Origin of the sequence: Myxococcus eversor (genome assembly GCF_010894455.1) — a bacterium.
GTDB lineage: Bacteria > Myxococcota > Myxococcia > Myxococcales > Myxococcaceae > Myxococcus > Myxococcus eversor.
The window spans coordinates 457,627-855,010 of record NZ_JAAIXY010000001.1; the positions used below are offsets into that span (position 1 = coordinate 457,627).

General features: G+C 68.6%; 322 protein-coding genes, 2 tRNA genes and 4 pseudogenes. 166 read left to right on the forward strand and 162 right to left on the reverse strand.

Translation table 11 applies throughout. The annotated features are described in order from the left end of the window. Positions 1-1,655: 1,655 nt before the first annotated feature. Both G4D83_RS01850 and G4D83_RS01855 read right to left on the reverse strand, forming a co-directional pair. Positions 1,656-1,805 (reverse strand): hypothetical protein, encoded by a 150-nt coding sequence (locus G4D83_RS01850; RefSeq protein WP_163861044.1) that lies wholly within the window; start codon positions 1,803-1,805, stop codon positions 1,656-1,658. Beyond that, the gene (locus G4D83_RS01855) at positions 1,802-2,212 is read right to left on the reverse strand and encodes a methylglyoxal synthase (RefSeq protein WP_163861937.1); all 411 of its coding nucleotides are present in this window, start codon (positions 2,210-2,212) and stop codon (positions 1,802-1,804) included. Before G4D83_RS01855 ends, G4D83_RS01850 begins: the two co-directional genes overlap by 4 nt. A 573-nt stretch (positions 2,213-2,785) precedes the next feature. On the opposite strand from G4D83_RS01855, the gene G4D83_RS01860 reads away from it, so the two are divergent. From G4D83_RS01860 to G4D83_RS01880, 5 genes are read left to right on the forward strand one after another with little or no spacing between them, the layout of a single operon-like run. Further along, a complete protein-coding gene (locus G4D83_RS01860; protein WP_163861940.1) occupies positions 2,786-4,111 on the forward strand; it encodes an amidohydrolase family protein in 1,326 nt (441 codons plus the stop codon). 14 nt (positions 4,112-4,125) lie between these two features. After that, entirely contained in the window at positions 4,126-5,100 is a 975-nt protein-coding gene (locus G4D83_RS01865; protein ID WP_163861942.1) for a class I SAM-dependent rRNA methyltransferase, read from the forward strand. A 36-nt stretch (positions 5,101-5,136) separates the two neighbouring features. After that, positions 5,137-6,438 (forward strand): serine/threonine protein kinase, encoded by a 1,302-nt coding sequence (locus tag G4D83_RS01870; protein ID WP_163861945.1) that lies wholly within the window; start codon positions 5,137-5,139, stop codon positions 6,436-6,438. Between the two features lies 1 nt (position 6,439). Next, the gene (gene truA / locus G4D83_RS01875; RefSeq protein ID WP_163861947.1) at positions 6,440-7,237 is read left to right on the forward strand and encodes a tRNA pseudouridine(38-40) synthase TruA; all 798 of its coding nucleotides are present in this window, start codon (positions 6,440-6,442) and stop codon (positions 7,235-7,237) included. A gap of 21 nt (positions 7,238-7,258) precedes the next feature. After that, complete coding sequence (locus tag G4D83_RS01880) at positions 7,259-8,239, forward strand: hypothetical protein (protein ID WP_163861949.1); 981 nt, start codon at positions 7,259-7,261, stop codon at positions 8,237-8,239. A gap of 74 nt (positions 8,240-8,313) precedes the next feature. On the opposite strand, the gene G4D83_RS01885 is transcribed toward G4D83_RS01880, so the two are convergent. Next, on the reverse strand, positions 8,314-9,924 hold the full coding sequence (locus tag G4D83_RS01885) for a Na+/H+ antiporter (protein ID WP_163861952.1): 1,611 nt from the start codon (positions 9,922-9,924) through the stop codon (positions 8,314-8,316). Between the two features lie 99 nt (positions 9,925-10,023). Beyond that, a complete protein-coding gene (locus G4D83_RS01890) occupies positions 10,024-10,467 on the reverse strand; it encodes an ATP-grasp domain-containing protein (RefSeq protein ID WP_240356097.1) in 444 nt (147 codons plus the stop codon). Between G4D83_RS01890 and G4D83_RS01895 the strand changes: the two genes are divergently transcribed. Next, positions 10,468-10,806, forward strand: coding sequence for a hypothetical protein (locus G4D83_RS01895; RefSeq protein ID WP_163861046.1), 339 nt, complete (start codon positions 10,468-10,470; stop codon positions 10,804-10,806). Positions 10,807-10,875: 69 nt separating this feature from the next. On the opposite strand, the gene argC is transcribed toward G4D83_RS01895, so the two are convergent. From argC to G4D83_RS01930, 7 genes are read right to left on the reverse strand one after another with little or no spacing between them, the layout of a single operon-like run. Further along, positions 10,876-11,943: an N-acetyl-gamma-glutamyl-phosphate reductase gene (argC, locus tag G4D83_RS01900; RefSeq protein WP_163861955.1), complete on the reverse strand. Its 1,068-nt coding sequence runs from the start codon at positions 11,941-11,943 to the stop codon at positions 10,876-10,878. Continuing rightward, on the reverse strand, positions 11,940-13,001 hold the full coding sequence (locus G4D83_RS01905; protein ID WP_141643554.1) for a P-loop NTPase family protein: 1,062 nt from the start codon (positions 12,999-13,001) through the stop codon (positions 11,940-11,942). The genes argC and G4D83_RS01905 overlap by 4 nt, the downstream gene beginning before the upstream one ends. Position 13,002: 1 nt before the next feature. Then, on the reverse strand, positions 13,003-14,196 hold the full coding sequence (gene argG, locus G4D83_RS01910) for an argininosuccinate synthase (protein WP_163861958.1): 1,194 nt from the start codon (positions 14,194-14,196) through the stop codon (positions 13,003-13,005). Positions 14,197-14,222: 26 nt separating this feature from the next. Next, positions 14,223-15,572: an argininosuccinate lyase gene (argH, locus tag G4D83_RS01915; protein ID WP_163861959.1), complete on the reverse strand. Its 1,350-nt coding sequence runs from the start codon at positions 15,570-15,572 to the stop codon at positions 14,223-14,225. Continuing rightward, on the reverse strand, positions 15,565-16,626 hold the full coding sequence (locus G4D83_RS01920) for a M20/M25/M40 family metallo-hydrolase (protein WP_163861961.1): 1,062 nt from the start codon (positions 16,624-16,626) through the stop codon (positions 15,565-15,567). Before G4D83_RS01920 ends, argH begins: the two co-directional genes overlap by 8 nt. After that, on the reverse strand, positions 16,623-17,549 hold the full coding sequence (argB, locus tag G4D83_RS01925) for an acetylglutamate kinase (protein ID WP_163861963.1): 927 nt from the start codon (positions 17,547-17,549) through the stop codon (positions 16,623-16,625). The genes G4D83_RS01920 and argB overlap by 4 nt, the downstream gene beginning before the upstream one ends. 51 nt (positions 17,550-17,600) lie before the next feature. Then, a complete protein-coding gene (locus G4D83_RS01930) occupies positions 17,601-18,611 on the reverse strand; it encodes an N-acetylornithine carbamoyltransferase (RefSeq protein ID WP_163861966.1) in 1,011 nt (336 codons plus the stop codon). Positions 18,612-18,781: 170 nt separating this feature from the next. Here G4D83_RS01930 and G4D83_RS01935 point away from each other — a divergent pair, with 170 nt between their 5' ends. From G4D83_RS01935 to G4D83_RS01980, 10 genes are all read left to right on the forward strand, one after another. Then, the gene (locus G4D83_RS01935; RefSeq protein ID WP_163861968.1) at positions 18,782-19,216 is read left to right on the forward strand and encodes an arginine repressor; all 435 of its coding nucleotides are present in this window, start codon (positions 18,782-18,784) and stop codon (positions 19,214-19,216) included. Positions 19,217-19,433: 217 nt separating this feature from the next. Then, positions 19,434-19,991, forward strand: a complete 558-nt coding sequence (locus tag G4D83_RS01940) for a Uma2 family endonuclease (RefSeq protein WP_163861971.1) — start codon at positions 19,434-19,436, stop codon at positions 19,989-19,991. Positions 19,992-20,091: 100 nt separating this feature from the next. After that, positions 20,092-21,333, forward strand: coding sequence for a vWA domain-containing protein (locus tag G4D83_RS01945; protein WP_163861973.1), 1,242 nt, complete (start codon positions 20,092-20,094; stop codon positions 21,331-21,333). A 9-nt stretch (positions 21,334-21,342) separates the two neighbouring features. Further along, positions 21,343-22,050 (forward strand): response regulator transcription factor, encoded by a 708-nt coding sequence (locus G4D83_RS01950; protein WP_163861976.1) that lies wholly within the window; start codon positions 21,343-21,345, stop codon positions 22,048-22,050. Next, on the forward strand, positions 22,047-23,801 hold the full coding sequence (locus G4D83_RS01955; protein WP_163861978.1) for a sensor histidine kinase: 1,755 nt from the start codon (positions 22,047-22,049) through the stop codon (positions 23,799-23,801). Before G4D83_RS01950 ends, G4D83_RS01955 begins: the two co-directional genes overlap by 4 nt. A 401-nt stretch (positions 23,802-24,202) precedes the next feature. Then, positions 24,203-24,754 carry an ECF-type sigma factor gene (locus G4D83_RS01960; protein WP_163861980.1) on the forward strand — a complete coding sequence of 184 codons (552 nt, stop codon included), beginning with the start codon at positions 24,203-24,205 and terminating at the stop codon, positions 24,752-24,754. 270 nt (positions 24,755-25,024) lie between these two features. Next, complete coding sequence (locus tag G4D83_RS01965) at positions 25,025-27,214, forward strand: hypothetical protein (RefSeq protein ID WP_217911432.1); 2,190 nt, start codon at positions 25,025-25,027, stop codon at positions 27,212-27,214. Between the two features lie 131 nt (positions 27,215-27,345). Next, positions 27,346-29,262, forward strand: a complete 1,917-nt coding sequence (locus G4D83_RS01970; RefSeq protein WP_163861987.1) for a HEAT repeat domain-containing protein — start codon at positions 27,346-27,348, stop codon at positions 29,260-29,262. 54 nt (positions 29,263-29,316) lie between these two features. Further along, positions 29,317-31,086, forward strand: coding sequence for a hypothetical protein (locus tag G4D83_RS01975; RefSeq protein WP_163861991.1), 1,770 nt, complete (start codon positions 29,317-29,319; stop codon positions 31,084-31,086). 50 nt (positions 31,087-31,136) lie between these two features. Continuing rightward, complete coding sequence (locus tag G4D83_RS01980) at positions 31,137-31,856, forward strand: hypothetical protein (RefSeq protein ID WP_240356098.1); 720 nt, start codon at positions 31,137-31,139, stop codon at positions 31,854-31,856. A 106-nt stretch (positions 31,857-31,962) separates the two neighbouring features. Here the strand turns inward: G4D83_RS01980 and G4D83_RS01985 are convergent, their stop codons facing one another. The 5 genes from G4D83_RS01985 to G4D83_RS02005 all read right to left on the reverse strand — a co-directional run bounded on the left by G4D83_RS01985 (position 31,963) and on the right by G4D83_RS02005 (position 37,621). After that, positions 31,963-33,705, reverse strand: a complete 1,743-nt coding sequence (locus tag G4D83_RS01985) for a DUF885 domain-containing protein (RefSeq protein WP_163861997.1) — start codon at positions 33,703-33,705, stop codon at positions 31,963-31,965. Between the two features lie 22 nt (positions 33,706-33,727). Beyond that, on the reverse strand, positions 33,728-35,044 hold the full coding sequence (locus tag G4D83_RS01990; protein WP_163862000.1) for an amidohydrolase: 1,317 nt from the start codon (positions 35,042-35,044) through the stop codon (positions 33,728-33,730). A 95-nt stretch (positions 35,045-35,139) separates the two neighbouring features. After that, complete coding sequence (locus G4D83_RS01995; protein WP_163862003.1) at positions 35,140-36,228, reverse strand: SDR family oxidoreductase; 1,089 nt, start codon at positions 36,226-36,228, stop codon at positions 35,140-35,142. An 82-nt stretch (positions 36,229-36,310) separates the two neighbouring features. Continuing rightward, positions 36,311-36,883, reverse strand: coding sequence for a TetR/AcrR family transcriptional regulator (locus G4D83_RS02000; protein ID WP_163862006.1), 573 nt, complete (start codon positions 36,881-36,883; stop codon positions 36,311-36,313). Between the two features lie 54 nt (positions 36,884-36,937). Beyond that, complete coding sequence (locus G4D83_RS02005) at positions 36,938-37,621, reverse strand: polyamine aminopropyltransferase (protein WP_163862009.1); 684 nt, start codon at positions 37,619-37,621, stop codon at positions 36,938-36,940. 159 nt (positions 37,622-37,780) lie between these two features. Between G4D83_RS02005 and G4D83_RS02010 the strand changes: the two genes are divergently transcribed. Then, entirely contained in the window at positions 37,781-38,371 is a 591-nt protein-coding gene (locus G4D83_RS02010; protein WP_163862012.1) for a sll1863 family stress response protein, read from the forward strand. Positions 38,372-38,528: 157 nt separating this feature from the next. Continuing rightward, positions 38,529-39,917, forward strand: coding sequence for an eCIS core domain-containing protein (locus G4D83_RS45440; RefSeq protein WP_205522549.1), 1,389 nt, complete (start codon positions 38,529-38,531; stop codon positions 39,915-39,917). Between the two features lie 64 nt (positions 39,918-39,981). Here G4D83_RS45440 and clpB read toward each other — a convergent pair whose 3' ends face one another. Continuing rightward, on the reverse strand, positions 39,982-42,606 hold the full coding sequence (gene clpB / locus G4D83_RS02020) for an ATP-dependent chaperone ClpB (protein ID WP_163862015.1): 2,625 nt from the start codon (positions 42,604-42,606) through the stop codon (positions 39,982-39,984). 237 nt (positions 42,607-42,843) lie between these two features. Here clpB and G4D83_RS02025 point away from each other — a divergent pair, with 237 nt between their 5' ends. Continuing rightward, complete coding sequence (locus tag G4D83_RS02025) at positions 42,844-43,374, forward strand: hypothetical protein (RefSeq protein ID WP_163862018.1); 531 nt, start codon at positions 42,844-42,846, stop codon at positions 43,372-43,374. Positions 43,375-43,389: 15 nt separating this feature from the next. On the opposite strand, the gene G4D83_RS02030 is transcribed toward G4D83_RS02025, so the two are convergent. From G4D83_RS02030 to G4D83_RS02040, 3 genes are read right to left on the reverse strand one after another with little or no spacing between them, the layout of a single operon-like run. Next, positions 43,390-44,040 (reverse strand): hypothetical protein, encoded by a 651-nt coding sequence (locus tag G4D83_RS02030; RefSeq protein ID WP_176435300.1) that lies wholly within the window; start codon positions 44,038-44,040, stop codon positions 43,390-43,392. Then, on the reverse strand, positions 44,037-44,351 hold the full coding sequence (locus G4D83_RS02035) for a DUF1844 domain-containing protein (RefSeq protein ID WP_163862020.1): 315 nt from the start codon (positions 44,349-44,351) through the stop codon (positions 44,037-44,039). Before G4D83_RS02035 ends, G4D83_RS02030 begins: the two co-directional genes overlap by 4 nt. Next, positions 44,348-44,677: an RNA polymerase subunit sigma gene (locus tag G4D83_RS02040; RefSeq protein WP_163862023.1), complete on the reverse strand. Its 330-nt coding sequence runs from the start codon at positions 44,675-44,677 to the stop codon at positions 44,348-44,350. Before G4D83_RS02040 ends, G4D83_RS02035 begins: the two co-directional genes overlap by 4 nt. 93 nt (positions 44,678-44,770) lie before the next feature. Between G4D83_RS02040 and thiE the strand changes: the two genes are divergently transcribed. From thiE to thiD, 3 genes are read left to right on the forward strand one after another with little or no spacing between them, the layout of a single operon-like run. Beyond that, complete coding sequence (gene thiE / locus G4D83_RS02045; RefSeq protein WP_163862026.1) at positions 44,771-45,427, forward strand: thiamine phosphate synthase; 657 nt, start codon at positions 44,771-44,773, stop codon at positions 45,425-45,427. Positions 45,428-45,448: 21 nt separating this feature from the next. Then, positions 45,449-46,213, forward strand: coding sequence for a gamma-glutamyl-gamma-aminobutyrate hydrolase family protein (locus G4D83_RS02050; RefSeq protein ID WP_163862028.1), 765 nt, complete (start codon positions 45,449-45,451; stop codon positions 46,211-46,213). Further along, positions 46,210-46,950 (forward strand): bifunctional hydroxymethylpyrimidine kinase/phosphomethylpyrimidine kinase, encoded by a 741-nt coding sequence (gene thiD, locus G4D83_RS02055; protein WP_163862031.1) that lies wholly within the window; start codon positions 46,210-46,212, stop codon positions 46,948-46,950. Before G4D83_RS02050 ends, thiD begins: the two co-directional genes overlap by 4 nt. Before the next feature lie 27 nt (positions 46,951-46,977). Here thiD and dnaB read toward each other — a convergent pair whose 3' ends face one another. From dnaB to G4D83_RS02115, 12 genes are all read right to left on the reverse strand, one after another. After that, the gene (gene dnaB, locus G4D83_RS02060; RefSeq protein ID WP_163862034.1) at positions 46,978-48,345 is read right to left on the reverse strand and encodes a replicative DNA helicase; all 1,368 of its coding nucleotides are present in this window, start codon (positions 48,343-48,345) and stop codon (positions 46,978-46,980) included. Between the two features lie 99 nt (positions 48,346-48,444). After that, positions 48,445-49,215 carry a LytR/AlgR family response regulator transcription factor gene (locus G4D83_RS02065; RefSeq protein WP_163862037.1) on the reverse strand — a complete coding sequence of 257 codons (771 nt, stop codon included), beginning with the start codon at positions 49,213-49,215 and terminating at the stop codon, positions 48,445-48,447. Next, positions 49,212-50,351, reverse strand: coding sequence for a sensor histidine kinase (locus tag G4D83_RS02070; RefSeq protein ID WP_163862040.1), 1,140 nt, complete (start codon positions 50,349-50,351; stop codon positions 49,212-49,214). Before G4D83_RS02070 ends, G4D83_RS02065 begins: the two co-directional genes overlap by 4 nt. 10 nt (positions 50,352-50,361) lie before the next feature. Then, positions 50,362-51,546, reverse strand: a complete 1,185-nt coding sequence (locus G4D83_RS02075; RefSeq protein ID WP_163862043.1) for an acyltransferase family protein — start codon at positions 51,544-51,546, stop codon at positions 50,362-50,364. Positions 51,547-51,735: 189 nt separating this feature from the next. Then, on the reverse strand, positions 51,736-52,179 hold the full coding sequence (gene rplI, locus G4D83_RS02080; RefSeq protein WP_163862045.1) for a 50S ribosomal protein L9: 444 nt from the start codon (positions 52,177-52,179) through the stop codon (positions 51,736-51,738). Positions 52,180-52,206: 27 nt separating this feature from the next. Then, a complete protein-coding gene (gene rpsR / locus G4D83_RS02085; RefSeq protein WP_163862048.1) occupies positions 52,207-52,602 on the reverse strand; it encodes a 30S ribosomal protein S18 in 396 nt (131 codons plus the stop codon). Between the two features lie 50 nt (positions 52,603-52,652). Further along, positions 52,653-53,132, reverse strand: a complete 480-nt coding sequence (rpsF, locus tag G4D83_RS02090) for a 30S ribosomal protein S6 (protein ID WP_163862051.1) — start codon at positions 53,130-53,132, stop codon at positions 52,653-52,655. Positions 53,133-53,400: 268 nt separating this feature from the next. Further along, positions 53,401-53,976 carry an aminoacyl-tRNA hydrolase gene (pth, locus tag G4D83_RS02095; protein ID WP_163862054.1) on the reverse strand — a complete coding sequence of 192 codons (576 nt, stop codon included), beginning with the start codon at positions 53,974-53,976 and terminating at the stop codon, positions 53,401-53,403. Between the two features lie 72 nt (positions 53,977-54,048). Further along, positions 54,049-54,744 carry a 50S ribosomal protein L25/general stress protein Ctc gene (locus G4D83_RS02100; RefSeq protein WP_163862057.1) on the reverse strand — a complete coding sequence of 232 codons (696 nt, stop codon included), beginning with the start codon at positions 54,742-54,744 and terminating at the stop codon, positions 54,049-54,051. A 175-nt stretch (positions 54,745-54,919) separates the two neighbouring features. Continuing rightward, on the reverse strand, positions 54,920-55,870 hold the full coding sequence (locus G4D83_RS02105; protein WP_163862060.1) for a ribose-phosphate pyrophosphokinase: 951 nt from the start codon (positions 55,868-55,870) through the stop codon (positions 54,920-54,922). 45 nt (positions 55,871-55,915) lie between these two features. Further along, entirely contained in the window at positions 55,916-56,215 is a 300-nt protein-coding gene (spoVG, locus tag G4D83_RS02110; protein ID WP_046715132.1) for a septation regulator SpoVG, read from the reverse strand. Between the two features lie 133 nt (positions 56,216-56,348). Beyond that, positions 56,349-56,726 (reverse strand): DUF5658 family protein, encoded by a 378-nt coding sequence (locus G4D83_RS02115; RefSeq protein ID WP_420826613.1) that lies wholly within the window; start codon positions 56,724-56,726, stop codon positions 56,349-56,351. 204 nt (positions 56,727-56,930) lie between these two features. Between G4D83_RS02115 and G4D83_RS02120 the strand changes: the two genes are divergently transcribed. The 5 genes from G4D83_RS02120 (at position 56,931) to G4D83_RS02140 (ending at position 60,787) form a co-directional block, all read left to right on the forward strand. Continuing rightward, positions 56,931-57,530 (forward strand): thymidine kinase, encoded by a 600-nt coding sequence (locus tag G4D83_RS02120; protein WP_163862062.1) that lies wholly within the window; start codon positions 56,931-56,933, stop codon positions 57,528-57,530. A 45-nt stretch (positions 57,531-57,575) separates the two neighbouring features. Continuing rightward, positions 57,576-58,391: a uracil phosphoribosyltransferase gene (locus tag G4D83_RS02125; RefSeq protein WP_163862065.1), complete on the forward strand. Its 816-nt coding sequence runs from the start codon at positions 57,576-57,578 to the stop codon at positions 58,389-58,391. A gap of 13 nt (positions 58,392-58,404) precedes the next feature. After that, complete coding sequence (hpt, locus tag G4D83_RS02130) at positions 58,405-58,938, forward strand: hypoxanthine phosphoribosyltransferase (RefSeq protein WP_163862068.1); 534 nt, start codon at positions 58,405-58,407, stop codon at positions 58,936-58,938. A gap of 232 nt (positions 58,939-59,170) precedes the next feature. Further along, positions 59,171-60,001, forward strand: coding sequence for an aquaporin Z (gene aqpZ / locus G4D83_RS02135; protein WP_163862071.1), 831 nt, complete (start codon positions 59,171-59,173; stop codon positions 59,999-60,001). 126 nt (positions 60,002-60,127) lie between these two features. Next, complete coding sequence (locus G4D83_RS02140; RefSeq protein ID WP_240356100.1) at positions 60,128-60,787, forward strand: LysE family translocator; 660 nt, start codon at positions 60,128-60,130, stop codon at positions 60,785-60,787. Between the two features lie 20 nt (positions 60,788-60,807). Here G4D83_RS02140 and G4D83_RS02145 read toward each other — a convergent pair whose 3' ends face one another. The 6 genes from G4D83_RS02145 to G4D83_RS02170 form a co-directional block, all read right to left on the reverse strand. Then, on the reverse strand, positions 60,808-61,482 hold the full coding sequence (locus G4D83_RS02145) for a site-2 protease family protein (RefSeq protein ID WP_163862074.1): 675 nt from the start codon (positions 61,480-61,482) through the stop codon (positions 60,808-60,810). A gap of 52 nt (positions 61,483-61,534) precedes the next feature. Continuing rightward, positions 61,535-62,944 carry a hypothetical protein gene (locus G4D83_RS02150; protein WP_163862077.1) on the reverse strand — a complete coding sequence of 470 codons (1,410 nt, stop codon included), beginning with the start codon at positions 62,942-62,944 and terminating at the stop codon, positions 61,535-61,537. Positions 62,945-63,038: 94 nt separating this feature from the next. Further along, complete coding sequence (locus tag G4D83_RS02155; RefSeq protein ID WP_163862082.1) at positions 63,039-69,074, reverse strand: FG-GAP-like repeat-containing protein; 6,036 nt, start codon at positions 69,072-69,074, stop codon at positions 63,039-63,041. Between the two features lie 498 nt (positions 69,075-69,572). Further along, on the reverse strand, positions 69,573-70,583 hold the full coding sequence (locus tag G4D83_RS02160; protein ID WP_163862085.1) for a ribonucleotide-diphosphate reductase subunit beta: 1,011 nt from the start codon (positions 70,581-70,583) through the stop codon (positions 69,573-69,575). A 160-nt stretch (positions 70,584-70,743) separates the two neighbouring features. After that, a complete protein-coding gene (locus tag G4D83_RS02165) occupies positions 70,744-73,245 on the reverse strand; it encodes a ribonucleoside-diphosphate reductase subunit alpha (protein ID WP_163862088.1) in 2,502 nt (833 codons plus the stop codon). Between the two features lie 452 nt (positions 73,246-73,697). Then, positions 73,698-74,516: an IF-2 protein gene (locus G4D83_RS02170; RefSeq protein WP_163862091.1), complete on the reverse strand. Its 819-nt coding sequence runs from the start codon at positions 74,514-74,516 to the stop codon at positions 73,698-73,700. Positions 74,517-74,620: 104 nt separating this feature from the next. On the opposite strand from G4D83_RS02170, the gene G4D83_RS02175 reads away from it, so the two are divergent. Genes G4D83_RS02175 through G4D83_RS02190 form a run of 4 tightly spaced genes read left to right on the forward strand, consistent with a single transcriptional unit; the run spans position 74,621 to position 85,146 of the window. Next, a complete protein-coding gene (locus G4D83_RS02175; protein WP_163862095.1) occupies positions 74,621-80,863 on the forward strand; it encodes a methyltransferase domain-containing protein in 6,243 nt (2,080 codons plus the stop codon). Positions 80,864-80,887: 24 nt separating this feature from the next. Beyond that, the gene (gene dapF, locus G4D83_RS02180; RefSeq protein WP_163862098.1) at positions 80,888-81,739 is read left to right on the forward strand and encodes a diaminopimelate epimerase; all 852 of its coding nucleotides are present in this window, start codon (positions 80,888-80,890) and stop codon (positions 81,737-81,739) included. Positions 81,740-81,777: 38 nt separating this feature from the next. Beyond that, complete coding sequence (locus G4D83_RS02185; RefSeq protein ID WP_163862101.1) at positions 81,778-83,628, forward strand: GGDEF domain-containing response regulator; 1,851 nt, start codon at positions 81,778-81,780, stop codon at positions 83,626-83,628. Positions 83,629-83,646: 18 nt separating this feature from the next. Further along, positions 83,647-85,146, forward strand: a complete 1,500-nt coding sequence (locus tag G4D83_RS02190) for a DUF4388 domain-containing protein (RefSeq protein WP_163862103.1) — start codon at positions 83,647-83,649, stop codon at positions 85,144-85,146. 3 nt (positions 85,147-85,149) lie between these two features. Here G4D83_RS02190 and G4D83_RS02195 read toward each other — a convergent pair whose 3' ends face one another. After that, positions 85,150-85,629 (reverse strand): FBP domain-containing protein, encoded by a 480-nt coding sequence (locus tag G4D83_RS02195; RefSeq protein ID WP_163862107.1) that lies wholly within the window; start codon positions 85,627-85,629, stop codon positions 85,150-85,152. Between the two features lie 273 nt (positions 85,630-85,902). Here G4D83_RS02195 and G4D83_RS02200 point away from each other — a divergent pair, with 273 nt between their 5' ends. Continuing rightward, positions 85,903-86,970, forward strand: a complete 1,068-nt coding sequence (locus tag G4D83_RS02200; RefSeq protein WP_163862110.1) for a fatty acid desaturase family protein — start codon at positions 85,903-85,905, stop codon at positions 86,968-86,970. 7 nt (positions 86,971-86,977) lie between these two features. Here the strand turns inward: G4D83_RS02200 and G4D83_RS02205 are convergent, their stop codons facing one another. Both G4D83_RS02205 and G4D83_RS02210 read right to left on the reverse strand, forming a co-directional pair. Beyond that, positions 86,978-87,541: a ferritin-like domain-containing protein gene (locus G4D83_RS02205; protein ID WP_163862112.1), complete on the reverse strand. Its 564-nt coding sequence runs from the start codon at positions 87,539-87,541 to the stop codon at positions 86,978-86,980. Between the two features lie 146 nt (positions 87,542-87,687). After that, positions 87,688-88,431: a DUF6600 domain-containing protein gene (locus G4D83_RS02210; RefSeq protein ID WP_163862115.1), complete on the reverse strand. Its 744-nt coding sequence runs from the start codon at positions 88,429-88,431 to the stop codon at positions 87,688-87,690. Between the two features lie 157 nt (positions 88,432-88,588). Between G4D83_RS02210 and G4D83_RS02215 the strand changes: the two genes are divergently transcribed. The 9 genes from G4D83_RS02215 to G4D83_RS02255 all read left to right on the forward strand — a co-directional run bounded on the left by G4D83_RS02215 (position 88,589) and on the right by G4D83_RS02255 (position 96,678). After that, on the forward strand, positions 88,589-89,275 hold the full coding sequence (locus tag G4D83_RS02215; protein WP_163862120.1) for a hypothetical protein: 687 nt from the start codon (positions 88,589-88,591) through the stop codon (positions 89,273-89,275). Continuing rightward, positions 89,272-90,012, forward strand: coding sequence for a hypothetical protein (locus G4D83_RS02220; protein WP_163862122.1), 741 nt, complete (start codon positions 89,272-89,274; stop codon positions 90,010-90,012). Before G4D83_RS02215 ends, G4D83_RS02220 begins: the two co-directional genes overlap by 4 nt. A gap of 119 nt (positions 90,013-90,131) precedes the next feature. After that, positions 90,132-90,512: a hypothetical protein gene (locus tag G4D83_RS02225; RefSeq protein ID WP_163862125.1), complete on the forward strand. Its 381-nt coding sequence runs from the start codon at positions 90,132-90,134 to the stop codon at positions 90,510-90,512. Positions 90,513-90,611: 99 nt separating this feature from the next. Further along, positions 90,612-90,839: a YtxH domain-containing protein gene (locus tag G4D83_RS02230; RefSeq protein WP_240356101.1), complete on the forward strand. Its 228-nt coding sequence runs from the start codon at positions 90,612-90,614 to the stop codon at positions 90,837-90,839. A gap of 115 nt (positions 90,840-90,954) precedes the next feature. Further along, the gene (locus G4D83_RS02235) at positions 90,955-92,943 is read left to right on the forward strand and encodes a sigma-54-dependent Fis family transcriptional regulator (protein ID WP_163862128.1); all 1,989 of its coding nucleotides are present in this window, start codon (positions 90,955-90,957) and stop codon (positions 92,941-92,943) included. Positions 92,944-93,189: 246 nt separating this feature from the next. Continuing rightward, positions 93,190-94,710, forward strand: a complete 1,521-nt coding sequence (gene adh, locus G4D83_RS02240; protein ID WP_163862131.1) for an aldehyde dehydrogenase — start codon at positions 93,190-93,192, stop codon at positions 94,708-94,710. Further along, positions 94,710-95,144: a DUF779 domain-containing protein gene (locus tag G4D83_RS02245; protein WP_163862134.1), complete on the forward strand. Its 435-nt coding sequence runs from the start codon at positions 94,710-94,712 to the stop codon at positions 95,142-95,144. Before adh ends, G4D83_RS02245 begins: the two co-directional genes overlap by 1 nt. 199 nt (positions 95,145-95,343) lie before the next feature. Then, positions 95,344-95,733 (forward strand): hypothetical protein, encoded by a 390-nt coding sequence (locus tag G4D83_RS02250; RefSeq protein WP_163862137.1) that lies wholly within the window; start codon positions 95,344-95,346, stop codon positions 95,731-95,733. 141 nt (positions 95,734-95,874) lie between these two features. Continuing rightward, entirely contained in the window at positions 95,875-96,678 is an 804-nt protein-coding gene (locus tag G4D83_RS02255) for a hypothetical protein (protein WP_163862140.1), read from the forward strand. Positions 96,679-96,743: 65 nt separating this feature from the next. Here the strand turns inward: G4D83_RS02255 and G4D83_RS02260 are convergent, their stop codons facing one another. Genes G4D83_RS02260 through G4D83_RS02280 form a run of 5 tightly spaced genes read right to left on the reverse strand, consistent with a single transcriptional unit; the run spans position 96,744 to position 102,432 of the window. Continuing rightward, on the reverse strand, positions 96,744-98,255 hold the full coding sequence (locus tag G4D83_RS02260; RefSeq protein WP_163862142.1) for a peroxidase family protein: 1,512 nt from the start codon (positions 98,253-98,255) through the stop codon (positions 96,744-96,746). A gap of 31 nt (positions 98,256-98,286) precedes the next feature. Continuing rightward, the gene (locus tag G4D83_RS02265) at positions 98,287-98,820 is read right to left on the reverse strand and encodes an AidA/PixA family protein (protein ID WP_163862145.1); all 534 of its coding nucleotides are present in this window, start codon (positions 98,818-98,820) and stop codon (positions 98,287-98,289) included. Positions 98,821-98,880: 60 nt separating this feature from the next. Next, positions 98,881-99,414: an AidA/PixA family protein gene (locus G4D83_RS02270; protein ID WP_163862148.1), complete on the reverse strand. Its 534-nt coding sequence runs from the start codon at positions 99,412-99,414 to the stop codon at positions 98,881-98,883. A gap of 33 nt (positions 99,415-99,447) precedes the next feature. Then, entirely contained in the window at positions 99,448-100,626 is a 1,179-nt protein-coding gene (locus G4D83_RS02275) for an FAD-dependent oxidoreductase (protein ID WP_163862151.1), read from the reverse strand. 42 nt (positions 100,627-100,668) lie between these two features. Then, positions 100,669-102,432, reverse strand: a complete 1,764-nt coding sequence (locus G4D83_RS02280; protein WP_163862153.1) for a flavin monoamine oxidase family protein — start codon at positions 102,430-102,432, stop codon at positions 100,669-100,671. Between the two features lie 466 nt (positions 102,433-102,898). On the opposite strand from G4D83_RS02280, the gene G4D83_RS02285 reads away from it, so the two are divergent. The 6 genes from G4D83_RS02285 (at position 102,899) to G4D83_RS02310 (ending at position 110,228) form a co-directional block, all read left to right on the forward strand. Further along, complete coding sequence (locus G4D83_RS02285) at positions 102,899-103,594, forward strand: SDR family oxidoreductase (protein ID WP_163862158.1); 696 nt, start codon at positions 102,899-102,901, stop codon at positions 103,592-103,594. A 153-nt stretch (positions 103,595-103,747) separates the two neighbouring features. Then, complete coding sequence (omp85, locus tag G4D83_RS02290) at positions 103,748-105,064, forward strand: Omp85 family outer membrane protein (protein WP_163862160.1); 1,317 nt, start codon at positions 103,748-103,750, stop codon at positions 105,062-105,064. 293 nt (positions 105,065-105,357) lie between these two features. After that, the gene (locus G4D83_RS02295; protein WP_163862163.1) at positions 105,358-106,428 is read left to right on the forward strand and encodes a TauD/TfdA family dioxygenase; all 1,071 of its coding nucleotides are present in this window, start codon (positions 105,358-105,360) and stop codon (positions 106,426-106,428) included. Between the two features lie 15 nt (positions 106,429-106,443). After that, positions 106,444-107,760, forward strand: coding sequence for a pyridoxal phosphate-dependent decarboxylase family protein (locus G4D83_RS02300; protein WP_163862166.1), 1,317 nt, complete (start codon positions 106,444-106,446; stop codon positions 107,758-107,760). Positions 107,761-107,842: 82 nt separating this feature from the next. Further along, positions 107,843-108,973, forward strand: a complete 1,131-nt coding sequence (locus G4D83_RS02305; RefSeq protein ID WP_163862169.1) for a DUF819 family protein — start codon at positions 107,843-107,845, stop codon at positions 108,971-108,973. Positions 108,974-109,508: 535 nt separating this feature from the next. Continuing rightward, positions 109,509-110,228, forward strand: coding sequence for a hypothetical protein (locus G4D83_RS02310; RefSeq protein WP_163862171.1), 720 nt, complete (start codon positions 109,509-109,511; stop codon positions 110,226-110,228). 30 nt (positions 110,229-110,258) lie between these two features. Here G4D83_RS02310 and G4D83_RS02315 read toward each other — a convergent pair whose 3' ends face one another. Next, a complete protein-coding gene (locus tag G4D83_RS02315) occupies positions 110,259-110,603 on the reverse strand; it encodes a hypothetical protein (protein WP_163862174.1) in 345 nt (114 codons plus the stop codon). Between the two features lie 112 nt (positions 110,604-110,715). Between G4D83_RS02315 and G4D83_RS02320 the strand changes: the two genes are divergently transcribed. After that, positions 110,716-111,975, forward strand: coding sequence for a tetratricopeptide repeat protein (locus G4D83_RS02320; RefSeq protein WP_240356102.1), 1,260 nt, complete (start codon positions 110,716-110,718; stop codon positions 111,973-111,975). Here the strand turns inward: G4D83_RS02320 and G4D83_RS02325 are convergent. Then, positions 111,953-113,284 (reverse strand): M16 family metallopeptidase, encoded by a 1,332-nt coding sequence (locus G4D83_RS02325; protein ID WP_163862180.1) that lies wholly within the window; start codon positions 113,282-113,284, stop codon positions 111,953-111,955. The genes G4D83_RS02320 and G4D83_RS02325 overlap by 23 nt on opposite strands. Then, complete coding sequence (locus G4D83_RS02330) at positions 113,281-114,825, reverse strand: sensor histidine kinase (RefSeq protein WP_163862183.1); 1,545 nt, start codon at positions 114,823-114,825, stop codon at positions 113,281-113,283. The genes G4D83_RS02325 and G4D83_RS02330 overlap by 4 nt, the downstream gene beginning before the upstream one ends. A gap of 259 nt (positions 114,826-115,084) precedes the next feature. Between G4D83_RS02330 and G4D83_RS02335 the strand changes: the two genes are divergently transcribed. Beyond that, positions 115,085-116,881 carry a serine hydrolase domain-containing protein gene (locus G4D83_RS02335; RefSeq protein ID WP_163862186.1) on the forward strand — a complete coding sequence of 599 codons (1,797 nt, stop codon included), beginning with the start codon at positions 115,085-115,087 and terminating at the stop codon, positions 116,879-116,881. A gap of 70 nt (positions 116,882-116,951) precedes the next feature. Continuing rightward, on the forward strand, positions 116,952-117,350 hold the full coding sequence (gene queD / locus G4D83_RS02340) for a 6-carboxytetrahydropterin synthase QueD (protein WP_163862189.1): 399 nt from the start codon (positions 116,952-116,954) through the stop codon (positions 117,348-117,350). Positions 117,351-117,354: 4 nt separating this feature from the next. On the opposite strand, the gene G4D83_RS02345 is transcribed toward queD, so the two are convergent. Continuing rightward, positions 117,355-118,065, reverse strand: a complete 711-nt coding sequence (locus tag G4D83_RS02345; RefSeq protein WP_163862192.1) for an SDR family NAD(P)-dependent oxidoreductase — start codon at positions 118,063-118,065, stop codon at positions 117,355-117,357. Beyond that, complete coding sequence (locus G4D83_RS02350; RefSeq protein ID WP_163862195.1) at positions 118,062-118,556, reverse strand: 6-pyruvoyl trahydropterin synthase family protein; 495 nt, start codon at positions 118,554-118,556, stop codon at positions 118,062-118,064. The genes G4D83_RS02345 and G4D83_RS02350 overlap by 4 nt, the downstream gene beginning before the upstream one ends. Positions 118,557-118,656: 100 nt before the next feature. On the opposite strand from G4D83_RS02350, the gene G4D83_RS02355 reads away from it, so the two are divergent. The 10 genes from G4D83_RS02355 (at position 118,657) to G4D83_RS02400 (ending at position 131,782) form a co-directional block, all read left to right on the forward strand. Continuing rightward, on the forward strand, positions 118,657-120,036 hold the full coding sequence (locus G4D83_RS02355) for a hypothetical protein (RefSeq protein ID WP_163862198.1): 1,380 nt from the start codon (positions 118,657-118,659) through the stop codon (positions 120,034-120,036). Positions 120,037-120,434: 398 nt separating this feature from the next. Further along, entirely contained in the window at positions 120,435-121,625 is a 1,191-nt protein-coding gene (locus G4D83_RS02360) for an efflux RND transporter periplasmic adaptor subunit (RefSeq protein ID WP_163862202.1), read from the forward strand. Then, entirely contained in the window at positions 121,622-124,807 is a 3,186-nt protein-coding gene (locus G4D83_RS02365) for an efflux RND transporter permease subunit (protein WP_163862204.1), read from the forward strand. The genes G4D83_RS02360 and G4D83_RS02365 overlap by 4 nt, the downstream gene beginning before the upstream one ends. A 164-nt stretch (positions 124,808-124,971) precedes the next feature. Beyond that, positions 124,972-125,826 carry a serine protease gene (locus G4D83_RS02370; protein WP_163862207.1) on the forward strand — a complete coding sequence of 285 codons (855 nt, stop codon included), beginning with the start codon at positions 124,972-124,974 and terminating at the stop codon, positions 125,824-125,826. 141 nt (positions 125,827-125,967) lie between these two features. After that, positions 125,968-126,567: a cysteine hydrolase family protein gene (locus G4D83_RS02375; protein WP_163862209.1), complete on the forward strand. Its 600-nt coding sequence runs from the start codon at positions 125,968-125,970 to the stop codon at positions 126,565-126,567. A gap of 69 nt (positions 126,568-126,636) precedes the next feature. Continuing rightward, entirely contained in the window at positions 126,637-127,491 is an 855-nt protein-coding gene (locus G4D83_RS02380; RefSeq protein ID WP_163862214.1) for an ion transporter, read from the forward strand. A gap of 116 nt (positions 127,492-127,607) precedes the next feature. Beyond that, complete coding sequence (locus G4D83_RS02385; protein WP_163862217.1) at positions 127,608-128,504, forward strand: NAD-dependent epimerase/dehydratase family protein; 897 nt, start codon at positions 127,608-127,610, stop codon at positions 128,502-128,504. Positions 128,505-128,651: 147 nt separating this feature from the next. After that, positions 128,652-129,953, forward strand: coding sequence for a PQQ-dependent sugar dehydrogenase (locus G4D83_RS02390; protein WP_163862220.1), 1,302 nt, complete (start codon positions 128,652-128,654; stop codon positions 129,951-129,953). 171 nt (positions 129,954-130,124) lie between these two features. Beyond that, positions 130,125-130,841, forward strand: coding sequence for a phosphatase domain-containing protein (locus G4D83_RS02395; RefSeq protein WP_163862223.1), 717 nt, complete (start codon positions 130,125-130,127; stop codon positions 130,839-130,841). 194 nt (positions 130,842-131,035) lie between these two features. Further along, a complete protein-coding gene (locus G4D83_RS02400) occupies positions 131,036-131,782 on the forward strand; it encodes a 2OG-Fe(II) oxygenase (RefSeq protein WP_205522550.1) in 747 nt (248 codons plus the stop codon). Positions 131,783-131,803: 21 nt separating this feature from the next. On the opposite strand, the gene G4D83_RS02405 is transcribed toward G4D83_RS02400, so the two are convergent. Next, positions 131,804-134,236, reverse strand: a complete 2,433-nt coding sequence (locus G4D83_RS02405) for an ABC transporter permease (RefSeq protein ID WP_163862226.1) — start codon at positions 134,234-134,236, stop codon at positions 131,804-131,806. Positions 134,237-134,701: 465 nt separating this feature from the next. Between G4D83_RS02405 and G4D83_RS02410 the strand changes: the two genes are divergently transcribed. Then, the gene (locus G4D83_RS02410; RefSeq protein ID WP_163862229.1) at positions 134,702-136,489 is read left to right on the forward strand and encodes a hypothetical protein; all 1,788 of its coding nucleotides are present in this window, start codon (positions 134,702-134,704) and stop codon (positions 136,487-136,489) included. An 80-nt stretch (positions 136,490-136,569) separates the two neighbouring features. On the opposite strand, the gene G4D83_RS02415 is transcribed toward G4D83_RS02410, so the two are convergent. Beyond that, complete coding sequence (locus G4D83_RS02415) at positions 136,570-138,192, reverse strand: ELWxxDGT repeat protein (protein ID WP_163862232.1); 1,623 nt, start codon at positions 138,190-138,192, stop codon at positions 136,570-136,572. A 173-nt stretch (positions 138,193-138,365) separates the two neighbouring features. Here G4D83_RS02415 and G4D83_RS02420 point away from each other — a divergent pair, with 173 nt between their 5' ends. Beyond that, positions 138,366-139,280 (forward strand): glutaminase, encoded by a 915-nt coding sequence (locus G4D83_RS02420; protein ID WP_163862775.1) that lies wholly within the window; start codon positions 138,366-138,368, stop codon positions 139,278-139,280. Between the two features lie 529 nt (positions 139,281-139,809). Further along, positions 139,810-140,184, forward strand: coding sequence for a DUF488 domain-containing protein (locus tag G4D83_RS02425; protein WP_163862235.1), 375 nt, complete (start codon positions 139,810-139,812; stop codon positions 140,182-140,184). Positions 140,185-140,265: 81 nt separating this feature from the next. On the opposite strand, the gene G4D83_RS02430 is transcribed toward G4D83_RS02425, so the two are convergent. The 3 genes from G4D83_RS02430 to G4D83_RS02440 all read right to left on the reverse strand — a co-directional run bounded on the left by G4D83_RS02430 (position 140,266) and on the right by G4D83_RS02440 (position 146,001). Next, entirely contained in the window at positions 140,266-143,412 is a 3,147-nt protein-coding gene (locus tag G4D83_RS02430; protein ID WP_163862777.1) for an efflux RND transporter permease subunit, read from the reverse strand. A 76-nt stretch (positions 143,413-143,488) separates the two neighbouring features. Continuing rightward, positions 143,489-144,625: an efflux RND transporter periplasmic adaptor subunit gene (locus tag G4D83_RS02435; protein ID WP_163862779.1), complete on the reverse strand. Its 1,137-nt coding sequence runs from the start codon at positions 144,623-144,625 to the stop codon at positions 143,489-143,491. Beyond that, the gene (locus G4D83_RS02440) at positions 144,625-146,001 is read right to left on the reverse strand and encodes a TolC family protein (RefSeq protein WP_163862238.1); all 1,377 of its coding nucleotides are present in this window, start codon (positions 145,999-146,001) and stop codon (positions 144,625-144,627) included. The genes G4D83_RS02435 and G4D83_RS02440 overlap by 1 nt, the downstream gene beginning before the upstream one ends. 116 nt (positions 146,002-146,117) lie before the next feature. Here G4D83_RS02440 and G4D83_RS02445 point away from each other — a divergent pair, with 116 nt between their 5' ends. Further along, positions 146,118-146,576, forward strand: coding sequence for a MarR family winged helix-turn-helix transcriptional regulator (locus G4D83_RS02445; RefSeq protein ID WP_163862241.1), 459 nt, complete (start codon positions 146,118-146,120; stop codon positions 146,574-146,576). An 87-nt stretch (positions 146,577-146,663) separates the two neighbouring features. Here the strand turns inward: G4D83_RS02445 and G4D83_RS02450 are convergent, their stop codons facing one another. Beyond that, the gene (locus G4D83_RS02450; RefSeq protein WP_163862244.1) at positions 146,664-147,713 is read right to left on the reverse strand and encodes a coiled-coil domain-containing protein; all 1,050 of its coding nucleotides are present in this window, start codon (positions 147,711-147,713) and stop codon (positions 146,664-146,666) included. Between the two features lie 245 nt (positions 147,714-147,958). Between G4D83_RS02450 and G4D83_RS02455 the strand changes: the two genes are divergently transcribed. Beyond that, positions 147,959-148,777 (forward strand): 2-oxo acid dehydrogenase subunit E2, encoded by an 819-nt coding sequence (locus G4D83_RS02455; RefSeq protein WP_163862248.1) that lies wholly within the window; start codon positions 147,959-147,961, stop codon positions 148,775-148,777. A 45-nt stretch (positions 148,778-148,822) separates the two neighbouring features. Here the strand turns inward: G4D83_RS02455 and G4D83_RS02460 are convergent, their stop codons facing one another. Together G4D83_RS02460 and G4D83_RS02465 are read right to left on the reverse strand one after the other, a co-directional pair. Further along, positions 148,823-149,809: a zinc metalloprotease HtpX gene (locus G4D83_RS02460; RefSeq protein ID WP_163862251.1), complete on the reverse strand. Its 987-nt coding sequence runs from the start codon at positions 149,807-149,809 to the stop codon at positions 148,823-148,825. A gap of 176 nt (positions 149,810-149,985) precedes the next feature. Continuing rightward, positions 149,986-151,218, reverse strand: coding sequence for an imelysin family protein (locus G4D83_RS02465; protein ID WP_163862254.1), 1,233 nt, complete (start codon positions 151,216-151,218; stop codon positions 149,986-149,988). 145 nt (positions 151,219-151,363) lie between these two features. Here G4D83_RS02465 and G4D83_RS02470 point away from each other — a divergent pair, with 145 nt between their 5' ends. Then, a complete protein-coding gene (locus tag G4D83_RS02470; RefSeq protein WP_163862257.1) occupies positions 151,364-152,842 on the forward strand; it encodes a hypothetical protein in 1,479 nt (492 codons plus the stop codon). A 187-nt stretch (positions 152,843-153,029) separates the two neighbouring features. Then, positions 153,030-155,375, forward strand: coding sequence for a TonB-dependent receptor family protein (locus G4D83_RS02475; RefSeq protein ID WP_420826614.1), 2,346 nt, complete (start codon positions 153,030-153,032; stop codon positions 155,373-155,375). 47 nt (positions 155,376-155,422) lie between these two features. Here G4D83_RS02475 and G4D83_RS02480 read toward each other — a convergent pair whose 3' ends face one another. Further along, positions 155,423-155,833, reverse strand: coding sequence for a hypothetical protein (locus tag G4D83_RS02480; RefSeq protein ID WP_176435328.1), 411 nt, complete (start codon positions 155,831-155,833; stop codon positions 155,423-155,425). A gap of 163 nt (positions 155,834-155,996) precedes the next feature. On the opposite strand from G4D83_RS02480, the gene fni reads away from it, so the two are divergent. From fni to G4D83_RS02505, 5 genes are read left to right on the forward strand one after another with little or no spacing between them, the layout of a single operon-like run. Then, positions 155,997-157,055: a type 2 isopentenyl-diphosphate Delta-isomerase gene (fni, locus tag G4D83_RS02485; protein ID WP_163862263.1), complete on the forward strand. Its 1,059-nt coding sequence runs from the start codon at positions 155,997-155,999 to the stop codon at positions 157,053-157,055. Between the two features lie 39 nt (positions 157,056-157,094). Beyond that, positions 157,095-158,423, forward strand: a complete 1,329-nt coding sequence (locus tag G4D83_RS02490) for a hydroxymethylglutaryl-CoA reductase, degradative (RefSeq protein WP_163862266.1) — start codon at positions 157,095-157,097, stop codon at positions 158,421-158,423. A gap of 5 nt (positions 158,424-158,428) precedes the next feature. Next, positions 158,429-159,361 (forward strand): mevalonate kinase, encoded by a 933-nt coding sequence (mvk, locus tag G4D83_RS02495; protein ID WP_163862269.1) that lies wholly within the window; start codon positions 158,429-158,431, stop codon positions 159,359-159,361. An 8-nt stretch (positions 159,362-159,369) separates the two neighbouring features. Next, entirely contained in the window at positions 159,370-160,356 is a 987-nt protein-coding gene (gene mvaD, locus G4D83_RS02500) for a diphosphomevalonate decarboxylase (RefSeq protein WP_163862272.1), read from the forward strand. After that, on the forward strand, positions 160,356-161,435 hold the full coding sequence (locus G4D83_RS02505) for a mevalonate kinase family protein (RefSeq protein WP_163862275.1): 1,080 nt from the start codon (positions 160,356-160,358) through the stop codon (positions 161,433-161,435). Before mvaD ends, G4D83_RS02505 begins: the two co-directional genes overlap by 1 nt. Before the next feature lie 31 nt (positions 161,436-161,466). Here G4D83_RS02505 and omp85 (G4D83_RS02510) read toward each other — a convergent pair whose 3' ends face one another. Next, positions 161,467-162,639, reverse strand: coding sequence for an Omp85 family outer membrane protein (omp85, locus tag G4D83_RS02510; protein ID WP_163862277.1), 1,173 nt, complete (start codon positions 162,637-162,639; stop codon positions 161,467-161,469). 182 nt (positions 162,640-162,821) lie between these two features. On the opposite strand from omp85 (G4D83_RS02510), the gene G4D83_RS02515 reads away from it, so the two are divergent. Both G4D83_RS02515 and G4D83_RS02520 read left to right on the forward strand, forming a co-directional pair. After that, on the forward strand, positions 162,822-164,375 hold the full coding sequence (locus tag G4D83_RS02515) for an alkaline phosphatase family protein (protein WP_163862782.1): 1,554 nt from the start codon (positions 162,822-162,824) through the stop codon (positions 164,373-164,375). Between the two features lie 59 nt (positions 164,376-164,434). Continuing rightward, a complete protein-coding gene (locus G4D83_RS02520) occupies positions 164,435-165,487 on the forward strand; it encodes a lysylphosphatidylglycerol synthase transmembrane domain-containing protein (protein WP_240356129.1) in 1,053 nt (350 codons plus the stop codon). 81 nt (positions 165,488-165,568) lie between these two features. Here the strand turns inward: G4D83_RS02520 and G4D83_RS02525 are convergent. The 7 genes from G4D83_RS02525 to G4D83_RS02555 form a co-directional block, all read right to left on the reverse strand. Beyond that, a tRNA-Leu gene (locus G4D83_RS02525) sits at positions 165,569-165,652 on the reverse strand. A gap of 84 nt (positions 165,653-165,736) precedes the next feature. Continuing rightward, positions 165,737-166,114: a 2Fe-2S iron-sulfur cluster-binding protein gene (locus G4D83_RS02530; RefSeq protein WP_163862280.1), complete on the reverse strand. Its 378-nt coding sequence runs from the start codon at positions 166,112-166,114 to the stop codon at positions 165,737-165,739. A 1-nt stretch (position 166,115) separates the two neighbouring features. Beyond that, entirely contained in the window at positions 166,116-167,960 is a 1,845-nt protein-coding gene (hscA, locus tag G4D83_RS02535; protein ID WP_163862283.1) for a Fe-S protein assembly chaperone HscA, read from the reverse strand. Continuing rightward, positions 167,957-168,514: a Fe-S protein assembly co-chaperone HscB gene (hscB, locus tag G4D83_RS02540; RefSeq protein WP_163862285.1), complete on the reverse strand. Its 558-nt coding sequence runs from the start codon at positions 168,512-168,514 to the stop codon at positions 167,957-167,959. The genes hscA and hscB overlap by 4 nt, the downstream gene beginning before the upstream one ends. A 112-nt stretch (positions 168,515-168,626) precedes the next feature. Beyond that, positions 168,627-169,028, reverse strand: a complete 402-nt coding sequence (locus G4D83_RS02545; RefSeq protein ID WP_163862288.1) for a HesB/IscA family protein — start codon at positions 169,026-169,028, stop codon at positions 168,627-168,629. A 44-nt stretch (positions 169,029-169,072) separates the two neighbouring features. Then, positions 169,073-169,474, reverse strand: a complete 402-nt coding sequence (iscU, locus tag G4D83_RS02550; RefSeq protein ID WP_141644221.1) for a Fe-S cluster assembly scaffold IscU — start codon at positions 169,472-169,474, stop codon at positions 169,073-169,075. Between the two features lie 98 nt (positions 169,475-169,572). After that, entirely contained in the window at positions 169,573-170,934 is a 1,362-nt protein-coding gene (locus tag G4D83_RS02555) for an IscS subfamily cysteine desulfurase (RefSeq protein ID WP_240356130.1), read from the reverse strand. A 373-nt stretch (positions 170,935-171,307) separates the two neighbouring features. On the opposite strand from G4D83_RS02555, the gene G4D83_RS02560 reads away from it, so the two are divergent. Further along, positions 171,308-173,149, forward strand: coding sequence for an SPFH domain-containing protein (locus tag G4D83_RS02560; protein ID WP_163862294.1), 1,842 nt, complete (start codon positions 171,308-171,310; stop codon positions 173,147-173,149). A gap of 63 nt (positions 173,150-173,212) precedes the next feature. Then, on the forward strand, positions 173,213-174,655 hold the full coding sequence (locus G4D83_RS02565) for a protein-disulfide reductase DsbD family protein (RefSeq protein ID WP_163862297.1): 1,443 nt from the start codon (positions 173,213-173,215) through the stop codon (positions 174,653-174,655). A gap of 7 nt (positions 174,656-174,662) precedes the next feature. Here the strand turns inward: G4D83_RS02565 and G4D83_RS02570 are convergent, their stop codons facing one another. The 3 genes from G4D83_RS02570 to G4D83_RS02580 form a co-directional block, all read right to left on the reverse strand. Further along, positions 174,663-175,280: a tRNA-uridine aminocarboxypropyltransferase gene (locus tag G4D83_RS02570; RefSeq protein WP_163862300.1), complete on the reverse strand. Its 618-nt coding sequence runs from the start codon at positions 175,278-175,280 to the stop codon at positions 174,663-174,665. Further along, a complete protein-coding gene (locus G4D83_RS02575) occupies positions 175,277-175,825 on the reverse strand; it encodes a hypothetical protein (RefSeq protein WP_163862303.1) in 549 nt (182 codons plus the stop codon). Before G4D83_RS02575 ends, G4D83_RS02570 begins: the two co-directional genes overlap by 4 nt. 105 nt (positions 175,826-175,930) lie before the next feature. Further along, positions 175,931-176,800, reverse strand: coding sequence for a DMT family transporter (locus G4D83_RS02580; RefSeq protein WP_163862305.1), 870 nt, complete (start codon positions 176,798-176,800; stop codon positions 175,931-175,933). 82 nt (positions 176,801-176,882) lie between these two features. Between G4D83_RS02580 and G4D83_RS02585 the strand changes: the two genes are divergently transcribed. From G4D83_RS02585 to G4D83_RS02620, 7 genes are all read left to right on the forward strand, one after another. Next, positions 176,883-178,490 (forward strand): sensor histidine kinase, encoded by a 1,608-nt coding sequence (locus G4D83_RS02585; RefSeq protein ID WP_163862308.1) that lies wholly within the window; start codon positions 176,883-176,885, stop codon positions 178,488-178,490. A 137-nt stretch (positions 178,491-178,627) separates the two neighbouring features. Continuing rightward, positions 178,628-179,215, forward strand: a complete 588-nt coding sequence (locus G4D83_RS02590) for an RNA polymerase sigma factor (RefSeq protein ID WP_163862309.1) — start codon at positions 178,628-178,630, stop codon at positions 179,213-179,215. Continuing rightward, a complete protein-coding gene (locus G4D83_RS02595; RefSeq protein ID WP_163862312.1) occupies positions 179,212-182,202 on the forward strand; it encodes a CHAT domain-containing protein in 2,991 nt (996 codons plus the stop codon). Before G4D83_RS02590 ends, G4D83_RS02595 begins: the two co-directional genes overlap by 4 nt. Before the next feature lie 573 nt (positions 182,203-182,775). After that, positions 182,776-183,372, forward strand: a complete 597-nt coding sequence (locus tag G4D83_RS02605; RefSeq protein ID WP_163862317.1) for an RNA polymerase sigma factor — start codon at positions 182,776-182,778, stop codon at positions 183,370-183,372. Continuing rightward, positions 183,369-186,371: a CHAT domain-containing protein gene (locus tag G4D83_RS02610; protein WP_163862322.1), complete on the forward strand. Its 3,003-nt coding sequence runs from the start codon at positions 183,369-183,371 to the stop codon at positions 186,369-186,371. Before G4D83_RS02605 ends, G4D83_RS02610 begins: the two co-directional genes overlap by 4 nt. A 111-nt stretch (positions 186,372-186,482) precedes the next feature. Further along, the gene (locus G4D83_RS02615; RefSeq protein ID WP_163862324.1) at positions 186,483-186,668 is read left to right on the forward strand and encodes a hypothetical protein; all 186 of its coding nucleotides are present in this window, start codon (positions 186,483-186,485) and stop codon (positions 186,666-186,668) included. A 724-nt stretch (positions 186,669-187,392) separates the two neighbouring features. Continuing rightward, positions 187,393-188,730 carry a M24 family metallopeptidase gene (locus G4D83_RS02620; protein WP_163862327.1) on the forward strand — a complete coding sequence of 446 codons (1,338 nt, stop codon included), beginning with the start codon at positions 187,393-187,395 and terminating at the stop codon, positions 188,728-188,730. Between the two features lie 8 nt (positions 188,731-188,738). Here the strand turns inward: G4D83_RS02620 and G4D83_RS02625 are convergent, their stop codons facing one another. Together G4D83_RS02625 and rtcR are read right to left on the reverse strand one after the other, a co-directional pair. After that, on the reverse strand, positions 188,739-189,641 hold the full coding sequence (locus G4D83_RS02625; protein ID WP_163862330.1) for a hypothetical protein: 903 nt from the start codon (positions 189,639-189,641) through the stop codon (positions 188,739-188,741). A 127-nt stretch (positions 189,642-189,768) separates the two neighbouring features. Then, on the reverse strand, positions 189,769-191,415 hold the full coding sequence (gene rtcR / locus G4D83_RS02630) for an RNA repair transcriptional activator RtcR (RefSeq protein WP_163862333.1): 1,647 nt from the start codon (positions 191,413-191,415) through the stop codon (positions 189,769-189,771). Between the two features lie 144 nt (positions 191,416-191,559). Here rtcR and G4D83_RS02635 point away from each other — a divergent pair, with 144 nt between their 5' ends. The 5 genes from G4D83_RS02635 (at position 191,560) to G4D83_RS02655 (ending at position 196,452) form a co-directional block, all read left to right on the forward strand. After that, entirely contained in the window at positions 191,560-192,795 is a 1,236-nt protein-coding gene (locus G4D83_RS02635) for an RtcB family protein (RefSeq protein WP_163862336.1), read from the forward strand. A 184-nt stretch (positions 192,796-192,979) separates the two neighbouring features. Further along, complete coding sequence (rtcA, locus tag G4D83_RS02640; RefSeq protein WP_163862339.1) at positions 192,980-193,996, forward strand: RNA 3'-terminal phosphate cyclase; 1,017 nt, start codon at positions 192,980-192,982, stop codon at positions 193,994-193,996. Between the two features lie 30 nt (positions 193,997-194,026). Beyond that, on the forward strand, positions 194,027-194,725 hold the full coding sequence (locus G4D83_RS02645) for an Fpg/Nei family DNA glycosylase (RefSeq protein WP_205522551.1): 699 nt from the start codon (positions 194,027-194,029) through the stop codon (positions 194,723-194,725). Positions 194,726-194,826: 101 nt separating this feature from the next. Next, complete coding sequence (locus G4D83_RS02650) at positions 194,827-195,069, forward strand: Rossmann-fold NAD(P)-binding domain-containing protein (RefSeq protein ID WP_163862342.1); 243 nt, start codon at positions 194,827-194,829, stop codon at positions 195,067-195,069. Between the two features lie 9 nt (positions 195,070-195,078). Next, positions 195,079-196,452, forward strand: coding sequence for a sigma-54-dependent transcriptional regulator (locus G4D83_RS02655; RefSeq protein ID WP_163862345.1), 1,374 nt, complete (start codon positions 195,079-195,081; stop codon positions 196,450-196,452). A 1-nt stretch (position 196,453) separates the two neighbouring features. Here the strand turns inward: G4D83_RS02655 and G4D83_RS02660 are convergent, their stop codons facing one another. Continuing rightward, on the reverse strand, positions 196,454-197,161 hold the full coding sequence (locus G4D83_RS02660; protein ID WP_163862347.1) for a hypothetical protein: 708 nt from the start codon (positions 197,159-197,161) through the stop codon (positions 196,454-196,456). Between the two features lie 105 nt (positions 197,162-197,266). Here G4D83_RS02660 and G4D83_RS02665 point away from each other — a divergent pair, with 105 nt between their 5' ends. The 5 genes from G4D83_RS02665 to G4D83_RS02685 all read left to right on the forward strand — a co-directional run bounded on the left by G4D83_RS02665 (position 197,267) and on the right by G4D83_RS02685 (position 202,163). Further along, entirely contained in the window at positions 197,267-198,379 is a 1,113-nt protein-coding gene (locus tag G4D83_RS02665; RefSeq protein WP_163862350.1) for a response regulator, read from the forward strand. 56 nt (positions 198,380-198,435) lie between these two features. Next, complete coding sequence (locus G4D83_RS02670) at positions 198,436-199,185, forward strand: YebC/PmpR family DNA-binding transcriptional regulator (protein ID WP_163862353.1); 750 nt, start codon at positions 198,436-198,438, stop codon at positions 199,183-199,185. 23 nt (positions 199,186-199,208) lie between these two features. Then, complete coding sequence (gene ruvC, locus G4D83_RS02675) at positions 199,209-199,784, forward strand: crossover junction endodeoxyribonuclease RuvC (protein ID WP_163862357.1); 576 nt, start codon at positions 199,209-199,211, stop codon at positions 199,782-199,784. Next, complete coding sequence (gene ruvA, locus G4D83_RS02680; RefSeq protein WP_163862360.1) at positions 199,781-200,395, forward strand: Holliday junction branch migration protein RuvA; 615 nt, start codon at positions 199,781-199,783, stop codon at positions 200,393-200,395. Before ruvC ends, ruvA begins: the two co-directional genes overlap by 4 nt. Before the next feature lie 277 nt (positions 200,396-200,672). Further along, the gene (locus G4D83_RS02685) at positions 200,673-202,163 is read left to right on the forward strand and encodes an ELWxxDGT repeat protein (RefSeq protein ID WP_163862363.1); all 1,491 of its coding nucleotides are present in this window, start codon (positions 200,673-200,675) and stop codon (positions 202,161-202,163) included. Between the two features lie 2 nt (positions 202,164-202,165). Here the strand turns inward: G4D83_RS02685 and G4D83_RS02690 are convergent, their stop codons facing one another. Then, positions 202,166-203,245 (reverse strand): MBL fold metallo-hydrolase, encoded by a 1,080-nt coding sequence (locus tag G4D83_RS02690; RefSeq protein ID WP_163862367.1) that lies wholly within the window; start codon positions 203,243-203,245, stop codon positions 202,166-202,168. 341 nt (positions 203,246-203,586) lie between these two features. Here G4D83_RS02690 and ruvB point away from each other — a divergent pair, with 341 nt between their 5' ends. The 6 genes from ruvB to G4D83_RS02720 all read left to right on the forward strand — a co-directional run bounded on the left by ruvB (position 203,587) and on the right by G4D83_RS02720 (position 210,647). Continuing rightward, positions 203,587-204,618, forward strand: a complete 1,032-nt coding sequence (gene ruvB, locus G4D83_RS02695; RefSeq protein WP_163862370.1) for a Holliday junction branch migration DNA helicase RuvB — start codon at positions 203,587-203,589, stop codon at positions 204,616-204,618. Positions 204,619-204,630: 12 nt separating this feature from the next. Next, positions 204,631-206,127 carry a hypothetical protein gene (locus G4D83_RS02700; RefSeq protein ID WP_163862373.1) on the forward strand — a complete coding sequence of 499 codons (1,497 nt, stop codon included), beginning with the start codon at positions 204,631-204,633 and terminating at the stop codon, positions 206,125-206,127. Positions 206,128-206,611: 484 nt separating this feature from the next. Further along, the gene (gene lpxC, locus G4D83_RS02705) at positions 206,612-207,556 is read left to right on the forward strand and encodes a UDP-3-O-acyl-N-acetylglucosamine deacetylase (protein ID WP_141643507.1); all 945 of its coding nucleotides are present in this window, start codon (positions 206,612-206,614) and stop codon (positions 207,554-207,556) included. A 60-nt stretch (positions 207,557-207,616) separates the two neighbouring features. Then, positions 207,617-208,702 (forward strand): thioredoxin domain-containing protein, encoded by a 1,086-nt coding sequence (locus tag G4D83_RS02710; protein ID WP_420826615.1) that lies wholly within the window; start codon positions 207,617-207,619, stop codon positions 208,700-208,702. A 25-nt stretch (positions 208,703-208,727) separates the two neighbouring features. Beyond that, positions 208,728-209,963: a DUF4388 domain-containing protein gene (locus G4D83_RS02715; RefSeq protein WP_163862378.1), complete on the forward strand. Its 1,236-nt coding sequence runs from the start codon at positions 208,728-208,730 to the stop codon at positions 209,961-209,963. 57 nt (positions 209,964-210,020) lie between these two features. Further along, a complete protein-coding gene (locus tag G4D83_RS02720; protein WP_163862381.1) occupies positions 210,021-210,647 on the forward strand; it encodes a hypothetical protein in 627 nt (208 codons plus the stop codon). Positions 210,648-210,726: 79 nt separating this feature from the next. On the opposite strand, the gene G4D83_RS02725 is transcribed toward G4D83_RS02720, so the two are convergent. Further along, positions 210,727-212,319 (reverse strand): leucyl aminopeptidase, encoded by a 1,593-nt coding sequence (locus G4D83_RS02725; RefSeq protein ID WP_163862384.1) that lies wholly within the window; start codon positions 212,317-212,319, stop codon positions 210,727-210,729. Positions 212,320-212,453: 134 nt separating this feature from the next. Here G4D83_RS02725 and G4D83_RS02730 point away from each other — a divergent pair, with 134 nt between their 5' ends. The 3 genes from G4D83_RS02730 (at position 212,454) to G4D83_RS45840 (ending at position 214,742) form a co-directional block, all read left to right on the forward strand. Further along, the gene (locus G4D83_RS02730) at positions 212,454-213,347 is read left to right on the forward strand and encodes a zinc dependent phospholipase C family protein (protein ID WP_163862386.1); all 894 of its coding nucleotides are present in this window, start codon (positions 212,454-212,456) and stop codon (positions 213,345-213,347) included. A gap of 124 nt (positions 213,348-213,471) precedes the next feature. Next, positions 213,472-214,254 carry a sulfite exporter TauE/SafE family protein gene (locus G4D83_RS02735; RefSeq protein ID WP_163862389.1) on the forward strand — a complete coding sequence of 261 codons (783 nt, stop codon included), beginning with the start codon at positions 213,472-213,474 and terminating at the stop codon, positions 214,252-214,254. Continuing rightward, positions 214,251-214,742 (forward strand): hypothetical protein, encoded by a 492-nt coding sequence (locus tag G4D83_RS45840; protein WP_240356105.1) that lies wholly within the window; start codon positions 214,251-214,253, stop codon positions 214,740-214,742. Before G4D83_RS02735 ends, G4D83_RS45840 begins: the two co-directional genes overlap by 4 nt. 34 nt (positions 214,743-214,776) lie before the next feature. Here G4D83_RS45840 and G4D83_RS02745 read toward each other — a convergent pair whose 3' ends face one another. The 3 genes from G4D83_RS02745 to fabF form a co-directional block, all read right to left on the reverse strand. Next, on the reverse strand, positions 214,777-215,655 hold the full coding sequence (locus G4D83_RS02745) for a tetratricopeptide repeat protein (protein WP_163862392.1): 879 nt from the start codon (positions 215,653-215,655) through the stop codon (positions 214,777-214,779). After that, positions 215,652-217,292 carry a helix-turn-helix domain-containing protein gene (locus G4D83_RS02750; RefSeq protein WP_163862394.1) on the reverse strand — a complete coding sequence of 547 codons (1,641 nt, stop codon included), beginning with the start codon at positions 217,290-217,292 and terminating at the stop codon, positions 215,652-215,654. The genes G4D83_RS02745 and G4D83_RS02750 overlap by 4 nt, the downstream gene beginning before the upstream one ends. 333 nt (positions 217,293-217,625) lie before the next feature. Next, complete coding sequence (gene fabF, locus G4D83_RS02755) at positions 217,626-218,870, reverse strand: beta-ketoacyl-ACP synthase II (RefSeq protein ID WP_163862397.1); 1,245 nt, start codon at positions 218,868-218,870, stop codon at positions 217,626-217,628. A 196-nt stretch (positions 218,871-219,066) separates the two neighbouring features. On the opposite strand from fabF, the gene G4D83_RS02760 reads away from it, so the two are divergent. The 7 genes from G4D83_RS02760 (at position 219,067) to G4D83_RS02790 (ending at position 224,419) form a co-directional block, all read left to right on the forward strand. Beyond that, complete coding sequence (locus G4D83_RS02760; RefSeq protein WP_163862400.1) at positions 219,067-219,591, forward strand: PaaI family thioesterase; 525 nt, start codon at positions 219,067-219,069, stop codon at positions 219,589-219,591. 11 nt (positions 219,592-219,602) lie between these two features. Continuing rightward, positions 219,603-220,202, forward strand: coding sequence for a TetR/AcrR family transcriptional regulator (locus G4D83_RS02765; RefSeq protein WP_163862403.1), 600 nt, complete (start codon positions 219,603-219,605; stop codon positions 220,200-220,202). A 77-nt stretch (positions 220,203-220,279) separates the two neighbouring features. Then, positions 220,280-221,704, forward strand: a complete 1,425-nt coding sequence (locus G4D83_RS02770; RefSeq protein WP_163862406.1) for a hypothetical protein — start codon at positions 220,280-220,282, stop codon at positions 221,702-221,704. 90 nt (positions 221,705-221,794) lie between these two features. Beyond that, positions 221,795-222,418, forward strand: coding sequence for a YceI family protein (locus G4D83_RS02775; RefSeq protein WP_163862409.1), 624 nt, complete (start codon positions 221,795-221,797; stop codon positions 222,416-222,418). 36 nt (positions 222,419-222,454) lie between these two features. Further along, entirely contained in the window at positions 222,455-222,724 is a 270-nt protein-coding gene (locus tag G4D83_RS02780) for a hypothetical protein (protein WP_163862412.1), read from the forward strand. A 118-nt stretch (positions 222,725-222,842) separates the two neighbouring features. Further along, positions 222,843-223,691: an MNIO family bufferin maturase gene (bufB, locus tag G4D83_RS02785; protein WP_163862788.1), complete on the forward strand. Its 849-nt coding sequence runs from the start codon at positions 222,843-222,845 to the stop codon at positions 223,689-223,691. Further along, positions 223,688-224,419 (forward strand): HvfC/BufC N-terminal domain-containing protein, encoded by a 732-nt coding sequence (locus tag G4D83_RS02790; RefSeq protein WP_163862414.1) that lies wholly within the window; start codon positions 223,688-223,690, stop codon positions 224,417-224,419. Before bufB ends, G4D83_RS02790 begins: the two co-directional genes overlap by 4 nt. Positions 224,420-224,443: 24 nt before the next feature. On the opposite strand, the gene G4D83_RS02795 is transcribed toward G4D83_RS02790, so the two are convergent. From G4D83_RS02795 to G4D83_RS02810, 4 genes are read right to left on the reverse strand one after another with little or no spacing between them, the layout of a single operon-like run. Continuing rightward, on the reverse strand, positions 224,444-225,541 hold the full coding sequence (locus G4D83_RS02795) for a carboxypeptidase-like regulatory domain-containing protein (RefSeq protein ID WP_163862417.1): 1,098 nt from the start codon (positions 225,539-225,541) through the stop codon (positions 224,444-224,446). Beyond that, positions 225,541-227,187, reverse strand: a complete 1,647-nt coding sequence (locus G4D83_RS02800; protein WP_163862420.1) for a caspase family protein — start codon at positions 227,185-227,187, stop codon at positions 225,541-225,543. The genes G4D83_RS02795 and G4D83_RS02800 overlap by 1 nt, the downstream gene beginning before the upstream one ends. Positions 227,188-227,197: 10 nt before the next feature. Beyond that, positions 227,198-228,010: a hypothetical protein gene (locus G4D83_RS02805; protein WP_205522552.1), complete on the reverse strand. Its 813-nt coding sequence runs from the start codon at positions 228,008-228,010 to the stop codon at positions 227,198-227,200. 6 nt (positions 228,011-228,016) lie between these two features. Further along, on the reverse strand, positions 228,017-228,592 hold the full coding sequence (locus G4D83_RS02810) for an RNA polymerase sigma factor (RefSeq protein ID WP_163862425.1): 576 nt from the start codon (positions 228,590-228,592) through the stop codon (positions 228,017-228,019). Positions 228,593-228,756: 164 nt separating this feature from the next. Here G4D83_RS02810 and serC point away from each other — a divergent pair, with 164 nt between their 5' ends. The 3 genes from serC to G4D83_RS02825 all read left to right on the forward strand — a co-directional run bounded on the left by serC (position 228,757) and on the right by G4D83_RS02825 (position 230,887). Continuing rightward, on the forward strand, positions 228,757-229,845 hold the full coding sequence (serC, locus tag G4D83_RS02815) for a 3-phosphoserine/phosphohydroxythreonine transaminase (RefSeq protein WP_163862428.1): 1,089 nt from the start codon (positions 228,757-228,759) through the stop codon (positions 229,843-229,845). Between the two features lie 41 nt (positions 229,846-229,886). After that, positions 229,887-230,447 carry a chalcone isomerase family protein gene (locus G4D83_RS02820; RefSeq protein WP_163862432.1) on the forward strand — a complete coding sequence of 187 codons (561 nt, stop codon included), beginning with the start codon at positions 229,887-229,889 and terminating at the stop codon, positions 230,445-230,447. Positions 230,448-230,638: 191 nt separating this feature from the next. Beyond that, positions 230,639-230,887, forward strand: a complete 249-nt coding sequence (locus G4D83_RS02825) for a GlsB/YeaQ/YmgE family stress response membrane protein (RefSeq protein ID WP_163862435.1) — start codon at positions 230,639-230,641, stop codon at positions 230,885-230,887. Between the two features lie 20 nt (positions 230,888-230,907). Here G4D83_RS02825 and G4D83_RS02830 read toward each other — a convergent pair whose 3' ends face one another. After that, positions 230,908-231,945 carry a PA0069 family radical SAM protein gene (locus tag G4D83_RS02830; RefSeq protein ID WP_163862438.1) on the reverse strand — a complete coding sequence of 346 codons (1,038 nt, stop codon included), beginning with the start codon at positions 231,943-231,945 and terminating at the stop codon, positions 230,908-230,910. Between the two features lie 138 nt (positions 231,946-232,083). On the opposite strand from G4D83_RS02830, the gene G4D83_RS02835 reads away from it, so the two are divergent. Next, on the forward strand, positions 232,084-234,108 hold the full coding sequence (locus tag G4D83_RS02835) for a serine hydrolase (RefSeq protein ID WP_240356106.1): 2,025 nt from the start codon (positions 232,084-232,086) through the stop codon (positions 234,106-234,108). A gap of 143 nt (positions 234,109-234,251) precedes the next feature. Here G4D83_RS02835 and G4D83_RS02840 read toward each other — a convergent pair whose 3' ends face one another. The 8 genes and pseudogenes from G4D83_RS02840 to G4D83_RS02875 all read right to left on the reverse strand — a co-directional run bounded on the left by G4D83_RS02840 (position 234,252) and on the right by G4D83_RS02875 (position 241,244). After that, on the reverse strand, positions 234,252-235,352 hold the full coding sequence (locus G4D83_RS02840) for a trypsin-like serine peptidase (RefSeq protein WP_163862441.1): 1,101 nt from the start codon (positions 235,350-235,352) through the stop codon (positions 234,252-234,254). Positions 235,353-235,494: 142 nt separating this feature from the next. Beyond that, entirely contained in the window at positions 235,495-235,860 is a 366-nt protein-coding gene (locus G4D83_RS02845; RefSeq protein ID WP_176435821.1) for an LmrA/YxaF family transcription factor, read from the reverse strand. A 112-nt stretch (positions 235,861-235,972) separates the two neighbouring features. Next, positions 235,973-236,443, reverse strand: a complete 471-nt coding sequence (locus G4D83_RS02850) for a hypothetical protein (protein WP_163862444.1) — start codon at positions 236,441-236,443, stop codon at positions 235,973-235,975. Positions 236,444-236,701: 258 nt separating this feature from the next. Continuing rightward, positions 236,702-237,253, reverse strand: a pseudogene (locus tag G4D83_RS47160) (HEAT repeat domain-containing protein); the annotation flags it as partial. A 25-nt stretch (positions 237,254-237,278) separates the two neighbouring features. Then, positions 237,279-238,010 (reverse strand): SMI1/KNR4 family protein, encoded by a 732-nt coding sequence (locus tag G4D83_RS02860; protein ID WP_163862450.1) that lies wholly within the window; start codon positions 238,008-238,010, stop codon positions 237,279-237,281. Next, entirely contained in the window at positions 238,007-239,143 is a 1,137-nt protein-coding gene (locus G4D83_RS02865; protein WP_163862453.1) for a DUF4150 domain-containing protein, read from the reverse strand. Before G4D83_RS02865 ends, G4D83_RS02860 begins: the two co-directional genes overlap by 4 nt. Next, the gene (locus tag G4D83_RS02870; RefSeq protein ID WP_163862456.1) at positions 239,140-240,198 is read right to left on the reverse strand and encodes a beta-ketoacyl synthase N-terminal-like domain-containing protein; all 1,059 of its coding nucleotides are present in this window, start codon (positions 240,196-240,198) and stop codon (positions 239,140-239,142) included. Before G4D83_RS02870 ends, G4D83_RS02865 begins: the two co-directional genes overlap by 4 nt. Then, positions 240,195-241,244, reverse strand: a complete 1,050-nt coding sequence (locus G4D83_RS02875; protein WP_338041897.1) for a DUF2169 family type VI secretion system accessory protein — start codon at positions 241,242-241,244, stop codon at positions 240,195-240,197. Before G4D83_RS02875 ends, G4D83_RS02870 begins: the two co-directional genes overlap by 4 nt. Here G4D83_RS02875 and G4D83_RS46740 point away from each other — a divergent pair. From G4D83_RS46740 to G4D83_RS02890, 4 genes are all read left to right on the forward strand, one after another. Beyond that, positions 241,207-241,332, forward strand: coding sequence for a hypothetical protein (locus G4D83_RS46740; protein ID WP_255203628.1), 126 nt, complete (start codon positions 241,207-241,209; stop codon positions 241,330-241,332). The genes G4D83_RS02875 and G4D83_RS46740 overlap by 38 nt on opposite strands. Positions 241,333-241,422: 90 nt before the next feature. Continuing rightward, positions 241,423-241,668: a hypothetical protein gene (locus tag G4D83_RS02880; protein ID WP_163862463.1), complete on the forward strand. Its 246-nt coding sequence runs from the start codon at positions 241,423-241,425 to the stop codon at positions 241,666-241,668. Between the two features lie 207 nt (positions 241,669-241,875). After that, on the forward strand, positions 241,876-242,403 hold the full coding sequence (locus G4D83_RS02885) for an RNA polymerase sigma factor (protein WP_205522553.1): 528 nt from the start codon (positions 241,876-241,878) through the stop codon (positions 242,401-242,403). A 44-nt stretch (positions 242,404-242,447) separates the two neighbouring features. Next, positions 242,448-242,963: a DUF2306 domain-containing protein gene (locus G4D83_RS02890; protein WP_163862466.1), complete on the forward strand. Its 516-nt coding sequence runs from the start codon at positions 242,448-242,450 to the stop codon at positions 242,961-242,963. Between the two features lie 136 nt (positions 242,964-243,099). On the opposite strand, the gene G4D83_RS02895 is transcribed toward G4D83_RS02890, so the two are convergent. The 3 genes from G4D83_RS02895 to G4D83_RS02905 form a co-directional block, all read right to left on the reverse strand. Next, positions 243,100-244,065 (reverse strand): class I SAM-dependent methyltransferase, encoded by a 966-nt coding sequence (locus tag G4D83_RS02895; RefSeq protein ID WP_163862469.1) that lies wholly within the window; start codon positions 244,063-244,065, stop codon positions 243,100-243,102. 129 nt (positions 244,066-244,194) lie between these two features. Further along, positions 244,195-244,881, reverse strand: coding sequence for a LytR/AlgR family response regulator transcription factor (locus tag G4D83_RS02900; protein WP_240356131.1), 687 nt, complete (start codon positions 244,879-244,881; stop codon positions 244,195-244,197). Positions 244,882-244,883: 2 nt separating this feature from the next. Then, complete coding sequence (locus G4D83_RS02905) at positions 244,884-246,578, reverse strand: histidine kinase (protein WP_163862477.1); 1,695 nt, start codon at positions 246,576-246,578, stop codon at positions 244,884-244,886. Positions 246,579-246,715: 137 nt separating this feature from the next. Here G4D83_RS02905 and G4D83_RS02910 point away from each other — a divergent pair, with 137 nt between their 5' ends. The 4 genes from G4D83_RS02910 (at position 246,716) to G4D83_RS02925 (ending at position 251,765) form a co-directional block, all read left to right on the forward strand. After that, positions 246,716-248,122 (forward strand): alpha/beta fold hydrolase, encoded by a 1,407-nt coding sequence (locus G4D83_RS02910; RefSeq protein WP_163862480.1) that lies wholly within the window; start codon positions 246,716-246,718, stop codon positions 248,120-248,122. A 161-nt stretch (positions 248,123-248,283) separates the two neighbouring features. Further along, positions 248,284-249,267, forward strand: a complete 984-nt coding sequence (locus G4D83_RS02915) for an aldo/keto reductase (protein WP_163862482.1) — start codon at positions 248,284-248,286, stop codon at positions 249,265-249,267. Positions 249,268-249,693: 426 nt separating this feature from the next. Then, complete coding sequence (locus G4D83_RS02920) at positions 249,694-250,383, forward strand: response regulator transcription factor (RefSeq protein ID WP_176435816.1); 690 nt, start codon at positions 249,694-249,696, stop codon at positions 250,381-250,383. Beyond that, positions 250,380-251,765, forward strand: a complete 1,386-nt coding sequence (locus tag G4D83_RS02925; RefSeq protein ID WP_163862485.1) for a sensor histidine kinase — start codon at positions 250,380-250,382, stop codon at positions 251,763-251,765. The genes G4D83_RS02920 and G4D83_RS02925 overlap by 4 nt, the downstream gene beginning before the upstream one ends. A 67-nt stretch (positions 251,766-251,832) precedes the next feature. On the opposite strand, the pseudogene G4D83_RS02930 reads toward G4D83_RS02925, so the two are convergent. The 4 genes and pseudogenes from G4D83_RS02930 to G4D83_RS02945 all read right to left on the reverse strand — a co-directional run. Beyond that, a pseudogene (locus G4D83_RS02930) lies at positions 251,833-253,413 on the reverse strand (cytochrome c/ABC transporter substrate-binding protein); the annotation flags it as partial. After that, entirely contained in the window at positions 253,400-254,515 is a 1,116-nt protein-coding gene (locus G4D83_RS02935) for an SCO family protein (protein WP_163862488.1), read from the reverse strand. The gene G4D83_RS02935 and the pseudogene G4D83_RS02930, both read right to left, overlap by 14 nt. Then, positions 254,512-256,506: a beta-propeller fold lactonase family protein gene (locus G4D83_RS02940; RefSeq protein ID WP_163862490.1), complete on the reverse strand. Its 1,995-nt coding sequence runs from the start codon at positions 256,504-256,506 to the stop codon at positions 254,512-254,514. The genes G4D83_RS02935 and G4D83_RS02940 overlap by 4 nt, the downstream gene beginning before the upstream one ends. Before the next feature lie 76 nt (positions 256,507-256,582). Beyond that, positions 256,583-262,000 carry a cupredoxin domain-containing protein gene (locus G4D83_RS02945; RefSeq protein WP_240356108.1) on the reverse strand — a complete coding sequence of 1,806 codons (5,418 nt, stop codon included), beginning with the start codon at positions 261,998-262,000 and terminating at the stop codon, positions 256,583-256,585. Between the two features lie 481 nt (positions 262,001-262,481). On the opposite strand from G4D83_RS02945, the gene G4D83_RS02950 reads away from it, so the two are divergent. From G4D83_RS02950 to G4D83_RS02965, 4 genes are all read left to right on the forward strand, one after another. Beyond that, positions 262,482-263,384, forward strand: a complete 903-nt coding sequence (locus G4D83_RS02950; RefSeq protein WP_163862491.1) for a hypothetical protein — start codon at positions 262,482-262,484, stop codon at positions 263,382-263,384. A gap of 139 nt (positions 263,385-263,523) precedes the next feature. Continuing rightward, positions 263,524-264,273: an RNA methyltransferase gene (locus tag G4D83_RS02955; RefSeq protein ID WP_163862493.1), complete on the forward strand. Its 750-nt coding sequence runs from the start codon at positions 263,524-263,526 to the stop codon at positions 264,271-264,273. Between the two features lie 233 nt (positions 264,274-264,506). Then, on the forward strand, positions 264,507-265,685 hold the full coding sequence (locus tag G4D83_RS02960; RefSeq protein ID WP_163862495.1) for an oxalate decarboxylase family bicupin: 1,179 nt from the start codon (positions 264,507-264,509) through the stop codon (positions 265,683-265,685). 18 nt (positions 265,686-265,703) lie between these two features. Continuing rightward, on the forward strand, positions 265,704-267,032 hold the full coding sequence (locus G4D83_RS02965; RefSeq protein WP_163862497.1) for an Nramp family divalent metal transporter: 1,329 nt from the start codon (positions 265,704-265,706) through the stop codon (positions 267,030-267,032). A 22-nt stretch (positions 267,033-267,054) separates the two neighbouring features. On the opposite strand, the gene G4D83_RS02970 is transcribed toward G4D83_RS02965, so the two are convergent. Then, a complete protein-coding gene (locus G4D83_RS02970) occupies positions 267,055-267,519 on the reverse strand; it encodes a hypothetical protein (protein WP_163862499.1) in 465 nt (154 codons plus the stop codon). A 134-nt stretch (positions 267,520-267,653) separates the two neighbouring features. Between G4D83_RS02970 and G4D83_RS02975 the strand changes: the two genes are divergently transcribed. Both G4D83_RS02975 and G4D83_RS02980 read left to right on the forward strand, forming a co-directional pair. Then, a complete protein-coding gene (locus G4D83_RS02975; protein WP_163862501.1) occupies positions 267,654-268,178 on the forward strand; it encodes a hypothetical protein in 525 nt (174 codons plus the stop codon). Between the two features lie 108 nt (positions 268,179-268,286). Further along, the gene (locus G4D83_RS02980) at positions 268,287-269,123 is read left to right on the forward strand and encodes a hypothetical protein (RefSeq protein ID WP_163862502.1); all 837 of its coding nucleotides are present in this window, start codon (positions 268,287-268,289) and stop codon (positions 269,121-269,123) included. 35 nt (positions 269,124-269,158) lie between these two features. Here the strand turns inward: G4D83_RS02980 and G4D83_RS02985 are convergent, their stop codons facing one another. The 4 genes from G4D83_RS02985 to G4D83_RS03000 all read right to left on the reverse strand — a co-directional run bounded on the left by G4D83_RS02985 (position 269,159) and on the right by G4D83_RS03000 (position 272,634). After that, positions 269,159-269,947 (reverse strand): helix-turn-helix domain-containing protein, encoded by a 789-nt coding sequence (locus G4D83_RS02985; RefSeq protein WP_240356109.1) that lies wholly within the window; start codon positions 269,945-269,947, stop codon positions 269,159-269,161. A gap of 127 nt (positions 269,948-270,074) precedes the next feature. Then, positions 270,075-270,740: a hydrolase gene (locus tag G4D83_RS02990; protein WP_163862507.1), complete on the reverse strand. Its 666-nt coding sequence runs from the start codon at positions 270,738-270,740 to the stop codon at positions 270,075-270,077. 137 nt (positions 270,741-270,877) lie between these two features. Then, positions 270,878-271,849, reverse strand: coding sequence for a hypothetical protein (locus G4D83_RS02995; RefSeq protein WP_163862509.1), 972 nt, complete (start codon positions 271,847-271,849; stop codon positions 270,878-270,880). Between the two features lie 98 nt (positions 271,850-271,947). Continuing rightward, the gene (locus G4D83_RS03000; RefSeq protein ID WP_163862511.1) at positions 271,948-272,634 is read right to left on the reverse strand and encodes an SDR family oxidoreductase; all 687 of its coding nucleotides are present in this window, start codon (positions 272,632-272,634) and stop codon (positions 271,948-271,950) included. A gap of 208 nt (positions 272,635-272,842) precedes the next feature. Between G4D83_RS03000 and G4D83_RS03005 the strand changes: the two genes are divergently transcribed. Then, the gene (locus tag G4D83_RS03005) at positions 272,843-274,360 is read left to right on the forward strand and encodes a proline-rich domain-containing protein (protein WP_163862513.1); all 1,518 of its coding nucleotides are present in this window, start codon (positions 272,843-272,845) and stop codon (positions 274,358-274,360) included. A gap of 109 nt (positions 274,361-274,469) precedes the next feature. Here the strand turns inward: G4D83_RS03005 and G4D83_RS03010 are convergent, their stop codons facing one another. The 12 genes from G4D83_RS03010 to G4D83_RS03065 all read right to left on the reverse strand — a co-directional run bounded on the left by G4D83_RS03010 (position 274,470) and on the right by G4D83_RS03065 (position 290,874). Next, positions 274,470-276,419 carry a M57 family metalloprotease gene (locus tag G4D83_RS03010; RefSeq protein ID WP_163862516.1) on the reverse strand — a complete coding sequence of 650 codons (1,950 nt, stop codon included), beginning with the start codon at positions 276,417-276,419 and terminating at the stop codon, positions 274,470-274,472. Between the two features lie 114 nt (positions 276,420-276,533). After that, positions 276,534-276,884, reverse strand: coding sequence for a DUF2019 domain-containing protein (locus G4D83_RS03015; protein WP_163862518.1), 351 nt, complete (start codon positions 276,882-276,884; stop codon positions 276,534-276,536). Next, positions 276,884-278,230, reverse strand: coding sequence for a SitA5 family polymorphic toxin (sitA5, locus tag G4D83_RS03020; RefSeq protein WP_163862520.1), 1,347 nt, complete (start codon positions 278,228-278,230; stop codon positions 276,884-276,886). The genes G4D83_RS03015 and sitA5 (G4D83_RS03020) overlap by 1 nt, the downstream gene beginning before the upstream one ends. A gap of 198 nt (positions 278,231-278,428) precedes the next feature. After that, positions 278,429-278,977, reverse strand: coding sequence for a hypothetical protein (locus tag G4D83_RS03025; protein WP_163862523.1), 549 nt, complete (start codon positions 278,975-278,977; stop codon positions 278,429-278,431). 90 nt (positions 278,978-279,067) lie between these two features. Next, complete coding sequence (locus G4D83_RS03030) at positions 279,068-279,463, reverse strand: hypothetical protein (protein WP_163862525.1); 396 nt, start codon at positions 279,461-279,463, stop codon at positions 279,068-279,070. A 249-nt stretch (positions 279,464-279,712) separates the two neighbouring features. Next, entirely contained in the window at positions 279,713-280,186 is a 474-nt protein-coding gene (locus tag G4D83_RS03035) for a hypothetical protein (protein ID WP_163862527.1), read from the reverse strand. Between the two features lie 223 nt (positions 280,187-280,409). Continuing rightward, positions 280,410-285,311 carry an alpha/beta fold hydrolase gene (locus G4D83_RS03040; RefSeq protein ID WP_163862529.1) on the reverse strand — a complete coding sequence of 1,634 codons (4,902 nt, stop codon included), beginning with the start codon at positions 285,309-285,311 and terminating at the stop codon, positions 280,410-280,412. A 153-nt stretch (positions 285,312-285,464) separates the two neighbouring features. Further along, positions 285,465-285,716: a hypothetical protein gene (locus tag G4D83_RS03045; RefSeq protein WP_240356110.1), complete on the reverse strand. Its 252-nt coding sequence runs from the start codon at positions 285,714-285,716 to the stop codon at positions 285,465-285,467. Positions 285,717-285,787: 71 nt separating this feature from the next. Continuing rightward, positions 285,788-286,144 (reverse strand): hypothetical protein, encoded by a 357-nt coding sequence (locus G4D83_RS03050; RefSeq protein WP_163862533.1) that lies wholly within the window; start codon positions 286,142-286,144, stop codon positions 285,788-285,790. Between the two features lie 30 nt (positions 286,145-286,174). Beyond that, positions 286,175-287,062, reverse strand: a complete 888-nt coding sequence (locus G4D83_RS03055) for a DUF6973 domain-containing protein (RefSeq protein WP_163862535.1) — start codon at positions 287,060-287,062, stop codon at positions 286,175-286,177. 126 nt (positions 287,063-287,188) lie between these two features. Then, positions 287,189-288,652, reverse strand: a complete 1,464-nt coding sequence (locus G4D83_RS03060; protein ID WP_163862537.1) for a cytochrome-c peroxidase — start codon at positions 288,650-288,652, stop codon at positions 287,189-287,191. 140 nt (positions 288,653-288,792) lie between these two features. Further along, positions 288,793-290,874 (reverse strand): M36 family metallopeptidase, encoded by a 2,082-nt coding sequence (locus tag G4D83_RS03065; protein WP_163862541.1) that lies wholly within the window; start codon positions 290,872-290,874, stop codon positions 288,793-288,795. Between the two features lie 650 nt (positions 290,875-291,524). Here G4D83_RS03065 and G4D83_RS03070 point away from each other — a divergent pair. Then, positions 291,525-291,597: transfer RNA gene (locus G4D83_RS03070), tRNA-Gly, on the forward strand. A gap of 758 nt (positions 291,598-292,355) precedes the next feature. Here the strand turns inward: G4D83_RS03070 and G4D83_RS03075 are convergent. Then, positions 292,356-293,237 (reverse strand): LysR family transcriptional regulator, encoded by an 882-nt coding sequence (locus tag G4D83_RS03075; RefSeq protein WP_240356111.1) that lies wholly within the window; start codon positions 293,235-293,237, stop codon positions 292,356-292,358. A gap of 123 nt (positions 293,238-293,360) precedes the next feature. On the opposite strand from G4D83_RS03075, the gene G4D83_RS03080 reads away from it, so the two are divergent. Together G4D83_RS03080 and G4D83_RS03085 are read left to right on the forward strand one after the other, a co-directional pair. After that, complete coding sequence (locus tag G4D83_RS03080) at positions 293,361-293,957, forward strand: glutathione S-transferase family protein (protein ID WP_163862544.1); 597 nt, start codon at positions 293,361-293,363, stop codon at positions 293,955-293,957. A 74-nt stretch (positions 293,958-294,031) separates the two neighbouring features. After that, on the forward strand, positions 294,032-294,700 hold the full coding sequence (locus G4D83_RS03085) for a hypothetical protein (RefSeq protein ID WP_163862547.1): 669 nt from the start codon (positions 294,032-294,034) through the stop codon (positions 294,698-294,700). 188 nt (positions 294,701-294,888) lie between these two features. Here G4D83_RS03085 and G4D83_RS03090 read toward each other — a convergent pair whose 3' ends face one another. Next, positions 294,889-296,277 carry a hypothetical protein gene (locus G4D83_RS03090; protein ID WP_163862550.1) on the reverse strand — a complete coding sequence of 463 codons (1,389 nt, stop codon included), beginning with the start codon at positions 296,275-296,277 and terminating at the stop codon, positions 294,889-294,891. A 710-nt stretch (positions 296,278-296,987) separates the two neighbouring features. Here G4D83_RS03090 and G4D83_RS03095 point away from each other — a divergent pair. Beyond that, on the forward strand, positions 296,988-297,827 hold the full coding sequence (locus G4D83_RS03095; RefSeq protein ID WP_163862553.1) for a serine protease: 840 nt from the start codon (positions 296,988-296,990) through the stop codon (positions 297,825-297,827). A gap of 123 nt (positions 297,828-297,950) precedes the next feature. On the opposite strand, the gene G4D83_RS03100 is transcribed toward G4D83_RS03095, so the two are convergent. Further along, positions 297,951-299,897 (reverse strand): ABC transporter substrate-binding protein, encoded by a 1,947-nt coding sequence (locus G4D83_RS03100; protein WP_163862800.1) that lies wholly within the window; start codon positions 299,895-299,897, stop codon positions 297,951-297,953. Positions 299,898-300,074: 177 nt separating this feature from the next. Between G4D83_RS03100 and G4D83_RS03105 the strand changes: the two genes are divergently transcribed. After that, entirely contained in the window at positions 300,075-300,911 is an 837-nt protein-coding gene (locus G4D83_RS03105) for an NADase-type glycan-binding domain-containing protein (RefSeq protein WP_163862556.1), read from the forward strand. A gap of 26 nt (positions 300,912-300,937) precedes the next feature. Here G4D83_RS03105 and G4D83_RS03110 read toward each other — a convergent pair whose 3' ends face one another. The 4 genes from G4D83_RS03110 to prfA all read right to left on the reverse strand — a co-directional run bounded on the left by G4D83_RS03110 (position 300,938) and on the right by prfA (position 304,732). Next, positions 300,938-301,327, reverse strand: a complete 390-nt coding sequence (locus G4D83_RS03110; RefSeq protein WP_163862561.1) for a zf-TFIIB domain-containing protein — start codon at positions 301,325-301,327, stop codon at positions 300,938-300,940. 149 nt (positions 301,328-301,476) lie between these two features. Continuing rightward, positions 301,477-302,748 (reverse strand): UDP-N-acetylglucosamine 1-carboxyvinyltransferase, encoded by a 1,272-nt coding sequence (gene murA / locus G4D83_RS03115; protein WP_163862564.1) that lies wholly within the window; start codon positions 302,746-302,748, stop codon positions 301,477-301,479. Positions 302,749-302,762: 14 nt separating this feature from the next. Further along, a complete protein-coding gene (gene prmC / locus G4D83_RS03120; RefSeq protein WP_163862567.1) occupies positions 302,763-303,644 on the reverse strand; it encodes a peptide chain release factor N(5)-glutamine methyltransferase in 882 nt (293 codons plus the stop codon). Further along, the gene (gene prfA, locus G4D83_RS03125; protein ID WP_163862570.1) at positions 303,641-304,732 is read right to left on the reverse strand and encodes a peptide chain release factor 1; all 1,092 of its coding nucleotides are present in this window, start codon (positions 304,730-304,732) and stop codon (positions 303,641-303,643) included. The genes prmC and prfA overlap by 4 nt, the downstream gene beginning before the upstream one ends. Before the next feature lie 161 nt (positions 304,733-304,893). On the opposite strand from prfA, the gene G4D83_RS46745 reads away from it, so the two are divergent. After that, positions 304,894-305,016, forward strand: a complete 123-nt coding sequence (locus tag G4D83_RS46745; RefSeq protein WP_013941470.1) for a hypothetical protein — start codon at positions 304,894-304,896, stop codon at positions 305,014-305,016. Between the two features lie 8 nt (positions 305,017-305,024). On the opposite strand, the gene G4D83_RS03130 is transcribed toward G4D83_RS46745, so the two are convergent. Beyond that, positions 305,025-306,245, reverse strand: a complete 1,221-nt coding sequence (locus tag G4D83_RS03130; protein ID WP_163862573.1) for a CapA family protein — start codon at positions 306,243-306,245, stop codon at positions 305,025-305,027. A 63-nt stretch (positions 306,246-306,308) separates the two neighbouring features. Here G4D83_RS03130 and G4D83_RS03135 point away from each other — a divergent pair, with 63 nt between their 5' ends. Both G4D83_RS03135 and G4D83_RS03140 read left to right on the forward strand, forming a co-directional pair. Further along, positions 306,309-307,124, forward strand: a complete 816-nt coding sequence (locus G4D83_RS03135; RefSeq protein WP_141644800.1) for a tetratricopeptide repeat protein — start codon at positions 306,309-306,311, stop codon at positions 307,122-307,124. Positions 307,125-307,127: 3 nt separating this feature from the next. Further along, entirely contained in the window at positions 307,128-308,555 is a 1,428-nt protein-coding gene (locus G4D83_RS03140) for a hemolysin family protein (protein ID WP_205522554.1), read from the forward strand. 29 nt (positions 308,556-308,584) lie between these two features. On the opposite strand, the gene G4D83_RS03145 is transcribed toward G4D83_RS03140, so the two are convergent. Beyond that, a complete protein-coding gene (locus G4D83_RS03145) occupies positions 308,585-309,298 on the reverse strand; it encodes a TapB family protein (protein WP_240356112.1) in 714 nt (237 codons plus the stop codon). Between the two features lie 335 nt (positions 309,299-309,633). Here G4D83_RS03145 and smc point away from each other — a divergent pair, with 335 nt between their 5' ends. After that, positions 309,634-313,233 carry a chromosome segregation protein SMC gene (gene smc / locus G4D83_RS03150; RefSeq protein ID WP_163862575.1) on the forward strand — a complete coding sequence of 1,200 codons (3,600 nt, stop codon included), beginning with the start codon at positions 309,634-309,636 and terminating at the stop codon, positions 313,231-313,233. Between the two features lie 89 nt (positions 313,234-313,322). Here smc and G4D83_RS03155 read toward each other — a convergent pair whose 3' ends face one another. From G4D83_RS03155 to groES, 6 genes are all read right to left on the reverse strand, one after another. Continuing rightward, on the reverse strand, positions 313,323-314,525 hold the full coding sequence (locus tag G4D83_RS03155; RefSeq protein WP_163862579.1) for a hypothetical protein: 1,203 nt from the start codon (positions 314,523-314,525) through the stop codon (positions 313,323-313,325). A 38-nt stretch (positions 314,526-314,563) separates the two neighbouring features. After that, positions 314,564-315,949 (reverse strand): sigma 54-interacting transcriptional regulator, encoded by a 1,386-nt coding sequence (locus G4D83_RS03160; protein ID WP_163862805.1) that lies wholly within the window; start codon positions 315,947-315,949, stop codon positions 314,564-314,566. Between the two features lie 464 nt (positions 315,950-316,413). Beyond that, complete coding sequence (locus tag G4D83_RS03165) at positions 316,414-316,812, reverse strand: ferritin family protein (protein ID WP_163862582.1); 399 nt, start codon at positions 316,810-316,812, stop codon at positions 316,414-316,416. Between the two features lie 96 nt (positions 316,813-316,908). Then, the gene (grxC, locus tag G4D83_RS03170) at positions 316,909-317,166 is read right to left on the reverse strand and encodes a glutaredoxin 3 (protein WP_163862585.1); all 258 of its coding nucleotides are present in this window, start codon (positions 317,164-317,166) and stop codon (positions 316,909-316,911) included. 151 nt (positions 317,167-317,317) lie between these two features. Further along, positions 317,318-318,961, reverse strand: a complete 1,644-nt coding sequence (gene groL / locus G4D83_RS03175) for a chaperonin GroEL (RefSeq protein WP_163862588.1) — start codon at positions 318,959-318,961, stop codon at positions 317,318-317,320. Positions 318,962-319,001: 40 nt separating this feature from the next. After that, a complete protein-coding gene (gene groES / locus G4D83_RS03180) occupies positions 319,002-319,292 on the reverse strand; it encodes a co-chaperone GroES (RefSeq protein WP_163862591.1) in 291 nt (96 codons plus the stop codon). Positions 319,293-319,705: 413 nt separating this feature from the next. Here groES and G4D83_RS03185 point away from each other — a divergent pair, with 413 nt between their 5' ends. The 3 genes from G4D83_RS03185 to G4D83_RS03195 are packed head-to-tail and all read left to right on the forward strand — an operon-like array spanning position 319,706 to position 321,485. After that, complete coding sequence (locus tag G4D83_RS03185; protein WP_176435407.1) at positions 319,706-320,305, forward strand: hypothetical protein; 600 nt, start codon at positions 319,706-319,708, stop codon at positions 320,303-320,305. A gap of 19 nt (positions 320,306-320,324) precedes the next feature. Then, the gene (locus tag G4D83_RS03190) at positions 320,325-320,966 is read left to right on the forward strand and encodes a hypothetical protein (protein WP_163862598.1); all 642 of its coding nucleotides are present in this window, start codon (positions 320,325-320,327) and stop codon (positions 320,964-320,966) included. 39 nt (positions 320,967-321,005) lie between these two features. Next, positions 321,006-321,485 (forward strand): NUDIX hydrolase, encoded by a 480-nt coding sequence (locus G4D83_RS03195; RefSeq protein WP_163862602.1) that lies wholly within the window; start codon positions 321,006-321,008, stop codon positions 321,483-321,485. Positions 321,486-321,495: 10 nt separating this feature from the next. Here G4D83_RS03195 and rpoZ read toward each other — a convergent pair whose 3' ends face one another. The 9 genes from rpoZ to G4D83_RS03240 form a co-directional block, all read right to left on the reverse strand. Next, complete coding sequence (gene rpoZ, locus G4D83_RS03200; RefSeq protein WP_163862605.1) at positions 321,496-321,735, reverse strand: DNA-directed RNA polymerase subunit omega; 240 nt, start codon at positions 321,733-321,735, stop codon at positions 321,496-321,498. Positions 321,736-321,866: 131 nt separating this feature from the next. Then, a complete protein-coding gene (locus tag G4D83_RS03205; protein WP_205522555.1) occupies positions 321,867-322,220 on the reverse strand; it encodes a DoxX family protein in 354 nt (117 codons plus the stop codon). 12 nt (positions 322,221-322,232) lie between these two features. Then, positions 322,233-323,873 carry a phosphoglucomutase (alpha-D-glucose-1,6-bisphosphate-dependent) gene (gene pgm / locus G4D83_RS03210; protein ID WP_163862608.1) on the reverse strand — a complete coding sequence of 547 codons (1,641 nt, stop codon included), beginning with the start codon at positions 323,871-323,873 and terminating at the stop codon, positions 322,233-322,235. Between the two features lie 103 nt (positions 323,874-323,976). Further along, positions 323,977-325,608 (reverse strand): AmpG family muropeptide MFS transporter, encoded by a 1,632-nt coding sequence (locus tag G4D83_RS03215; protein WP_163862611.1) that lies wholly within the window; start codon positions 325,606-325,608, stop codon positions 323,977-323,979. Positions 325,609-325,681: 73 nt separating this feature from the next. Next, the gene (locus tag G4D83_RS03220) at positions 325,682-326,656 is read right to left on the reverse strand and encodes a hypothetical protein (RefSeq protein ID WP_240356114.1); all 975 of its coding nucleotides are present in this window, start codon (positions 326,654-326,656) and stop codon (positions 325,682-325,684) included. Between the two features lie 11 nt (positions 326,657-326,667). After that, complete coding sequence (locus G4D83_RS03225; protein ID WP_163862616.1) at positions 326,668-328,266, reverse strand: caspase family protein; 1,599 nt, start codon at positions 328,264-328,266, stop codon at positions 326,668-326,670. Continuing rightward, complete coding sequence (locus tag G4D83_RS03230) at positions 328,263-329,027, reverse strand: ACP synthase (protein WP_163862619.1); 765 nt, start codon at positions 329,025-329,027, stop codon at positions 328,263-328,265. Before G4D83_RS03230 ends, G4D83_RS03225 begins: the two co-directional genes overlap by 4 nt. Next, positions 329,024-329,566 (reverse strand): RNA polymerase sigma factor, encoded by a 543-nt coding sequence (locus G4D83_RS03235; protein WP_163862622.1) that lies wholly within the window; start codon positions 329,564-329,566, stop codon positions 329,024-329,026. Before G4D83_RS03235 ends, G4D83_RS03230 begins: the two co-directional genes overlap by 4 nt. A gap of 25 nt (positions 329,567-329,591) precedes the next feature. Beyond that, positions 329,592-330,566, reverse strand: coding sequence for a hypothetical protein (locus tag G4D83_RS03240; protein WP_163862625.1), 975 nt, complete (start codon positions 330,564-330,566; stop codon positions 329,592-329,594). A 241-nt stretch (positions 330,567-330,807) separates the two neighbouring features. On the opposite strand from G4D83_RS03240, the gene G4D83_RS03245 reads away from it, so the two are divergent. Beyond that, entirely contained in the window at positions 330,808-331,632 is an 825-nt protein-coding gene (locus G4D83_RS03245) for a nucleotidyltransferase (RefSeq protein ID WP_176435411.1), read from the forward strand. Continuing rightward, positions 331,616-332,320 carry a metallophosphoesterase family protein gene (locus tag G4D83_RS03250; protein ID WP_163862631.1) on the forward strand — a complete coding sequence of 235 codons (705 nt, stop codon included), beginning with the start codon at positions 331,616-331,618 and terminating at the stop codon, positions 332,318-332,320. The genes G4D83_RS03245 and G4D83_RS03250 overlap by 17 nt, the downstream gene beginning before the upstream one ends. On the opposite strand, the gene G4D83_RS03255 is transcribed toward G4D83_RS03250, so the two are convergent. The 7 genes from G4D83_RS03255 to G4D83_RS03285 all read right to left on the reverse strand — a co-directional run bounded on the left by G4D83_RS03255 (position 332,299) and on the right by G4D83_RS03285 (position 340,019). Next, entirely contained in the window at positions 332,299-332,697 is a 399-nt protein-coding gene (locus tag G4D83_RS03255) for a Rieske (2Fe-2S) protein (RefSeq protein WP_163862634.1), read from the reverse strand. The genes G4D83_RS03250 and G4D83_RS03255 overlap by 22 nt on opposite strands. Then, a complete protein-coding gene (hmgA, locus tag G4D83_RS03260; protein ID WP_163862639.1) occupies positions 332,694-334,031 on the reverse strand; it encodes a homogentisate 1,2-dioxygenase in 1,338 nt (445 codons plus the stop codon). The genes G4D83_RS03255 and hmgA overlap by 4 nt, the downstream gene beginning before the upstream one ends. A 30-nt stretch (positions 334,032-334,061) precedes the next feature. Further along, the gene (hppD, locus tag G4D83_RS03265) at positions 334,062-335,138 is read right to left on the reverse strand and encodes a 4-hydroxyphenylpyruvate dioxygenase (RefSeq protein WP_163862642.1); all 1,077 of its coding nucleotides are present in this window, start codon (positions 335,136-335,138) and stop codon (positions 334,062-334,064) included. 216 nt (positions 335,139-335,354) lie between these two features. After that, complete coding sequence (locus G4D83_RS03270) at positions 335,355-336,683, reverse strand: DUF4340 domain-containing protein (protein WP_240356115.1); 1,329 nt, start codon at positions 336,681-336,683, stop codon at positions 335,355-335,357. A 173-nt stretch (positions 336,684-336,856) separates the two neighbouring features. Continuing rightward, entirely contained in the window at positions 336,857-338,416 is a 1,560-nt protein-coding gene (locus G4D83_RS03275; protein WP_163862649.1) for a GldG family protein, read from the reverse strand. Between the two features lie 36 nt (positions 338,417-338,452). Further along, positions 338,453-339,256: an ABC transporter permease gene (locus tag G4D83_RS03280; RefSeq protein ID WP_163862651.1), complete on the reverse strand. Its 804-nt coding sequence runs from the start codon at positions 339,254-339,256 to the stop codon at positions 338,453-338,455. 40 nt (positions 339,257-339,296) lie between these two features. Next, entirely contained in the window at positions 339,297-340,019 is a 723-nt protein-coding gene (locus G4D83_RS03285; protein WP_163862809.1) for an ABC transporter ATP-binding protein, read from the reverse strand. A gap of 228 nt (positions 340,020-340,247) precedes the next feature. On the opposite strand from G4D83_RS03285, the gene G4D83_RS03290 reads away from it, so the two are divergent. Then, a complete protein-coding gene (locus G4D83_RS03290) occupies positions 340,248-341,441 on the forward strand; it encodes an aspartate kinase (protein WP_163862654.1) in 1,194 nt (397 codons plus the stop codon). A 52-nt stretch (positions 341,442-341,493) separates the two neighbouring features. On the opposite strand, the gene G4D83_RS03295 is transcribed toward G4D83_RS03290, so the two are convergent. Then, entirely contained in the window at positions 341,494-343,119 is a 1,626-nt protein-coding gene (locus tag G4D83_RS03295) for a right-handed parallel beta-helix repeat-containing protein (RefSeq protein ID WP_163862656.1), read from the reverse strand. A 409-nt stretch (positions 343,120-343,528) separates the two neighbouring features. On the opposite strand from G4D83_RS03295, the gene G4D83_RS03300 reads away from it, so the two are divergent. Further along, positions 343,529-343,921: a LysM peptidoglycan-binding domain-containing protein gene (locus G4D83_RS03300; RefSeq protein ID WP_163862658.1), complete on the forward strand. Its 393-nt coding sequence runs from the start codon at positions 343,529-343,531 to the stop codon at positions 343,919-343,921. Positions 343,922-344,030: 109 nt separating this feature from the next. Here G4D83_RS03300 and G4D83_RS03305 read toward each other — a convergent pair whose 3' ends face one another. After that, positions 344,031-344,495: a hypothetical protein gene (locus tag G4D83_RS03305; protein WP_163862660.1), complete on the reverse strand. Its 465-nt coding sequence runs from the start codon at positions 344,493-344,495 to the stop codon at positions 344,031-344,033. A gap of 393 nt (positions 344,496-344,888) precedes the next feature. Here G4D83_RS03305 and G4D83_RS03310 point away from each other — a divergent pair, with 393 nt between their 5' ends. Further along, the gene (locus tag G4D83_RS03310; RefSeq protein ID WP_163862662.1) at positions 344,889-347,567 is read left to right on the forward strand and encodes an ATP-dependent Clp protease ATP-binding subunit; all 2,679 of its coding nucleotides are present in this window, start codon (positions 344,889-344,891) and stop codon (positions 347,565-347,567) included. A 15-nt stretch (positions 347,568-347,582) separates the two neighbouring features. Here G4D83_RS03310 and cutA read toward each other — a convergent pair whose 3' ends face one another. The 3 genes from cutA to G4D83_RS03325 are packed head-to-tail and all read right to left on the reverse strand — an operon-like array spanning position 347,583 to position 349,602. After that, positions 347,583-347,909: a divalent-cation tolerance protein CutA gene (cutA, locus tag G4D83_RS03315; protein ID WP_163862664.1), complete on the reverse strand. Its 327-nt coding sequence runs from the start codon at positions 347,907-347,909 to the stop codon at positions 347,583-347,585. Positions 347,910-347,918: 9 nt separating this feature from the next. Next, positions 347,919-348,881, reverse strand: a complete 963-nt coding sequence (locus tag G4D83_RS03320; RefSeq protein ID WP_176437068.1) for an ATP-binding protein — start codon at positions 348,879-348,881, stop codon at positions 347,919-347,921. A 58-nt stretch (positions 348,882-348,939) separates the two neighbouring features. Beyond that, a complete protein-coding gene (locus G4D83_RS03325; protein WP_163862668.1) occupies positions 348,940-349,602 on the reverse strand; it encodes a hypothetical protein in 663 nt (220 codons plus the stop codon). A gap of 282 nt (positions 349,603-349,884) precedes the next feature. Here G4D83_RS03325 and G4D83_RS03330 point away from each other — a divergent pair, with 282 nt between their 5' ends. From G4D83_RS03330 to G4D83_RS03380, 12 genes are all read left to right on the forward strand, one after another. Then, positions 349,885-353,466, forward strand: a complete 3,582-nt coding sequence (locus tag G4D83_RS03330) for a tetratricopeptide repeat protein (RefSeq protein ID WP_176437069.1) — start codon at positions 349,885-349,887, stop codon at positions 353,464-353,466. Further along, positions 353,466-354,920, forward strand: coding sequence for an adventurous gliding motility TPR repeat lipoprotein GltE (gltE, locus tag G4D83_RS03335; RefSeq protein ID WP_163862672.1), 1,455 nt, complete (start codon positions 353,466-353,468; stop codon positions 354,918-354,920). Before G4D83_RS03330 ends, gltE begins: the two co-directional genes overlap by 1 nt. Positions 354,921-355,048: 128 nt before the next feature. Beyond that, the gene (gene cglF, locus G4D83_RS03340) at positions 355,049-355,321 is read left to right on the forward strand and encodes an adventurous gliding motility protein CglF (RefSeq protein WP_163862674.1); all 273 of its coding nucleotides are present in this window, start codon (positions 355,049-355,051) and stop codon (positions 355,319-355,321) included. Between the two features lie 80 nt (positions 355,322-355,401). Further along, positions 355,402-357,360, forward strand: coding sequence for an adventurous gliding motility protein GltG (gene gltG, locus G4D83_RS03345; RefSeq protein ID WP_163862677.1), 1,959 nt, complete (start codon positions 355,402-355,404; stop codon positions 357,358-357,360). Between the two features lie 102 nt (positions 357,361-357,462). Next, positions 357,463-358,095, forward strand: a complete 633-nt coding sequence (gene cglE, locus G4D83_RS03350) for an adventurous gliding motility protein CglE (RefSeq protein WP_141647493.1) — start codon at positions 357,463-357,465, stop codon at positions 358,093-358,095. Between the two features lie 40 nt (positions 358,096-358,135). Continuing rightward, a complete protein-coding gene (locus G4D83_RS46750; protein ID WP_176437071.1) occupies positions 358,136-358,342 on the forward strand; it encodes a hypothetical protein in 207 nt (68 codons plus the stop codon). Continuing rightward, positions 358,309-359,979 carry a DEAD/DEAH box helicase gene (locus G4D83_RS03355; protein WP_176437072.1) on the forward strand — a complete coding sequence of 557 codons (1,671 nt, stop codon included), beginning with the start codon at positions 358,309-358,311 and terminating at the stop codon, positions 359,977-359,979. Before G4D83_RS46750 ends, G4D83_RS03355 begins: the two co-directional genes overlap by 34 nt. 129 nt (positions 359,980-360,108) lie before the next feature. Then, on the forward strand, positions 360,109-372,384 hold the full coding sequence (locus tag G4D83_RS03360; RefSeq protein WP_163862680.1) for a tetratricopeptide repeat protein: 12,276 nt from the start codon (positions 360,109-360,111) through the stop codon (positions 372,382-372,384). Positions 372,385-372,520: 136 nt separating this feature from the next. Beyond that, entirely contained in the window at positions 372,521-374,632 is a 2,112-nt protein-coding gene (gltJ, locus tag G4D83_RS03365; RefSeq protein WP_163862682.1) for an adventurous gliding motility protein GltJ, read from the forward strand. A 246-nt stretch (positions 374,633-374,878) separates the two neighbouring features. Beyond that, a complete protein-coding gene (locus G4D83_RS03370) occupies positions 374,879-375,808 on the forward strand; it encodes a hypothetical protein (protein WP_240356117.1) in 930 nt (309 codons plus the stop codon). A 328-nt stretch (positions 375,809-376,136) separates the two neighbouring features. Next, positions 376,137-376,502: a toxin-antitoxin system YwqK family antitoxin gene (locus G4D83_RS03375; protein WP_163862685.1), complete on the forward strand. Its 366-nt coding sequence runs from the start codon at positions 376,137-376,139 to the stop codon at positions 376,500-376,502. Positions 376,503-376,613: 111 nt separating this feature from the next. Further along, entirely contained in the window at positions 376,614-377,714 is a 1,101-nt protein-coding gene (locus G4D83_RS03380) for a TIGR04552 family protein (RefSeq protein ID WP_163862688.1), read from the forward strand. Between the two features lie 14 nt (positions 377,715-377,728). On the opposite strand, the gene G4D83_RS03385 is transcribed toward G4D83_RS03380, so the two are convergent. From G4D83_RS03385 to G4D83_RS45850, 7 genes are all read right to left on the reverse strand, one after another. After that, on the reverse strand, positions 377,729-379,912 hold the full coding sequence (locus G4D83_RS03385) for an Ig-like domain-containing protein (protein WP_163862689.1): 2,184 nt from the start codon (positions 379,910-379,912) through the stop codon (positions 377,729-377,731). A 255-nt stretch (positions 379,913-380,167) separates the two neighbouring features. Further along, positions 380,168-381,814 (reverse strand): signal recognition particle protein, encoded by a 1,647-nt coding sequence (gene ffh, locus G4D83_RS03390; RefSeq protein WP_163862690.1) that lies wholly within the window; start codon positions 381,812-381,814, stop codon positions 380,168-380,170. A 262-nt stretch (positions 381,815-382,076) separates the two neighbouring features. Beyond that, a complete protein-coding gene (locus G4D83_RS03395; RefSeq protein ID WP_163862691.1) occupies positions 382,077-383,906 on the reverse strand; it encodes a condensation domain-containing protein in 1,830 nt (609 codons plus the stop codon). A 150-nt stretch (positions 383,907-384,056) separates the two neighbouring features. Next, positions 384,057-385,631 carry an amino acid adenylation domain-containing protein gene (locus G4D83_RS03400; protein ID WP_163862692.1) on the reverse strand — a complete coding sequence of 525 codons (1,575 nt, stop codon included), beginning with the start codon at positions 385,629-385,631 and terminating at the stop codon, positions 384,057-384,059. A gap of 678 nt (positions 385,632-386,309) precedes the next feature. Continuing rightward, on the reverse strand, positions 386,310-386,660 hold the full coding sequence (locus tag G4D83_RS03405) for a DUF2019 domain-containing protein (protein WP_163862694.1): 351 nt from the start codon (positions 386,658-386,660) through the stop codon (positions 386,310-386,312). After that, positions 386,657-388,015, reverse strand: coding sequence for a SitA5 family polymorphic toxin (gene sitA5, locus G4D83_RS03410; RefSeq protein ID WP_163862697.1), 1,359 nt, complete (start codon positions 388,013-388,015; stop codon positions 386,657-386,659). Before sitA5 (G4D83_RS03410) ends, G4D83_RS03405 begins: the two co-directional genes overlap by 4 nt. Before the next feature lie 264 nt (positions 388,016-388,279). Beyond that, positions 388,280-388,555 (reverse strand): hypothetical protein, encoded by a 276-nt coding sequence (locus G4D83_RS45850; protein ID WP_338041898.1) that lies wholly within the window; start codon positions 388,553-388,555, stop codon positions 388,280-388,282. Positions 388,556-388,828: 273 nt separating this feature from the next. Here G4D83_RS45850 and G4D83_RS03420 point away from each other — a divergent pair, with 273 nt between their 5' ends. Together G4D83_RS03420 and G4D83_RS03425 are read left to right on the forward strand one after the other, a co-directional pair. After that, on the forward strand, positions 388,829-389,080 hold the full coding sequence (locus tag G4D83_RS03420) for a helix-turn-helix domain-containing protein (protein ID WP_240356118.1): 252 nt from the start codon (positions 388,829-388,831) through the stop codon (positions 389,078-389,080). A 133-nt stretch (positions 389,081-389,213) separates the two neighbouring features. Further along, a complete protein-coding gene (locus G4D83_RS03425; RefSeq protein WP_163862701.1) occupies positions 389,214-389,573 on the forward strand; it encodes a helix-turn-helix transcriptional regulator in 360 nt (119 codons plus the stop codon). 488 nt (positions 389,574-390,061) lie between these two features. Here the strand turns inward: G4D83_RS03425 and G4D83_RS47075 are convergent, their stop codons facing one another. Both G4D83_RS47075 and G4D83_RS03435 read right to left on the reverse strand, forming a co-directional pair. Next, positions 390,062-390,835, reverse strand: a complete 774-nt coding sequence (locus G4D83_RS47075; protein ID WP_163862704.1) for an Imm52 family immunity protein — start codon at positions 390,833-390,835, stop codon at positions 390,062-390,064. Positions 390,836-390,847: 12 nt separating this feature from the next. Further along, positions 390,848-392,107 carry a Tox-REase-5 domain-containing protein gene (locus G4D83_RS03435; protein WP_240356120.1) on the reverse strand — a complete coding sequence of 420 codons (1,260 nt, stop codon included), beginning with the start codon at positions 392,105-392,107 and terminating at the stop codon, positions 390,848-390,850. A gap of 975 nt (positions 392,108-393,082) precedes the next feature. Here G4D83_RS03435 and G4D83_RS03440 point away from each other — a divergent pair. Next, entirely contained in the window at positions 393,083-393,457 is a 375-nt protein-coding gene (locus G4D83_RS03440; protein WP_240356121.1) for a hypothetical protein, read from the forward strand. Here the strand turns inward: G4D83_RS03440 and G4D83_RS03445 are convergent. Next, a complete protein-coding gene (locus tag G4D83_RS03445) occupies positions 393,423-393,755 on the reverse strand; it encodes a DUF7716 domain-containing protein (RefSeq protein WP_163862708.1) in 333 nt (110 codons plus the stop codon). The genes G4D83_RS03440 and G4D83_RS03445 overlap by 35 nt on opposite strands. Positions 393,756-393,857: 102 nt before the next feature. On the opposite strand from G4D83_RS03445, the gene G4D83_RS03450 reads away from it, so the two are divergent. From G4D83_RS03450 to tnpC, 6 genes and pseudogenes are all read left to right on the forward strand, one after another. Beyond that, a complete protein-coding gene (locus tag G4D83_RS03450; protein ID WP_163862710.1) occupies positions 393,858-394,439 on the forward strand; it encodes a hypothetical protein in 582 nt (193 codons plus the stop codon). 2 nt (positions 394,440-394,441) lie between these two features. Further along, on the forward strand, positions 394,442-394,669 hold the full coding sequence (locus tag G4D83_RS03455; protein WP_163862712.1) for a helix-turn-helix domain-containing protein: 228 nt from the start codon (positions 394,442-394,444) through the stop codon (positions 394,667-394,669). Next, positions 394,666-395,476 (forward strand): annotated as a pseudogene (locus G4D83_RS03460) (tyrosine-type recombinase/integrase); the annotation flags it as partial. The gene G4D83_RS03455 and the pseudogene G4D83_RS03460, both read left to right, overlap by 4 nt. A gap of 59 nt (positions 395,477-395,535) precedes the next feature. Next, positions 395,536-395,871 (forward strand): IS66 family insertion sequence element accessory protein TnpA, encoded by a 336-nt coding sequence (gene tnpA / locus G4D83_RS03465; protein WP_163862714.1) that lies wholly within the window; start codon positions 395,536-395,538, stop codon positions 395,869-395,871. Continuing rightward, positions 395,871-396,182, forward strand: a pseudogene (gene tnpB, locus G4D83_RS47165) (IS66 family insertion sequence element accessory protein TnpB); the annotation flags it as partial. The gene tnpA and the pseudogene tnpB, both read left to right, overlap by 1 nt. An 86-nt stretch (positions 396,183-396,268) precedes the next feature. Next, complete coding sequence (tnpC, locus tag G4D83_RS03475; protein WP_240356122.1) at positions 396,269-397,279, forward strand: IS66 family transposase; 1,011 nt, start codon at positions 396,269-396,271, stop codon at positions 397,277-397,279. Positions 397,280-397,384: the final 105 nt, after the last annotated feature.

Consider the following 397,384-nt stretch of genomic DNA (forward strand, 5'->3'; position numbering starts at 1 on the left):
GGTGGCACTCGCATTGGTCCATGCTTCGATGCAGGCAGTTGTGATTGCAAGGTATCCACGAAAGGGCCAGGAGGCGTTGATAGGTCAGCGTATTTGCGCGCGTGACGGAGAACTCTTTCTGCGCAGGGCTGGAAGGCTCCTTTTGCTTGAGCAACGAGAGATGGAGAACTGGATCACGGAACTGAGACATGCTCACGGGGATGGTCCTTTCGAGAGAAGAGGGGCCGGAGATCGTTCTCGTCAACTCCGTGAACTCCTTGACTACGCCCGTGGGAAGTGGTGACGATGGCTTGCCTTCAGGAAAGTAGGCCCGAAGGAGGATGCCCTGATGTCTGTTCGACGAGGATTCTTCCACGGTGCGTGGGCAGTGATGCTCATCTCGGGTTCTTCACTGGCCGAGGAAGCTTCAGGAAAGAGTTGCGTGCCCGTCCATGTGGCAGGTCGGGTCCTGACGGAAGTCTGCCCGGAGCCCTGGGGGAGCGCGGTCGGAATTCCCCCTACGGGAACGGCGGTGCTGGCGAAGCGGGCGGGGCGCGTCTGGCTCGACTACCTATCGGTCGGGCAACTCGCCTTTATGTTCTGGGGGCATGCAGAGTCCAACGCTTCGTGTGAATCGCGGCCCGAGGTTCTTGCTCATGTGCAGCGCACGACGGGAGTTGTCCTGAAAGGCCCCCGCATAGAGCAATGGGGGCACTGGCCCAACTTCTCCTGGCGGGAGTGTCATGATGGTGCGCTGGCTGGAGACAGATTGAGCGTTTGCTGCGAGCGGAGGGCCGGCGCCAGCAATCGTGCCGTCGTCACGCTCCAGGTCGTACTGCGGACCCGCCACCATGAGCGATGGATGGAGACTCGGCCTCGCTCCTTGGGGGAGGAGGTCATTCCTTGAATGTCATGCGCAGGGTGATGACAGGAGTGGAGGGCATGGCGGCTCTTCAGGGCGTGGGGCTTCTCCTCGTGTTGCCTCTATGGGGGTGTGCGCATCCGGTGGTGCCTCGCGATGTCGCGCATGCCAGGAAAATATCTGAGTGCCTTGTGTCTGCAGGCCGGGAGGATCTTCTCGACCCAAATGGCAATTGGGAACTCACTCCTGAATGCCGCGACACATGGTGGGCCGCTGCCAAGGAGATAGAAGAGCGCTCAACCTGTCAGGCAGATGATGACTGCTCTCTTGTTGCGTTGTGGCCTGTTCCATATGACGCGTGTTGGCTGGTCGGCTCGAAGAAGATAGTGAACGAGGAACTGCCACGCATCAGCCACCGCGTGCATGCTTCCTGTGGCTACTTTGGCGGCATGTGCTCGGATGCGCCACGAGTGCGCTGTGTCGAGGGGAAGTGCAGGGCACCGGGATACCCCCGGATGAATGTCCCTCCCGAGACGGGGTGTGATACGGCCCCGCCCTGATTCGATGGCGGGTGCAAGACGCCACCACGCAGGAAGAAGCGGCACAGGGCAGTGGGTCGTTTCGCCCGGCCCTGAGCCGACCACCCTGGCAAGTCTTCGTTTCGGATTCCGGGACCTGCCCCGCTCCCGTCTTCCGGGACCCGTGCTACGACAGTTCCCGGACACGGAAAGTCGCCTGCTGCTGAAAAGCTGCGCTGTGTTCCGGGCGGATGGCTGGGTCCGGCGCGGTATGGCCGTGGTCGTCGAAGGTGGGGTCATCCGCCGCGTCGCTCCGGATGCCCAGGTGCCTGTCCGTCCAGGTGGCCGATGGATGGTTTCATGAGCATCCGCCCTTCGCCCGGACTGGGCGGAGGCAGGGCCACCTCCACCAACTCCATGTCTTCAGGCCCGCCGGCGCGGTTCATGCGGACTCCCTCCCTCCGTTTCTCATTGCCGCTGCGCGTTGCTGGAGTTGAGACAACACCAGATGTGCGGACGCTACGTTGGTCGCGCACGGCGTATTGTGCACTTCACAGGCGCGGAGCAGGGCGTTGATATCCGGTTCGTGTCCCTGCGGCGTCATCGGGTCGCGCAGGAAGATCACGCAGTCGATCTCGCCTTCCACCAGCAGCGAGGCGATCTGCACGTCGCCGCCAAAGGGGCCGGAGTGCTTGCGGTTCACTTCCAACCCCAGCTCGTGGGTCAGGCGGCTTCCGGTGGTGCCGGTGGCGGTCAGCGTGCAGGTCGAGAGGAAGGCCTTGTATCCGGCGGCCAGGGCGACCATGTCGTCTTTTTTCGTGTCGTGAGCAATCAGCGCAATGCGGAATTTCATTCGGGATCCCCTCTACACGGCGGCTCAACTCGTAACAGCGCCCTCCTCGAATGCGCGAGCAGCCGCCCGCTCCTCCCGCACAAAGCAGACATCGACACTGTCCCTCCGGACAATGCGCCTCATTGTTCACCAATACAGCGTATCGGCGGGATGGACGCCCTGTTGACGGGAGGGTGCAGCAGGGGCGAGGAGGGCCGCCCGAGCGATGTTCCCAGCCGGTGTGAGCGGGCTGACCCTGCGGGGCCTCATGTTTCCCCGCATTGAGCCCGCAAGCAGGGATGAGCGCGGGACACGTCGGGCGGAAGTCGAGACAGCGTGGCGCGACGAACCGACGAGAGCCCGAGGCGGTAATACATATTGGGAATGGAACCGTTGCACGCACTCGCTGGCTGTCGGGTGGACCGGGTGGGCCCTTCGTAGGCGGTGGGCAGTTCGGTCCCCGGACCCCGTGGCTCGGCGGAGCAGCGCCCTGCCCTGAGTCGCCTCCTCTGGCAAGTCTTCGTTTCGGACCCCGGATTCCGGGACTTACCCCGCGCTCGTCTTCCGGGACCCGTGCTATGACAGAGGCCGGACATGGAAGGTCGCCTGCTGCTGAAAAACTGCGCTGTGTTCCGGGCGGATGGCCGGGTCCGGCGTGGTATGGCCGTGGTCGTCGAAGGTGGGGTCATCCGCCGCGTCGCTCCGGATGCCCAGGTGCCCGTCCTTCCGGGTGACTGGGAAGTCGCCTGTCGAGGCCGACTCGTCGCCCCCGGGCTGGTGGACAGCCACTCGCACCTCGTCAACGGCCAGCTCCTGCCGCCCAATGGCCAGTTCCTCCTCCTGCCACCTCGCGAGCGGCTGGAGCGCATGCGCCGCGTGGCCCGCCTCGTCTCCTCCGAGGATATCGAAGCCCTCACGCGCTTCGCCGCCGCCCGCGCGCTGCTCGATGGTGTCACCCTCGTCGTAGAGCACCTCGCCTGTTCAGACGTCGCCGGAGGGCTCGACGCCCAGGCCCGCGCCGCCGAGAGCGTGGGCCTTCGACTGGTGACGAGCCACTCCACGCACAGCATGGATGGCGCCGCGCAAGCCGACGCGTGGCTCGACGCCAACGCGGACTTCGCCCGCCGTTACGCGAAGCACCACCTGGTGCGCGGAGCCCTGGGCTTCCACGCCTCCTATACGTGCGAGGACGCACTCCTCTCGCGAATCTCACGCCTCAGCGCGGAGCTCGAAGTCCCCACCGTCTTCCATCTCGCGGAGAACGAGGACGACCTCAGCACCACCTACGCCCGCCACGGTCAGCGCGTGGTTCCCCGGCTGGATGCGCTGGGCCTGCTCGGTCCTCGCGCCATCGCCGGTTACGCGCGCGCGCTGGACAGCTCCGAGGCCGCGCGCCTGGAGCAGACGGAGACCTTCGTCTCGCTCGCGGCCCGAGGCGTGCGCACCCTGGAGCGCGGCACGGACCCGATGGAGGCCATCCTCCTGCGGCTGCACCTGCTCGGACTGGGCACGGGCGGCCACGGCACCCTCCAGGACGAGCTGCTCGCGGCCCTCGTGGGCGTGCTGCGCATCTCCCGCGCGGGGCATCTGCCCGACGTGGACAGCACCCTCGCTCACCTGCTCGTCAACGGCCCTGCGGAGCTGTGCACGCGGCTGTTCGGCCTGCCCTCGGGCACCGTGGAGGAAGGCAGCCTCGCGGACCTCGTCGTCTACGACTCCATCCCCGCGGCCGACCCCGAGACGGGCTACTCGCCGTATCTCATTGGGCAGCTCGCCCGCTCGCCCGTGGCCTGGACCATCGTCGACGGACGCGTCCGCGTGCGCGAAGGGCAGCTCCTGGGCACCGACTACGTGGACCTCTCCCGCGCCGCGACCGAGGCGCTCGAGCGCGTCTGGTCTCGCGCCCGACTGGGAAGCTGATACAGGGAGGGCCCATGCCCACCCTCGTGGACACGCTTCGGACCGCGCAAGCCCGGCGCGGCCCCCTGTTGACCGACGCTCGCACCACCGCCTTCCGCGTCCTCCACGGCGAGGCCGACGGCGTCCCCGACGTGACGGTGGACCGCTTCGGCGGCCTGTATGTCCTCAGCCTCTACCGCGACTTCACGCCCTCGGAGGAAGAGGCGCTGCTCGACGCCGCCATGACGGCCTGGGCGCCGACGAGCCTCTATCTCAAGCGCCGTCCCCGCGAGGCGCGAGTCCTCGCCAACGTGGCGAAGGAGACGCTGGCCCCGGAGACCGCAACCCGGGGCGAGCCGGTGGAGTCCCTCACGGCCCTGGAGAACGGCCTGTCCTTCCTCATCCGCCCCGGCCAGGGCCTCTCGGTGGGGCTGTACCTGGACATGCGCGACACCCGCGCGTGGCTGCTGAAGGAGGCGCGCGGCCTCACCGTGCTCAACCTCTTCGCCTACACCTGTGCGTTCGGCGTGGTGGCGACGGCGGGAGGCGCGAAGCGGGCGCTCAACCTGGACGCGAGCCGCCGCGTGCTGGAGTGGGGCGAGGAGAACGCCCGACTCAACGGCCAGCCCGTGGACCGCTATGACTACGTGGCCGGGGATGTCTTCGACTGGCTCAAGCGCCTGGCGAAGAAGGGCGAGACGTTCGACCTCGTCATCGCGGACCCGCCGTCATTCTCCAACACGAAAGAGGCCCGCTTCTCCGCCGCTCGCGACTACGCCCGCCTGGCCGAGGCCACCGCGCGCGTCGTCTCGCCCGGAGGCCGGCTGGTCGCCTGCTGCAACCATGCGGGCCTGCCGGCGAAGCGCTTCGAGGCCATGGTGTCGGAGGGCCTCTCGCTGGCCGGACGACAGGGCAGGGCGGTGAGCTCCTCGGGCCCTTCTTCCCTCGACTTTCCGAGCCCTCCGGGCCAGGAGCCGGCCCTGAAGGTCCACGTCGTCCAACTTCGTTAGCGTCGGGCCCCCTGGCGCGGGTAAGGTCGGGACGCCATGTCTCCCGTCGCACCGCAGCAGCGCGAAACCGGTCGCTTTGGAAAGTACCGGCTCATCGACCGCATCGCCGTCGGAGGGATGGCGGAGATCTTCCTCGCGCATCAGGAAGGCGAGGACGGCCGCGAGACGCCCGTCGTCATCAAGCGCATCCGTCCGCACCTGTCCAAGCACGCGGCCTTCGTGAAGATGTTCCTCAACGAGGCCCGGCTTGCTTCCCAGCTCAACCACCCCAACGTCGTGCAGATTCACGACCTGGGGAAGATTGCCGAGAGCTACTTCATCGCCATGGAGTACGTGGCCGGCCGGGACATGCGCCGCGTCGTGCCCAAGGCGGAGGCGCTCGGGATTCCCTTCCCGCTGGTGTACGCGGTGAAGATTGCCTCGTGCGTCTGCGCGGGCCTGCACCACGCGCACACGAAGGCGGACCTGTACGACAGCCCGCTGAACATCGTCCACCGGGACGTGTCGCCGGAGAACATCGTCGTCGCCTTCGACGGCTCGGTGAAGATTCTCGACTTCGGCATCGCCAAGGCCGCCAACCAGGTGGGCCAGACGCGCACGGGCGAAATCAAGGGCAAGCTCAGCTACATGAGCCCGGAGCAGTGTCTGGGCAAGGCGCTGGACTGTCGCAGCGACGTGTTCTCGCTCGGCGTGGTGCTCTACGAGTGGCTCACGGGCTTCAAGCTCTTCACGGGCGAGTCCGAGGTCGCCGTGATGCGCAGCATCACCGAGGGGAAGATCTACGCGCCCTCGTACTTCCGCGAGGACCTGCCTGAGCGCGTGGAAGTCATCCTGATGAAGGCCCTGGAGAGAGACCGGGACAGGCGCTACCAGACGGCGGCGGAGATGCAGAAGGACCTGGACGCGTTCCTGGACGCGTACGACTTCACGCCCACGCCGCTGCACCTGGCCAACTTCATCAAGCAACTCTTCGAGGAGGAGCTCCAGGAGGAGCAGCGCCGGCAGCGCAACCGCGTCGCCTCCGCGCCGACGTCCGAGGAAGCGCTGGAGCTGTCGGAGGTCGTCGCCACGTTGGACCCGGTGCCGCCGCCGGCCCCGGTTTCGCCACCAGCTCCGGTGTTCGAGCCTCCTCCCGCCGTCACCGCGCCGCTCACCATTCCCCCGGGCATCGCCGCGCTGGCGCCGGGTGGCCCCGACGAGCGCACCGAGCCGCGCATGCTGGCCGTGCCCCTCTCCGCGGAGGTGCTGGAGGCGGTGGAGAAAGTGGCCCGTCGCAACGACATCCCCGCCGGACGCATGGTGGCGGAGCTCCTCGAGTCCTGGCTCAAGTACCGCTGACATGCCTCGGCTGAAGCTGACGCTCGAATACGAGGGCACTCGCTACGTGGGTTGGCAGGTGCAGCCCAATGGGCGCTCGCTCCAGGCGGTGATGGAGGAGGCGCTGTCCAAGCTCTTGAGCGAGCCGGTGTCGGTCCGTTCCGCCGGGCGCACGGACTCCGGCGTGCACGCCACGGGGCAGGTGATCTGCTTCGACACGGAGCGGGTGCTGCCCATGAAGGCGTACGTCATGGGGCTCAACGGCCTGTTGCCGAATGACGTGGCGGTGGTGGACGCGGTGGAGGCGCCCGAGGGGTTCGACCCGCGTCGCTGGTCTCGCGGCAAGCGCTACCGTTACCGGCTGAACAATCGTCGCACGCGCTCCCCGCTGCACCGCACGACGCACTGGGAGGTCTTCGCTCCGCTGGATGTGGAGGCCATGCGCAGGGCGGCGGCGCACCTGGTGGGCCGGCATGACTTCTCCGCGTTCCGGGCGGCGGACTGCCAGGCGAAGCACGCGGTGCGGGAAGTGCGCAGCGTCACGGTGGAGGGCGCGGCGGGAGGTGCCATCTCCATCGTGGTGGAGGGCACGGCCTTCCTGAAGCACATGGTGCGCAACCTCGTGGGCTCACTGGTCGACGTGGGCAAGGGGAAGCGGCCCGAGGCGTGGGTGGGGGAGGTGCTGGCTTCGCGCAACCGGAAGCTGGCGGGACAGACGGCGCCGCCCCAGGGGCTGGTGCTGGAGGAGGTCTTCTACGCGGAGGGCCCGCCTCCTCGGACACCGGGCGGCGAAGCGGACGTGGACGAGGACGAGGGCTGAACTGGGGTAGGCTGCCTGCCCGTGAGCCCCAAGCCGAGTGTCCTCGAGCCGCTGCGCGTCCGAATCCGTCGTTTCCAGTTCATCGTCGGACTGGGTTTCATCGCGCTCGTTCTGGGCTCTGCCCTCAGCGTGTCGCTGACGCTGCGGCTGAGTCTGCGTGTGCAGGCGCTGCCCTTCGTTCCGTTGAAGGTGTTGGTGGCGGTGCTGCTGGAGAACGTGTGGTTGCTCGGCGTGCTGCCGGTGCTCTGCTACGGCGCGGGCCGGGTGATGGAGCTCAAGCCCTGGCAAACGGCGGGTGGCGCGGCCGTCTCCGGTGCCACCTTCGTGCTCGCGCTGGGCTTCGTCCAGGGCGGCGCGGACTCGCTGTGGCTGGGTGGGCTGGGCTCGGTGCTGAACGTCGCGGTGTTTGGTGCGGGCATCGTCGTCAGTGCGCGCGCGCTGAAGGCCGGAAGGGCCGCCGCCGCGAATCAATCCGAGAAGACCCAATCCAAGGCCGAGGAGCGCAAGGGCGAGTACGACGAGTTCCTCCGCGCGGCGGAGCAGGGCGGTGCCCGGCTGGAGCAGCGCGAGGCCCAGACCGCCGCCGAGGCCCGCGTCGACACGTCCGTCCAGGCGCCTGAGTCGTCCGCCGAGGCCCGCGTCGACACGTCCGTCCAGGCGCCTGAGTCGTCCACCGAGGCTCGCGTTGACACGTCCGTCCAGGCGCCTGAGTCGTCCACCGAGGCTCGCGTCGATACCTCGGTCCAGGCACCCGCGTCGTCCGCAAGCGCCGAGGCTCGCGTGGACACGTCCGTCACGGGCCCGGCTTCCGAATCAGGCACCGAGGCGCGTGTGGACACACCCGTGTCCGCGGTGGAGTCCCTCGGGTCCGCCACCGCGAGCGCGGTGCAGGCAACTCCCTCGGAAGTGGAGCGCCCGGACCCGGTGATTCGCCTGCCCGAGCAATCCCTCTCCGCTGCGTCGACAGAGACTCCCGACACCTCGAAGACGCCGACGGCCTGAGCGAACTTCAGGCTCCTCAAACCCGCGTCACGGGAGCCCGCGAAGGCAGCCCGTGACGCGAAGTCCCCCGGACGTCAGGTCCCGACGGCGCCCGTGGGCGTCGTGGGCATGGCGGGCACCGACGTGTGCATCTCGGCGGCGTCGGCGTGGGCGATGCGCTCATCCAGCTCCGCTGTGAGCCGCTCGAACGCCTCCTTGCCGATGGCGGCGGACTGATACGCCTTGAGCAGCGACTCCTTCTCCACGATGAGCATGCGGCGGACGGCCTCCTGGTGCTCCTCCTCATGGAAGCGCATCGACTGCTGCTTGAGCTGGGCGAGCTCCTTCTCCGTCACGCTCTCCTTCTCCTGGTAGTCCTTCTCCAACTGGGTCAGCACCTCTGCGGGAATCTCGCGCGTGCGGCGCATGCCCTCGAGCGCGGCCATCGCGGCGTGGATGGCCCCGAGCCGACCGCGCGCCAGCTCGTACTGCTCCTGGTACGCATCCTTCAGTCCGGTGATGCCCAGCTTGCGCAAGAGCGGCGCCATGGAGAGGCCCTGGATGACGATGGACAGCACCACCACGCCGAACGTCATGTTCACCAGGAGCTCACGGTGGTCGAAGTCCGCCGGAAGACTGAGCACCAGCACCATGGAGATGGCGCCTCGCAAACCGCTCCAGGTGAGCACCGCGCTCCAGGTCCAGGGCATGCGCTCCTTCGTGAGCTTCAACAGCGCGGATACGCCGTACACCACCACCGCCCGGCCCGCGATGACCGCCACGTAGGCCGCCAGAATCGGCTTCCACGACGCGAGCAGCGACGACAGGTTCACCTCCAGGCCGATGAGGAGGAACACCACCGAGTTGAGCGCGAAGGACCAGTACTCCCAGAAGCTCTCCACCGCGACGCGCGTGGTGGGGCTCATGCCCTCGTGCGTGGCCCAGTTGCCGCAGAGCATGCCCGCCACCACCGTCGCGATGACGCCCGAGTAGTGGAAGTTCTCCGCGATGACGAACGAGCCGTACGCCGCGATGACGGTGCAGGTGATTTCCACCATCGCGTCATCCACGCGCTTGATGACCCGCGCCGCCGCGTACCCCACCGCGCTGCCCACCAGCACGCCCATGCCCGCGACCTTGATGAAGTCCATCACCGCGCCGCCCACGGTGAACTGGCCTCCCGTCGCCACCGCCACCACCAGCGTGAAGAGCACCACGGCGGTGCCGTCGTTGAGCAGGCTCTCACCCTCCACCAGGATGAGCAGGCGCTTGGGCGCGCCGAGCGTCTTGAACAACCCCACCACCGCGATCGGGTCCGTCGAGACGATGACCGCCGCGAACACCAGCGCCGGAATCATCCCGAAGCCCGTCACCACGTTCATCCCCTCCACCCACTGCGAGAGGAGGAGCGCCGTCAGCCCCGCCGAGGCCGCCACGCCCGGAATCGCCATGGCGTGGATGGCCAGCTTGTTCTTCCAGAACTTGCGGAACTCGACGTGGAACGCCGCCTCGAACAAGAGGCCCGGCAGGATGATGGCGAACAACAACTCCTTGGTGAGGTGCGGTGGCTCGAAGAGGTGCACCGCACCCAACGTGAGCCCCGCCACGACGAGCGCCACCGTGTAGGGAATCTTGAAGTACCGCGCCGCGATGGCCACCGCGGTCGCGACTGCGAAGATGAGGACGAAGGCCAATTCGAAGTGCATCGTTCCTTGCCTGTTTTGACGTCAAACCTTCGCGCACCATAACCCAGGTGCGCGCCGTGACGGGTGCTCTCAAGTGGGGTCGAAGTAGCGGGTGCCTGGCTACCCGGCCCCCAGCAGGGGCTCGAAGAGCGTGCGAGGGTCCAACCCCGGGGGCAAGCCGGAGACGCCGCCGTCATTCACCTCGACGATGGCCCAGCCGCCATCCTCCAGCATGGCGACGTCGAGGGAGAAGAAGGGTGAGTCGATGCGGCGGCCCAGCGGTTCGAAGGCGGTGAAGTCAGGCACCTCGACGTCGAACTCATGGTACGGCTCGGCCGCGAGCAGGCGGCCGTGTCCGAAGAAGAGGCGGAACTCCAGGCGCGCGGGGCCGGTGGGCGTCCTGCCGTAAACCTTGAGGGGCAGGTACTTCCGGACGACGAGGCCCCGCTCGAAGCGCTCACCGCGCTCATCCACGAGGTTGGCGCACGTCCGCTCGAAGTCCGCGCGGGTGGCGCCGGCCGGGACGAAGCAGGCCTCCTCCCAGCGCTCCTTGGCGGACTTCACGTGGTCCTTGAGGATGTACGGCGGCCGACTGGTCCCTCCCTCGAGACAGGGCTCACGTGTTCGAGTCCGCTGACCACGAGCGGAGCCGAGGCCACCATCACCTGGAACACGGGGGAGACGTCCTGGTTCGACTACACCCAGGCCAGCATCAACGTCGGGGGGCTGACGACGGTGGTGGCCTACGTGGGCACGGTGCTGCACGGGAAGTTCTACGGCTCCACCGTGACCTGGACGATTACCTATACGTCAGCGCTGTTGAACCTGGCCTGCCTGATCAACCCCGAGGGCTTGTCCGTGCTGCAAGGCGTGTCGCAGCTGACCGTCACCCGCGTCCTCTAACCCAGGCCTCGAAAGAGGCCGTGGGCCACCGCGCCCGCTCCATGGCTCCCGGAGCGGGCGCGGCGTCGTTCACGGGTAGCAGGCGGCCTGACGCAGCCCGGTGTCCTCGGGGAAGCCGAGGGACACGTTGAAGTTCTGCACGGCTTGGCCGGCCATGCCCTTCACCAGGTTGTCCAGCGCGGCCATGACGGCCACGGAGCGGCCCTTCGTCGCCACGGAGATGTCGCAGAAGTTGCTGCCGGTGACGGCGGCGACGCGCGGCGTGCCCTCGACGATGCGGACGAACTTGGATCCCTCGTAGTAGCGGCGGAACTTGTCCGTCAGCGACTGCGTCACCACCGCGCCGCCGTGCTCGGGCCACTCGAACTGCACGGTGGCGAAGATGCCGCGCACCATGGGCGCCGAATGCGGCACGAAGGCCAGCCGGTGGCGCTGCGCGCCGTGGGCCACGAGCATGACCTCGACCTCCGCCTCGTGCTGGTGCTCCAGCGGCTTGTACGCGCGGAAGTCATGCGCGCGCGTCGGGTGGTGCGTGCCCTCGCCCGGCAGCGAGCCGGAGCCGGAGGAGCCCGTCACACCCGAGACGGCCAGGAGGCCCAGGCCCGGCGTGGCGGCGATGGGCAGGAGCGCCAACTGCACCGCGGTGGCGAAGCAGCCGGGGTTGGCGATGCGCCTGGCGCCCTTGATCTCCTCGCGCTTCCACTCGGTGAGGCCGTACGTGAAGGTGCCCAGCAGGTCCGGAGCGGGGTGCGGCTTGCCATAGGCGCCCGCGTATCGCCCCGGGTGGTCCAGCCGGAAGTCGGAGGACAGGTCGACCAACAGCAGGCGGTCGGCGAGCCCCACCTCGGCCCACTTCTTCTCCAGGCCGAGGAACTGGGTGGCCAGTTCGCCGTGGCCCAGCGCGCTGAACAGCACGGGCTGCTGCGAGTCCGCGAGCCAGCGCCAGTCCGGCTCCGCCTCGAACTTCGCGTCCACCAGTCCGCGCAGGTGCGGGTGCACCTTGTGGACGGGCTCGCCCGCGTGGTGCCGGGACACGACGCGGATGCCGGCCACCGCCGGGTGCCCGGAGAGAATCCGCAACAGCTCGCCTCCGCCGAAACCGGAGGCCCCCAGGATGTAGATGTTCGCCCGCGTCATGACTTCCTCCCCGCGCCCAGCTTGGGCGAGAGCTTCTCCAGGATGAGACCACCCAACGCCGCCGGGTCCGCGCGAGCGTTACGCGCCGGCACACCAACCACTTGCTCCACGAAGCGCACGCCCACCGCGTTGTCCGTGGCCGGTCCCGCCAGCACGTCCACGTCGATGCCGTACGTCTCCTTCAGATGCCGCACGCCGCCCGCCGCGCCCACCGGGTCGTTGGCGCACATCACCCACGCGCCCGCGAGCGCCTTGAGCTCCGGGTCCGCCAGAATCGCCTGGACGCCGTACTCGCCCATGATGCCGTCGCCCGTCTCCGCGACGATGACGTCCACGTCGGACACCGCCAGCTCGGAGAACAGCACCCGCGCCACTCGCGCCGCCGTGCGAGGCCCCGTGCAGACGATGCCCGCGTCCGTGAAGTCCATCACCACGTCCGCGCCGGAGTCCTGCATGCTCAGCGTGTCACGCATCAGCGACACGCCCGTGAGCTTCGCGCCGCCCACGCGGTATCCGGCCTGCGCCAGCCTGCGCACCATGGCGCTGGCGGCGAACGTCTTGCCCGCGTTCATGCACGTGCCCACCACGTAGACGACGGGGCACTTCACCGCCACGTTGGTGCCCTTGAGCGCGCCGGACATCACGTGCGCGGGCTGCCCGTTGCGTGACATCAGCTCCGGGAACTCCAGCACCTGGCCCAGCACTTCCGCCTCGAAGGGCATGCCCACGCCGGGGTTGTGCGAGGTGCACTTGCCGATGACGCCGCCCATGTTCAGCACGTGCAGCCGCTGGCCCACGGTGACGGACTCGGGCACCACGCCCTCGTAGCCGTGCAGCGCGTTGCGGTGACCCAGCGCGCCCACCATGATGTCGCCCGCGTGCAGCGTGACGAGGCGGCCGTGGACGTCCTCGAGCTGGTTGTAGACCGTCTTCTCGCCGTGGATGCGGATGGCGATGACGGCGCCTTCCTCGGCCTTGACCTCGGGCGTGAGGTGCACGGTGCGCCCCAGGCCCAGGTTCCGGGTGACGCTTCCCACCTTGTCGACGAAGACCTTCATGTCAGCCTCCCTTCGCCCGGTGCGAGAGCATCTGCGCGACGCCGTACAACTTGGCGAAGCCAGCGGCCTCCGAGCCTGTCCACAACACGTTCGCTTCTCCGTACGTCGCCACCTTCGCGTCCATCAGCGAATAGGGCGAGCGCACGCCTTCCACCACCATGGAGCGAGGGTGCAGCACCAGCCGCACCTCGCCCGTCACCCGGTCCTGCGAGGAGCTGAGGAACGCCTCCAGGTCCTTCACCAGCGGGTCAAAGAAGTGCCCCTCGTGCAAGAGCGAGCCGTAGAGGTTGCCCACGGTCTCCTTCCAGAAGAGCTGCTTGCCGGACAGCACCAGCTTCTCCAGCTCGCGGTGCGAGGTGATGAGCAGGTGCGCGGCCGGCGCCTCGAAGCCCACGCGGCCCTTGATGCCGAGGATGGTGTCGCCCAGGTGGATGCCCCGGCCGATGCCGTACTGACGCCCCAGCACGTTGAGCGCCTCCACCAGCTCCACCGGCCCCAGCGCCTTGCCGTCCAGCGACACGGGGATGCCCTGCTCGAAGCCCACCGTCAGGGGACGAGGCTTCAAGTCGGTGGGAATCTCCCCGGAGGGGAAGGCCGCCTCGGGCAGCGCGCTCCACGAGTTGAGCGTCTCGCTGCCGCCCACGGACGTGCCCCACATGCCCTCGTTGACGGAGTAGGAGCCCAGCTTCGGCGGCATGTGGATGCCGCGCTCGGCGAGGAAGGCCAGCTCTTCCTTGCGGCTCAGGCCCAGCGTGCGGATGGGGGTGAGCAGCTCCAAGTCACCGGCCAGCGAGCGGAACGCCACGTCGAAGCGCACCTGGTCATTGCCCGCGCCGGTGCTGCCGTGCGCCAGCGACTGCACGCCCTTCTCGCGCGCCACGCGGACGACCTCCACGGCCTGGCACGCCCGCTCCGCGGACACGCTCAGCGGGTAGAGCTGTCCGCGCAGCACGTTGCCGGCGATGAGGTAGCGCAGGTAGCCCTGGAAGAGGGTGCCGCGCGCGTCCACCTTGATGTGCTCCACGGCGCCCAGTTTCGCGGACAGGGCCGCGATGCTCGCGAGCTGCTCGGGCGGAAAGCCTCCCGTGTCCACGGTGACGGTGGTGACGGCGTAGCCCTGCTCGCGCAGATACACCGTGCAGAAAGCGGTATCGAGTCCGCCGGAGAAGGCCAGCACCACGTTCTTCTTGCTCATGTCGTCACTCCTCACGGGGAAGGGGGTCATACGTCCCACACGCGCGCGGTGGCCGTGGCCAGGGCGCGGTGGGTGTCGTCGAGCCAGGCGCGCGCGGCGGCCAGCTCCTCACGGGCCTGGGGCAGCCCCAGGTTTCCGGCGCCACCCAGGTGGGTGGCCGTCAGGGCCTCGCGGTCCGGGTGGAACGTGCCGTCCGAAAGCTCCCGGCCCACCTGGCGGTAGGCGTCGCGGAAGGCCTGTCCACCGGCCACCAGTGTGTAGGCGTGGTGGGCCGCGTACAGCGTGTCATCACAGGCGCGCGCGGCTGCGTCCGCCTTCACCTGGAGCACCGGCACCAGTCGGGCGAGCACGTCGAGCAGCGCGCGGCTGGAGGCCAGCGCCGCGAAGGTGGGGCGCTTGAGCAACTGGAAGTCGCGGTGGTAGCTGGAGGGCAGGCCGCCCGCCACCGCTTCCACCTGGTGCGCCAGTCCCCGCAGCTCGCGGCAGCGCCCACGCGCCAGCTCCACCACGTCCGGGTTCTTCTTCTGCGGCATGATGGACGAGCCGGTGGTGAACGCGTCCGGAAGCCCGAGGAAGCCGAACTCGTCCGTGCTGTAGAGCTGCACGTCCCACAGCCACTTCTCCAGCGTGCCCGCGACGCTGCAGGCCCAGCCCAGCACCGCGGACTCGTGGCGGCCTCGTCCGTTCTGCGCGTCGATGGGGCTTCTTTGCACGCGACTGAAACCGAGCAGCTGAGCGACGTATTCGCGGTCGATGGGCAGCGGCACGCCGAAGCCCGCGGCGGCGCCGAGCGGGCAGCGGTCCAGTCGGCCCCACACTCCGCGCAGCGCCTCCAGCTCCTCCAGCAGTCCCTCCGCGAAGGCCATGCCCCACATGCCGAACGTCGACGGCATCGCGCGTCGCAGATGGGTGTAGCCCGGCATCGCCACGTGGGCGTGCGCCTGCGCGAAGTCCAGGAAGGCCTCGGCCAGCTTCACGGCGCCCGCGCCCAGCGCCAGGACTTCTTCGCGCAGGAGCAGCCGCACCGCGAGCAGCACCTGGTCATTGCGCGAGCGCGCCAGGTGGATGCGCTTGCCCGGCTCGCCCACGCGCTCCACCAGCGCGGCCTCCAGCGCGGTGTGCCCGTCCTCCTGCTCGGGGCGGATGGTGAAGTGACCCGCGCGCGCCTCGTCGTGCAGCGTCTTCAGCGCGCCGACGAGGGCCCGCGACTCCTCGGGCTTGAGCAGGCCCACCTTGCCCAGCATGCGCGCGTGCGCGGCGCTGCCCAGCGCGTCGTGCGGCGTCAGCGCCAGGTCAACGACGGGGTCGTCGCCCACGGTGAACCGGTGGATGACCGCGTCGAGCGCGGCGCCCTTGCCCCACAGAGTCTCAGCCACGGGCCACCTCCTCGAAGTAGCCGCGCAGAAGGCGCGTGTAGAAGGCGGCACCCGCGTCCAGCTCCGCCAGGGTGATGAACTCGTCCGCCAGGTGGCTCCTCAGCGTGTCGCCAGGGCCCACCTTCACCGTGGGCAGCTCGCCCAGGAAGGCCCAGTCGGACGTGGTGCTGGAGCCCACCGGCTCGTTGCCCGACGCCGAGATGGCCGCCCGGACGATGGGCTGCTGCGAGGCCGTCGCCTTCGGCTGATACCGCGCCGAGTGCACCTTCACCTCGCTCTTCAAGACGCCACCAATCTGGGTCGCCACCTGCGCGTGGTCCATGCTCGGCGTCGTCCGCAGGTCCACGAAGAACTCGCACGCGTCCGGCACCTGGTTGCGCGCCAGCCCTCCGGAAATCTGGGTCACCTGCGCCCGCGCCTCACCCAGCAGCGGGTGGGCCGGGAAGCGCAGCTCCGCCAGCGTGGAGATGTCTCCGGCCGCGACGTGGATGGCGTTCACCGCCTGCGCGTTGTGCGCGTGCGCGACATGCGAGCTGCGGCCATGCGCGGTGCAGCGCAAGAGCAGCATGCCCCGCTGGGCCGTGCAGGGCTTGAGGCTCGTCGGCTCTCCCACCACCGCGGCGTCCAGCGGGCCCAGCTCCGGCAGCAGCGTGCCCAGGCCCAGGCCTCCCGTCTCCTCCTCGGCGGTGAAGGCGAAGACGATTTCTCCGCCTGGCGGCGGGCCTTCCTTCAGGAGCGTCCGGGCCGCGACGAGCATCCCCGTCACGCAGCCCTTGGCGTCGTTGCTGCCCAGTCCGTACAGGCGGTCCTCGCGCCACTCGGGCGCGTGGGGCGCGTACGTCCACCCGGCGCACGGCTTCACCGTGTCCAGGTGCGAGTTGACGAGCAGCCGGCGCGGCCCGCTTCCCACGGAGAACCACACGTTGTGGCCCTTCCGCTGGACGCGCGCACCCCAGCCCTCCGCCCACCCGGACACCGTGTCCGCGATGAGTCGCTCGTCACCCGAAACGCTGGGGATGGCCACCAGCGCCTGGAGCAGCTCCGCCGCCTTCATCCCCCGTTCCCCGCGTTCTTCGGCGCCTTCTCGCGCACCACCATGGTGCCGCTGCCCTCGTTGGTGAAGACCTCCTCCAACAGCGCGTTGGGCGCCACGCCGCTCACCAGGTGCACGCTGCCCACTCCTCCCACGAGCGCGTGGCGGATGGCGTGCGCCTTGGGACGCATGCCGCCGGAGATGGCGCCCGTGTTCTCCATGGTCGCCAGGTCCGTCAGGTTCGCCAGCGTGACGAGCGACGTGGGGTCATTCAGGTCGCGCAGCAGGCCCGGCACCTGGACGAGGAAGAAGAGCTTCTCCGCCGACAGGGCCACCGACAGCGCCGCCGCCACGGTGTCCGCGTTGGTGTTGTAGACGGCGCCGTCCACGCCGCCGGAGAGGGGCGCGATGACGGGCACGTAGTCGGCCGAGCGCAGGTGCTCCACCACGCGCGTGTCCACCGCCTCGATGTCGCCCACGAGCCCGTAGTCGACCAGCCGGCCCTCGGTGGCCCCCGGCTCCGTCACCATGACGGGAGGACGCTTGCGCGCCTTGATGAGCCCGGCGTCCACGCCGCTCAGGCCCACGGAGGGCACGCCCGCCGCCTGGAGGTCCGCGAGCAGGTCCGTGTGCAGCTTGCCGGCGAGCACCATCTTCGCCGCGTCCAGCACGGGACCGGAGGTGATGCGGCGGCCCGCCACCTTCTCCACGGGCAGGTGGAGCGCATCGCACAGCGCGTCCAGCTCCGGCCCGCCGCCGTGCACGACGACGGGGCGGATGGAGAACGTCCACAGCAGGGCGATCTGCTCGCACGCGGAGCGGCGCAGACGCGGGTCGCTCAGCATGGCGCCGCCGAGCTTCACGACGAACGTCTTGCGGCGGAACTGCTGCACATAGCGCGCGGCGTTGCGAAGCGCGGAGTACGGGTCGGGTGACAAGGGCACGGGAGACCTCGAAAGGAAGAGAAGGGGAGAGGCGCGCCTGGGTGGCGCCGCTCAGCGGGACTGCGAGCGCATCCAGTGGAGCAGGGCGCGCTGGACATGGAAGCGGTTGCCCGCCTCGTCCACCACGCGGCTGCTGGGGTGGTCCAGGACCTCGTCGGCGACCTCCACGTTGCGACGCACGGGGAGGCAGTGCAGGAACGCGGCGTCCTTCGCCGCGCTCGCCATGGTGCGCAGCGTGGGCATCCACCCGGAATACGACGCGAGCAGCGCCGTGACGTCGTTGGGCGAGAACGCCGCCGCGGCCGTCGGGCCCCACGACTTGGCGTAGACGGCGCGGCTGCCGGCGAGCGCCTCGTCCTGGTCGTGGGTGTAGGTGATGCTGCCGCCAGTGGCCTTGGCGTACGCCTCCGCCTCCGCGCGCACGGTGGGGTGCAGCTCGAAGCCGGGAGGATGCGCCACGCGCACCTCGCAGCCCGCCGCCGCGGCGCTCAGGAGGAACGAGTTGGGGACCGCCTTGGGCAGCGGCTTGATGTGCGGCGCCCACGTCAGCGTCACGGGCAGCTTCTTCGTGGTGCCGAACGTCTCGCGCAACGTCAGCACGTCCGCCAGACCCTGGCAGGGGTGCTCACGCGCGGACTCCATGCTGACCACGGGCACGGTGGCCCACTTGCGGAACGCGTTGATGATGGGGTCGACCTCGTCCTCCTCGTCGCCGCCACCCTGCGAGAAGGTCCGCACGCCCAGCATGTCCACGAAGCGCGAGAGGACGGGCGCGGCCTCCTTGAGGTGCTCGGCCCGGTCCAGGTTCATCACCGCGCCCTCGCGGTGCTCCAGCTTCCACACGCCCGCGCCGACGTCCAGGATGATGGCGTTGCCACCCCCGCGCAGCATCACCGCCTCGAACGAGGTGCGCGTGCGCAGCGACGGGTTGAAGAACACCATCCCGAGGATGCTTCCCTCCAGATGACGGCCCGGAGGCGTCTTCTTCCAGGCCGCTGCCTGCGCGAGGACGGCCTCTACACCCGCGGGGCCGAGATCCTTGATGTGCGTGACGTGCTTCATGGGCCTGCGCTCCCTGGCCTGGACCGGATGCATAGGTGGATGAATATGCACCAGCATGCGTGCATTTCCGCGAATGGGGCGCGGATATTATGCAGAAAGACGCGACGCGCAAGGGTAATGTTCCCGCAATCTTTCATGCGGGTTCCTTGCATGGAAATTCACGCGCATGCATGGTGGTGGGAATGAACCTGGACGACGAAATCCTTCGGCTCATCTCGGAGCGGGAGATCAGCGATCAGGCGGTCTTGCAGGAGCTGCTGGAAGCGGAAGGGCAGGCGCCGAGCCAGTCCACGCTGTCGCGGCGGCTGAAGAAGCTGGGCGTGCAGAAGGTGGGCGGGCGTTATCAGCGCGCGGCCACGGAGCCGGTGGTGGCCACCGAGCGGCAGCGCGTCAGCATCATCGAGGCTCCGCCGAACATGCTCGTGGTGAAGACAGGGCCTGGCTACGCGCCCGCCCTGGCGCTGGCGTTGGATCGCGAGCCGGAGGTTCCGGGGCTCGCCGGCACGGTGGCCGGTGACGACACCATCTTCGTCGCCGTGACGGACCCCGCGCGGCTGCGTGAGGTGCGCTCCGTGGTGGAACGGCTGATGCTCCGGAGTGCTTGAGCTGGCGGGGCCAATGGCCGCGTGATTGCACAGCGTGCGCGTGTGTGGCCCGAGCCGGGTGGCGGTGCATCGCCCCCTTGCGTACGCCGTCCAGCCGATACAACCTGGGAGGGTGGTTGATGCATGGACACCCTCACACGTCAGACCCCGGTGCTATTCCCCTCGTATGACCATGGAACTGGGGTTGGGCGGCGAGGCTTATGGGTATGGGGACGTCATGGACAAGAAGCCGGCCACATATGCGGACCTGGAGGCGCTTCCCGAGACGGTGGTCGGGGAGCTCATTGATGGGGTGCTGCACGTCAGCCCTCGGCCAGCGCCGCGGCACGCGCTGGCGGCATTCCGACTGGGGGGAGAGCTGAGCGGACCGTTCGACCGGGGGCGGGGTGGGCCTGGAGGCTGGCTCATCCTCTTCGAACCGGAGCTTCATCCGTCCGGGGGCAATGTCATCGTCCCAGACCTCGCGGGCTGGCGACGTGAGCGGATGCCAGAGCTGCCGCAGACGGTCGGCTTCACGGTCGTCCCGGACTGGGTCTGCGAGGTGCTGTCCCCGTCCACGTCGCGGCTGGACCGCTCCTTGAAGCTTCCCCTGTATGCCCGCGAAGGCGTGCGCCATGTCTGGATCATCGATCCGATAGCCCGGACGTTGGAGGTCCATCGCCTCGAGGGACGAAGCTACGCCCCGCCCGTCACCCACGAGGCGCACGCGATAGTTCGCGCGGAGCCCTTCGAGGCCTTCGAATTGGAGCTGGGTTTCCTCTGGGACACGCGGTAGCCGCGCACCCGGTTACACGGCGGTTACACCTTTCGGACGGTCTCCATCGTTACTGTTCCAAGCGTGCTCTTCAGGGCACTGCCGCACGAAAGGACTCACGATGAAACCGGCCCTCAAGCTCCCCATCATCCTCGGCTCGGCCGCGGTGCTCGCGCTCTCCGCGCTCCTGTTGGGCAAGCCCGCGTCCACTCCGCCTCCGCCTTCGCCCGTGGTGGTGTCTCCCTCTCCCGTCGCGGTGGCGCCTCCCGCTCCCGTGGCGGTCCCTCCCGCGAAGCCCGTGCCGGTGGACGCCTCGGCGCCCGTCATCCAGATTGCCCTGCTGCTGGACACCAGCGGCAGCATGGACGGCCTGCTGGACCAGGCCCGCACGCAGCTGTGGAACATCGTGAACCGCTTCGCGCGCGCCCGTCGCGGGGGCGCCGCTCCCCGGCTCGAGCTGGCCCTCTACGCCTACGGCTACGCGGGGGAGGGCGCGGGCGCGAATGAGATTCGTCTGCTGACGCCCTTCACCACGGACCTGGATGCCATCTCCGAGCGCCTCTTCGCCCTGCGGACCACCGGCGGCTCCGAGCACTGCGGCGAGGTCATCCAGGAGGCCACCCAGAAGCTCGCCTGGAGCACGAACCCGGACGCGATGCGGCTCATCTTCATCGCCGGCAACGAGACCTTCACCCAGGGCCCCGTCGACTTCCGCGAGGCCGTGTCCGCCGCCAGCAAGCAGGGCATCACCGTGAACACCATCCACTGCGGTGACTACGAGCAGGGCATCTCGGACCAGTGGAAGGCCGCCGCCACGCTCGCCGACGGCAGCTACATGAACATCGACCAGAACCTGAAGGTGGTGGAGCTGGCGGCGCCGCAGGACCAGGAGATTGCAAAGCTGGGCGAGGAGCTGAACAAGACCTACGTCGTCTATGGCGGCGCCGCGGGCAAGGCGAGCCAGATGCGGCAGCAGGAGCAGGACAGCCTCTCTCGCGGCGTGTCGGTGCAGAACATGGCGGCGCGCTCGATGGCGAAGTCCTCCGGGAACTACTCCAACGAGAGCTGGGACCTGGTGGACGCGGTGAAGAAGAACAAGCTGGACCTGAGCGCCGTCGCCGCTGACGACCTGCCCGAGCCGATGCGCAACCTGGACGGCGAGGGGCGCAAGGCGTGGCTGGAGGCTCGGGAGAAGGAGCGTGCGGCGCTCCAGCAGCGCATCCAGGACCTTGGCAAGGCGCGCCAGCAGTTCCTCGCGGATGCGCGCAAGCAGAACCCCACGAAGGAGGATGACACGCTGGATGGCGTCATCGGCCAGGTGGTGAGCCGCGAGGCGGCGAAGCGTCAGTTCACCTTGGAGTAGGATGCCGTCATGGCCGCGCGCCGAGTGCTCGTCGTCGAGGATGACCCCGCCATCCGGCGCGGAATCGTGGATGCGCTTCGCTTCGAGGGCTACGAGGTCCTCGAAGCGGGCGTGCGTGAGGAAGGCCAGCGACTGGCGGAGCGCACGCTGGTGGACCTGGTGCTGCTGGACCTGGTGCTCCCGGACGGTGACGGGTTGGACCTGCTCCGGGCCGTGCGCAAGAGCCGGCCGACGCTGCCCGTCATCATCCTCACCGCCCGGGGCCAGGAGGAGGACCGGGTGATGGGGCTGAAGCTCGGCGCGGACGACTACGTGGTGAAACCCTTCTCGGTGCGCGAACTGCTGGCCCGGGCGGGCGCGGTGCTCCGGCGTTCGGCGGAGCGGCCCCAGGGTGCCCCCCGCGTGGACTTCCCAGGAGGCCACTTCGTGGTGGAGCGCCGTGAGCTGAGCTTCGACGACGGCTCCCGGACGGACCTCTCCGAGCGCGAGGCCGAGGCGCTGCGCTACCTGGGGGAGAACGCCGGGCGGGCCGTCTCCCGGGAGGAACTGCTGGAACGCGTGTGGCATCTGCCCGCGAGGAGCGTGCAGACGCGCACGGTGGACATGACGATGGCGCGCCTGCGGGAGAAGCTGCGCGACGATTCCGCGGAGCCCCGCGTCATCCTCACGGTGCGCGGCAAGGGCTACATGTTCTCCGTGCCGGGCGGCCCGAGATGATTCGCTCCTGGCGTGTCTGGCTCGCGGTGAGCGCCTGTCTGCTTCTCGCGCTGGCCGGCGTGGTGTGGCTGTCTGTCTTCGCCCTGCGGTTGGACCGCGCGGACCGTCAGGCGCGTGAGAGCGCGGGGCGAGAGGAGAACGTGCGGCTGGCCCTGTGGCGGCTCGACTCGGAGCTGCTGCCGCTGGTGGCTCGGGAGAGCGCGGTGGCGGTGGAGGCCTATGCGGCCGTGGCCCCCGCGCGCGGCGTCCTGGATGCGGAGCGGCGCCCTCTGCCCGAGGGCCATGCCTGGGTGGCCTCGCCGCTGCTCGCGGGTCCCCCGGAGCATGTCCTGCTGCACTTCCAGATGGGCCCCGACGGAGCGGTGTCCTCGCCCCAGGTGGTGGTGCCCGCGCTGCGAACCCCGTCCCTCCCTCGCCCCGGAGTGGATGAGGAGGTCCTTCGCGAGCGGCTGGAGCAGGTGTCGCGCCTGCTGCGGGACGCTCGCGTGGGGGAGGCGCTGGCGAGGCGCGTTCCCACTCCGTCCGTCCCCATGTCGCGGCGGGGGGCTGGTATCAAGCTGGCGGACGCGCTCCAGTGGACGAAGAACGCGAGCGAGTTCGATGCGCGCTCCCGCAGCGCCCGCCAGGCCGCGAGTCAGAACGTCGTGGGCTACGGCAAGGTGGCGCCCTTGGAGCAGGCCCTCGCCCGGGAAGTCGTCGAGGAGATGCGGGCCATCTGGGTGGGAGACGCGTTGCTGCTCGGTCGGCGCGTCCAGGTGGACGGGCAGGACTACATCCAGGGCTGCTGGCTGGACTGGCCCTCGCTCCGGCGATGGCTCCAGGGGAAGGTGGAGGACCTGCTGCCGGGCGCGACGCTGGAGCCCGTGAAGGACGCGGGGGCGGTGAAGGGAGAGGGACGGATGCTGGCGTCGCTGCCGGTGCGGCTGGTGCCGGGCGCGGCTCCGAGCGAGGAGGGCTCGTCGGGGGCGCTGTCGTCCCTGCCCCTGGTGTTGATGGTGGCGTGGAGCGGCGTGGCGCTCGCGGGCGTGGCCGTGGTGGCGCTCCTGGGCGGGGTGATGTCGCTCAGCGAGCGCCGGGGCGCGTTCGTCTCGGCCGTGACGCACGAGCTGCGCACGCCGCTGACGACGTTCCGGATGTACACGGAGATGCTGTCGGCGGGGATGGTGCCGGACGCGGAGCGCCGCCAGGAGTACTTCGACATCCTCCACCGGGAGGCGGAGCGGCTGAGTCACCTGGTGGAGAACGTGCTCGCCTATGCGCGAATCGAGCGGGGACGGACTCCCGCGCGACTGGTGCGCGTGGAGGTGGGCGCGCTGCTCTCCCGGATGGAGGAGCGGCTCTCCGAGCGCGCGCTCCAGGCGGGCCTCTCCCTCCACGTCGAGGTGCCTCCGGGCGTGGCCGTGCTCACGGACCCGTCCGCGGTGGAGCAGGTGCTCTTCAACCTCGTGGACAACGCAGCGAAGTACGCGGCGGGCGCGGCGGACAAGCGCCTCCATGTGGAGCTGGAGCGGCGCGGCAGGAGCGTGGGGCTGGCGGTGAGGGACCACGGCCCCGGGGTGGACGCAGCCACCGCGCGCAAGCTCTTCGAGCCGTTCTCCAAATCCGTGCAGACCGCGGCGAAGTCCGCGCCCGGCGTGGGGTTGGGCCTGGCGCTGTGCCGTCGCCTCGCCAGGAGCATGCGCGCGGACCTGCGCTACGAGCGGGTGCGTGGAGGCGGTGCGCGCTTCGTCCTCTGGCTGCCCACCGTCTGACGTCCGTCGGGACTCACCTTCAGCCCGGAAAGTCGCGCGCCTGCTGCCCGGGCGACGGCCTCCCGTGCCCGCAGTGCCGCCCGCATGGGCCGCCCGCATGGCGTGTCGCCTGGCGAGCAGGGCTGCCTGGCGCAGACAACCCGACGTCTCGCTCCGCGAACGTACTCCAGTGGTCCCTGGGGATGTGGAAAAGCGAGAAATTCAAGAAATAGCAGTGGGGTTGCGTTGCGCGAGGCCACCCTGGGAGCGCAGGTTGGGTAATCCCACCGGGCAGGGAATTGTCGGCATTCACGAAAAACAATTCTTTGTTCTCAAGATTCGCGGGGGAACTCGTTCGAAATCGTAGGCAGGCGTGGCGAAGCGACTCGATGGGATGTGAGACCCAGGAGGACACCATGGGCATGTCGGAGATGACATCGCTGCTGGACGGCGCTCGCAACGGGAACGCGGAGGCTCGGGACGCCCTGAGGTGGGTGGCGTACCAGGAGCTGCGGGAGATGACGCATTCGGACATGAATGGCGAGTCACCGCGCCTCTCCACGGGCCCGACGATGCTCCTGCGCGACATCTGGGGGCGCCTGTCGGGGGACGTCCTGGACGCGGACCGGCGACGGCACTTCATGGGCGCGGGTGCCCAGGCGATGCGCCGGGTGCTGGTGGAGGGCGTGCGGGTGCGCAATGCGCGCCGGAGCGCCGCGCGCCGCGAGCCGTTGTACCTGCGCGACGAGGTCTTCGAGTTTCCGGTCGGCGTCGAAATCGACGTCCTGGAGCTGGAGCGGGTGCTGGTGGAGCTGGAGGCGTTCAAGCCCCGGCTGGCCCGCGTCGTCGAGCTTCGCTACTTCGCGGGCCTGGGCATCCAGGAGACCGCGGCGGTGCTGGGCGTGGTCCCCGCCACCGTCCGACGCGACTGGACCTTTGCTCGCGGTGACTTGTGCGAGCGCGTGGGCCACTGATTCCCTGAAGCGCTGAGTCGTCCCCGGCCGAGTCCGGGCCTCGAACCCTCGAGGCCTCGGGCTCGTTCGTCGTTTCGTGGCCCACGGGCAGTGTCGCGTGGAGGCTGTTGCCTCGCAGGCAACGCTCCTGGGCGCCGTGTTGCTCCCGGGTCCTCGCCTGGCGCGCTCGTCTCCTCCCGTCCCCGAGTGAGCAGCGCGCGGCACAGCGTGTGCTCTGTGGCTGCGCGGGCCGAGCCCGAAGCCGGCCCCACACCAAGGACGAAGCTGCATATGACCAAGGGGAAGAGAGTGGGTCTGTTGGGGAGCCCGCTGCGTTGGGCCGGACTGTCCGTGACGATGCTGGCGGCGCCCGCGAGTGTCGCGGCGCCGTGCACGACGCCGGTGCTGGAGCAGTGCGCGAACGTGGACTACCGCTCGAGCAGTTGCGGGAAGTCCTTCGACGCGTACTGCCAGGACCTCACGGAGACGGCGTGGAAGGCGCGCTGGGAGCAGTCGCCCAAGAAGGTCGCGCTGTTGCCGGATGCGCTCGGTGGCAAGACGGCGACGGTGGGCACGCAGCCCGTCACGCTGGGCGTCACCAACTTCAGCGGCATGGACCAGAGCCTCGCGGGCCAGGTGCTCAAGGGCCAGGTGCTCTACCGCAAGCGGCTGGAGAACCTGACGAAGGCGGAGAAGGCGTACCTCACCCAACTGGAGGCCTGGGACAAGAACGGCACGCAGCTCACCTCGTGCCAGGAGTTCGTGGACGAGAAGTACCTCGGCTACAGCCGCTTCGAGCGGCTGGCGGGTCAGTACGGTGACGACTACCGGGCGCTCTTCACCGCGGCGTACGGCGCGAACGGCATCGCGAACCGCACGCTGTACAGCAAGGACCAGAAGAAGCTGGCGCCCATCTGGGCGGACCAGATGGTGGCGAAGAACGCGTACTTCGAGTTCTCGCCGGGCCCGTACCCCGATGGTGTCGGCGGCTACAAGTTCACCAGCGAGGCCGCGTCCCTGGCCAACAACGAGCAGGCCCGCAAGTGGGCCACGCCGACGGACGCCTGGCACGAGGCGATGAGCAAGCAGCTCAGCAAGACCGCCGACGACGTGCTCACCGTGCGCCAGGAGGAGCAGGAGGTCTTCACCGCCCTGCTGCGCCAGCGCGAGGCCGTCTACGCCGAGTGGCAGCAGGCCGCCGCCCTCTACAAGCGGCAGGACCGGGACCCGAAGGAGCTGAACAACGCCGCGGGCGAGCATCTCTACGTGCTCGACAAGGCCATCGAGGAGCGGCTGGTGCAGGCCCAGGAGAAGGGCTGCCTCGACAGCTCGAAGGCGACGTCCTGCGACTGGAGCCCGCGCCGCTACAAGGGGCAGCTCGACGCCGCCATGGGGCCGCGCCGCGCCGCGGACCTGCAGGCCTGTCTGAACCTGACGGGCAACGACTTCAGCGAGAAGAGCTTCGTTCGCAACGCGAACCTGCTGAAGATCTCCGCGCTGAAGGAGAAGGACTACACGCTCAACTCCACGCTGCTCACCCAGTACCTGAGCATCTACGGCCAGTACATCGCGAAGCTGGACGCTCCGGTGGAGCCGTCCACGGGCCTGGTGCGCCACGGCGGTGAGCACGGCGACAGTGGCTCCTCCGGCGACAGCACGTTCGGCGGTGGCTACGACTACAAGGCGGGCTGGGAAGTCACCGCGCCCGGCGGCGACCTGAAGGCGAAGGGGTTCGGCCTGACGGGGCCGTGGTGCGACTACAACGCGCGGGTCTACGCGGAGTTCAACGCGTCCGCGAACGTGTTCGGCTCCCCGCGGTTCGAGGTGGTCCACGTCGCCGGCGAGGCGGGCACCGAGGGCAACGGCATCCGGCTGAAGCTGGACGCTCGCGTGCTGACCCTCTCCGTCTACAGCCACGACCGGAACTACCCGCTGCGCATGACCTTCGCGGAGGACAAGCCCTTCTACAAGAGCGACGCGGCCAAGGCCTCCACCACCTTCATGGTGTGGTTCATCCCCGTCACCATTTCGGGCGGCGTCTCCGCCGAGACGGGCGTCAAGATCTCCCTCGGTGGCGCCATCACCCGTGACTGCGCGGCGGACCTGCTGGGCGTGGACATCTTCGGCATCATCACCCCGTACCTCACCGCGAACGGCTTCGCGTCGGTGGGTATCGGCATCCCGGGGCTCCAGGCGGCCGTGCGCGGCGAGGTGACCATCACCCGCGTGAATCTGCCGCTGTACAGCGATGTCGGCATCTACCTGAGCTCGCCCTCGCACCCGACGAACCCGAACACGCTGTTCCTGCGGCTCACGTCGAAGCTCGACATCGAGGCGCGCTTCCTGGACGGCCGCATCATGCTCTTCGCCGAGCTGGGGCCCCTGTCCGCGGAGTTCCCCGTCTTCACGTGGAGCGGGTTCGGCATCAAGCACAACATCTACACGCAGCAAGTGACCGTGCCGATGGCCCAGATTTTCTAGCCACCCGCGCAGGTCCAGAAGCCGGCTCCTCCCATCGAGGCGGAGCCGGCCTCTCTTCCGCCACCCCGATGCAGATGTGTCGGGGTGGCCCCTTCCCAAGTCCTCTTCCGTTCCGATTCCTGGAGTCCGTCATGCGTCGCCAGAGGTTCGCCGTCCGCACGGCCGTGCTGTCCACCCTGCTGCTCACCGGCTCGCTGTCCGCCTGGTACTTCACGCGCCCCACCGCGGCGGTCGCCGACCCCTCGGCCGTCGTGAGCGACTCGCGGCTGCCCCTGTACCAGTGGACGCTGGGCGAGGAGCGCGTCTATCGCCTCGTCTGGGACGACCTCCAGCGCGTGTCTCTGCCCCTGGCCACCGCCGGCGAGTCCACGACGATTGACGGCACGCTGCACCTGGAGGGCTCGCTGGCGCTCCAGGCGTTGGAGGTGCGCCCCACCGGTACGCGGCTGCGCCTGACGCTGAAGTCGCTGGAGCGGCACGAGGCCATGTTGTCGGGCCAGCCGCTCCTCCCCGACGCCGCCACCTTGGCGGCGCACCTTCCCCAGTCCGCCTCCGCGTGGGTGGAGCTGGACGCCCGGGGCGCGCTCCTGGCCGTGCGCTACTCGGAAGCAGAGCCGCCCATGTTCCGTCAGCTCACGCAGACGCTGGCGGCCGAGATGTTCCCCACCGAGCTGAAGGATGCCTCCGAGTGGAACGCCCTCGAGGCCACCCAGACGGGCGACGTGGAGGCCAGCTTCCGCTTCGAGGGCGATGGGGACGCGAGGCTGACGCGCCGTCGCTCGCGCTACCAGAAGCTGCGTGCCGCGGGCGGGGCCGCGCCCTTCCAGCAGGACCTCAGCTCGCTCACGCGCTTCGAGCGCACCCCGGACGGGCGGCTGGCGGGCGTGTTCCACGACGAGTCCCTGGACGCCTCGCGCTCCGACGGCGGCGCGCTGATGTCGCGGCGGATGCGGCTGCGCGTGGAGTTCGCCTCCCGCGAGCTCAAGCCGCTCGTCGCGACCAGCGAGGTCAAGTCCATCATCCGCCAGCCCGCGCAGATTGCATTCGAGGGAGACCCCGAGGTCGCGCTGCTGCGCAGCCAGGCCGATGGGATGACCATCGACCGCGTGCTCCAGGTGCTCTCCACCGCCACGAGCCCGGAGGCCATCGCGGGCCTGGACGGCTTCGTGCGCCGCGCCATCGCCGCGCTCAAACTGGAGCCCGAGCGCACGCGGGAGCTGTCGGGCGCTTTCCTGCGCAAGGGCGCGTCGCCCGGGCTGCGCGAGCTGACCATGGACATCCTGGCCGGGGCTGGCCATGCCGAGGCGCAGGCCACGATGCGCGAGCTGCTCCAGTCGCCGGTGGCCCGCGAGCACGAGGCTGCCTTCGGGTTCATGGTGCAGCGCGCCGGCTTCCTCAAGGAGCCCGAGCCGGAGACGGGGCGGATGCTCACGGCGATGCACGCCCAGGCCCGAGCGGCGAACGACGTGGGCACGGAGCGGGCGTCCCTGTACGCCCTGGGCGGCGTCGTCTCGCACCTGCCCGAGGGCGACCCGGAGGTGGCGACGTACATGCGCCCGCTGGAGGACGCGCTGCGCGATGCCCGCGATGACGAGGAGCGCCTGCATGCGCTGCGCGCGCTGGGCAACACCGGCCAGGAGTCCGTGCTGGACCAGGCGGGGCCCCACCTCCGCGCGGACTCGGCGGAGGTGCGCGCCGCCGCGGCGGGCTCACTGCGCAAGGCGCCGCAGGAAGTGGCCACCCGCATGTTGCTGGACTCGCTCGGCTTCGAGAAGGAGCGCGTCGTCCAGGCCGCGCTGCTCGACGCGCTGGATGCGCGCACGCTGGACGCGGCGGACCTGGAGCGACTGCGGGCCTGGGTCGTCTCCGGCCAGCTCGCATCCGGCGCGGAGTCCACGCTCCTGAACGTCATCACCCACCGGCTCGACGGCAGCGCGCCCATCTACCAGATGCTCCAGGCCCTCGCGCTGCGCCCGGGACAGCAGTCCTCCGTGCGCGCCCGCATCATGTCCTTGATGGCCCAGTCCTCCGCGCAGCGTGACGGCTGAGCCACCGCTTCCCTTCGCCTCCTGTCTCAATCACTCCCAGCATTCGAGGTCTTCATGAAACGCATTCTGAACGGGCTGGGCCTGGTGGCCCTGCTCAGCCTCTGGTGGTCTCCGGTGGCCCAGGCGGACGTCCTGGACGACGTCTGGCGCGGTACCAACGTGCGCCTCAACGCGGCGCGCATCCACGTGAAGGGCAACGACTACGCCACGGGCTACTGGCTGCTGCCCAAGGCGTCCGGCACGCTGAACCTCAACGTCCCCGCGCGCGACTTCGGCATCAACTCGGACGTGGTGCTGCGCATGTCCGGCTCGCGCTCCGGCAACGTCCTGACCTGGACCTTCAACGAGACGCTCTCGACGCCCTACTACCTGGGCGGCGCCAACAGCGTCACCCGCGTGCGCGGCACGCTGAAGGCCCTGGCCCGGCAGGTGCGCGGAGCGGATGACCCGTTCTGTGCCCACTCCGCGTGTCCGCACAACGTGGAGCTGCTGTTGACCTCCGGCAGCCAGGTCTGGGTGGACGGCTACACGGACATCGTCTTCAAGTTCGATTGGACCGAACCCGTGTCGGTCCGCCAGTTCGTGGCCTACGCGGGCATGCCCCGTCCCCGGCTGTCCTCGGTTCGCGTGCTGACGTCCACCAACCGTTGCCAGTCGTCGGACCCCTCGGAATTGGTGGGCGAGGTGACGCTGAGCAGCCCCGCTCCCACGGGGGGCGCGCTCGTGGAGTTGATGAGCGTGGATGCGAGCGTGGGCGTGCTCAACGTGCGCGTCCCCGAGGCCCAGCGCACCGCGCGCTTCGCCATGCGGCTGCCCCCGGGCTGGTCCGGTCCCACCGTCATCCAGGCGTCGTCAGGAGGCGTGAATCAGACGCTCAGGGTCGCGCTCCAGCGGTGCGTCCTCATCGTGTTCCCCTTCAAGTACTGGTTCACGTTGCCGCGGTACTCCATCCCGCGCTTCGTGCTGAACGGGGGCTCGGTGGTGGCGCGGCTGGAGAACCAGGAGTCGGACTCGCTCATCACCACGAAGGACACGTATTCGCTCCAGGAGGTCCTCAAGGCGAACCGCGTGGAGGTGAAGGGCGTCAGTGGCAGCGGCGACGTGTTCGGCACCGCCTACACGTCCAAGGGCCCCAACGCATTCCGGCTGAAGGCCAGCGCGGTGAAGTCGGGCCCGGAGCTGTGGGTCGACGGCTACGAGGCGCTCCTGGGCAATGCGCATGGCACCCCGCTGGTGCGCTGGCCGGATGACAAGGACACCGTGTACCTGGTGGACGAGGTCGGCCCGATGAAGCACCAGGGCCTGGCCGGGCTCGCCTCGGGTCGCATCTTCTTCAACGCCCTGGGTGAGGCCGCGTCGACCGTGGCGACGAGCAAGGGCACCCGCGCGGTGCGAATCGTCGGCAAGGAGTCCCAGGTCCTGGTGGACCAGGAATCGGAAGTCACCGCGCTCAACGACGTGGGCGTGGTGCTCGGAACGGTTCGCACCTCCGACAAGAAGCTCAAGCCCTTCCGCTGGTCTCGGAAGGACGGCACGCAGTGGCTGCCCCTGCCCGAGGGTTTCGCGACCGCGAAGGCCGTGTCCCTCAATGCCAGCGGCTGGGCCGTGGGCACCGCCACCTCCGAGGATGGCAAGACGCAGTCGGCGTTCATCTCCACCCCGGACGGGAAGAAGAGCGTCCCTCTGTCCCAGGTGGCCCCCGTGGAGCTGACCAAGGCGGGTTACCGCTTCGTGGAGGCGCTGGCCGTCTCCGACGACTTCGAGGTCCTGGTCCGCGCGGTGGATGGCGAGGGACAGACCGTGCACCTGGTGCTGCGCCCATGAGCGACGCCGACACCGTGCTCCCTTCGATACTGCGAATGAGGAATCCCATCGTGAACCTGAACTCACCCCTGCGGGGGCTGTTGATGCTGTGCATGGTCGTCATGGCGGGCTGTGGAAGCTGCCAGGGAAGCAACCCGAGCTGCGACCCCAGCCAGGCGGGCACGCAGGGCTGCGCGTGCCGCACCGACTCCGCGAGCTGCAACGCGGGGCTGGCGTGCAACAGCGGGACGTGTGTGCCGTGTGGCTCCGAGGGGCAGGAGTGCTGCGTCGTCAGCGCCACGGGGACTTGCAGTGGCTCGCTGATGTGCGTGATGGAGTCGGGCGGCGAGCTGTGCCGCAACTGCGGTGATTTGGGCGAGGCGTGCTGCAACTCGGCCAGCGGTCAGATGTGCAACCCGGGAGGCAACTGCGTGGGTGGCAGCTGCAGGTCCGTGACGGGCGGAGCGTGCGACCCCTCGGGCTCCATCTTCGTCGTGGGCATCCAGGACATGAACCTGTGCGCGGTGCGCACCGTGGAGGTCCGCGCGACGACGGCGGCGAACGCGATGACGTGCGCGACCACCAGCGGGATGCTCAACTCCGGCGAGTCGTTCTACGAGGTTCCGAACACGCCCATCACCGACTACGAGATGTGCGTGGAGACGTCGGCGGAGGGGCGGCGCACCACGTCGGTGAGGGCCTTCGGAGACTTCGAGGCCCGGCGCTGCGCGCTCTTCACCCGCTGCGGGAGCGAGGGCTGCCTCAGCCTCTTCCCGGGGCGCTGCATCTAGTCACGAGGGGAAGTGAGGAGCACGGGCGTCTTGGGGGACGCGCGTGCTCCCGCGAGTCGCGGCGAGGGCCTTTCGGCCCGGAGGCCCTCGTCGCGGCCCGCGGTCCTCAGCGCAGGAGCAGCCGCCGCACCAACGGAAGAGGGAGGCTGCCCTGGGCGACGAAGGCGTCGTGGAACTGCTTGAGGCCCTGGCCCTTCGCGGCCTGGTAGTCCTGGGCCAGACGCTGCACCTCCAGCTTGCCGAACGTGTAGTAGAGGTACGTCGGGTTGTAGGCGCCGCGTCGGGCCTCCTCGTAGGCATTGGCTGGCTGTTGGAAGCACTTCTCGACGAACAGGCGCGCGGCCTCCTCCACCGTCCAGCCCGCGGTGTGAAGCTTGATTCCGGCCACGTAGCGGCAGTCGCGCAGCAGGGCCTCGGAGAGTTGCGCCAGGCGCGGCTTCGGGTCTCCTCCGCCGAAGCCCTGGTCCAGCATCATCTGCTCGGCGTAGTGGGCCCAGCCCTCCGCGTTGCTGCCCACCGCGACGAGCTTGCGGACCTTCGTGGGGAAGCGGGGCGCATAGAGGAACTGGAGGTAGTGGCCGGGCCACACCTCGTGGATGTTGATGATGGACACGACGGGCGCGTTGTAGAGGCGCAGGTGCTCCTCCTTGTGCTTCGCGTCCCAGTCGGGCTCCACGGGCGTGACGTAATAGAAGGCCTCGGTGGCCTTCTTCTCGTAGGGCCCGGGCGTGTCCATGGAGGCGAAGGAGCCCGAGCGCGCATACGGCGGCGTCTCCTCCACATGCGGACGCACTTCCGAGGGAATGGTGACCAGGTCCTTGGCGACGAGGAACTCGCGCACGCCCTCCACGGAGCGGCGCACCGTGGGGATGAGCTCCTGGGCCGTGGGGTGGTCCACTTCAATCCTGGCCATCACCTGGGCCGGCGAGAGGCGCGGGTCGATGCGCTTCGCGGTGGCCACGAAGTCGCGGTAGTCCTTCTCCAGATTGGCCTCACCGCGCGCGAGCAGCTCCGGCAGGGGCAGGTCAATCATCTCCTCGTAGCGCAGTTTGGTGAGGAAGCGCTCCTCGCCCAGCGCGTACTTGCCCGTGGAGCGCGGCAGCAGGTCCTTCTCCAGCCACTGTGCGTAGTCCTTCACGGCGGCCACGGCGGCGCGGTTGGCCACGAGGAACGAGGACTGGAGCACGGCGTCGTTGCCCGCGGCGTCCTTCGCCCACGTCGCCACCGAGCCCTCGAAGAAGCCCACGGAGCCCTTCGCCATGCGCAGGGCCAGCTCGGTGAACTCGCGCGGCGGTGTCTGGACGTTGGCCTTGCCGGCCGCGAAGACCGCGGGCACGGCCTTCAGGCGCGAAATCACCGCGCGCAGCCGCTCGATTTTCGGCGCGAAGTCGCGCTTCATCAGCCCGTCGATGGCGCCGCCCGGCAGCCCCGCGTACAGCATGGGATTGTGCTCCCAGCTCCGCAGGACGCTCAGCTCGTACTGCTCCGCGAGCAGTTGGCTCTCCAGGGCCTCCGCGTCGATGGTGTCGTCGAAGGAGAGCGCGCCCTTGTCCACGGCGTGCAGTCGCGCGAGCAGCGTGTCCAGCTCGCGGATGCGGGCCTCGATGCGTGGCCGGCTCAGGTCCTCCAACTGGTTGTCATAGGCGTGAAGTCCCACCGCCGTGCCATTGGAGGGCGAGAAGTCGAACGAGGCCTCGAAGATGGTGTCCACCAGCTTCGAGAAGTTCTCGGGCGGATGGGCACCCCCCGAGGCGGACTCGGGGGCGGAGGCGGGCACTTGCCGCGCGCAGGCGCAGAAGAGCCAGCAGGCGGAGAGGAGGAGCGCGCGTGCGAGGGCGGCTTTGGGCATGCCGCCGTTCTACCAAGGCGCCTCAGGGCTTGCCCAAGAGCTCCAGGGCCGACGTTGTCAGTGCGGTGACACCCGTGCGCAGCGTGCGCTCCCGGTCCGGGATGAAGCCGGAAGAGTGGAGAGAGGGGAGTGGCTCTCCACCCGAGCGGGACTGCGTGAAGCGCTGGGGCTCCACGGCGCCGAGCCAGAGCATCACCGCGGGGACGCCCGCGCGGCCGTACTCGGAGAAGTCCTCGCCGCCCATGACGGGCTGGGCCTCGCCCACGTTCTTCTCGCCCAGCACCTTCGACACGGCGTCGGTGAGGCGGCGGGTGAGCGCCGGGTCATTGTAGGTGGCGGGCGTGCCCTCGGTGACTTCGACCTTGGGTGGACGGGTGGCGCCGGAGACGAGGGCCTCCCCCTTCGCGACGCGTTCGATTCCGTCGAGCAGCGCCTTGCGTACCTCTGGCTTGTACGAGCGCACGGTGAGCTGCAGGCGCACCTCGTCCGGGATGATGTTGTGCTTGGTGCCGCCTTGGATGGCGCCCACGGTGATGACGCCGGGCTCCAGGGGATGCTTCTCCCGGCTGACCACGGACTGGAGCGCGAGCACGGTGCGCGCCGCCATGACGATGGGGTCCACCGTGGTGTGCGGATACGCGCCGTGGCCGCCCTTGCCGTAGAGGGTGATGTCCACCGAGTCCACGTGCGCCATCGCGTAGCCGGCCACGTACTCCACGCGTCCGGCGGGAGCCGCGGTGGTGTTGTGGAGGGCCACCGCGAAGTCGGGCTTGGGGAAGCGCTTGAAGAGGCCGTCGGCCAGCATCTTCCGGGCGCCCGCGCCCACCTCCTCCGCGGGCTGGCCCACCAGCATCAGCGTGCCGCGCCACTGGTCCTTCTTCTTGGACAGCAGCGTGGCGGTGCCCAGCCACACCGTCATGTGCACGTCATGTCCGCACGCGTGCATCACCGACACCGTCTGGCCCTCGGGGTTCTTCACCGTCACCTTGCTGGCGTAGGGCAGGCCCGTCTTCTCCTCCATGGGCAGCCCGTCCAGGTCCGTGCGCAGCATGACGGTGGGGCCCGGCCCGTTGCGCAAGAGCGCGACGACGCCCGTGCCACCGACGCCGGTGGTGACGTCGAAGCCCAGCTTGCGCAGGCGCTCGGCGAGCTTCGCGGCGGTCTTCTCCTCCTGGAACGACAGCTCCGGGTTCTGGTGCAGGTCCCGATAGAAGGTGTCCAGCTCCGGATAGAGGCCATCCAGGCCCCCCAGCACGGCGGACGGCTGCGCCGCGAGTGAGCGCTCCACGGGAGCGGTCAGGAGGACGACGAGCAAGGCCAGCAGGGAAGGGCGATTCACCAGGAGGTCTCCGGTCCGTGTCGAAGGCGGCGCCACTACACCACAGGACGGGGCGCTCGGTGCGAGGAGCGCGCGGGGGCTCTGGACAGGTGGGGTCAGGCGGGACGCACTGCTGCTTCGCGGGCCCGTTCGACATCGGGGGTGAAGTCGGTGGCGCGAAGGAAGTCGAACCAGCGGTCCATCACCGTGTGCACCGGAGGGAGCTCCATTCCCATGCGGCGGGCCAGCGTGAGTGCGGGCTCCACCGGGTAGCGGGCCGTGTCGAGGAAGTCGAGCGACTCCGTGGCCACGCCGAGCAGTCGCTCGGGCAGCCAGCGCACCCACGAGACGGGCAGGGTGAAGCGCGGTGCCCGTCGACCGGAGCGCTCCGCCGCCCACCGGATGAGCTGATGGAGTGGAGGGGTGCTCGGGTCCAGCAGCGTGTACTCCTGCCCGAGTGTCTCGGGGAGCTCCGCCACGCCCGCGAGGAATCGCGCCAGGGTGTCCACGGCCACCACGGGGACGAAGGTCTCCGGTGAGCCCAGCAGCACGGGCATCGTCCCTGCGTGGACGCGCTGCAACGTGTCCCCGAGCCCCAGGCTCTGCACTGTCGCCCCGGTGCGGCTATCGCCGATGACGGAGGACGGGTGCACCGTGGTGACGGGAACCCCGAGCCGCGCGGCTGTCTCCAGCGCCACCTGATGCGCGAGCGCCTTCGAGGCCTCATAGGCGCCCGAGCCCGTGAAGCCCCGCGTGGGCGCGGGGACGACTGCGCCCGAGGCGTTGAGTCGAGGCCCGATGCGGTAGCCGCCCACGAGCACGAGCCGGCGCAGGGAGGGCAGTCGGGAGGCCAGCTCCACCACGGCGCGGGTGCCTTCCACGTTGGTTCTCCGTGCATCATCGGCGGACAGGTGCCAGGCGAAGCGCGCGCCCAGGTGGAAGACGTCGCGCACGCCGTGGAGCGCGAGCTCGTCATCGGCGCTCAGTCCCAGGCGCGGCGCATCCAGGTCGCCTTCCAGGAACACGAGCCGCTCCGGTGCGCCGCCCATAGCGGCCACCCAGTCCCGATACGCCTGGGCCCGCGCCCCCGCGTTGCGCGACAGCAGGGCCACCCGCTGCCCGCGCCGCGTGAGCTCGGGCACGAGCCAGCGCCCTATCAATCCCGTGGATCCGATGACGAGCGCATCTGGTGACGACATCAACATGATGACCTCGATATATATAGACCAGTCTACATATTATGGAGTCGAGCCGACGCGGCTCATCCGCGTTGACTCGGGCCCGCGGTCAGTCCAGCGACAGCAGGCGTTCCAGTTCCTTTGACAGCTCCTCGACGGGAGCCCTGCTGCGGTGGGCGCGCATGAGCAGCAGTGCGCCTTCGATGGATGAGAGCAACAGGGCCGCGCGTCGCCGCGACTCGGTGGGCGTGAGGCCCTCCGCGCGGAGCCGCTCGGCGAGGAGCTGTTGCCAGTTGCGCAGCGCCTCGGCGGCGGCCGCGCGCACCGGCTCGGGAGTGGCACCCGAGGAGAGGACCACGGCCGACACGGGGCAGCCCTTCTCGAAGCCGGAGGCCTCCGCCCGGTCAGCGAGTGTCGCCAGAGCGCGACGCAGCCCGGAGACGAGGCCCTTCTCGCTGGCGAGGTGTTCACCCAGCAGCCGCGTGACTTCCATGGAGGAGACCTGAAGCGCCTCCACCGCGAGCTGCTCCTTGCCGCCCGGGAAGTGGAAGTACAGCGAGCCGCGCGGCGCCTTGCCTGCCTCCAGCAACTCCTGGATGCCCGCACCCGCATACCCCGAGCGCTCCAGCATCTCCGCCGCCGCGGCAATCATCCGCCAGCGTGTGTCCTCTCCCTTGCTCACGAGGAGATGAATATACCGGTCGTCATATTCTGTCGAGCCCTTCTGGGGCCCGGCTCAGCGGCGGCCCTTGCCCAGCTTTCCGATGAAGAGGACGTGGCGGGGGCCCTTGGTGCCGTGGGCGTGGGGACGGAGGACCTCGACGGTGAAGCCGCACTTCTCCATGCGGCGCTCGAAGGCGGGGGCGGAATCCGCGCTCCATACGGCGAGCGTGCCTCCGGAGCGCAGGGCGCGGGCGGCGTTGGAGATGCCACGCAGGCCATAGAGCCCCTGGTTGTCGGGGTGGGTGAGGGCGCTGGGGCCGTTGTCCACGTCGAGCAGGATGGCGTCGAAGGTGGCGGAGTTGCGGTTCATCACATCGCCGACATCCCCTTCGATGACGGTGACGCGCTTGTCCTCGAGAGGTGCTCCAGCGAGGGGCGCCAGGTTCGGGCCCCGGTTCCAGGCGACGACGGTGGACAGCAGCTCCACGACGGAGACGCGGACGCCCGAGCCCACGGTGTCCAGCACGGCGCGCAGGGTGTAGCCGAAGCCAAGCCCTCCAACGAGCACCCGCCCGGTTCCGGCCGCCACCACCCCGGCGCAGCCCGCCTTCGCCAGCGCCTCCTCCGAGCCGTGCATCCTGCTGGACATCAGCGTCTGGCCGCGCACGCGCAGGACGTATTCATCCCCTCGGCGGACCAGGGTCAGCTCCCCCACGTCCGGCAGGTTGGCGCTCTCGAGTGTCTCCCAGGGCTTCATGGGCACGGCTCTTCGCTCGGAGCCGGCCCCGGGTCAAGCACTCCGCACGGCACACCGGGCCCTCGCGCCGCCGCCTGTGCGCAACGTCCGGGGCCATCCTCATCCATACCCTCGCGAGCAGCCGCCACCGGGCGGCGCGACGAAGGGGGAATCCAGACCATGAACGAGCGCGAGGCATATCTGCGGAAGATGGACGCGGAGAAGCAACGAATCGACGCGCGAATCGCGGAAGTCGAGGCGCAGTCCGATATCCGCAAGGCGGACGACGACCTGAAGGAACTGCGAGGCGTGAAGGAGCGGCGCGAGGCCTTCCACCGCAAGCTGGAGGAGTGGCGCAAGCGCGGCACGGAGGACTTCGAGCGGGGCAAGCAGGAGATGCTCCAGGTCTGTGACGACACGAACAAGTCCCTGGTCGACGCGGAGGAGAAGGCGGGCGTCAGGCGCGCGACCTACGAGCGCAAGCGCGAGGCGGAGCTGCGCGAGCTGGGAGCGCAGTTCGACGCCTGGGATGCGAACGTCTCCCAGACGCGGGCCGAGGACTCGCTGCTCACGAAGCAGGAGCTCCAGTTCCTGCGCGGCTCGTTCAAGAGCACGGGGGATGCGCTGCGTCGCCTCATGTCCGCCAAGGGCGGCGAGTGGTCTCGCCTGCGCCAGGAGTACGAGGCCTCCTGGAGGGAGCTGCAGGAGAACTCGCGCAAGATTCGCGCGGACGGCGCGGATGCGTCGCAGTCGCCGCCTTCTCCCTCTTGAGCCAGGGGACGGGGACGTGGGGATGAGACGCTCCACGTCCCCTGCTCGGAAAGGACCTGCCCCGGTGTGAAGCCGCCTGACGCGCGCGACACCCGGGGCATCCTGTCAGCCTCTGAATCCTGCGCGGTACATTGCGTGTCTCGACGGGAGACCTCGCATGGGCGTGTTCGTTCAGGAGTCGCTGTCCACGCGGGATGAGTCAATCTCCGAGCCCTCAAGTGTCACCGCGGGGGGCAACTCCCGGGCGCGTGCGCTGGGCGAAATCCAGAGGGCGTTCGATTCGTCGCCCCGGGTGGTGGCCCAGGCGAAGCAGGCCCAGACGCTCCAGCGCCGCGCGTCACCCCGCAACGACACCGGGCTGCCCGACGGCTTGAAGTCCGGAGTGGAGTCGCTCTCCGGCATGTCCATGGACGACGTGCGGGTCCACTACAACTCGTCTGCGCCCGCGCAGCTCCAGGCGCTGGCGTACACGCAGGGCTCGGACATCCATGTGGCGCCGGGGCAGGAGAAGCACCTGGCCCACGAGGCGTGGCACGTCGTGCAGCAGAAGCAGGGGCGCGTGCAGCCCACGACGCAGCTTCAAGGCGAGTCCCTCAACGACGCGCCGGGCCTGGAGCGCGAAGCGGATGTCATGGGCTCGCGCGCCTCGGGCCTGAAGCTGACCGAGCCAGTCCAGCGCAAGGTGGATGCACCTCTAGGGGCGGGTGGGGCGCCCATCCAGCGCGTGGCGGTGCAACTCGGCGCGGATGATGCGGGAGAAATCACCGAGGTGAATGTGGGGGGCCGCGCGGGCTCCCTCTGGCCCAGTGAGCGCCACCACACCACGCCCTGGCAATCGTATCTGGACACGCTCGACGGTGAGTTGACGGGACTGTCCTTCGCTGAGGCCACCCAGAGCATGAACGGACTCGACGACCACCTGAGGGCCCTGCCGGGCTGGGGCCTGCGCAATCAGCTGCAAGGCCCCAAGAGGGCGGCGCTGCAGGCGGAGGTCGCGGAGCTGAATACCCGACGGGTCAACGCCAACGCCCTGGGGGATGACTCGCCCCTGCTCGCGATATCGCTCCAGCGCTACATCCAGCAGTGGCTGGTGGTGCGCAGCAAGCTCCCCCTGGCCCAGGCGGACTTCGGCGGAGGCGCCGGCACCGTGGCGGACGACGCGCTGGTGGCGCGCACCGCGAACACGGGAGGCGACGTCGACGATGACGACCTCGAGGCCTCGCTGTTCAGCATGTTCGACTTCAAGACGGTCCAGGACACGATGACCGAGTCGGATGGCAGCAATGCCGACGAGGAGTACGAAATCTTCGGGTTGGACCCGGCCCGCATGGCCACGGCGGGCGTGGGCCTGGATGCCCTCAGGGGCATGGCTTTCCGGCAGCATGCCCGCTCCATCCGCAAGGCCTATCCCACCGCGTTCGGCCAGCTCTATGGCGGTGAGGCCAATCCCATCAACGCGATGGTGGCCGCCATGGAGCAGCACTGGCAGGACAACGCCGCCTCTGATTCCGAGGCCTCCGACGACAGCATGTCCGACTCCGAGTGACGGAAAAACGCACGGGGCCCCACCGGGAGACGGTGGAGCCCCGGAGCACGCACGAGCCCGGCCCTTACTCCGCGCGCTTCACCTTCTTCGCCGTGTCCACCAGCACCTTGGCGAAGGTGAGCCCGGTGGGGCCCGCGTCCGCCTGGATGGTGTCACCCGGCAGGAACTCACCGCTGAGCACCTTGAGCGCCAGCGGGTCCAACAGGTTCTTCTGCACCGCGCGCTTCAGGGGCCGCGCGCCGTATGTCGGGTCGTATCCGCGCTCCGCCAGCATCTCCCGGGCCGCGTCCGTCAGCTCCAGCGACAGCCGCTTGTCGGCGAGCAGCTTGTCCAGCTTCGCGAGCTGGATGTCGACGATGCGGTAGATGTCCTTCTTGCGCAGCGGCTCGAAGATGACGATTTCGTCCACGCGGTTGAGGAACTCCGGACGGAAGTGGCCGCGCAGCGCGTCCATCACGTCCTCGCGCGTCTTGTCGTCCAGCTCCTCCTTGCCCGCCATGCCCGACTGGATGTCGGCGGAGCCCAGGTTGGACGTCATGATGAGCACCGTGTTCTTGAAGTCCACGGTGCGGCCCTGGCTGTCCGTCAGCCGGCCCTCGTCCAGAATCTGCAGCAGGATGTTGAAGACGTCCGGGTGCGCCTTCTCGATTTCGTCGAAGAGCACCACCGTGTACGGACGCCGGCGCACCGCCTCGGTGAGCTGGCCGCCCTCCTCGTAGCCGACGTAGCCCGGAGGCGCGCCCACCAGTCGGGCCACGGCGTGCTTCTCCATGAACTCCGACATGTCGATGCGGACCATGGCCGTGTCGTCGTCGAAGAGGAACTCCGCCAGCGCCTTCGCCGTCTCCGTCTTGCCCACGCCCGTGGGGCCCAGGAAGATGAACGAGCCGATGGGCCGGTTGGGGTCCTGCAACCCGCTGCGCGCGCGGCGCACGGCGTTGGACACCGCTTCAATCGGGCTGCGCTGACCAATCACCCGCTGGGCCAGCCGGTCCTCCATGTGGACCAGCTTGTGGACCTCGCCCTCCATCAGCCGCGAGACGGGGATGCCCGTCCACTTGGCCACCACGGCGGCGATGTCCTCGGAGTCCACCTCCTCCTTGAGGAACTTCTGCTTCTTCTGCAGCTCCAGGAGCTTGAGGTTCTGCGTCTGGACCTCCTTCTCCAGGGAGGGCAGGACGCCGAACTTCAGCTCCGCGGCGCGGTTGAGGTCGCCCTGGCGCTCGGCGGCGACCTGGTCGTTCTTCACCTTCTCCAGCTTCTCCTTCAGCGTCCGGATGGCGCCGATGGCCGTCTTCTCCGCGTCCCAGTGGACCTTGAGCGCGTCGAAGCGCTCGCGCAGGTTGGCCAGCTCCTTCTCGATGACGGCCAGTCGCTCTTGCGAGTGCGGGTCCGTCTCCTTGCGCAGGCCCTCCTTTTCGATCTGGAGCTGCGTCATCTTCCGGCGCATGTCGTCCAGCTCGGTGGGCATGGAGTCGATTTCGATGCGCAGGCGGCTGGCGGACTCATCGATGAGGTCGATGGCCTTGTCCGGCAGGAAGCGGTCGGAGATGTAGCGGTGGCTGAGCGTGGCGGCGGCCACCAGCGCGGTGTCCTGGATGCGCACGCCGTGGTGCACCTCGTAGCGCTCCTTCAGACCGCGAAGGATGCTGATGGTGTCGTGCACGCTGGGCTCGCCCACGAACACGGGCTGGAAGCGGCGCTCCAGGGCCGCGTCCTTTTCAATGTGCTTGCGGTACTCGTCCAGCGTCGTCGCGCCAATGCAGTGCAGCTCGCCGCGCGCCAGCGCCGGCTTGAGCATGTTGCCCGCGTCCATGGCCCCCTCGGCCTTGCCCGCGCCCACAATCGTGTGGATTTCGTCGATGAAGAGGATGACCTGACCGGATGCGTCGGCGACCTCCTTGAGCACCGCCTTGAGCCGCTCCTCGAACTCACCGCGGAACTTGGCGCCGGCCACCAGGGCGCCCATGTCCAGCGTGATGAGCTGCTTGTTCTTCAGGCCCTCCGGCACGTCGCCGTCGACGATGCGCCGCGCCAGCCCCTCGGCGATGGCCGTCTTGCCCACGCCCGGCTCGCCAATGAGCACCGGGTTGTTCTTCGTGCGCCGGCTGAGCACCTGGATGCAGCGGCGAATCTCCTCGTCGCGGCCGATGACGGGGTCCAGCTTCCCCGCCCGCGCCGCCTCCGTCAGGTCCCGCCCGTACTTCTCCAGCGCCTGATAGGTGGATTCAGCATCCTGGCTCGTCACGCGCCCGGAGCCGCGGACCTCCTTGAGGGCGGCCACCACCCGCTCACGGGTGATGCCGGACGCCTTCATGACCTCGCCCGTCGTGCCCTTGTCCTGGGTCAACGCGAGCAGCAGATGCTCGGACGAGATGAACTCGTCCTTGAGCGCCTTGGCCTCGTCGTCCGCCTTGTCGAACGTCTTCAGCAGGCGCTGGCCGAGCATCGCGCTCTCGCCCCCCTGCATCTTGGGCAGCTTGCCCAACGCCTCGCCCAGCCGGGACGAGAACAGCTTCACGTCCGCCCCCAGCTTGCGCAGCAAGGGGTCGACGATGCCGTCCTTCTGTCCCAACAACGCCGCGGCCAGGTGCTCCGGCTCGTACTGGGGATTGTCGGCGCGGCGGGCCAGCGTCTGGCCTTCCGTGATGGCTTCCTGCGCCTTCACCGTGAACTTATCGAGTCGCATACACTCAACGTAAGAGTCGACTCGGGCTTGGCAAACGGCCGGGCTTATTTAACGCGCGGCGTCACCCTGCGCCGGAAGCGGAATACTTTGGACTCCTGGTAGCGGCTGGGTTTTCGAGGTGCTTGAGTTGCCAGAGGGGTGGCGGCTCGGTTATAGGCGGCGCCCACCCTCGGGGGGCTGAACCTGGAAGCGCACGGCGGCTATCTCATTCGACTCGAAAGCTTCAACGGGCTGGAGTTGCTCCAGCAGGCCCGTGAGGCGCTGCGACTGGACGGTGCCTCGGGCGCCACCGGCCTGCAGGTGTCGGTCAATCGGCGCCGCAAGGTGGTGCGACTGGCCTACGTGGGCCCCTTCACGCAGGGCCGGCCGGGGGCGCACTGGTATGCGGCGCACCATGCGCTGCCTCGCCTGCTGTCCCGGGCGGCCAACGCCACGGTGCACGTCTACGTGTTTGATCCGGACGAGGGCGAGCAGGTCGTCGCCTACGGCAACGGACGGCGCGTGGGTGGCGAGCGGGTGGTCTACGACCGCGTGGAGCTGCCCGAGGGCCGCCCCGAGGACCTGGACGAGGCGGCCTTCCTGCACATGCAGTCCCGCTGGCCCATGGGGCACCTGGCGCACGTCTTCGGACTGTCGCGCAAGGAGCTGCTGCGGCTGCCCCGCGCGGAGCTGGGGCGGGTGTTGTCGCTGGAGGAGGAGACCTCGGCGGACGTGGAGTCCGCGCTGGAGGCCCTGCTGCCGGGCGGCGTGGCACCCCACGCCCCCTGAAGTGCCGCGGGACTGCTAGCCGTCGGCCGGGCTGTCCTGGGCGACGAGCGCGTCCCGCACGGTGTCGCTGCGGAAGTACTGGCCGAGCAGGGCGAAGGTGCCCGCGATGACGGCCGTGCCCAGCACCGTCAGGCCCAGGGCCATCCACGGGGCCACGCTGCCGACGACCTCGGCCGTCGTGGGGTCCTGGTACTCGGGGCGCTGGGTGAGCGTCTGGGTGAGGGTGACGCCCACGCGGCGGGACACCACGGCCCACTGGGCGCCGTCGATGGTGCGCAGCACCGCCACGGTGAGCGCGGCGCGGCCGAGCATCTTCCGCAGGGCCTCCCGGGGCAGCCCGTCCGAGCGGAGCATGTGGGAGGCGGACACGAAGACGAAGGCGCACGCGATGGCGAGCACGCCCATCAGCACGGCGCGAGGCTCCCGCATGGGCTCCAGGGCCTGGTACTGGGCCTCCAGGAGCTTCTGGAGGATGGCGGGGTCGCTGCCCAGGAGGAACGGCGGGCCGGCCTCCATGTGCCGCGAGCGGACCTCGTAGAAGTGGGCCATTTCCATGGCCTCGTTGAGCGCGCCCCAGCCGGTGAAGATGGCGAGCACGACACCCACGAGCGCCGCGAAGCGGATGCGCCCGGGCAGCCTGCCCGAGCGGGGAACAGGCGCCGTCACCGCTTGCTCGCCTCCACGAAGCGCAGGCGGAGATCCGCGAGCAGGCTGTCGAAGAGACGCTCCTCGTCCGCCGTCAGGTTGCCCCGCGTCTTCTGCCGCAACAGCGACAACAGGTCCAGGTTCTGCCGGGCCAGCGGCAAGTCCTTCGACGTCTGGCCCGTCTCCGGGTTCGGCGTATCACCAAGGTGGATGAGCACCGCGGTGCCCAGCCCCATGATGAACGTGCCGAAGGAGATGGCCTCCTCGGACGCGGAGCGCGCTTCCCCCCGCATCACGAAGGTCTCGCCGCGCTTCTCGTCCACGGGGCTCATGGAGTGCCCGGCTCCTCGCCCTCGGCGATGTCCTTGAGCGCGGCCTCGTCGGCGGAAACGGGCGTCTCGTCGGCGACGTCGGAGGACTCGTCCTCGTCTTCGTCCTCGTCGTCCGCCTCGTCCTCTTCGTCGAGGTCATCCTCTTCGTCGTCGTAGTCGTCCGTGACGTCGTCGTCCATGAACGTCTCCACCGGCGTGGCCTTGTCCGCCACATCCGGCAGGCCCTTCACGTGGCGCTCGAACGCCTTCTCGTCCAACTGGCCCGAGCGCAGGTACCGCTCCGCGGTGCGCTTATCGAGATACTTGGGGTCCACCGTGTCCGCCATGTTTCAAATCCTCGGAATTGCTTGGAAAATAGCGGGCTACCTTATAGCAGAGGGGGCATCTGTCAACGCCGCCGTCCCGCCTTCCTGGTGCCGATGAACGCCCCGCCTCGTCCGCTGCTTCCCCCGGGCCCGTATCTGCTGTGCGACGACACCGTCCGGGGGGACATGCCCCTGGTGCTCAAGGCCGAGCGGATGCTCGCGGGAGGCGCCCGGGTGGTGCAGTTGCGCATGAAACGCACGCCGATGCGAGAAGCCCTGGCGGTGGCCCGGCAGGTGGCCTCGCTGTGTCGGCGGGCGGGCGCGGTGTGCCTGCTCAACGACAGGGTGGACCTGGCGCTGCTGGCGGACGCGGATGGCGTGCACGTGGGTGACGAGGACCTGCCCCCGGAGGCGGCGCGTGCGCTCCTGGGGCCTGGCCGCCTGGTGGGCGTCACGGTGCGGGACGTGGAGGGCGCGATGGCCGCGCGGGATGCGGGCGCGGACTACGTGGGCGTGGGGCCCGTCTTCGGCACGACGACGAAGCAGGTGCCCGCACCGGTGATGGGGCTGGAAGGCCTCGCGCGGGTGGTGAGGGGCAGCCCGCTGCCGGTGGTGGGGATTGGAGGGGTGGGGCTCGAGAACGTGGCCTCCGTCGCGGCGACGGGCGTGCACGGCGCGGCGGTGGTGTCGGACGTCCTGCTCGCTCAGGACATCGCCGAGCGGGTGCGCCTGCTGACGGGCGCGTTTGAACGGGGCCGTGTGGGGGGGTAGGGTCGACCGACGGACTCCCCCATGAACAATCATCCGCGTCACCATGGCCAGCCGCCCCGGCGGCCCAACATCGGCATCACCCCGGACTGGAGCCAGCCCGAGGATCAGCCCTTCGCGCGGTACGAGCTGAAGGTGCCCTACGCGGACGCGGTGCTGCGCGCCGGGGGCCTTCCCTTCGTGCTGCCATACGCGGACGACCCCACGTGCGTGGACGCGTATCTGGACCGCGTGTCGGGGCTGCTCGTCACCGGCGGCGCCTTCGACATTCCTCCCGAAGCGTATGGCGAGACGGCTCGCGAGGGACTGGGCGGGCTGAAGGAAGGGCGCACCGCGTTCGAGGCGGCGCTGATGCGCGGCGCGCTCAAGCGCAACATGCCGGTGCTGGGCGTGTGTGGCGGCATGCAGCTGCTCAACGTGGTGCTGGGTGGCACGCTGTTCCAGGATATCGGTCGCGAGGTGCAGGGCGCTCGTGAGCACGAGCAGAAGCATGACCGCACGCAGCCGCAGCATCCGGTGGAAGTGCGCAGCGGCTCGTTGCTGGCGGAGGCGGTGGGGCACGGCCAGCTCATGGTGAACTCCACGCATCACCAGGCGGTGAGGAGTCCCGGGCGCGAGGTGAGCATCTGCGCGATGGCGCCGGATGGCGTGGTGGAGGCGATTGAATCCACCGCGCATGTCTTCGCCGTGGGCGTGCAGTGGCATCCCGAGTACATGGCGACGACGATTCCCGTGCACGTGGGGCTGTACAAGTCCTTCATCCAGAAAGCGCGAGAGCACCGGCGGTGATTCCTCGCGTCGTCCTGTTGGCGGGGCTCGAGCCCACGGGAAGAGCGGGGCTGCTGGCGGATGTGGCGGCGGTGCGTGCGCGCGGAGGGCAGCCGGTGGCGGTGCCCCTGGCGCAGACGGCGCAGGGACTCGCCACCTTCTCCTGGGTGGCCTCTCCGCCGCGTGTTGTCCGCGCGCAGTTGGTCGCCGCGCGCGAGCTGGGAGATGTCCACGCGGTGAAGTGGGGCATGGTGCCGGGCCTCGCGCAGTTGGAGGCCGCGAGCGCCGCGCTGGCCGGGACGCGGGCGTGGTGGGTGGTGGACCCGGTGGTGCGGACGTCGCGCGGGCAGCTGTTGTCCCGCCTGTCCGCCCGGCGCTACCTGTCGCTCGCCGGTCCGCGCGTCGTGCTCACTCCGAACCTGGATGAGGCGGGGTGGCTCTTGGGCAGGCCCGTGCCGGATACGGTGGTGGCGGCGCGTGAGGCTGCAATCGCGCTGGTGGCGAGGGGCTTCGGCGCGGTGCTGGTGAAGGGCGGGCACCTGCCGGATGCGCAGGGACTGGCGGACGTACTGGCCACGCCGGAGGGCGTCCGCGTCCTGAAGGGCCAGCGATTGGAGCGGGCTCCCGAGCGTCGTGGCACCGGATGTCGTCTGGCCTCCGCGCTGGCGACGGAGCTGGGGCGGGGACTCACGCTGGAGGCGGCGACGCGCGCGGCCCGGGCGCTCGTGGCGCGCTACCTGCGCACGGGCGTGGAGTAGGGGCGGGCGAAGCGCGGTATTCCCGCGCTACTCGCCTCGGCTGCGGCTCTCGAAGCGGGTGTATTCCGAGAGGAACACGAGGTCGACGGAGCCGATGGGGCCGTTGCGCTGCTTGGCGACGATGAGCTCCACGGGGATGACGGTGCTCGCGGGCGCCTGCGGATTGCCGTCGGGGCCTTCTTCCGTCTCCTCGCGGTGGATGAACATCACCACGTCGGCGTCCTGCTCGATGGAGCCCGACTCACGAAGGTCCGACAGCATGGGCTTGCCGCCCTTGCGCTCCTCCACCTTACGGTTGAGCTGACTGAGCGCGATGATGGGGACCTCCAGCTCCTTGGCGAGCTGCTTGAGCGCGCGGGAGATTTCGGCGACCTCCAACTGACGGCTCTCCACCTTGCCCTTCTGGTGCATGAGCTGGAGGTAGTCGATGACCAGCAGCGACAGCCGGGGGTCCTTCTGCTTCACGCGGCGCGCCTTGGCGCGCAGGTCGAACGGGGACAGGCCACCCGAGTCGTCGATGTAGATGGGCGCGTTGTAGAGCGCGCCCGCCATCTCCTGGAACTTCTCTTCATCGTGCGGCGAGAGGCGACCGCCGCGCAGCTTCTTCATGTCCACGCGCGCGGTGGACGCGAGCAGACGCATCAGGAGCTGGTCCGCGGGCATTTCCAGGCTGAAGATGCCGACGGCCTTGTTCTCCTTCAGCGCCGCGTGCACCGCGATGTTCATCGCGAAGGACGTCTTGCCGATGCCGGGACGGGCCGCGAGGATGATGAGCTCGCCGGCGTGCAGACCCGTCAGCTGGTTGTCCAGGTCGATGTAGCCGGTGGACAGGCCGGTGATGCCCGTCGCCGCCGCCTTCATCTTGTCGAGCAGATCCAGCGTCTGCTCCATCAGCTCGCTGACGGGCCGCAGGTCTCCTTCGCGCTTCTTCTCCGCGAGGAGGAACACCTTGCGCTCGGCCTCGTCGAGCAACACCTCCAGCTCGCCCGTCTCCTGGCTGGCGAGGTCCTGGATTTCGCGGCCGACGTGCGCCAGCCGGCGTCGCAGCGCCTGGTCCTTGACGATGTTCGCGTACTGGACGGCGTTGGAGGCCAGCGGCACCACCTGGTCCAACCGCATCAGGTACGCGGGACCGCCCACGGCGACCAACTGCCCGAGGACCTTCAGCTCCTCGGACAACGTCAGGTGGTCGACCTGCTGCTGCTTTCCGTCCAGGCGAATCATCGCCGCGAAAATCTGCGCGTGTGCTGGGCTGGAGAAGTCGTCCGCGTGGACCACTTCGCCTACGGCGGAGATGAGCGAGTTGTCCGCGAGCACGGCGCCGAGCACTGCACGCTCGGCGGCCAGGTCCTCGTGGACCTTTCGCCCATCTCTGAGGTCGAGGGAGTTCTCCATGTCTGCCCGCCCACTCTACAGGCGGCACTGACATGGCAGAAATTATCCGCCACAGACCTGTAGCGGCGGGTGGGGGGAGGAAGGTGGACCTGCCCGCAGTCAGCCTTCCATGCCCCAGCGCTGGAGGAATGCTTCACGCCACGTACGGCTGAGCACCACCGTGGTGCCGTTCTTCAGGACCAGAATTCCATCGCCGTGGCTCCACGGCTCCAGCTTCGCCACCGCGTCCAGGTTGATGATGTCGCCGCGGTGGACGCGAACGAAGCGCTCCGGGTCCAACCGCTCCTCCAGCGCGCGCAGGCTCTGTCGCACCAGGTGCTCCGCCTGGGCCGTGTACACGCGCACGTACTTGTCCTCGGAGGACAGGCGCCACACGTGCTCCAGGCGCAGGGGCACCCACGCCTCGCCCGCCTTCACCACCAGCCGCTCCAGCGTCTTGCGAGGCGTCGTCGCGGCCACCTCCCGCAGCAGGGCCTGGAGCCTGGTGGCCTCCGAGCCTCCCCCGAGCAGCAGCGCATGCGCCTTGTCCAGCGCGCGGGCGAACCGCTCGCCGTCGTAGGGCTTGAGCAGGTAGTCCACCGCGTGGGCCTCGAAGGCCCGCAGCGCGAAGCCGTCATACGCGGTGGAGAAGATGACGGAGGGGCCTGGCCCCGGGCCCAACGCCTCCAGCACCTCGAAGCCCGTCAGGCCGGGCATCTGCACGTCGAGGACGACGAGGTCCGGCTTCAACGATTCGATGCGCGCGAGCGCCTCGGTTCCATCCGCCGCCTCGCCCACCAGCGTGAAGCGCGCCTCGCCCTCCAACAGCCGCCGCACCTTGGCTCGGGCGGGCGACTCGTCATCCACGGCCAGCACGCGGAAGGTCGTCACGGGTGCGCTCCCCGAGGCAGGGTCAGCGACACGCGCGCGCCACCCTCGGGCCCCTGTCCCTTCTCCAGCCGGGCCCGCCCTCCATGCAGGAGCGCGAGGATCTGCTCCAGGTGCGCCAACCCCACGCCCGTCCCGGTGGCGGGGGATTCCGCGCCGAAGCCCCGGCCCGTGTCCTCGACCTCCAGCCGCCACGTGTCCGCCGTCTCGTGGGCGCGGATTCGCACCTCCAGCGGCTCCACGCGGTCCTGGTTGTGCTTCACCGCGTTCTCCACCAGCGTCTGCAGCGCGAAGCAGGGCACGCGCGCCGAGTCCAGGCCCGGCGCCACGCTCCAGTTCACCGCGAGCCGCTCGCCGAAGCGCGCCGACAGGAGTCCCACGAAGCGCGCGGTGTGCGTGCGCTCCTCGGCCAGCGTCCACGTGGGCTCCGCGCGCTCCAGGCTGGCGCGCAGCACGTGGCCCAAATCACTGAGCAGCCGGTCCGTGCGCTCCAGGTCCTCGTACATGACGGAGCTGATGGTGTGCAGCGAGTTGAAGAGGAAGTGTGGGTGGAGCTGGCCCGTGAGGGACTGGAGCTGCGCCGACCGCAGCTCTCCCTCCAGCTCCGCTGCGCGCAGTGCCCGCTCATGCTGATTCCTCCAGGCCACGAAGAGGCTGATGAAGGTGACGGCGAGCCCGTAGACAATCAGGTCCTTCGACACCTCCATGGGCAGGCGGAAGGCCATCGGTCCGTACTCGTACTCGCCCCAGCCCAGCAGCGAGTAGAGCGGGTAGCGGACTCCCAGCATCACGACGATGTGAACGGAGGTGTAGAGCGCGAAGCCCACCGTGTGCAGCCCGAGGAACCGCGCCCACCCGGCGGCGCGCGGGGACGGGGCATTCAGCGCCGCGGTCAGGATGATGGGCAGCGCCGCCCAGGCCGAAAGCGCACCGGTGAGCTCCCAGGCGAAGGCGCGCGAGGCGGGGAGCCTGTCGAAGCCGTTGGCGAGCTGGTCCAACCTCACCGCCGCGCCGTACGACACGCCCACGACGAGGCAGAAGGCGAACACCCCGAGCGCCGGGCGCAACCGGAAGCGGGGCCAGCGCCAGGGCAGGGGCGAGGGCACTTCGAAGGCAGGCGTCGGGAGGGTGTCGGCCATGGGCGCTCCGTCACGCAGTATGCCCGGTGGGCACGTCCTGGAGCTTCACTTCGGGACGAGACACCACACGGGCCTTCAACCCGAAGAACGGCCTCAACCAGGGCAGGCGGGCCACCAGCTCGCTCAGGGCCCAGCTGATGAGGAACGTCGTGACGAGCACGCAGCCGAAGAGGCTCCACGGCCCCACGGGCAGCCGCAGCATCGCGAAGCCCACGACGACGATGACCGTCTGGTGGAGGATGTAGAACGGGTACGACAGCTCCTGCGCGTGCTTCACCCACCGGCTCCCGGTTCGCACGCACCGTCGCGCCCAGCCCAGCGCGGTCAGGATGAAGAGCCACTGGGCCGACGCGCCCCCGAGCACCTCGGGCACCAGGTCGAACTCGCTCTCCGGCATCATGATGGCGAAGAGGACGGCCGAAATCCCCAGCATCCACCACCGGCGCTCGACCAGGACGTCCCAGACCCTGGGCACGCGGCCGAGCAGGTGGCCCATGAGGAAGAGCAGGCCGTAGTGGCCAAAGGTCCTCGGGTCGTCGAGGAGCGCGTGCGTCTGCGGGAAGCGGTGCAGCAGCACGTCGTTGATGAAGAGCGGGACGAACAGCCACCCGAGATTCACGCCCCGGCACAGCCAGGCCTCGACCTTCGCGAGCCACGCCTGCCCGCGCCCTGTCGCCAGCGCCCAGAAGAGCGGCAGCGCGAGCAGGCAGTAGACGAAGAGGTAGACGACGAACCACAGGTGATGCCAGCTCAGGCTGCCCGCGGGGTAGGGCACGAAGCCGAAGACGGACGGATAGAAGTCCGCGTAGCTGCCCTGGAACTTCCCCCGGAACACGCGCTCCACGTAGATTTGAGGCGGCACGATGACCAACATGCCGAACACCACCGGCAGCAGCAGTCGCCGCGTCCTGTCGTGCGCGAAGTCACGCAGCGAGCGCCGCCGCAGCGCCAGCGCCGTGCCCACGCCGGAGATGACCATCAAGAGCGGCATGCGCACGTGGTGCAGCACCTCCATCGTCGGCTCCAGCGCCGGCAGCAGCGAGGGCGCCTTGATGTGCCAGTCCCACCGGTTGAACATCATCCCGGTGTGGAACAGGTGCAGCACGAGGATGGCGACGACGCGGAGCCAGTCCAGGTCAGGACGGTGGGCATCAACGGGGGACGACAGCGGGGCGGGTGCGGTGGGCGTGCTCATGGGCGAGCCTCCTGTGCCTCACGGATACCCACCCGCCTGAAACGCCTCCACGCCCGTGTCGTAGGACGGACCGGCCACGGCGCGAACCGGACGCGCCCGGCACGAGCGCGAGGCCCGCCAAACGAAAAGGCCGCCCGGGTTGCCCCGGACGGCCTTCTCGAGACCACGGTGAGGTGGAGTCGCTTGCCGTTACTCGGCGGCGACTTCGACCTTGATCTTCGCCACCACGTCACGGTGGAGGCGCAGCTCGACTTCGTAGTGGCCAATCGACTTGATGGGGTCGGCCAGGTGGATGGCGCGACGGTCCACCGTCTGCCCCTGGGCCGCCACGGCCTCGGCGATGTCCAGCGCGGTGACGGAGCCGAACAGCTTGTCCTGATCTCCGACCTTGCGCTTGATGACGACCTTGATGGAGCCGACCTTCTTCGCCTGCTCCTCCGCGGCGCCCTTCAGCTTGGCATTGCGGGCGGTGATGACCGCCTTCTCGTGATCGAGCTGACGCAGGTTCTGCTCGCTCGCCAGAACCGCCTTCTTGCGCGGCAGCAGGTAGTTACGGCCGAAGCCGTCCTTCACGGTGACGAGCTCCCCGGACTTGCCGAGGTTCTCGATGTCCTCTCGCAGAATGAGCTTCATGTTCAGTCTCCTGAGCGGACCCGGCGGTTAGCCGACCACCGCGTTGTAGGGGAGCAGGGCGATGCCGCGCGCGCGCTTGATGGCCGTCGCCACCTCACGCTGGTGCTTCGCGCAGTTGCCGGAGATGCGGCGGGGAATGATCTTGCCGCGCTCGGTGACGAAGTACTTCAGCGTCGCCTGGTCCTTGAAGTCCACCGACGCGTTCTTCTCCGCGCAGAAGCGGCAGACCTTCTTGCGGCCGAAGCCACGGCCACCGCCGCGCTTCTCGTCATCGCCGCCCATGCCACCGCGGTCGCCACGGTCTCCACCGCGATCGCCGCCACGGTCTCCACCGCGATCACCGCGAGGTCCGCCGCCGCCGCCGAAACCGCCACTGCGGCCGCCCGACGAGCCGCCCGTCTTGCTTTCCGTTCCGTTGCTCATGAACTTTCTCGTTTCCTGAATAGGTCCCTAGAGAATGTCCCAGGCGGCGCTCAGGCCTCCTCGGACGACTCCTCCTCCGCCTCGCCCACGGACTCCTCGGCCACGTCGCCTCGGAATCCACCACCCTCGCGCGGCTCGGGAGCGCCCGGACGGGTCTCCTCCACGTCGCCGGCGAGCTTCAGGTCCTCGAGGACCGGACGCGTCTCGGGGTCCACCTCATCCGCCAGCTTCACGGAGATGTAGCGGGTGACCTCATCGAGGTTCTTCAGGTTGCGCTCAATCTCCGCCACCAGACCCGAGCTGCCCAGGTAGCTGGCGTGCACGTAGATGGCGCGGGGCTGCTTCGCGATGGGGAACAGGGTCTTCTTCTTGCCCCACACCGTGAAGCGAAGGACCTTGCCACCCTCGCGGGAGACGATTCCACGGACGCGCTCCTTGAGCTTGTCCACGTTGTCGTCGGTCAGGTCCGGCTTGACCAGGAAGATGGTCTCGTACTCACGAAGCCGCTTGGCGGCCTGCGTCTCTGCCATGTTTTCTCTCCCCTTGGGGTCGAGTGCCCCCCGGACAATCCGAGGAGCGGGGAAACGGCGAATGGCCCCATGGCCACCACCGGGAACGGGAAACCGCGCGCCCGTCACCCTCGCGCTACGTCCCGTGCACCAACACGGGAAGCTGTGAAAGAACATCCCACCGGATCAACCACCCCGGCGAGCGAACGGGCCTTCTAGGAGGGCCCCCCGGGCAAGTCAAGCTCCCGGAAGGCTCGCCTGTCCGCCCTCCAGGCCCCACGAGGGGGCCTCAGGCCTTCCGGTTGAAGCGGTTCATCGCCACCGACAGCCCCTCGCGCACCCAGCACTCCGTCATGTCCATGGCGCGGTCCATCAGTTCGTCCAACTGGCGGCGCTCCCCGTCGTCGAAGTTGGACAGGACATAACCGGCCACGCGTTCGCGGGCATTGGGGCCCTCCGGCTTGTCGATGCCGAAGCGCAGGCGGATGAACGCCTCCGAGCCCAGACTGGAGACGATGCTCTTCAGGCCGTTGTGGCCGCCGCTGCCGCCCCCTGCCTTGAGCTGCAGCCGGCCCAGGGGCAGATCCAGCTCGTCGTGGATGACGAGCACGTCTTCGGGGGGGACTTTGTAGAAGCGCGCCGCCTCGGCCACCGAGCGGCCCGACAGGTTCATGAAGGTCTGCGGCTCGACGAAGAGGATTTTCTCGCCCGCCAGGGTTCCCTGGCCCACCTTCGCGGCGAACTTCTCCTGGTTCAGCTCCGCGCGCGCCCGGGCCAGCAGCGCCTCCACCACCATGAATCCGATGTTGTGCCGGTGCCGCTCGTACTCGCGCCCCGGGTTGCCCAGCCCGCAGATGAGCTTCATGGGAGGCTCCAAAAAGAAACGGGGCCAGCCTCGGCGAGGCCAGCCCCGTGTCCAGGGTACACCGGAAGACGACTACTTCTTCGCGGGGGCCTTGGCAGCCGCCGCGGGGGCCGCCGCCTTGTCGCCAGCCTTCGCTGCGGGAGCCTTCGCTGCGGGAGCCGCCGCGGCCGGAGCCGCCGCCGCCGCCGCGGGAGCCACTTCGGCCGCCTCGGGCGCGGCGACGACCGCCACGGTGTAGTTGACGTTCGACTTCACCGACACGCCGGCCGGGAACTTCACGTCGTTGATGTGCAGCGCCTCGGCGATCTTCAGCGCCGTCACGTCCACCTCGATGCGCTCGGGGATGGCGTTCGGCAGCGCCCAGACCTGGATCTCACGGCGAATCTGGCTGAGCAGACCACCCTCGGCCACGCCCACCGACTTGCCGACGAGCACGAGCGGCACGTCCACCTTGACCTGCTCGTTCTCGCGCACGCCGATGAAGTCCACGTGCAGGATGTCCCGGGTGACCGGGTCCATCTGGTAGTCCTTCAGGAGGACCTGCTGGTCGCCACCGGCCAGCTTCAGCAGGATGACGGTGTTGAACTTATGCGGGGTGTTGATGGCCGCGCGCACGGCCTTCGGGTCCACCGAGATGTGCACGGGCGTCTTCAGGTGCTTGCCGTACACCACGGCGGGCACCACACCCTGGGCGCGCAGCTTGCGGGCAAAGCCCTTGCCAGAGCCTTCACGCGACTTCGCCTCGAGGGTGTTCTTGTTGTCGGACATGAAAATACCTTGGGAATGGATACCGCGGTGACCACCGGCCACCCTGGCGCCCTCGGCATCCCGCCCCAGTGGCGGGCCCCGAAGACGGCGCCGCGAAGGGGACCGTTGGAGGAGGCCGGACATGCCAGCCCCCGGCCAGGGAGTCAAGTCGCCCGGTGGCCGGGCGCTTTGCTTCTCAGACGAACAGCGAGCTGAGCGAGTCGGCCCGGTGGATGCGGGCAATGGCCTCGCCGAAGAGGCGCTCGGTGGTGAGCACGCGAATCTTCGAGCACGCCTGCGCCGCGGCCGACAGCGGCACGGTGTCCGTGAAGACGACCTCCTCGAGCACCGAGTCGGTGATTCGCTGGATGGCGGGCCCGGAGAGGATGGGGTGCACCGCGTAGGCGACCACGCGGCGGGCGCCCTTGGCCTTGAGCGCCGCGGCGGCCTGCGCGAGCGTGCCGGCGGTGTCCACCATGTCGTCCACCAGGACGGCGTCCTTGCCGGCCACGTCACCGATGAGGTTCATCACCTCGGAGGCGTTGGGGCGCGGACGGCGCTTGTCGATGATGGCCAGGCCCGTGTTCAGGCGCTTGGAGTAGGCGCGCGCGCGCTCCACGCCTCCCGCGTCCGGCGACACGATGACCAGCTCCTGCGACTCCGGGAAGCGCTTGCGCAGGTCCTCCAGGAACACCGGCGAGCCGTACAGGTGGTCCGAGGGGATGTTGAAGAAGCCCTGGATCTGCCCGGCGTGCATGTCCATGGAGACCACGCGCTCGGCGCCCGCCACTTCCAGCAGGTCCGCGACGAGCTTCGCCGTAATCGGCGTGCGCGGGGCGACCTTCCGGTCCTGCCGGGCATACCCGTAATACGGGATGACGGCGGTGATGGAGCTCGCGCTCGCCCGCTTCAGGGCGTCGCAGATGATGAGCATCTCCATCAGGTGGTCGTTGGTCGGCGGGCTCGTCGACTGGAGGATGAAGACGTCGTGGCCGCGGACGTTCTCTCCAATCTCGACGTGGATTTCACCGTCGGAGAAGCGCCCCACCTCCGCCTTGCCGAGCGGACGCTTGAGGTATTCGCAGATTCGGTGAGCCAGGCCGGGATTCGAGCTCCCGGCGAAGATCTTGAAGTCGCGCGGCTGCATGATGGGCCCGCTGACTAACCTGGACACGCGCGGATGTGAAGGACGTTAGTCGAGATCTGCTGGCATCGGACCGAGCATCCCTGCTTGCGCCTGATGGAGGTGCCGCTCGTACTCCATGAGAATGACACGCTCCATCTGGCTGCGTGTGTCCGCGTTGAGCGGGTGGGCTATATCCTTGTACGTCCCATCCTTGCGCTTCTTCGCCGGCATCGCGATGAACAGCCCCGAGGAGCCGTGGATGACCTTCAGGTCGCGAATGACGAAGCAGTGATCCAGGGTGATGGTGACGTACGCCTTGAGCTTGTCCTCTTCGACCGGAAACACCCGGACGTCGGTGATGTTCATGGTCCCCCCCCGAACCCGAAAGGTCGGAGCTGGCGGGAAGCCTGGGACATACCGGGTGCAAAATGCAAGGGTATGGTGAAGGAGAACCCTCACCATTGTTCCACTCGCTCACAGTCCAGTGAGATGGGAGGGACTACCCAAGGGCTCCTGGCCAGTGCATGACCAGGTGGGTCAGAAAAGCCAGATGGTAGACCACGATGATGCCGTAGATGACGGCGCCCGCTCGGATGGCGATGCGGCTGGCGCGCAGGCGCCGGTGCAAGCACAAGAGCCACAGGCCGGTGTTCACGATGAGCAGCTTGGCGAACATGAAGAAGAGCGGTGACTGCTCGTAGGCCAGACGCATGAGAGGGTTGAGCTCCTCCGCCACGCCCAATTGCAGGAAGAGCAGCGTGAAGAGCCCGTCCATCAGGTTGAGCATCAGCAACGCCACCGAGGCGGGCGACGCATAGAAGGAAGCCATTCCACCGCGGACCGCGCCCCGAACCTGCTCCATCGTCGTCGTCGCCACGCCCTGCCTCCCAGTCCCGACCTTCCGGGGGCGTTCCCTTTCAAGTGGCTTGCCAGCGCCCGGACGGGCCGAGGAAGGGCGGGCGGGCAAGCGGGCGGAGGCGTGCCCGGGGGCCCCGTCACGAGGACGCGGTTGGCGGTTGACTCCCGCGGGGGGGTGACAGAGTATCCGCGCCCCTCCGCCCCCAGGCCAGGCGAGCGTCCCTTGCACCAATTCCCCAAAGATATCGGGTGGATAGAGGTCATTTGCGGTTCGATGTTCTCCGGCAAGACGGAGGAGTTGATCCGCCGCGTCCAGCGCGCCGTGTACGGCAAGCAGAAGGTGCAGGTGTTCAAGCCCCGCATCGACAACCGGTACGACGAGACGCAGGTGGTGAGTCACTCGAAGCATCGGGTGACGTCCACGCCGGTGGAGCGGGCTGAAGAGATTTTTTACCGGTTGGAGCCCGACACGCAGGTGGTGGGCATCGACGAGGTGCAGTTCTTCGGCGCCGAAGTCGTCGCGGTGGTGGAGGCGCTGGCCAACAAGGGCCTGCGCGTCATCTGCGCGGGACTGGACCAGGACTACCAGGGCCGTCCCTTCGAGCCGATGCCGCAGCTGATGGCGGTGTCGGAGTACGTGACGAAGGAGCTGGCCATCTGCGTGGTTTGCGGCAATCCGGCCAATCGCTCCCAGCGCATCGTCTCCAGTGGCGAGCGCGTGGTGGTGGGCGCGGCGGGCGCGTACGAGCCCCGCTGCCGCAAGTGTCACGTGCCGGAGCCCACCGAGGGCACGCCGCCGCAGACGCTCGAACTGTTCGACTGACGCCGTTTCGCCCGCGCGCTACAGGGCACGAGAGGAACCGACCGCATGCGTGACACCCTGTACGCGAACGTGCCCTTCCGGTTGAACGAGATGACCCACCACTATGGACCCCGCGTCCACCTGGTGGGCAATCCGTTCCTGCTCTCCCAACTGGCCACCTTGTGCGCCAAGGGTGTCATCCAGCCGCAAGTGAACCGGCTGGTGGAGACGCTCTACAGCGACCTGGTGAAGACGGTGGTGAACGCGGAGTTCCCGCGGAAGATGGTCAGCCTGCCGACACGGATGATCGACTCCACCCCGCAGGGGCTCTACCAGGGCGAGGTCATCGACCCGCATGTGCGCGTGGTGACGGTGAACATCGCGCGGGCGGGCACGCTGCCGTCGCAGGTGACGTACGACCTGCTCAACGCCACGGTGGACCCGTCGGTGGTGCGGCAGGACCACATCATCATGAGCCGCATGATTGACGCGGCCGAGACGGTGGTGGGCTCGCAGATTGGCGGCGCGAAGATTGGCGGCGACGTGGATGACGCGCTCGTCCTCTTCCCGGACCCCATGGGGGCCACGGGCGGCAGCCTGTCTACCGCCATCAAGCTCTACAAGGAGAAGGTGCCCGGCACGCCCCGGCGCATCATCACCCTCAACCTCATCGTCACGCCGGAGTACTTGCGGAAGATGACGACGGACCATCCGGACGTGGTCATCTACGCGCTCCGGTTGGACCGTGGGCTGTCTCCTCCAGAAGTTTTCGGCACGGCGCCGGGCGCGCTCTGGGAGAAGGAGCGCGGCCTGGATGACCGGCAGTACATCGTCCCCGGTGGCGGCGGCTTCGGGGAGATCATGAACAACGCCTACGTGTAGCGCGGAGGAAGCCTTGGCGTTCTACGAGCAGGAAGTCGGCGTCCATATTTCCGAGGAGAAGCTGCAGGCGCGCGTGCGGGAGCTGGGCGCGCAAATCACCCGGGACTACGCGGGCAAGGAGCTGACGCTCGTCTGCGTGTTGAAGGGCTCCACGTTCTTCGCCATGGACCTGGCGCGGGCGGTGGACCTGCCGTTGACCCTGGAGTTCCTGGGCGTGTCCAGCTACCAGGGCGGCACGGAGACGACGGGCGAGGTGCGCATCACCACCGACGTCAGCAAGCCGATGGCGGGCAAGCACCTGCTCATCATCGAGGACATCATCGACACGGGGCTCACCATGAGCTTCCTGTTGGAGAACCTGCGGGCCCGGCACCCGGCGTCGCTGAAGCTGTGCTCGCTGTTGGAGAAGCCGGCGCGGGCGCGGACGAAGATCGACATCGACTACAAGGGCTTCGTCATCGAGGACCTGTTCGTCGTCGGCTACGGGCTGGACTTCGGGGAGAAGTACCGGAACGTGCCATTCATTGGCGTGATGAAGGGCAAGTAGCCCCCGAGTCGCCCCCGGCCGCGCGGGAAGTGGGTCGCCTTCCCGCCGGCTCGTGAATCAAGGGTGGCGGAGTATCGAGCGCCTTGCGTGGATGCCGCTCTCCAGGCGTGGAGCGCGGTTTCCCGTTGTCGTCGGCCCGGGCATGCGCAGCGTCCCAAGTGGGACTGTTTGCGCCGCGAGGCGCCGGACGCGAGTGCTCGTGTCCTGGTGCGTGCGGCGGGAGAGAGTGCGCATGCGTTCAGCGACAGACAAGAGACTCCCCGCCGCATCAGCGGCCGGGGGCATCAATGATGGGATGCGGCGGTACATGGCGGAGTTCATCGGGACGTTCGTCCTGGTGCTCGGCGGCGTGGGAGCGGCCGTGCTGGCGGGGGACCGCATCGGTTTCCTGGGCGTGTCGTTCGCCTTCGGCCTCTCGCTCCTGGCCATGGTGTATGCGATTGGGCCCATCTCCGGCTGCCACGTGAATCCAGCGGTGACAGTGGGCTTGTCGCTGGCGGGCAAGTTCGAGAACAAGCACATCCTGGGCTACATCGTCGCGCAGTGTCTGGGGGCCGTGCTGGCGGCGGGCGTGGTGCTGCTCATCGCCAAGGGCGTACCGGGCGGCTACCAGGCGTCGGTGGCGGGGCTGGGCTCGAACGGGTACGGCATCGCCTCACCGGAGGGCTATGGCGCGGGGGCGGCGTTCCTCGCGGAAGTCATGCTCACCTTCCTGCTCGTGTTGACGGTGCTGGGCGCGACGGACGCGAAGGCGCCGGTGGGCTTCGCCGGCCTCGCGATTGGTCTGGTGCTGACGCTCATCCACCTGGTGGGCATCCCCGTGACGAACACGTCCGTGAATCCGGCGCGCAGCCTGGGGCCGGCGGTGTTCGCGGGTGGGCAGGCGCTCGGGCAGTTGTGGATGTTCATCATCGCGCCGCTGTTGGGCGCGGGGCTGGCGGCGGCGGTGTACCGCACCGTGTTCAGCCCGGCGGGCGCCATCACCGCTCGCACGGCCGAGCGCTCGCTGGATGTCGAGCGCAAGGAGCGTGTCGCTCAGGACCACACCCGCTCGCCGGTGTAGGGACCAGGGCATCTGCTTCGCGTGGACGGGCCTCGCTCACCAGAGCAGGGCTCGTCGCGCGAGGGCCCCCTGTTGGTGACTTTCGTGGGGGGGCTTCCGGGGATATACGAGGGGTGGGAAGGGGCCGTGCCTTCCCGACGAAAGCCCTTCGACATGCTCTTCGAGCCGACGCGCCTGGTGGCTTTTCTTCTCGCGGGACTGGCCCTCAACCTCACGCCAGGGCCCGACACGATGTATGTGCTGGCCAGGAGCATGGGACAGGGTCGCGCCGCGGGCTTCGTCTCCGCGCTGGGCATCTGCGTCGGCTGCCTGTTCCACATCGCGGCGGCGGCCTTGGGACTGTCGGCGCTGCTGGCGACCTCGGCCATGGCCTTCCTGGTGGTGAAGTGGGTGGGCGCGCTCTACCTCGTGTGGCTGGGCGTGCGGATGCTGCTCAGCAAACAAGGGCCGGAGGCGGTGCGGGGACTGCAGCCCGCGAGCCTGTGGCGAATCTTCCGCGACGGTGTCGTCACCAACGTGCTGAACCCGAAGGTGGCCTTGTTCTTCCTGGCCTTCCTGCCGCAGTTCGTGGACCCGACGCGAGGCTCCCCGGGCCTGCAGTTCGTCCTGCTCGGGCTCTTGTTCGACGTGACGGGGACCTTGTGGCTCGCGTTCCTCGCGGGCGTGGCGGGCGCGTTCGGAGGCTGGCTGCGGCGCAACCCGCGCTTCGCTGCGTGGCAGCAGCGGGTGACGGGGGGCGTCTTCGTCGCGCTGGGCGCACGGCTGGCGCTCCAGGAGCGCTCCTAGCCGGCGCCACGTCGCTGCCTTCAGCGGAAGATGGCGGCGCCGAACAGGTAGAGGGAGTAGCCGACCCAGGGCAGGAGCACGAGCAGCGTCACGAAGTTCAGGCCCGCGGCCCAGACGGGGAGACGCGAGCGCTGGTGCCGCCAGGGGAGCGCGAGCAGCGAGCCCCCCGCGAGGATGGGCATGGGCAACAGGTTGATGGCGGCCACCTTGGCGCTCGCAAGGCCCCAGGCGCGGAGCAGTTCTCCGTCGCGCAGCAGGGCGACGAAGCCGTCGATGCGGCCGGGGAGTCTCGAGTACTGGAAGGGGACGGTGAAGCCGGTGAAGAACTGGCGCAGTCCCTCGCCGGCGCCGAGGCACGCCATGGCGACCCCGACGAGGAGGGCCCAGGGCAGGAGGATGGTGGCCATGTGCAAGACGACGTGGAGCCGGTGGAGGCGGTTCTCCACGGGGGCCTCCGTGGATGCATCGTCTGGCGGTCCGTCGAAGCGCACGGCGCTGACCAGGGGGATGAGCGGATGCACGGCCCACTGGATGCCGCCCAGTGACAACGTGATGAGGCGAGGGCCAGCGCCCAGCTTCACCAGGGTGGGCCTGACGCCGAACGAGCTGGCCACCGCCGCCTGACTCAAGGCCCAGAGGGCGGTGACGGCGTAGGCGAGCATCCAGAGCCAGAAGAGCAGGGCGGCACGTTCCATGGGCGTGCCCCCTGTCTATCACGTGGCGCTGGAGGGGTTCACCGCGCCGGGGTCAGCGGCAGGGGCTGGAGATGTCCGTCGCACTCACCAGGTTGATGCTGATGGAATTGCTCCCCGAGCGAGTGGGATAGGCAATCCTGTGGTTGCGCCCGGTTCCCTTGGGATTCGCGAACGCCGCGAGCCGGTAGGTCAGCGCTTCCCTGAAGGTCACGCTGGGGTTGGAGGCCACCACGCTTGCGCTGAAGCGCCAGGCCGAGACGGTCTCGATGGTGAAGGAGCTGCGGGCCAGCGAGGACAAGGTCTTGACCCGACCGCCGTAGCCGCCGTCGTACATCATGGACCACCACCGACCGAAGTCCTCGGGCGGGTCGTTCTGGGAGTTCCAGAAGTCGCGGTGGTGGACGCGCCACCGTGCGACACCGGAGCTGTTGCTGCTCTGGTTCAGGAGCGCCCAGGCCTCGATGGAGCGTGCTGTCGGGCCGTGCGCCGCGGACCAGTAGTTCGGGACGCAGCTCCCCTCCTGGACGTACTTCACATGCAGGGGCATGGAGATCTGCGCGCCGACTCCCGGGCCATTGGTGGTCCCCGGGCTGCTGTTGAGCAACGCCACGTTGCGGTTGTTGGTGCACTCTGTATGCAGGTCGAACTGCCAGAAGCCCTTGGCATTGTCGACATTCACCATGAACGTGCCGGGGCTGAAGGTGGCTTCTTGGACGCGGATGACGACGTAGTCGACGCTCGTCTTGCCATTCTCCCGGTACACGTAGAACGAGCTGGTGAAGCCATACTCGATGTCCTGGGTTCTTCCGCTCGCAGCCGCCCAGTCGTCGTAGTTGGTCAGGCGCGAGCTGAAACTCCCGTTCAGCGTTCTCATCCCATACATGACGCCCGAGGGAGGAATCAGCCCAGGGCCTCCCACCGAGCGCGGGGTACGTGTCCGGTGCGATTCGAGCAGCGAAGCCCAGTCGCGTCGCGGGCCCTCTTCGTCGCGCGCGAGGACAGGCGGTCTGGCTTGGGTGGCCGCCGATGGCCTTCCAGTGGAGGGCGCTCCGTCGCCATCACCCCCTTCCTGGACCTGAGCGTCTTCGACGTGCTCCGCGCCACCGAGAGCGGTGATGGAGTAGCAGGAGGGGGTGGCGGCGGCCATGTCACGTGAAATCATCAGGGCCGTGGCCTCGCCGTCGACCTGGCACCCGACGATGCCCGAAAGCGCCTGGTGGGCCGCTGCGTCGGGATGGCTGAGCACCAGCATCTTTCCCGCGTCCAGGGCGGTGCGCAGCAGGGACTCGTACTGGTCGGGCTTCGTCGTCGCGCAATCGACCCAGAGGACCTCGGCGTGCTCCAAGCCGTCCTTGGCGTTCTTGACGGAGACCTCACCCACGTCCTTCAGCGCGTTGAAGTCCTTTCCTGTCGCGGCCCCGGTGAAGAGGATTCTTGGTTTCGTCCGTGTCGTCGATTCCATATGTGCATGTCCTCCACGTCGTGAAACTGCAACCAGGCCCCGACGGTCCACCCGCCGTGGCCACAACAGGCTCAGCGAATGACGTCCGTCGGGTTCACTTCATCCCGGGCAGGAGGAACTGCTCCGCGTGCAGGTAGCTGAACGTGTACCCGAGCGACGTGCCGAAGGTTCCCCCCAGCGTGAGCGCGACGAGCTTGCGCATGCCCTCCATTTCGAGCTGCATCGTCGGCCCTCCCGCGACGTTGTAGGACGCCCGGCGCAGGCCATCCGCCAGGCCATCCAGGTCATCCAGCGAGCGGGCCACGCGGCTGAGCGCGGCCTTGCCGCCAGAGGCCACCACGCTGCCCAGCGCCCCCGCCGCGCCGCCGAACACCGCGGCGAACGTGAGGTCCGCGCCCAGGGGCGCGCCCGCCACGGCGTTGCCAATCACCTGGCTGGCCATGCCGGACACCACGCCGCCAATCAGGTCCGTGCCCGCCCTCAGTCCAACGTTGAGCAGGCTCCGGCTCGCGAGGTTGAGCCCTGTCGCCGCCAGCTCCCCCACCGCCGAGAAGCCTCCGGCGATGGCGCCCGCCGCCGCGCCGATGCCCACCTGGGCTCCCCAGTCCGCCCAGCTGAACTCCTTGCCGGTGGCGTTGGTGCTGATGTTGTACGCGAGCCCTCCCAGGCCCGCGCCCACCAGCCCTCCCACCGCCATGCCCACGGCGAACGCGGCGACTCCCTGCATGCCCGGGACGAACGACAGCGCGATGCCTCCGGCGATGAGCGCGATGTCCACCGCGTAGGAGACAATCTGCTCCCAATTCTTGGAGAACCAGTCGGGCAGCGTGTTGGTGAAGAAGTTCTTGATGCTGCCGAACAGGCCGAAGCCCGACGGGTCGATGAGCGTCATCGGGTCATTGAGGACGTAGGCGTAGCGGTTGTACGCCCCCATGTGGTCCTCGGGCGCGCCGAGCTGCGTGTCGGCGGTGATGAAGCCTCCCAGGAGCGGGCTGTAGTAGCGCGAGGACGCGTAGTAGAGCCCGGTGCTGTCCAGCTCCAGCCCGGAGTACTTCCGCCGGAAGTCGTCGCTGCCCGAGCGCAGGCGTGGCGTTCCGAACGGGTCGTAATCCATGGCGCTCGCCACCTGACCCCGCTCGTCCGTCACCAGCGTGGTGCTGCGCGTGTTGTTGACGTGGAAGTAGCGGGTGCCCGGTGCCGGCACTCCCGTCTGTCCTCCGGGAGATGTGCCCGACTCCACGACGGTGACGGACGCGACGAGCTGCTCGCCATCCATCAGGTAGCGCGTGTGCTGGCGCGCGCCATTGGAGAAGGCCACCACCTCGTAGCAGGGCGCGACGTAGTACGTGGTGAGGTCAGGCTCCGCCTTCTTCAGCCGCCGTCCGTCCTGGTCATAGGAGAAGCGCACCTCGCCCACCTGCTGGAGCCGGCGCTCGCCGTCGTAGCCGAAGTGGGTGGTGAGGCCCTGGTAGCGCAGCTCGACGAGGCTGCCGTTGGCGTCGTAGCGCGTGTGCAGCGCGTCCGAGCTGGAGGGGGAGAAGCCGCCAGAGATTTGATGGCCCGTGCGCTCCAGCGTGAGGCCCGCCTTGCGCGTGAGGCTGCAGGCGCCGTCATAGGCATACTCCTGAAGCCCGTAACCGCCGCCCTGCGCCTTCAGCAACTGGCCCAGGGTGTCGTAGGTGAACGTCTGGTTCTGGGGAGCCTCCAGCCTGTCTCGGATTGCGCCCACCTGCCAGAAGGCATCCCACTCCAGGGTGCTCGCCGCCACGGGCCGCTCGTCCTGGCTGAAGACATCCTGGGTCAACAGGTGGCCGTCCGGCGTGTACGTCCAGGCCGTCCTCACGCCATTGCCATACCGGGCCACCGCTGGAGCGCCGGTGGGGGTGAAGTCAGACTGGACCAGGTGCTCCTTGGCGCCCTCGGTCATCTTGAGCAGGCGTTGGAGCGCGTCGCGGTGGTAGAGCACCTCCGTCCGGGCGGCGTCCGGATAGACGATGCGGGAGAGCAGCCGCGTGGGCGTGAAGTCCTGGCCCAGCACGTACGTCGTGCCCTCCAGCGTCAGCTTCACGGACGTGGTGTTGCCCTCCGTGTCATGGCCATACACATACGCCGTCCCGTCGGGCAACTGGACTCCCGTCAGGAGCCCGAGCGAGTGGGGACTGCTCTGGTCATCGTAGGTGTAGTCCGTCCGCTCGCTGCCCACCTGCTTCGACACCATGCGCCGGAGCGCGTCGTGCCGGAAGGTCGTCACCAGTCCGGCGCCATCGGTGTGGGTCCACTGCCGTTGCTCGTCCTGGTACGCGTAGCTCTCCCGCGTGAAGGTGGTGCTGCCCGAGCGGGTGGTGATGGCGGAGTGCCGGTCCAGGCCGTCGTAGGAGAACGTGGTGTCCACCTTGGGGTCCGTCGCGCTCAAGCGTCGGCCCGCGGCGTCGTAGGTGAAGCGGGTGGTGTTGCCCCGGCTGTCCTGCAGCTCCTCCAGGCACTGCGCGTCTCCATGGAAGCCGTGGGTCAGCGTCCGGGTGCGTGGCTCCGGGGACGTGGCGCCCTCGGTGAGCACGACGCGGTTGGCGCGCGGGTACTCGTAGGCGGTGACGTTGGGGGAGGTGCCCGCGCCGGACGTCTCACGGCGCACCACGCGCTCGTATTCGTCGTAGGACAGGGCCTGGGCCCGCTTGGGCGTATCTCCGCTGAAGTAGGGGAGCGACTGCTCCACGGGCTGGTCATGCGCGTCCAGCGCCGTGTCCTCCAGGATGGCGCGGCCCACGAGTCCGCCGCTCTCCATGCCCTGGTTCACCGTTCGCGTGACGCGGCCGAAACCGTCCACGTACTCCGTCCTCACCGCCCAGACGTCGCGATTCCACTCCTGGCGCGTCAGCGTCTTGCGGTGCTTGCCGGTGGCGTCCTGGCCGCGCTGGAAGCGCATGGTCGCCACGAGCGAGCCTCCCGGCCCCACGCGCTGGGTTTCCACGGGGCGGCCCAGCCCGTCATGCTGGTGGACCTCCCTGCCGCCATTGGGTTGCGTCTGGGAGACGAGCACGCCGGTGGCGGCGTCGTACTGGAAGTCGACCTCCAGCGCGCGTCCCGACGCCGTGGCGGGAAGCACGCGTTTGCTCGGAAAGGTGCGCCAGGTGGCGTCGTAGACGTGCGTCACCGCGCCCTTGCTCGGGTCCTCCATGCGCGTCTGGTTGCCCCAGTCGTCGTACTGGTACGAGTAGACCTGCCACGTGTCCCCGCTGCTCCAGCGCGAGTGGGTCTTCACGTCCCAGGTCGACTCGTCGAACGTCATGCGCTCCCAGCGCAGCGTCTCGTTGCCCGCGGGGTCGGCGCTGAGCCGGCGCTCCTTCAAGAAGCCGAAGCGGTGCTTCTCCACGTCGTTCTGGAAGGTCTGCCGGGTATGCAGGGGCGCGGACGGGGCCCCGGTGGTGCTCTGGGTGATGGACGTGGCGTTGCCGTAGTCGTCGTACTGGAACGACTTGATGCGCACGCAGTCCGGCGTGTCCGTGGCGGCGAAGGTGTAGAGCTTCTTGCGCACGCTGGTGGTCTGGAGCTGGTAGACCCCCGCGCTCGCCGGGGTGCTGTAGTCGTATTCGGAGCGGACCATCAGGGCCCGGTCCGACGCGCGCCGCACCGTCTGCGTCCGCACCGCGTACGTGCGTGGGAACTCCTGGTGGTAGCGCGTCTCCGTGAGCACGCCCGCGGGGCCCGTGTGAGGGTCCGACTTGCTCCATGCTGCGAAGCCCAGCCACCCCCGTCCCTGGAGGTTCAGCCGGGCCCCCGCGTACGTGAAGCCGTGGGAGTAGCGCTGCGTGGACGAATAGACCTGTGTGTAGGCCGACACGACGTAGCGTGGGTACTGGACGCTGCGGGAGGCGAAGCTCATGCCCACCGTGCCCGCCTGGCTGCCCGGATTGGCGGCCAGCGCATACGTCGCCCCGGGGAGCTGGTTGTTGAAGAGCGCCTGGGTGTCGACCTGCTCCTGGCCCGGTGGCTCGCGGGTGTAGACAGCCGGGTCGGTGAGGGGCTTGTAGGACAGCTCGAAGCGGCCCCCCAGGCCGTTGGTGATGGTGGAGACCAGGTCGGGGTACTCGGGGGTCGCCGAGAGCAGGTGGGCCGCGCCGGAGCCGTCCACGTGGAGGAGGTCCGCCTTGCCCACGCCCGTCACTCCGAGCGCGGCGGTGGACTCGCCCACCGCGACAAAGGCGGGCACCTGGGACACCTTCGCGTGGTAGCGCAGCGTGCCGGCCTCGTTGAGCAGCACGGCGACGCGGCTGGGGTTCGACGAGCCGTCGCGTTGGTGTTCCCCGACGATGACCAGGTCGTCCTTCCCGCTGCCGGTGACGTCGGCGGGCATGAGCTGGGGAATGGTGGCGCCGTACTTGAGCCCGGTGCTCCCCAGGTCCTGGAGGACGAAGCCCTTGCCCGTGTTGTGCAGGGCTCGCAGGTGAAGGGTGGTGCCGTCTGTATAGGGATTGAGGAGATCCACCTGCCCGTCGCCATTCAGGTGGATGGGGATGAGGCTGCCACCCCAGGGCACGCGGGTGCCGGAGGGCAAGAGGGGTGTGCTCTGTTGTTGGAATCCCTTGCGCTCGGCGTCCGCGCGCAGCCAGGTGAGCTTGAGGAAGCCCCCGTCGTTGGAGGCGTGGACCAGGTCCGTCTGTCCGTTGCCGTCGACGTCCAGGGGCATCAGGTGCCCGCCGAAGGGGAGCGTCGTCGTCGTGGGGCCGTGGGAGGAGGGCGCGAAGGCCCTGCCATTGGAGTACAGGACGTCCAGCTTGAGCTGGGCCGCGTTGTTGGTGGCGTAGACCAGGTCCGTGCGGCCATCGCCGTCGACATCCAGCGAGTGCAGCCGTCCTCCCCACAGGAGGCTGTCGGGCCCCGCCCCATGCACGGCGCCTTCGCGTACCAGCGTCCAGCGGCCGTTGCGCTCGGTGGCCTTGAAGAGCGTCAACCCCAGCCTGCCGCCGTTGTTGGCCGCGTAGAGCAGGTCCATGTGGCCGTCGGCGTCCACGTCGAGCGGGCAGAAGGTGCCGCCCCACACCATCGACGCGCCGCCCAGGTCCACCGGATGGGGGCCCTCCAGCCCGTTGCGGGTGGACAGGTAGAGGTCCAGCCGGAGCTGCTGGCTGACGTGGTAGGCGTGCAGCACGTCCGTGAGGCCGTTGCCGCTGACGTCCATGGGGATGCGCAGCCCTCCGGGCATGTTCTTGCCCAGCGAGCGCGAGGGTTGGAAGACGGTGGGCTCGCTTTCGGCCTGGCCCTGCCATGCGAAGGTGGTGCGGGGCAGGGAGGTGTCCCGCGCGTCCGTGGCAACCGACTGGAGCAGGGGACGCCGGGTGGACTTGCTGGGCTGGAAGTCGAACCGATACGTGCGGACGAGGACGTCATCGACGAAGGTCTGCACCTGCGAGAGCAGCCGGGCCATGCGGACGGGGTGGCCGCCCACATAGGCCGTGGTGACGTCCTGCCGGTTCGTGTAGCCGAAGCGGACCTGCCGCTTCTTCGCGATGGGGCTTTTGACGTTGTCCGTGTATTCGATGACCTTCGGATAGTGGGCGTTGTTCTGCGCGTCGAGCTCGTACGTCACCGTCATGAAGTTGCCGTGACGGTCCGTGACGCGGTTGAGGGACCAGAGGCGGATGGAGGGCACGGTGCTGGACGCGGGGACGCGCGAGTCCACGGTCGCCCCGTATTCCCATGTCTGTCCATCCCGGGTGAGGACGGTGAAGGACTGGGGGCCTCGCTGAGAGTCCCACCCCGAAGGGTAGTGCGGGGTCACCTTCCGCCACGTCTGGATTTCCGTGGAATAGGTTGTCTGGGGTTGCCCGTAGGCGCCCGAGACGGCCATCAATCGCTGTCCATCCAGGGTGAAGCGGTCGTCCAGGTCATAATTGACGGAACCGTGCCGGCCGTCCTGCGCGACGGTGCGGCCCGCGCGGGTGATGGAGGACAGCCCGCTCAGGCCCCACCCGACGCCGAGCAGCCCGTCGCCGCCACCGCTGTTGTAGGCGATGCCCAGGGCGGGAGCGAGGCCCGCCGTGCCCGGGGGGACCTTGAGCTCGAAGGCATAGGAGGTGCCACCGTCCTTGTCGACGCTGAACTGGTCCGTCAGTCTTCCGGTGCTGTCTGCCATTGTCCGCCCCCGTGTTTCGCGTGAAGCTCCGCCGTCGGCGTCCCCACTCCGTCAAGGGGGGCGCCGCATGGCCAATGCAGACACCGCCGCGGACCGCGCGCGGCGCGTGCTGGGATTCCATATGGCCAGAAGACCTGGCGGAGTCGGTTTCTTCCCCAGAGCCCAGACGCAACGTGCGTCCATTGGATGGGTGGGCTTGGAGTGGGCGGGAGTCTGGTTTGGCGGGTCAGCGAAAGTCGAGGCAAAGATTGTCAGCCGGGACCTTCGTACGTGGAGAGTGTTTCCCACCAACCGCGTCTGCCGACAGGACGGGCGAGGACACGGGCGGCGTCAAACGCGCGCAACGCGTCTTCCTCAGGGGAAGTCCTTAGGGAGAGGTTCGAACCGCTCGGCTTCCGGGCGGTGGGGCGAGAGGGAAATCGCCGCCACCTTCTACCGGGACGAGTCGTCCGCGTGACACGGAGGGCGAGCCCATGAAAGAGGGCCCGCCCGGGGACTTCAGAACGTGGCGTCGAGCACCACGTCGTTGGCCGCGCCCACTCCCACGGCGACCTGGTAGGCGGACACGCGGCGCTCGAAGAAGTTGGTGAGCTCCTGCACGTCCTGCAGGTCCATGAAGGACAGCGGGTTCTTCGTGCGGAACACCGGCGTCAGCCCCAGCATCTGCAGCCGCTGGTCCGCCGTGTACTCCAGGTAGCCTCGCATCTCCTGCACGGAGAGGCCCGCGACGCCGCCGCTCAGGAGGTCCTGGGCGAACTGCGTCTCGCACTCCACCGCCTCGCGCAGCATCGCCTCCACGTCGCGCTCCATCTTCGCGTCGAAGAGGTCCGGCTCCTCCTTGCGGGCCACGGTGATGCACTCGTAGGCGAAGGCCATGTGCGCGCTCTCGTCGCGGAACACCCAGTTCGTCCCGGCGGCGAGCCCGTTGAGCAGGCCCTTGCTGCGCAGGAAGTACACGTAGGCGAAGGCCGCGAAGAAGAAGAGGCCTTCGATGCAGCCCGCGAAGCAGATGAGGTTGAGCAGGAAGGCGCGGCGGTCCTCCTTCGTCTTCAGCTCGTTCAGCCCGTTGATGCTGTCCATCCACTTCATGCAGAAGCGCGCCTTGCGCTGGATGGAGGGGATGTTGTCGATGGCGGCGAACGCCTTCGCGCGCTCGGCCTGGTCCGGCACGTAGGTGTCCAGCAGCGTCAGGTAGAACTGGACGTGCAGGGCCTCTTCATAGAGCTGACGCGACAGGTACATCCGCGCCTCGGGCGCGTTGATGTGCTTGTAGAGGTTCAGCACCAGGTTGTTGCCGACGATGCTGTCGCCCGTCGCGAAGAAGGCCACCAGCCGGTGGATGAGATGTCTCTCCGCATCCGTCATCTTCGAGCGGAGGTCGACGATGTCCGTGGAGAAGTCGACCTCCTCGACCGTCCAGGTGTTCTTGATGGCGTTCCGATACATCTCGAAGAAGACCGGGTAGGCCATCGGTCGCAGCGTCAGATTCAGTCCGGGTTCCAGCAGCATGGGCGCGATCCTTACCATGCTCGCGAACGCGTCCAAGCGGCTCTCGCGGCGATTCCTCCGGCCATCCGCCCACGTCTCAACAGCCCCTGAAAACAACAAAGCGAGCACGCGTTTTCACGCGTGCTCGCCAGGACGAAAAAATCAGTGAATCAGGAGTTCTCTACTGGCACGCCTCGCACGCTTCCGGGTTCTCCAGCGAGCACGCCACCGCTTCGGCGTCCGTCACCGGCGAGGCGGACGCGACAGGGGCGGGCGCGGACGGCGCGGGTGCACTCGCGGTGCTGTTGCCCACCGTCGCCTTGGCGATGCGCGTGGCCGGGCGGGAGCGCATGTAATACGTCGTCTTCAGCCCCTTCTGCCATGCGTAGAAGTACATGGAGGAGAGCTTGCCGATGTTTGGCGTCTCCACGAAGAGGTTGAGCGACTGGCTCTGGTCGATGAAGGCGCCGCGGTCGGCCGCCATGTCGATGAGCGAGCGCATGGGCAGCTCCCACGCGGTCCGGTAGATGGCGCGCAGGTTCTCCGGCAGCTCATTCAGGTCCTGGATGCTGCCTTCCGCCATCTTGATGCGATTGCGCACGCCCTCGTTCCAGATGCCAATCGCCTGGAGGTCACGGACGAGGTAGCGGTTCACCTGGAGGAAGTCGCCCGACAGCGTCTCGCGCTTGAACAGGTTGGACACCTGCGGCTCGATGCACTCGTAGCAGCCGGCGATGGACGCAATCGTCGCGGTGGGCGCAATCGCAATCATCAGCGAGTTGCGCAGGCCGTGCTTCACGATGCGAGCGCGCAGCGCATCCCAGCGCGCCGTGTCCTCCGGCGTCACGCCCCAGCTGTCGAACTGGAGCTCGCCCTTCGCCGCCCGCGTCTCCGGGAAGGAAGGATGCGCGCCGAACTGCTCGGCCATCTCGCACGACGTGGTCAGCGCCGCGAAGTAGATCTCCTCCGAAATCTTCCGCGACAGCGCGCGGGCCTCGGGGGCGTCGAACGGCAGGCGGAGCTGGAAGAAGACGTCCTGCAGGCCCATCAGGCCCAGGCCCACCGGACGCCAGCGGCGGTTGGAGTCCGCCGCCGTGGGGATGGGGTAGAAGTTCAGGTCGATGACCCGGTCCAACTGCTTCATCGCGAGCTGGGCGTTGGCGCGCAGGCGCTCGAAGTCGAACTTCCCGTCCGCCACCAGGCGGCCCAGGTTCAGCGAGCCCAGGTTGCACACCGCCGTCTCACCCTGGCTCGTCACCTCCAGGATTTCGGTGCACAGGTTGGACAGGTGGATGACGTTGCCGGGCAGGCCCGTCTGGTTGCTCTTGCGGTTGCTGATGTCCTTGAAGGTCATCCAACCGTTGCCCGTCTGCGCCAGCGTCTTCATCATCTTGGCGTAGAGGTCGCGCGCCTTCACCTTGCGCATCGCCAGGCCGGAGCCTTCCGCCTCGACGTAGGCCTTCTCGAACGCCTCGCCGAACAGGTCCGTCAGGTGCGGCACCACCTTGGGGTCGAACAGGCTCCAGTCGCCCTCCGACTCCACCCGCTTCATGAACAGGTCCGGCACCCAGTTGGCCAGGTTCAGGTTGTGCGTGCGGCGCGCATCGTCACCGGTGTTCTCACGCAGCTCGAGGAAGTCCTCGATGTCCGCGTGCCACGTCTCCAGGTACACGCAGCAGGCGCCCTTGCGCTTGCCGCCCTGGTTCACCGCCGCCACTGACGCATCCAGCGTCTTCAGCCAGGGGACGATGCCGTTGGAGTGGCCGTTGGTGGAGCGGATGAGCGAGCCGCGCGCGCGCACGCGGTGGTAGCCCACGCCGATGCCGCCGGAGAACTTGGACAGCATCGCGATGTCCGAATACTTCCGGTAGATGGCGTCCAGCTCGTCCGTCGGCGAGTCCAGCAGGAAGCAGCTGGAGAGCTGCTCGTGGCGGGTGCCGGAGTTGAAGAGGGTGGGGGAGCTGGGCAGGTACTCCAGGGAGCTGAACAGCCGGTACAGCTCGATGGCCTCCTTCGCGTTGTCGCCGCTCAGCGCGCACGCGACGCGGAGGAAGAACTCCTGCGGCGTCTCCAGCACCTCGCGCGTCTGCGGGTTCTTCAGCAGATAGCGGTCGTAGACGGTGCGCAGGCCGAAGTACTCGAACAAGTCGTTGCGCGACGGGTCGATGGCCGCGTTGAGCTTGCGCGCGTTGGCCTGGACGAACTGGAGCAGCCGGTCCGCGATGAGGCCGTGCTTGTGGCCGGCGGCGACGGACTGGCTGAAGGAGTGGATGTCCTGGTTGCTGACCTCCTTCTGGATGAAGGTGGCCAGCAGGCGCGCGGACAGGCGCGCGTACTCGGGCTCCTCGACGATGAGGGCGGCGGCCGTCTGGATGGAGAGGCTGTCCAGCTCGCGCGTCGTCGCGCCGTCGTAGAGGCCGGAGATGGTCTTCGTGGCCACGCGCATCACGTCCACGCGGGACAGCCCCATGCAGCTCTTGCCCACCGCGCGGACAATCTTGTTCAGGTCCACCGGCTCGGCCGTGCCGTTGCGCTTGCGCACGCGCATCGTGGTGGGGGCGAACTCGCTCTGCGTGGGCTCCGCCACGGGCGTCACGCTCGCGGTCGGCCCGGGTTGGGCGTGGGTGGCGGGCGGGACGGGCATCGGCGCGGGGGCGGGCTTCACGGGCGTTTCGAAGTTCACGAGCGGCTCACTCCAAACGAGGGCAATGGCGTGGCCACGAGGACAAGCGAGGAGCTTGCCCTGGGAGGGGATTCCCGGGCCACCAATAACTGCACGGATGTGTAGGGGGAAGGCCCGCTTTACTGGCGCGGGCCTACGGTCTCGAGGATACCCGGAGGCTCAGGTGACATGCGGGGTAGACTGCTGTGTGTAAGGACACCACAACCCCTCCCTGAGCCCCGTGGGACGCCGCCAGACGAGTGGGGCGTCGTCGACCGGGCACAAGGTATTGGGGGCTCCCGTTGGTGTCAACGCGAGATCTAGTGCCTGAGTAGGTCCGTCCTTTGCAATCTATGATCGATCTCCAACGCCCCGCATCACGTTCTGCTCATGACAGTCGGTGACGAACTGGAGGACACTCCGTGTCAGGGGCGTGGAATCGAACCTGGGAGGACGGGCCCCCCGGACCCTGCTCAGGGAGTCGTGCCCGAATCCATCCCCGAATCCACCGGCGGCGTCGGGGTGGCACCCTCCGTGGGGGCCTCCGGCGAGGTCGGTGTAGGTGCGGGTGGGGGTGACTGGACAGGGGGCTCGGGAGGCATCTCACGGGGCGTCTCCTGGGGTCCACTCAAGGTGTGGACGGCGCGGCGGAGGGCTTCCTCGAGCGCGCGGGCGGGGGGCGCGACGGTGGAGAGCATCTGGTTGGCGCTGCGCGCGTGGCGGCTCTGGCTCTCCGCGGCGAGCTTGAGCTGGGCCAGGGCGTCGCTGACGAGCCTCCGGGCATCCTCGAGCTTCTGGCGGGCCTGGAAGTAGGCCACCTCGGTCATGAGCCGCTGGAGGGTGAGGCGCTGCTCCTCGGTGACGCCGGAGAGCTTCTCCGCGCGGCGCAGGTAGTACAGGCCCTGCTCCACCTTGGGGGGCTCCTCGGAGGCGATTCGGGGGCGGGCCATGGACTCCAGGAGCGGGAAGAGGGCCCGGTCCAGTTCGTCACGCTCGGTGAAGCTGCGCAGGATGAGGGAGCCGACGTCCTGACCTTCCAGGGGGATGGGGGCGTAGGCGTCCGCCAGACGGGGGTCTCCGGGCCGGTAGGGGACGGAGCCCATGGGGGCCATGCGGCCCTTCATCACCACGAGCTGGCTGTCCACGGACGCCAGGGTGAAGGTGCGTGAGTTCAGCTGGGACAGGAGGAACACGACTCCGCCGCCCAGTCCGAGAATGAGGAAGAAGACGAGCAGCCTGATGAAGGTCCGCCGTGCCCGATAGCCAAAGCCCTGCTGTGCTGATCCGTTCATGTCGCCTGCTCTCCTGACGTCCGGGCGCCGGGCTGATTTCGGCCCCTGGCGCTTTCCTTGGGGTGCGGAGGCCCACGGCTATACTCCCACCCCCGAACACACCCATGCATCACACATTCCGTCGCATGGGGCCCAGTGAACTGCTGCCCCGCTACATTTTCGCCGAGAGCCTCTTCGCGCGTCGACGCGTGCTGGAGGTCGACGCGGTGGCCTCCACCGGAGGAGAGAGCGCGCGTTTCCTGCTGGAGCGGGGAGCCCGGGCTGTCGTCGCCTGTGACGAGGACATCAAGGCGGTGCAGGCCGCGCAGAAGGCGCACGGTGGGCCCACGCTGCGTTACCGCGCCAACATCTACGACGACTTCGAGCCGGGCAGCTTCGACGTGGTGCTCGTGGCGGACCTGGCGCCGTACGTCCGGGCCCCGGAGCTCCTCGCGGAGCTGGCGCGGCTGGTGGCGAAGCAGGGCTTCCTCGTGGGCGGCCTGCGCAACGTGGCGGGCCTGGCGCTGCCGCAGCTGGTGGAGGCGGAGGAAGGCAATGTCCCGCCCACCTACGGGCTCCTGCTGGATGCGCTCAACGTGCACTTCCCCCATGTGGAGGTGGCCACGCAGTCGCCGGTGCTGGGGTACCAGCTCGCCTTCGAGCGGGGCGAGGGGCTCCAGGTGGACGGCTCGCTCGTGGAGAACGGCGAGGCGGCGTACTTCGTGGTCGTCGCCGGGCAGGAGCCCGCGCGCTCGGTGGACCCGACCTGGGTGCAGCTCCCGCCGGAGCCGCTGGCCTTCACGCGGGGCAAGCTGGACGAAGTCGTGGCGCGCGCGAAGTCCTGGGAGGAGCGCAGCGCGCGGTTGAAGGAGTCGCTGACGCGGCTTCGCACCGAGCTGACGGACCGTGAGGCGGAAGTCGCCTCGCTCAAGCCCGTGCTGGAGGTGACCCGGGACGAGGTGGCTCGGCTCACCGCGCAGTTGGAGCAGGCGCGGGGCACGCCAGAGTCGCAGCGCGAGCGGGATGACCTGGCGGGACGGCTGCGCCGACGTGAGCTGGAGCTCCAGGTCGCGAGCGAGCGGCTGGGCGATGCGGACCGCCGTCTGGCGGCGCAGCGTCTGGAGGTCGAGGCCGCGCAGCGAGTGCAGGCGGAGGCCGGGGTCCAGGTGCTCGCGGGGCAGGAGTCGCTCCGGCTGGAGCGCGCGCGCCGCGAGGAGCTGTCCACCTCCCTGGAGGAGGCCCGTGAGCGGCTGACGCAGACCTATACCCAGGTGCGTGAGCTCCAGGATGAGCTGACCACGCTGCGCATCGACCGGGAGAAGGACCGGCTCCTGGCGGAGCGCGCCGGAGAGCAGTCCGAGGACCGGCGTCGCGCGGCGGACGCGGCCCGGGAGCGGGAGCTGCGCATCGCCGAGCAGTACTCGTCGGCCCTGGCGGCGGTGGAGCATCTGAAGGACGGCACGGCTCGGGCGGAGGAAGCCGCGCGCGATGCCGTGGCGGCCCTGTCCGTGCGGGAAGCGGAGCTGGCGCGCGCGGCTCGCGAGCTGACGGAGGCGTCCCTGCGGGTGTCGTCGGCCGAAGGGGCTCGACGGGACGCGGAGGAGCGGCTGGCGGCGCTCCAGGCCGAGGGGCGTGGTCAGGAGACGGAGCTCGTCGCCGCGCGGGAGCGGGAAGCACGGCTGCGGGCCGAGCTGGAGGCGCTGACGGAGGGCGAGGCGTCCGCTCGCGCCACCGCGCGGAAGCTGGAGGAGGCGCTCCACGAGGCCGGCCAGCGAATCACCGCGTTGGAGGAGGAGCGCGCTCGCGTGGAGGCGGGGCTGACGGGGGCCCTGGAGACGGAGCGCTCCGGACTTCAGGCCCGGCTGTCGGCGCTGGAAGGCGTGCTGGAGTCGGAGCGCGTGCGCGCGGAGGCGCTCGCGGACGAGGCTCGCACCGAGGCCGCCATTCGCGCGGAGACGGAGGCGCGCAAGCTGGAGCTGGAGGAGGAGCGCCAGGCGCTGGTCCGCCGTGTGGTGGAGCTGGAGGCCGAGGTCTCCACGCTGAGCCGCTCCCGTCGCGAGGAGGTCGAGCGCGCGGAGGAGCTGGCGACCTTGCTTCAGTCCGTGCAGTCGGACCTGGAGACGGCGCACCAGGAGCGGGACGCCACGGCGGCCCTGGCCGCTCGCGTGGGCGGAGAGCTGGACCAGGAGCGGGAGTCGCGCGCCGCTGTCGAGGACGCGCTGCGCGTCTCACGCGGCAAGCTGGAGAGCGCGGCACAGCGGCTCGTCGAGGCCGAGGCCACCCTGGCTCGGACCCGTGAGGCGGTGGATGCGGAGGTGGAGCGCCGCGCCGCGCTGGAGACTTCGCTGGCGGAGGTCCAGGCCACGCTGGAGGCCGAGCGCGCTGGCCGTCTGAAGTCGGGCTCCGCGCTGGAGACCCTGCGCGCGCAACTGGAGACGGAGCAGGAGCGTCGGGAGACCGCGGAGGCCGCGCTCACCGAGGCCCAGGCGGGACTCGCCGAGGCACGACACGCGCTCCACCAGTCGAAGGAGGCGCTGGACGCCGAGACGGAGCGCCGGGCCCGTTGGGAAGCGGCGCTCGCGGACGTTCAGGTCCAGTTGCAGGACGAGCTTCAGCGACGCACCCGCGCCGAGGAGGCGCTGGCGGAGGCTCGAGGACAGCTTCACGGAGAGGGGCAGCAGCGGACCCATGTCGAGGGGACGCTGGCGGAAGCGCAGGCGCGCCTCCAGGCCGAGGCCGAGCGTCGGAGTCGTTCCGAAGCGACGCTGACGGAGGCTCAGGCCCGCTTCGAGGCGGCGCTGGCTGATGCCACCGTCCGTCTTCAGGAAGAGGCGGAAGCCAAGGCGCGCGTCGAAGCGACGCTGGCCGAGGCACAGGCTCGCATCCAGGAAGAGAGCGAGGCGAAGGCGCGAGTCTCCGCGATGCTCGCCGAGGTACAGGCTCGGAGCGAGTCGGAGGCCGAAGCGAAGGCGCTCGTCGAGACGGCACTGGCCGAGGCACAGGCTCGGGGCCAGTTGGAGGCTGAAGCGAAGGCGCGGGTCGAGGCGGCGTTGGCCGAGGCCCAGGCCAGGAGCCAGTCCGAGGCCGAGGCCAAGGCGCGCTTCGAGGCGGCGCTGGCCGAGACGCAGACGCTCCTTCAAGGCGAGACCCAGGCGAGGGCGCGAGTCGAGACCTCGCTGGCCGAGACCCAGACACTCCTCCAGGACGAGACCCAGGAGAGGGCACGAGTCGAGGCGACGCTGGCCGAGACGCAGGCCAGGAGCCAGTCCGAGGCCGAGGCGCGGGCGCGTGTCGAGACCGCGCTGGCCGCGGCCCGGAGCCGTGGTCACGAGGATGGCGAGGAGCGGGCGCGCGTCGAGACGGAACTCGCCGAGGCCCGGACCCTGCTTCAGCTCGAGGCCGAACAGCGCTCACTCGCCGAATCGACGGTGGCCGAGGCACGAGCCCGCCTGCTGGCGGAGACCGAGGAGAAGGCTCGCGTCGAGGCCTCGCTGACCGAGGCTCGCGCACGGCTCGAGGAAGTCGAGGCGCTGCGGACACGCGCCGATGAGGCGCTGACGGAGACCCAGGTCCGACTCCAGGCGGAATCGGAGCATCGTGCACGGGCCGAAGCGGCTCTCGTCGAGGCCCGCGAGGCGTTGGCCACGGAGCGCGAATCCCGAGGGCAGGGTGAGGCCCAGGCCCAGGCGTCTCTGTCGGAGGCGCGCCAGTCTCTCGCTTCCGAGCGTGAGGCGCGCGAAGCCCTGGCGGCCGAGCTGTCCGAGACCGTCACCCGATTCCAGTCGGAACTCGTCTCGGAGCGCGAAGGTCGGGCTCGAGTCGAGACCGCGTTGACGGCGGAGCGTGAGGCGCTGAGCGCGGCTCGCGCGGAGCTGGAGACCGAGCGGCAGGAGCGCAGTGACGGCGAGGCCGGACTGGCTCGCGTACACGAGCGGCTGGAAGGGGAGCAGCGCGCGCGCGCCGAGGCGGAAGCTTCGCTGGCACGCACGCGTGAAGCCCTGGCCACTGAAGAGAGGGTGCGCGCGGAGGTCGAGTCGTCGCTGACGCGCACTCGCGATGCCCTGTCCGCTGAGTCGACCGCCCGCGCGGTGTCGGAATCCGCGCTGGCGACGGAGCAGCAGGGCGCGGAAGCGGCACGTGCCGAGCTGGCCCGGGAGCGGGAGACGCATGCCGAAGCGCGAGCGGCCCTTCAGTCCGAACGCGAGGCGCTGGCCCAGGTGCGTGCCGAGCTGGCGGCCCGCGAGCAGGCCCTGACGGAGCTGCGCGAGGCCTCCGAGTCTCGCGAGCAGGCGCTGCGCGCCAGCGTGGAGCGCCTGGAGGGTGAACGCGCCCAGGCCGAGGATTCGGCGCGGGAGCTGCGGACGACCCTGGATGCACGGCTGTCCGACGCGGAGTCCATGGGGGCGCGACTGGCGTCCGTGGAGCAGGCGTTGGGCGAGTCGGAGACGGCGAAGCGCGCGGTGGACGCGACGCTCTCCGAGCGGGAGTGGGCCCTGCAAGAGCTTCAGGCCCAGGCCACCGCACGTGAAACAGAGCTTCGGGAGAGCCTGCGGACGCAGGAAGCCACCGAGGCCACGCTGGAGACCACGCGCCAGGAGGTCCTGGACCTGCGTGGCGAGCTGACGCACCTGGCAGCGGCACGTCAGGAAGTGATGCGCCTGGGCATGGAGCTCCAACGGGCCATGGCCGCGCTGCACGACCGGGGGATGCACCTCTCCCGACTCGATGCGGAGCTGGTGGACGCGAGGGAGCGACTGGTCGCCCAGCGCGAGAACGCCGAACTGCTCATGGTGCAGCTCGAGACGGCGCGGCGCTTCGCGGGCAAGGCCACGGCGATGGAGAGCTCGCTCGAAACCGAGCGGGCCGCGTTGGAGAGCACCCGCGCGGAGCTGGCGCGAGCCACCGAGTCGGCGCGAGTGGAGCAGGAGCGCTCCACGAGTCTGGATGCGCGGCTGCGAGAGGCCACGGAGGCGCTGGAACAGGCCCGCGCGGATTGGGAGGCCCGGTTCGCGGACCTCACCGCGCATCTCGAACGTCAGCGCACCGAGCTGGAGTCCAGCCACGTGGAGAAGGTGGAACTGGAGGCTCGGCTCACGCAGACCGTGGAGCGGTTCGAGGCGCAGCGCTCGGCCCTGGCCGCGCTGGAGGCTCGACTCACCGAGACGGACACACAGCTCCAGGCACACCGCGCGGAGCAGTCCGCGCTGGATGCGCGCCTCACGGAGACCACGTCGCAGCTCGAAGCGCAGCGCGCCGAGCGAGCGCAAGTGGAGGCTCGGTTCACGGAGACGACGGCACTGCTGGAGGCACAGCGCACGGACAGCGCCGAGCTGGCGTCCCGGCTCGAAGCGGAGCGGATGACCCAGGCCACGCTGGCCTCGCGCCTCGCGGACACCGAGGCCCGCCGCGCCGAACTCGACTCCCAGCTCTCCGCGCTCCAGGCTCGCGCCGAGGCGCTGCGTGAGGAGCACATCGCGAAGCTCGCGGAGGCCACCACCGACTTCGAGTCCCGGCGTACCGCGCTCGAAGCCCGCCTTTCCCAGTTGGAGTCCTCCACGACGGAGAGCGCCACCGCGCTCCAGGCGCTTCAGGAGCGTCTGACCCGCGCCGAGTCCGAACGGGAGCGTCTCCAATCGGACCTCACCGTCGCCCGGGCCGCCCGCGTCCGACTGGAAGGCCGCATCACCGCCCTGGAGACCGCCTCCACGGACGCGGTCCGCCTGCTCGACTCCGAGCGCGCCGAGCGCACCCGTGCCTCCGAGTCGTTGGAGGAGGCCCGCCGCCAGCTCGCGCAGCGCGACGGCACCACGTCCGACCGACTCACCACGCTGCGCACCGAGCTGACGCGCCTCCAGGAACAGGCCCAGGCCCTCACGGCCGAGAAGCAGGACCTCCTCAAGGACCGCTTCGAGCGGGAGCGCCTGGAGCCGCTCGTGAAGGAGCAGCAGGCCCGGCTCACCTCCCTGGAGGCCGAGCGCAACGATTTGCTCAAGGCCACCGAGGAGCTCAAGGCCGCCTCGCAGACCGATGCCGTCCTGGAGATGGCCGCGGAGATGGAGCAGCTCCAGTCGGAGGTGGACTCGCTCCAGGAGAAGCTCCAGGCCCAGGAGACGGAGCTGGGAGCCCTGCGCCGTCAGGTGGCCCGCGCCGGCGGCAACCCCGTCCAGGACATCTACGAGCGCGCCAACGCGGAAATCAACGCGGTGAAGAGCGAGCTGTCCCGGCGCACGGGCGTGGCGCTGACCCCTCCGGGTGGCATCCCCGTCCGGGCTCCCACCATCCCCCAGGTCAAACCCCCGCGCACCGCCGTGCCCGCGCTCGACATGCCCGACCCGACACCTCCGAAGAAGGCGGACGAGCGCGAGTGACGGACCACCGCTAGGATTGCGACCGTGGACGTTCGTGAACGCATCTTCAAGTACCAGGGCCTGGGCAACGACTTCGTCGTCCTCGACCGCCGCCAGTCCGGCGTGGACATCGACGCGGCGACCTCGCGCTGGATGTGCGACCGCCGGCTCGGCATCGGCGCCGACGGAGTCCTCGCGCTGCTCCCCTCCAAGCACGGCCTGGCTCGGATGGTCGTCCACAACGCCGACGGCAGCATCGCGGAGATGTGCGGCAACGGCCTGCGCTGCGCCGTGAAGTACCTGGTCGACCAGTCCGGGGAAAACCCGGGCCGCATCGACGTGGAGACGGGCGCCGGAGTGCTCACCTGCATGCCCGGCTATGGCGACGGCGGGGTGGTCGCGGTGGACATTTCCATGGGGCCAGCACGGCTCGTGGCCCCAAACCTCCCGTCAGGAGCCACCGGGAAGCCGTTCCTGGACGCTCCGCTGCCAGGGCACCCCGAGCTTCGAGCCTCCGCGGTGAGCATGGGCAATCCCCACCTGGTCCTCCTGGAGCAGCCGCTGGAGGACGCGCCCCGACTGGGGCCGGAGCTGGAGCGGCACCCCGCGTTCCAGGACCGCACCAACGTGGAGTTCGTCCGGGTGGAGGAGGACGGCCTCACCGTCGTCGTCTGGGAGCGGGGCTGTGGGCTCACCCAGGCGTGCGGCACGGGGGCCTGTGCCTCGGCGGTGGCGGCGGTGCTGGCGGGCCGGCTGCCCTCGGACACCTGGCTGCGCGTCTCCCTGCCAGGAGGCAACCTGCGCATCCGCGTGCCCGCCGACCTGTCCGACATCCGCCTCCGTGGTCCTGTCGCCTTCGTCTTCGAGGGCGTTGTCGCGCTTGCTGGGGGCCGGTAACCTCCGACCTCCCCCTTCGCACCCGGGTCAGACAGCGCGTGGCCGGTCCCATTCTCGTCGTCGACGACGATCTGTTCTTCCGCCAGCTCGCCAGCGACATGCTGTCCCGTCATGGGCACCGTGTGGTTTCGGTGGAGAACGGCACGTTGGCGCTCGAGGAGGCGGCTCGCACGCCCTTCGACCTGGTCATCACCGACGTGGTGATGCCGGGCGTCGACGGCTTCGCGCTCACCGCGCGCCTTCGAGAGAGAGACCCGGACCAGGAAGTCATCCTGGTCAGCCAACGCACCGACGTGAAGGGCTCGGAGATGGCGCTGCGCTCGGGCGCGGCGGACTGTCTGGCCAAGCCCGTGGAGGAGACGGACCTGGTGCTCGCGGTGGACCGCGCCCTGGAGCGCGCCGCCCTGCGCCGGGAGCGCACCCAGCTGCGCGACGAGAACATCGAGTTCGCCCGCTTCCACAACCTGCACCAGCGCTGCCTGGAGCTCATCTCCCAGTCGGATTTGGAGTGGCTGCAGGAGCGCATCATCTCGGAGCTGTCCGCGGTGTGCGACGCGCAGAGCGCCGCGCTGTGGGTGCTGGACGACCGGGGAGACCTGGTGCTGCGCGCGTACCGGGGGCTGCTCGACAAGCAGTTCCTCGCGGAGAAGATGAACCCGGAAGGACCCCTGGCGGGGCGCCTGCGGGATGCTCAGCCGTGGTTCGCGCGGGATGAGCGCTCCGCGGTGCTGTACGTGCCGCTGATGGTCTCCGGGGAAATCGTCGGCCTCGCGCAGCTCTCGGACCCGCTGACCGGGGACTTCCGGCAGGAGCACTCGCGCGACGCCCGCGTGCTCGCGGACTTCGCCGCCGTGAGCGTGAAGAACGGCCGGCGGATGATGGCGCTCCAGCGCCTGGGCCTGAGAGACCGCGAGACGGCGGCCTACAACCTCAGCTACTTCACCGACTACGCCTCCAAGGAGATCTACAAGGCGCGGCGATACGGGCGGACGTTCTCGCTCTTGACCTTCTCCATCGACAACCTGCCGCTGGTGCGCGTGCGCCAGGGCGCGGCGGACGCGAAGAAGGCGGTGCGCGGCATCATCCGCGCGCTGAGCAAAATCATCCGCGACTCGGACGTCATCGCGAAGGCGAGCGACCAGGAGTTCTACCTGTTGCTGCCGGAGACGGACTTCTTCGGCGCGATGATGTTCGTGCGTCGCGCGGTGGCGGCGGTGCGCGAGGAGCCTGAAGTCCAGGACGTGGAGTCGCGCCTGCCGCTGGCCCTCGTGGGCGGTGCGAGCACCTTCCCGAAGGACGGCGAGGACTTCGACGAGCTGGTGCACCGTTGCCGTCGCCGCATGGACGAGCGTCGCGCGTCGCTCCAGCGGCGGCTGATGCTGGACGGGCTGCCGTTCTGGGACGAGGTGGACCTGCTTCTGGGCACGCCCAACAGCCCCAGGCTGCCGGTGGACGAGCGCGCCGAGCCCAGCCGCCGAGGCAAGGTGGCGGATGTCCTCTTCGACGAGCTCCAGGCGGAGATTGCCCGCGAGCTGACCCGAGATCCGGGCACGCGCGGCCTCTTGTACGTGGGAGGGCCGGAGATTCGCGCGGACCTGCCGATAGCGGCCGGGCTGGAGTCGGCGCCGCCGGACCTGTCCTCGCGCATCTACCTGCTGGGCCGCCGGGTGGACCTGGAGTCGCATCCCGCGCTGACGCCCGTGTTCCTGGAGGGCGACGAGCGGGTGTCCCGGCACGAGTTCATCCTCTGGCTGTCGGAGAGCGCGGCGTATGCGCTCATCCAGCGGCGGGGGCGGGGCGCGACGTGGGGCTTCCACACCTCGGACACCGCCGTGGTGGACGGGCTCATCTCCAAGCTGCAGGCCGAATACGACCTGCAGCCCTACTGACAGGAAGCGGAGCGACCCGTGGCCCAGGTCCGGAAGATCCTCATCGCCGACCCCGACCTCGAGTCCGTGCGCGCGCTGTCCCGCGCGCTGCGCACCAAGGGCTATCAGGTGCACTACGCGCCGGATGGCTCGCGGGCGCTGGAGGTGGCGGTGCTGCGCCACCCGGACCTCACGTTGTTCGACGAGCACTGTCGGCTGCTGGAGGCGCGCACCTTCATCCAGATCCTGCGCACCAACCCGCGCACTGAAGACATCCCGGTGGTGCTCACGACGTCGAGCTTCGACGGGGATAGGTATCGCGGCCTGCGGGACGGCTACCTGCGCAAGCCCTTCAACCTGGACGAGGTGCTCAGCCGAATCGAGCACATCTTCCGGCGCAACGAGGCGGCCAAGGACCTCAAGGTCGAGCAGCAGGAAATCGAAGGTTCGCTCAGTCAGCTCAGCATCCCGGACCTGATGCAGCTGCTCGGGATGAACCGGCGCAGCGGGAAGCTGTCGCTGGAGCGGGGAAACGAGCGCGGTGAAATCCACGTGGTGGAGGGCCGCCCCGTGAATTCGAAGCTGGGGCGGGTGGAGGGCGAGAAGGCGCTGTTCCGCCTGCTGGCCTGGGGGGATGGGACCTTCACGTTCTCTCCGGGCGCCAGCGCCGCGAAGGCGCGCATCAACCGCGCCATGGACGACGCGCTGCTGGAGGGCATGCGGCAGTCGGACGAGGTCAATCGCCTGATGCCGGGCCTGCCCCCGCGCCACACGCGGCTGATGCTGGCGCCGGACGTGCCCTTCCAGCAGGACCAGCACCCGGTGACGGCGCAGGTGATGGACCTCTTGCGCCAGCCTCGCGCGCTGGGCGAGGTGCTGGACCTGGCGCCCGCCACGGACCTGGAAGTGCTCGGCGTGTTGTCCACGCTGATGCAGCGCGGGGTGGCGAGGCCGGCGGACGTGAATGGCACGGACGCCAACGCCAACGAGCTGCTGGGCGCGGCGGAGGTGCACGCGCTGCGGGGCCGAATCCTCCGCACCAAGGCACCGTCGCGGGTGGCCACCGCCAAGATTTTCGTGTGTGGCAGCGGCGCGTCCGCCGCGCGTCGGGTGATGGCGCGCGTGCCGGGCCTGGAGGCGCTGTCGGCGGAGCCCACCGCGGTGAAGAGCGGCTTCGGGACGCTGGGCCGGCTGGTGCTGAGCGAGGTGCTGCGGCTGGACTTCTGCATGCTGCCCCCCGCCGAGGCGGCCCGGCCCCTGTGGCGCCCCTTCAGCGCGGGCGCGGTGGGGGCGTTGCTGCTGGACGTGACAGAGCCGGCGGTGGGGCTGGCGCACTACCTGGCGTGGGAGGCGCGGATGCCCATCGTCGTCGTGGGCGCCGAAGTCCCGGCGGCGCTCCAGGGCGCACCCGCGGGCGCGCTGAGCGTCGTGGACGACCTGGGCGAGGCGCTGAGGTCCCTGCTGGTGCAGGCCCTCAACCCCGCGCCCATGCTGCCCGGCGTGACGCAGGTGCAGCGGGCCAACGCCTCCGTCGGGTAGTCGTCACCAGGCGGCGGGCGCGGAGGGCTTGGCTTCGATGCCGAGCGCCTCGTTCGCGAAGCGGAACATGCGCGCGCGCAGCTGGTCCAGCGCCTCCAGGGTGTGCCTGCCGGCGCGGTTGGCCGCGTCCTCCAGCTTCTCCTTGCAGCGCAGGTCGACGCAGAGGCTGATGCCCACGCGGACCTTGCTGTCCACGTCCGTGGTGAGCAGGTCCACCGTGTGCGACGAGCCGTAGTCGTGGCACCACTCGCACATGCGGGCGACGTCGGGCCCGCCTCTGTCACGCCGGAAGATGATGCCGATGGGCTGGTGGCTGCCAGGCGCGGAGAAGACGAGGTACACGCGCAAGCCGGACGTCTCCGTCCAGGCCACGTAGTCACGCACGAACAAGGGGAAGGTGAGGCCCGGCGGCATCTCGATGACGCGGCGGTCTCTCGGACGGAAGGACTCGATGAGGTCCCGGTCGGTTTCGATGCGGAACACGGGCTGCTCCTTGGAGAACGTCTGGACCTAACAGGCAGCGACTCCCGATTCTACCCAAACCCACCAGAAGGTCGGGCGCCGGGCCTCCCGGTCGCCAGGGGAGGAAGGGGGCGCGACCGTGCAAGCCATTACACACGGCGAACCGCGTCATCTCCGTCACGCTCCGTGTCGTTTCAACGGCTGACCCACGCGTGACATGGCGATGGGACAACGCTGGCTCCTCATCTCCGGCACCGGGCCGGACACACCCCACGCTTGTAGGAGCCCCTCTCAATGGAACGAGCCGCACCGCCGCCGTCGAGCAAGGAGCTCATTGCCCGGACGCGCCCCTTCGCCCTGCAGGACGTCGCGCGCTCGAGCTGGAACCTGGCGGCCACCTATGCCGCGCTCGCGGCGGCCGTGACGCTGGCGGTGGCCGCGCCCTGGTGGCCCCTGCGCGTCGTGGGGGGCGTGCTGGAGGCGCTCGTCCTCATCCGCGCGTTCATCCTCTTCCATGACGCCATGCACGGGGCGCTGTTGCCCTCGTCGCGCTGGGCGAAGGTCCTCTTCCACGTGCAGGGCATCCTGACGCTCACGCCCGCGCGCATCTGGAATGACACGCACAACCACCACCACGCCAACACGGCGCGCATCGCCGCGGACTCGGCGGGCACGTTCGCCACGTGGACCACCGAGCAGTGGCGAAATGCGTCCGGCTGGCAGCGGCTGGGCTACGCGGTGGAGCGCCACCCGGTGACCATCCTGTTCGGCTACGTCACCGCGTTCCTCATCAGCCTGTGCCTGGTGCCCTTCGTGAAGGACCCGAAGCGCTACTGGACGTCCGGGCTCGCGCTCGGCGTGCACGTGGCCCTGTCCGTGGCGCTCTGGGTCTTCTTCGGCCCCGCCGTGTACCTGTTCGCCTTCGTGGGTCCGCTGTTCCTCGCGTATGCCCTGGGCACGTACCTCTTCTACTCGCAGCACAACTTCGACGAGGTCCGCATCCTGCCGGAGCACCAGTGGACCCACGCGGATTCCGCGCTGGAGGCCTCCAGCTACCTGCGCTGCGGCAAGGTGATGGCGTGGTTCACCGGCAACATCGGCTACCACCACGTGCACCACCTCAACCCGCGCATCCCGTTCTACCGACTCCCCGAGGCGATGGCGGCCATCCCCGAGCTCCAGCATCCGCACGTCACGACGCTGAGCCCGCGCGACATCGCCCACTGCCTGCGGTTGAACCTGTGGGAGCCCGCCCTCGGACGGATGGTGAGCTATCGCGACGCCAGTGCGCGCGCCTGGGAGGCCCGGACCGACGTGCCCGCCCGGAGCGCGGTCTCCTCCGAGGGGCACGCGGTGTCGTGAGCCGGCTTCAGTTGTTGAGCATCGGCTGACCCTGGTGCGCCACCAGCAGGTCATGCATGTCGTTGGCGTGCTCCTCCTCCTTGGCGAGGATGTCCTCGAGGAGCCGCCGCGTGGTGGGGTCCTTGTCCGAGAAGTAGCGAATCAAGTCGCGGTACGTCTCGATGGCGATGCGCTCCGCCACCAGGTTCTCCCGAATCATGTCCACCAGGTTCTGCCCCTCGACGTACTGACTGGAGCTGCGTGACAGCAGGCCGTCGGGGTTGAAGTCCGGGCGTCCGCCCAACTGGTTGATGCGCTCGGCGAGGCGCAGCGCGTGCTCCTGCTCCTCCCGCGCGTGCTCGCCGAACTCGTCCTTCACCGCCTCGCTGTGGATGCCCTGGGCGGAGACGTAGTGGAACGTGTAGCGCAGCACGCAGACGATTTCCGTGGCGAGCGCGTCGTTGAGCAGCTTGAGCGTCGTGTTCACATCGCCCTTGTAGTTCTCCGTGAGGGCACCTTCCTCCAGGTGCTCACGGGCTCTGCGGCGAATCTCCTGGAGGTCGCTGACGAAGGGCTGCGGGGTTGAGGGCATGTGCTGGGCTCCTTTCGGCCAATGCGTGACAGGAAGCTGGGACGTCGGGGGCGGGTTCGACCACCCTCGCTCGTGACGTCCCGGGCCTGCCCGTCCCGCCCCCCGGAAGGAGCCTCCTGTTCGCTGGCTCCCGCGCGCCCTTCACGTCACCGCGCGGCGGCGTGAGGCCCCGCGATGGGCGGCTGCCCCGTGGGCGGAGCGATGGGCCCGGTGCGAGGCACGGGCGCTCCGGTGGCGCTCGCCACCTCGTCGGGCGTGGGGCCCACGTTCCACTGGCCCGTGCGTCCCGTCACGCGCTCGCCCACCGGCTGCGTCTTTCCCACCAGCGCGGCCTCCTGGCCAGGTGGAACCAGGTAGCGGCTGACATCGGGTTGCACCAGGTCGCTGGTGGCCACGAAGGTCCACGGCCTCCGGACATTCATCCCTGGCAGGGGCATGGGCTGCCAGCCAGCGAGGCCTTCTCCCCAGCGCCAGTCCACCCAGGAAGGGGCCCACTCGTCGTCGGGCCACCACACCCAGCCCTGAGAGGGCGCGACGAACCACCTGCCGAAGTGGAACGGGGCCCAGCCCCAGTCCCAGTCGCTCTGGAACGTCCAGCCCCAGTCGCTGAACACCCACTGGCCGGAGGTGGCGTAGGGCACGAAGTCCAGGCCCACGAGCTTCGCGTCGGGGCGCCATACCCAGCCGACCTCGGGGAGCTGGAGCCACTCGCCATATGGCGCCATCACATCGCGAAAGATGGAGATGTTGCTGCCCAGCGTCGGCGCGGTCGACTTCAACTGGGGACCGAATTCCTCGGGCCCCATGGCGCAGCCGAATGACGCCAGCAGCGCGCCCGCGCTCACGCCCCCCAGGCGCAGCCATCGCCAGGTACTCTTCCAGGTGCGCATCGTCGGCCCTCCTCGATGGGTATCCCGCTCGTCTCAGGATGTTCCTTCCCCTTGAACGCAGAGACCCTCGGGGGAGATGCCCTGGACGGCCCGGTCGCCCAGCACAGCCGGGCGCCTGGTTGACTTCCTGTCACCCGAGCAAGGCAGACTGCCTGGCGTGCGTCTGACAAAGCCCCTCGTCTCGTTCCTGCTGCTGACCCCGGCCGTGGCCCTGGCGGGAATGCCCAGCTTCTCGCTCACGGAAATCGCCGAGCAGCGGCTGGAGGCCATCTCCTTCTTCATCGCCATCTTCCTGCTCGTGTCGCTGGGCGTCTGGGGGCTGTGGAACTGGCTGCGGCGGGACGTGCCCCGGCTGCCCCGCTTGAGCTACCGGGCGGCGCTCGCGTTGGTGTTCCTGCTGGGGCTGGGCCTCCAGCTCGTCCTGTCGATGATCGCCGGTGGCCGCGAGCTGATGACGCCGGGCGCCTGGGAGAAGAAGGGCGTCACGTATCAGGTCATCCCCGCGCCGCCTCCCTCGGACGCGGAGCTGCTGGTCCAGGCGCGGCGTCAACGGTTGGATGAGCTGCGCGTGGCGCTGTGGGCCCATGCCGCCGAGCATGGCGGTGACTTCCCCCAGAACGACCAGGGCACCGAGCTTCCCGCCGCGCGCTGGAAGGTGCTCGGGGACTCCGGCCTGCACTTCATCTACATCGGCGGGCAGAAGGCGGACGCCCCCGCGGCTCCACTGGCCTACGAGCCGGGCCTCTTCGGACGTGAGCGCTGGGTGCTCTTCACCGATGGGGACCTCCGGCGCCTCCCCGTCGAGGACATCCACCGCGCGCTCGTGGCGGAGGGCGCGCCGTGACGTCGGGCAAGAAGGGAGTGCTCGTCCTGGTCGGCGTCTTCGCGGCGATGGTCTTCCTCTGCATGGGGCAGGTCTGGGTCCTGAGCGTGCCGTTCCTGCTCGCCTTCGGCTGGCTGTCCTTCCTCCAGCAGGTGGTGCCGGAGGTGACGCCGCGGTGGGGCGCCATCGTCGAGTTCCTCGTCGTCGCGGCGATGCTCGGCGCGGGCTCCCACCTGTTCCTCCGGTGGCTGTGGCGTCAGCTCCATGCCGGGGCACCAGAGGCCTCCACGTGGCGCCCACGCTGGAGCGTGTCGCTGCTGCTCGTGGGCGTCCTGCTCTTCGCCTCGACGATGGCCTCGGTGGGAATCGGGCACCACGTGGGCTGGCTGATGTCGGGGCGCGCGCGCCTGGTGCGCAGCTCGTGGCCCCAGTTCGAGCCAGAGGGCGCGCGGACCTCGGGCCGGTTGTGTGAAGAGGTCCGGGAGTTGGTCGACGCGGGCATTCCCGCCGAACAGCTCACGCGGAAGCTGTTCGCGAAGCCCTCGCTCCAGGCCCTGTTGGAGGCGCAGCAGGTCGTCTCGCAGGTGAGCCCCGAAGGCGAGCGGGTCATCATGGTGTCCGCGAGAGACCCCAGCGTCCGCGAGCGAAACGGCGCGCTGCGCTGCGTCCCCAAGCCGTCGGACAAGGAAGAGCTCGACTCGAAGACCCTGAAGCACTGGCCCGACGAGCCGGGCTCCGTCAAGAGCACCTCCCCCTGACGACGGAATCCGGGCGCGGGTGAAGGCCCGCGCGAACGGCTCTTTCCAGGAGTGCTAGTCTCATACTCCCCGTACGGGACCTGGACTGAAGCCCGGGCGGGTCACCTGGAGGAGCCGCTATGACTTCGCGTCGCGTGTCGTATCCCTGGAGCCTTGCCGTGGTGCTCACCTTCGCGCTCACCGCGCTGCCCGCCTTCGCGGAGTCCTCGGAGGAGGAGCTGGTCTCTCGCGAGGACTCCAGCAGCCAGAGCTCGCTGCTCACCTGTGGACCGGCCCGGTGTGGTGGGGACTGGAACTGCGAGGACAACTGCCCCGAGGCGGCCACCGCCGTCTGCGTCAACTTCTGGTGCCAGTACACCTACCCGGATCCGGGCGGCGGTGGGGGTGGCGGCAGTGGGGGCCCTGGGTTGTGCACGGGCTACCGCTGCGGTGGCGACTGGAACTGCGTCTGCGAGGGCCTGCAGGGCACCTGCGGCTCCAATGGCTATTGCGTCTTCTGAGCCCGTGAGTCCGGCGAAAAGCCTGGCGGTGAGCACTTGGCAGCCGGCGGGTCGTGACTAGCTTCCCGCGCACAATGCGACACCGGGGCGCGATGCCCGGTGTCGCCACGCGAGGAGCTGACGGTGCAGGCGAAGATTCTGGTGGCGCTGGTGGTGGGTTCCCTGACGTTCGGAGTGGGCTGCCACCGCAACACCCGTGAGAGCGCGAAGGACGACGCGGAGCGCGCCGCGGACAAGACCGAGGACGCCGCCGAGAAGGTGGGCGACAAGGTCGAGGACGCCGCCGAGGAAGCGGGCGACAAGATTGAGGACGCCACCGACAAGTAGTCAGGTGACAGGCCCCTGGCCTCTCCGGACGCCGCACTGCGTTGGTTCAGCAGTCGCGTTTCGGGGAGGCCATGGGTTGCCGTCGGCGTGGGGACTGGCCGAATAATCACGTCCCATGGGAACGCTCACGCTCAGCGCCTCCGCGCACCTGTGGGAGCAGTTTCTCGTCGGCGCGCTCGATGGGGAGGTGGCCTCGATTCCAGAGGCCCCGCCCATCCTGTCGCGGTGGCAGCGCTCGCGGGCGCTCGGCGCTCCGAGCACGGGCCTGCCGGACGAGGGCCCGAGCGTCGCCGGTGTCGCGCTCATCGAGCGTCGCGCCCGCCTGGAGCCGGTGTGGCACGAGGTCCGCGACATCCTGGACCTGCTCGCCGCCGCGCCCATGCCTTCGGGGCGGGTGGCGCTCCTGGCGGACCGGGAGGGCGTCATCCTCGCCACGCGCAGCTCGGGCGGCGACTTCAGGGACCACGCGGACTACGTCCGACTGGTGGCCGGTGCCTGCTGGGATGAGGTGTCGCGCGGCACCAACGCGATTGGCACCGCGCTGGTGGAGTCCTCGGCCGTGGCCGTGGTGGGGCCCGCGCACTACGCGCAGCGGCACCATGGGCTCGTCTGCTACGCCGCGCCGGTGAAGGACCCGTTCGGCGAAGTCGTCGGCGTGCTGGACATCACGGGCCCCGCGAGCGGCGCGGACCCGCTGGTGCTGGTGGCGGTGGCGAGCATCGCCCACTCGGCGGAGGCGCGGCTGCGCGAGGTGGCATGGGCGCGCGTGGCGGCGGCGGCCCGAGGAGGGCTGGAGGCGCACCTGTCGCGCGAGGATGGCCCCGTGCTGCTCATCGAGCCGCCGGGACGCGTGCGGCGCCTCAACGGGGCGGCGCGCTCACTGCTCGGCATGGAGTCCTCGCGAGGGGACGTGTCGCCGGGGCGCGTGCTCGGCCTGTCCTGGCGGGCCTTGAAGGACGCGGCGCTGCGGGGCCATGCGCTGGAGGCGCGGCATCAGGCGTCGGGCGCGATGTGGCGGGTGCATGCGGAGGCGGTGGGGGAGGGCGACTCGGCGCTGGCGGTGCTGGTGCGGCTGGAGCCGCGCGCGACGCATGTCACGGCGCGGATGCGGCCCGTGGTGGCGGAAGTCATCCCCGATGAAGGCGCCTGGGCCCGGCTGAAGGGGAGTGACCCCGAGCATCGCGCCACGCTGCGCGAGGCCGCGCGGTTCGCGCCGACGACGCTGCCGGTGTTGCTCCTCTCGGAGACGGGCACGGGCAAGGAGCTGCTCGCGCGCGCGGTGCATGACGCGAGCGCGGTGGCATCCGGTCCCTTCGTCGCCGTCAACTGTGGCGCGCTCTCGGGCACGTTGCTGGAGAGTGAGCTGTTCGGCCATGCGCCGGGCTCCTTCACGGGGGCTCGCGCGGGTGGGGCGGATGGCAAGCTGGCCGCGGCGGATGGCGGCACGCTCTTCCTGGATGAGCTCGCGGAGATGCCCGCGGCGTTGCAGGTGATGCTGCTGCGCGTACTGGAGGATGGCGGGTACTCGCGCGTGGGCGAGTCGCGGGTGAGGCACTCGCGCTTCCGCCTCATCGGCGCCACGTGTCGGGACCTCGAAGCGGCCGTGCGCGAGGGCACCTTCCGGAGCGACCTCTACTATCGCCTCCAGGGGGCGGTGCTGCGGCTGCCTCCGCTGCGAGAGCGGGTGGACCTGCCGGAGCTGGCCCGCTCGTTGTTGACCGAGCTGTGCGTCGAAGGAGGCCATCCGCCGAGCACGCTGTCCGCCGAGGCGCTCGCGCGACTGCGGGCCCACGCGTGGCCGGGCAACGTGCGCGAGCTGAAGACGGTGTTGCGCCTGGCCCTGGTGCGAGCCGGTGGTGAGTCCGTGGTGAGCGCGGCGGCGCTCCCACCCGAACTGGGCCGGGCGTCCGCTCCCTCGCCCGCCGTCGAGCAGCAACCCGTCAGCGCCACGGGCCTGCGGGAGCTGGAGGCCCACGCCATCCTGGAGGCGCTGTCGCGCAGCGGTGGCAACGTGGCCCGCGCGGCGCGCCTGCTGGGAATCGCGCGCAGCACGCTGTACCGGATGGTGGAGCGCTTCGGCCTGAAGCTCCCTCCGCGCTCGTGACGCGGGCCGCTCGGCCGCTGTGAGCGAGGCCGGGCCCGCGTGCACTCACGCGCCCGCATCGGAACATTCCATCCAGGCGGTGGCACACCGGACGCGACACTGTCGCGAGGTGCGCCATGCGTGCGGACGAAGGTGTCGCATCGCGGGACACGACGCGCCGCGACGTCGTCGGTGCGGGGCATGGCATGCGTGCTGCTCTGGGGGACAGGGCTTCCACCCGCAGCCCCACCCGCAAGGAGAGCGTTCATGATCTACGCCGCCCCCAATCAGCCCGGCTCGAAGGTGAAGTTCAAGGCCCGCTACCAGAACTTCATCGGAGGTCGCTGGGTCGAGCCGAAGCGCGGGCAATACTTCGAGAACATCTCCCCCGTGACGGGACAGGTCTTCTGCGAGATTCCCCGCTCCACGGCGGAGGACATCGACCTGGCGCTGGATGCGGCGCACGCGGCGCGCGTCTCCTGGGGCCGCACGTCTCCCACCGCGCGCTCGAACATCCTGCTGAAGATCGCCGACCGGATGGAGCAGAACCTCGAGATGCTCGCCCTGGCCGAGACGTGGGACAACGGCAAGCCGGTGCGCGAGACGCTCGCGGCGGACCTGCCGCTGGCCATCGACCACTTCCGCTACTTCGCCGGCTGCATCCGCGCGCAGGAAGGCACGGTGGGCGAACTGGACCACGACACCGTCGCCTATCACTTCCACGAGCCGCTGGGCGTGGTGGGGCAGATCATCCCGTGGAACTTCCCCATCCTGATGGCGGTGTGGAAGGTGGCGCCCGCACTGGCGGCGGGCAACTGCGTGGTGCTCAAGCCCGCGGAGCAGACGCCCGCGAGCATCCTCGTCCTGGCCGAGCTCATCCAGGACCTGCTGCCCGAAGGTGTCCTCAACATCGTCAACGGCTTTGGCGTCGAGGCGGGCAAGCCGCTGGCCAGCAGCCCCCGCGTGGCGAAGGTCGCCTTCACGGGTGAGACGACGACGGGCCGGCTCATCCTCCAGTACGCGAGCGAGAACCTCATCCCCGTGACGCTGGAGCTGGGCGGCAAGAGCCCGAACATCTTCTTCGACGACGTCATGGCGCACGACGACGACTTCCTGGACAAGGCGATGGAGGGCTTCGCCATGTTCGCGCTGAACCAGGGCGAGGTCTGCACGTGTCCGTCCCGCGCGCTGGTGGGCGAGCGCATCTACGGCCAGTTCATGGAGCGCGCGCTGGAGCGCGTGAAGAAGATTCGTCCGGGCAACCCGCTGGACACGGAGACGACGCTGGGCGCGCAGGCGTCCAATGACCAGCTCGAGAAGATCCTCGGCTACATCGACATCGGCAAGAAGGAGGGCGCCAAGGTCCTCACGGGCGGCGAGCGCGTGAGCCTGCCGGGCGACCTCAAGGGCGGCTACTACGTGGCCCCGACGGTGTTCCAGGGGGACAACAAGATGCGCGTGTTCCAGGAGGAGATCTTCGGGCCGGTGGTGAGTGTCACCACGTTCAAGGACTTCGACGACGCGATGCGCATGGCCAATGACACGTTGTATGGCCTGGGCGCGGGTGTGTGGACGCGTGACACGAACACCGCGTACCGCGCGGGCCGCACCATCGAAGCGGGCCGCGTGTGGACCAACTGCTACCACCTGTACCCGGCGCACGCGGCGTTCGGCGGCTACAAGCAGTCGGGCATCGGCCGCGAGACGCACCGGAAGATGCTGGACCACTACCAGCAGACGAAGAACCTGCTCGTCAGCTACAGCCCGAAGGCGATGGGGTTCTTCTGATGAGTGATACCCGTGCCGGGCCCGGCGCGGGTGGGCAGCCGGAGCAGGAGGTGGCCCGGGTGGCGGTGACGCCCGAGGCCGCCGCCGTCATCCGCTCCCTGCGTGCCGCGAACGGGCCGCTGATGTTCCACCAGTCGGGGGGCTGCTGCGACGGCAGCGCGCCCATGTGCTACCCGGCGAAGGAGTTCCGTGTCGGCCAGCGGGACGTCTTCCTGGGCGAAGTCGAGGACTGCCCCGTCTACATCGGCGGCGCGCAGTTCGAGGTCTGGCAACACACGCACCTGACGCTGGACGTGGTGCCGGGAAGGGGCGCGGGCTTCAGCCTGGAAGCGCCCCTCGGCGTGCGGTTCCTCACGCGAAGCCGTGTCTTCACGGATGAGGAATACGAGCGCATGAAATCCCAGCCACCGCCGAGGCGTGGACCGCCGGAGTGAGCAAGGGACCCGGGCTTGAAACAGAGCCCGGGTCGCCCGCCACCCGTCAGTAACCCTTCATGTTACGGCGTGGTCAATGACAACCATCCCCTCAAACCAGACCCACGCGGTGTCATGAATACACCATTTACACTGCGTGGAAGTACTTATACACAGAGGCCGCCCCGAGTCAGGGGTAACTCGCAATGAGGGGGAAGTCATGAAGTCGTTCAATACGTTGGGAGTGATGGGAGTGGTGTGTCTGATGTCGGTGGGCTGCGGCGGGGAGTACACGCCGGAGGAGGCCGCCCAGAACCCGGAGATGGGTGAAGCAACGCAGGCCGTGGAGAGCGCGTTCATCGCTGGCGGTCAGACGCGTGACTTCTCGACCTGGCTGTTCGGCACGACGCCGTTCTATGTCCGGAACATGTCCGCCACCCGCTCCACGCGCTTCAACGCGTACTGCGGCGCGAACAACATCTCCATCCTGCTGGCGCCGAATCAGGTCTATCCCACGAGCCTGAACTGCGCCTGGCCCGGCGCGCGCCTGTACGTCCAGAACCAGGGCCTCAGCCCGACCCTGGATCAGATCTACGTCGAGACGCACTGAGTCGCGGCAAAAGCACACTCTTCGAGGTCGTGCTTGGGGGAGCTTCCGCGAGGGGGCTCTCCTTTCGTGCGTGGTCACTTCTCCGGCGGTCCTCAATTCGTGGCAGAATCGACAGGCTCCTGTTCGCACGGAGGACTGTCAATGGCCGGGCGCCCCCTCGATGATTCCCAGCGGAAGAAGTTCCTCGATGTCCTGACCCAGATGGGAGGCTCGTCCGGCAACACCAGTCTGATGAATGAATTGGGCTGGTCGGAGGCGGAGTATTGGCGCCTGCGGGATCAGCTCCTCGAGGATGGCCAGATTCTCCGGGGCAGGGGACGCGGCGGCAGTGTGGTGCTGGTCAAGGAGGAGAAGTCCCCGGAGGTGAATGTCCTCACCGGGCCCCTCCCTGGAACGGCGGCCTCCGCCTCCCTGTTGGACAGGACCGAGGCGGACCTCTACGGCCCCTGCCTGGAGGTGCTGCGAGAGAAGTGGACCAAGGAGCGCGGGCTCCACGACGTCCACATCGAGATTACGGCCAACCAGGGCAACAGGAAGACAGGCGGCGTCTGGACCCGGCCGGACATCACCGCCATCAGCATGCGCACGTTCTCGCACTGGCCCGGGCGCACGTTCGATATCTGGACGTTCGAAATCAAGCCGCGGTGGGAGTTCAACGTCACGGGCATCTTCGAGGCCGCTGCGCACGCGAGAACGGCGACCCACGCCTTCGCGCTCCTGGAGCTGCCCCTCAATCCCGATGACTCGGACAAAGCCCGCCTCACCTCGGAGGCGCAGCGGATGGGCGTGGGGTTGATTCTCTTCCAGGACCCCACCGACTTCGAGACCTGGGACTTCATGGTGGACCCCGTGCGCAAGGAGCCGGACCCCTCCCTGCTGGAGCAGTTCGTCGTCACGCAGCTCTCCGAGACGGCCCGCACGAAGCTGCTCCGCTGGGGCAAGTAGCCCCAGGTGGGTGAGCGTCTCCGGGCCCGATACAGGGCCCGGAGACAGTCGTGCCTGGGGGAACCTCAGGAGGACTTGTACGCGTCCGCGATGCGCAGCAGGTCGACGATGGTGAAGTCGCCGCCCGTGCCGTAGGTGGGTTTCCAGCCCTTGTTGTGCAGGAAGGACTGGGGGTCGTTGATGAGCACGCTGAAGAACGTCTCACCCACGATGCGACCGCCCACGGGCCCGAGGAAGCGGCCCTGGTTGGCGAGCTTCGCCTCCTTGAGGATGTAGAACCAGAGCGGCGCCAGCGTGCTCCCCCAGCTCGTCGGCAGGCCCAACTGGGAATTGGAGTACTGGGTCGTCCCCAGCGCCTTGGCGACCGTCTGTCCCGCCGGCAGGGTGAACTCATTCTGGCGCAGCAGGTTGCGGCCCGGCAGCGACAGGTAGAGCGGATCCGGCTTGCCCTGGTACTGGGGATTGTCGAAGCCGGGGATGAGGGCCTGGGGCAACTGAAGCAGCTCTGACGCCACCAGCGTGTCGAACAGCTTGACGCCCTGGGGCGTGACGCGCGAGTCGGTGTTGAAGAAGTACTTCCAGTCCACGCGCTTCTCCGGGCTCAGGAACGTCCCGGGCTGGTGCAGGTCGAAAATCTGCGCGCCCTTGTAGTTGTCATTGACCTGGTAGAACTCGCGAATCGTCGCGTGGCCCATGCGGTAGGCGGCCGCGGAGAACTCGATGGGAATCGCCTGGAGGTTGGGCGGGAAGTACTGCGGGCCCTGACTGACCAGCTTCCCATACAGCTCATCCCCGACGAAGCGGCGCACGAAGTCGTGGTAGACAATCCACTGGTAATGCCAGCGCACGCGCTGCGACGCCTCGGTGAAGAGCGCCCCTCCAGAGAACTGGCTCGACAGGTCCTTGACCACCTGATTGTGGAACTTGATGACGGCCAGATGGAGCTGGTCGACGAACATGTTGTCGTCATTGCGCGGGTCCCCGATGATGGCCGTGCCCTGTGAATTGCGGAGCACGTCGCCGTCCGGATTGTCGGGCCGGCCGAACAGCAGCGTGGCGCCGTCCTTCTGGTCGAAGAGGAAGGCGTCCTGCACGGGCCCCCGGCCGTAGATGTTGCCCAGGTCCAGGGTGGGGGTGATGGCATCCCGCGTCTGGTTGGGTTGGGTGTCCCGACCATTGATGTTCGAATAGACGTCGAACGTCAGGTCATGGTCCAGGAACTGGCCCAGGAACGTGTAGCCCGCGGGGATGGTGGGGTTGTCCTGGGGGAGGCCCGGGCTCTGGTTGGCCACATCCATGGGGCCGCCAGGCAGGGTGAGCGCCCGGAGGTCCTCCACGTTGAAGAGGGAAGGGCCCAGGTCCGGGAACATGCGGAAGAAGTCGGAGACGATGGGGCCGTTGTCTCCGCTCAGCGACTGCGCCGACTTGCTGGAGACGGCCGTGCCCACGCCGCCGTGGGGGCGCACCAGGTTGCCGGAGGGCGCCTTGGACAGCATCGCGTTTCCCGCACCCCGGTGGAACGGACAGCCGCTCCCAGGGAGCGCGGTGTGGCCCGAGGGCCGGTTCTTGTCACTCATGATGGGTCTCCTCGTGAATGGGAAGCGCGGCCTATGACGTGATGGTGATGTACGGGTCCCACGAGTAGGTGCCCACCTTGTTGCCCTGGTTGTCCGTCACCTGGAGATAGAGCTGGTAGGTCACCCGCGCGCCGGGGAGCGTGGCGGTGGGCAGCATCGCGGTGGACTGGAAGAAGAAGTCCACGTAGGGCTGCACGTTGAAGCCGCTGCTCTGCCCGCCTGATACCTCGGGGACTGGCACCTTGATGTGGGACACCAGGGGCTGGGGCTGGGTGATGCACTGCGCATTTCCGGAGACAGTCATCTTGTAGAGCAGGGCGCTGTAGCGCGTGTTGAGCGTCAGCGACGCCAGCCGCCACCGGAGGTTGTCGTTGGTCTTCGCGGCGACCGTCAGCTCCGGTATCGCCTCCGCCCCCACGGCCGAGTCCCGCCGGACGAGCATGTACACACAATCCGCGATGGACACCTGGGGGTTGTCGAGAGACGCGTTGGGGCCGTGCAGCTTGACGACCTGGTCCACGTCCACCACGGTGAGCACATCAATGAAGCCGCTGTTCAGTCCCATATCGCATCCAAGCCTTTCGAAGGAAGAAGTCAGACACCGTCGGCGAGCCAACCGGTGACGTCATGAGGTGATGGAGATCTGCGGATCCCACGAGAAGTAGCTGAGGATGTTCCCGTCGTTGTTCGCCAGGACGAACGAGAACTGGTACGAGACATTGGGAGGCGAGGGGTTCACCGCCGTCGCCTGGAAATAGGCGTCCGTATAGGTCTGCGTCTGGTTGATCGTCACCTGGGAGCCATTCACCGACGGGAGGGGCACCGTCACCGTGGGCTCGATGAGGCCAGGCTGGGTGATGAGCCCTACGCCTCGGATGATGTTGCACTGGCTGAGCGCGACGCTGAAGCGGGTGTTCCCGGTCAGCGAAGTGATGCGCCAGCGGATGTTGTTGTTGGTGTTGAGGGTGATGACCAGGTCATCCGTGGCCTGACCGGAGAGCACCTCGTCCTGACGGACGAACATGTAGATGTAGGGCGTGCTCTCGCCCAGGGACACGGGCCTGTTGGAGTCCGTGCTGAACTGCCCCTGGTAGGCATTGTAGATGCTCTCCGCATCCACGACGACGAGGACGTTGGCTGTATTTTCAGTATCCGGCATGGACCACTCCTGATTGAGACGGGGTGAGAGGATTCAGCGGGGCCGCAGGATTCCGGGGCGCTGGATGGAGAAGGGCTGGATGTTGAACTGGGTGACGCCCGTCAGCGCGAGCTCGGCGAGAATCTTCCCGAGCAGCGGGGTGAACTTGAACGCCTGCCCCGTGTCACCGGTGAACAGGAGGATGTCCGGATGGCCGGGCAGGGCATCCAGCACGAAGTTCAGGTCCGGGGTCATCGTGTAGAGGCAGCCCACGGGGTCCTGTGCCAGGGATTGGAGTCCCTGGAAGTGCGCCCGCATGAAGGTGTTGAGCAGCTCCACCATCCGAGGGTCCGCCTGGGGCGGCGAGGTGGGCGGCAGCGGGGACTTCTGGAAGGTGAAGTCCGTGCCCACCTTGAGGCGCCCGGGCGTCAGGAGCGGGGGAAGGCCGTAGTAGGTCGTCTGGTCATCGCCAGGGAACTGGGGTGCGCCGAAGTAGAACCAGAGCGGGTAGTTGTACTGGGATTGGGCCACCGTGAAGTACGCATACGTCATGGTCCAGATCTCCAGCTCCAACTGGAGGTTCAGGCTGTCGAGCACCGGGTTCGTCCAGGCGGAGGGCACCAGGATGAGCTTCTTGCCGGTGTAGTCCCCTTGCGCGGTGGAGACGGTGACCTGTCCCGGCGCATCCTGGATGCGGCTGACCGTCCGGCGGGGAATCATGGTGACGCCCTGCTTGCGACAGAGCTGGGCGAGGGCCTGCAGGGCCCGGTCCGCCGCGATGACGCCCGCCTGGGGCTGCGCCAGTCCGACGACGTCGTCACTCAGCCCCTTGAGCGCGGGGTAGCGCTCCGGGAAGTCCGCCGCGGTGAGGCGGGTGAAGGGCAGTCCCTGCTCCTCGAGGACGGCCTGGGAGTCCTTGAGGTCGCCCTCGGGCGTGTTCACCCCGCTGGGCGGGCCGAAGAACAGCAGGGACGTGTCGTTGAGGATGCCGTCGAGGCCGCTGTCGTCCTCCAGCTCCCGCCAGAGCGGATAGGCGGATTGCGCCAGCAGGGACAGGTGAGGATTGGAGTACATCACCCGGAAGAAGCGGGACTCTCCCTTGGAGGAGAAGAAGTCGTTGTCGAAGTCGAACTGGTCCAACAGGAGGACCTTCTTGCCGGCCTTCGAGCACCACCAGGCGGCGGACAGGCCAATGGCGCCCGCGCCCACGACCACCACGTCATAGGAGTCCATGTTTGCGTTGCTTTCGTTCTGGAGGGACGGAGGTGTCTGGCTTTACCAGCCGAGGTAGTACTGGCTGTCCAGCCAGGAGGGCCACGCGAGCCCGAAGTGCGCCTGGAGCATCTTCTCCGCCTCGCAGAAGGCGCCTTCCACCCAGCCCTGCTGGTCCGAGTACGCCTCGCCGCAGATGTGGAGGCGCTCCGCGGGGTCCGGGCGGCGCATGAAGGGCATCACGTCGCGCACGCTCACCCCGGCCTGCCACGCATGGTAGCCGCCGCCGTAGGGGTCATCCGTCCAGTTGCGGAAGTAGGAGACATACGGGTCGGGGACGGGGTTCTCCGGGCCGTGCAGCTCCCGGAGCTGGTGGACGGCCTCCTGGACCATCACCGCCGGAGCCTGGAGGGACTCCACCTGGGCCAGGGACTCCGAGGATGCCAGTCGCGTGGCCCGGGGCTTGAAACGCTTCAGGTTCCGCTGGGGAGAGGCCATCAGCGCGGACCAGAAGGGGGTGGTCCGCATGTCGTTGTAGCTGGCCAGCAGGATGGAGTGGCTGTTCGAAGGGTCGGTGCCGAAGTAGTAGCACTGTCGCATCGGCAGGTCGGTGATGGACTCGCCCGCCAGGGCGTTGAACTCTTCGTGCCACCAGGGAGACTCGAAGCCCATCAGGAGCTTGAACGACGGCTCGGAGATGACCGAGTCGAGGTTCTTGCGGACCTGTTCGCTCACCTCCGGCGTGGCGAAGAAGCGGTCCGCCTCCAGCAGCTCCAGGGCGCGGCGGGGCATGGCGAGGACGACGGCCTTGGCGTACACCGTCCAGCTCTTGCCGCTCTGGGCATTGGCCACCGTGAGGATGTATTTGTACGGGCTGCCGCCTGGCGCCGGGTCGATTCGCCGCAGGCCATTCTGTCCCCAGAGGTGGGCGCGCTTGCCGCTGGGGTCCTGCGCGAGGAAGCGCTGCGCGAGGACATTGCCGACCTGGTCATAGCCGCCCGCCAGCGTCTGGTACTTCACCTCCGCGTTGGAGAAGTCGCCCACGAGGTAGGGGAAGGCCTCCGCGGCGTTCCAGTTGATGGTGTTGGAGTAGTACCCGCCAGCCACGGCCAGGAACTCGTAGGCCTCCTGGCCCACCTGGTCCTTGATGAGGTTCCAGAAGCCCAGGTCATTGACCTTCAGGCCGTCGTACGGACCTGGTTGGTGATAGGTCAGGTTGGGTTTGACGTCATCCCATTCGCGGGCCGTCAGGGTGAAGGCATAGTCATAGGGCGCCGTGAAGGTGGCCTTGCCTGGATAGTTCTCCCGGAACCACGGGTCCGCCATGAGCACGTCGTAGATGATTTTGTTGAAGAGCTGGTCCGAGGTGAAGCCCACCACCGCGTCGGGTAGGAAATAGCGCGTCTTGTACGTGCGGCGGTCGGCCTGGGCGTTCTCCCATTCGTTGGCCTTGAAGCGCTGCCCGCGCAGGTAGCGGTAGTGATTGCTGTCGTCGCCCAGGGGGAAGTCGATGGGAGTCACCTCCTCTGTGAAGACCTTTGTGATGAGCGAATTGACAATCTCATGCGATTGCAGATAGCGCATGCCGCCAATCTCCGCGGCCAGGGAGATGCCAGGGAGGAAGACGGATTCGATGCGCCCACCCAGGCGCTCGCTCAGCTCGAAGATGTGGACTGTCTCGGGGCGGACGCCCTCGGGGGCCAGGTCTCCCACGAGCAGTCTCCAGCCTGTATAGAGGCCGGAGACGCCGGCGCCGATGATGGCCACGTCGAGCTGGAGCCCATCGTCCATTCCGGTGTCCATCGCTGGTGGGTTGACTCGTGACATGTCTGCCTCGTGGGGGAGGGTGGGATTCGCCTTGCGTCGGCCCGGTCCACTGCAATGGGTGTACCGAGGTCCTTTCTGCTCCTGGGTGTCTGTCTTCAAGGACATGCGGGGCGGGGGATGCGGCCTTGACGCGTCACGCGAATGGATTTGGGAGGTCCCGGGGCGTCGCCGCTGGGGAATCGCTGACGTGTCAGGCTTCAGTCGGACGCGTCAGCGCCCGCGGACCGTGGCGGCGTGGCTGCGTCAGCTTGGACTCGCCCCGTCAGGCGAGCGACGCGGGGAGCGGCGCCCGGACGGGCCAGTCCTCCACCCATGTCGCTTTTCGATGAAGTGCGAATTTCTCCATATTATGATCATCATACGGTGGACAGGGGCACTCGGGAGCCCGCCTGCCCGTCCATTTGACGTTCATCCATGGGGTCGCCCGGATTTTTCCGTCCACCCCGTCACGCCGGAGTCGAGTGTCATGCAGGTCAAGAATGCTGTCGCCCTGGTCACTGGTGCCAATCGCGGGTTGGGGCTCGCCTTCGCGAAGGCGTTGCTGGAGCGGGGGGCTCGCAAGGTGTACGCGGCGGCCCGGGAGCCCTCGAGCGTGGAGCTTCCAGGGGTGGTGCCCGTCCGACTGGACGTCACCCGCCCCGAGCAGTTGGAGGCGCTGGTCCGCGAGGCGGGCGACGTGACGCTGCTCATCAACAACGCGGGCATCCTGAAGGGCACGAGCCTCCTGGGCACGGACGCGCTGTCCGCCGCGCGCGCCGAACTGGAGACGAACTACCTGGGGCCCCTGGCGACGAGCAGTGCGTTCGCGCCCGTGCTGGCGAAGAACGGCGGGGGCGCCATCATCAACGTGCTCTCGGTGCTCAGTTGGGTGGCCTTCCCGGGTTCGGCCAGCTACAGCGCCTCGAAGGCCGCCGCCTGGGCGCTGACCAACGGATTGCGCAAGGAGCTGGGCACCCAGAAGACGCAGGTGGTGGCCCTGCACGTCGGCTACATGGACACCGACATGGCGGAGAAAGTCACCGCGCCGAAGTCGAGCACCGTCGAGGTGGTGCGGCTGACGCTGGATGCGCTCGAGGCGGGCCAGGACGAGGTGCTCGCCGACGAGGTGAGCCGCAACGTCAAGCAGGGCCTGTCCGCGGGCGTCTACCTCCAGCGCTCGTGAGCGAGCCGCGGAGCTTACTCCAAGGCAGCCACCGCGCACGCCGTGTCCAGCCCGCTGGAGTGAGAGCGGGCCCACGCGCGGGGCGAAGTGTCATGGGCTGTGCGGGGAAGGCTATGGTGTCTCCAGGCTCGAATGTGAGCCTGGAGACTTCGCATGTCGCAGTGTCGCTTCGCGTGGTTCGTGGTGATGGTCGTCCTGACGGGGGCGACTTCGGCCTGGGCAGACGAGCCTCCCATTGAAGCGCTGGTGCCTCCGCCGCGCACGGGGTGGCGCGTCCAGGGCCTGCCGCTGCTCAACTTCAACAGCGACGAGGGGTTCGGCTACGGCGCGAGGCTCCTGCTGGTGGATGCGGGAGATGGCACGTACCGGCCTTATCGACACTCCCTCATCGCGCAGTTCTTCCAGACGACGCGGGGTGTGGCCACCCATCGGCTGATGATGGATGCGCCGCGCTTCTTCGACTCGGACTGGCGGTTGGGGTTGGACCTGAGCTTCATCAACGAGCGGTTCTCGCCCTACTTCGGCCAGGGCGCCGCCGCCGGATACGAGCCGGACTTCGCCCAGTGTGACGACCGGGAGCAGTTGGAGGACGCGCGGGATGTGTGCGCGGGCAATCCCTCATTCCGGGGCCTGCGCTACTACAGCTTCGAGCAGCGCACGCTGCCGAGCGTCGTGTTCAACGCGCGGCGCACCCTGAGAGGGCCACTGCAGGTGTCCGTGGGCTATCGCTTCCGCCTGACGCGGATTCGCTCGCGCTACAGCGCGAAGGACCTGGGGCAGTCGCGGGACTCGCGGCTCGAGGAGGATGCTCGGGCGGGGCTGTTGACGGGGCTGGAGGCTGGAGGCGGGGAGGGGACGTTCCGGACAGCGGAGGTGACGGCGGGGCTCTTGTGGGACTCGCGTGACAACGAGCCCGCGCCCGTTCGCGGCATGTTCCACGAACTGGCGGTACGCGGCGCGGTGGGGGCGACGGGCAGCTCGTTCAGCTACTGGGGCTCCACGGCGAACCTGCGTTTCTACCACCCCCTGGGACATGAGCGATTGGTGGCAGCGTTGCGCCTGATGGCCGACGTGCTTGGAGGGGATGTGCCCTTCTTCCTGCTCAGCGGCTTTGGCGGAGTGGAGTGGCGCGATGGCTGGGGCGGCGTGGGCGGCCTGTTCACCGCGCGAGGGCTGCTGAAGAACCGCCTGCAGGGCGAGGTGAAGACGGTGGGCAACGGCGAACTGCGCTGGCGCTTCCTCGACGTGCGGCCGTGGGAGCAGCGGCTGGAGTTCACGCTGGTGGCCTTCCTCGATGCGGGACAGGTGTGGACGGACCTTCGCTTTCGGGACAAGGGGCTGTTCCGGTACGCGGGAGGTGGGGGCCTGCGAGTGGCCTGGGACAACGCCTTCATCGTCCGAGCGGACTACGGCGTGAGTCCTCGGGATGGCACGTCCGCCTTCTATCTCGACTTCAACCACATGTTTTGAGTGGCCGATGTCATCCGGTGGCATTGACGCCCGCGGAGGGTGCCAGCTAGCGTGACGCCACGATGATGCTCTTGAACGCGAGCTTCCTGACGACCGCCACTGGCCGCTGTTGCCGTGGCGAGTGTTGTTAGTCGAGCTGCTTCGAGCGTCCTTCGTTCCACCGGTTCGTTTCCGCTGAAGTCCCGGCCCTTGGGCCTCGGGCACGTTGCTCCGGTGGTGTTCCGCGTACTGGCGATGAGGCCCTGACCTCGTCGTGCGTGCGTGGCCTTGCGTCCCTCCGTCGGAGTCTCCGCATGCCCATCACCCGCTTCGAGCCTCATGACGATTTCCTGCGGGTCCACTTCGCTGGAGACGGGGTTCCCCGGCACTCGGACTTCCACTGGTTCTGGCTGCGGCACAACTCGGAGTTGGACCGCCATCCGCTCACCCGTGAGCGCATTGTCTGCTCCTCGGAGCTGCCGTTGGGTTTGAGGCCTCGTGGGGTGCGCGTCTCGGAGGATGCCTCCGCCCTCGATATCGACTGGGGGGACCGGGCGGACGGGCAGGTGAGTCGGTACTCGGCGGACTGGTTGCTGACGAATGCCTATGCGGCCGACCGCGTCGCGGTGCCTCCGCCACCTTCGGACAGCGGGCTGCTCACGGTGGAGGCCGCGCGGGTGCGCGAGCCGCTCGTGCCCTTCGCGCTGAAGCGACTCGAGGCGTCCGGGGCGGTCATCGTCCGAGGCTTCGGGGCGGACACGGAGGCGCTCATCGACCTCTTTGGTGGCGCGGGCCTTTCGGTCATCGAGACACACTTCGGTCGCATCGAGGACCTGCGCACCGACAACACGACGAATCGGAACACGGACCAGTTGGGCTACACGGACAGCGCGGTGCAGTTGCACACGGACCAGCCCTTCCTGGAGCGGCCGCCGCGCTACCAGTTGCTGCATTGCCAGCGGCCCGCGGAGACGGGTGGGGACAACAGCGTGGTGGATGGGCTCGCGGCGGCGCGTTACCTGGCGGACCAGGACGAGCAGGCCTTCGAGCTGCTGCGCACGGTACCGGTGACGTTCCATCGCAAGCAGGCGGCGTTCGAGCGGGTGTTGGTGTCACCGGTGCTCGACTTCGACGCGCCTGGGGGCTTTCGCATCCGGTACAGCTATTTCACGCTCGCGCCGCACCGGGTGCCGTTCGCTCGGATGGAGGCGTGGTACCGCGCGTACAACCGCTTCGCGACGCTGGTCCGGGACGAGCGCCACCAGTTCCGCTTCCGGCTCCAGACCGGTGACTTCCTCCTCTATGACAACTGGCGAATGCTTCACGCTCGCACCTCGTTCACGGGTGCCCGCTGGCTTCGCGGTGTGTACTTCGATGCGCGTTGAACCCCGGAGAACACCATGACCGCTTCGCCTCGACTGGCCCCCCATGGAATGAGTCACCAGGACGTCCTCGACCAGATGTGCGAGCTGCGCGCCGATGATGCGCGCTGGAAGGAGGGGAGGACTTGGAGCCTCGTCTACCACGCGGGAGATGACGTCCGTCGGTTGCTCGCGGATGCCTATGCGGAGTTCATGTCCGAGAACGGGCTGAGTCCGTTGGCGTTCCCGAGTCTCGCGCGCTTCGAGTCGGAGGTGGTGGCCACGGGCGCGGAGTTGTTCCATGGGGAAACCGCCGCGGGGACGCTGACGTCGGGAGGGACGGAGTCCATCTTGATGGCGGTGAAGACGGCTCGGGACTTCGCTCGGGAGGAGCGGGGAATCACGGCGCCGGAGGTGGTGCTGCCCGCGTCCGTGCATCCGGCCTTCCAGAAGGCCGCGCACTACTTCGGGGTGAAGCCCGTCAATGTGCCGCTGGGACCGGACTTTCGCGCGGATGTGGCGGCGACTCGGACCGCGCTGACGGCGAACACGGTGCTCGTCGTCGGGTCTGCTCCGGCGTATCCGCACGGATTGGTGGACCCGATTGCGGAGCTGGCGGCGCTCGCGCAGGAGCACGGGGTGCTCTTTCACGTGGATGCGTGTCTGGGGGGATTCCTGCTGCCGTTCGCGCGGAAGCTGGGGCACGACGTGCCTGACTTCGACTTCGCGGTGCCGGGTGTCACGAGCCTGTCGGCGGACCTGCACAAGTATGGCTATGCGGCGAAGGGGGCGTCGCTCGTGCTGTACCGCACGCCGGAGCTGCGTCGGTACCAGTTCTTCACGTATGCGGATTGGTGTGGAGGCATCTACGCGTCGCCATCGATGGCGGGGACCCGGCCAGGAGGTGCCATCGCGGCGGCCTGGGCCATCCTGAAGTACCTGGGCGAAGAGGGATATCTGCGGCTCGCTGGGACGGTGCTGGAGACGGCTCGGGCACTGCGTGAGGGCGTCACCGCGATTCCTGGCTTGAGGCTGGTGGGCGAGCCTCGGCTGAGTGTCTTCGCTTTCGCGTCGGACACGCTGGATGTGTATGCGCTGGGGGATGCGATGGAGGCGCGAGGGTGGAAGTTGGACAGGCAGATGGGGCCGCCCGCGCTGCACCTGATGGTGACTCCCGCGCACGAGAAGGTGGTGGAGCCGTTTCTCTCGGACTTGCGTGAGTGTGCTGGGAGTCTGGCGCGCGGAGAGCCGGCGCCCGAGGGAAGCGCGGCGATGTACGGCATGCTGGGTGCCATCCCGGACCGGCGTGAGGCCGCGGACTTCATCCGCCAGTTCATGGACTCCATCTACGGATGAGCGCGCTCATCCAGATTCGCGCGATGGCCTTGCCCCGGTTCGGCTGGGGCGCGCTCTCCGCCATGTTCGCGGGCGCTGTCCTATGAGCGCGCTCATCCAGGTCCTCGTCGTGGTGGGGTTGCCAGGGCTCGTCCTATTGGGAGCGCGAGCCTTCAAGCCCGTGGAGTGGGTGGGGCCCGTGGTGATGTGCTACGCGGCGGGCATCCTCCTGGGAAACGCTCCGGGGCTGTCGCTCCAGACGGGCGTGAGTCTTTCCGTGAGCGAGGCGGCGGTGCCGCTGGCGATTCCCCTCCTGTTGTTCTCGACGGACGTGCCGCGCTGGACCCGGCTCGCGCGGACGACGTTGTTGTCCTTCGTCCTCGCGTGTGTGTCCGCCCTTGTGAGTGCCACCGTGGTGGGGCTCGCCTTCTCGGGTCGGATGGACGAGTGGTGGAAGATGGCCGGCATGCTGGTGGGCGTGTACGTCGGCGGCACCGCCAACATGAACGCCGTGGGCGTGGCGCTCCAGGTGCGTGAGGAGACCTTCGTGCTCCTCAACACGGCGGACATCGTCGCGGGGGCGGCTTACCTGCTCGTGCTGGTGACAGTCGCACAGCGCATCGCACTGGCCTTCCTCCCCCCATTCCAGAATCCGACAGGTTGGGATGGCCCAAGCGAGGAGGAGGGGACGCGACAGGAGCGTTTCTCCTGGCGGTTCGCGCGAGGTCTGGCCCTGTCACTGCTGCTGGCCGTCGCCATCTGCGGCGTGTCCGCTGGGACGAGCCTGTCCCTCGTGGGCAGACTGGAGGCGACGGCGGTGCTCCTGCTCATCACCACTTTGTCGCTGGCGGCGTCCTTCATTCCCGCCGTCCGCTCGTTGCCTGGGAGCTACGCGCTGGGGGACTACGCGCTGCTCGTCTTCTGCGTGGCGGTGGGGACGTTGGCGGATGCAAGCCAATTGGGAAGCGCGGGGTTGTCTGTCTTCGCCTTCTGCGCCAGCGTGATGGTATTGGCCATCGTCCTGCATTTCGGCCTGGCGGCGCTGTTCCGCATCGACGCCGACACGGTGCTGATTACCTCCACGGCCACCATCTTCGGCCCGGCCTTCATCGCCCCCGTCGCCCGAGCGCTGCGCAACCGCGAGCTGATGGTCTCCGGCATCACCACGGGGTTGATGGGGTTCTCACTGGGGACCTACCTGGGGCTCGCCTTGTCCTGGCTCTTGCGGCCGTAGCCTTCCTTCTTGCATTCCGATGCGGCGAGTCTCTCCTGTCGGGTCAACCCGCCAACAACTGTTGGTAGCGAAAGCGCCAAGTCTATGCTGATGACTCTCGTCAGGAGCCAAGCCCATGCGCGCCATTCCCCAGGAATCCCCTCAGGTGGCACCGGCCCCGGGCCTTGCCCAGCGCAAGTCGAGAGAGGGAGGTATCCAAGCAAGTCCAGAGCGCACGACGTTGGAGCGCGGCCTTGTCCAACGACAGACGCGCGCCAATCAGAGTCCAGCAGTCCAGAAGACGTCCAGCTACCAGCACTTGCTGAACTCGAGCCCGAAGGTCGAGGCATTGCAGCGGCAGGCGGCCTCGAGCGGAGCGGCGCACCCCATCCAACGACTGGCGGCGTCATCCCTTGGCCAGGGGCATCTCCCTGTGCAGCGCATGCACGAGGGCTCCGACGATGAAGAGGGGCTCGAAGAGCTCCTCGATGAGGCCGAGGTGGAGCAGGGGGACCCCACCGCCAGGGCGCTCGCGGTGCCCCAGACGGAGGCGCAGGTGGAGAAACAGGCGCTCACCCGCACGACACTCGGGGGCATGGCCGGCTGGACCAATACGCCGATGAGTGAGCACCTCGCCACGGACCCCCGGACCTGGCCGCTCATCGCGAAAGGCGAGTGGAACGCGCCGATGCGAGGATGGTTCGAGAGGGGCGAGGGCGACAATCGTCGTCGCATCATCCTGCTCGGGGAGACCCACGACCGGATGGAGAACTTCCTCGAACACATGTTCAACAACAAGGCTACCCGCATCTGGGAGAAGAACCTGCACCTGGCGCAGGTCGCCAAGGGTCGCAAGGACTACGGCAAGTGGCTCGCCAGCTTCAGCGAGGGGCAGCGGGGCTATTTCGACAAGACCCTCGCCGCCCTCCAGACCGAAAAGGCTGACGGTCATGTCCTGAACGCGGACACCGACGGGTCCACGGAAATGGTGACAAGCGCGCTCGGTCTGGATGTGGGGGAGGACATCGGAGGCCTCATCGGTCGGCTGATTGCCTCCGACACGGAGATTTACGACCACCTGAGCGAATGGATGGATTCAGAGGAACCGGAGGACGCGGATCGCCTGGCGATCGGCCGCCGTCGGTGGCGCTACGCGTCCGTCCTGGTGGGTGCCCAGCACTACAAGGGGCTCGCGGACTACATCACGAGACTCGGCGGGTTCGAGGCCAAGGAGCCTGGACCGTCCCTCATATCCCTCCTCGGCCTCAACGCCTGAGCCGACAGTCACGACGCCAGGACGACGGGCTCAGGCCGCCTCTTCCAGAATCTCCAGCGCCTCCCGGACCCCCGGGAGCGCGGACAGCAACTCCAGCTCCGCGGACTGGAGCACGGAGACCCGCTTGCCGGAGATGCGCTCCATCGTCAGCTCGATGCGGTGGTCCCCCGCCGCGTTGACGCGCCGGAAGATGCGGGCCCGCCGGCCCTCCGCCCGACAGGCGAGGATATCCTTCTGGAGACTGCGCAGGCGTCGGACCACCTTCAGCGCCGTCCGCCCCTCCGGGGTGTCGAAGGTGTGGAAGTGCCGATTACGCGACAGTGGCTTGCTAGGGTCATGGAGCCTCTCCACGAGGCGCCGAACGAATGGGTCCATCGACGTGGGAGGATAACATCCAGTACCCTCCCGCTCAGCGATGCCCTGGCGATTTCGAACCCTTCCCTGGACCCTGGCGCTCCTCCTCCCGCTTGCTTGTAGGGAACCGGAGGTGGCAGCCGTCCAGAACCGTGCCCAACAGGCCCAGTCCGCCCTGAGTGAGGCCCGCGCCCAGCTTGCCAACGGGCAGGCCCTCCCCGCACTCGCGGCCCTCAAGAAAGCCGCCACCGCCGCCCCCGACAGCGCCGAGCCCTACCTGCTCATGGCCGATGCCCACCTCATGAACAACAACATGGGCGCGGCCATCATGTCCCTCAAGCAGGCCGAGGCCCTCATCCCCGGCACCGACCCCAACATCCAGAAGCAGCTCGCCGAACTCTACCTGGGCAACGGCAACACCGCCGAGGCCCTCACCATCCTCTCCACCCTGCGCGACTCCGGCCTGCTCACGGAATCGGACGTGCTCGGCCTCGCCCGGCTCCAGGCCCGCGAGGGCCAGATTGACGCCTCCTTCGCCACGATTGAGAGCGTCCTGCGCGACAGCCCGGATGACCCGGAGGCCAAGGCCATGGAGGCGGAGGTCCTCCTCATGAAGGGCGACGAGCTGCTCGCCGCCAACCTCATGGACAAGCTGCTCCAGCAGAACCCCGCGCACACCTCCGCGCGCCTCTTGCGCGCCCGCTACTTCCTCGTCAGCGGCGTGCCGCAGATGGCCGAGGCCGACCTCCAGGCCGTCGAAGGCAAGGACGCCAACCGCGGCGACGTCGTCATGCTGCGCGCCCGGGCCCTCCTCGCCCAGGGCCGCGCGACGGATGCAGAGGCCGCCCTCAAGCCCCTCATCGACGTCGAACCCCAGAACGCCGAGGCCCTCGCCTGGATGGCGGAGACGGTGCTCGCCCAGGGCCGCCGCGCGGACGCGCTCGCCCTGGTGGACCGCGCCCTCCAGTTCCGCCCCCGCCTCGCTCGCGCCCTCTACGTGCGCGGCCGTGCCCAGGAGGAGGCCAAGGACCTGAAGGGCGCCGAGGAGAGCTACCGCTTCGCCCTCAGCGCCGAGCCCCGCTTCGCGCCCGTGCACACCCGGCTGTGGCGCCTGTTCCTCCAGTCGGAGCGCAAGGTGGATGCGTACGCGTCCCTGGAGCGTCTGCTGGCCATGGGCGAGGCCTCCCAGGAGGAGAAGGTCGCCCTGGCGAAGCTCTCCGCTCAGCTCCAGACGCAGATGGTCCGGGCCACGAAAATCATCGACGAGGCCCTCAAGCGAGAGCCCGACAACGCCGAGTACCTGGCGGTGAAGAAGGCCCTCCTGGACGTCGCGCCCAAGCCGACGAAGAAGAAGTCGACCGGCCCCCTCATCATCCGCGGCGGTCGCCGCTGACCAGCAGCTTCGCGGTGGGCGCTCCGGGCAGCCCTGGCGCCTCCGCCACCACGCGCTCCAAGGCCTTGAGCCCCTTCTTCTGACCCACCGCGACGACGGTGAGGTTGTCCCGGTGGAGGTAGCGCCGGGCCACTTCCCGCACCCGCGCGGCGGACTGGGAGTCCACCAGGTCCGCCCGGTGCTCGAAGGTCTCCGGCACGCGGAACAGCTCCGTGCCGCCGAACCACCCGGCCAGCTCCCCCGGTGAGTCCTGGGAGAACTCCAGCAACATGCGGTGGCGGCGCTTGGCGCGCGCCAGCTCCTCTTCGCCAATCTCCTCGTCGCACAGCGCGCCCAGCACGCGGAACGACTCGGCCACCACCTGCGCGGCCTTCTCCGGGGCGCTGGCGGCCTCGATCTCGAACAGGCCGGAGTCGTGGTAGCCGTCCAGCGACGCGTGGACCGAGTACGCCAGCCCCCGCTTCTCCACGATTTCGAACGGCAGCCGCGAGGACAGGCCGTCATCCAGCACGCGCCGGATGATCTGCAGCGCGGCGTAGTCGTCGTGCTGCTCGGGCACGGTGCGGAAGTTGAGGCGGAACTCCGTCTGCGACTCGTCGTGGGAGACGAAGTGCAGCCGGGGCCCCGGCGCGATTTCCGGCGGCGGCGTCTCCGTGCTGGCCAGGCCTCGCGGCAGGTGCGCGAACGCGCGCTCCGTCAACTCGAGCACCTCCTCGCGGCGCACGCGGCCCGCGGCGGTGACGACCAGGTTGCCGGTGACGTAGTGCCGCGCGAAGTGCTCCAGCACCTGGCTGTGCGCGAGCGCGGAGACGGACTCGCGCGTGCCCGCGATCTTCAAGGCCAGCGGGTGGTCGGGGAAGAGCAGGTTCTTGGAGAGGTTGTCCAGGTCGATGTCGCGACCCTTCTCATCCACCTCGTCCAGCATCTCCTCGAGGATGATCTGCCGCTCGACTTCCATGTCCGTGAGGCGCGGACGGGTGAGCATGTCCCCGAGGATGTCCAGGCCCACGCGCATGTGCGCGGGGTGCAGCGGCGTGTAGTAGTACCCGTGGTCCCGGGTGGTGACGCCATTGAGGTTGCCGCCCACTTCCTCCACGGCGGCGTTCATCTTCACCGTGTCCGGCCAGCCCGCGCTGCCCCGGAAGAACAGATGCTCCAGGTAGTGGCTGACGCCGTTGTTGGCGGGCGTCTCGTGGCGGCTGCCCGTGCGGACGTAGATGGCGAGCAGGGCGGTGTGGAGGTGGGGCGTCTCGATGGTGACGACGCGCAGCCCGGAGGGCAGAACGTCCCGATACGAATTGAAGCTCATGCGCGTGGAAGCCTTAACACGAAGGCCGTGCCCTGGCCGGGAATACTCTGGCAGGAGAGCGAGCCCCCGTGGGCCTGGAGGATTTGCTGACTCACCGCGAGCCCCAGCCCCGTGCCCCCCTCCTTGGTGGTGAAGAACGGCTCGAAGAGGTGGCGGCGTACCTCCTCCGTCATGCCCTGACCTGTATCCCTCACCGTCACCTCCACGTCCTGCTCCATGGGGCGGGTGGCGATGGTGAGCTGCCCTCCGTGGGGCATCGCCTCGCGGCTGTTGCGCAGGAGGTTCAGGAAGACCTGCCGCAGCTGCCCCTCGTCGGCGAGCACGGCCGGCGTGGCGGGGGCGAACTCGCGCACCACCTCCACGCCCGCGCGCATCAGCTCCTCGCGAGAGAAGTCCAGCACGCCGTCCAGCACCGCCGTCACGTCGCGCGGGTCCAGGTCCGGCCGCTGGGGCCTGGCCATGCGCAGGTAGTGCTCGGTGACGTCCGCCAGCCGGTCCACCTCGCGGGTGACGGCGGAGAGCAGGTCCTTCACCTCGTGGGCCTCGTCGGGCGCGGGGAACGTGGCGCGCTCCACCGCGTCCCCGAGCAGCTCCACGTTGAGGCCGATGGACGACAGCGGGTTGCGCACCTCGTGGACGATTTGCGCGGAGATGCGGCCCACGGCGGCGAGCTGCTCGGCGCGCATCAGCGCCTCCGCCTGCGCCTTGATTTGCGCCTCGCGCGCCTGGAGCGAGCGGGCCATCTGGTCGAACGCTCGCGCCAGCACCGCCACCTCGTCGTGGCCCTTCACGCCCAGCTGCGCGCTGTAGTCGCCCTTGCCGATGCGCGACACGCCCTCGATGAGCGTGCGCACCGGGCGCAGCGTGCGGGCCGACCACGCGGTGGCGACCAGGCCCAGCAGAATCGCCGCGACGGAGAGGCTGATGATGGCCAGGCCCGTCTGGCGCTCGCGCTCCTCGGCGCCGTCCACGCGCTCGCGGATGCGGTTGGACAAGGACAGTCGCAAGAGCCGCAGTTCGCGGCCGATGGCGTCCTCCATGGTGAGCACGTCGGCGGTGGCGCGGTCCACCTGGGCCTTGTCCGGCGCCTGCGAGGAGAACGCGTCGAACACGCTCTCCGCGGCGCGGCCGTACTCCTGGTAGCGCGAGTCCAGCTCCAGGAGCCTCGCCTCCAGCTCCTCGATGAAGGGCAGCTCGCTCGCCGGGGCCATGTCGCGCAGCTGGGTGGCCCGCGCGCGCGTCGTGGCCAGCCGCTGGGAGATGAAGGTCGTGGGCACGTAGACGCGGGCCAGGCGGATGATGGCGCGCCGTATCTCCGCGCTGTCCTCCTCCAGCATGCGCGCGGTGTGGCGCTGCTGGTTGGCGTGGTTCATCTCCATCTCCGCCGCGTCTTGCGAGAGCTGGAGATAGCCCTGGCTCAACAGCCGGATTTCGAGCCGGTTGCGGTGCAGCTCCGCGACGCTGAAGAGCGACACCAGGCCGAAGGTGACGAGCACCACCGCGTAGCCCAGGAAGATGCGGGTGGCGAGGGAGAGCTTCATGCGCGCGAGGACCGTGCAACGGCCAGGGCGTCATCGCCAAGCGGCCCGCGCCCCGGGCACGAGCAGCGCCGTCTTCCCGCCTGCCCCCCGGCGGGGCGACCGGCCGTCCTGGCCTCCTGAATCATGGCCCCGGAGGATAGCCCGAGGGGCCTCGTCCCGCCCGGGGACATTCGCGCCCGCGGGTGGCAATCGTCGTGAAGGCCCCAGCGTAGGAACTCGCGTGGTGAACCCCCTCGCCCGTCCCTCAAGGAATCACGCCATGCTCTCCACGGCCCACGCCTCCCTGGGCGCCCTGCTGGCGCTGCTCGTGTTGCCCTCCTCCTCGAAGGCCGCGGAGCCCGCGAAGGCCGCCGTCGTGGCCCCCAAGGCCGAGGCCCCCGCTGACACCGCGTCGAGCCTGGTCGGTATCTGGGCAGGGGAGCCCGTCTTCGGGCCGGAGGTCCAGGGCGAGCTGACGGTGTTCCGCGACGGCGACACGTGGCGCGCGCGCATCGGCGGCTATGAGGCCCCCGGGCGTCTGGAGAAGAACCAGCTCACGGTGACGATGCCGGGAGGGCAGGGGACGTTCCGGGGCGTCGTCGGCGCGGACGGCAAGCTCATCCGAGGCCACTGGGTGCAGCCGCGCGTCGTCATTGGCGGCGTGCAATACGCCACGCCCGTGGAGCTGCGCGCGCTCCAGAAGGGCGTGTGGCGGGGCGGCGTGACGCCGTGGGCGGACCGCTTCACCCTGTACCTCGTCGTGTACAAGCGGCCGGACGGCACCATCGCGGCGTACTTGAAGGACCCGGAGAAGGGCTTCGGCCGGCAGTTCGCGTTCAACGTCTCCATGCAGGGCAACGCGGTGAAGCTGACGGACCCGCGCGGCCCGACGACGCTGGAGGGCACCTTCGACCCGCGCTTCGGCCGGCTGACGGTGCCCATCCTCTTCCTGGGCCCCATCAATTTCACGAAGAAGGAGCGGGAGCAGGCCGTGGGGCTCTACCCGCGCACGCCGGCGCCGGGGGCCTATTCCTACCGTCCGCCTGTCGCGGAGCAGGATGGCTGGGCGACGGCCTCGCTCGCCGACGTGGGCATGGACCCCGCGCCCATCATCGCGCTGATGCAGCGCATCCTCGACGCCGAGCCGGGCCCCACGCCGGGGCCGCACATCCAGGGCGTGCTCATCGCGCGCAAGGGCAAGCTCGTCGTCGAGGAGTACTTCCACGGCTTCGACAAGGAGCGCCTTCATGACCTGCGCTCCGCGGCCAAGACGCTGGCGCCGATACTCGTGGGCACGGCGATGGAACAGGGCGCGAAGCTCGCCCCGGAGACGCCCGTCTACTCGTTGTTCCCCGCGTACAAGAGCGCCGCGCCCGCGGACCCGCGCAAGGCAACGCTCACGCTGGAAAATCTGATGACGATGACCTCGGGCCTGGACTGCGACGACGACAACGACGAGTCCCCCGGCAACGAGAACACCCTCCAGGAGCAGGAGGGAGATTGGTACACGTACACGCTGGATCTACCCATGGGCCGGGCGCCGGGAGAGCCGCAGGCGGTGTACTGCACCGCGGGGATGAACCTGGTGGGCGGCATGGTGCGCAACGCGACGGGGACATGGCTGCCCGAGCACTTCGCCCGCACCGTGGCGGAGCCCCTCCAGTTCCGCCGCTACGCGATGAACCTGATGCCGGATGGCGAGGCGTACCTGGGCGGCGGCCTCTACGCGCGCCCTCGTGACGCGCTGAAGCTGGGGCAGCTCTACCTTTCGGGCGGCGTGTGGAACGGCAGGCGCGTGGTCAGCAAGCGCTGGGTCGAGCGCTCCATCGCCCGGCACTCGGTGATGAGCCCTGACCGCACCTACGGGTACGCGTGGTGGCGTCACGAGCTGCGCGTGGGCGAGCGCGTGTACGCGGAATACGAGGCGGGCGGCAACGGCGGCCAGTACGTCATGGTCATCCCCGAGCTGGAGCTGACGGTGATGTTCACCGGGGGCAACTACGGCCAGTTCAACCTCTGGAAGACCTTCCGGGAGGAGCTGTTGCCCCGCTACATCCTGGCGGCCGTGCGCCGGTAGGCAGGGGTGGGAGCCCGGCCTGCGTCTTGGCTCGACGCCCGGAGGCAAACGTGGGTAGAAGGCCGGTCCAATGGAGCCCGTCTCGACGAAGAAAGCCGCGCTGGTGACTGAAATCTCGAAGGAGTTCACCTTCGAGGCCGCGCACCGTCTCCCCAACGTCCCCCCCGGCCACAAGTGCTCGCGCGTCCACGGGCACAGCTACCGCATCGAAATCACCGTGCGCGGACCGGTGGACCCGCACTTCGGCTGGATTGTCGACTTCGCGGAGCTGAACGCCGCGTGGCAGCCGCTGCACGCGCTGCTGGACCACCGGCTGCTCAACGACGTGCCCGGCCTGGAGAACCCCACCAGCGAGCTGCTCGCCGCCTGGGTCTTCGAGCGGCTGAGCTTCGCCACCGCGCGCGTCGTCAAGCTGCGGGTGTCGGAGACGTGCACCTCGCAGTGCACCGTCTACCCGGCCGAGGGCTGAGCCCTCAGGTCTCCACCTGTCCCAGATTGGCGTGGAGCACCGCGCCATTCACGGTGGGCGTGGTGGCGCAGAAGTAGAGGACGTTCGCGATTTCGTCCGGAGTGATGAGGCGCCCGAAGGTCGACTTCGCGGAGATGATGGCGGCGCGCTTCGCGTCGTCGCCCAGGTGCTCTCGCAGCATCTCCGTGTCGGTGAAGCCCGGGCACACGCAGGCGGTGTGGATGCGCGTGCCCGCGAGGTCCTGGCAGGTGGAGCGCATCAGCCCCACGAGCGCGTGCTTCGACGTCACGTAGGACGCGTTGCCCCTCACGGCCTTCTCCGACAGCGTGGAGCCCACGTAGAGGATGGATGAGCCGTCGCCCAGATAGGGCCGCGTCAGCCGGTTGAGCACGGCGGGCGCGACGACGTTGACCTCCAGCACCCGGCGAAGCTGCGCCGCCGTCAATTCCAGCGCGTCGTCGTGGTCATAGATGGCCGCGTTGTGCACCAGGCAGACGCGGTGGTCTTTGGCCTGTCCCGCGGTGTCCCGCAGCGCGGCCTCCACGCGAGGCTCCCAGTCGCCGGAGCCCAGGTCCACGCCCAGGTCCACGACACCCGGCACGTGGCTCGGCTGGCGCGCCAGGTTCAGCACGCCCCAGCCCTCCTTGCGAAAGCGCGCGGCCAGCGCCTGGCCGATTCCCCGGCTGGCGCCAGTGATGATGGCCTGGTCCGTCATGACGCCTCCCACTCCCAGGAGGACGACTGGCCGGGGCCCGAGGAGCACTTCACCACCAGCCGCGTGACGCCGTCCTTGCGCAGGGCGGAGCCGTCTCCCAGCAGCTCCTCGCCGAAGACGCGCGCCAGCTCCTCCAGCGTCACGTTCTCCACCGGCAGCACGGTGATGTCGCGCGCGAGGAAGCGCAGCTCCTCCCCGTTGAAGCGCGCCAGGACATCGCCCTTCGCGTCCCGCTCCAACTTCAAGAAAGGGGACCTCTCCGGAAGGAAGAACGTCTCGTTCCAGGCGCGGCAGCGGGCGATGATGGTCTGCTTCAGCGGGCCGTAGTCGGAGAGCATCCCGTTGTCGGCGACCTCGCCCGTCAGCGCGACATAGACGGTGAAGTTGTGGCCGTGCAGGTTCTCGCGGTGCGTCGCGGAGAAGATGGTGAAGTGCCCGGCCGAGAACTTCATCTCTTCCTTGTAGAGCTCCAGGGTCGTCGTGCGTGGCATGAGCAGGCGTGGGGTTAGCATCTGCCGTCGCCGCCGGGAAGTCTCGCGCCCCGGGACGTCCTGGCTCCGCCCGGGGGAAATGAGCGATTCTGGAAGGCCCATGCTCCTGCCCCTGCTCACCCTGGGTGTGTTCCTGTCCGCCAAGCCGCCCGCGGACGAGAAGGTCTTCACCCCGTGCCCCGCTTCCGCGCCCGAGGAGTGGACGGCGGCCCGTGAGCGGCTGCTCGCCCTGGATGCGAGGCTGGAGGCGCTGCCGGACGACGGTGACGGGAAGCTCGGCGTGTCGGCCCTGCGCGAGCTCTTGATGTCGCGCTGCTTCGAGATGAGCCGGGAGGAGCCCGAGCCCGTCCCCGAGGACGTGCCGCTCCTGGGCTTGAAGACCTGGTGGAAGGAAGGGGGACGGAGCTGGGTGGAGTCCTACCTGGAGCTGGGCAAGCCCGGCACGCGCACGGTGGTGCTGCCGCCCGAGGCCCGCGACGTGCTGACGCTGGAGACCGTGAAGCCGGACCACCGGCTCGCGGGGATGCTGTGCTCCTCCAAGGACGCGGCCTGCGCGAAGGAGACGGAGGCCTGGTCCGGGAGGATGGAGGCGTCCTTCCTGCGAGAGCTGGAGCGGAAGGCCGACAAGGCGGAGGCGAAGTTGGAGGCGGAGGCTCGCAAGGCCTGCGTGAACGACGCGAAGCCCCGGCCGAAGCGCTGGCGCTACACGGCCTGGCGCTCCTGTGAGGGCGGGACGAAGTCCTTCGAGAAGGTGCTTCCGGTGGTGCGGCTCCGCGCGCCGACGGAGGGCTGGCTGGTGCTGCGGGGCCGCCGGGGGCACTACTCGTTCTGCGACGAGGTGCGCGCGTACCACCTGGAGACGGGCGCGGCCTGGGTGTCGCAAAGCTGCAGCAGGCTGTCGCTGTACGAGGACGCGGAGCGCATCGGTCGCGTGGATGTGGAGACCACCCAGGCGAACCGTCGTCCCCAGGTGACGGCGGGGGCCCTGTCGCGAGAGCTGCTGCGCGAGCTGACGTGGGTGCTCCTGCTCGGCGAAGAGGGCATCTCCGTGGAGCGCGCCCGCCCGGTCACCCGCACGGTGCCCGCGGGCTATGCCATTGAATGGCGGGAGCGGCCCTCGGGCATCACCACCATGGCCGGGATGGGAGGCGGCTCCATGTGGTTCCACAGCGGGCAGACCCATCTGAGCTGGACCTGGTTTCCTCCCGCGAAAGGCGAGCCGCTCACGGGCGAGGTGACGTGGCCCGAGTCCGCCGACCCCGCGGAGAACCACGCGGACGAGTTGATCGTGGCGCTGGAGGAGACCTTCAAGCCTGGCTGCCCGTCCAGCCCCGCGCCCGTGGACCTGCTCGACTTCACGCGTCCGGCCGGCGTCAGCGCGGTGGATGCCCCCGAAGGTGTCGACCAGGAGCAGGACGAACTGCTCACGGCGCTGCGCGACTGGAAGCCACCTCCGGGGTGCTCCGCCACGGGCAAGTGACCTCCCACCTCGGACCGGCCGCTTCAATTTGCGTTGCGCGTCAGGGCCGGGGGCAATTAGTAATGGGCAATGTTGCAAATTACCTCCGCGGTGAGGCGTGCTCCGCCTCGGGTGTCCCATTCCTCGGGACGCTGTTGTCGTTCCTCGTCTCGCTAACACCCCACCGGTCCTCGCGCGGAGGGCCGAGCCCGTCTCCAGGCTCGGCGCGCCGCAAGCCCGGCTCCTGAGTCAGTCCCAGACACATCCACATCCTGTCTTCCGGCGGTGACGCACCGACTGGCCGGGAGAAGTGCATTCAGTCGTTCCCCTCCTGTTTCCCACGGGCCGCCGGAGGCGCAATCGCGGGCATGCGAGCGCCACCGGTGTGTCCGACCCCTGAATAGAAGTTGGAGTCAGCCATGAATTGGAGACGTGCAGCGGTGGGAGGGGCTCTGGCCCTCCCGCTGGTGGTGGGTGGTCTTGTGCTCGCGCGAGACGAGGGCTCGGACGCGCAACAAGGAGGAGGGCCCGCGAAACCGGCGGCGGCGCCCGTCGTCGTGGCGGAGGTCGTCACCCGGCAGGTGGCGAACAGCGCCGAGTTCACCGGCACGCTCGCGGCGGTGCAGAGCGTGGAGCTGCGGCCTCGCGTCGGTGGCTATATCGACGCGGTGCGCTTCGCGGAGGGCGGCCTCGTCACGGCGGGGCAGGTGCTGTTCCAGCTCGACGCGCGCACCTTCGAGGCGGCGCATGCCCGGGCCCAGGCGGACCTGCGTCAGGCCGAGGAGCGGCGCACGCTGGCGGAGAAGAAGTTCGAGCGAGGGGAGAAGCTGGTGGCCGAGCAGGCCATCTCCCGGGGTGACTTCGACGTGCTGGTGGCGGAGCGCGCGGAGTCCCGTGCGCGCGTGGAGTCCGCGAAGGCGGCGGCCCGCTCCGCGGAGATTGACCTGCAGGACACCCGCGTGCGCGCGCCCGTCAGCGGCAGGGTGGGGCGGGCGCTGGTGACGGCGGGCAACCTGGTCAGCGGCGGCAGCGCCAACGCCACGCTGCTCACCACCATCGTCTCGGTGGAGCCGTTCTACGTCTACTTCGACGTGGACGAGGCGACGTACCTGCGCTTCGCGGGCACGGCTTCGGGAGCGCGCGGCAAGGACGGGCGCGTCAACGCGGTGCCGGTGCGCGTGGCGCTGACGGGTGAGGAGGGCTTCCCCCGCGAGGCGCGGCTGGACTTCCTGGACAATCAAGTGGCGACGGCGACAGGGACGGCGCGAGCGCGCGCGGTGCTGCCCAACTCCGACGGGAAGCTGACGGCGGGCCTGTTCGCCCGGGTGCGACTGGAGACGGGCGCGGCGCATCCCACGCTCCTCATCCAGGACCAGGCGGTGGGGACGGACCAGAAGGGGCGCTACGTGCTCGTCGTGCGTCCGGACCAGACGCTGGAGCAGCGGCGCGTGGAGCTGGGGACCACCGAGAGCGGGTTGCGCGTGGTGCTCAAGGGCCTGTCGACGGGTGAGCGCGTGGTGCTCAAGGGCATGGCTCGGCCGGGCATGACGGTGGCGCCCACGGTGGTGGCCATGGCCGGCTCCGAGCATGCCGAAGGGGCGCGGCCGTGAAGTTCGCGCACTTCTTCGTGGACCGGCCCATCTTCGCGGCCGTGCTGTCCGTGCTGCTGCTGATTGGCGGTGGCCTGTCGTTGATTCAGCTTCCGCTGAGCGAGTACCCGGCCGTGTCACCGCCCACGGTGGTGGTGCGCGCGGCCTATCCGGGCGCGGACCCGGGCGTCATCGCGGAGACAGTGGCCGCGCCGCTGGAGCAGGAGATCAACGGCGTGGAGGGCATGCTCTATATGTCCTCGCAGGCGACGAGCGATGGCCGGGTGGCCGTCACCGTCACCTTCGCGATGGGCGTGAATCCGGACACCGCGCAGGTGCAGGTGCAGAACCGCGTGGCCCGAGCGATTCCGCGCCTGCCGGCGGAGGTGCAGCGGCTGGGTGTGCTCACCGAGAAGTCGAGCCCGGACCTGCTGATGGTGGTGCACCTGGTGTCGCCCGACGGGACGCTGGAGCCGCTCTACCTCTCCAACTACGCGGTGCTCCAGGTGCGCGACGTGCTCCAGCGCGTCCCCGGCGTGGGGAGCGTCAACGTGCTGGGCGCGGGCGAGTACAGCATGCGCGTCTGGTTGGACCCCCGGTTGCTCGCCGCGCGCGGTCTCACGGCGAGCGACGTGGTGGGCGCCATCCGCGAGCAGAACGTGCAGGTGGCGGCGGGTGTCATCGGCCAGCAGCCGGATGAGAAGTCCGCCTTCCAGCTCACCGTCACCACGCAGGGCCGGCTCACGGACGAGGAGCAGTTCCGCGACATCGTCGTGAAGGTGGGCGAGGGCGGGCAGGTGACGCGCCTGCGCGACGTGGCCCGGGTGGAGCTGGGCGCCAACTCCTATTCGGTGCGCGCCCGGTTGGACGGGAAGCCGGCGGTGGCCATCGGCATCAGCCAGGCTTCGGGCTCCAACGCGCTGGACGTGTCCGCGGGCATTCGCGCGCGGATGGATGAGCTGAACCACGCGTTCCCCGAGGGCATGGAGTACCGCATCGCGTATGACCCGACGCTCTTCGTGCGCACGTCCATCCGCAACGTGGTGACGACGCTGCTGGAGGCGGTGGTGCTGGTGGTGCTGGTGGTGCTGCTGTTCCTCCAGACGTGGCGCGCCTCCATCATCCCGCTGGCGGCGGTGCCCGTGTCGCTGGTGGGCACGGCGGCGGTGATGCACCTCTTGGGCTTCTCGCTCAACACGCTGTCGCTCTTTGGACTCGTGCTCTCCATCGGCATCGTCGTGGACGACGCCATCGTCGTGGTGGAGAACGTGGAGCGGCACATCGCCCAGGGCGTCAACCCCAAGGAAGCGGCCCGGCGGGCGATGACGGAGGTGACGGGCCCCATCATCGCGATTACCTCCGTGTTGTCGGCGGTGTTCGTCCCCACGGCGTTCCTCGGCGGACTCACGGGTCAGTTCTACCGGCAGTTCGCATTGACCATCGCCATCTCCACCATCCTCTCGGCCTTCAACTCGCTGACGCTCAGTCCCGCGCTCGCGGGCGTGTTGCTGCGCGGGCACCACGGGCCGAAGGACGGCCTCACGCGCTTCATGGAGAAGGCGTTCGGCGGGTGGCTCTTCCGTCCGTTCAACCGCTTCTTCGACAAGGCCTCGGAAGGGTACGTGTCGCTGGTGAAGCGGGTGGTGCGCGTCAGCGGGATGGCGCTCATCGTGTACGGCGGCCTCCTGCTCCTGACGTGGCTGGGCTTCAACAAGGTGCCGGCGGGCTTCGTGCCGATGCAGGACAAGTACTACCTGGTGGGGTTGGCGCAGCTTCCTCCCGCGTCGTCGCTGGAGCGCACGGACGACGTGGTGAAGCGGATGTCGGACCTGATGCTGGCGGAGAAGGGCGTGGCGAACGTGGTGGCCTTCTCCGGCATCAGCATCAACGGCTTCGTCAACTCGCCCAACTCCGCCGTCGTCTTCGCGATTCTCGACGACTTCGAGAAGCGCAAGGCGGAGGACATGTCGGCGAACGCCATCGCTGGCCGTATCCAGATGAAGCTGGGCGGCATCCAGGAGGGCTTCGCGGCCGTCTTCCCTCCGCCCCCGGTGCCGGGCATGGGCTCCATGGCGGGCTTCAAGCTCCAGGTGGAGGACCGCGCGGGCCTGGGTCCGGAGGCGCTCTACGCCGCCACACAGGCGTTGGTCCAGAAGGCCTCGGCCGAGCCCCAGTTGATGGGCCTGATGTCGAGCTTCGAAATCAACGTGCCGCAGCTCCAGGCGGACGTGGACCGGGTGAAGGCGAAGCAGCAGGGTGTACCGCTGGGCTCGGTGTTCGAGACGCTCCAGATTCACCTGGGCTCGCTGTATGTGAATGACTTCAACCGCTTCGGGCGCACGTACCAGGTGAACGTCCAGGCGGACGCGAAGCACCGCATGGAGCCGGAGGACATCGGCCGACTCCAGGTGCGCAACCCGCAGGGCGGCATGGTGCCGCTGGCGTCCCTGGTGACGGTGAAGCCCTCGTTCGGGCCGGACCAGGTGCTGCGCTACAACGGCTATCCGTCCGCGGACATCAACGGCGCGGCGGCGCCCGGCGTGAGCACGGGACAGGCGGTGGCGGCGATGGAGCGCGTGGCGGCCGAGACACTGCCGGCCGGCATGGGCTTCGAGTGGACAGACCTGACGTACCAGGAGAAGCTCGCCGGCAAGGAAGGCCTGTTCGTCTTCCCGCTCGCCATCCTGCTGGCCTTCCTCATTCTGGCGGCGCAATACAACAGCTGGTCGCTGCCGCTGGCGGTGTTGCTCACGGTGCCGCTGGCGTTGCTCAGCGCGATTGCCGGAGTGTGGTTCGTGGGTGGGGACAACAATATCTTCACGCAGATTGGCCTCGTGGTGCTCGTGGGCCTGGCGGCGAAGAACGCCATCCTCATCGTCGAGTTCGCGCGGGCGCAGGAAGACGAGGGCATGGGCGTGGTGCAGGCGGCGCTGGAGGCGTGCCGGCTGCGGCTGCGGCCCATCCTGATGACCTCCATCGCCTTCATCATGGGCGTGGTGCCGCTGGCGCTGGCCACGGGCGCGGGCGCGGAGATGCGCCAGGCGATGGGCGTGGCGGTGTTCGCGGGCATGCTCGGCGTGACGTTGTTCGGGCTGGTGCTGACGCCCATCTTCTACATCGTCATCCGCAAGTTCGCCCTGCGCGGGGCGGAGCGGGAGGCCCCCGTGATTCCGGCGGGGGCGACGGGCGCGGAAGGCCACTGAGCCGAGGGGCCGTGACGTGTCAGGTGGCGACCTGGACCGCGCCTGACACGTCAACGGCTCGACTCAGCCCGGGGCTCGCGTGCGGCTTCCCTCGAAGCCGTCCCTACCGCGCGCGTGGTCTTCGGCTTGCACAAGGTGCCTCGAACTTGAAATCCGAGGGGTCGATGCGCTTCGTGCTGGGAGTCGTTGTCGCGGTGGGGCTGGTGGGCTGTGGTGGTCCGGAGGTGCAGGGCGTCGATGCGGTGGAGAGCATCGGCCAGGAGATTGTCGGAGGCGTGGAGGCGCGCCCGGGGAGCCACCCCTGGATTGTCAGCATGCAGCAGTACGGGAGCCACTTCTGCGGCGGCTCTCTCATCCGGGTCAGCGCGACGAAGCAGGAGTCGGACATCATCGTCACGGCCGCGCACTGTGTCTATGACGGCACGTCGAGTCTAACGGTCTCCGCGGGCATTCACGACCTCATGCGTCCCGGGGCGGGTACCCAGACGGTCCGAGGAGTGAAGACTGTCTACCATCCGGCCTACGACCCGGACACGACGATTAACGACATCGCCGTCGTCAAGCTCGAGAAGCCCCTCAAGTTCTCCTCCACGGTCCTGCCCATCCTGCTCCCGCTCGCGGGAGAGACCGTCTCGGACAACGCCGAGGCGACAGTGGCGGGGTGGGGCCTGACACGCGAGGGCGGATATGACACGTCCCCTGTCCTGATGCAGGTAGGGGTCCCCACCATCCCGCATCAGCTCATGGTGAATGCCTACCGCTCTCAAGGTATCCACATCGATCGCTACGCGATGCTCGGGGCGGGGTACTCGCAGGGGGGCAAGGACGCCTGCCAGGGCGACAGTGGGGGACCGCTCTTCATGCTCGGAGCGCAGGGCAAGCCAGTGCTCCAGGGCATCGTGAGCTTTGGCGTGGGCTGCGCGAGGCCCGGCCTGCCCGGCATCTATGCCCGGGTCTCCAACTACATCCCGTGGATCAACACCCAGGTTCGCCTCCTGAGCGTCACGGCGAGGCTGTAGTCCGCCTGGACGTGCCGCGTTCGAGCCCGTGGCTCCCTGGGGGACTGCTCAGTCGCCCGGGCCGTGGCTACCTTGAGGCGCCGGGAGGTGCCTGTGGCCAAGCCGGGCCCGCAGTCCGGGAAGAGGTCGCGCTCGAAGCCGATGAGGGGCTCGGACACCGCGCTGCTCATCATCGACGTCATCAACGACCTGGACTTCCCCGGGGGAGAGCACGTGCTCCCCTGGGCGTCGCGGATGGTGGAGCGATTGGCGCCCTTCGCCCAGCGGATGCGCAAGGCGGGGGTGCCGGTCATCTACGTCAACGACAACTTCAACCACTGGCGCAGCAACTTCCGGGACGTCTACCGGCACTGCACCCGGGCGGGCAGCCGGGGCCGAGGCATCGCCCGGGCCTTGCGGCCCCATGCCACGGACTACTTCGTCCTCAAGCCCAAGCACTCGGCCTTCTTCGCCACGTCGCTGGTTCCCCTCTTGGAGTATCTGGGGACGAAGAAGCTGCTGATGGCGGGCATCGCCACCAACCTGTGCGTCTTCTTCAGCGCCCATGACGCGCACATGCACGAGTACGACATCACCGTGCTGAGCGACTGCTGTTGCGCGGAGAGCGACACGGACCACGATCTGGCGTTGGACCAGCTCCAGCGCTTCCTGCGGGTCCGCGTGTGCAGGGCCGACGAGGTGAAGCGTGGAGGTCGCGTCCGCCGGCCCGTGCATCCCTCGAAGGGGTCCGGGCGTCTGTAACGGGGCTCAACCCACCCAGGGTGCGAAGCTTCTGCGTCCGGCCGCGGGTTGCGCCTAGACTGCCGCCCCGTGTCCAGGTCTTCCGAGCAGAGCCCCCAGGGTGGTTTCCGCGCCCGACTCCACACCATCATCTTCGAGGCCGATACTCCGGCGGGGAAGGCGTTCGACGTGGCCCTGCTTTGGGCCATCGTCTTCAGCATCGCGGCGGTGATGCTGGAGAGCGTGTCCTCCATCCGGGTCCGGTACGCGACCGCCCTGCAGGTGGCGGAGTGGTTCTTCACCGTCATCTTCGCGCTCGAGTATGTGCTGCGGCTCATCGCCGTGCGCCGGCCGCTGGACTACGCGCGCAGCTTCTTCGGGCTGGTGGACCTGCTGGCCATCCTCCCATCCTTCCTGAGCGTCATCTTCCCCGGTGCGCAGACGCTGCTCGTGGTCCGCGTGCTGCGGCTGCTGCGAGTCTTCCGGGTGCTGAAGCTGGGGCACCTGTTGGGGCAGGCGGAGGTCCTGCTCACCGCGCTGCGAGCGAGCCGGGGGAAGATCATCGTCTTCCTCGGCTTCGTGCTGACCGTGGACGTGGTCATGGGCGCCATCATGTATCTGGTGGAAGGGGAGCAGCACGGCTTCGACAGCATCCCGAGGTCCATGTACTGGGCCATCGTGACGATGACGACGGTGGGCTTCGGCGACATCACTCCCAAGACGGTGCCCGGTCAGTTCATCGCGTCGGTGTTGATGATCATGGGCTACGGCATCCTCGCGGTGCCCACCGGCATCGTCTCCGTGGAGCTGGCCGCCGCCACGAAGCAGCGTCCGGACACCCAGGCCTGTCCCGGCTGTGGCAAGCAGGGACATGACCTGGACGCGCGCTTCTGCAAGGCGTGTGGGACGGCGCTGGACTGGGCGCCCGCGAAGCCCGCCGTGTGAGCGGGACCGGGGTGTTCAGTGTTCACCGCGCGTCGGAAAACCCCGCCGGGGAGCGGCTTCATTCGTGAGCATGCTGTGCGCACGTTGAAGCTGTCCCATTCCCTGGAGACCTCGCGATGAACCTCTTCATCACTGGCGCCACCGGCTTCATCGGCGGCACCCTGGCGTTGGACCTGAAGGCCCGGGGGCATGTCATTCGCGGGTTGGTGCGCGACGACGCGAAGGGCAAGAAGCTGGCCGCGCTCGGCATCGAGCCAGTGCGCGGAGACCTGGACGACACAGCGTTGCTCACAGCCGAGGCCCGTCGCGCGGACGGCGTCATCAACGCGGCCAGCAGCGATCATGACCAGGCCATCCTGGCGTTGATTGAAGGCGTGCGCGGCTCCGGCAAGCCGCTCATCCACACCAGCGGCTCCAGCGTCATCGGCGACGACGTGAAGGGCGACGCCCTGTCGCCCAAGGTGTTCGACGAGGAGACGCCGTTCATCGTCGAGCCGCAGAAGCAGGCGCGGCATGCGCTCGACAATCGAGTCCTCGCCGCCGAGGGCGCGCGCGGCATCGTGCTGTGCAACACGATGATCTACGGCACGGGCAAGGGCCTGAGCCGGGACAGCGTGCAGATTCCTCCGCTCGTCGCCCAGGCTCGCAAGAGCGGGGTGGTGCGAATCGTCGGCAAGGGCATCAACCGCTGGTCCAACGTGCACCTGGATGATGTCACCACGCTCTACGCGCTGGCGCTGGAGCGGGCGCCCGCGGGGGCCTTCTACTTCGTGGAGAACGGCGAGGCGTCCTATGCGGAGATTGGCGAGGCCATCGCGGCGCGGCTGAAGCTGGGGCCGGTGCGGTCATGGAGCGTCGAGGAGGCCTCGCGCGAGTGGGGCGAGGGCCATGCGCGCTACTCGTTCGGCTCCAACAGCCGGGTGCGCGCGAAGCGGGCACGGCGCGAGCTGGGCTGGGCGCCGCGTCAGGACTCCGTGACGGCGTGGATTCGCGACGAGATGCCCGTCGACTGAGCGGGGGCATGGCTGTCTCCGCGAGGTGTCCTGGCGGATCGTCCACTTCCGCGCGTTGAGCGCATCCTTCTTCCATCCCGCAATGCACATCGGGTTTGCTGCGCGCCGTCAGAGCCTCGTTTCCATCCCAGCTCGCGGAGTGAGTCCATGCGTACCTTGTTGACGACCCTGGCCTGCACCACCCTCCTGTCTTTCGCGGGGGCCGCCCACGGGCAGGCTCCAGCCAAGCCCACGAAGCCGAGTGGCAACATGGCCCCCGGTGGCGCCGCGGGCAGCCAGCAGTCCGAGCCTCGCCAGGGACCGAATCCCACGGGCGCGCCCGTCGAGACGGCGCCGCCCAACGTGCCCGAGTTCAAGCCGGCCTTCCCGGGACAGACGCGCGCGCCGGGAGTCCAGTCGCGCACGCAGATTCAGGTCACCGAGGTGGCCAAGGGCTTCGACAAGCCGTGGGCCATCGCGTTCCTGCCGGACCAGCGCATGCTGGTGACGGAGAAGCCGACCGGGAAGCTCTTCATCGTCACGCAGAAGGGCGAGAAGTCGGCGCCGGTCGCGGGGCTGCCGCCCGTGGATGGACGCGGTCAGGGTGGGCTCCTCGATGTGGAGGTGGGGCCGGACTACGCGACGAGCGGCCTCATCTACTGGAGCTATTACGAACCGCGCAAAGGCGGCAACGGGCTCGCGGTGGCGCGCGCGAAGCTGGTGGATGGGGCGAAGCCCAAGGTCGAAGGCCTGAAGGTCATCTTCCGCATGGAGCCCACGCTGGAGTCGACGCTGCACGCGGGCGGGCGACTGGTCTTCGCGCCGGATGGGAAGCTGTTCATCACGCTGGGCGAGCGTTCGGTGCTCCCGGGCCGCGTCCAGGCGCGCGACTTGAAGAGCGACTTCGGGAAGATTGTCCGCATCAACCCGGACGGCTCCATTCCGAAGGACAACCCGTTCGTGGGTCGCAAGGACGCGCGCCCTGAAATCTGGACGTTGGGTCACCGCAACGTCCTGTCCGCGGCGCTCGACAGCCAGGGCCGGCTCTGGGAGGTGGAGATGGGACCGCGCGGGGGTGATGAGCTGAACCTCATCGAAAAGGGCAAGGACTACGGCTGGCCCACCATCGGCTATGGCGAGGAGTACTCGGGTGCGCCCATCCACAAGTCCACGCAGGGCCCGGGCATGGAGCAGCCGGTGTACTACTGGGACCCGGTGATTTCGCCCTCGGGCATGACCATCTACTCGGGGGACTTGTTCCCGGAATGGAAGGGCAACTTCTTCATCGGGGGGCTGTCGAGTCAGGCGCTGGTGCGGCTGGTGCTCAAGGACGACCGCGTGGTGGGCGAGGAGCGGTTGCTCAGAGATCTGGACGCGCGCATCCGCGAGGTCGTCCAGGGCCCGGAGGGCGCGCTCTATCTCCTCACGGATGATGATGACGGGAAGCTGCTCAAGCTGACGCCGCGCTGAGCGGCTGTCGGAGGCTCAAGGCGCTCGCGTGGGGGCGGGGTTCAGCCCGATACTCGAGCGCATGAGCGATGAGGTCGAAGCGGTGGGCTGGGATGCCATCGACACCGCGCCGGGAGGAGTCCACGGAGACATCGAGCCGCCCGCGCGGCATGCGTCCCTGGGGGGCAGGTCATGGCGGGCATGAAGTACTCATTCGTCTTCGGTGTCTTCGCGGCGCTGCTCACGGTCCTGGCCTTCCAGCTTCGAGGCCTGGGCTGGGGACTGCTCTGGCCCGCGCTGAGCTTCGCGCTGGTGGCGGTGGCGTATGTCGGGGCGGGGCCAGCGGTCTTCGGCAAGCGCGGCGATGGGCGGATGCGGCCCTGGGCGCTGGTCGTCTTGTTGCCCTACCTGCTGATGACCTGGGCGACGTGGCACCTGGCCCGGCGGCTCTCGCGTGAGTCCGTGCATGACGAGGTCGCGCCCGGCATCGTCATTGGACGCCGGCTGTTGGCGGGGGAGCTACCGGTGGGAACTCGGACCGTGGTGGACCTGACGTCCGAGTTCATCGAGCCCGAGGGCATCCGGAGCGTCGAGCACTACGTGTGTCTGCCCATCCTCGACGCGACGGCACCGTCGGCGGAGCGCCTGGCGTCCCATATCGAGTCATGGGCCACGCTGCCGACGCCGCTCTACATTCACTGTGCCCAGGGACACGGGCGCACGGGGATGGTTGCCGCGGCGGTGCTCATGGCGCGCGGGTTGGCTCCTGATGCGAAGCAAGCCCTCTCCAGGGTGCAGAAGGCTCGGCCAGGGGTTCGACTGTCGGCGGCTCAAGGAGCCACCTTGGATGCGCTGGGCGCGCGGTTGCTTCGCACGGAGCACGATACCACCCGCGTTTACGGTGCGTGATTCAGTCGCGGCGCACGTGCACTGTACGTTCGCAGCAACAACCGGGTCGCAACCTGTTCTCCGGTGCGCCATCTCCTGAATCTGTCCGGTGTGCTGACCGAGCCACCGGTGACCAGAGGGCGGAGTGTCCATATGGCGCGGGGAATGATGCAGAAGCCAATGTCATCACAGTCGTCTGTGCGCGGGGCGTTGTCATGACCGCCCCTCTCCGACGGATGCGCTCGTCGAAGCAGCCCACCATGGAGCAGCGCCTGGAGGCGCTCGACTGGGAGAGGCTCGGCTCGGAGCTGGGGATGCGCGGGTGTGCCACGCTGGCCTCCATGCTGACGCCCGACGAGTGCGCGGCGCTCTCGTCGCTCTACGCCTCGGACGCGCCGTTCCGCAGTCGTGTCGTCATGGCTCGGCACGGCTTTGGTCGGGGCGAGTACAAGTACTTCGCCTATCCGCTCCCCGACCTCGTCGCGCGTCTACGAAGTGGGCTCTATCCCCCGCTCGCCGCCATCGCGAATCGCTGGAACGAAGCGATGGGGATCGACACGCGCTACCCAGACACGCACGCCACCTACCTTGCGCGCTGTCATCAGGCCGAGCAGCTCCGGCCGACCCCACTGCTCCTCCAGTACGGAGAGGGTGACTACAACTGCCTCCACCAGGACCTCTATGGCGACGAGGTCTTTCCCCTCCAGGTGGCCTTCCTCCTGTCGGAGCCGGAGCGAGACTTCACCGGAGGCGAGCTGGTCCTCACCGAGCAGCGTCCGCGCATGCAGTCCCGCGCGGAGGTGGTGCCGCTTCGCCAGGGAGATGGCGTCATCTTCCCGGTCCACCACCGCCCCGTGCAGGGCACGCGAGGCATCTATCGCGTCAACATGCGACACGGCGTGAGCCGCCTCCGCTCGGGTCACCGGCACACGGCAGGCATCATCTTCCACGACGCCCGCTGAGGGCTCCCAGGCCCGGCTTCGTCAGTCGCCTCGGAGCGCGACCGAGGGCGACACCCTCGCCGCCCTCCGAGCGGGGAGCAGGGCCGCGACAAAGGCCACCAGCCCCAGCACCACGAGCACCACCGCGTACGTGAGCGGATCCACGGGCTGAACCCCATGGAGCAGATGCGCGACGGTCCGACCGGCCCCCGCGGCGAGCGCGAGCCCGAGTCCCAGCCCCACCGCCGTCAGTCCCAGGTAGCGACGCAGCACCAGGTTCGTCACCTGGTGTGTCCTCGCACCCAAGGCCATGCGGATGCCCAGCTCCCGCGTGCGCTGGGATACCGCATAGGCGACGACGCCATAGAGTCCCACCGCCGCCAGCAACAGCGCCACCCCGGCGAAGACTCCGACGAGCAGCAGGTAGAAGCGAAGCGGCGCCACCGTGCGGTCCACGACCGAGGCCAGCGTGCGGACACTCCCCAGCGCGAGGCTCGCATCGAGCGCCCGGACCTCCGCGCGCACCGCCGAGGCGAGCGTCAGCGGGTCCGCCGACGTCCGCAGCACCAGAGTCATCTGCGTACCGCGCGCCTGCTCATAGGGGAGATAGACCTCCGCGACGGCCGGCGCCGCCAGCCCGTCGATGGCGAGGTTGTCCACCACTCCGACCACGACACCTCCGAAGGCACCGTTCCCCCAATTGACGTCCGTGCTCAGCGTCCGCCCCAGCGGGTCCTCGTTCGGCCAGAACCCGCGCGCGGCCTCCGCGTTCACCAGCACGGCGCGCCTGCCCTCACCCCGGTCCTCGTCGCTCAGCCTCCGGCCGCGCAGGAGCTTCACGCGCAGGGTCTCCAGGGCCCCCGGACTGACGATGCGCACGCTGGCCTTCCACGGCTCCATCCCAGGCGGCAGCGGGCGCTGGGGGTCCTTCAGGTCGAGGGGCATCTTGCCGCCGTCCATCGGCAGGCCCGCGACGATTCCCGCGGCCTCGACGCCGGGCAACGCGCGCACCCGCGTGAGGAGTTGGTCGAAGAAAGCCTCGGGCGCGGCCGTGCCGAAGCCATATCGATTAGGCGGCAGGTCGAGCTTCACCGTGAGGACGCCATCCGACTCGAACCCCGGGGCCACCTGCTGGAGGTGCACGAAGCTGCGCAACAGCAATCCCGCGCTCACCAGCAGCAACACCGCGAGCGCCGTCTCTCCGACGATGAGCAGCGCGCGCGTCTTGTGGTGGTGGGCGCCACCGCCACTCCCCGCGTTCGCCAGGCGCAGCCCGCTTCCGAGTGACACGCGCGAGGCCTTCAGCGAGGGGACGAGCCCGAACAACACCGTGGTGAACATCGCCAACGCGGCGGTGAAGGAGAGCACGGTGCCGTCGATGGAGGCCTCGTCGAGGCGCGGAATGTCCCGGGGGCCGAACGCGACCAGCGCATCCATTGCCCACAGGGCCGCGAGCAACCCCATGGCTCCACCCGCTAGCGCCAGCAGGCCGCTCTCCGCGAGCAGTTCGCGAACAAGTCGGCCCCGGCTCGCGCCCAGGGCGAGGCGAATCGACAGCTCTCCCTCACGGGTGGCCGCGTGTGCGAGCAGCAGATGGGTGAGGTTCGCGCACGCGACGAGCAGCACCAGCCCTACAGCGCCCATCAACATCAGCAGCGAGGGACGCACCTGTCCCAGCAGCACGTCGCGCAGGGACTCCACGCTCGCCCCCACGTCCGCGTTCGTGCGGGGATATTGCTCGGCCAGTCCCCGTGCAATCACGGAGACCTCGGCGCGCGCCTGCTCGATGCTCACGCCGGGCGCGAGTCGTCCATACACCTCCAGCCAGTGGGCACCGCGTGCCTCCGGCGTCAGCGAATCCGCGTCCAGGCCCAGGGGCACCCAGACCTCCGAACGCGCCGGGAAGTCGAAGCCCGGTGCCATGACGCCCACCACCGTGGCGGGAACGCGGGCTCCCGTATTCACGGTTCGTCCCACCACCGTCGGACTTCCTCCGAAGCGACGCTGCCACAGGCCATGAGAGATGACGGCGACCGGAGGCGCTCCCGGAGCATCGTCCCCAGGCTGGAGCGCCCGGCCCAGGTGCACGCGAGGGCCAAGCACCTGGAACAGCTCGGCCGTGGCGAGCGTGCCCTGGACCTTCTCGGGGGCGGCCTCGGCGTCATGCGCGCCCAGGGTCAGCTCGACACTCGTGAGCGCGGCCAGTCCAGTGAAGGCGCGCGCCTGCTCCCTCATGCTCACCAGGTCTGGCGGCGAGGTGGGACCAGGGCCCTGCTTCCTCACGCTGTACAGCCGCACCACGCGCGCGTCGTCCTGGAGGGGGAGGGGACGCAGCAGCACGGTGTGCACCACGCTGAAGATGGCCGCGTTCGCCCCGATTCCGAGCGCGAGCGTGAGTACCGCCACCAGCGTGAACGTGGGACTGCGGCGCAACCGGCGCAGCGCGTGACGGGAATCCTGGAGGAGAGAGTCCATGGCGTGGGGACCGACAGCACGGACCGTGCCATGAAGGCTCACTCCCTGTCGCCAGACTGGCCGTGCGCTGAGCTGCCAGGTGGAGTGGCCGGAGCTGGGACGCGCGATTCCCGCCTCCGGACACCGTGCTCGCGAGTGTCAGTCTTTCGGGGCGACACGTGAGGCGGAACTCGGCCATGCCAGCGGCGGTCCGCCAGCTTCGTTCCCGCCGCCGTCCGGTCGGCCCGCACCCGCTCCCCGCCGCGTGATTCGTGGCGACCGGGAAGGTCGCGTCACTTCGGGCAAGCCAGTGCGGGTAATGTGTTGATTCAGGTGCGGGCGCCACGCCTGATGAAAGGGGTCGGTCAATGGTGTCTGGCAGGATGTTTGAGATATGATTGACGTGTTGTGAGATGAAAGGAGTCAGTCGCCCAGGAGGAGCATCACGGCAGTGACTGCCGTTGTCTCTCCCAGGCGCGCGAGGCCATGGCCCGTGACAAGCACAGCGAGAACATCGGTGGCGGTATGCCTCGGCTCATTGAGCGCATCCACTCGGAGCCGGTCCGCGTGGGAACGGATGCGAACACGCCGTTCAATGAGTCCGTGATGGATGTGCTCCACCCCAGGAAGTTCATCGAGGGGTCCCCCTTCGCGAAGCACATGATGCAGCTCCGGGAGCGGCTGTATGGAGCGCATTCCGGGAAGGATGCGCCGCCCTCCTGGAGCTATGAGCCCCAGTACTTCCGGCGTGTCATGCGTGACGACCCCCATGCCCTGGGGGCGGCGTTCGAGGGCCGGACCCGGGAGTGCAGCGAGATTCTCGAGAACGGCTGTGCCCTCCTCGAGCACATCAACAAGCTCCGAACCACGGGTACCTCCTCTGATTCATCGTCGGAGACGGGTCCGGTCTGGCCTGTGGTCGTGACTGGAGAAGATGGGCTTGTCCGGGAGATTCTGACCCAGGCGCGAGGCGGCGCGAACCAGGGGAGAAGCACCAAGTCCCCGGAGGTGTCAGGCTGCGCGAACCCATCGTGGCTCCAGGTGATGGACGAGCATGGGCTGCGCGGTGCGGCGGCCTACCCGATATTCAACTCCGGGGCATGGCTCGGCGGACTCAGTGGTGGCGAGTTCGGCGACTGGCGGCAGGACTATCTCTGCACCCTGATCTACGGCTTCTACCTCGAGTACAACCTGGACACGGTGGGTGGCTCGAATCACAACCACTACGTCAGGGACCTCTGTTGCCTGTGGGAGATGCCTGACCTTCCCGCGGAGCTGCGAACCAGGAGGGCCCACTTGTTGGGCGAGATGGCGTATATCGACGGGAAACGCAGGATGGAGGCGGAGCTCCGAGCCATCCCCACGACCGGGCTGACCGCGTGGGTGTTTGGGGACCGTGACCGCTGGCGCGATTTCAAGGCCTGTGACTCGGGCATGTTCGGCCACTACCTGTCGTGTGTCCCTGGCGACAGCGGTCGCGATGACCTGATGTTGACGGGATTGACCCAGGACTGGGCCGACCTTGGTCCGGATCTCCGGAACGGAGAATGCGCCCAGAGCGTGCTGACGCTGACTCGCGGCTCGATTTCCACCGCTTCGCTCATCGAGGCTTACGAGCGCAGCGTGTGGATGGTGAACGCCGAGCTCACCCCAGAGGGCGGAGTCAAACCCGAGCGGTTCTCCCTGATGTTCGTCATCATGGATGTCTGCGTCTGGAACATGTGCAACCACAGGCACGACCTCTGGCGCTACTTCGCGCTCGCCTCGGATGCCTGTGGGCAGGTTCAGCGCCGGGACCTCTACAAGTCGGGCCAGCTCGCGGACTGTTATTCGAAGGAGTTCGAGCCCACCGAGCCAGCGGGTTCGTCACGCGTGACGGTTCCGCGCCGACCGCTCCACTACACCGTGACTGTCGCTGGAAGGAAACACTCCGGCTCCATCGACATCCACACCGCGGTCGTTGACGCCGTCGAGAGCGGAAGCTTCCCCATGGAGCTGGTGGAGTACGAGTACCTCATCCCGAGGCTTCTCTGCATGAAGTCCATCACCTCCTCGGAGTTCCTCGCGCACATGGACGCGTTCTATTGCGAGCACCACGCCATCCTCATGCGCGCCGCGCACAAGTCGAACTTCAGCATGGAGTTCTCCACGGCGCTCATCTTGTTCACGATGGAGCAGTGGTGGTTTGGGTTTCCCTACGCGGTGGGCCTCGGGAGTCTGATTGAAGCCCAGCCAGGAACCGTCGCCAATGATCGGGTTCACCCAGACCGGTGAGCCACCAGACGGAATGGCCGGAGCTGGGACACCAGGTTCCCTGCTCCGGCCACCCATCGCCACGGATTCGTGTTCGAGGCTCAGTTCTTGGGGAAGCAGCCCACGGACAGGGCCCACGGCTCGCTGCTGTGAACGCCATCGCCCGCCACCAGGTACACCCAGTCTCGGGTGGCGCGGAAGATGACCGGATTGGACGAGTCCGGGCCCGGATTGATGTCCGCCACGCGGGTTCCCGACGCGGTGCCGTTGGTCCACGCCAGCTCCACGCCCACCGACTCCTCGTAGTAGACGAACGTCGCGCCGCCGCCCACGACGAAGGGCGGGTAGGGGTCTCCTGAGATGGAGTGGTCGGGCCCGGGTCGCAGGTCCTTGATGAGATGGGTGCCCGAAGTCGTTCCGTCGGTGACCCAGGGCTCTTTCCCCTCGCCGGGCGTGGTGGCGTAGAAGAAGACCTTGTTCTTGCCGGCGACCAGGCTGGAGGGCTCGTACCCCGGCTGTGGCGACGTCGGGTGGGTGTCCGCGAGCATCAAGGTCCCCGCAGTCGTACCGTTGCTCCTCCAGGGCTCCCGGCCATGGGTGCCGTCGTCGGCGAACAGGATGACGTTGCCCTTCAGTGGCACCAGTTCACGGGGCGCCGAGCCCGTGGCACCGGGACGGATGTCCTTCACGAGGCGCGTGTCGTCCTCCTTACCCCTCGAGGTCCACGGCTCCGCGCCGTGGACACCGTCGTTCGCGGTGAAATAGAGCTTCTTCTTCCCTGAGGTCAGCCAGGCAATGTCCGAGCCCTCCGAGCCCGCACGGATGTCCATGACAAGCTCGGTGTCCTCCTTCGTTCCATCCGTCGTCCAGAGCTCTCGACCGTGGGTGCCGTCATCCGCCACGAAGAACAGGGTGCCGTCTTCCAGGCGGAAGAGCTGATCGGGTGACGAGTCCGTGGCTCCGGGCGCGATGTCTCGCACCAATCGGGTTCCGCCGCTCGTGCCGTTGGACTTCCACAGCTCACGACCCTTGTCGCCGTCGTCCGCGGCGAAGAGGAGCCGCTTGCCATCCAGGAGGAGCTGCCCGGGTGAAGAGCTCGCGAAGCCCGGGGCGATGTCCTCCACGAGGCGCGTTCCCCCCGTCGTTCCATCGCTGCGCCACAGCTCCGTGCCGTGCGTACCGTCATCGGCGGCGAAGTAGAGCGCCTTGCCCATGGCGACTGGGTTGATGGGGTTGGCGGAGAAGGCATCGCCGAAGGGGTTGATGTCCTCGACCAGCCGGGTGCCTCCGGGAGTGCCATCCGTCTTCCACAGCTCACTGCCATGAATGCCATCGTCGAGGATGAAGAAGACCTTGGAGCCCACGACAGTCATCCGCTTGGGGGCGTCGGAGAGGTTTCCGAGCAGCAGCGTGGCCTTCCACCCGGACGACTTCTCCTCCAGCGTCCACAGGGCGTAGGTGTCGAGGCTCGGACCGTAGATGACGCTCATGTAGACGACGCCATCCACTTCGGCGCTATCGAGCGGGAACGTCGAGCCGGTCCCTGGCGCGAGGTCCGCGACGAACTGGGGGCCGGTGCACTGCGGTGGGTTGTTCAGGTCCTGGCTCAGCTCGAGCCCGGAGTCGCTGTCGGTGGTCGGTGGGTCCACCGACTCCTCCATGGGACCGCAGGCGCAGAGCAGCGCACAGCTGCTGGCGAGGAGGTATGAATGGGGATGTCGCATCGATTCATTTCCTTTCCCCGGACCCACGTTCATCCGGGTCCGCGGAATGTGGAGGGTGACTGGCGAATGCCCAGTGCTCTGGGGCATGAGGTCAGGTTCTCCAGTTCACCGATGTGAATGAGTCGACGCTTCCCGGCGCGGCTATCATCGGGCCTCGGCGGACGGGGCACGTGATGGACGACTTCCAGGCGATTCTGAATGAAGTGATGGCGGCCATCCGGCCGGTGGTGGGGCAGGGGCGCGTGGCCAACTACATCCCGGCGCTCGCCGCGGTGGACCCCTCCCGGTTCGGCATGGCGCTGGCGACGGTGGATGGAGAGGTGTTCGGTGTAGGGGATTGGCGGGTGCCCTTCTCGGTGCAGAGCATCTCGAAGGTGTTCGCGCTGGCGCTGACGCTGGCCAGAGACGGTGATTCGCTGTGGCGCAGGGTGGGCAAGGAGCCCTCGGGCAATCCGTTCAACTCGCTGGTGCAGCTCGAGTATGAGCAGGGCGTGCCCCGCAACCCGTTCATCAACGCGGGGGCCCTGGTCGTCACGGACCGGCTGCTGAGCCTCACGGGGGACTCACGCGGGTTGCTGCGGGAGTTCCTGCGGGCGGAGAGCGGCAACGCGTCCGTGGACTTCGACCCGGTGGTCGCCGCGTCCGAGGCCGAGCATGGCCACCGCAACTCCGCGCTGGCGCACTTCATGGCGAGCTACGGCAACATCCAGAATCCGGTGCCGCGCGTGTTGGAGCACTATTTCTGGCAGTGCTCATTGTCGATGAGCTGCGCGGACCTGGCTCGGGCCTGCGGTTTCCTGGCGCGACATGGGCAGGGCGCGAAGGGTGAGCGATTGCTCACGCGCAGCCAGGCCAAGCAGGTCAACGCGGTGATGCTCACGTGCGGCACGTATGACGCCGCGGGTGAGTTCGCCTATCGCGTGGGCCTGCCCTGCAAGAGTGGTGTCGGTGGCGGCATCATCGCCGTCATCCCGAATCGCTGTGGCTTGTGTGTGTGGAGCCCGGGGCTGGATGCCCACGGCAACTCCGTTGCTGGCGTGGAAGCGCTGGACCGCTTCACGACGCTGACCGGACTCTCGGTGTTTTGATGGGGATGGGTGGCGTCGAAGGTAAACCGGTCCTCGCGAAGATGTTCTTCCGCTGAGGACCGGCCCCCACCGCCCATCCCTCACGCCCGAGCCGTCCCGTGTGCTGCAACCCGCCCGTCCAACCCGCCGCCCTGTGCTGCTTGCTGCCCCGTGCTGCCCGTCCTGCGTGCTGCCCCGCCCGACCCGCCGCCCGTACCGCCCCGTGCTGCCGTCCTGTGTGCTGCCCCGTCCAACCCGCCGCCCGTACTGCCCCGTGCTGCCCGTCCTGCGTGCCGCCCCGTCCAACCCGCCGCCCGTCCTGCGTACCGCCCCGTCCAACCCACCGCCCGTCCTGCTCAACCACCGCGCCGTTCCGCCGCGCTTCGTGATGCCATCCCATAGCAGGGCGCGTGCCGCGTCCTTCGCCTCGGTGGATCCAAGCGTTTCCAAGGACTTGCAACACAGCCACCGCGAGTGATCGGCCCAGGTCCGGTAAGAAGTCGGGTGAACCCTTCCGGAATGGGTGCCGACTCCACCGCGTTGCCCCTGGATGCCCATCAAGACCCGTCGCTGGTGTGTGCCTGGCGAGCCCGATGATGGCTTGCGACTCCTCATCTGCCGCTACAGGCCGCGCGGGCTCCCCAAAGCCAAGGAGACCTGGGACGCGTGGCGCCGCGAACTCGCCCCCAGCCCCGACCTCTTCGAGGCCTTCTACGGCAAGGGCCAGACACCGATAACCCTGGATGTCTACCGAACGCGGTACATCCAGGAAATGCAGTCACAGCGGGAAATCATCGTGGAGCTGGCCGAGCGCGTGGACCGGGGTGAGACGGTGACGCTGCTCTGCTCCAAGGACTGCATCCTGGAGCCCGTCTGTCACCGCACGCTGCTCGCCGAGCTCATCGAAGCCGCCCGACGCTCCTGACCTTCTGGAGCGTGGGCGGCCTCACCGCCGGGACGTGGGAGCCAGTTGCTCCCTCGCCCGCCAGCGGCGTCCTTCACTGCCTCACGGCGCCGGAGCGTGCGCCGGGAGTTCGTCGTCGTCCGCCGCTTCCCGCCGGGACTCGCCGCGCACCTTCTGCATCAGCACGTAGAGGCCCGGGATGAAGACCAGGTTGACGATGGTGGACACCAGCATGCCGCCGAACACCGTCGTGCCCAGCGAGTTGCGAGCCGCCGCGCCCGCGCCCTGCGCCGTCATCAGCGGCACCACGCCGAGGAGGAAGGCGATGGACGTCATCAGGATGGGACGCAAGCGCACCTCGGCGGCCATCACCACCGCCTCCAGCGCGTCCTTGCCGCTCTCCCTCAACTGCTCGGCGAACTCGACGATGAGGATGGCGTTCTTGCTGGCAAGGCCCACCAGCATCACCAGACCCACCTGGCAGAACACGTCGTTGGCGTAGCCGCGCAGGAGCTGCAGCCCCAGCGCGCCCATGATGGCCAGGGGCACCGAGAGGATGATGACGAACGGCAGGCTGAAGCTCTCGTACTGCGCCGCCAGCACCAGGAACACGAACAAGAGCCCCAGGCCGAAGATGATGACGGTCTGCCCGCCGCTCTCCTTCTGCTCCAGGCTGATGCCCGTCCACTCCGCCGTCATGCCCTGGGGAAGAATCTCCGCCGCCAGCGCCTCCATCGTCTCGATGGCCTGGCCGGAGGAGACGCCCGGAGCCGCGGCGCCGTTGACCTCCGCCGAGCGGAACAGGTTGTAGTGACGGATGACCTGCGCGGACACCGTGGGCGTCACCTTCACCAGCGACTCGAGCGGAATCATCTCCCCGTTGTCGCTGCGCACATAGAACGCGCCGATGTCCTGCGGGCTGTCGCGGTATTGCTGCTCGGCCTGCACGTAGACGCGGTACGTCCGGTTCGCGTAGTTGAAGTCGTTGACGTACTGGCTGCCCATGTAGACCTGCATCGTCCCGAAGACCTGCTCGATGGGGATGCCGAGCGCCTTGGCCTTCTGACGGTCCACTTCCACGTCCAACAGCGGCGTGTCCGCGTTGAACGCGGTGAGCACGCCGCGCAGCCGTCCATCCGCGTTGCCCTTCGCCACCAGGTCCTGCGTGGCCGTCGCCAGCTCATCCAACGTGCGCGAGCCGGCCGTGTCCTCGACGATGTACTGGAAGCCGCCCACGCTGCCCACGCCACGGATGGCCGGAGGCTGGAAGGGGATGACGCGCGCGCCACCGATGCGGCTCAGCGGCCCGCGCAGCCGCTCCACCAACCCCGCCACCGACTGGGTCTTCCCCGGACGCTCCTCCCAGGGAATGAGGCTGGTGAACACCGTGGCCAGGTTGGGGCCCGTGCCCTGGAAGGAGAAGCCGCCGATGGCGAACATGGCGCGCACCTCCGGCTGCTGCTTGAGCACGTCCTCCACCTGGGCCAGCACCTTCTCCGACTGCGCCAGCGACATGCCCTCCGGACCCTGGATGGAGATGATGACGTAGCCCTGGTCCTCGTCGGGGATGAAGGCCGTGGGCGTCACCCGGAACAGCACCGCCGTGGCCGCGATGCAGGCCAGGAAGGCGACGAGGACGATGAGCGGGTGCTTGAGCAGCGCGCGCAATCTCCGTCCGTACCAGGCGCGCGTCGCGTCCAGCACCTTGTCCACCCAGCGGAAGAACACCCACTTCTCACCCACGTGGTGCTTGAGCATCCGCGCGCTCAAGGCCGGGGTGAGCGTCAGGGCGCAGAACGTCGACAGCGCCACGGACGCGGCGATGGTCAACGCGAACTGTCGGTAGATGGCGCCCGTCGTTCCAGGAAAGAGGGCCACCGGGACGAACACCGCCACCAGCACGACGGAGATGGCGATGACCGCGCCGGCCACCTCCTTCATGCCCTCGCGCGCCGCCTGCCGCGCCGTCAGGTGTCGCTCCACCATCAATCGCTCGATGTTCTCGATGACGACGATGGCGTCGTCGACGACGAGGCCCGTGGCCAGCGTGAGGCCGAAGAGGGTGAGGGTGTTGATGGAGAACCCCATCAACTGGACGAAGGCGAAGGTGCCCACCAGCGAGACGGGCAGGGTGAAGGCCGTAATCAGCACGCTGCGCCAGCCGTGCAGGAACAGGAAGATGACCAGGATGACCAGGGCGATGGCTTCCACCAGCGTCTGGAGCACCTCGTGGATGGAGGCGCGCACCGCGAGCGTGGTGTCCGTGCCCGTCTGGAACGTCATGCCCGGCGGGAACTGCACGGACAGGCGCTCCAGCTCCTTGAAGACGCCGTCGCGCACGTCGAGCGCGTTGGCGGTGGGCAACTGGAAGATGGCCAGACCCACGCCCGTCTTCCCGTTGAAGCGCAGGAGCGTGCCGTAGTTCTCCGCGCCCAGCTCCACCCGGCCCACGTCCTTCACGCGCACGGCCTTGCCGCTTGCGTCGCGCATCAGGACGATTTCGCCGAACTCCTCCGGCTCCACCAGACGGCCGCGCGCGCGGACCGCGAGCTGGTAGGGCTGCTCGTCACTGGAGGGTGGCTGGCCCACCTGGCCCGCGGCCACCTGGAGGTTCTGCTCCTGGAGCGCGCGCGTCACGTCCTGGGGCGTGAGCTTGCGGCGCGCCAGCTCCGTCGGGTCCAACCACAGGCGCATGGAGAACTTGCGCTCGCCGAAGATGCGCACCTCGCCGACGCCGCGAACGCGCTTGATGGCGTCCTTGAGATTCACGTCGGCGTAGTTGCTGAGGAACTTCGCGTCGTAGCGGTTGTCCGGGCTGGACAGACCCACCGTCATCAACATCTGGCTGGACGCCTTGTTGACGACGATGCCCGTCTGGTTCACCTGCGCGGGCAGGCGCGCGGCGGAGCGGCTGACGCGATTCTGCACGTCGACGGCGGCGACTTCGATATCGCGCGTGGGCTCGAAGGTGACGGTGATTTGGCTGGTGCCGTCGTTGCTGCTGGTGGAGGTGATGTAGCGCATGCCCTCCACGCCATTGAGCTCCTGCTCGATGGGGATGGTGACGGCGCTCTCCACCACTTCGGCGCTGGCGCCCACGTAGTTGGCGGTCACCGTCACCTGCGGCGGTGCCAGGTCCGGGTACTGGGAGATGGGCAGGGTGGGGATGGCAATCGCCCCCACCAGCGTCAGCAAGATGGAGCAGACGATGGCGAAGACGGGTCTGCGGATGAAGAAGTCGACGAACACGGCGTTCAGGCCCTCATTCTCATGGCGATATCCAGGCCTCGCGCCGCTGCTCGCGAGGCTTGGGTCCATCCCCTGCTCAGCGGCTGCCCGCCGTGGCGGCACCGGACCCGGCGCCCGGACCGGCGTCGGGGGACTTCACCTTCACGGCCATGCCGTCGCGCAGCGCCTGCAGCGAGGACACGGCGACGCGGTCGCCCTGCTTCAGTCCACCTTCGATGACGTAGGACAAATCTCCCAGCGTGCCGAGGACGATGGGACGGCGCTCCACCACCGTCTTGCCCTCCTTGTCCTGCACCACCATGGCGAAGGGCTGACCACTCAGCCGCACCACCGCGAGCGCGGGAATCTGCAGCGCGTCCCGCACGGCGTAGACGATGCGCGCGCGCACCAGCTCACTGGGGCGCAGGCCCGCGGTGTTCTGGAAGGCCGCCTTCACCTCCACCAACTGCGTGCGCGGGTCCGCCTGCGGCGCGACGAAGAACAGGGGGCTGGTGAGCAGTACCTTGCCCCGCGAGTCGAGCACCTCCAGCATCGTGTCCGGCTTGAGGGCGCGGGCGCGCTCGGACGGCAGCGCCACGCTGACCTCCAGCACATCCGCCTGGGCAATCGTCGTCAGCGGCGTCGTCGCGCCCACGAAGTCACCCATGCGCACCAGCACGTCGCCCACGGTGCCCGCGAAGGGCGCGCGCACGGCGTGGAACTGCAGCTGCACCTGGCGCTGGGCCACCTGCGCGGCGGCGGAGCGCGAGGCGGCCTCGGCGGCCTCCACCTGGGCGCGGCCCTGCTCCAGCTCCTGCGCGCTGGCCAGGCCCTCCTTGTAGAGGGCCTCCGTGCGCGCCAGCGTGGTGCGCGCCAGCTCCCGGCTGACGTGCGCGGAGCTCTGCTGCGCCTGGGCGCTGTCGAGCGCGGCCGTCTCCGTGCGGGAGTCGACCTCCAGAATCGGCGCCCCGGCCTCCACCTTCTGGCCCGGCTTCACATGGATGCGGCGCACGTAGCCGGCCACTTGAGGCAGCACGGTGATGTTCTGCCGCGACAAGAGCGAGCCCAGATACTCCCCGGTGTCGCGCACCTCGCTGGGCGTCAGCGTCAGCACCTGGACTTCGCGAGGAGGTGGAGCGGCTGGAGGCGCCGCCTTGCCCGAGCAGCCCGCCGCCACCAGCAGGGCGGTACTCCACAACGTCATCTTCAGCGCCTTCAGGGGGCGCACCCGCATCACCAGTCGCACCGGGCCTCCGTCAAGAATGCGTCCAGGCGCGCCTGGACAAGCTCGAACTCACGCAGCGCCAGCGTCAACTCCGCCTGGCGAAGGGCCGCTCCGCTCTGCACCAGCTCCAGGCTGTCGCCGCGGCCCACTTCAAAGGAACGTCGGGTGAGCCGGTCCGTCCGGTCCGCCAGCTCGCGCGACTCGGACGCCGTCTTCACCAGGGCCTGCGCCACCTCGATGCTGCGCCGGGCCTGCGTCACCTCGACGGACACGTCGCGGCGGCTGCCCTCCAGCGCCTCGGCCGCCTGCCGCTCGATTCCCTCGCGCTCCTTCACGAGACCGCCGCGCTGGCCGCCTTCCCAGATGGGGACGGACAGCACCGCGGCGATGCTCCACGTGGAGAAGCGTCCGAAGCCCGGGTCCGTCGTCACGCCTTGCAGGGTGCTCGTCAGACCGAGCGAGGGCAGGTAGCCCGCGGACGCCTGTCGGCGGCTGTCGCGAGACGCCTCCACCTGCGCGCGAGCGGCGGCCAGGTCCGGCCGGGCGTCCAGGTTCTCCAGCGGGGTGCACGCCTTGCGCGTGTCCTCCATCAGCCCGTTCAGGTTGAAGGACGTGTCCACGCCCACCGCGTTGCCGAAGCCCAGGGCGATGCCGAGCGCCTCGCGGGCCCGGCGAAGCTGCTCGTCACCCGCGACGAGCGCGCCGCGCGCCAGCGCCACGTCCTGGTTCACCCGCACCACGTCGAGCTGGTTGCTCGCGCCCAAATCGAAGGAGCGCGTCGTCAGCGCGGAGCGCTCCAGCGCCTGGAGCAGTCCCACGCGGTTGAGCTCCGCGGCCCGCTCGGCCGCCACGGTGGCGACCAGGGTGCGCGCGAGTCCCAGCGTGAGGCGGCGACGCAAGTCCTGGAGGCTGGCCACCGCGCCGCGCTCATTGGCCGCGGCCGACGACAAGCCGCGCCAGGCGCCCACGTCCACCAGCGACTGGCTCAACGACGCGGAGACCGAGCCCAGAATCGGCGCGGTGCCCGTGCGCCCGTCCAGGGCTGGCGAGGGAAACACACCCACCGCCGTGTCTGGGTTGAGGAAGTCATGCGTGGCGCTCGCCTGGGCGCGCGCGTTGGGCAGGAGCGTCCCCAAAGCCTGACGCCACCGGCCCTCGGCCCGCTGGATGCCGGCTTCGGCGGACCGCAGGTTCGTGGAGCGCTCCCGCACGAGCGTCAGCGCCTGGTCCCAGGTGCTGACCTGCTGAGTGGCGGGAGGAACCGGGGCCAACATCGGGTCCTCCACCTTCGGCTGAAAGGGGACGGGCGGAGGAACAGGAGGATTCGGCGCGGCAGGCGTCGAGGCAGCGACGAACGCCAGGAGGAGAACGGTGGAGGCGGACATACCAAGGGGGTAGGTAAGAGTGACTGCAGGTGCGACTCGACTCCCCCCACGCGACGAATCGCGTCAGGCAGATGTAATTGACAACCATTGTAGGCGACAACTATTTCTTCAGACGAATGACTTTCGCGGAGCACCTCGCCTCGCTGCGTCGCAGCCTTCGCCGCCACCTGACCGACAAGCTCGGGGTGCGGACGAGTCGCCCGTTCAATCAACTGCTGGCGCTGAAGGCCATTTCCGAGGGCGTGCGCAAGCAGTCCGCGCTTGCTGAGCGGATGATGGTGGACGCGCCCGCGGCGAGCAGGCTGGTGGATCGGCTGGAAGAGGATGGGCTGGTGTTGAGGCGGGCCGGAGAGGACCGGCGCTGCTTCAGGCTGGAGCTGACGGCGGCGGGCGAGCACGACCTGGCCCACCTGCTCGACGTGCTGCGGGAGATGGATGGCGAGCTGGGGGAGTACCTCCCGGAGCCGGAGCTGTCGGAGCTGAAGCGGCTGATGGAGAAGCTCCAGATGGGCCTGACGATGCGCGCGGGCGGTCCGGAGTCCTCCGACGGCGGTGGCGGCTGCGGCGGGGAGTGAGCGGGCCTCCGAAACGACGAAGGGCCCGGCCTCCGGAAGTGAATCCGGAAGACCGAGCCCCTCGGCTCGAAGCGGTGAATCGGCCTGTCAGGCCTGCTGCGCGGACTTCGGCTCGGCCTCGGCGGCGGCCGTGACTTCGGCGGCGGGGGCCTCGGCGGGCGCCTGCTGTGCGGCGGACTGGGCCTCGGATTCGGCGCGCACGCGGGAGGTCTCCTCGGTGCGCTGGTCGCTGGCGGCCATCTCCTCCGGGGTGAGCTCGGTGCGCTCAGCGAGGGTGCCCGTCTTCTTCTCCAGGTCCTTGATGGCGCGGCGCATGAGGTCGCGCTCCAGGAGCGTGCGGTTGAGCCGCTTCTCCAGGGCCTTGTACTTGTCCTTCATCAAATCCAGGTCGCCCTTGGTCGCGGCGTAGACGCGCTGCTGCGTCTCGTTGCGGCCCTTGATGCGACGCACTTCCTTCTCCAGCTCCACGGCGCGGTTGCGGTCCTTGTTCGCCGCCTGCTCCAGCCGGTCCATCTTCTCGCGGTCCGCCTCGCTCAGCTCGCGGATGACGCGGCGGGGAGTCCGGTCCTCGCGAGCGGCCTCGGCCACCGGCGTCACCGACACGGCCGCGGCCACCACCTGCTCACCCTCCTTGGCGGGGGCGGCGATCTGCGCCACGGGCGCGGTGGCGACGGGCGCCACGGGAGCGGCGGGGGCCTGCTGCGGCGGCCGACGACCACGGCCACCCTCCGACTCCGCCTTCAGCCGCTGGTTCTCGGTGAGCACCTGCGCCAGCTCCAGGCGGGTCTGCTCGAGCTGCAGCGACGCGTTGCGCTCCACCTCGGCGCGGGCCTTGGCCAGGTCCTGCGTACCCTTGTCGCCCTCCTTCTGCTCGAAGACCTTGCGCTTGGTCTGCTTGAGCTGCTCCTTCACTTCCTGGAGCGCCGCGCGCTGCTCATCCAGTTCCTTCTGCTTGCGCTGCAGCTCCGCTTCGGCCTTCGCGCGCGCGGCCCTGTGGTCGGCTTCCAGCTCGACGCGGGGCGTGTTGGAGGACGAGGAAGAGGACGGGAGCGCCGTCTGCTTCGCACCGCCGACGAAGAGGTTGAAATACAGCGAGATGGCGAGCCCGACTGCCAGGGCGATGACCAGGAGAACCACGGGACGACCTCCACGGGAGGGATATGCAAAAAGCGGGGCAGCCTATCGTCCAGCGCGGGCCCGTCAAGGGTGCGCAGAGCGGACGGCCCCGGTACCCCGCCTCCATGCCCTGTTCGGAGCAGGGGTGCACGTGCGAAATCGACGGCCCCCTCGGAGGGCAATCGCCCGGACGGGGTCTTCCCCGCCCCGCCGGGAGCCGCGATGCTGCGCCGCGCCCGCGGGAGGCCCCGAGGAGCACGTGTGACATGGCCCATCTGGAGCTGAGACCCAAACCGCGCGTATCGAGCTTCCGCAAGCTGGCCATTGGAAGCTGGGGGACGGCGTATGACCCCACCGTCTACGGCACGCTGGCGGTGCGGATGGACCGGGCGCTCGTCTACATGGAGGCCTTCCAGCGGAGCACGGGCCTGCGGCTGACGGTGACGCACCTGGTGCTCAAGGCGCTGGCGGAGGCGCTGCGGCGCTGCCCGGACGCGAACGCGGTGCTGCGCTTCCACCGCATCTACCTGCGTCAGCGAATCACGGTGTCCGCGCTGTTGCGCTCGGAGACGGGATGGGCGCCGGTGCGGGTGGTGGACGCGGACCAGAAGAGCCTGCGCGACCTGGTCCTCGCGCTGGACGCCGCGCGCGAGGAGGCGGGGACTCGCCAGGGTTGGCGCTGGGTGGAGAAGGTGCCCGCGCCGTTGATGCGGTGGTTCACCGGAGGGGTGTCGTTCCTGGCGGTGACGCTCAACCTGGACCTGGGCCGCTTCGGCCTGCCGAGGGACGCGTTCGGCGCCGCCATCGTCACGGACGTGGGGGAGCTGGGGTTGGACGCGGCGTATCTGCCGCTGGTGCCCTTCACGCGGGTGCCGGTGTTCCTGGCGCCTGGAGCCGTGAGGGACACGCCGGTGGTGGAGGAGGGGCGGGTGGTGGTCGGGAAGGTGATGAGCCTCAACGCGTCCATCGACCACCGCTTCATCGACGGCTTCCACGCGGGCGTGCTGGCCAACACGTTGAAGGCGCTGCTGGAAGACCCCGAGGCGGCGTTCGGTCCGCCGGACGCGGCGGCCTCGGGGGACTGAGCGCGGGGAGGCGTGTGCGGCCGCTCCCCGCGCGGGGGCTTCACGTCAGTACGCGTACTCCCAGCTGCCCTGGCCACCGCGAGCGCGCGAGCCGCCCGTGCGAGCGCTCATCGCGCGCAGCCTGCGCACCCGCTCGGGGATGGGCGGGTGGGTGGAGAACAGCGCCATCACGCCCCCCCGGTGCAGCGGGTTGACGATGAACAGGTGCGACGTCGCCGGCGCCCTGTCGTACGGCATCACCTCCGCGCCGCGCTCCATCTTGAGCAGCGCATCCGCCAGCGCATCCGGGTCTCCGCTCAGCTCGGCGCCCGTCGCGTCCGCGCCATACTCGCGCGAGCGGCTCACGGCGAGCTGCAACAGCGTGGCGGCGATGGGCGCGACGAGGAGCAGGCCCAGGTTGGCGAACGCGCTGCCGATGCCGCCTTCCCTGTCATCGCCCCGGCTGAGCATGGAGCCGCCGAACCAGAAGAGCATCTGCGCCGCGTAGCTGATGATGCCGGCCAGCGTGGCCGCCACCGTGCCGATGAGCGTGTCGCGGTTGCGCACGTGCCCGATTTCATGCGCGAGCACGCCCTCCAGCTCACGCTGGTCGAGGATGTCCATGATGCCCGCCGTCACCGCGACGGCGGCATGCTTGGGATTGCGGCCGGTGGCGAACGCGTTGGGCGCGCGCGTGGGCAGGATGTAGACCTTCGGCTTGGGCATGCCCGCGCGGGTCGCCAGTCGCTCCACCATCTGGTGCAGCCACGGCGCCTGCTCGTAGGGCAACGGCCGCGCTCCATGGATGGCCAGGGCAATCTTGTCGCTGAACCAATAGGAACCGAAGTTCATCACCACGGCGAAGAAGCCGGCGAACATCAAACCCTGGGCGCCGCCCAGTCGCTGGCCGATGACGAGCACCAGCGCGGTGAGGCCCGCGAGCAGCACCGTCGTCTTGAGCGCGTTGCCCAGGCGGTGCCACCCACCGCCGCCGTGCAGCGCCGGACGTCCGCCGCCGTTCCGGGAAGTTTCGTGGGTGCCAGTGAGTGCCATGTCGTCTCGTTCCTTTCCCCCGTCAGGGGCTTCAGAAACGTAAACAGGCGGGCCGGCACGTCAATGAACGCCCCTGGAAATCGTAATGAATCCAGTGGGTTGCGTCGCCGCTTGGACGTCGACCAGGGGAGCGGGCGTGCCGTCGCCGGGCAGGCCCGCCCCGAGGTGGCGGCGCTTCAGTCGTTGTCCCCTTCGACGGACTGAGGCAGCTCCAAATCCAGCACGGTGACGAGCTCTGTCTTGAGCACGTCGGTGACGCCCTTGAAGGCGTCATGGAGCGCGCGCACGGACGGCTTGTCCTGGGCCAGCGCCTGCTTCAGGTCCTCCTCCTCGATGGTGCCGAAGGCCGCCTCGGCGGCGACGATGCGCTCGACCAGCCTCTGCGCCAGCGCCTCCGCGCCCGCGGCCACCAGCACGTCGTCGAAGCCCGTGCCCGCGTAGTTCTCTCCGCAGCCCTGCGCGAGCAGCCGGAAGCCCCGGACGTTGGCCCGCAGGTTCGCCTTCGAGCGGCCCGCGAACTGCGACTCCAGATGCTCCGGGCAGGTGTCCGTCGAGCACTCGCGCATGCCCAGGGGCCGCGCCAGCTTCAGGTCCTTGCCCTCCTTCTCGAAGTAGAACATCGCGTCGCTCAGTGAGTTGAGCGCGGCCTGGTTCGTCGGGAACACCGTGTTGCCGGAGCCCGCGGTCGCCAGCGTGTTGGCGAAGTTGTCCTGGTCCGCTGCCCACGCCTTCACCAGCAGCGTCGCCCGCTGATTCACGTCCCGCGCCACCGCGAGCGCATAGGCGCGCTTGCGCGAGGCCCGCTCCTCCGACGACAGCGCCGCCCACGTGCCCTGCGCGACGATGGGCGAGGTGGGCTGACACACCGTCTCCTCCCCCTCGTGGAACAGCAGGTATTCCAGCGCGTACAGGCCGCGCCGGCTCACCAGCGACGTGGGGAAGCCCGCCGTCTCATAGCTCTTGCTGACGACCTGCTCCTCCACGGCGCAGCGGCTCACCAGCGGCCATGAGTAGATGTTGTCGCGCAGCTCCGCGCCGCCCGCCGCGCTGCGAGGCGCCGCGGGCCCCACCTGCATCACCTCCGCCACCTGCCACACGTCCATGGCCGCGTGGAACGCCGCGCGCGCCTCCTCCCGCGTCGCCGTGTCCGGCTGGCCCGCGTACCGCGACACCGCACCCGTCAGCGCGGTGCTCGCCTCCAGGAACTGGCGCGCCGTCTTCTCCACGCAGACGCCCGTCGCCTTCAAGAGGTCCGCTCGCGTCGTGTCCGTTTCGCCCGGCCCGCCCGGCCCCGCGTCGTCCTTGCCCTTGTCGGACTCCTTGCAGCCCGGAAGCCACGTCAAGGCGGTGATGAGCAGGAGCGTGCGGGTGCGGCGCGCGCGGAAAAGGCCCGGTGTCTGGGTGTCCATGGGGTCTCGCTTCTCTCGTGAATGGCAGGGGGCTCGAGGCTTGAGTTCTTGACAGCCCGTGTGAATCCGTTTTACGAGCCCGCTCCAATTTTGAGAACGATTATCGTTAGCAGGTTACGGAATATTACTCGGGAGAGGGATGCACATGAAGAGCCGGATGGAGCAGCGCAAGTCGTTTGTGGGCGTGGCGGTCCTTTCGCTCACGTTGGCCGTTTTTGGCAGCGCGTGCGGCGATGACGACGAGAAGGATCCGCAGAACACGCCGGACTCCGGCACGCCGGACTCTGGAACGCCCGACTCGGGCACCCCCGACTCCGGTACGCCGGACGCGGGCCCGGTGACGACGGTGTCGGACGCGGACATCGCGCTGGCGCGCTTCAACACGGACGGCACGCTGGACACGACGTTCGGCGCCGGTGGCACCACGCGCATGGACCTGAGCACCGTGGCGGGTGGAACGAAGGACTCCGTGTGGGGTCTGGCGGCGGATGCGACCAACCGGCTCGTCGTCTTCGGCTCGCGCCGTGGCGAGGGTGACCGCGTCGACGCGGACCGCGTGGTGGTGCGCTTCACGGCGAACGGCGCCCGCGACACGACGTTCGGCACCGACGGCGTGCACACGCTCAACATCTCCAACCTGAGCGACGGCGCGCGCTATGGCATCGTCCAGGCGGACGGCAAGATTGTCGCGTCGGGCTACACCAGCCAGCCGACGGGCGTGGGCACGCAGGCGGCCAACCGCATCGTGCTGGCGCGCCTGGATGACACGGGCGCGCTGGACAACACCTTCGGGTGGAAGGGCGTCGTCAACAACGCGCCGTTCGGTCCCGTCAGCGCGAGCAACCCCGAGTGGGGCATGGCCGAGGCGTACCAGGTGGGCCAGTTCTCCGACGGCAGCTACGTCACCACCGGCTACGGCCGCAGCGCGTCCTCCGGCACGGTGGACGTGGTGAACTTCAAGTACACCGCCACGGGCGAGCGCGACATGACCTTCGGCACGGGCGGTGTCGCCCTGCTGGACCTGGTCAACGACAACGACCGCGGCCGCAACCTGGTGGTCCTCGGTGATGACCGCGTTGTCACCGTGGGCAGCGCGACGCCGGCGGCGCAGAAGATCTCCGGTCTGGTGTTCGTGACGGACAAGAACGGCGCGCGCGACACGACGTTCGCCTCGGAAGGATACAAGCTGTACGACTTCGAGCGTCCGGAGCAGGCGTTCTTCGGCGTGGCGAAGTCTGCGGACGGCAACTGGGTGGCGGCGGCCGGCTACCGTGCCGGTGGCGGACAGGATGACGACGGCGTGCTGGCCATCATCCCGGTGGGCGCGAACGGCACGGAGGTCGCCAAGGTCGCGACCATCTCCGAGACGGACCATGACCGCTTCTGGTCCGTGGCCTTCGACGCGTCCAACCGCGTCTACGCGGCGGGCTTCGTCACCGAGGGCGGCGACAACAAGATGGTGGTGGTGCGCTACACGACGGCCGGCGAACTGGACACCACGTTCGGCACGGGCGGCATCGTCAAGCACAACTTCATCGCCAGCAAGACCGAGGAGACCGTGCGCGGCATCGTCGTGCAGTCTGACGGGAAGATCGTCGTCGCCGGCACGGCCGACAAGCAGTAACGCGAACAGCTCGTAGCACCCAGTCCTGAAGCCGGGGAGTCGGGTCCCTTCACGGGGCCCGGCCACCCCGGCTTCCTGGTTTCTGGCGCAGTGCCACCGCACACCATCGAGACAAGGGCGTTCTTCGCAGATGGCATGGTTCAAGGGCAGGTCGAGGCGGGCGTGGAGCTGGACGGCTCCGATGCTCATGTTGGGAGTCGTGACGTCGTCGGCCGCCCAGTCCGTGCCACAGGAGACGGCAGCGCCCACCGGGCAGGCCGCCACTCCAGAAGCACCGGTCGTCGTGCCAGGGCCGTCGGAGTCAGCGCCGCCCCCCGCGCGGCCCGAGGATGCCCCCCTGGCTCCGGCGCAAGAGCCCGCTGTCGCCGGTGAAGCACCCGTCCAGGTTCCTCCCGTCGCGTCCGAGCCCGTCGCGTCCGAGGCCGTCGTGCCCGAGGCCGGTCAACGGAAGTTCGAGAGCGTGGTGGTGGGGACCTCGGAGACGCGCACCAGCGGCTCGGTCCACGTCCTCAAGCCCTCGCAGTTGGAGCGCTACGAGAAGGACGACCCCAGCGCGGTGCTGACGAGCGTGCCCGGCGTCTACGCGCGCGGCGAGGATGGCTTCGGGCTCCGGCCGAACGTGGGCCTGCGCGGCGTGAATCCGGACCGCAGCAAGAAGGTGACGCTGCTGGAGGATGGGGTCCTCTTCGGTCCCGCGCCGTACTCCGCGCCCGCGGCCTACTTCTTCCCGCTCATCACCCGCATGCAGTCGGTGCGCGTGCTCAAGGGCCCCTCCGCCATCCAGCATGGCCCGCAGACGGTGGCGGGCTCCGTGGAGTTCCTCACCCGCGATATCTCCGCGTCCGAGTCCGCGTGGTTGGACATCGCCGGAGGCGGCTATCTGTACGGCAAGGCGCACGGCGTCTTCAGCGCGAGCACCGAGCGCGCGGGCTTCCTGGTGGAGGGCATCCACCTGCGCAGCAACGGCTTCAAGGAGCTGGACGGCGGCGGTACCACGGGCTTCCGGCGCAACGAGTGGATGGCGAAGGCCCGCTACCGCCTGGTGCCCGATGGAGAGGTCCGGCAGAGCCTCAACCTCAAGCTGGGCTACTCCGATGAGCTGTCCAACGAGACGTACCTGGGCCTGTCCGATGCGGACTTCCGGGAGAATCCGCTGCGCCGCTACGTCGCCAGCGCGTTGGACCGGATGAAGTGGCACCGCACCCAGGTGGCGGCCAGTCACGTGCTGGAGTCCGGCTCGCTGGCCCTCACCACCACGCTCTACCGAAACGACCTCTCGCGCGCGTGGCGCAAGTTGAACCGCTTCGGCGGCGCCGCCATCGCCCCCGTGCTCGCGGACCCGACGAGCGCGCGCAACGCCATCTACTACGGCGTGCTCACCGGCCAGATTGACACGTCATCCACGCAGGACACGCTGCTCATCGGCCCCAATGACCGCACCTTCGTCTCGCAGGGACTCCAGAGCATCGCGCGGTGGACGACGACGACGGGCCCGCTGAGTCACAGCCTGGAGGTCGGCGCGCGCTTCCACTACGACAGCATCGACCGCAAGCACACCGAGGATGCATACCGCATGGCGGGCGGCGCCCTCGTCCTGGCCGGCGCGCCCACGTCCACCACGGCCGACAACAAGGACGCGACCCACGCCCTCGCGCTGCACGTGACGGACGCCATCGCCTGGGGGCCGCTCGTCCTCACGCCGGGCGTGCGCCTGGAGGTCATCCGCTCCCGCTCGTATGACCGCATCACCGGCGAGGACACGGACGGCGCGCTCGAGGTGCTGATGCCGGGCCTGGGGGCCTACGGCGCGCTGACGCCGAACCTGGGTGTCTTCGCGGGCGCGTACCGGGGCTTCTCGCCGCCTTCGCCGGGCCAGCCTGATTCGGTGAAGCCGGAGAAGAGCATCAACTACGAGTCGGGCGCCCGCTGGACGCGCCGGGGCGAGCGCTTCGAGGTCGTCGGCTTCTTCAACGACTATTCGAACCTCACCGCCATCTGCACCTTCTCCAGCGGCTGCGTGGACGACGACCTGGACCGGCAGACGGACGCGGGCCAGGCCCACATCTACGGCCTGGAGGTCTTCGCGGAGAAGACCTTCCGCCCCGGTGGCGGCGTGACGTTCCCCCTCTCTGCTTCGTATACCTTCACGCGCACGGAGCTGCTCAACGACTTCCGCTCGGCGGACCCGCAGTTCGGCGACGTGAAGGCGGGAGACGAGCTTCCCTACGTGCCCCGGCACCAGCTCTACGCGTCGGCGGGTGTGGAGGGCGCGCTGGGCGGCGTCATCCTGAGCGCGCTCTATGTCGACACCATGCGCGAGTCCGCGGGGCAGGGCGAGGCACCGCCGGGTGAGCTGACGGATTCCCTGCTCACGTTCGACGTCAACGCGAACTGGAACTTCTCCCGCTGGGGACAGGTCTACTTCAGCGCACGCAACGTGCTCGACGCGGCGGACATCGTCTCCCGCCGTCCGTTTGGCGCGCGGCCCAACGCTCCTCGCACGGTGATTCTGGGCTTCAAGCTGTCACACTGATGGCACGCGCGCACGCCCCGGTGGAGCGCGGCCGGGGCGCATGCGGGTCAGAGGTAGAAGCGGTCCGTCACGCCTGCGGTGCGCTGGAGGATGGCGCTCCATCCGAGCCACAACTCGATGCCACTCTTCGCGGTCTCCGGCTCGCCCCCCAGTGCGCCGAGCGAGCCCGTGCAGCCCGCGAGCGTGCACAGCCCGGACTCGGTCAGGTGCTCGAGCAGCGCGCGCAGCGTGGGCATGCCCCTCGACTCGAAGCGGTCGGTGATGTCGGCCCGGCCCGGGAAGTCAGGCTCGTCCAGGTCGCCGCGCAAGAAGCGCTCGAGCGCCCACCAGAAGAGATACACCTCCGCGCGTCGGCCGGAGGCTGTCGCCGCGGCGGCGATGGACAGTCCCTGGTGTACCCGGTCGTAATCTCCGCTGTGGAGGAAGACGACCACCTTGGGTGACAGGGGCGTGCTCATGCGGGCCTCATACCGTTCAGCAGCCCGAGCCGTCCATTGAGTCGCCACCGCGGGCCGCTCGAGCCCTTTGGCTTGCGCCCGTCCCCTTGCGCTTGCTAGGAAACCCACGAGCCATCGGGCACTTACACGCCCTGACGGGCACTTGGGACGGGTCGCTTCTCACATGGTCGAGGACATCACAGCGCGGCGTAAAGACGCTCACCTCGACCTGTGCGCCACCGGCGACGTCGAGCCCGTCGAGAACAGCACGCTTCTCGAGCACGTCCATCTGGTTCACTGCGCCATGCCGGAGATGGACGCGGAGGACGTGGACCTCTCCACCCCGTTTCTTGGAAAGCAATTGCGCCATCCGCTGCTCGTCACCGGAATGACAGGCGGCACCGAGCGTGCGGGCGCGGTCAATCGCGACCTCGCATTGCTGGCGGAACGCCATGGTCTGGCTTTCGGTGTGGGAAGTCAGCGGGCCATGGCGGAGGATGCGTCGCGGGCCGCGTCGTACCAGGTGCGGCAGGTGGCGCCCTCGGTGGCGCTGCTGGGCAACATCGGTCTCTATCAAGCAGTGCGGCTGGGCGTGGACGGGGTGCGGCGGTTGATGGAGGACATTGGCGCGGACGGCATCGCGCTGCACCTCAACGCCGGGCAGGAATTGACCCAGCCTGAGGGCGACAGGGATTTCCGGGGCGGCTACGACGTGGTGGCCGCGTTGGTGAAGGCTTTCGGTGACCGGCTGCTCGTGAAGGAGACCGGATGCGGCATCGGCCCGGACGTGGCCCGGCGATTGGTGGAGTTGGGGGTCCGCAACCTGGATGTGTCGGGCCTGGGTGGCACGTCCTGGGTTCGCGTGGAACAACTTCGGGCATCGGGCGTACAAGCCCAGGTCGGGGCTGAATTCAGCGCGTGGGGCATTCCCACGGCGGCGGCGGTGGCGACGGTGCGCGCGGCCGTGGGGCCGGAAGTCCGACTGGTGGGCAGCGGTGGCGTGAGGACGGGGCTGGAGGTGGCGAAGCTGCTGGCGCTCGGAGCGGACCTGGGCGGAATGGCCTTGCCGCTGTTCCGGGCGCAACAGGCGGGTGGGGTGGAGGCGGCGGAGCGGGCGCTGGAGGTCATCCTGTCGGGGTTGCGACAGGCGCTCGTGCTCACGGGAAGCAGAAGCTGCGCTGAGCTGAGGCAGCGGCCGCGGGTGGTGACCGGAGTGTTGAAGGATTGGATGACGGCGCTGTAGCCGCCGTGCGCATCGACGCGGGAAGAAGGAAGACTCAACATGTCTGAGACGGTGACGTCCCGGCTCTCCGGGTTCCACAAGCTGCCGATGGCCGAGCGCGTCGCGCAACTGGCGCGCATGTTGCGGCTGTCGCCCGCGGACGTGGAGCAGCTTCACGGCGCCGAGGCCCTGCAGCCGGCGCTGGCCAACCAGATGATTGAGAACGCGGTGGGCACGTTCTCCCTGCCGCTGGGCGTGGGGCTCAACCTCCAGGTCAACGGCCGCGACTACCTGGTGCCCATGGCGGTGGAGGAGCCGTCGGTGGTGGCGGCGGTGTCGTTCGCCGCGAAGATTGTCCGCGAGGCGGGCGGCTTCTACGCCGAGGCCGACGAGTCGATGATGATTGGCCAGGTCCAGGTGACGCGCTACGGCGACCCGACCGAGGCCACGGAAAAGATCCTGGCGCACAAGGAGCAACTGCTGGCCCTGGCCAACAGCTTCCACCCGGCCATGGTGGCGCGAGGCGGCGGGGCGAAGGACGTGGAGGTGCGCGTGCTGCCGGCCCCCGAGGGCCCGCGCGGCGAGCCGCTGCTCGTGGTGCACATCCTCATCGACACGCAGGAGGCGATGGGGGCCAACCTCATCAACACCGTGGCGGAGGGCGTGGCGCCGCTGGTGGAGCAGATCACCGGCGGCAAGGTGTACCTGCGCATCCTCTCCAACCTGGCGGATCGCCGGCTGGCGCGCGCCACGTGCCGGATTCCCCTGGCGATGCTGGCCGACTTCGAGATGCCCGGTGAGACCATCGCCGAGGGCATCGCCCAGGCCAGCCGCTTCGCGGAAGCCGACCCGTACCGCGCGGCCACGCACAACAAGGGCGTGATGAACGGCATCGACTCGGTGGCCATCGCCACGGGGCAGGACTGGCGCGCGATTGAAGCCGGCGCGCACGCGTTCGCCTGCCGTGGCGGTCAGTACCGCCCGCTGTCGACGTGGTACCTGGAGGAAGGCCACCTGGTGGGCCGCATCGAGCTGCCGCTGGCGCTGGGCCTGGTGGGCGGCCCCATCAAGGTGCACCCGGGCGTGCAGACGTCGCTGAAGCTCCTGCGCGCCTCGAGCGTGCGTGAGCTGTCCATGGTGTTCGCGGCGGTGGGGCTGGCGCAGAACTTCGCGGCGCTCCGGGCGCTGGGCAGCATCGGCATCCAGAAGGGCCACATGGCGCTGCACGCGCGCTGCGTGGCGGTGACGGCGGGCGCGCGCGGCGACTGGGTGGAGAAGCTGGCGGACCTGCTGGTGAAGGCGGGCCACGTGAAGGTGGAGAAGGCGCGGGAGATTCTCGCCAGCCTGTCCGCCGAGGACGCCGCCGCCGCCACGGGCACGACACTCTGAGCGCCGTGAGCACCCCGTCCTCGTTGTCCACGTTCGGCGCCGGCAAGGTCATCCTGCTGGGTGAGCACAGCGTCGTGTACGGCCATCCCGCGCTGGCGGGCCCGCTGTCGCAAGGCGTGAAGGCGCGCGGCGTTCCGTCCAAGAAGTGTCAGCTCTCCCTTCCGTCCACGTTGAGCCGGGGGCAGCGGGCGCTGCTCACCGTCGCCTTCGCGCGCGCGGCGAAGCTGGTGGGTGAGCCCCTGGTGAAGGTGACGTTGGACCCGGAGCTGCCGCTGTCGGCCGGACTGGGCAGTTCCGCCGCGTTGTCCGTGGCGTGCGCGCGGCTGTTGTTGCTGGCGGCGGGCAAGGAGCCCACGCCGCGAGAGGCCGCGCGGGTGGCGTGGGAGATGGAGCAGGAGTTCCACGGCACGCCTTCCGGGGTGGACCACACCACCAGCGCGGAGGAGCGGCTCCTGCTCTATCGCCGCACGCCCAACGCGGCGACGGTGGGGCGTGGCAGGACGGTGGACAGTCCCCGCCCCTTGAAGGTGGTGGTGGCGCTGGCCGGCGAGCGCAGCCCCACGAAGAAGACGGTGGGGGCGTTGCGGGAGCGGCAGGCTCGCTGGCCCGAGCGCTACCGACGCCTCTTCACGGAGATGGGGCGGCTGGCGTCGGAGGGCGCGAAGGCCGTGGAGGCGGGGGACCTGGAGGCGCTGGGGGACGCGATGAACGTCAACCAGGGCCTGCTGGCGGCGCTGGGCCTGTCCTCGCCGCCGTTGGAAGAGATGGTGTATCGACTGCGTGGCCTGGGGGCGCTGGGCGCCAAACTCACCGGAGCGGGTGGGGATGGCGGGGCCGTGGTCGGTCTGTTCCTCGAACCGGAGGCCGCGGTGGTCCAGCTCACCCGCCTCGGTGTGCGCTGCTTCAGCAGCCAGCTCGCGGGTCCGCGAGCGCCGTGAGTGTTCCCATGAAAGCCACAGCCCTGGCGCATCCCAACATCGCCCTCGTGAAGTACTGGGGGAAGCGGGACGACGCGCTCATCCTTCCGCACCAGTCCAGCCTGTCGCTGACGCTGTCGCCGCTGTCGGTGACGACGACGGTGGAGTTCGGCGTGTCGAGTGACGCGGTGGAGATCAACGGCCACACGTCCAAGGGCAGCGAGCGCGAGCGCGTGCTGCGCCTCTTGGAGTCGGTGCGCGCCCAGACGAAGGACGCGCTGGGTCCGGCGAAGGTCGTCTCGCGCGGAGATTTCCCCATGGCGGCGGGGCTCGCGAGCAGCGCGGCGGGCTTCGCGGCGCTCGCGGTCGCCGGGCGCGCGGCGGCGGGACTGCCGGCGGATTCGAGGGCGGCGAGCATCCTGGCGCGGCTGGGCAGCGGCTCCGCGTGTCGCAGCGTGGAGGGCGGCTTCTGCGAGTGGCAGCGCGGCGAGCGTCCGGATGGTGACGACAGCTTCGCGGTGCAGCGCTTCGACGCGGCGCACTGGCCGGACCTGCGCATGGTGGTGGCGGTGCTGGACAGGGGCGAGAAGGACGTGAAGTCCCGCGACGGGATGAAGCAGACGGTGGACACCAGCCCGTACTACGCGGCCTGGGTGCGGGACGCGGAAGAGGAAGTGCCGCGCGCCCGCGCGCACATCGCTCGCAGGGACTTGCAGGCGCTGGGTGAATTGTGTGAGCGCAACGCGTGGCGGATGCATTCCACGTCGCTCGCGGCCGACCCTCCGCTCTGCTACCTGAACGCGGCGACGCTGGGCCTCATCCAGCACCTGCGCGAGCACCGCAAGAAGGGCATCCCCGTCTGGTTCACGCTGGACGCGGGCCCCAACCCGGTGCTGCTGACGGACGCCGCGCACGAAGTCGCCGCGGAGGCGCTGGCGCGCGCGTGTGGCGCGCTGGACGTGATTCGCTGCGTGCCGGGCGGGGACGCGGTGCTCAAGCAGGAGCACCTGTTCTGATGGAGCGCGCCCTCTCCGCACCGGGCAAGCTGTTCGTCTCCGGCGAGTACGCGGTGCTGTGGGGCGGAGTGGCGCGGGTGGCGGCGGTGGCACCCCGCACCGCGGCCTACGTGCGGCGCCGCGAGGATGCGCGCGTGCATGTCTGCCTGGAGGAGGGCTCCCTGGGCGGCAGCATGACGCCCAAGGGCGTGCGCTGGGAGCGCGAGGTGCCCGCGGGCTTCTCCTTCGTGGCGCGCACGCTGGACGAGGCGCTGCGCGCGCACGGCCGAGCCAGCCAGGGCTTCGACTTCGCGGTGGCCCCCTCCGCCGTGGGCCCCAACGGGCAGAAGCTGGGCATGGGTGGCAGCGCGTGCGCGGCGGTGCTGGCGGCCGAGGGCGCGCGCTACGTGTTGGAGGAGCGCTACGACGCGCTGAAGCTGGCGCTGCTGGCGCACACGCTGGGGCAGGGTGGCAAGGGCAGCGGCGGAGACGTGGCCGCGAGCTTCGCGGGCGGCGTGCTGCGCTACCGGCGCTACGACGTGACGCCCCTGGCCGACGCGAGCAATGGCGGCCGGCTGAGCGCGGCGCTGACGGAGTCGCCCTCGGTGGACGTGTGGCGGCTGCCGGTGCCCCGGGTGGCCATGGCGTATGCCTTCACGGGAGAGAGCGCGTCCACGCGGGTGCTGATTGGCCAGGTGGAAGCGCGGCTGGAGGAGGCGGGGCGTCAGGCCTTCGTCGAGCGCTCCAACGCGGTGGGGCAGGTGATGGAGGACGGCCTCGCGGGCTGGGACTTCCGGGGCTTCTCCGAGGCGGTGAAGGCGCAGCACGAGCTGCTGTTGGAGCTGGGTCCGCTGGAGACGGAAGCCATGCGCCGCGTGCTGTCGATGGCGGCGGCCTATGGTTGCGTGGGCAAGCTGTCCGGCGCGGGGGGCGGGGACGGTTGCATCCTCTTCGCCCCCGACGCGGAGGCTCGCGCGGAGCTGTGCAAGGGCTTGGAGTCGCGTGGCTTCCACACGCTGCTGCTGGAGGCCGAGCAGGGCGTCCGGGGCGAGACGCAGGTGGATGCGCGGCTGCGCGCCTGGGTGGACGCGCGCGTCTGAGCCCGGGTCCAGCGCGGGTGCGCGGGGCTCTTCAGAACATGTGTCCGAAGGTGATGTAGATGCGCTGGCGGCCCGTCTCGGTGGAGCGGGCGTAGTCCATGCGCACCACGGCGGCGCGGCGGGTGAGGCGCAGGCCTCCGCCGATGCCCGGGTGCCACTCATGCCACTTGCCGTCCGGCACGCCCGGGTGCCACACGCGCCCCAGGTCCAGGAACATCACCGCGCCCACCTTCATGTTCTTTCCGAACACCTGCATCTGCGCGGCCTGGAAGCGCAGCTCCGTGTTGCTGAACGCCTTGATGTTGCCAGAGAAGCGGTTGCGCTCGATTCCTCGCACGCTGCTCATGCCGCCGATTCCCTCCGACACATTCACGCCGCCGGTGTTGCTCCACTCGAAGAACGGCACGTCGCCGAAGAGCATGTCCAGGGTGAGCCGCTGCGCCAGCGTCAGCCGCGACGACAGTCGCAGATAACGCCGCTCGCTCAGGGTGATGCCCACGTACTGGTAGCGGCTGCCCGTGGCCTGCCCGGAAACGCGCAGGGCCAGCTCCTCCACGCCGCCCTCCAGCGGGTCCGTCTCGTCGTCGCGCGTGTCCCACAGCGCGCCCACGAGGAGCTGGCCGGTGGAGCCGCCTTCGATTCCGATGGGCTGCTGCTGCGTCAGCATGGACTGGTCTTCCGCGCTCACGCTCGTGTTGCGCCACGCGTAGCCCACGTAGGACTGGAGCGGATGCGTGGGGCCGAACGGCCGGCCACGAAGGCGGACCCACGCCCCCGGCGAGCCCTTGTCGAAGGTGAAGCGCTCGTTGTCCAAATCACCCTTGAAGTCCGGCGCCGACAGGTTGCCCGCGCCGAAGAAGGGGCTGCGCAGCTCGCGGCGGTACTCGAGTCCGGCCTCCAGGCGCAGCGGACCGATGAGGCGCGGCCCGTCGTAGCGCAGGTAGTGGCTCTGCACCCCGCGACTGCTGAACAGCACCTGCGCGCCGATGCCATGCGCGTAGGGCGTCTTCCCGGGGCCATACAGGTAGATGCCGCCCACGGCGCCGTAGCTGATGCCGCTGTCCGAGCTGAACGTCATCATCGGCAGCGCGATGATGTCCGCGCCCGAGTCCGTCTTCGCGGGCGGCAATCCCGGCGCCGGCCGAGACGGTGTCTGCACCGGGGCGGCGGCGAGGGTTGCGAGCAGGACGGCGGAGATCAGCATGGGGACCGTGGTGACGCCTCTCTGAGTCGGTTCCATCCCGACTGAAGGACGGCGCTACCTGCCCGCCTGCTTTCCAGGAGAGCTGCCTTCGGCTGAAGGCGGCCGTCCCCCCAAGTGCTCATTTTGCCTGCCGGGGGAGGGGAGGCGTCAACGTGAGTGGTGTCATTACCCCAGCTTCATGGATGTGGGCCCACGGGCTTGCGCGTCGCATTCGCGCGAAAGTTCCGCCGGCAGCGGCGCACCGACGTCGGAACCTCCTGATTGTCCACTTAGACGGAGTACCAAAGGCCCTTCTGGATGAGGCGATTGTCGCCGGGAAGATGCCGTTCTTCTCACGACTCATCCGCTCGGGTTCGTTTCATTTGGATGACGCCTTCTGGGGCGCGCCCACTTCCACGCCCTACTTCCAGGCGGGCCTGCTGTACGGCATGCGCGAATCGAACCTGCCTGCCTACTCCTGGTACGACCGGGAGCTGGGCCGCGAGGTGAAGATGAGCGTGCCCTCGGACGCACTGCTCGTCGATCAACGGCTGCGAGGCGCGGGGCGCGACAGCCTGCTGGACGGCGGTGGCCACGGGTACTTCTCGCTGTTTCGAGCGGGCGCGGACAACGCGTGGAGTATGAGCACGCTGGGCAGCTTCAAGCTGATGTCGCGCTCGTTCTCCTACGAGATGATGGGACTGGCCGCGGGCCGCACGCGGGGCACCTGGGACTTCCTTCGCTCGTTCGGAATGGACACCTGGCACTCAGCGCGCGAGGTGGCCCACTGGGGCCATTCACTCCACGACTGGCGCCACGAGCAGTCCTTCCTGCTCAGCCGCGTGTTCCTCCAGCGCCTGGGCTGGAGCTTCGCGCACACCAAGGCGCTGGTGGACATGGTGCGCGGCGTTCCCGCCATCTACCTCGTCTACGGCAACTACGATGAGGTGGCCCATCGTCGCGGGCCGCGCTCGGAGCTGGCGCTGACGGAGCTGCACCGCGTGGACACGTACCTCGCGGAGCTCTATGCGATGTCGCGCTCGGTGGAGCGGCCATACGACGTCGTCATCCTCTCGGACCACGGCCATGTGGACAGCCTTCCGCTGGAGCAGCGTCAGGGGGGGCGTCTGGAGTCCATGCTCTTGCAGGGTGCGCGTGTCCCGCTGTCCGACGACGTGGCGCGTGGCCTGTGCGAGGGACGTCCGCTCCCGGAGGTGGACACCGTGGCGCGCGAGCCGTTCAAGCCCGTCATCATCGAGTGCGGCAACTTCGCCCATGTCTATCTCTCCGGCGCGCGCGAGCCGCTGGAGGCGCGCACGGTGCTGGCGCGTCACCCGGAAGTCCTGGCGCGCGCCACGCGGAGCGCGGACATCGGCATCGTCGCGATGCGCCGGGGAAACTCCGCGGTGGCCGTGGTGCGCGGGGGTGTGTACGGCCCGGAGGACATCGAGCGAGCGCCCCTGGCTCCCGAGTACAGCCGCCGCGCGGTGGCGGACTTCCTCAAGGGCCTGCCGGCGATGAAGACCGCGGGAGACCTGGTCCTCTTCGGTGAGGCGGTGAAACGAGGTGGCACGGTGGGCTTCGCCTGGGAGTTCGGCTCGCACGGCGGACTGACGCGCACGGAGGCCAACAGCCTGGTGTGCTGGCCCGCCGACGCGCCCGTGGACCTGTCCGGACTGGGCCACTGCGCGGACCTTCACGAACTGCTCGCGGAGGCCTATCTGGAGCCCGCACTCAAACTGCGGTGGGTCCAGTGACGCCCGAGCCACCTCGCATCAGGGGCTCGTGGCCCCGACCTTCGGCGCGCGGCGTGAGCCTGCCCAAGGTGCTGCTCGCCGTGGTGGGGCTGGCGCTGTCCGTCGTCCTGCTCTCCACGGCCTTCTTCCGGTGGAACCTTCAAGGCACGGGGCCGCTGCTCGTGCCGCGCTTCCCGCTGGGGGACTTCCTGAGGGATTTGCCCGGCCACCTCGTGTGGCTGCTGCCCTTCGTGCTGCTCCAGGGCTCCATCATCCCGCTGCGCGCGGTGCAGTGGCAGAGCACGCTGCGCAAGCGCGTGCCCTTTCGCGAGCGCTACCACCTGGTCGCCATCGGCGCCTTCGTCCACAACGCGCTGCCGGGGAAGCTGGGCGACATCCTCCGCTCGTTCCTCCTGTCGCGCACCGAGCGCATCCCCTTCCTGCGCTGCCTGGGCACCGTCGGCGTCTGCAAGCTGATGGAGTTCGCCGCGCTGATGTTGCTGGTGACGCTCTCCCTGCTGGGGCCCTTCGGTGCCACGCTCTCCCGCTTCCAGGGGCAGCTCAAGGTGGCGGTGTCCCTGTGCGTGGGGCTCGTCGCCCTCGTCGTGCTGCTGGCCCACTGGTCCGCGCCGCTGGCGAACTGGCTGCACCGCCGGCACCGCTTCCCGCGCCTGGAGGGTTTCCTCCACCACGTCAGCGACGGGCTGGGCTCCGCGCGCTCCTTCCGGGGCATGGGCAAGGTGCTCTTCTTCTCGGTGGGCCCGGTGATGGCGTCCGCGCTGGCCTACGGACTGGCGCTGCACGGCATCGGAGTCGAAGGGGGGCTCTTCGCGGGCGCCGTGGTGCTGGGGGCCATCTCCCTGGGACAGGCGCTCCCGGGTGTCCCGGCCGGCATGGGCATCTACTACTTCGTCACCAGCTGGGCGGCCCGCAGCCTGGGAGCCAGCGCCGAGGATGCGGCGGCCTTCGCCACGCTCACCCACCTGGGGACGGTGCTGAGTCAGGCGGGAGTGGGGGCCATCTCCGTCTACGTCCGGAAGATTCGAATCCGCGACTTGCGCAAGGGCGGCAGTCTGGCGCGCGAGGCCGCGAGCCACGTGGCCCACGAGTCCGTGGAGCCGGCGCCACCATGAGGACGTGAGAGTGGGGACAATCGCAGCCCTGAAAAGCGAAAAGGGGCCCTGGTTTGAAACCAGGACCCCTTCTCAACTTTGTGCCCAGGAGAGGACTCGAACCTCCATGCCCTTGCAGGCGCTAGACCCTGAATCTAGTGTGTCTACCAATTCCACCACCTGGGCAGGTGGTTCTTCGTCGCGGCGTTGCTGCGATGGGGCGGACATATAGAAGTCCTGCCCCGCGCCGTCAAGAACTACGTAACAACCTCACTTCTTCAGCGGCCATTTCCCCTCGGACTCCAGGGCGCGGCGGATGACGGGGTTCTCGTCCATGAACGCGGTGAGGGACTCCTCGGTGATCTCCACCGTGACGTCCTCCTGGCTGACCTCCGTCTGGCAGCTCAACCGCGAGTACGGACGCACGTCGAACCCCATGTCCAGGCGGTCCGCCTCCGCGTCCGTTTGCTCGCTCAGCGAGTCGAGCCCCTTGCGCACCCAGATGTGACAGGTGGAGCAGCCGCAGACACCGCCACAGCTATGGCCCACCTGGGCACCGCTCTGCTCGGCCGCGTCCAGGAGGATGGTCCCCGGGGGCACGTCCACGCTGACCTCGGCCAGGGGGCTCTTGAAAGTCACCTTGGGCACGTCAGTAGTCCTCCACCGACTGGCCAGCCACCACCTGGGTGATGGCCTGGTTCATCACCCGCTCGATGAAGGGGCGGCACGTCTCGTCCAGTGCGTGCACGGCCTCCTTCAGCTTCAGGTAGTCCTTGCCCTGGGCCGTCTCGCGCACCTTCGCGAGCGCCGCGTCGATGGTGGCCTTCTCGTCGCCCTCCAGCAGCGCACCATGCTCGCGCAACTGCCGGTCCGCTTCGGCCAGCACACGCTCGGCGTCCACGCGCTGCTCGCGCAGCTGACGGGCCTGGATGTCGTCCTCGGCGTACTCGATGGAGTCGAGCAGCATCCGCTCGATCTCCTCTTCGGTGAGGCCGTGGCTCGGCTTGACGGTGATGGACTGCGCCGCGCCGGTGCTCTGCTCCTTCGCGGAGACGGAGAGGATGCCGTCCGCGTCCACCTGGAAGCGCACCTCCACTCGCGCCATGCCCGCCGCCAGCGGAGGGATGCCGGAGAGGGTGAAGCGCGCGAGGCTGCGGTTGTCCTCCACCAGCTCGCGCTCGCCCTGCAGCACGTGCACGTCCAGGCCTGTTTGGCCGTCCTTGAACGTGGTGAACACCTGCGCCGCCGCCGTGGGGATGGTGGAGTTGCGCTGAATCAACTTCTCCGTGATTCCGCCCATCGTCTCCAACCCGAGCGACAGCGGAATCACGTCCAGCAGCAGCACCTCGTCCTGACGGTCCGTGTTGGTGAGCAGGTCCGCCTGCACCGCGGCGCCCAGCGCCACCACCTGGTCCGGGTCGATGTCGCCCAGCGGCTCGCGGCCGAACACCTCCGCCACGAAGCGCCGCACCGCGGGCACGCGCGTGGAGCCTCCGACGAGGATGACGCCGTCCAGCTCCCCAGCCACCACGCCCGCGTCCTTCAGTGCCCGACGGCACACGAGGCCCGTCTTGTTCACCAGCGGCTGAATCCAGGCGTCGAAGTCCGCGCGCTTCACGGTGTGCGACTGGCCGCCCACGGTGACGGTCGCCTCGGGCGCGTCGGTGAGGGCCTCCTTCGCCTCGCGCGAGGCCGCCAGCGTCTGGGCCACGAGGGAAGGGGAGGGCTCGGTGATGCCGAGCGCCTGGAAGACTTGTGACGCAATCGCCCGGTCGAAGTCGTCGCCGCCCAGCGCGGAGTCGCCGCCGGTGGACTTCACCTCGAACACGCCATCCACCAGCTTGAGGATGGAGATGTCGAACGTGCCGCCGCCCAGGTCGTAGACGGCGAAGGTGCCCTGGCTGCCCTTGTCGAGCCCGTAGGCGAGCGCCGCCGCCGTCGGCTCGTTGAGCAGGCGCAGCACTTCCAGACCCGCGAGCCGCCCTGCGTCCTTGGTGGCCTGGCGCTGGGCGTCGTCGAAGTACGCCGGCACGGTGATGACGGCCTGCTCCACCTTCATGGAGAAGTGGGCCTCCGCGCGGCGCTTCAGCGCGCGCAGGATTTCGCCCGAGACCTCGATGGGCGTCACCGGGTTGCCGCCGGCCACGTCGAAGCGCACCACGTTGGCGCCGGGCACGAACTTGTAGTGCGAAAGCTTGCGCGTCTCCGCGTCGTCGGGGCCTCGCCCCATGTAGCGCTTCACGGAGGCGATGGTGTCGGTGGGGTGCTCGCCAGCCAGCGCACGGGCGCGCACGCCCACGAGCACGCCGCCGTCCTTGCCGTAGTGCACGACGGAGGGGAGCAGCAGCGAGTCGCCCTCGTCCACCGGGACGCAGCGGGGCTTGCCCTGCGCCACCGCCGCGACGAGTGAGTGTGTGGTGCCCAGGTCGATGCCCACCGCCTGCCCCTTGGGCTTCAGCGGGTCGTGGATCTGCAGGTAGCCGTTATTGCTCACGACAGACTTTCCTCCTCGAACGCGTCCACCTGCTCGAGGAAGCGCGTGAAGTAGCGCACCCGCCCCAGCGCGTGCGATGCCTTTCTCACCTGGGCCGGCGCTTCCTCCGCTGGCCCCCCACCTTCCAGCGCCCTCAGGACACCGGCCGCCTCGTCGAGCGCCGCCTTGCGCCTTCCCTGCACCTGGCCGCCCATGGCCTGCACGCGGGCGAGGTCCTTCTTCTCCATGGCCCCGTCGAGCGCCTCGCGCAGCTCCATGACCTCCTCGAGGAACTCCAGGGGCATGTCCTTCTGCGCGCCCGCGTCCTCGCGGTCCAGGTCCACCCCGTGCAACTTCAGGAGGTAGAAGGCGCGGCGCACCGGGTCCTTCAGCGTCTTGAAGGCCTCGTTGAGGGCCGTCGTCGCCTCCAGGGCCTTGAGGCGCTCGCGCGCATCGGCCTGGGCCACGCGGTCTGGATGGAGCTGGAGCGAAAGCTCGCGGTACTGCTTCTCCAGCGCGGGCACGTCCACGTCATAGGCGCGCGGCAGCCCGAAGACGTCGAAGTGGGTCCTCACTCGGTGTGCTCCATGGGGGTGTGGGGCGGACAAACGAAAGGGGCCCGGCGGCTGGCCGGACCCCGCGTGACGGTGTCCCTTCCAGAAGGGAAGGGACGGGGACTGTCCCCACTCAGACGGAGAAGCTCTCTCCGCAGCCGCAAGCGGCCTTGATGTTGGGGTTGTTCAGCTTGAAGCCGGAGGCCATGAGCGTCTGCTCGAACACCAGCTCCGTGCCGATGAGGTACAGGTAGCTCTTCGGATCCACGAAGACGCGCACGCCGTCCCGCTCGAAAATCTTGTCGCGCTCGCGGGACTTCTCGGACCACTCCATGGAGTACTGGAGGCCCGAGCACCCGCCACCCTTCACGGCCAGCCGCAGGCCGGCGTCGGGCGTCTGGCGCTGCTCCAGCAGCTCCTTCAACCGAGCCACCGCGCTGTCCGCCACGACGATGCCCTTGGGGGCGGCCTTGGCCACGGGCGCGGGGCCAGGCACCGGGCTCTGCGTCATCTGCTGGGTTGCCTGGTCGCTCATGGTTTCGCCTCCTGGAGTCGTGAAGTTCGCCGCACCTACAGCCCTTAGGATGCCTGGGCCTTGCGAGCGGCGCGCTTCTTCTTGAAGTCCTCGATGGCCGCCTTGATGGCGTCCTCGGCGAGGACCGAGCAGTGGATCTTCACCGGCGGCAGCGACAGCTCCCGGGCCACGTCCTTGTTGGAGATGGTCATCGCCTGGTCCACCGTCTTGCCCTTCACCCACTCGGTGACGAGCGATGAGGAGGCGATGGCCGACCCGCAACCGAACGTCTTGAAGCGCGCGTCCTCGATGAGCCCATCGTCGGAAATCTTGAGCTGAAGGCGCATCACGTCGCCGCACGCGGGAGCCCCCACGAGGCCCGTGCCCACGTTCGGGTCTTCCTTGTCCATCGTCCCGACGTTGCGGGGGTTCTCGTAGTGGTCGATGACCTTGTCGCTGTAAGCCATGCCAACTCCTTCAACGGATGCTTCTCACCAAAGGTTCCGGGGAGCAATGCCCACCGGTCGAGGGGCCATGCGCCCCGCTGATTGCCTGGAAAGACGCGCTAATGCGCCGTCCACTCGATGCTCTTGAGGTCGATGCCTTCCTTGGCCATCTCGTACAGGGGGCTCATGTCGCGCAGCTTGCGGACCTTGTCCACGACCAGGTTGACGACGAAGTCGACCTCCTCTTCGGTGGTGAAGCGGCCCAGGCCGAAGCGGATGGAGCTGTGGGCCAGCTCCTCGTCCACGCCCAGCGCGCGCAGCACGTAGGACGGCTCCAGCGAGGCGGACGTGCACGCGGAGCCTGACGACACCGCGACGTCCTTGATGCCCATCATCAGGGACTCGCCCTCCGCGTGGGCGAAGGAGATGTTGAGGTTGCCCGGCAGCCGGTGCTCCAGCGAGCCGTTGAGCACCGTCATGTCCAGCGCGTCGGTGAGCCCCTTCCGGAGCTTCTCGCGCAGGCGGAGGATGCGGGCGGCTTCGTCGGCCAGCTCCTCGCGGGCCAGCTGCGCCGCGTGGCCGAAGCCGACGATGGCCGCGACGTTGAGCGTGCCGGAGCGCATGCCGCGCTCATGGCCGCCACCGTCGATGAGGGGGGCGATGCGCACGCGCGGCTTGCGGCGCACGTACAGCGCGCCGATGCCCTTGGGGCCGTACATCTTGTGCGAGGTGATGGACGCGAGGTCGACCTTCATCGCCTCCACGTCGAAGGGCACCTTGCCAATGCCCTGCACCGCGTCGCAGTGGAAGAGGACGCCCTTCTTGCGGCACAGCGCCCCAATCTCCGCGATGGGCTGCACCACGCCAATCTCGTTGTTGGCGAACATGATGGAGACGAGCACCGTCTTCGGCGTCATCGCCTCCTCGAGCTTCTCCAGGTTCACCCGGCCGTCCTGCTCCACGTCCAGATACGTCACGCGCGCGCCGCCAGTGGGCATCTCCGCCCACTTCTTGTACGTCGCGTCGTTCTCCACATCATGCTTCGCGGCCAGCTCCGCCACTTCCTCGGGCGACACGTCGCGCTCGGCCAGCTGTCCCAGGCGCAGGAGCTTCAGCTCGTCCAGGCGCTCCTGGCGCACGCGCTCCAGGCGCTTGCAGGTGTCCAGGATGGCCTTGTGCTCGGTCTTCAGGGTGATGATGTGGTCACCCTTCGACTTGTAGTACTCGACGACGCCTTTGATGGCGAGGTTGTCGGACTCGGTGGCGCCGGAGGTGAAGACAATCTCCTGGTCTGTCGCGCCGATGAGCTCGGCCACCTGCTGGCGGGCCTTCTTCACCGCGGCTTCGGCCTTCCAGCCGAACACGTGGTTGCGGCTGGACGCGTTGCCGAAGTCCTCGCGCAGATACGGGAGCATCACTTCCAGCACACGCGGGTCCAGCGGCGTGGTGGCGTGGTTGTCCATGTAGATCGGCAGCTTCAGCATCGCTTCCCACACCTTCCTGAAGGGGCTTACTGCTGCCCCCGCACCCCGGCGCCACCCAGGGGGCGCGCTGCGGCGGGCATACACCGTCACACATGAATGTGGACCGGACTGGTCAATTATAAAATCGGGTGCCCTCGGGTCAAGCGAACATAAGGCGGACGAGAGACCTGCCGGGACTGGCCGAGTGGAGGGGATGTCGGCGGTGGAACGGCTGGGCCAGGGTGGATCACTCCCCGGTGGGCCATCCTGGAGCGGAGTGCCCCGAAATGGCGCGGCACCCGGGCTACTATCGCCTGTAAGCGTCTGAATTCCCGTGGGGTCCGCGCTGGCTGGGGGGCTGCAACCTGGGTGGGTCCATCAGGAGGCAGGCATGAGCGCGAACGCGAAGCAGACGGCCCGGTCGAGGGAGCAGCAGGTGGAGTCCACGGAGCCCGGCCGGACGCAACTGGTCCGGGTGGAGGGTGGCTCTGGCGGGGGGATGGAGCGCAACCGCTACTCGGACGGCTGGCGCGCGGGGAAGCCGGCGGAGGATCCGGAGAAGATGAAGCGCTGGGGCCTCATCACCGCGCGGCCCAGCGAGTTCCTCGTCCACATGCGCCGGGGCCGCGTACGCGATGTCAGCGGTCAGGGCGCCAGCTGCTTCAAGTGGCCCGGAGACTCGGTGGCGATTGTGCCCACCAGCATCCAACGGCTCCAGTTCACCGCGGACCAGGTGACGAGCGAGAAGGTGGGCGTGCAGGTGACGGGCCTCGCGGTGTACCGCATCGCGGATCCGCTGGTGGCCTTCCGCATGCTCAACTTCTCCTTCCCGGAGCGGGCGCAGGAGAAGCTGGCGGAGCTCTTGCGGGAGATGTTCGTGGGCGCGGCGCGGCGCCTCGTCGCCAACCTCTCCGTGGAGGAGTGCCTGTCGCGGCGCAAGGAGGGCATCGCCACGGAGCTGATGCGTGAAATCGCGCCGGTGCTCTCGGGGAAGGGGCGCCTGGAAGACTCGGTGGACGCGGGCTGGGGCGTGCTGCTGGACACGATTGAAATCCAGGACGTGCGCGTCCTGTCGTCCACCGTCTTCGAGAACATGCAGGCGCGCTTCCGCCGCGAGCAGGAGCGGCAGGCGCGCGAGGCGGAGCTGGCCAAGGAGCGCTTCGTCCACCGCGAGGAGACCGAGGCCGAGCGACAGCTGAACCTCCAGCGCCTGGAGGCCGAAGACGAGGTCCGCCAGCGCAAGCAGACCGCGGACGAGCAATCCCAGTTGGAGACGCTGGCCGTGGCCGCGCGCGTGGCCGAGGCGAAGCTGGCCCAGGAGCGCACGCTGAAGCAGGAGCAGGTCACGGTGGAGCGCGAGGTGGCGCTCACCAAGCTGGCCGCCGAGCAGGAGGTCCGTCAGAAGAAGCAGGTCTCCGACGAGCAGGCCAAGCTGGAGACGCTCAACGCCGAGGCGCGGCTGTCGGAGGCGAAGATTGTCTCCGAGCGCGCGCTGGCGACGAGCCGCGCGCAGGTGGACATGGAGAAGCTGGCGCGCGAGCAGGAAATCGAGGTGACGCGCGCGCGCATCGCCCTGGAGAAGCTCAAGCAAGAGCAGGACGCGGACGTGGGCCGCGCGAAGCTGGAGCTGGAGAAGCAGAAGCTGGCGCAGGAGGCCGAGGCCGCGCAGGCGAAATTCGAACTGGTGCGCCTGCAGCGCGAGCAGGAGGCGGAGCACGCCCGGGCGCAGATGGAGCTGGAGCGCCTTCGCCGTGAGGAGGACCAGGCGACGGCCCGCGCTCAGATGGAGCTGGAGCGTCTGCGCCGCGAGCAGGAGCAGACAGCGGCGCGTCACGAGGGCCAGCTGGCCGAGCAGATTCAAGAAGTGGAGAAGCTCAAGGCCCAGCTCCAGGTGGTGCAGTCCCGGCGCTCCATCGCCGAGGCGGAGGTGTCCATCGCGGAGTTGGAGGTGCGCCGGGAGAACGCGCGGCAGGAGCTGGAGCTGGCTCGGGCCCGCGCGATGCGCGACATCGAGAACACCATCAGTCCGGAGGTCATCCAGATGACGCTCGCGCAGCAGTTGCCTCAGGTGGCGGCGGCCTTCCAGCAGAAGATGGGTGAAGTCCACGTCACGGCGGTGGATGGAGCAAATCCCTTTGGTTACATCGCCGCGGCGGTGGAGGGGGTCATGGGGCTGGCGCGCTCCGCGGGCTTGAAGGTGCCTGTCTCCTCGCTTACCCCCACGGCGCAGTAGCCCGCTGACCGGGGCCTGCGTATACAAGGCAGGCCCCTTTGGGGAAGACGGAGTGAAGCGCGCATGAATGCCAAGAAGCTGGGATTGATGGCCTTGCTGGCCGGCGTGGCGGTGGCCGTGGTGCCCTGGCTGTTGCCCACCGGGCCCAGCACGGAGCTCGACGCGGCGCGTTTCCTCGAATCGGGCAACCTCTTCGTGGGCGCGGCCGTCGTCTTCGGCGGCGGCTTGCTCACCGCGCTGACGCCCTGCGTCTACCCGCTCATCCCGATTACGGTGTCCGTCTTCGGGGCCCGCAAGGCGGAGAGCCGGGGCAAGGCGCTCCTGCTCACCACGTCCTACATCGTCGGCATGGGGGTGGTGTTCAGCGCGCTGGGCATCCTCGCGGCGAAGACGGGGCAGGCCTTCGGCTCGATGTTGGGGCACCCGGCGGTGGTGACGGGGCTGGCGGTGTTCCTGTTGCTGCTCGCCTCGTCCATGTTCGGCGCCTTCGAGCTGGCGCTGCCGTCGAGCCTCCAGACGCGGCTGAACTCCGTGGGTGGCGCGGGTGTGGCGGGCGCGTTCCTGATGGGCAGCGTGTCCGGGTTCCTCGCGGCGCCGTGCACGGGGCCGGTGCTGACGGGCCTGTTGGCCTTCGTGGCGAAGACGGCGAACACGACGCTGGGCGCCTCGCTGCTGTTCATCTACGCGCTGGGCATCGGCGTTCCGTTCTTCATCCTCGGCGTGTCCACGGTGCGCCTGCCCAAGAGCGGCGTGTGGATGGAGTGGGTGAAGAGCGTGCTGGGCATCGTCCTCGTCGCGCTGGCCTTCAGCTACCTGAAGGACGCGTCTCCGTGGGCGCGCGGTGTGGTGAAGCTGCTGGGCGCGGAGCTGGGCCGGGTGCCGGGCGCGGTGGTGGCCTCGGTGCTGGCGGTGGTGGGCGTGCTGGTGGGCGCGGTGCACCGCTCCTTCAAGGAGGGCGCGCGGGAGTTCTCGTTCAAGGCGTTCGGCGTGGCGCTGGTGGTGGTGGCGCTGGTGATTCGCGGTGGCGCGCTGGACGCGGGCCCGGTGGGCGAGCTGTGGGTGCGCCTGGGCGTGGCCGAGCCGCCGCGCGCGCCGTCGTGGCAGTGGCACCACGTGATGCCCGCCAAGCAGGCGACATTCTCCGCGGATGCGTTCGAGAAGGTGCTGGCCCAGGCGAAGACGGAAGGGCGCCCGGTGCTCATCGACTTCTTCGCGGACTGGTGCGCGGCCTGCAAGGAACTGGACCGCGAGACGTATCCGGCGCCCGAGGTCATCTCGCAGTCGTCGGAAGGGCAGTTCCTCAACATCAAGATTGACGCGACGAACAGCGAAGACGCGCTCGACGCGCTGATGGAGCGCTTCGGTGTCGAGGGCCTGCCGACGGTGGCCTTCGTGGCGCCGGACGGCAAGGTGCTCACGCGCCCGCGCATCACCGGCTTCCTGGAGCCCACGCCGTTCGCCGCGGAGATGCGCAAGGCGCGCTGCACCGACGGCGCGTCCTGCTGAGCGGCGTTCAGTCCCCGTCGTCCTCGTCGCACAATGGGCCTGGCCCTCGCCCCCTGCTCGCGAGCACGCGGTCGATCATCAGCTCATGCAGCGCGTAGAGAGGCCTCGCCACGTCCTCGCCTTCCAGGTGCGCGAACGCGCCGGCGATGGCCTCCAGCGTGGACATTCCATCCGGATGCGGGGGCCTGCGCAGCCTGCGTGAGTCCGGGGGCGGCGGTGCCAGCATCAGGCTCGGCAGCCGGCGCAGCGCGGGCACCCGCTGCACCATGCGCTTCGCCTGACCCCAGCTCCCGTCCAGGACGATGAGTCGCTTCGGGAGCGCGGCATCTGGCGCGGGCGCCTGCTGCGTCGTGGGGAACAAGAGCCAGGTGGCGCCGTCGTCCTCGAGCGTCGACACATCGAAGCGCTCGGCCGGCGAGCCATACGAGACGATGCGACACCGAGGCATCGCGAGCGCGGCCATGCGCGCCGTGTTCGTCGACTTCAGCGTCTCCTTGTGGTGACGGATGATGAGCAGCTCGGTGCGCGTGGAGACGACGGGCAGTTCGGCGCACAGGCACAACAGGGTGGGCAGAAAACAGCGCGGACAGCGACCCGCGAGGTCCTCCGGAGTTCGAGACCTCATTTCCCCTGACGGTATCGCTCCATCAGCACGCGCGCCTCACGAAGCTTCTCCTCGACGTAGCGGTCGTCCGCGTCAGGCTCGTAGTCCGCGTCCGGCACGTCAAGCTGGAAGATGGCCGACAGGAGGATGGGCGCCACCTCCAACCACTCGGCCGTGCGGTTGAGCGCCGCCTGTCGTCGGCCCGCGAAGGTCTCCGGCCCGTCCTCCGGCCCACAGCGGCAGATGCGCGCCGAGTCACCCGACACGTCCACGTAGAGGCCCAGCACCTCCGCGTCGACCTCGGCCGCGAGCGCGCACGTCGCCTCGCTCACGTACGCGGCCATGGCCTGGGCCGCGGAGCGCTCGGTGAGGGAGCGCACCAGATACACCTGCCAACCCGCTTCGGTGAGCGCGCCCGACTCCTGGATGGGCGTCAGCTCCGCGGGGGGCGCCTGGATGCGTGACAGCAATCGCCGCACGGGTGCCTCCAGCCGCTCCAGTCGCGCGTTGGACGCGGGACAGAAGAAGAGGACGCGATACTCACGGCTGTCTGCTGCGGTTTCCATGGGCATACGGCGTCGCCAAGGCGCTGCACTGCAAGCAAGAGCTTCGTTGACCCAAGAGGACCAAAGGATTCCCCGACCTTGCAAGTGGGGAGTTCAGTGGAGGGTTCATGGCGTGGCGGACGGGAGGGACACGACGGCCACGGCCGCCCTCCGCTCGGAGGCGACCCAGACCCCCGCCGCCAACACCAGCAGTCCGCCCGCCACCCCTACAGGGGTGAGAGCTTCCGCGAAGACGGCCCATCCCACCAGGGAGGCCGTGAGAGGCTCCAGGTACGTCAGGGCCCCCGCCGCCGCCGTGGGCACATGTCGCAGCCCGGTATTGAAGAGGAAGGTCCCCATCAGTCCGCACACCGCGCCACCGGCGAGCACCTGGAGCGTGGCCCCATCCATCGCCGAGGGCAAGGCGTCCCTCCCGGCGATGAGCAACAGCACCCCCACGGACACCGGCGCATGGAGCGACGCGACCGCCAGGGGAGAATATGCCCGTGTCGCCGCTTTCGTCCCCAGGACGATGGCCGCGTAGAACAGGGCGCTTCCCGCGCCCAGCGCCGCCGTCATCCCCACGCCACCCGTCCCATCCGGCCGGCCGATGAGCAGCACCAGCCCCAGCAGCGTCACCGGCGCGGCGACCAGGGCCCGGACGGACCTCCGCTCGCCCAGCACCCAGGGGGCCACGAGCGCCAGGAGCAGGGGCGCCAGGTAGTGCGTGAGCACCGCCACCGAGACGGGTCCGCGCTTCATGGCGGCGAAGAAGAGGCTGATGTTGGCCGCGTCCGCCAGGCCCACGACGAGCAGGGCCCCCGTCGCGCGCCTGTCACGCCAGGGAGCGCCGCGCAGGAGGAAGGGCACGGGCAGCGACATGGCGATGAGGGCCAGGAGCGCGTTCTGGGCCCAGGACAGGCCCGCGGGCCGGAGGAAGAGGGACCAACACCCCCAGAGGGTGGCCCCGGCCGCGACCATGGCGAAGTGCCGCACTGCTCATGACTCCTGGTGACGCCGAATCGCCCGGAGGCGCCGACGGGGCGCGCAGCCTAGGAACATCTGCCACACTCCGTCCATGGGGCCCCTGTTCGCCTACAGCCTCGTGCCCGTCCTCTCGGTGTCGCTCCTCTTGTGTTTCACCGCCGCCTTTCGCGGCCGGGACGCACGGGGGCTGACGCTGTACTGCCTGGCCACCGCCGTCTGGAGCGGCTCGCTGCTCTTGATATGCGTGCCCCGGTACGCGTGGCTGGGAGAGCGCTTCGCCGCCAGCGGGGCCTTCACCGCCGCCGCGTACCTCCATGTCGCGTACGACGTCACCCGGCAGCGCTCCTACCGACAGGTGGCGCTGGCCTACGCCGTGGCGGTGGTCGTCACCGGAGTGGGCGCGCTCTTCCCGGATGCGCTGTACGGACCGCTGGCGATGAAGCGAGGACCGCTGTTCTGGCCCGTCATCGCGCTGTCGGTCTCCGCGGCGTTGGTGCCGCTGCTGCACCTGGCCCGCTCCTATCCTCACGAGACGCCGGAGCGCCGGCCGCTGTTGCGCAGCCTGGGCATCGTCGGCGCGCTGGCGTACTCAGGCGGTCTGGGCACGGCGCTGCTGCTGTCGGGGGGCTACGCGCTGCCCTTCGGGATGTACGGCGTGCTGGCCTCGCTGCTGGTGCTGGTGCACGTCGTCAACTCCCACCAGCCTCCAGGGGAGCGGCGGCTGCTGGAGCGCAGCCTCGTGTACTCGGCGATGGCGGCGGTGTTGTCGGCGGGCTTCCTCTTCGGGGTGCTGACGCTGATGGCGGGCAGCGGGCAGCCCTTCCTGCTCGAGTACCGGGTGGGCGCCTTCTTCCTGCTGGCGCTGGCGGCGCTCGCCTTCGAGCCCCTGCGTCAGGGCCTTCAGGAGTGGCTGGGCCGTCGACTGCTCAAGGGCCGCGCCACCGGCACCGAGCTGGTGGCGGCGCTGGCCGAGCAGGAGGCCCGCGCGGACCAGGCGGCGCGATTGGCGGAGCTGGGGCAGTTCACCTCCGCGGTGGCCCACGAGGTGCGAAACCCGCTGGGCGTGCTCGCCGCGCACCTGAAGCTCCTGGAACGCCAGGGCGTGGACGCGGACGCCGTCGCCGCCATGCGCGAGCAGATATCCCGCGCCGGGCACTTCGTGGACGAGCTGCTGCGCTACGGCCGGCCCCGACCGCTGGAGCTGCGCCGCGTGGACATGCTGGCCACCGTGGCGCTGGCGTACTCCACCGCGCGACAGGGATTGGGTGCGCTGGCGCCGGATGTCTCATTCGAACTTCCAGACGGCGAGCCTTTCGAGCTGGAGGCGGACCAGTCCCAGCTCTCGCAAGTGTTTGTCATTGTCCTGGAGAATGCCTTGCTCGCGCTGCGCGACACGCCCGCTCCTGCCTTGCGTGTGCGCTGTGAGCGCGTCGATGCGAGTCTCCAAATCTTCGTGGAGGACAACGGCCCCGGCATCCCCCCGGAGCTGCTCCCCCGGCTGTTCCAACCCTTCGTCACGGGGCGGCGTCGCGAGGGACCCCGGCCAGGAACAGGTCTGGGATTGGCGATTGCCCGGGGAATCCTGGAACGTCACGGAGCTTCGGTGCGGGCCAGCCGCTCCGAGTCCCTGGGGGGCGCGAGCTTCGTGTTGACGCTTCCACAATCGCAGCCTGTACCCCTATCCGCCGCCGCCTCCTGAAGTCATACTGTCGATATGTAGACAGTTTGCCTCCTGGGTTTGCGGATGTCGCGGGAGTGCCGTGGCTGTGAGGAAAAGAGGTTGTCGGCAACAAAGCAGACCTGCCGCGTTCTCTGGTGAATGGGAAGGAGGCGGCCATGAGGGCAAGGCCAGGATTGAGGGTGGTGGAGCCTCCGTCTGGGGCGCCGGGGACGGATTTCGAGGTCTTCGCTCGCCAGTTCCAACCCGTATTGTTTGCCATTCTCAGGAAGTACTGTGTGGGTATCGAGCACGAGGTCGAGGACCTGGTGCACGATGTGTTGTTGCGAGCGCTGCTCCAGTGGGAGCACCTCCGGCATTGGGAGTCATACAAGCAGCGCTTCTGGTTGGGGCGGGTCGCCGAGAACTGCTTCCTGGACCGGTGCCGTCGCCGCAAGAGCGAGGCGGACCGGCTGCGCAACCTGCTCGAGCTGCATGAAGAGGCCGAGGACTTCGACGAAGCCGCGCAGGACGAGTTGTGGTGTCACGTCGGTGAAGACGACGTGAAGCGGGCGCTGACCTTTCTCAGCCCCAGACTCCGTTTGACCTTCGAGCTGTACCTCCAAGGGATGTCCTATGCACGCATCGCTCGTGAGACTGGCGTATCGCCGGGGACGGTGGGCGCGCGCCTGCATCACGCCCGGTTGGAGCTACGAGAGCTGCTGCGCGAGACGGCCGAGCGTCGACGCCGGGAGCGGCGGCGATGAGCGCCGACTGCAAGGACCTGCCTCGCTTTCTCGACGGACAGCTGAGCGCGGAGGCGCAGTGCGGGTTCCGTCAGCACCTGGGCGGGTGTGAGCGCTGCGAGGCGCGCTTCCGCGAGACGCTGCAACTGGAGCTGCTGGCGCACCGGGCGCTGCCCTCGCTCGCGCCGCCCATGGCACCGCCGTCCGCGTCCAGGGAGCGCAAGCGCTGGTGGCCCCGGCGGGGGCAGGTCGGCTCCGGGTTCAGGGTGCTCGTCGCCTGTTTCGCGATGTTGTTGATATCTCCCAGCGCCAGCCACTGGAACGGTGACGACCTGGCCTGGCTGGTGAAGGACGGCCCGCGCACGCTGGAGGCGCGGGTGACGTATCGCGCCGTGGATGCGCGTCATCAGCCCTATGTCCCGGACCGGGGTGGAGGCTGGGAGCGCCCCGCCGTCCCGTCGCTGCCGCTCCATGAGCTGTCTCGAATGGAGGCGCGGGGAGACCTGCATGGCATCGCCACGGCGTACCTGCTTCATGGCGCGCCCCGTCAGGCGCTGGCCTTCCTGAAGCGCCTGCCTCCCTCGGTGGACAGGGACTGTGACCTGGCGCTCCTGTCGCTGGAGCAGGCTCGGCAGGATGGGCCACTCGACACCCGGCATGCGCACCTGGAAGAGGCGCTGGAGCTGCTGTCGGAGGTGTTGCGCGTCGCGCCACGACATCCCCAGGCCCTATGGAACCGGGCGCTGACGCTGGCGGAGCTCGGGCTGACGCTCCAGGCGGCGGACTCGTTCGGTGAGGTCGCGAAGCTGGGAGAGCCGGGGTGGAGCGAGGAGGCCGCGGACCGGGAGCGCGCCCTGCGCGAGTCCACGCTCTCCCGCGGGCGGGCCTGGAAGGACGCCTTCGCGGCGACGCGGGACTTGCTCACGGATGCGTCAGCACCGCTGCCCGTGGCGGCGGTGAGGGACCATCCGGGCATCCTCCGGCTCGCCTTCTACGACGCGGTGCGCGCGGCGCCTCGGCGACAGGACGTGCTGCGGTTGCTCCCGCTGGCCCGGGCACTGGACGAGCGCTACGGGGGGAGCGTCCTCCAGACGTGGCTGGCTCGCGTGGCGGAGCGGGACTTCACGCGAAGGGGCTCCTTCGCGCGGAGGTATGCGCAGCTCGTGCTGGGGACGCTGTCGCCCTCGGGCGAGGTGATGGAGGAGCTGCGCCGCTCGGGGGAGGATGACCTCTACCTGGGCGCGCTCGTGCTCGCGGGCTTCGCGCGACAGCCGGTGGATTCAGCGGCGCTGGTGCGATTGGCGCGGGCCTCCGAGGACCCGTGGATGCGGGTACTCGGAGAGCTGGAGCTGGCGCGCGCGGACCAACGGGAGGGCCGCTGGTGGAACGCCGAGCAACGACTGGTGGAGGCGTTGGACTCATGCCAGAAGCAGGGCCTGGTGTATCGCTGCCTGGGACTGGAGCAGGCGCTCACGGACCTGTACCTGGAGCTGCACCGACCCGCGGAGGCCTTCCAACACGCATGGAATGGCTGGAGCCGCGCGCAGGAGGCCCGCGAGTGGCGCTACGAGCAGGTGTTCCTCCAGGAACTGGCGGATGTGGCGCGCTACCAGCACTCCTTCACCAGTGCCCGGGCCTATCTCGAGGAGTCGCTGGTCCGCATGCCGGAGGACTGCGCGCAGCGCACGCATGTGCACAGCAACGTGGCCTTGCTGGAGTGGCAGCGGTTCCGCCCGGAGGCGGCGCGCGAGTCACTGGAGCGGGCGCTGGAGTGTGAGCGCCCCCTGGGGATGACGGGCGCGCGGGTGTTGTCGGAGCTGGCCCGCTTCCAGCCCCGGCCGCATGACGGACATTGGTTGCGCCGCGCCCTGGCGGACCTGCGACAGTCGGATGTCTCCCCGGGCCGCGAGGCGCTGCTGCTCGTCTTCGAGGGCCAGTTCGCGTTGGAGCAGTCGCGTGACACGGGGCAGGCGCTGCTCTGGCGAGGCGTGTCGATGGCGGAGCACCTGCCGGACAGCGTCGATGCGCGCAAGGCCCTGGCCTTCGGCTACTCCGCTCTGCTGTCCGAGGCGGGGCGTGCCGGGGCATGGAACGAGGCCCTGTCGTTGATGGCGCGCGAGCTGCGCGTCGAGCCCGTTCCCACGAGCTGTCTCCTGGCGGTGTCGCTCCAGCACGAGCGCACCCTGGTGCTCGCGCGTGGACCCGATGGCGAGCTGAAGGGGGCGTATTCCACGGGTCGACGGGAGCCGCTGCGCGACGTTGCCTCGGGGCTGGTGCCCCAAGAACTCTTGAAGGAGTTGACGGGCTGCGAGCACGTGGATGTGTTGACCCGTCCGCCCGTGCACGGGCTCACCGGGTTGCTGCCGGACACGCTGGCGTGGAGCTATCGCGTGGGACGCGGTGGGCGCCCCACGCCAGTTCAGGATGGGGGCTCCAGGCATCTGGTCGTCACGGAAGTCGCGAGCCCGCCCGCGTTGAGATTGCCGAAGCTGGGGGCACTGACCGCGCCGCGCGTACCGGACCCGTGGCGCGTGGAGCTCCGGGGTGGGGAGGCCACGCTGTCGCGCGTATCGCGAGAGATGGCGGACGCGTCCGAGATTGAACTCCACACCCATGGGCTGTTCAGCGCCTCCATGTCGGATGCCTCGATGGTGGTGCTCGCGCCGGATGCGGATGGTGACTACGCGCTGACCGCCGACATGGTCCGTCAGACGCGCTTGAAGCATGCGCCGCTGGTGCTGCTGGCCACGTGTGGCGCGGCGAGGACGGCGCCATTTCCGCACGAGTCCTACAGCCTGCCCGTGGCCTTCATCTCCGCGGGCGCGAGCGCGGTGCTGGCCGCCTCCGTGGAGATTCCCGACTCGGCGGGGGCCTTCTTCGAGAAGGTGCGTGAGCGCATCCGCGCGGGCACGCGCCCGTCCGTGGCGCTGAGGGATGCGCGCGCTCTCTGGCTGCGCGAGCACCCCGATGACGCACGGTGGCTGTCCCACGTCCTCCTCTTCGAGTGAGCGCCTGTCCAGGCGCGCCTCGAGGGTTGTGACGTTGGAGGTTTCCGGCAACAAGCAGGACGTCGTGCGTTCTATGGCTTGAGGGCCGCCGGTGCCCCGCATCCTGCGGGAGTGAGGACGGTGGCCCCCAGGAGCCGTGCGACATGACGAGCTGCATGAGCGAAGCGAAGCCGGCGGAGGAGACCCCTGCCCTGCAAGGGCCCGCGGTGAGCGGGGCGGTTCCGAAGAAGGCGCCCGTGGTGGAATCCGACGCGCCGGCAGACGCCGCCGTCCCCCCGCCGGAGTCGGCGCGTCCGGATGTGAGAGACCCTCCGCCCACCGGTCCCCCGGGCTGAGCGAGTCACTCGCGACAGCGCGAGGTCCTGGCCGACGCTCCGTCCGTGGGACCTCCAGCCGGGTGTTGGAAGCGGCGGACGTGGCGTCCTCCAGGTGGCGGGTCGACTCCATCCTGGGGGCTGCAACGGTGTCGGGGAGGCGGCGGAAACCGGCGTGGTTGCGTCGGTTTCCGGACGGCGACCCAAGGATTCCGGGTGGCTGCGTTTCGAGTGGGCGTGGAAGGAGGGCGAGGGGTCGATGAGGGACCATCGCAATGCCTCGGTGAAGCGATTCACCGTGGCCTACAGTGCCGCCGTGGCACACGAAGGCTTTGAAGAGTTCGCTCAGCGCGTCAGGCCCATGCTCGTGGCATTGGCGAGGCGTCTGTGCGGCCAGGGTGGTATCGACCCGGAAGACCTGGCGCAGGAAGCGCTTGTCCGGGCGCTCGTCCACCATGCCACCTTGTCCGCGCAGCCAGAGCCCGTGTACCGGGCGTGGTTGTGCCGGGCGCTCACCAATCACTTCCTGGACCAGTGCCGCAAGCGCAGGACGGAGCTGCTGGAGCAGGAGCGCCGGGACATCCGGCTCGTGCGCGAGGACGTGGAGTCTCCCGACGCCAGGACGGGAGAGATGTGGGAGCGCATCACCGACGCGGACCTGGTCCAGGCCATCTCCCGGCTGCCCAATCCGCGCGTGCGTGAGGCGTTCGAGCTGCACGCCACGGGATTGCGCTACCGGGCCATCGCCCAGCGCATGGGGGTTCCCGAGGGCACCGTGGGGAGCTGGCTGTTCCAGGCGCGCAAGGAGCTGCGCGAGCTGCTGATGCCGCTGACGGACGGCGGAGGGCTGGTATGAGCCCTCCGTGTCATCGGTTGTATCTGTTCCTGGATGGCGAGTTGCCCCCGGTCGACGAGGAGAACTTCCGCCACCACCTGGCCCGCTGCGCGATGTGCGCTTCCGGGTTGCATGAGGCGATGCAGTTGGAGCTGCTCGGCTTCCAGGCGCTCCATCCGGAGGGGGATCCTCTCGAAGATGAGGTGGAGGAGGAGGCGCCGCGCCATGAGTCGCCTCCGTCGTGGCCCGCGCCGCCCTGGCCGAAGCCCGTGTGGCACCAGCGGCTGCGCGCGGTGTTGCCGGCGGGCTGGTGGGCCGCGGGCGCGGTGGCGCTGGCGGCGGGGCTCCTGGTGCTGGTGCTGGCCGTGCCGCGCGCCCGGGACACGCCGCCAGAGGTGTGGACCGCGCATCCGGCGCAGCGCGCGCTGGAGGCCCGGGTCGCCTATGCGCGGGCGGACGGGTATCGGCACTACGTACCGATGCGCGCCGGGCCCGAGACTCCCGTGGTGACGACGCCCCTGCCGCTGCGCGAGCTGGCGGAGCTGGAGGACCGGGGAGATTTGCACGGCATCGCCGCCGCGTACCTGGTGCGACGGGACGTGCGGCAGGCGGCGGACTTCCTGCGGAGGACTCCCGCCTCACTGGACCGTGACAGCGACCTGGCGGTCATCGCGCTGGAGCAGGGCCGCCGCGAGGACGCGCTGGAGTTGTTGGAGGCCGTGCTGCGCAAGTCGCCGGACCATCCGCAGGCGCTGTGGAACCGGGCGCTGGTGCTGCGGGAGATGGGGCTGACGCTCCAGGCGGCGGAGGCCTTCGACGTGGTGGCGAAGCAGGGCGAGGCCGGGTGGAGCGAGGAGGCCCGGGTGCGCTCCCAGGCGCTGCGCAGCGAGACGCTCCTTCGCTCGCGGGACTTCCACGACGCGCGGGCGGCGGCGCAGAACCTGGCCACGCTGGAGGGCGCGCGGCTTCCCTTGGACGAGGCCCGCCGCTTCCCGGGCGTGGTGCGGCTGGCCTTCTATGACGCCCTGAGGGCCGCGCCCACGCGGGATGCGGCGCTGCGACTGCTGCCGCTCGCGGCGGTGCTGGACGAGGTGCAGGGCGGCGCCACGCTGCGAGACACCGTGCACGCCGTCGCGCGCGCGGACTTCCAGCGACGCGGTCCGCTGGCGCGCGAGTACGTGCGGCTCTTGCGCGGCGAGCACCCCACGCCAGAGGTCTATCTGGAGACGCTGCGGCGCTCCGGCGAGGAGGACCTGTACCTGGGCGCGCTCGTGTCGCGTGACGCCGTGGCGAGCCACGTGGATGACTTCGTGCGCATCGCCCGGGCGGGAGGAGACCCCTGGTTGGTGTTGCTGGCCGAGCGCGAGCTGTCCGTGCGCGAGGAGCGCGAGGGGCAGTGGTGGAAGGCGGAGCAGCGGCTGCGCGCGGCGCTGGCGTCGTGTTCGGGGCGGGGGCTGGCCTATCGGTGCGCCACGCTGCGACGACGGCTGGCGGACCTCTTCGTGCGCCTGCACCGTCCGGCCGACGCGCTGGAGGAGGCCCGTGAAGGCTGGCGCCTGACGCGAGAGCTGGGCGAGTGGAACCTGGAGCAGCAGTTCCTCCAGGAGATGGCGCAGATCGCCCGCTATCGCCACAGCACGGCGAGCGCGAGGGCCTTCCTGCGCGAGTCGCTGTCCCGCATTCCCGATGACTGCGAGCAGCGCACGTACGCGCACCGCAACCTCGCCACGGTGGCCTGGTCCGACTTCCGTCCGGTCGAGGCCCGCGAGGAACTGGAGCAGGCCACCCGCTGCGGACGGCCCCTGGGCATGTCGGGCGCGTGGGTGCTCTCGTATCTGGCCCGCCACGGCGCGGAGGTCCGCGACGAGGATCTGCTGCGGCGCACGCTCGACGAGCTGCGGCGCGGCTCGCGCACGGCGGGAGAGCTGGCGATGCTGACCTTCCTGGAAGGGCAGTTCATGCTGGAGCGCGAGCGCGCGTCGGGCCGGGAGCTGCTTCATGGCGCCATCGACGCGGCGGAGTCGCTCCCTCGGGACGTGGACGCTCGCAAGGCGCGAGGCTTCGCGTACGGCGTGCTGGTGAGCGACGCGGGCCGCTCGGGTGTCCAGGAGCAGGTGCTGGAGCTGATGGGACAGGCGCTGCGCGTGCCCGCTCCGGAGCGCTGTGTGCTGGCGGTGTCCGTGGACCACGAGCGCACGGTGGTGACAGTGCGCGACGCGGAAGGGGCGCTGGCGGGGGTCTATGACGACAAGCGCTCCACGCCCCTGCATGGGACGGCGGAGGGCCTGGTTCCGCCGCGCCTGGTGGCGGCGCTCCGGGGCTGTGAGCACGTGGACGTGCTGGCCCTGCCGCCCGTGCATGGCCTGCCCGGATTGCTCCCCGCGGACCTGGCGTGGAGCTATCGCGTGGGCCGGAGTGGGCCCACTCCCGAGGCGCACGGCCCTGTTGGGCACCACCTGGTCGTCACGGGGGTAGAGGCGCCGCAGGCGCTCGGGCTGGAGAAGCTCTCTCCCCTGGAAGGCCCCCGCGTGCCGGACCCGCTGCGCGTGGAGCTGCGCGGCGCGGGAGCCACCCCGTCGCGCGTGCTGCGGGAGATGGCCCACGCGCGCGAGATTGAAATCCACACGCACGGCCTCTTCAGCCCGGAGCTGTCAGACGCCTCGTTGCTGGTGCTCGCTCCGGAAGAGGACGGGCGGTACGCACTCGCGGCGGCCCAGGTGCGGGAGCAGCCGCTGCTTGGCGCGCCCCTCGTCCTGCTCGCGGCGTGTGGGGCCGCTCGCGCCGCGCCGTTCCTGCATGAGCCCGTGAGCCTTCCGGTGGCTTTCATCGAGGCGGGGGCACGCACGGTGCTCGCTTCCACCGGTGACATCCCCGACACCGCGGGGCGCTTCTTCGAGTCCGTGCGCGAGCGCATCCGCGCGGGGGCCCCGGCCTCCCGGGCTCTGCGTGATGAGCGCCTGGCGTGGCTTGCCCGCGAGCCGGCCGCGACGTGGCCCGCCCAGGTCCTCCTGTTCGAGTGACGTGGCGCAAGCGCCTTCAAGGATTCCGACCCCCTGCGTTCTGAAGGTGACGCTTGCGTCCACGCGACGGCGCGTCGTGCCTTGAAACGTCGAACAGGGGGGGATTCACACATGAGGAACTCAAGCTCGGGGAAGCCCGGTACGGACATCATCGCCCAGGAGATTCCGGACCCACCGCCGGAGCGGGACAGGGGCCTGCGCGCCCCTGGGGAGGAAGCCACGCCCGTCTTCTCGGCGAAGCTCTCCATCCCCCCGCCTCCTCCGGCGGAGTCGTCAACCGTGAGCGACGAGCGCTGAAACAAGTAACAGCCGTTTCATGGCTCTCCCGAATTACGAGAGAGTTGCATGTTTTTCGGGGCGTTTCCGGGAGGAGGCGCCCTGAATTTTTTTGAACAAGGAGGCTCAAGGAAAAAGGCTCGAAACGTATTTCAGAAGGAAGAGGGCGGCGACGGGGGAGTACGGCTGCTTCGACTGCATCGCGACAGGGGGGAGTGATGTTCCGGAGTGACGCGCGGGGCCATGGGGACTCCCATGGGATGTGGGCACCGGAGGATGGGCGTGGTTCGGGCGGGGGCGCCTGGGGGGCGCTGGTGGAGGGGGGCGAGCGGGAGTCGGGTGGGGGGAGTCGGGTGGGGGGGGCTTTCTTCGGGGGGGATGAGCAGGACCAGGAGGGGCCGCGGACCGAGCTCCTCCTGGCTGACGACCTGGATTTTCAGATCGCCAGTTATTGAGATTCACGGCGCGAGGGTTTGGGGAAACGCATCACGCTGGCGGCTGACGTCGGGGGACGGCAGCAACCTCATCGGATGGCGTCGTAGTGGTGGGGGAGACGACGCGCGGGACTTGACGGTCGCGGGGGGGCGTCATCCGAGAGGGCCAGGTGCGGCGGACGAGGGGGCAGGTGGCAGGACGCGCCCCAGGTCCTCCGCCTCCGGAGTCTCCAAGGGCTCCGGGGGTGGGGGACTTCGGCGAAGGGCATGCCGGCGCTAGGGTGGGGCTCCAACTCGACTCGGAGTCCTTCATGACCCTGCTGAAGTGGGCGGCCTTGCCGCTCTTGTTCTTGTCCGCTTGTACTGGCGCCCGGAGCGCGGAGCGGAACGACGAAACGTCCAAGCTGTTGCCCATGTCCCAGCAGATTGCGCTGCGAGAGGACTGGCTGGACAAGCGCCACGGCCTGCTGCTGGAGATGATGCGCAGGCACGGCGTGGGCATGTGGATCATCGTCAACGAGGAGTTCCACGATGATCCGCTGACGCAGTTCGTGGCGCCACCGCGTCCGTACGCGGGCAACCGGGACATCTTCGTCTTCGTGGACGCGGGAGCAGAGGGCCTGAAGCGCGTGGCGCTGACGGGCTACGCGGAGGAGTCCATCCTCCGGTTCTTCGAGGTGCCCGAGGAGGGCCAGTCCCCCGCTGAGGCCCTGAAGTCGCTGGACGCGCGCCACCAACCCAAGGCGATTGCGCTGGGCATTGGCGGCAAGCGGGGCGTGACACGCAGCCTGACGAAAGACAGCCATGCCTTCCTGGTGGACGCGTTCGGCGCGGAGGCGGAGGCGCGCTTCGTGAGCGCGGCGCCGCTCATCGAGGAGTACCTGGACACGCGGCTGCCCGAGGAGTGGGAGCCCTACCGGGGGCTGGTGGAATTGACGGACGCGGTGGTGAAGCAGGCCTTCTCCTCGAAGGTCATCGTGCCGGGGAAGACGACGGTGGGGGACGTGCGCCGCTGGCTCTACGACAGGCTGGGCGCGCTGGGCGTCGGCACGTGGTTCCAGCCGGACATGCGGGTGCAGCGCAAGGGAGGTGTCCCCGCGAAGTCCCGAGGCTTCCTCGCCGTGGCGAAGGAGGACCTGGTCATCGAACGCGGCGACCTCATCCACGTGGACTTCGGCATCAGCTACCTGGGACTGCACACCGACTGGCAGAAGATGGCCTATGTGCTGCGCGACGGTGAGAAGGACGCGCCCGAGGGACTGAAGAAGGCGCTGGCGAACACGAACGCGCTCCAGGATGTGCTGATGTTGAAGACCTCCCGACCGGGCCGCTCGTCCGCGGATGTGTATGACGAGACGATGGCGGAGATGAAGGAGCGGGGCATCGAGGCGCAGGTGTACAGCCATCCCCTCGGGAACCAGGGCCACGCGCTGGGAGCCTCCATCGACTTCCGCTCGTCGACGCGCAAGGACTCACCGAAGGCGCTACGAGAAGGCTCATACATCGCCATCGAACTGAACACGTCCACGCCGGTGCCGGAGTGGGATGGGCAGAAGGTGGCGGTGATGGAGGAGGACCCGGCCTACCTCACGCAGGAGGGCTGGAAGTTCTTCGTGCCGCGCCAGGAAGCCTTCTACCTCATCAAGTAGCGGAGCCTTCAGAACGCCACGCCCAGCCCCAGACCCAGTGCCCACATGCGTGAGGTGCTGGGTGTGGGGCCCGACTCGGGAGCGCTCAGGTCGATGCGCACGCCCGCCCGGGCGAACGCGGGCCCGAGCCGCACACGGACGAAAGGCTCCAGGGAGAGCTGGGAGTCCTCTCCGTCCCACGTCGCCTCGGTGAGGTGGGGCGAGACGACCTGGGCGCGCACGCCGGGCTCGAGTATGCCGAGCCCGAGCGAGGCCTCCGCGCTGGCCTGTGCGACGAAGTGGGTATCGCGCGCGGAGCGGGACACGGGCATGAGCATGCCGAGCGCCACGTCCGCGCGGAGCTGGAAGCCGGGCAGGTCCACACCCACCGCCATGGGCAGGACGATGGACGTCGTATCGAGCGCCCACAGCCACGGGTCCGCGAGCCCACGCACGGCGGAGGCGGTGGCGTAGTTGACGCCCTCCGACTCAGCCGTCCGGGCGCCGACGACGCCAGCGTCCTCATGGCGGGCCAGCGGCAGGGCGACTCCCGCGCCGATGCGGACGAACAGGCTGTCGTCCGCGAAGGTGCGGACATGGTGCAGGCCCACGAGCAGGTTGGACGAGCCCAGGTGGCTCGTGGACCCTTCCACTCCGCCATCGGGTTTCAGCGCGGTGTAGGGCAGTCCCCAGTCGAGTCGGAGCTGGCCATGCTCGGAGACGCGCAAGCCGGCGGCGATGGTGGGCGAGACGTGCCGGGTGGAGACTTGCCGCGGTCGGGGCGCCGAGGAGAACGTGACGGACGTGGCGAGGAAGTTGTCGGGCTCGCGCACCTGCGCCCCGGCGCGCATCCCGCTCAGGAGCAGGGCGGTGGCGATGAGCCACGCGGCGCTCCTGCATCGAGGCACGAGGGGGCGGTGAGGCGTAGGCATGGCGATGGTCCCGTCGAAGGCCCGTCCGGCTCACGGCCCCCCCTTCTTCGTGGAACACCGATGAAGACGCCGAGCGTCACCACCCTTGAGGCGTGGACGTGCTTTTTCCGCGCCGCCCTCGGGTTCGTCAGTCAGGGCTCACCGTCCCGCTGACATCCGCCCAGGTGAGGCCGAAGCGCGCGAGGTACTTCTTGAGGCGGTCCGCATCATTGACGCTCGCCTTCCTCGCGCGGGACTGGGAGAACAGCACGCGTCCGGCTTCGGACAGGGAGCGCACGCCCTGGCAGACGCCCAGCACGTCCGCGAGCTGCACGCGGTCGAACCGGTCCAGCTCATGGGCCAACGTCTCTCCCAGCACCTCGGCGACGCGGTCTCCAGCCCCCACGGATTGCAACGGCCCGGGGCGCGAGCCGCCCGTGCGCCACTGCGCGCGCAGCCGCTCCAGTTCCTCGTCCACCACGTCGCGGGTGATGCGGCCTCCGGGCGCGAGCGTGGCCATGCGCAGCACCGCGGCGTTGAGGTCCCGGAAGTTGCCCGACCAGCGCGCATCGGGCGAGGTGGCGAAGCGCAGGAATCGCTCCTGGGCCTCCTTGTTGAAAGTGATGCGCGCGCCCATCGCCTCCGAGGCCTTGTCCAACTCGTAGAGGAGATTGGGCGGGATGTCCTCCGGCCGCTCCCTCAGGGCGGGCAGTCGGAAGGTCCACAGGTTGATGCGCGCGAGCAAATCCTCCCGGAAGCGCCCCTGCTCGACGTCCACCAGCAGGTCCCGGTTGGTGCCGGCGATGAGCTGGAAGTCGCTCTCGACTTCCCGGTCCGAGCCGACAGGCAGGAAGCGCTTGTCCTCCAGCGCCCGTAGCAGCATGGCCTGCTCGTCCGCGCCCAGCTCCCCAATCTCATCCAGGAACAGCACGCCGCCGTGGGCCTGTCTCAGCAGTCCCGGCCGGTCCTGGAGCGCTCCGGTGAACGAGCCCTTCACGTGGCCGAACAGCGCGGACATGGCGCCGTCGCCGCGCAGCGTGGCGCAGTTGAGGTCCACGAACGGTCCGCTGACGGTGCCTCGCGACTTCTTCAACGTGTAGATGCGCCGGGCGAGCTGCGACTTGCCCGCGCCGGTGGGGCCAGTGATGAGCAGCGGCGCGCGCGATTGGGTGGCCACCTGCTCGATTCGCTCGATGATGCGGTTGAAGGCGGCGTTGCGCGTGTCGATGCCGGCCTTGAGGAAGGACAGGCCCTCGCGCTGCTCCTGTTGGAAGCGCGTGGCCAGCGTGTCGTAGCGCGACAGGTCCAGGTCGATGAGCGTGTGGGTCCCCGCGCCGGTGCCCGTCTTGTCCCGGCCCGCGGGGGAGAGCTGCACCAGCCGGCCTGGGATGAGCCGGCTCTCCACCAGCAGGAACATGCAGATCTGCGCGATGTGCGTGCCCGTGGTGATGTGGACGAGATAGTCCTCCTCCTCCGGGTTGAAGGGATACGCGCGCACGTAGTCGAGCAGCGCGCCGTACGTCTCCTCCAAATCCCACGGGTTTCGGATGTCCAGTGGCGTGGCGCGCACGGACGTCTCCGGAGACACCTGCCGGATGTCTCCCACCAGCGTGGACGCGAGCCCCGCCGCGTTCGATGGGTGCAGCAGCTCCAGCCGGTGAACCACGAGGTCATCCTGCTGGCACAGCGCCACCGTGGGCCGCCACTTGCTCCACCGCCCGGGGCCCTGCCCCGTGTCCAGCGTCGTCCCGAGCATCCCGAGGACGACCGTCTGCTTCGCTCGCGTCTTCGCCATTTGAATAGGACTTTATCCCAGGAGATAGGGATGGCGAGCCATGTCCAGGGGCTTCCCTCGGAGCGAGGGTTGGCACGCCGGCTGCTCTACGTCCCTCCGTGCCCGGGAAACAGAGCCCGGGCGAACGACCGAAAGGTGAAGGCCATGGAGCGCAACAAGGTGAGCTACGAGGTGCTGTCGGACGAGGCGGGTCGCCCCATCAAGTCGTGGACGTTGGGTGTGCCGTTCGAGGACGAGGCCAAGAAGCAGCTCCGGAACCTGCGCGGCCTGCCCTTCATCCACAAGTGGGTCGCGGTGATGCCGGACGTGCACCGCGGTTACGGTGCGACGGTGGGTAGCGTCGTCCCGACGGTGGGCGCGGTGGTGCCGGCGGCGGTGGGTGTGGATATCGGCTGCGGGATGATCGCCGTGCGCACGACGCTGCGCGCGGACCAGCTCCCGGACTCGCTGCGTGGGGTGCGCTCGGCCATCGAGCGGGCGGTGCCGCATGGCCGCTCGGACAACGGGGGCCGCAATGACGTCGGCGCGTGGCGCGTGGCTCCGGCCTCGCATCAGCAGGTGTGGTCGCGGTTGATGGAGGGGTATGACCGCATCGTCGCCAAGCACCCTCGCATCGGCCGTGGGCCGGAGCTGGCGCACCTGGGTACGCTCGGGACGGGTAACCACTTCATCGAGCTGTGCCTGGACGAGTCGGATGGCGTGTGGCTGATGTTGCACTCCGGTTCGCGTGGCGTGGGTAACCGTATCGGCAGCTACTTCATCGAGCTGGCGAAGGAGGACATGCGCCAGTGGCATATCAACCTCCCCGACGCGGACCTGGCGTACCTGCCGGAAGGGACGGAGCACTTCGATGACTATGTCTTCGCGGTGAGCTGGGCGCAGGACTTCGCGGCGATGAACCGCGAGCTGATGCTGCGAGGCGCGGTGGATGCGTTGCAGTTGAGTGGTGAGCTGCCTCCGTTCTCGTTGTCTGAGTCGGCGGTGAACTGCCACCACAACTACGTGTCGCGTGAGCATCACTTCGGGAAGAACTGCTTCGTGACGCGCAAGGGCGCGGTGCGGGCGCGCGAGGGTGACCTCGGCATCATCCCCGGCAGCATGGGGGCGCGTTCGTACATCGTCCGAGGGAAGGGAAACGCGGACAGCTTCCATTCCTGCAGCCACGGCGCGGGCCGGGTGATGTCGCGTGAGGCGGCGAAGAAGCGCTTCACGTTGGAAGACCACGCGAAGGCGACCGAGGGCGTGGAGTGCCGCAAGGACGTGGACGTGATTGACGAGACGCCGGCGGCGTACAAGCCCATCGACGCGGTGATGGCGGCGCAGTCGGACCTGGTCGAAGTGGTCCACACGTTGAAGCAGGTCGTCTGTGTGAAGGGGTAGCCGAAGGACAACGACAACCCCCAACACGCGAGGTGGCCATGCCGGGATGACGACACCGAGGCGCCCGTTCCCCCCAAGAGGCCGAAAGGCCGCCAGAGTGGGGGAGCGGGCGCCGCTATTTTGGGAAGGGTGTCAGAATGCCGGCGCGGGGCCGTGAGGCGTGGGAAAAGCAGGAGAGACACACATGCTGCGCATCGATGGTTCCAGGGGAGAGGGCGGCGGCCAGGTGCTGCGCACGTCGCTGGCGTTGTCGCTGGTGACGGGGACGCCTTTCACGATGACGAACATCCGCGCGGGCCGCGCGAAGCCGGGCCTGTTGCGACAGCACCTGACGGGCGTGAAGGCCGCCGAGGCGGTGGGCGCGGCGGAAGTCTCGGGCGCGGAGTTGGGCTCGAAGGAGCTGACGTTCCGTCCTCGTGCGCTGACCGCGGGCAACTATCACTTCGCGGTGGGCACGGCCGGCAGCGCGACGCTGGTGTTGCAGACGGTGCTTCCCGCGCTGCTGGCCGCGAAGGAGCCTTCTACGCTGATGTTGGAGGGTGGGACGCACAACCCGGCGGCGCCGCCGTTCGACTTCCTCACCCGCGCGTATCTGCCGATTCTGCGCAAGCTGGGCCCGGACGTCGCGGCGACGCTGGAGCGTCCTGGCTTCTTCCCCGCGGGTGGCGGGAAGTTCCGCGTGGACGTGCGGCCGGGGTCGATGAAGCCCTTCTCGTTGCTGGAGCGCGGGCGGGTGCTGCGCCGCGACGTGAAGGCGGTGGTGGCGATGATTCCCTTCGACGTGGCGAAGCGGGAGATGGAGACGGCGGGCGCGCTGCTCAAGTGGCGCCCGGACGAGCTGCGGGTGGAGGAGCTAAAGCGCACCACGGGCCCGGGCAACGTGCTGGTGGCAGAGGTGGAGAGCGAGCACGTCACCGAGGTCTTCACGGGCTTCGGAGAGCGAGGCAAGCGCGCCGAAGTCGTCGCGGAGGAGGTGGCCAGCGAGGTGAAGCGCTACCTGGACGCGGAAGTACCGGTGGGCGAGCACCTGTGCGACCAGCTGCTCCTGCTATTCGCGCTGGCGCGAGGCGGAGAGTTCCGCACGCTACCGCTGGATGGGCATTCGGTGACGCAGCTGGAGACGATGGCGCACTTCCTCGATGTGAAGGTGGACGTGCGCGAGGTGTCTCGCGAGGTGCGCGAGGTGGTGGTGCGCGGCTGAAGACGTCACTGTCCGGGGAACAAGGACTGGATGGCGCGCGGAGGTCCCCTCGATGTCGGGGGCCATGTGGAAGACGGACAGACGCTCGCGGTCCACTTCATGCTCTGGGGCTCGCTGTCGCTGCGGCCCGTGGGCAGTGAGCGTCCAGCCGAGAGTCTGGTGGTCCTGAAGCTCGACGCGGATGAGGAACTCTGGCTCACGGACACCCTGGGTTACGCGCGCATGGCGGTGGCCCGTACCACCGAGCTGAGCACGCGACTGAAGCTGGAGGAGCTGGGTCCGGAGGTACTCGATGCGGACTTCACCGTGGACCACCTGGCGGGTCGACTGTCGCGCCGCAGGAGTCCACTCAAGACAGTGCTGCTCAACCAGCGTGTCATCGCCGGGCTGGGGAATCGGGACGCGGATGAGAGTCTGTGGAAGGCGGGGTTGGACCCCCGTCGCCTGGCGACGTCGCTCACGCGAGAAGAGCTGACGCGGCTGCATCGAGCGATGCGCGAGGTGCTCGAAGAGGGCCTGTCGCTGCGAGGCACCCAGCGGGACTTGTTCGGGGTGAAGGGACAGGCGAGGCACCGGCGCAATGTCTTCGAGCGCACCGGCGCGCCGTGTCCGAGCTGCGCCACGCCCATCCGCCACGAGCGTGTCGGAGGTCGCAACACGCACTGGTGCGCCCGGTGCCAACCCGAGTCGGGGACGCCCTCCGGACCGACACAGCGGCTGTTGTTGTAAGCCCCCGACAGGAGGAGGCCATTGCCTCTTCTTGTCCCTCGCAGCAGGACGAACGTGCCTCCCCGCTGCGCTCCCTCCCGCTCCGCTGTTATGAAGCGGGTGTGTCCGACGTCACCGAGTCCACACCGTCGCCGCTCGACTCCGCGCTGGCCCGCGCCAGTGAGGAGCTGGGCCTGCCCAGTTACTACCAGTCCTGTGTGCGCCCGCTGCTGCGCAACCCCGAGGGCCGCTGGCCCCGGTGCTGTGGCGGTGGCTGCGAGCCGTGCGCCCAGACGCTCATCCAGGTGGCCATGCGTACCCTGGAGATTCTGGGTACGCCGCGCCAGGCCCCCCTGCCGGATTGAGTCCACTCCATGGCGCACGCCCATCCACTGCTGCTCGTCGACGACGACTCCGCCTTCCGCAAGGTCTACGGAGGCCTGCTGCGCGACGCGGGCTATGAGGTGGTGGAGGCGGGAGACCGTCCCTCCGCTCGCGCCGCCTTCGACGCGCGCCCCTTTCCCCTCGTCCTGCTGGACTTGATGTTGCCTCCGGATGGCAGCGTCTCCGCGGGCCTCGCGGGACTGGCCGCGCTGCTCGACGCCCGGCCCGGCACCAAGGTCATCGTCGTCTCCGGGGTGGGTGACACGCGGCACTCGCTGGAGGCGATTCGCCTCGGCGCCTACGACTTCCTCACCAAGCCCGTGGACCCGGACGTGTTGCTCGTCGTGGTGCAGCGCGCGCTGGCCCGGGTGGCGCTGGAGCGCCAGGTGGAGGCGCTGCGCACGTCCCTGGAGCGGGCCGCGGGAGATGCGGCCATGGTGGGGCAGAGCGCTCCATTCCTCGCCGCCCTGTCGCTGGCCGAGCGCGTGGCCGCCAGTGATTTGCCCGTGCTCATCACGGGGGAGAACGGCACCGGCAAGGAGCTGCTCGCGCGCCTGGTACACCAGAAGAGCCGGCGCCACGCGGGCCCCTTCATCCCCGTCAACTGCGGCGCGCTTCCGGAGACGCTGCTGGAGAGCGCGCTCTTTGGCCACGTGAAGGGCAGCTTCACCGGCGCGACGAGAGACCACCGGGGCCTCTTCGCGGAAGCGGACGGCGGCACCCTGTTCCTCGACGAACTGGGCGACATGACGCCGTCGCTCCAGGTCAAGGTGCTGCGCGCGCTGGAGACGGGCGACATCCTGCCGGTGGGTGCGGACCTGCCCGTGCACGTGGACATCCGCCTCATCTCCGCGACGCACCAGGACCTGGGACGCATGCTCCAGGATGGCACCTTCCGCGAGGACCTCTACTGGCGCGTGAAGGGCGTGGAGCTTCGGCTGCCGCCCCTGCGTGAGCGCGCCTCCGACCTGCCGCTCCTGGCCAAGCACTTCCTCAACCAGTGCGCGCACCTGTGCCCGGATGGCCGCGCGAGATTGCTGTCGGATGCGGCGGCCGAGTCGCTCGCGTCACACGGCTGGCCGGGCAACCTGCGTGAGCTGCGTCACGAGATGCAGCGCGCCACCGTGCTGGCCGGAGAGCGCCGCGAGCTCCAGCCCGAGGACCTGTCCTTCACCGGCAGCGAGCGACCTCGCGCGAGCGCCCCGGGCGCCACCACGCTGGCCGCCAAAGTGGAGGCGCTGGAGCGTCGCGAAATCGAAGACGCGCTGAAGCGCTTCGGTGGCAACCGCACGCACTCGGCGGAGGCCCTGGGATTGTCTCGCCAGGGACTGCTCAAGAAGCTGGAGCGCTTCGGCCTGACGTGAGTCAGAAGAGGCGCGCGCCCAGGCCCGCCTTCAGCGCCCAGCCCAGCCGCGTGTCGGTGAGGCCCGCGCGCTCCCGGAACGTGTCCGTGCCGAGCTGTCCCGCCAGCAGCACCGACACGTTGCTGCCCAGGTACACCTCGACGCCGCCACCGCCGAGCGCCTGGAAGCGCCGCTGCTCCCCCTTCGAGATGCCGATGTCCAAGGGCAGGTCCACCAGCCCCAGCACCGTCACCGTGTCGGCCACCTTCCAGCCCGCCACCAGTCCCGGGGACAGTCGCAGCAGCACGCCCGAGGCGTTCTGGTCGTCCATGTACGTGGCGCCGGTGTTGAACACCACGCCCACCCCCAGCGTCGGCGCCAGCGACACCGAGCCGCGCTCCAGCACCTTCAGTCGCCCCACCAGCTCCAACGCCGCGGAGAGCTGGAACCAGTTGAGCCGCGCGCGCGCCTCCAACTCGACGCTGGAGATGCCCTGCCGGAAGCCCACGCCGATCTCCGGCGCGCCCGCGTAGCCGTACAGCGACGTCGTCCCGGCCGGCAGCGTCACCGGCGCAATCACCGCCCCGTGCGGATTCTCCTCGGACGCGGCGGACAGCTGCTCGACGCGGCCCTCCGCCCCGGGTTGCCCGGCCGTCGCCTCCTGGGCGGCGGAGGCGGAGGCCAGCGACATCGCGGACAACAGGAGCCAGGAGGAGACTGAGCGCGTCATGCGGCGCACCCTACCGCGACCTGTTTGTTACCGAAACTCAACGATTCCGAGGACTTGTGTCCAGGTTGCCAATCTATCAGGCTTCGCTGGAATAATTCGGTATCCATGCCTGCCGCGCTTACACAGCTCCCCGAGCGCAATGCGTCGACAGCCCCGGTGGTGCCGGAGGTGGGGGCGCGTCGTCGCGGAGGCCGGAGCCGGGCGCGGGTGCTGCTGGTGGACTCGGACGCGGTCGCGCAGGCCGCGCTGGCGGCGGCGCTGGTGGAGGCGGGCTTCGAGGCGCTGATGGTGGGTGGGGCGCAGGCCGCGCTGGAGGCGCTGGCTTCGGAGGGGCCGCTGCCCAGGCTGGTCATCGCGGAGGTGGAGCTGCCGGACGGAGATGGCTTCGGCCTGTGCGGACAGATTCGCGCGGACGCGCGCACCGCGCACCTGCCGGTGTTGTTGTTGTCGCGGCACGAGGAGGACTTCCACCGTGACCTGGCCGGTGGCGTGGGCGCGGATGACTACCTGACGCGTCCGGTGGACGTGGAAGACGTGGTGTCGCTCGCGCGGCTCAAGTCGGGGCACGCGACGGGCTCGGCGACCTTCGAGTCGCACACCGCGAGGGTGCCGCTTCCCCGGATGACGCGGGCGCTGCTGTCGGGCGTGCGCTCCGGGCGGCTCGTCCTGGCGGAGGGGGAGGGCTGGTTCTCCTTCCGTCATGGCCTCGTCGTCGACGCGATGTTTCATGGCGAGCGCGGCAGCCTCGCGTTCCGCCGGATGCTGGGCTTCGCCAGCGGCGCATACGCGGTGGCGTTGGGGCCGGAGCTGCACAAGGGCTCGTTCTCCATGGACCGGGCCCACCTGTGCGAGACGGTGCTGCCGGCGCTGGAGCGCTTCGATGCGCTGAGGGCGCGCGGCCTGCCGCTGGCCTCGCGGCTCACGGTGGACTTCGCGCGGCTGTCGGAGGAGCTGCCCGCGCTGCCCGAGGACGTGGGCGAAGTGGTGCGCCTGTTCGATGGACGACGCACGGTGCGCGCGGTGCTGCTGGAGTGCCGCTACCCGGAGGCGGTGGCGTACGAAGCGTCCACGCGCCTGTTCGCGCTGGGCGTGCTGGTGCCCGCGTGTTTCATCGAGGAACGGGAGCGGGCACGCGGTGGGGCTGGAGTGCTCGGGTTCTTCGAGCCCACGCCCTGCGTCGAGCCCCCTCCGGTGGCGCCGCGAGAGGAGCCGGACTGAAGGTTTGACTCCGCGCCCCGGGCTGGGAGACAAGGCCGCCCAGAGGCGACACCTTCATGTCCGGTCACAATCGGTGGTCGAAGATCAAGCGCCAGAAGGCCGCGATGGGCGCGACCAAGGGCAAGCTCTACTCGAAGGTCGTGAAGGAGATCACCGTCTCCGCGCGACTGGGAGGCGGAGACCCCGCTGGCAATCCGCGTCTGCGTGTGGCGCTGGGCCTGGCCCGTGAAGCCAACATCCCCAAGGACACCGTCGAGCGTGCCATCAAGAAGGGCACCGGCGAGCTGGAAGGGGAGCGCTACGAAGAGGTGATGTACGAGGGCTACGGCCCCGGCGGCGTGGCCGTCCTCGTCGAGTGCGTCACCGACAACCGCAACCGCACCTCGGCCGACGTGCGCTCGACGTTCGGCCACCACGGCGGCAACCTGGGCGCCGAGGGCGCGGTGGCCTGGATGTTCCAGAAGAAGGGAATCGTCACCGTCAAGCCCGGCCCCGAGGAGGACGCGGTGCTGGAGAAGGCGCTGGAGGCGGGCGCGGAGGACGTCGTGCCCCAGGGCTCGGACGGCTTCGAGGTGCGCACCGCGCCGGCGGACCTGCACACGGTGGCCACGGGCCTGGAGTCCGGAGGCCTGCCGCTGGGCGAGCAGAAGTGGGCGTACCTGCCGCAGAATACCGTCCAGCTCGACGGTGATAATGCGAAGAAGATGCTCAAGCTGTTGGACGCGCTCGAGGACAATGACGACGTGCAGAACGTGCACGCGAACTTCGAGATAGACGAGTCGCTGATGGAGTCCCTGTCGCAATAGCGGTCGGTGGAACGGAGTGAACGGTGCGCGTTCTCGGAGTGGACCCTGGCAGCCGCTTCATGGGCTACGGGGTGGTGGAAGAGAAGCGAGGCCGACTGGTGCATGTGGGCCACGGCGTCATCAAGGTGGATGAAAAGGCGCCGCTGGCCTTCCGCCTGAAGGAGCTGCATGCCGCGCTGAGCGCGCAGCTCGCGCTCTTCCGTCCGGAGGCGGTGGCGGTGGAGGGTCTGTTCACGTTCCGCAATGCCCGGAGCGCGCTGGTGCTGGGACATGCGCGCGGCGTGGCGCTGCTGGCGGCGGCCCAGGTGTCGCTGCCCGTCTTCGAGTACGCGCCCGCGAAGGTGAAGAAGTCGGTGGGCGCCGGTGGCGCGGACGGCAAGGACGCGGTGGCTCGGATGGTGCGGACGTTCCTCAAGCTGGAGGCCGTGGACCTGGGGCGCGCGGACGCGAGCGATGCCCTGGCCGTGGCGCTGTGTCACCTCAACCATGGTCGCGCCGCCGTCCCCTCGGCGAGCACGGCTGGCAAGAAGCGCAAGGGCGCCGCGGCGCTGCTCGCGGACAGACTGGCGCCGTCCTACCGGCGCCCGGAGGCGGGATGATCGCTCGGCTGCGAGGCGTGGTGCTGGAGAAGGATGCCGAGAGCGCCGTCATCGACGTGCAGGGCGTGGGCTACCTGGTGAACTTCTCCACGCTGGCCCTGGGGAAGCTTCCTCCAGAGGGCCAGGCGGTGGACGTGCGCGTGCGCACCGTGGTGCGCGAGGACGCCTTCGACCTGTTCGGCTTCCTGACCCGGGCCGAGGAAGAGGTCTTCCTTCTGCTCAACGGTGTCTCCCGCGTGGGCCCCCGCATGGCGATGGGCGTGCTGTCGGGCATGGAGGTGCCGGAGCTGGTGGCGGCCCTGTCGCGCGGTGAGGTGGCGCGCCTGGCCAAGATTCACGGCGTGGGGAAGAAGACCGCCGAGCGGCTGGTGCTGGAGCTCAAGGACAAGATGAAGAACGTCCACCTGGAGGCGGTCTCCCGGGGGACGACGGCCCCGGTGGCCCAGTCGGAGGGGGCGCAATCCGACCTTGTCTCCGCCCTGCTCAACCTTGGCTACAAGCCCCCGCAGGCGGAGAAGGCCGCGGAGCTGGCCATCACCAGGCTCGGCGCCGACGCATCCTTCCAGACGCTCTTCCGCGAGGCCCTCAAGTCCCTCCGGGCAGGTGCCTGAAGAGTTCTGGACCTTTAGCGACGCGGTTGTGACCGGGTGGCCAATTCGGGACCTCCCGGACCAGCCCGCACAAGCTTCTTTCCTCTAAGAAACCGAAACGGTCCGGGGTCCGACGAGCCCTCTGTCGGCCTGGCGGCAAGGGTCGGCGTGCGTCGCAGGATGGCGGACAGCCTGGGCCCCTCACTTCCCACCATGGGTAGCCAGTTCCGCCAGCAGTGACACTTTCCAGCTACAGCGGTGGAGGCGGGAGCCCCACCCAGGACAAGGAGTTGCTCACATGAAGGCATGGCGTGGCGTCCCGGTGCTCGTGTCCGTTCTCGTGGGAAGTCTCATCGGGGTGGGGTGTGGCCCGGCCGCTGAAGTGAGGGGTGGCGAGGCCATCGCGTCGGTCCGGTCCTCGGTGGATGCGGCGACGGGAGAGACCGACGAGGAGAAGGCGCGCCGAGCCTGCGGACCGGAGCAGGTGCCGGGCTCCAAGCCGGAGTGGCTGTCGAGGGGCGCGGGGCGCCTGTTCTTCAGTGCGGAGGCGGAGGGCCTGGGGCGCGAGCTGTGGAGCAGCAAGGGCCGCGCGGGTTGCGCGAGCGTGGTGAAGGACCTTCGTCCGGGCGGAATGGGCTCGGTGCCGCGCTTCCTGACGCCGCTCGCGTCGTGGGTGCTCTTCGTCGCGGATGATGGCGAGCACGGGCCCGAGCTGTGGCGCACGGATGGAACGGATACGGGCACGGTGATGGTGAAGGACGTGCTGCCCGGCGAGCGCGGCTCGGCGCCCGGGGCACTCACCCGCGTGGGCGACTGGGTCTACTTCACGGCGACGGACTTCGCGCACGGCCAGGAGCTGTGGCGCACGGATGGCACGGAGGCGGGTACGCGGCTGGTGCGCGAGTTCGCGCCGGGGCCGGGCTCGCTGCTTCTGACATCGCTGACGGCGTGGGGGGACCAGCTCGCGCTGGTGACGTACTCGTCCGAGGCGGCGGTGCTGTGGTCGGTGGACTCCAAGGGCCAGGCGCGCATTCTCCACGAGTCTGCGGTGGGAGTGTTGTCCTCGCTGACGGCGTCGGGCCGTCGCCTGTTCTTCCTGCGGGACGTGGGCACGGACACCGCGGAGCTGTGGGTGGCGTCGGAGCGTCAGGGCTCCGCGACGCGGGTGCGGGACTTCTCCGGCGAGTTCCCCTCGTCGTTCACGGCGATGAATGGCCAGGTGTTCTTCATGGCGGGCGCGGACGGCGTCTTCGGAGAGCAGGGCGACACGCGCCATGGTGGAGAGCTGTGGCGCAGCGACGGCACGGCGGCGGGCACGCGCGTGGTGCGCGACATCTGGCCGGGGCCCAAGGGCTCGCTGCCGTCGAACCTGGTGGCGATGGACGGCGTGCTCTACTTCGCGGCCGAGGACGGTTGGCGCGGGCGCGAACTGTGGCGCAGCGACGGCACGCTCCTGGGGACGTGGATGGTCTGGGACCTCCAGTGGGGCGAGCAGGGCAGCGAGCCGGAGAGTCTGGTCGCGGAGGACGGCTCCCTGTTCTTCTCCGCGAAGACCGTCCTCCACGGCCGCGAGGCGTGGATGAGCGACGGGTGGTTGTGGAACACGCGCCGGCTGACGGATATCGCCCCGGGGGCGTCGTCGTCGGACCCGTACTCGTTCGTGCGCCTGGGCTCGGAGCTCTTCTTCCTCGCCGGCGAGACGCTGACGGACGAGGCGCTGTGGGTGGCGCCCCTGCGTCTCTTCGGGCAGTGCCTCGGCGGGGCTGCTTCGGACGGGCGGGGCTGCTGAGCTCAGGCCGCGCGTCGGCTCGCGGGCGTGGGCCGCACGTCGCCGAAGTTGGGCGCGGGCAGGACGATGGTGGGCGACAGGCCCGGCGAGAGCAGGTGTGACGTCAGCAGCGAGGAGGGGTGGAAGTTGATGAACGCCCCCTCCACCGCGGAGTGCCCCGCGAAGAGCTTCTCCACCACCATGGACGAGTACTGCGAAAGCGAGTCCTCGCGCGTGTTGCCGTTGAGCACCACCTCCCAGGCCATGTGCTCGGCGAAGCGGCGCACCCCGGGGATGGCGGACAACAGCGGCGTGTAGCTCTCCGTGGCCACGCCATTCTCGCTGACGACGAACACCTCGCGCGACGTCGCCACCGCCAGCGACATGTTGCCGCGCGTGTGTCCCGGCGTGCTGAGGAAGGCCGCGCCCACGCCCAGCCAGGTGTCCCCGTCGAGCAGCACCACGCGCTCGGCCGGCACCTCGGTGCCTCCGGGGACGAACCACACCGTCTGCATGGGGTGCAGCTCCTTCACCATCTCCCACTCCGCGCGCTGCACCAGCAGCTTCGCGCGGGGGAAGTACGCGGAGATGCCTTCACCGCCCAGCCACCCGCGCAGGTCCTGGATGTGGAGGTGGTCGAAGGCCAGGTAGTCCACGTCCGCGGGCGTCAGCCCCAGCGAGGCCAGGTGGCTCTGCACCGTGCCGTGCTTCGTCGACATGACCTTGTCGGAGACGAAGCCGCCGTAGCGCTCGCGCAGCGCGTGGTAGAATGGCGCGGCCACGCCTCGCTCGTAGTCGGACGGATTGAAGAGCAGCGTGCGCCGCTCGCCCCGGGCGTCGACGAACTGCACCACCTGCATGCGGTTGGTCATCATCACGTATGGCGCCGGTGACAGCGCCGCCCCGCTGAAGGCGAACAGCGAGGGGTATGGAAACGTGACGAGCTCGCACGTGGCCACGGCCGCCACGGGGCCCTCCTGGACGAAGCGCTCTCGAGCCTCGAGCGTCGCGCGGCGCAGCTTCTGGAGACGCGGGCCCGGCAGGGGCTCGGCGTGGGCCTCGGCGAGGAAGGGCAGGGGGCGGAACGCGGGGCTCTGGCTCATGGTTTCACCGTGACAGCAAGAGGTCGAAGACCGGCGCGACGAACGGGACTCGGGGGGGCCATGTTCTCCGGGCCGGCCACGCGGAAGCCAGGCAACGACCGCGTGTTTCACCCGAGCGTCCGCCAGTCCACACGCTCCCCCAGTCTCCGTGCGCACCCCTCCTCACCGGCGGCGAAGCCGCTCGCACATGGGGGCGGCGCAGGTCGCCTGCTGGCTCATGGATGACTCGGGGCGTGGCGTGCAAACCCATCATGACCGTGAGAGCTCCCTGGCCTGCCGGGCCCCCGGGTCCAGCGCCCGAGGATGTGGGCGACACGCGCGGCCTTCCTGTATAGGGTCCCATGGTCATGGCGAGGAAGTCCGACACTCTCTCCGAAGAGGTCCTCCCGGAGGACGTCCGGCTCGAGGCCTCCCTGCGTCCACGCTCGTTCCACGAGTACGTGGGACAGGGGCTCGTCGTCGAGAAGCTCAAGGTGTACGTGCAGGCGGCGCGCAGCCGGGGCGAGGCCCTGGACCACTGTCTGTTCTCCGGGCCCCCGGGCCTGGGCAAGACATCGCTGGCGCACATCATCGCCAACGAACTGGGCGTGGGCATCCACGTGACGAGCGGCCCCGCGCTGGAGCGCAAGGGCGACCTGGCGGGCCTGCTCACCAACCTGGACGCGCGCGACGTCCTCTTCATCGACGAAATCCACCGGCTCAACGCGGCCGTGGAGGAGTACCTCTACCCGGCGATGGAGGACTTCCGGCTGGACATCACCATCGACACGGGGCCGGCCGCCCGGGCGATGAAGATTGATTTGCCGCCCTTCACGCTCATCGGCGCGACGACGCGCACGGGCCTGCTCACCTCGCCCCTGCGCGACAGGTTCCAGATTCAGGAGCGGCTGGAGTACTACGACGCGAAGGACCTGGAGCTCATCATCCACCGCTCCGCGCGCATCCTCGGCATCCCCCTGGAGAAGGGGGCCGCCCACGAGGTGGCCACCCGCTCGCGCGGCACGCCCCGCATCGTCAACCGACTCCTGCGCCGGCTTCGCGACTTCGCGGAGGTCGAAGGCAACGGCACCATCACGTTGGACCTGGCCAAGAAGTCCCTGGACCGGCTGGGGGTGGACGCCAGCGGCCTGGACTCCATGGACCGTAAAATCCTGCTCACCATCCTGGACAAGTTCGGGGGCGGCCCGGTGGGTGTGGAGACCATCGCCGCCAGCGTGGGCGAACAACGCGATACCATCGAGGACGTGTACGAGCCCTTCCTGATGCAGGAAGGCTTCCTGCAGCGCACGCCCCGGGGCCGGATGGCCACGCACCGCACCTACCAGTATTTCAAGAAGCCGCTACCGCCCACGCCCCAGGGCAGTCTCTTCTGAAACCCGCGAGCCATGAGCCAGGCCACCACTCCCGCGTCTCCCGCTTCCGGACTCACCACCCTCCGCGTCGCGCGTGACTTCTACGCGGACCTGATGCGGGCCTCCCAGACGTCGCGCGCGGGCTTCCTCGCCGAGCGCGAGCGCTGGCTGCGCAACGTCCCCGTGGACGGCCGCGAGGAGCTGCTCTTCGAGTTCGAGATGCTCCTGCGCGCGGTGGAGCGCTACCTCAACCTCACCACCGTGGTGGACGCCAAGGACCGGCCGCTCGTCACCCGCGACTTCCACGAGGAGCTGGTGGACGTGCGCGACGCCATGGACCGCGCCATCCGTGTCGCACGTCACCTCCAGGACCCGGACAGCGACCAGAAGATGGTCTTCCGCAAGTACGTGGAGACCCAGCTCGCGGATGACCGGGTGCGTCGCGCACTCATCGAGGAAGAGCTGGACCAGGAGACGCCGCCGGAGAGCCTCTTCGTGCTGCGCGAGGACCTGGACGCGCTGCGCAACCTCCTGGACCACCTGCTCCAACTGCCCACCGCGCGCCTCAACCTCTTCCAGGACCTGGGCAAGCTGGCCCTGAAGGAAATCGTCCTCAACCGCTACTTCCGGCCCTTCCGGCCGCTGGAGTTCCGCGTCGAGTACGACCGGCTGCGCTCGGTGCGCCTCCTGGATTTGCTGGCACAGCTCCCAGAGGAGCAGCGCGCGGGCTTCACCACCGCGTTCCTGGGCCTGTTCCGCCTGCTGCACTACCTGACGTACGTGGACGCGGAGGGGACGCCACCGGTGCCCCGGAGGGTGCGGGTGGTGCTCGCCCTGGTCCGCAGCGAGACGCATGCCTTGGCCACCTGGCTCCACGCGGAGCTGTCGCCCAAGGCGGGCTCCAAGGTGCTCCAGGCCGCGGCCCTGCGCACCGCGCGTGATCTGGCCAAGGAGTCGGAGCGCATCGGCCGCGAGGTGCTGGCCCACGTGGACAAGGAGCCGGACGCGCCCGCTCGCGCCGCCGCCGCCTTCACGTCGCTCCTGCGCACCCAGGTCGTCGCGCTGGTGGAGGCGCTGGCGCCGAACGGCGGCCTGTCCGAGGGCGTCTTCGACGCGCTGGTGAGCCCCCAGGACGCCGCGCTGCGGCTGCGCAAGGACCTGTGGGTGTACGCCCAGTTGTGCCGCGCCGCCGAGAGCCACCTGCGCGCCGACGACGTCCCCTCCGCCGAGCGGGCCCTGGACGTGCTCAAGAGCTTCCTCGCGTACTTCCACGACGGCGGCTACCAGCTCCTGCGCTACGCGGACTACGACGCCTTCGACCGCTTCACCGCGCTCCTGGTGGAGCTGCCCTGGCCGCCGGAGGGCCCGGGCATCCGCACGCGGCTCGCCGAGGACCTGCGCCGCTTCAGCCAGACGCTCGAGTCCACCTTCCACTCCGTCAGCCGCCGCACCCTCCTCCAGGGCAGGGGGTTCGACCGCCAGGAAGCCGAGGCCCTCCGCGACCGCTTTGTCGCGCTCCCTTCGCGCTGACGCTCCCAGCGGGGACTTTTTCGACCCACGCCCACGCGCCCCGTATGACGCAACCCCCCACGGGGTGTGCTCGTACGGGGCGTGTTTGCTTCCAGCCAGTTCCTTGCGCTATGGACGCCCCCGTGTTGCATGGAAGACACGCTTCATCGCGAAGCGCGTCATTGGGGCAGGGCGGCGGGTGAGGCGGTGAAGAATTCCCGGACACCAATGTCACGGTTCCGGGTGAATTCACCAACCCTCGGACGGGGGGAGGGTGGCTGGCCACGATGGGCACCCACCGCGATGTCAGAAAAATGCCAGCCGTTCCAAGGGGTTCGCGGCATCCAAGCCCCCCACCACGGAAGGCAGGCTGTCACACTGTCGTGGCATGCCATTTGCTGAATCTGCGCGTCGCGTCAGACCACTGTTGAACGATTCCGGCGCCATCTGGCCAGATGACCGTTCGGAAGTCCCGCAGCACGAGCAGCCACGAGGCGACACCGACATGCCCCCGTCTTCCTACAACCAGCGCACCCTCTCGAAGACCGCCAGCCTCCAGGGCATCGGGCTCCACTCGGGCGCGAAGGTGACGCTCACGCTGCGTCCGGCGCCCGCGGGGCACGGCATCGTCTTCGTGCGCACGGACCTGCCTCGGCCGGTGAGCATCCCCGCGCTGGCGGAGTACGTGGTGGACACGGCGCTGGCGACGACGCTGGGCCGCGACGGCGTGAAGGTGGCGACGGTGGAGCACTTCATGTCCGCCATGGCGGGCCTGGGCATCGACAACGCCCGGGTGGAGCTGGACGGCCCCGAAGTCCCCATCATGGATGGCAGCGCCGCCCCGTTCGCGGCCCTCATCCAGGACGCGGGCATCCGGGAGCTGGACGCGCCCAAGGAGCTGCTCGTCATCCGCAAGCCCGTGTCGGTGGTGGATGGCGACAAGCAGGCCTCGCTCACCCCGTCGCGCCACTTCCGCATCAGCTGCACCATCGACTTCGAACACCCGGTCATCCAGGGTCAGGCGTTTGATTTGGATTTCAGCGACCGGGACTTCTCCCGGGAGATTTCCCGCGCGCGCACGTTTGGCTTCCTGCGCGACGTGGAGAAGCTGAAGAAGCTGGGCCTGGCGCGCGGCGGCTCGCTGGACAACGCCATCGTCGTGGACGAGGTCTCCATCCTGAATCCGGAGGGGCTGCGCTTCACCGACGAGTTCGTGCGTCACAAGATTCTCGACGCCATCGGTGACGTGTCTCTGTTCGGCCGCCCCGTGATTGGCCACCTCACGGCCTACAAGACGGGCCACGCGCTCAATCACAAGCTGGTTCGCAAGGTCCTTTCGGACCCGAGCTGCTATGAGATTGTCCCCGCGCGTCGCCGCGACGTGGAGGGCCTGGAGCTGGGTCTGCCGGGGTTGGCTGGCGCGCTGGAGCTGGAGCCGCTCGTCGCCTGAGTTGGTTTGGCATTTCCTTGCAGGTCGGGGCTGGCTCGACTAAGTCGCGGGCTCATGCCCATGCGTCCAACCACCGTCATCCTCGCCGCGCTGCTGGCGGCTTCGTTCACCGCCGGTTGCAACAAGGAGAAGGCGCCGGTCACCGCGCAGGCTCCCGCAACCCAGGCCGCCGCTGGTGAGCCCACCCCGGACACCGTGGTCGCCACCTTCGGGGACGGCCAGAAGATCACCTACAAGGAACTCAACGACCGCGTTCAGGAGCCCCTGGCCAATCTGGAGAAGCAGCAGTTCCAGATTCGCAAGCGCGGCCTCGAGGGCATGGTGACGGAGAAGCTGGTCGACGCCGAGGCCAAGAAGCGCGGCATCACCCAGGACGCGTTCCTCAAGGCGGAGATCGACGACAAGGTTCCCGCGCCCACCGAGGAGAAGATCAAGGAAGTCTACGACGGCGCCGCGGGCCAACTGCCCCCGGGCTCGACGTTCGAGCAGATGAAGCCGCAGATCCTCGAGTTCCTCACGCAGCAGCCCAAGCAGGAGCGCGCGCAGGCCCTCTTCGCGGAGCTGCGCAAGAACGCCAACGTCACGATTACGCTGCCGGAGCCGCCGCGTCCGCCCGCCGAGCGCAAGACGGTCTCCGCCGTCGGCCCGTCGAAGGGCCCGGACAACGCGCCCATCACCATCGTCGAGTTCAGCGACTTCCAGTGCCCGTTCTGCAGCCGCGCCATCGGCGCCGTGGACCAGGTGATGAAGGACTACGACGGCAAGGTGAAGCTGGTGTTCCGCCAGTTCCCCCTGGACTTCCACAAGGAGGCGCAGAAGGCCGCCGAGGCGTCGCTGTGCGCCAATGACCAGGGCAAGTTCTGGGAGATGCACGACAAGCTGTTCGCCAGCCAGTCCGCGCTGCAGGTGGAGAACCTCAAGAAGTACGCGGGCGAGCTGAAGCTGGACCAGGCCAAGTTCGACAAGTGCCTGGACTCCGGTGAGAAGGCCGCCACCGTGAAGAGCGACATGGCGGACGCGCAGAAGGTCGGCGTCAGCGGCACGCCGGCGTTCTTCATCAACGGCATCATGCTGTCGGGCGCGCAGCCCGTCGAAGAGTTCAAGAGCATCATCGACGCCGAGCTGAAGCCGACGGCGCAGAAGTAATCACGCGGTTCGGAGGGCACGGGCGGTGGCCCAGAAACCCAAGGCCACGCCCCGTGTCGGTGGCGAGGCGACTTCACTGGAGTTGGAGAAGTCGCTCGCCGCTGGCCTGTCCTCCTCCCGTCCCCTCTCGGCCTGGTTCCACGGGCCGGAGGGGATGGTGCTCCTCCATGAGCCCACGGGCTTCGCCGGCTTCCTGGCCGGCACGCTCGGGACGCTCTCTGTCGAGGAAGTGTTTGCCCACGTCCTGACGGGCATTCGCAGCGGGTTGCTCGCCGTGCAGCACGGCGCCGTCCGCCGCACGGTGTCCTTCCGGGATGGGCAGGTGGTCTTCGCCACGTCCACGGAGCGCTGGGAGCGCCTGGGCGCGGTGCTGGTGCGGCTGGGGCTGGTGACGCAGGCGCAGCTCACGCAGGCGCTGTCGCGCGTGATGCCATCGCGGCGCATCGGCCAGGTGCTCACCTCCGAGGGCCTGGTGTCCGAGGCCCACCTCTACAGCGCCATGACGTACGTGGTGCGGGAGGTGGTGCTGAGCCTCTTCGAGCTGACGGAGGGCAGCTTCCTCTTCATCGAGGGCCCCGCGCCCATGGCGGACGTGGTGAAGCTGCCGGAGCGCACGCGGGATTTGGTGCTCACCGGAATCAAACGCTCGGAGGAGCTGTCGCGATGGCGGCGGCGCTATCCGGAGGACATGCGCGCGGAAGCGGGGCCGAAGGGGCCTCGTCCGGGCGAGGAGCGCTTCTTCCAGAAGCTGGGCGCGGGCACCACGCTGCGCGACCTCCGCACGGTGCGCGAGAGCGGCCACCACGCGTTCTTCACGTGGCTGGAGGAGTGCGTGCAGGCAGGCCACCTGACGGTGCGTTCCGCCACGCCTCCCGTGCCGCCCGTGCCCGCGGTGGAGGGCATGGCCTGGGAGCTCTTGTCCGCGGAGGAGCGCTACAACCTGCTGTTGTCCCTCATCCACCGCGCGCTGCGCGACGCGGGCAAGGACGTGGACCTGCTGCGGGGCTTCTTGGTTTCACCGCCCTCGGGGCTCGAGGACGCGTATGCGGGAGTGGTGCTGAGCGCGGAGGGGCGGGTGGACGTGGCGCGGCTGCGAGCGAACCTGTCCAGTGGGGGCGAGGCGGTGTCGCGCGCGCTGACGCTGGAGGCGCTGGACGCCATCGTCTCGTACGCGCTGTTCTCCGCGCGCAACGTGCTGCCTCCCGACGTGGCCGAGCGCTTGTCCAACACCTACCGCACCCTCCAGGGAGGGCTGGCCTAGCAGGCGCCACATGCCCACGTTCGCGGCCACGGCGTTCGTGGTCGGGGGACGATGGTCATGGGTGTGTTGCGGAAGCTGGCGTGGGGGTTTCTGGTGCTGGGCGCGGTGGGTTGTAGCAGCTCGCGCCAGGCCGTGAAGGCGGACGCGGCGCAGCCTGGGACGGGTGGCTCGGGGAAGATGGAGGCGCTGACGACCTCCGTGTCCGGGCCGTACGTGGACGAGGAGCTGGGGTTCGAAATCATCCGTCCCAGCGACGAATGGCAGTTGGATGTGTCGAACGAGCGCACGCCGGAGGGCCTGGCGATTCCGGTGGTGCTGCGTCACGCGTCGTCCGGGGCGCAGGTGGTGCTCCAGGTGGCGCCCGCGGTGGCCACGCCCACCCAGTTCGCCGAGCGACTGGCGGAGGGCCTGCGTCAACAGCCGGGCTTCATCACCACGGACCCGGTGCCGCTGTCGCTGTCGGACACGGCGGTGGGCTTCAGCTTCAAGGTGGGTGACAACGTGCATGGCCGCGTGGCCGTGCGCGACGGGCAGGAAGGCCGCGTGCTGATGATGCTGGCCACCTGGCCCGCGCAGGCGGTGCCCGGAGACCTCCTCAACGTGGATGCGCTCATCGAGGGCATCCGCCCGCTGCCGAACCGCAAGCCCCCTCCCAGCAAGGTGCCGCAGGCCGCGGCGCCCTGAGTCGGAAGGCTCTCGCTTCACCGTGTCTGGCGCGCGGCCCGTCGTTGAGAGACGGGCCGCGGAAGGCGGGGCGCGGCTTTCAGCTCCGCGCGGACTTCCTGGCGCCACGCGCCGCGCGGGCCGGCTTCGCGGGGGCCTCGGGAGGCTGCGTGGCCTGCGTCTCGGCGCGCAGCCGCACCCACTCCACCAGGGTGCGGACGCCCACGCCGGTGGCGCCCTTGGCGTTGTAGCCGCGCTCCTTGGGGCTGTTGGACGGACCGGCGATATCCAGGTGTACCCACGGCGTCTCGCCGACGAACTCCTTGAGGAACAGGGCGGCGTTGATGGAGCCACCCCAGCGCTCGCCGGAGTTCTTCATGTCGGCGACCTCGGAGCGCAGCGCGTCCTTCTGCAGCTCGCTCACCGGCAGGCGCCACATCTCCTCGCCCGCGGTGCGCGCGGCCTGGAGGACTTCGTTGACCGTGCCGTCGTTGTCGCCGAAGGCGCCGACGATGTAGTTGCCCAGCGCGACGATGCACGCGCCCGTGAGCGTCGCCAGGTCGATGACGGCGGACGGCTGGTGCTCGCAGGCCCAGGTGAGGATGTCGCCCAGGACGAGCCGGCCCTCGGCGTCCGTGTTGGTGATCTCCACCGTCTTGCCCAGCCGCGACGTGAGGATGTCGCCCGGCTTGTACGCATTGCCCGACGGCATGTTCTCGCACGCGCCGATGAAGGCATGCACGGGGAAGGGCGGCTTGATGGAGGCGATGACCTGCATGGCGCCCAGCACGGCCGCCGAGCCCGCCATGTCCGTCTTCATGTCCACCATGCCCTCGGTGGGCTTGAGCGACAGGCCTCCGGAGTCGAAGGTGATGGCCTTGCCCACCAGCGCCAGCGGCGGACGCTTCGCGTCCCGCGCGTTCTTCGGCGTGTAGACGATGTGGATGAGCCGCGGCTCCTCCGTGCTCCCGGCCGTGACGCCCAGGAACATGCCCATCTCCAGCTTTTCAATCTCGCGCTTGCCACCGATGGTGATCTTCAGCCCGTGCTCGCGCGCGGACTTGCGGGCGGCCTCGGCCAGCACCGTGGGCGTCACCGCGTTGGGCGGCTCGTTCACCAGGTCACGCGCCCAGTTGGAGGCCTCCGCCACGCGCTTCGCCAGCGCCAGGGCGTCCTCCACGTCGCGCGACTTCTCGGTGCCCTCGGGCAGCGCGAGAGAGACCTTGATGGGCTTGGGCGTGCCCTTCTCCTCGCGCGCGGAGGACTTGTACTTGTCGAAGCGGTACGCCCCAAGCTCCAGGCCCTCCACCACCGCGCGCACCGCGTCAGCGGGCGACTGAGTCGTCGGCAGCGCGACGACGAGCGACGTCACCTTGAGCCGCTGGGCCGTCTTCGCCGCGCGTCCCGATGCCAACCGCAGGACTTCCGGGTGGAAGCGCGCGCGGCTGCCCAGGCCCAACAGCAGCACGCGGCCCGCCGTCGTGCGGCCAAGGGTGTGCATCACCAGGGACTGGTCGGCCTTCGCCTTGAAGCCCTCCTGGGTGGCGGCGCCGCGCAGGCGGCCTTCCAACGACTTGTCCGCCGAAGCCAGACTGGCCGGGGCGCCCTCACCCAGCTCGCCCTCGAAGAGCGGGATGACGAGCAGGTCGCCATTCGCGAGGGTGGCGTCGCCGGAGACGAAGGTGAAATTCATGGGCCGATGAGCTCCTGAACGGGAGTGGGGATGCAGGGGAGGGCGCGGACTGTAACGCCCACCTTGTTGCACGCAAAGCGCTGGATATCATTCGAGCGTTGCATTGCAGCAGGGGCCTGGGTAGCAGTCAGGCAATGCCCACCTTGCTGATGCATCTGACCGCCATCGAACGGTTGGCCGCCAACCCCGGAGAGCTGCCGGCGGAATGGGTGCGCGCGCTCTCCGAGGACCTGCCCTATGCGCGCTTCGGCGTGGCGCTGCCGGACCTGCCGCTGTGCGAGGGCGTCCGAGGGGGCCTCGCCGCGTTCCTGCCCGAGCGGGAGCTTCCCCTGTTCTCGCGGCTGTATCACGAGCGCGCGCCGGTGGGCTTCGGGCTGAAGATGGCGGAGCTGGTGGCCACCGGCGCGCTGGTGGGCACCGAGCCGGGACTGGCCCTGCTGGCCGGCTATTTCACTCACCTGTGCCTGGACCGGCGGCTGCATCCGGTGGTGGACGACCTGGTGGTGCGCCACCGCCGTCGTGGCGAGCGGGCCCTGGCGGCTCACCGCGACATCGAATGGGCCCAGACGCTCTTCTACCTGCGCGAACTGCACGGCGTGGAGCTCCTGGGCACGCCCCGGCTGCGCGAGAAGTGTCAGGTGGTGAAGAGTCCCGGCTTCCCCTGGCGCGGCATCGGTCGGGGCATCTACGAGCTGGTGCGGCTGTCGTCCCAGGAACGCGTGGGGCAGGCGCCGACCAAGGCGGAGGTGGATGGCTGGGTGCGCGGCCTCTACGTCTCCGGCCTCTTCCTCTCCAGCCCCATGGGCCGCACGCGCGCGCTGCCCGCCTTCGCGCATCTGTCCTTCCAGGAGCTGTATCGCAACGACACGTTCGACTTCGCGCAGGAGGTAGAAGGTGCGCTGGAGTCGGCACGTGGAGTCCTTCGGAGGTTGCACGGCTACATGGCGAGGGGCACCTTCACACCTCGTACGCGCGCCCGCTTCCTGGAGGCGTTTCCCGAGGGAAACCTGGGCGTACGTGCCGCATAGCGCGCCGCGCATCGCCCCCGGGTGCAGGGTCGTTTCGCATGCAGAGCAACCGTCCTGGCGAGCTTGTTCCCTACCAGGGAATGGCTCTGGGCGCGGCGTTGGCACGCTCCTATCCTCGTGACGAATGACGGTTCTTCTCCTCATGGTGGTGGGCGGGCTCGCGGGGGCACTGGGCGCGATGCTGGGCATCGGAGGTGGCATCGTGCTGGTGCCCGCGCTGGTGCTCGGCTTCGGGCTGCCGCTCGAGGAGGCGGTGCCGGCCAGCTTGATGTGCGTGGTCGCCAACTCGTGTGCCGCCGCGGCCGGGTATGTGGACAACCACTTGAGTGACATCCGACTGGGGTTGACGCTGGAACTGGCCACGGTGCTCGGCGCCATCGCGGGTGGACTGGTCGCGGCGCTCATCGCCCCGGCGATGGTGGCGGTGGTGTTCGGCCTGTTCACCCTCTACGTCGCGCTGCAGATGATCCTCCTGCGCTCACCTCGCGGGGAGCCGGCCACGCTGGACGACTACCAGCCGACGAACTACCCGCTGGGCATCTCCGGCTCGTTCGTGGCGGGCGGGCTCTCCGCGCTCCTGGGTGTGGGCGGCGGGCCGCTGAAGGTGCCGCTGATGAGCTACGGCATGCGGGTGCCGTTCAAGGTGGCCAGCGCCACCAGCAACCTGATGATTGGCGTGACGGGCGCGGCGAGCGTGGCCGCCTACGCGCTGCGCGGACACCTGAAGCTGGCCCTGGTGTCTCCGCTGGTGGTGGGCGTGCTGGCCGGCGCGTATGTGGGCAGCCGGCTGATGCCGAAGGTGCCCACGGCGGTGCTCAAGAAGCTCTTCGCACTGGTGCTGCTGTCGGTGGCGGGGCAGATGTTGTGGAAGGGAGGGGCGGGACTGTGGCCGAGCGTGTGGGAGTGAGTGAAGGCGACCCGGACGGTGCTGAACCGCCGCGGGTCTCCGCGGCGATGTCGATGTCGGACCCGGCGGTGATGGGGCAGAACGCGATGGTGGCGACCCCGGCGCAAGCCGAGGCGCCGGAGCTGGACGCGGAGCCCATCACCGAGGGGCTCGCCGAGGCACCGTCCCAGCGCGTCACGCGCGTCCGGGACAGGACGCTCGCGGGAGACCGGTGGATTGCCCGGGTGTTGCGCGTGGGCGCGGTGCTGAGCGGCGGCATGTTCGTGCTGTCGCTGGGCCTGGAGGCGCTGCCAGGCACCGAGGCGACGCACGTGGCCATCGACCAATTGCGCAAGGCGGCGGCGTCCCTGCTGCTGGTGACGCCGGTGGCGCGGCTGGGCGTGGCGGGCACGCTGCTGGGCCTGCGCGGTGAGTGGCGCTACGCCGTCATCGCCGCGGGAGTGCTGGGGCTGTTGGCCCTGGCGGTGGGCGCCGGCATCCAAGCGTGATGCGGCGCCCGGAGCAGGGCGGTGGGTGGGCGCCTCAGGCGCCGCGCGCGGCGAAGTGGGCGAGGATGTTGCGCACCTTGGCGACCTCGTCCGCGCGGTTCTGCTCCTCGTAGAGCGGAATCACCGCCTCCAGGTGGCTGCGCGCCGCCGGGAGGTCCTGTGAGTAGTAGCAGGACAGGCCCAAATCCCACCGGGCGCGGGCCTCGTACACGTGGTCGTGCAGCTCCTGGTACAGCTCCACCGCGCGCAGGAGGTGGGTGCGCGCGCCCTCGTGGTTGCCCAGGAGTCCCTCGGACTCACCCAGGAGCAGGTGGCCCAGCGCGAGCGCCTCCGCGTCGTCTCCCTGCTCCAGCATGGGAATGGCTTCGAGGAAGCGCTTGCGAGCCGGCTCGTACTCGGCCTTCTCCATGCGGATGTCGCCGATGTCGAGCAGCAGCCGCGCGGTGCGCTCGGTGTTGCGCGTCTGGCGGTAGAGGATGAGGGCCTCCTGGTACTTCTCCTCGGCGGCCTCCGGCTGGCCCAGCGCGCGCAGGGACTCGCCGATGCAGGCACGGGACAGGGCCTCGCCCTCGCGGTCCTTCGTCTCGTTGAAGAGCTTCGCGGCCTGGGCGATGAGCTCCACCGCGCCTCGGTGGTCCTCGAAGTTCGCCTTCACCACGCCCAGTCCGAAGCAGGCCTGGGCCTGGCCCGGCTTGTAGCCGGCCTCCTTGAACATCGCGAAGGCCTCCTCGTAGCACTGGCGGCTGGCGGCATGGTCTTCCAGCATGCCGTGCAGCTCCGCCAGGCTCACCAGCCCCTGGCCCACCTGGGTGGGCGAGCCGGTGATGCGCAGGGTGGCCAGCTCGTTCTTCTGCTTCTGGAGCGCCTCGAGGAAGTGGGCGCGTTCGGTGTCGTCGGGCGGGTGGGTGCTCACGCGTCGCCACCCTTGCGGCGCCGGGCCGCCTTGTCCAACGAATCGTGCTTCTCGCTCCGGTCAGTGCCATTGACGTCCGGGGGAACGGACGCGCCCGCGGGGGGCGGCGGGGCGTGGTGCCGGTCCTTCTCCTTCTCCACCTTGTCGGCCTGCTCGTAGCCAAGCAGTGGGGAGAAGAAGCAGTCCTTCTTCGTGTACTCGTCGAAGGAGAAGGCGAAGCGGTAGCTGGCCGCCGCGCGCTGGTTGCAGTCGGTGCGCTCGCAGAAGCGGCAGGAGATGCCGGAGGGGATGGCATCCTTGCGCAAGTCGTTGGTGGGCAGGCCGTAGGCCAGGTACTTGGCGTTCTCCGCGTGGGTGCCCAGGCCAATGGAGTACGCGGTGCCCTTGACGATGGAGCCCTCGGTGGGCTGGAGCTGCACCTTGGCGAAGCAGAAGTACGTCGTGCCGTCCGGCATCATCGAGTACTGCCGGGTGAGCTGCGACGGGTTGAGGAAGGCCAGGTGCACGGCCCACTTGCCGCAGCTGCCGCCGCCGCTGGCGAAGCGGATGCCGGTGCCGCTGTAGCGCTTGGAGATGTTGCCGGCGATGTCCGAGCGCAGGAAGTGGAAGGGGATGCCCGGGCGCTTGGGGTCCGACAGGTTGCACAGCCGGTGGGCCACCGTCTCGTAGGTGGAGCCGAAGATGCTCGACAACAGCTCCACGTCGTAGCGCGTGCGCTGCACTTCCTTGAAGAAGTCCCCGTAAGGCAGCATCAGCGCGCCGGCGAAGTAGTTGGCCAGGTTCACCTTGATGAGCCGCGTCGTCTCCCCGTGCCGGGTGCGCCCCGCGCCGAGGATGCGCTCCACCAGCTTCTCCTTGTCCAGCATCAACAGGCCGATGGACGCGGCGATCTGGAACTTCAGCGGCTGCTCGGTGAGGTCCGGGGACAGGGTGAGCGTCTGCTCCTCCGGGTCCAACCGCCGCACCACGGACGAGCCGCTGGGCGAGGCGTCGATGAGCACGCGGTAGCCGAAGCGCTTCTCCAGCAACTGCATCAGCTGGCCGCTGGTGAGCTGGCGCTCCAGGCTGATGTCCCGCCGCAGCTCCTCGGCCTGTTCTTCAAGCTCCGGGAAGTAGTTGCGGTGCGTCTCCAGGAAGTCGCTCACCTCGTCGAAGGGTGAGTAGTCGAAGCGCACGCCCGGCACGGTGCCGTTGCCCGCGCTGCCGCCCTGCGTCCGCGTGCGCTCCTCCACGTTGAGCTGCGCGAGCACGTTCTCCAACTGGGTGCGCGTGTTCTTGTAGAGGTTGAAGAGCGCGGCCACGGTGCCCGCGAGCTTCGGCTCCGCGGACAGCGACTGGAGCGACTCCGGGTCGATGTCCAGGCTCTTGAGCAGCGGCTCGTCCAGGAGCTTCGCGAGCGCTTCGTCCACGCGCCCCTCGCCCAGCGTGGACATGAACTGCTCGGGGTCCTGATCGAAATACCGCAGCGCCTTCCAGAGCAGCGGGAAGGGCATCACCCGCTTGCCCTTCTCGATGAGGTTCAAATACGCGGGGGAGACCCCCAAATCCTTCGCCGCGTCCGCCTGCTTGATATTGCGGGCGAGTCGCAGGCCCCGGAGCTTCAGGCCCACGTTGGCGTTCAGTGCGTTGTCGTTCATGGCGGAGTCGGGTCCCGTCGGAGTGCGCGTGGCCTCTCGCGCCCTCGCCCCTCTGAACCACTCTGCAAATCGATTTACCGATTTGCAATCAACGTTTTTCTTGAGGCCGCTCCCTGTGTGGCGGGCGACGGAACGGTCGTCGTCCACATGGCGATTGGCCCCTGAGTATGCGCAACCACATGTAATCGCTGCGCTTTATCCGCGCGCGGATGTGCGTTTCAGGCGGAGTTCGACGCACGTTGTCAAAAGTTTACCGCCGCAGCGCGCCAAGCCGGTTTTGCGTATTGGTAAACCAGGATTCACGGTTTACAGAGCCGTTTCCGAGCTTGGGGCTCAAGCCATCAGCCGGTGGAAGATGAGGGAGACGTTGGTGCCGCCGAAGCCGAAGGAGTTGCTCATGACGGCGTCGACGCGGGCTTCGCGCGCGACGTTGGGGACGCAGTCCAGGGTGATGAGCGGGTCCTGGTTCTGGAGGTTGATGGTGGGCGGCAGCACGCCTCGGGTGAGGGCGAGCACGCTGATGACGGCCTCGGCGGCGCCGGCCGCGCCGTTCATGTGGCCCGTCATGGACTTGGTGGAGGAGACGGCCACGGTGCTGGCGGCGTCGCCGAACACGCGGGCGATGCCCTGCGTCTCCATCAGGTCGCCGACGTCCGTGGAGGTGCCGTGGGCGTTCACGTAGCCGATGTCCGACGGCGAGAGGGCCGCGTCCTTGAGGGCGGCGCGCATGCTGCGCTGGGCGCCTTCGCTCTCGGGTGCGGGCGTGGTGATGTGGTGCGCGTCGGAGCTCGCGCCATAGCCGGTCAGCTCCGCGAGGATGCGCGCGCCTCGGGCCTTCGCGTGCTCCAACTCCTCGAGGATGAGCATGCCCGCGCCCTCGGCGAGCACGAAGCCGTCGCGGTCCTTGTCGAAGGGACGGCTGGCGGCCTGGGGCGCGTCGTTGCGCAGGGACAGGGCGCGCATGGCCGCGAAGCCACCGACACCGAGCAGGGAGATGGGCGCCTCGGAGCCTCCGGCCACCGCCACGTCGAACTCCCCGCGCTGGATTCCGCGCAGCGCCTCGCCGATGGCGTGCGCGCTGGTGGAGCACGCGGAGTTGGGGGCCCAGGAGGGGCCCTTGAGGCCGTGGCGCAGGCTCACGTAGCCGGGCGCCATGTTGATGATCATCTGGAGGATGAAGAAGGGGCTGATGCGGTCCGCCCCCTTCTCCAGCGTGCGGCGGTGCGTTTCCTCCAGGCTGGAGATGCCGCCGATGCCGGAGCCGATGATGGTGGCGATGCGCTCGGCGTTCTCCGGCGTGACTTTCAGGCCCGAGTCCGCCAGCGCCATGTCCGCCGCCACCACGGCGAAGTGGGCGAAGCGGTCCATCCGTCGCGACTCACGCCGCTCGATGTAGTCGTCGACCTTGAAGTCCTTCACCTCGCCCGCGATTTGACAGTCGAGCGCGCTGGCGTCGAACAGGGTGATGGGCCCCACGCCGCTCTGGCCTCGCACCAGCGCCTCCCAGCTCTTCTCCACGCCCGTGCCCGCGGGGCTGATGAGCCCCATTCCCGTCACCACCACGCGCCGCTTCTGCATCCGCCGCTCCCTTGGATGACACGCCAGGAAGACGAACGGCCCGGCCGCTCGTGCGCCTTCCTTTTCGTGGCGTGCGCTGCATGGCCCTTTGTATTATGACCATCATCCCATCTGGCAACTTTGATTGTCGGTGATGTGGAATATCCGGAATCCGGATGATGGTGTCCATCATTCCATGAGGAAGGAGAAGGGGCCCATGAGCGACGGGACGGCCGGGACGCGCACGAGGACGGTGACGTGGGGAGACTTTCGCGAGGGCGTGGCGGCGGCGAAGTCGCTGTCGGGGTTGGAGTACCTGCGCGCCATCGTCCGGGGTGAGGTGCCCGGGGCACCCATCGCGGCGCTGATGGGCTTCGCTCCGGTGGAGGTGTCGGAGGGGCGCGCGGTGTTCGTGGTGGAGCCGGCGGAGTACCACTACAACCCGATTGGCACGGTGCACGGGGGCCTGGCGGCCACGCTGCTGGACTCGGCGCTCGGGTGCGCGGTGCACAGCACGCTGCCGGTGGGCGCGGGCTACACCACGCTGGAGCTGCACGTGAACATGGTGCGCGCCATCTCCCAGGACACCGGGAAGCTGACGTGTACGGGAGAAGTCATCCACGTGGGAGGCCGCGTGGCGACGGCGCAGGCGCGGCTGACGGACGCGGACGGCAAGCTGTACGCGCACGGCACCACCACGTGCATGGTGTTCCGGCCCCCGGGCCCGGGCGGCCGGGAGTAGAGGGCGCGACGATGCGCTACGCACCCGAGCACAAACAGGCCACCCGCGAGCGAATCCTCTCGGCGGCGCAGACGCTCTTCCGGAAGGAGGGCTTCGCGGGCGCGAGCGTGGAGCGCGTCATGAAAGCCGCGGGGCTGACGGTGGGCGGCTTCTACGCCCACTTCGCCTCGAAAGAGACTTTGCTCGCGGAGTCCGTGCGCGCGTTCTTCCAGCAGCAGCAGGTGCGCTGGTTCGGAGGACTGGAGGAGCTGCGCGGCGCGGACTTCCTGGACCCTTTCGTGCGGCGCTACCTCAACCACCACATCCGCGACAACATGGAGACGGGCTGCGTCATGCCGTCGGTGTTGTCGGACCTGACGCGCGGGACGCCCGAGGCCCGCGAGGCACTCGCGCAGGGACTGGAGACCTTGGCGGACGAGCTGCGGGCTCATGTCCCGGGTGAAGGGGGCGTCACCGGACGACAGCGGGCGCTGGCCACGGTGGCGCTGCTCTTCGGCGCGATGACGCTCGCGCGGGCGACGAAGCACCTTCCGCTCTCGGACGAAATCCTGGAAGCGGCGCGCGCGTTCCTGCTCGCGGGCGGCGCGCCGCCTCCGAAAAAGCGACACTGAGGGGACAGGGAGGCCCGAGCGTGGTGCTCGCCTCTCCGACACCTCGCCTCCGGGCCGGGATGTCGTTGGAGGTGGTGATGTCCTTCGCGCGCGGCCGTTGGGTGCTGGGGGTGCTCGTCCTCCTGGGGCTGTCCTGTCTGGGCGTGCCGAGGGCGCGCGCCGCGAAGGACCCGGCGGCGCTGCGCTACAACATCACCTACGTGCGCGAGCCCACGCATGCGCTCGACGTGGAGGTGGTGCTGGTGCGGGGCACTCCGCGCGCGTTCCGCTTCACGCAGCCGGGTGGGGTGCACGCCGTGAGCGCGTTTCGCGAGGACGGCGAGCGGCTCGAATTGCGCGTGAGCGATGAGGGCCTGGTCCTGCTCCCCACGGACATCCGCTTCCTGCGCTACCGCTATGACCTGGATGCGCGCCACGGCTCGCGCGGCGCGAACCTGTTCGCGGGTGGAGGCGAAGGCGACGCACGGAACGTCGCGGGCCGCGTGTACCTCATCCGCCCCAATCAGGCGCCGCCCGACCTGCGCGTGGAGCTGGTCGTCGAGGGCACGGACGCGCTGCTGCCCTGGCAGCCGGATGACACCGGCCTGTATCGGCTCCGCGCAGAGGACCTGGTGGACTCGGGCTTCCATGGCTTCGGCGGGCGCCGCTGTCAGGTGGTGTTGCCGGACGCGGTGCTGGACGTGGCGGTGCTCGGCCACTTCACCTCGGTCGATGACACCCAGGTCTGTGGCTGGTTGAAGCAGGCGGCGGATGAGGTGCGCACCGTGCGCCGCGCGTTTCCGTATCCGCGCGCCACGGTGCGCGTCATCCCCGTGCCCGGACACGAGGGCCCGAGCCTCTTCGGCATGGTGCTCTGGAGCTCCCCGCCGAGCATCTCCGTGCTCGTGGGACAGGAGGCGAGCGCGGACTCCTTCGCGCGCGACTGGGTGGTGTTGCACGAGCTGCTCCACCTGACGCATCCGGCGTTCCTGCCGCGCGTGCCGTGGTTGTCGGAGGGGTTGGCCACCTACTTCACGGAGCTGGCCCGCGCGCGCTCGGGGAGGCAGAGCGCCGAGCGCGCCTGGGAGGAGCTGGTGGATGGCTTCGCGCGCGGACGCCGCGCGGCGGGAGCCCGCACGATGGAAGAGGTCATCACCGACGGAGACTTCGCGCTCGGGACGTATTGGACGGGCGCGCTCTTCGCGTTGCATCTCGATGTGGAAATCCGCCGTGTCACTGGAAACCAGCGACAACTGGAGGACGTGTTGGAGTTGCTCGCGGAGCGCGGGAGCACCTCCACGTTCGGTGCATTCGGCGTGGCGGTGGATGCCGTCGCGGGGCGGCCGCTGTTCGATGGCTTGCTCGCGCGACACCTCCGGCGCCCGGCTTTTGTGGAGCAGGAAGGTCTGCTAGAAGCGCTGGGTGTGTCGGCGGGAGCGGAGGGCATCGAGCTGATACCGGCCCGGAACAGCTCATTGCGCGAGGCGATGGAGGTCGGGCGTACCCGCGAGGCCTCGCGATGAGTGACGAGGCGGAAGGGCGTAACCGGCGGGCGGGCAATTGCGTATCGGATGCATCCGCAAGCCACCCGACATCCGTAAATGAGGTCCGCCATGTCCAGAACCCTGTTGGCGCTCGTCGTGCTCCTGGGAGTGCCCGCGTTCGCGGCCGAGCCCGCCGCCGCTTCCCAGGTCTACATCTTCAATGACCCGAACCAGCGGGACACGGTCGCCTTCATGCTGGACGCTCCGCTCGAGGTCATCAACGGCCTGTCCAACGAGGTGAAGGGGCGGGTGGAGCTCAAGGGCGGCATGGTGAGTGGCCGCTTCCACGTGCCCGTGAAGTCCCTCAAGACGGGCAACGAGACGCGCGACGGGCATCTCCAGAATGATCGCTGGCTGGACGCGGCGAAGTCGCCCGATATCGTCTTCGAGTTCGCAAACCTGGCGGTGCCCGCGCCCCTGGAGCCGGGCAAGCCCGTGAAGCTCAAGGGCAAGGGCCGCTTCACCCTGCGCGGTGTCACGCGCGAGGAGGTGGTGGAGGTGACGGCGACGGCCCTCAAGGAGTCGGCCGAGACGAAGCACCGCGCGCCAGGTGACCTGCTGCGCGTGCGCGCGAAGTTCCAGCTTCCGCTCGAGGCTTATGGCATCCAGCGGACGGAAGCGCTGGTGCTCAAGGTGGGGGAGACCGCGGAGGTCTCCGTCGACGCCTGGGGCTCCACGCAGTTCAAACCGTAGTTCCCCCTCAACGCAGTACCGAAAGGAAGCAACACCATGAACGCGAAGGCTCTTGCGGCGATTGTCGGCACCCTGTCCCTGGCCTCCCTCGCCACCGGCTGTGCGTCCACCAAGTCGGCGGAGGCCACGCCGGCCGCCGCGGAGAAGGGCGCCGAGGGCTCCTGTGGCGCCGCGAAGACGGACGGCAAGGGCGCCGAGGCCGGCTGCGGCGCGCAGAAGCAGGAAGGCGCCCCCGCGGCGACTCCGGAGAAGGGCGCCGAGCACGGCTGCGGCGCTGGCGGCTGCAACGGCCAGAAGAAGGAGTAGTCCGCGGCGCACCGGGGGCGGGTGAAGGCACCGGCCCCCTCGCGCCGACCTCCGGGCGGTGGGAAGAGCACCTCCCGCCGCCCGGTTCATTTGTCTCTCGGGGAGGTGGCTGACCGTGGTGGCGACGACGTACGCGCGAAGACACGGCCTTTCGCCCCTGGGCGTGGGCATCGGGCTGCGCCGGAGCTTCTACGAGGAGCTGCCCCGCACCCAGCGGACGCTCGACTGGGTGGAGATCATCCCGGAGAACTTCCTCTCGCTCGGAGGCCGTTCCCAGCGCGCGCTGGACGCGTGTGCCGAGCGCTGGCCGGTGTTGCCTCACGGAGTGGGGCTGGATATCGGCGGGCCGGACGCGCTGGACGAGGACTACGTCACGGGGCTCGCGGCGCTCGTGAAGCGCGTGGACGCGCCGTTCTTCTCGGACCACCTGTGCTACTCGCGGCTGGGCGGCGTGTACCTGCATGACCTGCTGCCGCTGCCCTTCACCGAGGCCGTCGTCGAACACGTGGTGCCTCGCGTGCGCGAAGTCGTGGCGCGCGTGGGCCGGCCGTTCCTGCTGGAGAACCCGAGCTACTACGCGAACATGCCCGGCGGCACGCTGTCGGAGGCGGACTTCCTGCGGCACGTGGTGGAGGAGGCCGACTGCGGGCTGCTGCTGGACGTGAACAACGTCTACGTCAACGCGCGCAACCATGGCTATGACGCCCGCTCCTTCGTGGATGCGCTGCCGCTGGAGCGCGTGGTTCAGATCCACCTCGCGGGGCACACCACCTATCCGGACGTCATCATCGACACGCACGGCGACCGCGTCTGCGACGACGTGTGGTCGCTGTACCGCTACGTGCTTGCGCGCACCGGGCCGGTGTCGACGCTCATCGAGTGGGACCAGGACATCCCGTCGATGGCGGCGGTGCTCGACGAGGCGGACCTGGCGCGCGCGGCGCTGCGAGAAGGGGCGGGGCGATGAAGCCTTCGCTGAAACACTTCTTCGACAGCATGGGGAGCTACCTGGCGCGGCCGGGCGGCGAGTCGTTGGAGCGGCTCTACACCGCGCATCCGGAGTGGCGCGCGCCCTCTTCGCGCGTGTCCATCTACGGCGACTTCGTGCGAGGCCATGTCCGCACCGCGCTGGAGAAGCTCTTCCCGTTGCTGCGAGGCGCGGTGGGCGCGGAGGCGTGGCTTGCGCTGGTGGAGGACTTCACGCTGACGCGGCCCGCGCGGCACCATGAGGTGAACCGCGTGGGCGAGGGCTTCCCGGCCTTCGTCGCGGACGCGGTGTCGTCGCGAGGGCTTCCTCCGTACGCGCCCGCGCTGGCGCGCTTCGAGTGGTCCGATTTCGCGGTGTTCGTCTCCCAAGCGGAGGCGCCCGCGCCGGTGGAGCGCCTGACGCCGAATCCCACGTTGGTGGTGCTGGAGCAGCCGTTCCGAATCTGCGCCTGGGTGCGCGCTCGGGGCCAGGGCGCGGCGCGGGGGCCCGAAGCAGGAGACGAGCTGGCGCTGCTCTGGCGTCATCCGGAGCGCCTGGTGACGTACTACCAGGAGGCCACGCCGGCCGCGCTGCTGGTGCTGAAGATGGCGGTGGAGGGACTGTCCGCGTCGGACGTGGCGACGGCCACGGGAATGCCCGAGGCCGACATCCTGGAGTCCGTGGCGCGATTGTCTCGCGAGGGCCTGGTGCTGGCGCCCCTCGCGTGATTCGGACGAAGGGCTCCCGACGCCTCAGTGGCGCAGTGAGCACACCTGGCCGACGGCGGAGTCCTCGCAGCGCGACGTGCCCGGGCACTCCACGTCCTGGGTGCAGGACACCGTGCACTGTTTCTCCAGGCACACCCCATCCGGCAGGCCGAGCTTCTGGCAGCGCGTGTCGTCCGCGCACTCAGCGCCGAGCTGGAGCAGGGCGCGGCAGCCCTCGAAGCGCGCCGGGTCCGGGAGGCAGCTTCCCTGCTGGCAGGTGAAGCCCGCCTCGCACCGGTTCGCCACGCGGTCTTCCTCGTTGATGGACTCGCTGCACTGCTTCACGCAGGTGGCCCCGCCCTCGGCGAGGAGCTGGCACGCGGCGCCCTCCGCGCAGCCCCCGTTGACATCACACGCGCCGCAGCGCGGGCCCACCGCTCCGCAGCGGAAGCCCTTGCAGATCATCCCCGCGCCGCACTGCGCGTCCAGCAGGCACTCGACGCAGCTGCCGCCCGGGTTGCACACCAGTCCGTCCGCGCAGCCCGTCAGGCCGCAGCGGTTGACGAGCTCCGCGTTGGGCTCCAACTCGACGCGCAGCTCCTTCTTCTCGCCCGAGCCCACGCACGCCTCGGCCTGGACGCTGGGAAAGCCCACGCCGGCGATGCTCAGCCCGTAGCACCCATCCGGCAGGGGCCCCACGCGCAGCCGCCCCGCGCCATCCAGGACGAGCCGCTCGAAGGGCGTGTCCAGCACGGACACCTCCACGCCGGCCACCCGCTCGCCATGCGAGGCCTTCACCCGCATCTCGAAGAAGCCCGCGTCCCGGGGCGCCACGCGCGAAAGCTTCACCGACTGGCCGCCCGACACCTTCACGGACACCCGCGTCGCCTTCTCCGCCGTGGCGACCACGAACAGCTCCGCGGGCCCCGTGGGCACGCCCTCCAGCTTGAACCGGCCCTCCGCGTCCACCGAGGAGCGCACGTCATGCGCCCCCACCAGGGACACCAGCGCCACCGCCGGGTCGAACTCCGTGAGCTGCCCTTCGATGGTCCCCACTCGCAGCGGCGCGTTCTCCAGATTGCCGCACGCCACCGCTCCCAGCAGCAGGACGACTCCCAACGCGATGTGTTGTCTCGAACCCATCAGAATCGATACCCCACACCGGCCCAGCCGCCGGTGAATCCCACGGCCTGTCCCTCTCCATCCACCACCACGTACGTCAGCATGAGCTGCGCCTGGGTCATCAATTCCAGACGTTCACCCACTCGCAGCACCATTCCTCCCACCACGCCAGGGCTGACGGTGAAGAAGCTCTGCCCGCTGGCCAGGGTGTCCACCTCGAAGGACCGTCCCAGGTACAGGGCGGCCACACGAGGACCGGCGAACAGTGTCAATCGTTCCCACCGCCACAGGTAAGGCAGGGCCATGCCCGCCGAAAACGTGGTGTAGCGGAAAGGGATTTCGTCGTCGGGTTGGAGCTGGAGCGCGCGCCGTCCCGTGCTGAAGCTCACGTCGAACAAGAGCCCGAAGTCGGGCAGCGGCCGGTCCTCCAGCCGCAGCGACACGGCGACCTCCGGCGCCAGCGGCAACAGCTCCTTGCGGCTGCGCTCATCGGCGAAGGTGAACATGCCCCCGAGCAGCGACAGCGAGCGCCGGGGGAAGGCCTCCGACAGGAGCTGCTCCAGCGGCAGCCGCTCTCCGGCGCTGACCTCCACGTCGCGTCGCAGCAGCACCGCGTCGCCCTTGGTCAGCTCCACCGTGCGCTTGCCGGGCGTCACCGCCGCGCCTCCTGGCAGCTCCGTGCGCGCCTCCCCGTCCACCTTCAGCGTGAAGCCGTCCAGCCGGGGGTTGTAGGAGAACAGCTCCGGCCGGCCCGTCCGGGCGATGTTGCCCGACAGCACCACCGGGTCGGCGCCCACTTCGAGAATCTCCGCCGACGGGCGCTGGCGGCCCTCGGTGAAGGCGAAGGTGCGCCTGCGCGCGTAGTCATGCGCCTCCGTCGCGGTGACGGCGCCGTCCGTGTTGCGGTCCGCGCCTCCGCCCAGGCCCTCGACGAGGAAGTGGGTGTAGATGTCGTTGCGCAGCCCCTCGTCCTCGCGCGCCGTCTCGCCCCAGTCACAGGCGGCGAAGACCATGGACGCTCGCGAGGACTCCTCCAGGGGGCGCGCGTAGAAGCCCGACTTGACGCCCGCCAGCTCCTTCTCCAGCTCCTTGGGCAACAGCGACTTGCCGTTGCCGCTGTGACAGGAGGCCAGCACCAGGAGCCTGCGGCGACTGGAGAGCGCGTCGAATTCCGCCTTCAGCATGTCCATGGACAACGCCGTCTGGGCGATGGCGCGATAAGAAGCGTCCCGAGTCACCAGGAAGCGGCGCAATTCGCCCGTGGCGTCCCGGGCCAGGGTGCCGTGCGCGGAGAAGTAGACGACGACGACGTCGTCCGGACGGTGGGCCTGCTTCCGCAACTCCCGCAGCGCCGCGAGGATGGCCGCGCGCGTCGTGTCCTCGGGCCGAGTGAGCACGCGCACCTGGTCGAACCGCCCGCGCGCCGGGTCCAACATCGCCGCCGCCAGGTCCGTGGCGTCCTTGGCGGGGTAGCGCAGGCCGCGCCAGTGGGGGTCGTCGAACTCGGAGATGCCCACCAGCAGCGCCATGCGCCGGGGCGTGTACGCGCTCGACAGTGCCTCCTCGTCGAGCCGCAGCGGCACCAGTCCGCCCTTCTCCATCCCCTGGGACGAAGGAGTCGCGCACGCAGTCAGCGCCACCAGCAGGATGGGAAGAAGGTTCCTCACGCTTGCCTGATTAGCGGGGATTCTGGCCGCTTCGGACGCGGACGTCGAACCTCGTCACCGCCAACGTGCCTTGTTCCCACCGCTCACCTTCACCCACCAGCACGCGCTTCACCTCGTCCGGCGAGGGCTCCAGTCCGGCGGGAGAGGCGGCCAGCCACAGCGTCAGCGGGCCCGACTCGCCCTCCAGGCTGACCCCGGAGAGCCCCTGGGGGCCTCGCAGGTCATGCGTCCCCGCCTCCAACTCGAAGGTGCCGAGCAACTGGGGCTCCTCGTCCGCGCGCCGCTGGAAGAGCAGGGCGGTGCCCGCCTCGGTGGCGTGGTAGCGCAGGAGCAGCACGTCGTCGGAATCCACCAGGGTGTCCGGGTCCAACCGGCGCAGGGCGCCATCCGAGCCCTTGGCCACCACCGCCAGCTCCAGGGCGATTCGGCCCACCTGGCCCTTCACGCCCGACTCCTGGGACGCGGGTCCCAGCTCCACGCCGCTGCCGCCCTGTCTCAAGCGGGGCACGACGATGATAGCGAGCAGGCCCGCGGCCACCGCTCCGGCGATGAGGCCCCACCGTCGGGTGTCCAGGTGGGGCTTTCGCAGCTCGCGGCGCACCCGGGCGAAGCCCACCTCGTCCAGCGGGGCGTCCGTGCGGGGCGGGGCCAGGGCGAGGAGCACGGCGTCCACTTGTCCATCCAGGACATCGGGGCCGGAGTGGGTGGCGAGGAAGCCTTCACACGCCTCGCACGCGGTGGCCAGGTGCTCGCGGAAGTACTTCACCGCCTCCGGCTCACGACGGGCAAGGGCGCTCAGCGCCTCGTCATCCAGGTGTCTCATGAACACTCACTCCCACCGACCGGCGAGCACTCGCCGCAGCAACTCTCTCTTGATACGACCCCGGAAGCGCTCGAGTCTCATCGTCACCGCGCTTTTCCCCACACCCAACTGCTCGGCAATCTCCCGCGCGGAGAGCTCTCCTTCGATATAGAAAAGTTGGACTGTCCGCTTCTCTTCGCCATCTGGCAGCTCGGAGATGAGCTGGCGGACCACCTCGATGTCACGCTCGAGCTGGAGGGCCTCCGGGAGGGCGGGCACCGTCTCCGGCTCCGGGTCCGAGATGTCGTCCTCCAGGCGCCGCAGGCTCGCCTTGCGCTCCAGCCGCGTCCGGGCCCGGTTGCGAGCGATGGACAGGAGCCATGCCTCGAAGGCGCCGGCCTCCTTGAGCCGGGGGAGGGCACGGAATGCCCGGACGAAGGTTTCCTGGATGACGTCTTCCACCTCGTCGGAGTCGAGCGGGGCGAACCCCGCCATCAGCCTCGCCACGAGGGGACGAGTGCGCCGGTACAGCTCACTGAAGGCGGAGGTCTCCCCACTCGCCGCGCGCCGCACCCATTCCGCCAGTCCCTCCGTGGAACCCACCTGTCCTCCTAGACCTCCGGAAGTGTCCGGTGGCCACGCGTCCGGCTCGACTGGCCCCTGAGCACGCCAGGAAGCGGGCGGGGCGGGGCGCTTCCTACTGGCTCCCGGGGGGGCCTCGGGGGGAAGAATGTGTCCCGCCGTTTCATTTCCGCGAGGACCCCGCCATGCGCGTCATCAACTTCAACCCTGGCCCCGCCGGCCTGCCCCTGCCCGCCCTGGAGCGCGCCCGGGACGAGCTGCTCGACTTCCAGGGCTCCGGCATGTCCGTGATGGAGCACAGCCACCGGGGCAAGGAATACGAGGCCGTCCACGACGAGGCCATTGCCCTGCTGACCGAGCTGACGGGATTGCCCACCACCCACCAGGTGCTCTTCCTCACCGGCGGCGCGTCGCAGCAGTTCGCGCAGGTGCCGATGAACTTCCTCACCCCCGACACGAGCGCGGACTACCTCATGACGGGCGTGTGGAGCGAGAAGGCGCTCGACGAGGCGAGGTACTACGGCAAGGCCCGCGTCGCGGTGACGACGGTGCAGCCCGACAAGCACTACACGCGGGTGCCGCGCCAGGACGAGCTGAAGCTGGACCCGAAGGCCGCGTACGTCCACCTGACGAGCAACAACACCATCTACGGCACCCAGTGGCACACGGTGCCGGACGTGGGCTCTGTCCCCCTGGTCGCGGACATGAGCTCCGACTTCCTGTGGAAGAAGATGGACCTGTCTCGCTACGGGCTCGTCTACGCCGGAGCGCAGAAGAACCTGGGGCCCTCCGGCGTGACGCTGGTGGTGGCGGCGAAGGACTTCATCGCGCGAGGGCGCAAGGACCTCCCGAAAATCTTCCGCTACTCCATCCACGCGGAGAACAACTCGCTCTACAACACGCCCCCCACGCTGGCCATCTACCTGGTGCGCAACGTGCTCGCGTGGATGAAGAGCGTGGGCGGCCTTGCACAGATTGAAGCGTGGAACCGCCAGAAGGCGGAGCTCCTGTACGGCGCGCTCGACAGGCTCTCCGGCTTCTACCGGGCGCCGGTGGAGCGCGAGTCCCGTTCAGTGATGAACATCGTGTTCCACCTGCCCACGCCGGAGCTGGACGCGGCCTTCGTCGCTGACGCGAAGCAGCAAGGAATGGTGGGGCTGAAGGGGCACCGCACGGCGGGGGGAATCCGGGTTTCCACATACAACGCGGTGACTGTGGAGAATGTGCGCACCCTCGTCACCTTCATGGAACATTTCGTGAAGACCCGCGGGTAGTCTCCGTCGAACTCGCGGAACAACTCATGCTGGAGGGTTTCATGAAAGCCACGCTGTCCGCTGTCGCGCTCTGCCTGCTGTTCGCCGTGCCCGCATTCGCCAAGGAAGTGGCCGGGGTGAACTATCCGGACACCGCGAAGGTGGGCGACAAGGAGCTGAAGCTCAACGGGGTGGGCCTTCGCAAGAAGTTCATCGTCAAGGTCTACACGGTGGGGCTGTACCTGGAGACGCCGTCGAAGGACGCCGCGCAGGTCCTCGCCGCGGACGAAATCAAGCGCGTGCGCATGTACATGCTCCGTGATTTGGACAAGAAGACCATCACCGAGGCCATCGTCGACGGCTTCAAGAAGAACGCGGGCGCGAAGATGCCGGCGCTCCAGGCGCGGCTGGACACCTTCACCGCGGAGATTCCCGACCTGAAGAAGGGCGACGAGCTCATCCTCACGTACACCCCGGGCAAGGGGACGCAGATCCAGAGCAAGAAGGAGGGCGAGAAGATCTCCGTGGAGGGCAAGGACTTCGCGGACGCGCTCTTCTCGGTGTGGCTGGGCAAGGACCCGGTCGATGACGGCCTGAAGGACGGGATGCTCGGCAAGGACTGAGCGAGTCGTCCGTCTCTCAGCGCAGCACCTGGAGGCGCTCCGTGTCCTGGACCAAGGCACGGGGCGCCTTCCGCGTTTTCAGCCCGGCAGGAGGACGCTTGAAATACGTGGATGCGTGGCACGTAGTAGGAAGGTGCCCGGCTGGACGGCGACGCCGGGTCTGATAGCAACCGGCCGGTCAGGAGGACGACATGGGAATTTGCGCGTGGCTGGTGCTGGGCGGTATCGCGGGCTGGATTGCGAGCATCATCAAGGGCACGAACGCGAGGATGGGGTTGGTCGCCAACATCGCGACCGGCATCGTCGGGTCGATGCTGGGCGGCTGGCTGTTCAGTCTGCTGGGAGGCCGGGGCGTGACGGGGTTGAACCTCTACTCGTTGGCGGTGGCCACGGTGGGGGCGGTCATCCTCATCAGCATCGTCCAGGCGATACGCAAATAGCGCCTGGGGCCCTCTCGCCTTCAGAAGAGGCTGAGCTGGGGTGACGGTGGAGGCTTGCGCGGCGGGCGCCGGAAGGTGTCCGGCGCGTCCTCGGTGATGAAGGAGGTGCGCAGGCCGACCTTGCGCGCCGTCGTCTCGAAGAGGCGGTGGATGGTCTCCGCGTAGAGGCCCTCGCCGCGCATGCGGTGCTTGAAGCGGGAGTCGTTGAGCTCCCCACCGCGAATCTCCCGGATGCGGTGCAGGACGCGCTCGGCGCGCAGGGGCAGCCTGGCGCGCAGCCGTTCCTCGAAGACGTCCTTCACGGGGCCGGGCAGGCGCACCAGCGTGAAGTGCGCACGGGTGGCGCCCGCTTCCCGCACGGCGGTGAGCACACGGGAGATGTCCTCGTCGTTGAGCCCCGGAATGATGGGGGCCACGGAGACGGCCACGTTGAGGCCGGCCTCGGAGAGGCGGCGAATCGCGAGCAGCCGCCGTTGGGGCGACGCCGCGTAGGGCTCCATGGCGCGAGCAATCTCCGCGTTGTGGAAGGGCAGGCTGACGCTGACCCAGAGCCGGGCGTCGCGGGAGATGCGCTGGAGCACGTCGAGGTCCCGCTCGATGAGCACGCCCTTGGTGATGATGCCCACGGGGTTGCGGTACTCGGCGCAGACCTCCAGGCAGGCGCGGGTGAGGCGCATGGAGGCCTCGAGCGGCTGGTAGCAGTCGGTGACGCCGCTGAAGACGACCGTCTCTCCCCTCCAGGACGGGCGCTCGAAGTGCTCTCGCAGCAGCTCCGGGGCGCGGGGCTTCACGACGAGCTTCGTCTCGAAGTCCGTGCCCGCGCCGAAGTCGAGGTACTGGTGCGTGGGCCGTGCGTAGCAGTACGCGCAGGCGTGGAGGCAGCCGCGATAGGGATTGACGCTCCAGCTGAACCCCACGTCGGGGCTGTCGTTGTGCGAGACGACCTGTTTGCTGTGGTCTTCAAAGACCTCCAGCCGCGACGGAGGAATCTCGTCGAGGTACTCCACCTCGGTGCTCGCCCAGGGGTTGGGCGGATTGTCGATGGGGCGCGCCTTCACGCGCCCAGGGTGGGGCTGAAAGCGCGTTCAGTCAAGGGTCCGTCCATCGAACGGATTTTTTCTGCCCGGGTTGAGGTGAAATGCGCCCTGGGTTCGTTTCCTGGGGGCAGCGTCAACGTCAAGCAGGAGCTCTCGAGCATGAAGTCTTTTGGAATGAAGCCGCTTCTGACAGTGCTGTCAGTGCTGGTGGTCTCCCTCGTGGGATGCGGGGTTCCGGAGGAGGAGTCCCAGGCCTCTACGGGGGCCACGTCCCAGGCACTGACCGGTCCTTATGACCCCTGGGTGGCCCGCCACGCGCTCACCGCCGCCCAATATCAGACGGAATTCAATACGTGGACCGGGCAAGGCTATCGCCTCTCCTATGTCAGCGGTTACGAAGAGGGAGGCAGTGTCCGTTACGCGGCCATCTGGGAACAGACGAGCGGCCCGGCCTGGCGGGCCTTCCACGGGCTGACCTCCGCGCAGTACCAGACCACCGCCGTCAATCAGCATGCGCAGGGATACCGCCCGGTGGTGGTCAACGGGTACAGCGTCGGCGGTGTCGCCTACTTCGCGGTCATCTTCCATTCGGACGGTGTCGCCGCGTGGGCGGCCCGCCATGACCTGACCGCGGCCCAGTACCAGACGGAGTTCAACACCTGGACCGGGCAGGGCTACCGGCTCGTGCATGTCAGTGGCTACACGTCCGGTGGCGCGGAGCGCTATGCGGCCGTCTGGGAGCAGACCAGCGGGCCGGCCGCGCGGGCCTACCACGGGCTGACCTCGGCCCAATACCAGTCCACGTTCAACACCAATGCGTCCCAGGGCTACCAGCTCGCGAAGGTCAGCAGCTACAACGTGGGCGGCACGGACAAGTACGCGGCCATCTTCCATGCGTCAGCGGGGATTCCCATCGCCGCGCGTCATGGCCTCACCTCCGCCGCGTATCAACAGGCCGCGACGGACCTCAAGAACCAGGGCTATCGCCCCCTCGTGGTGGCGGCGCACAACAACGGGAGCCAGCCCGAGTTCGCGCTCGTCTGGCGGAACCTGACGTTCAGCGCGGCCGACCTGCAGCACATCGACACCACCGTCCAGCAGGCGATGGCCAGCACGAACACCGTCGGCCTGTCGCTGGCCATCACCCGTCGTGGACGGCTCGTGTTCGCCAAGGGCTATGGCCTGGCCGACCAGGGCAGCGGCACCCCGGTCCACTCCTCCCACCGCTTCCGCGTCGCCAGCGTGTCCAAGCCGATGACCTCCATCGGCATCATGAACCTGATTGAAAGCGGCCAGATTCAGCTGACGGACCGCGTCTTCGGCAGGGGCGGATTGCTCGGTGAGACGTTCGGCGCGCAGAGCACCTACCGGGACAGCCGCGTCCTGAACATCACCGTCCAGCAGTTGCTGGAGCACACCGCGGGCGGCTGGGACAACGATGGCGCGGATGGGTCGGGCGACCCCATGTTCATGAACACGGGCATGACGCACGCGCAGCTCATCCAGTGGGTGTTGCAGAACGTGCCGCTCGAGTTCGCGCCGGGGACGACGTACCAGTATTCGAACTTCGGCTACAGCGTCCTCGGTCGCATCATCGAACGCGTCACGGGGATGACCTATGACGCCTATATGCAAAGCCAGGTGTTCACGCCCAGCGGCGCCACCAGCTTCGCCGTCGGGGGCGATACCCTGGCAGCGCGTCTGTCGAACGAGGTCGTCTACTACCAGCTTGGCGCGGGGGCCTTCAATCCGTACGGCATGCCGGTGCGTCGCATGGATGCGCACGGCGGCTGGGTCGTCACGCCCATCGACCTGCTGCGCGTCTCCGTGCGAGCGGATGGGTACTCCACCGTCCCGGACCTGCTGAGCCCAAGCTCCCTCACCACGATGACCACCCGCACGACGGCGCTCGACACCCTGGGCAACCCCGTCAACTACGCCAAGGGCTGGTCGGTGAACAGCCTCCCCAACTGGTGGCACGGAGGCTACGTCCCGGGCACCCTGGCCCTGTTGGTGCGGACCGATGACCGCTATGGGCCCAGCCGCTCCGAGGAATTCACCTGGTCCGCCATGACCAACTCCAACAACCGGGCCGGCTCGGGCACGTCCGACATCAACCTCGACGGCCTGATGTGGAACGTCGTGAACGGCGTCAGCGCCTGGCCCGCGCACGACCTGTTCTAGGCAGGGACTTTCCAGCAGGACTCGTAGGCCCGGCGGGGCTCGCGGGAGCCTCCGCCGGTCCGTTGATGCATCGAGCTGGTTTCTCCGCGCCAACGGGCCGTGCGAGCGAAACACCCGCACGGCCCTCGTCGGAGTTCGTCAGCTCAGTCCGTGAACTCGCAGGACACGCCCACGCCAGTGCCCGCGTACGTGAAGGTCGCGGTGGCGCTGGTGGCGCTCGATGAGGTGAAGCTGAGCGTCGCACCGGAGGCGGTGAAGTTGGCGATGGACCGGTCGACCTGTCCGTTGGTGGTGCAGCTCACCGTGACGACGTTACCGGTGGTGAGACGCAGGGCGCATCCGTTCGCCATGTCGTCGAAGTTCCCGGTGCGGGTGCAGGACTGGGTGGAGGTGCTCATGGTGATGCTGCCCTGCGAGGTGCGATTGCCATTCGCTCGAATCAAGGCCAGCGCGGGAATGACGGTGGAGTTCGAGTAGATATCCGGCATCGACGTGGCGGTGTTGAAGCCGCCGAAGCTGGTGCAGCCGCCATTGGTATGCACGCCCACCACCACCCCGTCGCTCGACAGCACGGCGGAGCCGGACGAGCCATGGTCGGTGTCGATGTCTGCGTAGGCGAGTTGGCCGTCGACGAGCCGGCTCGCGTAGTGGCCCTCGTGGTACTTCTTGCGCAGCCCATTCGGATGCTGGGTGATGCTCAAGATTTGTCCCACGGTGGGGAGCGCGTTGACGGTCCGCATGCTGCCGAAGGTGTTGCCCGCATGGCTGGCGAGCCGGACCACGGCGTAGTCCAGACCTCCCAACTGGACGCGCTCGAGTCCCTCGGCGATCTGCACGGTGGTGGTGGTTCGCAGCGTACTCGTCGGGTCGACCTGGAAGTTGAACACCACGTCGTAGTTCGCCGCGTCCGCCGTGGACGTGAAGCAGTGGCCCGCCGTCAGGAGGATGTTCTCCGCGATGAGCGTGCCGGTGCACTCCGACGCGCCGGTGGCGCGCAGCCGGATGATGCCCACCGCCCGCTGGGTGCGCAGCACGTAGTTGCCCCACGCCCCACCACGGGTGGTGGCCCAGGGTTCGACATCCTCCCAATCCGTGGTGGTGCCGCAGATGGAGCCCTGCTGGATGGTGTGAAGGCCTCCGGCGGGGGCCTCCGACTCCAATCCCTCTCCGCAGCCCATAACCAGGGCGCTCACGGCGAGGGACGCCAGGAACTTCACGGAGAACTGCCTTGTATGCTTGAACATGGAGGGACCTTGAGTTGTTGCGTCTTGGTGGAACGACCTGTGCGTCGCGGGCCCCTGCCTGTCGCGACGCCTTCGCATCATCCACGGATTGCCATTGAATGGGATGTCACATCCACGTCACTTCGTGAGTCCAGGCAGGTGCTCACGGACCGACGAAGTCCATGAGCGCGTCCCGGACGGCGTCGAACGGAGCCATCTCCTTTCGGGCACGACAGAGAATCAACGCGCCTTCAACCGACGCCAGGATGAGCGCCGCGGCGCTGCTCGCCTTCGCGTGAGGCATTCCCGCCACCACCAGGCGCTCTCCGAGCTCACGCTCCCAGGCCACGAAGACGGACGCGGCCCGCGCGCCCAGCTCCGGATGTTCCAGCCGCGCATTGGCCACGGCGGCGATGGCGCACCCGGCCTGGCAGTCGGTCTTCACCAGCACCGTCCTCCACGACTCGAAGAAGCGCCTCACCACCTGCCCCGGCGTCGCCCCCTCGCCATGGCGAAGGAGCGCGAGCACGCGGTCCCCCACCAACGCCGAACTCGTGGACGCGGTTCGCGCGAGCGCGATGGCCCGGCGCTGACGAAACGGGCGGGTAGCGGCACGTTCAACCCCTCCACGGAGAGCTGGCTCAAGCCTGGTTGCTGGAGGTGTCGCGAGCGGATTCCCAGGCGGACAGGCGCTGCCGCTGCCGGGGGACTGGCCAGTCGTGCTCGAAGTCGAAGGGCCGTCGAGCCTGCAGCGTGAGTTCGAGCGCCGCGCGGATTCGGGTCTCCGGTGGGGCCAGGGCTTCCTTCAGCTCATCCAGGCAGGAACCCAGGCTGAATGGATGGCCGTGGCGCCACCTCACCCCACGGTGAAACCGGTGCTGGTGGGTTGCCCACCAGCGATGCCATGGCTCGGGGTCTTGGTCCCATTGCTCGACCTCGACGTCTCCGTCTTCGACCTCCGCCTCCTCCGAGGCCATACGTGCTTGTTGCTTCAGTTGCGCGCCACTGAGCAGCCCAAGCGCCCTGGCCGCGGCTTGAGCGCTGGTGGCCGACTCTAGCGTCAGGTGGGACAGCAGCTCGGTCACCGCGGCGCCCAGGCCGAGCATCCCCATGGCGTCGAGCCCTGCGACAGCGAGTTCAGGACGCCTGCATGCCTGTCGCAAGACAGGCAGTGCCTGTGAGTCACCCGCCAACCCCAGCAACCTCAAGAGAGGAGGCGTCCCCTGTCCCTCGGCGCATCGCTGCCGACAGAGGGGCAGTGCGAGATTCGAACCCAGCATCAGCGCGGCGCGGGCCAAGGGCTCGATTGCATGAGGGGCCTCATGGGAGAGCCTGGATTCGATGGGGGCGAGGGCAGGTCGATGGCGGAGCCGGGCGAGGGCGAGGGCGGCCTCTCTCCTCACGGAGGAGTCTTCGTCGTCGAGGAGCGCGAGAAGTCTGGAGGGCGCGCCTTCTCTCCGGTGTCCCAGGAGTGCCGCGCTCGCGGCCCGCACTTCGGGACGTCCGTCACTCAGGGCGCGGGTACAGAAGTCCGCGAGCCCCGGGTTCGATACGAGGACCAGCGCCTCGGTCCACACGGTCAGCTTGTCTGTGCGGTCCTCCTCACGGGATTGAAGGAGGTCGTCGAAGTCGCATCGCTCGAGCGCAAGTGAGGCCAGGACATGAATCCCCGCCCGGAGCTGCCCTTCGTCTTCCGTGGCCAGGAGTTCGCGAGCACACGCCACCGCCATGTCCCTTGATGCGCGCAGGGCTCCGACCTGGCGTGCGAGGCGCGACTCGAGCTCCTCCGCCTCCATCCAGGAGCAACCAGGGGTGACGAACGAGCGCCTCCGCTGTTCGAGAAGGAAGTCCACCTCCGAAAGGTGCTGCTCCTGAAACTCTCTCAGGAATGCCGCCGCTCCTGGATGCGCCCTCAGGCTCATGCTTTCGCGCCGGGGGCCTTGGGAGTCAGGCGAGGCGCGTGTTGTCACGCAGCACCTCCGTGACTTTCGACAACCCCGCTTCGCTCATCGAGGCGACCTCGACGATGAGCCCACCCCGGGGTGGGTGGTGCGCGTAGATGGCGGCGTCCTCGCGGTCAAGCAGCAGGCAGGAGGGCCCCGCGTGTGCAAGGTGCTCGAACCCCGACTTCAGGGCGATCTGCTTCAGCGACTGGAGCTGCTTCAACTGGGGAGCGCGGCTCTCCTGCTGCCCGGAGAGGGACATCATCATCGTCGTCCGGGCTGGCATGGGCTTCAGGCGCTTGGACAGGAACCCCAGGGAGAACAGCAGGGCCCTGAGGGAGTGGTAGCCCGGGTGGACACGCCCTTCGAACACGGCGTTGCCACCGGTCTCGAACCGGACCACCCAGAAGTCATCCTCACTGGGTGAGTCGAGGTCGAGGTAGTAATCGAAGTAGGGGTCCTTCAATTCCATGGCCACCAGGACGTAGCGAGGCGGCGGACGCCACTCTTCCGACTCGAGGCTTTCGATGAGCGCATCGAGCTCGAAGCTCACGGCGGGGAGTTCCAGGCTCCCCATGTTGCTCCCCATCCTCCGCAAGAAATCCACGTAGTGAGGGGGCAGCTCTCGGCCGACCAGGTCCGCGAAGCGAGCGATTCGCTCATGGGGGGCACCCCGGATGGTGGCTGGGTAGTCCGGGTCGTAGCGGCCCAGGAGCGCGATGAAGTCATCCATCATGAAGCAGCCTCCTCGGGGCAGGGCTTGTGGGGAGGGCAGAGCATGGGCGTCAGATGGATCTGGCAGGTCTCGCAGGATGGCACGACATCACCATGCCGGAACTCCTCGGTGACCTGTCGCGTCTCTTGACCGAGGGTTTTGAAATAGGTGACGCCGACGGTCGTCCGGACCCCCACTTTGCTCTTCTTGTTGGCGCGCTCCACGGCGGCCTCCGGGAAGTAGAACACCTCGGTCATGGCGCCTGGCTTGTGTCCATCCTGATGCGCCTTCTGGATGAGCTTGGGCGCCGCGCAGGCCCCGGGTGGATTCCTGGGGGCTGGCAGCGCCTCCAGGAAGAGCGCCTGCCCGTCTGGAATGAGGCCCATGGAATCCTGGACCTGAGAGAAGTCGACCGGATCGCACACCCCCCAGCGCTTCCTTGCATCGTGCTCATTGAGCAACTCGACGGCCTTCTTGAAGCCGTCCAGCGCCTGGTCATCTCCGGACATGGCGGCGTAGATTTTCTGCCGACACGCGCACACCAGTACTCCGAGCATGTAGCCCCCCTTCTTCTTGAACACTGCCAGGTGGCTCAGCTTGGGCGTCATGCTGATGTGGTCGAGCGTCCCCATCAGCTTCACGGCCAGCGCGGTGCTCTCGGGTCGTTCCAGGATCCGGTGTTCCGCCTTTTCGTGCCCACAGGCCCTGGGACAGCCTGCGCCGACCGGATCATCCCCATAGGCAAAGCCACATTGCCCGTCCTGCATGAAGGCCGTGTTGAATGTATTCCCATTGTGCTGGGTGACGTCCATGAAGCGCACGACACCCTTGCCCTCGAACTTCACGTCGAGGCTGTAGGTGCCCCAGGTCATCTTCCCCTTCGTCTTTGCCGAGACGAGTCCACCCCCCGCCGTGCCTGCTTCGTCTCCCGAACTCGTCCCCAGCTTGGAGGTCTTGAGTGCCACCGGGTTCCCGTCGATGGTGACCGACGTGCTCCCTTCGGCCAGGTCGCTGTTCCTGGCCACGTTCACGTAGGGCACGGGCACCGGCCCACCTGGAGAGGGAGTCTTGCAGACGTCGGGGGCCGCGCAGGTATTGGTTCCACCATCACCCGAATGGACGATGGTCCTCCCATTGGCGAAGACGTCGCTCATATTTCCCTTCCAATGATGCAGGCTCCGACCTGTCCTTCGTCGGAGCAGCCGTAGACGAGCATCCGGGCTTCGGATGCTGGACTCGAGACCTGCTCTCCCAACAGCTGAAGCGCCAACCCGAACTGGACCACGCCAGCGCCAGCGCCTACGTCTCCTTGGGTTTCCGCTAGAAGCATGACGCGTAGCGGCTCGGGCATGAGCGAGGCATTGCGCAGATACGCCCGATTGAACTCATGTCCCCAGAAGGTCTCTCCCGTCTGGCAGGACAGGACCTGCGCGACTCTTTTCCTTTCAGTCGCCGGATGGGTGCGCAGGTAGTGGAACGCCGTCGTGAGTCCTTCCGCCAGGCTGGGCTTGCCACACGTCATGGGGCGGGGCTCCTTCGCGACAGTGGCGGCGAGGACGAGACCTTGCGGGCGCAATCCCCGGTGTCTGGCTGTCGAGGCCCGTGTGAGCAACACGAAGCCTGCTCCTTCCCCGGGGATGATTCCGTCGCGGACCGTCGAACAGCGCAGGCGTCGCCCGCCGAGCAACTGCTTCAATGAGCCTGGATCGCAAAACGAGTCGGCGGCACCCACCAGCACCTGTCGTGCTCGGCCCGCATGCAGCGCCGCCATGGCCCGAGACAGGGCCGCGAAGAAACCTGCCCGTCCCTCGTGGCAGAGCCCGTCTGCCTCCAGATGGAGTCGGTAGGGCGAGGCCACCTGTGCGAGCGCCTCCAACAGGCGTGTTCTCTCGACGTCCACACCACCGACAGAGCCGGAGAGCGCCATGAACAAGGGAAGGGTCTCCCTCTTGTCCAGGGGCACGGCATCGAGGCATTCCTGGAGGGCGGTTGCCGCGAGCGCGACGATGCGGTCCGTGCGAGAACACCGCGTCTCCAACAGTGACAACATCGAGGCCCGGACCGGTTCCCCGGTCGAGTCCAGGACTCCCGTCAGGAAGAAGCGAACCGTGCCGGCCGCCATCTCGACCAGGGTGGTGGGGGCTGTCAGGCCCAGCGGTGTGCAGAGTCCCAGTCCAAGCACCGCCACTGCGTCGGTTCCGGGCGTCACGAGAGTGGCTCCTCCCAGGGCTCCAGCTCTCGAACCACTGTGTACTCGTGCTTGGAGAGCAGTCCATGGACCGGCACCGCCGCACGCCAGATGAGGGTCAGTCCGCGCTCGTCGGGCTCGATATGGACGGCGTCGAGCACCATGGGCCTTCGCTCGACCCTGTCGCGGAAGATGGCCTTGATGACCAACCGATGTCGGGGCAGTGGGAAGGACAGCGGTCCATCTGGCGAGAGGCCTGAGAGCACTACAGGCTCGCCGCCCTTCAACCAGGGAGCGGCGGCGAGTCCATGCGCCGCGGCCAGGAAGAATCGAGGGTCGAAGTCGGCTGGCCAGAGGGGCGCTCGCTGCTCGACCCAGGCCTCGTCATACGTCCCGGCCCAGGCAAGTCTTGGCTGCCAGTATCGCGAGAGCGGTCCGAGCCCCCAGGGTGGCACCTGCTGGCTGAAATGAGTCAGCCGATGCGCTGGGTCCTCGAAGTTCGGGAGGGGCTGTTCCAAAGCCGCTTTGGAGGAGCCATGGAACCCGCGCCCCACCGGATTCCGGGCCTCCATGGGTCCGCCGAAGCTTCGCTCATAGACGAGTGGCAGGGAGTCGAAGGGCAGGGGCACCGAGGGTTGCAAGGTCAGCACTCCTCGCGCCCAGACGCGTTCGCCCAGGACGTGAAGTGTTTTCTGACAGGGTCCAATCCGGGCAGCCACCTGCATTTCCTTCACGGGGCGCCCGCGCGGGGCCCATGCCCGGCCTGAAATGTAGATGTCGGTCGCCGGGCGGTACCAGGTGCTCTGCCCCTCCATTCGCAGGCTGGACGTCTCTGGAGAGTGCCAGTAGCTGTCCACCAGGGGTGGAGGCCCCTGCCTATCACTCCGTGCAGGCGGCGTGTCTGACGCGCGTCCGGCACGAGGCAACTCGAAGTGCCCGGAAACGCAGACGACCAATTGCTCGCATCCTGTCCCATCTAAGGACGGAAACGAAATCGCTCCGAACGACGTAAGGTTCTCGAGCTTGGGCATGAATGGGTACGTTGGCTTGCGCGAACCTCGGGCCATCCTGCGCCGAATCGAAACACCAGACAAGGCGGCCCTGGAGGCCCTCTGCACGGACGATTCGCTCCAGGTGAGCGGAGTCATGGAGTGAGAGTCATTGTTGCCCCAGTCGAGGAATGACTCGGGCTCAATCCAAGCAGAGACAATCATGGTGGCGCCGCGTGCTGTTCCCCGGCATCGCTTGTCTACTTCCCTCGTCGCCCCCGGTAGCGGCGCTCCGCATCCGAAGCCGGCACTTCCGAAGACAATCGTCCCCCATGGGCGCGCCGATTCCATCGACTTCGCGGACGTGTACACGCCGACGTCGGAGATGGGGTGCTCGCTGGGCGTGGGCGCGCGCATCCAGCTCCAGCCGACGCATCCTTCCCTGCCCGCCGGTCACACGGTGGGCGGCATCTTCCGATGCGGTGGAAATGGCGGCGGGTAGCGTCCGCTCGAAGGCGGAGGACTCGGGCGTGCCCTCTCTCCATGGGGCCGCGCCCAGCGTGTAGATTCAAGGGGTTGAGATACCTCGTCGGCTCTGGCGGCGCGGGTCCGAAGAAAATCGTCCGGGTCGCGAATCCGTTCGGAGGGTGCCCGCCTCTTAATGGGTGAGGCAGGGCATTTTCCCCGCCCCCGTCTTCCAGGTGCTCACATGGCCGCCCACCCGTTGCCCGCTGCTCCTGACGCGATGCTGCTCGCGGCCCACGCGGGTGACCGTGACGCGATGCTCCGCCTGCTCCAGGCGCTTCAGCCCAACCTCAGGCGGTACGCGCAGCAGCGCTGCTTCATCAACGACATCGACGACGCGGTCCAGGAGTCGCTGCTCGTGCTGGCCCGCCACCTGGGCTCCGTTCGGAAGCTGGCGTCCCTGTCGGGCTGGCTGTTCCGCATCGTCCAGCGCGAGTGCCGACGCCTGGGGCGGGTGACGCTCAAGCAGGACCCCTACGAGGAGGCGCTGGCCGACCAGTGGATGGGCTCGCACACGTCGGAGTCCGCGCGGGTCGACGTGGCCTCCGCGCTGGAGTCCTTGCCCCCGCACTACCTGGAGGTCGTCCTGCTGCGCGACTTCGAGGAGTTGTCCATTCGCGAAATCTCCGAGCGCCTGGGCGAAGACGTGCCCGCCGTGAAGAGCCGCCTCCATCGGGCTCGCGCCATGGTGCGCGAGTACCTGCTGGCCTGACCTTTCATCCCCGCCTCATCGACATCCGAAGAAGGAGCCCCGTCATGGCCAACCCCATGTCCACCCTCGGCATCATCCACACCGTCGTCAGCCTGCCCCCCCTCATCTTCGGAGGCTGGGCCTTCCTCCGCGACGGCCGCATCGACCCCGGCACCCGCGTGGGCCGGCTGTATCTGTTGAGCATGGTGGCGTCGATTGTCACGTCGTTCGGCCTCTCCAGCACGGGCGGCTTCAACCCCGGCCATGGCCTGGGCCTGCTCGCGCTCGTGCTCATGGCGGTGGGCGTCGCCGCCTCGCGCATGGGTGGGCTCGGCCGCGCCACGCCCTACGTGGAGACGCTGACGTTGTCCGCCAGCTTCATGGTGCTGCTGGTGCCTGGAATCAACGAGACGCTGACGCGCCTGCCCGCGGGCCAGCCCATCGCCAGCAGTCCGGAGTCGCCTCCCGTTCAGGCCGCCTTGCTCGCGCTGGTGGTCTTCTTCCTGCTCGGGGCCACGTACCAGGTGCTGAAGCTGCGGGCGCTCTCGCGAAGGAGCCTCGTGGCCGGCCCGGTGGCGTGACGCATTCGCTCCAGTCCTGCTCGCCAGTTCCATCGGCGCGGCGCTGGAGCCCTCCGCCAGGAGCCGTCAAACCGCCCCGTCACGCGTCGAGGTCCCCTCCTCGTGACGGGGACCTCGCTTGCTCATGCCGCGGACGTCACGGCTTCTTCCGCCAGCGGACGTCAATGCCTTTCACCCAGGCCTCGAAGCGGCCGTCGCCCCGGTCTTCGGCGCGGAACACGAGCTCTCCGGCCTCGGCTTCGAAGACGCAGGATTTCGACTGCGGCTGTGCTTCATGCACGTCGAACGTGGCGAGGACGTTGTCCCCCTGCTGCACGACGAGCCGCCCGCACCACTCGTGGGCATGCGCATCCAGCGTGAGCGTCGCTGGATGGGCGAGCATGGCCTTCGCTGACTCGTGGGCGCCCGCGAGCACGAAGAGCATCCCGTCGCGCCGCGTGTGGTTTCCGGTGAGCCGGGTGATGGGGTTCGGCTTTCGGAGAAGGGACAGGCAGTCCAGCTCGGGATGGCCACCCCAATCAATCACCCGCTGGGACGCGACCGTCAGACCTTCCTTGTGCGCGTAGTGCGCGAAGAGGTCCTTGCTCATGAAGTTGCGGATGTTGGGGCTGTCCATCCACTTCCCACACGGGTTGCCGGTGTAGTTCGAGTGGTGGATGAACGCGTGTGCGCCCGGCTCCAGGACGCGGAAGAACTCGCGCAGATAGGCCCGCACCACGTCACTGTCGAAGTGGACCATGGCGTCGAAACAGTAGGTGAGCGTCACCGAACCACTGCGCACCGCTGCGAGGGACGAGCCGTCGTTGACGACATAGGTGATCTTCGAGTCCCGACCCGCGAAGCGGCGACGGCAGAAGTCGATGTTCTCCTTGTTGATGTCCACCACGTGGATCCGCTGCGCGAGGGGCAGCAGGTACTCCGTGTTCCGACCGTGACCGGCCGCGAGGTCCAGGGACGAGGAGAAGTCACACTCTCCGATGACGGGCCAGATGGTGTTCTTCCAGGCGTCCGGCATGAAGCGCTCGACTTCTTCGTAGTACGCGTGCTCCTTCCAGTCGTCTCCAACCTCCTTGGCCAGGACGCTGACTCCTTCTTTCGACATGGGCGTGGTTCTCCCGACGGTTGGATGGCTCGGAGCAGACACAATCCTCTCCGCCACGGCAAGAGAACTCGGCGGATGCGCCAGGCGTGGCGGGTCTCTGGCTGCCTGGCGTGTATCCCCCGGCGACGCCTACGCCTCCAGTCGCTTGCGCAGCGCTCCCAGTCGGCTTCGGCCCACCGGCAGCCGGGTGCCGTCCCGCAGCTCCACCGCGCTGCGTGAGCCCTCCGAGGCGACGAGCTCGCGGATGTCCGTCGCCCGGACGAGATAGGAGCGGTGGATGCGGAGGAAGTCGGCGGGGAGCAACTGCTCGAGCCGCTCCAGGCTCTTCTCGCTCAGTTCGGTGCCACCTCCGCGAAGGACGAGCTCCGCGTAGTCGCCAGCGCCCTGGATGTACGCGACGGAGTCCAGGGGCACGAGGACCACGCCTCCTCCCTTCCTCACCGCGAGGGTGCGCAAGGCCGTGGCCGCGCGGTTTCCCACGCGGGCGAGCGCGACGGCGAGCCGCTCCGGCGTGTAGGGCTTTGGCACGAAGTCCAGCACCCCCAGCTCGAAGGCGCGCAGCGCCTGGTCGGTGTTCGCGGAGACCACCACCGTCTGGAATGCGCCCGCGGCCGCCTCCGCGAGCAGCGCGAAGCCGTCCTCTCCCGAGAGGTTCAGGTCCAGCAGCAGCACGTCCACGGTGCGCTCCGCCAGCAGCGCGCGCGCCTCATCCAGGCTCGCGCACACGCACGGAGGCGGGGTGCCCGGCCCCAACTGCTGCTCGCACAGCCGGGCGAGACGGCGCGCCGCCAGCGGCTCGTCCTCCACGATGAGCATCCTCACGCCGGCACCTCCACCCGCGTCATCCACCCCGCCTCGGTGGGCCCGTCCTCGAGCCGCCACGCACCGGGGAAGGCCTCCTCCAGGCGCGCGCGCAGGTAGCGCGAGCCGGTGCCCTCACCGCCCCCTTGGCGCATGCCCGTGCCCAGGGGGGCGAGGAAGGCGTAGCGCCGCCGCGGCCGGGCGCCCTCGTTGACGAGGCTGCCCTGGAGTCGGAAGGTGTGGGGCGAGACGTAGCGGTTGTGGCTGAAGGCGTTCTCCAGCAGCGTGTGCAGCAGGGCAGGGGGAACGGGGGCCTCCAGGTCCACGCCCTCGGTCTCCAACTGGAAGGCCGTGCCCTGTCGGCAGCCCATGACCTCCAGATGGGCGCGGCACAGCTCCAGCTCGCGAGCGAGCGGAATGGTGCGCTCACCGGAGACGGCGAGCAGGTGCCGGTATGCCGCGCCCAGGGCCTCGATGAACCGCACGGCCTGCGCGGGCTCCGTCTCCACCCACTCACTCAGCGCGCCCAGCGTGTTCATCAGGAAGTGTGGCTGCAGGCTGCGCTTGAGCAACTCCAGTTGCAGGCGCTCCGCGGCGCGCGTGGCGCTTTCGAACCGCTCCTGTTGCCGGCGCTGCTGCCGGGCATGGACCGCCGTGAGGCAGAGCAACAGCCCTCCAAAGGCGAGGAAGAAGCCGCGCTCGGAGAAGCCCCAGGGTTCCAACAGGTAGAGCACCCCTGCGAAACCGAGTCCCGCCAGCGTGCCCAGGGCCCCGCCCGATTCTCCTCTTCGCCACGCGAGCACGGCGAGCGCAGTGGAGACGACGAGCGAGGCGCCGAGCGCGATGCTGCTCTTGCCATCGAAGCCCGGAACGAAGACGAGCGAGAGCAGCCCCAGTCCGAGTCCCAGCCACCGCAGCCAGCGGCGCGGCTCGCCGAAGGCCGCATGCACGGTCGCTGGCAGCAGCGCCGCCACCGCCAGCACGGCCGCCGCCTGCAGTCGCAGCCGCACGGCGTGCTGTGGGTAGGGATAGTTGGCGAGCCCGCGCCACGCCTCCAGCAGGACGAGCGCCGCGGCGGAGAGGCACAGCACGCCGAGCAGCAGCGTGGCGAGCCCGCCGTGAGCGAGCCGCACGCGCGCGAGGTGGTAGAGCCCCATCAGCACCAGCGCGCCCAGCATGCAAAGGGCTGGCACCATGCCGAGCATCCGCGTCTGAGCGAGTGACGCGGCCTCGCCCACCTGCAGTCGGTGGATGGTGCCCACGGGCTGGAAGCCGAGCTGGTGCGCCGAGACGCGCATCGTCAGCACATGAGGGCCCGGCGCGCTGAGGTCGGGCGGAAGCGGGAGCTGGACATCGACGCGTCCCGGTACCTCCTCCGAGGGCGTTCGCCCCACCTGTCCGTTGCGGCCCAGGGGTCTGCCGTCCCACCAGGCCTCCCATGACCCGAGCACCGACAGGGCGAGGGCAGGCGTCGGGGCTCCTTCTTCTCGCGGGGGCACGTCCACCTGCGTGCGCAGCCAATAGGGGCCCGTCCCCTCGCTCACCTGGTCGGCCGCCACCGTGCGCCAGCCCGGTGCGTCCGCGGAGAGCGCGACCTCTGGGGGGAGCTCTTCCGTGTTCACCTGCACCAGTCCCTGCCGCGTGGAGGGCAGCGCGGCCGAGGCGGCGAGCGAGAGCGCGAAGCATCCCGTGACGAGGGTGGAGGACATCATGGGCCTGAGCATACGCAGCCCGGCGAAGTACCACGCGCACTTCAACGACGCCGCGAGACGTTGGGCGACCGGCACCCCACGCGCCGTGCTGGCCAGCGCATCCTCCTTCTCGTTGAAGCCCTTCTCGGAGGAACGCCATGCGCGCCGTGCTCCTGCTTGCCCTCACCCTTCCGCCCTCCCTCGCCCATGCCCAGGGTCTGCAACTGCAGCCGCACACCTTCCAGGCCCGCGACGGCCGGAGCGTTCAGGCCGAGCTGGGCACACTCACCGTGCCCCTGCGTCACGCTCGTCCCGAGGGCCCGGGCCTGCCCCTGCGCTTCGTGCGCTTCAAGAGCACGAACCCCTCGCCCGCGGCACCCATCGTGTACCTGTCCGGGGGCCCGGGCGGCTCCGGCATCGAGACCGCGCGCCGTGTCCGCTTCGACCTGTTCCTCGCCCTGCGCGAGGTGGCCGATGTCATCGCGTTGGATCAGCGCGGCGCCGGCGATTCGAATCCCCATCCCGAACTGGCGCGGAGCTGGGCTGTCCCGCTCGAGCAGCCCATGGACGAGGCGCTGCTCGACACCACGGTGAAGAAGGCCGCCGCCGAGGCGAGCCGGACCTGGATGGCTGCGGGCGTGGACCTGGGCGCGTACACCACGGTGGAGAGCGCCGACGACCTGGAGGTGCTGCGCAAGGCGCTGGGTGCGCCCAAGCTCAACCTCTGGGGCATCAGCTACGGAACCCACCTGGGTCTCGCCTACCTGCGGCGCCACCCGCAGCGGGTGGACCACATCATCCTCGCCGGCATCGAGGGGCCGGACGACACCTGGAAGCGGCCCGCCCACGCGGAGGCGCTGCTCGACCGCTGGGATGCCGTGCTGCGCGCCGAGGGCGAGCGCGGACCGGGCCTGAAGGCGCGGCTGGCGAAGTTGTTGAAGGCGCTGCGGCGCGAGCCCCGCATCGTGGAGTTCACGGACCCGGCGAAGGGGGAACGCCACACCTGGAAGGTCAGCCCCTTCGACCTTCAGCGTGCTGCTTTCGAGTCCCTGCGGGACCCCGCCACCTTCCGGCGCTTCCTCGGCCTGCTTCCCGCGCTGGAGGCGGGGAACTACGAGCCGATGGCGCCCTTCGCGACCATGTTGCGCGAAGGGGGGCTGGACCCGATGTCGCTCGCCATGGATGCGGCCTCCGGCGTGAGCCCGGCGCGACACGCCCTCATCGCGAAGGAGGCGTCGAAGGCCGTGCTCGGTGGCAGCGCCAACCCAGGCGCACTGCTGGCGGGGGATGTGTCTGGAGTGAGCGACCTGGGTGAATCCTTCCGAGGCCCGCTGAAGGCCTCGGCGCCCGTGCTCCTCATCAGCGGCACCTTGGATGGGCGCACGAGCCCGGACAACGCGGAGGCCTTGCGCCCCGGACTCTCCCAGGCCGTGCACCTGGTGCTGGAGGGCGCGGGACATGACGGCCTCTTCCAGTCGGACCCTCGCATCCTGGAGCGGATGAAGGCCTTCCTGAAGGGCGAGAAGCTTCGCGATGAGCGACTGAAGATCGAGGCGAAGCGCTGAGGTCGACCGCTCGCTCCGCATCCGGGCGGGAGATGGGCCGATGCCTCGCGGCTGTCGAGGAGGCAGCCCGTCTTCCGTCCGCCACCGGGTCGGTGCACCGCGCTTGCCCCCGCCGCATTTTCAGCGCGCGGCGGTTTCACGCGGAAAGCGGAGGCATGACCATGAAGCAGCGCAAGCTGGGCCGGCAGGGACTGGTGGTTTCGGAGCTGGGACTCGGATGCATGGGGATGAGCGAATTCTATGGCGCGGGGGACGAAGCGGAGTCCCTGCGCACCATCCACCGGGCGATCGAGCTGGGCATCACCTTCCTCGACACCGCGGACATGTATGGGCCCTTCACCAACGAGGAGCTCGTGGGCCGTGCGATTCGCGGCCACCGCGAGCAGGTGGTGCTGGCCACGAAGTTCGCCAACGTGCGCGGCGCCAAGGGCGAGTTCCTGGGCATCCGAGGTGACCCTGCCTACGTACGTCAGTCGTGCGAGGCCTCGCTGAAGCGCTTGGGGGTCGACGTCATCGACCTCTACTACCAGCACCGCGTGGACCCGAAGGTCCCCATCGAGGAGACGGTCGGCGCGATGGCGGAGCTCGTGCGTGAAGGCAAGGTGCGCTACCTGGGCCTCTCGGAGGCCGCGCCCGAGACGATTCGCAAGGCGCACGCCACCCATCCCATCTCCGCGCTGCAGACCGAGTACTCGCTGTGGACGCGTGACGTGGAGCAGGACGGCGTGCTCGCCATGGTGCGCGAGCTGGGCATCGGCTTCGTCGCCTACAGCCCGCTGGGGCGCGGCTTCCTCACCGGCCAGTACAAGCGCTTCGAGGACCTGCCCGCGGACGACTTCCGCCGCCAGAACCCGCGCTTCCAGGGAGAGAACTTCCAGAAGAACCTGGACCTGGTGCAGCGGGTGGAACAGCTCGCGAAGCAGAAGGGCGTGCCGTCCGCGCAGCTCGCGCTCGCGTGGGTGATGTCGCGAGGCCCGGACGTGGTGCCCATCCCCGGCACCAAGCGCGTGAAGTACCTGGAGCAGAACGCGGGCGCCGCGCGGGTGGAGCTCACGGGCGCGGACCTCGCCCAGCTCGACTCGGTGTTCCCGGTGGGCGCGGCAACGGGGCAGCGCTACCCGGACATGAGCGCGGTGAATCGCTGACGTGCCGTGACACCCGTGCCGTCGCGGGCGGCGGGGCCTCAAACCCATCCAATCCCTTCCCTTGAATCGCGATGACGCAGTCGCCCAAAAGGGAGGCGCCTCCAACGAAACAATTTGAAATACATACGGAGTGGCACAGGCCGCGCTCCTGCGCCTGCCTTAGAATTCTCACAGGAATCCCCGGGAGTGCGGGCCAGCGCGAGTTGCGCTGCCATTCCCCGGGCCCGAAATCATGGCAGATATTGCAAAGGCCCGTGCTCCCTGATTATAAGGACAGCGACTTCAGACAAGCTTATCCAAGCTGTCAGGAGGTCACAGGCGTGAAACGACACCTGCTGCCTTCAAGTCCGGTCGGCCCGGGGGGCCTCCTGTCATGAAGAGTGAAACATTTCATTCCCTTCAATCATGATGCATGGGCACAGCGCCTTGAAGCTCCTGCTCGTCGAAGATGAAGAGACGATGGTGGCTCTATTGAGGCAGGGCCTGGAGGAGGAAGGGCACGAGGTTCTTGTCTGTCATCAAGGGCGCGTCACATTGCGTCAGGACGAACTCGAGCACTTCGATGTCATCCTCCTGGACTGGTCCCTGCCAGACCAGGATGGGGTGTCCGTCCTTCGCCAATGGCGTGAGGCGGGCCTGCAGACGCCGGTGCTGATGTTGACCGCGCGCGGTACGCCGGGTGAGAAGGTGACGGGGCTTCGCGCCGGAGCGGATGACTACCTGTCGAAGCCCTTCGACTTCGACGAGCTGCTGGCGCGACTGGAGGCGCTGCACCGCAGGGACGACCAGCAGGGCGGTCCGGTGCGGATGGGGACGGTGTTGTTGGACGCTCGCCGCAGGGTGCTGCGCCGTGGAACCCAGGAGGAGTCGCTCACCGCGCGCGAGTTCTCCCTGATGTCCTCGCTGGCGCGACACCCGGGCACGCAACAGGTGCGCGCGAGGCTGATGGCGCAGGCCTGGGGGCCTCACTTCGAGGGCAGCCCCAACGTGCTGGAGGTGTACGTGGGATATCTGCGCGCGAAGCTGGAGCGGCTGGGCGCCAGGGACGTCTCCATCCGCGCGGTGCGGGGCGTGGGATATACCCTGCTCATCGAGCAGGGACCGCGTGCGTCATGAAGCTCGCACGCCGTCTGTGGTTGCTCGGCGCCCTGGTGCCGGCGCTGGCCGCGCTGGCCGCGCTCGTCGTCGCCGGGCAGCTCTTCCGTTATGACCTGGAAGCCGCGCTGGACCATGCCCTGCTGACCCAGGTCGCGGTGGAGAGCCTCAGCGTCAGCCTCTTCGAGGGCTCCGAGAAGCGCGAGAGCCTGAACCTCGCCATGTACCCTCTCCTGGCGCAGGTCCAGCCGTTCGCCCCTCAAGGAGAGCTCTTCGGCCAGGACGGGCGACTCCTGATGCAGCATCCATCGCTGCCGGAGGAGCAGGTCGTCACGACCCTGCTGATGCCGGGAGACCCACGGAGTCCGCCCCAGCTTTCGACTCGCGCCCTGCCGGATGGAACGCGCGTGCGCGAGGCGGTGGTCAGCGTGCGCTCACCCCAGGGTGAGCTGTATGCGCTGCGCCTGACGGCGACGATGGCGCAGGTGGATGAATCGGTCCGCGGCTACTACCGCAGGGCCTTCTCGATGGCGGCGCTCCTGGGCTTGCTGTTGCTGGTGCTCCAGACCTTCCTCGCCCGGCGCCTGGCGGGACGGCTGGGCGCCATCACCGGCCACCTGAGGATTCTGCGCGAGGGTGACTTCTCCCAGGCGCCGGCGCTGGACGGTGACTCGGATGAGATTGGCCAGTTGCGCGATGTGCTCGCCGAAGTCACCGACAAGCTGCGCGGCGCCCGGGAGGAGCAGGGGCGGCTCATCGCGGACGCCGCCCATGAGCTGCGCACGCCGCTCTCCCTCATGCGGACCCGGATGGACCTCGCGCTGCGACGCGAGCGCGGCAACGAGGAGCTGTTGGCGTCCTTCCGCGCGGTCCGAGGCGAGGTGGACCGGTTGGCGGTGCTCGCGGGTGAGCTGCTGGAGCTGGCGGCGGCGGGGCGGGGCGAGTGGGACAGGACGAAGGCGAACCTGGTCGACGTGGTGGGTCAGTCGGTGGAGGCGGCGCGCGCTGAGGCGGAGGCGCGTGGGCTCATCATCTTCCTGGAGTCCCCCACGCGAGAGGATGTCTGGTTCGATCCAGGGGGTGTGCGGCGGGCGGTGGACAACCTGCTGTCCAATGCCCTCAAGTTCTCTCCCTCGGGTGGGGAAATCCACGTGCGCTTGTGGCGGGAGCACGCGCACGCGCGCATCAGCGTGGTGGACCAGGGTCCTGGCATCCCGCCCGCGCAGCGGGAAGAGGTGTTCGCCCCTTTTCGAAAGCTGTCGAGCGCCACGCCCGGAGCGGGCCTCGGGCTGGCCATCGTCCGCGAGGTGGCGCGGCGGCACGGGGGCCGCGTCTGGGTGAACTCCGCCCGGAGTCGGGGAGCGGAGGTGGTGTTGGAGTTGCCCACCCGGCACCAGGGCTGAGCGAGGGTGAGAGCGCAATCCAGTCGGAGGCCGCCTCCAGTCGACCGCTCACTCCGTCCAGGCGAACCAGTTGGGCTCCCTGCACGCCCACGCGACGGTTCACCCCGAACGTCACCGGGGGCGTCACTCCCGTGTCGAAGTCCCGCAGCGCCTCCAGGTGAAGCATCAGGTCCGCGCGCGTGACGTCCGCGCCCGAGCGCCGCAAGGCTTCCACCAGCACTCGCGACGCCGCATATGCGCCGAGCTGGAAGGCCACATGACGCGGGCGCAGGCCGTGGCGTTGGAGGAAGGCGGTGAAGGCGCGCAGGTGCTCCTCGCGGGCCTCCACTCCCGGCGGGTAGACGAAGAAGACCGGGAGCGGCCCGCTCGTCACCGAGGACGGAGCGGCCAGGCGGGCGGGTGCATAGACACGCGTCTGTTGCTCCCAGGACGCCAGCGCTTCCACCAGCGTCGCGAGGCCCTCGGGCGGGCCGGCATAGAGCACGGCGGGTGTCCGCGCCTGACGCAGGGGCTGGAGCGCCGCGAGGTCCGTAGCCGTGCTCCTCAGGGGAATCTCCACCGGTGGAGGCAGCTCGCGTCGCAGGGCCTCCTCGCGCACCGCACGGGCCCAGGCGAGGCCCGATGCGTCTTCGGTGCGCACCACCACCAGGGCCTGACGGCGCAGCAAGGACTCGTCCGTGCGCGCCAGGTGCTGCACCACCAGGCGGGCCTGCGTGGACTCCTCGGGGTAGAGGAAGAAGATGGGGCTGTCTCCGCCCTGGCCCTCGTCGGCGAGTGCGCTGGGGAGCACGAGCGGTGCTCCCTCGCGCCGCAGCAGCGCGTCCGAGGCGGGCACACCCTTGCGCAGGCTGCCCACCAGCGCGAGCACTCCGCGCTCCAGCAATCGCGCGGTGGCATCCGGCCCCACGGGCGAGGACTTCGAGTCGTGGAGCGCCGAGTCGTCCTCCACCACCAACTCCAACCGCCGCCGGAAGATGCCTCCCTCCGCGTTCACCTCCTCGAAGGCCGCGCGCAGCACCTGCTCCACATCCTGCCCGGCTTCACCCAACCGCCCCCGCAGAGGCAGCGCCGCGCCCACCGTGAGGGTGGTGGGAGTGATGCCGGGGTCGGGTGACTCACCCAGCGTCTCCAGATAGGCGAGCAGTTCCTCGCGCTCGGCCGGGGAGAGCACATAGCGCGGCATCGTCGCCCCGAGGATTCGACCGCTGGCCGAGCGGCCCTCGGTGATGGCTCGCAGCAACGTGTCACGTCCATACGCGGGGCGCGCCCGGTCCTCCAGGTCCCCCGAGTCACGCGCGCGCGAGTGGTGGAGGGCTCCCGGGCGGATGTCCGGCACGTCCACGCCACCTTCTTCACTGCCGCGTCCCGAGGGCGCGTGACAGCGCGCGCACGCGGCCACGGAGCCGCTCAGCTCGATGCGCTCGGAGCCGAGCTGGCCCACCAGGGGCGTGTCCCGGACACTCATGCCTCGCTGGAAGAGGCCGCGTCCGTGCTTCGCCAACATCGGGTCCACGGGAGCAGGTTTCGCCGATGGCTTGCACCCGAGCCACATCGACGCCAGGACCGCGAGCGCCCACCGTGCGGCACTCGAGATGCCGACGGCGCGGGTTCCGTCACGCATCCTCGGCGGGGCGCTACCGGGGGGCATCCAGGTGCTCCACTGCGTACACGAGGTTGTCGGTTTCCGACATCGCGGGGGCCTTCACCCACATGCCAGTGGTGGTGTCGCCGATGAGCAGCGTGGAGCCGTGGGTGTTGGGGTCGTTCGTGAAGCCCCCGAGCTTCTTGAGCACGAGGGAGATGTTCTCGGGGGCACCGGTGAGGAAGTACCAGCCGGGCCCCACACCGAACTTCTTCGTGAAGCGCGCGAGCGTCTCCGGGGTGTCGTTGGCGGGGTCCACGGAGAGGGTGATCATGGTGATGTCCCTGCCCACGCGGCCTCCCAGCTTCTTCTGGACCTCGGCGAGGTGCTTCGTCATGGGAGAGCAGACGCCCTTGCACGCGGTGAAGGCGAAGTTGATGAGGACCGTGCGGCCCCGGATGAGGTCCTCGTAGAAGCGGTGTGTCTTGCCGTGCTGGTCCACCAGCTCCGTGTTGGTGAAGTAGCGCGCGGCGGCGGCGTCCAGCGCGGAGGGCGTCGCGGTGTCGAGCTCCACGGGAGGCGCGGAGGCGGCGCGGACCTCGCGAATGGCCTCGAGGATGGAGGAGGCCGAGCCGAGGCCGTCCACGCGCAGCCACATGTCCGCTGTCGCGTTGCCCACGAGCACGAGGGGGCGGTGGGCCTCCTTGTCCGGCGCGTAGCCACCCAGCGCGACCAGGGCCTCCTTCACGCGAGCGGGCTCGCCGGTGAGGAAGGACCAGCGCGGGCCAGGCGCGAAGGGTTCGGCGAAGCGGGCGAGGCGCTCGGGGGTGTCGTTGGCCACGTCCAGGGTGATGGAGATGAAGCGCACCGGGCTGTCAGGCCCCAGCTCCTTGCTCACGCGCGCCAACGTGGCGGTCATCGGCGAGCAGATGGTCTTGCAGCGGGTGAAGATGAAGTTGATGACCACCGTCTGTCCGCGCACGAGGTCGGACCCCAGCCGCACCTGCTTGCCGTGTTGATCTACGAGGAGGACATCGGGCACCTGGATGCGGAGCGCTGGTGAGGCGGGGGCGGGGACTCGCGCCGTGTCCTGCGCCAACGAACCCGCCGGAGCGGTGGCGCTGAAGAACAGCAGCAGGACGAGGGCCTTCAGGGGAGCGTTCGTCATCGGGGATGGACCTCGGTGGGAGGGAGGGCCGCCAGCGAGGGCTGGGCGCGCAGGGTGAAGTGGGGGAGTGTGCCGAGCGGGGCGCCTCGGCCCTCCACGCCGACGAGGAACTGGTACTGCCCGGGCTCGGGAACAGAGACGTCGACCTCGAAGAGCCCCTCTTCCACTCGCCGGGGAACGGGCCGCTCCAGCCACTGGCCCGAGGGCGGACGGAAGACCAACACCTGCACCTCCTCGGGACTCACCGGGCGCGGGTCCTTCGCGTCCGGGAGGGGCGCCAACCTGAAGCGCAGCGGGGTGGACACGCGAGGCGTGAGCGGCGCGCCGGCGTCGAAGTCAGCGGTGAGGGCGAGGGGCTGCTTGCGGACGGTGGAGGCATCTTCGGGGACGCCCCGGACGTCCCACTCCAGACACGCGATGGTGCGCGGGTCCTCCAGGAGGAAGTACACGTCGTGGACGCCGTTCTCTCGCACCACGGCCTCGGCGGTGAAGACGCCGGGCTCGACTTCGTGCAGCGAGCGGTCCAGCACCAGCACGGCCTTGGGCTCGCGGCCGTAGTTCAGGTGAGTGCCACGCGGCGCCATCATTCCCTCGCTGTAGAGGAAGAGGGCGCGATCCGCGGTGCCCGCGACGATGACGCCGTTGCCCTCGGGCATCGGGGCGATGGGCGCGGAGCGGCCCAGTCCCCTGGCCTCCGAGGGCCTCTTCTGCCCCATCACCACATGGACGATGGACGGCTCGCCCTCCTTCTTCGCCAGCGAGGCCAGCTCGATGAGCGACACGCGCGCGTCCTCGGTATTGCGCACGTACGCGTAGGCGTCGGTGAAGACCAGTTGGTCCGGCGCGGAGAACCCCGTGAGGGAATGCGCGAGCACACTGGAGGCCGCGTCGAGGACCTCCACTCTGTCGCCGTGCGGGTAGAGGACGAAGGCCCAGCGGCCGGAGGGGTCGAAGCGCAGCATCCCAGGCGAGGGCGAAAGGGGGATGCGGCGCGCCACCTCGCGGCGGGTGGTGTCCACCACCAGCGCTTCATGGGTGGGCTCGCGCACGGCGTAGAGGGCCTTGGCCACCTCGCCGTAGGCGATGTCGCCCACGCCACGGCCCACCTCCACGCGGCCGGTCTCCTGGAGCGAGGCCAGGTCCACGGCCACCAGCGCTTCGCCCTCGGAGCTGGAGACCCACGCCGTCCGCCCGTTGTCACTGAAGGCGAAGGCGTGTCCGCCACCGCCCACCTCGAGCGTGCGCAGCACCTGGTAGGAGGCCGTGTCGAGGACGGACACGGTGCCATCGCCTTCGTTGGCCACCCAGAGCGTGCGCCCATCCGGGCTGACGGCCAGCCGGCCCGGCTTCTTTCCCACGGGGACGTTGCGCACGACAACGAAGCGGCGCAGGTCCACCACGGACACCGTGCCGTGCACGGGGATGGAGAGGAAGAGCGCCTTCCGGTCGGGAGGCAGCGCCCAGTCCGCGGGCTCGCCTCCCAGCGACACCAGGTTCTGCAGCTTGGTGCGGTCGAGGGCAATCTGGGGGTCTATCACCGACACCGTCTGGTCATGGTTGAGGGTGAGGAAGAGATAGGAATTGAAGTTGGCGTCGGCCCGCGCCGACAGGAGCCCTCCCAGATAGGTCTGGATGCGCTCCTTGCAGGTGGCCTCGTCGGGCGCGGCCTGGCCCCGCGCGCGCCGGGTCATCCAGCCCAGCGGGCGCGCCTTGCTCAGCGGCGCTCCAGTGCGGGGATTCTGGAGCACGAAGCGCGCGGTCCCCTCCAACGGCGTCCCACGTTCTGCGCCTGGAATCCGGGCGTGCAGTCGCAAGTCGAAGCTCACGGCCACTTCGGGACGCGTCACTTTCACGGCGGGGGCCGCGGGCAGGTCCACGGGCTCGGGACGGGTGACGACGGGCGGAGCGCCGCGATGCCGCGACTGCCATTGCGCGGTGCCTAGGATTGCCGCGAGCGCGGCGCCCGCGATGAAGAGGGAGTGCTTTCGCATGGTGGATGGGATTGCGGAGAAGGAAGGCCGGCGAGGGACGTTGAAGCCCCGCGCCGGCCCGGAGAACCACGAGGAACTACTTCACGCGCACCACGCCCCAGAGGCCGCCGCTGCTCCACTGGTAGCTGGTCTGGTCGCGGTAGAGATAGTCCCCGGGCACACGGGAGATGCCGCCCGCGCCGTACAAGGGATTGAAGTTCCAGGACTGCATGACGGACATGGTGCCCTGGCTGGAGACGATGCTCGAGGTGGGGTGGGGGCCCATGCGCAGGGAGGAGGCGCCCTGGGCCCAGGGGTTGAAGGGCCACTCGGCGCCGTGGAGCGTGAAGACATGCTGGCGCGAGTGTCCCGAGGGGTGTCCCACGCGCACCCGCAGGGGTTCACCGGCGTTCGCGGTGAACACAGGCGTGGCCGGGTCTCCGTGCGCCGCGGAGCTCAACAGGTCACCCAGCTCCTGGTCGTTGAGGAGCCCGGGGTCTGTCTGGGGAGGGAGGCCCAGGCGGGCCCACAACGGTTCGGTGTGATAGTTGAATGCCTTCTGCCCGGTGTCCTGGGAGTCGTCGATGCCCCGGGTGTTGCGCAGGGCGGTGCCGCTGCCGAGCCCCTCCGTGTCCCAGAAGCGCGACTGGCTGGAATGCAGGCCCAGGTCGTCCTGGTAGAGGATGACGAACTCGCGGAACGTCTCCGTCCTGCCTTCCTCGTCCTCGTCTTCTTCATCCTCGTCTTCTTCGTCTTCGTCCTCCTCCTCGTCGTCGCCCGTGCCGGGGAGGCTGTACCTCACGCGCGCCTGGGCGTCGGTGCCCACGTCCGTGGTCCAGACGGCGTCGGCGGGCTCGACGATGAGCGCGCCGATGCCGCCGTGCATGCCGTGGTTCACCACGTCCGCCATGTTGCGCAGATTGACGATGCCGAACTCCACCGGCGTGTAGATGCCTCGGCGCGTGGCCGAGCCGGAGTTGGAGCTGCGGTAGTCACCCATGTACCAGCGGTAGACGCGCTTGCCACCGGGGGGCACCGTCTGGAGGGCATTGAGGCCCACGTTGGCGCCGTCGTCCGTGTTCACGTCGTAGTTGACGAGCTGCGGATGCAGCGAGACGTGGCTGGAGGGCTTCACCTGGTTGACGTTGAAATACGGGGTGATGGCCGTGTGGTACGCCCACTGCGGCGTCTTGCTGAGCTGGGCGGGCAGGCGGTTGGTGAGCTCCACCTGGAGGCACTCGCCGGCGCGGGCACGCAGGATGAGCGGCTCGGGCTGGCGCGCTCCCTTCTTGAGGTCCGCCAGGTATTCGTCCCGGGCGAACAGGATGGCGTCGGGGTCGTAGAGGTCGTACTTGCTGTTGTAGACGAGGCGACCGCCCGGCAACCCACTGGCCGCGTCAATCGCAGACACCCGGTAGAGGCGCACCGAGCTGCCACGCGGGCACGCATCGACGTTCGCCGCCTTCTGTCCGAACCGTCCCTGCGCCTCCGCCTGTCGCACGAGCGCGGCGTCGAGCTGGCGCATCGCATCGGGGTAGGTCATGGCGTAGTTCAGCTTGCGCTCCCGGACCTGCTGACCCGCGTCGTCCACTTCATAGGAGCGCTGGATGGTCTCCTCGGTGTCGGGGTCCATCCGTCCGAGCACGGACTCCGTGGGCAGCTCCAGGAGGGGCGCGGGCGTCCAGGCGCTCCCCGCGAGCTGCGCGCGGAAGGACCTGGCTGCGGGGTCCATCGTCGACAGGTCCGCGGCCTGGAGCGCCAGATGTCCCAGCGTCTTCACACCCGTCTGCGTCTTCTTGTAGGTGCGCAGCAGGCCCCACATGCCGTTCCACAAGTCACCCGAGGAGGCGCTCTGGTACATGTAGTCGGCCGTCTCGTAGGTGCCTCCGAGCGCGGGCAGGCCGTTGGTCAGGTTGAACTCGAAGTGCTCGGAGATGCCAATGCCTTGCGCATTGAAGTAGCCGCTGTGCGGGTCCGCGCCTTCGTGCAGCCACTTGGTGCCATGGAGCGAGAAGGAGTGCTGCTCCTCCTGGGAGCCCTGGATGAGGCGAATCTTCACCTTGTCGCCCTCGTAGCCGCGCAGGAGCGGGGTGTACGGGTCGCCGTGCAGGTCCGAGCGGAAGACGTTGGCCATGTCCGCGCGCTCGTCCGTGCGGAGCACATGGTGACCACAGCTCGAGGCGCGCTGACCGACGCGCAGGGGGATGGGCTCGTTGTGGTAGTTGATGACCATGGCGCCCGGGTCTCCGGCGCTGATGGCCTCGGGGATGGGCGTCGCTTCGAAGTCCACCGCCCAGGGCAGCACGGTCTCCTTGTAGTTGGGCGCGTTCACCGGCTGGCCGCACGCATCGTAGGCGGGGAAGTAGTCGGCGAAGGCGAGCGCGAACTCGCGGAAGCTGTTGGCGGGGTCCTTCGTGATGACATCCGCCTGCCAGCTCGTGGGGCCACCATCGCTGGGTCGCGTGCCGTAGAAGACGCCCGTCTGAGGGTCCCTCCACTTCGAGCCCTTGGGCTCCACGATGAGGGCGCCGTAGAAGCCGTGGTGCTGGTGGGACGACGGACCGAAGTGGTCGTGGGTGAAGACCGTCTCGATGGGGCGCTCCTGGCCCTTGGAGTCGGTGAGCGGGTCCGCCCACCAGCGCTGGGTGGTGGTCTGCGCGCCCAGGATGCCCAGGCGTGAGTGCGCCTTGGCCGACAGGTGGACTCGCGGGCCTTGAGTGTCCACCGCGCCATCCGCCGCGTAGGCGCCGCCCGCGGTCTCAATCTTCTCCAGGCGGTGCAGCACCTCCTGGAAGGAGAACGTCCCGTCCTCGTAGTTCCAGCCGTTGCCCGCGCCGTCCGCGGCCATCACGTCGAACTTCACCAGGTGGATGTGCTGCCCGACGGTGTCCGTGGGGGTGAATATCTGGAAGTCGTCCGCCTCCAGCTCCTTGGGCAACAGGTTGGTGGCGTAGAAGTTGATGCACTCGCCTGACTCGGCGCGGAAGAAGAAGGGCTCGGGAGGCCGCAGGCCGCTCTGGGTGTCCGCCACGTCGCCGTTGAGCACCATCAGGCGCGCCTGGCGGTCATGCCAGCCCTCCCGGTTGACGTTCTGCAGGTCGATCTGCAGATAGGCCGCGCGGTACTCGCGGCGTGGCGCGGAGGCGGGGCACGGGTCCGCGAAGGGCGCGCCCGCCACGGGCTTGCGACCGTTGACGTAGAAGAACCCCTTGCTGCCCGTCGCCGTCCAGGCCGGATAGGCCGCGACGGTGTCGGCCGTATAGAAGGGCCGCTGCGCGGAGGTGGCGCCGGGGAACTCGCCGCCATGGAAGGCCATGGCCTTCTTCTCCAGGAACGTGCCGTCCGGGGGCAGCAGCTTCACCTCCAGCGCGTGATGGTCCACGTAGAAGCGCTTGCCGGGCATCCCATAGGTGGAGGGGCCGATGGCGCGGGTGACGATGTGGCGCGGCAGTCCGCCATCCTCCTCCATGTCCAGCGGCGGCTGCGGCGGGCGGTGGCCAGCCTTGCCCGCGACGTAGAAGGGGTAGCCCGGGAAGGCGGGCCGCGACACCAGGTTGCCGCCCGCGTCCTTCACGACCGTGTCCACGTAGGTGGGCATGGGCGGCATGGCTCGGCTGGGGATGGGGATGAGGGCGGGGATGGGCGTGCCGCCGGGAATCTCACCATCCGGCAGGCGGCGGTCCTGGGTGCCGGCCTCGAAGACGTCGTGCACGCGCCACAGCGCCCACATGCCTTGCGCGAAGTGCGGGTAGAGGTGGCAGTGGTGGATGGAGTCGCCCGCGGTGAGGTTGCGATTGCCGGCGCCGCCGTAGTTGATGTCGTAGGTGAAGGCCGCGCCCGGTCCAATCGACTGCGAGTCCAGATAGGTCGAGTTGTCGTCGCTGGGGTTGAACTTCCATTGGTGGGCATGGAGGTGGAAGACGTGGGTCTCCGCGGGCCCCGCGTGGATGTTGCGGATGCGGACCGGGTCGCCCAGGTAGCTGTGGTGCACGTTGGACGGGTCGTCCGGATAGAGGGCGCGCACGGCGTTACCCTGCCAGTCCTTCTCCACGTTCATCGCCGGGTCGCCGTTGGCCCAGGACTCGAGGAAGAACTCCTCGAAGGCGCAGTCCGCGCAGTCCTTGGTGGGGCCCACCTTGGCGCGGTTGGCCATCAACTGCGCGCCCAGGCCCGCCACGCCATAGTTGACGCCGAAGCCGTCGCGCACGCCGTGGAACGTCGGGTTCCACTCCAGCTCGTCGAAGGCCTGAACCGCCTTGATCTGGTCGTGGTAGAGCGTGGTGATTTCGCGGAAGTGGCCCTGGTCCTTGGACGTGGAGGTGCCCACGCTGCTGCGGGAATAGCCGGTGATGATGGCCTCCAGGTCCCCGTGCCAGATTTCATTCGTCTTCGTGTCGAGGATGTTGAGCAGGGGCCTGTCCCGCGAGTCCCGCGCCGCGTAGTCGATGAGCGGGGTGCCGTCCGGGTTGGACAGGGGCCGTCCTTGGGCGTCCTTGCGCGTGGCGGCCTGGAGCACGTCGCCTGACACGTTGGAGCGGTACCAGGTGGAGCCAGCGGGCTCGACGTTGACGGCGCCGAAGAGGCCCTGGGCGGTGGAGCCGCCATCACCCTGGCCGCCGAACAAGGCGCCCATGCTGTACATGAAGAAGGCGCCCTCGTGGTCCGCGTAGAGGGTGTACGTGGTGCTGTCGCCCGGCGCGACGAGGGAGCTGGGGTTTCTTCCCACCTGCGCGCCGTCGTCATGGATGCTCAGGTATTGCAGGCCTTGTACGTGCACCGAGGCCCGGCGGGTGAAGGGGGAGTTGTCCTTGTGGGCGTGGTCCGCATCCTCCTGCTCCTCGCCTTCCTCGGGTTCCTCTCCCTCCGGCGCGGCACCGAACCACGTCCCGCCCACCGCGTGTCCCGCGACCAGCGAGGCCAGCGGGTCCCACGAGGGCGTCACCAGCCACGTGGGCAGCAGCTTGCGCACCATGCCGAAGCCCGCGGTGGGCTGCGCCACCTGGCTGGCGGTGGGCTGGGATTCAGAGGGGCTGGGAATCTCCGCGCGCGTGGGCGCGAGCCAGTTGGTGAACTGGATGCGCAGACAGTCACCGACGTTGGCGCGCAAGGTCAGTGGTCGCGGGCGCTTGTCGGACCTCAGCCGCACGTTGCCGGGGCCCAGGGGCCTGGAGGCGCTGATGGGTTCCACGTCCCGCTTCAGGGCGTAGAGCATCCCCGTGGGGTTGTACGAACCGAGCCGGTTGTAGGTGTACACCTGATCCAACGCCACCACGTTCGCGGTGAGGGTGCGCGCGCACGACACCCGCGCGCCGGCCACGGGTGCGGGCTCCACCTGGGGCATCGCCTTCCGCGCCAGCGGCTGGGTCCCGGAGGAGACCGCCGCCTCCTGCGCGCTGTCGGTGGGATGGGCCTGGCAGGCCACCCCCGCGCTGAACAGCGCGGTCAGCAGCGCCCGGCATACCCCGGGGAGCCGCGGCTGCGACCTTGCTCCATCCAATCTCTTTCGTGGCGACATGGGTCCCCTCCTGAATCAGCCGTGTGCCCGTCATCCCTGAGAACATTCTCAAGCTGAGACGCTTCTTGGGATGTGTTCCCTCGGGGAAACACTTACGGGTCATCTCGAAGCGCCTTCAGGCGACAGCGAGATGCAATGACTCATAGGCAAACAATCCTGGCGAAGTAAAGCCGCCCCATAACCTCGCCAAGTCACTGAGGGTAGAGGGGCGTGTGAGGTCGTGGCTGAGAAGTCTCTGTGTAATGACCTTGTTGGTGCTGTGTGACTCTTTGGGCGTGATGTCGCCGCTGACTGGCTTAGGAAACCCTCAGGAATCCCAGCGGTGCTCGCGGCTGAGGGCTTTCTCAGGAATCCCTCTCGCGCGGAGGTGGGGATGTTTGTATTTGTGTTTGCGTATGTTGAAGGCAGTCGTTAGGGTGGTGGCGGCTGTGCTCCAGCCATGCGGTCCTTGTTTCCAGTACTCCCTGAAAGGAATACCCTCATGCGTCTGTCAATCCGGCCGCGCGCCTTTGGCGCGTTGCTCTCGTTTGGATTCTGCGCGTTGTTCGGCGTACCCACCTCACATGCCGCCAACTCCACCGCCTGTCAGGGCGGCGGATTCGTCCTGACCCTCCCCAATGGAACGCCCCTGTTCAACGTCAACAGCGCCAGCGGGAGTGGCAGTGGTGGGAGCGGCGGTGGTGGTGGCGGTGGCGGCAATGGAGGGGAGACCCGGGTGGAGGTCCCCAGCTCGAGGCTGCCCTCGCACGGCATCTTGAAGGTCCGCGGCACCTACATTGAATTCGACGTCGATGTGTCGACGCTGGCCGTCTACAACTACACGCTCAAGGCCACGAACAACCCCCTGGACATCACGGGCGGGGTGACCACGGTGCTCTTCACGCGCAAGGAGCCGTTGCTCGGCGCGGTGACGCTGGATGGAAGCTCCATGCGGGTGGAGCTCAAGGATGGCACCCTGCGGCTGATTCGCGAGGGACAGACGCTCAAGATGAAGATCCAGGCCAAGGATTGCGCCCAGGGAGGCATCTTCCAACTGGAGCCGGAGTGGGCCACCGAGACGGGGACGGTTGACTTCGTCCACACGCTGGGGCCGGCCGTGTTCTATTTCACCAACCCGTACACGGGGAAGATCAACTTCGGCAACTCGAACCTCATCCGGGGCAAGGACAGCCCGCAGGTGGCCGCGAAGCTCGTCCAGGACGAGCGCGAGACCATCTGGCGCGTCACGTCCGGTGGCCGCATGGGCGGAGTGCTGGGGGAGGATGCGATTGAGAACTCTCCTCCCGCCAGCGAGTGCACCAAGAACTGCCAGGCGCAGAACCGCGTCCATGGCAGGTATGAGGTGCCGGATCCGGTCTACGAGAGTGACGGCGACGACGACTGACCCTGGGACGGGGTGACGTCCGCGGAGTGGTGACGGAGCGGGGTTCGGTCCTTCGGAACGCGGAAGGCCCGAGCCCCGGTGGTGCATGCCGGAGCGGATGTGCGCGACGGAGGCCGGGCGCGGCCGGTATGGTGGCCGCATGGCTCTCACCTCCCACCTGCGTGTCGTGCTGCACCAGACGCAGGGTCCGGACAATCTCGGCGCCGTGGCGCGCCTGGCTGCGAACTTCGGCGTGGCGGAGCTGGTCCTCTCGGACCCCCAGCTTCAGGAGATGGACGGCGCAAGGCGCATGGCGGTGCACGCCGGCCACATCCTGGAGGCCGCGCGAATCGTGCCCACCTTGCCCGAGGCGCTGGAGGACGTGGTGCTCGCGGTGGGGACCACCTCGCGGCAGAACCTGCGCGGCATGCCCACGCTCTCTCCCGAGGAGGCGGTGGCGCTGATGGCGAAGCACTCGCAGCGGGGGAAGGTGGCCCTGGTGCTCGGCGGCGAGAAGCGCGGCATGTCCGACGAGGACCTCAGCCACTGCCAGCAGGCGCTGGTCATCCCCACGCGGCCCGAGCAGCCCTCCATGAACCTGGCGCAGGCGGCGGCGGTCCTCATGTACCTCTGCGCGCGCGAGCAGGTGGAGGCGCCGCCGCCGGGCGCGGTGGACGGGGCGCCGCTGCGGCTGGTGCAGTCGCTGCAGGCCTGGATGCGTCAGGTCCTCCTGGGGGTGGGCTTCCTCAATACGCAGGGACCGGATGCGCTGCTCTCGGAGATGATCCACTCGCTGACCCGCTCGGCCCTGACGAGGCGGGAGGTGGAGCTGTGGCTCTCCGCCTTCAAGGCGCTCTCGCGTCACGTGGTGGGCCCGACGGCGCGTCCGGACTCCGACAAGAAGGGCTGAGGCGCGAAGGCTCCAGGGGGGCACCGCGCTGCCCTCGTCCTGATGACATGGGTTCGCTTCTCCGGGCGAACACCCCCGCGTTTCGAGTTCCCCCACGCGACAGACGGAGGGTTGCCGGGGCGGCAATGCCACCGCGGCTCGACGACGTCTCGCGGAGAGGTGCCTAGGTTCTGCGCCCTTCGACTCCGCGTGCTCGTGCCGCGGTGGTCTTTCGCGAACAGGGATGTCCTTCCATGTCAGACGAACTCGTCGAGCGAACCGGCCCACAGCTTGCTCCGCCACAGCCCATCCGCAACGGCGCGGGTGCCACGGTGCTGGGGCCGAGGAACCCTCCTCGCGAGGCGGAGAATCCGAACCTGCTCGTCCCGCCGCGCACGGACCATGGCTCGATGCCCAACCTCCGCTGGTCCTTCGCGGACAGTCGCATGCGACTGGAGGAAGGGGGTTGGGCACGGCAGACGACGGTCCGCGAGCTCCCCATCGCCACCGAGATTGCCGGCGTCAACATGCGCCTCAAGAAGGGGGCCGTCCGGGAGCTCCACTTCCACAAGGAAGGGGAGTGGGCCTACATGCTCAAGGGCCGCGCGCGCATCAGCGCCGTGGACCGGGGCCGCAAGACGTTCCTCGACGACGTCAGCGAAGGCGACCTGTGGTTCTTCCCCTCTGGGGTCCCACACTCCATCCAGGGACTGGGGCCGGACGGCTGCGAGTTCCTGCTCGTCTTCGACAACGGCACCTTCGACGAGAACGAGACCTTCCTGCTCACGGACTGGCTGGCGCACATCCCGAAGGACGTGCTCGCCAAGAACTTTGGGGTGCCGGAGAGCGCCTTCGCGAACATCCCGGCGCATGAGCTCTACATCTTCCTGATGCAGGAGCCCGGCCCGGTGGGGAGCCTCACCCTGGACCAGAGTGGGGGCGAGGGGCCGGTGTCTCCGTGGTTCAGCTACCGGTTGCATTCACAGGAGCCCATCCGCACGAAGGGGGGCACCGTGCGCATCGTCGACTCGTCCAACTTCCAGGCGTCGAAGTCCATCGCCGCCGCGCTGGTGGAGGTGGAGCCCGGCGCCATGCGCGAGCTCCATTGGCACGCGAACGCCGCCGAGTGGCAGTACTACATCTCCGGTCAGGCGCGGATGACGGTGTTCGCCTCGTCGTCGAACGCCGCGACGTTCGACTACATGGCCGGGGACGTGGGCTACGTGCCTCGGATGATGCCCCACTACGTGGAGAACACGGGCAAGACGACGCTGCGCTTCCTGGAGACGTTCCGAAGCGACCACTTCGAGGACCTCTCCTTGCGGCGGTGGCTGTCGCTCACGCCCCATGACCTCGTCCGTGGGCACCTGAGAATCGACGAGTCGGTGCTCGCGGGGATTCCGCCCCAGAAGTCGCCCATCATCCCGCTCTGAGCCGAAGCGACGTCGGTCATGTCGAGACACGGCACATCCACGCGTGAGGACCTGTCGTTCCCGAGGCCGGGCTCTCCGGAGGCGGAGCCGCTCACGGAGGCGCTGCCGCCCCGTGGGGCGCGGGTGCGGGGGCTGGGCGCCTTCGCCGGCTCCGGGGCGCTCATCGCGGTCGGCTATCTGGACCCAGGCAACTGGGCGACGGACCTCGCCGCGGGCTCGCGGTATGGCTATGCGCTGCTCTGGATGGTGCTCGCGTCGAGCCTGATAGGCATGTTGCTGCAGAGCCTCAGCGTGAGGCTGGGAATCGCCACGGGGCAGAACCTCGCGGAGGCCTGTCGTGAAGCGTATCCGCGCTGGCGTATTCCCCTCTGGTTCACGGCGGAGATCGCCATCGCCGCCACGGACCTCGCGGAGCTGCTCGGCTCGGCCATCGCGCTGAACCTCCTGTTTGGCATTCCGCTGTGGGCGGGCGTCCTCATCACCACGCTCGACGTGCTGACGCTGCTCGGGCTCTTGAGCGCGCGGCCGCGCAAGCTGGAATGGATGGTGCTCGGGTTGGTGCTGACGGTGGGGGCGGCGTTCGCGTTCGAGCTGGTGCTGAGTCGTCCCGTGGCGGGCGAGGTGCTCGCCGGCTATCTGCCCACGGGCGCGATTCTGCGCGACAGCGGGATGATGACGCTGGCGGTGGGGATCCTCGGCGCCACGGTGATGCCGCACAACCTCTTCCTTCACTCCCAGCTCGTCAACACGCGTGACTTTCCGCGCGACGAGAGCGGCCGTCGCGAGGCTGTGCGGAGCGGGACGTGGAACACCCTCTATTCGCTCGGCGCGGCGATGTTCATCAACTCCGCCATCCTGATTCTGGCCGGCTCCGCGTTTCATCGCTTCGGACACACCGAGGTGGTCGAGCTGTCGGACGCGCACGCCTTGCTGAGCTCGCTGCTCGGTCCGCTGGCGGCGACGGTCTTCGCGCTGGCGCTGCTGCTCGCGGGGCAGAGCGCGGCCATCACCGGCACGCTGGCGGGCGACGTGGTGATGATGGGCTTCTTGCGGTTGAGGGTCCGGCGGTGGGTGCGCAGGCTCATCACCCGGGGCGTCGCGCTCTGCCCGGCGCTCGCGGTCATCCTCATGGCCGGGGACCAGGGCGCGGGTCAGTTGCTCATCGTGTCCCAGGTGGTGCTGAGCCTCCAGCTCGGCTTCACGGTGGTGCCGCTGGTGTTGCTCACCAGCGACCGCGGTCGGCTCGGAGCCCTCGCGCTGTCACCGGCATGGCGCGCGCTGGCCTGGCTGGCCACCGCGATGGTGCTGGGCGTCAACCTGTATCTCCTCGGGTCGCTCGTCGTGTAGCGAGGCTTGGCGTCTGGGGCGACTACGCGCGCAGCCAGGCGAGATTGACGTCCTTGTCGCCTGTCGCCAGCACGTACGGCGTGCCCGGTGCGATGACGCCCTTGCGTGCCGCGATACCCTCCACCGCGTCCTGGGCGTGAGTGAGTTGGATACCAGCCCCTCCTCCACCCAGGACCAGGGGCGCACCCATCTTCAAGTCGAGCACCACGACCTGGCGCTTCGCCGGCCTGGGCTCTGCCATGTCCACGACGACGAAGTCGCCCGCGAAGCGACGCTGGTCGCAGCGGAAGACCCAGAAGTTGCGCTTGCGGTCGAGCAGCTCCCGCACGAAGGGCTTCTCGTCGCTCTTCAAGCCATAGCGCTCGGAGAGGAGGCTGGCGGTGGAGAGCGGATAGCCCGCCTCCTTCGCCAGGAGCAGCGCCCAGGGGTTGGCATGCCGCAGCAGCGGCAGCAGGACGGGCAGGACGATGGGGGGCTCGCGAGGCATGCGTGGCCGTGCTCGACGAAAGAGGCCGCTCGTGTCGGACCGACATTCAATCACGTCGCCGGCCCCCCGGGTTCCAGCGCCCCCTCGGCTCTGGTATGGGACGCGGTCGTCACACCACTCCCTGGAGTCTTCGCATGTCCCGACTTTCCCGCCCCGCGCTCGTGCTCGCCCTGATGCTCACGTCCACCTCGGCCCTCGGGGCTTCGCAGTGGGTCCAGGCGCGGACGGTGCTCAACACGTGTGGCTACTTCAGCACCTCCCAGGCGGAAATCACCCTCACGTACCGCAACGATGACCTGCCCTGGGGGACCAGCGTGTTCCTCATCTACGGCTGGGGCGGAAGCTCGGGCCCTTCCAGCCCGTTCGACTGGGCTCCGGCGCCGCAGACCGTGGAGGTGCCGGCCGTGGCTCCGTACCACTGGGGTACCACGGTGACTGGTGTCATCCGGGCGCGGACCTCCACGCAGTACACGAGCATCAACTACGTCTGGAAGGTGGTCCTCCCGGACGGACAGGAGTTCTACGAGAAGGGCAATGGCTCCACGTACGGCTACTACGCCGCGGACTTCTCACAGGTGCCCATGCCGTGCACCACCACCGCTGGGGCGTTCATCGGCACGCCGACGCCGCTGATCATCACCACCGTCGTCAAGAACTGACGGTCCACCGCCGACGGGCGCCCGGCGTGGGATGGGGTGGCGCCCCAAGACATGGAAGGGACGGCTGAGATGGCGGGTCACCCCGTGGCGGTGTGGACAGGAATTCTCGTGGTGACCCTGGGTTGCACGGCCTGTGAGACGGAAGAGATTCGGCGGTTGAGGAGTCTGAAGCGAAGCTCAAGCCTTGCGCGTGCTGAGTTGGTGGAGATGCTTGAGAACCGTGTTGAGCGCGAGCGTGAGCTACAAGCAATCGAACACCGACTGCGCTTCTACTGCCCCCCAGTCGACCAGGAAGAGTTGCTGTCCAGGCTGACGCAAGCCGTTGCCCGCGCGAATGTGAAGGTGCTTCACGAGAGCCGCGATGGGGTGATGCTTCGGCTGCAACGGGCCGATGGGGTGGGAGACATTGTCAACACCCTTTCGGCGCTCTGGAGGGCCGCGCCATTTCTCTCCCTCACGCGGCTCTCCGTTCAACGCGACGCGTGGTCGGCGGACTTCGAGACAGGGCCGGCCTGTCTACCATTGAAGGAAGCAGCGGCTACGGTCACCCGATTCCCACTGCCTCCTCGTGGGATGCTCTGGACTGAAACAAGTAGAAAGTTGAGGGCGGAGATTCTCGCTGCGGAGCGCGACATTCAGCGATGGGAGTCCACGTCCTTGGCTGGAGGCCTGGCGAGAATCAATTCTCGCAAGCTCCTGCACGAACGTCGTCGTGATCAGCAACTGGGTGGGCCTGATTACCTGATGGGGCAGATGAAATTGATCGAGGGACTCCTCGAAGGCGCGGTCGCGCCCGAATTGACGCTCGCCAAACAGGCGGCTGGCAGATGGCTTCTTGAGAGCAACCTCGCCGGGCTGGATGTGGCACGGGCCGAACGCCTGGGGCGGGCCGGCTACCGGTTGGAGGGAGGCCCAGAGGGTTCCCAGGTGCTGATCCGTCGCTGAAGTCGCGCCAGGCAGAGGGGAGGCGACTCTCCCGGCTAGCGCTTGTGCTCCCTCCGCCACGTCGCGGGCGGGGTGCCATGAATCCGCCTGAACGCCTTGCCGAAGTGCACCCCATCGGCGAAGCCCGTGGCTTCGGCGACCTGCTCCAACGAGGCCGGCGTCGTCAGCAGCATCGCCTGCGCGCGCTTGAGGCGGGCCTGGAGCTGCCATTGATACGGCGCCAGGCCGGTGGAGGACTTGAAGGCGCGGCTGAAGTGCGCCTGTGACAGGTCCACCAGTGCGGCCAGCTTCGACAGTTCGACGCGCTCGGGCAGGCTCGATTCCAGGAAGTCAATCACCCGGCGCAGTTGCCACGGTGCCAGACCCTTGCTCGGCGATGGGCCTTCTCCTCGGCGAGAGCCCAGAGCGGCGCAGATGGCGGCGGTCAACCCATCGCCATAGAGCTGGGTGGAAGGGTCGTCGTCATCCACCGCTTTGGCGAGCAAGCGCATCAGCGTCCAGAGTCGGTCGTCAGCGAAGCGCAACCGCGGCGCTTCCAGGTCGGCGTGGCGCAGCGATTGGCCCAGGCGCTCGTCCAGCTTCGACAGGTCGAAGTTGAGTACGGCATCTCGCACCGTGCACGCGCCGGCGCTGTAACCCCACAGCGTCATGCCGGCGGGCACGATGTTCATCTGCCGGGGAACGTAGCCGATGGGGCAGGGTTGGCCTTCGCGCAGGCGGGGCTCGCAGGGCGTTCCCACCTCATCCAGCAGCGCGCTCAGTCGAGTGCGGTCTTCCAGGCATAGCGAATACCCGGTCGGGCCCGAATTCTGGCTCTCATTCACATCCACACAGATTCCATTCCACTGCCGCCGGACGGAGGAAAGCGCGACCACGTTCTCGGGCAATGGGCTCAGTCGTTCAACGCGTGTCTCCACGGCGTGTCTTCCCCGAACACGGGAGGACGCGCGCTCAGGCGCCTTTGCCTGCCCGGCTTGCCAGCAGTTGCATCTCCCAGGCGAAGGCCACGGCGCTGCCGCCGCCGTGCTCGCCAATCACGGCGGAGAGCTCGGCGGCGCTGGCCTCGCGGGCCCAGTCGCGCTGCCATTCGGCAATCACCGCCATCCAGGTGATGGGCGTCACTCCCGCCAGCAGCATGCGCCTCACCGCCATCTCATGCGCCTCGCGAGTGACGCCGCCCGAGGCGTCCGTGACGGCATAGACGTCATATCCTTCACCGGCGGCCTGAATCGCGGGCATGGCCAGGCAAATCTCGGTCCACAGCGCGGCAATCACGAGCTTCTTCCGGTCGGTCTTCTTCACCGCGTCCACCACGCGGCCGTCTTCCCAGGTGTTGATGAAGGTGCGGTCGATGGGCTTCTGCTCGGGGAACACGTCCTGCAGGCCCTTGACGAGGTAGCCGCCGCGCTCCTCGAGCACGGTGGAGAGGATGGTCGGCACCTTGAAGACCTTGGCCGCCTTGGCCAGGCCGATGACGTTGTTCAACACCATCGTCGGCTCGTGGCTGTGCAGGTTGGCGAACTGGTAGGGCTGGTGGTCGATCAACAGCACCACGCTGTTCTGGGGCGTCAGCAGGGCGTCGAGCCCGCGATGAGAGGGGGAATGGGCCGTGCTCATGGTGTGGATGCTCCTGGAGTGGGATGTCGCCGGAAGTCCCCGCTGGGAGGACCGGGCCGGCGATGTCATTGGGCCCCAGCCAGGAGGCGAAAACACGGTCTGTTCCCGCGACTTCTGGTCCGTTCCTGCGCCGGAGTCTAGAGCTTCACCGCGATGCCGGCCTCGTTCAGCCTCAGCCTCCGCGCGTAGGTGATGAACCTGTACTGCTTTCCCTCCCTCTGCTTGACCAGCACCTGCGGTGGCGTCGTGATGTCGATCTCCAACCCCTTCGCTTTGTCTTTACCGACGAAGTCGGGGGCCCCTCCTTTGTTCATCTGGACGACGTCTGACAAATGGTCGAGGTAGGGGGAGACGCAGATGTCGCTCTGCAGGTGGCCCGCCGTCAGTCGCTCGAGGGCCTTGCCGTACAGCACGTTGAACAACCCCTCGGTCATCGTCTGCACGTTCTTGCCCGACCCGACGTTGGGATTGGGCCGATATCCGCCTCCGCCGAACATGTAGGCGACCTCCTTGTCGGTCAGCACCTGCATCGCGACGCTGGGGTCGGCGGCGAATTCGGAATGCGCGCGCTCTTTCAGGGTGTCCACCCGTTTGACGAGCTCATTCTTCAATGCCTCACCGGCGAGAGCGTCGAGCTCCGCACAGGGGCCGCCGTCCGCCTTCGCGGCCTCTGCCGCCACCTTGCCCGGTTCGACGCGGACGCCGTCATCCAGCGAGTCCCCCGATGCCTGGCAGGGTTCAACGCAAGCCCCTTTGACGTGGACGAGCGCTCCGTCGCAGCGGCAGGTCGCGGGCCCCGCGGCACTTGCCTGCGGCGGGCAGTCGACATTCGCGGCGACCTGGTCCTTCTCGTCGTCTCCGTCCTTGAAGTAGCACCGGAAGGCCCCCTGTCCCTCATACGCCGGCGCACCGACCATGCCGCCCCGGTCGAAACCCTTGACGAACGCCGCACAGGCCTGCGCGGCGTCGCGGAACAACTGGTCGCAGTGCCGGACGCCGTTGGCCGGGAACGGTGCATCGGCGGCGAGCGCGCGTGTACAAGACAGCGCCAGGACCACGGCAAGGACCGATGGGTGCAGGCAAAGGAGGGAGTCACGGATGCTGGGCATGGAAGCCTCCTATGCACTTGACCCAGGCACCATAAGCCCTCGGCCCTCCAGCGGCATCTCCGGCGCCACCCGGCAAACGCCCGGACATGCCACCGGGTTCACCAGTCGAGGCGCTGGCCCCGGAAGTCGAAGAAGCCGCCGCTGTCCCCGAGCGTCAGGCGGTCGAGCACCGTGAGCAGCCCCGTGGCGGACTCGGACACCTGCGTCGGTGCGCTCGCTCCGCCCATGTCTGTCTGAACCCAGCCGGGACTGATGGCCACCGCGATGAGTCCCTCGCCGCGCAAGTCCGCCGCGAGCGAGCGGGTGGCCATGTTCAGCGCCGCTTTTGACATCCGGTAGCCATAACCTCCGCCCGACGTGTTGTCGGCGATGGAGCCGAGCGCCGAGCTGAGGCTCGCGATTCTCGCCCCGCGTGCTTGCCGAAGACGTGGCAGCAGCGCGCGTGTCACCCGGAGGGCTCCGAGCGCGTTCACCTGCATCATCTGGAGTGCGTCCTCGAGTGAGAGGTCCTCGAGGTCATCGCTCCGGGTGCGCCGACCCGCGTTGTTGATGAGCAGGTCCACCGGACCCGTCAGCGCGGCGGCGAACGAACTCACGCTCTCATCGCGGGTCACGTCGAGGGCGTGTACATGCAGCCGGCCACCCGAGGCTCCCGCGAGGGCGGAGAGTTCGCGGGCCTGCGCCAACTCTCGGACTCCTGCGTACACGGTGTCTCCACGCGTGAGGGACTGCCGGGTGAGTTCGAGGCCGATGCCACGGTTGGCGCCTGTGATGACGAGATTCATGGGGCCGGACCATAGACCTGGACCTCGTTGGAGGGGGGACTGTGGGGCACATGGGCCACACGATGTGGGGTGGTCCCCCCTGTCTTCACGTCGGCGGGCCTGTACCGCCATGCGCCTCCGCAGGGGTGCTCGTGCGGGTGCCCCATGGCATGTCACTTGCCTTGGACTGGCGCGCGGGCATTCAGCTTCCTTGTCTTTGGAGCAGTGCATGACCACCGGCCATCTGAGCCGACGTTTGTCTTCTTGGATTCTCATCGTGTCGCTCTCGGTGGTCGGCGTCGTCGCGGGGTGCGACTCGTCGGACCCTTCTCCCGGGGAGCAGCCCTCTCCCGACGGCGGGACGAACACCCCCGACGGAGGACCTTCGCCTGACAGTGGGACGGCTTCGCCGGACGGAGGGCCTTCGCCTGACGGTGGGACGACCTCACCGGATGGCGGGCAGCAGCCTCCTCCCGAGTTCACCTGGGGCCACGGCACGGAGTCGGGCACGTTGGTGGGCAACGTGTGGACGCCGGGGCGCGACGCGACGGGGCTGGTGAATGAGGTGTCGTGGGCGCTCGTCCCGAAGGACCGGTGGATTGAAGTCGCGGGGACGCCTCTCACCACGCTCGACGCGGAGGTCAAGGCGGCGCTCCCTGGCTTCCGAGACCTCGGCTCCCAGGGACTCGCCGGGGTCATCAACGCATACTCGGGTGTGGCGCTGGATGCGCCGCGCGCGCGGTGGTGGGCCTTCGGTGGGGGCCACGCGGACAGCTCCAACAACGGCATCTATCGCTTCGACATGGCGAAGATGCGCTGGAGCATCGAGCAGCTCCCGGACCACTCGGCGAACTGGACGGGGGTCCCCTGGGGGAATACCTACAGCAGCTATCCGCCCGCCTCGGAGTACGCCAAGGCTCATCCGGACAGCGACGTCACCGGGGACGAGTTCTTCGACCCGGCCCGGCCCGCCGCATCGACAGGCAACCCCACGGCCCGTCATACCTACAACGGGCTCGTCTACAACCCGGACCTCGAGGAGATTGCCTTTGGCGTCCGGCGCATGTGGCGTTACAGCCTGACGACGCGCAAGTGGACGCGCCACAACCCGTTCAACACCCCGGGTGCCTCCTACAACGGAGAGACGGGGTACGGTGGCGCGGCCGGGTGGACGTTCTGGGACGAGGTGGCGGGCCGTTACGTATTCGGCCCCACGGAGAACGGCAACTATTCGCGGTGGTGGTCGTTCGGGGCCGCGGACAAGTCCTGGAAGTGGGAGGTCATCACGCCTCCCACCTGGTTCTTCGCGCAGATGGCGAGGGTGGGGCGCACGCTGGTGAGCTTCCCGGCCCCGGGGCACGAGGAGCCGCACGTGCACTTTCCCCGACTGATTACCTACGACCTGGACACGACGAAATGGGGCGAGTTGAAGCTGACGAGCGACCTGGTGCGTGCGCGTTGCTTCAGCGAATACTTCGAGGGCCAGGTGTTCGCCTACGTGCCTCCGCTCAATCGCTACATCGCCGCGTTCCGGTATGACCGCGATGGCGACGGGAGCTTCGAGTACCGGACCTACGAGGTGGACCCGGTGGCCCTCACGCTGCGCGAGGCTCCCCAGTACGAGGCTGGCGCCTTCGGCGGGTGGCATGAGCTGGTGAAGAACCGCTTCTTCTACCTGGCGACGCACCACGCCCTCGTCTACGTGCGCAGGGGCGAAGAGAACCTGCGGGTCTTCAGGCTCCCTTGAGCCATGGAGGAACGCGGCACGGTGGCTCGTGCCGCGTTGGAGGACAGCGCGAGGCGGATGGGCCAATGCCCGCGGCGGGATTCGCGCCCCCAAGTGCTGGGAGCGGTCGTCACCAGGGCGCGATGGCCGCGTCCGGGGAGAAGGCGAGGAAGTGTCCGTTGGCCATGGACTGGACCTGCCGGTACATGTCCGCGCGGTAGAGGTAGACGTCGTCGCGCTGGTCGTTGTCGTGGTCGAGGACGACGACCTTGTCCTGGTGCTGGGTGAAGTCATACGCCCAGGTGCCGCCGATGCCTGACCCGCCGTAGGCGATGGAGAAGCCACCCGCGCCATTGCCCTGGAGCATGTAGGCGGCTTGGGTGCCTCGACGGTGGAAGAACAGGTCGTCGAAGCCGTCGTTGTTGAAGTCGAGCTTCACCGCGCGGTCCCAACGGTCCAGCACGTCATACCCCCCGATGCCCGAGCTGCTTCCGGACTGGAGGGTGTATCCGCCCGTGACGAGGCTGCGTGCCAGGTAGGCGACGCCATGCCCCGGCCGGTACATCAGCAGGTCGTCACGGTTGTCGCCGTTGAAGTCGAGCACCACCACGTCATCGTTGCTGTCCAGGAAGTCGAAGCCCGCGAAGCCGAACGCCTGGTTGCCGGTGAAGCCCGTCGTGGTGTTGCGAATCAACGCGGCCAGGTTGCCGCCCGGGCGGAAGAAGAACAGGTCGTCGCGGCCATCGTTGTCGGAGTCGAGCACCCGCACCTGGTCGCGGGTGTCCTGGAGCGCGGCGCCGGCGATGCCCGAGGTGCTGGCGAAGGCCTGCGAGAACGTCCCGTCGCCGTTGCTCCGAGCCACCCAGGCCACGCTCCCACCCGGCCGGTAGAAGAAGAGGTCCTTGAAGCCATCGGTGTCGTAGTCGAACGCGACGGCGCGGTCATGGGGCCCGCTGAAGTTGAAGCCGGCGAAGCTGCTCGTCGCCGTGGTGGTAGTGAAGGTGCGGTCGGCATTGCCCCGAATCGCGTAGGCGGGACCGCCCCCGGGACGGTAGACGAACAGGTCGTCGCGGCCATCGTTGTTGAAGTCGAGCACCACCACCCGGTCATTGCCGGACCCGAAGTCGAAGCCCGCGCTCATGATGCTGGTGGAGCGGCTCCAGCTCCCGAGCGTGTTGGAGAACCCCACCCACGCCTGACCGTTGCCCGGGTGGTAGCCGAGCACGTCATCCAGACCGTTGCCGTCGAAGTCGCCGGCCACCACCTGGGGGCCTCGCTTGTATTTGTCCGCGACGCCCCATTTGTCCCAGCCGCTGAGGATGGGCCACAGCCCCGTGAAGCCAGGACAGGTGTTGTAATACATGATGGAGGTGGAGTCGAAAGGGGTCAGCGCTCGCCAGTCATTGGACTCCGCGCAGGGCGACGGCGTCCCCGGAACGCGGGTGTGCTCGTGACGGAAGCCCAGCGCGTGCCCCAGCTCGTGCGTGAGGGTGCCGGTCAGCTCGTCGACGCTGTCCTGGATGACGACGTTGGGGTGGATGAGGACGTTTCGGTTGGAGCGCGCCCCATTGGGGAGGAAGGCCCGCGCGTCGTACGGGGCGTTGGACGCGGCGACGCGCACGTCGAAGACCACGGTGTTGTTGGAGGCGTGGCAGTTGCCGTCCTGTCCGAAGTCGTGGCGGAACGCGACGTAGGCCTCGGCCTCCCAGAAGAGGGCGGCGCGCTGCATGGCCTCGACGACCTTGGCGTGGTGGCTCAAGGACGTGCTCACACAGTAGGTGAGGTTGTTCGCCTGGGGTCCAGTCCATGCCGTGTCCCCGCCACCCGTCTGATGGATGATGAGGCCTCCTGGCTGGACGCTTCGGGCGTAGTACTCGCGCAGCTTCTCTTCCCCATGGATGGGGATGTCTCCCTCGACGAGGTAGAGGCCCGTGTCGGGCTCCTGATAGAGCGAGGCCTTGAATTGCTCGTATGTGAGTCCAGTGGTGAGGGATTCTTCCGGCGAGGTCGCAGTGGGGCCCGCCGAGCCACCACAGCCCGCGAGCAGCAAGCCGCCCAAGAGGAATGAGTAGGAACGCATGAGGGTCTCCTTCCGGCGAGTGGACATCCACGTCGCCCGTTCGCGCACTGCGATGGAGATACGAGGAGGACCGTGCGTTCTGGTCATGGTGATGCGCGATTTTGGAATAGGCGGTTACTCCGGGTCGAGCGCCCAGGTGCCGTCCTTCCAACGTTGGAGCGTCATGATCGCTCCGATGGCGGCAACCCCTCCCTCGGTCGCTGCCGCTTCCAATACCGCCTTGGCTTCCGTCGTCCGGTACCGGAGCAGAAACGCAGCCGCCATGACTCGAACATCCTTACGAGGATGGTTCAGCAACACGGCGAGGGCATCTCGTCCAGCATCCCCCTGCGCGCGTAACGCCTGAAGCGCGGCGGTGTACTGCTTGGCGTGCTTGTTCCCCGTCCTGGGATCTCCTCGATGAATGGCATCAGTCTGGGCCGTGACATTCCGAGCGAACTGCTCGACCAGCTCTTCCAACGTCATCACCAGACCCTCTTCTTCACGTTCTCAATGACCAACAGCCCGAACTTACGCTGGGCTTCGTAAGACTGCGTGCTCGACCACTGACGGACGGTCTGCGTGAGCGACCCAGTAATATCGTAGCGGACCGACGAGTAGAGAGAGCTGATATCGGTGTGCAGGCCCTTGTCCAGCGGGATGACGTTCTCGGTGTTGTGGAGGGCCTGGGGACCAAAGCGCTTCACGTTGCCCGGGGTCTGCTCGACGATGTGGTGCCACTCCTTGTCCTTGCCCGCCGGACCCATGGCCTTCTTGAAGCCACTGAACGAGCCCCAGGCTCTGTAGCCCGTGGGGCGCACCTTGACGGAGCGGCCGCCGCTCGTGCCACTGGCTACCATGGCTACGGCGCCGGGAGCGAGGGTGATGGTGACCGTCTCGGCACTCACTGCCACCGTTCCCACTTCCGCGACCGCCGCGAGACGGATGCCCATCTGCGCTTCGGCCTGCACCGCGGCCTGTGCTGCGCCGGGGAGCATGGGCACCTTCGACCCTATCCCCGCCGCCGTGTTCCCAATGGCCACCGTGGCCAGCATGGCGAACGCTCGCGCCGCGTTGCGGCCCATGACCTCGCCGTAGCGCTCTCCCGCCTCGCGTAGCTCGTCGAACGTCGTGGCCCGCTCCGCCTCGTCCACCAGTCGCTTGAAGCCCACGATGAGGCTCCAGAACGTGTCGATACCCACGTAGGCGATGAGCGAGGCCGTCATCACGGCCGCGGCACCCTTCGAGAAAGGCTCGGGCACGGCGAGTAAGATGCAGTAGGTGGTCCATGTCCAAAGAACCGCCGACATCATGGCCTGCGGGTTGGCCATGTCCTTGAATGCATCCATCATTTCGTCCAGGACGGCGCCCTGGGCCAGGGCCATGGCCAATGCGTAGCGACCATCTCCGGTGACAGAGGGACTCTCCACCAGGAGACGCAGGCAATCTCCGGGCTTGTTCGTGCGCTCACACCAGCGCAGGTAGGCGCGCGTCATCCCCACCTCTGTCGAGGTGGGTTCTCCCTCCAGATGTTCGCCTGGACCCAGCGGGATGACACGGTGGCTGCGTGTCTCGTACACGTACGAGCCGCTGCGCGAATCCACCTCGAACAGCCGCCGAGCCATTTCCTGGGGGCGCGCAGCAGGCCGCACGCTACGGGCCAGCGCTTCCAGGACTTCAACGAAGTCGTCTTCGTCCAGATCCACGGGTGCCGCATCGTCGCCGCGTGGGGTGAGCACGATGGGCTCGCCATGGTCTGTGTGAATCCGCACGGACTTCGTGGTGCTGCTGCAACCGGCCAGCAGCACGAGCAATAGGGGAAGTGACCGCATGCGGAGCCCTCCTGGCGCTGGGCTCCTTTCGTTGGAGTCCGTCGTCGACGCAAATCGAGCAGTACCAGATAGAGATGGCAAGTGCTCTGGATTGAATCGGTGTGCGTGGTCGAGCGCGGAGACGGAAGGTCACGCCAGGCCAAGTGGTGTTGAGGCTCAAGGGGCCCATGCGTCGACCGCGATGTTCCAGCGCGGCCGTCAGATGGGCGAACCGCGCTCCTCGACCCGAAGCTGCTGGCTGTTGATGGCCGTCAGCAGTTTGCGCACCAGCTCCATGTACTGCGCATCCGTCATCTGCCCCCGGAGCATCCGCAGCTCCTGAATCTGTGCGCGGCCCCAGCTTCCGGAGGCAAGGCTGTCCTCCACCATCCGGTCGACCTTCTCGAACGCGGCCACGTTCTCCGACGTGGGCGGTGGTGGCGTCGGCGCCTTCTCTGGGACCGGACCGTCGGCGACAGAGGCCATCGCCGTGCGCAGCTCTTCCCGCAGCAGTTCGCGGAGCTCTCCTCGAAGCCCCGTGAGGTCCATGCCCACCATGGCCCTGGGGCCGGGAGCGACAGGCGGGCTCGCCACCTGAGTCTCCAGCCTGCGTGCCAGCGCCTCCATCCGCGCGTCCTGCCGCTCGAGCCGCCTCATCAACTCCCCGTCCACTGGATTCGGAGTCAAGGCCTGGGCGAAGCCGAAGCCCGCCAACGCCGCCAGGAGCGGGATGCCAACGCGAGACAAGACAGTCGAACGGATGCTCATGAAAACCTCTGGGTCGGTGAAGGCGCCCCACCCGCGAACGCCCGTCGCGCCTCCCCGTGGCGTGCGGGAGGCGCGACGGACCGGTGACGACTACGGAGTCCTCATGTCCAGATAGGACGTCGCACGCACCTCGACGGAGGTGCAGTTGTTACTCGCATCCCAGGACACGCGAAGATACCCGTCCTCCGTGATGGTCCTCAGCGCCGCCAGGTGGGCGGCGGACGACGTGATGCAGACGCCCATCTGTGCCGAGGAGTTCCGGGCGGCGACCAGCGCGCGCTCGCCGACCACGCTGTTGCTCTCGAACACGATTTCGACGAACGACCAGGAGTCGGTGGCGTTCCGCGCCCCTCCCATGCTGGCGTAGAAGGTGCGATTCGCGCTGTCGAGGACGACAGGAATGCTGTCCCGGTAACCTGCCCAGGCCGTGCCGCCAGCACCAAGGACCGCCAGAACCACTCCCAGGCCCATCACTCGCTTCTTCATTGATACAACCCCTCATGCGTGTGGCCCACATGGGCCGTCAATCCATGGATGGCTTTGCTGCCCTCATGGTGACGCGAACCCTAGGCACCCCGTCTGACGTGTATCGCCGGAGGTCACAATCCCACCCGGGCTGTGATATGAGAGGTTACAAAGGCCGTCACGCAACAAGCCCATCCGAGGTGCTCACGATGGCTTGGGAATTGCTGGGCGGTGCCCTCCTGAATTCAGGAGGGCACCGTGCTGACCGGCTCAGTCCGCGCGCTCGCCGTCCACGCCGATGATGCAGGAGCACTTGTTCGTGACGGTGTTGCACCGGCCCGCCATGGTGCCTCCGCACTGGGAGTTCGACGTGCAGGTCCGGCCAGGAACACACGAGCCGCAGTCCGGGTCCTGGAGGCAGACCTCCGAGCAGCAGTTGTCCCGACCACAACCACAGGTGGGGATGGTGATGAAACAGTTATAGGCGACGTCGTCGCACCACACCCGATCGGCTCCGGTGTCATCGATGGAGCACCGCCTGAGCGTGCCACTGCAGGACGCCGTCGCGCCGTTCGCGCACTTCAAGCTCACCGTGCAGTCGCCACTCGCGAGCGACGACTCCTGCTGGCCCGTCTCCTCGGAGGGCGTGGCCTCGACTGCCTGCGTCTGCGCCTCGGAGGGGGCGGGCTCACAACCCGTCAGGACCAGCGCGAACACCACGAAAATTCCAGCCATCGTCTTCATGAAGACCTCTGTCGGTTGATTGGGATGGAGCGCTCGCGGGAGCGCCCGGCGGCCCAATATGACAGACGGCACCTCAAGTGAAGACAGAACTCGCTGTGACGTTTTTAGTCTCAGCTGCCTGTTTCAATGTCAGCCGTAGGTGTGAAACGCCCCGGGGAGTCCCGGGAGACCGCGCGGTCGAGTATCACCGCGTCCGTGGTCGTCTGTCTCGGGTGAAGACACGTCAAGCAGATGCGCCGTCGTGGAAATCCTTTCGGGAGGATTCGAGTGGCACGGTCTCGACCTCGTCACCATTCCGGGAGGTGGGGCACTCGATGGCGGAGATGTAGTCGAGCTGGAAGAGGTCGTGGTCCTGGAGGAATCGGCTGACGAGGTCGGCCATCTCCTCAGGCCGCTCCATGAGGACCAGATGGTCGGCTTCGCGGATGGTGGTGAACAGCGCCCCGGGAATCGTCTCCGCCAGGTTTCGCACGTGCTCCGGCGGCGTGAGCGGGTCGAACTCGCCGGTGAAGACAAGCGTGGGGCGATCCAGGATGTGGAGCCTGGGGTCTCGAGCCTTGGCGATCAGCCGGTTCTGGACGGCGCCGTATCGGTTCGCCTCGCGCGGAGTGACCGCATAGAAGGCCTTCTCCACCAGCACCCGGGTGGCTTCTGCTTCACGGACGTGGTTGCGCGGGTCCTGATTCATGGTGGCTCGGACCAGGCCCTGGACGAAGGCGTCGAGCTGTCCCTCCAGAATCTGCTCGGCGCGGACGTCGACCCGGGCGGCGGAGTCCCGTGGCAGCTCCAATGCGGCTCCCACGAGGACGAGGCGGTCCACGCTCTCCGGGTAGCGATGCGCGAACTCGTAGGCGGTCGAGCCCCCGTATGAGATGCCCATGACGTTGAGCCGGGGCACGCCGAGATGGACTCTCAGGTGCTCCAGGCAGTCCGCGAGGAAGTCGAAGCCGAGCTCCGACGACAGGTCATCCGCCGCGCCGGAACCGGGGAGGTCGGCCATGATGAGCGTGCCAAGCGGGTGCAGCAGATGCTCGAGCTTCGGCAGTGCATACATGTCCTGGAAGGCGCCGCTGATGATGAGCAGCGGTGAGTCGATGAGGGGCTGCTCGGGACCCGGCACGACGCGGTAGGCGTAGCGGATGCCCTGGAAGGTCAGGTACTTCGTCTCCGTTGCCTCCTCGCCCGTGAGGAGGCGCGCGATGGCGTTGGCGGTGCGGCAGCGCAGCACGTCGGCCCAACGGACCTCGCGTTGGAGGTCCGTCTCCAGGGCCCGGTGCAGTCGGGCGAGCTGGATGGAATTGCCTCCGGCGTCGAAGAAGTCGTCGTCGGCGCCGATGTCGGGCTGGCCGAGGACCTCGGCGAAGAGACGACGCACCCTTCGGACCGAGTCCGTGGTGTTGGTCGCCGGGGCGATGATGTCGGTGGTCTCGGCCACGGTCATCGCCACGGGGAGCCCCGACACATCCACGACGCGAATCCGCGCGAGCGCGCCTCTCGCGGCATCGAGGGACGGCGCTGGGCCTCGGGCGAAGACGCGACGCACGGCGCGGGGAGGCCCGGCAAGTCGTGAGCGAAGGTGATGTCCGCCCGGGAGGACTCCGACCCAGCTGACGGCATCCGACGAAGCGGCGGCGATGGGCAGCGACTCCAGCGCCTGCGCGGGTTCCATGAGCGCGTGGCCGCGCGCCACGGCCTGGCCCGTCACCTCCAGGTCGGCGGTGCGCTCACCGCGCCAGTAGCTCCAACCGATGCTGTGACAGGCAGGAGGAAGCGCCGCGTGGCGGCTCTCGGCATGACACTGCTCGGCGAAGGCGTCGAGCGCGGCATTGCAGGCGGAATGGGCGCCCTGGAGCGCGCCGCCGACCGCGCCGACGGCGGAGGAGAACAGGATGAGGCGACAGCCGGGCCTGTGCTTCACGAGCCGCCACAGGCTCCATGCGCCCGCGAGCTTCGGGGCCAGCGCGTTGGCCAGGTCCTCGCGAGTCATCTCGAGGAGGGGCTTCTCCTCGTAGGTCCCCGCCAGGTGCAGCATCCTGTCCACGGGACGCGACCACCGCGCCTCCGCGTGCTCGACGGCGAGCCGGACGGCGTCCGAGTCCCCGACGTCGAGGGAGCGATACAGCACTTCGCCCTGCTCGCGCAGCGACGCGAGCGCTGTCCGCGACGCTTCGTGCAGGGACGCCTCGGGGGTGCGACCGAGCAGCAGCACGCGGGCGTCGTACCGGGTGACGAGCCATTCCGCGACGAGCCGTCCCAGATGGCCGAGCCCTCCCGTGAGGACGAAGAGGCCTCCTCTTTCGAACCCAGGGGCGTCGATGAGCGCGCCCCCGGGATGGGTGGGCTCCATCCGGAGGACATGGCGACCGTCGTCCCTCCAGGCGACCCCGGGCTCGACGCAGAGCGCATCCACCTCGGACAGGATGCGGCGCGCGTTGGCGTCGGGGGCTCCGGGTGGAAGGTCCAGGTGGCTCGCGCGCAACCAGGGCAGCTCGAGCTGGGCGGTGGCCAGCAGACCGCGAACGGGAGCGTGGTGCACGGCGACCGGGTCGTCAGCGAGGACGCGCTGTCCATGGGTGGCGATGACTCGCAGCAGGACCTGCTCGGGGCGCGAGGCGTCGAGTGCCCGCAGCAGCGGGACGAGCCAGCCACAAGCGCGGAGACACGCCTCGCGCTGTGCCTCGAAGGACTCCGGGACTCCCACCGGGGAGGGCGCGGCGAGGTGGAGGATGTGTCGAGGCAGCAGCCCGGCCTCGCGCAGCTCCGTGAGGAACTGGAGGAGGTGGCTCGGGTTCTCAGTGTCCAGTCGGTAGACGCGAGGGCTCTCGCGAACGAGCCCGGGCGTCGACGCCGGGACGACGGTGACATGGGGCTGTTCGCGACCGTCCAGCTCCTGGCGAAGGGCTTCCCCGAGATGGGGGTCGCCCTCGATGAGGAGGACCGTCGCGCTCCGCTCCTCGCCGTGCGGGTCGGCGTCGAGGGGCGCGGCATGCCAGGCGCGCCGGTAGAACCACGCGGGCAGGCGATGGTTCGCGTCCGCCCGTGGCTCCGCTGACGCGAGCTTCGCCGCGTATCGACTGGCGAGGAGCGTTCGCTGAATCTTGCCGAGGTCCGTCTTGGGAATGTCCTCCCTGTCGACGGCGACGAGATGGTCGGGATTGACGCCATGGCCCCTGGCCACCGCGGCGCGAATCCTTCGCGAGGCCTCCTGCTCGTTCGTCCCCGGCAGCAGGTGGAAGAAGAGGGCGAGCTGATCCGTCGATGCCCCATTCGGGCGGACCGCGCAGGCCGCAGTGTACGAGCGGTCGATGAAGGGCAGCTCCTCGACGGTGGCTTCAATCTCGTGGCCGAAGTGGTTGGCGCCGTTGATGATGATGGTGTCGCGGGTGCGGCCCGTCAGCGTGAGGCGGCCCTCGCGGAGGAAGGCGCGATCGCCAGTGCGGAACCAGCCATCGGCGGTGAAGGACTCGCGGTTGGCGGCGTCGTTGTCGACATAGCCTCGCAGCACCGAGGGCCCTTGTATCTCGAGGGAGCCGACCTCGCCCTCCGGGAGCACGCGGTCCGTGTCGTCGACGATGCGCAGTCGCACGCCGGGGATGGGCTGCCCGAGCGACACGACGGCGTCGTCGTCGGACGTGGTGGAGAGGTTGAACTCGGTGGAGTAGGTGACGCCCGACGACGTCTCCGACATGCCCCAGGCCGGCCACATCGCGGTGTCGCGCAGGCCGTGGGGCGCCAGGGCGCGCAGGAACTCCCGGGCGGTCCTGGAGGAGATGGCTTCTCCACCGTTGATCAGGATCCGGACCCGGGAGAGGTCCCATCGGCGCGCGCTCTTCTGGCGGCCCAGCTCTCCGACAATCAGGCCGAAGGCGAAGTGAGGTGCCCAGCTCAGGGTGGCGCCATGGCGCTCCATCCAGCCGAGCCAGCGCAGGGGCTCACCAAGGATGCGCTGCATGGGGACATGGACCTCCGTGCAGGAGGAGAGCAGGTTCCCCATGTGCATCATCGCGATGCTGCCGCCGTGCTCCAGCGGCATCCAGCTGAAGGACACGTCTTCAGGCCCCGTGCGCTTCACCCATGCGGAGCCACGGGCCTCGGTGAGGATGGACTGATGGCGCAAGGGCACCGTCTTGGGCGTGCCCGTGCTGCCCGAGGTGAACAGCAGCAGGGTGACGTCATCGGGAGATGCGTCGCGATAGGGCGCCACCGGCTCGTGGCGGATGAGGTCGTCGACGGAGGCCGCCGTCACCGTGTGGCCGTTGTTCGCGGCGAACGCGTGGAGCGACGCGAGCCTGGATGAATCCGTGAGGATGCAGGGCTCGTGCAGTGCCTGCCAGGCTGCCAGGAGTTTGCTCACGCCTGGAATTCCCTCGGCGTACTCGGCCGGAGTCGCCACGGGGGCGGGAACCAGGCCCGCGAGGAGGGTGCCCCACAACGCGGTGATGAAGTCGCGAGTCCCCGGCAGTTGGAACAGCACCGCCTGGCCAGGTCTTAGCCCCGCGCTCCGCAGTCCGCCCGCGACGCGCAGGGCCCGCGAGAGCAGGTCGCGGTAGGTGTCGGTCCGCTCGACGCCGTCCGCCTCGACATGGATGATTCGCTGTTCCGGGCTGCGCTCGACGGCCGCGAGGAGGACATCGGTCAGCGTCTGCTCCGCTCCCGAGCGGGCCGGGCCACCATCGGCGATGGCCAGTCGCGCGGGAGCCGCAGCCGAATGTCCTCGAGCCATCGAAGCGGCCGGGTCGGTGAGGGTGTCGGACGTCGGCGCATCGGCTGGGGCGCGTCGGAGCCTCAGGGCTTCGGGCGTGTGGCCCGCATCCGCGACGGACACCTGGAACTGGCCGGAGCCCAGCAAACCGTCGACCACCCGCTGGCAGGTGTCGACCAGGGTGTCGTCGAGCACCGCGAGGCCGGAGTCCTCCCGCGAGAGGAACTGGCGCGAAGGTGGGATGGCATGGACCAGGACCACGTGCAGCGGGCCAACCTGCGGGGGACACGTGGCGCGGATGTGCTCGATGACCGCCTGTTCGGTCAGCGGCCCCCGGGAGGCCACATGTATCAGGAAGCCTCCCGGGGCCTTCTGCTCATTGCGGGGATGCGGGGTGACGACACAGTCCGCGACTGTTCGCATTCTCAACACAGCGGAGCGAACCGCGGCCCGCGCTTCGGAGTCCAGTGTCGACAGTCCCTGCATGTACTCCCCCCTCGGAAAAGGCTGAGGGGAGAATGGATAGGCAATGGGGCTGATACTGCCCAGCGGGACAAACGTGCGACGCGGAAACCCCTATGAGCCGCTGGGGCAGCCCAGTCCGGGACAAGGACAGAACGTTTCCTCGCAGAGCAGGCGCGAGGCGTCACATTCCTGCTCGGCCTCGGGAGTCTGGGCGCGCGACATACACCGCACCCAGAGCCAACCGCAGTCGTTACAGGCCATCGCCTCGACGTCGCCCTGGGGGTCGCTCACCGGTGGGGATTGGAGGCCCGCGTCCTCTTCGTTGACGCCACAACCCACCAGCAGTCCGACGGCCAGAACCATTCCGACAAGTCTTCGCACGTGCGCTCCTTGGTCGTGATGCATCGCCAATTTCGCACGCGCGCTGATGCGCCTCAACTCCGGGTGACGCGGTACTGCGTGACGCGGCCCTGGGCGTCATAGTCGATGACGAAGGACTCGTAGGAGACGCCGACGGGCGACACGCCCAGCTCATACACCTCGCTGGTCCCTCGCCGCTGCTCCGGCTCTCCGAGCAACGTGTGCACGTCGTCGCGGCTCATGCCCTCGCGCAGGTGCTTCTGCTTGAGTTCGACGACCATGCCGACGCGCGGATTCTTGTCCGCGCCACTGCCCCGCTGTGCCTTCCACTGCTCCGAATCGAAGGCACCCTTCCGCGATGTGGACATCATGTAGACCCCCAGGCCTGTGAGCAGGAGCAACGCGGCGCAAAGCCACGTCCAGCGCCGCATGTTCCTCATCCTCCGCGTGCCTGTCACCTATCAGTAGGGGTCGGCGTACACATCTCCACCAGGCACCGGCTGCCCTCCCGTGCCTGGGACGAGATTCGACAGGCCGTGCTGATTGACTGGAACGCGGTCGCTCCACTGCAACTGGCCCCGCTGGTCGAACAGCACCATCTTCCCGTCCGTCACGGCCTGCTGGACCAGCGTGGCCAGCTCCTCGGGGGACGCGTTGGGGTTGTCCAGGGCAATCTGCCGGCCGACCTGGTTGTTGTAGAGGTCCATCGCCTCGCGGTCCGCCGGGTTGCCAGGCATTCCCTCATGGGCGGTGGCGAACTGCTGCGTCCACTCGGCGCCGAACTCACGCGTCATCAGCGCGTTCCAGTAGGCATGGCGGAAGGCGTCGCGGTGGCCGTCCTGGCCCCGCCACTCGCCCACCCGCTCCTCCGGCACATGGCCTGGAGGCGTGCCCGTGGTCGGATAGAGACGCGAGGACGTCTCCAGGGCCTGGTCCTTGATGTTGTTGAAGGTGTTCAGACCCAGCAGCCCGTTCGAGGCCGCGAGCCCGTCCAGCATCCGCCCCTCGGTGGCGGTGACGTCGTACTCAGGCGCGAAAGGGATGGGAATGAGGCCGCCCGCCTTCGGGCTCCAGCTCACCACCGAGTCGTCCGCCGTCTGGAAGTCGCGCTGAATCTGGGCGAGGTCCGGCCGCGTCGCGCCGCCGGGCTCTGGCGTCGCCGTCGCGGTCGTCCGGGAGGCCTCGAAGCTGTCTCTGCCATCCCATCCTGGAACCTGGGCGCGCGCCGCGGGAGCGGGGGCCGTCCCAGACGCCGTCTCGGTCTTCGCTCGCGTCGGCTCGGCTCCGTCCACCCCGAGGCGCCGGGTGATGCCTCCGATGAGATCTCGGCCGATGGAAGAAATGGACATGTGGCGCTCCCCCTGGAAATAGGACTTTTCCAATTATCAACGGGTGGGGGAGAGAAGTTGCGTCAGGCGGGATGCAGGCCCGCCCGCGCGCCGGTGCGGGGTACCCCGCACCGTGTCATCTTCCGCTCAAAGCCGTTGGAGGAACCGCAGCAGGTCCTGCTTCTGCGTGGGATTGAGGGACTCGGGAGGTCCGCCCGGGGTCTCCGGTGGATGGACGGGTGGGAGGTTCAGGGGCGCGGTGAAGGGCAGGACGAACTGGCTGTAGATGTCCACGACGTCCTCCAGACTCCCGCTGCTGTTGTCGTGGTAGTAGGGCGCCGTCCGCGCGATGCCCCGCAGCGTGGGGATGTCGAAGGCCTCGAAGTCCAGCGGGTTGCCGGTGATGAGCGCCCGGCCAGGGTCCGTGGAGAACCACTGAGGAAAGAGATTGGGGCCGACGATGGGCGCTCCGCTCTCATCCACCGCGGGAGTTGGATCATACGGCGCTCCGCTGGCCGTCACCGGGATGGGAGGAAGGTCGGTCACCGGGTGCTGGCGTGTGCCGTCCGTATAGAAGCGGAACCGGTAGCGCGGCAGTTCGAGGTCCGCGTTGAACAGCGCGGGGAACAGGCCAACCTGCCCCAGGTAGGAGAAGCTCGCGAACCCGATGTTCAGGATGTCCGGCGGCGAGCGCGGCGCCTGCATGGGCACGGGGCCCGCCCCGGGGACGTGGGTGAACAGGACGTTGCCATCGGCCTTCGTCACCGGGAAATGGGAGGCGAGCTCCCGCATGGCTGGCGTTGATATCCGGCTCAGCGTCGGGCCGCCATGGCAGGGCTCGCAGCCGACCTTGAAGACCTCGCGACCTCGTTGCTCCTGGGGCGTGAGCCACATGAAGTCCTCGGGGAGGGGAATCCTCGCGAGCGGCACTCCCGCGTTGCTCAAGTCCGAGACGAACCGCGCGCGGGCGGATGTGAATTCCCCTCGCTGGAAGTCCGCCACCTGCCGGAGCTGGTTGCGAGGCACGGCGGCTCCCTCGCTGTGACTGGTGATGGCGGCCTGGGCCTGGTCCTCCAGGTTCGACTCGCGCCCGTCGAGCTGGAAGAACGGCCCGGTGAGGGCGAGGTCCTGGATGCTCGGGACGCCTCGCCAGACGGAAATCTTCCGGTCGCCTGGCGTGACGACGTGTCCCTGGACGTCGATGACGTCCATGTTGGCGGGGAGGGGGATGACGACGCGGACGAGCCCCTTCTGGAGGTGCTCGTAGGTGGGCACCGCCGCGTTCGGGTCATCCGCGTCAATGCGGTTGAACAGCGGGTCCGCCGGATTCGAGGCGAACAGGGCCCGGACGTGCTCGGGACGCAGGGCCGTGCTGTCCTCGAGCACATGGCACGTGGCGCACGAGCGCCCGTTGGTGTTCGGGAAGGCCTGGCTGAACAGCCTCTTGCCCATGCCGCCGTGATGAAGGGAGGCCTGGCCCTCTTCCAGCTCGGGAGCCGTGCCCTGGGTGCCGTCGACCGGGTCCTGCTCCGGGGCCGCTGGGGTGCACTGGGTCAGTCCGCCCAGTGCGAACGCACCGGTCAGACACGCGATGAGGCGCGTGGGAATCATGGGGATGTCTCCAGGGGTGTGGAACTCCCAACGAAACACCCGAGGCCTCCGCGAGTGTCACCCGGCCGTCCGCCGCGAAAAAGAAACCGGGGGCCCCTCGTGAGAGAGGCCCCCGGTCCGGTGCGTCGGTGTGTCAGGAATTACAGGCGCGTCTCGCCGTCGAACGTCGCGGGGCAGGTGGTGGGCAGCGCGAAGCCGTTGGTCGGCGTGGTGCTGGTCGAGCCGCCGGAGACGGCGTTGGTGCCCAGGCCGAAGGCGGCGAACGCCTTCCACAGACGGCAGACGTCCTCGCCGTTGTGCAGGGTGGTGGCGGCGCTGATGATGCCGTCACGCACCTGGGTGAACGTCGGGCTGCAAGCGGTGCGCTTCAGGCCCTCGGTGAAGTACAGCATCATGCGCTGGTTACCGGCGTTGCCATTGGCGTTGTAGAGGTTCGAGTCGAAGCCCCACTGCGTGACGAGGGCCCAGTAGGCCTCCCACATCGCCTGGGTGAACACGGAGCCCACGCCGTGCGGAACGGCCATGCCGTTGATGCTCGCGTACGTCCAGGTGTTGCGCGTCGAGTCCAGGGTGTACGGCTGGGTGCGGATGCCGTTGCCGGTGGTGGCCTGGTTCAGGGCGTAGGTGCCCACGCCGCGAATCTTGTTGGCCGTGTCACCGACGCGCGCCGTGTAGAACAGCGAGAGGAAGTCGCTGATGCCCTCGCCCGGCTGCTGCCGGTTGCCGAGGCACGACACGTTGCTGGGGCCACCGACGAGGCGGTTGGAGATGCCATGGCCGAACTCGTGGACGATGATGCCGCTGTCCAGGTCGCCGTCCTTGTCCGGCGTCGGCGCCGTCCAGATGTACATCTGCATGCGCGGGCGGCTGCCGTCCGCGGGCGTGGAGAAGTTGGCGTTGTTGGTGCCGCTGCCGTCCTGCGCTTCGGCCTGCACGTAGTCGTTGCCCGCGCCGCCGCGGCCGTAGTTGTTCTGCTGGAAGTTGCCGGCCACTTCGTTGAAGCCGTACTGGTACTGGACGTCGTGGATGATGTTGTTCCAGTAGAACAGGTTGGTGACGGCCGCGGGGATGTACGCGGACGGAGCGGAGGAGAGGTTGATGGGGAAGACGCAGTTGATCGCCGCGCCGCAGTCCGGCTGGCCGGTGGTGGGCGGGGCGTTGTTGGCGTCGCGGTCCTCGTACGCGTGCACGTTGTTGCCGCGCGGAATCGTGTACTCCGCGCCGGCGACTCCGTTGGTGTCGTGCCAGCCGTAGGGTGAAGCCGTGGCGTTGGCGGGGTTGGCCACCGTCGTGCGGCCGTCCGCGGGGGGAAGGGGCGTGGTGTGATTGGGGCTCTCCACCGGCACCGGATAGACCTGGTAGGAATCCGCGGCCACCCAGTCAAGGCGCGTCAACACCTCGCCGGAGCTGGCGTCCACCGTCACGTCGTAGTCGTGCTGCGAGTCCAGGGTGTGGACCTGGAAGTGCCACACCAGGCGCGCCTCGCCCCGGCGCATGGGCAGCACGGCCAGCTCCGCGACGATGGGCTCGCGCGACAGGCCATCCACTTCCACGCCCGTGCGGCGCTTCACTCCGGACTCCGCCTTCAGGGAGCGCGGGGCGCTCGGCAGGCTCACGCCCAGGTGCCGGGCCAGGCCCGCGACGGCCTCGCCAGCGCTCAGGCGCGGCTCCACGCCGGAGATGGAGGACTCGATGGAGGGCAGGAAGTCGCTGTGGACGCCCAGGACGCTGCCATCCTTGCCCACGTTGATCTGCAACTGCGCGTTGTACACGGGCAGGCCCTTGAACGTCTGCCGCAGGTACAGGTGCGTGGCGCCGCTCACGTCGGAGAAGACGCGGTCGGTGACTTCGAGGTTCGCCAGGTCATTGAGACCCAGGCCGAGCGCCTCGTGGTGCTTCTGGACGAAGTCCAGGGCGATGGCCATCGGGTCACCGCTGCTCGGACCGGAGAGCGCGCCCACGGGGTTGGTGAGCGAACGGACGAGGCCGCTCGACTCGTCCACTTCCACCAGCAGGTCGGGGATGGCCTGGCGCAGCGCCGCGACGTGCGCCTTCTGCACCGTCGAGAAGCCGAAGCGCGCCTGCGCGTTGTAGGCGGTACGGGCATCGAAATGCCGCTCGCCGCCGGACTCCGGCGCCACTGCGAGCGCCGTGGACCCGGAGAGGGTCGCCGTGAAAACCACCGCCTGGAACAGTCGCCTTCGGTATGCACCTACGGACATGTCGTGCTCCTGCGCTGCGGGTCAGCCGCCCCTGTGCGGGGCGGTACTGGGCGTGCGAGGAAACACGTATTCCTAGTTTAATGCAAATGATCCGAAATATATGAAAAATTTGGTTTAATTGTAGTTGTGGTGGGGGCTCCCAGTATTTGACGCGCGGGTGCGGGACGACCTCTCGGAGGGGGCTGGATGTGAGCTGTTTTTGGCCTGGTGCGTCTGGGTGATTCCTACCAACCGGGTGTCCGGCTCGGAGCCGTGGCCTGCTGTGTCAGATTCAAGGGTGCGGGATGACCCTGTCTGGTATGGACAGCCGGAGCCGAACTTCTCAGTTTGTCGGTACCTGCGTTCAGGGATGCGACGTGGACTGTGCCGGGGCTGAGCCGTCTGGGTTTCCCGAGGACATGTGTATCTGAATTGCGTTGAGCGATTCGCGAGGTGACTTCCTCGCTGTCCGAGCCTCCGGGCGGCGGCGGCGAGGTCACGCCGCGTGTGCGGGTCCGCGGTACCGCGGGAGGGGCGCGCCACGGGGCACGTGAGGCGCGGAGTCCCCATGGCCGGGCGGAGGGTGTTGCCCGCGACACGTCAGAGGGCAGGGCGCTGGCAACGTCCTTGACGCTCGCTGGGGCCTGCGGTACATCCGGCCTCGTTGGTTCGCGGTGGTAGCTCAGTTGGTAGAGCACGAGCTTCCCAAGCTCGGGGTCGAGGGTTCGAATCCCTTCCGCCGCTCACTCGTAAAGGCCGGTAGTTCTTGAGGAAACTCGGGACTACCGGCCTTCGTGTTTCCGGGCCTCGGGCCGCTCTTCAGCTTGGCTCGCTCAGAAGTAGAGCCACCGGGCTCCCGTGGGCGAGTTGGAGCTGAGCCCACATATCAGCGCGTCTTGCCCGGACGCTGTGCAGCACGCCATCGTCGTCCCCACCTGCCTCCGCAAGCAGGGCTGGTTCCCGTAGTCGCCGCATGCGGGGAGGCCCGAGCAGGAGGGTGGAGCGCAGGCAGTAAACACTCCATCACACGTCACGCCCTGGCCATTCGTGGAGGAGCATGTGGCGCCGGAGCAGGACACGGAGGGGGCATTGCCGTTACAGATCGCGATGCAGGTCGCGAACTGGGAATGTGTAGCCACCTCCTCGGGCGGCATGACGGGAGTGGGCTCCAACTCCGCTCCACCACACCCGATGAGTGAAAGACCGACGAACAACGCCGACATGATTCCAGACGGCTTCATGTGTGTACTCCCGGTATGGAATGGACAGCCTTGTCATTCTACACGGGCTTGCTTGTCATTTCGATGCGAGGGGGATTGCGCCGCGCCTGTCGTGAGGTGCATCGGATGATTCAGCGGCGTGCCCGGAATATTCTCGGCGCTGGCCTCTTCCGATGCCGGTGACGTGTATCCATGAGCCTTCTCCAGGTCCGGTACATCCCATGACTGGGGGCTCATCTATGCAGGCGAATGGATCGCCCACTGACGACTCGACGCGCCCCATCACGAGCGCTTTCGCCGCGAAGGTCCGTGCAGAGGCAACATGGGTTCGACCAGGGTCGCCATCGCATCCACGAAGAGCCGGACCCTCGCGGGGAGGTTCAGCCGACTCGGGTAGAGGGCGTAGACGCTTCTCACCATCGCTGGCTTGGGACCGAAGACGACCTTCAGTCGACCCTCACGCACGGCATCTCGGCAGAGGATCGCCGGAACGCGCGCGATTCCGACTCCAGCCAGGGCCGCCTCACACGCGACCTCCAGGTCATTCACAATCAGCACCGGGTCGATCCGCGACTTCACCCCCATGACCTGCCAGGTCTCGAACGCGCTGAAGCCGACGCATCGGGCGGAGGCGAGGTCCTGGGCGCGCGGCACTCCATGCTTCGACAGATACCCAGGGCTCGCGACGCAGTAGACAGGCGCCTCTCCGAGCTTGCGCGAGACGAGCGATGCGTCGTCGAGTGGTCCGATGTGAATCGCGAGGTCCAGTCCCTCCTCGATGAGGTTGACGCGGCGATCCGCCAGCACCACTTCAATCCGTGCCTTGGGATAGCGTCCGAGGAACTTCGAGACCACCGGAGCCAGGTAGCGGCGGCCGTAGAGCACCGGCGAGGACACCCGCAACAGACCGACCGGCTCCACCTGCTGTTGCTGTACCTCTTTGTTGGCCTCGTCGATCTGCGCGGCGATGGCGGAACAGCGCTCGAAGTACACCGCGCCCGAACCCGTGACGCGCAGCCGCCGAGTGGTCCGCTCCAGGAGTCGCACCCCGAGCTGTTTCTCCAGCTTCCCGATTCGCTCACTGGTGGTCTGCTTCGTGATGCCGAGCTGCCGCGCGGCTCCGCTGAAGCTGCCTTCGCGAACCACTGCCGCGAAGAGAACCATGTCGGCCGGTGAAATCATCATCGTCAAGGCTAGCCTGACAAAGAGTCAGCATGCGAGCGCATTGTCCAACAGTCGCCCGGACCGCATGGTGGCACCCGATGACCCCGTCGCAGGAGTGCTCACATGAAGCTCTACTTCGCGCCCCGGACCCGGGCGACGCGTCCCCGATGGCTGCTCGAGGAGCTCGAAGTCCCCTACGAGCTCGTCAAACTCGACCTGTCGAAGCAGGAGAACCGGACACCGGCCCATCTGGCGTTGCACCCATTCGGAGAGGTCCCTGTCCTGGTGGATGGAGACGTCACCTTGTTCGAATCACCGGCGATCTGCCTCTACCTGGCCGACCGATTTCCAGAGAAGCGTCTGGCACCACCCCCGGCGTCGAGCGAGCGCGGTCCCTACCTTCAATGGCTGCTGTTCGCCGAGGTGACGCTCGAACCCCTGGTGCTGGAGCAGTACCGGAACGCCCAACTGCCCGACGAACACCAGGCCGACCTCTCGAAGCAGCTCGCCCGGCTTGATGAAGTGCTCACCGTCATCGACACCCGGCTCGACGGCAGGGAATTCGTGGCCGGGGCCTCCTTCACCGCCGCCGACCTGGTCCTGGCGTCGATTCTTCACCTGGCGAACACGATGAAGCTCCTTGAGAGACATTCGCGGCTCGTCGACTACGTCGTGTGCCAGACCCGGCGCCCCGCCATCAGGCGCGCCGTCGCGGGATGACAGCCCAGGGCTCTCCGTTCGAATCGAGGGTCGCCCCGCGGCGTCCCGTCCGGGGGGATGCGCGTGTGGAGGGGTTGGCGGATACGGGCAGAACAGGGATGCTCACGGGAATGAGCGGGATACACATGGGCATCTTTTCCAGCGTCTTCGGCGTCGGCCTTGGGGTCGCGAGCCTCATCGGCTACGTCCGCTGGCAGCGCTGGAAGCAGCAACTCAAGACCTGGCAGGACTTCGCGAACACTCGCGGCTGGTCCTTCGTCGCGAAGCCCGGGTTCATGTACTCCGCGGGGACGATGGAGATGAAGGGCCGCCACGCCGGGCGGACGATCACCGTGGAGACCGAGCACCGGGGCTTCGGCAGGCATTTCCACATCGTCACCATCATCCGGCACGGGCTGGGTGATGGCTTTCCGCGCGAGGTGACCATCCGGCCCGAGACGCTGGGCGACACGTTCCTCAGACTGTTCGGCGTGAAAGACGAGGATATTGGAGATGCCAGCCTTGATAACGCGTTGGACCTGAGGAACGTCACTCCCAAGGCCCGCGCCTTCCTCCTCGGCGCGGGAATGCGGCGGCCCCTGCTGGACCTGGCCCGCGTCTTCGAGACCTTCGCCATCGACAACGGCGTCCTGACGGTGGAGGTGATTGCCGTCCCGCGCACCCCCATCGAGATGTATGGATTGCTGACGCCCGTACGTGAACTGGCTGATGCTGTCCGGGGCGCGCGCGGCGATACCGACTGACGGATGCGTTTGGGCGTGGGAAGAGTGACGAACCGTCGGGCTCACCTCCCTCACAGCCCACAGCGGACGAAAACGATGCGACTTCACCGGACGTCCTCCAGGTGGGCCTTCGCGCGGAAAGGCAGGCCGCTGCGGCTCCCTGGAGGAGGCCTGCCCGGGCCACTGGAGGCGGCCCGGGCGGGAGCTCATCACCAGTCGTAGCCGTGGTAGCTCTTCAGTGAGATGACCTTGCCGCTGTTCGGGTAGTACAGGACGCCGTACTCGGCGTAACTGTGGCAGTTGTTGCAGGGGAGTTCCTCCCAGGCGAACCACGCCTGGATGGGGCCACCGCCCGCGAACGTGTCGATGGCGGCCAGCAGCGGGGAGCTGCTCGCGTCGAAGAAGTAGTTGTCCACCACCAGGCCGGCGCGGTCGGTGGCCTCGCCCCAATCGAACGGCGGCACTACCTGCGTCGTCTCGTGGAGGTGGTCCACCACCGCCTGGATGGTCACCGGCGTGGCCGGGCACTCCGGGGTGCTGTACGCGTCGATGCCGACCCACCCGTACCACGTCGTGGCCAAGGCGTCGGAGTCGGGCGCCTGGAGCGCGAGCGCCGGGGGCGGGAAGCCGATTTCGGTGAGCGACAGCGGCTGGCCGGGGAGCACCTCGCAGGCGCTCGCGTACGTGCAGCGCTGCACCTGGCGGTAGGTACCGCACGAGCTGAAGTCCAGCGTGCCCGCGGGCTTCGAGTGGTAGCAGTTGTAGACGGACGGCTGGCAGGCGGGGGACGGCCACGTGTTGTACGGGTCGTCGTTGGTGCTGATGGCCAGCCCGGTGACTCGCACCACGAGGCGCGCCGTCTCGTCCACCACGGCGCCGGTGTACAGCGCGGCGGTGAAGGTGAGGGGAATGGTGTGCGGGTCCACGGCCTGGTGCACGGCCGGGTAGCGCCAGTCCAGGTTGAAGGTGTCCGCGTCCACGCGGGAGACCGTCGGCACGCCGTCCGGCGCGGTGACGGTGAGCGACGTGGCCGCCGAGTCCACCCGGCCGCGGTACATCAGGGCCTCGGTGCCGGCCGTGTTGCGCACGTAGACCGGGTCGACGTTCTCGAAGACGGAGATGGAGTTCGGCCCCCGGAAGTCGAAGAAGCGGGGCGCGAGGATGATCTGCGCGTAGTACCGCGTCGGCGAGCCCGTGAAGGTGTCGATGGAGACCAGCAGCGGCAGGCCGGAGAGCATCGTGTTCAGCTCGTGGCCCTCCTCCAGCACCACCTCGAAGCGCCGCTCGCTGATGACGCTCGCCGTGCCAAAGGCGTCATCCGGCACGAAGCTGAAGACATCGCTGATGTAGCGGTTGGTGGTGCCTCGAATCACGAGCACGCGGCGGTTGTTGCGCGTTTCGAAGGTGCCCAGCGTCTCGAAGCTGAGTTCGTGCGTGCCGGTGGGCTCGTACGCGTAGATGCGGGTGGCCGTCGCCGCGGCGGTGGAGACACCCGTCTCCTCGACAGGGACGACTGGCGACTCGTCGGGGGCCGTGCTGCCACAGGCCGTGACTCCGAGAGACAGCGCTAAAGCGAGCGCGAAATTGCGGAAATTCATGCGTTTCCTCCAGGTGAAGAATTCCGGGGGATAGCACATGCGCCTGACGCAAGCGTGACGCGGCATGTCTCAGCCGTGTGACGACACCGGGGTACATGCCTTCGGAGGACGGACCTCGTTCCGGGGCCGACCTCGCACATGCCGTGGGCAAGCCCAGGTGCTCCAGAATCGCCCGCACTCCGGTGGCCCCTTCACGTAAGGCAAGACCCGCTGCCTGCCTCCACACCTCACGCAGGCGAGCACGTCGAAGTCGAACGTCCTGCTGACTCAGCCAACGCTATGGATGGGTTGCTGCCGCCCGTGGGTGAGTTGGCCGACGCTGTCCGAGGCGCGTGCGGCCATTCCGACTGACGGGCGGAGGGCACCCGACGGGAATGCGCCCGCTGGCTGTCTTGTGCCTCAACACCGCGCGGCCGTCCATCAGGCGCCGCAGGATGCGATTTTCGTCTGGAGTCATGCAATGGTTTGCTGGACGACATGTCGCGTCTTGGTTTCGCGGAAAAGGCAAATCAATCGCGTGTGAATCCAGACGCCCTCATGGGGAAAATCCCGCGCCCCTGCAAGAGCTTGCACTCAAAGGCAGGCTTGCCTTACAGACCTCGCGCCGCGGAGGGCGGTTCCGCTTGTGCATCTCGGGGCGGTGCCACGACGTGAGTGTGTGCCTTGTCCTCCGTGGCATTCCTGGGCCCATGGCCCGAAATGGAGACACCATGAAGCGGCAGATGTTGTTCGCGGGGTTCATCGCGGCGGGACTCGTCGGCTGTGGCGTGCCCGTGGAGCCCCAGCAGGACCCCCAGCAGACTCCGCCTCCGGCCGAAGTCACTCCTGCTCCCGAGGCCAACGCGGCCGTGGGTGAGGCGGAGCAGGAGATCATCGGTGGCGCCTATGCCTACCAGAACCAGTTCCCGTACCAGGTCCGCCTGCTGGTCAATGGCGGTCACTATTGCGGTGGGACCATCGTCAACGCGAACTGGATTGTCACCGCGGCCCACTGCGTCGTCGGCGTGAGCCCCCAGTCGATTGTGGTTGTCGCGGGCGACAACATCATCAACACCTACGAGTCCACCGAGCAGGCGCGGACCATCGTCAACTACGCGTACCACCCGGCATTCGGTTACGCGGGCAACGCGCCGGTGCACGACGTGGCGGTCATCCTGCTGTCCTCACCGTTGGCGTTCAACTACGCGGTGCTGCCGCTCGCGCTGCCGACTGACACGGCGCCGCTGACCTACCTCACCGCGAGCGGTTGGGGGAATACGTTCGCGGGCAGCGGCCAGTCCAACAGCCTGAAGTACGCAAACCTGCCCAACAACCCCGTCTCCGCCTGCGACGGCTACCTGCTGCGCAATCTCTACCCCAACTTCGAGCTCTGTGTGGGCTACGCCAACGGCATCGAGGGGGGCTGCCACGGTGACAGCGGGGGCCCGCTGGCCGCCGGCGGCGTGCTGCGCGGCATCGTGAGCTGGGGCCGTGGCTACTCCTGCGACTCGTACACGGTCTTCACCGACGTGCTCACGTACGTGCCCTGGATTCGCTCCTTCACCGGGTAACGGGCCCCTGGCCGCGTCACCAAGTGGACTCCTTGGATTCCGTCGACCGGGAGACCCCAAGCTTTCCAAGCTTGGGGTCGAAGGTTCGAATCCCGTCCGTCGCCAGGGCTCCGCGCTCCTCGACTACTCGCCCTCTTCGACGGTGAGCTGGTACGAGTCCTGGAAGTTGGCCTCGCGGTTCTTCGCGTCACGCACCTCGAAGATGTAGACGCCGGGCTCCGCGCTGAACCGGATGCTTTCCGGCTGGTCTCCCTTGGCGCGGTCCGCCGTCTGCACCAGCGACAGCTTCCCGTCCGGCTGCACGCGGTGCAGGTACAGGCCCACGTCGACCTTCAGGATGCCCAGCAGCGTCGCCCTGAGCGGCGTGCGCACCGGCCGGTCCGACAGGTCCACCCGGTAGTAGTCCGTGTCCTTCACCGGGAACACCGTGCCGCGCACCGCCTTGCCCAACGTCAGCTCCTGCGCGCGCTCCACCGTGTTGTTCGGCTCTCGCTCCTCGCCACCGTTGTCCGGCACCGTGGTGACGCTGATGCGGTAGGGCTGCTCCGAGTTCTCGAAGTCCTTCACCCACTTGCCCTCCACCTTGCGCGACGCGCCCTCCACGCGGAAGTAGCAGGCGCCGGTGCACGCGACGTTGTTGAGGCGCTCGGGCTCCTTCAGCGCGCCGTCATTGGCTCGCAGGAGCACCGTCTCCTGCTGCCCGTCACCCTGCGGCGGCTCCACCATGGACAACACCAGGTCCAGGCGCTCCACGCCGGTCAGCTCCACCTTCGCCAGCACCGGCTCCGTCGTGCGCAGCACGAAGTGGTCCACGTCGCCCTTGGGCGCCAGGAACCCCTCGCGGTACCCACCGGCCGTCAGCGGCGTGGCCTTGTAGAGTTCGTCATTGGGCTCCAGCTCCGCGTTCGCCCCAGCCTCCTCCTGCGTCACGGTGAGCGTGTACGGCGTGCCCGGGTTGAACGTGCGGCGCGCTTCCTTGCCCGCCCCCGTCCAGCCGCCCTTCACCACCACGTAGACGACCCGGTCCGTCGCACGCACCCCGATGTTGCGCAGCGACAGGGCCTCGCCCTCCTTGCCACGCAGCGAGAACAGGGGCGCCTCGGCCGCCGACAGCACCGAGATTTCCGGACGCACGCTCTCCACCGCCGACAGGTCGATCTTCAGCGCCACCGAGGGAGGCTCGGGCGGAGGCGCCGCCACTCCCGCGTCCGTCACCTGCGCCACGCCCGTCTCCGGAGCCGGCGCGGCGGGAGGCTCACCCCCACCGAACGTGCCCGTGGGGGAGGGGGGCGCTTCCAGCGGGGCCTCGCCCTCCTCGGGCGTCCCCGTGGCCGCTCCAGGCACGGGGCTCGGAGGAGGCGTCGTCGCTCCCTCCGCGGGCGCTTCACCCGGAGACGAGGCGCCTTGGGGCGCCGTGCCCCCGGCCCCCGAGTCCGCGTCGTTCGCCGCGGGCGCGCTCGTGGGCGCGGCGGTCTCCGGCAGCTCCACCCGGTACCAGTCCTCGTCGCCCGCGTGGCCCAGGAACGCCGTCACCGTCTGACCCAGGGGGAGGGCAATGGCGTCCACCGCCCTGTCGTTGGGCTCGTGCTCCTCGCCGTCGTTCGCGGCGCGCATCTTCACGGTGAGGGTGTAGGCCCCACCCACGCCCTTGCGCGCGGGGGCCACGCGCAGCCAGCGCTCACCCTCCACGTAGAGGTTGGGGAAGCGCTCCGGCTTGCCATCGCCCTCGCTGTTGATGGAGGCCAGCCGGTTGCGGTCCCGGTCATAGACCTCCAGGGTGATGTCTCCGCCGGGCAACCCGGACACGGTGACGTCCGCCACGCGGGGGGCGGGGGGCGCGAGCCGATACCAGTCCTCGTCCGCCTTGTTCGGTTGGGCCGCCAGGTCCGCCGTCACCACGCTGTCCCGAGTCAGCGCCAGGGCCTGCTCGGGCCGCTCGTTGGGCTCCTGCTCCGTGAGGGCCGAAGGCCCCGTCTCCACGGGCCCCGCGTCGGGCACCTCGCTCGGCTTGTCGTCCTTGCAGGCGACCAGCGTCGCGGCCAGCACACAGACCCACCCCCAGCGTCGCATCACGTTTTCTCTCCGCATCGGGCCGCATCACTTCCTCGCGGCGTCCAGGTGTCAAGCACCCCAACACCCGGGCCCGTGCTTTCATCCGTGTCGCAAAGCGGGCCCCTGGCCCCCCTCGGCACGGCGTTCCTGGCCAGGGACTGGAGCCATCCGCGTGGAGCGATCCAAGATGGGGCCATGAGCCGCCTCCCCCTCGCCTTGCTGCTGCTCTCCACCGCCGCTCCCGCCGCGTCCAACGCCCCGCCGGGGTACGCCCAGGCCTCCGACTATCTGGAGCGCGAGCGTCAGCCCGAGCGTTACTCGCCCCTCCACCTGCTCGACGGCCGCGACACCACCGCGTGGTGCGCCACCGGTGCCACCCCGGCCCCCGTCACCATCGGCTTCAAGGACGTCGTCACCATCGACGAGGTGCGCGTCTACACGGGAGATGGGACGGACAAGGCCGCGTACAAGGCCCACGCCCGCGCGAAGAAGCTCACCCTCACCAGCGTGGACTCCGCCAAGAGCCTCAAGGTGGAGGACAAGCGCGGCCTCCAGGCGGTCCCCATCAGCCCCTCCCTCACGGGCAATCGCTTCACGCTGGAGGTGGCCGAGCGCTTCCCCGGCGCCGAAGAGGGCGCCCCGGTCTGCGTCACCGACTTGATTTTCTACTCGGGAGGCAAGGCGCTCAACGGCACGTGGCTCGCGCCCCGCCTGCGCTACGACGCGCGCCTGGCGCCCCTGCTGGGGACGTGGTTCAGCGGCATGGACGGCGCCCCGGAGCGCTTCCTGTCCATCTTCGTCGACGGGACGTACCGCTTCACCCACGAGCCGCTGGAGGGCGAGCCGAGCACCGTGACGGGCGGTTATGCCCTGTCCGGTTCCCGACTCACGCTGGAGGTGCCCCATCGCGGAAAGGTGACGGTGCGCCTCCAGAAGGCCGCCCCGGAAGGGGCCACCTCGGCTGGAGCCACGCTGGAGCTCGACGGCGCGGCGGCCGAGGAGTGGGGCCGCGCTTTCCGCGGCCAACCCTGAGCCGGAGCGACTGTCCGGTCGTCCGCCTAGAGGGAGGCTGCCTTCTTCTTGCCACTGAAGTGGCGGAAGAACGCGATGATTTCCTCGACGGCGATCTTCACGTCGGTGGCGTCCTGGAATTCCGATTCCAGGAAGATACCGCCGCAGGACTCACAGGTGTCGTAGGTCAGCGGGTGCTGGCGGTCGCCGCCATTCACGCGGACCAGGTCGACGTGGCACTCGGGACAGTGGCCAGTCAACGCCTCTGCGTCTACCTTACCGCCCTGGCTCTCCAGCCCGGTGAGGTTGTTGTGGAGGAGGACCCGGTTCAGGTCCGCGACGTCAATCCACAGTCCGCCGCAATCTCCACACTTTCGCAACGTCTGGTCATCCCCCTCGAGATCAACCATCTCGACGTTGCAGCTGGGGCAATCCATGGCGCGGGTCAATCTCCTTCAATGGGGGACACGCGTCCCCAGTGGTTCGGAGAATGATAGGTCGTGCGAAATTTGGGATGCAACCCAGGTTGCTGCTTCTGTTGGCAACGCGCCTTCTGGGGTCGTCCGGCCCCGTGGCCCCCAATCCCTCAGGCCTTCGCTGTCACACGCTTGATGTCCGCCCCCAGGGCGCGCAGCTTGCGCTCCAGCCGCTCGTAGCCGCGGTCCAGGTGGTAGACGCGGCTGACGTCCGTGCGCCCCTCGGCGCGCAGGCCCGCCAGGATGAGCGAAGCGCTCGCCCGCAGGTCCGTCGCCATGACAGGCGCGCCGCTGAGTGTCTTCACACCCTTCACCACCGCCGTATGCCCCTGGACGGTGATGTCCGCACCCAGACGGTGCAGCTCCGGGACGTGCATGAAGCGGTTCTCGAAGATGTTTTCGCTGATGACGGATGTCCCATGGCTCACACACATGAGCGCCATGAGCTGTGCCTGCATGTCGGTGGGAAACCCAGGGTGTTCGGTGGTGGTGATGTTCACCGAGTGGAGGGTGCGAGGGGCCTTGCAGCGCAGGCCGCCCGCCTCGGCGGTGAGGGTGCACCCCGCCTCGCGCAGCTTGTCGATGACGGCGTCCAGGTGTTCGGGGACGGCGTGTTTCACCAGCACGTTGCCGCCGGAGATGGCGGCGGCCACCAGCAGGGTGCCCGCCTCGATGCGGTCCGGGAGGATGGCGTGGTCGACGGGGGTGAGGCCCTCCACGCCCTCGACGGTGATGATGGAGGTGCCGGCGCCTTCAATGCGGGCGCCCATCTTGTTGAGCACCCGGGCCAGTTCCTCGATTTCGGGCTCGCGCGCGCAGTTCTCCATCACCGTGCGGCCCTTGGCCAGCACCGCCGCCATCAGCACGTTCTCCGTGCCGGTGACGGTGATGACGTCGAAGTTGACGGTGCCGCCCTTGAGCTGCTTCGCCCGGGCCTCCACGTAGCCTTCCGTCAGGTGGATGTCCGCGCCCAGTGCCTTGAGGCCCTTGAGGTGCTGGTCGATGGGGCGCGCGCCGATGGCGCACCCGCCGGGCATGGACACCCGCGCTCGGCCGAAGCGCGCGACGAGCGGGCCCAGCACCAGCACGCTGGCGCGCATCGTCTTGACCAAATCGTACGGGGCCTCCGGGGTGATGGCCCCGTTGACGCCCACCTCGCACACGTCCTTCTTGCGCGCGGTGAGCCGCTCCGCGTCGCAGCCCATGGTGCGCAGCACCTTGAGCATGGTGGCCACGTCGGCCAGGTCCGGCACGTTGCGGAAGGTGGAGGTGCCATCCGCCAGCAGCGCCGAGGCGAGGATGGGCAGCGCCGCGTTCTTCGCGCCAGAGACAACGACTTCGCCGTGCAGCTCCGCGCCGCCCTTCATCACAATCTTGTCCATGCTGTGTCCGGCCCTCAGCCCTGTGGCCCGCTGGCCGCGGGCTGTGTCCCAAATGCCATGCGCTCCCGCCGCTCCAGGTCCTTCTCCACGCGCGCGTCCTCGTAACCGGCCGCGCGCAGCAGCTCCAGGACAGCGGGGCCCTGCGTCTCGCCCATCTCCAATGCAAGGAGGCCGCCAGGCTCCAACCACTTGCGCGCCTCCGTCACCACCCGTCGCAGGGCGACCAGCCCGTCGTTCCCACCGTCGAGCGCCAGCTTGGGCTCGCGCCGCACCTCCGCGGACAGGCCGGGAATCTCGTGCGAGGCGATGTAGGGCGGGTTGGAGACGACGACGTGGAAGCTCGCGTCGGCGGGCAGGGGGGAGAACAGGTCTCCCTGGAGCACCGTCACCCGGTCAGAGACCTTGAGCGTCTCCGCGTTCTCCCTCGCCAATGCGCAGGCGTCCGGGGACAGGTCCGTGGCCGTCACGGCGAGCTGGGGGCGCTCGGCCGCGAGGCTGATGGCGATGCAGCCGGAGCCGGTGCACACATCGAGCACGCGAGCGGGCGCGTCCTTGGGCAGGACGCTCAGGGCCGCCGCGACGAGCAGCTCCGTCTCCGGCCGGGGGATGAGCACACGGGCATCCACCTTGAATGCGCGGTTGTAGAACTCGCGCGTTCCGGTGAGGTACTGCGTGGGCTCGCCCGCCAGGCGCCGCTCAATCAGCGCGCGGAAGGAGGTCAGCTCCTCCTTGGTCAGGGGGCGGTCCAGGTCCACGTACAGCCGCACGCGCCCCGTCTTCAGCACGTGCGACAGGAGGATTTCCGCCGTGAGTCGCGGCGCATCCACCTGCCGCTTCTCGAAGTGCTGCGTCGTCCAGGTGAGGACCTTGCGGATGGTCCAGGGCTCGCTGCTCATGCTTCGGACTGGGGCCTCGGGCCGCCCATCTGAGCCTTGAGCGCCTCCGCCTGGTAGTAGGTGCGGCAGGCGGTGATGATGTCCTCGATGTCGCCCATCATCACGGCGGGCAGGTTGTGCACCGTCAGGCTGATGCGGTGGTCCGTCAGCCGGTCCTGCGGAAAGTTGTAGGTGCGAATCTTCTCGCTGCGGTCGCCGGTGCCCACCTGCGAGCGGCGCGTGGAGTCGCGCTCGGCGCGGATGCGCTCCTGCTCCATCTCGTAGATCTTCGCGCGCAGCATGCGAAGGGCCATGTTGTAGTTCTTCAACTGGCTCTTCTCCTGCTGGCACTTCACCACGATGCCCGTGGGCCGGTGGGTGAGGCGCACCGCGGAGTCCGTCGTGTTGACGCTCTGACCGCCCGCGCCCGTGGAGCGCATCGCCTGTCGGTCGATGTCCGCCTCGTTGAGCTTCACGTCCACTTCCTCCGCCTCCGGCATGACGGCCACGGTGATGGTGGAGGTGTGGATGCGGCCCTGGGTCTCCGTCGCGGGCACGCGCTGGACGCGGTGCACCCCGGACTCGTACTTCAGGTTGCTGAAGACGGCGTCGCCGGACAGCGTCACGGTGGCGTCCTTCACCCCGCCCGCGTTGCCCGCGCTCATGTCGATGATGTCCGCCTTCCAGCCCCGCTGATCCGCGTACCGGAGGTACATCTGCATGACCTCCTCCGCGAACAGCGCCGCCTCGTCGCCACCGGCGCCCGCGCGGATTTCCAGGATGACGTTCTTCTCGTCATTCGGGTCCTTGGGCAGCAGGAGCAGCTTGAGCGAGCTCTCCAGGGTGTCGCGCTGCTCCTTCAGTCCGGGGAGGGCCTCGCGGGCATAGCTCTTCTCGTCGGCGCTGCCGGCGTCGAGCCACGCCTCCACCTCCTTGAGGTCGGCGAGCACCTGGCGGTACGTGCGGAACGTGTCCACCAGCTTCTCCAGGCCCGCACGCTCCTTGGAGACCTTCTGGAGCCTCGCCGAATCGGCGAGGACGTCGGGGTTCGACAGGTCCGCGGTGAGGCGTTCGAACCGGCGCTCGACGTCTTCAAGTTTGTCAATCATCGTCGTTCCAGGGGGTATTGCCCCTTTGTCCGGCTGCTGGCAAGGGAGGACGGAGTCAAGAAATTCCTTGGCCGCTCGGGCGGTAGCATGAAAGAAGGGCCGCCCTCACCGCCGGATCCACTTGGCGGTCGGTCTCACATCACCACACGGAGTCCTTCCACATGCCCGCCCAGAAGGGAAATCGTTCCAAGAAGAAGGTCGCCAACCGTGCCAAGGGCCGTAAGGCCCAGCTGAAGCGCCGCCGCAGCCGCGCCAAGAAGGGCCAGTCCAACAACAAGGTCTGACGCTCCGGTTACTCCCTCCCGCCTGTCGCGGGGGAGGGAGACGGCCTTGCCCACGGTTCCAGCTCGGGGAGCATCCGCTCCACCCCGGAGGAGCTGTTGGCCAACAGGCGCAGCACCTCCTCGGCCGCCTCCCCGGTGACGGGTACGGGCTGGAAGGGGAGTTCCGGGAAGCGGTCCGTGCGCAGCGGCAACACCTCGCTGGAGAGGTAGCCCCCCGGACCGAAGCGGCCCTTCCACAGGGCGCCCCGCTTGTCGCGCGGATTCCAGTTTCCTCCGAAGACGAAGTTGCCCAGCGAGTAGACGACGGGCGCCCCCCGGTGCAGCTCCATCGCCTGGAGCACGTGGGGGTGGCTGCCCAGCACTCCGGCGGCCCCCGCGTCGATGGCGGCGTGGGCGAGTCTCACCTGGTAGGGCTCCGGCACGTAGGTGCCCTCGCGGCCCCAGTGGAAGAAGGGCAGTACTACGTCCGCCTGGTGCTTCGCGGCGAGGATGTCCTCGCGCAGCATGCGCTCCATGACGTCCACGTCCGAGAAGTGGCCGGCCACCCCCGGCGTCGTCTCCGTGGCGTAGACCTCCGGGGGCTCGATGTTGCGCTCGCCCAGGAAGAAGTACCCCAGCAGGGCGACCTTCACTCCGCCCACGGTGATGACGGCGGGGCGGCGCGCCTCGGCGAGCGTCCTGCCCGCGCCGAAGTAGGGGATTTGGGCGGCCTCCAGCGTCACCAGCGTGTCCACCAGCCCCTGGGGCCCGTAGTCCATGAGGTGGTTGTTGGCCAGGCTGACCACGTCCACGCCGCCCGAGAGGAGCGCGCCCACCAGCTCCGGCCGGGCTCGGAAGTTGAAGTTCTTGGCCAGCTTCTCGCCGCCCTCGGTGAAGGGGCACTCCAGGTTGACGACGAAGAGGTCGGCCGCGTCGCCCAGGGCCCGGACCTCCTTGAAGCCGTAGGCGAGCATCTCCTCTCGGGAGCGGCCCTTGGCCACCTGGTCGTCGAAGTACTTCTGGTGGTTGTGGCCCAGCGTCACGTCCCCTCCCACCACGAGGGTGATGGGGCGGGCGGGGGGCCCGGCGTCCAGGGGGCCGGTCGCTTCGGCGCTCGCGGGAGGGCCCGCGTCCTCTGGAGAACGGGTCTCCACCGAGGGGGCGGTGGAGGGGGTGGGAGCCTCCGGCACGGGGGCGGGGCGGGGGTGACAGGCGGAGAACAGGAGGAGCAGGAGGGCGGCGTGGCGCATGGACGGAGGGAAACTCTACCTTGCACCCTTCATTGCGCGACGCGTAGATTGCCCGGCGCTCTCATGGCCCGGGAAAAGGACAACATCGCGCTCTCCGACGAGCACAACACTCGTGGAATCGAGCTGGCGGACCGGGGTTGGCTGGACGAGGCCATCAAGGAGTTCAAGAAGGCCATCGACCTGGACCCGAGCTCGGCGCACGCGCACGACAACCTGGCCACCGTCTACGCGGAGAAGAAGCTCTTCCGCGAGGCCCTCACCGAGTACCTCACCGCCCTGAAGCTGGAGCCGGAGAGCGCCACGGCGCACTACAACCTGGCCTGCTTCCTCTCCACGCACGCCGGGGAGATGGCGGTGGAGGAGTACAAGGAGGCCATCGAGTTGGATCCGGAGTACCCGGACGCGCACCTCAACCTGGGCCTCACGTACGCGGACCAGGGCCGGGTGGAAGAGGCGATGCGCGAGCTGCAGGCGGCCATCGAGCTGGACCCCCAGGACGCGTTCCCCCGGCACGAACTGGCGGCGCTGATGATGGACGAGGGCGACTACCGCTCGGCGATTACGTTGTTGAAGGACGTGGTGCGGCTGGAGCCGGACAACTTCGAGGCGCAGCTGGATCTGGGCATCTGCTACGCGCAGAAGGGCTTCTATGCGGAGGCCGAGCGCGCGTACGAGCGGGCTCGCGCGCTGAACGCGGAGGACCTGCTGCTCAACTACAACCTGTCGGCGCTGTACGCCCTGTGGGGCAGGCCGAAGGACGCGGTGCAGTACCTGAAGGCGGCGCTCACGGCGGACCGTCAGAAGGTGATGGGGTGGCTGTCCACGGACCCCATGTTCGACGCGCTCAAGGGCGACGCCGACTTCGACGCCTTGTTCTGAGCCATGGGAATGGAATGGGTGTTCCTGGGGCTGGCGATCCTCCTGGTCTTCGCCAACGGCTTCTTCGTGGCGACCGAGTTCGCCATCGTGAAGATTCGCGCCACGCGCCTGCAGTCGCTCGTGGACGAGGGCACGCCGGGCGCCGCGCAGGCGCTGCGGATGGTGGAGAAGCTGGACGCGTACCTGTCCGCCACGCAGTTCGGAATCACGCTGGCCTCGCTGGGCCTGGGCTGGCTGGGTGAGCCCGCCTTCGCCAAGCTGCTGGAGCCCGTGCTGACGCAGCTGGTGCCCGAGGGCGCGAGCCCCACGCTGGCCCACACCGTGTCGGTGGTCATCGGCTTCAGCATCATCACCTTCCTGCACATCGTCCTGGGAGAGCTGGCGCCCAAGAGCCTGGCGATCCAGCGCGCGGAGGCGACCACGCTGGCCGTGGCGCTGCCGATGCGGGCGTTCTACTTCCTCTTCTATCCCGCCATCATCCTGCTCAACGGGCTGGCCGCGTGGGTGTTGCGCGCCTTCGGCCTCCACTCGGTGGGGGAGTCGCACGAGGCGCACAGCGAGGATGAGCTGCGCGTCATCCTCCACAGCTCCGCGCAGGCGGGGGCGATTACGACGGCGCGCGCGGAGCTCCTGGAGCGCGCGCTGGAGATGGCGCAGAAGACGGCGCGGCAGGTGATGGTGCCGCGAAACCAGGTGAAGTTCCTGGACGTGGAGGAGCCGCTGGAGAAGTGCATCTCCGACGCGCGCGCCGCGGGGCACACGTGGCTGCCGGTGTGCCGGGGCAACCTGGACGAGGTGGAGGGCGTGGTGAACGCCAAGGACCTCTTCTTCCTCCTGTCGCGCGGCGAGCTGCGCAGCCTGGCGCAGGTGCAGCGGCCGGTGCTCTTCATCCCGGAGAACGCGACGCTGGAGCAACTGCTCGCGGAGTTCCGCCGCCGGCGCCGTCAGACGGCCCTGGTCGTGGATGAGCACGGCGGCACGTCGGGCCTCGTCACCATCTCCGACGTGGTGGCCGAAGTCGTCGGCGACGTGGCGGAGCTGGGCCGGCGGATGGATGAGGTCCGCTCGCTGCCGGGTGGGCGCTTCGAGCTTCCGGGCACGGCGCAGCTGGATGACCTGGAGGAGCGGCTCGACGTCACCTTCGACCTGGATGAGGACGAAGAGGGCGAGGTGACGACCATCGCCGGCTTCCTGATGGCGAAGCTGGGGCGCGTCCCGGAGAAGGGGGACTCGCTGCGGCTGGATATGTGGCGAATCCTGGTGGAGGAGGTGGACGGGCCCCGCGTCGTCCGCGTGACGGTGGAGCCCCAGTCCCGCGCCGCCGCGCCGCGCCCGGCCACGGAGACGCCGTCGTCGTCGGGCCCGGGAGAGTCGCAGCAGGGCACCCCGGACGAGACACCGCCCGCTTCTTCGGGCGGAGAGTCCGCGTAGCGTTGAAGTCCCGGGCGTCCGGGCTCCGCTCAGGGCGCCGAAGGCACCTTCTTGTCGGCCGCGGCCTTCTTCACGGGCCGCTTCGCGTTGCCGGAGGACTTGGCCTGCACGGGCTGGGGCCGCTCCACCTTGAGCAGCTCCAAATCAGTGCCCTCGGCCGTGGCCAGCTTGAGGATGCCCACGCCCGGGGCGAACCAGATGTGGCTCTCCATGGAGCGGCCCTCTGAGCCGGGGCGGCTGGCGCGCGCGGTGACGATGTTCTTCACCTTCAGCGCCTTGAACGTGCCGGCCGCCACGGTGACTTCCTCTTCGCCCACGACGGTCGACTCCTTGTCGAACGTGGTGGCGATGATGGGCCGGATGCCGTTCGTCTTGCCCACGGGGGGCTGGAGCTTCACCGACAGGCTGTTCTTCCACGTGCCGCCAATCACCATGCTCGACAGCGCGGGAACCGCCATGCCTTCCGAACTGACGACTTGCACATCCATGCCGGACGCGGACAGGAGCGTGCCCTCCAGGCCGCCCAGGCCCGTGCTCATGCCCGCGGCGGTGCAGGTGGCCTCCGTCTCTCCCTGGCGGCCCTTGAGCTTCACGGCCACCTTGCCGCGCAGCCCCTCCGGCGTCGGCGTCACGTCGTGGGTGCTCAGCACCATCTCCGACGACCTGCCCGCCCGGTAGGTGAGCGTCAGCCCTTCTTCCAACGGGAAATACGGGTGGGGGCAGGCGGCCGGAGCGGCTTGCACCGCCTGCGTGTCAGACCGGGGTGTTACCTCCGGCGTAGGGGACGCTCCCAGAAGGAGCGTCAGGGCAAGAAAGGGCTGGTACGTACGCAACCTCCAGAAAAGTCAATGGGAAGGTAGGGTGGGGCGGCCAGGGCGCAAGTCCAAGAGAGGACCCTCCTGTCAGACTCCCGTCCTTTTGAAGGGCAAGCAGCCGAACGTATGGCCACGCGTGGCATGGTCACGCTTGATCGCCTGGATGGCGGCTGGTACTCCTGCTGATCGTTCCGAGGCCGATTTTTCGGCCTCGCGCTCACTTTTCACTTCGTATCTCGCGCTTCATCCAGGAGCCCGCTGGCATGCGTATCAAGCGGTTGGACATCACCGGCTTTAAGTCGTTCATGGAGCGCAGCGTCTTCACCTTCGACGAAGGCGTCACCGGCATCGTCGGCCCGAACGGCTGTGGAAAGTCCAACGTCGTGGACGCCATCCGCTGGGTGATGGGTGAGCAGAGCGCGAAGAACCTCCGTGGCCGCGGCATGGAGGACGTCATCTTCAACGGCTCGGAGAACAAGCCGCCTCTGTCCATGGCGGAGGTGTCGCTCACCTTCCTGGTGGATGACACGGACCAGCTGTCGCCCCAGTACCAGGGCTACTCGGAGATCACCGTCACGCGGCGCCTGTTCCGCAACGGGGACTCGGAGTACCTCATCAACAAGACGCTGTGCCGGCTCCTGGATATCACCGAGCTGTTCCTGGGCACGGGCGTGGGCACCAAGGCCTACTCCATCATCGAGCAGGGCCGCGTGGGCCTCATCGTCTCCAGCAAGCCGGAGGACCGGCGCCACCTGCTGGAGGAGGCCGCGGGCGTCACCAAGTACAAGGCCCGCCGCAAGGCCGCCGAGCGGAAGATGGAGGCCACCGAGGCCAACCTCCTGCGCGTGACGGACATCACCAGCGAGCTGGAGAAGCGGCTGGACGCGCTGTCCCGCCAGTCGAAGAAGGCGGAGAAGTACAAGAAGCTCAAGCAGCGCATGCGGGACATCGACCTGCACGCGGCCAGCCACCGCCACCTGGAGCTGCTGGCGGAGAAGCAGGTCCTCCAGTCGCGCCTGCAGAACCTGGGCTCCGAGGAGCGCGAGAGCCTGGACCGGGTGAAGGAGCTGGAGGAGGCCATCACCCGTCGCCGCGCGGAGCTGGACGCGGAGGCCGCCGCCCTCCAGACGCTGGCCGCGGAGGTGCACGCGCTGGAAAGCTCCGTGCAGCGCGACACGCAGGAGCTGGCCTACGGCCGCCGTGACTTCGACGAGACGAACAGCCGCGTGACGCAGGCCCGCGCGGAGCTGGACGGGCTGCTCGCGCGGCAGGCGGAGATGTCCGACGCCATGGCCGCCCGCGAGGCGGAGCTGTCCGGCATCGCCGGCTCGTGGAAGGAGGACGAGGTCGCGATGCAGGTGGCGCAGGAGGAGCTGCGCCGCGTCAACCACCTCCAGACGGAGGTCGCCCTGCGGCTGGAGCAGGAGCGCGCCGGGCTGGTGGCGGTGGCCTCCCGGCTGGCCAACCACGAGAGCAACCTGGTCAACCTGGCCCGCCAGCGCACGGACCTGGAGGCGCGCCGGGCCCGGCTCCAGGCGGAGCTGGACGGGCTGCGCGCGCAGGAGACGGAGCTGGAGTCGGTGCGCGGCGACGTGGCGAAGCGGGTGGAGGACACCCGGCACCTCGCCGCGGAGCTGGCCGAGCGCAAGGGGCAGGAGGAGGACGCCCTCTCCCGCACCCGGGCGACCTTCACGGAGAACGAAGTCCAGGTCATCGCCCTGCGCGAGGAGCTGAGCGACAAGCGCAGCCGCCTGTCGTCCCTGGAGGACATCCAGAAGAACTACGACGGGTTCGACCGGGGCGTGCGCGCCGTCATGATGCGCGCCGGCACGGTGGCCCGGGAGCAGGGCATCTTCGGCCTCGTGGCGGACGTGCTCACCGTCACCCAGCGCTACGAGCGCGCGGTGGAGGCCGCCCTGGGTGAGCGGCTCCAGCACGTCATCGTGGAGAGCCGCGACAAGGGCGTGGAGCTGGTGGAGTACCTCAAGGGCCACGCGGAGGGGCGAGGCAGCTTCCTGCCCGTGCCCATGCTGGACACGCTGCAGCCCGTGCTGGAGCCGGACTTCGAGCGCCCGGGCGTGCTGGCCCACGCGCTGCGCGAGGTGACGTGCGAGGAGGCCCTGGCGCCCGTGGTGCGGATGCTGCTGGGCGACGTGGTCATCGTCCAGGACCTGGCGTCGGCGCGCGCGTACTCGGAGGCCGGTGGCCCGCAGTGCACGCTCGTCACGCAGGAGGGCGAGGTCTTCCGCGCGGACGGGACGATTGTCGGCGGTGAGCGCGAGGGCGCGGCGGTGGGCGCGCTCCAGAAGAAGCGCGAAATCGCGGAGCTGGCCACCGAGGTGGCCCGGGTGGAGGAGCGCTACAACGAAATCCTCACCCGGCACTACACGCTCCAGAAGCAGATGGGGCACACCGAGGGCGTCCTCAAGGGGCTGGCGAAGAACCAGCACGCCGAGGAGGTCAACCTCGCCAGCCAGGAGAAGGACCTCCACAAAGCCGGTGAGGACCTGGCGAAGGTGCGCGAGCGCCTGCGGGCCCAGGAGCATGAGGACGGGCAGCTGGGGCAGAGCCACATGGCGCTGGCCAACGAGGAGGAGACGAGCCGGGGCGAGGTGGCCCACGGCCAGACGGACCGGGAGGCGCGCGAGGAGCGCGTCCGGCAGCTCTCCTCCGAGCAGGAGTCCCTGCGCCAGCGCTCGGAGACGGCCAACGGCGAGCTGACGGGGCTGCGCATCAAGGTCGCCGCCGGCAGCGAGCGTGGCGAGTCCGCGCGCAAGGAGCTCGACAGCCTGGTGACGCAGCGCCGGGAAATGGAGACGCGGGTGGCGCGCCTCCAGGCGACGCTGGCCGAGGGTGGCTCGCGCACCGAGGAGCTGGCGCGGCGCACGGCGGAGACGGAAGCGGGGCTGGCCCAGCGCGTGGAAGAGCACCGCGTGGCCGCGGAGGGCCTGGAGGCGCGGCGCACCGCGCACACCACGGCCTCCACGGAGGTGCGGGAGCAGGACGCCCAGTTCCGCGAGCTGCGCGGCCGGGTGGAGGAGCTGATGCAGGGGCTGTCGCAGATTTCGCTGCGCGAGCGCGAGATTGCCCTGGAGCTGGAGCACCTGTCGGCCGGCATCCGCGAGCGGCACCAGGTGGACCTGGCGCTGGAGCTGCACCGCTACCACCTCCTGCCTTCACTGGCCCCGGAGACGGAGGCCGAGCTCAAGGACTTGCGCGCCCAGGTGGAGAAGATGGGGGAGATCAACCTCACCGCCATCGACGAGCACGCGGAGCTGTCCAAGCGCTTCGACTTCCTCATCGCGCAGAAGAAGGACCTCCAGTCCTCCATGGAGCAGCTGCGCGAGGCGATTACTCGCATCGACGCCACCAGCCGCGAGCGCTTCAAGCAGACCTTCGACGTGGTGAACGAGAAGTTCCAGGCCATCTTCCCCCGCCTGTTCGGCGGCGGGCGGGCCAGCCTGGTCCTCACCAACGACGGGCCCAACGGCGAGCCGGGCGTGGAAATCGTCGCCCAGCCGCCGGGCAAGAAGCTCCAGAGCGTCAACCTGCTCTCCGGTGGCGAGAAGGCCCTCACCGCCGTGGCCCTCATCTTCGGCATCTTCCTCATCAAGCCCACGCCCTTCTGCCTCCTGGACGAGGTCGACGCGCCGCTGGATGAGGGCAACGTGGGCCGCTACAACGACATGGTGAAGGAGATGAGCAGCCAGTCGCAGTTCATCCTCATCACCCACAACAAGCGGACCATGGAGGTCTCCAACACCCTCTACGGTGTCACCATGGAGGAGCCGGGCATCTCCAAGCTCGTCAGCGTGCGCATCAGCGAGGCCAGCGCGGCCAACGACGACAAGATCAGCGCGTAGTCGTCCTCACGACGCTGGAAACACAGAAGGCGCGGGTCCCGGAAGTTCGGGTCCCGCGCCTTCGTGCGTTTCAGCCCTGCTGGGGACTGCTACTTGCCCTTGTAGGTCTTCTTCGGGCACGCCTTCTGGTCCGCGTCCGCGCGGGCCTGGGCGGCCGTCAGGTCCTTCTGGGTGTTGGTCAGCGCCGCCTGGCTGGCCGTCTCCACCGGCGTCCAACCCTCGGCGTCCGTCGTCTTCAGCTCCTGCACCAGCGCCACGGAGGCCTGGTCCACGGCCTGCTGGGCCTCCAGCGCCTTCACCCAGCCCTGCGCGGCCTCCACCAGCGCGTTGCACTTGCCGGCCAGCTCGTCGAACAGCTTGTAGTCCTTGGTCTTCTGGTACTTGGCCACCACGGCCTCGAACGACTCGGCGGCCGCCGCGCGGGAACCGAAGGCGATGGCCGCGTCCGCGGCGCGCTGGTTGCGGACGACCTCGAGCTGGAAGAAGCGCAGCTGGGGAGGCAGCGCGTTGGCGGCCTCGGTGGCACCCGAGTTGAAGTGGACGAAGCGGTGCGGGTAGCTCAGCTTGTCCGTGGCAAGCTTCGCGGGCACGGCGACGACTTTCGTCTTGAGGCACGCGGCGAGCTGGTCACCCTCGGTGCTGCCGGAGGCGTCGAACGTCACCTCGGCGACGGGCTGGCCCTTGGTGAGCGTCACGTGGGACGTCAGCACCGGAGGCGTCTGCTCCTTGAAGTTGGCGTAGCAGTCGCACCAGCCCTGCTGGGCCAGGCGCACGGCGCCGGAGAAGTCCGAGCCGTCGTTGACGCCGAACTTCACCGTGGCGCTGGCCGTGGTGTCGTGTTCGAAGGTCGCCGTGGACTCCAGCGGCTGGGCGCCCTTGGTCAGGGGCTTCGGCTTGACGAGCTTGTCCACCACGGCCTGGATGCACTGCGTGCCCGCGGGGGTGAGGTTCTCCCCGGTGACTGCGTGCGTGCCGCCCGCGTCCGTCACGGTGGTCTTCACCGAGGCGACCGTCTTCTCGGCGGGGCCCCGGTTCTCCGGGGACACGAGACACTCCAGCACTTCCGGCCGGGTGGTGAGCATGGCGCCCACCAGCACGCCCTGGTTGGAGGCCGGCAGGGTCAGCTCGCGCGGGAAGCAGGTGGCCACGTCGAACGCGGGCTGGTTGCCAATGCGCACTCGCTCCTCGGTGGTCAGCGGCTTGGCGGCCGCGTCGGCGCTCTCGGCGGGCTTCTGCTGACCGGCGCAGGCGGCGGTGAAGACGACGGAGGCTACGACGAGACGACGCAACATGCGGTTGTTCTCCCTGGGGTGGAACTGCAAGGGGGCTTTCACTTCTCCAGGCCCTCGGCGTTCTTGAGGTCCTTGAGGCGAAGGCCGTTCTTCTTGAGCAGGCGGTAGAGGCTCTGCATGGACAGCCCGGTGCGCTGCTCGGCGGCCTTCATGTCGAAGCCCACCTCGCGCATCACCTCGGCGAAGTACAGGCGCTCGAAGTCGGCCAGCACCCTGTCCTTCGCCTCGTGGTACGGCATGCCGGTGACGAGCGTGGCCACGTGGGTGCCGGGCGGCTGTCCGTCCGGGCGGCGCGACGGCTGGGCGAGGAAGTCCAGCCAGCTGGTGTTGCCCGTCTCCTCCATCAGCGCGCCGCGCTCCAGCACGTTGCGCAGCTCGCGCACGTTGCCCGGCCAGTCGTAGCCCTCGAAGAGCGCGAGCGTCTGGGGCGTCAGCGTCACGCTGGCGCGCAGCGTCTGGGACAGGGCCTGCGCCAGCGAGGGCAGGTCCTCGCGGCGGGTGCGCAGGGGCGGCAGGCGCACGCGCGCGACGGCGAGGCGGAAGTACAGGTCCGCGCGGAAGCGGCCCTGGCGCACGTCCTCCTCCAGGTTGCGGTGCGTGGAGGCGATGACGCGCACGTCCACCGGCACCGGCTGGCCGTCCAGCGAGGGCACCTCGCGCGCGTCCAGCACGCGCAACAGCTTGCCCTGCACCATCAGCGGCAGCTCGCCCACTTCATCCAGGAAGAGGGTGCCTCCCCGGGCGGCCTCGAAGACGCCGCGCGCCTCCCTGTCCTCCGGGTCGCTCGCGCGCAGGCCGCCGAACAGCTCCCGCTCCGCCTTCTCCTCGGAGATGAGGTTGCAGTCGACCACCTTGAAGGGGCCGTGACGCCGCGACGAGTGCTGATGCACCGCGCGCGCCGCCAGCTCCTTGCCGGTGCCCGTCTCGCCTTCGATGAGCAGGCTCATGTCCTCGCGGGCCACGCGCCGCAGCTCCGTGAAGACCCAGCGCATCTTCTCCGAGGAGCCCACCAGCGCGCCGAAGGATTCGGCCCCCGCCAGCTCCACCTCGGTGGGCTTCGCGGCCACCTTCACGGCCAGCTTCGTCTTGCCGAGCTCCACCTTGTCGCCGCGCCCCAGGTACGCCTGGAGCACCTGACGCCCGTCGAGGAAGGTTCCGTTGCGGCTGCCGGTGTCGCGCAAGAGCAGACCGCGCGGCGTGCGCTCCACCTCGAGGTGGCGGCGGCTCACCGTGGTGTCCGTCAACACCAGGTCACTCGCGGGGTCCGAGCCCACCCGTACCAAGCCATCCTGGGTGGTCACCTTCTTTCCCTTGTCGGGGCCGGACACCACCTCCACGGTCCACTCGTGAATGGGGATGCGGGTGGTGCGGCCTTCTTCTTTGTCCGTCTGGGTGGTCTGGGTGACCTCGGGCCTGGGTTCCATCATGGGTCCTCTTTAGGTGCGAGGGGACCGGGCGGGCAAGCCCGACGCACCATCTGCTCGTGCCCCATCAGCCCAGGGCAACGAGAGTGGAAGATTCTTCCTGGAGGGCTGTTGCACGCGAGCCTCCCTCGGAAGAAGGAAGACCCCGAGCGCGGAGCCCGGAGCCGGGGAGACAGCGGTGAGTCGTTGGCGGGTTCTCGGCGGTGCACATGCACGTGGCCCCAGTACGCCATGGACGTCTGGGGCCGGCGTGCTCGGCTTCGTCGGGAACTGTCCACCAGCGCACGTTCGTCGCCGTGCAAGCGGGGTGTCGCGCGACTGGAGCAAGGCCCTCGGGCGCTCTCCGGCCGCACGTGCGCCGGAAGTCGTCGTCCAGGGTGGGAAGGGCCGCTCGAGAAGCTCACGGCCGGCATCCAAGACGAACACCCCGCGCGAATCCAGCGTCACGCGCGGACCAAGCCCAATCAGTACGTCGAGGGCGAGTCGCTGGCGGGGAAGGACTCCTTGGAAAGCTCGTCGACCAGGTCGTCCGAGCTGGTTCCTCCGGACTTCACCCCGGCGTTGCTCTGGTCCCGGTACACGGGCCCCTTCGTGGAAGGCTTGCCCGAGCCCGCGCCGCGCTTGCGACCGGTGGACGTGTCCGTGTCCGGAGCCTTCCGCGGCGAGCCCAGTCGCGCGCCCAGGAGGTTCTTCGCCCGCTCCGCCAGGTGACGCTGCTCTTCCCGCCAGTCGCGGAAGAACTGAGCCAGCTCCGGGTCTCCCGCTCGCTCCGCGTCCTGGATGAACTGCTCCGCCGTCGAGGCGCCCTTGAGCAGGTGGTACAGCGTGCTGATGACGTTGTCGTGCGCGTCTTCACCTGCCATTGCCGCCTCCCGAGAAAGGGTGGTCCGCCATGGCGGTAAGGTAGGCACGGCGCGGCGAGCGGCCCCGTGAAGGGCGCTCGCCCGCCTGCTTGCGACTCAGGCCTGGAGCATGGGCTCCAGCTTGCCTTCCTTGTCGAGCTGGGCCAGGTCCGAGTACCCGCCGACGTGCGTCTCGCCGATGAAGATTTGGGGCACGGTGCGCTGGCCTCCGCTCATCTCCACCAGCTTCTCGCGCGCCTCGTCGTCTCCGGTGACGTCCAGCTCCTGGTAGTCCACGCCCTTGCGCTTGAGCAGGTCCTTCGCGCGGACGCAAAAGCCACAGTAGTTCGTGGTGTAGATCTTCACGGGCTTCACGGTGTCTCCTCCTTCATTCCCAACGTAAGGGCGTGGCCTTCCGCGCGCCACCGGGCGCATGAAAGCACGACGGCCCCCGGCTCCCTGAGAGGAACCGGAGGCCGCCTGTGGTGCGTCCACCCCGGACGACAAGCCCGGGGTGGGGGGGCGACTACATGCCCATGCCGCCCATACCGCCCATGCCGCCCATGCCGCCACCGCCGGCGGGGGCGTCCTTCTCGTCCTTCGGACGCTCGGCCACCATCGCCTCGGTGGTCAGCATCAGGGACGCCACGGACGCGGAGTTCTGCAGCGCCGTGCGGCTCACCTTGGCCGGGTCGATGACGCCCGCGGCCAGCAGGTCCTCGTACGCACCCGTCGCGGCGTTGAAGCCGAACGAGCCCGTGCCTTCCTTGACCTTGTTGACGATGACGCTGCCCTCGAGGCCGCCGTTGCCGACGATCTGGCGCAGGGGCTCCTCGACGGCGCGGCGGATGATGTCCACGCCGAACTTCTCACCCTCGGCGAACGTCTGACCCTCCAGCGCCTTGAGGCACCGGATGTAGGCCACGCCACCGCCAGGAACCACGCCCTCCTCGACGGCCGCGCGGGTCGCGTTGAGCGCGTCCTCCACGCGGGCCTTCTTCTCCTTCATCTCCGTCTCGGTGGCCGCGCCGACGTTGATGACGGCCACGCCGCCCACGAGCTTCGCCAGACGCTCCTGGAGCTTCTCGCGGTCGTAGTCACTGGTGGTCTCCTCGACCTGGGCGCGGATCTGCTTCACGCGCGCCTCGATCTCCGGCTGGCTGCCCGCGCCGTCGACGACGGTGGTGTTGTCCTTGTCGACCGTGACGCGCTTGGCCTTGCCCAGGTCCTGCAGGGTCAGCGTGTCCAGCTTGATGCCCAGGTCCTCGGCGATCATCCGGCCGCCCGTCAGGGTGGCGATGTCCTCGAGGATGGCCTTGCGGCGGTCGCCGAAGCCCGGCGCCTTCACCGCGCACACGTTCAGCACGCCGCGGATCTTGTTCACCACCAGGGTGGCCAGGGCCTCGCCCTCGACCTCCTCGGCGATGATGAGCAGGGGCTTACCGGCGCGAGCGACCTGCTCCAGGATGGGCAGGAGGTCCTTCATCGAGGAGATCTTCTTCTCGTGGATGAGGATGAGCGCGTCGTTCAGCACCGCCTCCATCCGCTCCGGGTCCGTCACGAAGTACGGAGACAGGTAGCCGCGGTCGAACTGCATGCCTTCGACGACGTCCAGCGTCGTCTCCAGGCCCTTGGCCTCCTCCACCGTGATGACGCCCTCCTTGCCGACCTTCTCCATCGCGTCCGCGATGATCTGGCCGATGGTGGCGTCGCCGTTGGCGGAGATGGTGCCGACCTGGGCAATCTCCTTCTTGTCCTTGGTGGGCTTCGCGAGCTTCTTCAGCTCCGCGACGATGACCGCGACGGCCTTGTCGATGCCGCGCTTGATGTCCATCGGGTTGTGCCCGGCGGCCACCAGCTTCGCGCCCTCGCGGAAGATGGCCTGCGCCAGCACCGTGGCGGTGGTGGTGCCGTCACCGGCGACGTCGGAGGTCTTGGACGCGACCTCCTTCACCATCTGCGCGCCCATGTTCTCGAACTTGTTCTCCAGTTCGATTTCCTTCGCCACCGTCACACCGTCCTTGGTGATGGTGGGGGAGCCGAAGCTCTTCTCGATGACGACGTTACGGCCCTTGGGGCCGAGGGTCACCTTGACCGCGTCGGCCAGGATGTTGACGCCACGGAGGATGGCCTCGCGGGCGCGTACGTCGAAAAGCAGGTCCTTCGCCATGATGGGGATTCCTTAAAGTGAAGGGGTGGGGGATGCCGGATTAGGACTCGATGATCCCGAGCACATCCTCCTCGCGGAGGATGAGGTGCTCCTCGCCGTCGAGCTTGATCTCGGTCCCGGCGTACTTGCTGAAGAGGATGGTGTCGCCGGCCTTGATGTCGAGGGGACGCACCTTGCCGTCCTCCTGCACCTTGCCGTTGCCGACGGCGATGACCTTGCCCTCGAGGGGCTTCTCCTTCGCCGTGTCCGGGATGAAGAGGCCGCCCTTGGTCTTGTTCTCCTCGGCGACCCGCTTGACGATGAGCCGATCCTGCAGGGGACGAATCTTCATGGTCTGCTCCTTGATGGGCGCCTCCGTCCGGGAGCTCCGGGCGGCTCTTGGCACCACTGGGGGTTGAAAAGGGCCGTGACGACCCGCGGCATTTAGCACTCGCACCTCGCGAGTGCTAACGCCTAGGCGCGGCGGATAATAACCAGGGAAGTCGACCCGTCAAGCGACGCTGACGGCCCGCGCTTCGACATGCCAAACGCCTGGCATTGCTGCTTTTTTCCCCGCACCGCGGACCTGCGGCGGAGGACGGCTGCTCGCCGCCCCCGCACGCGGAAATTGGCACTCTCAGAGGTCGAGTGCTAGCGCAAGTGCTTGGAATCATTGAAACCTGATTTTGCGGCGCGGGGGGTCGGTTGTTACCGTTCCGTTATTCCCGAAGGCGCTGTCGGCCGGGTGGAAGGACGGGAGTGTCGATGAGTCAACTGGTGGCGTCCCTGTCGCTGAAGGAGTTCTTCAAGTCGCTCCTGGACGAGGTCACTTCGCGTCAGCGCGTCTCGCTGGAAGAGGTGACGGAGTTCTATCTGGTGAACCTGCTGGTGGACTTCGCCAGCACCGACATGCTGTTCGACCGCCAGGAGGACGGCCGCAAGGGCCGCGAGCCCCTGGCGCTGCTCTACCACCAGGCGCTCCAGCAAGAGCGCGAGGCGCGCATCCGGACGCTGCGGCGGCTGGGGGATGTCTCCCTCTACACCGTGGGCTTCTTCTCCGGCGCGCTCCAGGGTGGGGTGGTGGGTCCGGACTATTACATCCAGATGGGAGGCACGGCGTACGGGCAGGTGGCGGACCTGTCCCCTCGCGCGGGCTTCGCGGGGATGTACCGGGAGCTGCACGACAAGTTCCGCGCGGTGGTGGAGGTGCTGGAGGAAATCTCGGCCAGGGGCATGGTCCAGGCCGGGCCCTCCGGGGCGCTGAAGGTCTACGAGTCGTGGGCGCGCACGGGGAACGACAGGCTGGAGCGGGTGCTGGTGGACGCGGGGATGATGCCGCACGCGAAGGGGCAGCTTCCCAACTAGCGGTGGCACGGAGGTCGCGATGATTGGCCGCGTTCAGGACCACCTGGAGGCCATCTATGGCTTCACGTGCGAAGCTCGGGCGGAGGTCTTCGTGGTGGACACGGAGGCCGCCGTCCAACTGGGGGCCACGGGCCGCAGCGACGAGGAGCTGCTGGTGCACGAGTCGGGGGACGCGCTGGAGATGGCGCTGTACCTGTCCCCCGCGCTGCTCGACCGGCTGAAGCCCTACGAGGCCGGGCCGCTGGGGTACCTGCTGGATGGGGACCTCGGGGGCTACTGCCAGGTGGCCGAGGGCGTCAGCCACTTCCTCTACATGGCCCACACGGCGGCGCACGGGCGGACGGTGTCGCTCCTGGAGCTGGAGGCGCAGGCGGAGGTGGACAAGTTCGCCATCTGCCTGTTGCCCCGCTGGGGGGAGGGGGTGGAGGCGTGGGCCCAGGAACTGCTCACCCGGCTGTTCGACCGGGTGTCCTACCGGGAGAAGCTGTCCACCCAGGAGCGCTGGCGGTACGAGGAGGCCAACCGCGTCTCCCGGCGCTTCTGCTCGCGGATGATGGGGCACGTCTCCCAACGGCGGTTGGACCGGCTGCTGTCGGACCTGCGGTACGCCTACCGGCTGGGGGCGGACGCGAAGCTGAGTCACTTCGTCCACGGTGGTTGAGTCCCCGCGGCCCTCCGCCTTCGGTTAGGGTAGGTGGGCATGCCACGCGAGGCGTCCGCAGGCGGGATTGTCATCCGGGAGAGTGACGGCACCTGGGAGGTGGTCGTCATCCGTCCGCATGGCCGTCCCCTGTGGGCGCTGCCCAAGGGACACGTGGACCCGGGCGAGACGCCGGAGCAGACGGCGAGCCGCGAGGTGCATGAGGAGACGGGCCTCACCGCCGCGCTCGTCGCGCCGCTGGGTGAGATTCGCTACGTCTACCAGTTCCGGGGGCAGCGCATCTTCAAGCGCGTCCACTTCTTCCTCTTCCGGTACCAGGAAGGCGCGCTGGGGCCGCTGCCGGGGCCGCGCGTGGAGGTGGACGAGGTGCGCTGGGTGCCCGTCGTCCAACTGGTGCCGCTGCTCGGCTACAAGGGAGAGAAGGCCGTCGCCGCGCGCGCCGTGCGGTGGATGCGCGCCCAGGGGCTCATCCCGGAGGCCCCTTCCCCGGCCGTGAGGCCCGAGGGGAAGGGAACCTAGGACTTCAAGACTACTTGCGGGCCTCTTCGGGGGTGTACTTCCCGGAGAGCGCCTCGCGCACGTCGCGGTCGAACTTCACGCGGCCGGTGGCCACCTCGCGCAGCGACAGCACGGGGGGCTTGTTCTTGGAGCTCTCGATGATGGGGCGGGCGCCGGCCATCAGCTGACGCGCGCGCTTCGCACCGAGCAGCACCAGCGCGAACCGGTTGTCGACGAGGGGGAGGCAGTCTTCGACTGTGACGCGAGCCATGGAACGTCCTTCGGATTTCGGTGGGGCTACCTGAAACGGTGAAAACTAAAGACCACCCCGGGGGGAGTCAAGGAAGGACGCACGGGCAGGGCCGCCGGGCGGACAGGCGCCGTCCCGCCCGGACCTCTGGATCAGGTGTACCACCAGGCCCAGGCGATGAGGACGACCTGGAGGGGCAGCCGGGCCCAGAGCAGGGGGCGGGGAATCTTCTTGAAGCGCTCTGGCTGGAGGGCCATCTGGAGGTTGGCCGGGAAGATGGCGACGAACAGGGCGATGAGTCCCCAGGCGGACCCCCCTCGCGTGGCTGGCACCAGCAGGCCCACGCCCAGCAGGCCTTCCGCCACGCCGCTCAGGAACACCAGCGGGCCGTGCCACGGAAGGTACGGCGGCATCATCCGCACGTAGGCGCGCGGGTTCACGAAGTGATTGATGCCACCGGCCACCATGAACAGGCCGAGCACGTACATCAGGACGGTCTTCACCATGTGCGGGGAGTCCTACGCCCCCGCGAAGGCGGTGTCGACGATGGCGCGTGCTTCCTGGAGGATGGCCTGGAGGTGGGCGTCGTCGCGGAAGCTCTCCGCGTAGATTTTGTACACGTCCTCGGTGCCCGACGGCCGCGCGGCGAACCAGCCGTTCTGCGCCACGACCTTGAGCCCGCCGATGTCCGCGTCGTTGCCGGGCGCGCGCGTCAGGCGCTGGAGGATGGGCTCTCCGGCCAGGCTCGTCGCCTTCACCGCCTCCGGTGAGAGCTTCTTCAGCACGGACTTCTGCGCGGGCGTGGCCGCCTGGTCGATGCGCGCGTAGTACGGCGTGCCGAAGCGCTCCGCCAGCTCCTGGTAGTGCTGCCCCGGGTCCTTGCCGGTGCGCGCGAGAATCTCCACCGCGAGCAGGTCCAACAGCATGCCGTCCTTGTCGGTGGTCCACACGGTGCCGTCGCGGCGCAGGAAGGACGCGCCCGCGCTCTCCTCGCCACCGAAGCCGAGCGAGCCGTCCAGCAGCCCGTCCACGAACCACTTGAAGCCCACCGGCACCTCGACGACGCGCCGGCCCAGGCTTCCGGCCACGCGGTCGATGAGGCCGCTGCTCACCAGCGTCTTGCCCACGGCGGTGTCCGCCTTCCAGCCGGGCCGATTCTGGAACAGGTAGTGGATGGCCACCGCGAGGTAGTGATTGGGATTCATCAACCCGATGGAGCGGGTGACGATGCCGTGCCGGTCCGAGTCCGCGTCGTTGCCGAAGGCGATGTCGTACTGGTCCTTGAGCTTCACCAGGTTCGCCATGGCGTACGGCGACGAGCAGTCCATGCGGATCTTCCCGTCATGGTCCACCGGCATGAAGCGGAACGTCGGGTCCACCGTCGGGTTCACCACGCGCAGGTTCAGCCCGTAGCGCGTGGCGATGGGCTCCCAGTACGCGGCGTTGGCTCCTCCCAGCGGATCCGCGCCGATGTGCAGCTTCGCGCCGCGCAGGGCCTCCATGTCCACCACGGTGCCCAGGTCCTCGACATAGGGCGTGATGAAGTCGTAGGGCTTCACCGTCGGGGCCGTGCGCGCCTTCTCGTACGGCGTGCGCTTCACGCCCGCGTTGCGGGTGGCGAGCAGCGCGTTGGCGCGGCGTTCGATTCCCGCGGTGACGTTCGTGTCCGCGGGGCCGCCGTTGGGCGGGTTGTATTTGATGCCGCCGTCCTCGGGCGGGTTGTGGGACGGGGTGATGACGATGCCGTCCGCGAGCCCCCCGGCGCCCCGGCCCCTGTTGTACGTGAGGATGGCGTGGGAGATGACCGGCGTGGGCGTGGCGCCGTCGGTGAAGCGCACCTGGACGCCGTTGGCGGCCAGCACCTCGAGCGCCGTCTGCTGCGCGGGCGCGGACAGCGCGTGGGTGTCCATGCCCAGGTACAGCGGCCCGTCGATGCCCTGCTGCTGGCGGTACTCGCAGATGGCCTGCGTCACCGCGATGATGTGGGCCTCGTTGAAGCTGGTGCGCGCGGAGGAGCCCCGGTGGCCGGACGTGCCGAAGGCGACGCGGTGCTCGGGCACGGCCACGTCGGGATGCTCCGCGTAGTAGCGCGCGCACAGCTTCTCGGGGTCGATGAGGAGGTCTTCCGGCGGGAGCTTTCCAGCGAGGGGATGGGCCATGTCGCCGCCAACATAAACGCGGCGCGCGACGGATGGACAACCCTTGAGAGGGAGCTGTCCTCGGGTGGACCCGGACCCTCCCGGGCTCGAAGCGGGTGCCTCGCTAAGAGCCGGCGGCGCCGGAGGGGGTGGGGGGCGCCTCCTGCTCGGGCAGGTAGAACGCCCCGGAGCGCGCGGCGAGCACGGCCGCGGTGAGCAGGCCCACCGTCAACCCGAAGACGACGATGCCGGCCAGCGTCACCCAGTCGGTGACACCCGAGGGCTGGAACAGCGCGGTGAAGGGCGTGGCGAAGTCGAAGCCCTTCTCGGGGGCCTTGCGCAGGTTCTGCACGGCGGTGAGCAGCGCCGTCGTCATCGCGCCCAGCACCATGCCCACCACGGCCGCGAAGGCCGCGCTGCCCAGGAGGACGGGACGGGTGACGGCGCGGGTGGTGGGGCGACTCTGCACGTCGAAGTCCGGGTCCTTCACGCCCAGCGGCACGAAGCGCGCGAGCAGCAGCAGGCCGGGGATGCCACCCACCATGGTGAACCAGAAGAAGGGCTCCCAGCCGATGGCGTACACGAGGAAGCCGGCGATGGGACCCGCCACGACGCGTGGAATCGAGAAGAGGCTGGAGAGCAGCGCGAACTGGGTGGCGGAGAAGCGCTTCTGGGTCAGCCGCATCAGCAGCACGGAGAAGGCGCCGGTGCCCAGGCCCTGCGTCACGTTCTCGAAGCCGATGGCGATGTACATCAGCCACGGCGTGGGGGCTCCCGCCCGCGCGACGAGCACGTAGCCGATGTTGGACACAATCTGGATGACGCCGAACACCCAGAGCGCGCGGCCCAGACCCAGCACCGTCGTCCACGCGCCGCCCACGAGCGTGCCGGCGATGGTGCCGAACAGGCCGATGGTGCCCAGAGCCACGCCCCGGTGCAGGTCGCTGTAGCCCATGTCCACCAGGAAGGGCCGCAACAGCGTGCCGCCGAGGTTGTCGGCCAGCTTGTAGAGGAAGACGAAGGCGAGGATTTCGAGCGCCCGGTGCCGCGCGAGGAAGCCCACGAAGGGATACCAGACGGCGTCCTTGAGGGACTTCGGAGGCGTGAAGGTCTCCTCCGGCTCCGGCGCGAAGCGCGTGACGATGAGCATGGGCAGGTACAGCGCCGCCAGCCCGATGACGACCCACTTCCACGACACGCGGCCCGCGAGCGTGATCGCCGCCGAGCCCGCGATGAACATGGCCGCGCGGTACACCGCCACGCGCGCGCCCACCGCCACGCCCTGCTCCTCCTTGCGCAGCACCTCCACCGCGTACGCGTCGATGGCGATGTCCTGCGTCGCCGCGGAGAACGCCACCGCCATGGCCAGCGCGCCCACCACCCACGCCGTCTCCGGATGTTCTCCGATTCCCGCCAGCGCCAATGTCGTGGCGAAGAGGGCCACCTGCGCCACCGCCATCCAGCCCCGCCGCCGGCCCCAGAAGGGCGGCACATAGCGGTCCATCAGCGGTGACCAGAGGAACTTGAAGGACCACGGCGCCTGCGCCAGCGTGATGATGCCCACCACGCGGATGTCCACGCCGATGCTGCGAAGCCAGTCGGGGATGGCGATCCACACCAGTCCGAGCGGCAGGCCCGAGGAGAACGAGAGCAGGGTGACGGAGGCCGTCCGCCAGGAGGCCATGGCCCGCGCCAGACTGGCCCAGGTTCCCGGCCGTGCTGTCTGCTCCGTACTCTTGCCCTGCTGCTCGCTCATGGCGGCGGACTCTATACCAGCCGTGCACGCGGCCCAGGGTGTCCCGCGCGCTTCCGCTCGGAGGGTTGCCCGGTTACCGGTCCAGCGCCGACATGTCCGGGCAGGAGGCGCGCACGCCCTCCGTCGGATTGAGGAAGTCCCAGCTCCGGGAGATGAACGTCACCCGGCCCTGCGCGTCCCAGCACTCGGTGTACTTCGCCCCGACGATGTCCCCCGTGAGGATCTCCAGCAGGGCCGTGCCCCGGCCGTCCGGCGCCCAGCGGGTGACGAGCGCCACGTTCTCCGGCAGTCCCCCCGGAACGAAGTCGGTGCCCCGCATCTCGAAGGTCATCTCCGCCAGGTCTCCCTCCGCCTCGCGGTACATGTACCGCCCCGGGAAGACGTCCGGCAGGGGGCCGAAGTACTCCAGCTCCACCTTCGTCGGAAGCCGCTGCGTCTGGTAGCGGATCTCCTGTCCGTCCAGGAAGTCGACGGAGAAGAGCCACTCCTCCTCGCGCGCGCGCTTCCAGTCGACATAGAGGCGCCCCGTCCCCTTCCGGACGCCCCCGTCGGCCTGGAAGGTGCCCTCGAGGAAGCTCCACCAGTCCCCCTCGCCCCCGCCGGTCCGGCGGTACTGCGTCTGGTAGTCGAACCGCTCGCCTTCGCGGGTCATCACGAAGCGCGTGTCGAACTGCATGTCGTTCTTGCCCAGGACGGGTCCCCACACCCTGCGGTTCGGCTCCCGCTTCGTGGGGGGCAGCTTGGTGATGTTCTCCACGGAGTCGAGCAGGGAGCCAATCGACTCGTTGATGTCGCGCCCTGTCTCATCGGTGTTTCCGACGAGGGTCGACGCGTCACCCAGCTTCTCCATGAGGGCGCTGGGGCTTCCCACCTTGCCCTGGCGCACCAGTCGCTGGCCGGTGCCGCCGCCCATGCGCTCGCCCGGAGTCGTCACCGAGAGGTCCGCGCGCTGGGGCAGGGCGTTGAGGAACTCCAGGTCGTCATTGGAGAAGTCGCCGCCGCACGCGGTCAGGGCCAACAGGAGACAGGCAGGTGCCAGGTGTCGCATCGAAGGCTCCTTCATGGCTGGTACGTGACGAGCGCGCTCAGCTCCCAGAAGCCCAGGGAGCGCTGCTCGTCCACGGTGTAGAGGAGGTAGTGGAGACGGCCCCTGCCCGTCAGGTGCAGGCTCCGCAGCAGTTGCCAGCGCACTCCCCCCACCACGCCCGGAGAGAACATGGCGAACTTCTGGTCCGGGTAGGCCGCGTCCGCGAAGTCGCGCCGCATCACCTGATACGCCATCCGCGCGCCGACGAATGGAGTCACCCGCCCCTGGGGCCACTCGGAGGTGAGCGTCGTGCCCAGGCTCGTCACCGAGTACCGGTACGCGGGCCCCGACAGCGTGGGCAATGTCAGCACCGCCTGCTTCCCGCCCACCGCCACGTCCACGCCCCACACCCAGTCGCGGCGGAAGTAGTCGTGGAGCTGCGCCTCCGCACCCAGCATCCCCACGGACAAAAACAGCGTGTCGCGCGTGGGCGCATCGAGGAACGACTGCACGCCGCCGGACAGGCCCACCGTCCACCATGCACCGCCCTCCGGCGCCGCGCCCTTCACCGGGTCGTCGGAGAACGGCGCGTCTCGCAGCCGCGCCTCCTCCAGCACCACCTGCCGCCCCCGGGAGACCTCCACCTCGCCGATGCGCAGCCGGTCCGACAGACGACGCTTCACGCGGTACGTGCCCGGAGCGAGCGCCACGCGGCGCTCCACGTCGGGCCGCTTGTCCAGCTCCGCCACCACCAAGCCGGCGGGGTCCACGAAGTAGTACGTGCCCGCGGGCGCGAGGCCAGGCACCACGAGCCCGTCACCGCCCGCGCGCAGGTCCGTCAGCACCAGGTCCCCGTTGCCCGCCAGGTCGTAGCTGAACGTCGGGTGCTGCGCGCCTCCGCTGCTGGCCGCCGTGTCCGCCACCGTGCGGGCGTAGGCATGCGAGTACGCCTCGAACAACGTCACCCGTCCGTCGCCGCTCCTGTCCGCGTCTCCCAAGAGGCCGCTGGCCAGGTGGTGGGAGAAGTAGCTGCCGCTCAGCGCGTCCGACTCCTGAGAGTCCTCGTCCGCAGAACTGGAGGTGAGGATGACCAGCCCCCGTGCGTCGCGCGCGGCGCCGGACTCGATTTCGAAGCGGGGCGCCCGTCGCGCGCCCTTGGTGCGCGTCAGCGCTCCGGAGCGGCACGAGTCGAGAATCGCGATGCGGATGTCCGCGGGCGCATTCGACAGCCGCTGCTTGAGGTCCTCGAAGCCCAGCCGGCTGTTGCCCAGGCGGAGCGTGCCGTCCTTCGCGTGGCCGGAGTAGTAGACGAGCAGCGCCGTGCGCTCACCTCGCGATTGAGCCTCCTTCGCCCGCGCCTCCAGCGCCGTCAGCGCCGCGAGGAAGTCCTTGGAGGACTCGTTGAGCAGGAGCTTCGCGTCACCGGGAGCGACACCGCCCAGACGCGTCAGCAGGCCGTGCATCTTTCGCGCATCGTCCTGGGCGAAGCGCAGGGGCCGCGTCTCGTCGCCGCCCTCGTCGTTGCCCGCCACCAGCGCGAAGCGGCGCAGGCTGTCCGCGTGCGCTGCCGACGCGACGAGCAGGAAGAGGGCGGCCAGCGCGCGCCAGGAAGGGGGCAGGGGGAGCCTCATGGCTTGAACAGCATCCAGTGCGTCTGCGCACCCGGCACGTCGAGCGGGGACATCTGCGCCACTTCTCCGTTCGCCGCCGCGAAGGCGCGCCGCGTCGCCTCCACCAGCGACTCCACCGTGAAGGGCTCGTCGCCGAGCACCAGCACCACGCGCTCGGCCCCGGAGCCGGTGAACTCCCAGCTTCCCTCGAGCCAGTGCAGGTCCGCGCCTGGCTCCACGGGCGTGCTCGCGCCGGACTCCGGATGCAGCGCCGTCACCTCGCCGATGGCATCCACGGACACCGCGGCCACGTACCGGTGCGTGCCCGACTTGTAGCCCAGCATCACCCGCTCGCCCGGCTCCAGCGCTTCGATGGAATCCGGCTTCACCTCGCGCTGGGGCCCGGAGCCCCCGCCGATGCGCAGCTCCGCCACGTCCGCGCTGCCCTTGCTCCGATCCCAACCTGGACCCTGGTTCAAGAGCGGTCGGGCCAGCACCACCAGCAGCACCGACGCGGCCAGGGCCACCGTCGTCGCCACCCAGCGCCGGGGGGAGGGCTTCAGGGCCGCCCGCCGCCGCTCCAGCGCGCGCTGCACTTCCAGCTCGAAGCGCTCGAAAGGAATCGCCGCCTCGAAGCCTGCCTGGTTCGACTCGAGGCCACGCAGCACGGCGCCACAGGCGTCGCAGCTCGACGCGTGGGTGCTGGCGCGAGCGGCCTCGGGTGCGGCCAGCTCACCGGCGTGCAGGCGTCGCAGTGTCCACTCAGACTCGTGCGCGCTCATCGGACCTTCAGCTCCTCTCCACCCAGCTCGGCGAAGCGTTCCAGCCGCTTGCGAATCGTGGGCACGGAACGCCCCAGCAACGCGGCCACCTCTTCCAATGTCATCCCGTCCACGTGGTAGTGGACCACCGCCGCTTGCGTCTCCTCGTCCACCCGGGCTAGCAGCCGGCGCACCAGGTCGCGCGTCTCCAGCTCTCCGGCGCCACCGTGGGCCTCGGAGCGTGCCTCCGCGTCCCGCTCGAACCACTGACGCCAGCCCGCGCGCTCCGAGCGGAGCTGGTTGAGACAGTGGTGCGTGGCGATCTTCATCAACCACGTCAGCGGCGAGGCGTCCGCGCGGAAGTCGTCCGCGTGGGTGAGGGCTCGGGCGAACACGTCATGCATCGCGTCCTCCGCCTTCGTCGCGTCCTTCAACAAGTAGCGGCAGCGTCCCATCACGCTGCCGCCATACCGCGTGTACAAGTCGCGCAGGAAGTCACGCCGGTCCGGCTGGGGACCACCTGGGATGACCCTGAGGGCCGGCTGACGGGGACCTGTCACGCGCCGCAGACTAGCGCGAGCGGGCTCACAGCGTGGAGTAGACCGCCGCGTTGAAGCTCCCGCAGGCGCCCACCGCCCCGTAGCCGATGGCCGGGTTGAAGCTCACCGCGTAGTAGACGCTGAGGAAGTTGCTGTCCCAGCACTCGTTGATGGTGGCCTCGCCGAAGAGGTCTCCGCCCGACAGCTTGATGTCCGAGCGACCAAGCCCCGTGCGCTCCCAGCGGCTCTTGATGGACAGCTTCTCCAACTGCGAACGCGAGGGGTCCACGTCGATGTTCTGCTTCACGACGTAGTCCAGCTCGCCCCCCATGCCCGGCGCCTGCTTGAAGCGATAGTTCGCATCCACGAGGGTTCCGCCGCCGGCATCCACCTTGAAGTCCGCCTCCACCGAGGCCACCGTGCCGGGGGCCGTGCGCGCGTAGCGGATCTCCATCGTCGCCACGCCCGTCTCGTCCTCGTTGCCAGGCAGGGCGTTGCTCTTGTCCCAGTCGATGATGAACTGGCCGGAGCCGTAGCCGGAGCGGCGCTCGCCGTTCTCGTCGACCGCCGCCGTGTGCGAGCCGGACAGCACCGTCTTGAAGTTCGTGTCAGGCTCGATCTTGGCCTTGGCCGCCAGCACCCACGAGTAGGTGTCATCGTCGGTGCGCGTGACGGTCAGCTTCCAGGTGGTGGGGCTCAGGGCGTCCGTGTGAGGACCCCACACCGCGACCTCTCCCTGGATGGAGGACGGCGGATACTTGACGATCTCCTCGACCAGGTTGAGCACCGCCAGCGTTCCGCCGTTGATGCTCGCGGCGGCGGCCACGGTGAGGAAGTAGTACTCCGCCGTCTGGCCCTGGGTGTACGCGGCGACCAGTCCCTGGCCGCCCGGACCCGGCGAGGCGACCTCCACCATCTGCTTGGACGGAAGTCCCTGGCGGAACGAATCAGCGTCCTGCTTCGAGTCAGGATCGCATCCAGCGAGCAACAGGGAGGCACACAGCAGGCTCTTGCGCAGCATGGTCCTTCTACCTTTCGGATGGCCCCCGGCGGGCCGTGCGGCAGCGTGTTCGCTCCTATGGACACAGCCCTGGCGAAAAACAGAAAGCGCGCCTGCACGCTCTTTGAAAGCCTTGGGATTCCAGTGGGTTGGAGCTCGCTAGGACGCTCTTCGGGCGACTTCAGCCGGCCGGCGGACGACGGAAATGAACCGTTCCTACCTTTCGCCCATGGAAAAACGACACCCCAACCATCCCGGGGAGATGGGCACTGACGCGTCCCTCGCGGAGCGCGAGCGCACGCCGGATGAAATCAACGCCCGCGCGCGGGCGGTGGGGTTGTTGCGAGACGCGGGGGTGCCCTTCGTGGTGGGAGGCGCGTACGCGTACGCCACCTTCACCGGCATCTACCGGGACACGAAGGACCTGGACCTGTTCCCCCGAAAGGCGGACGCGCTCCGGGCGCTCGAAGTGCTGGAGAAGGACGGCTGGCGCACCGAGCGCACCGACGAGGTGTGGCTCTACAAGGCCTTCAAGGGCGACTACTTCGTCGACTTCATCTTCTCGTCCGGCAACGGCGTGGCGGTGGTCGACGACGAGTGGTTCCAATACGCCAGGACGGCCACCATCTTCGGACACGAGTGCCTGGTGGCGCCCGCGGAGGAGATGATCTGGTCCAAGGCGTTCGTCGTCGAGCGCGAGCGCTACGACGGCGCGGACGTCAACCACCTCATCCTCAAGGCGGGCCGGGAGATGGACTGGGAGCGGCTGATGCGCCGCTTCGACCGGTATTGGGAGGTGTTGCTCAGCCACCTGATGATGTTCCGCTTCGCCTACCCGTCCGAGCGGGACGTGGTGCCGGACTGGGTGATGGCGGAGCTGATGCGCCGCACGCTGGACAGCGTCCACGAGGGGCGCTGGGAGGAGAAGTTGTGTCGCGGCAACCTCGTCTCCAAGGTGAACTACCACGTGGATATCCACCACTGGGGGTTCGGGGACGGGCGGGCCTGGGACGAGAACGAACGACAAGAGGGGGGCGTGCGTGGCGAGGGATCCGAGCTCGAAGATTCGATTGGCGGCGGTCGGTGACCTGCACTGCCGGGATGACCAGCACGGACGCTTTCGACACCTCGTCAAGCAGGTGAACGCCACGGCGGACCTGCTGGTGTTGTGCGGCGACCTCACGGACCGAGGCCTTCTCGAGGAGGGCAAGGTGCTCGCCGAGGAGCTGTCCGCGCTGCGCGTGCCGTGCGCGGCGGTGCTCGGCAATCACGACTACGAGCACGGCCAGGTGAAGGACATCTGCGTCGAGCTCGCGAAGGCGGGCGTCCACATTCTCGATGGGGACCACTTCATCTTCGAGAAGGTGCTCGGCGTGGCGGGTGTGAAGGGCTTCTGCGGCGGCTTCGGCAACGCGACGCTGCAGGCCTTCGGCGAGGCCCAGACGAAGGGCTTCGTGCAGGAGGCGGTGACGGAGTCACTGAAGCTGGAGGCGGCGCTCAGCCACCTGGATACGCCCAGGAAGGTCGTCATCATGCACTACGCCCCCATCCCGGAGACGCTGGAGGGGGAGAACATCGAGCTGCGTCCCTTCCTGGGGACGAGCCGCCTGGCGATGCCCATTGACCACTACGGCGCGGAGGCGGTGTTCCACGGGCACGCGCACCACGGCGCGCTCCAGGGCAAGACGAAGAACGGCATCCCCGTCTTCAACGTGGCCATGCCCCTGCTGGCGAAGAACACGCCCGACCAGCGCTACGTGCTGCTGGAGGTGTGAGCGTCGGACTCGGCGGTGACGACCATTCCCGCTTCCACCTTCACGGGCCAGGACGTCAGCGTCGCGCCCTTGCACGGGCCTCCGACGCACTTCCCGTCCTCGGGCTGGAACAGGGCGCCGTGCCACGAGCAGACGATGAGCTGCTTGTCCGGCGTCAGGTACTTGTCCAACACGCGCGCCAGCGGCAGCCCCGCATGCGGGCACCTGTCCACGTAGCCGTGGACCTCCGCGCCCCTGCGCACGAGGAAGCCGTGGAAGAAGGCCTCGCCAATCTGGAGCACGACGTTGCGCGCGCCCGGGTCCTCCAGCGAGTCCACCGGGCAGAGCTCGACGTCGGGGGGCGTCGTCAGGACGCGCTGCCTCGGAGGCAGGCTCAAGGCAGTCGGGCCTTCTCGAACCCGGCCCAGCAGTCGTCGTAGTCCAGTTGCATCGCCGCCGACTCCATCGCGAAGCGCGTGGGGCGGATGGTCCACCGGGACTCGAACATGAATGCGAGCGTGTCCTGGATTTTGTGCGGCTTCAGGTCCGCGCGGATGGCCTGCTCGTAGCTCGCCCGGTCCGGACCATGGCCGCTCATGCAGTTGTGCAGGGACGCGCCACCCGGAGCAAATCCTCCAGCCTTCGCGTCATAGACACCCTGCACCAGCCCCATGAACTCACTCATCACGTTTCGGTGGAACCACGGCGGCCGGAACGTGTTCTCCGCCACCATCCATCGGGGCGGGAAGATGACGAAGTCGCAGTTGGCCGTGCCCGGCGATTCACTGGGCGAGGTCAGCACCGTGAAGATGGACGGGTCCGGATGGTCGTAGCTCACCGTGTTGATGGTGTTGAACCGCGACAAGTCGTACTTGTACGGCGCCAGGTTGCCGTGCCACGCCACCACGTCGAGCGGCGAGTGGTCGAACTGCGACGCCCACAGGCGCCCCTGGAACTTTTGAATCACGAGCGTGGGGCGGTCCACGTCCTCGAAGGCGGCCACCGGCGTCAGGAAGTCGCGCGCGTTCGCCAGTCCGTTGGAGCCGATGGGCCCCAGGTCCGGCAGGCGGAAGAGGGCGCCGTGGTTCTCACAGATGTAGCCGGCCACCGGCCCCTCGGGCAGCTCCGCGCGGAAGCGCACGCCCCGGGGCACCACGCCCATCTCGCCGGGCCGCAAGTCCAGCACGCCCAGCTCCGTCACGAGCGTGAGCCGCCCGGCCTGCGGAACGATGAGCAGCTCGCCGTCGGCGTCGTAGAACACCTTGTCCGTCATGGACCGGTTGGCGTGGTACAGGTGGATGGCGATTCCCGCCCCCGTGCCCGGGTCCCCGTTGCCCGCGTAGGTGATGAGTCCCTCGACGAAGTCCGTGGGCACCGTCGGCATGGGCTGGGGACTCCAGCGCAGCCGGTTGGGCGTGGGCGGCGTCTCATCGAACGGACCGCTTCGCAGCAGGCCGTGCGGATGGGCCTTGTACGCGGGGTGGTTCGCGCTCGGCCGCAGCCGGTACAACCATGAGCGGCGGTTCTCCCGGCGCGCCACCGTGAAGGCCGTGCCGGAGAGCTGCTCCGCGTAGAGCCCGAACGGGGCGCGCTGCGGTGAGTTGCGGCCCACGGGCAGGGCACCTGGGACTGCCTCCGTGGCGAACTCATTGCCAAAGCCGGAGAGGTAGTCGCCGGGCGCCTGTCGCAGCCCGCTCTTCGGAGGTACAGCGGTTCGATTCTCGAGAGTCACCGTGTCGCTCCTCCGAAGTCGGGCCGAGGACTACTTCCGGGTCTTGTCGACCTTGATGACGCCGCGGCGGATCTGATCCAACTCGATGGACTCGAACAGGGCCTGGAAGTTGCCGTTGCCGAAGCCCTCGTTGCCCTTGCGCTGGATGATTTCGAAGAAGATGGGCCCGAACAGGTTCTCGGTGAAGATCTGAAGCAGCAGGCCTTCCTGCTCATTGCCGTCGATGAGGATGCGGTTCGCCTTCATCCGCGCCAGGTCCTCGCCGTGGTTGGGCACGCGCGAGTCGACCAGGTCGTAGTACGTCTCGATGGTGTCCTGGAGGTCCACGCCGCGAGCGCGCAGCTTCTCGACGGTGGTGTAGATGTCCTGGGTGGACAGGGCCAGGTGCTGGATGCCCTCGCCCTTGTACAGGCGGATGAACTCCTCGATCTGCGACTTCTCGTCCTGGCTCTCGTTGAGCGGAATCCGGATGGCGCGGTCGGGGGCAATCATGGCCTGGCTGAAGAGGCCGGTGGCCTGACCCTTGATGTCGAAGTACTTCTGCTCGGTGAAGCCGAAGATGCGGTTGTAGAAGGACGACCACGTGCGCATCTCGCCCCGGCGCACGTTGTGCGTCAGGTGGTCCAGCGACTCCAGGCCCACGCTGTTGCGGGCCTCGGCCTCGGCGGCGCCGGGAATCTGCACCCACGAGTCGTAGATGGTGCCGCTGGGGCCGTGCCGGTCGATGAGATACAGCAGGCTGCCACCGATGCCCTGGAGGACATAGAAGCCCTCGCCCAGGGAGCTGACGGCGGGGTCGGCCGGCTTGGCGCCGCGCTCCAGCGCCATCTCGTACGCGGTGCGGGCATTGGCCACGCGGAAGGCCATGGCGTTGGCGGACGGGCCGTGGGCGGCGCGGAACTCGGCGGCCTGTCCCGTCTCCTCACGGCTGATGAGCAGGTTGATGTCGCCCTGCTTGTAGCGCACCAGGTCCTTGCTCGGGTGCTTGGAGTAGGCGGTGAACCCCAGCTTCTCCACCAGCTTCACCATCGCCTCGGGAGCGGGGCTCGTGAACTCCACGAACTCGAAGCCATTCAGGCCAATAGGGTTTTCCGCCGTGCTCACCATGACACTGCCTCCACGAGACGTCTTGGGGTGTGCATGGAAGCTAGGGAGCGAGGTCCAAGGAGGAAAGCACAAAGCACTGCCAGAGAATGTCAGCCCGTCGCACAATCTCCCGAGGGAAGGCCCGCGCGAATGCGCACGGGTCGCGCGTCAAAGCGGGCACCGCGCCGCGTTACCTTCAGGACGTAGTGGATTGTCACTACAAGGGCGGGTTCAGCCTCACGGACCGCGTGCTTCGGTGGGCGCCGGAGCCGGAGTGCCCTCCATCAGGTCCTCGGCCCGCATGGGGAGCGCGAGTCCTTCGACGGAGACCTCCATCACCTCGGGCCCGGAGCCGCGCGCGTAGCTCAGGCCCGACTCGTCCGGGACATCGCCACCCAGCCACAGCCTCGCCAGCTCGCGACCCTCCGCGCCCAACAGCACCGCGCCGCGCGAGGCATCGCCAATGCCGTACTTCGCCCAGTTCTTGGGCCGGGCTTCGCCGAAGCTCGAGGCCTTCAGTGTGCCCAGCACGCGCAGCAGGGAGACCACGCGGAAATGCTGAGCCTTGCCCTGCCTGGGCGACTCCACCTGCCACGACTCCGAGCCGCCATCCGTTCCGGCCGTGTTGACCAGGGTGATGGGCGCCACGCCGTTGCCAGGATGGAACACCACGCGTCGCACGTCCTCGCGGCGGAAGTTCAGCACGTGCTTGTCCTTCAACTCCAGGACGTCCACGTCGAGCGCCGCGAGCGCGCTCTCGGGCACCTCGCCCAGCACCGCGTCGGAGCCCTGCTCCCGCAGTGCATGGACGCGAGGCGCACCGTCTTCCATCACCTGGGCCAGCCGGATGCGGACGGGCTCGCCCGAGCGTGGCGTGAAGCGAGCATCGATGAGCGGCGACTCCAGGCCCCACTTCTTCCGCGTCTGTGGGGAGTCCGTGGGGAAGGAGAGCGCCCGGTGCTCCTTCAGATTTTTCAACAATGACGTCACCCGAGCCTCGTCCGCGCGCTCAGGCAGGGGCTTCGTCAGGCGCCACTTCGTCGTGCCTGCCTCGTGCTCCAGCACGTAGCCCCGTTCCTTGGCCCGCACCTCGATGAGCGTCAGCTCGTTCGCCTCCAGGTCGCCGAGCAGCTCCTTCGAGCGCAGCGCGAACGTGTCCTTGTCCAGGCTCCAGCGCACCGAGCCCTGGGCCGCATAGACCTTCGCGTCTCCATCCCGGCGCACATACACGGAGCCATCGAACATGTTCTCGACGCCACCGTGCAGCGTCACCGTGTGCTGACGGCTGGGGACGTCTTCACCTCCGCCGCTCGCATCCGGCAGGAAGGCATGTGCCGTCACGCTGAAGACGGGCGACTTGAGGCCGTACTTCTCCAGGTCCGCGTCGGTGGGGGCGTCCTTCACGAGCGGGCTCGACGCCGTGCTCCCCAGCGTCTCCAGCAGTGCCTCCACGGCGGCGGCCTCCGCGCGGGCCTTCACCGGAGCGACGATGCGCCACGTTCCATCCGGCTCGCGTGCTAGCTCCGTGGTGTCTCCTTGCGCGCGCACGGTGATGCGAGTGAACACGGGCGCCGCGGCCTTTGTGCCCTGCGTCCCGCTCGACGGCGGAGCGAACAGTGGCGCTGCCACCGCCGGAGGCTCGGTCGCTTTCCGCGAAGAACCCTCGGAGCACGCGGACAAGGCCAGCCCGCCCGCACCCAGCGCGAGGACCGCCGCCACCAATCTCTTGCCCGTGGCGCTCACTTGTTCCGCCGCGTCAGCCAGATGGCCAGTCCCAGTCCCATCATCGAGAGGGGGAGCAGGTCCGTGGAGATGAAGCGGATGTGGTCCATGTCGTCCGCGTCCAGCTCCAGCGTCGACACTTCGCGGTCCGGAGGGCGCAGGGTGACCTTGGTCACCTGGTTGGACGCCCAGCCCAGCGCGTTCATCACCAGGTTGCGGTTGGGCTCATGGCCCCAGTTCGGGTCCAACAGCAGCTCGGAGTCGCCCATCACCACGAGCCGCGCCTCGTCGAAGCGCTTGTCCGGCGCGTCCTTCGTGTCGCGAATGATTGCGGCCACCAGCGTGAGCTGACCCGTCTTCTCTCCGTCGGAAGGAACGGCGTTCTCCTCGGGCTTCGTCTCCACCCAGCCGTACTGCGAGGTGTGCACCACGGGCTCCACCCGCACGCCGTCCGCGAGTCCCTCGCGCAGCAGGGTGAGGCTGCGCGGCGTGGGCAGCTCCACGTTCAGCCCGCGCTGACGCAGCGGGAGCACCATCGCGTGGTTGCTGTAGAACCGTGAGAGCACGACATAGGGGTTGCCGCTGTTGAACTGCGCGTCCGCGGCGATGCCCTCGTCCAACTGGATGCCGTACTCGGCCAGCAGCGAGCCCAGGCCATCCTCCAGCCCCGCGTCGGTGAAGTAGAGCAGCCTGCCTCCGCCCGCGAGGTACTTGCGCAGCACCTCCACCTCCGGCGCGGTGAAGCGCACGCGAGCCCCCGCGATGATGACCAGCGAGGCGTCCCGGGGAACGTCCGTCGCGCCCGCCAGGTACATGGCCTCCGCGCCATAACCCTCCTGGAGCAACTGCCTGCGCAGCTCGGACATGGTGGCGCCGGGGTCGTTCGGAGCCGCCTCGTCCTTGGCCAGCGGCCACTCACCGTGACCGGTGACGAAGTACACCCGCTGGGTGCCCACCGCGTTCAGCTTGATGAGCGCATTCGTCAGGTCCTGCTCGGACACGGCCTGGAGCGTCGTGTGAGCCTCTCCGCGCACCAGCACCACGCTCGCCTGGTCTTCCTTGAGCTGGTACTTCGCGACCAGGTCCGGGCTGCGGCGAGCGTCCTTGAAGGTGAACTCAAAGCGCTCCGGGGCCTGCGCGCGGTAGCGCTGGAACAACGTGTCCAACAGTCCATAGGACTCGTGAGTCGGGGGCACGAAGCCGATGGCGAGGACCTTCTCTGGCAGGGCCTCCAGCGTGGCGAGCGTCTGTGGCGCGAGCGTGTGGATGCGCGCGTTCGTCAAATCCCAGCGAAGGCTCTTCTGGAACGCGGCGTAGTTGAGCGCCACCAGTCCGACGAGGACGGCGAGCACGGTGACGCCCGTGCGCAGGAAGAAGAAGCTGGACCGGTGCGAGGCGAGCTTGCCGAAGTGCTTCAGGTTCGTCGCCAGATACACGGCGATGAGCACGAGGCCCAGGCCCGCCTTCACACCCGTGGCGATGGGGCTGCCGGAGGTGATGAAGAGGGTGAAGGGGCTCGACAGCAGCAACAGGAGCCCGAAGGCGCCCAGGTACCGACCGAGGAGGGTCGCGTTCATGTGCGGAGATTCCCTTTCGCGTGAGCGCGGGCCCTGTCAGGCCCAGCGCCGCGCTTCCACGGTGCGGTGGGTGAGCAGCAGCGAGAAGACGATGACGGAGGCGAAGAACACGAACGTCTGCACATCCAGGATGCCCTTGAGCAGGTTCTGGAGCTGCGCGTCGAAGGACAGATACGTCAGCACCGAGCGCAGCGGCTCCTCGGTGGCCTGCGCCACGCCGGACAGCATCATCCACGGCAGCAGCACCGCGAAGGTGAGGAAGGCCGCCAGCATCTGGCTCTCCGTCAGCGCGGAGATGAACATGCCCACCGCCATGCACGTGGCGCCCCACAGCAGGACGCCGCCGTAGCCCAGCAGCACGGTGGACCACTCCAGCGCGGTGCCGGACTCCGCCTGCCCGAATGATGAGAGCACCAGCGGGAAGACGAGCGTGAGGCCCAGCGTCGTGGAGATGATGCCCAGTCCGCCCAGGTACTTGCCCAGGACGATTTCGATGGGGCGCACGGGCGCGGTCATCAGCAGCTCGAACGTCTTGTTGCGCTTCTCCTCCGCGAACAGCCGCATGGAGAGGAAGGGCGCGACGAAGAGGGTGATGACGATGACCATGCCCCACAGCTGCACCATCACCCCGTCGGTGAGGTTGCGGTAGGCGGTCATGTCCGGCGGCATCATCGCCCACGTGACTTCGCGAGCCTGCGCCTGCACCTGCTGGAACGTCGCCAGCAGGTTCACGAAGAAGAAGGACGACAGCGCCACCATCGCGGTGAAGACGCCATAGGCCCACGGGGTGGTGAAGAAGAGGGACAGTTCCTTGCGAGCGATGGCCAGGGCGATGCGCATGGACCGGGGGGTTCCTTGAAGAAGGGGACGGGCGCCGCGCTCAGGCGGCGGTCAGCTTGATGAAGACCTCTTCCAGCGACGCGCTCTCCGAGGTGCCCTGGGAGCCCGCCAGCTTGCGGAGGTCATCGTAGGCGACGATGCGCCCCTGATTGAGGATGAGGACCTTCTCGCACGTCATCGTCACTTCCGGGAGGATGTGCGTGGAGAGGATGACGGTGTGCTTGCCCGCGAGGCCCTTGATGAGCGCGCGCACCTCCGCGCGCTGCGCCGGGTCCAATCCCTCCGTCGGCTCGTCGAGGATGAGGACCTGGGGCGAGCCGAGCAGCGCCTGGGCGATGCCGACGCGCTGCTTGTAGCCCTTGGACAGGTTCTGGATGAGGCGGCCGAGCACGTGCGTGACGCCGGTGAGGCTGGCCACCCGCTCGACTTCGCCCTTGAGCTCTCGGGAGGGCAGGCGCTTGAGCGCCGCGACGAACTTCAGGTACCCGTGCACCGTCATATCCGGGTAGAGGGGCGGCGTCTCCGGCAGGTAGCCGATGCGGCGCTTCACCTCCAGCGGATGGGTGAAGACGTCGAAGCCTCCCACGCGGGCGACTCCTTCCGATGGCGGGAGGAAGCCGGTGAGAATCTTCATCGTCGTGGACTTGCCCGCGCCGTTGGGCCCGAGGAAGCCGAGGATTTCGCCCTCTTCGACGCTGAAGGTGAGGTCGTCGATGGCCACGCGGTCGCGATACCGCTTGGTGAGGTGCTGTACCTCGATCATCGCCATGGGCAGGCTCCAGGAGAGACGCGCTCGACCCTGGGCCGCCGGCCGTGGAGGTGTTTCTCGGACGGCCCGGGCAGACCGCCGCCGACTATAGGGGTCGATCCTGGGGTGTCAAGGCGACGCCCGGTGCTCGGCTCGGGTGCTTCCCCGCGCTGGCCGGGCTCCTGCAAGACTGCGCTTCGGTGTGGTTCCCCGGACACGCCCAACAGGGGTAGTGAGACGCTCATGCCTATCGTGGTCCAGAAGTACGGCGGCTCGTCGGTGGCCGACGTGGAGAAGATTCGCAAGGTGGCGCGGCGGGTGAAGGACAAGCGCGACGCCGGGTACCAGGTGGTGGTGGTGGTGAGTGCCATGGGCGACACCACGGACGAACTGCTCGCCCTGGCCAAGCAGGTGTCCCCGGACCCCGCGCGACGCGAGCTGGACATGCTGCTGACGTGCGGTGAGCGCATCTCCATGGCGCTGCTCTCCATGGCGCTCCAGGAGATGGAGGTGCCGGCCATCAGCTTCACCGGCAGCCAGAGCGGCATCATTACGAACGACGCGCACGCGCAGGCGCGCATCGTCGAGGTGCGGCCCTATCGCATCCATGACGAGCTGGCGCGCGGCAAGGTGGTCATCGTCGCCGGCTACCAGGGCGTCTCGTACAAGAAGGAAGTGACGACGCTGGGGCGTGGAGGCTCGGACACCACGGCGGTGGCGCTGGCCGCGGCGCTGGAGGCGGAGGCGTGTGAAATCTACTCCGACGTGGACGGCATCTTCAGCGCGGACCCGCGCGTGGTGCCGGACGCGCGCAAGCTGGAGTCGCTCAGCTACGACGAGATGCAGGAGCTGGCGAGCGCGGGCGCCAAGGTGCTCAACGCGCAGGCGGTGGAATGGGCGAAGTCGCGAGGCATCGCCATCCTCGCGCGCACGGCGCATGCGCCGGGCAACGGCACGGAGGTGCGCGAGCTGACGGCGCCGTCGGACCACCGGGTGAAGGGCGTCACCGCGGACGCGGAGCTGGCGGTGCTGGCGGTGAGCGAGCAGGTGCCTCTGCCGGAGCTGTTGGAGTTCCTCGATGCCCGAGGCGTGCGAGGCCGCTCCCTGGGCTTCGACGGGCTGCGGGGCGGCGCCGGCCACGCGTATCTCCTCGTCCCGCTGGCGGACATCCACGGCCCTGAGGCGCTGCGCAAGGAGCTGGCCACGCGCTTCGACGGCGCGGTGTCGTGGCGCGAGGAGCAGGGCACCGTCACCTGCGTGGGCGTGGGGCTCAACGCGGACTGGGCGCCGCTGCGTCAGGCCCTGGCGGTGGCGGAGGAGCTGGGCGCGAAGGTGCATGCGGCCCACACGTCGCCACTCCAGCTCACGCTGCTCGTGGACAAGCCCCACCTCAAGCCGCTGACGGCGAGGCTGCACCGCGAGCTGCTCGGAGGGTGAAGCGCGTGAGGACCTCCAGGCTTGTCGCCAGGAGGTCCCCCGTACCTTCTTGCTACTCGGTGAGCGTGGCGGTGGCGGTTTGCGCACCCGCCGCGCAGTCGGACTCCACCGCGCCGACATCGGGCGCGGAGCCGCAGAAGGGCAGGCCCAGGTCCATGCCCCGGTCCACCGCTCCAGCGCCTGGCATGAAGTCGTTCGTGTCCACCAGCGCGGTGTCGGACTCGTCCGAGCTCGTGTCCTGGCCTTGCTGCTTCCAGGCCGCGAGCAGCTCACCCACCCAGGAGTCCTCGGGGATGAAGAAGTTGCCCGTCGTGAAGTTCGCGCCCGGCTGGTAGACATTGGCGGACATGTCCAGCCCGGAGGTGTAGGGCCCCAGGTTGACGGCGTTGCGCGTGACGAAGAGGTTGTTGCGCACCGCCACGTTGGTGGAGTCGCCGCCGGTGCCGTGTCCGAGCACCAGCGCGAAGCCCTTCGTCCCGGTGACGGTGTTGTGCAGCACGCGCACGTCGACGCCGTTCTCGATTCGGATGGCGGAGCCCTCGGGCATCTTCAGCGAGTGGATGCGATTGCGCCGCACGGAGACGTTGGTCGGCGGAGCACCCACCCGGTTTCCGCCCACGGCGATGCCCAGCGCGGCGTCGGAGATGTCGTTGTCCTCCAGGATGATGTTCTTCGCGGAGTAGTGCACCACCACCGCCTCGCCCCGTGACGTGGTCGACTTGGTGAAGCCGTGCATGCGGTTGCCGCGCACCGTGACGTCGTGGCACGTCTTGAGGTCCACGGCATTCTCACGGTTGTCGTACATGTCGTTGTCCTCGATGAGGACCCCGCTCGCGGGAGCGTCATTGCTGAAGCCCTCGGGCCCGAGGCACTGCACGGAGTCACCCGAGTTGTCGTGGATGTCGTTGCCGCGCACGGTGATGTTCTTCGACGTGGGCGCGATGACGACGCCGTGCGAGTCGTCGGCCCCCCGGGCGAAGTGGTGGATGTGGTTGTTCTCGATGGTGACGCCGCGCGCGCTGGCATCGGTGCTGATGCCGCTGCCGAAGGAGCCATGGTGCAGCTCATTGTTGGCCAGCACCGTGCCTTGGGTGTCTCCAGCGAAGGTGACGGCGATCTGCCGCGCGCCCTTCACGTCGAACTCGAAGCCCTCGATGCGCCAGTTCGGGCGCTGCACCAGGACCATGTACCAACCGGCGGAGGTGGGCACGAGCTTGGGCATACCCTCGCCGCGCAGGGTGATGGGAGCGCTGGCGGTGCCGGCGCGGACGTTGGAGTCGAGCACCAGCTTCTCCGCATAGGTGCCCTGCTGGACGCGGATGATTTCACCGGGCCCCACCAGGGTGAGCGCCTTGGCGATGGTGCGAAGCGGCCTGGCCTGCGTGCCCGCGGCGGTGTCATTGCCCGACGGGCTGACGTACCACTCGCGCGAATACTGGGGCGGCGCCGGCTCCTCGGTGGGCGAGGGCCCTGGAGTGGGCGTGGGCGTCGGGACCTCCGTCACGGGAGGCGACGTCGGCTCGGGTGAGGGCTGGGTGGGAGTGCCCGTCGAGGGAGGCGAGGGACGGGTGGGGAGGGAAATGGTGCCCGAGGGGGAGGGGGGCTCCTTGTTTCCGTTACAGGCGAGGGCTCCCACGGAGAAAGCTCCGAGGAGGCACAGGCTGCGCAGCGTGGACATAGGGGGGTCGACTCCTCTGGGGGTTGAGCGAGCCAAGGAACGTTCGAGGGGGCGAGCGCTATTCTGCTTCCCCGCGCCGTCCGTTCCCTCGTACAGCAGGCGGCCTGTCATCCTTCCCGCGCGTGATGCACTGGTGAAGGAGCGCCGTGGCTCGGTGCCCAATCGCTATCACGAACTTGATGCGAAATGGAAAGGGCCCCTCGGCCGCACTACTGACGAGGGCCAGGGGCTCGCGGGGACTGTCGTTGAGCAGGGGAGCGCGCGCCCACACGCGACTGTTGAATGGCACGCAGTGATGAGGGCCTGGAGGGCGAGACGGGAGCCGAGGCCCACGTGCCTACAGTGCGCTCCCTCGCACGCCGACAGTCACGTGGACATCGTGCGACCTGACCCGATTGGAGGAACGCCCATGGCCCTGCAGAACGACTACAAGGACGTGCTCGACGTGGCGAAGACGATTGGCGCGAAGGTCGAGTCCCGCGAGGAGGGTGGAAAGCTCATCCTCAAGGGCTCGGTGGACTACGCGTGGGACCGTGACCGCATCTGGGACCAGATCAAGGCGAAGCACGCGCAGTGGCAACAGGAGGTCATGGTGAACCTCACCGTGACGAACGCGGAGCCGTATGGCCTCTACACGGTGAAGTCCGGCGACACGCTGGGCAAGCTGGCCAAGGACATCTACGGCGACGTGAAGCTGTACCCGAAGATTTTCGACGCCAACAAGGACCAGCTCAAGGACCCGGACCACATCAAGGTGGGCCAGGTGCTCAAGCTGCCGCCCAAGTCGATCGCCAACGCCTGAGTGGTCCGTCGTGCCGAGGGGGCCTCAGGGCTCTCTCGGCGCGCTCCCGTGCACCTTCGCTCGGGCCGCCCTTGTCGCGAGTGGTCAGCGGCTCGGTGATGGGGAACGGTTAGGGCAGCAGGCCCGGGATGGTTCCCCCGGGCCTGGGGGCGATGTGGAACCGGATGCTGCCCGGCGCCAGCATGCACGAGGACGGCACGGGCGCGGAGAGGATGGCGCCGTGCGGAGGGCGCGTGCACAAGCCCAGCATCTGAGGCGCGGAGTACGGCGACCAGGGCTGCTCCGTGAAGGACTCCACGGTGCCTCTTCGAGGTGGCGGTGCCTCGTCCTCGTCGGCTTCGGCGGGCTCGTCGAGCAGGGCGAGCGATTCGCCCGGCAGCGGCGTCGTGTCCGGAACGAAGGTGATGCCCTCGGGAATCGGCTCCTCGCGGTCCGCTCGGCCGATGATGTCCTCGATGCGCTCGGTGCCCTCGTCCTTCACCGCTCGAGGCGCGGTGGCGCACGCGCCCAGGAACGACGCTGACAGGAGCGTGGCGAGCACTCGGCGTGGAGGAGACCAGGCGGGACGGGGCATGGGCATCAGGGCTGCTCGCTCGGGTTCAGGGGACAGCGGCGCGTGGAGCCTCGTTCTCAGCGCGGATGGGCAGAACTTCCGACATGTTCGCTCGGGAAGGGGGAGCAGGGGAAGCGGCGCTGGCTCGGACTGAATAGGAGTCGGTCGTGGGACATCGCTCGGGCGCTGGAGGACTTTCTCCACATGCTTCGTCCGGAGCCGGGGCCGCGCCACGCCGCGCGCCGAAGTGTTCCTCGTTCCTCGGGGTAGGGCGAGGGCGTTGGAGCGCACTTCTTCCCGAGAGGGAGGAAGAGGCCTCGCCAGGATGCTCGCTCCGCATGGAGCGGCCTTCCGTGGTCCGCCGCCCACGCCATTCCTAGCTTGCCCGGAGGTGGAGCGCGGAGGTCGTCGACCATGCTGTGTCAGAACTGCCGGACCCGCCCAGCCGCGGTCATGCTCAAGAAGCGGATGAACGGGCAGGAGACGACCCTCAACTTCTGCAACCACTGCGCGAGCGCGATGGGCGTGGGGCTGGGGGACGCGAACGGGTTCGGCAGTCTGGAGAGCCTCGTCGAGCAGATGATGGGGCCGCGTCCACGAGGTCGGGAGAATCTCCTGACGCAGCTCTCCGAGATGGCGCAGCAGGTGCTGGAGCGCGCGGCGCGGATGACACTCGACTCGGGCTACGAGCGGATGCGCATCGAGCACCTGTTGCTGTCGCTGATGCACTCCGTGCCAGAGCTGCGCGAGTCGCTGAAGCACGCGGGCGCGCCCGTGGACGAGTTCGAGGCCCGTCTGGACGCGGTGATGCCCCGACGCGAGCCACGCAAGGCGCAGGGCGTGGCGCTGTCCTCCGGCGTGAAGAGGGTGCTCCAGATTGCCCGCCTCCAGGCGCTCCAGATGGGGCACAGCTTCATCGGTCCCGAGCACCTGCTGCTCGGTGTCCTGATGGAGGGAGAGAGCTACGCCGCGCAGTTCCTCTCGGGCGTCGATGTCAACGAGCTGCGCAAGCGGCTGCTCGCCTCGGTGGGAGGCCCGTCGGCGCCGTCGGCGGGAGGCGGTGGGCGGCAAGGCAGTGGAGGACTTCCGCCGAACCTCACGTGCTTCACGAGAGATTTGTCGGTGCTGGCACGAGCGGGAGAGCTGGACCCCGTCATCGGCCGAGAGAAGGAGATCAGCCGCGTCATCCGCATCCTGAGCCGCAAGACGAAGAACAACCCGGTGCTCATCGGCGAGCCGGGCGTGGGCAAGACGGCCATCGCGGAGGGACTGGCCCAGCGCATCGTCGCGGGAGAAATCCCGGAGGTGCTCAAGGGCAAGCGCGTGTTGTCGCTGGACCTGGGGAGCGTGCTGGGCGGCACGAAGTTCCGGGGCGAGTTCGAGGAGCGCTTCAAGGGGCTGATGGACGAGATTCGCGCCCTCAAGGGGCAGATCATCCTCTTCATCGACGAGGTGCACACGGTGGTGGGCGCCGGTGGCGCCGAGGGCGCGGTGGATGCGTCCAACCTGCTCAAGCCGGCGCTGGCACGAGGCGAGCTGCAGTGCCTGGGCGCCACGACGCTGGAGGAGTACCGGAAGAACATCGAGAAGGATGCCGCGTTGGAGCGCCGCTTCCAGCCCGTCATGGTGGCCGAGCCCACGCCGGAGCAGGCCATCGAGATTCTGCGAGGGCTGCGCGACGCGTACGAGGCGCATCACCGCGTGAAGATTCTCGACACGTCGCTCACCGCGTCCGTCGAGCTGTCGGACAAGTACGTCAACGACAGGTTCCTGCCGGACAAGGCCATCGACCTGCTCGACGAGGCCTCCGCCATGGTGCGGCTGGGTGCGCGCACCGCGCCGGACCGACTGGGCGAATTGGAGGAGATGCTCGCGCAGAAGGAGAAGGACAAGAGCGCGGCGGTGGCGGGGGAGCGCTACGAGGAGGCGAGCCGGCTCAAGGGCGAACTGGACACGCTGCGCACGGAGCTGGAGGGTCTGCGCACGCAGTGGCAGCTCAAGCGTGGTGTCACCGAGCCCACCGTGACGCCCGAGGACATCGCCACCGTGGTGAGCGAGTGGACGGGAATCCCCGCGCGCAAGCTGCAACAGGAAGAGAGCCAGCGACTGCTGGAGATGGAGGCCGCGCTGAAGCAGCGCGTGGTGGGACAGGAGGACGCGCTGCGCGCCATCTCCGAGGCGGTGCGCCGGGCGCGCGCGGGCTTGAAGGACCCGAACCGTCCCATCGGCTCGTTCCTGTTCCTGGGCCCCACGGGCGTGGGCAAGACGGAGACGGCGCGTGCGCTGGCCGAGTACCTGTTCAACGACGAGGCCGCGATGATTCGCCTGGACATGTCCGAGTTCCAGGAGCGCCACACGGTGAGCCGGCTCATCGGCGCGCCCCCGGGCTACGTGGGCTACGAGGAGGCGGGGCGACTCACGGAGGCGGTGCGCCGCAGGCCGTATTCGGTGCTGCTCTTCGACGAGGTGGAGAAGGCGCACCCGGACGTGTTCAACCTGCTGCTGCAGATGCTCGACGACGGGCGCCTCACGGACTCCCGTGGCCGCACGGTGGACTTCAAGAACACGGTCATCATCATGACGTCCAACCTGGGCTCGGAGGCGATGGGGGCCGCGAGGGCGGCGCTCGGCTTCCAGAGCTCGGCGGACGAGGACCGCACGGGACGGGAACGGGCCAGCGAGGCGGTGATGAACGCGCTGCGCGGACACTTCCGGCCGGAGTTCATCAACCGCATCGACGAAATCATCGTCTTCCACTCGCTCAACCCGGAGCAGCTCCGCCGTATCGTCGACACGATGCTGGAGGCCACGCGCCGCAAGCTGCATGGGCAGAACGTGGGCCTGGAGCTGACGGACGCCGCACGCGACGCGCTGGCCGAGCGAGGCTTCGAGCCGCGCTATGGTGCCCGTCCGCTTCGCCGCGTCATCCAACGCGAGCTGGAGACGGAGCTCAGTCGGATGATGCTCCGAGGAGAGCTGCGCGAGGGCCAACGCATCCGCGTCGACTTCCAGGACGGACGCTTCGTCTTCCACCCGGAACCCGGGGCGCGCGAGGAGCCCGAGCAGAAGGCCCCCGAGCCACCGGCGTCGTGAGTGCCTGGCGTCTGCTCAGGGCGCGGCGCGGGTGTTGTCGAGAATCCACGCGAGATAGGGCGCGTGGCCATCGGCGATGTCGACGCGGAGCACCTCGGGTACCTGGTAAGGGTGCAGCGAGACGATGCGAGCCCGCAGGGATTCGAAGAGCGTGGCCCTCGTCTTGAAGAGGATGAGCGCCTCCGCGTCGTCCTGCACCTTGCCTTCCCAGCGATAGATGGAGCGCAGGCCGGGAAGGATGTTGCCGCAGGCGGCGAGCTGTTCCTCGACGAGCGTCCGCGCCAGCTCCGCGGCCTTGTCGGCGGAGGGCGCGGTGACGAGGACCAGGATGGCGTCAGTCATGCGCCCGGGTCACCGCGCGGCGCCGCGAATTCCGGTGGGCGGCTGGTGCAGCGTGTCCATCTCCTGTCGGGTGCGTCGCCGGTCCGGCGTGTCCTTGGGCAGCTCCACGAAGGTGCACATCTCGCAGAGGCGGCTGTAGATGCGCTCTCCCACGCGCTCGCGCAGCAGCTCCGCCTCCTTCACCACGGCCTTCGCGTCTTCCGTCGTCCGGTAGCCCGTGGGGCTCAGGGGGCGCTGCTTCTTCTCGGGCTCCAGCGAGTAGTTCGTCGCGAACAGCGTGGTGCGGCCCGCGTTGTAGCGGCGGGCGATGAGTTCATCCAATGTCTCCATCTCGAACGGGCTGCCACGTCCCTTGCCCAGCTCGTCGATGGCCAGCACCTCCACCTCGGACAGCGGCCCGATGATTTCGCCGCCGCTCTTTCCGTCCTGGAAGCCTCGGCGGATGGTGGCGTAGAGCAGCGAAATCTCCACGTAGCGCGCGCGCACGCCCATCTCGATGACGAGGTGGCCCAGCGTCGCCGCCAGCAGGTGCGTCTTCCCGGTGCCCACCGGACCGCTCAGGATGAAGCCCTTGGACGTGGCGCCCTTCACGTACTGGTGGCCGAAGTGCATCGCCACGCCACGGCCCCGGTCCTGGGCCTCGTTGAAGGCGCGGTAGTTGTCGAAGGACGCGTGCGCCATCACGCCGGGCATCCGCACGTCGTTGAAGATGGCCACCCGCCGCCGTCGTCGCGTGCAGGTGCACGGCTCCATCACCTCGTACTGCTTGGGCCCGACCTTCTTGCTGTAGACGCCCTCGCGCTCCACCAGCACGTGGCCCCGCCCGCCGCAGATGGAGCAGTTCTCCGAGCACACGCAGACGCGCGCCTGGGCCTGGTCTCCCTGCCGTTCGATGACATACGTCCGGCCGGCACAGACGCGGCACCCGTCCCCAGTCGCCTTCGCTCCCACACCCGTCTCGCGCATCGCCATAGCAGAACCCTTCGCCGCCTCCTCGCAAACTGAACGGGCGAGCAGTAGTGCCGCGCTTTCAGACTTCCTTCACGCCCAGTCGCCGCCGCACCGCCGCCACCACCCGGAATCGCCGGGACAGCCTCCGCGCGCGCACCGACATCACCTGCTGTTCAGAACCCACCGAAAGCGCGTCGCGCCACACCTCGCGTCGCTGCCCGAAGGGAAGGGCCCTCAGAAGCGCCAGGAAACTCAAGGCTTCCTGCGCATCGAACGCCGCCGGCTCTCCCGGAATGGTCGCCAGCACCGTGCCGCGCAGCCATGCCACGCGAGGCGCCAGGGCCTGCTCCCGCCCCGCCAGGTCTTCCAATGCGTCGACGAGCCGGGCGTGTCGGGTCTCCTCCCACGACAGCGCCTTCCGACGTCTGGAGGGAGCTTCAGGGGCCGGTGTCTCACCCGCGCCCGCCGTCAGCGAGCGGTACTTCTTGATCTCCGCGTCCACCTGCCGCCGGCACGCGCGCAGGTTGCGCAGCACGGGCTCACCGGGACGCGCATCCCACAGCGCCTTCTCCGCCGAGCGGGAGATGCCGCGCGCCACCACCTCGAACGGGACGCCTTCCCGCGCCCACGCGGTCAGCAACTCTGAGTCCAGAGCCGAGAGCATGAGCCCCGCGCCACGCACCGCGAGGAAGTAGTCCTGCACCAGCTCTTCGAAGCTGGCGCTCTCCGGCAACAGACTCATGATCCGACACCCACTCCGAGCAGGGCGGCCGGGCAGACGGCCGTCCGCTCCCCCATACCCGGTGGGTCCGACAAGGCAACCGTCTTGTCATCAATTTCACAGCAGTTCTGGAAGTTTGCCGGCCTGCTTTCCACTTCTGGCATGGCCAGCCAGTCAGGGTTGACCCTGCACTTGGAAACCGCGCATAGTGGTTCTCCCCGAATGGAAATTCCCGAAGATTCCCGGCCACTTGCCTGTTCGGTAGGCAACCGGGGACGCCGGTCCCCCCCGCTTAGGAAGACCATGCGCCGTTCGCTCCTCGTCTGCCTCGTCCTCCTGGCCTCGGCCTCCGCCGCTCAGGAGAAGAAAGCGCCGCGTGACGCCGACCTTGGCCAGAAGTCCAGCACCGCGTTGGACAAGTCCCTGGCTGGCGACATCACCCGCGAGAAGAAGAAGGAAGAAGTCGCCCCCGCGCTCCAGTACGACCAGTTCCGACTGGGCGTGGAGCTGCAGGTGGCCTCCAAGCGTCGCGAGCAGATCGTCTCGCTGAAGAAGATCATCTCCCTGTCGCCGGATCCGCGAGAGGTCCCGAGCCTCCTGTTCCGCCTGGGCGAGTTCTACTGGGAGGAGTCGAAGTTCTACTTCTTCGAGGCCAACCGCAAGGACGACGACCTCATCAAGGCGATGAACCGCAACGACACCGCGGCCCAGCAGCAGGCCAAGGCGGAGAAGGCGGAGTTCGTCGCGAAGCAGAAGGAGTACGGAAAGCTCGCGGTGGAGCAGTACACCAAGATTGTCCAGGAGCACCCCAAGTTCGAGCGCACGGACGAGGTGCTCTTCTTCCTCGGTCAGTACCTGATGGAAGAGGGCCAGGACCGCAAGGCGTTGGTGGCCTTCAAGCGCCTGGTGGAGAAGCACCCGACGTCCAAGTTCATCCCGGACGCGTACTTCGCCTTCGGCGAGTACTACTTCAACAACTCCAAGGGAAAGCGCCCGGAGTTGGAGAAGGCGCTGGTGGCCTACAAGAAGGCCGCCGAGTTCCCCGAGAGCCAGGTGTACGCGTTCGCCCTCTACAAGCAGGGCTGGTGTCACTACAACATGGGGGAGTACGGGGCGGCGAAGGACAAGTTCAAGACGGTGGTGCTGTACGGCGAGCTGGCCGGCGCCAACGCGGTGGAGCGGGACGGCGGCAAGAGCGGCAAGGGTTCGCTGGTGCGTGAGGCCCGGACCGACTACGTGCGTGCGTACGCGCACGAGGGTGACGTGGCGCAGGCGCGCGCGGACTTCGGCAAGGTGGCCTCCAACCCGGAGGACCGCTTCACGATGATGAAGCAGCTCGCCAACATGTACTACGGCGACGGCAAGGACCGCGAAGCGGCCATCACCTTCAACTCCCTCATCAAGGAGAAGCCGCTGTCGCCCGAGGCGCCCGGCTTCCAGGGGAAGATCGTCGACTGCATCCTCCGCATGGGCAACAAGGAGCGCACCGTTGCCCAGGTGCGCCGGCTCGTGAAGATCATGAAGGAGGTGGAGAGCTCCGGCGTCATCAAGGACGACAAGGACAAGAAGCTGCTCGCGGAGGCGAAGGAGCTGTCCGAGCGCACGCTGTCCAACCTCGCCGTCACCTGGCACAACGAGGGCAAGAAGACGCGCAACGAGGAGACGTTCCGCTACGCGGACGCCGTCTACAGCGACTACCTCACGCTCTTCCCGGAGAACCCCAAGGCGTATGACCTGCGCTTCTTCTGGGCGGAGCTCCTCAACGACAACCTGTCGAACTACGAGAAGGCCGCCGCCAACTACACGCTCGTCGTGCTCCAGGACGCCAAGGTGCTGGAGGCCAAGGACGACAAGGGCAAGCCGAAGCCGGGCAAGGCGGGCAAGTGGCTGTCGAACGCGTCCTACAACGCGGTGCTGGCCTACGACGAAGTCGTGAAGTCCGCCGAGTCTCGCGGCGAGGCGAAGAGCGAGTCGGTGGGCACGGACCTCTCCAAGAAGGCCACCATCCCCACGTTGAAGAAGGCGCTCCTGGACGCGTGCGAGCGCTACCTCAAGTACGTGCCCAAGGGTGAGAAGCGGGTGGAGATCGCCTTCAAGGCGGCGAACATCTACTACCGCCACAATCACTTCGACGAGGCGGTGCTGCGCTTCAGCGAAATCGCGCTCGGCTACCCCGAGTACAAGTTCGAGGACGGCTCGCGCGCGGCGGAGATCAGCGCCAACCTCATCCTCGACTCGTACAACCTGCTCCAGGACTTCGCGAAGGTGAACGAGTGGGCGCGCCGCTTCTACGCCAACGACAAGCTGGCCACCGGCAAGTTCCGCGACGACCTGGCCAAGCTGATTGAGCAGTCGTCGTTCAAGCTGGTCAGCCAGTTGGAGGAGAAGAAGGAGTTCTCCAAGGCGGCCGAGGCGTACCTCAACTTCGTGCACGACTTCCCGCAGACGGAGATCGCCGACCTGGCGCTCTACAACGCGTCCGTCGACTACTACAAAGCGAAGATGCTGGATAAGACGATTGAGGTCCGCTCCCGACTCTTCGCCCAGTATCCGCGCTCCAAGTACGTGCCGGACTCCATCTACGCCAACGCGGAAGCGCTGGAGGCCATCGGCGACTTCGAGCAGGCCGCGACGACCTACGAGCTGTACGTGAAGGGCTACGAGCGCAGCGTGTCGGAGAAGGGCGGCGGCAAGGCGCGCCCGAGCAAGTCCAGCAAGAACAAGAAGGGCGGCGGCGACGAGAAGCCCGCGGTGCCGCAGAAGTGGGACGAGGCCAAGGCGCAGGTGGCCCTGTTCAACGCGTCCACCTACCGCGAGGGTCTGGGCCAGACGAAGGCGGCGCTGCGCAACCGCGAGCGCTACCTGGAATTGTGGCCGAAGGCGAAGGACGCGGATGACATCCGCCTGTCCATCATCGACCTGACGGGCAAGAGCGGCGCGGCGATGAAGGCCATCAAGATGCTGGAAGAGTACGAGCGCGACAACATGCGCTCCGCCAGCAAGTTCCTCACCGCCGAGGGGCGGATCATCGAGCTGTACAAGAAGATGAACAAGTCGCGCGACGTGACGCGCATGTACAAGCGCGTGGGCGAGCACTTCGACCAGCTCCCCCGCCGCGTGCAGACCACGCTGGAGAAGCCCGCGCTGGCCACCGCCGCCCAGGGGCAGTTCCTGGGCGTGGAGCTGGACTGGCAGGAGTACAAGCGCCTGAAGCTGTACTGGGGCGCGCCGCCGTCGCCGGACCGCTTCCGCAACAGCATCCAGGACAAGAGCCGCGCGCTGCAGGTGGTGGAGAAGAAGTACGTGCAGACGGTGACGCTGGGCGCTCCGGAGCCGTCGCTCTGCGCGCTCAACCGCATTGGCCTGGCGTATGACCACTTCGCCCACAGCGTCATCAACGCGCCCATGCCGCGCGGCCTGGACGAAGAGGCCCAGCAGGCGCTGCGCGACGAGTTCACCAATCAGGCCCAGCCGCTCAAGGACAAGGCCACGGAGGCGTTCGCCGCCACGGTGGCCAAGAGCCGCGAACTGGACGTGTTCAACGCCTGCGCGGCGGAGAGCCTGAAGATGCTGCGCACCACGTATCAGCCGGACCGCTACCCGGAGATGCCGGAGGAGAAGGTCGCGCTGAAGAGCCGCCAGCAGATCATCGGTGGTGACGTGCTGGCCGGCATCCAGGATGTGCCGCCGCCCGCGCCCACGGCCGTGGCGGAGGCGCAGAACGGCAAGAAGCAGGCGCTGCAGGAGGACCTCACGGACCTCACCGCGCAGCTCCGCTCGCAGACCGAGACCCAGGTGGACACCAAGGCCACCCCCTCCACCCCGGACGGCACCAAGCCCGCGAAGCAGGCGGGGGCCGACGAGGAGCCGGAGGACTTCCTCTAATGAACCGGACGACCCGTACCATGCGCCTGTTCCCCCTCCTGGCGGCCGCGTCGCTCATCGCCGCCGGCTGCACCGCGTCCAAGGCCACCGGCCCCGACCCCGTGGCGAAGGCCCCCACGGCGCCGCCGAAGGACGCTCCGCCTCCGCCCATCTCCAACACGGCCAAGGCGCGCTTCGAGGACGCGGTGAAGTCCTTCGACACGCAGAAGAAGGCCAAGGCGTTCGACTACCCGGCACTGGAGCGCAAGTTCAAGTCCGCGCTGGAGTCGGACGCGAACCTCGCCGAGGCCGAGTACAACCTGGGCGTCATCGCCGAGCGCCAGGGCAACATCCCGGAGGCCAAGGCCCGCTACAAGGCGGCGCTCACCAAGAAGCCCTCGCTGCGCCAGGCGTCGGAGAACCTGGCCGTCATGGAGCAGAACGGCGGCAACGTGGCCGGCGCGGTGGCCCTCTATCAGGAGGTCCTCCAGCGCTATCCGGATGACGCGCAGTCCCGCGCGCGTCTGGCGGAGATCTACCGGCAGCAGAACGACCACGACAAGGCGATGGAGCTGGCCCGTGCCGCGCTGATGAGGGATCCGGCGTCCACCACCGCGCTGAAGGTGATGATCCGCAGCTACCTGGACCGCAAGCAACTCTCCATGGCGAAGCTGGTGGCGCTGCGCGGCGTGAAGCTGGATGGCTCGGATCCGGAGCTGCACCACTCGGTGGGCCTCATCCTGCTGCGCGAGGGGGATGCCGACGAGGCGCGGCTGTCCTTCAAGAAGGCGCTGGAGGCGCGCGAGGACTACGTCCCGTCGCACGTCGCGCTGGCACAGCTCGCGCTGGACGCGGAGGACTACCCCGGCGCCGAGGAGCACCTGCGCCGCATCCTCCAGGCCGACGGGAAGAACGCCACCGCGCACCTGAACCTCGGCCTCTCCTACAAGGGCCAGGGTCAGTACGACAAGGCGATGCAGGAGTACGACGAGGCGGAGAAGCTGGATACGGAGCTGGCGGCCGTGCACCTCAACCGCGCCATCCTGCTCCACAAGGTGAAGGACGCCCCGGAGCGCGCCGTGGAGCTGTACAAGAAGTACATCGCCCTGGCGAGCGACGGCGTGGCCCTGTCCGCGGAGGCCCCCGTCTTCGGGCTGCTGCGCGAGGCCGAGGCCATCGTCGGCGCCAAGCGCGAGGCCGTCGCGGCCGAGGAGCAGGCGAAGAAGATGGAGGAGCTGCAGAAGAAGCAGCAGGTCCAGATGCAGGCCGCGGAGAAGAAGCAGCCGCCCGCGCCCAATGGCGCCGCCGTGGCTCCGGCCAACGGCACGGGCACGGCTCCCCAGGTCACTCCGGCCGGGGGCTCCTCGCCCCAGCCGACCCCGCGGGAGCCTCCTGCTGCGGGCGCGCAGGAACCGAAGAATCCAGGCACGGCGGATCCTTCCGAGCCGGGTGAGCCTGAAGACGACCTGCTGTGAAAGTTGGGATGCCCCCGGGTGCCTTCGCTGTGGCGAAGGCTGGGGGGATGATGCGAACCTTCGCTGCCCGTGCTGACGCGGGCATGCGGCGTGGAACGGGCCCGGCGGGGCCCTTGTGGGAGACAGTGATGCGGAAGGCTCTGATGTTGTGCGCGGTGCTCGCGGTGGCTCCGGCCTTCGCCCAGGATGATGCGGCCAAGCCGGCGGGTGGGGGCGGGGAGGGCAATGTGCGCTACTCCAAGACGACGAACATCGACTTCGAGGACGACACCATCGAAGGCGACCTCACCAAGCCGGACGGCGAGTACATCGACGCGCGCGAGAAGGTGAAGCACTCGAACCTCATCCGCATCCGCGAGGACTTCGAGGACAAGGTGATGCAGTCCGTGGGCGAGCTGTAACAGGCGTCGGTGCGTCGGTGGGAACCTGCCGGCGCGAGCGTTGTCCATAGAGAGAGCATCAACCCTTCGCAGGAGCCCCCATGGCCGTTCCCCTGACACTCAAGGTCTTCAAGGGCGACACGCTGGTCGCCACCAAGGACTACGAGCGCGACATCATCAAGATTGGCCGACTGTCCTCGGCGCACCTGTGCCTGGAGGACGAGAAGGTCAGCCGCATCCACTCCGTCATCGAGGTCGCCGGCGACGGCTCCATGTCCATCATCGACATGGGCAGCGTCGAGGGGACGTACGTCAACAGCAAGCGGGTCAACAAGGGCCTCTTGACGTTCGGTGACGAGATTCGGGTGGGCGCCACCACCATCCGGCTGGAGAACCCCGCCGCCGTCGCGGCCGCCAATCTGTCCTCGGCCGCCGCGAGCACGGACGCGACCACGGAGAAGAACCCCGTGGTGGGCGGCACCAGCGCCGCCACGGGCCTGGCGCAGGCCGCCGCCGCCGAGGCCGCCGAGCAGCCGTCCATTCCCGCCCCTGTCGCCGCCGCGAACCCGGGTGCGCTGGACGCCTCCGTCGCCGCCACGCAGAAGAGCCCCATCCTCGCCGCGGAGGAGTCCGCGCCGGCGCCCCAGGCCCCGGTCGAGGATGCCGCGCCGCGCGTTCGCACCGTGCGCCGCACCAAGTCCAGTGGCCCTCAGGGCGTGGCGCTGCGCTTCTCCTGGGGTGACCAGCGGGTGGGCGAGTTCTTCGTCGGTCCTGGCTCGAAGCGCGCCGTGACGGTGGGCACCGCCGCGGGTGTCGACTTCGTCATGGGTGACGCGAAGCTGGGCGCGCCGACCTTCGACGTGCTGCGCACGGACGGGCAGGCCTTCGTCGTGCGCTTCACGGGGAAGATGAAGGGCGGGCTGGTCCGCAAGGGCGAGACGCTGGAGCTCAAGGCGGTCCTCGAGTCCGGCAAGGCCTCGCACGAGGGGGACGCGTACACGCTCACGCTCGACGCGGAGGACTTCTTCTGGGTGGACCTGGGCGGCGTGACCATGGAGGCGACCTTCCAGTCCGTGCCCAAGCGCGTCGTCGCGCCGCTGGGCGAGTCGCTGGACTACACGGCGGTCAACATCTTCCTGGTGATGTTCTTCGCGGCGACCGCGTTCGTCATCACCGCGATGAACCGCACGGGCGAGGGTGACGAGTACTCCGACGAGCTGTCCGCCAACCAGGCGCGCATCGCCAAGCTCATCATCAAGCCGCCCGAGACGCAGAAGAACAAGTTCCTCGAGCGCCTCAACCAGCAGAAGGAAGCGAAGAAGAGCGGCGAGATGGCGGCCAAGAGCCGCGGTGACGAGGGGCAGATGGGCAAGAAGGACACGCCCAAGACCAACAACCGCACCGCGCCCAAGGGCGACCCGAACAAGAAGGACGAGGCCCGCGCGCTGACCGCCAAGATTTTCGGCGGCGGCAAGGGCGGCATCTCCACCGTGTTCGGCAGCAAGGGCCTGGGCGGAGACCTGAAGAGCGCCATGGGCAACATGTTCGGCGCCAAGGCGGGCAACTCGGGCGGCTTCGGTGGCCTGGGCCTGCGTGGCTCCGGCGGCGGCGGTGGCGGCACGGGTGACACCGTGGGCATCGGCGGCATCGGCACCAAGGGCCGTGGTGGTGGCACCGGAAGCTACGGCACCGGCGTGGGTGTGCTGGGTGGCAAGTCCAGCGTCGACGTGGGCATCACCTCGTCCGAGCCGGAGGTCATGGGCTCGCTGGACAAGGAGCTCATCCGCAAGGTCATCCACATGAACCGCGGGCAGATCCGCTACTGCTACGAAAGCCTGCTCAACCGCTTCCCGAAGCTGGGCGGCAAGGTGGCCGTGAAGTTCGTGATTACCGCCACCGGCTCCGTGGCGTCGTCCTCGGTGGCGCAGTCCACCGCGGGCAACGCGGAGCTGGAGACGTGCGTGGCGGGCCGCGTGCGCACCTGGAAGTTCCCCGAGCCCAAGGGCGGTGGCGTGGTGGTCGTCACCTATCCGTTCATCTTCAAGCAGTCCGGCGAATAGCGCCGGCCTTCCTCCGCTTCACGGGCGGCCCTTCCCCGGGGCCGCCCGCGCAGTCACCCCGGCTCCCGTCCCCCGTGGGAGCCACGTCAACCTCAGGACCGCATGAAAGCCCTCGCCTCCATTGCCCTGTGTGCCGTGTTCGTCCTCCCCGTGGCCGCGAGCGCTCAGCAACCACCCCCCACGGCGACGGGAGACAAGCCCGCCGTCACGTTCGATGAAATCGAGCGCGGCTTCTACTTCGCGCTGCTCGGCGGTCCGCTCTTCCTGACCAATCCCCCCGCGGCGGAGGGGACGCCCCGGCCGTTCTCCTCGGGCCCCATGGCCCAGGTGGAGTTCGGCGTGGACCTGGGGGAGCGGGTGTCCGTGGGCCTGTTCATCATGGGCTCCAGCATCCGCACCAGCGCGGAGTACATCGGCGAGTCCGGTGGCGCGGTGTCCGGTGACTTCTCCACCTTCGTCCCCGGCGCGGTGCTGCGCGCGCGTCTGGTGGGCCTGGCCGACAGCCAGGAAGTGAAGCGCACGTGGTTCTATGTCCGCGCAGGCGCGGGTTATGCGATGTTCTCGCCGAAGCGTCTCCTTCCGGATTCCGACATTCTTGTGTTTGCCGGGCCCGGAGTGGAGTACTACACACGGTTGCGCCACTTTTCCGTGGGGCTCGAGGTCACGGGGAACTACCTCGTTTCCGGAGGCTCGTTCGGGTTCGCGGTGGCGCCGAACATTCGCTACGCGTTCTAGTTCCAGCGGGAGAAAGACGTGCCTCAGGAGAATGGAAGCGGTGGGCCGCGCCCGGGTGGGCGTGGTCGTGACGGGGGTGCGCCGGGTCAGGGCCCGCGCCGTGACGGTCCTGGCGGTGGTTTTGGTGGCCGAGGCGGTCCGGGTGGCCCTGGTGGTGGAAGGGGCGAAGGCCGTGGCCGTGATGGCCGCGGGCGTGGACGTGACGAGGGGCCCGTGGGCCCTGGGCAGCGCGTCATCGCCGAGCTGAACGCGCTCGAGAAGGCGTTCTCCAAGACGGACTTCGTGGCCGAGAAGGGCCCGCTGCAGGCGATTGTTCGCTCGCTGCGGCCCATGCGGCTGAAGTCCCTGGAGGACCTGGACCTCAACACGCGTGGCAAGCTCATCACCACGATGCTGCGCGTGCAGCGCCAGCCCAAGCCGGCCGCTCCGGAGGCTTCGGCCCCGGCGGAGGCGGAGGCGAGTGCTCCGGTCGAGGCTTCGGCCGAGGCCGCTGCTCCGGCGGAGGGCGCGGAAGGCACGACGGAGGCCGCGGCTCCAGCCGAGGCGGCTGCTCCGGCGGCGCCCGCGGTGGATCCGGCCAAGGAGAAGCTCGACGCGTGGACGGACGTGCTGTTCCTGGTGGGACAGGTCTGGCGCGCGGCGGGAGACCGGGAGCGAGCCGAGGTGGCCTTCGCCGCCAGCGGCCGTCAGCCGGGTCCCGAGGTCGAGGAGCCCGCGGCGCCGGCGGCTCGGACGGAAGCGCGTCCGGAGCGCGGTGAGCGTCGCGACCGTCCCGAGCGAGGGGAGCGGCCGCCTCGCGGTGAGCGTCCCGAGCGCGGCGCGGCGGGGGGCGAGCGGCGTGAGCGTCCGGAGCGGGCGCCTCGCGGTGAGCGTCCCGAGCGCGCTGAGCGTCCGGAGCGGGGCGAGCGTCGTCCCATGCCGGAGCTGACGGGCGACTGGAAGGACCAGGCCAAGCAGCTCGAGGCGATGGGGCGCACGCGTGACGCGGCCCGGCTGCACGAGCGGAACAATGGCTTCGCGGACGCCACCCGGTTGTTCGAGGCGGGCGGCGACCTGAAGAGCGCGCTGCGCACCTCGCTGGCGGGCAGCGACAACGATGCCGCGCGCCGGCTGGTGGGCACGCTGCCTCCGGATCAGCTCGCTCCCACGCTGGAGAAGGCCGGTGCCTACGAGCTCCTGATGGAGCACTACGTTGGCAAGGGCGACTTCGAGAACGTGGCGCGCCTGTACGAGCGTGCTCGCCAGTTCGACCAGGCGGCGCTCGCGTACGAGCGTGCGGGGAAGCTGACCCTGGCGCGCAAGGCGTATGAGCGCTCGCGCGACATGGCCAGCGCCAACCGCATCCGCGGGCTCGAGGTGAAGAGCCTGGTGGAGCGTGGGGACCGGCTGGGCGCGGCCACGCTGCTCGTGGCGGCGGGTCAGCGTCGCGAGGCCGTGGAGGTGCTGGGCACCCTGCCTCCTCCCAAGGCGTTCCACTTCATGCAGCGGCTGAAGCTGGATGAAGAGGCGAAGGAGCTGGCTCAGCGCGAGCTGGCCCGGGCCGAGCAGGAGCAGAAGCCGGCGGGCCGTGCCCGGTGGCTGGAGCTGCTGGGCGACGTCGCGGCTTCCGCCGAGGCGTGGGAGGCCGCGGGGCGCAAGGACAAGGCGCTGCCGCTGCACGAGAAGCTCGGCAACCTGCCTCGCGCCGCCCAGCTCGCCGAAGAGCTGCAGCAGCGTGACAAGGCCGTGGCCCTCTACACCCAGCTCAACGACACCGCTGGCGTGGAGCGTGCGAAGGCCCTGCCGGAGACGCCCGTGGCGACCCCGGCCTCCGCCGAGTCGTCTGACGGCGGCGCGGGGGGCGAGGAAGGGGACGTTCCCCCCGACGCTTCCTCGGCCGAGTAGCAAGAAGGCCAATGATTCCCGCCCTTTGGCGGGTTTTGCACGATTGCTCGGGGGCGCACGCGGCCGGTAGAGTCCGGCGGCTGGCGCCCCCGCTGCGTTCCATTTTCACCCCCGAGGCCCGCCCTCCCCATGCAACAGCCCACGTCTCCTCGACCCACGCTGCGCGTGTCCGATGACCGGAGCTTCGTCGAAGCCGAGGCCTCCCTGGAGAAAGCCGGCCGCGTGGAAGAGCTGATTCGTCTGTACGAGGGTCGCTCGCGCGATGTCGCCACCGACGAGGCCGTGCGCCTGTTGTGCCGTGCCGCGGAGCTGGCGCACGAGCGTCAACGCAACGCACCTCGCGCCGAGGAACTGCTCAAGCGCGCCTTGCTCGTGGCGAAGGAGCCGCTGCCCGCGTTGCGGGGCCTCAAGCGGCTGCATGAGACGCGTCAGGACGCCGCCGCTCTCGCGGACGTGCTGGAGCGCCTGGGCAGCTCCACGCAGGGCGAGGAGAGCGCGGGCCACTACCTGAAGGCCGCGGACCTCTACGAGCAGAAGCTCTTCCGTCGCGACAGGGCGGTGCTGTGCCTGCAGCGCGCGGCGCGGGCGAAGTCGGACCGGGCCATCTTCCGGCGCGTGCGGCAGTTGCTCTTGTCCGAGGAGCGCTTCCAGACGGCCTTCGAGGCGCTCGAGCGCGAGCGCGAGGCGCTGGGCGACGCGGGGATGTCCGAGGAGTACGCGGCGCTGGCCGAGCGACTGGTGGATGACCCCACCGAGCATGAGCTGGCGCAGCGGGTGCTGGAAGTCGCGCGGACGCTGGAGCCGCAGAACGCGCGCGTGGAGAAGGCCACCCGGGCGCTGCAGCGCTTCGAGCAGACGTGGCGGGACCGCGTGCGGATGCTGCGCAGCATGTCGCTGGAGGAGCGCGACAGGAAGAGCGCCGCCCGGCTGTCGCTGCTCGTGGCGAAGCTGTTCGCCTGGTACGACCCGGGCGCCGCCGGCAAGGTGAAGGAGGCGTTGGACCGCTGCTTCCTGCTGTGGCCGGGCATGCCCGAGGGACTGTCGCTCATCGAGAAGATGGCGGCGCGCTCCGGTGGCGACTTCGCGGCGGCGATTGCGCAGATTGAATCCATGGCGGGCGAGGTGAAGGACCGCGCCGCGCAGGTGGACCTGTGGCTGCGCGTGGGCACGCTGCGGCTGGGCCGGCTGAACGACGCGCCGGGCGCGCTGGGGGCCTTCGAGAAGGCGGTGGCGGCGGACCCGTCGCGCGCGGACGCGGCGAGCCTCTCGGCGGAGCTGTTGCTGGAGGGGGGCAGGGCGGCGGACGCGGTGGTGGTGCTGGAGCGCTACCTGGGCACGGTGAAGGACAAGTCGGGCCAGGCCGCGATGCGGCTGCGCCTGGCGGAGCTGTGTCTGACGCAGTTGAAGGACGGCGCGGCGGCGCGCGCGCACCTGGAAGCGGCGCTGAAGCTGGACCCCACGCATGCGCTGGCGGCCTTCCAGTTGGCGCGGCTCCTGGCCGAGGACGAGGAGCTGGAAGCCGTGGTGCCGCTCCTGGACCTGGCGCTCCTGGCGCCGCGTCCCCGGGCGGAGCGGGTGGCCTTCTGCGAGGCGCTCGCGCTGATGTTCGAGGAGAAGGACGACGCGCGTGGCGCCTTCGAGGTGCTGTCGCGCGCGCTGGAGCTGGACCCCGCGCGTCCGCTGCTGCTCGGCTCGGTGGTGGAGCACGCGGAGAAGGCGAATGCGCGGCCCGCGCTGGCCCTGGCGCTGCAGCGCGCGGCGCAGGCTGCCCCGGTGGTGGAGGTCGCGGCGACGCTGTGGCGGCACCTGGCGCAGCTGCTCCAGGGCCCGCTGGCGGACCCGGTGCGCGCGGAGGCCGCGTGGCGCGAGGTGCTGGCGCGGCTTCCAGGTGACGAGGTCGCCGCGGAGGCGGTGAAGTCGCTGCAGGCGGCCGCGGCGCTCGCGGATGACCCGAAGGCCCGGCTGGAGGCGGAGGTGACGCGGCGCGAGGCCGCTGGCGCCGCGCCCGAGGAGCTGGAGCCGCTGGTGCGCGAGTGGATGCAGCTCGCGCCCGACGAGGTGGGCGCGGTGCAGCGGCTGCAGGCGCTGTGCGTGGCGCTGTCGCGCTTCGACGAAGCGGCGTCGCTGGCGGGACGGCTGGCGTCGCTGGCGGAGACGCAGCTGGAGCGCAACGAGTGGACGGCGCGGCAGGCCAAGCTGTACGCGGAGCGTCTGGGACGTCAGGAGGACGCGGCGGACCTGTTCCTGGGCCTGCTGTCGGAGAACGTGTCCACCGGTGTGGTGGTGGGCGGCCTGGAGCGACTGGCGGCGGCGGGGGTGCGGACGCAGGAGGTCACCGAGGCGCTGGCGGCGCACTACGGGCGCGCGGGAGACCACCAGCGACAGGTGGCGGCGCTCCAGCAGCAGCTCGAAGCCACGACGGAGCCGACGGCGCGCAAGCGCCTCTACTCGCTGCTGGCGAGCATCCACGAGAAGCAGCTCGCGGACAGCCGCGCGGCCTTCGACACCCGGGTGCGCGTGCTGCGCGAGGACCCGAGGGATGACTCCACGCGCGCCGAGGCGCTGCGGCTGGCGAGAGACTTGTCCGCGCACGCGGAGCTGAGCCGGGTGCTGCGCACGCTGGCGACGGAGGCGGAAGACCCCACGCTGGCGCTGTCGCTCTTGACCGAGGCGGCGACGCTGACGGAGGAGGGCGGGTTGGTGGCGGATGCCATCGCCGCGCTGGAGGCTGCGGTGGAGCGGGCTCCGGAGTCGGGTCCGGTGCTCCAGCGGCTCGTGCGGTTGTATGGGCGCGCGGGACGTTCGGCGGACGCCGAGGAGCTGCTGCGCAAGCGCATCCACGGCGCGCGCGGGGCAGAGCGACTGGAGCTGCTCCTCCAACTCGTGGACCTGAACGTGGAGCTGGGCCGTCCGGCGCAGGCCGCCGAGGCGCTCAATTCAGCGCTCTCGCATGGCGCCGAGGAAGGCCGGCACCTGCCGCGCCTGGCGGAGCTGTACGAGAAGGCGGGCCGTACGCGCGAGCTGGGCGAGACGCTGGCGCGGATGATTGGCCTGGCGGAGTCGGCGGGCGAGTCGGACAAGGTGTCGCGTCTGAAGCTGCGGCGCGCGCAGTTGCTGCAGGGCACGCAGGACGGCAGCGCGGAGGCGGTGCAGAGCTACGCGGACATCCTGCTCCAGCGTCCCTCGGACCCGGATGCGCTCGCTGCGCTGGAGGCGATGCTGGCCTCGGGGCCTTCGCGCGAGGCGGCGGCGCGCGTGCTGCTGCCCGCGCTCGAGCGGACCAAGGACCACCGCAAGCTGGTGGCCACGTTGGACGTGCTGGCGGAGGTGGCGAAGGACGACGCGGCGCGGGTGCAGGTGCTGCGGCAGGCCGCGCAGGTGCATCTGGCGCACCTGCGGCAGCCGGAGCTGGCGTTCGCCGCCCTGGCGCGGGCCCTGCGGCTGGCGCCGGGCGACGCGGGACTTCGCTCCACGGCGCGTCAGGCGGCGGAGGACGCGGACTCGGTGGACAGCTACGCGGAGATCATCGCGGAGCTGGCGGAGGAGGGCGACGTGGGGCCCGCGCGCGGCGCACTGCTTCGCGAGCTGGCCGAGGTGCAGGAGAAGAAGCTCGACGACAAGGCGGGCGCGGTGAAGGCGCTGCGTGCGTTGCTGGCCCTGGAGCCGGGCAACCTGGACAGCCTTCGTTCCTTGCAGCGGTTGCACCGCGCGGGCGAGGAGTGGGCCGCGCTGGCCGAGGTGCTGGAGAAGCTGGCCGCCGCGTCGCCGGAGCCCGCCGAGCAGCTCGCGTTCCTGCGCGAGGCCGCGCTGCTTCACGAGACGCGCCTGTCGGACCTGGAGAGCGCGTCGGAGGCGTGGCGAGCCATCGCCGAGCGCGACTCGGCGAGCCGTGAGGCCGCGGCGGCGTTGGACCGGCTCTACACGGAGCTGGAAAAGCATCAGGACCTCGCCTGGGCGCTGGCGCTGCGCCGCAACCAGGAGGGGCAGAGCCCGCAGGGACGAGAAGTCTCCTTCCGGCTGGCGGAGCTGCAGCGCACGGTGCTGGACGACCCGAACGCGGCGCTGGGCCTCTACAGGCGCATCCTCTCCGAGGACTCCGGTCATCCCGGCTCGCGCGCCGCGCTGGAGGCGTGGGTGAAGGCGGCGGTGACGGCCAGTGGCGCCGCGCTGGAGGTGTTGGACCCGGTGCTCGCGCAGGTGGGGGACCATGCCCGCCGCGTGGCGCTTCGCGAGGTACGGATGGAGTCGGCCCTCACGGTGGAGAAGATCCTCCTGGCCGGAGAGGTGCGCCGCATCTACGAGCGCGACATGCGGCAGCCGTCGCTGGCCTTCATGTCGGCGGTGAAGTCCTTCGCGCAGGGATTGGACCGGGACGGCGTGCGTCCCGACCTGGAGCGCCTGGCGCGCGAGACGGGCAGCCACGAGGTGCTCGCGGAGATCTACGAGTCCGCGGCGGTGGAGCTCACGGAGGGAGAGCCGGCGGCGTTGGAGTTGCTGCGTCGCGCGGCGGAGATTCGCGAGTCGTTGGATCAGCCCGAGGAGGCCGCGCGGCTCTGGAAGAACCTGCTCGCGGACGCCCCGCAGGACCGTCAGGCCCTGGAGTCGCTGTCCCGGCTGTACGAGAAGGGCCAGAACGCCAAGAGCCTCTCCGAGGTCTACACCCGTCAGGCCCAGCTCTCCCAGGACGCTGAAGAGCGCGTGGGACTGCTGCTCAAGGCGGGCGAGGCCTACGCCAACTCGGGTGAGGACGCGCGGGCCGTCGAGACGTACCGCTCCGCGCTCGCGCTGCGACGGGTGCCAGAGGGGTTGCTCGCGCTGGAGAAGCTGTACGCGAAGGCGCGGCGGTTCGTGGAGCAGGCGGACGTGCTGGAGCAGCTCGCCGAGGGCGCCGCGGATGACGCCGCGCGACGGAGCTGGCTGCTGAAGCGCGCGCAGTTGCTCGAGAAGGAAGTGGGGCCGACGGAGGCGCTGCCGGTGTATCGCCGGCTGCTGGAGCTGGCGCCCGGTGACGGTCAGGTGGTCGCGGGCCTGGAGCGCCTGATGGCGCACGATGGGCCCCGCGTGGAGGCGGCACGCCTGCTGGAGCCCGTCTATCGCGGCCTGAACGACACGCGAAAGCTGGTGGAGGTGCTGGAGGTGTTGTTGCCCGGCGTCGCGCCGGAGCGGCGGCTGGAGCACATCCAGGAGATCGCCACCCTGCGCGAGGCGTTGGGGCAGACCTCGCTCGCGTTCGTCGCGCGGCTGCGGGCCTTCAACGAGTTCCCGCAGGAGACCTCGGTGCGTGACGAGCTGGAGCGGCTGGCGGCCGACTCCGGTTCGTTCGAGGAAGTCGCTGGCGCCTACGAGGACCAGCTGGAGCGCGACACGCAGGAGCCGCTCGCGGGTGACTTGTGGCGCCGGCTGGCGACGCTCTACGACAACCGCCTCAAGCGCTACGACCTGGCGGTCCGGGCGCTGGAGGAGGTGAGTCGGAGGGACCCGAAGAACAAGGCGGTGCTGGAGTCCATCTCCCGCGTCCACCGTCGCACCGGTGCGCACCGTGAGCTGGCGCTCGTCATGCGGCGTCAGGTGGCGGCGGAGCCAAGCCCGGCGTCGCAGGTGAATCTCCTGTTCGAGCTGGCGCACCTCGCCGAGGAGACGCTGGCGGACAAGGCGCTGGCGGCGCAGGCGTACCGCGAGGTCCTCGCCCTCAGGCCGGAGAACGCGAACGCCATCAAGCTGCTGGGACGCGTGCTGGCGGACATGGAGCGCTGGCCGGAGCTGGCGCAGCACATCGAGCGGGAAACCCAGCTCGCGGACGCGCGTGGCGCACAGGAAGAAGCCTCCGACCTGCGCGTGCGCCTGGGCCGACTGAAGTTCTCGCGCCTGGATGACCCGCGCGGAGCCCTGGAGTTGTACCAGTCAGTGCTGGCGCGCCGGGCGGGACATGCGGGCGCGGTGGGCGCGCTCGAGGAGATGGCCCGCTCGGAGAGCCCGCTGCGAGGAGCCGCCGCCAGCACGCTGGAGCCTGTCTTCGTCGCGGTGGGCAACCACCTGAAGCAGGTGGAGATGCTGGAGTCCCGCGTGTCGGCGGAGGCGGTGCCGCAGGAGCGCGCGGCGCTGTTGCGTCGCATCGCGGAGATGTATGCCGGCCCGCTGGAGAACGCGGAGATGGGCTTCCTGGCGGCGACGCGTGCGTTGCGCGAGCTGCCCGACGACCTGCGCTCGTTGGAGCTGTGCGCGTCGCTGGTGGACCGGGCCGAGGCTCCCGAGGAGCTGGGCGCGGTCATCATGGAAGTCGCTCCCAAGGCGGGCGACGCCGCGCGGGCCGAGCTGTACCGGACCCTGGCGCGACTGCAGACGGACCTGGGTGAGCCCTCCGAGGCGCTGACGTCCTGGAAGCGCGTGCTGGAGCTGCGTCCCACGGACACCGAGGCGTTGGATGGCACGGTCCGCCTGGTGGCCTCGCAGGGCAAGCCGTCGGAGCTGCTGGAGGTGCTGCGCCGTCAACTCGCCGTGGCCGAGGAACCGGCCCGTCGCGCGGTGGTTCTCTTCCAGATTGGACATCTGCAGGAGGAGCAGCTCCAGGACGCGCTCGGTGCGTTGGCGACGTTCCGGCGGCTGCTGGAACTCAAGCCGGACGACATGGCCGCGTTGGAGCGGATGGAGGCGCTCTGCCAGAAGCAGGAGCGCTGGCCGGAGCTGGCGGACGTGCTGGCCCGCCGCATCGCGCTGATGCCCCCGGAGGCGGGCCTGGAGCTGAAGTTCCGGCTGGCCTCGGTGCGTGAGACGCGGCTGTTGGACCGGACGGGCGCGCTGGCGCTGTACGGCGAGGTGCTGACGGTGCAGCCCAACCATCCCGGCGCCGTGGGCCGGATGGAGGGCCTGGTGTCGCGCGAGCCGCAGAACCTGCTCGCGGTGGAGACCCTGCTGCGGGCCTTCCGCGCGAGCGGCGACGTGCCCCGGCTGGCGCAGGTCATCGAGACGCGCGTGGGTGTGTCCGCGGACTCGTTCGAGCGCAAGGCGCTGCTGGGCGAGCTGGCCACGCTGCGTGAGTCGCAGGGCGAAGTGGAGCTGACGTTCCTGGCCCTCTTCCGCGCCTTCAAGGAGGACCCGAACGACGGCGAGGTGCGCCGGCGTCTCGAGAACGCGACGGACGCGTCCGACGGCTATGACGAACTGGTCGCCGCGTACGAGGAAGCCCTGCCACGCGTGGCCGAGGCCGCGGACGCGGCGCAGGTGTGCCTGAAGCTGGGCCAGTTGCTGGAGTCGAAGCTGCGCGACTCCGACCGCGCGGTGTCCTACTACGAGCGGGCGCGCACGCTGCACGTCGCCGTTCAGGGGCGGGCGCTGGTGGCGTTGGACCGCCTGTACATGGAGCTGCAGGCGTGGCCGGAGCTGGCGGGAATCCTGGAGGCGCTGGTCTCCACGTCCACCGAGCAGGTGGATCGCGTGGGATACCTCTTCCGCCTGGGGCAGCTCTACCAGGAGCGGCTGGACAGTCCGGACCGCGCGGCGGGAGCGTACGAGGCCATCCTCAAGCTGGAGCCCGGACATCTGGCCTCCGCGCGGCTGCTGGAGAGCATCTACGAAGGCGCCTCGGCGTCGGAGAAGCTCTACGCCATCCTCAAGCTCCAGGCCGACAAGGTCGTGGGGCCGGAGCGGGACCGCGTCCTCGCGAAGATGGCGCAGGTGTCCGCCGAGGGGCTCTCCGACCTGGGCGGCTCCATCGAGCTGTACCGCGAGCTGCTGGCGAAGAACGCGCGCAACGACCAGGCCTTCTCCGCGCTGGAGTCGCTGTACGAGCGCGCGGACCGGCCGCAGGACCTGCGCGAACTGCTCGAAGGGCGTCTGGCGATGACGCTGGACCCTCGCGAGGTGGTGCGCCTCAACGAGCGGTTGGGCCGCGTGGTGTACCGGCTGCTCAAGCAGCCCGATGCGGCCGTGCCGTACTTCAAGGCGGCGTTGGACCGGGACGCGCGCAATCGCGCGGTGCTCGACACGCTGCGCGAGCTGTACGATGAGACGGAGCAGCGCGAGGAACTCGTCGGCGTGCTGCGCCGGCTCATTCCCCTGCAAGAGAACAGTGAAGGCGTGAAGGCGCTGCGCCTGCGCCTGGCGGAAGTGCTGGCCGGCATGGGTCGTCGCGAGGAGGCGCTGGACGCCGCCCGCCGCGCGCTCGAGGTGGAGCCGCACCTGGTTCAGGAACTCGTGCGTGTGCACGCGCTCTTCGTCTCCCTGCGCGCGTGGAATGACGCCGTGCGTGCACTGGAACTCAAGGTGCAGGTACACCTGGGCGCCGAGGAGCGTGAGCAGGCCGTCGCCACGTACTTCGAGGTGGCGGACCTGTGGGCGGGGCCGGGTGGCAAGCCCGAGCAGTCCTCGGGGGCCCTGGAGAAGGTGCTGGAGCTGGACCCGTCGAACCGCACGGCCTACGGGCGGGTGTGCGAGCTGTACCGCACGTACAACGACTGGCGCGCGTACGCGACGGCGGTCGACCGCTACATGCCCCACTTCGTCACGGACGAAGAGAAGATGGCCGCGCTGCGCGAGCTGGCCCGGGTGCAGGAAGAGCGGCTGGGTCAGAAGGACGTGGCCTTCCTGGCGCTGTGCCGCGCGTTGCAGCTCGACCCCTCGGACGACTCGCTGCGCGAGGAAGTGGAGCGTCTGGCGGACGAGACGGGCAGCCACGAGGAACTGGCCGCGGTCTTCGAGGAGGTGGCGGACGAGCTGCCTCGCGGCCCGCTGGCGGAGCGGCTCTATGCCACGCTCGCGCGAGTCCATGACACGCGCCTGGATGACCCGCAGGCCGCGGAGGCCGCGTTCCGGAAGATTCTCGAGTTCGACCCGACCAACGCCACCGCGCTGGACGGACTGGCCGCCGTCTTCCACCGTCGCGGCCAGGAGCGCGAGTACGTGGTGGCGCTGGAGCAGAAGCTCGAGGCCGCCGGCTCCATCGAGCAGCGCAAGGGCATCCTGAAGGAGATTGCCCGCGTCTGGGACGAGAAGCTGGAGGACCCGTCGGAGGCCGCCAGTGCGCTCCTGCGCGCCCTGGAGCTGGAGCCGGACGCGGAGACGCTCGGCGTGCTCACCGCGCTGTACCGGCGCCAGCGCGCGTGGCGCGACGTGGCGATGACGCTCCTGCGCGCCCGCGACCTGGCGGACACGGCCGAGGAGCGCGCGCGCATCCAGGTGGAGGTCGCCGGAGTCTTCGAGAGAGATCTCTCCGATGACGACTCCGCCGTCGCCGCCTTCCGGCAGGCGCTGGAGCTGGACCCGGTCAACCGCGAGGCGCTGGAGTCGCTGGAGCGGCTGCACACCAAGCTGGACCAGCCCGCGGACCTGCTCGCCATCTACGAGCGGATGCTGGAGCTGAGCGAGGACTGGCGCGAGAAGGTCCGCGTCCTCTTCCGCAGCGCCAGCATCTGGGAGGACAAGTACCAGAACCCGGCCAACGCGGACGTGTGCGTGGAGGGCGTGCTCTCCATCGACCCGCAGAACGTCCAGGCCATCAAGGTCCTCATCCGGCTGCGCCGGGCCCAGGCGCGCTGGGAAGACCTCATCAACGCCTACGAGCGGCAGCTCTCCCTGGCCGTCAGCCCGCAGGAGCAGGCCGAGCTGTACGTGGACATCGGCAACGTCCAGTACCAGTCGCTCAAGGTGGTGGACCGGGCCGTCAACAGCTACCACGCCGCGCTCGCAGCGGACCCCGAGAGCCGTCCCGCGCTGCACGCCCTGGGCAACCTGTACGAGCGCAGCGGCAACTGGCCCTTCGCGCTGGAGATGCTCCAGAAGGAAGCGGAGCTCGCCGGCCAGTCGAAGGACGCGGTGGAGCTGTTCTACCGCTTGGGGAAGATCAACGAGGACATGCTGATGGACTCGGGCAGCGCCCGGAGTGCCTATCAGCAGGCCATCGCCATCGACGCGGGCCACCTGCCCAGCATCCGCGCCCTCAAGGGCATCCAGGAGCAGGAGAAGGACTGGAGCGGCTACGAGCAGACGCTGCGCCAGGAGGCGGAGCAGACCGAGGACCCGGCCGCCAAGGGTCGCGCCCTGCTGGACGTGGCGCGCTACCACGCGGAGACGCGCGAGGACCGGGACACGGCCACGGGCTACTGGGAAGAGGCGCTCAAGCACATCCCGGACAGCGTCGAGGCCGCGCGCCCGCTGGCGGACGTCTATATCGCCCACGAGGAGTGGGCGATGGCCGAGCGGATGCTGGACATCGTCACGCGCAAGCTGTCGGACAAGGCCATGGTGGAAAAGGACTCGGCCACTGCCGCGGACCTGTGCCGCCAGCTCTACCGACTGGGCTACGTGGCGGAGAAGCTGGGGCGCCGCGACAAGGCCCTGAGCTGCTACGAGACGGCGTACGAGCGCGACGCGACGTACCTGCCGGCGCTCGAGGGCTACGGAAACCTGCTGGTCCAGACGCGCCGCTACGAGGGCGCGCTCAAGGTGTTCCAGACCATCCTCATCCACCACCGCGAGGACCTCACGGACCTGGAGGTGGTGGAGGTCTACTGGCAGCTCGGTGACATCCACGCCGCGCTCGGCCAGGTGGACCGCGCGCAGAACCACTTCGAGAAGGCGCTCGCCATCAACCCGGGCCACGAGCCCACGCTGCGCGCGCTCGTCGTGTTGATGGACAAGGCGGGGCAGTTCGAGAAGTCCGCCGACCTGCGCCAGCAACTCGTCGCCGAGCTGGAGGGCGAGGCCAAGGCGAAGGTGTACCTGGACCTGGGCCGCATCTCCCGCGACGAACTGCATGACCCGTACATGGCCATCGACGCCTTCACCGGCGCGCTCAAGGTCCAGCCGGACGCGCTGGAGGTGATGGACCAGCTGTACGTGCTCCTGCGCGAGACGCGTCAGGGCCAGAAGGCCGCGGATGTGCTGGCGCGGATGCTGGCGTTGCCCGCGCTCGCTTCGGAGCCGCACAAGGCCAAGCGCGTGTGGTTCGCGTTGGGCGAGCTGCGCCGCGATGACTTGAAGGACGTGGAGGGCGCGACGCAGGCGTTCAACGCGGCCCTGGACCTGGACCCGCGCTTCGTCGAGGCGTTCAGCTCTCTGGAGGCGATGCTCGGCGGTGCCCGCCAGTGGAAGCAGTTGGAGGAGAACTACACGAAGATGCTCGGGCGGCTGCCCAAGACGCCGGAGACGCACGTGGCGCGCATGGCGCTGTGGCGGGCGCTGGGAGACCTGTACCACCAGGTGCTCAAGCATCCAGAGGGCGCGGTGGCCGCCTATGGCGTGGCCGCCAAGGGCCTCCCGGACGATGCGGCGGTGCAGGAGGCCTTCGCGGACCTCGCCGGCAACATGCCCGGCAAGGAGGAAGAGGCCATCGCCGCGCTTCGTCGCGCGCTGCCTCACACGACGGATGCGCGCAAGGTGTGCGGGCAGATCGTCCGGCTGGCGGCGCTGCGCAAGGACTACGACCTGGCGTGGCTCGCGGCGCAGGCCGCGTCGGGGCTCCTGGGTGAAGCAGGGGAGGACGAGAAGGAGATCCTCTCCAAGCTGGGGCCCTACGCGAAGAAGAAGGAAGTGGCGCAGCGGCCGGTGGACGACCAGCTGTGGCACACGCAGCTGTTCCACCCGAAGTCGCGGGGCCCGCTGGCGGAGCTGCTCGGGCTGCTCTTCGCGAAGGCGGGACACCTGTACGCGGTGCCCTTCACCCAGTACCAGCTGGTGCCCAAGAAGCACCGCATCGACGTGGCCAGCGCGCAGGAGTACCACGTGCACCACTACCGCTACGTGGCGCGCCTGTTGGGCATGGAGGGCGTGGAGCTGTACTCACCCTTCCTCGTGGCGACGCGCGAGCGCATGGCCAAACGCTCCAACGAGCCCGCACCGGAGCCGCTGGTCAACGTGGAGCTCCTGCAGACGCACCCGCCCTGCGTTCGCGTGGGTGGCAAGTACTTCGCGGAGCAGGGACAGAAGGAGGTGTACTACCTCCTGGGGCGTGCCCTCGCGCTGGCCCGTCCGGAGCTGGCCTTCGCGCAGTACGTGCCCGCGGAGCGACTGGAGGCCATCCTCCAGGCGGCCCTCAACCTCGTGGTGGGCAATGTGCGTGTCGCCGAGTCCCTCCACGGCGTGGAGATGGAGCGGCGCGCCCTGGAGAAGGTCCTCACCGACGTGGACCGCGCGGCGCTCGCGAAGGCGGCGCGCGCCTGGCTTCCCACCGCGACACCTCAGTCCGTGCGCCAGTTCCTGGAGGGCGCGGAGCTCACCGCGTCGCGCGCGGGCCTCTTTGTCGCCGGGGAGATGGAGCCGGTGCGCCGGCTGGTCCAGGGGGAGACGGGGAGCTCGTTCCGGGTGGCGCCTCGCAACAAGCTCAAGGAGTTGCTCGTCTTCGCCACGTCCGAAGAGCTCCACAACCTGCGTGTGGCTGTTGGCACACACGTGGAGGTGCAGGTTCGTCGATAGCACGATAGAACCCCGAGAAGGGTTCACGCGTTGATGAGCGACCGGGCGGTCAAGGCACTGATCCTTGACCCCTCCAGTGGGCACTTCTACGATTCCGACGGGATTTCTCCCGTCATTTCCGAGGCTTGCGGAAGAGATGCGTTTCGTCTGTGACAGCTGCCGCGCGCAGTACATGATCAGCGACGACAAAGTTGGCCCGAAGGGGGTCAAGGTTCGTTGCAAGAAGTGCGGCCACAACATCACCGTGCGCCCAGCGGGCGCCGCGGCGGGGAAGGATTCCCCGTCGGAGCCCGCGACTTCTTCCGCCCCTGCCTCCGCCTCGAACGGCGCGAGCACTCCGAGCAAGGAGGCCGAGTCGTCATCGTCCGCCTCGCTGCCCGCCACGCTGGGGACTCCGCCGGAGGGCGGGCTCTTCACCGACGTGGAGGAGGACGAGATTGGAGCCGTGTTCGACCAGGTCCTCAGCTCTGGCACGCACAAGATTCCGACGGGTGAAGCCCTCGGAGAAGCCGCGGCGCGCGAAGCCACGGCGGAGAACGTGCGCAAGCTGGCCGAGGCCGAGGACGAGCCCGACAAGGAGGAGGCGAAGCCCCAGGCCTCTTCGCACGACTGGTATGTGGCCATCGACGAGAAGCAGGTGGGGCCGCTCTCCGTCGAAAAGGTGAAGGACGCCTGGGACCGCGGAGAGGTGGGACCCGACAGCCTCTGCTGGCGCTCCGGCTTCAGCGACTGGATTCCCCTCTCGGAGACGGCGGAGCTGGCGTCGGTGCTCGCCCCGCGTCCGTCGAAGCCGACCATCGTCGCGCCTGAGCCGGTGTCGGGCACTTCGCCCACGGTTCAAACCGGGCCGGTGCAGTCCGCGTTCAGCGCGGGCAAGGTGTCCAAGAACGACAGCTCGCCCCCGCCGTCCTCTTCCCACGAGGCGCCGGCGGGCTGGAAGCCCTCCGCCGCCAGTGTGCTGGCCTCGCTGGTGAAGGAGGAGAACGACGCGTTCTCCAAGCCTCCACCGACGCCCGCGCCTCCGCTGGGCCGCGAGCCCGTGTCCCAGTCGCGCCTGCTCGATGTGCCCATGCCTCCCCCGGAGCCGGTGTCTTCTCCGTCGCTGATGGGAGCGAGCGCGGCCATGGCCGCGCAGATGGCGCAGCCGCAGGTCCAGCAGCCGTATCCTCATCCTCAGCAGCCCATGGCACCCTATGGGCAGCCCGCGCAGATGCCGTATGGGCAGCAGCAGCCCGCGCACTATGCGCAGCCCGGTCCCGCGCAGTATCCGCCGCAGGGCTATGCGCCCACGTATGCGCAGCAGGGTGGCGCTTCCTCGCAGGGCGGCAAGAACCGCATGGGCCTGATGGTGGGTATCGCCGTCGGGGTGCTGGGGCTCGGCGGTGGTGTCCTTGCGTTCACCCTGAAGGGTGACAGCAAGGTCGAGGCTCCGGTGACAACGCCGGTGGCCGCGCCGCCTGTCGCCGCGGCGCCTCCGCCTGTCGCGGCCCCCGTGAATCCTCCGCCCGTGGCCGCGCCCGTGCAGACGCCTCCCGTCGTGGTGGCGGGAGCCCCTGCGGGTTCGGCAACGCCTCCGCCCGTCGCGGCTGGAACGCCCGATGCGGCGAATCCGGCAGTGGCCGCTGGGACGCCGACGCAGCCGGTGGCGACACCTCCGCCCGCGGTCGTCGCTCAGGCGCCGGTCGTGGCCACGCCTCCGGTGGATGCGGCGAAGCCGCTCGACTCCGCCGTGGCGAAGGTGGAGCGTCCATCAACACCGCGCAAGACGGGTGGTTCCTCGTCCGCGGGTCGCAGGGAAGAGCCCGAGGAGCGTCCCGTGGCGCGCGCGGAGCGGCCCGCTGCGAGCGATGGCGACGACGACTTCGACGAGCTGTTCGGCACGAAGAAGCCGAAGAACGAGCCCAAGCCCTCTGAGTCGCGGCCCACCGCCTACATTCCTCCCGAGCCTGGGGGCGGTGGTGTGCGCGACACGCTCCAGCGTTCCGACATCATGGAGGTGGTGCTGAACAACAAGCCCGCCATCGTGAAGTGCGTGAACGAGCAGAAGAAGAAGGACCCGATGTTGAGCGGCAAGCTGGTGATGCGGTGGACCATCCAGACGAGTGGCAAGACGGCAAACGTCACATGCAAGACGGATGAGTACCGCACCACGTACATGGCGAGCTGCATCTCGGGGCTCATCAAGAGCTGGGCGTTCCCTCGTCACAAGAAGCAGGGCGAGCCCATCGACTTCCCGTTCACCTTCTGAGCGGGCGAGGGGCTTTCCGGGTCCGGTGTGACACGTGGGGCGCGCCTGGGGCTGATGTGAGTGTTCGCTTTCGTGAGGGCTGAATTTCCGCGAAGGCGATGCGTTGGTAGGCGTGTCGACACTCGTTGACACGTCAGGACGGGCGGGACTAAAGCCGAGCCGCTCGCATGGACGTCGGGGTCTGAAGTCAGTGGCCGGAGGCCCCCAGAGAGACGTTCCAAGCAGACTCACGGAGGGATTCTCAACATGCAGCTTCGCAAGATGATGCTGGTGCTCACGGCGCTGGGCGCGATGAGCGGTTTGATGGCCGGTTGCGGTGACGACGAGCCGGGTAACTCGCTCTGCACCTCGAACGACGAATGTGCCGGCACGGAGATCTGCCACCCGGATGCGGGTGTCTGTGTGACGACGTGTGATGTTGGTGCCGACTGTCCGGACTCCGCGAAGACGTGCGCGCCCCTGGGTGGCACGAGCAGCGAGGCCAACACGCGGATCTGCCAGTGCTCCACGGACGTGCTCTGCAACGGCGGCGCGGACTCCGAGACGACCGACATGGTCTGCTCCGACCTGGATACCGTTTGCGTGCCGAAGTGCGGCTCGAACAGTGATTGCGGCACCGGTCGCGTGTGCGACACGGCGTCCGGCCAGTGCGAGGAAGACAGCTCCACTGGCGACACCTGCACGGGTACCGCCCAGAGCACCTGCCTCTATGGCGACTTCTGCAGCAGCGGCACCTGCACCCAGGTTCCGGCGCCTACCTGCGCGAACTTCACGCCTGCCCAGGGCGGCAAGCAGCCTGTCTGGACCATCTCGTCCACGGGTCCGATCATCTACGACATCACCCAGGTCTCCTTCGGCCAGGACTCGTTCTGTGGCACGGGCAGTGGAACTACCGGCATGACCGCGAAGGCCCGCGTCCGCGCCTACCAGCCCGCGACTGGCACGACGACCTTCCCGGCCCAGGTCAGCGGTCTCCCCGGCCTGTTCTACGTGCGAGTCAATGGCAGCCAGCTGGATGGCGTTCAGACCATCCGTCCGTCCGAGTACAGCACGTCCAACGCGGGCAAGAACGCGGAGTTCACCATGAACTTCTGCCCGGGCGCCACGGCGACGACGCTGTCCATTGGACTGTACTTCACCAATGGCAACGAGATCTGCGCGCAGCTCAACCGCTAGTTCGTGGAGCGGAGTGTTCTCGTCTGTGCGGTGAGAACGAGCACGGAGCCTCATCCCTACCCAGGGGTGGGGCTTCGCGCGTTTGGGATGTCCGACTTCATCGTTTCGAGCGGGCAAAGGGGACGTGAATAAGGCCTCCCCACCTCTCGTTTGAATGTGCGACGGCGCTTGGCGCCAGTTGACGGAAGAGAAGGAGACCTCGATGAGTTATCGTTTTGCTGCGCTGTGTGTCGCTGCCTTTGCAACGCATGCCTTGGCTGAGGACTCTGCCATCGGTCGCGAAGTCCGCCTCGAGTGCCCTGCGGGAACCGTGCAGAAGGGCGGCCGGGTGAGCAAGGACATGGGGGTCTTCTGCGTGAGAGTGGGCTCCACTCCGCAGAAGCCCGCACTACATGGCCCCTACATGGACTTCTGGGCCAGCGGTCAGAAGCAGTCCGAGGGGCAATACAAGGACGGTTTCCGCTCGGGGCGCTGGACCTTCTATGACGCCAACGGCGTGAAGACCGGGGAGACCCAGTTCGAGAACAACGACTACCACGGCCAGCGCGTGGAGTATTTCCCCAATGGCGCCAAGAAGATGGAGCAGACCTGGGTGAAGGGGAAGCGCGAAGGCGTCGAGGCGACCTACACCGAGAATGGGCAGAAGGTCTCCGAGGTCCAGTACTCGGCGGACAAGCCGCTGGCTTCCAAGTAGCCCTTTCGTCACTTCGGCAGGACCCGAGGCCCTCACTCCGTCGGAGCGAGGGCCTTTCTTGCTTCGCCAGAAGGCTTTCCCGAACTGCTCTGCTCGGATAGGAAGATCGGCGTGAAGGCCCCGACCCTAACTCCCGTTCTCCCCGACATCCCCGTTCGCACGGTCGCAGAGATGGGCATTCGCGAGCTTGAGCGCATCCGCCTCATCTTGCGAGGGGGCTCGGTGATCGACTGGCGGCGAATGCACTTCCAGGCCCGGGACGAGGTCGACCGGTTCCTCCGCCTCTGTCAGCTCGATGTCTCCCGCCCCTATGACGAGGCATGGGCCCGCCTCGTCCTGTCGGAGGCCGTGGCGTACCTTCGGAAGACCTTCAACTACCGGGTGGCGGACGCGGTCGCCAAGCCCGAGGAGATTCACGACCTCTTCCTGCTGGCCTCTGGAGCGAAGGGCAATGCCCGGCACCGACGCATCGCCTGTGTCGTGCTGAAGGTGATGCACGTCATCCAGCACATCGAGGGAAGAGACCTCCTCTTTCGCCTGGCCATCTCCGAGGCGGAGCTGGCGGAGCTGGTGATGGAGAAGGTGCTGAGCGTCGCGCGCGAGATGCAGGAGAAGGGGTTTCCCGTGGTGGAGTTCGCGCATTCCATCAAGACGCAGGACTCGCTGGTCACCAAGCTGCTCGCAAAGAAGGAGACCGTGGCGGCCCAGGTCTATGACCGGACCCGGTTTCGTGTGGTGACGCGGTCCCGCCAGGATTTACTTCCTGTCTTGTATTACCTTACGCAGCGCCTGTTTCCCTTCCATCTCGTCGTGCCCGGTCAGACCGAGAACACGCTGCTTCCCTTCAAAAGCGTGTTGGAGGAGTACCCTCATTTCGAGCAGTTCATCCCGAATCTCCACCTGGACAGGAACTACGAAGACCGCGAGGACCGGAGCGGCAACACCTTCTCTGGCAGCAGCTATCGCGCACTCAACTTCGTGGTGGATATCCCGGTGCGAATGGATGCCTATCTGCCGTTGCCTGAAGAAGACACGCGGCCACGGAAGGGCCGCGTCGTCATCTCACTCGTGGAGTTCCAGATTGTCGACGCGGAGACCGCGCGGCAGAACGAACTCGGTGAGAACTCGCATGAAGCCTACAAGCGCCGCCAGAAGAAGCGAGTCCTCAAGCGGCTCAGCCAGGGCCTCGTGGTGCCGAAGCGTGGACAGTGACCGTTCAAGTCATCTCACTGGTTGTGTCTGAAGACAAAGACGTCTGAAGTCGCCCCGCTGAGCTCATGCCATGCAACCATGGCATGGCCGGCGGCGTCGAATGCCAGGGAGGGGCTGAATCCGCCGGTGCTCGCGCCTGACTGGGCATTGAGGGGTGGGCCGAGCCTGGTCCACTGCTCGCCGTCCCACCGGCTGACCACGACGACTCGCTCAAGAGCGAGGAATCCGCTCCATGCGACCACGGGGCTCCCTTGCTGGTCGATACCGAGAGAAGGTGCCTCATTTGAAGTGAGGCTTCCGTTGGGCTTGTTCCCCAGGATGTTCCAGCGGCTTCCGTTGTGATGTGCCACGAAGATGTCGCCGCTCGTACTCGACTTGGGAGCTTCGACCCAAGCGACATACGGATTGCCAGCACCATCTATCTTGATTGAAGGCACTGATGCGGTGCTGTGATCGGGGTTGAAAATCAGAGGGGCACCAATGGGAATCCAGTGATCCTTCAGCACCGTGACGCCACGATATTCCGAGGTCTGGGAGCTGATGATGGCTGTATACGCCGCGAAGATGGAGCTCGACCCATAGGTTGTGACGGCGACGTTCCATCGTTGGAGTTCTTCGCTGGGGAACGAGGCCTGAGAGTCTGTCCAGTTCGTGCCCCCTCGCTGGAGGTTGAAGCTGGCGATCTGATTGGAAGTCCCATTGTAGAAATCAGCATACACATGGAGTCTCCCATTCCCATCCACGGCAGCCGAAGCCCGGTCACGCGCAGCGTTTGTGCCGGGGCTCAGTGCCGGAAATTCCGGGAGAGGCAGCCATTCGGTGCCGGTCCACCTTCGACCGTAGAGGTTTACGTGGATTCCATTGGACAGTTGTTCCTCCCAGATGACGATCGGGGTGTTTGTGCCATCGATAGACAGTGTTGGACGTCTTGCGTGCGTGCCGCTGTCGGGCACGGCGCTCAATGCTGTCCCGAGAGACAGCCACTGCACACCATCCCATCTGGCCACATAGATGTTCTTTGTCACTCCGTCGGACTCAGACCAGGCGATGACTGGAGCACCGTCTGTTCCCACCTTCATCACCACGTTCTCCGCGGACGTGTTTCCGGGATACGCGCTGATGGCGCCGCCCATGGGGAGCCAGTAGGGGACGGTGAAGCTCCAGGCCCCCGAGGCCCCCAAGGGATTGCCCGCGAGGTCCGTGAGGGGGTTCTCGGTCGTCCCCAGTCTCACGCTCACGGTGCTCGACACGGGTAACGGTGACAGGGCGGTGAGCGTGAGCGTGCGACCATCGGCCGACAGCTCCCCCGAAGCGGCGAGGGCGACCCCTCCATTGCCAGAGAGGCCCACGTTCGAGGCCGTCACGCTCGACGCCCTCAGCGGCTCGCTGAAGGTCGCCTGGACCGTCGTATGGACGCTCACCAGCGTCGCACCTCGGGTGGGTGTCCACGTCGCGACCTGAGGCGCCGTCCGGTCCACCACCACGGTCCGGGTGACGCTGGTGAACGTCCCGCCTGCTCGTGTCGCACGAGCCGACAAGAGATGCTCTCCCTCGAGCTCACTCCTCGTGTCCCATGCATACGTATACGGCGGGGACGTCCACGCGGTGAGCACGGTGTCCCCCTTCAGCAGCTCCACGGTCTCCGGCTGGCCGCCCTCCACGGAGACTTCCACCGACAGGCTCCCGTTGACCGAGCTGAGGGACTCGGAGGGGGAGACCCAGGACACCGCCAGTTCACCCAAGGGAACGACGGTCAGCGAGACGACTTGCTCCCGACTGACTGCCCCGGCGATTCCTCTCACCGTGAGCGCAACCGGCCCAGGGGCAACGCTCGCTGCGACGGTGACGGTCAACGTACCCAGGTTGCCAGTGGTTGGAATGGTCACCGCTGGCGCCGAGATACCCTGCGGTGGATTGACCAGTGCAACCGACACGGTTCCACTGAAGCCCTGTTTGCGGACCAGGTTGACCTGGAAGCTCTTCGTTCCACCCTGGAGGGCCGAGTCCTCCGTCGGGCTGACTCCCAGCTCGAAATCAGGTGACTGAGCTCCACCACCATCCGGCGTCGAGCCTCCATCGGGGAGCGCACCTCCCGCATCGGGTGGCTCCGGCGGATCCACGATGTCCGGAACATCGATGCACCCAATCCACAGGAAGACCGCGACAAGGGGGACGGAAAGGCGAAGTCGGTTCGTCATGAAAGGAGCCACTGTGCAGGGTGCGTTCCACGCTCTGGCCCCCCCTTGGGAGCCCATCCCGGCCCCCAGATGCCTACCACGACGGCGTCAGCTCCGGTTCCCCTCGGCCAGCTGTGCCCCTGGCAGCCCGTCCGTCGCCATGGACCTCCATCCGTGAACCGCAACGCCCCGTGAAACGAGAAGCCCGCGCCCCTCGGACTCCTCCGAGCAGCACGGGCTTCACCGTCGACATGAACCTGGAGGACCGACCCGGCCCTACTTCTTCTTCCGGTTCTTCTTCTTGTTGTCCTTCTCGCGCTTGCGGCGCTCCTTGATGGCGTCGCGGTCCTCGGGCTTCCCGCCGGCGGCGGGAGGGGCGTAGCCCATGAGGCGGGCCTTCGCCATGGCGGCCTGACCCATGGGCGGCGTGTAGCCGGGAGCCACCTGCGGCAGCTGCATGGGCATCCCCATGCCGGGCATGCCACCGCTCATCATCTTCTCCATCATCTTCGGGTCCCCACCGAACATGCTGGAGAGGTCCATGTTGCGCATCTGCGACAGCTGACCCAGCTGCTTGAAGCCGGGGATGCGGCCCAGCAGGCCCGGGTTCTGGCCGATGCTCCCCATCACCTGCTGCATCATCCCGAACTTCTGCAGCAGCTCGCGCACGTCCTCCGGCTTTCGTCCGCTGCCCTTCGCGATGCGGCCAATCCGGCTGGAGTTGATGAGGTCCGGACGCAGGCGCTCCTTCTCCGTCATCGAGTCGTACATCGACTCAATCTTGGTCAGCTCCTTCTCGTCCGGATTGAGCTGGTCGGTGAGGTCGCCGAAGAGGGGGAACTTCTCCAGCAGGTCCTTGAGCGGACCCATCTTCCGCACCATGCGGATCTGCTCGACGAAGTCCTTCATCGAGAACTGGCCGGACAAGAGCTTGCGCGCGTCGTCCTCGGCCTTCTTCTCGTCGACGACCTTCTCGAAGTCCTTCATCAGGCCGACGATGTCGCCGAACCCGAGGATGCGACCCGCGAGGCCCTCCGGGCGGAACTCCTCCAGCTTGTCCATCGACTCGCCCATGCCGAGGAACTTGATGGGCTTGCCGGTGACTTCCTTGATGGAGAGCGCCGCGCCGCCGCGAGCATCGCCATCCAGCTTCGTCAGGATGAAGCCATCCAGGCTCAGGCGCCGGTCGAACTCGGCGGCCGTGCGCACGGCGTCCTGACCAATCATCGCGTCGCACACCAGGAGGATGTTGTCCGGGTGGACGTTGGTCTTGATGGACTCCAGCTCGTTCATCAGCGCTTCGTCGATGGCGAGTCGACCGGCGGTGTCGATGATCACCACGTCGCACTTCTGCTCGCGCGCGGCGGCATAGCCTCGGCGGGCCAGCTCGGGTGGCTGCACGCCGGGCTCGTGGTAGACGGGCACCTTGAGCCGCTCACCCAGCACCTTGAGCTGATCCACGGCGGCGGGGCGGTAGATGTCCGCGGCGACGAGCAACGGCTTGCGCCCCTGCTGGAGCAGCCGGTTGGCGAGCTTCCCGGTGGTCGTCGTCTTGCCGGAGCCCTGGAGGCCCACCATCATGATGCCGGAGAGCTGCCCCTTCGGCTTGAGGTTCAGGCTCGTGTCGACCGGCCCCATCAGCGCCTCGAGCTCGTCGTGGCAGATCTTGATGAAGTGGTCCATCGGGCTGACCTTGCGCTTCTGGCCCGAGGCATCGGTGATGGTCGTCTGGACGAGCTCGCCGACGGCCTTCTCGCGGACGCGGGCGACAAACTTCTTCACCACGTCGAAGGCGACGTCGGCCTCGAGGAGCGAGACGCGGATGTCGCGCAGCGACTCGTCGACCAGCTCGGGGGTGAGCTCGCTCTTGCCGGCGAGGCGGTTCTTGGCGGCGCGGAAGCCCTTGGTGACGGTCTCAAGCATGGGGGGCGCTTTATAACAGGGGGAAGGTGGGATGCGACCGTGGAGCGCATCCCGGACGTCGAAGAGTGGAGAGCCGGGCACCCGGGCCCACCCGCCCGGGGTGGCCCAGGGCTTGGACCCCGAATTCATCAACGCTCTTGAGGGGTTGGAGCATCCCCAGCCGCCCGGATGCAGGACTGGGGGGCAGGGGAGCCTCCTCCCAGGGCCTCCGGATGTCCATGGCGCCCCCTGGGCGAAGCCATCCCCTGTGCGCGCGGCGCGGCTACCGCGTGAGGAACTCCCGGCGGCCACCCGTCGGAGTGGCCCGGGGTTCCGTCAACTGCGTGCGCAGCCACCGAGTGAGCAGCTCGTCCGCGAGCCCTTCCACGCTCGTCGCCTCGAAGAAGTGGGAGACGGGCATGTCGATGGACAGCTCGGTGCGGATGCGTCCGGTCAGCTCGATGAGCCGGAGCGAGTCGAGCGCCAGCTCCTGGAGCGACTGGAAGGGCGCGTCCGGCATCTGCCCCCTGAGCGCGACCTGGATGACCGTGCTTCGCAGGTAGTCCCGCATCAGCACCCGACGCTGCTCCGGCCGGGCGATCCTCATCGCCGCGAGCACTTCCGTGGAATCGACCAGGGGCCCCACCGAAGGAGCACGCGCGGGCTCCGAAGTGACAAGCCCGGGTGACGGGGTGACTCGCGGGGCGACGACGTCGGGGAGGAAGGCGGAGAGCGCCTGCCCCGGCGCGGAAATCGCCTGCTCCAGGATGGTCACGAAGTCGCGAAGCAGCTTTGCCGCCCCGTCCGCGTGGAAGCGCTGGCGGGAGAACTTGAGCGTGCCCGAGATGACGCCCTGCTCCTCGTGGAGCGCGAGGAACAGGTCGAAGTCGCACGTGCCGCCCTCGAGTTCGACGGGCTCGATGTCCAGCTCCGCGAACTGGAGCGGGGGACGCGGCGCGTGCTCAAAGGCGAAGAGCGCCTGGGAGAGGGGCTCTCCGCCCAGGTCGACTCCGTCCAGGAGCTGCATGGGGAGGTCCTGATGTGCCAGCGCGCCCGCGACGACTCCGCGCACCTGCTCCAGCAGTCGCTGGAAGTTCGGGTCGCCTCGCAGGTCTGCTGGCAACACCAGCAGGTTGACGAAGTAGCCGATGAGGTGCTCGGTCTCCGCCTGAGGCCGGTTGGCGATGGGGCTGCACACGAAGTGCTGCTCCTGCCCACCGGAGTGGCGGTGCAGCAGGACATGGAACGCGGCGAGCAGCACCATGTAGACGGTAGCGCCCTCCTCCTGGGTGAACTGGACGATGGCGTTGGCGAGCTCTGGGGAGAGCGTGATGGGCAGCCGCCCCTGCGCGCGCGGGCCCCGCGTCGCCACATTCCCCGCGAGGGCAGGCGAGGCGAGGCGGGGGCCTTGCAACCGCTCCTTCAGGTGCTCCCGCCAGTACGACTGAAGCTCCGCGCGGGCACTGCCCTGGAGCCACTTGCGTTGCCAGAGCGCATGGTCCGTGCAGCGCACGTCCAGCTCCGTGAGGCGCGAGCGGCCCCCCTCGTGGAAGAGCGTGTACAGGTCCGAGAGGTCCCGGAAGAGGACGTCCTGGGACGCGTCGTCGTAGATGATGTGGTGGAAGTTGAGCAGGAGGACGTTCTCCCGCGCGCCGAGGACGAACAGCGCCGCGCGGAAGAGCGCACCCCGCTGGAGGTCGAACGGGCGCCAGGCCTCTCGATGCAGCGCCTCGCGCAGCCGGGCCTCCTGCTGCTCGCGTTGCGGTGCCCCGTCGCGCAGGCTGATGGTGGGGAGCACGAAGGCGCCGGGCGAGCGGACGCGCTGGACGACCTTGCCTCGGCTGGACTCGAACGTGGTCCGCAGGGACTCGTGACGGTGCTCCAGGGCCTCCAGGGAGAGGCGCAGCGCGCGCCAGTCCAGCGGGCCGGAGAGGCGGAAGGCCACGGGCAGGTGGTACGCGGTGCCGCCCGGGCTCGCCTGGTCCAGGTACCAGAGGCGCTCCTGCTGAAGGGAGGCGGGCGGGTCCTCGACGTGCTCGCGCGGCACCAGCGGTGGGGCTTCCGAGCGCAGCGTCCGCAGCCGCTGGAAGGCCCTCCAGATGTCCGGGTGCATCAGTCGGACTCCTGGTCGCCACGGCCGCGCAGCCGGTTGTCGGTGTCGCTCGCCACTGTCGGGTTCACGGATGCTCACTCCGGCTTCAGGGAATACGAGGTCCCTCGGGTCGATGGCCCGATGGGGCAGACACTGTCTTCGTGAGGTGGCTCACACGAGCTGTCGCGCGTGCTCCTGGAGCCGGACCCTGTCTTTCTTCCCTGTCGTCGTCTTCGGCAGGGCTTCGCAGGCGTCGATGCGCGCGGGAATCATGTAGCGGGGGAGATAGTCCGCGCAGTGCTGCCGCAAGTCCTGGGGGCTGGTGCTTGCGTTGTCGCGCAGCACGACGAAGGCGCGCAGCTCGTTGCCCGTGAGCTCGTCCGGGAGGGTCAGCGCGGCGCTCTCCTCCACATCCGGATGGCGCAGGAGGACCTCCTCCACGGCGCTCAGCTCGATGCGATGGCCTCGGACCTTGACCAGGTCATCCCGTCGGCCCAGGAAGCACAGCGTGCCCCCGCGCTCCCGGATGACGCGGTCCCCGGTCCGGTAGGCGAGGGGATGGCCCGGAATGGGGCCGAGCACCTGCCGCGTGCGCTCCTCCATGCCCCAGTAGCCACTCATGAGGGTAGGCCCCGCGACGCACAGCTCTCCCTCCTCGCCGTCTCCCGCCAGGACGCCGTCATCGCGGACGACGAAGACCTCGTCGCCGCAGCAGACCTGGCCGATGGGCAGCGGCGCGGAGCGCGCGAGGTCCGCGGGTGTGACGACGTGGAACGTGCAGACGTTCGTCTCGGTGGGGCCGTAGAGGTTGAAGTAGCGGGGCCTCGGCAGGGTGAGGACGAGCTGGCGCAGGTACTTGAGCGGGAAGACCTCACCGGCGAAGAGCACGGTGCGCAGGCTCGGGAATGCGTGCCGCGTCAGCTCGCCTCGGGCCACGAGCTGGGTGAGCGCCGAGGGGACCGAGTACCAGATGGCGATGTGTCGGTCCGCGATGAAGTCCGCCAGCTCGCGAGGGAAGACGGACAGCGAGGAGGGGATGAGCACGAGCGTCGCCGCGCACTTCGCCGTCGCGAAGAGGTCGAAGACGGACAGGTCGAAGTGGAAGGGCGCGTGACTGGAGACGCGGTCCGCGGCCCGAACCCCCGCGATGCTGGCCGCCCAGTCGACGAAGGCGTGAGCGGCGCGGTGGCTGAGCATGACGCCCGTGGGCTGCCCCGTGGAGCCGGAGGTGTAGAGGACGTAGGCCAGGTCCTCGGGCGAGGACTCGGCGAGCGGCTCCAGGGGGGCGCTGGACCCGGCGCGCACGTTGGCCCAGGTGAGCGTCACCGGGCCGCCCTGCTCGGGGGGAGCGCGGAGCGTGTTCGTCGGGCGCGCTTCCACCAGGATGATGCAGCGCAGGCTCTCCACGTCTCGCAGGGCGGAGTGCCAGGCGGGAGTGGTGAGGACGCCGGAGAGCGCGCAGTCGCGGACGATGAACTTCACGCGCCACTCGGGGGAGGCCGGGTCGATGGGGACGTACGCGGCACCGGCCTTCATGATGCCGAAGAGGCCGACGACGGCCTCCAGGGACTTGTCCAGGTGCAGGCCCACGCGGGCGCCCCGGCCGATGCCCTGCTCGCGCAGCGCGCGGGCCACCTGATTCGCCGCCGCGTCGAGCTCTCCATAGGAGAGGTTCCGCTCCGCGTCGAGGACGGCGAGGCGAGCGGGGGCGGCCCTGGCGCTGTCTTCAAGATACTGGAACAACATGGATGTGTTTCTCCGTCAGAGGCCCATGGAGCGGGCCACGAGCTCTCTCTGGAGCTCCGAGCTGCCGGAGAAAATCCGGCGCCCGATGCGTCACGGTGTTCTCGCTCCATCTCCGTCGCGGTGAGGTCGCCGAGCCCTCAGTGGACGACGTGTTCATGAGCAGCATTCTCCGAGGTGGCGCCGCGATGAATCCTGTCTTTGAACGCGCTGAGGATGGACGGATGACAGGGGAATGTCGTTCGTCCCGGGGTCTGGTGCCCGCGCTTCCTTCAGGACAGTGAATTCCAGGATTGTCGCCGAATCTGAGAGGTCGGCGGACCGCGCTCGTCGAGCGGACGACAAGGGGCGTGCGGGGAGGGCACGAGTGTCCGCGCGCTCACAGGTCGAATCCGGATGGAGCGTAGTGGAGTCCGAGCCGGTGCGCCTTGACGTGTCAGCTCCAGGCCTTGAAACGTCAAGGCAATGGACTGACGTATCAGTGCGAAATCGCTGGTTTTCAGGGGCTCGCGTGAGAGGCATTGGTATGGGGCTCGTTCTCCTGTGAGGAGCCTCATGAGTCGATACCTGCGGCGAGACGCCAATCCGCTCGACTACGACAATGCAAGGGCGGGAACTGACCGTGCTTCCGCAACGCTCCTCCTGTGGTGTTGGAAGGAGTGGTTGCCTTGGGATGGGTGGTTACTCCGGGTCAAGCGCCCAGGTTCCTTCTTCCCAACGCTTCAGCGCCTGCTGGGCTCCAAATGGTATCAACCCCTGCCCCTTGGCTGCTTCTTCCAGGACCGCTTTGGCTTCGACCGTCCGATACCGGAGCAGATGGGCAGCGGCCATGACACGCACGTCCATTCGCTCATGCTTGAGCAGCACGGCGAGCGCGTCGCGCCCGGCATTGCCCTGAGCCAGGAGCTTGTCGACGGCGTCACCGTACTTCCTGGCGTGCTTGTTCCCGGTCTTGGCGTCGCCACGGAAGATGGCCTCGTTCTGCGCGACGACGTTCTGGGCGAACTGCTCGACAAGATCCTCCAGTTTCATCTCCAAAGCCCCTTCCTGATGTTCTCGATGGCCAACACCCCGAAGTCACGCTGGGCTTCGAAGGACTGAGTGCTCAACCATTGCCGAACGGTCAACGGAGAGCCTGTGATATCGCGTCGAACCGACGAATAAAAGGCGCTGACGTCGGTGTGCAGTTTCGTGTCCAGCGGGATGACGTTCTCGGTGTTGTGGAGAGACTGGGGGCCGAAGCGCTTCACGTTGCCCGGGGTCTGTTCGACGACGTGGTGCCATTCCTTCCCTGGGCCTGCTGGGCCCAGGGCCTTCTTGAAGCCACTGAACGAGCCCCAGGCCCTGTAACCAGGAGGGCGAGCTTTCGCGGCGGTACCGCTGCTGCTTGTGCCTCTGGCTGCCATGGCCAGCGCGCCGGGCGCGAGAGCGATGGTAATGGTCTCCGCGTTCACGGCCACCGTGCCCACGTCCGCGACCGCGGCGAGACGGATGCCCATGTGCGCTTCGGCCTGCACCGCCGCCTGCGCGGCACCGGGGAGCATGGGCACCTTCGACCCCATCCCAGCCGCCGTGTTCCCAATAGCGACCGTGGCCAACAGAACGAACGCTCGCGCCGCGTTGCGGCCCATGACCTCGCCGTAGCGCTCTCCGGCCTCGCGTAGTTCGTCGAACGAGGTGGCTTGCCCTGCCTCCTCCACCAGCCGCTTGAAGCCCATGACAAGGCTCCAGAACGTATCGATCCCCACGTAGGCAATGAGCGAGGCCGTCATCACGGCCGCGGCACCCTTCGAGAAGGGCTCGGGCACCGCGAGCAAGATACAGTAGGTGGTCCACGTCCAGAGAACCGCCGACATCATGGCCTGCGGGTTGGCCATGTCCTTGAAGCCGTCCATCATTTCGTCCACTACGGCGCCCTGGGCCAGGGCCATGGCCAATGCGTAGCGGCCATCCCCGGAGACAGTGGGACTCTCCACCAGGAGACGCAGGCAATCTCCGGGCTTGTTCGTGCGCTCACACCAGCGCAGATAGGCGCGCGTCAACCCCACCTCTATCGTGGTGGGTTCTCCCTCTAGATGTTCGCCTGGTCCCAGCGGGACGCCACGGTGGCTACGTGTCTCGTACAGGTACGACCCACTGCGCGAATCCATCTCGAACAGCCGCCGAGCCGTTTCCTGGGGACGCGTGGAAGGCCGAGCACTACGGGCCAGTGTTTCCAGGGCTTCAACGAAGTCGTCCTCGTCCAGCTCCACTGGTGCGGCATCGTCGCCGCGTGGAGTGAGCACGATGGGCTCGCCCTGGTCTGTGTGAAGACGCACGGACTTCGTGGTGCTACTGCAGCCGGCCAGCAGCACGAGCAGCAAGGGCAGTGACCCTCGTGACCGCATGCGGCGCCCTCCTCTCGCTGGTCTCCTTTCAGTGGGGCCCATCGTCGATACGAAATCGAGCAATGTCAGCTATAGCAGACAGACGCTCTGGGTTGATTTGGTGAGCCGAGCGCGTGGAGCTGGCGGTGTGCTTGCTGGAACGGCACGCCGGAGAGCGTGATTGTGCGCAAGCCACCCGGTCCCCACAGATTGTGGGTGAACGGCCCCATTGCAGTCTCTGGCGTCGCTTCCGCTTCGACCACGAGGCCCAGAGCATACAGGCCGTCAGAGGGACCGGGCTGGTGGGAAGTGGCTACGCTCGTCCATCGTACTCCTGCAGGAAGCGCCAGTCCTCCGGCACGCAGTACGCCGAGGTTCCCGGTTGAAGCACCCTCCGGTGATGCTGGGGGCGCTCTCATACCCGCCCGCGCCGAAGTCCACGACGACCGCCTCGCCGTCCGAGGCCCGTACGACGACGTTGCTTTCCTTCAGGTCCCGATGCACCACCTTCGCCCGGTGCACGTCGCTCAGCCCCCGAGCCGCACCGAGCACCTTGAGCACGACCTCACGAGCCGAGGGGTTCTCCTTTCTGGCCCACAGCCCGGAAGCACGCTGGGATGCAGGGGAGGGTTCTATCCGCCTCGCCTCGGGCGGGGTGTGTAGGGGCGGTGTTCCTGGTCATGTCCTCAACCCGCAAGGGAACTCGTATGGGTTCCACCCGCGAAGTCGCGTGAAGGGGGGTTGGACCTAAAAGGTATATTATCGTTGAATCTGATGGGTAACATGCTCGGATGGCCGTTCACGCGGCATCCTCCCCCTTCCCCAGGTCTCCCCATGAACGAGAATCTCGCCCAGAGGATTGGAACCCAGGTCCGCTCCGCCCGGCATCGAGCGGGCCTGTCGCAAGAGCAGGTGGCCGAGGCCATCCAGGTGCCGACGCTGGTCCTCAGCCGCCTGGAGCGCGGGAAGCTGCTGCCCACCCTCCCCACGCTGGTGAGCCTGTGCGGTGTCCTCCGTATCCCCGTTGCCTTCCTCCTGGGCGGCAAGCCCCCGGAGGTGCCTGCCCCCAGCAGGACCGTCCAATAGGGGCACCGCGAGGCGCGGTGTTGCTCGTGCATCGACATGGCCACCGAGATGCGGCAGGAAGAAGCGTCCGCGAGGCGTTGGCGCTCCTGCCCGCGCCAGACCTTGGCTCTCGGTGTTCCTGGTACCCCGACGCATGAACGAAGAACTGGCGATCCGTATTGGAAGTGCCGCTCGAGAGTCCCGGGGGCAGCTCGGGCTCACGCAGGCGGAGGTGGCCGAGAAGCTGGGCCTGGCGCACATGGTCTACAGCCGGCTGGAGCGCGGGAAGATGCTGCCCAGCGTCCAGACCCTGCTGCGGATGTGCTCCGTGTTGCGACGCTCCTCGGACGAGCTGTTGGGCCTCACGGATGGAGAGGAAGGGGCGAAGCCGAGCAAGGGGGCGCGTGGACGGGGTGGAGCGCCCAAGCTGCGCCAGCTCACCGGCCTCGCGCGCAAGATGGATGAAGAACAGCTCGATGCCCTCGTGAAGGTGGCCCAGGTGTTGTTGCGCTGAAGTGGCGCGGGCCCTCACGTGGGCCCGCGTCGTTCGCGGCGATGCTCCGCCGCGCGTTCTCACTCTTCGTTCGGTGTGGGTGTGGCTGCTTCTTTCAGGGGCTATTCGTCATGAACCTGTAAGGCATTGCCCAGACGTGAAGAAGGATGCTGTTCGTGTGTTGGCGCGGCGCCCGAGGGCGCGTGCGGGGCACCATGGCCAGAACCGGAAGGGTTTCCTCACCGATTCCAGCCAGTTAGAAGTGCACGAGCCGGGAATCGAACCCGTATCCGAGTGGTGCGCAAACCCAGCAGATTCGCGCTCTTACCTCGCAACCCCTTGGAATGATTCGGAATCGACGTCCCGCCTCGTGCCCTGTCGTACCGCCATGGTCCAGCGCGTTCCGCAGGTTCATGCGACATACGTGCAACATGGCGGGGCCTAACGGAGGCCGTCTTCAACCCGCTTCGAGAGGGGCCGAGCGACAGGTAACTCGGCCCCTCTTGTTCCTACGGTTGGGCCTGGAGCGGCTTCAACAGTCCAGCTCGGTCCAGCAGCTCCCGCACCCGCTCAGCCAGCGCCACATGCTCCGGGTTGCTGGCTGTGAAGCGCTCGGGGGTGAGGACAATCAGAGTGCCCTTGTCCTCTACCTTCTCGATGCGCACCGGAGCGGGAAGGGGGGGCACCGTGCCTCGATGCCGCGCGAGATAGGTCACCCACCCAACGTAGGGCGCTTTCGGAATGCGCCGAGTTTGGACCATGTCCCGATGCGCGTGCGACATGGCAATGCTCCAATCTGGATCCCACGCAAGCGCCATGCCCCTGACTGCGGCACTCAGTACACGCGAGGTGAGCACTCGCTCCGCATTCGACCCATGGCCGAGCGTCGGCAACTCCAGGACGCAGGCATTCGAGACAGCCTCAGAGTAGCATCCACAGAGAATCCGCAGGTCCGCGCTGTCGTAGTCCCCTCCACCATTACCAAACCAGAATGAGAAGCCTAGCTCTTCTATAGCTGGCCCCCCCTTCTCGCGATTGACGCCTCGCCGGAATAGCTCGGTGAGCGTTGGCACATCGGGAGGCATCAGCGGATGCTTGCGCGCATCCTTGATCGACCGCGTGGGCTTGTACCACTGGGCCAGGAAGGGGTCGCCCGGGGCAAGGAAGTCAAGAAATGACGCTGTACGCCGAGCGCACTCTTCGGGTGACTCTCTACGGGGACCCCAGTAGGCCCCGGCATAGTAGGTCTCGGGGTAGCCCTTCACGTTAGCTTGACCAGTCACGGTATTGTTCGCTCAAAGAGCTGGGGTGTAGACAACTCTGATCTCGCTGAGTTGGTTGTCCTCGAACAACCGCCTGATTGCATTGGCCACCTTCTCCTCTGCAATGTGCCATTCAATAGGGACACCAGTTCTCCGCACCATGTCCACCTGACGCTGAGCCTGCTTGACTAGTTCCGCCGCACCAGAGTTCTTGAACCACTGCTTCGGATTCAGGTTGTCGAGGAACTTGTTTGCATAGCCCGGTCCCTTCGCCTCCTGCAATATGCCCTTCCCGTACCCATCGAACTTCACGCCTCCGCTGCCCTTGCCTACGCCACCGACCCAGTATGCCTCGTCGGCAGTGTGGCCCGTGATTTGTTCCTGGTAGCGCCGCGCACGGGGGGACATGGATTCCTTGGCCGGCCCCCACTGTCCAGGCCCCTTGGAAGGTCCCCCCTGCTTCGCCGCCGTGGCCGCACGCTGGAGGATGATGGCGGCTCCTGGCCCACCGCTCAGCACCGCCGCAGCTCGCCCCACTGGCACCGCCACGCTCTCCATGGCGAGTGCCCCTTGCGCGGACAGCGACAGGACCGGCACTTCCGCCGTAGCGAGCGCCGCACCTTGAAGCGTGCGCGTTGCAGATGACACCGTGCCCCACGTGGCGATGATGTTCGTCACCAGCTTGGAGACGGCCTGAATCTGCTCGCCGCGCGTCATGTACTGGAAGCGCTCCATGTACTCGGGTGACGACTCCATCAATGCCACCACGGCAGCGGGCATCTGACGGAGTGCCGCGAGGTTGTCCGCGGGCGACGTCGAGAAGAACTTGCCCACCGCCAGCGCCAGCCCGACGAAAGCTTCTTCTGCTCCGTCCAGCGTGCGACTGATGACGTCGGCATCGTCGTGGACGTCCGCCAGTGGGAATCCGTCCACCTCCCGCAGCTCGTCGTTCAGCGAGCGGAAGACACCCGTCCGCCCGTCGTAGAAGCGGCCCAGCTCGAAGCCGTGCGCTCGGAAGCTCCCATCGCGCCACTCCACGGGGGACACCCGCTGTTGCGTCCTGCCACTGCGCACCCACGCGAGGCAACCGTCAGGACGGAGGACCGCCAACTCCGTGAAGCGCCCCACACGCCGCACCAGTTCGGCGCGCGACACTTCGCCCGTGTCCAGCACCTCGCGCAGCATGAAGCCCACCGCGACGCGTGCCGGGAACTGCCCCAGCGTCACGTCCTTGACGGTCAGCGCCTTCAGCAGTCGCGCGGCGTGTGTCGGCGTGAGCGAACTGCCTGCCACGGGACGCGCATCTTGGTCCCCAAGCCCTGCGTCACGAAGCAGCGCATCGAACGCATCGCTCCTCTGTCCGCGGGGGTGACGAGCCTCTGGAGCGTTCTCCCCGAGAAGCGCGGAACGCTGCTGGAAAGTGCCCCTGCGAGTCGAGGGTTCAATTCCAGCGCATCCCGTGACGAAGGGAACGGCGCACAGTATCCAGAGGACAGCACGCATTCAGCACCCCCATGCCACTCTCCAAGGAAGGCAAGTGGGTTGAATGCTGGCATTCCCGTCTGACAAACGGCTGGGAACCGTCTGCGCGGCGGAATCTTACAACGTCACCCCGACATGGCTCGGAGTCCCGTCCACGTTGCGGGGCCGGTTAGCGCGCATTGTCCAAACCCAGTCCCAACGAAGCGAACGCGCCAAGCCGCAACGTCCCTTCCGATGTCGGGAACAACAGGGGGCCGCTCGTGCCCAGCACATAGAGTGTTGATGGTCTCCAAGAAGCGCGGGAATCTGGTCAGGGGTGGACCTTGCGTTCCTACGTTCTCGTCGTCCAGGTCAGCACAGCGCTTGCGCCTGAGCCGAGGACGAGGGGTCCGCCGAGAGAGGGATATGGGTCGAGGGAGACCGAAAACTTGTGGACGGCCCGTGGAGCCAGTGAGGTCCGCTCCCGCGCGCGTCTCCCAGAAAGACGGAAGGCCCACCAGTAGCGGCTGGAGGGCCATCCTTGGAAGGCGCGCCCTGGTGTGTGTGAGGGGCGGGCCGGTGAGAGGGAAGTAGCGCACTCCGGGGCGTGGCGCCAGGTGCGTGTACCGGGCCAAGGTGAGCACCGATTCCGGACCAAGCCGAGCAGCGCGCCCTCTTCGCCCGCGCCAGCGCGTACACGCGCAACGGCCAGCTCGTGGACGTCATGATTCCGGGCGCCGACATTCTCCGGGGAGGGTGCAGCTACACGCAGTGGCTCAACCCCCCCCCTTCCAGGGGCTCGGTGCCGTGGGCGCGAAGCTGGCGACCTGGCGCGTGTCCCGGGAGATGTACGCGGACCGTCGCTCCCCACTCTGGGGCTCGCGCCTCGTCCTCATGGTGCATGACGAACTGGTGGCGGAGCTGCGCGCGGACTGCACCAACCGACTTCACGACGCCGCCGAGCGCATGGCGGAACTCATGCGGCAAGCGATGCGCGAGGTGGCGCCGGATCTCGCGGGAGCAATCGAGGCCGAGCCCGCCCTCTCGCGCGTGCTCTCAAAGGAATCGGCCACGGTGAGGGACGGCACAGGGCGTCTCATGGTGTGGGAGCCGGAGGAAAAGGAAGGCGGCCTGATCTCAGGGACTGTCACTTACTTCCGTTCAACCGGGAGAAGTCGATGAACGCGTCCCGCTTCCAGTAGAAATTGAACGCTTGAACAAGTTCGGCGGGGCTGACATCGGGCTTCTGCCGCCGGGCATTTTCGACAACACCTGAAGCATCCAAGACGGAGAGAGTTCGCCTCAGCGCAAAGCGCTGTGCAGCTTCGGGTAACTCGTCCGAGTACAGGTCATGCTCAAGCACCATCGTCCGGGCCTTCACGTCGAACGGTGCGCCTTCTTCCACGTACAGCGCGCGGGCGCGCATCGGATACGAGCCGATGTTTGCCAGTACGTTTCCCAGCCACTCAAATGAGTTCATGCGGCGCGCATAGTACCCCAGTGACCTTCAACGCGGACTCCCCTGCGGGCCTCTCGCCGCGCATTGGAACCGGTCGCGGAAAGTGTCCCCATTGAAGAAGGAGTGAGCACAACACCTCCCTCCGAGAATCCCCCCGAGCGCCGCGCCACGAAGCTCGTCTCCATTGACCCTGGCCTTCGGCATTGCGGCGTCGCGTTGTTCGACGTGCCGGTGCACGAACGCGCGTCACTCCTGGCCGCCGGGCTGCCGAAGAACCCCGAGCGTCAGGACGGCGAGCTGTCGCTGGCCTCGTGGGCATCCATGGCCCTCGCGGTCCGTGAGTGGCTCCGTCCTCGCGTGGGTGACGAGCCCTTCCAGCTCATCATCGAGATGCCCCGCGTCTACTCAGCCGCGCACCAGAAGGGCGACCAGAACGACCTCATCCAACTGGCGGGCGTCGTGGGGATGCTCGGTGGCTTCTTGCCGAACGTCGCCAGCCGTCGCAGCATCTACCCGCGCGACTGGAAGGGCACCGTCGACCCGGACGCGTTCATCGAGCGCATCAAACAGCGCCTCGACGCCGCCGAGCATCTTCGCGTCGAGCTGCCCAGCGCCGCCACCCTCCATCACAACGTCTGGGACGCCGTCGGCATCGGGCTTCACGCCCTTGGTCGCCTCGCGCCCCGCCGCGTCTTTCCGAGGTAGCCATGTCCGAGCCCCTCTCTACTGGCCCGGAAGCTCTCCCTTCCTTCCTCACCGTGGAAGAGGCCGCCACCTTGCTACGAGTGAACCGAAAGACGCTCTACGAGGCCATCCGGCTCGGGCAAGTGCCGGGAGTCGCCCGCATCGGGAAAGCCCTCCGCATCCGCTGCGACGCACTGGTAACGTGGCCCTTGGGTAAGGGCCGCGATTCTGCGCTTGGGAGTCGACGATGAGCGTCAGGTTGCGGAAGTGGACGACGAAGGAAGGGAAGTCAGAGGAGGCGTGGCAAGTGGACTTCGTGTTTCAGCACGCGGACGGACGGAAACAGCGAGTCGTGAAGTTCTCGCCCGTTCAAACTCGCCGTGGTGCTGATGCCTACGAACGCGACCTGCGCAACGGGACCTTCGGAAAGGAGAAGATGCCGGGGGAGGGGAGCGCGCCTACACTGGAGCAATTCACGCCGCGATTCCTCACCTTCAGCGAGAACAACAACAAGCAAACGGAAGGAGTTCACGTCAAAGCGAGCTATCCAGAAGCGGCAGAACAGCGGTCCAAAGCCCCTGAGCTTGAAGACCATCAACAACGTTCTGACTGTACTTCATTCGCTCCTGGCGCTCGCAGAATCGTATGAGGTCATTCAGCAGGCACCTCGCGTGAAGCTCTTCGGGAGACTCCCCAAACCCCAATTCGACTTCCTGTCGTTTGAGGAAGCCGAACATCTTCTCTCGTTTGCCGAGCCTGAATGGCGCGCCGTGCTGTTCGTCGCAATCAAGGCCGGGCTGCGTCAGGGGGAATTGGTTGGGCCCCAGTGGAATGACCTGGACCTGCCGCGCAGCACGCTCAACGTCCGCCGAGCCATCTGGCGAGGGGTGGAGGGCTTGCCGAAAGGCGGTCGCGAGCGGTCGGTCGAACTGCCTGCGTCCGTGGTGTACGCGCTCAAGGCCCACCGACACCTTCGGGGTCGATTCGTCTTCTGCCAGGAGGACGGACAACCGCTCACCAAAGGCAAGATGTCGGCACCGCTTCTTCGTGCACTTCGAGCGTAACCGACCGACGGCCGGCGTCCTGACCTGGGGTGGTCCCGCCGGTTCACTCCGGCATGCGACGACCAGGTCCGGATGAGTGGAAGCAGTTGGTGGAAGAGTTCGAAGCGAGTGGGGTGAGCCAGAAGGAGTTCGTGGCGGAGCGGGACGTCTCTCTCGGCGCCTTCCAGTACTGGCTGTACAAGAAGTCCAGGTCCGCGCCGGAGCGGAGGTCCGCATCGGTGGACAGGCCCCGGGCGGCGTTCCTTCCCGTGGAGGTGGTCACATCTGCCGCGCCCCGGGCACCAGAGGGACTCATGCTCGAGGTGGCGCTGCCGCGCGGGAGACTCTTGCGCTTCCCGGAGGGCACGCGGGCCGAGTACCTCGCGCACCTCTTGGCGGTGCTCGGCTGATGCTGCTGCTCCCCCGGGCGGTGCGAATCCTGCTGGCGCGTGAGCCGGTGGACATGCGTAACAGCATTGATGGGCTGGCGGCGATAGTGCGCGGTGAGTGGAAGGAGAACCTCTACGCCGGGCACCTTTTCGTCTTCGTCTCGCGGCGAGGGGACAAGGTGAAGATTCTCTCCTGGGACGCAGGCGGCTTCGTCCTCACCTACAAACGTTTGGAGCAGGGCCGCTTCCGCCTGCCTGCCTTCGCCGAGGACGCCCTGGGAGCGCAGTTGGATGCCACCCAACTGGCCATGCTGCTCGACGGAATCGACGTCTCGCACGTCAGGAGGCCAGGCAAGTGGGCACCTCCCCCAGCCGCCGAGGCAATTCCCGCCACCGGGGGGCTGGTTTTCCCAGCGAGATGGCAACGCTCTCCCAGACGCACCAGTGCGAGTGGCGTGAGCGAGCCGAGGGGCTCGAGCGGGAGAACCACACCCTCAGAGAGCGCGTGGGCAGCATCGAATCCCAGCTCGCGCTCCTCCAGCGGACCGTCTTCGGCAAGAAGAGCGAGAAGCTCCCCCGTGTCGAGGACGAGCTGCGCAAGGCCTCGGGTGGCGCGCCCAGGCCGCGTGAAGCGACACTGAAAGAGCGGCGGCTGAAGCGTGAGGCACGGGAGGCATTGCCCGAACGGCTGATTCCTCATCGCGTTCCCGATGAGGCGCGGCGGTGCCCGTCCTGCGGCGGCACGGCGTTGAAGCCGCTGGGCCCTGGCAAGCGGACCGACCTCATCGAGTACGTGCCCGCGCACGTGGAGCGCCAGGTCCATCTCCAGGAGACGCTCGCTTGCCCATGTGGCGCGGGCATCCTCACGGCGCCCGCGCCGAAGGCCATTGAGCAAGGCCAGTATGGCCCGGGCTTCCTCGCGCACGTGGTGGCGGCGAAGTGCTGCGACTCGATTCCGCTCTACCGCCAGGCCAAGGCCCTTGCCCGTGCGGGTGTGCCCGTGGCGCGCACCACGCTGTGTGACATCTTCCACGAGGTGGGCCGGGCCCTGGCGCCGCTCGCCTCTCGCCTCCTGGCCCTGGTGAGAGAGTCTTCCCGGGTGCACGCCGACGAGACACCTCAGCGCGTGCTGGACGAGGGCAAGACGCGCAGGGCCTACGTCTGGACCTTCCGCACCGATGAGCTCATCGCCTACGTCCATAGCGCCAGCCGCTCTGGCGTCACTCCGCTGGAGGTCCTCGGAGGCACCCAGGGCTATCTGCTGGTGGATGGCTACACGGGCTACAATCGCGTGACGCTGCCAGACGGACGCGTGCGCGTGGGGTGCTGGGCTCACGTGCGCCGCAAATTCTTCGAGGCGCTCACCACCGCGCCCGAGTCCAGGACGGCGCTCGACTTCATCCTCGCTGTTGCGAGGCGAGCTGGTTGATGGACGAGCAATCCGCCTGGTTGATGGGCATCACCGAGCGCGAGCGTGAGCGAGCGCGCTCGGAGATGGGAGCGGCCTACTGATTGGCGGAGTCGGTGTCGAGCA

Coding starts and splice junctions, on each gene's coding strand:
- G4D83_RS01850 (WP_163861044.1), bottom strand. CDS start 1,805: ATGAACCGCGCCGGCGGGCCTGAAGACATGGAGTTGGTGGAGGTGGCC.
- G4D83_RS01855 (WP_163861937.1), bottom strand. CDS start 2,212: ATGAAATTCCGCATTGCGCTGATTGCTCACGACACGAAAAAAGACGAC.
- G4D83_RS01860 (WP_163861940.1), top strand. CDS start 2,786: ATGGAAGGTCGCCTGCTGCTGAAAAACTGCGCTGTGTTCCGGGCGGAT.
- G4D83_RS01865 (WP_163861942.1), top strand. CDS start 4,126: ATGCCCACCCTCGTGGACACGCTTCGGACCGCGCAAGCCCGGCGCGGC.
- G4D83_RS01870 (WP_163861945.1), top strand. CDS start 5,137: ATGTCTCCCGTCGCACCGCAGCAGCGCGAAACCGGTCGCTTTGGAAAG.
- truA (WP_163861947.1), top strand. CDS start 6,440: ATGCCTCGGCTGAAGCTGACGCTCGAATACGAGGGCACTCGCTACGTG.
- G4D83_RS01885 (WP_163861952.1), bottom strand. CDS start 9,924: ATGCACTTCGAATTGGCCTTCGTCCTCATCTTCGCAGTCGCGACCGCG.
- argC (WP_163861955.1), bottom strand. CDS start 11,943: ATGACGCGGGCGAACATCTACATCCTGGGGGCCTCCGGTTTCGGCGGA.
- G4D83_RS01905 (WP_141643554.1), bottom strand. CDS start 13,001: ATGAAGGTCTTCGTCGACAAGGTGGGAAGCGTCACCCGGAACCTGGGC.
- argG (WP_163861958.1), bottom strand. CDS start 14,196: ATGAGCAAGAAGAACGTGGTGCTGGCCTTCTCCGGCGGACTCGATACC.
- G4D83_RS01920 (WP_163861961.1), bottom strand. CDS start 16,626: ATGAAGGCGGCGGAGCTGCTCCAGGCGCTGGTGGCCATCCCCAGCGTT.
- G4D83_RS01930 (WP_163861966.1), bottom strand. CDS start 18,611: ATGAAGCACGTCACGCACATCAAGGATCTCGGCCCCGCGGGTGTAGAG.
- G4D83_RS01935 (WP_163861968.1), top strand. CDS start 18,782: ATGGTGGTGGGAATGAACCTGGACGACGAAATCCTTCGGCTCATCTCG.
- G4D83_RS01940 (WP_163861971.1), top strand. CDS start 19,434: ATGGACAAGAAGCCGGCCACATATGCGGACCTGGAGGCGCTTCCCGAG.
- G4D83_RS01945 (WP_163861973.1), top strand. CDS start 20,092: ATGAAACCGGCCCTCAAGCTCCCCATCATCCTCGGCTCGGCCGCGGTG.
- G4D83_RS01950 (WP_163861976.1), top strand. CDS start 21,343: ATGGCCGCGCGCCGAGTGCTCGTCGTCGAGGATGACCCCGCCATCCGG.
- G4D83_RS01955 (WP_163861978.1), top strand. CDS start 22,047: ATGATTCGCTCCTGGCGTGTCTGGCTCGCGGTGAGCGCCTGTCTGCTT.
- G4D83_RS01960 (WP_163861980.1), top strand. CDS start 24,203: ATGTCGGAGATGACATCGCTGCTGGACGGCGCTCGCAACGGGAACGCG.
- G4D83_RS01965 (WP_217911432.1), top strand. CDS start 25,025: ATGACCAAGGGGAAGAGAGTGGGTCTGTTGGGGAGCCCGCTGCGTTGG.
- G4D83_RS01970 (WP_163861987.1), top strand. CDS start 27,346: ATGCGTCGCCAGAGGTTCGCCGTCCGCACGGCCGTGCTGTCCACCCTG.
- G4D83_RS01975 (WP_163861991.1), top strand. CDS start 29,317: ATGAAACGCATTCTGAACGGGCTGGGCCTGGTGGCCCTGCTCAGCCTC.
- G4D83_RS01985 (WP_163861997.1), bottom strand. CDS start 33,705: ATGCCCAAAGCCGCCCTCGCACGCGCGCTCCTCCTCTCCGCCTGCTGG.
- G4D83_RS01995 (WP_163862003.1), bottom strand. CDS start 36,228: ATGTTGATGTCGTCACCAGATGCGCTCGTCATCGGATCCACGGGATTG.
- G4D83_RS02005 (WP_163862009.1), bottom strand. CDS start 37,621: ATGAAGCCCTGGGAGACACTCGAGAGCGCCAACCTGCCGGACGTGGGG.
- G4D83_RS02010 (WP_163862012.1), top strand. CDS start 37,781: ATGAACGAGCGCGAGGCATATCTGCGGAAGATGGACGCGGAGAAGCAA.
- G4D83_RS45440 (WP_205522549.1), top strand. CDS start 38,529: ATGGGCGTGTTCGTTCAGGAGTCGCTGTCCACGCGGGATGAGTCAATC.
- clpB (WP_163862015.1), bottom strand. CDS start 42,606: ATGCGACTCGATAAGTTCACGGTGAAGGCGCAGGAAGCCATCACGGAA.
- G4D83_RS02035 (WP_163862020.1), bottom strand. CDS start 44,351: ATGAGCCCCGTGGACGAGAAGCGCGGCGAGACCTTCGTGATGCGGGGG.
- G4D83_RS02040 (WP_163862023.1), bottom strand. CDS start 44,677: ATGGCGGACACGGTGGACCCCAAGTATCTCGATAAGCGCACCGCGGAG.
- thiE (WP_163862026.1), top strand. CDS start 44,771: ATGAACGCCCCGCCTCGTCCGCTGCTTCCCCCGGGCCCGTATCTGCTG.
- G4D83_RS02050 (WP_163862028.1), top strand. CDS start 45,449: ATGAACAATCATCCGCGTCACCATGGCCAGCCGCCCCGGCGGCCCAAC.
- dnaB (WP_163862034.1), bottom strand. CDS start 48,345: ATGGAGAACTCCCTCGACCTCAGAGATGGGCGAAAGGTCCACGAGGAC.
- G4D83_RS02070 (WP_163862040.1), bottom strand. CDS start 50,351: ATGGCCGACACCCTCCCGACGCCTGCCTTCGAAGTGCCCTCGCCCCTG.
- G4D83_RS02075 (WP_163862043.1), bottom strand. CDS start 51,546: ATGAGCACGCCCACCGCACCCGCCCCGCTGTCGTCCCCCGTTGATGCC.
- rplI (WP_163862045.1), bottom strand. CDS start 52,179: ATGAAGCTCATTCTGCGAGAGGACATCGAGAACCTCGGCAAGTCCGGG.
- rpsR (WP_163862048.1), bottom strand. CDS start 52,602: ATGAGCAACGGAACGGAAAGCAAGACGGGCGGCTCGTCGGGCGGCCGC.
- rpsF (WP_163862051.1), bottom strand. CDS start 53,132: ATGGCAGAGACGCAGGCCGCCAAGCGGCTTCGTGAGTACGAGACCATC.
- pth (WP_163862054.1), bottom strand. CDS start 53,976: ATGAAGCTCATCTGCGGGCTGGGCAACCCGGGGCGCGAGTACGAGCGG.
- G4D83_RS02100 (WP_163862057.1), bottom strand. CDS start 54,744: ATGTCCGACAACAAGAACACCCTCGAGGCGAAGTCGCGTGAAGGCTCT.
- G4D83_RS02105 (WP_163862060.1), bottom strand. CDS start 55,870: ATGCAGCCGCGCGACTTCAAGATCTTCGCCGGGAGCTCGAATCCCGGC.
- spoVG (WP_046715132.1), bottom strand. CDS start 56,215: ATGAACATCACCGACGTCCGGGTGTTTCCGGTCGAAGAGGACAAGCTC.
- G4D83_RS02125 (WP_163862065.1), top strand. CDS start 57,576: ATGCGTGACACCCTGTACGCGAACGTGCCCTTCCGGTTGAACGAGATG.
- aqpZ (WP_163862071.1), top strand. CDS start 59,171: ATGCGTTCAGCGACAGACAAGAGACTCCCCGCCGCATCAGCGGCCGGG.
- G4D83_RS02145 (WP_163862074.1), bottom strand. CDS start 61,482: ATGGAACGTGCCGCCCTGCTCTTCTGGCTCTGGATGCTCGCCTACGCC.
- G4D83_RS02150 (WP_163862077.1), bottom strand. CDS start 62,944: ATGGAATCGACGACACGGACGAAACCAAGAATCCTCTTCACCGGGGCC.
- G4D83_RS02155 (WP_163862082.1), bottom strand. CDS start 69,074: ATGGCAGACAGCACCGGAAGACTGACGGACCAGTTCAGCGTCGACAAG.
- G4D83_RS02160 (WP_163862085.1), bottom strand. CDS start 70,583: ATGCTGCTGGAACCCGGACTGAATCTGACGCTGCGACCGATGGCCTAC.
- G4D83_RS02170 (WP_163862091.1), bottom strand. CDS start 74,516: ATGAACGGATCAGCACAGCAGGGCTTTGGCTATCGGGCACGGCGGACC.
- G4D83_RS02175 (WP_163862095.1), top strand. CDS start 74,621: ATGCATCACACATTCCGTCGCATGGGGCCCAGTGAACTGCTGCCCCGC.
- G4D83_RS02200 (WP_163862110.1), top strand. CDS start 85,903: ATGGAACGAGCCGCACCGCCGCCGTCGAGCAAGGAGCTCATTGCCCGG.
- G4D83_RS02205 (WP_163862112.1), bottom strand. CDS start 87,541: ATGCCCTCAACCCCGCAGCCCTTCGTCAGCGACCTCCAGGAGATTCGC.
- G4D83_RS02210 (WP_163862115.1), bottom strand. CDS start 88,431: ATGCGCACCTGGAAGAGTACCTGGCGATGGCTGCGCCTGGGGGGCGTG.
- G4D83_RS02225 (WP_163862125.1), top strand. CDS start 90,132: ATGACTTCGCGTCGCGTGTCGTATCCCTGGAGCCTTGCCGTGGTGCTC.
- G4D83_RS02235 (WP_163862128.1), top strand. CDS start 90,955: ATGGGAACGCTCACGCTCAGCGCCTCCGCGCACCTGTGGGAGCAGTTT.
- adh (WP_163862131.1), top strand. CDS start 93,190: ATGATCTACGCCGCCCCCAATCAGCCCGGCTCGAAGGTGAAGTTCAAG.
- G4D83_RS02245 (WP_163862134.1), top strand. CDS start 94,710: ATGAGTGATACCCGTGCCGGGCCCGGCGCGGGTGGGCAGCCGGAGCAG.
- G4D83_RS02250 (WP_163862137.1), top strand. CDS start 95,344: ATGAAGTCGTTCAATACGTTGGGAGTGATGGGAGTGGTGTGTCTGATG.
- G4D83_RS02255 (WP_163862140.1), top strand. CDS start 95,875: ATGGCCGGGCGCCCCCTCGATGATTCCCAGCGGAAGAAGTTCCTCGAT.
- G4D83_RS02260 (WP_163862142.1), bottom strand. CDS start 98,255: ATGAGTGACAAGAACCGGCCCTCGGGCCACACCGCGCTCCCTGGGAGC.
- G4D83_RS02265 (WP_163862145.1), bottom strand. CDS start 98,820: ATGGGACTGAACAGCGGCTTCATTGATGTGCTCACCGTGGTGGACGTG.
- G4D83_RS02270 (WP_163862148.1), bottom strand. CDS start 99,414: ATGCCGGATACTGAAAATACAGCCAACGTCCTCGTCGTCGTGGATGCG.
- G4D83_RS02275 (WP_163862151.1), bottom strand. CDS start 100,626: ATGGACTCCTATGACGTGGTGGTCGTGGGCGCGGGCGCCATTGGCCTG.
- G4D83_RS02280 (WP_163862153.1), bottom strand. CDS start 102,432: ATGTCACGAGTCAACCCACCAGCGATGGACACCGGAATGGACGATGGG.
- G4D83_RS02285 (WP_163862158.1), top strand. CDS start 102,899: ATGCAGGTCAAGAATGCTGTCGCCCTGGTCACTGGTGCCAATCGCGGG.
- omp85 (WP_163862160.1), top strand. CDS start 103,748: ATGTCGCAGTGTCGCTTCGCGTGGTTCGTGGTGATGGTCGTCCTGACG.
- G4D83_RS02295 (WP_163862163.1), top strand. CDS start 105,358: ATGCCCATCACCCGCTTCGAGCCTCATGACGATTTCCTGCGGGTCCAC.
- G4D83_RS02300 (WP_163862166.1), top strand. CDS start 106,444: ATGACCGCTTCGCCTCGACTGGCCCCCCATGGAATGAGTCACCAGGAC.
- G4D83_RS02305 (WP_163862169.1), top strand. CDS start 107,843: ATGAGCGCGCTCATCCAGGTCCTCGTCGTGGTGGGGTTGCCAGGGCTC.
- G4D83_RS02315 (WP_163862174.1), bottom strand. CDS start 110,603: ATGGACCCATTCGTTCGGCGCCTCGTGGAGAGGCTCCATGACCCTAGC.
- G4D83_RS02325 (WP_163862180.1), bottom strand. CDS start 113,284: ATGAGCTTCAATTCGTATCGGGACGTTCTGCCCTCCGGGCTGCGCGTC.
- G4D83_RS02330 (WP_163862183.1), bottom strand. CDS start 114,825: ATGAAGCTCTCCCTCGCCACCCGCATCTTCCTGGGCTACGCGGTGGTG.
- G4D83_RS02335 (WP_163862186.1), top strand. CDS start 115,085: ATGCTCTCCACGGCCCACGCCTCCCTGGGCGCCCTGCTGGCGCTGCTC.
- queD (WP_163862189.1), top strand. CDS start 116,952: ATGGAGCCCGTCTCGACGAAGAAAGCCGCGCTGGTGACTGAAATCTCG.
- G4D83_RS02345 (WP_163862192.1), bottom strand. CDS start 118,065: ATGACGGACCAGGCCATCATCACTGGCGCCAGCCGGGGAATCGGCCAG.
- G4D83_RS02350 (WP_163862195.1), bottom strand. CDS start 118,556: ATGCCACGCACGACGACCCTGGAGCTCTACAAGGAAGAGATGAAGTTC.
- G4D83_RS02355 (WP_163862198.1), top strand. CDS start 118,657: ATGCTCCTGCCCCTGCTCACCCTGGGTGTGTTCCTGTCCGCCAAGCCG.
- G4D83_RS02360 (WP_163862202.1), top strand. CDS start 120,435: ATGAATTGGAGACGTGCAGCGGTGGGAGGGGCTCTGGCCCTCCCGCTG.
- G4D83_RS02370 (WP_163862207.1), top strand. CDS start 124,972: ATGCGCTTCGTGCTGGGAGTCGTTGTCGCGGTGGGGCTGGTGGGCTGT.
- G4D83_RS02375 (WP_163862209.1), top strand. CDS start 125,968: ATGAGGGGCTCGGACACCGCGCTGCTCATCATCGACGTCATCAACGAC.
- G4D83_RS02385 (WP_163862217.1), top strand. CDS start 127,608: ATGAACCTCTTCATCACTGGCGCCACCGGCTTCATCGGCGGCACCCTG.
- G4D83_RS02390 (WP_163862220.1), top strand. CDS start 128,652: ATGCGTACCTTGTTGACGACCCTGGCCTGCACCACCCTCCTGTCTTTC.
- G4D83_RS02395 (WP_163862223.1), top strand. CDS start 130,125: ATGGCGGGCATGAAGTACTCATTCGTCTTCGGTGTCTTCGCGGCGCTG.
- G4D83_RS02400 (WP_205522550.1), top strand. CDS start 131,036: ATGACCGCCCCTCTCCGACGGATGCGCTCGTCGAAGCAGCCCACCATG.
- G4D83_RS02405 (WP_163862226.1), bottom strand. CDS start 134,236: ATGGACTCTCTCCTCCAGGATTCCCGTCACGCGCTGCGCCGGTTGCGC.
- G4D83_RS02410 (WP_163862229.1), top strand. CDS start 134,702: ATGGCCCGTGACAAGCACAGCGAGAACATCGGTGGCGGTATGCCTCGG.
- G4D83_RS02415 (WP_163862232.1), bottom strand. CDS start 138,192: ATGCGACATCCCCATTCATACCTCCTCGCCAGCAGCTGTGCGCTGCTC.
- G4D83_RS02420 (WP_163862775.1), top strand. CDS start 138,366: ATGGACGACTTCCAGGCGATTCTGAATGAAGTGATGGCGGCCATCCGG.
- G4D83_RS02425 (WP_163862235.1), top strand. CDS start 139,810: ATGCCCATCAAGACCCGTCGCTGGTGTGTGCCTGGCGAGCCCGATGAT.
- G4D83_RS02435 (WP_163862779.1), bottom strand. CDS start 144,625: ATGCGGGTGCGCCCCCTGAAGGCGCTGAAGATGACGTTGTGGAGTACC.
- G4D83_RS02440 (WP_163862238.1), bottom strand. CDS start 146,001: ATGTCCGCCTCCACCGTTCTCCTCCTGGCGTTCGTCGCTGCCTCGACG.
- G4D83_RS02445 (WP_163862241.1), top strand. CDS start 146,118: ATGACTTTCGCGGAGCACCTCGCCTCGCTGCGTCGCAGCCTTCGCCGC.
- G4D83_RS02455 (WP_163862248.1), top strand. CDS start 147,959: ATGGCCCATCTGGAGCTGAGACCCAAACCGCGCGTATCGAGCTTCCGC.
- G4D83_RS02460 (WP_163862251.1), bottom strand. CDS start 149,809: ATGGCACTCACTGGCACCCACGAAACTTCCCGGAACGGCGGCGGACGT.
- G4D83_RS02465 (WP_163862254.1), bottom strand. CDS start 151,218: ATGGACACCCAGACACCGGGCCTTTTCCGCGCGCGCCGCACCCGCACG.
- G4D83_RS02470 (WP_163862257.1), top strand. CDS start 151,364: ATGAAGAGCCGGATGGAGCAGCGCAAGTCGTTTGTGGGCGTGGCGGTC.
- G4D83_RS02475 (WP_420826614.1), top strand. CDS start 153,030: ATGTTGGGAGTCGTGACGTCGTCGGCCGCCCAGTCCGTGCCACAGGAG.
- G4D83_RS02480 (WP_176435328.1), bottom strand. CDS start 155,833: ATGAGCACGCCCCTGTCACCCAAGGTGGTCGTCTTCCTCCACAGCGGA.
- fni (WP_163862263.1), top strand. CDS start 155,997: ATGGTCGAGGACATCACAGCGCGGCGTAAAGACGCTCACCTCGACCTG.
- G4D83_RS02490 (WP_163862266.1), top strand. CDS start 157,095: ATGTCTGAGACGGTGACGTCCCGGCTCTCCGGGTTCCACAAGCTGCCG.
- mvaD (WP_163862272.1), top strand. CDS start 159,370: ATGAAAGCCACAGCCCTGGCGCATCCCAACATCGCCCTCGTGAAGTAC.
- G4D83_RS02505 (WP_163862275.1), top strand. CDS start 160,356: ATGGAGCGCGCCCTCTCCGCACCGGGCAAGCTGTTCGTCTCCGGCGAG.
- omp85 (WP_163862277.1), bottom strand. CDS start 162,639: ATGCTGATCTCCGCCGTCCTGCTCGCAACCCTCGCCGCCGCCCCGGTG.
- G4D83_RS02515 (WP_163862782.1), top strand. CDS start 162,822: ATGTGGGCCCACGGGCTTGCGCGTCGCATTCGCGCGAAAGTTCCGCCG.
- G4D83_RS02545 (WP_163862288.1), bottom strand. CDS start 169,028: ATGAGCGACCAGGCAACCCAGCAGATGACGCAGAGCCCGGTGCCTGGC.
- iscU (WP_141644221.1), bottom strand. CDS start 169,474: ATGGCTTACAGCGACAAGGTCATCGACCACTACGAGAACCCCCGCAAC.
- G4D83_RS02560 (WP_163862294.1), top strand. CDS start 171,308: ATGAGCGCGAACGCGAAGCAGACGGCCCGGTCGAGGGAGCAGCAGGTG.
- G4D83_RS02565 (WP_163862297.1), top strand. CDS start 173,213: ATGAATGCCAAGAAGCTGGGATTGATGGCCTTGCTGGCCGGCGTGGCG.
- G4D83_RS02570 (WP_163862300.1), bottom strand. CDS start 175,280: ATGAGGTCTCGAACTCCGGAGGACCTCGCGGGTCGCTGTCCGCGCTGT.
- G4D83_RS02575 (WP_163862303.1), bottom strand. CDS start 175,825: ATGGAAACCGCAGCAGACAGCCGTGAGTATCGCGTCCTCTTCTTCTGT.
- G4D83_RS02585 (WP_163862308.1), top strand. CDS start 176,883: ATGGGGCCCCTGTTCGCCTACAGCCTCGTGCCCGTCCTCTCGGTGTCG.
- G4D83_RS02590 (WP_163862309.1), top strand. CDS start 178,628: ATGAGGGCAAGGCCAGGATTGAGGGTGGTGGAGCCTCCGTCTGGGGCG.
- G4D83_RS02595 (WP_163862312.1), top strand. CDS start 179,212: ATGAGCGCCGACTGCAAGGACCTGCCTCGCTTTCTCGACGGACAGCTG.
- G4D83_RS02605 (WP_163862317.1), top strand. CDS start 182,776: ATGAGGGACCATCGCAATGCCTCGGTGAAGCGATTCACCGTGGCCTAC.
- G4D83_RS02610 (WP_163862322.1), top strand. CDS start 183,369: ATGAGCCCTCCGTGTCATCGGTTGTATCTGTTCCTGGATGGCGAGTTG.
- G4D83_RS02615 (WP_163862324.1), top strand. CDS start 186,483: ATGAGGAACTCAAGCTCGGGGAAGCCCGGTACGGACATCATCGCCCAG.
- G4D83_RS02620 (WP_163862327.1), top strand. CDS start 187,393: ATGACCCTGCTGAAGTGGGCGGCCTTGCCGCTCTTGTTCTTGTCCGCT.
- G4D83_RS02625 (WP_163862330.1), bottom strand. CDS start 189,641: ATGCCTACGCCTCACCGCCCCCTCGTGCCTCGATGCAGGAGCGCCGCG.
- rtcR (WP_163862333.1), bottom strand. CDS start 191,415: ATGGCGAAGACGCGAGCGAAGCAGACGGTCGTCCTCGGGATGCTCGGG.
- G4D83_RS02635 (WP_163862336.1), top strand. CDS start 191,560: ATGGAGCGCAACAAGGTGAGCTACGAGGTGCTGTCGGACGAGGCGGGT.
- rtcA (WP_163862339.1), top strand. CDS start 192,980: ATGCTGCGCATCGATGGTTCCAGGGGAGAGGGCGGCGGCCAGGTGCTG.
- G4D83_RS02645 (WP_205522551.1), top strand. CDS start 194,027: ATGGCGCGCGGAGGTCCCCTCGATGTCGGGGGCCATGTGGAAGACGGA.
- G4D83_RS02655 (WP_163862345.1), top strand. CDS start 195,079: ATGGCGCACGCCCATCCACTGCTGCTCGTCGACGACGACTCCGCCTTC.
- G4D83_RS02660 (WP_163862347.1), bottom strand. CDS start 197,161: ATGACGCGCTCAGTCTCCTCCTGGCTCCTGTTGTCCGCGATGTCGCTG.
- G4D83_RS02665 (WP_163862350.1), top strand. CDS start 197,267: ATGCCTGCCGCGCTTACACAGCTCCCCGAGCGCAATGCGTCGACAGCC.
- G4D83_RS02670 (WP_163862353.1), top strand. CDS start 198,436: ATGTCCGGTCACAATCGGTGGTCGAAGATCAAGCGCCAGAAGGCCGCG.
- ruvA (WP_163862360.1), top strand. CDS start 199,781: ATGATCGCTCGGCTGCGAGGCGTGGTGCTGGAGAAGGATGCCGAGAGC.
- G4D83_RS02685 (WP_163862363.1), top strand. CDS start 200,673: ATGAAGGCATGGCGTGGCGTCCCGGTGCTCGTGTCCGTTCTCGTGGGA.
- G4D83_RS02690 (WP_163862367.1), bottom strand. CDS start 203,245: ATGAGCCAGAGCCCCGCGTTCCGCCCCCTGCCCTTCCTCGCCGAGGCC.
- ruvB (WP_163862370.1), top strand. CDS start 203,587: ATGGTCATGGCGAGGAAGTCCGACACTCTCTCCGAAGAGGTCCTCCCG.
- G4D83_RS02700 (WP_163862373.1), top strand. CDS start 204,631: ATGAGCCAGGCCACCACTCCCGCGTCTCCCGCTTCCGGACTCACCACC.
- lpxC (WP_141643507.1), top strand. CDS start 206,612: ATGCCCCCGTCTTCCTACAACCAGCGCACCCTCTCGAAGACCGCCAGC.
- G4D83_RS02710 (WP_420826615.1), top strand. CDS start 207,617: ATGCGTCCAACCACCGTCATCCTCGCCGCGCTGCTGGCGGCTTCGTTC.
- G4D83_RS02720 (WP_163862381.1), top strand. CDS start 210,021: ATGGGTGTGTTGCGGAAGCTGGCGTGGGGGTTTCTGGTGCTGGGCGCG.
- G4D83_RS02725 (WP_163862384.1), bottom strand. CDS start 212,319: ATGAATTTCACCTTCGTCTCCGGCGACGCCACCCTCGCGAATGGCGAC.
- G4D83_RS02730 (WP_163862386.1), top strand. CDS start 212,454: ATGCCCACCTTGCTGATGCATCTGACCGCCATCGAACGGTTGGCCGCC.
- G4D83_RS02735 (WP_163862389.1), top strand. CDS start 213,472: ATGACGGTTCTTCTCCTCATGGTGGTGGGCGGGCTCGCGGGGGCACTG.
- G4D83_RS02750 (WP_163862394.1), bottom strand. CDS start 217,292: ATGAACGACAACGCACTGAACGCCAACGTGGGCCTGAAGCTCCGGGGC.
- fabF (WP_163862397.1), bottom strand. CDS start 218,870: ATGCAGAAGCGGCGCGTGGTGGTGACGGGAATGGGGCTCATCAGCCCC.
- G4D83_RS02760 (WP_163862400.1), top strand. CDS start 219,067: ATGAGCGACGGGACGGCCGGGACGCGCACGAGGACGGTGACGTGGGGA.
- G4D83_RS02765 (WP_163862403.1), top strand. CDS start 219,603: ATGCGCTACGCACCCGAGCACAAACAGGCCACCCGCGAGCGAATCCTC.
- G4D83_RS02770 (WP_163862406.1), top strand. CDS start 220,280: ATGTCCTTCGCGCGCGGCCGTTGGGTGCTGGGGGTGCTCGTCCTCCTG.
- G4D83_RS02775 (WP_163862409.1), top strand. CDS start 221,795: ATGTCCAGAACCCTGTTGGCGCTCGTCGTGCTCCTGGGAGTGCCCGCG.
- G4D83_RS02780 (WP_163862412.1), top strand. CDS start 222,455: ATGAACGCGAAGGCTCTTGCGGCGATTGTCGGCACCCTGTCCCTGGCC.
- G4D83_RS02790 (WP_163862414.1), top strand. CDS start 223,688: ATGAAGCCTTCGCTGAAACACTTCTTCGACAGCATGGGGAGCTACCTG.
- G4D83_RS02795 (WP_163862417.1), bottom strand. CDS start 225,541: ATGGGTTCGAGACAACACATCGCGTTGGGAGTCGTCCTGCTGCTGGGA.
- G4D83_RS02805 (WP_205522552.1), bottom strand. CDS start 228,010: ATGAGACACCTGGATGACGAGGCGCTGAGCGCCCTTGCCCGTCGTGAG.
- serC (WP_163862428.1), top strand. CDS start 228,757: ATGCGCGTCATCAACTTCAACCCTGGCCCCGCCGGCCTGCCCCTGCCC.
- G4D83_RS02820 (WP_163862432.1), top strand. CDS start 229,887: ATGAAAGCCACGCTGTCCGCTGTCGCGCTCTGCCTGCTGTTCGCCGTG.
- G4D83_RS02825 (WP_163862435.1), top strand. CDS start 230,639: ATGGGAATTTGCGCGTGGCTGGTGCTGGGCGGTATCGCGGGCTGGATT.
- G4D83_RS02835 (WP_240356106.1), top strand. CDS start 232,084: ATGAAGTCTTTTGGAATGAAGCCGCTTCTGACAGTGCTGTCAGTGCTG.
- G4D83_RS02840 (WP_163862441.1), bottom strand. CDS start 235,352: ATGTTCAAGCATACAAGGCAGTTCTCCGTGAAGTTCCTGGCGTCCCTC.
- G4D83_RS02850 (WP_163862444.1), bottom strand. CDS start 236,443: ATGGGGATGCTCGGCCTGGGCGCCGCGGTGACCGAGCTGCTGTCCCAC.
- G4D83_RS02860 (WP_163862450.1), bottom strand. CDS start 238,010: ATGATGGATGACTTCATCGCGCTCCTGGGCCGCTACGACCCGGACTAC.
- G4D83_RS02865 (WP_163862453.1), bottom strand. CDS start 239,143: ATGAGCGACGTCTTCGCCAATGGGAGGACCATCGTCCATTCGGGTGAT.
- G4D83_RS46740 (WP_255203628.1), top strand. CDS start 241,207: ATGAATGGGTACGTTGGCTTGCGCGAACCTCGGGCCATCCTGCGCCGA.
- G4D83_RS02875 (WP_338041897.1), bottom strand. CDS start 241,244: ATGGCCCGAGGTTCGCGCAAGCCAACGTACCCATTCATGCCCAAGCTC.
- G4D83_RS02885 (WP_205522553.1), top strand. CDS start 241,876: ATGGCCGCCCACCCGTTGCCCGCTGCTCCTGACGCGATGCTGCTCGCG.
- G4D83_RS02890 (WP_163862466.1), top strand. CDS start 242,448: ATGGCCAACCCCATGTCCACCCTCGGCATCATCCACACCGTCGTCAGC.
- G4D83_RS02895 (WP_163862469.1), bottom strand. CDS start 244,065: ATGTCGAAAGAAGGAGTCAGCGTCCTGGCCAAGGAGGTTGGAGACGAC.
- G4D83_RS02900 (WP_240356131.1), bottom strand. CDS start 244,881: ATGCTCATCGTGGAGGACGAGCCGCTGGCGGCGCGCCGTCTCGCCCGG.
- G4D83_RS02905 (WP_163862477.1), bottom strand. CDS start 246,578: ATGATGTCCTCCACCCTCGTCACGGGATGCTTCGCGCTCTCGCTCGCC.
- G4D83_RS02910 (WP_163862480.1), top strand. CDS start 246,716: ATGCGCGCCGTGCTCCTGCTTGCCCTCACCCTTCCGCCCTCCCTCGCC.
- G4D83_RS02915 (WP_163862482.1), top strand. CDS start 248,284: ATGAAGCAGCGCAAGCTGGGCCGGCAGGGACTGGTGGTTTCGGAGCTG.
- G4D83_RS02925 (WP_163862485.1), top strand. CDS start 250,380: ATGAAGCTCGCACGCCGTCTGTGGTTGCTCGGCGCCCTGGTGCCGGCG.
- G4D83_RS02935 (WP_163862488.1), bottom strand. CDS start 254,515: ATGACGAACGCTCCCCTGAAGGCCCTCGTCCTGCTGCTGTTCTTCAGC.
- G4D83_RS02940 (WP_163862490.1), bottom strand. CDS start 256,506: ATGCGAAAGCACTCCCTCTTCATCGCGGGCGCCGCGCTCGCGGCAATC.
- G4D83_RS02945 (WP_240356108.1), bottom strand. CDS start 262,000: ATGTCGCCACGAAAGAGATTGGATGGAGCAAGGTCGCAGCCGCGGCTC.
- G4D83_RS02950 (WP_163862491.1), top strand. CDS start 262,482: ATGCGTCTGTCAATCCGGCCGCGCGCCTTTGGCGCGTTGCTCTCGTTT.
- G4D83_RS02955 (WP_163862493.1), top strand. CDS start 263,524: ATGGCTCTCACCTCCCACCTGCGTGTCGTGCTGCACCAGACGCAGGGT.
- G4D83_RS02960 (WP_163862495.1), top strand. CDS start 264,507: ATGTCAGACGAACTCGTCGAGCGAACCGGCCCACAGCTTGCTCCGCCA.
- G4D83_RS02965 (WP_163862497.1), top strand. CDS start 265,704: ATGTCGAGACACGGCACATCCACGCGTGAGGACCTGTCGTTCCCGAGG.
- G4D83_RS02970 (WP_163862499.1), bottom strand. CDS start 267,519: ATGCCTCGCGAGCCCCCCATCGTCCTGCCCGTCCTGCTGCCGCTGCTG.
- G4D83_RS02975 (WP_163862501.1), top strand. CDS start 267,654: ATGTCCCGACTTTCCCGCCCCGCGCTCGTGCTCGCCCTGATGCTCACG.
- G4D83_RS02990 (WP_163862507.1), bottom strand. CDS start 270,740: ATGAGCACGGCCCATTCCCCCTCTCATCGCGGGCTCGACGCCCTGCTG.
- G4D83_RS02995 (WP_163862509.1), bottom strand. CDS start 271,849: ATGCCCAGCATCCGTGACTCCCTCCTTTGCCTGCACCCATCGGTCCTT.
- G4D83_RS03000 (WP_163862511.1), bottom strand. CDS start 272,634: ATGAATCTCGTCATCACAGGCGCCAACCGTGGCATCGGCCTCGAACTC.
- G4D83_RS03005 (WP_163862513.1), top strand. CDS start 272,843: ATGACCACCGGCCATCTGAGCCGACGTTTGTCTTCTTGGATTCTCATC.
- G4D83_RS03010 (WP_163862516.1), bottom strand. CDS start 276,419: ATGCGTTCCTACTCATTCCTCTTGGGCGGCTTGCTGCTCGCGGGCTGT.
- G4D83_RS03015 (WP_163862518.1), bottom strand. CDS start 276,884: ATGACGTTGGAAGAGCTGGTCGAGCAGTTCGCTCGGAATGTCACGGCC.
- sitA5 (WP_163862520.1), bottom strand. CDS start 278,230: ATGCGGTCACTTCCCCTATTGCTCGTGCTGCTGGCCGGTTGCAGCAGC.
- G4D83_RS03025 (WP_163862523.1), bottom strand. CDS start 278,977: ATGAGCATCCGTTCGACTGTCTTGTCTCGCGTTGGCATCCCGCTCCTG.
- G4D83_RS03030 (WP_163862525.1), bottom strand. CDS start 279,463: ATGAAGAAGCGAGTGATGGGCCTGGGAGTGGTTCTGGCGGTCCTTGGT.
- G4D83_RS03035 (WP_163862527.1), bottom strand. CDS start 280,186: ATGAAGACGATGGCTGGAATTTTCGTGGTGTTCGCGCTGGTCCTGACG.
- G4D83_RS03040 (WP_163862529.1), bottom strand. CDS start 285,311: ATGCGAACAGTCGCGGACTGTGTCGTCACCCCGCATCCCCGCAATGAG.
- G4D83_RS03045 (WP_240356110.1), bottom strand. CDS start 285,716: ATGGTTCTGGCCGTCGGACTGCTGGTGGGTTGTGGCGTCAACGAAGAG.
- G4D83_RS03050 (WP_163862533.1), bottom strand. CDS start 286,144: ATGCGGCGCTGGACGTGGCTTTGCGCCGCGTTGCTCCTGCTCACAGGC.
- G4D83_RS03055 (WP_163862535.1), bottom strand. CDS start 287,062: ATGTCCATTTCTTCCATCGGCCGAGATCTCATCGGAGGCATCACCCGG.
- G4D83_RS03060 (WP_163862537.1), bottom strand. CDS start 288,652: ATGATTCCCACGCGCCTCATCGCGTGTCTGACCGGTGCGTTCGCACTG.
- G4D83_RS03065 (WP_163862541.1), bottom strand. CDS start 290,874: ATGTCCGTAGGTGCATACCGAAGGCGACTGTTCCAGGCGGTGGTTTTC.
- G4D83_RS03075 (WP_240356111.1), bottom strand. CDS start 293,237: ATGGTTCTCTTCGCGGCAGTGGTTCGCGAAGGCAGCTTCAGCGGAGCC.
- G4D83_RS03080 (WP_163862544.1), top strand. CDS start 293,361: ATGAAGCTCTACTTCGCGCCCCGGACCCGGGCGACGCGTCCCCGATGG.
- G4D83_RS03090 (WP_163862550.1), bottom strand. CDS start 296,277: ATGAATTTCCGCAATTTCGCGCTCGCTTTAGCGCTGTCTCTCGGAGTC.
- G4D83_RS03095 (WP_163862553.1), top strand. CDS start 296,988: ATGAAGCGGCAGATGTTGTTCGCGGGGTTCATCGCGGCGGGACTCGTC.
- G4D83_RS03100 (WP_163862800.1), bottom strand. CDS start 299,897: ATGCGACGCTGGGGGTGGGTCTGTGTGCTGGCCGCGACGCTGGTCGCC.
- G4D83_RS03105 (WP_163862556.1), top strand. CDS start 300,075: ATGAGCCGCCTCCCCCTCGCCTTGCTGCTGCTCTCCACCGCCGCTCCC.
- G4D83_RS03110 (WP_163862561.1), bottom strand. CDS start 301,327: ATGGATTGCCCCAGCTGCAACGTCGAGATGGTTGATCTCGAGGGGGAT.
- murA (WP_163862564.1), bottom strand. CDS start 302,748: ATGGACAAGATTGTGATGAAGGGCGGCGCGGAGCTGCACGGCGAAGTC.
- prmC (WP_163862567.1), bottom strand. CDS start 303,644: ATGAGCAGCGAGCCCTGGACCATCCGCAAGGTCCTCACCTGGACGACG.
- prfA (WP_163862570.1), bottom strand. CDS start 304,732: ATGATTGACAAACTTGAAGACGTCGAGCGCCGGTTCGAACGCCTCACC.
- G4D83_RS46745 (WP_013941470.1), top strand. CDS start 304,894: ATGCCCGCCCAGAAGGGAAATCGTTCCAAGAAGAAGGTCGCCAACCGT.
- G4D83_RS03130 (WP_163862573.1), bottom strand. CDS start 306,245: ATGCGCCACGCCGCCCTCCTGCTCCTCCTGTTCTCCGCCTGTCACCCC.
- G4D83_RS03135 (WP_141644800.1), top strand. CDS start 306,309: ATGGCCCGGGAAAAGGACAACATCGCGCTCTCCGACGAGCACAACACT.
- G4D83_RS03140 (WP_205522554.1), top strand. CDS start 307,128: ATGGGAATGGAATGGGTGTTCCTGGGGCTGGCGATCCTCCTGGTCTTC.
- smc (WP_163862575.1), top strand. CDS start 309,634: ATGCGTATCAAGCGGTTGGACATCACCGGCTTTAAGTCGTTCATGGAG.
- G4D83_RS03155 (WP_163862579.1), bottom strand. CDS start 314,525: ATGTTGCGTCGTCTCGTCGTAGCCTCCGTCGTCTTCACCGCCGCCTGC.
- G4D83_RS03160 (WP_163862805.1), bottom strand. CDS start 315,949: ATGGAACCCAGGCCCGAGGTCACCCAGACCACCCAGACGGACAAAGAA.
- G4D83_RS03165 (WP_163862582.1), bottom strand. CDS start 316,812: ATGGCAGGTGAAGACGCGCACGACAACGTCATCAGCACGCTGTACCAC.
- groL (WP_163862588.1), bottom strand. CDS start 318,961: ATGGCGAAGGACCTGCTTTTCGACGTACGCGCCCGCGAGGCCATCCTC.
- groES (WP_163862591.1), bottom strand. CDS start 319,292: ATGAAGATTCGTCCCCTGCAGGATCGGCTCATCGTCAAGCGGGTCGCC.
- G4D83_RS03185 (WP_176435407.1), top strand. CDS start 319,706: ATGAGTCAACTGGTGGCGTCCCTGTCGCTGAAGGAGTTCTTCAAGTCG.
- G4D83_RS03190 (WP_163862598.1), top strand. CDS start 320,325: ATGATTGGCCGCGTTCAGGACCACCTGGAGGCCATCTATGGCTTCACG.
- G4D83_RS03195 (WP_163862602.1), top strand. CDS start 321,006: ATGCCACGCGAGGCGTCCGCAGGCGGGATTGTCATCCGGGAGAGTGAC.
- rpoZ (WP_163862605.1), bottom strand. CDS start 321,735: ATGGCTCGCGTCACAGTCGAAGACTGCCTCCCCCTCGTCGACAACCGG.
- G4D83_RS03205 (WP_205522555.1), bottom strand. CDS start 322,220: ATGGTGAAGACCGTCCTGATGTACGTGCTCGGCCTGTTCATGGTGGCC.
- pgm (WP_163862608.1), bottom strand. CDS start 323,873: ATGGCCCATCCCCTCGCTGGAAAGCTCCCGCCGGAAGACCTCCTCATC.
- G4D83_RS03215 (WP_163862611.1), bottom strand. CDS start 325,608: ATGAGCGAGCAGCAGGGCAAGAGTACGGAGCAGACAGCACGGCCGGGA.
- G4D83_RS03220 (WP_240356114.1), bottom strand. CDS start 326,656: ATGCGACACCTGGCACCTGCCTGTCTCCTGTTGGCCCTGACCGCGTGC.
- G4D83_RS03225 (WP_163862616.1), bottom strand. CDS start 328,266: ATGAGGCTCCCCCTGCCCCCTTCCTGGCGCGCGCTGGCCGCCCTCTTC.
- G4D83_RS03230 (WP_163862619.1), bottom strand. CDS start 329,027: ATGAGCGCGCACGAGTCTGAGTGGACACTGCGACGCCTGCACGCCGGT.
- G4D83_RS03240 (WP_163862625.1), bottom strand. CDS start 330,566: ATGCTGCGCAAGAGCCTGCTGTGTGCCTCCCTGTTGCTCGCTGGATGC.
- G4D83_RS03245 (WP_176435411.1), top strand. CDS start 330,808: ATGGGCACTGACGCGTCCCTCGCGGAGCGCGAGCGCACGCCGGATGAA.
- hppD (WP_163862642.1), bottom strand. CDS start 335,138: ATGGTGAGCACGGCGGAAAACCCTATTGGCCTGAATGGCTTCGAGTTC.
- G4D83_RS03275 (WP_163862649.1), bottom strand. CDS start 338,416: ATGAACGCGACCCTCCTCGGTCGGTACCTGGGCGCCTTCGGGCTCCTG.
- G4D83_RS03280 (WP_163862651.1), bottom strand. CDS start 339,256: ATGCGCATCGCCCTGGCCATCGCTCGCAAGGAACTGTCCCTCTTCTTC.
- G4D83_RS03285 (WP_163862809.1), bottom strand. CDS start 340,019: ATGATCGAGGTACAGCACCTCACCAAGCGGTATCGCGACCGCGTGGCC.
- G4D83_RS03290 (WP_163862654.1), top strand. CDS start 340,248: ATGCCTATCGTGGTCCAGAAGTACGGCGGCTCGTCGGTGGCCGACGTG.
- G4D83_RS03295 (WP_163862656.1), bottom strand. CDS start 343,119: ATGTCCACGCTGCGCAGCCTGTGCCTCCTCGGAGCTTTCTCCGTGGGA.
- G4D83_RS03300 (WP_163862658.1), top strand. CDS start 343,529: ATGGCCCTGCAGAACGACTACAAGGACGTGCTCGACGTGGCGAAGACG.
- G4D83_RS03305 (WP_163862660.1), bottom strand. CDS start 344,495: ATGCCCCGTCCCGCCTGGTCTCCTCCACGCCGAGTGCTCGCCACGCTC.
- G4D83_RS03310 (WP_163862662.1), top strand. CDS start 344,889: ATGCTGTGTCAGAACTGCCGGACCCGCCCAGCCGCGGTCATGCTCAAG.
- cutA (WP_163862664.1), bottom strand. CDS start 347,909: ATGACTGACGCCATCCTGGTCCTCGTCACCGCGCCCTCCGCCGACAAG.
- G4D83_RS03320 (WP_176437068.1), bottom strand. CDS start 348,881: ATGGCGATGCGCGAGACGGGTGTGGGAGCGAAGGCGACTGGGGACGGG.
- G4D83_RS03325 (WP_163862668.1), bottom strand. CDS start 349,602: ATGAGTCTGTTGCCGGAGAGCGCCAGCTTCGAAGAGCTGGTGCAGGAC.
- G4D83_RS03330 (WP_176437069.1), top strand. CDS start 349,885: ATGCGCCGTTCGCTCCTCGTCTGCCTCGTCCTCCTGGCCTCGGCCTCC.
- gltE (WP_163862672.1), top strand. CDS start 353,466: ATGAACCGGACGACCCGTACCATGCGCCTGTTCCCCCTCCTGGCGGCC.
- cglF (WP_163862674.1), top strand. CDS start 355,049: ATGCGGAAGGCTCTGATGTTGTGCGCGGTGCTCGCGGTGGCTCCGGCC.
- gltG (WP_163862677.1), top strand. CDS start 355,402: ATGGCCGTTCCCCTGACACTCAAGGTCTTCAAGGGCGACACGCTGGTC.
- cglE (WP_141647493.1), top strand. CDS start 357,463: ATGAAAGCCCTCGCCTCCATTGCCCTGTGTGCCGTGTTCGTCCTCCCC.
- G4D83_RS03360 (WP_163862680.1), top strand. CDS start 360,109: ATGCAACAGCCCACGTCTCCTCGACCCACGCTGCGCGTGTCCGATGAC.
- gltJ (WP_163862682.1), top strand. CDS start 372,521: ATGCGTTTCGTCTGTGACAGCTGCCGCGCGCAGTACATGATCAGCGAC.
- G4D83_RS03370 (WP_240356117.1), top strand. CDS start 374,879: ATGCAGCTTCGCAAGATGATGCTGGTGCTCACGGCGCTGGGCGCGATG.
- G4D83_RS03385 (WP_163862689.1), bottom strand. CDS start 379,912: ATGACGAACCGACTTCGCCTTTCCGTCCCCCTTGTCGCGGTCTTCCTG.
- ffh (WP_163862690.1), bottom strand. CDS start 381,814: ATGCTTGAGACCGTCACCAAGGGCTTCCGCGCCGCCAAGAACCGCCTC.
- G4D83_RS03395 (WP_163862691.1), bottom strand. CDS start 383,906: ATGCACCCGGACATCTGGAGGGCCTTCCAGCGGCTGCGGACGCTGCGC.
- G4D83_RS03400 (WP_163862692.1), bottom strand. CDS start 385,631: ATGTTGTTCCAGTATCTTGAAGACAGCGCCAGGGCCGCCCCCGCTCGC.
- G4D83_RS03405 (WP_163862694.1), bottom strand. CDS start 386,660: ATGAAACTGGAGGATCTTGTCGAGCAGTTCGCCCAGAACGTCGTCGCG.
- sitA5 (WP_163862697.1), bottom strand. CDS start 388,015: ATGCGGTCACGAGGGTCACTGCCCTTGCTGCTCGTGCTGCTGGCCGGC.
- G4D83_RS03420 (WP_240356118.1), top strand. CDS start 388,829: ATGAACGAGAATCTCGCCCAGAGGATTGGAACCCAGGTCCGCTCCGCC.
- G4D83_RS03425 (WP_163862701.1), top strand. CDS start 389,214: ATGAACGAAGAACTGGCGATCCGTATTGGAAGTGCCGCTCGAGAGTCC.
- G4D83_RS03445 (WP_163862708.1), bottom strand. CDS start 393,755: ATGAACTCATTTGAGTGGCTGGGAAACGTACTGGCAAACATCGGCTCG.
- G4D83_RS03455 (WP_163862712.1), top strand. CDS start 394,442: ATGTCCGAGCCCCTCTCTACTGGCCCGGAAGCTCTCCCTTCCTTCCTC.
- tnpA (WP_163862714.1), top strand. CDS start 395,536: ATGCGACGACCAGGTCCGGATGAGTGGAAGCAGTTGGTGGAAGAGTTC.
- tnpC (WP_240356122.1), top strand. CDS start 396,269: ATGGCAACGCTCTCCCAGACGCACCAGTGCGAGTGGCGTGAGCGAGCC.